We start from the raw sequence: 458146 nt of genomic DNA on the forward strand, positions 1-458146 counted from the left end.
GCGCCCGCTGGGCCAGGTGCGCGAATTCGAGGTCGTGGGTGGTGAGGACGATGCGCACTCCGCGCCGAGCCACGAGCTCCTGCAGATGCACCCGCAGCCGCTCCCTGTTGCGCAGGTCGAGCAGCGTCGTCGGCTCGTCGAGGACGAGGATCTGCGGATCGACGGCGAGCACCGCGGCCAGGGCCACGAGCTGGCGCTGCCCTCCGGAGAGCTCGTAGACGCTGCGATCTGCCAGATCGGCGATGCCGAGCTCGTCGAGCACGGCCAGGGCCGCAGTTCTGCGCTCCGACTTCGGCACGGACTTGCGCAGGGACAGTTCGATGTCCTCGACCGGGGTCGGCATGACCAGCTGCGCGGCGGGATCCGTGAAGACGAAGCCGACGCGCGATCGCACCTTCGGCCCCTGTCGGGCCGGGTCGAACCCGTCGACGAGGACCCGTCCCGCGTTCGCCGTGACCAGGCCGTTGAACAGCTGCAGCAGGGTCGACTTGCCCGAGCCGTTGGCGCCGATGACTGCGACGATGTCCTCGGTCAGCGTGAAGCTGACGTCCTGGAGGATCGGCCGGACCACATCGCCGTCGGGGCCTTCGTCGAGGACGCCGACGGCGACGTCGGTCAATCGGATCTCACGTGTCACTTGCGGCCAGGCTCCCGGCTCTCGCCGGCACCAGCCGCAGCAGGTGCGCCCGCATCGCCGGCACCGACAGCCGACGCGACGGCCCTTCCGCGGCGGCGGAGCACATCGGGAAACGCCCGGTGGATGAGGACCGCGACCGAGGCGGCGAGGATGTTCTTGATGATGTCACCGGGCCAGTAGGCGAGGTCGGCGACGGTCGCGACGCTCAGCGGCAGATCGGCATTTATCGACATGCCCAGGATCCCCAGCGGGTGGTTGAGCAGCAGGCTGCCGCCGAACCCTCCGACGAACAGGGCCAGTCCGAGCCGCATTCCATGGAAGCGGCGCACGGCCCAGCGAGCGACGAGTCCCGCAGCCAGAGCATAGAGCGTGAAGGAGAGGATGTAACCGGCGCTCGGTCCGGCCAGCACGCCGATGCCGCCGCTCATGCCCGAGAAGATCGGCAGCCCGAGCAGACCGAGGACAACGTAGAGCAGTGTCGCCGCGGCTCCCCGCCAGGGTCCGAGCACCATTCCGCATAGCGCGATGGCGAACGTCTGGAGGGTGATCGGCACCCCGGCAGGACCGACGGGGACGGGAACGGGAGGCATCATCGCAAAGGCTGCGAGCATGGCGGCGAAGACCGCGATGAGTGCGATATCGCCGCCCCGACCGGCGGAGCGGGGACGAGGGATGCCCGCCGAGGCGGTGCTGTGTGCCTGAGACATAAGTACTCCATAGTTCGTGATCCATCCGGTCCGATTCCGGATGCACCCGAGGCGACCCCGGACACCCACCACAGTAACTGAACACTGTTCAGGAACCGAAATCGGGGGTCATCCGAAAGTCGCCTCGGCACCGACCGTGTCTCTCACGGCCGGTCGATCACTCCCATTCGATGGTGCCCGGAGGCTTCGAAGTGACGTCGAGGACGACGCGGTTGATGTCGTCGACCTCGTTGGTGATGCGGTTGGAGATGACGGAGAGCACATCGTAGGGAATGCGCGTCCAATCGGCGGTCATCGCGTCCTCGCTCGAGACCGGACGCAGCACCACGGGATGGCCGTAGGTGCGGCCGTCGCCCTGGACTCCGACGGAGCGCACGTCGGCCAGCAGGACGACCGGGCACTGCCAGATCTCCCCGTCGAGGCCGGCCTTCGTCAGCTCGGCACGGGCGATGGCGTCAGCCTTGCGAAGGATATTCAGACGCTCTTCGGTGACCTCGCCGATGATGCGGATGCCCAGTCCCGGCCCGGGGAAGGGCTGACGGGAGACGATGCCCTCGGGCACGCCGAGTTCGCGGCCGATGGCGCGGACCTCGTCCTTGAACAGGGCGCGCAGCGGTTCGATGAGCTCGAACTGGATGTCATCGGGCAGGCCGCCGACGTTGTGATGGCTCTTGATGTTCGCGGTGCCCGATCCGCCGCCGGATTCGACGACGTCCGGGTAGAGGGTCCCCTGGACCAGGAAGGCGATGTCCTCGCCCTCGTCCTCCTGGGCCTCGAGCACGAGGTCGGCGGCAGCGGTCTCGAAGGTGCGGATGAACTCGCGGCCGATGGCCTTGCGCTTCTCCTCCGGGTCGGTGACTCCGGCGAGCTGGGAGAGGAACCGCTCACGCGCGTCGACGGTGACCAGGCGGACGCCGATCGAATCGACGTAGTCCTCCTCGACCTGTTTCCTCTCGTCCTCGCGCAGCAGGCCGTGGTCGACGAAGACGCAGGTGAGCTGGTCGCCGATCGCCTTATGGACGAGCGCCGCGGCGACCGAGGAGTCGACGCCTCCGGAGAGTCCGCAGATGACCTTCTTGTCGCCGACCTGGGCCCGGATGAGCTCGACCTGCTCGTCGATGACCGAGGCGTTCGTCCAGTCGGCTTCGAGGCCCGCGACGTTGTAGAGGAAGTTCTCGAGGATCTTCTGGCCGTTCTCCGAATGGAGGACCTCGGGGTGCCACTGCACGCCGGCGAAGCGCTTGGTCGGGCATTCGAAGGCCGCGACCGGAGTGTCAGGGGTGGACGCGAGCACGTCGAAGCCCTCGGGCGCCTCGGCGACGGAGTCCCCATGGGACATCCAGACCTTGTAGCTGCTCGGGGTCTCGGCCAGCAGCGAACCCGTGTCGGTCACCGACAGCGGGGTCGAGCCGTATTCGCGCTTGTCGGTCTTCGCCACCCGACCGCCGAGGCTGGTCGACATGAGCTGGAAGCCGTAGCAGATGCCCATGGTCGGGATCCCGAGGTCGAAGACACCCGTGTCGAAGCTCGGGGCGCCTTCGTCATTGACGCTCGAGGGACCGCCGGAGAGCACGATGGCCACGGGCTTCTTCGCCGCGAACTCGGCGGCCGTGGCATCGTGGGCGATGATCTCCGAGTACAGACCGGCCTCGCGGATGCGGCGGGCGATGAGCTGGGCGTACTGGGCGCCGAAATCGACGACGAGGACAGGGGGCACCTGTGTGCTCTGGGATTGCGTCATGGTCCAATTCTATGCGTCGGCCACTCGCCGCCCAATTTCGGGGTTCCGCACCTCCGACGCCTCAACTCGGCGACGGGCCGAGCTCCCGCCTCGGGGACGGGCTTCCCGCCTCGGGAGGGCTCAGCTCTTGGGCGCGACGACGACGGCGGCTTCGAGCTCGGCGTCGACCTGGCGGTGGATGCGGCGCTCGAGGATGAACGACATCACGGGCACGACGTCGGCCAGGGCGAGGACGAGGTAGCGGCCGAGGCTCCAGCGCATCTGCTGGTTGAGCCAGAAGCAGCCGATGAGGTAGACGACGTAGCACCAGCCGTGGCAGATCGCGATGGCTGCGGCGAGGTTGAACCCGCCGAAGTTGAGCGCGGTCTCGGAGTCGGCGGCGATGAGGTACTTGTAGATCATCTCGACCGTGAGGATGAGCAGCATCGTACCGGTGATGAAGGCCATCACCCGGTAGAACTTCAGCGCATTGCGCGCCGAGGTGAAGCGCTTGACGCTCCACACATCGGACTCATCGAAGTCGGGGCGGGAGTCCAAGGACTCGTGTTCTTCGCTCACGCTCAGTTTCCTCCGGTCGTGCGGGTATCGGTATCTGAATTGTCGGCCGGACCTGCGTCGGTGCCCTTCGGCTGATCGCCGGACGGCCCATCGGCGCGGTCCTCGCCTCGGCTGCCGCGGCGGCGCCTGCCCGGCTTCTTCCCACCGTGGCGGTGGGCCGGCAGTCCGGTCAGGCCCGACATCACCTCGGGGTCGATGCTCGAGGCACCGGCGGCCTTGACGACAACATACTCGACGCGGTTCTCCGAATCCTGGGAATCCTCGCCGAGGCGGCGGCGCATATAGTCGTCACGCAGCAGCTGGAACCACATATAGAGGGCCATGGCGGCGAAGATGAGCCACTCGACGGCGTACACCGCCGACTGCAGATCGAATCCGCCCTCGTCGCGGGTCGTGGTGGTCGGAACCTGTTCGAGTCCGTCGGTGCCGACCGAGGCGGCGGCCCCGCTCGCGCTCTCCGGGATGAGGAACCCGGAGTAGGTGAGCAGATCGGGGAACATGTTGATGATCTGCGAGGTCGAGACCGTACGCACCTGGCCGTCGGGCAGATCGTTGCCCGGCTGCGGACCCTCGATGGGTCCGATCCGGGCCGTGAGCTCGACCTCGCCTGCGGCGGCGCGGGAATCCGCAGCCAGCTCTTCGTCCGTGGTGAAGCCGCGGACGACGGGGATCGCGATCGTCTTCTCATCGGCGTTCGCCGCTTCGACCCCCTCGCCGAGGTGGGCCCCGTCGGGGGCGAACATCGTGACCACCCAGTACCCCGTGTCACCGTCCTGGACGCGTCCGGGGACGACGACCTGGGCGTCGCGGACCCAGTGTCCGCTCAAGCTGACCCGCTGGTCGGCCAGGACGCCGGGCATCGGGGCTTGGGCGTCCATGACGTCGTTGAAGTCCTTGAGCTTCTCGACCCCGGCGGAATCGGCGACGTCGTTCTTGTGCTGTGCGCGGTTGACCTGCCACGAGGAGAGGCCGACGAAGCAGGTGACGAGCACCAGCACGAGGAGCAGGGACCCCAACCATTTGGGGGTCAGCGCCAGGCGGAACAGTTCAGACCACCGAACCAGTCTGGTAGGGCGAGACGGTGACGTCGACGCGTTGGAATTCCTTGAGGTCGAGGTAGCCCGTGGTGGCCAGGGCACGGCGCAGGGCGCCGGCGAGGTTGAGTTCGCCGATCGCGGTGCGGCCGGGGCCGAAGAGCACCTGTTCGAGGCTGCCGACGGTGCCGAGCTCCACGCGGTGGCCGCGCGGCAGCTCCGGGTGGTGGGCTTCGGCGCCCCAGTGCATGCCGCGCCCGGGTGCCTCGGTCGCCCGGGCCAGAGCGGTGCCGAGCATGACGGCGTCGGCGCCGACGCCGAAGGCCTTGACGATCTCGCCGCTGGTGCCCAGGCCGCCGTCGGCGATGACGTGGACATAGCGGCCGCCGGATTCGTCCATGTAGTCCCGGCGGGCGGCGTGGACATCGGCGACGGCCGTGGCCATCGGGGCGTGGATGCCCAGGGTCTTGCGCGTCGTGGCCGCCGCTCCCCCGCCGAAGCCGACGAGGACGCCGGCGGCGCCGGTGCGCATGAGGTGAAGGGCCGCAGTGTAGGTGGCCGCTCCGCCGACGATGACGGGCACGTCGAGTTCGTAGATGAACTGTTTGAGGTTGAGCGGTTCGGTGTGGGTCGAGACGTGCTCGGCCGAGACCGTGGTGCCGCGGATGACGAAGATGTCGACACCGGCATCGACGACGGTCTTGTAGAACTCCTGGGTCCGCTGCGGTGTCAGGGCACCGGCGACGGTGACTCCGGCCTCACGGATCTGGGCGAGGCGGGCGGTGATGAGTTCGGCCTGAATGGGAGCGGAGTAGAGCTCCTGCATCCGGGAGGTCGCCATCTCGGAAGGCAGCTGGGCGATCTCGGCCAGCAGCGGGGCCGGATCCTCGTAGCGGGTCCAGAGTCCTTCGAGGTCGAGCACGCCGAGGCCGCCGAACTGACCCAGCGCGATGACGGTCTCCGGCGACATGGCCGAATCCATCGGTGCGCCGATGAAGGGCAGTTCGAACTGGTAGGCGTCGATCTGCCAGCTCAGGGACACGTCTTCGGGGTCGCGGGTACGCCGGGCAGGGACGATGGCGATGTCGTCCAGCGAATACGCGCGACGGCCGCGCTTGCCTTTGCCGATCTCGATTTCAGAACTCACGCCAACAGCCTATCCCACCGCCCTCCGGGCCAGGTCTCAGCCCACTATGAGGAACACCTGGTCTCCCTGGCAGGGACGACTGCTGCCTGAGATCAGAGGGCGGTGCGGTCGAGGTGGGCGGCGACGACCGCCTCGGCGGCTGTGACGAAGGCACGCACATGCGGCAGGTGCGCATCCCTCTCACGCACGTGCATGACCACTCGGCGCATCGGCACGGGATCGGTCAGGCCGACGGCGACGAGACCGGGCGGCAGCTGCAGCGTCGACAGTCGCGGCAGCACGGTGATCGCCAGATCGGAGGACACGAGGGCAAGGGCGGCGAAATCGTCCTCGGAGGCAGCGAAGTTCCTGCGTTCGAAGCCGGCTGCGGCGCAGGCGAGGTCGACGACCTTGCTCGTGGGCCCCGACCACAGGTCGTAGTCGACCCAGGGCTGATCCTCGAGGTCCTTGAACGGCACGGAGTCGAGACCGGCGAATTCGTGCCGCTCGGAGACGACGACCCTGTAGTCATCGTCGAAGAGCGGCACGCGCGTCATCTCCGGCAGATGGATCTCGCCCTCCTGCGGGACCTCGCTGCGGATCTCGATGAGGCAGTGGCTGCGCCGGACCTTCGCCGGTTCGTTGAGCTGGATATCGAAGCGCAGGTTCGGGTGGTCACGAGCGACGGATTCGATGATGCCGGGCAGCAGTCGGGCGTTGAAGGAGGTGAAGGCCGCGATGCGCATCCGCGGGCGACTGACGCTGCGGAAGCTCTCGACGAGATCGTCGAGCTTGGTCACGGAGGCGAAGACCTCGCCGGATTCCTCGGCCAGACGCTTGCCGAACTCCGTGATCTCGATGCCGCGTCCCGAACGCCGGTACAGGGGCACGCCGAGGCTCTTCTGCAGAGTGGTGATGTGCTGGCTGACCGTCGCCGGCGTGAAGTTGAGGCTCCTCGCGGCATCGACCACGGATCCCGTGGCGACTACGGCGCGCCAGACTCGGAGCCGGTTGAGATCCCACATGCTCCCAGCCTAGCGGAGAACCATTCGGCAGCACCTGATGATCATTAGCAATCAATTGCTTTTCTCAACAGGTTTCTGCCGTCAGAATGGAGAAGTCCCGCGCGATGTGTGCCGTTCTGTCCCCCACTTCTTCGAAGGAGAGCCGTGACCGGTCCCGAGATCCTCACCATCACCGGTGCCGCTGCCGCGCTTGCGGTCACGCCCGGGCCCGAGACGATCCTCACGATCCGCCTCTCCTCGCTGCGACGGAAGGCCGGGATGGTCTACGCGCTCGGCACGGCCACCGGCACCGTCATCTGGATGGTGCTCGCCTTGACCGGGGTCTCCGCCCTGCTCACCGTCTATCCTGCGGCCGTGCAGGTCCTCAAGGTCGTCGGCGGGCTGTATCTGTGCTTCCTCGGAGTGCTGGCTGCCAGGCAGGCGGTCCGGCTGCGCCGTGAGCTGTCGGCGTCCGTTGCCCAGGCGACGCCCTCGACCGAACCGGCCGACCACACCCCTGAGGGCCCGGTCAGTGAGATCGCTACCGTCATGGAGTCGAGCTCCTGGGGGCACCTGCGATCGGTGGTGTCCTACCGTCGCGGCATCGTCTCGTCCCTGAGCAATCCGAAGGTCGGTCTGTTCTTCCTCGCGATCCTGCCCACGCTCGTGCCCGCCTCGCCGAGCGGCGTCGACTATGCGGTGCTCATCGCCCTGATCCTCGGAGTGCTGCTGTCCTACCAGATCGTCCTGGCCCTGACCGCGAGCCTGGCGGCTTCGGCGATGGCCCACCGCAGCGCCGACTTCTTCATCGAAGCCGCCTCGGCCGGCATCCTCCTGATCATCGGCATCGCCGTCATCGCGATCCCGATCTGAGCCGACAGCCGGCAGCCGGAAGCGCTCAGAATTCCAGCGGCAGGTTGTCGATGAGGTGAGTGCCGCCGACGGTCGCGGAGACGAGCAGCAGTGCCGACCCTCGGAAGTCCGGGCCGCACGGGCGCAGGTCCGCGGAATCCACAAGGCTGAGATAGATGACCTCGAGGTCCCCGCGCTCGGCCGCGGAATCAAGTACGGCTCGCGCCGCCGCCTCGACCGCGGCGGGCCCTCCCCCGCCTCCGGACGGCACCTCCGCTGCCACCTCGGCGGCGGCTTCGAGGGCCCGCGGAATCGCCAAGGCGCGATTCCGATCTGCCCCGGTGAGGTATTCGTTGCGGCTCGACATCGCCAGTCCGTCGCCGTCGCGGACGACGGGCAGACCGATGATCTCGATATCGAAATCGAGGTCGGCGATCATCCTCTTGACCAGGCAGAACTGCTGGATGTCCTTGAGGCCGAAGACCGTGACATCGGGTGCGATGAGGTTGAACAGCTTCGCCACGACCGTGAGCACGCCGTCGAAGTGCCCGGGCCGGGCCTCTCCTTCGAAGACCGCACCCATGCGCCCGGCCCTGACCCTGACCTCGGGCGCCGAGGGGTACATCTCCCCCAGCGCCGGTGCGAAGACGAAGTCGACTCCGGCCTCCTCGCATTTCTCGAGGTCGGCGGCGAATGGGCGCGGATACTGCACGAAGTCCTCGTCGGCGCCGAACTGGAGCGGGTTGACGAAGATCGAGGTCACGACCAGGTCCGACTCGGCGCGCGCCCGGGTCATCAGCGCCTGATGCCCCGAGTGCAGGGCGCCCATCGTCGGCACGAGGCCCACCTTGCCCGACTGCCGGGCCCGCCACCGTCGCAGCGCCTGGATGCCTCCGACCTCCATCAGTCGAAGCCCCTCTCGGGTTCGGGGAACGCCCCGGACTTCACCTCGTCGACATAGGTTCCGACCGCCTCGGTGAGCACCGAGTGCAGATCGGCGTAGCGCTTGACGAAGCGCGGAGCCCGGCCCGTGCGCAGACCCGCCATGTCCTGCCAAACGAGGACCTGAGCGTCGGTCTGCGCACCGGCGCCGATGCCCACGGTCGGGATCGACAGCTCGGACGTGACCTGCCCGGCCAGCCCCGAGGGGACCATCTCCATGACCACGGAGAAGGCGCCGGCTTCGGCGACGGCGCGAGCATCGTCGAGCAGAGCGGCGCCAGCCTCGCCGCGGCCCTGGACCTTGTACCCGCCGAGGTTGTGCTCGGCCTGCGGAGTGAAGCCGATATGGGCCATGACCGGGATCCCCGCCGTGGTGATCGCTTTGATCCGAGAGGCCATCGTCGCCCCGCCCTCGAGCTTGACCGCGTGGACGCCGGCTTCCTTCATGAAGTGCACGGCCGTGGCCACTGCCTGCTCGTCGGAGATCTCGTAGCTGCCGAAGGGCAGGTCCGCGACGACGAGCGCACGATTCGTCGCCGAGGCGACTGCGCGGGCCAGAGGAATGAGCTCGTCGACGGTCACCGGCAGTGTCGTGGCGTGGCCGAAGACGTTGTTCGCCGCCGAATCGCCGACCAGCAGAGCCTCGACGCCGGCCTGTTCGAACAGTGCGGCCGTGTACTGGTCGTAGCTGGTCAGCATCGCCCAGCGTCGGCCCTCGGCTTTGGCCTTGATGAGGTCGAGGGTGCGCACTCGCCGAGGCGGTGCCGCGGGGGCATCCGCGCCGGGCGCCCGGGGTGCGCCGCCGGCCGCCCCGGAAGCGCCGGTCGAGCCGGAAACGCCGGTCGAGCCGGTCGAGTCGGTCGAGCCGGGCCCGCCGTACGGGGGCGGCTCCTCGGCGGAATTCATGGGCGATGTCGGGTTCGCCGGTGCTGTCTGGTTCGAATGTGCCGCATCGGGCATGGGAATCCTTCGTTGGTGCGATGTCGTCGGTGCAGGCGCGGGCCGATCGGGGACTGTGCTCCGGTCTGAAGCAGCGACCTCTCCCACGGGCGCCCTCCGCAGTGCGCATCGACTCGGATTGCGAGCCGGGCCCCAGCCTAGAACATCCCGCGCGCCCCCGCCCATCCCGGCACGGCATCGGCGCTCCCCCTGGCCGGAGTTGTACATCGCCGACCCACGCGATTAATCTCACTTCTGCGCAAACCATTAAAGCACTTCTGCGCAAAATTTTTCGAGTGGTGCCGACGGGCGGATCCCGTCGCGCCTCCACCCACCGACGCGAAGGACGATGATGACCACCACAGCTTCGATCGAACTCACCCTCAAGGACATCTCGGCTGCGGGCGCGAAGGACGATATGTGTTCGACGGAGCTGCTCGACGCGCCGTGGGACGTCGATGTCCGCCCCGGCTACGGCCCCGGCGCGTCGCTGGCCGATCCGATCCCGGTCGGAGCCCCGCGTCAGGGCGAGATCCCGGACGAGTACAAGCAGGCCTCGGCCGAGGAGCTCGACGCTCGGATCCGTCGGGCCAAGGAGGCTCTCGGCGATCGCGTGGTGCTGCTCGGGCACCACTACCAGCGCGTCGAGGTCGTCGAGCACGCCGACTACATCGGCGACTCGTTCATGCTCGCCCGCGCCGCTCAGAATCACCCGGAGGCCGAAGCCATCGTCTTCTGCGGCGTGCACTTCATGGCCGAGACCGCTGATCTGCTCTCGCAGCCGAACCAGTCGGTCATCCTGCCCAACCTCGCCGCCGGCTGTTCGATGGCCGATATGGCAAGCATCGACCAGGTCGAGGACTGCTGGGAGCAGCTGGCAGAGATCTTCGGCACCGAACCCGATGCCGACGGCCGCGTCCCGGTCGTCCCCGTCACGTACATGAATTCCTCGGCCGCGATCAAGGGCTTCTGCGGCCGCAACGGCGGCATCGTGTGCACCTCCTCCAACGCCGAGGTGGTCCTCGAATGGGCGTTCGCACGCGGACAGCGGGTCCTGTTCTTCCCCGACCAGCACCTCGGGCGCAACACGGCGGTGAATATGGGCATCGGCCTCGACGAGATGCCGCTGTGGAATCCGGCCCGGCCGCTGGGCAACAACACCGTCGACGCCCTCGACGACGCTCGCGTCATCCTGTGGCAGGGCTTCTGCTCAGTGCACAAGCGCTTCACCCCTGCGCAGATCGACAAGGCGCGGGCCGAGCATCCGGACGTCCGCGTCATCGTCCACCCCGAGTGCCCTCGCGAGACCGTCGCCGCCGCCGATGAGTCCGGCTCGACCGCCTACATCACGAAGGCCATCGCCGAGGCCAGCGAGCCGACCACCTTCGCCATCGGCACCGAGATCAACCTCGTGCAGAGGCTGGCCGCCGAACATCCGCAGCACACGATCTTCTGCCTCGATCCCGTGATCTGCCCGTGCTCGACGATGTACCGGATCCACCCCGGCTACATCGCCTGGGTGCTCGAGTCGCTGCTCGACGGGGAGGTCGTCAATCAGATCTCGGTCGACGCCTCGGTGGCCGATCCCGCCAGGGTGTCGCTGACGCGGATGCTCGCTGCGAAGCCGCGGATCTGAGTCCCATGGGACAGGTCATCGTCATCGGCTCCGGCATCGCCGGTCTGACAGCGGCACTGCGGCTGGCCGGTCGTCACGAGGTCACGCTCGTGACGAAGGGCGCGCTCGGCGAGTCGAACACCGAGTGGGCGCAGGGCGGGATCGCCGGGGTCATCGGCACCGAGGACACGGCCGCTGCCCATGTGGCGGACACCCTGACCGCCGGTGCCGGACACTGCGACGAGTCGGCAGTGCGGGTGCTGTGCGAGGCCGGCGGTGCGGCCGTCGTCGACCTCGCCGAGGCAGGAGTCGAGTTCGACACGGACCGGACCGGTGCCTGGGCCCGGGGCATGGAGGGGGCGCATTCCCACCCGCGCATCTTCCACTCCGGCGGCGATGCGACCGGTCGAGCGATCATCGTGGCACTGACCGGTCGTCTGCGCGCCGAGGCGACCGCGGGGCGAGTGCGCGTACTCGAGCAAACGATGCTCGTCGACCTCGTCACCGAGGAACACGGCACATCGATTCGCGTCACCGGCATCACCGTCCTCCGAGGCGGTCGCCTCGGGCGTCTGTCCGCCGATGCGGTCGTGCTGGCCACCGGCGGTGCCGGGCAGCTCTTCGCACACACGACGAACCCGGCCGCGGCGACCGGGGACGGACTGGCCGCGGCCCTCCGAGCCGGAGCTCGAGTCCGCGATCTCGAGTTCTTCCAGTTCCATCCGACCGCGCTGGCCGGACCCGGTTTCCTCATCTCCGAAGCCGTGCGCGGCGCCGGGGCCCTGCTCGTCGACGAACAGGGGCGGCGCTTCATGCGCGAGGTCGATGTCCGGGCCGAGCTCGCTCCGCGCGATGTCGTGGCCTTGGCGCTGCACCGCCGGTCTGCCGCCCAGGACGGGCGGCCCTGCTTCCTCGACGCCACGCAGGTGCCTGAGGTGGCGGCCCGGTTCCCGAGCATCACCCGAGGCCTTGCCGCCCATGGTCTGGACCCGGAGCAGGATCTCATTCCCGTCACTCCTGCCGCGCATTACTTCATGGGCGGAATCGCCACGGACCTCGAGGGACGGACGAGCATCGGCCGGCTCTTCGCCGTCGGTGAGGTCGCATGCACCGGGGTGCACGGGGCGAACCGATTGGCCTCGAACTCGCTGCTCGAGGGTGCGGTCTTCGTCGAGCGCGCGGCTCGAGCGATCGAAGCCGAGCTCGGCGACGTCGCCGGACAGCACCGCGCCAACCTCGGCTCGGCGTCCGCACGGGCCGTCCACACCCCCGGCCGGGCCGGCACGGACCCCGCACGCACCGGCGATCGCCGGCTGCCTCGTCGGGCGGGCCTGACACGGGCCGAGCTGCGGGAACTGACCTGGGCCCACCTCGGCGTGGAACGACACGCCGCCGGTCTGCGCCTCCTGCTCAGCCGCCTCGGTGAGGCTCCGGTGACCGCTGGGCATCTGAGCGGAGCCGACATGCGGCACGATTCCGCGACCGACATGATGCGTCACGATTCTCTCGTCGATCGGGTCGAGACGTCGAACCTCGCCCTCATCGCCGCACACATGGCCCGGCATGCGCTGGCGCGCCCGCTCAGCCTCGGTGCCCATACCCGAACCGATACCCCGCCGGCGAGCGCACTCGCGCCCCGCGCCACGTCCACCGACCTGCTCGAGGAGACCACCGCATGCTGACGAACGCCACCATCGATTCCGCACTCCGCCTCGCCCTCGACGAGGACGCGCCCTGGGGCGATGTCACCGGGGAGGCCTTCGTCCCCGACGAGGCTTCGGCACGCGCAGCGCTGCGCGCCCGGGAGGACGGGGTCCTCGCCGGTATCGAGGTCTTCGCCCGCGCCTTCGGACTCGTCGACGACGAGGTCGCGGTCGACCTGCGGTCTTCCGACGGCGCTCCCTTCGGTTCCGGAGATGTCCTGGCCATGGTGCGCGGCCCGGCCAGAGCAGTCCTGCGGGCCGAGCGGATCGCCTTGAACTTCTGTCAGCGGATGAGCGGCATCGCGACTCTGACCAGGAGTTATGTGGATGCTGCAGCCGGTCGTGCACGCATCGCCGATACCCGCAAGACCACCCCGGGGCTGCGGGCGTTCGAGAAGCACGCGGTCGTGTGCGGAGGCGGGCACAACCACCGTTTCGGGCTCTCGGACGCGGTCATGGTCAAGGACAACCACCTCGCCGTCCTGGCAGGCGAGGGGGCTGATGTGAGCGAAGCGATCCGTGCCGCACGGGCCCGCCTGCCGCACACGACGGTGATCGAGGTCGAGGTCGACCGGCTCGACCAGATTCCGGCCGTGCTCGACGGCGGGGTCGATATCATCATGCTCGACAACTTCAGCCCCGCCCGGCTGCGCGAGGGCGTCGAGCTCATCGGCGGCCGCGCCATCGTCGAGGCCAGCGGCAATGTCACTCTGGCCACGATCGGCGAGATCGCCGCCACCGGCGTCGACGTCATCTCCTCAGGCGCGCTGACCCACAGTGTGCGCGCCGTCGACCTCGGCCTCGACCTGAGCCTGGAGAACTGAGATGGACGGCGGCCGACTGTACCTCGACACGGCCTCGGCGGCACCGGTGCGCCGGGAGGCCCTCGAAGCCGCGTGGCCGTATCTGGCCGGCGCCTTCGGCAATCCCTCGAGCCATCACGAAGTCGGTCGGCTCTCGTCGGAGGCCCTCGCCGACGCCCGGTCCCGGGTGGCGCGGGTGCTCGGCATGCGCAGCACGGACATCACGTTCACCAGCGGCGGCACCGAAGCGGACAACCTCGCGATCATCGGCATGGCCCTCGGCGCCCAGGCCCACGTCGGTACGCAGGCCGGACGAGGGGCCCGGGGCGGGGCACATCCACGTGGCGGCGGGCCGCCTCGGCGACATATCGTCACCTCGGCGATCGAACACGAAGCGGTGCTCGCCTCGGCGGAGTTCCTCACCCGAGTGCACGGATTCGACGTCACCGAGGTCGCACTCGGCCCCGGTGGGACGGTGTCTCCCGAGGCTTTGGAGGCTGCTGTGCGGCCGGGCACCGCGGTCGTGAGCCTGGGCTATGCGAACAATGAGATCGGCACGGTCGCCGACGTCCCCGCCCTGGCGGAGGTCGCGCACGCCTCGGGCGCGCTGTTCCACACCGATGCGGTGCAGGCGGCCGGGTGGCTGCCGCTGTCGGGTCTCGGCGTGGACGCGCTCACCCTGGCCGGGCACAAGGTCGGTGCGCCGAAGGGCATCGGTGTGGCCGCGATCCGCGCCCGCATCCCCGTCGAACCGCTCATCCACGGCGGCGGGCAGGAATCCGGCCGCCGGTCGGGCACGGAGAACGTCGCCCTGGCGGTCGCCTTCGCCACGGCCCTGGAACTCGCCGAGGCGGAGCGGTACGCAGCCGCCGACCGTGTCCGGGCCGTGCGCGACGCGTTCGTCTCCGCAGTCCTGAGCGCGGTTCCGGGAGCCTTCCTCACGGGCAGCCCGGAAGCGCGGACCCCGAATCATGCGTCTTTCTGCTTCCCGAACACCTCCGGTGAGGCCGTCCTCCTCGAGCTCGAACGCCTCGGCGTGACGGCGTCGAGCGGATCGGCCTGTGCGGTCGGTTCCGATGAGGCCTCGCATGTGCTCGTGGCTCTGGGCATCGAGGCCGAGGTCGCTCAGACGAGCGTCCGCTTCACCTTCCCCGCCGGTGTCACGGACGAACAGGGGCGCCTCGCTTCGCAGGCGGTCATCGAGGCGGCCGAGAGTCTCGCCCTCAGCTACACCTGATTGTGTCCACTCTCACACCCACCAGGCGAGACGCCCCTATCATTCTTCGCGATTCGGAGAGAAAATAGGGGCAAGCATTCGTACCGGGTGTGAGGGGGCCACCATGGATCTGCTGATTCTGTTCATGATTGCCGTGATGTTTTCGACGATCGTGTTCTTCGTCGGGCGATACGCATGCCCGAGGCACGATCGCGTCCCTCTCATGGAGGTCGATCACGTGCTCCTGTGGAATACGCTGCGCCGCGGTTGGCATGCGCTCGGATCGTTCGGACCACTCACCCATTACCCCGACGGATCGTCCGGCACAGCGCACGCCTGAGGTTCGCTCGCGCCTGCCGCTGAATGACAGAACTTCCCTTGTTGTTAAAGTGGCAGGGTGACTTCCTCTGCACCTCAACGTCAGAACCCGTTCGGGGCTTTCGCGGCGCTCGTGTTCGCAGCCGTGTCGATCCTCGTGTTCATCGGCACCGCCGTGTGGTTCTGGATCCAGGCCCCGGACACCGTCGCGAGCCACTTCGATTCCTCGGGACAGCCCGACGACTGGTCGTCGAAGGCGGGCACGCTGGGCTGGCTCGTGCCGATCGGCGTGGGACTCCCCCTGCTCTTCTCGATCCGCTGCATCTGGGAGAAGCTCCCGAGCTCCATCATCAACATCCCGTTCAAGGAGTACTGGCTCGCACACGGCGAGCGCACTTACCTCTATGACTGCCTCATGGAGTTCATGCGCATCCTCGGCGGGGCAATGGCCCTGCTGTTGACGACGGTGCTCGTGATGATCATGCGCGAGGGGCGCGGGGCGACGATGCCGACGGGGATGACGTTCCTTCCCACCGGCGTCTTCCTCATCATCACCGCAGCGGCTCTGATCAACCTTGTCCGCCGGCTCCGCCCGCCGAGGTGAGCCCGGGCCCATGGGCTCAGCGGGCCGGCCTCGGCAGCTTCCCTCAGACGCTCGCGGTTTCGACCGCAGCACCCTGCGGCAGGAAGATGGAGGCGTCCCAGTTCTGCATCGCGTGTGCCGAGGCCCAGAAGTGGAGTTCGTAGACACACGCCTGTTCGAAGGCCGCGCGCATCCGTGCCGCTTCCTCGTCCGGGGCCTTCGCGAGCTCCTGTTCGAGGATCTGCACCGCGTGGCGGGTCGATTCGTCGAACTCCGGTGAGTCATAGGTCTGGACCCAGGCCCGGTACGGATGGTCAGCGGCCATCTGCCCGGCCTCGTCGATGAGCACCTTGCCCATGTGCGCGTAGACCCAGAAGCACGGCAGCACTCCGGCGACGCCTTCCCCGTAGGAGCGGCTGGCAGCCGTGGCGACGAGGAAGGACACATAGCCGAGCGTCGTCGGCGAAGCCTTGGCACCCGCACTGGCGCCGGTGAGCTCGGCATGTGCGGCGGCCAGACGCGAATCGGCCAGCAGCTCTTCGTGCATGCCCTCCTCGACCGTGATCGCCTCGGCCGCCGAGCCGGCCCAGAAGCGGGACTCGTCGCGGTCGACGGTCTTTGCGGCGAGGAAGGACATCGCCTTCGCGTAGCCGTTCAGGTAGATGCCGTCCTGGATGATGTAGTTCGTGAACGCCGTGACGTCGAGGCTGCCGTCGGCGAGTTGGGCGAGGAACGGCAGGTCTTCGATCTGTTCGACGATCGGGCGGACGCGCTCCCACAGCTGAGTGGTCTGCGGGCCGGCGGCGAAATCGACGGTCATGGGAACTCCTTTGTGCTCGTGTGACGTGGTTCAGGCGGGCTGACCGCGGATGATGTCGACCTGATGGTCGACGGGTCCGTGGGCGCCGACGGGGTCGAGGCTGACCTGCCAGTCGGCGGCCGAGGCCAGGGCGCGGGCCAGGAAATCCAGGGCATTGCTGACGGCATCGCCGAGGAGGTCGACACCTGCCGCGAACGCTGCTGTTGCGTCGCCGTCCGCCCCTATCGCGGACACTGCGCGTTCGCGGCCGAGTACGGCCACCTCGGCGGTGATCGCCGCCGACAGCGTGCATCCGGTGCCGTGCGTGTTCGGGGTGGTGAGCCTCGGATGGGTGAACTCGCGGATCTGCCCGTCACGGGTGGCGAGGATGTCGGAGACGTCCCCGTCGCTGCCGTGTCCGCCCTTGAGGAGGACGGCGCCGGGTCCCCGGTCGAGCAGGCGGCGGGCCTGTTCACGCATCTGTGCGGACGATCCCGCCTCGGGTTCGTCGTCTCCGAGCAGCAGGGCCGCTTCGGGGAGGTTCGGGGTGATGAGGTCGGCGACGGGCAGCAGGTGGGTGCGCACCGCGTCGACGGCATCGGCTTCGAGGAGCCGGTGCCCGGAGGTCGCGATCATCACCGGGTCGACGGTGAAGAATCCGAGCCTGCCGGCTGCCGCGCGGGCGGCGACGAGTTCGACGAGTGAACGGGTACCGAGCATCCCTGACTTCGAGGCGTCGACGGGCATGTCGTCGAGCACGGAGTCGAACTGGTCGGCCACGAAGTCGTCGTCGATCGGATAGACCCGAGACACCCCGTGCGTGTTCTGCGCGACGAGCGCGGTGATCACGGTCGTGCCGAGGGTCCCCCGCGCGGTGAACGTCTTGAGGTCGGCGTGGATGCCGGCACCCCCAGAGGGGTCGGTGCCGGCGATGGACAGGGTGATGGGCGGGCGGGTGCTCATGCGTGGCCTCCTGTGAAGGCGGCGAGCAGCTGCTCGGCCGCGGCCTTCGGGTCCTCGGCGGTGCAGATGGCCGAGACCACGCAGATGCCGAGCAGTCCGCGGTCGCGCAGCTCAGGCGCCCGGTCGATGCTGATGCCGCCGATCGCGACAGCCGGGATGCCCGCTTCGATGACGAGTTCGCCGAGGCGCTCGGGTCCGATGCCGTCGGGAGCGTCGGCCTTCGTCGCGGTGTCGTAGACGGGCCCGATGCCGATGAGGTCGACGACGTCGGTGTCGCGGGCGGCGGCGAATTCGGCGCTGTTCGCGGCCGAGAGACCGATCAGCGGTGCCTCGCCCAAGGTGGCGCGCACCTCGGCGACGGTGGCATCAGTTTGGCCGACGTGGATGTGCACGATCTCGCCTTCGTCGATGAGGCGGCGGGCCACCTCGACGCGATCGTTGAGGACGATGGGGACTGTGCGGTCAGTGCCCGCGGTGGCGGAGTCGACGGCGGCGATGACCTGGCGGGTCAGCGAGTAGAAGGCGGTGTCGTCGATGTCCTTGTCGCGCACCTGGACGATTCCCACTCCCCCGGCGACGGCCTCGTGCACGGTCTCGGCGACGCTGCGGCCGGCCGCTTCGCACTGAGCGGAGTCGGTGACGAGGTAGAGGCGGGTGTCGATGCCGGTGAAGCGGTCCTGAGACTGAACGGTCACGCCCTGGTCCCCTGTGTCGTGGGGGCTGTCCGCGGGGTGCGCCGATCCGGCGGTCATGCCTGCACGCCTTCGTCCGCGGTCAGTGTGCCGTGGCTGACCCGGGCCTGGGCCAGCTGGTCGCCGGTGACGGCGTGGAGGGCGTCGAGGAAGCTCACCGAGTAGCTGCCGGGCCCGTGAGCGCCGGCGGCGGCGAGTTCTCCGGCGACGGCGAAGTGCGCGTGGGCGGCGACGACGGCTTCGAATCTCGCCAGGGCGGCCGCGCTGTCGATGGCCGGGTCCCCTGCCGCAGTCGCCGAGACCGTTGCTGCGGAGTCCGGGCCTGCAGTGCTGGAGTCGGCGGTGGCCAGGTAGGCGACGGCGACGGCGCCGAGGGAGCAGCCGGTGCCGATGACCAGCGGCATGAAGTCGTGGCCGCCGTCGATATGGGCGACATGGTCGGTTCCGTCGATGTGCGCGACGACGGCATCACTGGGCCCGGACACCGCGACGATCGCACCGGTCGTGCGTGCCAGCTGGGCGGCGGCGGGAAGGACGGCGTCCACCTCATCGGTGGAGTCGACTCCGCGTCCGCCGAGGCCGACTCCGGCCAGAGCCGCGATCTCCGAGGCGTTGCCGCGGATCGCGGTCGGTCGGTCAGCGGCGGCGCGGCGGATGCGAGAGGTGCGGAAGTCGACCGCGCCGACGCTGACGGGGTCGAGCACCCAGGGCTTGCCGGCGGCAGCGGCGACGTCGATGGCGGCATCGGCGGCGAGCAGCTGATGATTCGAAGCGGTGCCGAAATTGATGAGCACGCCGTCGGCGATGCCGGCGAACTGCCCGGCGTCGGCCTCATGGTCGAGCATCGCCGGGGACGCGCCGACGGCCAGGAGCACGTTCGCGCTGAATTGCTGCACGACGGTGTTCGTGATGCATTGGATGAGCGGATGTCCCGCACGCAGTCGTGCGTTGGCAGAACGCAGGTCGAAGTCAACCATGACGATCCCTTCGCTAGTATGGCCCAGATCAGGTTCGATGGGTGTTCTCTCAGCCTCGCCGAACTCCGCTGCCGCGGATCGTCATGAGGCACCCCATGTCATTGGCTTCGACTGTATCAGCCCCACCGGGACGGGGCGAGTCCGCACGAGCTGGTCGCGCCGCCGATTGCACCGAGCGGACCACTTGGCCTCGAAAGGACCCCTTGCAACTGGTCCCTCGACACCAAGTGGTCCGCTCGGTGAGGGCGGGACTCCCCTACCCCCGGCCGACGTACCTCTGGCCGCGGCGGCTGAGGGCGTCGATGACGACGGCGGTGAGGAGGACGAGCGCGGTGATGATCTGCTGCGCATCGGAGTTGAAGCCGATGAGGTAGAGACCGTTGTTGATCGCTCCGACGACCAGGGCACCGAGCACGGCGGCCCAGGCCGACCCGCGTCCGCCGAAGAGAGAGGTGCCGCCGATGACGGCTGCCGCGATCGCGTTGAGCAGGTCCTGGGTGCTGACCAGGGTCGATCCGGCGTTCGTCGTCACCCCTGTTTTGATGAACCCGAACAGTGCGGCGAGCACGCCCGCGGCCATGAACACGCTGATGCGCACCCAGGTGACGCGGATGCCGGCTCGCCTGGCGGCTTCGACCTTGCCGCCGACGGCGTAGATCGAGCGGCCGTAGCGGGTCTTGCGCAGCACCAGATCGATGACGATCGCGATGACCATCATGAGGAAGAAGGGCATGGCCAGCCCGAAGTCCTGGTTGACGAGGATGAGGAACCCGAACACGATCGCGGCCAGCAGCACGATGCGCACGATCACCGAGGTCCAGCTCGGCGCGTTCAGCCCCTCACGATGCCGACGCAGCTTCGAATGGATGATTCCGGCACCGAAGCCGATGATCGCGACCGCCCCGAAGACGTAGGCCCAGATGGCCGGGAAATAGTAGCTGGCGAAGTCGAAGGCGAAGGTCTCCGACATCGACAGGTTCTTCTGCGTGCCCAAGGTCGTCAGCGTCAGACCCGTGAAGGCGAGCAGGCCGGCCAGGGTGACGACGAAGGCGGGGATGCCGACGACGGCGAAGAACCACCCCTGCACGGCTCCGACGACGAGCCCGAGCAGCAGCATGATGATCAGCGCGATGGCCGGCGGCACACCCTGCCGGACCACGAGCACACCGAGCAGCGAGGCCGCCAACCCGCCCAGCTGCGCCAGGGACAGGTCGATCTCGCCGAGGAGCAGGATGAGGTTGATGCCCAGCGCAAGGATCGCGAGGAAGGCGACCTGGGTGGAGAGGTTGACGAGGTTGGCCGGTGAGATGAAGTTGGAATCGGCCGTCTGGAAGACGATGACGATGACGACGAGCGCGAGGATGACCGGGAACGCCCCCAGCTGCCCCTCCTTGACCCGTCGGACGAACGTGCCGACGACCCCCTCGCTGGAGATCCGCTCATCGGTGATGAAGGAGTTGCGAGTCATCGGCGCTCACCCCTGCGTGCGGCCCTCTTCGTCACGACATTGTCGCTGGCTCCGGTGATCGCGGCGACGAGCACATCGGTGCGTTCGTCCCCGGGGAAGTCGCCGACGTCCTTGCCCAGCCGCAGCACGTGGACACGGTCGGCGACGGCCTGCACATCGGCCATATTGTGGCTGACGAGCAGCACACCCAGATCGCGTTCCTTGAGCCTCTCGATGAGGTTGAGCACCTCGGCCGTCTGTGCCACGCCGAGGGCGGCAGTCGGCTCGTCGAGCATGACCAGGGACGGCTCGCCCAGCAGGGACCGGGCGATCGCAACGGTCTGCCGCTGGCCGCCGGACAGGGCCGCGATCGGCACCCGCACGCTCGGGATCTTCGCCGACAGGCTGCGCAGCAGCTCCCAGGACTTCGCTTCCATGGCCACCTCGTCGAGGACTCCCCCACGGGTCTTCTCGTGCCCGAGGAACAGATTGGCCACGACGTCGAGGTTCTCGCACAGGGCCAGGTCCTGGAACACGGTGGCCACTCCGGCCTTCTGTGCGTCCTTGGGTGAGGAGAACCTCTGCTTCGTGCCGTTCATGACGAGATCGCCCTCATCGGCGGCGTGGACGCCGGCGATGACCTTGATCAGCGTCGACTTGCCGGCGCCGTTGTCGCCGACGAGCCCGACGACTTCGCCGCGGCCGACGGTGAGGTGGATGTCGGTCAGGGCCTGCACGGCCCCGAACCTCTTGTTGATTCCGCGCAGCTCGAGCACGGGTTCGCTGCTGTCTCCCGGCGCCTGCGCCGCCGCGGGGGTCGGTTCGGGTGTCTCAGATGTCATCTGTTCCTCGCTGTCGCCGCCCCGGACTGTCGGCGACCCGGAGGGCCGCCGGCAGGTGGGCTGTCATGTCGCGTCTGCACCGTCGCTGAGTCACTTCACTCCTGCGTCTGCGCAGAGCTTCTTCACGCTGCCGGTGCAGATGTCGTCGGCCTTGATCTGATCGCCGACGATGTCCTTGACCGAGTCCTTGGTGACGACCTTGGCCTCGACGAAGTCCGTCGGGGTGTCCTTGTAGGTCGTTCCGGCGTCGACGTCCTCGCCGCCTGCCAGCGCGACGGCGGCATTCGCGGCGAATTCGGCCTGGGGCGGGATCGACTTGTAGATCGTGGCGTACTGGTCGCCCTTGAGGATGTTCTGCAGGCCGTCGACCTCGGCGTCCTGACCGGTGACGACGGGGTCGACCTTGGCCTTCTTCGTCGCGGCGATGACGCCGCCTGCGGTTCCGTCGTTGGCCGCGTAGATCGCGATCGGCTTCTCGCCCTTGCCCTGCAGCTGGCCCTCGACCCACTGGCGGGCGTCGTCGGGGTTCCAGTCGAGGGTGTCGTGACTGGCGGCGATGTCGACGCCGGCGTCCTTGAGGGTCTCTTCGGCCCCGGCTTTGAAGTCCGCGGCGTTCGGGTCCTTCGGGTCACCGTTGACCATCCACACCGGGCCCGACTTTGGGTCGACGTCCTCGGCCTTGAGGCCGTCGAGCACGGCCTGGCCCTGCAGGTTGCCGATCTTCTTGTTGTCGAAGGAGGTGTAGTAGTCGGCACCTTCGAAGAAGCGGTCGTAGGCGATGACCGGGATCTTCTTCGCCTTTGCCTTCGACAGCGCCGACGACACCGCAGAAGCATCGACGGGGTCGAGGACGATGGCGTCCACACCCTCGGTGACCGCCGCTTCGAACTGCTGTTGCTGCTGGGTCGCGTCCTGGTTGGCGTTGCGGTATTCGACCTTCGCGTCGGGGTTGGCCTCGGCGACGTACTTCTCGAAGTTCGGCTTGTCGAGGGATTCGTACCGGGTGGTCTTCGACTCGGGAAGGAGCAGTGCGATCGTGACTTCCCCGTCACCGCCGGAACCGCTGTCGGCTTCCGCATTGCCCTGGCCCTTCTGATTGCCGCAGCCGCTGAGCGCGAGCGCGCCGATGGCGACCGAGGCACCGAAAAGGGCCAGCTTCTTGTGGGACTTCAGGTTGTGCCTCATTGTGAACCTTTCAATCATTCTGACAACGTTGTCAGGTTGTTGAATATGATTCGCCGATCGACCCCCGGTGTCAACTGTTTCGCTGCGAAAGTCTTCACCGCCGATCCGGCGGTTCCTCGCCGCTGCCCCGAGCGATGAGGGCAACCGGGAAGACGTCTTGTCCCCCGCAGGTCCGACCGCCTCCGCCATCGAGTCCGTCGCCGCCGCTCCCACCGAGGCAGCCGTCGCCCTTCCCCGCCGGAGCCTGCAGTCGGCGGACCGCCTCGGCGGCCATGGCCTCGATGTCACGGTCGACGACGGTGACGTCGAGGAGTTCGGCGGTGGGGAAATCGTCGATGCCCACGAGCGCCGGCCATTCGCCGAGGCGGCGGCAGGCGTCGATGGCACCCTGGGTGAGCGTGGCGGACAGGGTGATGAGCGCGCTCGGGGCGCTGCGGGACCCGAGCCAGGCGGCGACGACGTTCTTCGCACTGGCCTCGTCATGGGCGTCTTCGCGCATATAGGCCCGCCAGCCGATGTCGCCGCGGCCGGCGAAAGCGGACCGGATGCCCTCGAGGCGGCGGATGGTGACGAGGCTCGTCGAATGATCGCCGATGACGCCGAGGGCGAGGTGCCCGTGATCGAGCAGCTGCCTGGCGGCCAGTTGCCCGGCAGCGACTTCGTCACCCGTGATGACGGTCACTCCTGCCCCGGTGACTGCGGGGTCGAAGGAGACGATCCTGACATCGGCGCCGGCGGCCCGGGAATAGATTCCGGTCATGTCCGGGTGGGCCCGGAGGACGATGATTCCCGACAGGTCGTTGGCCAGGCATTCGTCGAGGAAGGCCACTTCACGGTCCGGGCTGCCCCCGATCACGGTCACCACAGGGCGCAGGTCGACGGCCGAGAGTTCCGCTTCGAGAGCGGTGAAGGCGCGGGTCTGCAGCGCATCGTCGGCGGCGGAGAGGACGACGCCGACATAGGGCGAACGCCCACCGGCACGCAGTCTCTTGGCTGTGGGGTTGAGGCGGAAGCCGAGTTCGGCGGCGGACTCTTCGACCTTCTGCGCCGTCGCGCGGGCGACGTGCTTCTCCCCGTTGAGCACCCGGGAGGCGGTCTTGATGCTCACTCCGGCATGCGCAGCGACGGTGGCCAGCGTCGGCCGCTCGTTCTGCTTCGCCATGACCACACCTTTGAGTCCGAGAACCGGTTCGTGAACGGCCGCAAAGATCAGCAGCCGCTGGATTGATGATAGCCGTATGCCCTGCGCGCACGAGGACCCATAGAACCGAAGAAGATGAATTGCGTGCAGTCAGTTTCGCCTTCTCCAGCGCCGTTTGTGCAGCGGTGAGGCTTGGCGGTTGCGCTGCGGAACCACTTGAATGGTCGGTCAAACACCTAGTGACGGGCAGACCGGACGCGCAGTACATCGAAGAAATCATGTCGGCGGTACCAATCCAGAGGCCAGTCGTCCTCATCTGCGCCGATGACAGCCGTGATGCACCCCTGAATCGCCACGTGGTGCAACATCTCCAAGAGCATGGACGTCCCATATCCTCTGCCACGCCATTGTGGAAATATGTCAACCTCCTGCAGGCGTACGCAATCTCCGTGTGGAACCGATACCTTGAAATGCCCAATCGCTCCTACGACGTCGTGTCCGGCGACCGCGAAGAACAGCGTCATACCGACACGCTTCGCACGCTGCCGAAGTTCGTCAACCATGGCGCGGGCGCGCGACTCGGTGACGCCGAAATCGGCCTCGACCGCGACGCGTTCATCAGCATAGCGATTCCACGATTCTTCGGTCGCAATAGGCCGTAAGGTGATCTGCCGATCAGGAACGATCGGCGGAGATAATCCTCGCGCCAAGAGAACTTTGGCACGTCCAATTCGGTCGCTGTCACCCAAAGGCTCAACGACGTCATAGATCTGCTGCTCGGTAGCCAGCGCTAGTGCCGATTCGTCGTCGGCGTGCGGCATCGGCGCCTCCTGCTCTCCGTTTTCACTTTTGCGTGGAGCATACCTCCGGCAAGAGCGGTACGGATATTCAGGTGGGCCTGCATAGTGCTTAATCTTCGCCACCGCATCCGACCGATGCATAGACTCGCCGAGGTGGAGCTCGGCCACGGTGCCCCACCTCGGCGATGCTGGTGTTCGTCGTGGTCAGCGGGCCACGGGGTTGGGCATGGTGCCGGCATAGAGCAGCGATTCGGCCTGATTGCCGATGTCGACCATCTGCTTCGTGTTCCGCAGCTGCAGGCGGTTGAGGCAGGAGTGGTCGAAGCGCGGAGCGCGCAGGTCGACGTCTCCGCCGACCCCGCGGGCATGTTCCGGATGCTCGGACTCGTAGTCATCGAGTACCTCGCCCACGAGGCCCCAGAAGCGCCCGGCCCTGATGAGTCCGTCGGCATCGAGGATGCCCGACAGGTGGCGCAGGACTCCGTCGAACATGTCTGTGAACACCGACAGCGCTTTCTCCTCGCCTGAGACCACGGCACGGATGCGTTCGACCTCCTCAGGCAGTTCGCGGTGGCCGAGCACGGCGACCTCCTCACCGATGTCCTTCATGAACGCTCCGGTGACCGTGCTGTCGTCGAGGACGAGGATGAGGTTCTCCCCGTGCGGCATGAACACGAGGTCGTGGGCGAGCAGGGCATGGAGCAGCGGTCGCAGATAGACGCGCAGATAGCTGCGCACCCAGTCCTCCGGCTCCAGCTCCGAAGCGCGGATGAGCTCACCGACGAAGGAGCGGCCCTCATGATCGCGGTGGAGCAGAGCGGCCATGGTGATGAGCTTCTGACCCTGTGTGATCTGTGCGAGAGGGTTCTCTCGCCACAGCGCCGCGAGCATCTTGCGATGCGGATTCGTCTCCTTCGTCCGGTGGTAGACATCTCCGGTGTAGCCGAGTGCCGCCCGTTCCCTCAGGACCCGGAATCCGGTCTCGGCGAAGGTGGCATCGGAGCCGATGAGGTCCGCGACCCAGTCGTTGATGGCCGGGGTGTTGCGCATGTACTTCGGCGACAGTCCGCGCAGGAATCCCATGTTCTGCACGGCGAGCGCAACTTTGACGTACGGGGCCCCGCCGCGCGAGTGGTTGAAGAAGGTGCGCAGGGACTGCTGCGCCTGGTGCTCATCACATCCCTCTCCCAGCGGCAGCAGGTCTCCGCGGGCGATGTCCGCAGCGAACGTGATCGCCAGGCGGTGGTCCGCCTGCCAGGGGTGTATCGGCATGAGGTGGAAGTCCTCGGGATCCTGCCCGGCCGCCCTGATGCGAGCGTCGAAGAGTTCGCGTTCAGCCTCGCTGAGCGCCTGGTCGAGGTGGTCGGATTCGTCGAGTCCGTCCCCGAGGGACAGATGGCTGTGCTCGCGTCTGACAGCGATCCATTCGAGGCGGTTGCGTCTGCCGTTCTCCGGCGCCCAGGTTCGGAAGTCGCTGAGCGCGAAGCCGATGCGTCCGTTGTTCGCGAGGAATCCGGGGTGGCCTTCGATCATGGCCGCCTCGGTGGTCTGGAAGTCCGCGTCGACGAGTCCGCGCGCATCCGGTCGCTTCCCGGCCCGGGCGTCCTCGAGTTTGAAGGCGGCGCCGGCCAGCGTCGAGGCGAGCTCCTCGAGGTAGGTCGAGATGAGGTCTTCGGGCAGGGCGAGATCGTCTTGGAGTTCGACGATGAGCTCCTGCACGTCGAGTGGGACCTCGGTGTCGTCGCGCCAACGGCTGATGCTGTCTTCGTCGATGACCCAGTGCTCGAGCGGCAGCAGGCGGGCCGTGAAGGTGTAGCGAGTGGCGCCGTCGATCGCCAGCTCCCAGTTGTCGCCGACCGCCGAGGCGTCGCCGCCGTCGTCCGTGGCGGCGCCACCGCCGTCCGTGGCGGCGCCACCGTCCGAGGGGCTCCTTCCCTCTCCGGCGCCGCCAGAGGACGAGCGCACCGGGGTGATGAGTCGTTCGTGGGCGAATTCGGACAGGGCTTTGGCCACGAGGTGGCGCTGAGACACGGCGAAGGCATCGGCGTTGAGGTGGGCGTAGGCCTGCGGAAGCGAGGCGTCCTGGTCGGTGTCGCGCCCATGCCCCACGAGGCCGGCGAGCTCGCTCGCGTCGAAGTCGGCCCGCGAGCACACGCTCACCAGGGCTCGCTTCTCCACTTCGCCCATGAGGATCGTCGCCTCCCGCACCGGGTGGAAACCGGCTGCCCGGTTCTTTTCGATGATGGCGTCGTTGCGGGCGTCGGGTTCGACGACGACGCGGTGGCCTCCGCGTCCGCCCTGGTCAGCAGGCCTGAGGCAGAAGTCGATGACCTCGGCCATGATCCGGTCGGTGAGCCCGTGCACGGCCGGCCCCGCCGGTGGTGCCACGAGCAGGTGCATTCCGATGTCGCCCGGACCGGCGGCCAGGACGTTCTGCGGGATGAGGCTGTCCGGGGTGTAGGTCTCGACGTAGAAGCAGTCGGTGCCGTCGACGGCTCCGATCCAGCCGGCGTCGTCGGCGGAGTCGCGGATGCCTGTCAGGTAGTCGCGGACTCCTGACTCGTCGAGGTCGGTCATCATCCAGTACTGGGCGCGCGGGTGGCTGAGCCAGGCGTGGAGCTGGGCGGTGTCCCGAACGACGTCGAGCGGTCGGATGGTCACCCTCGCCGAGGCGGCCGTCGGCTCGACGGTCGAACCCGCGATCGGGTTCGCGGTCGGGTTCGCGTCCTCGGAAGCCGGGTGGGCCGCCTCGGCCGGGGCGGTGGTCGGTGTGTCGGTCGGGTCGGTGATGAGTTCGGTGGTCATGCGTGTGACATCTCCTTGGAGTCGTCGAGGTCGAGGGCGGCGGCGGGATCGTCATCGGGCACCCCGAAGGTCTGGAACGCGATCCGGTTCTCGATCGGATAGGGCTCGCGGCCGGTCACCGCAGCCAGTACGACCGAGGCCCTCCAGGGGCCGAAGCCGAGGTCAGGAGCGGTGACGCCGTGAGTGTGCTCTTCGCCGTTGAGCACATGGATGGTGCCCTCGTCGTTGATCGTGTAGTGGCGGCTGACGTCGAGGCGGCCGTGGGAGTCGAGGCGCACCTCGTCGCCGAGCGGAGCGAGGAAGTCCGGCACCTGCGAACGGTAGCCGGTGGCTGCGACCACGGCTCCGCTGCGTCGGGTGAAGGTCTTGTCCAGTGCGGTGTTGCGGAAGTCGAGAAGGTACTCGCCGCTGATCGGATCGACCGTCGCCGTCTGCAGTTCGGCTTCGGAGATGAGATTGGTCAGCAGTGTCCGACCGCAGCGGCTGAGGCGGTAGAGGGTGTCGTGGATGTCGTCGACGAGGTCGGCGGAGATCCCTTTGTACAGGGTGCGCTGCTCGCGGCCGAGGCGGTCGCGCAGCTCGTCGGGCAGGGCGCGAAAGTGGTCGGTGTATTCCGGGGAGGTCATCTCGAGGGTGAGCTTCGTGTACTCCATGGGGAAGAACCGCGGTGAACGGGTCACCCAGTCCAGTCGAACCCCGCGGTCCTCGGCATCGTCGATGAGATCCCGGTAGATCTCGGCCGCCGACTGTCCGCTGCCGACGATGGTCACGGCACCGGACTCGAGCAGGGCCTCGCGATTGTCCAGGTAGTCGGCGGTGTGGATGAGCGGACCGACCCCTTCCTCGGCTCCGATGCCCTGCAGTGCCTCGGGCAGCACCGGGCGGGTGCCGACGCCGAGGACGAGGTGGCGGGCGCGGTAGGTCTCGGTCGTCACGACCGATCCGGCGGCGTCGGTCACCTCGGCGAGGGCGGTGTAGATTCCGTCCTCGCGGGTCACGGATACGACACGTCGGTTCCAGCGCAGCGAGTCCAGCTGGGCGGCGACCCACCGGCAGTATTCGTCGAATTCGGCGCGCAGCGGGTAGAAGGATTCGCGGATGTAGAAGGGGTAGAGCCGGCCCTGTTCCTTGAGGAATTTGAGGAACGAGTACGGGGAGGTCGGATCGGCCATGGTGACGAGATCGGCGAGGAACGGCACCTGGATGGTCGAGCCTTCGATCATCATGCCCGGATGCCACCGGAACTCGGGGCGCTGGTCGAGGAAGACCGCGTCGACGTCGCCGAGCGGTTCCGACAGCGCGGCCAAGCCGAGGCCGAAGGGGCCGATGCCGACGCCGAGGAGGTCGTGGGTGTCATGTGCGCTCATGCCGCACCTCCTTCGAGGGTGCGTCCGGCCAGGATTCCGTGTCCGGTGGCGCGGACGAGGTCGAGGACGGCGGTGATGTCGTCGATGCCGGTGTCGGGGTTGAGCAGGGTGAGTTTGAGCCACGGGGTGCCGGCGATGACGGTGCGGGCCACGGCGGCCCGGCCGGAGCGGAAGAGGACGCGGCGGATGATCGGCACGAGTTCATCACATGTCTGCCGGTCGGCATTCGGCGGGGCGAAGCGGAAGAGCACGGTCGACAGGTCCGAGCCGCCCAGGACTTCGAAGTCGGCCTGGTCCTCGAGCAGTTCGCGCACCTCATCGGCCAGGTCGCAGACGGTGTCGATCATTGCACCGATCTCCCCGGCCCCGCGGGCGCGCAGCGTCGCCCAGAGCTTGAGTGCGTCGAAGCGGCGGGTGGTCTGCAGGGATTTGTCGACCTGGTTCGGTTCGGCGTCGGCGGACTGCGCTTCGGTCTCGGGGTTGAGGTAGTCGTGGTGGTGGATGGTCGGGGCGAAGGCCGCGGAGTCCCTGACCAGCAGCGCCGAGGACGACACCGGCTGGAAGAACGTCTTGTGGAAGTCGATGGTCACCGAGGCGGCCCGACCGATTCCGTCGAGCAGGTGAGCACGGCGTGGGGCCCAGAGGAGTCCTCCCCCGTAGGCGGCGTCGACGTGCAGCCACACGTTCGCGGCTTCACAGACCTCGGCGATGGGCTCGAGGGGGTCGATGACCCCGAGGTCCGTGGTTCCGGCGGTGGCGACGACGGCCATGGGGATGGCGCCGTTCGCGTCGATCGCGAGCAGGCTCGCCCGCAGTGCCTCGGCGTCCATGCGTCCGGCGGCATCGGTCGGCACGGTCACGACCGCCTCGGCGTCGAGGCCGAGGAGGAACGCGGCCCGGGCCACGGAGAAGTGGGCCTGGTCGGTGGCGAGGATCCGCAGGCGCGGCAGGCCGCCTCGGCGAGTGTCGCTGCCGTCATCCGAGCGTGCGTCGTCGAGCCGGGCCAGCACGTTCTCCCGGGCGAGGAACAGCGCCTGGAGGTTCGACTGGGTGCCGCCGGAGGTGGCGACTTCGGATTGGTCGTAGGTGTCGACCGAGGTGTTGATGGCCGCGAGCATCGCCTCGGCGGCGACGGCGGGCACGGCGACCGGGCAGTTGAGGTGGGCGACGTAGCTGGGGTGGTGGAACCACACCGCGTTGTCGGCGTAGAGGGAGTCGATCTCGCGCAGGGCGGCGGTATTGCCGACGCCAGGGGTGTCGAGATCGACGGCATCGACCGCGGCCTGCAGACCGAAGCGATCCTTCGCCGAGGCGGCCCGCTCAGTCGTGCGGAAGCGTTCGCCGAGTGCGTCGACGACGTCGTGCATGAGTGATGTGTATTCGTCGGCGCTGTGGGCGCCGAGTAGGGCGTCGCTATGGGGAAAATCGGGGGCGTGAAGGGGCGCTGCTGGTGGTATCGCTGCGGTATCGGAAAGCAGAGAAGTCGTCACTGTGTGGTTTCCTCCTTCGATGGACGGACCGCGGAGCGCGGTTCGCATTAGGGAAACCTACCCTAACTATCTCCGATTCCGAAGGGGCTCAGACCAGGTGCGATGACTACTGCTGTCGCAGCCGGGCCCCCTGCGAGGCCGCTCCTCCCCCGAAATCACGCGGCAAGGAGCCTGTCTGCACTACAGGCACACGGACGCAAAAATGGGAGAGTGGCATCCGTCACACCCGCGCGAGTCGTCCAGCATCGTGAGACAGACGATGCGTGACGACAGCCGCACGCTGCGGTCCGCAGCAGCAAACGCCTGCCCGACCAACCAGTGGTCGCCTCCGACTCGCAGCGCCGCAACGGGTACCCGGCCGACCAGAGGTCATGTTCGGATACTTTTTTGCCTGGAAAATATCCGAACATGACCACTCGTTGCACCAGCAACCGCCGAAGACACGAAAAGGCCGCAGCCCCTGCACAACTCGGCAGAGACTGCGGCTGACCCGCTCCTCACTTCGGAGCCTCAAGCCTCACTTCACGACGTAGTTCGGGGCCTCGACCGTCATCTGGATGTCGTGCGGGTGGCTTTCCTTCAGCCCCGCAGTGGTGAGGCGGACGAATTTGCCCTTGGCCTTGAGGTCGTCGATGGTGCGCGCGCCGACGTAGAACATCGTCTGTCGCAGTCCGCCGGTGAGCTGGTGGGCGACCTGCTTGAGGTGTCCGCGGTAGGCGACGCGACCTTCGATGCCCTCGGGGATGAGGTCGGTGTCGGTGGCGATGTCGGCCTGGAAGTAGCGGTCCTTCGAATACGACTTGCCCTTGCGCGGTGCCATGGCGCCCAGCGACCCCATGCCGCGGTAGGCCTTGTACTGCTTGCCGTTGATGAAGATGAGCTCACCGGGCGATTCGTTGCAGCCTGCAAGCAGGGAGCCGAGCATGACGGTGTCGGCACCGGCGACGAGGGCCTTGCCGATGTCACCGGAGTACTGGAGCCCGCCGTCGCCGATGACCGGGACGCCGGCGGCGCGTGCGGCCTGCGCGGCGAGGTGGATGGCGGTGACCTGCGGGACTCCGACGCCGGCGACGACGCGGGTGGTGCAGATCGATCCGGGCCCCACGCCGACCTTGACGGCGTCGACGCCGGCGTCGATGAGCGCCTGGGCCCCCTCCTTCGTCGCGACGTTGCCGCCGATGATCTGGACGTGGGCGAAGGCCGGGTCGGACTTGATCGTCTTGATCATGTCCGTGACTCCGCGGGCATGGCCGTTGGCGGTGTCGACGACGAGGACGTCTGCGCCTGCCTCGGCGAGCATTCCTGCGCGTTCATAGGCGTCGCCGTAGAAGCCGACGGCCGCACCCACGCGCAGGCGACCCTCGTCGTCCTTCGTGGCCAGCGGGTACTCCTCGGTCTTGACGAAGTCCTTGACGGTGATGAGGCCCTTGATGACGTTGTTGTCGTCGACCAGGGGCAGCTTCTCGACCTTGTGCTCGGCGAGCAGTTCGAAGGCCTTCTCCGCGGAGACGCCGACGGGTGCGGTGACCAGCGGCATCTTCGTCATCGTCTCGGCGACGGTGCGGGTGGGGAATTCGCTGCGGGTGACGAAGCGCAGATCGCGGTTGGTCACGATGCCGACGAGGACGCCGTGGTCGTCGACGACGGGCAGTCCGGAGATCCGGTACCTGCCGCAGATCTCGTCGAGTTCGGTCAGCGTCTTGTCCGCGGTGATCGTCAGCGGGTCGTTGATCATGCCCGATTCGGAGCGCTTGACGTAGTCGACCTGGTCGGCCTGGTCCTCGGCCGAGAGGTTGCGGTGGATGATGCCCAGGCCGCCGATGCGGGCCATGGCGATGGCCATCCGCGATTCGGTGACGGTGTCCATGGCTGCGGAGACGAGCGGGATGTTGAGCTCGATCTCCTTGGTCAGACGGGTCGTCGTGGAGGCTTCGGAGGGGATGACATCGGTGTCGCCTGGCAGGAGGAGGACATCGTCGTAGGTGAGTCCCGTGAGGGAGAACGGATCGTTTGCGGCCTGTGATTCCTGCTCAGGGTTCCCCATGAAAACAGCCTTTCGACACGAAGATACGGTGCGTCAATGGTATCGGAGTCGAATAGGCGACGGCTATGGTTTCAAGCACCGAGCACTGTGAGACTGACTACACGGATCGGGGCGGCGACAACGGCGCAAACACGGATCCCAGCACGTCCCGCGAATCCCAGCACGGCCCCGCGGAAACGCCGGCGTGCCTCAGCGCCCTTCCCCGACCGACCGTGCGAGGTCGAGCGTCGAGGCTTCGGAATCGTCGAGGTGGATGCGCAGCAGGCCCTCGGCACCCTGCCGGTCGCCCGACTTCATCTTCTCGAGGATGTCACGGTGCGGGTTCGCCCAGTGCGAGTGGTACTTGCCGGGTTCGGGCGAGCGAGAGAACGTCGTCGACAGGCGGGCCATGAGGTTGAGGTAGAACTCGTCGAGCAGCGGGGAGCCGAGCAGTCCGACGATCGCCCGGTGGAAGGAGGCCGAATGTTCCTGCGCGTCGGTCCAGGACTCGTTCTTCGGTGCTGTCTCAGCCCGGACGACTGAGGCTTCGACGGCGGCCATCGCCTCGTCGGTGGCGTCCTGGGATTCCTGAACAGCGCGGATCTCGAAGACCCGGCGGGCGCGGTAGAGGTCCTTGAGCTCGTCGATGCCGAAGGTGCTGACGAAGAATCCGCGGTTGGGCTCCTGGGTCAGCAGTCCCGCATGGCGCAGGAGGCTGAGCGATTCGCGTGCGGTGTTGCGCGAGACGTTGAATTCCTTGGCCAATGCACCATCGCGGACCGGGCTTCCGGCCGGGTACTCACCGGTAGTGATGCGGGTGCGGACAAGGGCGACGATGGCCTCTGAGGTGCATCCGGGGGCATGTGGACTCATGACACCAGGCTACCGTGTCCCCGCCGCAGGTGGGCGAACCTCGGCGCCGTGGGTGAGCGGACCTCGGCGCAGTGGGTGAGCGGAGCTCGACGCCGGACCGACGAGTCCGATGACTCAGGGCGCCGCGACAGCCGTCGGGTCGAGGTTCAGCTGTGTGGTGAACCGGCGCGGGCGCCCGGTCTGCGGATCGTCGAACGCGATCTCCGATGCCAGGAGCTGCAGAGGCGAGCTGAAGTCGTAGGGATCGGGTGCCAGATCGACCGGATACACCGGATCGCCGAGGATGGGCAGCCCGAGCGCGTTCATGTGCACCCGCAGCTGGTGGGTCTTGCCCGTGACCGGTTCGAGCTCGTATTCGGCAACCCCGACCGCGCCCCCTCGCCGAGGTGGACCTGCCTTGGCCTCGGAATGACCCGCTGGCGTGATTGTCCGGAGCAGCCGGATGCGGCTGGTCGCGTTCGGCTCACCGTCGACTTCGAGGACCTGCCGACCACCCTCGGGTTTGACCAGGCGCGACTGCCGCACCAGCGGGAACTCCAGGCCCGGAGGCGGGACCGGGGCCAACGCCTGGTAGGTCTTCGTCACCAAACGGTCCTGGAACAGGCGCTGGTAGCGGCCACGGGTCTCCGGTCTCTTCGACAGGATGAGGAGCCCTGCGGTGATCCGGTCGAGGCGGTGAATGGCCACGAGGTCCGGCAGATCGAGGACGACGCGCAGGCGGGTGACGACGCATTCGCGGACGAACCGACCGTTGGGGGTGCTGGCGAGGAAGTGGGGCTTGTCGACGACGAGGAGGTCCTCGTCCTCGAACGCGATGCCGACTTCGAAGGGGATCCGCTCCTCAGCCGGCACCGGACGATGGAAGAAGTAGAACCCGCCGGGGATGACCGGATCCTCCCACGCCACCGCACGGCCCACCTCGTCGCGCATGTCCCCTTGCGCCAGCAGGCCGCGGCGAGCGGCCGGACTCGCCTCGGGGAATTCGGATTCCAGCCAGGCCCCGATCGTCTCGGGCACTGGAAGGTGGCTCTTCGCGTGGGTGGCTTTCCCGCCCGGGGCGCGCAGCGCGGTCGCCGAGATGCCCTCTCGAGGTGGGAGCGGACTGCGTGGCATCCCCTCAGTCTAGAGCCGAAGCCCGGACAGGCTGTTCAGGGCCGAAGCCCGGGCAGACTTCTCCCCGTCCGTGCAGAGGACCTCTCGACATGCGGGACATCCGCGGCCAAGAGAACTTCTCGATCCGACTGGGCCTATGGTGGAAGGCATGGACCACACCGAACTGACGGAGAAGTTTTTCAGCGAGAAGGTCGTCACTCCGGTCGTCCTCGGCATGTTCGCCGATGACGAATGGGACAGCATTGCGATGATCCGCGATCCCAAGGATGCACGACGGCTCACCGCAAGAATCGTCGTCTGCGGGGAGGCCGTCGAAGTCCTCCTCGACTATCCGGGCAGCACAGAGAGCCTCCTGCAGATGCAGCAGCGGCTCGTCGACGAGTTCACATCGTTCATCGAGGCGTCGGAGTTCGGCGCCCACCGAACCTCGGATTGGGAGGCCGGTGCAGTCTACGGAGGCCTCTGGCCGTCTGCGATCAGCCGTCCTCCCCGACCCGAGTTCCACGGCCCCGCCGACTGCACGCTGCGCCGGCTGCGGATCAGCGCCCGAGTCCTGCGGCTCGACCGGCGACGCTGCCTGTCGGCTCACCGCCGCGGCTGAGCCCGAGGTCGGACGAAGTCCGCCGGATTCAGCCCCTTCAGGCCCGCGCGACGAGGAAATCGATGTCGACACCGGCCGGAAGTGCACCGTACTCCCGCCCCCGGTCGGCCCCGAGACGGGCGGCAGCGAAGCTTGCGGCCACCTCGGCGGGGGCGGATTCGAAGAGGATCGCCGACTGCATGAGCAGCGCCATCTTCTCCACGAGCACTCGACCGCGGGCCTGAAGCGCGGCGAGCGCACTCGGATCGCCCCCGGACACGTCCTGGACCGCCGCCTGCAGTGAGCCGGCCAGGGATTCGAAGGCGGAGTCGAAGTCCGCGTGCCTGCCCAGACCGGTTTCGAGGAAGCCGAGGAACGATTTCGCCGTCCGCGGCTCGCGGGCCAGGGCGCGCAGCACGTCGAGGACGATGACATTGCCCGAGCCCTCCCATACGGCCATCACCGGCTGTTCGCGGTAACGCCTGGCCAGCGGGAAGGCCTCCGTATAGCCGTTGCCGCCGAGGCATTCGAGGGACTCATAGGCGTGTTCGGGCCCGCGTTTGCAGACCCAGTATTTGCCGACCGCCGTGGCCAGCCGACGGAAGTCCGCGGCATCGGAGCTGTCGTCGTCATAGGCAGCGGCCAGGTGCAGGGACGTATAGGTCGCGGCCTCGGACTCGAGCTGGAGGTCGGCGAGAACTGCGCGCATGAGCGGGGCGTCGATGAGCGTGGAGCCGAAGGCCGCTCGGGACCGGGTGTGCCAGGCGACCTCGGCGACGGACTGGCGCATGCCCGCCGCCGAGCCGAGGACGCAGTCGAGCCGCGTCTGGGAGACCATCTCGATGATCGTGCGCACTCCCCTGCCGGGCTCGCCGAGCAGCCAGCCGACCGTCGAATCGAACTCGACTTCGGAGGAGGCGTTGGATTTGTTGCCGAGTTTGTCCTTGAGCCGCTGGATGCGCACCGTGTTGAGCCCGCCCCCGGGCAGCACTCGGGGCACGACGAAGCAGCTGGGTCCCTCGTCGAGCTGGGCGATGACGAGGAAGGCATCGGACTGCGGGGCCGAACAGAACCATTTGTGGCCGGTGATGAGGTAGTGGTTACCCGAGGCGACTGCGCGGGTGGTGTTCGCCCGGATGTCCGATCCGCCCTGCTTCTCCGTCATCGCCATGCCGAAGGTCACTGCGGTCTTCTCCGCCGGGTCGATGCGTCGCGGATCGTAGTCGCTCGCCGTGGCCTTCGGCAGCCAGAAGTCGGCGAGCTCACGGTCCGCCTGCAGCGAGGGCACGACGGCGTGCGTCATCGACACCGGGCACGCATGACCGGGTTCGATCTGAGAGAAGAGCATGAACCGTGCGGCCCGGTCGACATTGGCTCCGGGACCGGGGTTCGTCCAGGCGTGCGAGTGGGCCCCGCTGCGCAGCGACTCTCCGATGATCCGGTGGTAGGAGGGGTGGAATTCGATGTCGTCGATGCGGTTGCCCCACTCGTCGTGGGTGCGCAGCTGCGGGCCGTGTTCGTTGGCCAGACGCGCGTCTTCGATGAAGTCCGCGCTTCCCACCAGCGCTCCGATGCGTTCGAGTTCGCTCCGCGAAGCCTGCGCTCCGTAGCGGTCGAGCCCGTCGAGGAGCGCTGTGTTGAGGGTGAATTCGTTGACATCCCGCCGAGGCAGGGCCTGGTTGAACACCGTATGCGTGGTGTGCGGGGCGGCCGTTGGTGTGGTGAGGGCTTCGGCAGTCATTTCTCTCCTAGAGGATCGGATCCCAGAGCGGATCGGGTGAAGGCGGACAGTGCGCTGATAAGTGCCTCGATCTCGTCGGGGCGCGGTGGCGGCGTGGTCGGGTCGAGGACGTCGACGAGGTTCTCCGCGATCCCGCCGACGATGAACCGGGCGGCCACCTCGGCGGGGACGGTGGAGACGTCCCGGGCCGCTCCTCCGGCGGCGGAGGGCGATTCGGCCCCGGCCCGAACGGGGTGCGAGTGGCCACTGGCCCGGTCGAGCCCCGCGGCGACGGACGCGACATAGCCGCGGCGCAGGATGAGACGTTCGAGCTGGACCGCATCGGGGACCTCTTCGAACAGCAGTGCGTGGGCGAGCCTGCGGCCGGTCACGGCGCGGCGAACGAACACCTCGGCGACGGACTCCGCAATCGCGGCGGCGGTGCTCGCCTGCGCGACGGCAGTCTCGATCACGGCGAGCTCGTGTCCGGAGGCGCGGGCGAACACGGCTCGCAGGAGCTCATCGCGATTGGCGTAGTAGGTGTAGATGAGCCCGGTGCTGCATTCGGCTTCGCGGGCGACGGCGGCGACACTCGCGGCGGCGAACCCGCCTCGGGCGATGACATGGCGCGCGGCACTTTCGATGCTCAACCGCCGCTGCTGGGCATTGGCCCGCGTGCGGGCGGTGGGCCTGTACGCCATAGCTCCCCCTCCTCGGCGTCGGATTTCACTTCCTTCAAGAAATGAATCATGATTCAATTGTACTGAGTATGACACTCGTCACAAGGAGAAGCAATGAAGCTTGGCATGATGCTCGATACGACGGTTCTGCGCGACCCCGAGAAGGAGGCCCTCGTCTACGGGGACGAGCGCTTCACCTATGCGCAGCTGCACAGCCGCGCGCTCAGGGCCGCCCGCGTGCTCGAGGACAACGGCATCGGCGCGGGAGATGTCGTGGGCATCATGACCTTCAATGTCCCCGGTTTCGTCTTCGCAGCCTTCGGCGCGTGGTACCTCGGCGCCACTGTCGTGCCGGTCAACCACAAGATGCAGGCGCCGGAGGTCAGATACACGATCGAGCATTCCGGGGCCGGGCTCGGCATCGTCAGCGCCGAACTGGCCGAGACCGCCCGGTCCGGGGCCCCGGACATCACCTGGCTCGAGACCGAATCGGATGCGCCCGACAGCTTCGACGCTCAGCTCGCAGCCGCCGAGGAGACCGTGCCCGGCGACTTCACCGATGAGCAGGTGGCGCAGATCCTCTACACCTCGGGCACGACGAGCGCGCCGAAGGGCTGCGTGCACACCCACCGCAGCATCGCGCAGGTCGCCACGCTCATCAATCTGAATATGGGCTATCGCAGCGACGACCGCTACCTCGTGTGCATGCCGATCTGGCATTCGGCGCCGTTGAACATCAGCCTCATGCCGACGCTTCAGACCGGCGGCACCGTCGTCCTGCAGCGGTCCTATCACCCGGTGGACTCGATGGCGATCATCGCCGAGGAGAAGATCACGACCTTCTTCGGCCCGACCGTGGCCTATGTCGCCCCGATCATGACCGCAAAGAAGCTCGGCATCGACTTCGCCGACTATGACTTCTCGACCATCCGCTATTGGAACTACGGCGGTTCGCCCATCGACCGCTCGACGGCGGCGATGCTCATCGAGACCTACGGAACGGACCAGTTCTACAACCTCTTCGGCATGAGCGAGATGGGTCCGACCGGCTGCCTGCTGCGCCCCGAGGACCAGCTGCGCAAGGCGGGCTCGGTCGGGCGGACCGCGATGCTCGGCAATGCGATGCGCGTGGTCAAGGCCGACGGCACCGAGGCGGGCCCCGGAGAGTCCGGTGAGATCTGGTTCTCCGGTGACACCCGCATGCGCGAATACCTGGGCAGCCCCGAAGCGACCGCTGCGGCGTTCGAAGGAGAGTGGTACCGGACCGGCGATATCGCGAAACTCGATGAGGACGGCTATCTGTTCATCGTCGATCGGTCCAAGGACGTCATCATCGTCGGCGGTGAGAACGTCTACTCCCTCGAGGTCGAAGAGGCCATCATCGCCCATGAGCGGGTGGCCGATGTGGCCGTGGTGGCGAAACCGGACCCCGAGTGGGGCGAGCAGGTCGTCGCATTCATCACGACCACCGACGGTTCGGAATTCGATGTCGAGGAGCTGCGGGACTATCTGGCCGACAAGCTCGCCCGCTACAAGCTTCCGCGCGAGGTCATCCTCACCGATGATCTGCCGCGCAACCCCTCGGGCAAGCTGCTCAAACACAAGCTGCGCGCCGAGGTCGCCGCGGGGACCCCCGCCGCGGGGTGAGCGTCTCGCGGCGAGGCGCTCCGCCGGTGAGGCGCCGCGTCGCGGCGAGCATCGCCGCAGGGTGAGCGTCTCGCGGCGCTCAGCCCGGCTCGGCGGCCCCTTCCGGTCGTCGGGTGCGCAGTTCGGGGCTGTGGCGCTGAAGGACGGAAGCGACTGCTGCGGCCGCACGAGTGCTCGGGTTCCTCGTCACGACGACGAAGGTCAGGTCCGGCAGCCCGGGCAGCCGCGGCTCGTCCATGACGACCGCCCCCTCCGGAATGAGCGACTTCGCGAACGGCATGATGCCCAGGCCGCCGAGCACTGCCGCCCGGAGTCCCGCCAAACTGGTCGATGTCGCGGCCGTCGCAAACCGGTGACCATGTCGCTCCAGCACATCCAAGGCGATCTCCCTGGTCACGCTGGGACGGGGGTAGAGCACGAGCGGGATAGGCTCCTCTTCCTCGAGGCCGAACCCGGGCCGAGCCACCCAGGCCAGAGCATCGGTGAAGAGCTCACTGGAGGCGAACGACACGGAGTCGACGCTCGCCGGCGGGCGCATGGCGAGGATGATGTCAAGCTCCCCGGCGCGCAGCTGCCTATGCAGCGTGGCGCTGAGCTCGACTGACAGGACGACTTCGAGATTCGGAAGCTCGCTGCGCAGCCGCTCGAGGAAGTCGGGCAGGTGGGTGAAGGCGAAATCCTCGGAGACGCCGAAGCGGACCCGTTCGCGCTGCGGGAGGTCTCGGGCGCTGAGGATCGCTTCGTCCATCATGGCGGTGATCCGCTGCGCGTAGCTGAGCAGGCGCTCCCCCGCCGGAGTCAGCTCCACGCTGTGGGTGTCGCGGCTGAGGAGGGGCATGTCCACCGTGGCCTCCAGCTGGCGGATCTGACTGCTCACCGCGGACTGGCTCATGCCGAGCCGCCGCGCAGCGCGGGTGAAGCTCTCCTCGGAACTCACCGCGATGAAGGTCCGCAGATGTCGCTGGCTCAGCTCGGTTGACATGCTTATCAAATTATCCGATAACAGTGTCCAGCTCAATGACGATATCAGCATGCCGGTTCGATGCGACGGTGGTCATATGAGTATCTTCCGCCGCATCGATCCGTTCCTCGCCGCCCTGCTGCTCATCCCGGTGGCGGCGACGCTGTTCCCTGTTCGCGATGGCGCCGCCGAGGCCCTCGACACCCTGACCATCGCTGCGATCTGCCTGCTCTTCTTCCTCCACGGTGCGAAGCTCGCTCCGGCTCAGACGCTCGCGGGCTTCCGGCGGTGGCCGTTCCAGCTCCTCGTCCTCGTCGGCACATTCGTGATCTTCCCCGCCATCGGTCTGCTCATCACGCTTCTGCCGACGGCCGTCATCAGCCCGGTGATCGCCACCGGATTCCTGTTCCTCTGCCTGCTGCCATCGACCGTCCAGTCCTCCATCGCGTTCACCTCGGTCGCGCGTGGCAATGTGGCACTGGCCGTGAGCTCGGCATCCGTGTCCAACGTCCTCGGAGTGGTCTTCACCCCCATGCTCGCCGCCGCACTGCTGGGCTCCCACGTCGAGGTGACCCCGCAGTCGATCCTCGAGATCATCGGCGAGCTGGTCGTGCCCTTCATCGCAGGTCAGCTGCTGCACCGGTACATCGGCTCCTGGCTTGCCGAGCACCGCATCCTCGTCTCCATCGTCGATCAGGGCTCGGTCCTGCTCGTCGTCTACGCCGCGTTCAGCACCGGCGTCACCCAGGGGCTGTGGACGATCGTTCCACCGGTCGATCTGCTCAAGGTCATCGCCCTGTCCTCGGTCCTGCTCGCGCTCGTGCTCGGCCTCTTCATCGGCCTTGGGCGGGTCTTCAGATTCGATCGCGCCGACCGCATCGTCCTGCTGTTCTGCGGTTCGAAGAAGAGTCAGGTCAGCGGCCTGCCGATGGCATTCCTCCTCTTCCCCGCAGAGGATGTCGGCGTCTACGTTCTGCCGCTGATGATCTTCCACATCATCCAGCTCCTCGTCTGCGCCGTCATCGCGAAGCGCTACGCGCGCCAGGCGGCCGAGGAGGAGGACCGGTTCGACGCGGCCGGGAGAGAACCCGGCGTCGACGATTCCCACGCCGCTGCAGCCGTCGCCGAGCGTGAGGACACGGACGCGAAATCCTGAGCCCCGCCTCGGCGAGTCGGTGAGCCGACCGATCACACGGCTTCGAGCGCTTCGACCGGACTGATCGACGTCGCCGCACGGGCGGGTTCGCGGCTGGCGGCCACCACGGCCACCAAGGTGCCGCCGACGACGGCGGCGATGACCCACCAGGGGACGCTCGGGGCGAAGAGTCCGGTCAGCGGCGACAGCAGGGTCAGCGCCCCGATCCAGCCGTAGACCACGCCCAGCGGCACGGCGACGAGGCACGCGGTCAGACTCAGCTGCAGGCCTTCGGCGACGATCATGCGCCGGACTCGCTTCGGGGTCTGGCCGAGGGCCATGAGCAGTCCGATCTCCTGAGTGCGCTGTCGCACGGAGAGCATGAGGGCATTCGCGACGCCGATGACGGCGATGATGACGGAGAAGAGGATCATGCCGAGGAAGAAGAGCATCGTCTTGTCGACGACCGTCGCCAATGCGTCCTCGAAGCCGTTCCAGCCCTCCTCGCCGAGCGAGCGGGCGTAGGCGAGCAGCTGGTCGCGGAAGGTGGTCATGGCCGTGGCGAACATGACGATGAGGGTGATGCCGATGACGAGGCCGATGACCGTGCGGGCATTGCGCGTGGGGTGGCGGGCGATCGTCGAGGCGGCCAGGCGAGCGACCGCAGTGCGACCGAGCAGCCATCCGACGACCGCCTGCAGCGGCGGCAGGATCCAGGGATTGCCGACGATGACGCCGAGGAAGGTCAGCGCCGCCCCGAGCGCAACGAGGAAGACGCCGACGATGCTCAACCGGTTCTCACTGGCCCCGATGACGGCGCTGACGAGGAAGGTGAGCCCGGTCGACAGCAGGATGAGAGCCGCCGTCAGCGCCCCCATCGAGGCGCGCGCATCCTCGGGGCGCCGTTCGACGGCCTGCGAGGTGGCCTCGATCGGGGAGATACCGGTGATGCGCTGGGCGCCCAGATACGCCGACAGCCAGGTCACGACGATGGTGGCGGCTGCGGGGACGGCCATCATCGGGTCGAACAGTCCGACCTCCTCGGTGATCCGCCCGCCGAGGTAGTGCAGCGTCGCCCACGCGAGCGCTGTCGAGGCGAGGAATGCCAGGACGGCGCTGGGGACGGAGATCAGCAGCCCCTCCACCGAGGCGGCCCGACGCAGCCGTGCCGACGAGGCGCCGATGAGCCGGAGCAGGGCCAGCTGACGGCTGCGACCGGCGATGATGATCGAGAAAGTATTGGCGATGACGATCGCCGAGACGAAGAGCGCGATGAGGAAGAAAGCGAATCCGACGGTGGTCAGCAGCTTCTGTGCGGTGTCCGACTCCGCGACGATCTTGGCCGAGGACAGCCAGGCGGTCAGTATCGCGATGCCCTGCATGATGGCGGTGCCGAAGAGAGCGGCGATGAAGACGACCAGGAAGCTGGGGAAGAACTGGCGCGGATTGGCCAGGATCTCTCGCATCGGATTCATCGGCGACTCCCGCTCTCGGCGCCGTCGTGCAGAAGGCCGGCGTTGCCGCGTGCGACGAGCCCGGCGGCCGTGGCGGCCGCCTCGGCGCGCTCACCATCTGCCGCCTCGGCGCGCTCGTCGAGGTCGAGCATCGTCTGTGCGATCGCCTCGGCGCTGATCGCTTCGTTCATCTCGGTGACGGGAGTGCCGTCGGCGATGAAGACGACACGGTCGGCGTGGGCGGCGACGAGCGGATCGTGGGTGACCAGGACGATCGACTGCCCGAGGTCGCGCACGGCCTCGGACATGATCGCCATGACCTCGCGGCCCGATCGGGCATCGAGGTTGCCGGTCGGTTCGTCGGCGAAGAGGATGTCGGGCCGGGTCGCCAGGGCCCGGGCGATCGCGGTGCGCTGCTGCTGACCGCCCGAGAGCTCACTCGGCCGGTGTTTCAGGCGCGTTTCGAGACCCAACCGGGAGACGATGGTCGAGATCCAGGCCCGCTCCTCGGCATTGGGTCGCCGGTCGTCGAGTTCGAACGGCAGCCGGATGTTCTCCTTGACCGTGAGCGTGGGCACGAGGTTGAACGCCTGGAAGACGAATCCGATCCTCCGCCTGCGCAGGGCCGAGAGCTCCTCCTCGCGCAGACCCGTGATCTCCTTCTCGCCGAGATGGACTGTGCCCGAGGTGGGACGGTCGAGTCCGGCGAGGATGTGCATGAGGGTGGACTTGCCCGAACCCGAGGGCCCCATCACGGCGGTGAGCCGGGCCGGGGCGATGTCGAGAGTGACACGGTTGAGAGCGGTCACTGCCGCCCCGTCGGGGTCGAAGATCTTCGAGACGTTGCGAAGTCGGGCGATGGGCATCGGCGAGACGGTCGTCATGGGTCCTCAACGGTTGCTGCAATCGGTCTTGTCCAGACTAACGAGGATCCGCAGTCAGGAACATGAGAACTGACTGGCCAGTAGTTGTGAGCAGCCTGCACGGCGCGAGATTCCGTGCCGAGGGCATCCGTCGAGAGTTCGCTCTGCGACAGACAGCTCGACGAGGAACCAGAGCCATCTGTCGTAGAGCGAGCTCTCGGCGAATCGTGGTGCGTGTGAATACACCAGTGGCCCGGAACAAGCCGTTCCGGGCCACTGGTGTGTCTCTCAGAGGCGACTCAGGCCGAGCGGAGTGCTCAGTCCTCGTCCTCCTCGTCCTTCTTCTCGACGACCAGGGTCTCGGTGGTGAGAACCAGGGCGGCGATCGAAGCGGCGTTGCGCAGCGCCGAGCGGGTGACCTTGACGGGGTCGATGATTCCGGCGCCGATGAGGTCGCCGTATTCACCGGTCGCGGCGTTGTAGCCCTGGCCGGACTCGAGGTCCTCGACCTTCGACACGACGACGTAGCCGTCGCGGCCGGCGTTCTCGGCGATCCAGCGCAGCGGCTGGACGACTCCGCGCCGGACGATGTCAGCACCGGTGGCCGCATCGCCGGTCAGGTTCAGGTCGTCTCCGGCCAGCACCTTGGCGGCGTGGATCAGAGCCGACCCGCCACCGGCGACGATGCCCTCTTCGATGGCGGCACGAGTTGCGGACACGGCGTCTTCGACGCGGTGCTTGCGCTCCTTGAGCTCCACCTCGGTGGCGGCGCCGACCTTGATGACGGCGACACCGCCGGAGAGCTTGGCCAAGCGCTCCTGCAGCTTCTCGCGGTCCCAGTCGGAGTCGGTGTTCTCGACCTCGGCGCGGATCTGGGCGACACGACCGGCAACAGCATCGTCGGAGCCAGCACCATCGATGATGGTGGTGTTGTCCTTGGTGACGGTGATGGTGCGGGCGTTGCCGAGCTCCTCCAGGGTGACCTGGTCGAGCTTCATGCCCATGTCCGGGGTGACGACCTGGCCACCGGTGAGGACGGCGAGGTCCTCGAGGATGGCCTTGCGGCGGTCACCGAAGCCGGGCGCCTTGACGGCGGCGACGTTGATGATGCCGCGCAGCTTGTTGACGACCAGAGTCGACAGAGCCTCGCCCTCGATGTCCTCGGCGACGATGAACAGCGGCTTGCCGGCCTGCTGCACCTTCTCGAGGACGGGCAGGAGCTCCTGGATGTTGGAGATCTTGCCCTGGTTGATGAGGATGAGAGCGTCGGAGAGCACAGCCTCCTGACGGTCGGCATCGGTCACGAAGTGCGGTGAGAGGAAGCCCTTGTCGAACTGCATTCCCTCGGTGATCTCGAGCTCGACCGATGCGGCCTGGGACTCGTCGATCGTGATGACGCCGTCCTTGCCCACCTTGTCGAAGGCATCGGCGATGAGCTTGCCGATCTCTTCGGAATGAGCGGACAGACCGGCGACGTGCGCGATCTCCGAGGAGTCGGCGACATCGCGGGCGATGGTTCCGAGCTGCTCGGACACGGCCTCGACGGCGGTTTCGATTCCGCGCTTGAGGGCACCGGGAGCGGCACCTGCGGCGACGTTGCGCAGTCCTTCGTTGACGAAGGCCTGAGCGAGAACCGTCGCGGTGGTGGTTCCGTCACCGGCGATATCGTTGGTCTTGGTGGCGACTTCCTTGGCCAGCTGGACGCCGAGGTTCTCGTACGCGTCGTCGACCTCGACCTCACGGGCGATGGTCACGCCATCGTTCGTGATCGTGGGGGCGCCCCACTTCTTGTCGAGCACGACATTGCGGCCCTTGGGTCCCAGCGTCACCTTGACGGTGTCGGCCAGTGTATTGACACCCTTTTCGAGTGCGCGACGAGCTTCGTCGTCGAATTCCAGAGTCTTAGGCATTCGTCCTCCTATCAGTGAAGTAGTTGTTCAGAGGATTCAGCCGATGACGGCGAGCACGTCGCGAGCCGAGAGCACGAGGAACTCTTCGCCTGCGTACTTGACTTCGGTGCCTCCGTACTTGGAGTAGATGACCTTGTCGCCGATGGCGACGTCGACCGGCACGCGGTTTCCGTTGTCAGCGACACGGCCGGGGCCCACTGCGACAACTTCGCCTTCCTGAGGCTTTTCCTTGGCGGTTTCGGGAATGACCAGACCACTGGCGGTAGTCTGCTCTGCTTCGACCTGACGGATGACAATCCGATCTTCGAGTGGCTTGATGGAGACCGACATATCGGGCCCTCTCCCTTCGCTGGGTTCATTCTTCGTTGAGTCAGACGGCGGCTGCTGCCATGAACCTCTCGTCGTCGCGGGTGCCGAGCGATTCGACCGTCCTGTGAAACTGGCACTCATTGAGCGTCAGTGCTAATTCGACTTTAGAACGCTCTTAGCACTCGGTCAACTTGAGTGCCAGCAATTCGTCATGCTCTGGGCGAAAGCTCAGATCGGCGGCTGTCGGCACCCGCGGACTCCGCCCGACGGAGCCGATGCCTGGACGCAGAGAAGCGCCGGCCCCGGGATCTCTCCCGGGACCGGCGCTTCTCACTGACCGGCTCAGCTCATGTGTCGATTGCGGTCAGGACTGGTCGGCGATCAGGCGCAGGTCCACTGTCCCCAGCCTTCCTGAGCCTGCAGCTTCTTCGCACGCTGGAACTGCTCCTGCGGGCTGGCATCCGAGGGATTGCCGCTGCCGCCCATGTTGTGCCAGGTCGAAGGCAGGAACTGGAACAGACCGAAGTGGGTGCCGTTCGAGGCCTTCGGGTCGAAGTTCGACTCGCACTCGACGACCGAATACCACTTGGATCCGGGTCCGCCCAGCATCGCCTTGATCTCTGCGGTGCTCATGGAGCCGCCGCCCGAACCGGAGTCGCCGCCGGTGCTCGAGTCACCGGAATCAGAGCCGCCGGAATCACCGGCGTCACCGGAGTCACCCGAATCGCCCGAGTCGGAGCCACCGGTGTCGGCCGGAGCCTCCTCCTTCTTCTTCGTACCCTGGATGACCACCTTCGCCTTGGGCTCGGAGAGGACCTTCTCGTCCTTCTTCTCCTTCTTCACCTCTTCGCCGTTGATGGTCTTGACCTTGTAGACGACCTGCTTCTCGCCGTCCTTGCCTTCGGACTCGACCTTGGTCTCACCCTCGTAGAGCGAGGAGGACTTCTTGGTCTCGACCTTGGCCTCGATGGCCTGCTTGTCCTTGACGGTCTTCTTCTCGACGCGGTTGACGGTCAGCACCTGACCATCGGAGACGTTGGCGGACATCGGGACGGACAGGAAGTCGTCCTTCTTGAGCTCGATGCCGGTCTCCTTGAGCGCTTCCTTCGCGGTGCCCACGGCGGACGAGACCTTGTGGTCCTTGCCATCAGCGACGACGGTGAGGTCCTTCGATGTGGTCACATCGATGTCGTTGCCCTTTTCCTTCAGCCGCTGGTTGGCCTTCGTGTTGAGGTCGGCGCCCTTCGCATCAACCCCGAGGTCGGCCAGCGCCTGGCCCACGGTGTTCGCGTTGGTCCACTCGTCGGTCTCCTTGCCGTCGACGGAGAGCGAGACCTCCTTCGCGGTGTTGACGGTGATCGTCATGTCCCGGTCGACCTTCGTGTCGACGCCGGGCTTGACCTTGTCACGCTTGCCGAGATCGATGTCGTGGCTGTCGAGGATGTCCCCGACGGTTCCACCGAAGGTCCGGACCTCCTCGCTCTGTCCATTGACGTCCAAGGTCACAGGCTTATTCATGGTCACCACGGCCCCCGTGCCACCCACGAGTCCGGTGATCACTACCGCCTGTGCAGCGATCTGAACCTTGCGGTTCTTGAGAAAATCAATCACAAAAATATCCCTGAGCAGAATTTATCGACCCGTTCACTGTAACCGATTCGTTACACGGTTCGCAAAACATCACGGAAATGTAACGGTGTGAGTTTCCTGAGTGGCCACCTGACCAGGAGTTCCCCGTGTTTTCGGCAGTGTTGCGGTCGTGACATTCACCCGCCGAGGCGGGCCCTGCAGTGCCGTATTCTCGCTCACGTTTCGAGGTGCAGCAGGTTCAGTCCCAGCCGCCGAGTGCCGTCTCTGCGTTGTTCCACACGGCCGAGCACAGCTCCTCCTCGCTCATACCCCGCACCTCGGCGAGCTTCCGGGCGGTGACCGCGGTCAGGTACGGCCCTCCGGGCTTCCCACGGTACGGGTGCGGAGTCAGGAACGGAGCGTCGGTCTCGGTCAGCAGCAGCTCCAGTGGCGCGGCCGCCGCGGCGCGACGCAGCTCTTCGGCGTTCTTGAAGGTGAGGTTGCCGGCGAAGGACATGAAGTAGCCTTGGGCCGCGCATTCTCTGGCCATCTGCTCATCGCCGGAGAAGCAGTGGAAGATCGTGACTTCAGGGGCGCCTTCCTCCTTGAGGATCCGCAGCACATCGGCGTGAGCCTGTCGGTCGTGGATCTGCAGGGCCTTGCCGGTGCGCTTGGCGATCTCGATGTGGGCACGGAAGGAGCGCTGCTGTTCGGCGATGCCCTCCTCACCCGTGCGGAAGTAGTCCAGCCCGGTCTCCCCCACCACGCGCATGCGGTCGTGGGAGGTCACGAGCGTCTCGATCTCGGTGAGCGCATCATCGAGCAGCCCGCGTTCGGCCAGCCTCGGTGCCTCATTGGGGTGCAGGGCGGCGCCGCCGAGCATCCATGTGCGCCCCTCAGACGGGGGCGTCGGCACGGTCCGGAAGTCGGCTGCCTCGGCGGGTGAACCTGCCCCCGCCTGCGCAGCGGAATCACTCGACGCAGCGGCAGCGCCCGCCTCGGCGGCACCGGCGTACTGCGATGCCACCAGCGCGGTCGTCCACCGGGCTGCCGGAAGGTCGCAGCCTATCTGGACGATCCGCTGCACCCCGGCGGCCTGCGCGGTGTCGAAGAAGAAGTCGAGGGAAGGAAACTCCTCGTCCTCATCGGGTCGGACTTCCGGCTCGGGTTCGCCGGCACCCAGCGGCAGCCGAACACCGGTGCAGATGTCCAGGTGGGTATGGGTGTCGACGGCGGGGAAGGCGAGCGGTTCGGGCACCGGTGGATAGGTTCCGGCGGCGCGCGAAGCCATTATTCGGTCTCCTCCACGAACTTCGGGAACACGGGCTCGGGCTTCGGCAGCGGGGTGCCCGGCTCGAGCGGGAACGCCACGGCCGCGAACGACCGGGGATCGACCTCGGCGGCGGCAAGCCCACCGGCGGCCGCCTCGGTGACGTCCGGGGCCAGGCCGGCCGAAGCGTAGGCCGCACCCGCGGCGACACCGATGCCGGCACCCGCGGTCACGGTCTCCATCGCCTCGGCGCCGGACCCCGACTCGACGGCGGTCGGCAGAACCTTGGCACCGGCCTCGCCGACTCCTGCGGGGACGCCGAGGAGGTCGAGGATCTTGCCGGCGGAATCGGGCATGACGGGCTGGATGAGGATCGAGATGATGCGCACGACCTCGATCGTCACCCACAGCACGGTGGCCATGCGCTCGGGGTCGGTCTTCTTCAGCTTCCAGGGCTCCTGGGCGGAGAAGTAGCGGTTGGCCTCGGTCAGCACCTTCCAGCAGGCCTCGACGTAGAGGTGGAGGGCCTGTGTGTCGACGTGGCGGCGTGCGGTGTCGGGCACGGCGCGGGCGAGCGCGAGCAGGGATTCATCGGCCTCGGTGAGGGTGCCGGGCTGCGGGACCTGGGCGTCGCAGTTCTTCGCGATCATCGACAGCGAGCGCTGGGCGAGGTTGCCGTATTCGTTGGCGAGGTCGGCGTTCTTGCGGGTGATGATCGAGTCCTTCGTGTAGGACCCGTCGTTGCCGTAGGAGAACTCGCGGAAGAGGAAGAAGCGCAGGGTGTCGAGGCCGAAGGCGTCGACGAGGTCGATGGGATCGACGACGTTGCCGACGGACTTCGACATCTTCTCGCCGGCGTTGAAGAGGAAGCCGTGGGCGTGGACGCGTCCGGGCAGCTCGATGCCGGCGCTCATGAGGAAGGCCGGCCAATACACGCTGTGGAAGCGGATGATGTCCTTGCCGATGATGTGGACGTCGGCAGGCCACCATTTGGCGAACCTCTCTTCGTCGTCCGGGTAGCCGACGGCGGTGATGTAGTTCGTCAGGGCGTCGATCCACACGTACATCACGTGCTTCTCGTTGCCGGGGACCGGCACGCCCCAGTCGAAGGTGGTGCGGGAGACCGAGAGGTCCTTGAGCCCGGAGGCGACGAAGGAGGCGATCTCGTTGCGACGGGAGTCGGGGCCGATGAACTCAGGGTGGTTCTCGTAGAGTTCGAGCAGCTTGTCCTGGTACTTCGACAGCCGGAAGAAGTAGGACTCCTCTTCCGTCCAGGTCACCTCGGTGTGGGTCTCCTTGGACAGGCGGACACCGTCGACGACCTCGGTCTCGTCCTGCGTGTAGTAGGCCTCGTCGCGGACGGAGTACCAGCCGGAGTAGGTGTCGAGGTAGATGTCACCGGCCTCTTCGAGCTTGCGCCAGATAGCCTGGCAGGTCGCGTAGTGGTCTTCGTCGGTCGTGCGGATGAACCGGTCGAAGGTCGAGCCGAGGGCGAGCTGCGTGTCGCGGAAGTTCTTCGCGTTGTCGTCAGCGAGCTCCTTGGGTGTGATGCCGAGCTTGTTCGCCGCCTGGAGCATCTTCAGCCCGTGCTCATCAGTGCCGGTGCAGAAGAAGACCTCATGATTGTCCAGTCGCTTGAACCGGGCGATCGTGTCGGCCGCAATGTACTCATAGGCGTGCCCGATGTGAATGGCCCCGTTCGGGTAGGCAATCGCTGTCGTCAAGTAGTAACCCATAGGCCACTCAGTCTAAGGGACGCTCCGACCCCGGCGCGCACAGGTCCGCGGGGGCGCTGGCGCGCAGAGGCGCTCCCGGGAGCTCGGTCTGCGGGGGCGCAGAGCGCAGGGGCCGCCCCCGCGAGCTCGGTCCGCCGGGGCGCAGAGTGCAGGGGTGTCCCGGGAGCTCGGTCTGCGACAGAAAGCTCTGGTTCCATACCGAGCTCTCAGTCGTAGACCGCTCCGTCGACCGCCGTGACACCAGCCCGCCGCTCCCTCAACCGCCGTGGCACCAGCCCGCCACTCCGTCGACCGTCGTGGCACCATCCGGCCCACTCACAACAGCAGGTGGCGATCACACAGCTGCTTCAATTCAGGTGCCTGTGAGAACAGTTTCTGCTTGAAAGTGAACAGCGACATCACCTCATTGAACTTGAAGCGGATGACTTTGTAGCCCATTGCCAGCAGCCGATTGTGCTGTCGGCTTTCCTTATTCATCGTGTCGAAACCACCATCCGCATACTTCTGCGTACCGTCCACGTAGAGGGCGACTCGAGGTTTCGCACGAGCTGCGGCCCCTCGTCCAGCTGGGAAGCTTCCAGCAGCGTCTGCGGAGTCCGGGAAGCTTCGAGCACCGTCTGCTGGGTCCCGGAAACTTCCAGCACCGTCTGTGGAGTCCGGCTTCAGAGGCCCATCGAGGAGGAAGTCGAGCCGTGTCAGCTTCCTCCCGCCATCGAATACCGTGACTTGCTGAACGAACTCGTGCAGCCCCAGCTGGTGGAGAAGCAGCGAAGTCCGGCTCTCCGCGTAGCTTTCCGACAGAGGTGAGACCAACTTCGCCAGCTTCTTGGCTCGCACACTGCCGCGGGTCATCCGCGAGATCGGTCCGGCGAACAGCTTTTCGACCGCTCCGGGCACGTCGTCCATCAGCTGCGGCGGATATCCGAGCCGGAAGATCAGTTCTTCATCATCGCCGAGAAGATGCCGACGCAGCACTTGCTCCATAGCCGCGAATCCGGCGGCCGGTCCCAGAATCGAAATGAGATCCACGGCAGTCCGTGCAGGAGTTGTCATCACTACCCCCTCGTGCATCTCCACGTCGTCACAGGTCGGCCGCCTTCGCCGTTCGATTTCAGCAGTCCGTGAGCTGTCACGGGGGTGGATGACTGAAATCGGTCCTCGCGGCACATCAAACATCCTGATGCGATGAAGATATGCGGCAGAGATACCCCACACCGCATCCCCGCTGCGATACGAGGGGTAGCTGAGGATTCTCAGACGGTTCAGGTGCTCGCGATAGCGCGCTTCGAGTGCCGGGTCGCGCCCCTGCTGTTCTCGCTGGTCCTGCCCCTCGTGATAGCGGATCCACTCATCATTGTCGATGAACTGTGCGAACAGAAGGTGACGCTCGTTCACACAACGGCGTATCACCGAGTACACGCCCCGCCCCAACTTCAGCAGGCAGCATTCAAGGGATTCGCGGACGAGAGCGCTTGCGGCCCCCGCCGCTCTCAGGTCCTGGTAGTAGACGATGTTGAACATCCGGCCAGGCTGGCCTGCTCGCAGCATCTGTGGCCATCCGACGCACTCTGCTTGTGGAAGCGGACGATGCACCCACAAGGCATCTGCGTGCGAGTCATGGCGAAACCCACAGTGCCCAGCGCTCAAGTCGAGCCCGCTGAGAGCGACATTCACATGTCGCCTAGTCCGCGCCGCCCCACGCGAGAGCTCGATCTACGACAGAAAGCACTAGTTCCACACCGAGCCCTCAATCGTGGACCGAGCTGTCGGCTGAACGCCAGTCCACCCACACCGAAAAGTGCACGAGTCGCCCCCGGATGCGCGCACCACTTGCACCACACGCCCCACGCGCCCCACGCGCACCGCACGCACCACGCGCACCAAACGCGCTGGGCCCACCTCCCGATAGGTGAAAGCACGCCACGGCCGAGCACGTCACTCGCGGTGGAGCCAGGCCTCGTAGACCTCCCGTTTCGACAGCCCGAAGCGTTTGGCCACCTGCCCGGCCGCATCCTTGGCGCGTACACCGGAGTCGATCAGTGCGCTGACCTCGCCGAGGTGGTCCTCCGGAGCGGACTCGACCTCGGTGGCACCGGCGAGGACCAGGGTCAGTTCCCCGCGCAGGCCTTCGGCAGCCGCCTCCCGCAGTGAGCCGACCGTCCCGCGCAGGGTCTCCTCGTAGGTCTTCGTGAGCTCGCGGCTGATGCTCATGGGGCGGTCGGCGCCGATCACCTCGGCGAAGTCGTCCATCGCGTCGGCGATGCGGTGCGGGCTCTCGAAGAAGACCATCGTCCGCTTCTCTGCCTTGAGCTCCTCGAGCAGCCGCTTGCGCTGGCCCGACTTGCGCGGGAGGAACCCTTCGAAGCTGAACCTGTCGCTGGGCAGACCGGAGACCGCCAGCGCCATGAGCACCGCGGACGGACCGGGCGTGGACGTGATCGCAAGGCCCGCCTCGGCGCAGGCCTTGACCACGCGATAGCCGGGGTCGGATACGGCGGGCATGCCCGCATCGGAGAGCAGGACGACGGTCTGACCTGCGGCGATGAGCTCGACGAGCTCGGGAGCGCGATAGCTCTCGTTATGGTCGAAGACGCTCATCACGCGGTTCGTGTGCCGCAGTCCCAGACGCTGCGCCAGGGAGAGGAAGCGGCGCGTGTCCTCGGCGGCGATGACATCGGCGGCTTCGACGGTCTGCCGCATCCGCGGACTCGCATCGCCGAGGTTGCCGATCGGAGTCACGACCAGGACGAGTCGTCCCCCGGTGGGGTCCGGCTCGGTGGGGTTCGGCTCGGTGGGGTTCGGCTCGGTGGCGGCGAGTGGAGCGTCCACGTCGAGCTCCCGCTCCGCGACATCGGATTCCTGCGTCACGAAGCGCTTGCTCCGGCGAAGATCACAGCGAACATGCCCAGATACAGGAGCGCCATGAAGGCCCAGAAGAGGATCCACAGAGCCGTGCCGATATATCCGACCCACAGTGCCGCGACCGCCATGCCGTCACCGCGCTCTCCGCGTTCCCGGATCTGCTTGCGCGCGATGTGCCCCATGATGATCCCGGCGATGCCGCCGATGAAGAACGACGAAATGACTCCAAAGATCGAGGCGCACATGCCCACGATGGCGAGCACGTTGGTCGGCGGCAGAGGCTGGTAGACGTAACCCGGGCCACCGGCGTACTGCGCGTTCGCCGCGTAGGCGTTGGAACCGTAGGTGGCGTTGGAACCGTAGCCCGTGTTGGTTCCGTAGGACTGTGCACCGTGTCCCCCGTCGGCGTTCGACTGGGGCTGCTGGTAGTACATGTCCGGGTTGTTCCAGTTGTCCTGGCTGCTCATGGCGAATTCTCCTTGCGTCTGCCTTCAACGGTACAGAGTCGGCGATACCGGCAAAAGGCGACGTGGTTACAGGTCTGTCACAGTTGCGGGGCGCGGGACGGTGGCTCGGCCGCGCGTGGTGTGCTGGTTCGGCCCCAGCGTGGGCCCGGGGCGCGGCCCCAGGCCGGTGTTGGCTCGGCCCCGCGTGGTGTGCTGGTTCGAGGCCGGGCCTCGAGCGGCCGCGGAGCAGCTGAGCGCAACGTAACGGTTCGTCAGCTGATCGTCGCGCCTTCTGCAGCGATGACGAAGCCGATCATCAGCGCAATGACTCCGAAGTAGGCCAGCCAGAAGAGGATCCAGAAGATCACACTCAGGTAGCTCAGCCACAGCGCGGCCACCGCCATTCCGTTGCCGCGTTCGCCTCGGCGCTTGATCTGGGAGCGGGCGATGTGGCCGAAGATGATGCCGACGAAGCCGAGGAGGAAAACGGAGGAGACGAACGAGATGAGGGAGAGTACGAACGCGACGATCGCTGAGGAGTTCGTCGGTGCGAGCTGCTGGCAGACGACGACCGGTGCCGAGCTGCCATAGGTGACGGGACCCGAGCTGCCGTACGTGACCGGTGCCGAATTGCTGTAAGTGACAGGCGCCCGCATCGCCACCCGAGCCTGAGCGGCAGGGACTGTTCCGACTTTCGCCGAGGAGTGGCTCGATCCGGTGTACGTGCTGCCGATGGGCAGTTGACGAGTGTACATATCAGTTGTGCTCCGAAAGCTGTGGCCGTCTTCCGGGAGGCCGGTCAGCGGCGCCCCCGATGTCTGGTCACAACGCTATCGAGGTGAGGCGCGCTCGGGCTCCGAATCGTGTTGCAGTCCTGCACCACGGGTGACGGCGCCGAAATCGCACCCGCCGAGGCGGCTCAGTAGCCGCTCATCATCGCCATGAAGCCGAGTCCGAAGACGCCGATCATGATGATCAGCCCCAACAGGCCGAGGGCAATGCTGACGTAACCCATGATCAGACCTGCGATCCCCTGACCACGACCGTCTTCGCCGGTTCGCTTGATCTGGCTCAGTCCGATGTGGCCGAAGATGACGGCGAGGATCGGTGCGACCCACAGGAACATCGCGACGATGCTGAACAGGAATCCGATGAGCGGCAGCAACGACAGCAGCCCACAGACGAACCCACCGCCGATTCCGATGATGCCCATCCACATCGACCACACGGCCAACTTGTTGGGCACGGGGCGCACGAACATCGGCTGCGCACCGTAGGTCATCGGTTGGCTGTAGACACCCGGGTGGCTGTAGGCGCCATAGGCACTCGGCTGACTGTAGGCACCGGACTGACTGTATGGATCTGGCTGACTGTACGATCCCGACTGTCCGTACGAACCGTAGGCACCGGGCTGGCTGTACCCGTCCTGCGAACCGTAGGCACCGAGCTGGCCGTATCCCTGCGAACCGTAGCCTCCGCCCTGCGAGCCATAGCTTCCGCCCTGCGAACCGTAACCCCCGCCCTGCGAACCGTAGGCGCCGGACTGGCCGTATCCCTGCGGGTACGGCTGACCTTGGGAGTATGTCTGTCCACTCCCATCAGGCTGACCCTGCGAGTATTGCCCGGAACCGTTCTGCGGCTGGGATCCATAGTTGGCGTTGAACTGCTGCGAGCCGACCTGAGGTGGATCACTCGGGCGGTATTCGGGGTTGTGGGACACGTTCTGCACCGTTTTCACTCAGACACTGCTTGTACCCCACCACTTTAGTCGTGCACGTCGGCGAATGCCCAAGAATCTCACGCGCAAGCAACCCTGCCCCCTTCGTCGGCCCTGCCCTGCCGATCATTTGAGACCCCAACCGCCCCTGCCAAGCGCATTCGATCCCCTGCCGATCGCAAGCGACCCCCACCGCCCCCTGCGGGTCGCATCAGAGCCCGGGCAGGCGCGAACTCTAGACTGTAAGACGATGACACACACAGCAGACTCCCCCTCCCCCACCAGGCGCATCGCCCGCGAGCGCCTCGCGCGCAAACGCGAACAGGTGCGCGCCGGAGCTGCGGCGATGCGTCGCGAGACCTTCCACGCCGGCATGTGGGCCACCCGCGCACCGGTGTGGATGTGGCCGGCCCTGCTGGTCATCACCGGCATCGGCGCGGCCCTGCGCCTGTTCCGTCTCGGTTTCCCCCACCGCCTGATCTTCGACGAGACGTACTACGTCAAGGACGGCTACTCGGTCTTCAACTTCGGCTACGAACGCTCCTGGCCCGAGAACGCCGACGACTCCTTCAACGCCGGCGACCCCAGCGTCATCGAACCGACCCCCGAATACGTCGTCCACCCGCCGCTGGGCAAATGGCTCATCGGCATCGGCATCGACCTCTTCGGCGCCGACGACTCGTTCGGCTGGCGCTTCTCCGTCGCGATCATCGGCACCCTGACGATCTTCCTCATCGGCGTCATCGCCTGGAAGCTCTTCCGCTCGGCGTTCTTCGCCTGCGTCGCCGCCGGCCTCCTCTCCATCGACGGTGAGCACTTCGTCCACTCCCGCACGAGCCTGCTCGACATCGTGCTCATGGCCTTCGTCCTCCTCGCCTTCTTCTTCGTCCTCCTCGACCGAGAACAGGTGACGAAGCGCCTCGCCCGGTGGACGCCATCGACTGCGGATCCGCACCGGTCGGAATCCCCCGTCGCCGAGGCGGCTCCCCCGACCGCGGCAGCCCGACGCAGGCGTGACCGGAAGGAAAGGGACGAGATCAACTTCGGGCCCCGCCTCGGCGTGCGTCCCTGGATCATCGCCGCCGGCATCAGCGTGGGCCTGGCCATGGGGGTGAAGTGGTCGGGTCTCTATGCGGCCGCCGCGTTCGGGATCCTCCTCGTCGCGTGGGATGTGCATTCGCGGTATCGGGCCGGGGTCGTGCATCCGTGGCTGGGCATGCTCATCCGCGACAGCATTCCCTCGTTCCTCAAACTCGTGCCGACCGCCTTCGTGACCTACCTCGCCTGCTGGAGCGGGTGGATCCGCTCGGACGATGCGTGGGACCGGCAGTGGGCGGCGGAGAACTTCGGCTGGTGGCAGTCGCTGCCGGAATGGCTGCAGTGGCTGCCCTCGCTCGCGCATTACCACTACACGGCGTACTCGTTCCACGTCGGACTCGATTCCGAACACCCCTATATGTCGAACCCGTGGGGCTGGATCGTCCAATGGCGGCCGACCTCGTTCTACTACGAGTCCTACGACCAGGGCGACATGGGGTGCCTGGCGGACAAGTGCTCCTCGGCGATCACCTCGGTCGGCAATCCCGTGATCTGGGGGCTGGCGCCGTTCGCGGTCCTCATCTGCCTCATCGTGTGGATCATCCGCCGCGATGTCCGCCCGGCCGTCATCCTCGCCGGACTGGCCGCGACCTGGCTGCCCTGGTTCGCCTACCAGGAGCGGACCATCTTCACGTTCTACACCATCGTCATGGTGCCCTTCGTCGTCCTCGCCGTCACCTACTGCCTCACCCTGCTGTGGGGTCGGGCACCGGGGAGGCAAGCCTCGAGGCGTCGACCGCGTCTCGCGCGGATCTCGACCGCCCTGTTCGCACGCCGCATGAGCGTCGGAATCATCCTGGCCGCGGCCGTTCTCGCCTTCGCCTACTTCTGGCCCATCTACACCGGCGAGGTCATCCCGTTCACCGCGTGGAACAACCGAATGTGGAACATCACCTGGCGCTGACCCCCGATCCCGGCGCGTGAGACGCTCGGCTCGATGCCTCGTTCAACGACGAATCAGGATTCAGCGCCTGCCACGCATCGAAACCCTGACGCGTCGTTGAACAAGCGACTTCCGCCGTCAACCCGCCGATCCGAGACGTCGTCCCGACCGCCGGTTCGAGACGGCTCCCGCCGCCGACTCATGGCGTCGGACGGTCCGTCACGGCTTCGCCATCGAAGGGTCGCCTCGGCGACATGGCACGTTCACCTTGAGGTAACACCGCGTCGTTAGCGTCGAATCATTGTGAATGATCTTTCGACGACTCCCGCACCCACCGCACCCGACACACATCGGGCGGTGGCCATCATCCCGGCCCGCGGCGGCTCCAAGGGCATCCCCCTGAAGAACCTGCAGAAGGTCGCGGGCATCTCGCTGCTGGCTCGCGCCATCAACGCCGCCCAGGCCAGCCCCAGCATCGACCGCGTGATCGTCTCGACCGACCACGAGGGCATCGCCGCCGAAGCCCTGCGCACCGGCGCCGAGGTGTCCCACCGTCCCGCAGAGATCGCCGGCGACACCGCGACCAGCGAATCCGCACTCATCCACACCCTGTCGACCCTCGACGAGGACTACGACATCACGGTCTTCATGCAGTGCACTTCCCCCTTCATCGACTCCGCCTCCGTCGAGAACGCGGTGCGCGCCGTCCGCGACGACGAAGCCGATGTCGTGTTCTCCGCGGTCGAGGACCACTCCTTCCTTTGGCGGATCGACGACGGCGACCAGGCGGTGGCCGTCGGCCACGAGGCCGCCTATCGTCCCCGCCGCCAGGACCGGGCCAAGCACTTCAACGAGACCGGTGCCTTCTACGTCATGCGCACCGCCGGCCTGCTCGAACACGAGCACCGCTTCTTCGGCCGCATCGGCATCGAGGAGGTCCCGCCCGAACACGCTCGCGAGATCGACGACATGTCCGACCTCAGCCTCGTCCGCGCCATCGCCTCCACCCAGGAGACCGCGCAGGTCATCGACGTCGACGCTCTGGTCACCGACTTCGACGGCGTCCACACCGACGACGGCGCCTACGTCGACGAGGACGGCAACGAGCAGGTCCGCGTCCACCGCGGCGACGGCATGGGCATCTCCCGCCTCGTGCAGTCCGGGGTGCCGGTGATGATCCTGTCGAAGGAGCGCAACCCGGTGGTGACCCGCCGCGCGGAGAAGCTGCAGGTCGACGTCGCGCAGGGCATCGACAGCAAGGCGCACATCCTCAGCGCCTGGATCGAGACCAACGGGCTCGACCCCGCACGCGTGGCCTACGTCGGCAATGACATCAACGACCTCGAAGCCTTCGACGTCGTCGGCTGGCCGATCGCGGTCGCCGACGCCCATCCCAAGGTCCTCGCCGCCGCCCGCATCGTCCTCGACCGGCCGGGCGGCAGGGGGGCAGTCCGTGAGGTCTGCGACCTCATCCCCATCCCCGCCGAGGCGGCCGGATCAGTTCCGAGCCCGACCCTGGCCCCTGTGTCCGCCGCCTTCACAGGCGGACACGCCACCACCGTCCCCGACCGTCAACCGCCCATCCGACAGCAACAGCCGTTGCGCACCAACCACGCAGCCTCGGCGCGTGCCAACCGAAAGCAGGTTTCATGACTGATCGACTCACCCCCGTGGCCATCGGAAACCACCTCCTCGGCCCGAATCAGCCCGTGTACATGATCGGCGAAATCGGCATCAACCACAACGGAGACGTCGAGATCGCCAAGCAGCTCATGGATGTCGCCGTGACCGCCGGCGCGCAGGCCGTGAAGTTCCAGAAGCGCAACCCCGAGGTCGCCGTCCCCGAGCACCAGAAGTCGAAGATGCGCTCGACCCCGTGGGGCGAGATGACCTACATCGACTACAAGCACCGCGTCGAGTTCGGCATCGAGGAGTACGCCGAGATCGACCGCTACGCCAAGGAAGTCGGACTGCAGTGGTTCGCCTCCCCGTGGGACACCGATTCCGTCGACTTCCTCGAGACCGAGTTCGATGCACTCACCTTCAAGGTGGCCTCGGCCTCGCTGACGGACTTCGAGCTGCTGCGGGCCATCGCCGCCACCGGCAAGCCCGTCCTGTGCTCCTCGGGCATGTCCGACTGGGAGACCCTCGACCGCGCCGTCGAGATCTTCGATCGCGACAGGCTCGTGCTCATGCACGCCACCTCGACCTACCCGCTGCCTCCCGACGAGGTCAACCTCATGGCGATCCCTGCCATGCGGCAGCGCTACGGTGTGCCCGTCGGCTACTCCGGCCATGAACTCGGCCTCGAGATCTCCTTCGCTGCCGCAGCCCTCGGAGCCGTCACCATCGAACGCCACATCACCCTCGACTCCTCGATGTGGGGCTCGGACCAGTCCGCGTCGATGGAACCGCGCGAGTTCGCCTCGCTCGTCAAGGGTGTCCGCGTGCTCGAGACCGCGTTCGGCGACGGCGAGAAGCGCGTCATGCCGGGCGAGGAATCGAAGATCGATTCGCTGCGCAAGGTCACCGTCTGAGCCGAGATCGGACCGCCGCGACCGCAGCCGATAGTTCGGCCCCATCACCTCGCCGAGGTGGTGGGGCCGATCCCGTTCGGCTGCATCGAATACGACCCCGTCCCCAGAGGATGGTGCCTCTCTTGCGCCGTCACCCGCCGAGGTGTCGGAGCCTCCGAATCACCCGGCGGGCCCGCCACTGCACACCGTGCCGGAGCTTGCGAGCGAGCACTCTCGCCTCTTCGCCGGCGGTCCTGCTGCGTTCGGCCGCGAGCGCTGCCCGTTCTCGCGCGACCTCGCCGATGAGCGCCGTGACCTCTTGTCCGAGCTGGGTGTTCTCCCGCTCGAGGCCTGCGATGTCCATACGTGTTCGGTCGAGTTCGGCCCGCGCCTCGTCGTGCTCGGCCTCGAGCAGATTCAGCCGCGCCTCGGACTGCGCCTTCAACTCCCTCAGTTCACTCAGCGCCTGCTCGTGTCCGCGTCGGACGTGTGTGAGCTCTCGACGAGTGCGGGCAAGGGTGCGGGACTGCTGCGCGGCGACCTCCTCGGATTCGGAGACCGCGGCGACATGGAACTCCTCGGCGCGGATGTCCTCCGAGGTCCGGAGCACGCCATGCACACCGACGGATGTTACGCGGCCGCGGCCGTCATCTGCCGGAACGGTCTTCGCCCCGGAACACGGACGCAGCAAGCGGCTGATGTCGGCGAGGTTGTCGGCGGTGACCTCGGCGAAGCGGGCACGGGTATCGGCCAGGTCGGCCTGCAGATCGCCGCCGGAAGCATAGGCGTCCTCGAGGGCTGCGACCATGCGCTCGGCAAGCACCTCGGCGCGCACCTTTCGCACATCGGCGGGCCGCGCACCGTCCGTCACATCGCCGCTCGCGGCCGCCTCGGCGGGGTCGATGCTCCCACCCGGCGTCTGACCGCTCATCCCCTCGGGTCCGACAGGCACCACGAACTCAGGATGGCCGATGTCGGCGGCGAAGTAGCCGAGCTTGGCGTGCAGATCCAGCGAGATCGGGATCGCCCCGACCCCGAAGGGGATCATCTGCGCGTGCCCCCGCCCGCCGAGCACATACGGCACGGAGCTCAAGACGTCGATGCCGGTGAAGAACCCGACGTCATGACCGTTTAGGCGCACCTCCTCCACTCCGGGCACCTCGGCGATCAGGCGCCTGGACACCTCGGCGTCGTCGGGGTGGAACGGTGTGCTCAGCACCTTCCACCCCCTGCCCGCGAGGATCCGCGCGGCCGTCACCGTCGCCTCGTGGATGGCTTCCGCATCGAAGCCCGCGGCGATCTGGCGAGGATGGACGAGCATCTGGATGGCCACGGTCCTCTCGGCCGGGTCCGGACGCCTGCCCGCCAGCGGTGCATAGAGGTGGTCGAGGATCGTCGTCGGGCAGGGCTGATAGGCGATGCGGTCCCGCTCGCCCAGCAGCCGCCCCATGGTCTCCATGCTGCCGGTGTTGCGCAGGCCGAAGAAGACCGACCGGTCGAGCACTCGGCCGACATGAGTGCGCATGAGCTCGTCGAAGTCCGGCTGCCCGGGGAAACGGTTGTCCCCGAGCGCGTAGACGATGAGCGGGACCTCGAGGGCGGCGAGCGCCTCGGCGGAGATCTTCCACTGCCAGCCGGACAGGCGATTCGGGTTCGTGTCCTGGAGGAACAGTCCTCCCCCTCCGATGACCACGGCATCGGCGGTGGCGTTGATCCGCTCGACGGCCGCCTCGTCGACTTCGCGTCGCAGGGCCGCCGCCGAGGTGAACGTGAACCTCGGCTTCGTCCCGCCCGAATCCGTTCCGCCCAGTACTCGGAAAGCGTCTCTGACGACGGGGAACAGTGCTTTGTCGCCGAAATTGCCCCAGGTCGGAATGTCGAAGTGGAAGAGTCTCAGAGCCGCCATCGGCCAAGACTACGGCCGGCTGAAGAACACCGGGTGAACAGGCGGGGGCGTGTGCGTACACCTGCTCGCCACCTTCTGTTCTCCTGCCGCCTCTACGATCGTTCGGACGTGCACAGCACCCGACCCGGGCCAGCTCCCGGAAACCGCGGAAGGGGCGACCACCTGCCCCATCCGGCGCGCGAAAGGACCCAATGCCCACACCAGTCGTCAGCGTCATCATCGCAGCGAAGGACGCCGAGGCCACCATCGGCGGGACTCTCACGAGCCTGGTCAACCAGGACTTCGCCGCCCATGAACTCGAGGTCATCGTCGTCAACGACGGCTCGGTCGATGACACGACCGGGGTGATCGGCGAATACTCCGAGCGGCTCAATCTCATCGAGATCCACAACGCGGACTCCCGCGGAGTCTCCACGGCTCGCAACACCGCGCTCGAGGCCGCGACCGGGCAGACGATCACCTACCTCGACGCCGACGACTGGTACGCCCCGGGCCACCTGCGCTCCCTGACCGGCGCCATCACCGGACTGGGTGTGGACTTCGTGAAGACGAACTACCTCATCGTCAACGGCTTCAACCGCAAGCTTCGCCGAGCCCCCTGCGCCCAGCACAACACGGCCTTGAATCCGCGGGACTTCATCCTGCCCCATGACGCTTCGACGATGGTCGACTTCCCCGAATGCTGGACGGGCATCTACTCCCGGTCGATGGCCGAGCGCGGACTGCTCGACTTCGATCCGTCCCTGCGCACCTGCGAGGACCGGCCCTGGACGTGGCGCCATCACCTCGAGGCCGAATCCTTCGCCGTCGTCGACACCGCGGGGCTGTGCTACCGCAAGGGCAGCACCACCTCGTTGACGGCCGTTTTCGACGAGCGTCAGCTCGACTTCATCCCCGCCTTCCGCTCCGTCTTCGCGATGCTCGAGGCAGACCCTGGCCTCCGCCGTTTCGAGCAGAAGGCGGTGCGCAACTTCCTGTCGATCCTCTACTTCCAGATCGTCAACCGCGGTTCGTCGATGTCGCGGGCCGTGCGCGAGAAGCTCACCATCGGAGCGGTGAACACGCTGAGATCGGTCGGCGGCGATGTCATCGATCTCGCCCTGGCCAACTTCGGCGAACGCCGACTGCCCGTCATCGACCCGATCGTCAGGAGGGCCCGCTGATGGCTCAGATCATCGAGATCTCCACCCAGTACCAGCTGGCGAACGTCGTCGCCCTCATCCGGTCCGGCCGCCTCGGTGAGGTCGGGGAACGCCGCATCCTCGTGGTGGCCAACAACTCCTTCGCCCCGGAGCTGACCCCGGCCGCCGATGCCATGCCCGGCTCGCGCGGTCTGCTCGCCGACTTCGATGCGGTCATCGATTGGAATGCCGCGATCTGGCCGAATCACCCGAAGGCCTTCGGCATCTCCGGCGAGCGCGCCCCGATCATGGAGCGTGCCCTGCGGCGGGAGTGGGGCATCGGCGATCGTGAGCCGGTCGAGCTCATCGTCGAGTCCCTGCCCGGCCACCCTGCCGGGGCGCTGACGCAGATCTTCGCCACCGCCGCGATCAGCGTCCATTCGGACGGACTGATGAGCTACGGACCGATCCGCAATCCGCTCACCCTGCCGCAGTGGCAGCGGCTGCGGGCGATCTTCTACACGGACCTGCTGCCGGGCATCACCCCACGTCAGCTGGCCGAGCACGACCCCGACAGGGTGGTGCTGCCGACCGCGGAACTGGCCTCGGTCATCGACGATATGACCGCCGAGGTGGCCGAGGAGCTCGCAGCCGCCGGCCTGAACTCGCGGATCGATGGCAGTGCGCTCGTGCTCGGGCAGTACCTCGCTCAGCTCGACCTCATCACCGGCGAGGAGGAGCTCGAGCTGCACCGGCAGATGATCGACGCGGTCAGGGACAGCGGGCTGAGCACGGTGATCTTCAAACCGCACCCCACCTCGGCGCGGACGACGATCGAACCGCTGCGTCGCCGCTGTGAGGAGGCCGGCCTCGATTTCGTCCTCGCCGATGTCCCGCTGCTCGCCGAGATCGTCGTTTCGGCCACCCGCCCCGAACTCGTCGTCTCCTGTTTCTCGACCGGTCTGGCGACGGCGAAGGGACTCTACGGCTGTCAGACCGCAGCCGTCGGCACCGAGAGGCTGCTGACCGATCTGGCTCCGTATCAGAACAGCAACCGGATTCCGCTGACGATCGTCGACGCCCTCCACTCGGGACGGTTCGAACTGCCCGACGGCCTGGCTGGGGCACGCGACCTCAACGGGCTCATCGACGCCGTCACCTACTGCATGCAGCCGAGCTCCGCCGAGCATCTGCGTGGCAGCGCCATCGACTTCCTGCGCTCGGCGGTCGGCGGGCCGGACATGAAGTACTTCAAACGCAAGCGCCTGACCGCGCTCGACCTGCCGGGACGGCTGCAGGCGCCGCTGCACCGGAAGACTCTCAGCGCGGCCAAGCGCCGTCTGACCGCCGGAGCGAAACGCACCCAACGCGTGCTCAAGGACTATGGCATCACCGTCGATGCATCGAAGCTGAGGAAGAATGGCTGAGCTGCTGATGACTGCGAAGAACGACACCCCGAAGCCCGACAAGAAGACCTGCAAGAAGCCCGGCAAGCGGGCCGGCAAGAAGCCCGACGAGCGGCCCGGCAACAAGCGGACCCGGCTGGCATCCGTCGCGTTCGTCGAATCCCCCCTGCAGTTCCTCTCCGCGCTCGAATCCCATGAGCCGCACGAGGACCTGCTCATCCGCGCGCGGGCGAACGCGAAGGGCATGACCTCGTTCCTCGACGCCTTCGACACCGCCTGGCTGCCGGAGAATGTGCGCCTCGAACGCGAAGGCGCGAAACCGGGTGTGCTGCGGAAGGCGAACTTCGACCGGATCTACCTCGGCGATGCCTGCTCGGGACAGGTGCACAAGGCGCTGTCGCTGGCCTATCTGGAGCGTCGCATGCCCGAGGTCGTCATCCTCGACGACGGTCTGGCCACCTACTCGACGATCGAGATCCTCACCGCCAAACGCGGGCCCCTCGTCCGGCCCAGGCAGAAACTCAAGGCTTCACGCACGGTCATGGCCGCTCATGTCGCCGACCGTCTGCGCGGCCTGGCAATGGCCGGCCGACTGCGCTGGCACACCGCGCTGCCGGTGTCCAAACCTCTGCGCAAGGCCTTCCTCAAGACCGGCGGCGAGATCACCCGACACAGGTTCGAACACCTCCAGACCCTGCCCACCGGCGGCAGCCACCCGCGCGACAACCCGGTCATCGGTTCGGCACTGGCCGCCGACGGGCTCATCGACGCAGCCGCCTACCGAGCGTGGGTCGACGAGATCACCGACACCCACGGCTCGATCACCTACTATCCGCATCGGCGCGAGACCGACGAATTCCTCGCCGACCTCGCCCGCGATGACCGCGTGCGGATCAAGCACGTCGGCCTGCCGATCGAACTGCGCCTGGTCAACCTGCCGCCCGGTTCGACGATCCGCAGCCTGCCCTCGACCGCGGCGGTGTCCCTGGCCGTGCTCAATCCGGACGTGACCATCAGCGTCACCGAGGTTCCCGCGCAGTGGTGGACCGGTGCCTCGCCCGATAGTCTGCGGAAGTCCCTCAACGCCCAGGCGGTCAAGGCAGATGTGGATTCCTGAACCACCGGAGACCGTCCGCATCCTCTCCGTCTCCGACAGCGAGTCCTACCTCAAATGGGCGACCCAGCTGCTGAGCAGCCTGCCCGACGTCGAAGGTCGCGTCGTCCTCATCGACAACCCGATCCTGCCGACTGCCGAACAGATCGCCAGCGCCGTCGCCGGCACCGCCTGGCAGCATCGGGAGATCCCCGTCATCACCCGCCGCGACCTGGCACGGGTCATCGCCGACCACTCCCCCGACATCGTCCTCGGCGCCGCCACCGGCCCGATCGTCGCCCAGGTCTTCCTCACCGCACATATGCTCGCGCATCGCCCGGCCCTGGTCTCGGGCCTGCCGGGAATGGGGCTGCCCGCCCGCAGCAAGGGGATGAATTATCGCCGACTGATGGATGCGTTCATCACCCACTCCTTCGCCGAGGCGGCCGCCTATACCGAGGCCAGCACCCGAACGCAGGTGCCCTGCGAGGTCCTGCTCGCGCGTCTGCCGATGCTGCGATCGGCAGGAATCCCGCAGCTCATCGCCGAGGCTCCCCGCACCTTGGTCTTCGCCCCGCAGGCCAAGGTTCCCGAAGGCCGGGAGGAGCGAGAGGCGATCGTTGCGGCCCTGGCCGAATTCGCACATCGGCACGACGGTTCGAGGGCCGTCATCAAGATGCGCTCCCGCCTCGGCGAATTCGAGACCCACCACGAGCAGCATTCCTACCTCGAGATCCTCGAGGGACTTCGCCGACGGGGTGTTCCGGGAGCCGAACAGATCGAGCTGGGTCACGGCCCTCTGACGGACTTCCTGACTCCCGGTTCTGGGCTGGTCACAGTGTCGTCGACGGCGGCCCTCGAATCCATCGACCGCGGCATTCCCACCCTGCTCATCTCTGACTTCGGCTTCGACCCCGGTCTGCTCAATGAGGTCTTCGCAGATTCCGGTGCGACCGGGACTCTCGCCGAGGTGGCCGCCGGGACGATCGGCTTCCCCGACCCCGAATGGTTGGCCGAGAACTACTTCCACCCTGAGGACAGTCAGCTGCGCCGCAGCCTGGGGCTGCTGGCCACCCGCGCCCGGACCGCTCAGCTGCCGAACCGTAGGTCCGACGTGCTCAGGCAGAAGCGTGTGCTGCTGCGCGCCGAGCTGCGCACGATCACCCCAGCCCCCGTCATCAGCGTCTACCGGAAGCTGCGCTGCCTCGGCTGAGGAGGTCGTGAGCCTCTGGAAGCCTCAGCCGCGGTCGTCGGGGACGGTGCGGGGTTCTTCCAGCGGGACGACCACCTCGGCGTCGGGGGCTTCGTCCTTGAACACCCACGTCCGGTAGGCGTAGAAGCGGAAGAGTGTGGCCAGACCGATGCCGACGATGTTCGTCGAGATGTTGTAGGTGAGCTGGTCGCGCATATCCAGCAGGTACCACGTCACGCCGAGCGGGATGACGGAGATGATCATTCCAGCGAAGTTGACGGCGACGAAGAGGACGACGCCGCGCATGTTCGACTGGGTGGTCCGGTCCCCATAGGTCCAGAGTCTGTTGCCGATCCAGACAACGATCATGGCGAGGACGGTCGAGATGATCTTCGACTTGATCGGACTGCCCTCGAGCAGTGCAGGGATCGGCCCGAGACCGTAGGCGAGCACGTTGGACAGTCCCACGTCGACGATATATCCGAGACCGCCGACGGTGAGGAACTTGAAGGCTTCCACCGCGAGGCGCCGAAGTCGGACCGAAACAGGCTCTTTCATAACTGCCCCCCAGTCTATGCCGCTAGGTTTCGCACTCGCTGGAAGCCGGGCCGGACATGTTGCTCAGCGGCACGCCTGCCCCGCGTCGCCACATCGCGAGCGCGAGCACCATGGCCGCGCTCACCGCCAGTGCCGGCCAGAAGGTGTAACGGAAATGGTTGGCCGGCACGATCGGGAAATATCCGATGACATAGCACAGCGCCGAGGTGGCCAAGGCCGTGATCTCGGGCCAGAAGGAGCGTGCGCGGGTGGCTGAGGCGCGCTCTTCGACCGATTGCCTTCTCTTCTTATACTTGCACCATCCGAGGCCGAGCAGCCAGACAGCCACGAGCGTCCAGAACCATGGGGTGAACAGCATCGGGAACGTCCCCAGCGCGAAGTCCTCCACATAGGGTCTGACGATGTAGTCGGCTTTGGCGTTGCCGGGCTCGATCCCGGCCTTCTCGGCTTCGCCGTGCCATTCCGCCGGCCAGTATTCGAGGGCCGAGGTGAAGAAGTAGTGAGAGAACACTGCCGTGCGGTACTCGACGTAGCGCAGCGGATGAGTGATCACCTCGTGAAGCCACAGCTGCCGGAGTTCGTCCTGGTAGGCGATCGGAGAGAAGTCCTCTCCGCTTTCCCCTTTGCCGTAGCAGTTCCAGTAGGAGTCCCAGATCTCGTTCTTCTCCAGGCATCTGTCGCGGGCGGAGCTGATGTGCTCCTTGAGCTCGGTCGGGGCGTCGGCGGCCATGAGCTCGGCATCCGAGACGGAGAACATCACGTCGTCGAGCATGATCTGCGAGATCTGGCCGGTCTTCTCGACCTCCACCTGTGAAGCGATGGCTGCTTCGGTGACCTTGACGCCTCCGCCGATGAGCGCGAGCACGACCAGCGACATCACGGCGATGGGAAGGAAGGGGCGGTCCCGGCGACCGGCTCGGCGTTGCCGATGCCCGAGTCGTCGATGTTCTCGCCACAGGCCGAGCAGACAGTATCCGCCGAAGACGGCGATCGGCACGACGGCGAAGACAGCGTTCTTCCGCACCGCCACCGCATACACGAGCAGCGCCAAGGCAGGGAACCATAGCGGCCACGTCTTCGGAGCGAAGCGAGTGATGACGATGAGCACCGCGCCGAGCAAAAGCGCGACGGCCATCTGCGTGTCCTTCCACAGTGTCGTCATCTGCGAGACGACCCACGGGGTGATCATGATGGCCGGCCCCAGCAGTGAGACCCACCTCGGAGCGCCCGTGCGGTGCACCAGCACGCCGATGAGCCAGGATGCCACGGCCAGCAAGCCGACCTGCAGCACGAGCAGGCTTCCGGCCTCTCCGGTCAGTGCCAGCAGCCCGCGCCACAGCACGCCCATGACCGGAGGGTGCCAGTCGGTGAAGGGGTGTTCTCCCGTCGCCTGCAGGTACTGTTCGGCGATATCGACGTTGACGCGTCCGGGGTAGAACAGCCGGATGAAGAGCAGCGACCAGACAGCGGTGAGCACCGCCAGCAGCAGATCCCACAGCAGCGGCGAGTCCAGCCGCAGAGGCGACCCTGAGCCGGCGGGGCGACGAGCGGACTGAAGAATTCGCGCGGCTTTCGGTCGTGGTTCGCTCATGAAGCCAGGCGTGCCCGCACCCGTGCGTCGACCCCGGCAGCAGCGGTTCGCTCACCGACGGCGGGCAGGCTGAGGTAGGCCAGCCGCGAGGTCTCCCGCCGGGCCCGGCGGAGCCCGTCCAGTGTCAGTCCCACGCTGGCGAGCAGGAACGCCAGCCCCATGAGTGCGGCGGCCAGGATCGCCGTCGGGAATCGGGGCACGAGTCCGGTCTGCCAGAACTCCCACACCACCGGCAGCCCGAACACCAGCGACAGTGCCGCGAGCAGCACGGTGAGTGTGCCGTAGAACAGGCGCGGGCGTTCGTGCCGGACCAGCGCGGAGATGAGCCCGAGGATGTGGAAGCCGTCCTTGAACGTCGACAGCTTCGACTCGCTGCCGTCGGGGCGGTTGCGGAAGTCCACGGCCACCTCGGTGCTGGGAAGGCGCAGGGACATCGTGTGCACGGTCAGCTCGGTCTCGATCTCGAATCGGCGGCTGATCGCGGGGAAGGATTTGACGAAGCGGCGGGAGAACACGCGATAGCCCGAGAGCATGTCGGACACCTGCGAGCCGAACAGCCATCCGGTGAGTAGGTTGAACATCCGGTTCCCGGTCTCATGGCCGGGCCGATACGAGGTGGTTTCCTGATTGTCCTGTCGCACGCCGAGCACGTGGTCGTAGGGGCCGGCGATGAGTGTGTCGATCATCTCCGGCAGGTGGGCCGCTTCGTAGGTGTCGTCGCCGTCGATCATCACATAGATGTCCGCGTCGATGTCGGCGAAGGCCCGCCGGACGACATTGCCCTTGCCCGGGGTGTCCTCCCTGCGCACGATGGCCCCGGCTTCGACGGCACGCTGCGCGGTCCGGTCGCTCGAGCAGTTGTCGTAGACGTAGACCGTGATCCCGGGAACGGCGGCCCTGAGGTCGGTGACAACCTTGGCGACGGTGATCTCCTCGTTGTGGCAGGGAACGATCGCCGCGATGTCCGGTGCTTCGTGCATGCCCTGTCCAATCGTGGTGGGTCTGCGACCGCCGAGGCTGTGCCGGCAGTCTGCTCTGTCGATTCCTCCGGTCTACGCGTCGGACATGGACTGGGGGTTACGACGGAGGAAACGGCACGGCATCTTCGACTGAGCATGACCCAAAAGCACGGGTGCAGGACCGTCCGCGTTATGCGCTTGGTCACGAACTGCCGATTATGCGTCCTTTTATGACATCTGCCTGTGAAGTTCATGCGCTGCCTTGCCATCCTGAATCGTCGGCACTGCTGGATCGCAGGTCGACCCATCCCCTGATCCGCCGTCCACCACAGTGGTCGGCGCTGACCGACCACACGAGGAGGCGCCTGTGATCGAACTGCGCGCACTGCGAAAGGTGTTCGCAGAGACCGTCGCCCTGGAGGAGATCGACCTCACGGTCCCTGCCGGAGAGATCCACGGCATCGTCGGCCGCTCGGGAGCCGGCAAGTCCACGCTCATCCGCTGCCTGACCGGTCTCGAGTCCCCCACCTCCGGCACGGTCTCGATCGACGGCGTCGATCTCACCGGCCGCACAGGCGCCGGGCTTCGCGAGGCCCGCCGCAGCATCGGCATGGTCTTCCAGCACGTCAACCTCCTCGACTCGCGCACCGCGCTGAAGAACGTCGCCCACCCCCTCGAGATCGCCGGAGTGGCCAAGGCCGAGCGCCTGGCCAAGGCCCGCGAGCTGCTCGAGATCGTCGGCCTCGGCGACCGCGTCGACAACTACCCCGCCCAGCTCTCCGGCGGGCAGAAGCAGCGCGTCGGCATCGCCCGCGCGCTGGCCGCGGAGCCCAAGGTGCTGCTGTGCGATGAGCCCACCTCGGCGCTGGATTCGTCGACGACGGATCAGATCCTCGGCCTCATCCGCTCCCTGCGCGACCGCTTGGGCATCACCGTCCTCATCATCACCCACGAGATGTCCGTCATCCGCGAGATCTGCGACTCCGTGACGCTGCTGGCTGACGGCCGGGTGGCCAGGACCGGCAGACTCGCCGAGGTGATCGCCGAGCCCGGCTCGGACCTGGCCCGCGACCTCGTCCCCCTTCCCCCGGTCGGGATCGACGATGAGGCGAACCGCCTCGTCGAGGTGTCCCTGGCCGGCACGGATCTGCCCACCGTGCTCACCACCGCGCAGAAGGCCGGGGTGAGCGCCGAGGCGATCCTCGCCGGTGCCGTGGAGACGATCGAGGGCCGGCAGATCGGCCGGCTGCGCTTCACCGTGGACTCGGCCGAGCAGGCGAAGAGCCTGATCAGCGCCCTGGAAGCCGATGGAATCTACGCGGAGGAGGCCGCCTGATGAACGACCCGACATGGTTCGACAATCCCGCGATCACGGATCAGATGTGGCCGGCGACCGTCGAGACGCTGCTCATGACCGCCTGGTCGACCGGTTTGGCCGTGTTCGTCGGGCTGCCGCTGGGCATCTGGCTGTTCACCGCATCGAAGGGCGGACTGAACTCGAACGCATTCGTCTACCGGGTGCTCTCATTCATCGTCGACGTCACTCGCTCGATCCCCTTCATCATCCTCATCATCGCCCTCATCCCCTTCGCCCGCTTCGTCGTCGGTTCGGCGCTGGGCTGGCAGGCCACCGTCGTGTCCCTGACCATCGGCGCAATCCCCTTCTACGCCCGGCTCGTCGAGAACGCACTGCGCGAGGTCTCGGAGGGCAAGGTCGAGGCGGCCCTGATGATGGGTGCCTCGAACGGCCAGGTCGTCCGTCAGGTCTACATCCCCGAGGCCAAGCCCGGTCTCATCGGCGCCGCCACGGTCACCTCGGTGACTCTCGTGTCCTATACGGCGATGGCCGGTGCCGTCGGCGGCGGCGGGCTCGGGGCGCTGGCGATCTCCTACGGCTACCAGCGCTACCAGGGCGACACGATGATCGCCTGCATCATCGTCCTCGTCCTCATCGTCACGATCATCCAGTTCATCGGCGACCGCCTGGCCCGTCTGGTCGACCACCGCTGAGCCGCCTCGGCGAACTGGAGCCTTCCGCACTCCACACACAGCGAACACACCAAGGAGAATCTCAATGAAGACCAAGCTCATCGCCATCGCCGCGAGTGCGACACTGCTGCTGTCCGGCTGCGGACTCGTCGGCGGCGGCACCGACTCCGTCGGACAGAAGGACGGGGAGCTGACGAAGCTCACCGTCGGCGCGACACCGGTGCCGCAGGGTGACATCCTGCGCTTCGTCGACGAGAACCTCGCCGAGGACGCCGGGCTCGACATCGAGGTCACCGAGTACACGGACTACACACTGCCGAACAAGGCGCTGTCGGACGGCGATCTCGATGCGAACTACTTCCAGCACAAGCCTTACCTCGACTCCGAAGTCGAGGGCCAGGGGTACGAGCTCACGGCTTTCGACCCGATCAACCTCGAACCCTTCGCCCTGTTCTCGAAGGACATCAAGGACGTGGGCGACCTGCCCAAGGGCGCGAAGATCGGCATCAACAACGATCCCGCCAACCAGGGCCGGGCACTGAAGATGCTCGAGGAGGCCAAGGTCATCACCCTCAAGGACGGAGTCGACGCCGTCGATGCCAAGCTCTCCGACGTGGCGGAGAACCCGAAGGACGTCGAGTTCGTCGAGGCCGATGCCGCGCAGCTGGCTCGCACCCTCGAAGACGTCGACGCCTCGGTGATCAACGGCAACAACGCCCTCGAGGCGGGTCTGAGCCCTGCGAAGGACGGCATCCTGCTCGAGTCCGCCGAGGACAACCCCTACGGCAACTTCCTCGCCGTGCGCACCGAGAACAAGGACGATGAGAACATCAAGAAGCTCGACGAGCTGCTCCACTCCCCCGAGGTGAAGAAATTCATCGAGAAGAAGTGGTCCGACGGGTCGGTTCTGCCGAGCTTCTGAGGCTGAGGGTCTGGACTGGGGGCTGAGCGAGGGCTGGTCTGCGGCTTGCGGGCCGCAGGCTCAATCGCCCAGACCTTCCACCGGCGGCTCAGCGGCGAACCATCCCGCACCGGCAGCGCCATAACGCCGCGGCAGCTCCACACCCTCCCGGCGGCAAAGCATCCAACACCATTAGCGCCATAACCTCCTGCAGGAACGGGAGGTTATGGCGCTAGGTGTGTCTCTCAGTGCAAAACGACACCTGGGCCGAGGGGAATTCCGAGGAGATACCAGAGAGCGAAGAACAGACTCCACCCGATGAGGATCGAGACCGAGATGGGGACAGTGAAGGCCATGAGCGTTCCGATTCCAGCATCTTTGCGATAACGCTGGACGAACCCGAGCGCCAGGACGAAGTACGCGCTCATCGGCGTCACGGCATTCGTCACGGAATCACCGATCATGAACGAGACCATGGCCGCTTCGGGACGCACCCCGTAATACATCATCATCGGAACGAGGATGGGAGCGAAGATCGCCCACATCGCAGAGCCGCTGGTGACGATCATGTTGATGAACGCGACTCCCAGGATGATGACGGCGAGCACGATGAGGTGAGGAGCGTCGAGACGCTGCAACAAGTCCGCACCGTTGACTGTGAGCACCGACCCGATGCCGGTCCAGCTGAAGTAGGCGAGGAACTGCGCGACGGCGAAGAAGAGGACGATGACCGGAGCGAGGTTGACCACACCTGCGATCATCGCCTCAGGGACAGCCTTGACTGTCGTGAATGCGCTGGTGCTGTAGCCGTAGACGACTCCGACGAGGGTGAAGAACAGCGAGATGAAGATCGCGATGTTCTCCAGCACCATCGATTCGACCAGAGACTGGCCGGGTTCGATGAATGGCGAATCCGGCAGAAGAAGGATGACGACCAGAGCGGCGATGAAGGCTGTCCCAGCAGCCCCAGCGCAGAGCAGGCCCTTCCGCTCGTCTCGGTCAAGGGACATCGTATTGGCATCAGCCTCGTCGGTTCCAGCAGTGTCTGAGAATTCGTCGATGCCCGATCCGGTGTTCGCTGAGGCCGCTTCAGCGACGGCGAAGTCCTCCCTCTTGGCCAGCACGAGCTCAACGACGAGTGTGATGATCACCGCCAGAACGAGCGACGAGGTGGCCGAGAAGAAATAGGTCGCCACCGGAGTGATCGAGGCGTTCGGGTCGACCGTCTGTGCAGCAGCCGAAGCGAGCGAGGACCGAATCGCATCCGAGGGAGTGACAAGCGGACTTGCGTTGAATCCAGCCGAGACCGAGGCGTATGCGACCATCACTCCGAGGACGGGGCTGCGCCCAGCGGCTCGGAAAGCCATAGCGCCGAGGGGGATCATGACGAGGTAGGCCGCGTCTCCCATGATGTGGGCGATCATTCCGCTGAAGGCGATGGCGAAAGTCACCCAGCGCTTTGGCAGTCGGATGATCGTCAGCCTTATGAGAGACTCGAGCACGCCGCTCTTTTCGGCAACGCTCACTCCCAGTAGAACGACGAGCACCACCGCCAGCGGCGGGAAGGATGCGAAGTTGTCGAGTGCCGAGTCGATGGCGTATTTCAATCCATCGGTCGACAGCAGGTTCTTCACCTCGACGACGTCACCGGACTCGGGCAGGGTCACCGAGACACCGGCCGCCGACAGTACCCAGCTGACGACGCCGAGCAGGAAGGCCATGATCCAGAAGAGCCAAAAGGGGTGCGGCAACAGGTTGCCGATCCGCTCGATGAAGCCGATCACCCTGTACAGCAGGGGAAGCTTCGCGGTGGAAACGGGGTCGGCGGCAGGCGGTGAAGTCATCGGTCTCCTTTGATCGACGTGACGGTCGTGATCGACCTGACAGTCCTTTTATTGGTCTCCGAGCTGCGTCGGCAGCCCCACATGCCCCGCGAGAGCGCCGACGTCGTCGAACCGCTCCGGTCGGAACCCCTCGAGCAGGTCATTCCGGCGGTCGTCGGCGACCTCCTCCGCAGCCAACCGACCGAGCAGCGGCCCGAGCGTGATCCCGCTGTGCGTGACAAGGCAGTAGGTCCGAGTGCGTCCGGGGACGTATCCGGCGATCGTCAATCCGTCGGCGGGCAGGGACCGATAACTCAGCCGCAGGTCCAGGCCCTCAGCCGCCTCGCCGGTCGTTGCTGCAGCGAACCGCTCTGCCACCGCTTCAGCGAAGGGGCCGTCGTTCGTCGGCGGACAATCGGGGTCGACCTGCGGGTTGAGGTCGAGGGCTTGGACGACGATCGTGCCGTCCTCCCCCGGTCTCAGGTTGAGCCCAGGGGTATGCACGACGGCATTCACACGGGTCGAACTCGACCGCACGTATCCGAGCAGACCGGTCACCGCGGATCCGAGGCCGATCTCTGCATTCATCGGAACTTCGAATCCCGATGCCGCTGCGATCTGAGAAGTCCATCTTCCTGTCGCCAGCACGACGCGATCAGCCGTGAGCACGCGCTCGTCGCCGAGGCGGACGTCGACTCCGTTCCCACGTTCGTCGACCTCGACGACGGCTGCTCTGATCAGCTTCGCGCCCCGCTCGATGGCACGAGCGCGGAGGTTGCGCAGCAGCTGCTCGTTGTGCACATATCCCTCGGTGGGGAAATGCGCGATGAGCTCAGTAGCCGCAGGGACTCTGATATCTCCGGCGATCTCGACCGCTCGCTCGACGTCGAGCAGCTCGGTAGGATAACCGAGCTCACGGAGTCGAGCGACCTTCGCTTCCAGCTGAGGAGCCTGTCGGGCGTCGGCCAACTGCAACCCGCCGGATCGGAAGTAGGTACGCGGCCCTTCGAGAGACTCAGCGAGCCGGGCATGTTCTTTCATCCCGGCGACGTTGAGAGCGTGATAGGCAGGATCGAGCTTCCCGTTCGCGTTCGTCCAGGCGAAGCTCGTACCCGATGTTCCGGCACCCAGATCCCGGGCGTCGACGAGCGTAACCTCCGCGCCGAATGAGCAAAGGGTATCGGCAGTGCTGAGCCCAAGCAGCCCTGAGCCGATGACGATGATATGCATAGAGTTTCCTCGGTGGTCGTTCGTTGTCAGTCTGCGGGCAGCTCGATGAAGAACTCGGATGTTCCTGGCCGCACGAGAGTCGTTGTCGTCTCGAGCACGCTGCGGTCCGGGGCACGCAGCTCACGGCGGCGTTTCAGCGCCGGCATCCCCGGTTCGCAGTCCAGCAGCTCGGCCTCCCGATCACTGATGATCGTCGGCTCCAGATAGACCCGGATGGAATCGATCTCGACATCGTGGGATTTCAGGTGATCGAGAATGATGAGGTCTTCGAGCTTCTCCCGCAGAAGCGCCGGAGCCGTGGAGAAGAGAATGACGTGAGTCTCGAGCGCCTGCGGACGATCAAGACCGTCGAACTTCAGACGCTCGATCTCCGTGACTGCGGTGTCCGACTCGATGTCCGGCAGGGGCAGGACGGCCTCGGAGGCAATGGTCACCTGCGCTGAAAGGACCTCATGACGCCCGGGCCCGCCATGACGGGCCACAGTTGGATTGGTGAATGACAGGAGATTGATCTTCTGTCGTGAGGTCGATACGAACGTGCCTCTCCCCCTCTGACGCACGACCAACCCGTCGGCGGCGAGTTCGTTGAGCGCGCGCTGTGCCGTCGGGCGACTCACAGCATATTGCGCGCAGAGTTCGTTCTCACTGGGAAGTTTCGCCCCCTCGGCAAGCTCCCCCGAACGGATCTGCCGTTCGAGGTCGCGTTGGATGCTCCGAAACAATTCGTCCATAGGTTGACAGTACATCTGCCAGGTTGTCATAGCAACTTAGCGAAACGGCGCCAGCTACGGCGACACCGGGTCGCGGGCCGAGCAGCCCGTGAATCACCTCAGCAGATCGTGGAGGGCACGGGCGGCGGCGCCCAGGGCTGCCTCGGCGGCGGGCTGAACGGAGGCCGGGTTGCGTGATTCGCTGAGCAAGACGAGGGCGATGGACTGACCGTCAGCATGGTCGACGACCCCGATCTCGTGTCGAAGATGGAGCAGCGTCCCCGTCTTCGACGACCACTGCGCGGCATCGGACGACAGATCGGGTGCGAGCCGGTGGCGGAGGATGTTTCCCGACATGAGCTCGCGCATCCGCGCCGCCGCTTCCGTGTCGATGCGCCCGGGCCGCCACACCTCGGCGAGGAGGTCGACGAGCCCGGCGGCCGTGCCCGCGTTGGCCTGGGAGACATCGAGCTGCCAGATCCGGTGACCATCGCCGTCGGTCGGACCGACCGCCGCTAAGTCGAAGGCGAGGTGGGCTTCGGTCCGTTCGAGCCGCTCCAATGGGGTTCGCGCCAACTCGCCGAGGTAATGTCGGACATGGATGCCGACCAGACCCAGTTCGTTCAGTTCACGGCTGGCATCGGCCATGGGCACGACTCGGAGGAGCGCATCGGTGGCTGTATTGTCGCTGAAGCACACCGAGAGCGTGAGCAGGTCGTTGACGGCCAGCCAGGCAGGATGCCGAAAGCGCGCCGAACCGGTCGGACTCGCGCTGTCGACGCCGGCAGGCTCAACCCGAACCAGCTGATCTGCCGCCAGGACGCCAGCCGAGATTTTCGCGAGAACCGCCACAGCGATGGGGACTTTGACGACCGAGGCCAGCGGGACGAAGCCCTCGGGCGCCAGCGTGACCTCGGCCCCGGAGTCGAGGTCACGGGCGATGATCCGCGCACGCAGCCCCGCGGCTTCGAGGTCATCGGCGACCTCACGGACGATTCTCGTCGCATTGCTCTTGATTGCGCCTCCCGTTCTTCGCCGCCGCCGGACACGGATGTGCCTCCATCGGCACGGGTTCCACCGAGGCAGTCGGCGATCTCGGCTTCGAAGGAGGCGAGCGGAGTCGGAGTGGTCGACCACCACCTGGTCGGGCAGCAGTCCGGCAGCCTCGGCCGCGCGTCGGATGCGATCGCGGATATGCGGGACGTTGTCCTCGCCCAGGAGCCGCAGTCGCTTTCCCATCAGCAGTCCGGTCTCACCGGGAAGTCTCGCACGAGACGTCGCAGGGCGGCGATCCTCACTGCGCTCGACAGCCCTGCCCGATGAGCACACCCCAAAGACACCGCCCGGATCGCCTCGGTCGCGGGCACGGCACGCAGAGCGGCGCGGACCTTCCTCGCTGCGAGTTCATCGGCCCGTCGACCAGGAGGCCCGGAATGGAAGTCGATGCGCAGCCCCTCCGCCTTCACCGAGGCGGCCAGTACGGCGAGGCTGCGAGTGGAGCACGACGTCGGCACGGACAGAGAAATCGGTCTCAGCTTCGCTCGGTCGGCATCGAGCATCATCTCATCAGCCAGCTCGACCAAACGCGTCGCCGAGGCGAGCATGTCACGGCCGAAGGGGGTGAGGCTGACACCTCGACCGCATCGCTCGAGCAGGCGGGCCCCGAACTGCTTCTCGAGTCCAGCGATGCGCCGACTCGCGACCGGCTGCGGAATGCCGGTCGCAGCGGCGCCGAGCGTCATGCTGCCGAGTTCGCTGACGGCGGTGAAGGTGCGGCATGCGTCGACCAAGTCCATCACCACAGGGTATGCGTCTTTGCTATGGATCACCACGGATCAGTCTTCGACAGCATGGCTCTGGTGGCGAAAAGTGGTCCGTGCCGATCACGGCAATGTCATCGACTACACGCAGACATATGAGAGGCTGAGACACCATGACCGGATCATCACTGCGGATCCTCGCCGCCACAGCGCTCACCGCCTTCGCCCTCAGCGGCTGCTCCCCGAGCGCCGATCCGACGGAGGCCGGCAGCGCCTCGCCGACCGAGGACCGCACACAGCAGGCGGACATCACCGCGAAACTCGAATCCCTCGAGAAGGACTTCCACGCCAGAGTCGGTGTCAGCGCCCTCGACACCTCCGACGGCACCACTGTCGATCACCGGGCCGACGAGCGCTTCGGCTTCGCCTCGTCGCTGAAGGTCTTCGCCGTCGCCCAGCTTCTCGACCGCACCACGCCCGAAGAGCTCGACAAGCGTGTGACATGGTCACAGGCCGATGTCGATCAAGCAGGCTGGACGCCCGTGACCGAGAAGCACGTCGATGACGGCCTGCCGCTTGAAAAAATCGCCGAGGCGGCGCTGCGCGTCAGCGACAATGCCGCGATGAACATCGTGCTCGACGAGATCGGCGGCCCCGAGGGACTCGACGCGGTACTGGAAGACCACGGGGATGCGACCACCGCCGTCGTCAATGAGGAGCCGGACCTCAACGACATCAAGCCCGGCAGCACCGACAACACGACGACGCCGGAGGCCTTCACCGCGGACCTCGAGGGGCTGTTCGACCCCGAACGGCTGTCGACCGATGACAGAGACCTGCTGCTGGAGTGGATGTCGGACAACGAGACCGGAGATCCCCTCATCCGCGCCGGGGCTCCCGAGGGCTGGACCGTCAAGGACAAATCCGGCCACTCCGACGGCATCCAGAACGACATCGCCGTCGTGACACCTCCCGGCGAGGACCCGATCGTCGTGTCCGTGCTCACCGAGACCGATGACCCCGACTCCGAAGAGGGGCCCGCCCTGGTCGAAGCCGTCGCCGAGGTGATTCTGCACAGCTTCGAATGATGTGCACGAGCGACCCCCTCACCGAGGCGACTCCTCCCCTCGGTCGGGAACGCACACTGGTGGCGCTCCGCACGCGATGGAACAATGCGAGACTGAAGCGACGTCACCTGCAGGAGGGCAACATGACCACGATCGGATTCATCGGAGTCGGCGAGATCGCCTCGGCGATGGTCGAAGGGCTGCACGCGGCCACCGAAACCGTCGCCGCGCCCGAAGACAGATACTCGTTCGTGCTCTCCCCGCGCAATGCAGATCGTTCGGCGCATCTGGCTGCGACGGTCGAGACCGCCGAGGTATGCGACAGCAACCAGGAAGTCGTCGATCGCAGCGAACTCATCGTCCTCGCGGTCCTCCCCCAGCAGGCGGCCGCCGTTCTCGACGAACTCGACATTCCCGCGGACAGAACCTTGGTCAGCGCGGTCGCTGGGATGGCCACGGATCGACTCGCCGAGCACCTGCCCCACTCCCCGACGGTCGTGCGCATCATACCGCTGCCCGCGGTGCGCGAGCGCAAGGGCGTGACCGCGATGTACCCCGCGAACCAGGCGATCGAGAAACTACTGGGCCACCTCGGCGGATCGGTCACGGCCGCGGACGAGACGATGTTCAGCACGCTCTCGGCGACGACAGCGACGATGTCGGCCCACTTCGCCTTCCTGCAGACGATCACCTCCTGGCTGGTCAGCCAGGGCTGGGAGCAGGCCGATGCCGACCACTTCATCCGCGGGCAGTTCGTCGGACTCGTCACCACCCTCGCCGAAACCGACACTCCCATCGCGGAACTCGTCGCCGACCACGAGACGCCGGGCGGGCTCAACCAGCAGCTCAATCACGAGTGGATGGACGAGGCCAACCGCGACCGCCTCGCCGCCGCGTTGAACGCCGTCTTCGCCCGCGTGACCGGTTCGACCGACTGAACCCGCCGAGGCGGCTGCGCGGTTAGAGCATCCCCCACCGTTCCCGCCACTGCCTCCCCGCCGTGATACAACCACCTGGAACTGCCACACCCTCCCGACCGCGCAGCATCCCACACCGTTGCTGCCACAACCCCTCGTTCCTGCAGGAGGTTTTGGCACTAGCGGTGAGGGATGCCGAATGCCGAGTGCGGCACGGCTCGCTCCGAGGGACGCCCGCCGGCCTCAGAACAGCCCGGTGATGTTCCCGTCCTCGGTGACGTCGATCTTCAGTGCGGAGGGCTCGCGCGGCAGGCCGGGCATCGTCATGATGTCTCCGGCGATGACGACGACGAATCCGGCACCGGCCGACAGCCGCACGTCCTTGACCTCGATGATGTGTCCGGTCGGAGCCCCGCGCAGACTGCCGTCGGTGCTCAACGAGTACTGGGTCTTGGCAACGCAGATGGGCGCGTCGCCGTAGCCTTCCTCGGTGAACTGGCGCAGCTTGCGCTTGACCTTCGCCGGCAGGTCGACGTCGGCGGCCTGGTAGATGCGCTGCGCGATGGTGCGGATCTTCTCCTCGAGCGGGCGGTCGAGTTCGTATGAGTATGTCCCGCCGGAATCGCCGCCCCCGTCGCTTCCCGTCGCTGCGTCGACGACCGCTTCGGCCAGCGCCAGTGCGCCCTTGCCGCCGTCGGCCCAGTGCGTCGATTCGACCGCGGCCACCCCGATGCTCTGCAGATGGTCGATCGCCGCGGTCATCTCCTCGTCGGTGTCCGTGGGGAACCGGTTGAAGCACACCACCGGGGTCAGCCCGTAGATCTCGCGGAGGTTCCGGCAGTGGAGCTCAAGATTGCTCATGCCCTCGAGCACCGCGTCGACGTCGGTGTCGTTGACGTCCTTGACGTCGACGCCACCGTGGTACTTCAGCGCCCGCAGGGTCGCGACGACCACCACGACCGAGGGCCAGATGCCCGCGGTCCGGCACTTGATGTCGAGGAACTTCTCGGCGCCGAGGTCGGCACCGAATCCGGCTTCGGTGACCACCCAGTCCCCCAACGCCAGTCCCGCCTTCGTCGCCAGCAGGCTGTTGCAGCCGTGGGCGATGTTGGCGAAGGGTCCGCCGTGGATGAAGGCAGGCGAGTGCTCGAGGCTCTGGACGAGGTTCGGCGCCAGCGCGTTGCGCAGCAGCGCAGTCATCGCCCCGGCCGCACCGATGTCGGCGACGGTGATGGGCTCCCTGGCCCGGCTGTGGGCGAGCACGATCCGCCCGAGCCGCTCCTTGAGGTCCTGCAGCGAGGTGGCCAGGCAGAACACGGCCATGACCTCGCTGGCGACGACGATGTCGAAGGCGTCCTCGCGAGGCACTCCCCCGTTGATGCCGCCGAGGCCGACGACGACTCCGCGCAGGGCACGATCGTTGAGGTCGACGACGCGGCGGATGTGGATGCGGCGAGGATCGACGTCGAGGTCGTTGCCGAAGTGGATGTGGTTGTCGAGCATCGTCGCGGCGAGGTTGTTCGCCGCCGCGATCGCCGCGAAGTCACCGGTGAAGTGGAGGTTGATGTCCTCCATCGGCACGACCTGCGCGTAGCCGCCGCCGGCCGCGCCGCCCTTCATGCCGAAGACCGGGCCCATGCTCGGCTCACGCAGTGCCAGCACGGCCTGACCGACCTCGGGCCGGCTCCGGGCGAGCTCGTTGAGTCCGTCGGCCAGGCCGATGCTCGTCGTGGTCTTGCCTTCTCCCGCCGGTGTGGGACTCATGGCGGTGACGAGGATGAGTCTGCCGTCCGTGGCGTTCTCGGCCGCCCTGTCGAGGACGTCGATGGGCACCTTGGCCTTGGTCCACCCGTGGGGAATGATGTCCTTTGCGTCCAAACCCAGCCCAGCGGCGACATCGACGATGGGATCGAGCTCGGCGCTGAGCGCAATATCCATATCTGTGGTCATAAGGCCATCATGCCGCTTCTGCGGAGATTTGTGACCATCGACGTCCCGAGAGTTTGCGCAATGCGCGCTGAGTTCCGTCTAGCGCAACGCTCAGTCATGCTCCTCAGGAGAGTCATTGCAGCTGCAGATCGGTCACGCAGGTGGCCCCGTCGCCCTCGGTGGAGAACTCTGTCGAGCCGGTCTTGCCCGCCGCTGAGATCTCGATCGTGCCGCTGATGTCGGAGGGCACCCAGAAGCCGATGAACCCGTTGTCGAAGGTCGTCGCCGACTCCTCGACCACTGCCTTCCCGCTCGCGGAGTCGGTGATCGACACGTCGACGGGCTTTTCGCTCATCTCGCCCAGGCAGGTCGTGAGACTGTGATAGAAGCAGTCGTGCGTCTCATCGACGAAAGGCGCGATCGAGACGTAGCCCTTCTCCTCGGGCAGGGCCATGGCGACTTCCTGCGCCCCGTCGGTGAGCACGAGCTCCGCGTCCTGGACGGAGGCCATGAGGTCGCCGGGGCGTTCACTCACCGGCAGCCGGTCGAGGTGGTCGATGACCTCGACGGCGCTCATATCGTCGAGGTCGTGCTCGGCGAGGAACTCCGCCGCCGAATCCCCGTCCGCCTCGGACGCGGAACAGCCGGTGAGCGCGAGGGCGAGCGCGGCGATGCCGATGGTGATTCGCTTCATTGTCAACTGTTTCCCCATGTCACTACGGGTGCAGAGCACCAGAGCCGTTTTCGCAATTATACCCTTAAGGGGTATAGGGTGGCCGCAGCGGCCCTGCCGACGGCCGCTGGAAACGACGGCCACCGCAAGGAGATCGCACGTGAAGAAGCCCACCATTCGCCTCACAGCTGCTGCCGCCGCAATCGGACTGATCCTGGCCGGCTGCTCGTCCGCCGATGGTGGCGGCAAGGACTCCGGCGCCGATTCCGGCGGCCACGGCAGCCACGCCGAGGACGGCGGCGCTCCGCCGAAGGGAATCGAGAAGGCCGACGACCCGAAGTTCGACATCGGTGACACCGTCGTCCTCTCGGCTGACCACATGTCGGGGATGAAGGGCGCCGAGGCGACCGTGTCCGGAGCCTTCGACACCACGACCTATGCGATCAGCTACACCCCCACCGATGGCGGCGACCCGGTCAAGAACCACAAGTGGGTCGTCCACGAAGAGCTCAAAGACCCGGGCGACGCACCGTTGCAGGACGGCGCCGAGGTGACCGTCGAGGCCGATCACATGCCCGGGATGAAGGGTGCGAAGGCGACGATCGACTCATCGACCGATGAGACCGTCTACATGGTCGACATCACGACCGACGAGATGGAGATGACCAATCACAAGTGGGTCACCGAAAGCGAGATGAAGCCCGCCGAGTGACCGTGCGGCTCACCAGGTCCGCCCGAATCGTGCGAGGCAGTGCCAGACCTTCTTGATCTGCTGCCGGTCGAGATCCCAATCCCGGCGGGCTCGTGCCACATGGATGGGTCTCAGCTGCGCCGAGTTCGCCAGGACCTCGGCGATCCGCTCTGCGAAGTCGGCCACGTCCTGGCCACGATATCCCGGATGCGCGGCGATGTGGGCGATCCCGGCGACATAGCCGGGGTGGGTCTCGACGACGAGTCCTCGGCGGCCTGCCGTCTCCACCACCGTGTGATCGTCGAAGCTGGGGTCGATCACCAGCGCTTCGACGTCCTCTGGCACCCTCACCCCTCCGTGGACATGAGCCTCGATGTAGTGATCGAGAGGGTCGCGACACCAGCCGCTTCCCTCGTCACTCTTCGCCCGACCGTCGCGACGATACTCGGCGATGAGTCCCATGCGGTCAGCGACCCCGAAGAGCTCCGGACCGAAGGTGCTGTCCGGGTAAGCGAAGGTCGAGCGAGCAAGGGTCTCCGGGCGAAGCCGCAGGTGGGCCGATCCGAACCGTGGTGCCGGACCATAGGGGTCGCCGTCGAGGTCGAGGGCCCCGTAGACCGGTCGACTCGCGGCGTCGACATGATCGTAGGCTCCGCCGAACATCCGCTGCTCCCAGTTCCATCGGTCACCACCGGGAAACGCGGTCAGGCCTCCGTTGCTCGTGCCCGTGACGAATTGGGAGACATACTGTCCGCGCTCGAGGATCGACTCCAGCACTCCGGCCCCCGTGGCGTCGGCTTCGGGATGGAAATGCAGCGCCACCCGGGCACCAGCCGGCAGCTCCTGCCCCGGCGCGGAGCGTGATCGGACCCGGTCAAGCGCTGCGGCGACCGGGTCCGGCTGGCTCATCGTTCCTGGTCGGGCAACATTCCCGCAGCCTCGACGGCGCTGCGCACGATCTCCTCGAGGCCGAACTCGGCCTTCCAGCTCAGCAGAGCACTGATGCGTGAGACGTCGGCGACCAGCGCCGGCGGGTCCCCGGCACGACGCTCGCCCATTTCGGGGACGATGTCACGGCCGGTCACCTCGGCGATGGTATCGATGACCTCCTTGACCGAAGCGCCGGTTCCGGTGCCCACGTTGAACACGGTCTCCGTGGTCCCGCCCGCCTGCATGTAGTCGAGGGCGGCGATGTGGGCCTCGGCGAGGTCCTTGACGTGGACGTAGTCGCGGATGCAGGTCCCGTCGGGTGTGTCGTAGTCATCGCCGAAGATGATCGGCGCCTTGCCGTCGGCGAGGCGGCCGAGCACGATCGGGATGAGGTTCATCACCGCGGTATCGGCGAGCTCGGTCCAGCCGGCGCCGGCGACGTTGAAGTAGCGCAGTTTGACGGCGTTGAACGTCGTCCCGCGCATCTTCGCCGCGGTGATCTCGTTGTCGATCATCCATTCGCCGATGAGCTTGGTCTGCCCGTAGGGGTTGATCGGGCGGCAGTCGAGGTCCTCGGCGACCATGTCGACGTCGGGCATGCCGTAGGTCGCGGCCGAGGAGGAGAATACGAGCGATTCGATCCCGGCCGCCTCGACTGCGGCGAGGATGTTCGTCAGCGCGCCGATGTTCTGCCGGTAGTACATGACCGGCTCCTCGACGGACTCCCCGACCTGCTTCTTCGCGGCGAAGTGGATGATCGAGTCGACGGAGTGCTCCTCGATGGCGGCGATGAGACGCTCCTCGGCGTCGGCTGCCGCGAGGTCGAGATCGACGACGGGAAGGCCGTCGACGCGGGCTTCGAGACCGGTCGAGAAGTCGTCGACGACGAGGACGTCGTCGCCGCGGTCGGTCAGCAGCCGCACCACGTGCGAGCCGATATATCCTGCTCCGCCGGTCACCAGAACTGCCATGGGCCGCGCTCTCCTTCGTCTCGTCGACTCGTCGACATCAGAAAATCCTCGGTATCAGAATACGTGCTCGCCGCAGGGTCCATCGACCTGCCATCAGCTGCGCCTGAAAATGCTGTGGGGAAAGCGTCGGAATTCGCCGTCGGCCTGGCCAAGGGCGTCCTCCACTGCCAGAGTGGGAAAATGCACCTCCTCCTCATCTCCGACCCCGGGCGCCCGAGCCGCCGTGTGGCCTCGATCAAGGATGAGTTCGGCGAGCACCTCCGGCAGGACTTCGATGCCGAGGTCACCGTCGACGTCTGCACCGAGACGCTGCGCGTCCAGGCCGACCATCGGCTGGAGCTGTCGACGCTCGATGCGATCGTCGACCGCTACCCCGATGCCGATCTCGTCATCATGCTCACCGACATTCCGCGGCACACCCAGGGCAAACCGCTCATCGCCGAGGTACTGCCCGACCGCAATGTCGCCGTGATCTCCTTTCCCACTCTCGGTGTGCCGACGAAGAGTCGACTGCTCAAGATCTATATGAGCTGCCTCAACCAGCTCCTGCCCGAAGAGCACCTGCCGGCGAAGACGCATCGTCTGCCCCGCTGGGGTCAGTGGTCGAGCCGAGCCGAGTCCGGTCGGCGCACGCTCCACGCGCACACCTTCACCGGCGGGCCGCGCCTCGTCCTGGGGATGACGATGGCCAATGAGCCGTTGCGGATGTCCCGCAAGCTCTCGCGCGCCATGGCGGCCGCGACCGCGACGGGGGCGTTCGGCATCTTCTACAGCTCCATCTGGCAGATGTCCCACCACCTGTCGACTCTCCGGCTCATCTCGATCGGCGCCATCGCCATTGCGGTGATGGTCGGCTGGCTGATCTCGCTCAACCGACTGTGGGACCGACCGGTCAACGAGCGGCTGACTCAGGTCGTGTTCTACTACAACCTGTCCACGGTGCTCACACTCCTCGTCTGCGTGGCAGCGCTCTATGGCGCACTGGTGGTGGGCATCCTCGCCGGTGGTCTCATCGTCATCGACCCGGATTTCATGGCCCAGACCATCAACCGTCCGGATGCTCGGCTGAACAACTATCTCGACATCGCCTGGCTGAGCGCCGCGATGGGTGTCGTCGCCGGCGCCTTGGGATCGAGCTTCGACAGCGACATCGACGTCCGGAACCTCACCCATGCCCAGCGTCTGCGCTCCCGCATCTACACCGCTGACGATGGCGAGGCCGGCACGGCCTGAAGGGGGTTACGGGCTTTCAGTACAGGCGTTATGGTGAAGACATCCTTCAGCTTTCGAAGAGATTGGAGCAAGTGCAATGACAGAGACAGTTACGGTTCCCGATCCTCACGGCTCGGAGAAGACCAAACGAGAGAACGCCGAACGCGGCTTCGTCGCCTCCGACGCTCTGAGCAAGAACCTCCAGACGGTGCTGGTCGACTTCATCGCCCTCAGCCTCACTGCCAAGCAGGCGCATTGGAACATCGTGGGGACGAACTTCCGTGACCTCCACCTCAACCTCGACGAGGTCACGGACATCGCCCGCGCCGGCAGCGATGAGATCGCCGAGCGGATGAGAGCTCTCCATGCCTCCCCGGACGGCCGACCTGCGGTGGTGGCCGAGCAGTCCGGTCTGCCGGAGTTCCCGAATGGGGAGATCACCACCCACGACGCCATCGACCATATGGTCGCCGCCATTGAGGCGACCGTGGCCTCGATGCGCAACTGCCATGACGAGGTCGATTCGGCGGATCCGACGACCGCCGACATCTTCCACGACTACATCTCCCAGCTCGAGCAGCAGGCGTGGTTCGTCAGCGCCGAGACTCGCGTACCCAAGTGAGTCGTTGCGGCTGATCCGGCACACTCAACGACGGGTCGCCTCTTTCGTCCCCATGACGAGGAGGCGGCCCGTCGTCGTCAGCGCTCGATCCCGTCAGGCTCGGCCTTCGACTGTGTCGACGAGGTATTCGGCGATGGCCAGCGCCGAGGTGGCTCCCGGTGAGGGCGCGTTCCTGACGAACAGTGTGGCTCCCGCGCGATCGATGACGAAATCATCGACGAGCGTGCCGTCCCGGTTCATCGCCTGGGCGCGGATGCCGCGGGTGGCCCGGTGGCCGCCGGCACCGGCGAGCTCGGGGACGTAGCGGGCCGCCTCGTCGACGAACTTCTCGATCGAGATGACTCCGGGCAGCTCCCTGACGGCTGTGGCCATGTTGCCGGACGCGAAGCGCCAGAATCCGAGGTCGGTCGCTACTGCCATCACATCGGGCAGATTGAGCCCGAGCCCTTTGTATCCTTCGCGGGAGAAGGAGAGGAAGGCGTTGGGTCCGATCATCAGTCCCCCGTCGATCCGTCGGGTCACATGGACCCCGAGGAAGGGGTACTTCGGGTCGGGCACGGGGTAGATGAGCCCGTTGACGAGGTCGTTGTTCTCCGGCTCGAGGATGAAGTACTGGCCAAAGAAGGGCACGACCGTCGGATTCCGGCTCTCGCCCGATCGTGATGCCAAGCGGTCGGACTGGAGGCCTGCGCAGACGATGACGTTGTCGAACTCCTGAGCGTCGACCGGGGTGCGGACAATGGCGGAGTCGCTGCCGGCCGGGTTGCCTCGACGGGCGATGTCCCTGACCGGAGTGGAGAGCCGGACTCGGCCGCCGCGTCGACGGAAGTCGGCGACGAGGGCTTCGGTCAGTCCCGGATAGTCGATGATGCCGGTGCGGGGTGAGTGCAGGGCAGCCAAGCCTTCGGCCTGGGGTTCGACTGTGTGAAGCCCATCCCGGTCGAGCATAGCGATATCGGGGACGCCGTTGGCTCGTGCACGCTCGTGGATGGCGCGGAGGCGTTCGACCTCGACCTCATCGGTGGCGACGACGACCTTGCCGCATTCGTCGACGGCGACGTCGTGTTCGTGGGCGAAGTCGAGGAGCAGGGAGACGCCTCGGCGGCAGAGTCTGGCTTTGAGGCTGCCGGGTTCGTAGTAGAGGCCGGCGTGGACGACACCGGAGTTGTGGCCGGTCTGGTGCGCGGCCGGGTGGCCCTCTTTTTCGAAGAGAGTGACGTCTGCGTGCTCGTGGCGAGTGAGGATCTCGCGCGCTACGGCCGCGCCGATGATTCCCGCACCGATCACAGCCCACCGTTCGGCAGCCATTCCGCAACCTCTCTGTTGGATGACTCGACGTTCAGACTCTATTCAGCTCATGATGACGCTGCAATCCGCGTCCGCTAAGTGAGCGTTGTGCTCTCCGGGCTGCTCAGAGGCCATGATTTCCAACGTTTCTGAAATATTTCGGCCAGAGCCGTGACGATCCGAGTTGATGGGCAACGACTAGCCGGATGACAGGCATACGCACAGCTACCACCGACTGGGACCCCTCAGCCCCTGGCTCGGAAACGGTTACCACCGGGTCGAAAGAATTCAAAGCTAGGCGCATGACCTGGAGTTTCGATGCTACAGAGCTGGAGGCGGTGAAAGCTGCTTGGCGCTCAACTCGGGTTCGACGAGAAACCTCTAGGCAAGACGCCTTGCATGCGATATCGGCGCAATCTATCTGGAGGCAACCTACCGGCCCGCAACTATAACAAGCACATAACTTTCTGAGTGATTCCCTGATTACTTTTCAATGACTCCGTAATCTTGTGAAGGATCTGCCAGGAAACTGACCGTTTCCGTCCAGACTCTCGTCTGGAAGTGATCAGGAACCAATTGATGTGGGGGACCATGAAGATACTCAGAGGCCGGCAGAGCACCGGTCGAAAGATTGCGGTGGGCTCTGTCGCCGCTGCGACAGCGGTGGGTCTGACACTGCTGACGACGTCGCCAGGCGCGGCGGCAGAGAAGAATCCGGACGAACACGCCGAGGCTTTTGCCCAGTTGATCGATGTCAATGCTCTTGACCTCGAAGCGCTGCAAGCAGTTTCTGCGTACAACAGCGCACCGACTCACACAGGAGAAACCAAGGCTCCGATCAACGCGGAAGTCCTCAACAAGCTGGTAGGAGTCAACGTCCCGGGTATCGATCTGCCACTTATCAGCGAGGGGAACGGAGCCGGACTAATCCACCTCGGCGAGGCCGGGGTGCTTAACTCCTATTCACAGTCGACGAAGTACGACCAGGCAAAGGCCAGCACCGGCGCAGTGGGCGCGGATGGCGCACTCAATGTCGACGACAACAACGGGACAGGCTTCAAGAATGCCGACGTCGATCTGACTACCGTATTTGACCAGCTTCAGCTCTCTGGGGTCACCGCAGGAATCGTCGATGAACTCAGCCTGAGTCTTGGAGCTGTCGGTTCTTCCGCCGATGCCGCGGGGACGGAGTACGCGCCCGAATATGTTGTCACCGATGGAGTGCTCACCGTATCCAGCGATCTTGTGGGTGACCTCGGCACCGATCTTCAGACTATCGTCGAAGGTTCAGGGGACGCGCTGAATGATGCCGTGGGCACAGATGGGACCATCGACACCATCGTTAAGTCCGTCGGCGACGTAGCCAATATCAATATTCCGTTACTCGCCAACGTCGATCTGAGCAACGGCACAGTGGCAGTCAACGGAGTCGACGCCGCACTGGCCGATGCTGCCAAGACCCTGCTCGAAGAACCGCTCACAGACGAAAGTGGCATCGTCTCAGTCGATCTGCAGAACGGTGATATCTCGATCGATTTGGCCAAGGTGGTCAAGGGCGAGGGCGGCGAAGATCTTAACAACCTTGATCCGAACACTCAGGTTTTGTCGTCCGAGTCGATCAATAAAATCACTGATGCCCTCAAGGGCGCACTCGCAACTGTCACCTCGAAAGCCACCGATGCTGTCACTGGCGCCATCAACAACCTCGAACTGAACATCGAGATCCCTGCCAAAGTCAGAGCCATCGGCGGAGTTCTCTCTGCCGACGTCACCGTCACAGTTGATGGCACACTCGGGCAGTTCGCGGGAACAACCGATGGCGACCCGGTGATCGACGTTGACGGAGATCTGCTGGGAATCATCAAGCTGGATGACCTGCTCGATCCGGTGACCCAATCATTGGCACCGGCTCTCTTGGATCCGATCAAGTCCGCTGTGGGGCCAATTCTTACGGCGACGACGGAGCAGCTCACTTCGGCACTCGACGGAGTGACTGATCCCCTTCTGGACGGGATCTCTCCCGTACTCAAGGCTCTTAACCAGGTCGTTGACCTCACAATCAACGAGCAGCCAACGCTCAAAGACGAAGACAGTCGGGTCGACGGCTCCAGCGCGGATCATGGTCCCGGCTTCACTGTGAACGCCGTCAGCCTCGAACTCCTCCCTGGACTCGACGCGGTCGACGTCAACCTCGCCTCCTCCTCGGTCCGTGCTCTTGACGAAGAGCCAGAAGCGCCGGGTGATGACGATGCGAACGTGAACGCAGCGGCTGCGGCTTCGGCCTCGGCCGACGCCGACGGAAACAACGATCCCGCCGCCCAGGCTGCCTCCGAAGCAGCTGCCGACAACGATGCGAACACCACAGCATCGGCAGCAGCTGACGAGAATGCCGAAGCAGCGGCGCGCTCGGCATCGACCGCAGACGCTTCGTCTGAGGCTTCAGCCAATTCGACATCGGATGAAAACGCTTCGTCGACAGCTGCTTCGCAGGCTGCCGCAGAGGCTGACAACTCCGACGACACGAACGCAGAAGCGTCGACGGCATCGGACGCCAACTCCGCTGCTGCTTCGCGGGCGGCTGCCACTGCCGATTCCTCGAATGAGGCTTCCGCAGAAGCAGCAGCCAATGATGATGCAGCTGCGGATCCCGATGCAGCCGACGAAGCCGATGCCAACGTGAACGCAGCCGCTTCGGCCTCGGCTTCGGCCAACGCCGATGACAACAGCAACGCAGTCGCCGAGGCCGCTGCTCAGGCGGCAGCCGACGACGATGCGAACAACACGGCATCGGCAGCAGCTGATGTCAGTGCCGAAGCGGCCGCTCAGGCAGCAGCCAACGAAGAGGCCTCCACGGATACGACTGCGGATGTCTCGTCGGACCCGAATGCCTCGGCACAGCAGGCGGCCAACGCCGCCGCGAATGCTGACAACTCGGACTCGACGAACGCGGATGCCTCGGCCGCCGCCGATGCCGATCCGGCAGCAGCAGCATCCGCTGCCTCGACCGCGGACTCCTCCTCGGAAGCGTCTGCCAATGCAGCCGCGGATGCCGATGGCGGAGACGGTGCCGCAGCAAACGCAGCTGCTGATCCCGACGCAGCTGACGAAGCTGACGCGAATATGAACGCCGCCGCTTCAGCCTCGGCTTCGGCCAACGCCGATGACAACAGCAACGCAGTCGCCGAGGCCGCTGCACAGGCAGCAGCCAACAATGATGCGACCACCACCGCATCGGCCGCAGCCGACACGTCGGCAGAAGCAGCCGCTCAGGCAGCAGCCAACGAAGTGGCCTCCACGGATACGACTGCGAATGTCTCGTCGGACCCGAACGCCTCGGCACAGAAGGCAGCCAACGCCGCCGCCAACGCCGACAACGAGGACGCGACGAACGCCGAGGCATCTGCTGCAGCGAACGCCAACGCCGGTGCCGCCGCTTCGGCAGCATCGACGGCGGATTCCTCCACCGAGGCATCCTCTGCGGCAGCGGCTGACGCAGACGGCGCAGAGGCGAACGCCTCGGCCGACGGCGACGAGGCCAACGCATCGTCGGCAGACGACGCAGAGGCATCGGCTGATTCCGAGAAGGCCGCATCGGCCAACGCCGGATCCTCGGCCAGCTCCTCGGCCAGCGCCAACGCCTCGGCCGGTTCGAGCACCAACGCCTCGGGCAGCAGCGACGGCGGAGACCTGCCGCGGACGGGTACCGACGGTATCCCGGCCATGGTCGGATTCGCAGCACTGCTCCTCGCCGGTGGTGCCGCAGCGGTGTGGGCGACCCGCCGCTACCGCGCAGGCAAGCACTGAGGCTGATCCAGCTCAGTCGCTGAGCTGACGCCGCAACGGCGGGGTCGGAGTGAGAACTCCGGCCTCGCCGTTTGCATGCCCCTACAGTCCGCGACCGGCCTCCCACGGTTCCTCGGAGGCACCGGTTATCAGCGCGTTGACCGACATCGCCTGCGCATCAGTGAAGGAGGCGATGTAGTCGACCACCGCGCGCGCCCGCCCTCGTCGGACGATCGCAGCCGCGCCCTCCTCCCCCAGCGCCGAGGGATCGCGCGAGTACAGGTCCTGATACTCCTGCGTGGCCGCCTCGACGGAATCGAGCAGACGACGCGGAATCCGAGTCGCCTCGTCGGGGTCGAGCAGCCATTCGTGGAACCCCTCGACCAGCGAGGCGATGATCCGCGTCTGCCCGCGCTGGTAGACCGCGAGGTCGGAGCGTTCGAGCACGAACTTCGCATGCACGAATTTCAGCACCACGACATCGTGCCAGGCCTCCTGGCTCAGTCGGACATGACCGGTTCGCACATGCGGATCCGGGTCGACGACGATCGAGGCCTGCAACCGGTCGATCCATCGCCTGGTGAACCCGGTCACCGCACGGTCGGCCTCCAGCCCTCCGTCATAGGGAACGCCGAGCAGGCCTTCGACGAGGTCCCGGTTCACCCGCTCCACCGAGGCCCTGAACGCCTCTTCATCAGCGATCCACGGATCCTTCTCCTGCGTGTGCCGCCGGATCGCCTCGAGCGCGTGCCCGGGCCGCCGACGATCGAGTTCCGAGTCCTCCACGGCCGCCAGCTGCCGGCAGTCGCGCAGCCAGCGTCCGAATTCGGCCGACACGCTCGTGTACTGCAACACGTTCGACCGGTAGAAGTCATCGAGATCGTGCACCGCATAGGCGATATCGTCAGCGACATCCATGACCGCACACTCGAGCGTCTGCTGATAGCGGCCGATCGCCGGGAACACCGAGAGCACATCCTCCATCTCCTCGACCTCAGTGGCATAGGCGGAGAACTTCATCGCCCCCTCGTTCACTTCATTGCCGACCCCGCGCGGCATCCGCGCCGCCGAGGGCGCCCGGTCACCGCTCCACTCCCCGCGTTCCCACGGGTACTTGAGCACCGCCGCGCGCACCGCTCGCGTCAGGTTGAGCCCGCGCGCCGTGGCTTCGCAGCTGTCGAGAGCGGTGAGGATCCGAAAGGTCTGCGCGTTGCCCTCGAACCCGTCCTCGAGGTGCAGCAGCGTCCGCGACACCCGGTCGAGCTCCTTCTCGCCGAGGTGACCGAACGGCGGGTGCCCGAGATCGTGGGCGGCGGCCGCCGCCTGCACCACCACCGGATCACACCCGCCGAGGTGGCTGACGATCTCGCGGGTGCGCGCGTCCGCATTGTTCAAGGTGATCGCGATCGACCGGGCCACGGCCGAGACCTTGAGCGAATGGGTCAGCCGATTGTGGATGACCGTGCCGGACCCGGCCTGCGGGATGACCTGCGTGACCGAGGCCAGGCGCGAGAAGAACGGGGAGAACCGGATCCGTTCGATATCGACGCGGAACTCGTCCTCTCCGGGGCGGGCCACCTCGGCGACATTGCGCTCGCGTCCACCAGCGGTGTGAAATCTCTGACGTTCCATCACCCCAGACTACCGAGTCCTGCCCTCCGGGACCCGGGTCAGTCTGCGGGCGCGGCCGCGATAGGCTGAGGCGTTCCGCCGTAACCGGCGCCCAGTGATCTCAGGAGAGGCTTCCAGCATGAGCACCCAGCAGCAGTCCATCGAAAACTGGGCGGCCGCGCTCAACAACGGCGAGTCCGTGTCCTTCAGATTCTCCAAGGGAAAGACGGTCCTGCTTCTCATCGCCTCGCTGATCTTCGTCGTCGTCGGTCTGGCGATGGCAGTGGGCGGAAGCCTCGGCTGGGCCATCGTCGGCTGGGTCGCCGTCGTCTTCTTCCTCTGGGGCGTCGTCGTGATGGTCCGCCGGCTCTTTGCAGGCCGGCCGGCACTGACGGTCACCTCTGCAGGGGTGGAGATGAAGACGGCCAAGGCCGGGCTCGTCCCCTGGTCGCAGATCCTCGACATCCACGGCGCCAAGCAGAACAGCAATGTCTTCATCGAATTCGACATCACCGACGCCGAGGCGGATCGCCAGTCCGCGGCCGGCCTCGGTGTCGCACAGATGACCGACGATGAGGGCCACTCGCGGAAAGTGCTCTGGGCGCCGAACGGACTCGCTGTGAACAAGGCGGCTCTGTGCCTGTGGCTCGAGGAGGAACGTCAGGCACGCGCCGCGGCCTGAGAATCTCGCCGACCGCACCGAAGCCGCGGTCAGGGCTGCTTGAGACTCAGATCACTGTGACGTATGGTCAGAGCACCTGTAGGAGGTGGTCACGATGACCGGAGTCAATGAAGATTTCTACCAGCCAGGCACCCGCCCCGGCGACATCATCGAGGTTGAGGACGAAGAGACCGGTGAGCTGGTCAAGCACATGATCTACCTCGACGAATTCGGCAACGGCACGAAAACGCGTCCACTGACCGACGAAGAGCTCGAAGAACTCGACGAGGACTCCGAGGACTGAGATCTAACGTTCACTGGTGGCAGCGCCCCGCCAAGCGCTGTCACCAAGTTGTCAGCGCGCTTTCATATCGAGGAGCTTCGCTACCACCTTCAGAGCCAATCGCTTCGAGACGCACCAAGAAACCACGTGATTAACAGGCGGATCGAAGATCAGCCGGTTTCCCTCATCGACGACGACTCGCAACAAACACCTAACGGTCTCGTTGTCCGGGTTCTGCTCAGCCGCTCTCTGATGACACACGCCTTCTTGGGGTGGATCATGTGCCATTCTCTAAACCACGAGATGATGTACAAGGCGCTGTTGGATTGCTTGTCACAACCCGGGCCAGTACCTGGTCGTCTTGCGTTGCTGCGTTGTTCGGGCTGGACCCGCGCATAGGTGCCATCGACAATAGTCTTCGACGAAATACGGTTCGGATTCTCACCCGCAGTAACAAGAAGTTTTGTCGCGGAGATCTGGCCCCTCACCTATTTGTTGCAGCCAGCACCAGCGCGGCTTCCGTCGTCAGAACATCAAGCTAGTCTTCGGCGACTCGGCTCTCCTACTTGAGAAACTCGACGGGTTTCGCCAATTGGGACAGGGCGCCAGTGAGCAACCGTAGCATTGAGTCCACAAGGAATCCTACTGTGGCATAAGAACGGGAGCAGCCATGGAATTTACGTCGCGCGAGATCGCGACAGTGATAATCACAGTCAGCTTCGTTCTGCTGTCGTTCTCGCTCAGCGAGAACCGGAAGGAATTGCTACAGTCCCTCCTTGGAGTAGCGAGAGCTTTTGCGGCTTGGAAAGTCTGGACAGGAGTGTTCGCCTACCTGGCCGTATTGGGTTGTGCAGTGTTGTCGGCTTACTTCCTCGGGGTTTGGTCCATCGGCCTGCTTAAGGACACCCTTATTATTGGCTTCTTGGTGGGGCTACCAATTCTGTTTAACTCTACGGACTTCAAAAACGGCCTTCAGGTAGTCAAGCACGTTATGAAAAAGGTACTTGGCGTTACGGCCCTGCTGATCCTCTACATCAACCTACGGCCACTCCCGTTGTGGGGAGAACTCGTACTTCAGGTATCTCTTCTATTTCTCACGTTGGTCACCGTCATTGCGAAGCGAGATCCTAATACGGCTTCAGTCGGGAAGTTCGTCGGAGGACTTATAAGCTTCATAGTCCTTGGCCTTATTGCCTATGTCACAGTCCACGTCTTCAAACACTCCACTGAATTCGATTGGGAACGTGAACTTGCGACGTTCGAGCTATCCGTGTGGCTTCCTGTCTCGCTCATCCCTTTCATCTATCTTTTTGGTTTGATCGCGTCATGCGAGGCGGCGTTGATAAGAGCGAAGTTTCACAGTGACATAGAAGCTTTGCCTCTCCCCGTCAGGCTCGGCTTTCTAGCTGGCGTACACGGCAGCTTGCGCTACGCCACGTCTTTCTCCGGGCGTTGGTTGCCAGAGCTAGCTACACAAAGTTCGTTCCGCCAAGCTTTGCGAACAATGCGCGAGTATCGGCGGTCTATTCGTAGCAACACCCGGGGAAACAGAAGACGTCGTCGTCGCCTCAAGGAGAACGCTGGAGTAACGGGTGTGGACGAAGATGGTCTTTGGTTGGATCGGCGAGAATTTCACGAAACTAAGGAGGCCCTCGAGCAGCTTTTCTACTCGCAAATGGGCCTGTATCGCCATAGAGGTAGTCGATACTGGGTCGACCCGATCGTTGTTTTCCCTTCGGGAGGATTCGCGAATTTACCCGAAAATCACGGCGTTCAATTAAGCGTGCGCGACGATGGACAAGCTTGGGGCGCGTGGCGTCATACACCTGGAAATTTCTACTTAGGCGTAGGTGGGACGAATGACCTCGACGCTCACTGGCGATACGCGGGCGAAAAGGAACCAGCGTCGTATCCAAGTCCAAAATCTTCAGAGTGGGTGAATATATCAAAAGGTTTAGAAGCTAGTCCCGAATGGGATGCTGACGATAGCCCCTTGCGACCAGCCTAAGCAACAGAATGCCACGAGCCGGTCACGCCGACGCTTAAGCATGCGGGAAGCGAAGCCCGGCAATTCTTTCGCTCAACACATTAGCTGGGAACCGTAGGGACACGCCGAGAAGGGAAGCAACCACATCTTTGTGCTGCCACCGCGGACACCGGATCACCGGTGTCCGCGGTGTGGTTCAGGAGGCCTGCTGCACCGCCTGATGCAGCAGCTCGACGATGTTCTTCGGTTCGCGGTCCGACAAGTGCTTGATCTGCTGCGTGCAGCTGAACCCGTCGGCGACGATCACGGTGTCCTCCGAGGCCTCCCGGATGCGGGGCATGATCACTCGTTCGGCTGCGCGAACGGAGACATCGTACTTCTCCCCCGCTTTGAACCCGAACGATCCGGCCAGTCCACAGCAGCCGCCGTTGAGGACTTCGAGTTCGAATCCGAGGCGCTGGAGCAGAGCGCGGTCGGAATCAGTGCCGAGCACCGCCATATGATGACAGTGCATCTGCACCATCGCCGTCGTCCCGTCGAACGCCTCGATGACCGGCGGCTGATAGTTCTGCCGCTCGAGGAACTCCGAGAGCAGATACGTCTGGTGGGACAGGCGCTTCGCATCGTCGTCATCGGCCAGCAGACCCGGCAGTTCGTCCCGGAAGGCCGCGACGCAGCTCGGTTCGACCCCGATGATCGGGATGCCGGCACGGATGTCCTCACGCAGGGTCTCGAGCATCTGCACCCACAGCTTCTTCGCGAGTTTGAGCATGCCCGCATCGTAGAGGGGACGCCCGCAGCACAGCGGACAAGGCGGCAGAGTCACCTCATAGCCGGCGTCCTCGAGCACGGCCGCCGTGGCCTCGAGGTTCTGCGACTCGAGGTAGTTGTTGAACGTATCAGGCCACAGGATCACGCGATCGACCTCGAGGGGAGCCTGATCGCCGTGCGGATGGTTGGCACCGGCACGACCGTGCTTCTGCATATGCGATGTCGAGTAGTTCTCGGCGGCGACCTGCGACTTCGAATGGTGCAGATCATGCGTTCCGTCATGCCTCCGTTCGGACCGTCTGCTCTCACGGTCTGCCGGGCTGACCGGTGCGGCCGTGCGCGACCGGCGCGAGCTGCGGAACTGCGATGAGAACGGTCGTCTGAACTTCGGCACGCCTCGCTGCTGGGCGATGCCCCCGCCGAACTTCACGAGCGAGGACAGCAGCGGCGTCTGCGTCACCGCATTGACCACCCCGGGCAGCTTGCTCGCCATCCGCGCCCACCAGTAGATGAGTGTGATCGCGTATTCGCTGCGCGGCCGGAGCCTACCCTTGTAGTAATGGGAGAGGAACTCGGCCTTGTATGTGGCCATGTCGACGTTGACCGGGCATTCGGATTTGCATGACTTGCACGACAGGCACAGGTCGAGCGCCTCGTGGACGTGTTTGTCACGCCAGAGTTTGAGGTTCGGTCCGCGCAGCATCTCGAACAGCATGCGTGCCCGCCCGCGGGTCGAGTCCTCCTCCTCGCGGGTGGCCATATAGCTCGGGCACATGTAGCCGGTGTCGGTGTTGCGGCATTCGCCGACGCCGACGCAGCGGGAGACGGCCTTTCCGAAGTCCCCGTCATCGTCGGGGAACGCGAAGTGCGTGCTCACCGGGGTCAGGCGGGCGTCGGGTCCCTTCCTGAGGTTCTCCGTCGGCGAGTACGGGCGCACGGCCTTGCCCGGGTTGAGCTTCCAATCGGGATCCCAGATGTGCTTGAACTCGGAGAAGGCGTCGACGAGTTCGGAGCTGTACATGATGTCGAGAAGCGCCGCCCGCGCCTGCCCGTCTCCGTGCTCGCCGGAGAGGGACCCTCCGTAGTCCGCGATCAGGTGTGCGGCCCGCTCGAGGAAGTCACGCCACTGCCGCACCCCCTCAGCAGTGTCGAGGATGAAGGTGATGCGGCAGTGGATGCAGCCTTGCCCGAAGTGACCGTACAGCGACGCCTCATAGTCGAATTCCTCGAGGAGGTCCTTGAAATCACGCAGATAGTCACCGACCTTGTCGACCGGGACCGCCGCGTCCTCCCAGCCGGGGTGCGTCTCCCGCAGACCGGGCACATGGGAAGTCGCGCCAAGACCGGCTTCTCGGACCTGCCACAGCTTCTGCGCCTCCCAGTCCTCTTCGACGATCTTCGTGCCCAGCACCCGTTCGTCGTCCTTGCAGGCGGCGACGAACTCCTCCGCCTGCTGGTGCGCATCGTCTCGGTCATCGGAGCCGAACTCGACGAGGAGGAAGCCGCCGCCTTCGGGCAGGATGTCGATGTCGTCGGGGTGCAGCCCCTTCCGTCGCATGTACTCGAGGAGCTTGTCATCGATGCCCTCACAGGCGACCGGACGGTGCTCGCGCACCATCGGCACCGCGTCGCCGGCGGTCGCGGCGTCCTCGTAGCCGACGGCGACGAGGACCCGTTCGGCCATCGCGTCGGTGAGGTGGACCTTCGCGCGCAGGATCGTCACGCACGTGCCCTCAGAACCGACGAGGGCCTTGGCGACGTCGAACCCGTGCTCGGGCAGCAGTCGGTTGAGGTTGAATCCCGAGACCCGGCGGGGAATCTGCGGGAAGCCGGTGCGCAGCTTCGCGATGTGCTCATCGCGCAGGGTCCTCAGATCCTCGAGGATCCGCCCCTTCTCACCGCCCTCGGCGATCGCCGCATCCAGTTCCTCGGCGCTCATCGCCCCGACGGTGAAGCGCTCCCCACGATAGGTGAGCACATCGAGTTCGATGACCTGGTCGGCGGTCAGGGGCCCGTGGCCGTAGAACTCGGACATGATCGAGTGGGTGCCGCACGAATTGTTGCCGATCATCCCGCCGAGGGTGTTGCGGCTGTGCGTCGACGGATCGGGTCCGTAGGTCAGCCCGTATTCGGCAGCGTCCTGACGCAGATGGTCGAGGTTGCATCCGGGCTCGATCCAGGCGGTCTTCTCCTCCGGATCGATCGACTCCACCGCATTGAGGTATTTCGAGAAGTCGATGATCACGGCCTCGTTCGTCGTCTGCCCGGCCAGGCTCGTCCCACCGCCGCGGGTCGTGATCGGAAGTTCGAAGCGGTGGCACAGGGCGACGGTGTCGATGACGTCATCGAACGTGCGCGGGACGACGACTCCGATCGGCACCTGTCGGTAGTTCGACCCATCCGTCGAATACGCCGTGCGGCTGCCGTCGTCGAAGCGCACCTCGGCCTGCGTGTTCGCTTCGAGTTCGGTGACCAGCCGTCTGACCGGCGTCGAGAGATCACGCGCGGTGGCGGTGCGGGAGATGGTCGGGATCCCGTCGAATCGGATCGGCAGCCTGTCTGTCGAGGCATCGGCGGTTCTGCTTGCGACAGTTTCGGACATCGTTGACTCCTCAGCAGATTCGATATGGCTCCAGCGCCTCTTCGCGCAGGAGGAGACCGTGCCCCGGGCGGGTGCGGTCAGGATGCAGGGCGCCGTCGACCGGGGTCAGGACCCCGTCGAAGGCGAGTTTCTCGATGCGGACGTGGTCGGCGAAGTACTCGAGGTGGCGGCGATGCCACACTCCCGTCAGGGCATGGGCACTGAGCTGGGGCGCACAGTGGCTGGACAGGTCGATGTTCTCCGCATCGCACAGGGCGCCGACGCGAAGCACAACGGTGAGTCCGCCGCAGCGCGTGATATCGGCTTGCAGACAGTCGACCGCTTCAGCTCGCAGGAGGTCCCGGAAATGGGTGAGGTCCCAGCCGTACTCTCCCGCGGCGATCTCCATGCCCGCCGGTGCCCGGTCACGCAGCAGCCGCAGACCGTCGAGGTCATCGGAGCTCACCGGCTCCTCGAACCAGCTCACCTCGTTGCCTGCGAATTCCTCGGCCAGTGCGAGCGCCTGCTTCCGCGCGAACGCTCCGTTGCCGTCGACGAAGAGACCGAGGCCGTCGCCGATGACTCGCCGGGCGAAGGCGACTCGCCGCGGATCGTCATCGGAGTCGGTGCCGACCTTGATCTTCACGGCCGGCAGCCCCGCCTCCGCCCACGAGTTGAGCTGTGCGCCGAGTTCTCGGTCGTCGAAGTTCGTGAAACCGCCACTGCCGTAGGCGGGAACGCTGTCGTGGCAACCCTCGAGCAGAGCCGACAGCGATACGTCGAGCAGCCGGGCTTTGAGGTCCCACAGGGCGACGTCGACGGCCGAGACCGCTGCGGCCGCCGGCCCGCGCAGCCCCTGATTGCGCAAGGCGCGGGCCATCGCATCCCAGGCGGCTCCGGGTGCCAGGGCGTTCAGCCCGGTGACGACCTGGCTCAGAGTGTCGTCGATGATGTGAGCGGCGGCGGCCGGCGCATAGGTGTAGCCCAGGCCCGCCTCGTGCCCACAGCGAGCGCGGACGAGCACCAGTGTGGTCGCCGACCAGCTCAGAGTCCCATCGGACTCCGGCTCGTCGAGCGGGATGCGATAGGCCGCGGTGTCGATTCCGGTCACCGGTGCGACACTGCCGGTCGTGCCAGCAGAGGCAACGTCAGTCATCCGAGGTCAGACCCATGCGGGCGAACAGCCGTGCGGCGGTGGCGCGTGAGCTCTGGTTGACCACCCGCCCGAGCTCGGGATCGCCGGCCAGCAGGGATTCGGCGAGGCCTTTGGCCTGGGCGAAGGCGATGTGGGCAGGCAGCGGCGGGGTGTTGCGATCGCAGCGGACGTCGAGGACGACGGGTCGGTCGGCGGCGAACGCCTGGTCGAAGGCCCTATCGATGTCGTCGGGGTCGTCGACGGCGATGCCGCGGAGCCCCAGCAGCTCCGCATAGCCGGCGTAGTCCATGGACTCGACCATCTGGGCCGTGTCCCACCGCGGATCCCCGGCCTCCCGCATCTCCCAGGACACCTGGTTGAGGTCGCCGTTGTTGATGACGAGGACGACGAAGGTGGAGTTCGACCATTCCTGCCAGTGGCGTTTGACCGTCAGGAGTCCGTTCATGCCCATCATCTGGAAGGCGCCGTCGCCGATGGTGCACACCACCGGACGATCGGGATGCGCGAACTTGCCGGCCAGCGCATAGGGCATCGCAGCGAGCATCGAGGCCATGCGCCCGGAGAGGTTGCCCATCTGGTTCGGTCCCAGTTCGATGTGGAAGCCGTACCAGTCGGCCGTGCTGCCGGCATCGCAGGTGATGATGGCGTTCTCGGGCAGTCGTTCGTTGAGGGAGACGAAGACGCGGCGCGGGTTGATCGGGTCGGCCTCGGTCATCGCGACCCGCTTGTTCTCCTTCATCCAGTCCCGGTTCTCATCGGCGATCTTCTCCTGCCAACCGGTCTCGTGCTGGGTCAGATGCGACTGCAGGGCAGCCAGCGTGGTCTTCGCATCACCCCACAGGTTGACCTCGGTGGGATAGCGGATGCCCAGGTGGCGCGGTGACAGGTCGATCTGCACGGCACGGGCCTGCCCGGTCGGCGGCATGAACTCGCCGTAGGGATAGTTCGTGCCGACCATGAGCAGGGTGTCGCACTTCTGCATCATGTCGTAGCTCGGCCGGGAACCCAGCAGCCCCAGCTGTTGAGTGTGGTAGCCGACATCGCCGGGCACCACCTGTTTGCCCAGCAACGTGGTGATCACCCCGGCGCCGAGGCGCTCGGCGACGCTGATGACCTCATCTGTCGCCCCGATCGCGCCCTGTCCGACGAGCATGGCGACTTTCTCGCCGCTGTTGAGGACCTCGGCGGCGCGGGCGAGCGCGTCATCATCGGGTCGCAGTCGATCCTCGGCGTAGCCGACGCCGGTGCGGGAGACGAAGTGTTCGACCGCGGGCTCCTCCATGTCCATGGTCTGGACGTCGGCGGGGAGGATGACGACTGCCGGCCCCCGGTAGGCCTTGGCCATGCGTACGGCCTTGTCGACGACGAGCTGGGCGTGCATCGGCGTGGTCACGGTCTGCACGAACACCGCCGCGTCGGCGTATGCCCGTTCGAGGTTGATCTCCTGCTGGAACTCGGAGCTCAGCGACACCCGGGCCTGTTGGCCGACGATGGCGACGACGGGCGCGTTGTCGCCTTTGGCGTCGTAGAGGCCATTCATGAGGTGGATGGCTCCGGGGCCCGAGGTCGAGATGCACACGCCCACGTCGCCGGTGAATTTCGCATGTGCGGTGGCCATGAAGGCCGCTTCCTCCTCATGGGTCGGGCGCACATAGGTGAAGTCCTTGCCCTCGTTCTGAGCCCGGCCCATGGCGCCGTCGAAACCGCCGATGCCGTCGCCGGGATACCCATACCAGTGGTGCAGATCCCAGGCGATGAGTCGATCGATGATGAAGTCACTGACGGACGTCGCCATGTGCGTTCTCCTCCGGAAGTCTCGGATGTCGGATGTGCAGCAGCCGTCGTGCTGAGGCGGCCTGGCCATCCAGGCTTGTCCGGGTTACGACACCTGTCAAGACTCCCCGGCCCGGGTGGGGAAGCCTCACTGAAACCGCCGCGGCCCGCCTCCGCGGTCCGTTTCTGCGGGGGCTTATCAGACTCGCCGGCCGGGGTTAGCGTGAGGAGATGGGAACATCACAGCTGAAATCATTCGGCCTCGGTGCCGCCACCGCGATGACCGCCGTCTTCGGCACGATCGCGGGCCGAAAGCTCACGACACTGGCCAAGGTCGGAAAAGGACATCCGCTCAAACACCGGATCCTCGACATGTCCTCGCGGGCTCTGCAGACGAAGTACCCGCTCGAGGCCATGAGCACCTACCTCAACGGTCTGCACATGTACGCCGACGACATGGGCCGACAGGTCGAAGCGGCTCATTTCTGCATCCACCTGCGGCATGATCTGCACCAGTGCGTGATCTTCGATCGCAATGAACCCGACGCCCGCCTCATCGGCATCGAGTACATCATCAGCGCCGAACGCTTCGAGGCCCTCCCCGCCGAGGAGAAGCGCCTGTGGCACAGCCACCATTACGAGGTGAGGTCGGGCATCCTCACCGCCCCGGGCGTGCCGGAGATCGCCGAGCACTCATATTTCGAGGATCTCGTCTCGACCTACGGCAAGACCTTCCACACGTGGCAGTACGACCGCGAGGACTTCCCCTTCGGGATCCCGCAGCTGATGATGGGCTTCACCGATGACGGTCAGGCCGATGACGAGCTGCTCAGCGACAGGGACGCCCGAGTCGGCGTATCCACCCCGGACAGACGCGCCCACCGCGAGGACATCCCGGTGCCGGACGTCGCCGCCGAGGCGAACACCTGGGAGAGCGGACAGAGCGTGCAGACGACGCTGCACGACGTGCCTTTCCGCAGGGGCTGAGGCCCAGCGTCTGCGATCTGTGAGTCACGAACGATCCTTGTGAGCCCGTCCGGCGCTCAATAGCCTGAGGGCCCAACGAATTCGGAACGAGCGAGGGGGTTCGCATGAACACCGACGTACCTGCTGATCGCGACGTCCCATATGAACGCGGGCTGCCGATCCAATGGGCGGCTCTCATCTTCACCGTGCTCTTCCTGGGCGTCGGCATTCTCGGGTTCATTCCGGGAACGACGACGCATTACATGTCGATGCGCTTCGCCGGCCACCATTCGACGGCGATGCTGTTCGGACTGTTCCAGGTCTCGGTCCTGCACAACATCGTGCATCTGCTCTACGGCATCGCCGGGGCCCTGGTCCGCCGCTCCCCCACCGCGTCCTTCCACTACCTGCTCTGGGGCGGCATCGTCTACGCGGCTCTCTGGCTCTACGGCCTGTTCATCAATTCGGACTCCGGGGCGAACTTCGTTCCGCTCAACACCCCGGACAACTGGCTGCATTTCGGTCTGGCTGTCCTCATGATCGGCTGCGCGCTCGTCTTCCGCTATCGCCGGTTCGAAGAGAAGGGCCGCTGATATGCTCATCCCCGAGGTCGCAGAAGGCATCCATCGCGTCGAGGACTCGTACGTCAACTGGTACATCGTCGAAGGCGAGGAGGGACTGACCATCGTCGATGCCGGCGTACCGACCTCGTGGCAGTCCCTCCTCGGCGCGCTCAAACGCCTCGGCCGCAGCTTGGAGGACATTCGAGCTCTGCTCCTCACACACGGTCACTTCGACCACATCGGCTTCGCTGAGCGGCTGCGCTCTCAAGCCGAAGTGCCCGTGTATGTGCACGACAACGATGTGCCTCTGACACGTCACCCTCGGCAGTACGGGCGCGACCGGGCACTGACGTGGTACCTCCTCACGCAGTTCAAGGCACTTCCCATGGTCAGTGCCTTCGTGCGGAACCGCGCATGGTGGCCGGAACCGATCGCAGAGGTCACCCGCATCCGAGAATCCGCGCTGCCGGTGCCCGGCAGCCCCGAGGTCGTCTTCACCCCCGGTCACACTCTGGGCCACTGCGCTTTTCACTTCCGGGATCGGGACGCGCTCATCGCCGGAGACGCTCTCGTCACGCTCAATCCCTACCGGGGCACCACGGGAGCGCAGATCGTCTCGAATGCGGCGACGGCCGATCCCGAACGTGCGCTCGAGTCCCTCGACACCCTCGCCGACACCGGCGCCGGAACAGTCCTCGTCGGTCACGGTGAACCGTGGACCGGCGGCATCGAACGCCTCGTCAGGACGGCCAAGTCGAACGGCGCCTCATAGCGCCGCTTCACCGTCACGCCGTGCCGCCTCGCCGTCACATCGCGCCGTGTCACACGGAGATCCTCAGGATTCCCGGCCGGTTCAGGACTCCCGGCCGGTGAGCTTGTCGCGCAGCCGATCGACCATGCCGACGCCGGGGCCCACACTCTTGTGGAACAGCTCAGAATGCGGCGCGTTGGGGTGCGGTCGCGTCGGAGCCACCCTCTTCGCGGAGATGACCTTCTTGCCCATGTCGTTCAGCTGATCCTGTGGGATATGGGCGCGCAGCTTCGGAAACTGCTCGTCTTCCTCATCCCGAGCGTGGTGTTCGAGCAGCTTCTCCAACTCGATGACGAGCTTGAGGAAGGCACCATCGGAGACATCGACGTCCTCGAGATCCTTCATCACGCAGACGAGCTCGTCGTGTTCCTCTTTGTCGTGTTCGACTTCCTCTTTCCCGCCGGGGACGTACTCCTCGATGGACGGATAGACGATCATCTCTTCGGCCACGGAATGGCGCATCACTTCGGCGATGACCGTGTCCGCGATATCGCGCTGCTCGTCCGGATCCTCGGTCCTCTCGATCCGGCGGAGCAGCTCGAGCATGTCTCTGTGATCGGCGGTGAGCAGTTCGACGACATCCAACTCGCTCGTATCGGTCTCATTCATTGTGCCTTCTCCTCTCCGGGCCCCTGCGCGGCCGACCGTGCGATGCGATCGCCGTCGGCTGCGGAGCAGCGTGCGGTTTCCGGACCGGCCGGTCCGACTTGTGCCTCGACACTAATGACGGGGTTTTCCGCCGTCCAGACATCCCTTCGCCGCGGAAGCGTTCTGCGGTGCATCACGTTCCTGCTCGCAGGGACCTCTCGGCACACGATCGGTTCCGGAACCGGGCTCACCACGAAGCTCTGACGGTCTCCGTCGGTCCGTCGACCTCGGTGAAACCCGCATCGATGACACTGATCTGCTGGGCATTGTCAGCCCATGATCGCTCAGACGCCGTGGTCACCCGCAGACGGAACCCCGAATCCCTCCACTGCCGCAGCGCCTCCGCAGGCATCTGCTCATAGGCCAGCTGTGCGGCGTGACCGCACTGGGCGGCCGCCTTGCCCGTCGTCAGAGTCAGCCCGGGCGAGAGCTCGATGAGCACGACTGCCTCGGCAGCCGGAACGGAGCTCTCTCCCCCGTCGGGGAACTCGGTGCCGGAGACCTGGAGCTTCTTCAGCTCGGGTGGAAGCGGCTGGACAGGACCGGGAGGGAACACGAGTGCCTCGGCCGCGCCGAACTCCTCATCCCCGCCGAGGCTGACCGACACACATCCGAGCTCGCGCGCATCTTCGAGCTTCTTCCCATCGCCTCGGCGCACGACCTTGCGGATCGCACCATTGCGCCAATAGTCGACGGCCTCGTGCCATTCTCCGCCGAGCTGGGACCGCGGATCATCGAGGAACATCACCACGGCCGTCGCCGCGGCCTCGAGGACATCGATGTGGCGAGCGATCTTCGACTTCGACCGTCTGACGACGATCGGCAGGGACCAGGGAACCTCATGATCGGACTCGTGTCTGCGCATCTGCTCGCTCATGCGGGCAATCCTAGTCGCACACGGGATGCCCTATTGCCGGACCAATGCACTAAACGTATAGTTTGAGCAGGTCAAGAAGTCGGCCAACTCTTTCTGAGGAGCCGGTATGTCCAAGCCTCTTGACGGTCGATGCGAAAGCGCAGTCGGCCGGGGTCGATTTCCCGACTCTCCCAATCCTGTGATCGAAGACGGCGACTACTTCCTTAACGACAATCGGGAAGCAGGAGCTTTCGAGCTCAGCTTCGTCGATGACGTCGTCGCCACCCTCCACTACACGCTCGACATCGAGACGATGGAGATCGAATTCGCCTACTGCGAGATCGAGGAGACACTCATGGCCGCCCACCACTGCCGGGAACTCCTGCGTCTGGCCACCGACGCCGTCGCTCGTCAGGGGCTGACCGTGGCCGTGACATGTCCTGTCGCCCTCAGGGTCACCGACGGACTCTCCGCCTGATGCTCGAGAGCCTGGCCGAAGTGGAGGAACTCGCCGCGACCGGCAAGCTTCTCTATGTCCGCTACTCGGAAGGCTACGAGAGCGACTCCGCCGGGGGCAGCATCGACACCGAATCCGGTTTGGAGCTGCCGGGACTGGCAGTCAATCCGCTGACTCCGGAAGCATGGTGGACCCGTCCCCTCGGCGACTGGCTGGCCCGGCAGCTCTGCCAGTACAAACATCTCCAGGAGAAGAACCCCGACCGCTTCGCCTGGATCCTCAGCGGAACGCAGGTGGGACGCGGCCCTGACTGCGAACCGCTGCTGAGCGATGTCGAACCGATCGCGCGCCTGTCGCCGAGGCTGCTCGACGAGGCGGAGCGACGCTACCGGGAGAATTTCGACGCAGAGAAGGGCCCGGAGGACGCCGAAGACGCTGACGACAAATCCGCAGATCGGACGAAACGAGACTCCTGAACCGTCATTCAGTTATGGTGTTCGGGTACTGCAGTCGAACCGAGGGAGCACGTGCCCGTGTCGAAGAAGCCCATGCGCGAAGTCAGCGCAGCCGATCTGTCCCGAGGCAGACGGATCACACTCCTCATCCTCGTCAGCATGGGCAGCTCGATCCTGTTCGCCCCGCCCTACCTCAAGAACGTCTTCTACGATCCCCTGCTCGACGCTCTCGACATCAACAACGCCCAGATCGGCTGGCTCGTCAGCGCCTATGCGATCACCGCGACGATCTGCTACCTGCCTTCGGGGTTCATCGCCGACCGTGTCCGAGTGAGGACTCTGGCCACGACCGGTTACTTCATCACAGCGATCCTCACTTTCGTCTACGCCGCCCTGCCGAGCTTCGGCACACTGCTCGCGGTCTTCGTGGGTATGGGGCTGTCGACGATCCTCATCTGGTGGGGTGTGCGCTTCAAGCTCGTCCGGCTGATCTCCGACGCCGACGGCTATGCCCGCAACATCGGCCTCAGCTACGGGATCTACGGGGCAGTCGGCCTCGTCCTCGGCTTCGTCGAGGTCGGCATCCTCTCCGCCTTCGCCGAACGCGCCGACCTCGGCGTTCGCACCATCCTCATGATGCTCGGCGGGCTCATCTTCCTGCTCGCGATCGCCTCTCATCTGCTCACTCCGCGCTTCGCCGGTGAGATCGAACATCCCGGCGAGGGCTTCAAGCTCGCCGACCTCACGCGCGTCTTCGGCTCCCCCGTCGTCTGGCTGGCCGCGGGCACGATGTTCTTCGTCTACTTCGTCTACACGGGCGTGGCCTATACGACCCCCTACCTCTCGGCGGTCTTCGCCGCCCCGGCCGCCGTCGTCTCCACCGTCAGCGTCATCCGCACCTATGGGATCACGCTGCTGGCCGGTCCGGCCTTCGGCGCCCTGGCCACGAAGGTCCGCTCCCCGTCGCGGGTGATCATCGTCGCCTCCATCGTCATCGCCGTCGCCCTGGCGTCGCTGATCGCCATTCCCTCGGGACCGGTGCTGGTCATCGTCGCCGCAGTCATCGTCGTCGCCCTCGGCTTCCTCGCCAACGGCTGCTACGGCATCGCCTCCTCCCAGCTGAGCGAGGGCCGGGTCGGACTCGACATGTTCGGTGCGGCCTCGGGCCTGCTCTCGGTCATCGGGTTCCTGCCCGATACCTTCTCCAGCGTGTGGTTCGGCGCCATCATCGACGACCGCGGCTCCGCGGCCTACCCGATCATCTTCACCATCCTCATCGTCTGCGCCCTGCTCGCCGCGGCACTCAGCTATGCCCTCATCGTCTGGGTCAAGCGCACCGGTGGCCAGGCCGCCGTCGAAGAAGCCGAAGAGTCCCCCACCGGCTCATGAGGATCTCAGCTGTCGTACCCTGCCCTTCGGGGCCTTTCCACCAGACCGACCATCGGAGGCGCAATTGACCATCGACGAAGCCACTGCTCCCGGAGCCGAAAGCACCGAGATCCCCGCATTCATCGTCACAGCGATGACCAGCCAGATGCAGGCCGTGCTCGACACCCAGGCAGCAAGAGCGACCGAATGCACCCAAGCAGGACGACACGCAGTCGGTGCGGATATGGATGCCGAGACCGCGCGGCTGGCCGCGATGCGGGCTGAGTACCGGGCCGAGCGCTCCTTCTGGAACGAGGGCGGACCGACGATGGCCGACACCGTCGACGAGGTCATCGACACCGCCGGAGCCCAGGTGCCCATCCGCATCCATCGTCCCACCGCCGAGGCGGTCCTGCCGGGGATCGTCTTCCTCCACGGGGGCGGCTTCACCGTCGGCGACCTCGACACCCATGATCGGATCATGCGGGTCATCGCCGCCGAGAGCGGAGCCGCGGTCATCGGCGTCGACTACTCGCTGTCGCCGGAGTCGAAGTTCCCACAGGCCCTGCATGAGGTCGCGGGCGTGATCGATCATCTTGTGCGAAACGGCAGCGACCTCGGAGTCGACGGATCGCATCTGGCGGTCGCCGGCGACTCTGCCGGGGCTATGCTGACGCTGGGTTCTGCTCTGCTGCTGCGCGACGATGCGGAAAGCATCGGCCTCGATCCGCGGACCTTCTCCGCCATCCGCGCTCTGCTGCTCTTCTACGGCGGACACGGTCTCGTCGATTCCGCGAGCAGGCGCCTCTACGGCGGCGGCTGGGACGGGATGAGCCGCGAGGATCTCGACTCGATCACCACGGAGCACTTCGGCTCCCCGGCGGATGCCGCATCGCCCTATGTCGATCACCTCGAGGCCGACCTGGCGGGCCTTCCCCCGGTCTTCATCGCCGCGGCGGGCCTCGATCCTCTCCGCGATGACAGTGAGGCTCTGCACGTGCGGCTCGAGGAGGCCGGCACTCCGGTCGACTACCACCTGTATCCGGGAGTGCTGCACTCCTTCCTCCACTTCGGTCGGATGCTCGATGACGCCGGAGATGTTCTCAGTCGCAGCGCCGCGTTCGCTGCCGCACACCTCTGAGGCCCTGAGCTCGGCTCCCGCCTGGTTTAGGCGACACAGACAATGGCCCGGCACCTGTTGGCAGGTGCCGGGCCATGTGTTCGGGGACGTCAGTAGTGTGCCGGCGGGTCGCTGGCAGGAAAGGACTCCTCCTCCCACTCATCGACCAGATCGTCCTCGCGCTTCTTGCTGGCTGAATCGGTGCCGGGCTTCTCCGCGATATCGTCTCTGGCCTCTTCGGGGACCTCGGTCGGTGTCTTCTCGTTCTTCTCGTTGTCGTCTGACATGAAGACCATCCTTTCTCGGGTATGCCACTATGCTGTCATCGTTTCGTTCAACACGGTAGGGGCTTACTGTCATCCGGGTGTGAAGTGATCGCGCTTCCCGGGCTGCGAACGGGTGAGGTTCGTCGGCTGCCGGGTCGTCCCTTCCCCGGCGTCGCCCGCGACCCTCTGCCGCTCGCGTTCGATCTCAGCGTCGAATTCGGCGCCGAGGAGCAGGGAGAGGTTGACCATCCACACCCAGGCGAGTCCGACGATCACTCCCCCGATCGACCCGTACGTGACGTTGTAGTTGCTGAAGTTGTTGATGTAGAGGACGAAGCCTGCTGACACGGCGAGAAGGGCGATCAGAGCGATCAGCGCACCGAGGCTGACCCACCGGAACCTCGGCTGCCTGACGTTCGGGGTGACGTAGTAGAGCAGGGCGATGAGCAGCATGATGAAGAAGACGAAGATCGGCCATTTGGCCACGTTCCAGAGCAGCAGGGCCGCCGGCCCCATGCCGATGCGCCCGCCGAGCGATTCCGCGATGGGCCCGGACAGCACGAGCAGCAGTCCCAGGGTGGCCAGGACGATGAGCGTGAGCACGGTCATCAGCAGCATGAGCGGCTTGAACTTCCAGTAGGGCCGAGTCTCCTCGACCCGGTAGACGGTGTTCAGAGCTCGGCCGAATGCGCCGATGTATTTCGAGGAGGACCAGACTGCCAGGGCGAGGCTGCCGATGAGGGTGGCACCGGCCGATGACGATTCGGTGAGTTCGACGATGATCGGTCGGATCGCCGAGGCGGCCTCGGCCGAGACATCGTGAGCCAGGGACAGCACCGCCTCCGTAGTCGACTCGGCTTCCCCGACGACGCCGAGCAGAGACACCATGGCGAGGATCGCCGGTGCCGCGGAGAGCAGAGCGTAGAAGCTCAGGCCGGCGGCTCTGTCGAGGCACTCGTCATCGAGCAGACGTCGCAGAGCGCCCTTGACGATGCGCATCCGATTCAACGCGGTCATCCGTGCCATCCTCCACTCTGTTCGCAAATCGGTGTGCCCTCATGTCCACCCGTGTCCCGTCGAACCCGACGCCCTCCGCCTGCAGGAGGCTCGGCGCAGTGCCTGAATGACATGTGGCCGGGGAGCCGTCGGCATAGACGACCCGCCACCACGGTGCCCGGTCGGCATTCATCCCCACCAGGCGTCCGGCCTGTCGCGGACCGATTCCGACCATCTTCCCGATGTCACCATAGGTGGCCACTGCACCTGCCGGCACCGAGCGGACGGCATCCCGGACAGCGAGATGCCTCTCGTCGTCCGGCTCGGCATGCTGCTTCATCCCATTCCCACCTTGTAGTCCTTGGCCGCGCGGATCATCGAGTTGAGCGTCGCGATGACCGGCACGGAGAAGAACGCCCCGGCGATGCCCGCGACCGCCGCTCCTGCGGTGACACCGAGGATCACCGCCAGAGGATGGATCTTCACTGTGGGTCCCGTCAGCCACGGCTGCAGCACGTGGCTTTCGAGCTGCTGCACGACGATGACGATTCCGAGCATGATCACCCCGTGCACCCAGCCGTTGAAGAGCAGCGCCAGACCGACGGCGACCGCACCGCCGACGATCGCTCCGACGAACGGCACGAAAGCGCCGAGGAAGACCACCGTGGCGATCGGGACCGCCAATGGGACGCCGAGGATCAGTGCTCCCACCCCGATTCCGATCGCATCGCTGGCCGCGACGACGAGCTGGATCCGGATGAAGTTCGACAGCGTCTTCCATCCGGCCTCGCCGGCGGCGGAGATCCGCGCATGCGCCCTCTTCGGCCACACATGGATGACCCAGGTCCAGATTCCCCGGCCGTCGATGAGCGCGAAGAGGGTGACGAACAGGATGATGATGACGCCTTCGATGACGTGAGCCGCTGTCGAGCCGACTTCGGCGGCGCCTGACCCGAGTCCGGCGGCGTTGTCCTGCAGCCACTGCCCTGAGGAGTCGACGAGGTCGTTGAGCTTGGATTCGGTGAGCCCGAACGGCTGTGTGGCCAAGAACTGCTTCGCCGCATCCAGAGACGTCGCCACCTGCTTCTGAATCGCCGGGATCTCGCTTCTGACCTGGAAGGTGATGAGGAGGATGAGCCCGGCCAACAGGCCGAGGACGACGACCCAGACGCTGACGACGGCCAACCATTTCGGCCACCGATGCCGCTGCAGGAACGACGACAACGGGACCAGGAGGGCCGAGAGGACGAGTCCGGCGAGGAACGGGACGACGATCTGCGCGACCTGCAGAGCGATGAAGACCGCGACTGTGATTCCTGCAACGATCACCAGCAGGTATCCGGTGAAACGGGCACCGAGTTTGAGGCCCTCGGGAATCGGATCATCGCGATTCGGAGGCGCGTTCAGCGAACCTTCTGTCATGCATCAACACTAATGCCGCGAGGCACACAATGGGTGGCCCGTTCTGCTCTGAGCGCCGCTTCCTGTCAGCGAGCACCAAGAGAAATCCGACGAAGCGCTTAAACAGAGTTAATAGGGTGTTCCGATGACCCGAATGCGACGCTGGCCCTACACTTTCGCCATGGCGCTCGCTCTCCTCATCGGAGCGATCGCCGTGGTCTCTTCGCTCTATCTCGATCTGCCGCTCAAGGATCCCGACGGGTTCCTCGGCCCCTCCTTCATCCGCCTGCCCCTGTTGGCTCTGGGGTTCGTCGGAGCGGGGCTCGTCGTGGAGGCGCTGCGCAGAAGCGGCTGGCGGCAGCTGCCTGGCACGATCGTCGAGATCGTGAAGAAGGAGTGGAACGCCCACCGTGTCCTGTGCATCGGCGCCGGGCTGCTGAGCTTCTACATCTGCTACGTCGCCTACCGCAACCTCAAGAGCGATCTCCCGATCTACCGAGAGGGCACTCTCTACGACCGGCAGTTGCTGCAGCTCGACCACTGGCTCAGCGGCGGGAACAACCCGGCTGTGCTCCTGCACGACCTCTTCGGCACCGAGATCATGGCGAATGTGCTCTCGATCGCCTACCTCGCCTATCTTCCGCTCATCCCGATCAGCCTCGGCGCCTTCCTCGTGCTCAGCCGCAATCACGCCGTCGGAGCCTGGTACGCGACGACACTGTGCCTCAACTGGGTCCTGGGCACGATCAGCTACTACATGCTGCCCTCGGTCGGACCGGCGTTCAGCCGCCCCGAGCTCTACAGCAGCCTGCCCGACACCGGGGTCAGTCGGCTGCAGGACGCACTCATCTCCGCTCGGCTCGACTTCCTCAGCAATCCTGCCGGCAGCGAATCGATCCAAGGGGTGGCCGCGTTCGCCTCGCTCCATGTCTCCGTGACCTTCGCCGCCGCACTGTTCATGATGCGCACAAACCAGAAGCGACTGATCAAGACGATCACCTGGGTCTTCTTCGGTGTGACCATCGTGACCACTCTCTACTTCGGCTGGCATTACATCCTCGATGACATCGCCGGGATGGGCATCGGATGGGCATCGGTGACAGTGGCCGGCTGGGCCACCGGTCACCGGAGACGGCGACAGCCGCCACAGTCTGCCGAACCCATCGATGCCACAGCACCTGAGGTCGCCGAGGCCGCCGAACCCTCTGAGGCGAGCGTGAGCTCGCTCGAGGCCGAGAAGCGCGACCTCGTCGACGCCGTCGAGCTCAGCCCCGGGGCCGATCTGTCGCAGCCTCAGGATGCACCCGCACGCCGGAGCGCCTGACCGAGCGATCGTCGGGCTTCTTTTCTCCGACGACGACGTCCACGCAGTCATCCTCGCTGGTGATCTCGACCGTCGCGTCGCTGATCAGTTCGTCATCGAAATGGCGGACGAAGTCGTTGTAGACGGTTTCGTCGCCGAGGATCCTCACCATGTTCTCGTCGTTGCGCCGCAGCGACAGCTTGTTGAAGTTCCCGCTGCCGGTGAAGACGACATGACGGTGGTTGCCGCCGTTGTAGTTGCCGCCGATCGTCATGTTCTTCTCATGGATACCCTCATCACTGTCCTTGCCCTTTTCATCGCGCGGGAACGTGCGGATGCGCAGGTTCGTCGGAAAGTCTTCGGTGAGGGCGGTGCAGACATCCTGGCTCATCCGGTTGACGACGATGTCGACGTCGCAGACCTCCGCCTTTTCGGCCAGTGCCGTGGCAACATCCTTCCTCGTGATCGACCACATGCCGACTCGGATCTTCGTGCTCGGCTGCGCATCACAGTCGACGACGCCCAAGGTGTTCTCCGTCGTGTCGCCGTTGGCGCGCGGAAAGAAGTAGCTCTTCGTCGTGCCGGAGATCTCCGGCGGGTTCGACTCGTAGTAATCGGGGTCGGCCTGCGACGGATCGACGGCAACTGCACTCAGCTGCCCGAAGTATTCATGGAACCGTTCGAAGAGAGAGCTGCCGCCGAAGCCGATCTCTGCGGGATCCTCGACATGGGTGTACATGCTGTTGAACCCGCCCGTCCCACCGATCGAGTCATTGCTGAGGTTGGCTGAACTGGTGACAGCGACACGATCGTGTCCCAGGGTGCTGGAGAAGAGGTAGAACTTGTTGTGCATGGCATTGCTGCCGTTGCAGCCCGTGCCTGCGCCGTCAGGTCCAGCGACAGCTCCCTCGCCGCCTTCGCCTTCCTGCCCGCAGACCCGTATCCACGTCCTGGAGTCGGCAGAGGCGTTGAATTCCTTCTGGAGATCTCGGAATTCCCTCTGCTGCGCCTCGCTGCCGGCAGTGAGCATGCCGTGGTCGACAAGCACCCGCACGTGGACGCCTCGGCCCACGGCTTCGCGCAGCGCGCTGTAGATCACCCGATCCCTCAGGCGGTACTGGGCGATCTCGATCGATTCGTCCTCGCCGGTGCCGTCGACCATCGTCTTCACCTGCTCGACGAGCTCATCGCTGCCGGGCGAGTTGAAGGTCCCTCCTGTCGTCAGCTGGGGTGCCGCCGACGCCGGTTGGGCGTCGTGCGGGCCGCCGGCGGTCCCGAGCAGACCTGAGACGAGGGCGCAGACGGCAGCAGCGGCCAGAAGCCTGAGACCCTGTCTCGCTTCTCGTGCAGTTCTGCGCTGTGCGGTGAATCCGTGGGCGTGCATCGAGAGCCTCCTCGATGAAACTCCTTCAGTGCGGCAGATCATGTCGGCGGTTCAGATATCGCCGTACGATCCTGATGACCCCGTCATTGTTTCCACAGCGGTTGACCGTGTCGAGACGACGACGAACCTCAGGGCCGGGCCCGCGAAAGCTGATCGCCGTCTGCCGATGTATACTGGAGTCACTTGTGAACCCGTTTTCGGGTTCCCTGCGTCGTCAGGACGCCTCGTCACTGCAGCTGGGTGAGATCGCCCGCGCAAGTTTCCGAAGCCGTTTTCTCTCGGCGATCGAGAGCGCCGACAGCGCTCATTCCATGACCGGAAGCGGCTGCCTGCCACCAAACCACGGCACCGGCACGCCCTCCGGCACGTCGAAGGGCCACCCCATCACTACTTCACAGACACGCACCACCACTCGCAACTCCTCGCGTTCCCGCAGCGGCGCGAGCACCGCAGCTGCCGCGAAGCCCGTCACGTTCGCCGATCTCGGCGTTCCTGCGCAGCTGACCGAAACGCTCGACCGCGAAGGCAAGACCTCCGCCTTCCCGATCCAGCAGGACACCCTCCCGGACACCCTGGCGGGTCGGGATGTGCTCGGCCGCGGCAAGACCGGCTCGGGCAAGACCCTCGCCTTCTCCATTCCGCTGGTCGCGCGCCTGGCCGGCTCGCAGACCTCTGGCTCGTCACGAGCCCGCCTCCCCCGCGGTCTCGTCCTCGCCCCCACGCGTGAGCTCGCCACCCAGATCACCAATGTCATCGACCCGTTGGCCCGCGCCGTCGGTCTGAAGACGACGACGATCTTCGGCGGCGTCAAACAGAAGCGCCAGGAGGACGCCCTCAACGCCGGCGTCGACATCGTCGTGGCCTGCCCGGGCCGCCTCGAGGACCTCCTCCAGCAGGATCTGCTCAGCCTCGAGCACATCGAGGTCACCATCCTCGACGAAGCCGACCACATGGCCGACCTCGGATTCCTGCCCGGGGTCACCCGCATCCTCAAGCAGACCCCGAGCGAAGGGCAGCGGATGTTCTTCTCCGCCACCCTGGACAACGACGTCGACAAACTCGTCCGTCGCTTCCTGCACAATGAAGTCCTCCACTCCGTCGACGAACCGACCTCCCATGTCTCGGCCATGACCCACCACGTGTTCGAGGTCGACGTCGACGACAAGAACGAACTCGTCCACAAGCTCGCCTCCGGCACCGGCCGCCGGATCCTCTTCACCCGCACCAAGCATCGGGCCAAGCGCTTCGCCCGCCAACTGACCGCTCAGGGCATTCCGGCCGTCGACCTGCACGGCAACCTGTCCCAGGGCGCCCGCGACCGCAATCTCGCTGCGTTCACCGACGGAGATGCGAAGGTGCTCGTGGCCACTGACATCGCCGCCCGCGGAGTCCACGTCGATTCCGTCGAACTCGTCGTCCATGTCGACCCCCCGACCGAACACAAGGCCTACCTGCATCGTTCGGGCCGCACCGCCCGGGCCGGCAGCGCCGGCGATGTGGTCACGGTCATGACGCCCGACCAGCGCAAGGACACACTGACCCTGCTGCGCAAGGCCGCCATCAAAGCCGCCCCGCAGAAGGTCACCGCCGACTCCCCCGAGGTGACCGAGCTCGTCGGTGAGATCGCCGAGTTCATCGCCCCGCAGCCGCCTCAGCCCAAACAGCCTGCTCGGCAGTCCGGTCAGGCGGAAGCAGCGGGACAGGGACGCAAGCGTCGGCCCCGCCGCAGGCGCGGAAGCCGGGGCGGTCAGTCGTCGGAGGCCGGCAGCGGTCGTTCACAGCAGAGCACGCGCGGCGGTCAGCAGTCCGCGGGCGCCGGCAGGAGTCAATTGCCGGAGCATGGCCGCGGCGACAGGAGCCAGCGTCAGAACCGTGCCAGGAGTACCGGAGGCGATCAGGCGTCCCGTCCGTCGCGGAGTCGGCGGTCCTCTCAGGGACGCGGAACGAGCGCAGCCACCAGGATGAGCCACCGCAGCCGAAGCGACAGCCGAGAAGCACAGCGCTCCCGGGCGTGAGCGCCGACGACAGCCCCGAGCATCTCACGCTTGTCTGGCTCCGAGACGATCTGCGCGTCGACGACCACGAGGCACTGACTGCAGCCCGCGCCGACGGTCGAGTGATCGGACTCTGGATCAGAGAGCGTCGCGACGCCTCCGGTCTGGGGCCCCGCCCTCTCGGCGGGGCCTCCCGCTGGTGGGCGCACGAGTCGCTGCGGACCCTCAGCGACGCGCTCTCCGAGCTCGGCATCCCGTTGCTCTTCGCGGCCGGGCCTGCCGAGGACATCGTCCCGAAGGTCGTCGCGGATCTGGATGTCGACGTCGTTCGCTGGTCGCGCCGCTACGCCCCTGCCTCTCGTCAGCTCGACGCACGGATCAAGGCCCGGCTCGGCGAGGTCGGATGCCCAACGCACTCCCATCCCGGTGCCGTGCTCGTCGAGCCGTGGACGGTCAGCCCCCAGAACGGTGGACACTACAAGGTCTTCACACCGTTCTTCACTGCCGCGCGCGATCGAGAGGTCGGAGAGGTCCTTCCTCGTCCGCACCGGCAGGAAGCGTTCTCCGCTGCTTGGGCCGCATCGTTGCGCTCCCGCCGGTGGGTGACCGACCTCGACGGGCTCGGCCTCCTCGACGGAACAGGCACCGGCTCAGGTGATTCCACCTCGGCCCGGACCCCGCCTTGGTGGCAGACCACTGTGGCAGAACACTGGGAACCCGGTTGCCGGGCGGCGACGGAGAGTCTGCGCAGACTGGCCGATGGCATCGACGACTATGCCGACTCGCATGACTTCCCTGCCGATCCCGACAGCACATCCCGGCTGTCACCACGACTGCGATTCGGTGAGGTCTCCCCGAGGCAGGCGCTGCGGACGGCGCAGGACCTGCCGGAGGTGCGCGAAGACGATCGTCATGCATGGATCCGTCAGCTCTATTGGCGGGAGTTCTCCTGGCATCTGACCTATCACATCCCGCACATCGAGACCGAGCCGATCCGGTCGGAGTTCACCCGCTTCCCCTACGAGGACGACCCCGAGGCACTCGAGCATTGGCAGAACGGGACGACAGGGGTGCCCCTCGTCGATGCCGGCATGGCTCAGCTGTGGCAGACCGGGTGGATGCACAATCGGGTGCGGATGGCCACAGCAAGCTTCCTCACGAAGAATCTGCTCGTGCATTGGTGGCACGGAGAGCAGTGGTTCTGGGACACCCTCGTCGACGCCGATGAAGCCAACAACCCGGTGTCGTGGCAGTGGGTGGCCGGGTGCGGTGCCGATGCGGCTCCCTATTTCCGGATCTTCAACCCGGAACGGCAGCGAGAGCGCTTCGACCCCGATAGGGAATACGTCAACACATGGATCGGGCAGGGTCCGGGCAGCCGCCCGACGGCAGAGCGCTCGCTTGCGGACTCCGAGCCCATCGTCGATCTCAGACAGTCACGTCAAGCGGCCCTGGCGGCCTATGACCGGATGAAGAGCGAAACAGAATGAGCGCCGCTGCGACCACACGATTCACGTGCTGTCGCAGCGGCGCTTCGGCTCAGAGCGGCGCGCTTCGGGTCAGTCGGCCAGTGCCGCACCAACGTCGTACCGAAGGATCGCAGCGATCCCGTCGCTCATCGGATCGTGGCTGAGCCCGATCTCCGCGGAGGAGAGGATGGCTTCGGCGACGATTTCTGCTTCTCCCTCGGAGGCTTCGGCATCGTCGAGCAGAAGGGTCGCCACCGCGCCGCGGCGCACTGCCTTTTCGACTTCTGCGCGTCCCTCGACCGCACGGTCGTGCGCCTTGCTCTCGCCCAGTCGGTCCGAGTTCTCGGCCTCACGTTCTTCGGCGAGTCTCGTCACCAACGTCCTGATGGCCACGTCGGTCGCCTCTTCGGCGCCTGCGTCTTCGTCGCCGCCTTCGGAGATCTCGTGAAGCATCTCCTCGGCTCTCACCGACAGCTCGGCCTTGACGACGGTTCTGCCCTGCACCTCTCCGGCCAGGACGAGCGCGTCCGGTGCATGCTCCGTGATGAGACGGTCGACGAAGTCGGCCACGGTGCGCGCATGGTCCTTGATGATCTCGTCGACACGGCGCCGGATCTGGTTGTGCGAATACGCGCCTCGGCGGGGCTTGTTGATCTCTTCGTCATTGTCGCCGGTCACGTGGACCCCGTCGTTCTCACTGCGTTCGCGGTCCGGTGTCACGCTCAGTTCACGCACGGTCGCTCCGTCCTGGCCGGCGATGACGAGGATGACATCGAACTGCCGGGATTCCTGTCGGAGGAAGGCTCCGAGTTCAGGCACCTGACCGTAATGTGCCGCGTCCCCATCTCCCAACGCCGCGTCCCAGTGCTCATCGAGCAGAACGCCCTCCGAGGTCGCCACGATGATCCGGCCATCGGTGTGCACCTCGGTGGGTTCGTCGACGAGGACGACGGCGTCGATGGATTCGAGCAGAGACTCGTCTGCCCCGTTGTCGGACAGCTGCTCGCGCAGCTCTTCCCAGCGCAGACGGATCTGCGTAGCAGCGTCAGCTGAGGGAGAACGTCCTTCGAGATAGACCGTGGCATACGGTCCGCCCTTTTCGTAGATCGTGCGCAAGTGACTGTAGTTCATCGCTTGTTCCTCCTCAGAATCTGCGGATCATCTGACGGGCCCGCGAACGGGACCCGCCTCGCTCTGCGCGGTGACCTCAGCCTGTCATCGTCCACTGCTCCTGTAAACAACCTTGACAATCTGGGGCAGCACCTTTAGGTATCCGAGCCGGTCTCAGCTCCGTGGGCCGGCTGGGGGTCCTCCGAGGAAAGCAGTCAGCATCGGGCCGACGATAACGGCAGCGACGAGGAGGGCGATGCCCCATTTGTATTCTTTCCGGAACAGAGCGAGGACGCCTGACAACGCCATGATTCCGGCAATGATCCATAGAACGATGAGCATGACTCTCTCTCCTTCGCTCCCTGCGGCTGGAGGTGCCACTCGTCGGCTCGCCCAACCGCACGGTGGTTTTCATCGTGACACGCTCTCATTCCGATGACAATGGATCGGTGAGAATACGCTCCGGCAACAGAGCGGCCGGGAGGACGGTCATCCCGTCCGACCCGGCCGCCTGGCTCAGAACTTCGGCACGTCGGAGATCAGCGCCTGCGTGTACTCGTGCGAAGGACTCTCGAGCACCTGCGCCGTGGGCCCGTAGTCGACGATCTTGCCCTTGTTGAGCACCGCGAGGTTGTCGGCGATGTGCCGCGACAGCGCAATGTTGTGCGTGACGAAGAGCATCGCCAGGTCCCTCTCGGCCCGCAGGGTCCGCAGCAGCGCCACGATCGAGGCCTGCACACTGACGTCGAGGGCAGAGGTGATCTCATCGCAGACCATCACCGAAGGCGCGTTGACCAGGGCGCGGGCGATCGCGGCCCTCTGCCGCTCACCTCCGGACAGGTCGCCGGGGCGCCGGTGGTAGAACGACCGCCCCAGACGCACCGAATCGAGAGCCTCCTCGACGGCGGCCTTGCGGCTGGCGGCCGTGCCGTCACCGCTCATCTCCAGCGGCACGGTCAGCGACTGCCCGATCGACCGGCGCGGGTTGAGCGAGGAGAACGGCGACTGGAACACATACTGGATGCCCACCCGCTGCTCGTTCGTCCGCTTCCTGGTCGAGCGCGCCAGCTCCGTCCCGCGCAGCCGCACCGAACCCGTGTAGTCGTCGTTGAGTCCGGCCACACACTGCGACAGGGTCGTCTTGCCCGAGCCGGATTCGCCGAGCAGCATCGTGCACTCCCCCGGCTCCAGGACGAGATTGATGCCGTCGAGGATCTGCGCCTTCCCGTAGGCGAGCGCGATGTCCTTGACCTCGAGCAGCGGAGCATTCGCCGAGGCGGCTCCCCCACCCGCGGCCCCCGCCGAGGCGGCCGCGGCCCCGGACTCGGCGGTCGAGTCCTCGTCCTCGGAGTCCTGCCCCGCAGCCGAGCCGGTCGCTCCGGTGGAGACGAGGATGTGCGTCTTGTCATCGTCCTCGGGCGCCGTCTTCGCCTCGGCGGCGCCGTCGCCGATGGTCTTGCGGCCGTCGAGGTCGGGCACCGCGGCCATGAGCATCTTCGTGTACTCGTGTTCCGGATGGTCGAGCACCGCGTCGACAGGGCCTTCTTCGACGAGGTCGCCGCGCAGCATCACGGCCACCCGGTCGGAGATGTCCTTGATGACCGCGAGGTCGTGGGTGATGTAGAGCCCGGCGACGTTGTTGGCCACTGTCATCTGCCGGATCGTGTCGAGCACGACCGACTGGGTGGACACGTCCAGGCCGGTGGTCGGTTCATCGAGGATGAGCACATCGGGATACATGGCGAACGCCATGGCGATGCCGATGCGCTGCTGCTGGCCGCCGGAGAGCTGGTGGGGCCACCGTTTCTGGTAGTCCTTGTCCCCGGGCAGGCCGACGTCGACGAGCACCTCGGCGACCCGCTCTGTCCGCTCGGCCTCGGAGGAACCGAACTGGTGGATGTCGAGGACCTCGCGGATCTGCTCGCCCACGCGCATGGCGGGGTTGAGCGACAGGGCCGGGTCCTGCGGGATGTAGGCGATCCGCGACCCGCGCAGGGCGCGCACGGCCGCCTCGTCGAGTTCGACGACCTCGACGGCGGTGGCATCCCCGCGCGGCCACAGGCTCACGGACCCGGATTCGAACTTCAGACCGTCTCGGAAGTGGGCCATGCAGGCCAGCCCCGCCGTGGTCTTGCCCGATCCCGATTCGCCGACGAGGCCGAGGATCTCTCCGCGGGCGAGAGTGAAGTCGATGCCGTGGAGGATCTCATCGCCGGCGTTGGTGACGACCTTGAGGTCGGTCACGCGCAGGACGATCTTCTCGTTCGGTTCGTTCGCGGCATCGTGGCGAACGGTCTCTGTCTTCGGGCTCATCATGCCTCCACTGAAGTCGATGCGGTGGCTCGAGCGAAGGAGTCCGCGAGCAGGTTGGTCCCGATGGTCAGCAGCGCGATCGCGATGACCGGCAGCAGCACACCCCAGGGTTGGATGCTCAGGGCGATCCGGTTCTCGTTGATCATCAGACCCCAGTCGGCAGCCGGCGGCTGCAGGCCGAGTCCGAGGAACGACAGGGAGGCGATGTAGCCGATCGAGTAGGTCAGGCGCAGCCCGGCCTCGACGCTCAGCGGTCCGGTGATGTTGGGCAGCAGCTCGCGCAGGAGCATCTTCCACCGGGGCATCGCGTACATCTCCGCGGCGAGGATGTAGTCCTCGGTGATCACGCCCAGGGTCGCCGACCTGGCCACGCGGGCGATGCGCGGGGCGTGGGTGAGGCCGATGACGGTCACGAGCACCCAGCCCTGCGGGCCGAGGACCGTGATCGCCAGCAGCGCGAACACGAGCTGCGGGATGGCGAGGATGACGTCGTTGAGGCGCATGATGATCGCATCGAAGCGTCCGCCGATGTAGGCGGTGAGCATGCCGATGAGGGCACCGACGACCATGCCGAGCACGGTCGCGAGCACCGCGTAGACGATGAGGGTCAGTCCGCCGGCGATGAACCGGGAGAGCACATCGCGGCCGAGGTTGTCGGAGCCGAAGAGCCCGTAGGGGCTGAAGGGCTTCGCGACGAACTCGGTGGCGGTGTTCCCCGTCGCCCAGGGCAGCAGCAGCGGCCCGCACAGGGCGAGGGCGACCACGACGATGGTGATGGTCAGACCGATCTTGCCCTGTTTCTGGGCGAGCACCCTCTTGTAGAAGGGCACATACGTGGTCAGGGATTCTTTGGGCACCTCGGCGGCGTCGGTGGCGCCGGCCTTGAGGTCGCCCAGGCTGTTGGCGTCGGTGCTCATGCTGCGCTCCTCAGTTTCGGGTTGGTGAGGATGCCGACGACATCGGCCGCCAGGTTCACCACGACGTAGACGGCGGCGACGAGCATGGAGATCGCCTGGACGACCTGCACGTCACGATAGGTCACCGCATCGATGAGTGCTTGGCCGAGTCCCGGGTAGCGGAAGAGGAACTCGACGACGACCACACCGCCGGCCAGCCAGGCCAGCTGGATCGCCACGACCTGCGCGACCGGGCCGAGTGCGTGGGGCACGGCATGACGCATGATCACTCGCTTCTCGGGCACGCCCTTGAGTCGGGCCATCTCGACGAAACCGGAGTCGAGGACCTCGATCATCGTCGCTCGCATCATCCGCACGATGTAGGGGGTGACGACGAGGACGAGGGTGAGGGTCGGCAGGATCAGCTGTTGGGGTCTGTTCCATACCGGTTCGCCCGGCGGAGCCAGGGTCACGGCGGGCAGGATCTGGAACACCGAGGTGGCGAAGATCGCGATGAGGCCGATGCCGATGACGAACTCGGGCATCGCCGCGAGCACGAGGCTGATGCCGGTCATCGCCTGGTCGCGCCGACCGCTGCGGTGCAGGGCCTGGTACACGCCGAGGCCGATGCCCAGGGGCACGGAGATGACCGCGGCCACGCCCATGAGGATGAAGGAGGCACCGATGCGCTCCCCCAGCAGTTCGGCCACGGACCCGCCGCTGGCCGAGGAGGTTCCGAAGTCGCCGACGAAGAGTCCGCCGAGCCAGGTCAGGTACCGCAGCCAGGCCGGCTTGTCGAGGCCGAGCTGTTCGTTCAGCGCGGCGATGCGTTCCGGGGTGGCCTGTTGGCCGAGGATGGCTCTGGCCGCGTCGCCGGGCAGCAGCAGGGTGGCGCCGAAGACGAGCAGCGAGACTGCGATGAGGATGAAGGCGGAGAAGATCAGCCTGCGTACGATGACTTTTCCGAACATGTCACACCTTTCCGATCCACACGCGGTCGAACCGCCAGCCGCTCAGGGGTCGTCCCGTCGAGTTGGGGACGAGGCCGCCGACGTATTTCTGGAAGGCGTCGACCTGGTTGGCGAAGCCCCAGACGATGTAGCCGCCTCGGTCGTAGAGGATCTTCTGCAGTTCGTGTTCCATGTCGCGGCGCTCCCCGGGATCGGGGATGGCACGGGCCTTGTCGAAGATCTTGTTGAATTCCGGGTCGTCCCAGTGGGTTTCGTTGAATGGGGACTCGCTCAGAGCACAGGAGATCACCTGCGGCATGAAGTCGCGGGTGTACCAGAAGTCCTGAGCGAAGTCCCATTGCAGGTATCCGTCGCCGAAGAACGTCGTCGCGTCCACCTTGCGGATCTTGACCGTGATTCCGGCATCGGCGGCCTGCTGGGCGAAGACCTGCGCGGATTCGACGGCGCCGGATTGGATGGGGGCGGTGACGAGTTCGACTTCGAGCCCGTCGGGGTAGCCCGCCTCGGCGAGGAGCTTCTTGGCTTTGTCGATGTCCTGTTTGCGCTGCGGGAAGTCCGGGTAGTTCTCGCTCAGGGGCCCGAACATGTCGTTGCCGACGGTGCCGAACCCGGACAGGACCTGTTCGATCATCTGCTCGCGGTCGACGACGAGTCGGAAGGCCTGGCGGACCTTGACGTCGTCGAAGGGCTTCTTGTCCACGCGCATGGTGAACGGCAGCCACATACCGGTCTCGGAGTTGAGGATGTTCATGCGCTCGTCGGCGTCGATGACCTCGACCAGAGACAGCGGGATGCCGGCGATGGCGTCGACCTGTGTCGACAGCAGAGCGTTGATGAGCGCATCGTCGTCGTTGAAGTTCAGCACCTCGACCTCGTCGAGGTACATCTTGTCGTAGTCGAAGTAGTGCTCATTGGGCACTAGCACCGTCGACTGCGCGGGAGTGAAGGATTTGAGTTTGAACGGTCCGGAGCACACCGGGTTCTCCGGATCGTAGCCGACGGGCACGATGGCCGCGGTGTATTCGGCCACGGCGTCGTTGAACAGGCCGTTGGGTTCGGTCAGCCGGAATTCGACGGTGCGCTCGCCGGTGGCGACGACCTTGTCGAGCATGGTGAAGTTCGCCGCTGCGGTCTTCGGGTCATCGGGGTCGGTGATGCGCTCGAAGGTGAAGATCACGTCCTCGGGCGTGATCGGCTTGCCGTTGGAGAACTTGATGCCCTTCTTCAGGGTGCAGGTCCACACCGTGGAGTCGCCGTTGGCTTCGAAGGACTCGGCCAGCAGCGGCACGACCTGGGAGTCGTCGTCCCAGCCGTAGAGGGCGTTGTAGAGGTTGACGGCGCGGCAGACGTCGCCGTTGTTGACCGGGATATGGGCGTCGACGGTGTCGGCGGAGTTGCCGCCTGTCACGCCCACTCGCAGGGTCCCGCCCTTGACGGGGTCGCCGGCGTCGATGGCGCCGACGGTTCCTCCCCCGCAGGCGCTGAGGCCGGCGAGCGCGGTCACGGTCAGCCCGGCCCCCAGCGCTTGTCTTCGGTTCGGTGTGTTCATGTGCCTTCTTCCTACTGCGTCAGTTCGGGACAGCCCGGTGCGGTGCCCCGTCCTTGCGTCTGGGTTGGGAGGTCATCGGTGAGGACGTGGGCGTTCAGGTAGTTCTCGAGCATGCACAGGGCCTCCTCGTCGGTCAGCGGCATCTGTTCGGTGCTGCGGGCCACGCCGAGGCCGTCGATGAAGATCGACAGGGCTTTGACGATGAGAGCGGTGTCGCCGGTGCGGATCGTGCCTTCGCGTTGGCCGGCGAGGACGACTCCGGTCATCATCTCCAGCCATTCGCCGTAGACGCCGGCGAGGTTGGCCCGTGCGTCCGCGTCGGTCGACGCCCGCGCCCAGCTCTGGATCCAGATCGACCACACACGTCGGATGCGCACGTCGACTCCGGCGTGCATGCGTGCGAAGCGGCGCAGCACGGACACCGGGTCGGAAGGTTCGTTGAGGTCACGGGTGCGGCCGATGACCTCGAGCGAGTAGCGCAGGGCCGCCTGCAGCAGCTGGTTCTTCGTCCGGAAGTGGTAGTTCACCGCCGAGGCGGTCAGTCCGCTCGCGCGGGCGACGTCCTCGGTGCGGACCTTGTCGATGCCGCGGTCGGCGTAGAGCTCCCACGCGGCGGCGATGATCTTCGCTCGGTTGCGGGTCCCCTTCGACATCCACGGCTCTTCGACCACCGGGGCATCCGGCGCCTCGGTATCGTCCGCAACCGACGCCGAGGTCAGGGCTGCCGTTGCTTCCCCGGCCTCTTCCGGTCGAGCTTCGGAGACCATATGTCGCCGAGGCGGCCGTGTCTTTCGTCCGGTCGTGAGCCAATCGGTGGTGACGTCGGTGAGTTCCGCGATGCCTGAGATCTCCTCGACCCGGAACTTCCGCGTGCCCGCCAGCGATTTCGAGAGTTTGCTGGCGTCGAGGCCGATGTGGCGGGCGACTTCGCTGTGGTTGATCCCGGCGCTTTTGATGGCGCTGCGGACACGGCCCACCAGGCTCTTCTGTGTGCTATGCGCACTCTCATTCGTCGTGACCACCACTACAGTGTGCCGAGAAGTTGCGATTTTGGCAAGACTTACTGGGCCTCTGGGTAGTTGAATGATATTGAAGTTGAGATCTTCACAAAAGCACATGCAGGTCTTTCGCTACGGCCAAGAGGTGCCATTCGACTCAAAGAGCGATGCACAGAATGGTCGGCTCCATCGTTCCAAGTCATAGAAAGGCGACTTGAACACCCTCGACAAGACGAGCAACCCTATGCGCTGGCTGATCTTCGGCATCGGGTTCACTGCTTTCATTTTGATCTGAGTCTTCTTCGGCGACGTCAGCGTTGTGACGTTTTGATGACTGTCACCTACCACCGCAGCAACGACGCCAAAAAAGTACCGGCGGCGATCGCCATGTTCTCAGAACTCCCCTGCCCAGCACGACTTGCCATTCTTCCTGGCCTTACTGCGGAACGGCCATGACAGCCTGAGAGAAGACCCCAAGGTGATGCTCAGAGATGTAGTACGACATGGCCTAGTGCAAAAATTGTCAAGTGGTGCAGGCCGGCGCGGTTTCAGGAGTGTCCTAAAATCTCACTCTGGGTCTCTAAATTCTGCATGCCAGCTCTGTCTCCGACCGAAAATGTCACCGCAGACAAGACATTAGAACGTTGACGGCGATTTGACGACAACACGTGTTGCACAGAGGATAGAGTATTTCACCAGCAGCTCCGACCGCCGGGCCGGATGTGCCATATCTCTTCATGACGCAGGAGGCGGACAAAAATGTGGTATTCACCGTCATCGGTGCGCTCATTCATCGCCAACAAGCTGACCCCTCGGCGCAAAGCCTGGATTTCCCGGACTCTGCACGTGGAGCAGACGTGGCAACAGCTGCCGGACGGGAAAGGACGCTTGTCAAGGTCGAGGAGCTCCTCGGAAAGAATGAGGTCGTATGATTCCCGTCTAGAGCAGCGTCAGTCGCTCGCGGAGGTACGTGAAGTATTATCCACCGCCGGCATCGACTTTGCGGAGCTACCGCGACTAAGCTTGTTCGGTCCTACACTGGTCGTTAACGAAAACGAGACTCACGCTGCGTTGACTGCGCTCCGACGCGGTCTGCCCCTAAGGACGTCGGAAGACACTACAGACTCGACATGGACTATTCGCATTCGGAATGTCCGCGGCGCGAAGCTACCTCTGCGGACTGCCCGACGTCGTCCCGAGCAAATCGCCAGTATCGAGTGTCTTCGACGGCGCAAAGCGCCGAATGGACGAGAACTCACAACGCGTGCTCAGACGATCACCATAGAGTTATGGAAGCAGGCAGGCTCTGACGTTCCCCGGGGCGATGGATCGTTCCATTTGCCCGGGACCCTTTACCGGCGTCATACACATAAACCCCTCACGGTGGACTACATTGAACCCACCATCTGGGAACATGCTCTTCGGAACGATGCCCGGATCCGACTGCCCGCTCCACATCTGCGAGTACTGCAAGAACCAGTCGACATTGTTTATACCTGGGTGGACGGGTCTGATCCCGAGTGGCGGGCGCGAATGTGTGCTTCTCGCGATAACCTCGACTTGAGGACGACAGAGCCGAGCTCGCTCTCAGAATCGCGGTTCATCTCACGTGACGAGCTCAAGTATTCGTTGCGTTCAATTGAGTACTATGCATCGTGGGCGCGTCGAATCTTCATTGTTACAGATGGACAGATACCGCCGTGGCTAGACGTCGACCACCCAAAAATCACAGTTGTAGATCACCGCGAGATTTTCTCTGATCCCAACTTGCTACCTGTCTTCAACTCGCACGCCATTGAATCTCAGCTCCACCACATTCCCGGTCTCGCCGATCGCTACTTATATCTCAACGACGATTGCTTCTTCCTGCGGCCAACCGATCCTGAGCTGTTCTTCACTGCCAATGGTCTGGCGAAACATTTCCGTTCGGTCGTCCCCATCGATATCGGCGGGTGGTCTCCACGCGACCTACCGATCATCTCGGCAGCCAAACAGGGCCGGGAGCACATTCTGACCAAATACGGACGAACCTTCACCCATCGCTATAAGCACACCCCCCATCCTCAACTGCGCCCAGTGCTTGAGGCAATGGAACTGGAGGATCCCCAGATGTTTGCCAAGGTTGCGGCTTCACCGTTCCGGTCACCCGAAGACGTTTCCATACCGTCGTCGCTTCACCATTTCGACGCCTTCGCCAGAGGACGATCCATTGAAGGTCAAATCGGATATCAGTTCGTCGATCTCAAAGAGCCGGATCTCGAACTACGTCTGCTCAGGGTGGCGCGGCGCACGGACCTTGACGTGTTCTGCCTCAATGAGACCGCTTTGGGTGAGGGAGCTGAAGGAGCGGTAAATCAGCTTGTTAGTCGATTTTTCGAGAGCCGTTTTCCCGTTCCGTCTAGTTTCGAGCGCGAGCCAGATAGGCTACGTCAAAATCCATGCGGCTAGGACACGACGCCTCTACTTTCGATCGCGCTTGACGAGGAAGTTCCGTGCACCAGCAGAAAGGTTAAGCAACTTCCTCAGCTTCCCTTCACTCCTGGCAGCTTTACCACGAACGCTCTTGCCCGAGGCTTGCATCGCTTGCACCTTAGCTTCGGCCGACGCCAAGCGCTTCTCAAGCTCATCGATGCGCTCCTCGTATCCTCCGCTATCGTCGGCAGAATCACGGCGAGGCTTCATCGTCTTTTGGGCCTTCTTGAGCGTCTGATAGCGCTGTTGTAACACAGAGGTCATGCGCACAAACTCCGGTCGGCTGTCCAACCACAAACTGGTTTGCGGTGAGGGAAAATCAACCGCAGCCAGCCCCGCCTCGTAGTCTGCTAACGCTCGCTCCTGGCCGGGGTCGTAAATATGCGTGAACCCGTTCTCGTGGATGAAATCGCTGAGCTTGTCAAAGCGCTCCGCGTGCCCGCGGTTAAATTCGGAGAAGTCGGCGCGCTCGTACAGTTCGTAGACGGTATCCGGGCATTCTTCGGTCGTCAGATCAATCGCCGGGATACCATGATATTTCGATAGCTCGAGCGTCCGACCGTCGTGAGCGAGGACTATGCCGGGGGTGCCAGCCAGAATCGCCGCAATATTTCCGTGGATTCGCGGCCCGAAGGAAAACTTCATTTCAGTCATACGACGTATCCATGTCGGGGCATCCAACTGAAACTGGGCTTTCGAATTCATAAACTGCGGATGACTCCGCTCAAGGGGCAATTCTCGGTCGTACCCACTGTACGGGGCAGTCCCCCACAACATGAGTTCCAATGTAGCAAGATCCTGCGGCATGTACGTGGCGTCGTAATTCGATTCCGCATCTATGATGACCTGCTGGCCGAACGGATTATTCGTCTGAATATTGTAGGCGACTGCCGATCCGGGAGGAAGAGAATCAGCCCGATCCACTCTGTGGCCCCGGCCATTCATTGTCATCGAGGGGCATCCCACCACGATGACATCTTTAAATCCTAAAGACTTTAGATAGTCGGCTGTCAGCTCACCTCGTACAGTCAGCGCACTCGACTTCTCGAGCACTGCTTTCGCGAACCGTTTGACGGTCGGTTCGATCTTTTTCAACCCGGACGGATCACCGTCCAACGGAAGTTGCGCACCACCCGAAAGCATGAGGAACGGGATGGTGAGCTTCTCGATAAAGTCAGTGGTGCGTGCCAGCTCAGCTTCGAAGCCAGGGCGAAAGGCATTGGCCAGCGGAAGAATGAAACCATCGTATTCTGCGTTGACTTTCGCTGCCATCGATCCGTTAATTTTGTATCGATTCGCTTCAACCTTGGTGTCAACCGTTGAAAACAACTTATGGGCCGCCATACCGAAAATCAGATTGCCATTGTTACGTCCAATGGGATTGCGATCGAGCGTGTCGAATCCGTCGAACGCTTCGAACGGACTCTTTCCCAGCCTCATCAGGTATCTCTTGCTCATGGATCATCCCTGCTTGTCGTTGTTGCAGCTGGTTCGCAGCGACCGCCGCTCTTCTCAGTCCACTCTAGCCACTGCCGGTGCTCTTCGACTAGTTGGCAGCCGGCCTCGGTCATCAGCGATGGCAGCCCCCTGCTACGGCAATGCCTGCTACTTCCACGTCCGAGGAAGAACTACACTAAACGCAGTGACCCCGTGAACGACAAGCACCTCTTGGAGGAACCCGATAGTGGAGATTCAGAACTTCATCGCCCGCACCGCGATCAGTGTCTTAAATACTGCAAGAGGGTCGATGAAAAAGGTCGCCAGAGTAAGGTCAGTCTCAAAGCAGACATCTCCTGGTCGATCAGCGAAACTGAAATCACTAGACGTCGTTCAAGCTCAGAATCTCCTCCACATCGATCTCACTTCGGTCTCGGACATCACGCCGAGTGGCCTGTGGGTCGAGCACGAAGGTGACTTGCACCGCATCGGCTCGTTAAACGTTTCCGAGCAATCCAACACGGACGGTGAAAATGCGACTGTTCGATCGATAACTGTCGACCTTGACGATCTCGTCGAAAATCTCGCCAAGCGGACTGTAGCTCTTCCACCCGAAGCAATCGAAGCAGAGGAAACGGAGGACGGTCTCACCCTTCGCCTGTATCTTGAGTTTGATGGCTACGACGCGGAAGAGCTGCCAAAGTCACGTCTCGAAGCTACACATGAAAACGTCCCAGTATCACTGATCCGTGTCGGACGAGCCAAGCGCACTCACACGGCCAATTTCGCTTACTACGAGACCACTAACCACTACTGTTACCCTCTCATCAATCGCAACGGCCACTTGGTAATCGAGGTCGATCGCCGTCATCGGCCGTACGCTACCGTGCGTAACGATGAACTCCTCGTCCGTGACGGAATCCTCGAGATCAACGGAAGGATTGTTGCTCGCGGAACCGAATACGTTAGCGGAAAACTAGTTGTTCTCGGTCGCACTTCAGGGTTTCGCGCCACCGCACCCCTTAGTCTCGAGCCCAGATCAGAGCTTTCGACGAGACGATTTGGACTCAATTTTTACGAGTTTTCGGCAACGCTTGATTTCAATGGCCTAGTTCATGAAATCAGCGATGACAACGCAGACCTGTATCTGGACCTTGATCCAGTCCTCTCAGAGGAACCGAAACGCGCCCGGGTCGGTAAGACCCGGTACCTCGTACGAAAGGGAACCACGGGTAGCACGGTTTCCACCAGAGAGAAAACCGTCTCAATCATTCCGTACTACACGTTCAAAGCAAAATACCCGTCGCTACACCTAGAGACTTTCGCTACAGAAGCATACGAGTACATGCAACGGTTGGTCTCGAACCGCCACTCATGGAATCGTCCCAAGACGTCAACGCGTAAGCCGGTATGGCTAGTCGGTGAGTTGCCATATAAGGCCCAAGACAACGGGCTTCAGTTCTTCAAATATCTACGTGACGCGCATCCCGAAGTAGATGCCTACTATGTTATCGAGCCGAATTCACCGGAACGTGTCAATCTTGCTGGCTACGACCACGTAATCGATTTCCGTTCGCGCGACCATATCCAAGTGGCTTTAGCTGCAGACAAGATCGTCGGAACGCATCACCCCGATTTTCTCTATCCCACACGCGAACCGAAGTTCGCAAGAGCGCTGGGAGCCGAAAAGGTATTTCTTCAACACGGAGTCACTGCGGCCAAGTGGATGGTACCCAACTACGGGAAGTTCGTGAGCGGTTTCGACGTGGACCTCATCACCGTCTGCTCTGAGCGAGAGAAGGAGTTCTTTGTCAAAGACTTCGGATACGCTCCGGAGCAAGTGGCCGTGACTGGATTCGCTCGCTTCGATGCTCTGCTCGCAGGCGATGTCCAAGTAGACAAAGGCCAGCTCATGATCATGCCGACCTGGCGACCATGGCTTCAGGATCCGGAAAGATTCGTCGAGTCGGACTATTTTCAACGTTGGAATTCGCTGCTCACCAGCGAACGTATGCGTTCGTTGATCGAAAGATACAACCTGACGCCAGTCTTCTGCTTGCACCCAAACATGCAGCAGTTCAGCGGTCATTTCCGCGAAGCCGGAATCCGTGTCGTCGTCCAAGGAGAGATCGATGTCCAGCTGCTGCTTAAACAGAGCTCTATGCTCATCACCGACTATTCGAGTGTCGCTTTTGACTTCGCTTTCCTCCATAAGCCCGTTGTCTACTACCAGTTCGACGACCACCGTTTCGCGCAGCCTCACGCCGATCCTGTGTCTGAGTATCCCGGCCCAGTCGTCGCCGAAGAAGAACAGGTCGTCGATGCAATTGAAGCTGCCTATGAGGCGGACGGAGCAATGGCTCCGAAATACCGAATTCGCGCCGACAGATTCTTAGCTCACCGTGACACGCAAAGTCGGGAGCGCATCTATCAAGCAATTCAGAACTCGTCTAAGCCCGCCACCACGTTGTCCGACCTTGTCCAGAGTGAAACAGCTCAGTCGGCCTACCGCGTTGCGCGGAAAAGCAGATATTACCTGCCGGTGATGAAGCGGGTGTACAAGCTGATGCGTCTAGCACCGCTCGATCACGATACGATCGTTTTCGAAGCTGGGCAGGGGAAACAGTATGCCGACAGCCCACGCGCAATCCACGAAGAGCTTGTAAGGCGAGAAGACACTCGCCGCAAGGTGTGGATCTACCACAAACGCCTTCCCGTGACTGATAAGTACACGACCGTCGTCAAACGACACTCCCCAGCATTCTTCTGGTATCTCGCCACGGCAAAGTATTGGGTCAACAACCATAATTTTCCCAACTACATTCACCGAAGGTCACAAGGGACCTACATTCAGACCTGGCATGGAACACCACTCAAACGAATGTTCCTCGACCAGGACAACTTCTACGGCCGAGACCCAGGATATGTCGACCGTGTCAAAGAAGCTTCTGCTCAATGGAACGCCTTGGTCTCGCCTTCGCCCTATGCAACCGACGCGATGAGGTCTTCCTACGGATACACTGGCAAGGTCTATGAGCTGGGCTATCCCAGGAACGATGTCCTACGAGGCTCGAACACACACGAAATCCGAGCGAATATTCGCCACCGCCTCTCGATACCGCGGAATCACACCGTGGTGCTTTATGCGCCGACTTTTCGAGATGATCAGCCGACCTCGAGGGGCCGTTTCGCCTTTGACTGGCCCTTTGATCCGAAACACTTCGTCGAGCGGTTTGGTGAGGACGTCACCCTCCTCGTACGTACACATTTCCTTATCAATACGAAACTCGAGATACCACAGTCGTTGAAAACGAACATAATTGATGTCAGCGGCTTCCCCGATATCAATGAACTCTTCCTAGCCAGTGACATGTTGGTCACTGACTATTCGTCCTCGTTCTTCGACTACGCGGCCCTCGAACGTCCCATTATCTTCTTTGCGTATGATCTGGAGAACTATCGAGATAATCTACGCGGCTTTTACCTCGATTACGACACGGATCTACCCGGGCCAGTGGTCACAACTCCGGAGGCACTGTTCAATGAAATCGAGAAAGCAACCGAAGTGACGGAAGAAGACCGGCAGCGGCTGCGGTCCTTCGCCTTAAGGTACGCCCCCAATGATGACGGCCACGCGGCAGCCCGAGTTATCGACCGACTGCTGTAAAGCAGTCTGTCGCCATTTCCGGCGCGTAATGGAGGAACGATGTTCATACGCCGAAGCAAGTATTTGCCCAACGCGACAATCTACGGACTCATCGGTGGCATACCCGAGTCGTTCGGAGGCAGGACCAGCGCATGTCTGCAACGGGCCAATGCATTCGCTGAGCTCGACAACAGGCACGTCGAGATCCTCACCTTGTCCCCGAACAACGGCGTCGGCCCTGAGGCTCTGACGACACGACTGCGCGAGGAAGGAAGAATCGGCAGAAAGGTGACAATTCGCAACGTCTGGGCGGATCTGAGGAGAGCGAGTGCGCAAGATTTAGCTCAGATCGCAGCCCATTCAACAGGAATGATCACAGTTGACGTCGCCGAGCTACCCGACTTTGACGGCAGATCAGAGATCAAAGACCTGGACGCCTCGGGCAGGACACTGCGTTCCGATCGCTTTCGGGAAGACGGTACCCGCTTTCACACTTATCGACTCCCAAACGATGGCGAACCGAAGTATTCCGCCATCTTCGACACACGTGGTCGCCCGCTTGCTCAGTGGAAAGAACAATACGAGCTCTATTTCGCATGGTTGGACTGGCTGATCGGCTCCGAACGCGCGATCATCATCAACGACGGGCCACCCATTGCACGCTATCTGCACAAATATCAGCGCGAAAATGTTGTCATCGCCCAGACGATCCACAGTAAGCATTCCGCCGATCCGACGAAGCGCTCCGAAAGATTGGGATGGACCTATACTCCGGCACTGAAGAACGTTGAGCGTTTCGATTTGCTGGCTGTCCTTACGGAATCGCAGCATACTGACCTCACTGCGCTCAACTATGTCATGGACAACGCGTTCGTGCTGCCGAACTTGACGACCGCGGAGCCGGTAAACCGTGTCGGCCCACGGGTTCCCGGCTCGGGCGTAATGCTTGCTCGCACCACTTTTCTGAAACGCATCGACCACGCAATCGCTGCCGTGCACCGAGCGCGTCAATCTGGGACCGATGCCACCTTCGACGTCTATGGAGTAGCGGACGAGGCCCAGGATTCCCTCGAGAAGCTCATCGCAGATCTGGAGGTCGGGGACGCCATTGCATTGAGAGGGTACGACCCTCGCGCAAAACAAAGATTCGAGGAGTCATCTTTCACTTTGCTTACCAGCGAATACGAAGGTCAGCCCTTAGTGCTGTTGGAAAGCATGGCAGCCGGGTGCATTCCGATCGCCTACGACATAAAGTACGGTCCAGCGGACATCATCACGGACGGCATCAACGGCTACCTAGTTCCTGATGGTGATATCAACGCGATGGCCCGTCGCATTATCGCCCTACAAACGATGGACGAGGCGGAACTGCGGCAGATGAGAAAGGCTGCAACCCAGCGAGCCAAAGATTTCTCTCCTGAGAGAATCACCAAATTATGGGGGAAAGTGCTAACCCAAGTGCTAGAGGATAAGAGTCCTCCAGCGGAAGTCGAGGGGCGCGCCGAACTCTCGGCCATCCTGATCGAGGGCAACGAGATGAATCTGCGCGTGACATTGCACGGGGACGCAGCATTAAATCCGGATTGGGCACTCCTGTCTTGGACCGAGAGGAAAGGGCGTCGCTTCGGCCGGTTGCCAGCCAGACTCGAGGAAGCCGAAGGGAAGACCCAGGTAGTATCGAGCGCGTATACACATGACTTTGCCGCAGTCGATCGTGGCCATATCGATTTTTGGATCGATTTGAGAGTCGACGGGAATCCCTGCCAGCTACGCGTCAAGGGAGCGAAAAATCTTGAACCACAGGTATTCGGTTCTATGGAGGTGTATCCGACAAGATTCGGGAGCCTCAGCTTGAGGCTCAGAGAGCCCTGACCTCCAAGTTCAAAGTGTGACCAGACTAGCAGTGGAGCTATTAGCAAGTGACGGACGCGGCACTGCGGGTACAGCAGTGGTAGGGGACGAAGCTGTTGCGCACAGAGACATTGATCAACTTCACAAGCTGCGAACAGAAGTCTTTGGGTTTTGTCCGTACCATGGGGTGTTGGCAAATTCGCCGAAAGTACTCGTCTTTGCATGCCCGCACTTGAAAGGCTCACCGTGAAGAATCTGGCCCGTAATACTGCCCTGTGGGCTGTGCGATCGTCCGCTTGGAAATCAACAAGCAAGTGGATCAGAGGCACTGAGCGGTGGAACCGTCTCGAAGATGAATATGATGGCAGCTATGTCAGGGCCGAAGTTGTCGTCTACTTCGGCGACCGGAGTTCCAAGTTCTACCAACTCGAACAGTGGATCCCGGTGCTCGAGGAGCTGCACAAGAGACACAGAGTCGTACTGGTCCTGCGCAAGGGATCTGCCTTGCTGCGAGCGTTGGAGACTACCCGCCTGCCCGTCGTGTTCAAACGACGCTTCGACCCGTTGCACACCTTCTATCATGCGAACGACTTCAAACTGGCCCTCTACGTCAACAATGGGGTGACGAACTTCCAATCATTGGGCTTCGCCCCGATGGTGCACGTCCATGTCAATCATGGCGAGTCAGACAAGCTGAGTATGGTCTCCAACCAGGCAAAATCCTACGACAAGGTGTTCGTCGCTGGTGATGCTGCGATTGAGAGACATCGACGCGCTCTCATCGATTTCGACGAAAGCTCATTGATCAAGGTGGGTCGGCCACAGCTGGATATCGACAGACCATTGGAACTCGAGCCCTCGACGGTGCGGACAATCATGTATGCGCCCACCTGGGAGGGTGAGAATGACTCGAACAATTACACGTCGGTCGACCTCTTCGGACCACAGATCGTCGAAGCCGCCCTTCAGATCCCAGATACTCGGCTGATTTATAAGCCTCACCCCCGTGTCGAATCGTCCAAAGACCCTGCTATGGCACAGGCGAACGCGCGAATCCTTGAGCTCATTGAAGGAGCCAACGAATTCATTGCCGACGAGTCTCTGCAACACCAAGTGCTCATGCAGGGAGACATCCTTGCCATGTTCGACACGGTCGATCTGCTCATCACTGATATCTCCAGTGTCGGGCTTGATTTTCTCTATCTTCAGTCGAACAAGCCACTGGTTCTGACGGATCGTCGTAGCGACACCGCGAAACTCAATGCTGAGGCTCCGATCAGTCGGGCGACCCCCATTATCGACGAATCGACGGTCGAAGGCGTGAAGTCGATGCTTATCGACATGCTCAATATAGACGCCTCGGCTGGAGCCAGGCACGAGCTCAGGCGACACTATTTCGGTGAAGGCGAGAGAGGAACCTCAATGGCATTATTCACTGAGGCCGTGTCCAAGCTCATTGCCAATCGAGCCGTCGAACTGACGAAGTTCCATTCTGAGAGCATCAACGCTGAGTCCAGTGACGAATCCACTGCCGAATAGCTATTGAGCTCCCGACCTTTGCACCGGAGGAGCAAGGTCGTTCTGCCGTCGCAGTCTAAGTGCAGGGGCGAACGGAGAGGTTTCCGCGCTTCGTTGTGTACCATTCCCACGCTCCGGTGCGGTCGGACCCGTACCGTCTCGGAGTCCTGATCCGTCGTTTCGACAACCACAGATCTTGTGGTCTCCGCAAGTAGACGTCGAAAGTCTCACCAGCTGATTCAGAGAACTTCTCATCGTCTACATCGAAGGAGAGGACAAGCCTTCGGCCTCGTCTGCGACTTGAAACCATGGGGTTCCGGCAGATGAAGAATGTATTGAGGTGGCGCGCTGCAACGACCATCTCCAGGGTCTCAGCGATCGACGGATCGACCTGGTCGAGCTGAACCTCGATTCGGCTTCCCCGAGCCGTCTGCTCGCACTTGAGCTTCTTCGCCGCGATTGGTGAAACCGGTTCCCTGATCGGATCATTGTGCCTGCTCGAGGGACGCAGCTCTTCGAGGACGGTCTTCCACCGTTCGTAGCCGACTTCGGGAAGATAGCGTTCGACAGTATTCCTCGCCGACTTGCGCATAGTCTCGACTGTCTCCGGTTTCAGAGAGAGAAAGTATTCGATCTTGTCGGCAAGCGCATCGATATCGCCTCTTGGCGTGATAAAACCGTTCTCTCCCGGCTCGATCAGGTCCCTGGGACCGTAGGTGATGTCGTACACGATGGGGATGCAGCCTGCTCCCATCGATTCCATGAGCGAGAGCGGAAGCCCCTCGCTCGCACTGGTCAGCATGCAGAATGAGGCGGACTTCAGTTTGTTCGGCACATCGTTGACGTACCCAGACAGTTCAACACGGTCTCCGACATCGAGCGCGGCGATGAGCTTCTCCAACTTCCGTCTCTCAGGCCCCTCACCGAGGACTGTCAGGGAGACGTCGATTCCTCGGTCCCGCAGCTTCGACACTGCGCGGATCGGATGATCCACGCGTTTGAGGGCAACGAGGTTCGCAATCATCACCGCCTGGTTCAATGGTCGCTGCACCTGTGCATCGGACAGAACCGATCCTGCTGGCAGCTCCCCCGTCAACAGCCGAATATTATCTCCTGCGAAGCCCATGGCTCTGATGGCATCGGCCTGTTGCTTGGTCTGGACCCCGACGATGTCGAAGCGATCGAAGTTGCGCATCGTGTCTGCCCTGTATGGCAGCACCTGCCCGTGGTTTCCATTCCACGGGTGGCGGAGGTGAGTTCCATGAAGGAACAGGACGAGTGCGAAGCTCCGATCCGCGATCTCGTGGATGAACTCACTGACCTTCTTGTCATCGACGATGACCACGGCCGGTTCCTTCGTCACAAATGCAGAGATCCATGCATTGTAGAAGTCACGGGGGCGGTTCCACTCCGTCATGGGCGCTCCCGAGGGAGAATGGAGGATGAATCGGGTTCCCAATTTCGGATCGCGGACGTCGGTGAGCAGCAGACTTCCATCGGCTCGATGATAATTGCGGCGGATGACCTTACCGGTGCGTGGACTGCGGAACGTGTCGTAGAAAGCGGTGATGTTCTCGACTTCACCGTCTTCTTCGGGAACCGGGGCACGCAACGGCTCTCCTGCCAATGCGTTCAGCTCCGTTTCGGTTCTGCCGCGCAGATCCTGCCAGATATTGACCAGCTCGACGTCATCTTGCATCTTCCCTTGGGAGACCAGCCGAGCGCGAGTCTCATCGGGGTCCATCCGTGGGCTGAAGGTCAGGACCGTCTGAGACAGTGGTCTGCCGTACTTCTGGAAGCTCCGTATCCGCCGGAGCGCAGCCGTCGTCATTCCTCCCATGGATTCGGGAATGCCCCATAAGACGTTATAGACGTGCACTTCGTCGGTCCCCAGAGGAGGTTCGCACGATCGGCTGTTGTCGTCAGCGCCGCGGGACGGTCGTGCAATCATTTCCACAGTTGTTACCTCTCCTCAGATGGAGCTCAGAGCCGTGCTACAAAAGACGGAGTTCACCGGTTCAATGCCATCTGACCATAGTGATGTGCTTGACGACGCCAATTGACGATCTTGGGGCTGTCCGATGTCTCCCACTGTGCGCAGACATTCCACTCGCTGTCGAGTTCGCGATACCGGCCGCCGACTGCGATCTGCAGCGCATCGACGTAGCTGATATCGACGTCTGACAGCAGACCCACGACGCGCTCGACGATGCTGTCGCTGCGCAGCTCGTTCAGGTTGAGCACCATGATCTGCGGATCGAAGGGAACGAAGTCCTCGCTCATGCCGGAGTGGCTCGCGAAGACGAACTTGAGAGCACCGACATGGTCTTCTCCGAAGGAGCTCGCTATCCGCCTCATCAGGGTGAGCCCACTCGTCCGGTTCTTCCTGACATCATGCTTCGCAGCGACAAGAACATCGTCGAGATCAATGGTCGAGAGTTCGGCGACGTCGGCCGACACTTCTGCTGCGGCGGGCATGACGACGAGGCGGTCGTGGTCGGGGAACAATGCCGGCAGCAGAGCCTGCACCAGATCGTTCGTGTTCGCAATGTCGTCGAAGGACACAGGTGCGAGGACGTGAACGTCTCCCTTGGACAGGCGCGGCTGCAGATCGTCGACTTGCGCCGCACTCAACGCACCCGACGGCAGCCACACTCGATAACGCTGTGAAGCATGAGCGTCGAGGGTCTCAACCGCGGTGGAGACCAGAGTCTGTTCACCCTTCTCGACCGTCATGAAGACGTCCGTGACCTGAGGTTCGGGCACTGGTCGTTCGACCTTGCTCACCGCTGCTGCGATAGCTGTGCTCTCTGCACGAGGCAGCTGTGCCGAAGCGAGATATTCGTCCGCAACAGCCATGTCGTCCGCGGTGATCTCCACCCACTTCGCGTAGATCTCGTCTTCGGAAGCGCCGCCGGCAATGAGCGGCAGCAGCACGGACAGCTTGTCCAGAATACCGTCCCGGATGGCGTCGAACTCGGTTTCATCGATACCGATCAGCCCACCGAAGCGGGAATCTGATTTGTTCTTCGGCTCGAATTGGACTTCGGCGCCTACCGATCGCGCCGGAAGATTCGCGTGCAGGCGAGACGTGAGGACCTGTTTGTACTTATAGGCATAGTCAGCGACCCAGTTGCGGGCCAGTTCGAGGTTTTCCGGGAACGACTTGTCTCGGATCGCTGTGACGGTCTGCTTCTTCTTCGGTCCCTTGCCGTCCTTCGTCCAGTCGACGCGCAGCGTACCGGTGCGACGGTCCGCCGACGGCGCAGGAAACAGCGTATCGACGGTTGTCGTCAGGCAGCCGGAGAAGAATGCGGGCACTCCCACGGCACGGAGGACTGCGACGGACTGCCAGTCACGGCATCCGACGGGACCGTATTTCTTCAGGTAGGCGATGGCGTCCTGCGTGAGCATCTCCGGATAGCGGACGAATACGGACAGAAGGATCGGGCGCAGGTTCGGGTGGAAGGGGATGTTGAATGACTTCCCGAAGATGTCGTGCATGTACCAGCCGAATGCGATGTACCACGTGTCTTCGGGGATGTCCTGATAGACGTTGCCGTCGCGGTAGACCTCGACGAGGTTGAGTTCAGCTTCCGGTCCCGCGTACTTCCGTTCGTCTTTGACCGATTGGCGAAGTTTCGCGAAGAGTCCGGTGAGCCCTTGGTCGCCGGAGAAACTGAGGTTCTCATAGCGGAGCAGATGTCCGATCGAGGCGATCGTCTGGATGTAGTCGCCGATGTTGCGGGATCGGATGCCCGGCTGGTCGTAGCTGAGCACCCCGAAGTTGCGTTTGCGTGCAGTCGTCGGAAGCGGTTCCAAGTGCTTTCCGCCGGGCAGCCAGTCGAGCATTCGCTTGAGCTCATAGCCCACTGCAGGGTCGAGTTCGTCCGAGTCCTGCTCGAGGCGAGCTTCGGCAAGTGTGCGGACATGGTCGAAAGCATCGATGCAGAAGGCTGACTCGGCAGTGCGCAGTACGGCCCTGTCGCTCCACCTGTCCGTCTCTCCCGACTCATTCGAACGTTCCACGAGCGTCAGTGCATCACGCCCAAGGGAATCGATGGCTGTCGGATAGTATTCTTCGGCTGCGGCGACGATGATTTCCCGATCGTCGATCCGGGCGAATTCTGACCATGCCACCTCCGGATCGGAAGAGCGCTGATACGCCATCCCCAGCAGGGCTCGGCCGGCTTCCTCGTTCCCGGGCTGACTGCGGAGACTCAGTCCGATGGAGACTGCCTCCGTTTGCAGACCACCCGCGATGAAAGCTCTCCCCGACGCGACGGTCGAGACTCCGAAGGACGCCCCGGCGGCCAGGGATTCTGACAGGGCGGCGTGTGCCTTGATCCGCGTCAGCTGTCGTGCTTTGGCGTCGACCTCTCGCGTGGAGGGTGCGACGGTCCAACCGTCGATGTCCTTGGCTGTATTGCCTTTGAGAGAGGTTGCAAGCTTGCGGTACGCCCGAGCGGTGGCTGCCGCGGTCTTCTTCGGAGTTCCAGCCGATTTCCCACTCCCTGCTCCCCCGCCAGCGCGTTCTCGGACGTACTTCGTGCCTGATGCTCGCTCCACCACCGGCAGGGCACGACGAGCAACGCCGTGGACTACGGGTTTGATCAGTTCTCTTCCTTTGCTGATGTACCGGTCGGCGGTGTTTCGTCTATCGGTCACTCGTCTCGTCCTTTGCAGAGGTTTCGGTGAACATTCGGTAGTCGGGATCGATCAGGGTCACAGTATCCGACTTGACTGTCAGTTCGATGAACTGACGCTTCCGGTTGGGTCAGTCGAAAGTGCCCAGTCCGGTTCGACGGAGGCTTGCATCGAATTGCGGCGCCAGTGTCTTCGCGTAGGTGGCGGTGATGTGGGCGGTGTCGAAGTACGTGATGACTCCGCCGATGACTGGTTCACAGCGTCCGTCCGGGCAGAACCAGTCCTGCGGGTACACGATGGACATTCTCTTCGAATCGAAGGTTCTCGCAGAGGCTGCGAGAGGGTCCATCCAGTGCCATGATTCCGGAGTTCCGGAGCATTCTTCGAGTTCGTCCTCATGCTTGGCCACGCAGTCGGGCACGCTGATGTCTTCCCCGCCAGGGTAGGGGGTGTCCCTCACGACCACGACGTCGAGCTTCGCGTCGATCCAGCTCTGAAGTATGTCACGGTGCCCTTCAGGTGCCTTCTTCTCGGTCTCGTCCCACCCCATGCCCTGGAGCGGTGTGGACTGACGTTCGGAGGTGATCACTGCATCGAACCCGCCTTGAGTCGTCCGATCGACGACCCAGTCGGAGTAGTCCTGACACCCCTTGGTCTCTCCCTGCGTCGACAGCTGCTGCGGCAGTGTCGAGATGCTGCAGTTCGATGCCAGGAACGTGGTGATGGTCCAATCGTTCTTGTCGGCCAACCGCTCCAGAGTCGGCAGCCAATGTCCTGCGTGAGAGTTGCCGACAAGGGCCACATGCTTCGAACCGTCGCCGTAGGTGCATTCGGGCTTCTTGCGATACGGGGCGCTTGCCCAGCAGCCGTCAGCGTAGGCTTTCGATTTGTCGTTCTTGGCAGCGGCCGGTTCCATCTGCAAGGAGTCCATTCCTTCGCAGTTCGGATTGTCTTTCGCCCCGGGAAGCAGAATCGCAGCGCCGAGGCAGGAGTCCGGATCATCCAGTGCCGATTGGAGCCGATCCTCGTTCTGCTCGACGATCTTGTTGGCAACGACCATCTGGCTCAGTCCGAGGGCGGCGACGAGGGCCATGGCGAGTGCCGCGAAGGCGAAGGTCCTCTGCGAGCTGCCCAAGAGCGAGGCTTTGCGGAACCGGTTCTCGACCCACGTCGTCGAAGCCCACGCCGCCAGGATCGAAACGAGGATGATCGCAATGTTGTCCAAGACTCCCAGGCTCTCCGAGGCGCCCAGCTTCTCCGAGAAATAGGGCACGAGAACGATGAGCGGCCAGTGCCAGAGATAGACGGAGTACGAGATATCGCCGAGAAAGCGCACCGGCCTCAACGACAGCAACGGAAGGACGGATCTGCGACCACGCGAGTCAGCGAGTATGACGAGGGCCGTCGAGGCCACCGGGACGAGGGCGATATAGCCGGGGAACGGCATGTCTGCACGGATGAGGAACGTGCCCATGACTATTCCGGCCAGTCCGATCCATCCGAGCAGCGAGCTGAATGGCAGGCGCTGAGGGCGGACATAGATCACGAAGACTGCGACGAGGCCGCCGGTTGCCAGCTCCCACATCCGAGTCGGCGTGACGAAGTACGCCATCGCCGGCTCTGCAGCCGTGTACCACACAGAGAAGACGAAGGAAGCGAGGAAGACTCCGAGGATGGTGAAGCCGACGACCCGTTTGGACCGGCCGACCTTCGTGGCGATGAGGAAGGCCAGCCCGATGATCATCGGCCATACGAAGTAGAACTGCTCTTCGACCGACAGCGACCAGAAATGCTGCACCGGAGAGGGAGCGTTGTCAGCTGCCAGATAGTCGACGCTCGAGATCGCGAAGTCCCAGTTGACGACGTACAGCGCTGCCGAGACGATCTGCCGTCCCGTATCGGCCCACATCGACTGAGGTGCTGCGAGGAAGGTGCCGATACCGACGACGAACAGGACGAGGAGTGAAGCCGGAAGAAGTCGTCGGATCCTTCGCGCCCAGAATCTCGCAATGTCGCCCCAGCTGCGTGGAGGTTTATTGATCAGGTGGCTGGTGATGAGGAAGCCCGAGATGACGAAGAAGACGTCGACACCGGCGAACCCGCCGTGGAAGCGATCCGGCCAGAGGTGGTAGAGGAGCACGATTCCCACGGCCAAGGCTCGCAGCCCCTGGATATCGGCACGGAAGCCCGAAGTCTTGGGTGCAGCGGTCGCTTGGGGGGAGTTTTCAGCAACGGGGGCTGACGACTGCATGAATCGGCTCCACTCGGTTTCTCAGTCGGTTGGATCGGACCCGACTGCGGTCCCTGTCATTCCTCGCAGCGAGAGCTCGCTGGTGCTTGCGGCTCGGCGGTCAACTGAACTGGCCTGATGACCGCCCACGACACTCGCCGAGTCGGCGTCTGCCCGTACTCATACGATCGGAGGCCGGCCATGTCGCGACATCCGCAGGACCCCTCTTCCGGACAGCTTCCGGCGGTCTTCGTCCTGGGCCCACGGGTCGAGCCGCCAACCGGCACGCCACCCTTCCATCCAGGCTTTGAGCTGGTGGGGCTTGTTGGCCCATCTGATGCACTGCATCAGTGTCCATGAGCCGACATACGCCCAGCTGAAGGGCCAGGGCAGATTCCGTCTGGCCAACCAGACGCGGTTCCTGGCGTTCATATAGAAGTATTCGTCGTGCCGCCTGGGGTCGATCACAGGATGAGCGACTGTGAGGTCGCCCATGTACCAGACGATGTAACCGGCGTCCCACACCCGCCAGGCGAGTTCGATGCCTTCATGGGCGTACCAGAACGGTGCCGGCCATCCGCCGCACTCGTCGAACGCCCGTCGCTGCATGCAGACCGCGCCTTCCCACACTGAGAACACGTTCGACGAATGGTCGGCCGTGCCCTTCTTCAACCTCGGGATCCACCGCTTCGGCGCGTCCGGTCCCCCGGGTTCTTCTACCCGAGGTTGGACCAGACCGATTCTCGGTTTGGTGCGCATCAGCTGCGCCATCCGCATGAGTGTCGTATCGTCGGGCAGCCAGGCGTCATCGTCGAGGAAGAACAGGAACTCACCGGCCACATGGGGAACACCGGCATTGCGCCCGGCGGGGATTCCGAGGTTCTCGGGAAGCCCCAGCTTCTTGACTTCTTCGGGGATGCCTTCTGGCTCCCAACCGTTGCCGACGCAGACGATGTCGAGCTCCACGCCCTTCTGTGCCAAAAGCGATTCGAACCCTCGGTTGAGCTCGGCCAGTCTCTTGCCTTGGCTCAGCACGACGACGCCGAAGGTGTACTTGCGGTCGTTCATGACAGCCTCCTCGATGCCATGATCGACATGAAGTGTCCGATGACGGACAGCAGGCACAGCGGAGCCATCACCATGACAAGCCAACGCTCGCCGAACAGCGGTTCGGCCCCTGCCGATGCTGCGATTGCGGTGACAATGCTCGACAGCAGCGCCATCAGTGACATCTCCACCGAATGGAAGATGCGGTGGAAGGGAACGAAGCGTGCGATCCGTTTGAGTGTGGCGACCGTCCCCGGAACGAGTTCGGTAGCTTCCTTGGAATCAGCGAGCTTGTCGAGGCCGTTGAATGCTCGTGAAACATGGACCATGTCGTTGAGTGCCTTGTTGAGAAGGACCAAAGCGGCCAGAGCGGTTCCGGCAAGCAGCAGCGGGTACGAGCCGGCGGGGTCATCGATCAGGTTGCTCCACTCCCCCACAGCCCTCACTCCGAGAGCCACTGCGACGAGCCCTTCGGTGGTGTAGTGACCGACCTTGTCGAGGAACACTCCCTTGGCACCGCTGGTGCCTCTCCACCGCGCGACCTCACCGTCACAGCAGTCGATGTACATCTGCACCTGGGAGAAGAACACGGCGAGGACCGCACCCCAGATGCCAGGGATCAGCAGGCTGGCGGCGATGCACCAACCCGCCAGGATCATCAGACCGGTCACCCCATTGGCACTGATCTTCGTGCGGACCAGGAGCATCGTGAAATAGATCGAGATATGACGCAGATAGAGCTGGGCCGACCAGTGCTCTGCATTCTTTCTGCTGCGGACTTCGATCGGCTGCGCCTTGGCCCGAAGCTCCGCCAAAGTCGGATGTTTCGCCGGAGACTCTTCGGGCACGTCCGTTCCTCTCAGATCCATGGATGGTATCCAGCCACGATAACGCGAAGCTCACGCCGCTGTGGTCAGGGCTTACCCAGCTCTGATTTGATGCGAGTCGTCGAGATCTCGGGCGTACGAGGCAGGTAGACGACCTCGCACTTGTCCTTGAGGAAGTCGAACTCTCCTTCCCAGTCGTCACCCATGACGAAGGTGTCGATATGGTATTTGTCGACGTCGGTCTCCTTCTGCTCCCAGTTGTCCTCCGGGATGACGAGGTCGACGTAACGGATCGCTTCGAGCATGTGCTTACGCTCTTCGTAGGAGAAGTACGACTTCTTGCCTTTGCCGGCGTTGAATTCGTCGCTCGAGAGCGCGACCACCAAGTAGTCGCCCTGTTCCTTGCACCTCTGAAGCAGTCGGATATGTCCGTAATGGAGCAGATCGAAAGTTCCGTACGTGATGACTCGTCGCATTGCAGAATCCGTCCAGTGTTCGTTGCCCACCAAGTGGGCCGCAGAAATTGTCCTGCGGTAGTTTACCATTCTGTAACGTCAGGTTACGAAAGCGTAACGTGCTTCAACCGCTGCACTTCAGCCGGTGCTCATCGGTTCGCCGCTCGATCACCTGTTCGCTCGAGCGGATGAAGCGTGCAGTCTGTGCGCCTGCTGCTGTCTCGCCCAGGTAGAAGTTCGCCAGAGTGTCGATCGAGTCTCCTTGTGCGATCGCCTCGTCGATGAGGTCGACTATGTTCTCTCGATCAGCCGGCCCGATGGTCGGACATCGATCGAGGAGCCCGCCGTCGAGGACTTCGGCTCGTGGTTCATGGGGCCGGACCATGACCAATGGTTTCCCGGAGACGAGCCAGTCGAAGGCCACTGCCGACATCTCGGCAACAGCGACATCAGCCTCGTCCAACTGCCACGACACATCGGAACTCTGGTCGAGGAAGCCACGGGGATGAGACTCAATAGTCTCCGTCACCGTTTCCAGCGCCTTTTCGAAGTCATGTTTCATGACTCCGGTTCGCGGATGAGGGCGGAATATCACTCGATAGCCGGCTTCGAGCAGCGCGGTCACGATGGCTTCGCCGTTGTAGGCGATTGTCCCATACGCCATCGAAGGAGAGTCTCCCTCCCACGTCGGGGCATAGAACGCCACTTTCCCGTCAGGGTGTGCGTGCTTGAACTCTTTCCAGGACGGGGGAATGGAGCGCGGCTGATCGAGCTGCGGCCGTCCGACGTCGAGCATGCGATCGTCACTCATTCCGTAGAGCGTGCGGCCGATCCGCTTTCTGGCCGCCTGTCCTGCGGTGAAGACGAAGTCATAGGCCTTGAGTTGATTGGAGATCATCGAGATCTTCTCGCTCTCACCATGGCTGAGGTGAACGTGGGCCGGCTCCGGATACCGAAGCGAATGAAAGTTGCTGGTGGCCTGGTTGACGTAGAAGACGACGCGAAGGCTCGAGGAGTTCATGAACTTGTCCAGTCCGCACGTCAGACGCGAGAACCGAACCGGGAACTCGGTGATGCCCTTGAGATACTCCGCGACCGTCGCATTCCGAACGATGATTCCGAAAGGTCGACTGCTGTAACCCTCATCCTTGAGGTGGGCGGCCAACTGTTCGAAAGGCCAGAGCCACTGTTCCAGCTGATAGACCGAGCTGAGATCTCCCGCAAAATGGACGGCCGCGACGAACTCGTCGTCGTCTTGGGGGGTGAACTCACCCGAAAGCCGTGACTCGCGAACCCGTTCACGCAGTCTCTGTGCAGCGAGCTTGGCTACCGCCTGCGCAAAATTGGCACCACGGACTGCGGTATGCGGCAGTTCTGCCGGAAGAAAGGTCATGCACCCTATTGTGCATGCCCGTCTGTGCTCACCCTGAATTCCATCTGCGAACCCCCTTGACTGCCCTCTGTCGAGGATGTCTCCAGGCTTGAACGCCGCCGAACACTCCTGAATTCGATCTCACCCTCCTCATACTCTTGAAGCGGCCCGGGCGGTGCTGGAATATTGAGCAATGACGAGTACAGCAGCTCCGGGCGTGAAGTTGTACAACGAGAAGGAGCAGGAATTGAGCTCAGATGACAACACTCGAGGACTCCCGTCCGAACACGACCGGGCTGAACAGGCGGGCGAGGACGTACTGGCGATCGCCCTCGGAGAGATGGCACGCGAGCTTCAGAATCAGACTCCCCACCAGCTCCTGATGGCCATCGCCGAAGCCGCCGTGGCGATCATCCCCGGTGCGGAGCACAGCTCCATCAGCCTCGTCGAAGGACGCAGGACAGTCACCCCGAAGGCCCCCACGAGCGAGCTTCCGACACGAGTCGATGAGATCCAGACGGCTGAGGGCCAGGGGCCGTGCCTCGACGCCATCTATGAACAGAAGACGGTCCGGATCCCCGATATGCGGACCGAGACGCGCTGGCCCGACTTCGCACGGCGGGCTGCGGCTGAGGCTCCTATCCGCAGCATGTTGGCGTTCCAGCTCTTCGTCGAGGCCGAGACCCTCGGCGCGCTCAACATCTTCTCCAGTCGACCACAGGCGTTCTCCGACGAATCGGAACATGTCGGACTCATCGTCGCAGCGCACGCGGCGGTCGCCCTCGCCGGTTCCCAGGAAGTGTCCCAGCTCCACTCGGCTCTCGTCTCGCGCGACATGATCGGCATGGCCAAAGGAATCCTCATGGAGCGCTACAGGATCGACGAGCACAAGGCTTTCCTACTTCTCGTCAAAGTGAGCAATGTATCGAACATCAAACTTCATGAACAGGCGGAAAGGCTCGTCTACACCGGATACATGGAACAGAACCTTTCCTCACAGTCTCAGGACGCCGACTCACCTGTGCGAAAGCTATCCTCCGAAGACGTCACCCGGTGCGAGCGGTTCGGCTTCGTCAAAATCGGGTTCGCTGCTGAATGACGCCCGAGGCGGGACCGGCAGCATGTCGATGAGTTCGTTGACGGCCTGCGCCATGATGTCGTGCTGGTACCCGGAGAGTCCGTAGGCCCCGTGGAGATAGGCATCGAGTTCGAGCTCGCTCATCTCACCGCCCAAGCTCACGTAGTGCAGCCACACTCCCTCCAGAGACAGATTCCAGTACTCGATGACACCGGCCAGTTTCGCCCCTCGTGTCTGAATAGCTTTGTCCATACTTGAGTATTCGCAGCCCTCAGAGGAACGGATGGGTCTTCCCGGCGACCAGGTCGCTGCTGCGCATCCTCATCTGCCTCCGATGGGCGCTGTGCGACCTGTGTTCATGCCGCCAGTGTTGGCCACTGCGGTTTCAGTCATCAGTCCTCAAAGAGCGGGGCGAACCCAGCGGGCAGCTGTGAGCGAAGATCGTCGTTCTCGCCCTCGGACACCGCCGCGTCCACTGTCGAGAGCACTGCACGCGCATACGTTCTCGCGGTTTCGGGGTCGATCCCCTCGCCCAGCTGATCAGCCAGACGGCGGAGGAAACCATCCACATCGTCGGTCAGCGGTGCTTCCGAACCGTGCCGTTGGAGCGGTTCCTGCAGTTCAGCAGGAAGCTGCGCGGCCAGATCCGCCGCCTCTCCGCCCTTGAGCTGTTTGCCGAGAGCGTCCAACACCGTCCGGGTCACGACGGCAGCGCTCTCCGGATCGCTGGGCCCGCCGACTTCGGTGACGTTCTTGAGGAACTCATCACTGCGCATGGTCAGGCACCTTCTTCCCCGTTCGTATCTTCATTGTCATGTCGAGCTAAGCATCGTCACCGAAGACGTGTCGGCGCTGCTCGGCGTGGAATTCGGCCTCGACCGGTTCGGGGCGGTCCTGGGCCGTCATCATCCTGTGCCAGTGCGGATAATAGGCAGGCAGCTGCGTTGCCGCGGTGATCCTGTCCCGGGCCTCCGGCGGAAGCGTCAGCTCCGCGGCATCGAGGTCCTCGGTGAGATGCTCGAGCTTCCGAGCCGCGATCACCGTGCCGTCCACACCTGGACGATCGAGGATCCAAGAGATCACTACCTGTGGAATCGACCAGCCCAGCTCATCGGCGATCTGGGCGAACAGCTCGATGAGGTCATAGGCTCGCTTCCAATCGGTGACGTGCGGTTCCGGCCAACCGGTCCCCTGCCGAGTGTCCGAGGGCGTCTGCCGACCTCTCCTGACCTTCCCGTTGAGGAGTCCTTCTCCCAGCGGACTCCAGCCGAATGTCGCCACTCCCAGGTCGCGGGCGGCCGGGATCATCTCGTATTCGATCTCGCGGGCCTCGGGCGTGTAGTACACCTGCTGGGAGATCGGACCTTCAAGTCCTGCCAGTCGCGCTTCATAGACCGTCTTCGTCAGCTGCCAGGCGCTGAAGTTCGAGACTCCCCAGTACCGGATCTTTCCGGCCCGGATCATCTCGTTGACGGTGGAGATGGTCTCCGTGATCGGCGTCTGCCCGTCCCATTGGTGGATGTAGAGCAGGTCGAGGTGATCGGTGCGCAGTCGCTCGAGGCTGTCCTCGACCGCTCGTGTCAGATGCTGTCTGCTTGCCCCCGAATCATTGGGGCCCTCTCCCGTGGGCATCCGCGCTTTGGACGTGAGGATGACATCATCGCGCTTATCGCCCATGACCTCGCCGAGGACCCTTTCCGCATCGCCGGCAGAGTAGAGGTTGGCTGTATCGATGAAGTTCACGCCACGATCCAGAGCTTCGCGGAACTGGCGTCGAGCCTCATCTCCGCGGATCCCTGCGATCTTCTCGAATCCTCCACCGGATCCGAACGGAATGGTGCCCAGTGCCAGTCGCGACACGTACAGGCCCGAATCCCCGAGTCGGGTGTAGTCCATTGGGAGCTCCTCCTCGTCATATCATCGGGTGAGCACGAATGCGGACTGTGCCTCACGATTCCAGAAGGACGAGGTCATCGCTACCCCTCCCGTGAATGCAGTGAAGACGCTACAATCCGCGGCTGCCCTCGCTGATGCGCTTCTCGCTCTTGTCGATGAGATGGACTCCGACGAGATCGCCGGTGATGTTGATCATCGTCGCGCCCATCCCGAGGAGGACGTCGACACCCGCCACCAAGGCAACGGTCTCGAGCGGCAGACCGGCTTGCTGCAGCAGGATCGTCAACCCGATGAGACCGGCACCGGGGACTCCCGCAGTGCCGATCGAGACGAACGTGGCAGTGAGGACGATTGCGCCGAGTTCGAGCACGGACATGTCATGTCCGACGATATTGGCAGCCAGCACCACCGATGCTCCCAATCGAATGACAGCGCCGTCCATGTTGATGGTCGCTCCCAAGGGGATGACGAAGCCCGCGACCTCTTGGAGGATTCCCGCTTTCCTCGTCGCCTCGAGCGACACCGGAATGGTCCCGGAGCTGCTCTGCGTGGTGAATGCCGTGGCCATCGGCGCCCCGGCGACGCGGAAGAACCCGCCGATCGGAATCCGATTGATCAGCAGCAGCGGAATATAGATGAGGAGGATCTGCACGGCCAGCCCCGCATAGACGACGCCGGTCAGCTTTCCCAGGGCCGTCAGAGCATCCAATCCTTGGCTGCCGATGTCACTCGCCACCAGGGCAAGTACGCCGAACGGCGCAAATTGGAGTATCCCGGCGAGGATGCGGAACGTCATTTCCTTGGCTGCGAGCACGAGATCGTAGACGAGCTTCCCGAAACGGGAGATCGTCTCATCCGAGGAGCGGCGCATCCCTGCAAGGGTGAGGCCGACGACCATGGAGACGAAGATCAGAGCGAGGATGTTGCCGTCGACCAGAGCCTTGAAGAGGTTCTCGGGGAATATGCTGACGAGCTGATCGACGAACGAGGGCGCCTTGGGTGTCTCTGCGCCCTTCTCGGGGCGGTGGAGCCCTATCCCCGGCTTGACCAGAAGCGCCAGGGACAGACTGATGACGACGGCGGCGATCGTCGTGAGGATGTAGAAGGCGAAGGTCTTGAAAGCGACCCTGACGAGGTTTCCGGGGCGCGTGCTGTTGACCGCGTCGATCAGCGTCACCATGATGATCGGGATGACGATCAGCTGCAGGAGGTTGAGCAGAATGTCGCCGATCGGTGACAGCACCTGCGCCTGCTCCCCTAAAACGAGGGCGACGATCAGTCCGAGGACGAATCCGACCGTCATCTTCACGAAGAGCGCTGTATCCCGGTAGCGGCGCCAGATGCGGAGGAGGATTCGTGTCATGTTCTACCGCTCCGTGCTCGCAGTTCCCTCATGGTGGGCTTCCGGTCCGCGGCGATGCCGACCGCTTGCCACTCTAACCCACGTGCGTACGGAAGCCCGAGGAGTTCGCTCTCACCGTGTGCGGTCTCCTGTCAGGTGGAGTCCACTTTCGGGAGCCGCGTATTCGAGCAGCTCCGGGTGATTCGCATCGAACGCGGGGCGTTCGGAACGGATCTTCGGCAGCGACGTGAAGTTGTGGCGCGGGGGTGGGCAGGAGGTCGCCCATTCGAGCGAGGCTCCGTAGCCCCACGGATCATCCACGGTGACCTTCGGCGCGTTGCGGGCGGTGATCCACACGTTCCAGAAGAACGGAACCATCGACAGACCCAGCAGCAGCGATCCGACCGTCGACACCTGGTTCAACCAAGTGAAGCCGTCCTGCGGCAGGTAGTCGGCATAACGACGAGGCATGCCGTCGACACCCAGCCAGTGCTGGACGAGGAAGGTTCCGTGGAAGCCGATGAACAGCATCCAGAAGTGGATGTGACCGAGCTTCTCGTTGAGCATCCTGCCGGTCCACTTCGGCCACCAGAAATAGAACCCGGCGAACATCGCGAACACGACGGTGCCGAAGACGACATAGTGGAAGTGCGCGACGACGAAGTAGGTGTCCGACACCTGCTGATCGAGGGCGGGGCTGGCCAGGATCACACCGGTGAGTCCGCCGAACAGGAACGTCGCCAGAAAGCCGATCGCCCACACGATCGGAGTCTCGAAGGTGACTGACCCTCGCCACATCGTGCCGATCCAGTTGAAGAATTTCACACCCGTCGGAATCGCGATGAGCATCGACATGAACGCGAAGAACGGCAACGCGACCACACCGGTGACGAACATGTGGTGGGCCCAGACCGTGACCGACAGCGCAGCGATCGCGATGGTCGCGAACACGAGTTCCTTGTACCCGAACACCGGCTTGCGGCTGAAGACGGGGAAGATCTCTGTCACAATGCCGAAGAAAGGCAGCGCGATCACATACACCTCGGGATGGCCGAAGAACCAGAACAAGTGCTGCCAGAGAATCGGTCCCCCGTTGCCCGGACTGAACACATGGGAGCCCAGGATCCTGTCTGCGCCGAGGACGAGCAGCGCCGCGGCCAGGGGCTGGAAGGCCATGAGCACGAGGAGCGCGGTGATGAGGACGTTCCAGGTGAAGATCGGCATGCGGAACATCGTCATCCCCGGGGCACGCAGGGTGATGACGGTGGTGATGAAGTTCACCGAGCCGAGGATCGTTCCGAAGCCCTGCAGCGCAAGACCGAGGACCCACAGATTGCCGCCGACGCCAGGCGTGAAAGTCGTGTTGTTCAGCGGAGCATAGGCCGTCCAGCCGAAGGCCGCAGCTCCGTGCGGGGTGAGGAAGCCCGACAACGCGATCAGCGACCCGAAGAGGTACATCCAGAAAGCGAAGGCGTTCAGACGCGGGAACGCGACGTCCGGGGCACCGATCTGCAACGGCATGATGACATTGGCGAAGCCGGCGAACAGCGGAGTGGCGAACATCAGCAGCATCAGAGTGCCGTGCATGGTGAACAGCTGGTTGTACTGTTCCTTCGTCTCGACGATCTGCATGCCGGGCTCGAAGAGCTCGAGGCGGATGATCAGCGCCATCACGCCGCCGACGCAGAAGAAGAAGAACGAGCCGATGAGGTACATGTACCCGATCGTCTTGTGGTCCGTCGACGTGATCCAGTCGACGATGATCTTGCCCTTGCTCCGTGGAACCTCGGGAGCGTCCAGAGCCGCCTGTTCGATTGTGGCGGTCATTGTTCAGCACCTTCTTTCGGGTACCAATTGCGATCGCATTCAGGTTCGGACTGGCCGACGCTGCTCTCATCGATGAGATGACGCGTCTATTCGGTGAGTTCGACCATATGTGCGACCTGGAAGTTGAAGAACATGTCTGAGCGGCATCCCCTACTCAGCTCGGCGCACTTCGCCGTATTCGCCTTCTTTCTCAGCAGACAAGGAGTCTGCTGAACCGTTTCATTCGAGCGCTGCTGTCTTCCAGTCTAGTGCCGGGCCCGGGAGATGCACCCAGCGATTTTCCCCTCACCGGAGAATCTGCCGGCACTGAGGTTCCACGTCCGACCTGCTCCGTCCTGAAGCCGGCGGTGGTGTGCAGTACCGTTGAAGGGCTGTCAGAGGAAAGGGAGCCCAATGGCCAGAGCACGCAGGCACAAGTCCGAACGGCCGACGCGGCGCAAGCGATCGTCGATGGCCTCGAAGACGACGGTCCCCGAGGCGCCGACGCTCTTCAGCCGCCGCATCGGCGACAGTGAACCGCAGGAGATGAACGTCGCCCGGTCCTTCTCAGAGGCACTGTCGGCACACGACCCGGACGACTCCGGTCCGACCGCTCCCAGCTCGATCACGCAGGTCGTCATCCCCCGCTCCACTCCCGGACTGCTCGAGGAGATCGCTTCGACCTGGCAGCTGCACCCCGTTGTCGTCGACGATCTCTTCCACGCCAACCAGCGGGCCAAGGTCGATCGCTACGACGAGGTCCTCTTCGTCGTCATCAAAGCAGCGGTGTACCGCGATGCGATCGAAGAGGTCGAGTTCAACGAATTCCACCTGCTCATGAAGGACGACGTTCTGGTCATCATCTGTCAGGGCGACCGGTTCATCGACGGCACTCCGATCCCCGAACGCGTCGAGGACATCACCGCCTACTTCACGAACGAGAAGCGCAGCTGGAGGACCGACCGTCAGCTGCTCTCTTTGGGCCCCGAAGCGCTCGTGTACCGGCTCCTCGACACCGCGGTCGATACGTACTTCCCCGTCCTCGACGGTCTGCAGGACGACAAGGACGGCATCGAACGGCAGGTCTTCAGCGGAGACACCGCCGCGGCCGAACGCATCTACCTGCTCAGTCAGGAGGTCATCGACGTCCTCCACAACTCCACGCATCTCAATCGCCTGACGCAGGCGCTGGGAAACGGGGCCGCCAAATATGCGATCCCTGACGAGCTGCGTGCCTACCTCGACGATGTCACCGACCACCTCACCCGGGTCCTCGCCGAGGCGGGTGAGCTGCGGGAGGCCCTGTCCCAGATCCTCAACGTCAATTCCACGCTCGTCGCCCAGCGTCAGAACGAGGATATGAAGAAGATCTCCGGCTGGGCCGCGATCCTCTTCGCACCTACCCTCGTCGGCGCGATCTACGGTATGAACTTCGACGATATGCCCGAACTCCACTGGGCCTTCGGCTATCCGATGGCGCTGGGCCTCATGCTCGGTCTCGGCATCGTGCTCTACGTCGTGTTCAAGACGAAGAAATGGATGTGAGGTCAGCTGATCCGCCGGTCACATCGACCGGCCTGTGAGCCATTCGAGCGCTGAAGTTCCCAGGCTTGGTCGTATAGAGCTCCATCCTGCCGCCCTGATTCGCGATCGCGTCATCGGCACCGGCGATGCGGGCCCGGTTGAAGCTTCTTCCGTCGATGAGATCGACCGAGAAGTCGAGGTATCCATCGACGCCGTCAGGGAATCCGGCTGCCGGCAGCGTGGCACTGACCAGTCCGTTCCGGCAGCTGGCGGCAGCCCGCCCGTAGAAGCAGCCTGCACGCGACTTCCACGAGACATACGCAGCTTCGGGAACGAACGAGCCGAGTCCGGAGATGTCCACATCGAGTCGGATTCCGGTGGCGGTCGCCTCCGCCCCTCGGAGTTGGGCATGCAGCTCATCGAGGTGAACGATGGGCGTGAAAGACTGCTCTGCCAATACCTTCCCCCATCTCTGCACGATCGCAGACTCAGAGAAGTCGGCGGCTCTCTCGATCGCTCTCTGTCTCATCGTCCGCACCTCGTCATCCGACATCGAGAGGAACTGCAGGATGGTCTCTGTCAGAGCGTCCACGTCTCCGGGACGAACTGTGAAGCCGTTCACCCCGTGCTCGATGATGTCCGCTGGGCCGTAATCCATCGCATAGCAGATCGGGATACAGCCTGCGGACATGCTTTCGAGCACGACAAGGGGCAGCCCCTCAAACCGACTAGTCAGGAGGCTGAACGAGCTCGTGTGGAATTTCGATTTGGCACCTGTCGTGTGACCGTGCAGCCGAATGGCACCCGTGACACCGGACTCATCGATGAGATCAGTCAGCCTCGGTCTGTCCTCGCCTTCTCCGTAGACGTCGAGAGTCACGTCCGGATTGTCGGCTCTCACGTGTGCGATGGCCGTGATGGCATCTTCGACTCGCTTCTCGGGAACCAAACGCGCGATCATCGCGCCCCTGCCGCGCGGCCGAAGCAGTGTCGGATCACCGTGCAGGTCGACTGTGAAGTTCGGGACCGTCCTCAGCTTGTCTGTAGTCAGCCGAAGCTCGTCCATGTCTCGACGCTGTTCGTCTGTGAGCGTTGTGACCAGGTCGAAGGCATCGAGATTGCTCAGTAGACCGAACTTACCTTCGGCTAACGTTCTGTGAACTCCGTCACCCGCATCGTCGAGGTGGTGACTGTGAACCACCTGGCAGAGCATGACATTGTCGCGTCGATACTCATGAACGAAGGTGCCGACGAAAGCCGAATCGCAGATGAGGAAGGTCTTCCTCGTTCCGATGACGACGTCGAGCCACGCCTGATAGAACTCGCGGGCCGTGGACCACTGCGCGATAGCCTTCTGCTCGCGGTCGAACAGGGTGATCCGACGTCCTCCCCGTCGGCCGCGCTTCTTCATATCCTGGCGATCGACGACCAGTAGGTGGCCGCGATCGTGGTAACGGTCGACCTGGAGAAGTCGCTTCTCAGAGTCTCGCCTGAACTCAGACCAGTCCTGCCCAGTTCTCTGCAGCACGTCAGCAGTCGACCTCGGGTCGGCTTCCTCGGTGCCGATCATTCTGCGCAGCTTCCGATCCGACCATGTGGTCAGGTCCTGCCAGAGATTCTGCACCTTCACCCGGCGATCGATGCGCCCTTCGTCACGAAGCTCGAGTTCTCGTTCCTGGCCTTTCAGCTCCGGGCTCAAGGTCAGAATGTCTACCCGGCGATTGTCTAGGCGCGCGAACGCCGAGCTGCGTTCGAGGGCGACCGTGGTCATCCCGCCGAAGTCGTAACCGATGCCCCATGTCAAGGTGTAGTAGCGTCCTTCGGGCAGCAGGCCGCGGTGGGGAAAGCGGTGAGGGAAGGGGCGCGCTGAAGTGCTTCTGGGGTCGGTGTCCATTATAGAAATGCTAATGAATGACCTTCCAAATGCCAGTAGGCACACCTCTCCTTCTGGTCATGATCATTCTCTGCACGTTCGCCGGAATCCTCTGAAGTCAGACCGTTTGGGACGGCGCCGGCCGGTCGAAGAAGAGCGAGCGCTCCCTGACGAGGATCACAGCTGACACGACGAGGAGGATCCCCGTCTGGATGAGCTTCGAGTCAGGCTCAGTCATGAAGATCTCCGCCGACATGTTCGCCGAAGCATGGAAGACGACGGGCACCAGAATGCTGCGTCCGCAACGGTAGTACAGCCAGTTCATCAGCAGTACGAAGGCGATCATCGAGACGGGAAAATTAAGAGCGGCGAGCACACCCGACTCGACCACCTCATTCTGGTAGTAGCCGTCGATGAACGACAGCGGCACGTGCCACAGCGCCCAGATAAGGGTGAAGAGCATCGAAGCGGAGAAGACTCGCATCTTCCGCACCAGAGTGTCTGTGCCGTAGCTGTGCCAGGACAGCTCCTCGATGATCGCGGCTCCGATGAGCGTCACCCAGGCAGGCATGAGACCGGTCGAGAATGTGAAACCTCCGCGCAGGGAGAACTGGTCCACACCATGACCGAAGAGCAACGACAGCCCCTGGGCAGCCATGAGGCTGACCGGGACCAGGAGCACGGCGGTCAGCACCCACGGCATTCGGTCCGCTCTCGGCCATTTCAGCCTCTCGACGATATCCGTTCGAAGCCTCGGACTGCGCCGGATGAGAGCGACGACCACTGCCAAAGGAGAGAACAGGCCGGCCAATGACAACACGAGCGTGGAGACGAGCACTCCCGTGCTCTGCACCGGCAGATGGCTGAGATAGGCCGCTGCGAACCAGAACCCCCAGGGCAGAGCCGTGGCCCACACGTAGAACGCAACCGGCCTGGAATATTCGCGCAGAATCGCTTCGTCCTGCCGACCCCGAGCCGGGCGGGAATCGACCGGACGGTTTCCGATCGTCGAGTCTGCAACCATGCCACAGAGAGTAGAGCCGCCGACCAGCATTGACCAGGTGTGCACGATCCTCAGCGGGATGCCCGCGAATTCGCGCCCTGCCCGGTGACCGGCACTCCGACGCCTGCGCGGGCCTCGGCTCACCGGCAGCCCACGACTATGCCGCCCCGGACACGGTCTCCGAGCTCGAATTCCCGACCACGATCTCCCATCGCGGCGGCGCCGACGTCTACCCGGAGGAGTCCATGGAAGGGTTCACCGCCTCGGCGCGGGACGGGTTCCTGCCCGAGATGGACATCCAGTTCCTCTCCGACGGCACGCCCGTGCTCATCCACGACGACACCGCCCGACATGCGCAAGCTCGACAAGGCCGGCTTCCACGTCGCCCCCTACACGCTGCCGACCGCCAAGGACGGCCACCGCCTGCCCGGCTGGATCGACGGCTTCTTCACCGACGACGCCTGGACCGATTGAGTAGACTGCACAGATGGAGCCTCTCGAACGCAGTGCACCGATCCCGGATCCGCTGGCGCCCTATCTCGCAGTCGACCGCTCCCAGCCGCGGCACGAATGCTGGGTGGCCGGACACACGGTGGCCGGTCTCGACGGGACCGCCTCCATCCATGGACGCGTCGGCGCCCTGTCGACCGCACCCGATCAGGACCTGTTCCGTCGGATGCGGCAGATCGCCGATGTCGTCATGGTCGGCGCCCAGACGGTGCGCAGTGAAGGGTATGCGCCGATGCGGCTGAACGAGGACGCCCAGACGCAGCGCCGGGCTCGGGGCCAGTCCGAGATGCCGCCGGTGGCGGTGGTCAGTCGCAGCCTCGACCTCGATTGGTCCTCCCAGGTCTTCGCCGGAGCACCCGAGCACGCGCGCACCATCGTCATCACGTGCGCGAAAGCCGATCCCGAGCGGCTGGCCGCTGCGGAACAGGCGGCCACGATCATCATCGCCGGCGAGGACCGCGTCGAACCGGCGAAGGCGCTGCAGGCTCTGGCCGGTCTCGGCTACCGCGTCGTGCTCTGCGAAGGCGGACCGCGCTGGCTCGGCGAGCTCGTCGCAGCCGACCGCCTCGACGAACTGTGCCTGTCGATCTCACCGATGATGGGCGGTGACCAGCTGCCGGTGAGCGTCGCCCCGCCCGGGGCGGGCATCGCGCAGTTCGCCCTGCAAGCCACGATGGTCGCCGATGACACGCTCTTCCTCCGCTACGAGGCGAAGCCGCCGGAAGAGGGACGGTCATGAGCACCGGCCTCGACGCTCTCATGTGCTCGGTCGATGCCCCGCTCATCGTCGTGACCACCTCGGCGGAGGGCGAACGAGCCGGCTGCCTCGTGGGGTTCCATTCGCAGGCGAGCATCAGCCCGCAGCGGTACTGCTTCTGGCTGTCGAAGGCCAACCACACCTACCGGGTGGCTCTGCGCTCCGACCGCTTCGCCGTGCACTTCCTCACGAGCAGCGATGTGGAGCTGGCGCGCCACTTCGGGTCCCGCTCCGGTTCCGAGGCGGACAAGTTCACGGACCTCGACATCACCGTCACCGAGGAGGGCGTGCCGCTGCTCGCGGACCTGCCGAATCGCCTCCTCGTCGATCGCATCGCGATGCTCGACGACGGCGGCGACCACGTGTGCACCACAGCACACGTGCTCTCTGCCGAATCCGCGGGAGACTTCACACCCCTGCACGTCTCCCAGCTGGGAGATCTCACTCCCGGTCACACCAGCGACGAACGCGCCGTCCGCCCATAAGGTGAGTCACCGCACCCGTTCCTCGCCGCGACCGGGTCCGCACGATCCGGAGTAGAGTACGCACGTGTCCAGCTTTGAAGAGCATGAGAACAGCGCCGCGCAGGTCGCCGAGCGCCTCTCCGAGTTCTGCACCGAACACAGCATCCGGGTCGCGGCAGCGGAGTCGCTCACCGGCGGCAGGATCGCCAGCCACCTCTCCGCAGCATCGGGGTCCGGAGACTGGTTCGCGGGCGGGGTCGTCGCGTATTCGAGTGAGGTCAAGCATCGACTTCTCAAGGTCCCGCGCGGCTCGGTGATCTCCCGTGAGGCAGTGGAGGCGATGGCCCGGTCCGTCGGAGACATGATGGACGCCGATGCGGTCGTCGCCGCCTCCGGCGCCGGCGGTCCGGAAGGTCAGGACGGCCAGGAGCCGGGGACGACGTGTCTGGCCGTCATCGTCGACGGCGAGGTCGAGACCGCGGTCCACCACTTCTCGGGCGAACCGCTCGACATCCTGTCCCAGGCCCAGGAGCGGGCGTTGGCAATGCTGCTGGAGGCGCTTCGGAAGCGGTATGACGGGTACTGTTGAGGCATGGTGACAATGGCGGAAGTCATTCGGAGTCGACAGCATGCCGATAGTGCATAATCCCCATCGCAATGCCATCGACCGCGTGCTCGTGGCCTACCTCGCGGCTCTGCTCGTCGGCACAGGCCTGCTGATGTTGCCCGTCTGCGCTCTTCACTGCCACCTCGGCGATCAGCATCACGGGTCTGGAAGTGCTCTCGACCGGCAGCGATTTCACGTTCTTCGGCCAAGCCGTGATCCTCGGTCTCATCCAAGCCGGCGGGCTCGGCGTCCTCCTGCTCACCACTCTGCTGGCCATGCTCGTTGCGGGAAAGGCCGGTCTCAGGCTCCGGGAGTCGGCCGCCGTCGAGGCCAAGACCTCCGCGATCGGAGGCGTCGGTCCGATGGTGCTGCGCATCATCGGCCTGACCGTCGTCACTGAGGCCATCGTCGCGGTGCTGCTGTTCCTGCGCTTCTTCACCCACTACGGCCAAGAGGCGGGGAACGCGGTGTGGGAGGGGGTGTTCAATGCGGTCTCGGCGTTCAACAACGCCGGCTTCGGTCTCCGCTCCGACAGTCTCGCCGACTACGCCACCGACCCCTTCGTGTGCGGGCCCATCGCCGCGGCGATCATCCTCGGCGGGCTCGGATATCCGGTGTTCGTCGAGATCGTCCGCCGCTACCGGGCTCCGCTGATGTGGAGCATGACGACGCGTGCGGTGGTCGTCGCGACTCCCGTGCTGCTCCTGGCCGGCACCGTGTTCATCGCCGCCGTCGAATGGAACAACCCCGGCACTCTGGGCCGGTTCGACTGGTGGGGCAAGCTGCAGGCGGCGGCGTTCCAATCGACGACGACGCGCACGGCCGGTTTCAGCTCGGTCGACATCTCGCAGATGCACTCGGCCACCTGGTTCGGCATGGACATCCTCATGTTCGTCGGCGGAGGCCCGGCAGGCACCGCCGGCGGCGTGAAGATCACCACCGTCCTGGTGGTGCTGGCCATGGCCTGGACCGAGATCACCGGAGGCACCATGACGAACCTCTTCGGAGCCCGTGTGGCGCACTCGGCTCACCGACAGGCGACGACGGTGATCGTGCTGGCTCTGGCGCTCATCACCACGGCCACGACCCTCCTCATGCTCGACGAACCGCAGCTGGGGCTCGACCGGGTCCTCTTCGAAGTCATCTCCGGGTTCGGCAACGTCGGCCTGTCGACCGGGATCACCACCGGTCTGCCCGCAATGAGCCAGATCGTCCTCATCCTCGTGATGATCCTCGGACGTCTGGGGCCGGTCACCGTCGCCTCGGGATTGGCGCTGCGGGCACGGGCCATCCGCTATGAGCTTCCCGTCGAACGGCCGCTCATCGGCTGAGCGGCCCGGAGCCGCCTCGGCTCCTCGCAGTCAGACCTCATCCCGGTTCGGAAAGGACAATGGATATGAAGAGCAGAAAGTGGCGCACGCGACCGGCGGCGTTCTTCATGGGCAACCCTCACCCCATGGCACATCACGGCGCCGTGGCCGTCATCGGTCTGGGGCGCTTCGGCGGGTCGTTGGCCACGGAGCTGGCCGCCTACGGCGTCGACGTCATCGGCATCGACATCAACGAGGAGGTCGTCGCCCAGTACTCTGACAAACTGGCCTTCGTCTCCCGGACGGATGCGACGGATGAGACCGTGCTGCGCCAGCTCGGCCTCGAGGATGTCAGTCAAGTGGTGATCGCCATCGGCAACGACCTCGAAGCCAGCATCCTCACTGCCTCGAAGGTCCTCAAGATCGGGAATCGGCACATCTGGGCCAAAGCCGTCAGCCAGGCGCACGCGGACATCCTCGGTCAGCTGGGCATCGACAATGTGATCCGCCCGGAGAACGACATGGGGCGCCGCACGGCGCATCTCATCCGCGGGAACATGTCGGACTTCATGCCGGTCAGCGAGGACTTCGTGCTGGCGCGCACGGCACCGCCAGTGCGCATCTCGGATTCGCCGCTGGCGTCGTTCGATGTCCGGCGCGAGTACGGGGTCAGCGTCGTGGCGTTCAGACGCGACGGTGAGGACAGCTGGGACATCGCCGACCAGGATGTCACCCTCTACGCCAACGATGAGATCCTCATCGCGGGCAGCCCCGGCGAGGTCGAGGACTTCAGCACCCTCGACGAAGACGACGAGGAGGGCTGAAGTCCCGCACCGCTGTCAGACGGCGACGACTTCGACCGGGATGTTGCCGCGGGTGGCCTTCGAGTACGGGCAGAGTTCGTGAGTGCGATCGACGAGCTTCTGCGCGGTCTCGTGATCGACATCGGGCAGGCTGACCTCGAGCCTGACCGACAGGCCGAAGCTCTCGCCCTCCTTGCCGATGCCCACTTGGGCGTTGACGACGGACTTCGAGGTGTCGATGCCCTGCTCCTTGCCCGCCAGGCCGAGTGCGCCCTGGAAGCAGGCTCCGTAGCCCACGGCGAAGAGCTGCTCGGGATTGGTGCCGCCGCCCGGGCCGCCCTGCTCCTTCGGAGTGCGGAGGTCGACGTCGACCATCTTGTCGTCGGTGGCTCCGTGTCCGTCCCGACCGCCGGTGACCTCTGCCTTGGCGGTGTAGGCGATGTTCTCTGGTGTCTTCATCAGCTTCTCCTTCGTTCGGGTCACGGTGCCACCGACGATAGCGCAGTTGCCATGTTCCCGTAAGGGGGCGGACACAGCGCTCCTGCTCAGTGGTAACGTGCCCAGCACACGCCAACCATGCGTCAGGCATGGTCTCGGGCCGAGGCGGCCCGACTCAGTTGAGCGCCGCGGAGACGGGTGCGACAGCGCACCCGATGACAGTCGGGAGGTTGAGAGACATGAGCGAGTCCTCGCACGACGAGAAGATCCCCACCCCGGACGGCATCGACATGAGCAAGATGCCGCCGGAGGACAAACGCACTCTCAAGCGGGCCATCGGAGGGTCCGCGTTGGGCAACGCCGTCGAATGGTTCGACTACGGCGTGTACTCATACGTATCGGTCTACATCGCCAATGCGTTCTTCCCCGGCGAATGGGGCATCGCTCTCACTTTCGCCTTCCTCGCCCTGTCCTTCGTCTTCCGGCCCCTGGGCGGATTCGTCCTCGGACCCCTGGGCGACAAGATCGGACGCCAGCACGTCATGGTCCTCACGATCATCATGATGACGATTCCGACGACGCTGATCGGCGTCCTGCCCACCTATGCCACCCTCGGTGCGTTCGCCCCGATCCTGCTGCTCCTGTGCCGGATGGTCCAGGGCTTCTCCACGGGCGGGGAGTACGGCGGCGCGGCCGTGTACATGGCGGAATCGGCACCGGACAAGAGGCGCGGCTTCTGCGGCTCCTTCCTCGAGCTCGGCACCGTCGCCGGGACCGCCTCGGCGGCCCTGGTCTGCACCATCCTCCTCGTGCTCGTCGGCAGCGATGGGATGGACGCCGGCTGGTGGCGCCTGCCGTTCCTCCTCACCCTGCCGCTGGGCGCGGTCGCACTGTGGCTGCGGCTGAAGCTCGACGAACCGGAGGCCTTCTCCGAAGCGACGTCACGGCAGAAGACAGCGAAGAAGCCGTTCCGGGAGCTGTTCCGCGGATACTCGAAGCAGATCGCCATGCTCATGGCCTTCGTCGTGCTGCTCAACATCGGCCAGTACATGGTGCTGACGTACATGCCGACCTATCTGGCCGAGACGCTGGGACATTCGGAGATCGAGAGCAACTTCATGCTCATCGGCCTGCTCGCGGCGATGATGATCGTCATCACTCCGCTGGGACGACTGACGGACTCCATCGGCCGCAAGCCGGTGCTCTACACCTCGGCGATCGGATTCATCCTCCTCTCCGTGCCCGCATTCATGCTCATGCACGCCGAGGCAGCCGGCTGGCAGATCCTGGGCCTGGGCATCATCGCCCTGCTCCAGGTGATGCTCCAGTCCTGCGTGTCCGCGACCCTGCCGGCGATCTTCCCCACGCAGGTGCGCTTCTCCGGCTTCGCCATCGGCTACAACATCTCCACGGCGATCTTCGGCGGCACGACCGCAGCGGTGAACACCTTCGTCATCAAACAGACGGGATTCGATCTCTTCCCGGCCTTCTATCTGGTCGCGGCCGGCATCATCGGCCTCATCGGCATCCACTTCTTCAATGAGACCGCCGGACGGCCGATCAACGGCGACACTCCCCCGGGATCGGAGGACGAGGAACTCGCGGAGATGGGCTACGAGCTCATCGGATTCAACGACAGCCCCGAGGAAGACGCGGCTGCCGGGAAGGACACGGCCTCCTGAGAGCAGCGGGCACTCGCGGCGATTTGTCGCAGGCACCGCTTCCCGTCGGATTTCCGCGACCGGGCCTTGTCCGCCTCCACCTGCGGGGTTAGATTTGACGGACGTCGACAACGCTGTCTGGAGGCTGCCCTATGGCACACTCGCTGCACCTCACCGTCGACGGCCAGGAGCACACTCTGGCCGTGGATCCCCGAACCACTCTGCTCGATGCGCTGCGGGACCGGCTGGGGGTGATGTCCGCGAAGAAGGGCTGCGACCACGGCCAATGCGGTGCCTGCACCGTCCTCGTCGACGGTCGCCGGCTCAATTCCTGCCTGGCGCTGGCCCTGACCCATGACGGCAGCGAGGTCACGACCTCCGATGGTCTGGCACCGTCCGGCGAGCTCTCCACCCTCCATCGGACGTTCCTCGCCCAGGATGCATTCCAGTGCGGCTACTGCACACCCGGCCAAGTGTGCTCGGCCGCCGGCATGCTCCAGGAAGCGGCCGAAGACGCACCCAGCGTGGTCACCGAGGACCTCGAGGGCCCGATCGAGCTCTCCGATGCGGAGATCCGCGAGCGGATGAGCGGCAACCTGTGCCGGTGCGGAGCCTATGTCAACATCGTCGCAGCCGTGAGCCAAGCCGCCGAGGAGTCACGATGAGACCCTTCGACTATGAACGCGCCACCAACACCGCCGGTGCCGTCGCCACCCTGACCTCACGACCGGATGCGGTGTTCCTCGCCGGCGGGACCAACCTCGTCGACCATCTCAAGCTCGGCGTCGCCGAGCCGGGACTCGTCGTCGACATCAACCGACTCGACCTGACCGAGATCGACGAACTCGACGACGAGGGGCTGCGGATCGGAGCGATGGTGCGCAACAGCGATGCCGCCGCCGACCCGCGAATCCGGCGCCGCTATCCGATGCTCTCGCGAGCGCTGCTCTCCGGCGCCTCCGGCCAGCTGCGCAATGCCGCCACCATGGGCGGGAACCTGCTGCAGCGCACCAGGTGCGTGTACTTCCAGGACACCTCCACCCCGTGCAACAAGCGCGAACCCGGCTCCGGCTGCTCGGCGATTGGCGGGTACACCCGCTATCACGCGATCCTCGGCGCCTCACCGGAGTGCGTGGCCACACATCCCTCGGACATGGCAGTGGCGCTGGCCGCGCTCGATGCCACGGTCGTCGTCCTCGGTGCAGCCGGTGAGCGTCGGATACCCGTCGCCGAGCTCCACCGACTGCCCGGCGAGCATCCCGAGCAGGACACGGTCCTCGACCACGGGGACCTCATCACCGCACTCGAACTGCCTCCGCCACGTCCCGGACGCTCGACGTACCGGAAGATCCGCGACCGCGCCTCCTACGCCTTCGCCCTGGTCTCCGTCGCAGCGACCGTCGACGTCGACACCTCGGGACCGACACCTGTCATCCGCGAGGCCGCGATCGCCCTCGGCGGCGTCGCCCACAAACCATGGCGCGCCCGTGCGGCCGAGGCGGTCCTGCGCGGCGCGGAACCGAACGAGGAGACGTTCCTGGCCGCGGCCGACGCCGAGCTCGAGGCCGCCGAACCCCTGGAGGGCAATCGCTTCAAGGTGCCGATGACCCGCGGGGCGATCTCCACGGTCCTCAGCGAGCTCACCGGAACCGACGAGCCTGAGACGACCACGGAGGACACCCATGAGTGACCTGCTGCCGACCACATCCATCGGCACCCACCAGGTGCGCCTCGACGGACCCGACAAGGTGCGCGGCCGCGCCCCCTACGCCTACGAGCACCCCCTCGACGATCCCCTCTACCTCTATCCCCTGCAGGCGGAGATCGCACGCGGACGGGCAGCGCACATCGACACCTCCGCCGCCGAGGCGGCCGACGGAGTCGTCCACGTGCTCACCCATACCAATGCTCCTGACCTGGAGGACACCGAGGACGGGGAACTGGCGATCCTGCGCTCGGCGGAGATCGGGTTCCGCGGACAGTACCTCGGCGCCGTCATCGCCACCACCCCGGAACAGGCCCGCTATGCCGCCGGCCTCGTCGACATCGGCTACGAGCAGGAGGAGCATGACGTCGAGCTGCGGGAAGACCATCCCGCCTCCCGCGAACCGGAGTCCGGCAGCGGGGACGTCTTCGCCGGCGATTTCGATGCCGCCTTCGCCGAGGCAGCCGTGAGCATCGACGAGCGCTACAGCACTCCGATGGAGCACAACAATCCCATGGAGCCGCACACGACCGTCGCCCGCTGGGACGGCAGCGAGCTGACCCTGTGGACCTCGACGCAAGGGGCGCATCCGGCCCGATCGACACTGGCGCCGATCCTCGGCCTGGATCCCGACCGGATCCGCATCATCTCCCCGCACGTCGGCGGCGGCTTCGGATCCAAGGGCGTGCCCCACGCCGATATGATGCTCGCCGCACTCGCCGCGATCGCAGCGCCGGGACGTCCCGTGAAATATGCCGTGTCGCGGCAGCAGATGTTCTCGATCACCGGCTACCGGGCACCGACTCTCCAGCACATCCGCCTCGGTGCACGAGCCGATGGCACGCTCACGGCGTTTGCCTATGATGCGGTGTCGCTGTCCTCGCAGACCAAGGAGTTCCCCGAGGAGGCGACGAAGCCCGGACGCATGATGTACGCCGGCGACAATCGACGCCTCACCCAGCGAGTCGTGCCCCTCGATGTGCCGGTGCCGTCATGGATGCGCGCCCCCGGAGAGGCTCCCGGCATGGTCGGCCTCGAGATCGCCATGGACGAACTCGCCGCCGCCGCCGGCCTCGACCCGATCGAGCTGCGGGTGCGCAATGACCCGGAGACCGACCCGGACACGGGGCTGCCGTTCAACCGGCGCCGCCTCGTCGACTGCTTGCGCGAGGGCGCCGCGCGATTCGGTTGGGAGGAGAGGAACCCGCAGCCGCGCACTCGCCGGGAGAACGGGTGGCTCATCGGCATGGGGGTGGCCGCCTCGACGTATCCGGCAGGCCGTCAGCCGGGTTCCGTCGCGCGGATCCGCCGCATCCCTGCCGGCTATGAAGTCGCGATCGGCGCCGCGGATCTCGGCACCGGCACATGGACTGCCCTGTCCCAGGTCGCTGCGGATGCGCTCGATGTCCCCATCGGGCAGGTGGAGCTGCGCATCGGCGACACCGCCCTGCCGAACGCGACCGTCGCCGGCGGCTCGACCGGTCTGGTCAGTTGGAGCGCGGCAGTGTTCGCCGCGACCGAAGCGTTCCGGGCCGAACACGGAACCGACCCGGCCGTCGGCGCCGAGGCGCAGGGTGAGGCCGAGGCGAATCCGGCGGCGGAGAAGTTCGCTCTGCACTCCTTCGGTGCGCACTTCGCCGAGGTCCGCATCCATCCAGCCACGGGAGAGATCCGGCTCGGACGCATGTTCGGGATGTTCTCCGCAGGTCGGATCGTCAACCCGAGCACCGCGCGCTCACAGTTCATCGGCGGCATGACGATGGGCGTGGGAATGGCGCTGCATGAGAAGGGCGAGCTCGATCCGCGGTTCGGTCACGTCGTCAACCACGACCTCGCCGAATACCATGTGCCCGTCAACGCCGACATCGCCCGGATCGAAGCGGAATGGCTCGACGAGGAGGACCCGCATGCCGGCCCGCTCGGCGCTCGCGGCATCGGTGAGATCGGCATCGTCGGGGCGGCTGCGGCGATCGCGAATGCCGCCTTCAACGCCACCGGGGTGCGAATCCGCGATCTGCCGCTCTTCGGCGACGCGTTCCTGCCGACGTGAGCGACGAGACCTGGTCGACTCCTCCCGAACGACCCGTCCCCGGTCCCCCGAGAGGACTCGTCCTCGCCGCCGGAGCCGGACGACGCCTCGGCCGAGGGCCGAAGGCACTGCTGGTGCGGGAGGACGGGCTCACCCTGGTGGAGTCGATGGTCCTCGCCCTGCTCGACGGTGGCTGCCGGGACGTCACAGTCATCACCGGAGCCTGCAGCGAGCAGGTCGCGAGCCTGCTGGCCGGGTGTGACCGCGTGTCCGTCGCGTTCAACCCTGACTGGTCTTCGGGTATGGGTTCCTCGCTGCGCCGCGGCCTGCAGGCGATCGGCCCCGGAATCGACGTCATGGTCACACCTGTGGACCGTCCCGGAATCTGTGCGGCGGAAGTCGCTCGTCTCATCGCCGCCCATCGTCCCCGTGCGATCACCGCTGCGGGCCACTGTGATGCGAACGGGTCGCTGCACCGCGGTCACCCTGTGCTCTTCGACGAGAGCTGGACGAGCCAGGCGGCGGCCGCCGCGCACGGCGACGTCGGTGCCCGCGACCTGCTCGAGACGCACAGAGCTGTCGTCGAACTCGTCGACTGCTCCGACCTCGACGACGGGGCCGATGTCGATGTGCCCAAGGACCTGCACAGGCTGACAGTCGTCAGTTCTCGCGATTAGCTCTGGGTTGTCGGGAACAACTCGGCCGGAGGCGCCCTGAAGTGCTGTGAGCAGAGTCGGGTCTCAAAGAAGGCTCTGCATAAAGCTGCTGAAGCCTCCCTCCGCGCGTCCCTCCAGACGGGCCGAGGTGAGAACCCGGCAGGTATCGGTGCGTCTCACGTTTCCCCCGGCGGCGAGCACTGCAGCAACAGTTGCGGCATCTTCGCCGAGTGGCAGCTGAGGCATGCCGCCGATGATGTTGAGATACGAGCCTCGAATGCCCAGGTTCGCGCCGAACACGTGGGGATGGTCCTCAAGTAACGTGTGGTGAGAGTGCCATTTCGCGATCAGCGCTGCCGACCCGGTATCAGGTCGAGGCGACACTGTGCCGACCAGGCAGTCGCTTCCGGCTTCCGCCATGGCAAGATGCGTCGTCAGCCAGTGGGTGGGAACTCTGCTGTCCGCATCGGTGAACGCAATCCATGTCAGGTCGAAGTTGACATCACGATCAGCTTCAACCACCTGCTTGAAGTGATTCCAGGCGAAATTCCGGGCACTGCCCACGTTCTTGAACAACGTCTCAAGTATCGTGACTTGTGGATGCTGTTCGGCGAAGTCTGCGACGCGACTCACCGTCTCATCGCTACAGGCGTCGGCCACGACGAGGATTCGAGTGGAGAATGGCCCGAGCCCGTCAGGGACCTGAGCACACGCTTGGGCCACCGAGTCGAGACAGCCGAGGATCTCGTCTTGTTCATTGTGAGTCGGGATGACGATGCCCAAGTGCGTGATCACTCAACGGCTTCCGCAGGGAGGAAATCGTCAGTTTTGTCCACTGTCACGATATCGAGACGATACTCGGCCTCGGAGCGAAAATCGGTCCGCAGTCGGGGCCAGTAGTCCAGGCACGCGTCATGGACTTCATCGGCGGTCAGAGGCCAATCTTCGATGTCGCCCTTCCAATGACAGAGAACGAGCACAAAGCGCGATGGGGTTGATTCATCAATGCGCTCCAACGTTCGTTGCAGCTGTGCATGTGTCAGATAGAAGCCGGTCTCTGAGAGGACGACGCAGTCGAAATGCCCTTCGGGCCATTCGTATGGGACAGTGGCGTGCAGGAAGGCTATTTCGGTTGCGGTGGTCGTCTGCAGACGTTTCGCTGTTTTCAGCGCCTCGCAGCTGGCATCGACAGCTGTCACTCTGACGCTGTAAGCGGCAAGCTCTCGCGTCAAAGCGCCGACTGAACAACCGATCTCGAGAATGTGGGAGAACGAGGTCGACGGGAGGTGGGACACAAGGGTCTCGCGTTTGGTGATTTCGTATTCGGACTCCCACACCGTCCACGGATCACTGCGTTCTCTGTGCACATCATCGAACACCGCCGACGCAGTGGACGCATCATTGATCGGTCTGCCTATTCCCTCCTGACCAGAGCTCGCCGATGCCTCACCGGATCTGAAATCCGTGATCACGAAGGTATCGTGGCTCCGGATGAAGTGTTCCAAATGGGCGCTGGTGAGGATCGCTTCGTCCCCGTGCTGATCCGACAGCGCTTCGGTCTGCGACGGGTAGCACTGGAGCAGAGCATTTCGATCAAGACCTTGAGGGTCAGGTAAGACTGCCCAGGCCTGCCAGCGAGGGTCTGTGGGAACAGCCCAGTGCCAGAACCAGATGGGATATTCGAGCACTACGGCATGATGTGATCGCCCGATGTCCAGCGCCGCGGCGCCCACCGCCTCGTGGTCACAGTGCCCATCCCGGCTGTAAGGCGCAACGAGTGTCACCGGCCCATGTGATCGTGCGATCTCCTGTCGGATCACGTCTCTGATCTGGCTTGAATATTCGGGCAGCTGACCGTCGGGCAGATCGAGAAAACGACTGGAGTGCGCCTTGTCGAAGGTGCTCAGCGCACGATCGAACTCCTCCAGACGGATGCTTTTGAGCTGATCGCCGGTATACGTCGGCGACTCAGGGTGCGATTTCTCGCCTGCGCTGAAGAGTAGGACTTTCAGCTGGCAGCTCCACTCATCGGCACGTGCGAGCAGCGCAGCGGCTCCCAGCGCTTCATCGTCTGGGTGTGCGGCAAGGACGATGATGGTTCCGCCTGTGGCGATTGTGCTCTCTGGAACCGCCGGAAGATCAAGGGCACCCGCCTGCACCCAGGCATCTTCTCTGGTGCTGCGGTCTTGGTGGCTAAACCTCATCGACATCTGACTCTGCACAGATATTCTCGCCCAAAGCAGCTTCGTCCCGAGGCCCGTGATGCTGACTGAGGTAAACGGTGAGATCAGCGTCAGCTTTGGCAAATGCCGCATCACTCGTCAGAACCGCGGGACCGGCCAGCTCCCGGCTCAGAAGCTGGATCCGTTGGGCACTGCGGTATATGTTGTTGCGAACTCTCAGAGCCAGTCTCCACGCGTGTTCTCGCGAGAACTTCTCATCCCCATCCGCTGCAGCAGCAGTTTGCGCCAACATGGTGCGGACCGCGAAGATCTCAGCATCAAGCTGCCCGAGCTGCATCTCTCCCATCGGCGAGCGCCCAGCCCTGTTCAGGTGGGTTTGGGCTGCACGCCGGGCCAGTCCCAATGCTCCACCGAACCAGCAGGCTGCCACGCGAATCCCACCCCAAGCGAAAGAGGGGCGGTCAAGGTACCAATTCGGGGGGCCGACACTCGTCGCGGGTGCTCGGTCGAAGACGACTGAGCCGCTCGGGATTTCTCTGAGACCCAGACTCGGCCAAGCACCTGTCTGCGGTCGTACACGAGGGTGCCGAAGATTCACCGCGTAGGCTCGGTTCCCGTCGCTGCCGCTGGCGATGACGATCGCGTCGGTGAGTTCCGCGGCCAAAGAGCACCACGCTTTCGTGCCGGTGAGGAGGTTCTCCGCACCGGCATCGACCACGTTCACGCGATGTGTGGGCAGGTCAGCCGCGTATACGCCCCAGGCCGAATCGGGGTCAGGTGTTTCGTGTCCGGCCTCGGCCAGGATGCCCAGAGCGTCGACGTGGGGTTCGAGCATACGAGCGACGCCGATGTCGATCGCAGCCAGTTGAAGCAGCCTTTCCCATTGATCGATCTGAGGTGAACACCCTGTGAGCTGCAGAAGACGGGCAAGGGCGGTGATCTTGTCGACAGCGGACGCACTGCTCGTAACGACCTCGGAGAGATCATCCCTGAAGTCTGGAGTTTCCCACCACGGTTCGAACGGTGTGGGGATGATCCGAGACGAGGTTGAGTCGAACAGGGTTTCCATTTCACGTCCTTCAAGCAGAACATCTTGTCGAAACTCGGTGTGTAGTGAACACGCAGGAGGCAGTCGGAGGTGATGGCTCTGAACACGCTTATATCTCAGGTGGGTGCAGATACCCGATTTCAGCCGGCTCTTCCACATCACCCCAATGTGCAGACTAGCGGCATGCTTGGCAGATCTCAGTCAACTGCTCTCCACCGTGTCGTCGGCATCTGTGCTGTTGTCTGTATAGACTCGTTGCCGCATCCGCTGACCATGAGTCACTTTCTGCACGTCGGCATCAGTGTCGAAACTGGCACCGATGCCGCCGGCGACCACACCCATGGCTGCGCTGAGCCATGCGATATCGAGGTAGTTGGTGAACGACGCCTCTTGCTGAATCTGTTGGGTCATAAATGCCGGATCGATAACGACGAGGCCGCCCAGGAGAATGAGGACGACCAATATCGCGTAGAGAGCGATCACAGTGATCAGCAGTGTGAGGACGGTGGAGAGGTTGTAGTACATGACCACCGTGGCCAGACGTTCGTTGACCGGTCGATCCCAGAGTTTGTGACTGGCGATCAACCAGGCGACCATCACCAGGACAGCGAGCGCGCCGATCGAGAGCAGCCGGAGGGTGGACAGGTAGGTCGACATCTGCCAGATCGAACTGTAGAAGATGCCGAAAGCTCCGGTTGCCGAGGCTGCCGCGAGGGCTCCTGAGAGCTTCGGAGCCGTGCGCCAGGGTTCGTTGGCAATCGTCATCCCCATAATCAGCCGTGGGCCTCCGGTGATGGTGTGGGCATGCAAGGACTGATGGCTGGAGTCTTCGTTGTTCGACCAGTTCGACCATCCGAGCAGAAATTTGCGCGTCGTGGCTTCGGGGTCCCACGGAACCAACTTGTTCACCGAGCTCATCATGACTTTGATGATGCGGCGCTTGGTGGCCAACGCGCCGAGTGTGGGGCATGAGACGACCGCAAGGTTGCGGTCCGAGTAGACTTCGGCGATCAGAGGGTCGCCCTGGGTGTGCCGGGGGATCTCTGTGAGGATGAGGATGATGTTGACGTCGGGGTAATCAGCGCGGAGATCTTCGACTGCGTCTAGAGCCAGCTCGCGCTCGGGCGTCAGATAGACCGTGTCGGTGCGAGTGTACAGCGTCGTTGTGACCCCATACGCCTCACGCAGATATCGCTCTAACGAGGAGTGGATGGAAGCCGCTCGCCTGCTGGGCAGACCTGGGTCGGCTACGACCAGCACTTGAAGAGCCTGGGATGAGGTGGTGGGCATAAAGTCCTCCGCTACTCGACCAGCGAGTTGTATAGAAGATTGTTCTGGTTCCGAAGTCTAGTGAGCGTAATCACTATGGGGTAGTCCTACACGTCGGCTTCGCTGTCTGAAGCTTTATCGCCAGCGCAGCCGCGGACAACTGCTTCGGACTGGTCGGCGAGCGGTCCCCCTGAATTGAGGTGACCAAGACAGAGTGAGCAGCGACATACGCGGTGTCGAATTCTGCTGTGTCACAATGGTCTCCATGGTCCCCGGCACTGTGCACAAACTGTCCGAGCATGATCGGTTGATCCTCGACTTCGAGAAGACTGCGTCTACTTCGGCGGGGCGACACGAGTTGTGCCAGCGAATCGAACTTCCAGCAGAGAGGTACGCCATCGTGCTCGAGGGGATCGTGGATACGGACGCCGCATACGGTTACGCCCCGGACGTTGTGGAGCGGGTGAGGCGGTTGCGGGCGGAACGGTTCGCATTCGAACGCCGGCAAGGCCGATGGAAGAATCACAGCAACTTCCCCCTATAGCCCGAAATGCCGCCATCAGATCAGCGCGGCTTCTCACCCGTCTTCATCATCAACCTCTACAACGATGGATTGATCGGCAACATCGCCCACATCTGCTTCGCGAATTGCGCCCATGCGAGGCTCAGTGTCTTCGTTACCGTCATCGTCGATATGCGCTGCAACGTCGATGAGCTGTTCGCTCCAGTCCGGCTCAGGAACCTCGACGCCGGGCTGCGCTTCATTCGTCATCATTGCATCCTCCTCAATTCGTACCGAAGCGAGGTGTTCTCATCCTGCAGATCGAGAATGATTCCGATGCTAGCGAGATTCGCGCCAACGTCAACCAGTTCGCGCACACGCCGCAGACGAGCAATATCCGCGCGACTGAACCGCCGCGTCCCACCCTCACTCCGAGCAGGAGTCACCAGCCCACGAGCCTCGTATTGCCGCAACGACTGCACCCCGACACCGGTCAACTCCGCAACACGCGAAATCGAGAATAAGCGCCCACCAGACTCTGAAATCGCCATCTCCCCTTCTCTCAAAATTTCTCCTGACTGAGTGTTGACATTCTTATTCGGATCGACTAAATAATATGTCCATCAGATGATGTAGATCATATCATCTGCACGAATCCACTATCCAGCAAAGGAGGTTTCACCAATGATCATGATGCGCACTGACCCATTCCGCGAAGTCGAACGCCTGAGCAGAGAAATCTTCGGAGCCACCGGCACAACTGCCCGCCCTGTGATGATGCCCATGGACGCCTGGCGCGACGGCGATACTTTCCGCGTCGAACTCGACCTGCCAGGAATCGATCCTGACGACATCGACCTCGACGTCGAGAACAACGTCGTCACCGTCAAAGCTGAACGGCCCGCCCCCGACCACGGGGAGTCTTCAGTCGCGGCAGAGCGACCCCGCGGGACCTTCAGCCGACAACTCGTCCTCGGCGACAACCTCGACACCAGCAACATCACGGCGAACTACGACGCCGGTGTGCTCACACTCAGCATCCCGGTAGCGGAATCAGCGAAACCCCGCAAGATCGCCATCAACTCAGGCTCTGCTGAACCGGCAGCCATCAGCGCCTAACCACAACTGGTGGTGTGTTCCCATGCAGACGTGTGCACCAGACGTCCAGCTGGGTATCGATGCTGCGTTCTGGGCGATCGTTTTCAGCGACCGCGAACTGCGGGACCTCGACACGAGTCACCACACAGGTGATGGACCGCAGGCCGTGAGTCACTGCAGGTGCCGGGTCGTCAGGCACTCCGAATCGTGGCAGCTGTTCCGGTCGCCCGGCCTCTCAGCAACCCAGGTCATCGCCCACCGAATCCTCGCTTGTCAGCGCTCTCCTCCCCGGCTCAAAGGCGCTGACTTCATCGTTGAAAGGAGGTGAGACGTTTCCACACCCAGGTTGAGCTATGCAGCCGTGTGGTCGCGCCCGCAAGTCTTTCTACCAGTGTGCTCGACGCAAGATGCGCGGCAGTGACGTCACAATGACGATGAAATGATGCGGGCCCGCCCACGGCTTCCCCTTCTGGCCCCGGGGCATCCCCCGGGGCCAGACCATGTTCGGTTGAGATGAGAGATGAGGAGAACATGTTCGTCAGCTTCTTGGAGAAACTGTTGATTGTCTGGCCCTGGCACGCTCGAGCACTCGCTCGCGCACTTATCGGCAAGACTGCCACAGTCCGCCAACGCCCATGACTGAGCGATCATCGCATGTGAATGCTTCCTAGCGCTCGTCATGAGTTGCAGTCCTGAAGGTGAGGTCGTATCGCACGCCAGGGGCAGGCACTACGAGGAACAACAGAATGCTATGACTGACATATCGAAGTCGAATGCGAAGATGCAGCCAGCGACTGGCGACTCCTTTCGCCTCAGCGAAGAGGCGAATCTTCCCGTTCGTCGCTGAGGGGAACGACCTGCCGGCGGCCACCGCGTACAGCGAGGATCTCTGCGAGGATCGACACAGCCACCTCGGCGGGGGTGAACGTCTCCAGATGGAGACCGATCGGCGAATGCAACCGTGCCAGTGCTGGGCTCGCCACTCCCGCTTCGCGCAGCGCGGCGCGGCGGTCGCGGTCGCTGCGCCGCGAGCCCATCGCCCCGACATAGGCCACGTCGAGGTCGAGTGCGACGGCCAGGGTGGGGATGTCGACCTTCGGGTCGTGGCTGAGGACGCAGATCATGCTCCGGGTGTCGAACTCACCGGTGGCGGCCGCTTCATTAAGGAATCGGTGCGGCCAGGCCCGGACCACCTCGGCGCCGGGAACCGATATCTGGTCGGCGAAGGACGGACGGGGGTCGCACACGGTAATGCGCAGTCCCAAGGGTCTGGCCGCTTCGACGAGGGCGAGACTGAAGGCGTTGGCTCCGACGACCAGCAGATGGGCCGGCTCGATGCGGGTCTCGACAAAGAGCTCGATCGGCTCGCTGCCGCCCTCCGGGGGCGCAAGGCGGATGCTGCCGGTGCGGCCGCCGCGGATAAAGGCCCCGACGCGCTGCGCGGCGGTCTCGACCACAGCTTCGGGCACCAGAGGATCGAGGCTGACAGCCAGAGCGTCGGTGCTCGGTCCGGAGACCTCGCCGCCAGCGGCACCGCAGACGGCTGCCGCTGGGGCATGGGCGTCGTCGGACGGCAGCCGCAGCATCACGGCGACCGGCTCGCTCTCCGCTCGCAGCCCGGAGCAGCCAGCGCGGAAGGGCTGGATGAGCACGTCGATACGACCACCGCACATGAGCCCGACGGCAAAGGCATCCTCGTCGCTGTAGCCGAAACCCTGCACCGAGGCGTCGCCGGTGGCGAGGGCGTCCTGACACGCCTCGAGCACGGCTCCTTCGACGCATCCGCCGGTGAGGGAGCCGACGATTCGGCCCGCGGCATCGACGAGCATCGAGGTGCCTGCCGGGAGCGGCACTGACCCTTCGGTTTCGATGATCGTCGCAACGGCGACGTCCTGCGGCTCCTCCGAGTCGAAGAGCCGTGACACGGCGATGGGAAGGATATCGAGCATGGGCCGAGACTATACCGTCAGGAACGTCACCGACAGACCCTTGACGCGAACGGAGTCTTCGGGCAGTTCGCAGATCAGACAGACACGATGGGTGCCGTCGGCTTCGTGTCCTCTCTGCGGGCAGGCCATCTCTTTCAGGCCGCCCTGAAAATGATCGCGATGGCAACGCGCATGAGGACAGGTGCCAAGAGTGCGGTAAGCCCGATTCACAGCCAGGGGCGCATCGGCACCAGAGCCCGCTCGGCGAGCTTCGTCAGCCGATGCCGGTTGAGCCATCCTGATCCGAGCTCGACGCAGTGCGTGGAGTCGCTTTCGAACACCTTCTCCATCTCACCGGCGAACGAGCGGTCGATGACCTCGACGTTGGTCTCATAGTTATAGGACAGCGACAGGCGGTCGATGTTCGCCGTGCCCACGGTCGACCATTCGCCGTCGACCGTGGCGACCTTCGAATGGATCATGCTCGCGGTGTAGAGCAGGACCGTGACCTTCGAGTTGATCATCTGTTCGAAGAAGCCGCGGGAGAGCCAGTCGCCGAGGATGTGGTTCGACTCCTGGGGCACCATGACCTGCACGTCCACGCCGCGCTCGGCAGCTTCGATGAGGGAGCGCAGCAGCTGCTGGTCGGGGATGAAGTAGGGAGTCGTCAGCCAGATCCGCTTCCGCGCCCGCGCGAAGGCGTTGAGATACATATTGCGGATCGGATAGACGAGGTGGATCGGCAGATTCGCCGAGACCCGCAGCTGCGATTCCCAGGCCGCGGGCGGGACCCAGGAGATCTGCTCGTCCGAGTCGTGGAACTCGTTCCACACCTGGGCGATGGTCTGTCGCAGCCCCCAGGCGCCGGGTCCGACCGAGCGCAGATGGGTGTCACGCCAGTGACTGGCGTAGAGGGAGCCGATGTTGAATCCGCCGACGAAGGCCACGTCATCGTCGATGACGAGGATCTTCGAATGGTTGAACCCGGAATGGCGCAGCGGCCCTCTCCAGAATCTGCGTGCGATGGTCGGCAAGCGCAGCACGTGGATCCGCTCGGAGAGCTGATGGTAGAAGGAGATGGGGGTGGCCAGATTGGCAAAGCCGTCGTAGATGAGGTGGATCTCCACGCCGCGGGCGGATGCCGCGTTGAAGGCGTCGATGAATCGCTGCCCCATCTCGTCGTTCTTCCAGATGAACGTCTCCATGAGGATCGACTCCTGCGCGGATCCGATCGCTTCGAGCATGTCCTCATAGAGGGTGGCGCCGTCGGTGTAGATATTGAGCTCTGATTGCTCGACCTTCGAGCTGAAGGTGCCCGGACGCGGAGCTGCCCGCGACTTCCGCCCCCTCTGCTGGACCAGATCGATGGCCATCGAGGCGGCGATCGTCGCGGGCACTGCGCCGACGAGGCCGGCGGCCGCCCACGGCGCGATTCTGCCCAGGCGGCCGAAGCGGCGGAGGGCTGAGATTCTCAGAGCAGACATTCCCTCACTCTATCCGTCCCAGCCCGTCCGCCTTCATCAGGTGAAGATGCTCACTCCACCGGGGCCGACGAGGCAGCCGACGACGATGAGCACGATGCCCCAGAGGAGTTGCTTGCGGAAGATGGCGAAGATCCCTGAGATGACGAGGATCGCTGCGATGATCCAGAGAATGGCAGCCATGGTGTCTCCTTTGTTCGGTGTTTCAGTGGTTGTCAGAACTGTGGTCCGGTCCTCATGGGAACCTGATCAGTCGACGGTGACTTTCTTGGATTCGACGTTGACGGTGACCTCGGTCTCCGTTCCCTTGTCGTCGAAGTCGAACTGGTACTCGCGCTGGCCGTCGTCGTATTCGAGCTTCCAGCCGGACAGGCGTCCCTCTCCCTTCTTCTTCGCGAGGTCGTACGCCTCGTCGTAGCTCATCGGGGAATTCAGGTCGATCGCCTTCTCCTTGTCATCGCTGTCCTCGGACTCATCGCGGATGACCTTGCCGGTTGCGGCGTCGATGACGACCTTGTGGTCGGTGCTGCCGTCCTTGATCTTGACGTCGTACTCCCACTTGCCGTCCTCGCTGTCGTAGTCGAGTTCGATGGCGTGGAGGGTGCCGTCCTTCGCCTTGACCTTGTCCTGTCCGATCTTCACGGCATCGGCCGCCGTCGTCTTCGGCATGGTCTTGCTCAGGTCCGCGTCCTCGGGAAGCTTCGCTTCGGAGTCCTCGGAGGACTCGGAGGAGGCTGAGGGCTCGGACGACCCAGAGCCCTGGGATTCGCTCGGCGCAGATTCCTCTCCAGCCTGCGATTCCGCGGGCGACTGGGTCTCCGATCCCTCTTCCGTATCGGTGCAGCCTGTCAGCACGAGCCCGAGACCGAGCGCGCTGCCTACTGCAATCTTCGTCATTCGGTTCGTCTTCATTTCGCCAACCTAACACCGAAGCGCAGCCTTGGGAGGGGGTCGACGGTGACTCAGCTGATGGGACCGGGAGCCGCCGCCGAATGTTCCCGGTTCACACTCGCACATCCTCGGCGTCGATATCGGAGCGCAGTCCCCGCCACACCGGGTGACGCAGGCGCCCGGCCTCGGTGAGGCCCGAGGAGCGGACTTCGCCGACGAGGCTGGGGCGCACCCAGTGCGCATCACGGGCTTCGGCGGAGGGCACCTTGAGCGGCGCGGTCTTGCGCGACAGGCGGTCGAGCTGGGAGCGCAGGCTGCGCAGCGCTTCGTCGTCGAAGCCGGTGCCGACCCGTCCCATGTAGACGAGCCCGTCGTCGTCATGGGCGGCCAGCAGCAGGGAGGCGAAGCTGCCGGCGCGTTCACCGCTTCCGGTCCGCCAGCCGACGATGATGACATCGCGGGTCGAGGAGTGCTTGAGCTTCTCCCACGTGCGTGTGCGCTTGCCCGGCAGGTAGATGCTGTCGGTGCGCTTCGCCATCACTCCTTCGAGCTGGAGCTCATGGCTGGATTCGAACGCGGCATCGACGCTTCCTTCGAAGGCTTCGGGCACATAGATGTGCTCGCCTTCGGTGACGAGCTCGAACAGGCGTTCGCGGCGTTCGGTGTAGGGGCTGTGCAGGAGCGACGAGCCGTCGGCATGGAGGACGTCGAAGACCATGAGATACACGGGAGTGCGCTGACGCTCTCGTTCGACGTCGCGCTCATGGGTGAGCCCCATCCTGCGTTGGAGTCGACCGAAGTCCGGTCTGCTCCCCCGCCCCAGCGCGACGATCTCCCCGTCGAGCACGCAGTCAGCGTCGACGCAGTCGGCGAGTTCGGCCAGTTCGGGGTAGGTGGCGGTCATATCGTGGCCGTTGCGGCTGGTCAGCGCGACTTTTCCTGGGCTCTCCCCATCGGCGGCCTGCACAGCCGCCAGCGCGCGGATGCCGTCCCACTTCATCTCGAACGCCCACTCCTCGGCCTCCCGACGGACCGAGGAGATGTCGCCGATGCTCGCGAGCATCGGCGACAGATCCGTGGGCAGGGCCTCCCGCTTCTTCGATTCTCCGTCGGCGTCGGCTTCGCGTTCGGGCTTGCCCTTGCGGGGCTGCTTCTTCGCCTCGGTCCCCGATGCCTGCTTCGTCTTCTTCGTCTTCGCGGACTTCGGGGGATCCTCCATGAGGTGGATCATCCAGTTCTTCTCGGGCTCCTTGTTCGGCCCGTGTCCACCGGTGTTGAACAGCGCGAATCGGCGCACCCCGCCGAGGCCGCCGTCCTCGCGTCCGTGGAGGACGGCGATGATCTCCTTGCCCTCTCGCCACTTCTCGAGTTCGAAGGTTCCGGAGTCCCAGATCTCGACCTCACCGGCTCCGTACTCCCCCTTCGGGATCGTGCCTTCGAAGCTGCCGTATTCCAGCGGGTGGTCCTCGGTCTGGACGGCCAGGTGGTTCTTGCCCGGATCGGTCGGCGGCCCCTTCGGCAGGGCCCAGGAGACCAGCACACCATCGTGTTCGAGCCGGAAGTCCCAATGCAGCCGTCTGGCGTGGTGCTCCTGGATGACGAAGGACAGCTCGTCCCCGCTCGTTCCCTGCTGGGCCGGCACCGGTTCGCTCGTGCGTTTCGGGTCCCGTTTGGATCGGTAGACCTCCAGTCGGTCGCGCACGACCTCCTGCGATTCCTCGGACACCGGCGCCGAGGCGGTTCCTCCGGTCGCCTCGGCGAGGGGTTCGAGGAGGTCCCCGTCATCGTCGACGCGGTCGAGGACCTCCTCGAAGCGCAGATGGTCGACGGAGGCAGGGTCATCGAATTCGTCCCAGCTGCGCGGGGCCGCCACCGTTGGGGTGAAGCGTCCGCGCAGGGAATACGGAGCCACCGTGGTCTTGGCCGCAGAGTTCTGGGACCAGTCGATGAGCACCTTGTTCTCCCGCAGAGTCTTCTTCATCGCCGAGACGATGAGGTCCTTGTGGTCCGATTCGAGGCTGCGAGCGAGCTCATGGGCGACATCGGAGATCTGCTGCGAACTCGTCGAACCATCGAGTGGGGCGTAGAGGTGGATGCCCTTGGATCCGCTGGTCACCGGATACACTTCGAGCTTCATGCCCTCGAGCAGCTCACGCACCAGCTGAGCCACTTCGATGCAGTCGGCCAGCTCACGGCCCGGGCCGGGGTCGAGATCGAAGACCATCCGATCCGGATACCTGCTCTCGGAGTCGATGGTGCCGGGATCCTTCGCCCCCGGGGCCACGCTCCACTGCGGAACGTGGATCTCGAGGGAAGCCATCTGCATGAGATAGGTCAGCGTCGCCAGATCGTTGACCAGCGGATAGCGCTTCGATCCCGAGGAATGCTTGATCGAGCGTGAGGGGATCCATGACGGCGCGGAGTCGGGAAGGTTCTTCTCGAAGAACACCTGCCCCGGGTCATCGGGAGTGCCGACACCGTCGACCCAGCGTTTGCGCGTTGCGATCCGGTTCCGGGCATGCCGGATGAGTTGCGGCGCGATCCTGGCACAGTAGTCGAGGATCTCACCTTTGGTTGTGCCGGTCTCGGGATAGAACACCTTGTCGAGATTGCTCAGCGTCAGCCGGTGGCCGTCTACAGTGACCTTCTGCTCGTGGCGCGCCACGGGCACCTCCTCCTGTGCGCGATGCGCACGGTCCCTCTGCCCACAGTGTCTGCTTTCACCGTACTCGGCAATGACTGCGCGCAACAGGGGTGATGGGAGCGCCCGGGCGGGCCGTATTCTCAACCCGCCCGGACTTCGTCATGGTGGGATCCCGGGCTTCCACCTGACGCCGTCTCCCACCGTCACGCATCAATGGTCCTCGTGTCATATTCAGCGCTGAATAGCCCTCGCAATGCGGCTTACTCCTGCGTAGACTGTCCTGAACACCGTCAGAGGGAGACGAACGTCGCTCGGCGAGGAGGCATGATGTCGGACTGCGCACAGGACGGATCACCCCCACAGACCGTACCGATTGTGCGCACGAAGTTCTCCTCCGCCGACGAAGCCGAGATCACCGACTTCATCCGGCACATGTACGCCGACAGCCGTCTGGACTTCGGCTCCACCCGCGATCAGGCGCGTTTCTCAGCGCTGACTCACGACACCGCTGTCATCGGAGCGGACCGGATCCGCACGTCGATCGACTACCGCGGTTCCTCGGCCCAGGGGTTCGACGACTACCTGTTCTTCACGGTGAATCAGGGCCGGGCCGAGGTGCGCAGTCGGGACACAGGCTCCTCCGGCGATGTCTCGTTCTATCCCCGAGGAGTGCCGATCGGCTTCGAAACGAGCCACTTCGATGCGACAGTGCTGCGGCTGCCCGGCGCTCGCATCGAGCAAGTCGCCGAGAGCATCACGGGTCTGCCGGCCGACCAGCTCCGGTTCCATGACGTCAATCCCGTCTCAGCTTCGATGAAGCGCTATTGGAAGTCTCTGATGAACTTCGTCGCCTCCACGCTCATGCAGCCGGACTCGCCTCTGAACTCGCCCCTGCTCGCCGAGGACATGGCGCGCACCGTCGCCACCGCGGCATTCCACACCTTCCCGAACACGGCGATGACGCGCCAGTACATCCAGGGGCCGGGTGCCATCGGTTCGGCCACTATCCGGCGGGCCGCAGCCTATATCGAGACATATGCGCATCTGCCGCTGCAGCTGCACGAGATCGCGGCGGCCGCCGGCACCAGCGACCGTGCTCTCCAGGACGGTTTCCGGCGGCACCTCGATTCGACGCCTTTCGCCTATCTGCGACGGGTTCGGCTCGAACGCGCCCGACAGGAGCTGCAGCTTGCGGATCCCACCCGCGGCGACACCGTCTCCGCGGTCGCGAGACGGTGGGGCTTCGCCAACGCCGGCCGCTTCGCCCGCACCTACCGTGCCGCCTATGGGGTGAATCCTGCTCATACCCTGCGGGGCTAGACTTGATCACAGGTTCCCTGTTCGAACATTCCGACTCGACCGTGCGCATCAGTTCCGGAGGAGAGTTCCCATGCCCCGCCCCCACCTCTGCGCCGAGACCGTTGCCTCCTCTCCCGGGGTCGAGGGGCTCAGCAGCAGCGCCCGTCGCATCGCCTCGGCGGGGGCTCAGCACCACAAGCCTCCCGGTCGCCTGCTCACGGCCCTCGTCGACAAGGCAGTCGCCTTCGTCGAGGGAGCGGAGTTCGCCTCGCTCAGCGTCATCACGAAGCGGCGGATGATCGAATCGGTCGCCCCGACCGGTCCTCTGCCGCTGCTCATGGACTGGATGCAGGTTCGGCTCGGAGAAGGACCGAGCCTGGATGCGGTCCATGAGCAGCGGCTCGTGCGGGTCCCGGATCTCAGCGTCGAGGTCCGGTGGCCGGAATTCACCCGCCAGGCGCGACTGGCCGGAGTCGGCAGCATGCTCGTGATCGAACTCTTCGCCGACGACGACGTACTCGGCGCGCTCAGCCTCTACTCCTCGCAGACGAACGCGTTCACCGCCCGTTCGGAGCGCGTCGGTCTCGACATCAGAACTCAGGCGGAGTCCGACTGCTCCGAGGAGCGCACGAAGGACCAGCTCAAGGACGCGCTCCTGAGCCGAGACACGATCGGTCAGGCCAAAGGCATCCTCATGGAGCGCTTCAAGCTCACCGATGAGGAGGCCTTCCTGCTTCTGACGAAGTCGAGCTCGCTGACGAACCGCAAGCTCCGCGACATCGCGAACGACCTCACCCGCACCGGCGCCCTTCCGGGAATGAAGGAGGCACCGCTCATCCCTGACGAGCGAGGACCCGTCCGTTCTCGACCTTGACATCCCAGGTCGGCTGGTCGACCGAAGCGGGTCCGCGGACCACCGAGCCGTCGGTCAGGGAGAAGGTGCTTCTGTGCCAGGGACAGCGGACACAGTGGTCCTCGATCTCGCCCTCGTCGAGCGGTCCGCCCGCATGAGTGCAGGTGGCCGAGAGGACGCAGATCGCTCCATCGTCCTTGACGACCATCACGGCCACACCGTCCGCGTCTGCTCGCAGCGCAGTGTCCTCCTTGACGTCGTCGACTGCGGCGATGTCGCACCACTGCTCATCCGGGCTCTCGAACGCCGTGTGGTTGACGCCGACTCCCTGGACATAGGACAGGTGCCCTCCGAGGTAGCCGCCGACTCCGACCGAGGAGAGTCCGGCGAAGGACAGGAGGACGCCCGTCTTCCGATGCCCCTTGCCCCTGGCGGCCCAGGAGGCCAGTTGGAGGGTGAGACCGATCGAATTCGCCGCCGCGTGGACGAGGCCGACCCGCTGCGGAGGGCCGTGCTCCTCACTCCAATCGGAGGCTCCGGACAGCGCGGTCGGCACGGCCGCGAGCGCGCCTAGCCCGACAAGCCTCTTCGCAGCGGCGGCGCTGTCCTGCCCGCCGGTGAGGTCGAGCGCGGTGGCCATCGACCAGGCCCCGATGGGAATGTCGGTGAGCATCGGGTGCAGCTGATGGCCCAGCCATGAGCCCGACAGTGCGTTCTTCACCAGCCTCGGTTCGGTGAGGCTGCGCACGCCCTTGGCCAGCGGTTCGGAGAACTGGTCGAGGGCGCGCCCCGATTCGATCATCTCCATGATCGCGTTGAGAACCTTCATCGCCGTTTCCTCTCCGTCGTGTTCGCAGCATGGTGGTCGAGCGCCTCGTTCGCAGCCTCCGGACCCGCGCTTCCCGCTTGGTAGTCACGCAGGGGGACGGATTCCGAATCGAAGGAGTCGAGGATCTCCTCGACGATGCGCCAGCCCTCCTCGGCGGCGTCTCCGCGCACGCTGAAGGTCGGGTCTCCGTCGAGGATGCCCCGCAGCACTCCCCCATAGGGTTCGAGACCCGGCTCCTCCACTTCGGCGGTCGCCGTCTTCGTCGTCAGACCTCGCTGATCGGAGGGCCCGCCGAGGTTGACGTCGAGTCCGAATCGCTCATCGTCGAGGCTGATGCGCAGAACATTGGCCGCCAGCGCGTCCTGTCCGCCGAAACGGCTGTAGGAGTGGGGCGGGCGGCGGAACGTCACCGCGATCTCCTGCCGCGGGTGGCCGATCCCCTTTCCCGAACGCAGGGTGACCGGCACGCCGCTCCACCGCCATGTGTCGACTTCGACGGTCACCTGCGCGAAGGTCTCCGTTGCGTTGTCGGGATCGACGCCGTCCTCGTCCGTGTAGTCAGGGAGGCTGCGACCGTCGATGTCACCGGCCGTATAGCGTCCGCGGACGATCGCCGTGGCCGGGTCGTCGTTCCAGAGCTTCGTCGACCGCAGCACATGTGCCGTCAGCGCCGGCAGTTCGACGTGGTCGAAGGTCGATGGCGGATCCATCATCACCAGCCCCATCACCTGGAGCAGATGGGATTGGATCATGTCCCGGAACGCCCCCGCCCGGTCGTAGTAGGCCGCGCGCCCTTCCAGACCCAGGCTCTCATCGAAGACGATCTCGATGGATTCGACGTTGTCACGGTTGAGCAGCGGTTCGACGACCTGGTTGGCGAAGCGCAGTCCCATGAAGTCGAGGACGGCCGGCAGATTGAGGAAGTGGTCGACCCGGAAGGTCTGCTCCTCGGGCACGAGGCGTCCGACGGCGGCGTTGAGCTCCTTGGCGGAGGCGAGATCGTAGCCGATCGGCTTCTCCAGAGCCAGCAGCAGATCCTCGGGCAGGTCGACATCGGCCATCGCTTTCAGAGCCTTCATCGTGATCTGCGGAGGCAGGGCGAAGTACAGACAGGCCGGAGTGTCGATCTGCGAGAGCAGATCTGCCAGGGCATCTCCGTCGGTGACGTCGCACTGGACGTAGCTGGAGTTCTCACGGGCGTAATCGACTGCCGGACCGCTCGCTTCGACCGAGTCGAAGGCATCGGCGACGATCTGCCGGAAGTCGACATCGGATGTCTGTGAGGAGCCGATGACGGAGATGCGTCTGTCGGGCGAAGCCGTCAGCAGCGATCCGAGGCCGGGCAGCAGGAGCCGAGAGGCGAGGTCACCCGAGGCTCCCAGGACTACGAGATTCTTCATGGCATCCATGTCCGGGACACTACGCCCGAATCTCCGTTTCGGGGACCCCCCTTAAATTCCTCTCCGATATCTGTTTCACTGACGAGATGGGTACTGATCGTCGCAATTCCAATCGGACGCCGCTCGAGGACTACGCACTGCTCTCGGACATGCGCACTGGTGCGCTCCTGTCCCGCGAGGGCAGCATCGATTGGCTGTGCTGCCCTCGGTTCGACTCCCCCTCGGTCTTCTCGGCCCTGCTCGGGGACGCTGACGACGGCCGCTGGCTGCTGACGGCCCGGAACGGGAAAGTCGTCGACCGCAGCTACCGGGATCGCAGCTTCATCGTCGAGACCATCTGGGAGACCGGCTCCGGCAAGGTACGGATCACCGACCTCCTCCCCTCGCAACTGGATACCCAGGTGATGGAGCGCGACGAGCGCACCCGCGTGATCAGACGCGCCGAATGCATCGATGGCACCGTGACCATCGAGCACGACCTGCGCATCGTCTTCGACTACGGCCGGACCACACCGTGGACGAGGAAGGTCGGGGCCGAGAGAACCGGAGAGTCGGGACTGCTGTCGATCGCCGGTCCCGATGCGCTCTTCCTCACCGGTCCTCACCTCGACCCGGACAGCGATGCCCAGAGACGCCGTGACCGTGAACAGACGAACGGCACGCGGACCACAGGACAGAGCCGTCCCGACGATACGCAGGGCGCGATCTCCTCGGCGCTGGTCGGCGAGTTCGAGATGAGCGAGGGCGACCGTCTCGAATGGATGCTCACCTGGCACCGGTCACATCTCGACGCCCCGGAACCGATCGACACGGAGAAAGCCGTCGAGGACACGCTCGACGACTGGCAGGAGTGGGCATCCCATGTCAAGGTCCGCAACCGCCAGGAAGCACTCGTCCTCCGTTCGCTCCTCGTCCTGCGAGCGCTGACGAACGGAGCCACCGGCGGCATCGTCGCCGCACCCACGACTTCGCTGCCCGAGGACTTCGGCGGCCAGCGCAACTGGGACTACCGCTTCACGTGGTTGCGCGATGCTTCGCTGACGATCGGCACCCTCGTCGATCACGACTTCACCGACGGTGCCTTGCACTGGCGGAACTGGCTGCTGCGAGCAGTGGCCGGGGACCCCGATGATGTGCAGATCATGTACGGCATCGACGGCGAGCGCAACCTCGACGAGCAGGAGCTTCCGCACCTGAGCGGCTACGAGAACTCGCGGCCGGTGAGAGTCGGAAACGGAGCCTACTCCCAATACCAGTCGGATGTCGTCGGCGAGGTGATGCTCTCCCTGGCCTCCCTGCGCGATGCGGGGGTGGAGGAGGACGAGTTCTCCTGGGGGCTGCAGAAGAATCTGCTCAGCTTCGTCGAACGCAACTTCGACCGCAAGGGCCACGGGATCTGGGAGATGCGCGGCTCGGCCCAATACTTCACCCACGGCAGGGCGATGATGTACGCCGCCTTCGACCAGGGTGTCCGAGCCGTCGAGGAGCACGGGCTGAAAGGGCCGGTGGGCCGATGGAGGTCACTGCGTGACCGCCTGTACGAGGAGATCATGGAGCACGGCTTCGACGAGGAGCTCGATTCATTCACTCAGACCTACTCCAACGACGAGGTCGACGCCTCCCTTCTGCAGCTGCCGACGACCGGACTCGTCGCTGCCGACGATCCGCGCATGCTCGGCACGGTGAAGAAGATCGAGGAGGACCTCCTCGACGAACAGAACATGGTCCGCCGCTATCGGACCGAGGCCGGGCTCGACGGACTGCCCGGCAATGAGTATTCGTTCCTCATGTGCTCCTTCTGGCTCGTCGAGCAGTACGCGAAGAGCGGCCGAGCCGAAGAGGGTGAGAAGCTCATGGACTCGCTGTGCGGATACGCAACGGATCTGGGCCTGTTCGCCGAGGAGTACGACTCGGAGTCCGGTCGCCTGGCCGGGAACTACCCGCAGGCATTCAGCCACCTCGGCTTCATCCGAGCTCTCGACGCCCTCGAGGACAATCTTCCCGAGTCCGGCGCCTGAGCCGAAGGACTTCAGGTCCCTTCGTCGTTGCGGTCGTCGTGCTGCTGCCGGCGTTCGTTTTCTCGCTTGCTGTACGTTGCTCGCCGGATCTCATCGTCGCTGTCGAAGTTGGAGCCGAGGGCCCCGGCCAGGGTGCCCAGACAAGCCGCCAGCCACGCAAGCTTCGGATAATTGCCGAAGCTCGCGGGGTGCATGAGTTCGGTTGCGAGCAGGCCGGTGTCGACGACGACCAATCCGAGTGCGAACAGGAAGGCGAACAGGACCAGGAACATCAGGGCCACACTGGTGCCCACCATGATGATCGTGGTCGTGTTGTCCAATCCGCCCTGCCACGCATACACCGCGTCGCGTCGCTTGGTCCACAGGTGATTGCGGAAGATCAGCCAGAAGGTCAGCGCCGCGATGACGAGGAGACCGATCAGGAGGAGACGCGCCGGATTCAGGGAATCGGCCAATGTCCAGATCGAACTGTAGAAGACACCGAACGTGCCCACGGCCGCTGCCGCGGCAACGGAGGTGGTCAGCGCGGGAAGCATCCGCCCGGGCCGATTGCTGCGCACCATTCCCGTCAGCAGCCGCAGCCGGTTGGACCATCCGGGCAGCACGATGTACGCGGTGTCGTCTCGGCCCGTTCCTGTGTCCCCGCGCGCGCTCCTGAGCTTCGCAATCGTTCGGACGGAGTCCTCCAACGAGTTCTGCCCGGTCCCTTTCTGCGTCGCGGAGATGAGCGCCACCACCAGATTCCGTGTCTGTGCCACAAGACGATGGGCACCCAAGGCCGGCACTGAGACCAGCAGTGCCCGATTGACGGTGCTGACTTCGCACAGCAGCGGCTCCATGTCATGGTGGCGGGGCAGCTCGGTCAGGTACACGATGTAGTCCCACTCATACTGACTTCTCAGGTCTTCGGCCTTGTGCATGAAGGGGATGTCACCCTCAGGGGTGAGTGAGAACGATTCCTTGCTGACCTCGACGTTCCACTCGGTGTCCTCGATCTGATCGGTCAGTTCTCGTTCCAGAGACCCCGCAACCGACTGAGCGATCTTCTGCGGCACACCGGAATCGGCCATCAGCCCGACGACCTTCGCTTCTGATCCCATTCTTTCATCCTGAATCAAGGGAGACCTATCGTCTACCCCCTGCAGTGCCCTGGCTGCTGAGGAGTCGGCTGGTCCGTTTCCTCCTCCTCGCCGCATGCCGAGGGGGCTAGCCAGTGGTCGAAACCTGCGTTTCAATTGTGGAATGAGAGCTATTTGGACTGGATCCATCGCGTTCGGCCTGGTGAATGTGCCGGTGAAGCTGTATTCGGCCACTGAGAACCACGACGTGTCCATGCACCAGGTCCACGCGAAGGACGGCGGACGGATTCGCAATCAGCATCGCTGTGAGGAATGCGGCAAGACCGTCGACTACGGCGACATCGACAAGGCCTATGACGACGGGGAGCACCGCGTGATCCTCACGCACGAGGACTTCGAATCGCTTCCCGCGGAGGACAACGACGACATCGACGTCCTCCAGTTCGTGCCCAGCGATGAGATCGATCCGATCATGCTCGAGAAGTCCTACTTCCTCGAACCGACGTCGAAGACGCCGAAGGCCTATCTTCTCCTGCGCCAGACGCTCGAGGACACGGAGCGCACGGCCATCGTGAAGATCACCCTGCGCACGCGCACGCGCCTGGCCATTCTGCGAGTGTGCGGGAAGGTGCTCATGATTCAGACGCTGCGCTGGGCCGATGAGATCCGCGAGGTCGACTTCAAAGGCGTGAACTCGCAGGCGAAGATCTCGGACAAGGAGCTCGAGATGTCGTCGAAGCTCGTCGAATCCTACTCCGAGGATTTCACCCCCGAGGAGTTCAGCGACGACTACCAGGTGGAGCTGCGCAGACTCATCGACGCCAAGATCGAATCCGGCGAGAGCTTCGATGTCGAGAAGACCTTCGGCGAGGAGGAGTCCGAGGAGGATTCCGGCGGCGACGTCATCGACCTCATGGAGGCCCTGCGCAAGTCCGTGGACAGTTCCCGATCCTCGAAGAAGGGGACGAAGAAGTCCGGCGCCAAGAAGACCAGTGCCAAGAAGACGGACACGAAGAAGTCAGGCACGAAGAAGTCGGAGGACGAGAAGACGGGAGCGAAGAAGAAACGCACCGGATGAGGTCCGAGGAGAGGAAGTCGCACGATGAGACAGCCCATTGACAGCACTGCCGCCCTCATCAGGGACGGCTACGCCTTCGCCGCACGCCGCAGCGAGACCTGGGGCACGGACCTGTTCACCACCCGGATCTTCCTGCAGCCGACCACCTTCATCCTCGGCGAGGAGGCCGCAGCGCTCTTCTACGACGGAGAGCACTTCACGCGGATGGGAGCGATGCCGCCGACCGTGCAGCACCTCCTCCAGGACAAGGGTTCCGTTCAGGCCCTCGACCCACCTGTCCACGGGCGCCGGAAGGAGGCGTTCCTCTCGCTCATGGGCGAGGAAGCGATGGGCCGCCTCGGCGAGATCTTCGACGAGGAATGGACTCAGACCCTCGACCGACTGCCGGGCCCGCGGCGGATCGTCCTCCACGACTTCGCTCGCCAGGTGCTCACCGGCACCGCCTGCCGCTGGGCCGGCGTCGACGTCACCGACGCCGACCTCCGCCGCCTGACTCGCGAGTTCGGCATGATGATCGACAGAGCCGGTTCGATGGGTCCGATGAACTGGTACGCCCAATGGCGCCGCCGCAGCACCGAGGACTGGGCGATCGAGCAGATCGAGAAGACCCGCCGAGGCGAGACGGAACCGGGCCCGGGCACCGCCCTGTCCGTCTTCGCCGAGCACACGGACTCCGCAGGCGAGCTCCTCTCGGCAGAGTCGGCGGCCGTCGAACTCATCAACATCCTCCGTCCCACCGTCGCCGTGGCCCGTTTCATCGTCTTCGCCGCGGTCGCCCTCACAGAGCATCCGCAGTGGCGGGAGACCTTCGCCGCCGGCGACGAATCCGACCTCGAGGCGTTCGTGCAGGAGGTGCGCCGCAGCTACCCCTTCTTCCCCGCAGTTCCGGCCAGGGTGCGCAGCCCGTTCGAATGGCGCGGGCACCGGTTCGAACCCGGCGACCGCGTCATCCTCGACCTCTACGCCACCTGCCACGACAGACGACTGTGGGAGGACCCGGCAGCGTTCGCGCCCGAACGCTTCCGCGGATTCAGCTGGGCCGAACAGCCCAACACCCTCATCGCCCAGGGGGCCGGCCGGCACGACAGCGATCATCGATGCCCGGGCGAGTGGAGCACAGTCGAACTCATGAAGAGAGCCGTGCGGCAGCTGTCCCGCACCGGTTCGGAGGTACCCACCCAGGACCTGTCGATACCGCTCAACCGCTTCCCCACTCTGCCGCGCAGCGGCTTCGTCTTCCACTACCGGGGCGCACCCGGCTCGGACATCTGAGCACCGCCGGGCGCATACTCCCGGTCCGGAACGCACCCCCTTACGCAGACCACTGACCTGGACTAGTCTGACCGCAACCGCGACACGATAAGGAGTTGATTCCACATGCCGAAGACGACGAAGTCAGGAAAGCCGAAGGAGTCCGAGCTGCCCTCGACGCTGGAGAAGTCGAGCAAGAAGGCACAGCGGACCTTCGCGAAGGCCTACGACTCGGCCATCGACGAATACGGCGATGAGAAGCGAGCCCATCAGGTGGCCTATGCGGCCCTCAAGCACAGCTATGAGAAGGTCGGCGACAAATGGGAGGAGAAGGACTCCTCCGGCCCCTCGGACAAGCAGAGCTCCGGCGGCAAGAACACGAACCGCAAGACCGCCGGCGGGGTCGATGCGAACGCTTCGAAGGACCATCTCTACGAACAGGCGAAGAAGCTCGACATCTCCGGCCGTTCGTCGATGACGAAGAAGGAGCTCGTCGATGCGCTCGAGAAGGAGAGCAAGCGGAAGACCAAGGAGAATTCCTGATCCGGCCGACGCGGGGAAACCCAAGCGGCAAGGCAAGGTCTTCCGGGGTTCGGAGCCCGAGGCTAACGTGAGGAATCCGGTCCGCCGCTGACGAACGTCACCAGTACGAAAGATTGGAGCACCATGACAGACTCAGTCACCGTACCCGACCCGCACGGTTCGGAGAGGACGCAGAGGGAGAACGCCGAGAAGGGGTTCGTCGCCCCTGAGTCGCTGACGAAGAACCTGCAGAACGTGCTCGTCGACTTCATCGCGCTCAGCCTGGTCGCCAAGCAGGCCCATTGGAACATCGTGGGCACGAACTTCCGGGACCTCCACCTCAACCTCGACGAGGTCACGACCGTCGCCCGCAATGGCAGCGACGCCCTCGCCGAGCGGATGAGAGCGCTGCACGGTTCGCCCGACGGGCGTCCCGCGGTCATCGCCGCGCAGACCGACCTCGACACCCTGCCCAGCGGTGAGATGACCACCCACGATGCGATCGACCACATCGTGCGTGCGATCGACACGACGGTCGGCAGCATGCGCGGGTGCCATGACGAAGTCGACTCCGCTGATCCGACGACGGCTGACCTGTTCCACGAGTACATCGCACAGCTCGAACAGCAGGCCTGGTTCATCAGCGCCGAGACCCGCACACCGAAATGACGTCCGGGCCAGGCGCCCTGACGGCGCCACCCAACGAGGAGGAGAAGACGATGACCGCCTGTGACACCTGCGGAAACGACTACGACCGGACATTCACCCTGACTCTGGAGAACCAGTCCTGGAACTTCGACAGCTTCGAATGCGCGATCGCGAAGGCCGCGCCCACCTGCGAGCACTGCGGTTGCCGGATCCTCGGCCACGGAGTCCGCGCGGGAGATTCGACGTTCTGCTGCTCGCACTGCGCCCGTGAGTCAGGGTTCACCGACGCCACCGATGACAAAGGACAAGGACAATGAGTGACCAGCTGACGTTCCAGGATCCCGTCAACCGCTTCCCCGACATCTCACCGCCGAAGCAGGACCAGCCCGAACCCGGTCTCGACGCAGAGCTCATTCCGGGCACGGATCGCGGTGAGGACAGCTACACCGGCACCGGCAGACTCCGCGGCCGCAAGGCCCTGATCACCGGCTCGGACTCCGGAATCGGATCCGCCGTGGCGATCGCCTTCGCCCGTGAGGGTGCCGATGTCGCTCTGGCCTACCTGCCTGCCGAGGAGGAGGATGCGCAGCACGTCTGCGAGATCATCCGCCAGGCAGGGCGGAAGGCGGTGCCGCTTCCGGGAGATCTCGCCGATCGCGACTACTGTCGTGATGTGGTGCGGCAGGCAGCCGAAGGGCTCGGAGGGCTCGATGCCGTGGTCAACAATGCCGGGCGTCAGATCGCCGTCGAGGACATCGCAGATCTGACCGACGAGCAGTGGGAGAACACCTTCATGACGAACATCCATGCGATGTTCCGGGTCTCCCAGGCAGCCCTCGAATACCTCAAACCCGGGTCGACGATCGTCAACACGACCTCGATCCAGGCGTATTCGCCCTCGGCCCATCTCATCGACTACGCCTCGACGAAGGCGGCGATCAACAACTTCACGAAGGGCCTGGCCACACAGCTCGCGCCGAAGGGCATCCGAGTGAATTCCGTGGCGCCGGGACCGATCTGGACGCCTCTGCAGGTGTCCGACGGACAGCCGAAGGACGCTCTGCCCCACTTCGGCAAGAACACACCGCTGGGGCGGGCCGGGCAGCCGACGGAACTGGCACCCGCATATGTCTTCCTCACCTCGTCGGAGTCGAGCTATGTCCTCGGCGAGACTCTCAATGTCAACGGCGGGCAACCCAGCCCCTGATCGTCCGGCTGCGGACGACCGCGGCGGTTCGAGAGCCCCGAAGGAGTGAGAAACTTGAGTTCGGACAACGACAAGCAGCCCAAGCCCAACACCGACAGGCACGGCACGGGCAATCCCAATATGGACCCGCAGCCCGCAGGGGATCCGGACCTCGAGCCGGGCGGCAGCGTGCGGCCCGGTGCCACACCGCCGGAGTCGCAGTCGGCCTCTGCGACCCCGCCGCACCCGCCTGCCAAGCGCCCGCCGAAGACGAAGTGGACGATCGTTGCGATCAGCTGCGTGCTCGCGATCATCGTCCTCTTCTTCATCGCCTACATCATCGGCATCTTCGGCTGATCCGAGCGCCGCTCGCAGAGGCCGCTCTCAGAGCGCGGATTGACCCGGCCGCTGAGAACGACAAGGGCCGGAAGATTCCATTCGGAGTCTTCCGGCCCTTCCGCTCGAGGTTCCGAGGGAGAAGAGTGTTGGTTTCGCGGGAGACGATTGTCGAATTCTCGCGAAATTTCGACAATCGTCTCCCGCGAAAACCCGATGGGGCGAACAACCGTACAGCTCTCCTGGGCTTAGGCCGCACAGTCCGACTGCGGAGAGTCTCTGCTGCCGCAGCTGCCGACAGCTCGTCACTGGGACTTCGAATCCTTGTGCGGCAGGAACTCCTGCGCCTTGGTCTTGATGCCCTGCTTCATCACGCCCAGCAGGTTCGGATCGCCCTTGAGCATGGACTTCGCCGTGTCCTTGGCCTGCTGAAGCGTCGCGTGCGGAGGAATCGGCGGCATGTCCGGGTCGACATGGACATCGAGGACGGTGGGTCGGTCGGCCGACAGTGCCATGTCCCAGGCCGGACCGATCTCCTCGGGGTCCTTGACCGTGATCGCGCCGAGACCGATGCTCTTCGCGAAATCGGCATAGGAGACCTCGGGGAGCTTCTGCGATTCGAGGAACGTCGGAGCACCCTCGGTCGCACGGATCTCCCACGTGACCTGATTCAGGTCGTTGTTGTGCAGCACGCACACGACAAGGCGCGGATCCGTCCACCGCTCCCAGTACCGGGTGATCGTGATGAGCTCGGCCATCCCATTCATCTGCATGGCCCCGTCACCGACCATCGCGATGGCCGGGCGCTCGGGATGACCGAATTTCGCCCCGATCGCATACGGCACGGCCGGACCCATCGTCGCCAGCGTTCCCGACAGCGACCCGCGGACGTCGGAGGTGAACACGAGCTGACGCGCGTACCAGTCGGCGGCCGTGCCCGAATCCGCGCTGACCATCGCATCGGCCGGCAGCCGCTTCGACAGCTCCGAGAACAGGCGCAACGGGTTGATGGGATCGGACTCGACCATGGCCTCGGCCTCCATCACCTCCCACCAGTCGGTGACATTCGATTCGATCGTCTCGCGCCATTTCCGGTCGGTCTTGCGCTCGAGCAGCGGCAGGAGAGCCTGCAGGGTCGCCTTCGCATCGCCGACGAGGTTCTCCTCGTAGGGATAGCGCATGCCGACGAATCTCGCGTCGATGTCGATGTCGACGGCTCGCGCCTGATCGTATTCGGGCAGGAACTGAGAATAGGGGAAGCTCGACCCGATGGTCAGCAGCGTGTCGCAGTCCCGCATCATCTCGTAGCTGGGACGGGTCCCCAGCAGCCCGATCGAACCGGTGACATAGGGCAGGTCGTCGCCGATGACGTCCTTGCCCAGGAGCGCCTTGGCGATGCCGGCCCCGAGGGTCTCGGCGACGGCCGCGAGCTCCTCCCGCGCGCCTCGGGCGCCGGCACCGGCGAGAATCGCCACCTTCTCCCCCTCGTTGAGGATCGCCGCGGCACGCTGGACGGCCTCCTCGTCGGCGACGACCTGAGGGAGGCTGACCCCGAGCGATGAGGGCACCATCTTGAAGGCGTGCGTCGGCGGCGAGTACTCGGCCTCCTGCACATCGAGAGGAATGATGATCGCCGTGGGAGCCCGTTCGCTCAGCGCCGTGCGCATCGCCCGGTCGAGCACATTGGGCAGCTGCTCCGGGGCCATCACGGTCTGGATGTACTCCCCGGCGACATCCTTGTAGAGAGTGTGCAGATCGACTTCCTGCTGATAGGAGCCGCCCATCGCCGTCCGGTTCGTCTGACCGACGATAGCCACGACCGGCTGATGGTCGAGCTTCGCGTCGTAGAGGCCGTTGAGCAGGTGGACGGCCCCCGGTCCGGAGGTGCCCATGCAGACTCCGACCTTGCCCGTGAACTTCGCATAGCCCACCGCTTCGAAGGCGCTCATCTCCTCATGCCGCGACTGGATGAACTCCGGAGCCTCCGTGCCCTCCGACCAGGCCGAGACGATCCCGTTGATGCCGTCACCCGGGTAGGCGAACACGCGCTCGACGTCCCATTGGCGCAATCGGTGAAGCAGAAACTGCGCAACGGTCTGTTCTGACATGACTCTGTCCCTTCACTTGCGAGGTGTGAAGACGGCTCGACCGACCAGGGGAAGAAGGCGGACGAACCCCCTACGGTGCGGTCACAGTAGCAAGCCCGCTGCGGCCCCGTAACCCCTGTCGTGCCGCAGGGATGTGGGGTAGGGTGCCGGCACCTGGCGAAAACGAGAGGAGGGGAGGATCGCACTGAGCATCGAAACCCGTCTCGACGACATCCTCGCCGCGGCCCGGCAACGCTCCCGAATAAGCACACCGCAGAGCGAGCAGCTCTGGGCATCGCTGTCGCGGATGGCCGTGGGCGGGAAGATGATCCGGCCCCACCTGCTCATCGACGTCCATGAGGGCCTCGGAGGCACGGAGTCCGAGGCGGCCGTCGACGCCGCCTGCGCGATGCAGCTGCTGCACATCGGCTTGGTCATCCACGACGACGTCATCGACAACGACACCGTGCGTCGCGGGCAGATGAACATCGCCGGGCAGTTCTCCTCCGAGGCGATGCTCCTCGGAGCCGCCGATGCCGCGGCCCAGACCTGGGGAATGGCATCATCTCTGCTCGCCGGCGACCTCATGCTCACCGAAGCCCACTCCCTCCTGGCGCGTCTCGACCTCGATTCCCCGCGCAGGTTCGAGATCCTCGACATCTTCGACGACACGATCGCCGAGAGCGTCACCGGGGAGCAGTCCGATGTGTGGCTGAGCCTACAGCTCGACGAGGCCCGCGCCGAGGACGTGCTCGCGATGATCGGACAGAAGACCGCCGTCTATTCGTTCGAAGCGCCCCTGACGATCGCCGCGGTCCTCGCCGGCGGCGACGCCGGTCTGGTCGACAGGCTGCGGAGCATCGGGCGGCACATCGGCGTCGTCTACCAGCTCCGGGACGACGTCCTCGGACTCTTCGGCGATGAGCAGGAGACCGGCAAATCCGTGCTCAGCGACCTGCGTGAGGGGAAGGAGACTCTGCTCGTCAACACTGCGCGCACCCATCCCTCCTGGTCCGAGGTCGCCCATCTCTTCGGCGACCGAGGGCTCGACGCCGACGGCGGGCGCCGCCTGCAGCAGGTCATCGAGGACTCCGGGGCGAGGACATTCGTCGAATCCGTGATCGACGATCGCTGCGAGGCCATCGCCGGACTCATCGCCGAGGCGGACCTGCCGCAGGCTCTCGCCGGCAGGTTCGAGGATCTCACCTCCGCCTGCAGTGTGCGGTGCTCATGAGTCGGCACGAGCGAGGCCCCATGAGCGGCCGCCGCGCGGTGCGCGAGGACGAGGCGACCGGTCCCCCGGTCGAGCACGTGCCGCTCGGCCACGGCCCCGACATCTGGCGCGTCCGCTCCTTCGATGCCGCTCGGCAGGTGCTGCGGGCCCGCCACCTGACGACCCAGGCCGGATTCACCGCGGAGAGGATCCCGCGCGGTGTCTTCCGCCGACACCCGATCCTCATCTCCGACGGCGAGGGGCATGACTCGCAGCGCCGTGAGCTCGCCCGCTTCTTCGCCCCTGCCGTGGTGGCCGACCGCTACGGCGAGCGCATCGACGAGCTCGCCCGGGACACGGTCGGCCGGGCGGCGGCGGCCGGTCGCTGCCGACTCGATGAGGTGGCTCTGCACTTCTCGGTGGCCGTGACCTCCGAGGTGGTGGGGCTGACCGAATCGACCGTCGCCGGGATGTCCCGCCGGCTCGAGGGATTCTTCACCCAGCCTCCCGTCGACCTCAGCGCTCCCGGCTGGGGACGGACGCGGCGGCAATGGCTGCAGGCGGCGATCAACGGCCTCGTCCCGATCGCCCGGTTCCACCTCGCCGATGTCCGCCCGGCGATCAGAGCCCGGCGCCGCAGACACCGCGACGACGTGCTCTCCCACCTCATCGCGGCCGGCCACAGCACCTCGGACATCCTGGTCGAATGCGTCACCTACGGCACGGCCGGCATGGTCACGACCCGCGAATTCATCTCGATGGCCTGCTGGCATCTGCTCACCGACCGAGAGCTGGCCGCGGAGTACCTCGCGGCAGAGCAGCCTCGGCGGGTGGAGATCCTCGAGGAGATCATCCGCCTCGAACCGGTCGTCGGCCACCTCTTCAGGCGCGCGCAGGACGATATCGAGATCACGGCACCGGGAGGGACAGTGACGGTTCCCGCCGGTGATCTCATCGACATCTGCGTCCGTGCGACGAACACCGATGAGCAGGCCGTGGGCCCCGATCCGGAGTCCCTGTGCCCGGTCCGCAGCACCGCCGATTCCGTTCCGGCCGTGGGCATGAGCTTCAGTGACGGCGCGCACAAGTGCCCCGGGCAGACTCTGGCGCTGTACGAGACCGATGCGCTCCTGCACCGTCTGCTCGACCGCTCCCCGACCGTGGTCGCAGAACCGACGATCGGCTGGGACAGCGTCATCGAGGGCTACCGGCTGCGCGGCCTCGAACTGGCCTTCCCGCAGGGACCGGCCCGGGAAGGGAGGCGATCATGAGCGCATTCGAGTACCTGCTCCTCATGGGGGCCTGTGTGCTCATCACCCTGCCCCTGGAGCTCTTCTTCCAGGCGCGGGTGTACCGCCGTTGGGCAACCGCGCTGTGGGCACTCGTGCCCGTCATCCTCGTCTTCTCCCTGTGGGATGTCATCGCCATCGCCCGCGACCATTGGACGTACAATCCTCGGTTCGTCACCGGCATCCGCCTCGGCGATCTGCCGCTCGAGGAGATCGTGTTCTTCATCGTCATCCCCCTGTGCGCCCTGCTCAGCTATGAGGCGGTCGGCACCGTGCTCAGGGGTGTGCGCCGACTGCGGTCGCGCAGTCCGATCGAGAAGGAGGCGGTCGAGGATGACGGTGCCTGAGTACACGATCATGACCGTCATCGGCATGATCGTCGTCATCGGCCTCGAACTGCTCGTCTTCCGCTCGGGCATCTTCCGCCGGGCGAAGTACTGGGCGGCACTGGCCATCTGCCTGTTCTTCCAGTGCTTCGTCGACGGCTGGCTGACCAAGCTCTCGGATCCCATCGTCCTCTACAACCCGCAGGGACTCTCCGGGGTCCGATTCCCCTGGGACATCCCCATCGAGGACTTCGGCTTCGGATTCGCCATGATCACCGCGGTCCTCATGCTCTGGCAGTGGCGGCTCAACCGGCAAGCCGCCGCTGCCGCCATCGAACAGGAGAACCGATGAACCCTCAGCCGAGCCCCCGCGACCGACACGCAGTGCTCACCCCTTCCCACCCGGGACGCCCGCGCCTGCTGCGGCCGAAGCGGGTGACTGTCGTCGGCGGCGGCATCGCCGGGCTCGCGGCCGCGGCAGTGCTCGCCGAGCACGGAGCCGCGGTGCACCTGATCGAACGCGAGCACAGCCTCGGCGGGCGGGTCCGAGCGTGGAGTCTCGACGGGGAGCGGACGATGAGCCGCGGATTCCATGCCTTCTTCCGCCAGTACTACAACCTGCGCAGCCTGCTCGCGCGCACCGACCCCGATCTGGAGCGTCTCGTGCCCGTGAGGGACTATCCGCTCGTGGGCCGCGACGGTCTGCGGGACTCCTTCGCCTCCATTCCCCGCACTCCCCCGCTGAGCCTCGCAGGATTCGTCCTCACCAGCCCGTCCTTCCCGCTGCGCAGCCTGGCCGATGTCGATCTCGACACGGCGTTCGAGCTCATCGACGTCGACTTCCCCGACTCCTATGTCCGGTATGACGGCGAGTCGGCCGAGGCGTTCCTCGACCGGCTGCGGTTCCCGGACGGGGCGAGGCATCTCGCGCTCGAGGTGTTCGCCCGCTCGTTCTTCGCCCATCCCGCGGACTTCTCCGCCGGCGAACTCGTGGCGATGTTCCACACCTATTTCACGGGCTCGGCCGAGGGGCTGCTCTTCGACGTCCCCGACGACGACTACGACACCGCATTGTGGGCGCCCCTGGGCGAGTACCTCGCCGAGGCGGGGGTGAGGATCGAGACCGACACGGCCGTCACCGCGCTCCACCCGCCGGAACGATCCGACGCGCGCGCCGGCGGGTGGAGTGTCGAGACGACGAAGGGAACGAACACCTCCGATGCGCTCGTGCTCGCCGCCGATCCGCGCAGCGCTCGCGCCCTCCTCTCCGGGCTGGAGAGCACAGGGCACGAACGATGGCTGAGCGAAGTGACCTCGCAGAGGAACGCACCGCCGTTCGCGGTGCTGCGTCTGTGGCTGGGCGCCGAGGTGGATCCGAGCCGCCCGGCCTTCCTCGGCACGACCGGCTACGCGCTGCTCGACAACGTCTCGGTCCTCGAACGCTTCGAGGCCGGGGCCGCCGAATGGCAGCGCAGGCACGGCGGCTCCGTCATCGAACTCCACGCCTATGCGCTCGGCACCGCTCATCGCAGCGGTGCTGCGACGCTCGCGCGGGAGCAGGTGGATCAGGATGCTGTGGCCGACCAGCTGCTCGCCGATCTGCACGAGGTCTACCCGGAGACAGTCGACATCCCCATCACCGCCCGCGAGCTGCTCATTGCTGAGGACTGCGCATTGGCCGACACCCGGCCCTGGAGCGAACGACCCGGGGTCACGACCCCGCTTCCCGGACTGGTGCTGGCCGGCGACGCCATCCGCTGTGAGGCGCCGGTGGCGCTCATGGAGCGGGCGGCGACGACGGGGTTCATGGCCGCGAACGAGCTGCTCACCGGCTGGCGGGTCGAGGGCACCCCGATCTGGTCGCCGCCTCGACGCGGTCTGCTCCGCCGGGGTCTCCTCGGCGCTCTGCGAGGCCATCGGTCCGCGCGCGATCGCTGAGGGCGCTGTCCTCGGCGAAGTCGCTCCGGTCGCGGTTCAGCGCTCGGACACGGGCAGCGGTCCGGGACCGGAGACACCGCGGAGGCGCTTGAGGACGAGTTCGGCGCTGATGAGGCACATCGGCACACCGACGCCGGGCGCGGTCGTGGCCCCGGCATAGAAGAGGCCCGCGACTCTCTTCGAGGCGTTCTGCCGGCGGAACATCGCACTCTGCCGCAGCGTGTGTGCGGGGCCGAGCATTCCGCCCAGCCAGGAGTTGAATCCTTCGGCGAAGTCCGTCGGCCCCTGCGTGCGGCGCACTCTGATCCTCTCGCGCAGCTTCGGGATGTCGGCCCACTGCGCGATCTGGTCGATTGCGCGATCGGCGGCCGCTTCGATGCGCGGGTCCCCTGCGCCGTCGTCTCCCCCGGCTCCGAGCCCCGCATCGGCGGGGACGGGGATGAGGAGGAAGAGGTTCTCGTGTCCGGGCGGGGCGACGGTGGGGTCGGTGGCGCTGGGGCGGCACACGTAGATCGAGGCCGGTGCGGGGATCTTCTGAGTCGGTCCGAAGATCGCGTCGAAGTTCGCTGCCCAGTCCTCGGTGAAGAACAGCGAATGATGCGGCAGCTGCTCGAGGCCGCCCTCGACGCCGAGGAAGACGAGCACTGCCCCCGGGCCGCTCGTCACAGATTGCCAGGAGCGTTCGGGAAACGTCCGGTCCTCGGGGTCGAGCAGACGCGTCTCCGTGTGATGGAGGTCCGCGGCGGAGACGATGGCATCGGCGCTGTGGGTGTGCGCGTCTCCGGTGCCGTCGGTCCACTTCAGGCCCGTGACCCGGCGTCGGTGGCGGCGGCCCGGTGCGGCCTCGGTGTCGATGTGCGTGACAGTGGCCTCGGTGTGCAGCCGCACCCCGGCCTTTTCGGCCATCCGGATGAGGGCGTCGATGATCGTGTGGAACCCGCCGGCCGGGTAGAGCACGCCGTCGTCGAGGTCGAGGGAACTCATGAGGTGGTAGATCGCCGGTGCCCGCCGGGGATCGGTGCCGAGGAAGATCGCGGGATATTGGAGGATCTGCCGCAGCACGGGATCGCGGAACGAGGCCGAGGCGAAGTCGGCCAAGGACATCGTCATCTGCCGCAGCAGCGTCGGCAGCGAACCGAGGATATCGCGATGGAGCAGGGACCTCACCGAGGTGAAGGGGTTGTAGAGGAAGTGGGCGAGCGCGAGGTCCTTCGTACGATGGGCCGAGACGAGGTAGTCGTCGAGGACGCGCCCTGCGCCGCGTTCGACGCCGTCGAAGGTCTCCAGCACTCGGGCCCGGCCCTGTGGGATCGTCAGTTCTCGCGTCTTCCCGCGTGCGGGTGTCCGCGATGCCGTATCGACCGGTCCCGGTGGACTGAACACGGTGTAGCCGGGATCGAGCGTGCGCAGGTCGAGTTCGGCCGCGGCGCCGGTGCCGGCAAGAGCGAAGAAGTGTTCGAAGACCTCGGGCATGAGGTACCAGGAGGGGCCGGTGTCGAAGCGGAAGCCCTCGCGTTCGATCATTCCGATGCGCCCGCCGAGTTCGGGGTTCTTCTCGAACAGATCGACCGAGTGTCCTTCGCGGGCCAGGAGGATCGCCGTGGCCAATCCGGCGACTCCCCCGCCGATGATGCCCGTCCGGAGCCTGTCCTCGGCGCGGTCGCCGCCGGCCCTGGTGTGCCGGCTCACTCGCGTCCCTCGCGAGCCGTGGTCATGAGTGCCTGCGCGGCCAGCCGCGCCTTGACCGCGTTCGGAACCCGCACACGGTGCCGGTAGAGATCCTCGACCGGGGTGGCAGCGATCCTGTCGTTGAGGGCGGTGAAGAGCGCGCCGGCGCAGCGGACGGCCGTGCGCGCATCCTTCGGCAGCCCGGCGATGGCGTCATGCGAGGCGGCCAGCTGCTGCCGGATCGTTGCCACCCACGCAGCTTTCTCGGCCTCGGTGAGCCGGTCTCTGCTGGTGAGGTAGCTGCGGCCCAGGCGCTGGTGGTCGTCGGCGAGGTCGCGCAGGAAGTTCACGTTCTGGAACGCCGCCCCCAGCTGACGTGCCCCGTGCTCGAGTCGTTCGACCTCGGCGGGAGTGCGATCGCAGTCGATGAGGAAGACCTTGAGGCACATGAGTCCGACGACCTCGGCGGAGCCGTAGACGTAGTCGGCGTGGGCCTGCGCATCGAAGCGGCGCACATCCCGACGGCCGTCCTCCCCGCTTCCCCGATCGGGTCGAGAGCCGGCGTCCGGCTCGGCTCCCGGGCCGCTGACCGCAGGTTCGAGATCGGTGCGCATGGAAGCGAAGAACGGGTCGATGAGTTCGGCGCAGATGCCGGCGCTGCGAGCGGTGCGGGCGAAGGCGTGGATGATGAGATTGTCGCTGATGCCGCTGCGCAGCGCCGCGTGAGTGGCGGCGGCGAACTGCTCGAACATCTCGCGCTGTTCGACCTCTGCCAGCCCGGCTTCGGCCGCCAGTCCGTCGACGATCTCATCGGCGATGCGGACCAGGGCATAGATGTTGCGGATGTGCTGCCGGTGGCTGCGGCCGAGCAGTTTCGTCGCAAGACCGAAGGACGTCGAATAGCTCGTGATGACGGCTTCGGCCGCGCGCTCGGCCGTGCGGCGATAGAGCTCGGAGACTGGGTGGCGGGATTGCGGCGACATCGGCTCAGTGGGAGAGGTGCTCGAGGAGCGAATCGGGGACAGGGTGCGGACTGTGCACGGGGACTCAGACAGCCGGGTACTGCTGGTGGGCCAGAAGGGAGCCGAGGTGCGCGGCATTGGCCGCCAGGGTCTTCGTGGTCGTGACGACGGCTGTCGGGGTGACTTCGAGATCCTTGAAGTCCTGGGAGTTCATCGCCTCGGAATTCCAGTAGGTCGACCCCTGCGCCGGGATGGTGAAGCCGATGTCGTTGAGCGCCTGATGGGAATCGGCGATGATCTTGTGCGCGCCGTCTTCGTTGCCGACCACGGCCACGACCGCGATCTTGCCGAACATCACGGGCCGCCCCCGATCGTCGGTGTTCGACAGTTCCGCGTCCAAGCGCTCGAGCACGCGCTGAGCCACACTCGACATGTGGCCCAGCCAGGTCGGCGTGGCGAATACGAGGATGTCCGAGTTCCTGATGCGCTCGGCGATCTTCGGCCATTGGTCCCCGTCGCCCATATCCGCCTCGACCCCGGGCCGGATGTCGTGGTCGACGACCCTGATGGCCTCGCCCTCGACTCCGTGTCGGCCCAGTTCGTCGAGGACCTGAGCGGCGATGAGGTCGCTGCTGGAGTCGAAGGGCGAGGGTTTGAGCGTGCAGACGAGTGCCGTCGCCTTCAGTGCGGTATCCATGTGCTCACGCTAGGACCGTCGTCCGCGCAGCGACAAGAGACCTCGGTGCCCAATGCAAACCTCCGCCTCAGAGGTGGTCACGCGGAATCTCTGTGTTCCAGTTCTGCGAGTAGATCCGCTGGTAGCCGAGGTCGCCGTTGAGTTCGAAGGCGTCGAGTTCGGCCGCGATGTGGAAGTTCTCAACGGTCGAGGTCAGCACCGTCCGGGTCTGGACTTCGATGCCCCAGCTGCCGCGCTCCATGCGACGCAGGGTGCTCGTCTCGCCCTGCACCGAGTTCACCTCGTTCCAGCGGAACCTGTACCACTCGTCGGTTCGGCGGCGGATCGTCGTGCCGGTCTCGTCGAGGCGGAACGCGCCCTGGTCGTTGATGATCTCTAGCGTCGAGACATCGGTGGCGAGGTCGCGGATGACCCGCCACTGGTGGTCGCCGGTCTCGAGGTCGGTCGTCTCGAGCTCGGGGGCCGCCTCGGCGTCGCCGAAGTCCCGGAGCCGTTCGTCCTCTCGGCGCGGAGGGCGCACCGGCAGCTCGAGGGTGCACTGTTCGGGGTGGAAGGTGACCGCGGCAGGCGCCGGTGAGGGCCACACCAGCGGCCAGTACGAGGTCGAGACGGACAGTCGCATTCGGTGTCCGGCGGGGAAGACCTGGGCGATGCCGTTGAGCGGGATCGTGATCCGATACTTCCTGCCGGGTTCCAGAGCCTCGGGCTCCTCGCTGCCGTCCCGGTGCGTGAGGTTGAGGATCCCATACGTCACGCGGGTCGCCTCGCCGTCGGGAAAGACATCGGACAGGCGCACGGCGAGCAGGGCATTGGGGCGGTCGGCGGAGACGAGGAACGAGCATTCGCCGCGACCGCAGATCTCGACGTCCTCCTCGAGGGGCTCGGTGTCGAAGACCAGAGCGCCGCCGTCCTCCTCGCGCTGGTCGAAGGGCAGATCCGGCGCGGCCGCGTAAGACGCCCATTTGCCCGCGAACAGTCCGACGCTCAGCGGTGACTGGAGTGTCAGTTCCGTCGAGAGCTCATCGGCCGGATCCTCGTCCGCTGCACCGGCCGAGTTCCCCGTTTCGGGGGACGCCATGGCGGACTCCGTCGATTCGGTGGGGCTGAGCCTGCCCTCGCTCAGCCGCAGCCGCCAGGGGCGCAGCCGGTCCGAAGGCCATTCGGGTTCCCCGACCCAGCGTCCCGGCCGCTCGGAGTAGGAGGAGCGGGGGGTGATGCTGTCCTGCATCCATACTCTGAGCATCGGCTCGTCCATGATCCCGGTGTCCTGCCCCTTGAGCCAGTGGTCGAACCAGCGCACGACCTCTTGGAGGAAGCCGATCGTCGGGCCGGGCACTCCCAGATGCGGGTACTTGTGCCCCCACGGCCCGATGAGTCCGCGGCGAGGCACATCGAGATGCTCCATGAGTCGGAAGATCGCGTTCGTGTAGCCGTCGGCCCACCCGCCGACGGCCATGACCGGGCAGTCGATGGCCGAATAGTCCTCGGAGACCGAGGCGTGCTGCCAGTACTCGTCGCGGCGCTGGTGGCCCAGCCAGTTCTCAAGCCACAGCCCGCTGCCGGACAGCCGGTCGAGCCACATGTCCCGCCAGCGATCGCCGACGATCTCGGGGTCCGGCGGGAGGCTGTTGAACGCGAACATCACCGTCGCTTCGGAGAGGTTGTCCGACAGGAGCGCGCCCCCCATGTAGTGCATGTTGTCGACGTAGAGATCGTCCGTCGCCGAGGCGGAGATGATCGCTCCCAGCGCCGGCGGGCGGCGCGCGGCCACCTGGAGACTGTTGAACCCGCCCCAGGAGATCCCCATCATGCCGACATTGCCGTCGCAGTAGGGCTGCTGGGCCAGCCAGGCGATGACGTCCTCCGCATCGTCCTGCTCCTGGGAGCAGTACTCGTCGAGCAGCAGCCCGTCGGAGTCCCCGCTTCCGCGCAGATCGACGCGCACGCTGACATAGCCGTGGCCTGCGATATAGGGATGGTTGAGGCTGTCTCGGCCCCGGCTGTTGTCGCGTTTGCGATACGGGATGTATTCGAGCACCGCCGGCAGGGGCGTGCTCTCGGCCTCGACGGGGATCCACAGTCGGGCCGCCAGACGGGCGCCGTCGCGCATCGGGATGAAGACGTTCTCGATTGTGCGAACGTCATAGGGGAAGTCGTCGATGGTCCTCACTTCAACCTCCTCAGCTGAATTCGAAGTCCAGTTCGTCGAGTATGTTCTCGTACTTCTCGTCGAGCTCGTCAAGATCGGAAGCCCCGAGGTAGAGCTTGCCGAGCACATACCGATAGCTGTCCTGCCCGGTCATCTCCGAGAGCCGCTCCCCCGGTCCGACGTCGATCGTGGCGACGGTGCCGGGATAGCGGGAGCGCAGCCTCAGCAGCGAGTCCTCATCGGGCACCTTCGTCACCACAGCGTCCTCGTCGTGCAGGATCTTGAACTGTCCGGCCACGGCGAACTCGCCCTCTCCCTTCGGCATGCGCGGTTCCATGTCGAGGGCGATGTCCACGGCCACCTGATGATTGGAGACGCCGTCGACCTTGGCGAAGAGGTCGCTGTGCGACTGGCTGATACGGGTGTTGAACTCGATGAGCCACAGCTTGTCGCTGTCCTCGTCCCAGATGAATTCCGAATTGAAGCAGCCGTTGTCGAAGCCGATGTGCTCCATATAGCGGCGGGTGTACTCGATCGCCCGCTCCCGGATCTCCTCGGGTGTGCTCTGCGCCGGATAGGTGAGCCGGTCGAAGCTCATGTTGTCTGCGTCCTTGCGCATGTCGAAGAGACCGTGGACGGCGAATTCCCCTCGGTGGACGCTGCCTTCGGGTGCGATCTGCCGGCCGACGACGAGCTCCTCGGCGATGCACGCATTGCCTCCGAACTCCTCGAGCTCCGGCGGCAGCTCGACTCGCGAGAGCACGGCGTCGAAGGCGTCGCCGACGTTTCTGATCTCGTCCCTGATCTCGTGCAGAGCCTCGGTGAATGTCTCTGCGTCTCGGATCTCGAAGCCGAGCTGGGAGGAATGGGACTTCACAGGTTTGACCCAGAACGGGAATTCGAGATCGATGGAGTCCAGCGCCGCGTCGTCGAAGGGGTCGAAGACCGCGAAACCGGGAGTGCATTCGGGAACGCAGCGCCTCTGCTCGAGTCTGCTCCAGTATTTGTGCTCGCATTTGAGGATGCTCTCCAGGCTCGGTGCGGGCAGACCGAGTTCCGCAGCCAGCACCGGGGAGATCACGCTCACCGGGAAGTCCCAGTGCGGGATGATCGCATCGACCTCGTCGGGGAAGGCGTTGAGCTCTTCGCGAGCCGCTGTCAGCAGGCTGCCGAAATCGATCGTGCCGACGTCGACGAGTGCGTCGTAGCTGAGCAGGCCGCGGAAGTTCATCTCCTCCGCTCCCCTGATGGTCTCGAGCTCCCGACGCTGGACATCGGTCAGTCCCGGAACGAACACATTCTTCTTCCTCATACCTGCATCCCAACTTCGACGACGGTCTTCCCCAAGAAGCCAAACAACCGCAGGCGACTGCGCGCAATGAAGGCCGAGGCCTCATATTCGATCCCCGCGGTCCCGGCGTTGCGCCAGCCTTCCCGGTGCCTCTCAGACATCACCGCCTCGAGGGGGTCGAAGAGCTGCTGCACCGCTGTGTCCAGGAGCTTCGTCCGCCAAGAGGGCCGGCGACCATAAGCCGACTCAGCAGAATCCACAACCCCTCTTGAGAAGCAGCAGGAGCGGCTTCATGTTGGGTTCAGAAGCCGAGGTCAACGCGGCCGAACATGGAATCTCTCCACGAGTGTCGAAGCACGACCGCCGAGGCGGGGAGAACCCGTCGTCGACAGAGGAAAGGAGCACGGAGATGAGCCAGCGCCTGTCACAGGCCGAGGGCGTCGAGTGCGTCGATCGCCTCTCGGGCCGTCACGGCCAGCAGCGCCGGGTCCGGGCTCGAGGCGAAGGGATCGCCTCGGCGCAGCTCCTCGTGTGTCAGCACCACGTGGGGACCTTCGGGAGGTCCCCAGTTGAGGACGCGAGCGGGACCGAAGATCACCGCCGAGGGGCGGCTGAAGGCGTTCGCCAGGTGAGCCGCTCCGGTATCGGCGCTGACGACGACGTCCGCGGCGGCGATGCTCGCACAGAACTCGCCGAACGTCTGAGCGCCGGCCGCAACGCGAAGACGGGAACCGTCGCTGCGCAGCGGCCTGGCCTCCGCGATGAGCTCGGCGGCCTGCTGAGCTCGCGGTCGTTCGGCGCCGGAGCCCGTGAGCACGACGTCATGGCCGCGCCTCAGCAGTTCGACTCCGACGTCGACGAATCGTTCGATCGGCCACAGTCGGCTCACCTGGGAGGCGCCGACGTGGACGACGGCGGCCGGGGAGGGCAGTGCGACCGGAAGCGCCGCCGGATCGATGCGCAGATCCTCGGCATCGGCCTCCGCTCCGAAATGCGCGAGCATCTGCGTCCAGCGTCGGCGCTCATGCACGTCCTCGATCCATTCGGGACCGCACCAGCCGGGAGCGGCATGGCCCCACCGCAGCGCGGCATCGAAGGATTCGAGCCAGATGTGGCTGCTCGGACCGCGGCCGTGCAGATTGACCACGCAGCCCACGGGGGCGTCGAACACTTCCTTCCGCTGCTCCGGCGGAGCGCCGATGTCCTCGGGACCGACCGGCAGGATCTCGTCGACGCATCCGATCGCGGCGATGAGAGGGCGCAGGTACTCGGGGCAGGCGAGCACGAGCTCGGAGTCCGGGAACGCCGTTCGCAGACCTCGCAGGGCGGGAACCGCGACGAGCAGATCGCCGATCCCGAGAGCGCGCAGCGCCAACACGACGTCCCTGGCCATGGCCTCCGCCTTCCGTCCGCGATCCTCTTCGATCGTGACGATACCCTCATCCGCGACGTGCCGTACAACGGCGATCCCGAGCGAGTCGTCGCAGCCGACACGGCTGCCGAGGCTGTGGCTCTCGCCCGCGCCGCGGGAGTCCCCATCGGGGTCATCAGCAATCAGTCGGGCATCGGCCGCGGACTCATCTCCGCCGACCAGCTGCACGCCGTCAACCGTCGGGTCGACGAGCTGCTCGGTCCCTTCGACGTGTGGCGCCACTGCCCGCATCTGCCCGAGGACGGCTGCCGGTGCAGGAAGCCGGCAGCGGGAATGCTGCTCTCGGCCGCAGAGGAACTCGATGCGCCCATCGCCGAGGCAGTGATGATCGGCGATATCGGAGCCGATGTCCTCGCTGCCCGCGCCGCCGGGTGCCGGGGCATCCTCGTGCCGACGCAGCGCACGCTGCCCCAGGAGGTCTCCGCCGCCGAGACGGTCGCCGCCACCTTGCTCGAGGCCGTTCGTGCGGCCCTCGGCCGGAGCGCGGAATCTGCTCGAGACGACGCGCCGGCCCACTCGGAGCTCGGTGCCGATGCGGACCGCGAGTTGACGGGAGGCGCGCCATGGTGAATAAGCACGTCCTCGCCGTCCGCCTCGACAGCATGGGCGATCTCCTCGTGACGAGTCCGGCCCTGCGCGCCATCGCCGCTGCCGACGAGGTCGGGAAGCTCACCCTGCTGTGCAGCCCTGCGGTCGCTTCCACTGCGCGCCTGCTGCCCGGGGTCGACGAGATCGAGACCTGGTCCTGCCCCTGGATCGTCTCTCCCGCTCCGGCCGTCGAGGCCGAGGACCTCCAGCGGCTCATCGACGTCCTCACCGTCGCCGATATCGACGAGGCGGTCGTCTTCACCTCCTTCCACCAGTCCGCGCTGCCGACGGCGATGGTCCTCAGACTGGCCGGCATCTCCAGGATCACCGCCGTCTCCGTCGACTACCCCGGAAGCCTCCTCGACGAGCGGATCCGACCCGGGTCCGAACTGTCCGAGGATCTGCCCGAGGTCGAACGCGGATTGGCGATCGCCGCCCGCGCCGGCTTCGGACTGCCCGACGACGATGACGGACGCCCCCGGGTCGTCGGCGTCCGCGGAGAAGCGGCCCGCCAGTGCCCGGCGGAGACCCGGATGCTCAGGGGCGAGCGCCTCGTCGTCGTCCACCCGGGCGCGAGCGTTCCGGCCCGGCGCTGGTCGCCCGAGCACATGCGCGAGACCGTCACCGCCCTCGCAGGGCAGGGATGGACCGTCGCCGTCACGGGCACACCCGATGAGCGTCGGCTCACGGACTTCGTCGCCGGGACCGCGGGCATCGACCTCGGCGGACGGCTCGACGTCGCCGGCCTTGCGGACCTGCTGGCGTCCTGCGAAGCGATCGTCGTCGGCAACACCGGACCGGCGCATCTCGCGGCCGCTGTCGGCACCCCCGTCGTCAGCCTCTTCTCCCCCGTGGTGCCGCCTGTCCGCTGGCTTCCCTACGGCGTCGACGTCGAGATGCTCGGTGACCAGAGCGCCGCCTGCCGCGGCACACGTGCCAGGGACTGCCCGGTGTCCGGGCACCCCTGCCTGAATTCCGTCAGCGCCGAGGATGCGGTCTCCGCCGTCCACCGGCTGCTGGCCCGCCGGCCGGCCCTTCCGGAAGAAAAGGAATCTTTCCCTACGTCAGCACACGAAGTCAGGAGCAGCTCATGAGAATTCTGCTGTGGCACGTCCACGGTTCGTGGACGGACGCCTTCGTCAGAGGAGGCCACGACTACCTCCTCCCCACCGATCGGGAGCGCTCCGCCTGGGGTTTGGGCCGCGGCGGCCGCGAATGGCCGAACGCCCGTGAGGTCGCCATCGACGCCCTGAGCGCCGAAAACTTCGACCTCATCATCGCCCAGCGCCCGGAGGAACTCGACGAGATCCGCAATCGCTTCGGGATCACGCCCGGAGTCGATGTGCCCACGATCTTCGTCGAGCACAACACTCCGCGGGCGACGGTGCCCGACAGTCCGCACCCGCTGGCCGGTCAGCAGGACGTCCCCATCGCCCATGTCACCCACTTCAACGCCCTGATGTGGGACTGCGGGGATACGCCCGCGACCGTCATCGAGCACGGCATCAACGATCCGGGGCCGCTCTACACCGGCCGGCTCCGGCGCCTGGCGTTCGTCGGCAACGAACCGGTGCGGCGGCGCCGGGTGCTCGGCACGGACATCCTCGAGCAGGTCTCCTCCCATGTTCCCGTCGACGCCTTCGGCATCGGCACCGAGAAGCTGCTCGACTCCCAGCATGAGCCGAGCGGTCTCGGCAAGGTCGATGACAGTCCGATCACTCCATACGGAGATCTGCCGCCGCAGGTCCTCCACCCGCTCGTCGCCGAGCGCCGCGCCTACCTCCACCCGGTGCGCTGGACCTCCTTGGGCCTGTCCCTGCTCGAGGCCATGCACATGGGCATGCCGGTGCTCGCCCTGGCGACGACCGAGGCGATCCGGGCCGTTCCTCCGGAAGCGGGGATGCTCACCACCGAACCGCGCGAGCTCATCGACATGGCCGTCCATCTCATCGACGACCCCGAGCTCGCCGCCGACATGGGCCGACAGGCGCGAGCGCATGCTCTCGCCCACTACGGCCTCGACAGGTTCCTGCGCGACTGGGACGAACTGCTCGAGGCGGTGGTCTCCCACGGGCCCTCCGCCGCACGGTCCTACGCCCACCGCGACCCGACCCGCCACATCCAGACCGTCTGACAAGGAGAGACCAATGCGCATCTCGATGATCTCGGAACATGCCAGCCCCCTGGCGCCGCTGGGCAGCGTCGATGCCGGCGGACAGAACGTCCACGTCGACAAGCTCGCCGCAGAGCTCACCGCCCGCGGTCACGACGTGACGGTCTTCACCCGTCGCGACTCACCCGAACCGGCCGATGTCGTCGTCATGGACTCCGGCACCCGTGTCGTCCACATCTCCACCGGCGAGGACAGCCACGTTCCCAAGGACGAGCTCCTCGACCACATGCCGTCCCTCGGCCGGGGAATCGCCGAATACTGGCACAGCTATGCCGAGGCCCGACCCGATGTCGTCCATTCCCACTTCTGGATGTCGGCACTGGCCGGCCGGGCCGCCTTGGAGTCCGCTCACCTGCCGGACGTGCCGCTCGTGCACACCTACCATGCGCTGGGCACGGTCAAGCGCCGCTATCAGGGCAGCGCCGACACCAGCCCCGGCGGCCGCATCCGCCTCGAGCGCACGATCGGCGAGGACGCGGCACGGATCATCTCCACCTGTGAGGACGAGAAGGGCGAGCTCGCGAGGATGGGCATCGACACGAGCAAGGTCGATGTCGTCCCGTGCGGCGTCGACCTCGGCGAGTTCACGCCCGGCGACGGTCCCACCGACCCGCCGCGGATCGTGTGTCTCGGTCGCCTCGTGCCCCGCAAGGGCATCGACCTCGTCATCCGGGGACTGGCGAAGCTGCATCGCGCCGGCCGGACCGATGTCGTCCTCGACGTCATCGGCGGCAGCGCCGACGGCGGCGAATTCGCCGCCGATCCCGAAGTCAGGCGCCTGCGGGACCTCGCTGCCGAACTCGGCGTCGAGGAGCACGTCCGCCTCCGCGGGCACATGGACCGCTCGGACATCCCGGCCGCGGTCCGCGGCGCCTCCGTCGTCGCCTGCACCCCCTGGTACGAGCCCTTCGGCATCGTCCCGCTCGAGGCGATGGCCTGCGGGGTCCCGGTCATCGCGGCTGCGGTCGGCGGACTGCAGAACACCGTGGTCGACGGCACCACCGGACTGCTCATCCCGCCGGGCGATTCGGGGGCCTTCGCTGCGGCCGCCGAGCGCGTGCTCTCCTCCCCGGACTTCGCCCGCTCCCTCGGTGCGGCCGGCATCGAACGTGCGCGGCAGGGCTACACCTGGGCCCGCGTCGCCGAGGCGACCGAGGCCAGCTACGAGCTGGCCCGCGGTGAGCAGGAGACGGGCTGCGACGAGCTCTTCGCCTCCCGCAGCCGCTCGACGGCGCCCGCCGGCGGCGACGTCCTCGAAGCGCAGCTGTCCGGAGTGGAATGCGCCGTGGACTCCCTGCGCGAACAGCTGCCGACGATGCGGCGGTGGAGCGAAGCGCTCGCGCAGACTCTGGCCGCCGGCGGGACCCTCTTCTGTGCCGGCAACGGCGGCTCCGCCGCAGAGGCACAGCATCTGAGCGCCGAGCTCGTCGGCCGGTTCTCCGGGGAGCGTCCGGCGTACTCGTCCATCGCGCTGAGCACGGATTCCTCGGCGGTGACCGCGATCAGCAATGACTACGGATTCGACAGCGTGTTCTCACGCCAGATCGAAGCGCATGCCAAACCGGGCGACATCCTCATCCTGCTGAGCACGAGCGGTCGCAGCCCGAACCTCGTCCGCGCCGCCGAGGCGGCGAACCGCATCGGCGCGACGACCTGGGCGCTGACCGGCCCCGGGACGAGTCCGCTGACAAAAGTCTGCGACTCCTCGGTGAGGATCGACGCAGCCGCACCCCATGTGCAGGAGGCCCACCTCATGGCCGTCCACTGCCTGTGCGCGGCATTCGACGACAACGTCGGCAGACTCGCCACGGCGCTGCCGGAGCCGGCGCCGGGCATCACTCCCGCTCGGCCCTCGAGCCCTCCGCTCACCGGCCTGCGCCCGACGGCCGCAGTCGGCGCCCGACTCTGAGAGAGGACGGACCATGAAGATCACAGTTGTCGGGGACACCCTCCTCGACGCAGACGTCCACGGCAGCGCCCGACGGCTGCTGCCGGACAATCCGGTCCCCGTCGTCGATGTGGACCACACCGATCATCGCCCCGGCGGGGCCGGCCTGGCGACCCTGCTGCTGGCCGCGGCCGGGCACGAGGTCACCCTCGTGACGGTGCTCGGCAACGACGAGAACGCCGAGCGCATCGAGACCGCGCTGCCCTCGGTCGACGTCGTCGCCGCCCGCCTCGAGGCCCCGACTCCCGTCAAACGGCGGCTGCTGGCCGAGGGACAGCTCGTCACCCGCATGGACGAGAACTGCTCCGAGGCCGGAGTCGAGGTCACCGAGGAGATGCTCGCGTGCGTCCGCAGCGCGGAGGCCGTACTCGTATCCGACTACGGTCGGCACCTGAGCGAGGACACCCGGCTCCGTGCCGCGCTCGAAGAGGCGGCGGCGAAGGTTCCCGTCGTCTGGGATCCGCACCCGGCCGGCGGCGCGCCCGTCGCGGGTGCTGCGGCAGTGACCCCGAACTTCGCGGAGGCGCTGACGCTGACCGAGAATCCCCACGGACCGGAGACGAGCGTGCCCGAAGCGCACACTGCGGCCGAGGCGCTCCTCGAGCGCTGGCAGTCGCAGGCGGTCGTCGTCACCCTCGGCGCCAGAGGCGCGCTCACGCTCGAAGCCGGTGCCGGAGCGCGCTTCTCTCCCACGCTGGGCCCCACCACCGGTGACGCGTGCGGGGCCGGCGACTGCTTCGCAGGCTGCCTCACAGCCGGACTGGCGGCCGGCACCGACCTCATGGACGCCGTCGACCGCGCCATCGCGGAGACGGGCGAGTTCATCGTCCGCGGAGGCGTCGACGCGCTCACGCGGGCCCAGGAGTCCGAGACCGCCCTGCTCGGGACTCACGAGGAGCCGGGCGCCGCGAGCCCGGCCGTGCAGCGAGCGCGGGCGGTGCGGGCCCGCGGAGGCACCGTCGTCGCGACCGGAGGCTGCTTCGACCTGCTGCACGCCGGCCACGTCCGGGCGCTGAGTGCGGCGCGGAGGATGGGCGATACGCTCATCGTCCTGCTCAACTCCGATGAGTCCGTCCGCCGGCTCAAGGGGGCCGAGCGTCCGATCGTCGGCTCGGGCGAACGCGCCGAGCTGCTGCGGGCCCTCGACTGCGTCGACGACGTCCTCGTCTTCGAAGAGGACACCCCCGTGTCGGCCCTCGAGCAGATCCGGCCCGACATCTGGGTCAAGAGCGATGACTACCGGCATGCCGACCTCGAAGAGGCGGAGGTCCTCACCCGCTGGGAGGGGCGCATCGTCACCGTGCCCTTCGTCCCCATGCATTCGACCTCCAACCTCGCCGGCGCGCTGCGCCGACTGGACTCTTCGGCGGTGTGAGCGCAGCTCCTCACCGTCGTCGCACGCTCGCGGAATCACTGCAGAAAGGAACCCCATCCATGAATCTCGAGAACAGCAGGATCGTCGTCACCGGAGGCGGCTCCGGGCTGGGAGCCGCCTGCACCGAGGCCATCGCCGAGGCGGGAGGCGAGCCGATCGTCTTCGACCTCGCCCCCGTCGCAGGCAGCCACCGCAGCGTGAGCGTCGACGTCACCGACCGACAGTCGGTGGAGAGCGCCGTCGCCGAGGTGGCCGAAGCCGGCGGCGGGATCGACGGGGTCGTCACGGCCGCCGGGATCGACATTCCCGGTGACCTCGACGAAGTCGACCCGGACCAGTGGGAGAAGGTCATCGGCGTCAATCTGCTCGGAACCGTGTCGACGGTCCGCGCCCTGCTGCCCCACCTCGAGGCCAACCGCGGCCGCGTGGTCACGGTGTGCTCGACGCTGGGGCTGCGCGGAGCGGGCGGAGCGACCGCCTATGCCGCCTCGAAGTTCGGCGTCCGCGGCTTCAGCCAGGCTCTGGCCGCGGAGATGGTCGGCCGGGTCGGGGTCACGAACCTCATCCCCGGCGGAATGAACACGAACTTCTTCGAGGGGCGGGACGAACGCTTCGCGCCCGGTGACCGGAGCCGTCTCAACGATCCCCGCGATGTCGCCCGCACCGTCGTCTTCGCACTCACCCAGCCGCCGCGGGTCGAGATCCGCGAAGTCCTCGTCGCCCACGAGGGTGAGGACTCATGGCCGTGATCTCGTCCTCAGTGTCCTGCGGCGAGCGCGCGGATCTCGTCGTACACGCTCTCCGGGACCACCTCGGCGACAAGGGAGGGATCATGCGTGCAGCGTTCGGCCGTCCAGCCGACCTGGGTCACATCGACCCCGCAGACCGGGCACCGGGTCACCCAGGACATGAGGACCCGGTGCCGGCGGCGGCTCAGCGGGGCGGCGTTGAGCGCGTTGCCCACCCAGTAGATGCCCACGGTCTTGGCTCCGGCGGCCGCCGCCAGATGCCGGGGACCGCTGTCGTTGCCGACGACGACCTCGGCGCAGGTGAAAGCCCCGAGCAGTTCGGCGAGGCTGAGGCGACCGGCATGCGAGTCCACCCTGTCGCCGAATTCGGGGGCGAGCCGGGCGCGTGCGGCATCGACGATGGCCTGGGCGTCCGCGACGTCCTCGTCCGCACCGACGAGTGCGACGCGCCAGCCGTCCTCCACGGCGACGACGGTCAGCTGGGCGAAATGCTCGACCGGCCAGCGCCGGCGGGGATCGGTGGCGCCAGGGTGGACGACGAGGAGAGGCTGCGGTCCCGTCCCGATGATCCGCTCGGCGGCAGCGGTCTCCGCCGCCTCGACGGAGATGACGGGTTCGACCCGAGCAGTGCTCGCCCCGGCCAGACCGACGACTTCGAGCGCCCGCAGCATCTCATGCTGGTAGTACACGTACGGCAGTGCGCGCTCGAGGTCGGGCGCATCGGGAGTCTTCGTTCCGATGGTGTGCTCCGCGCCGAGTCGCAGGAGGAAGGGGTTCGAGTTCTTGCCCCCGCCGTGCAGCTGCACGGCGAGGTCGAAGCCGCGTGCGCGCATCCGCGCGAAGAACCTCTCCTGCTCCTCGGATCCGTCGAGCAGCGGCTCGGCCACGCAGACCTCGGAGATCGGACCCGATCGACCCTCCAGCAGACGGCGGTGGAGCTCGCTGCCGATGAGGGTGATCGCGGCCTGCGGATAGGCGGCCTGCAGAGCCGTGAGCGCCGGGTAGGCGAACATCAGATCGCCGAGTCCCCCGCCGCGGACGACCGCGATCCGCTCGACATTCGGAAACACATCCTCGACCATCGCCGCCACTCCGTTTCCATCACATTCCATTCGCACCACTCACACAGCGCTAGGAGGATCTCATGCCTGACGTGACGACCATCGACACCGACATCGTCTCGACGATCACTATACAGAACCCCGCCGACGGGTCGACTGTCGGCGAGGTCGACTGCGATACGCCCAGCGCCGTCGAAGCAGCGGTCGCGGCAGCGGCCGAAGCGCAGGCGGACTGGGAGGCCCTCGGCGCCGAGGAGCGCGCCCGACTGCTCTGCCTCATCGCCGACGGTCTCGCCGAGGCCGCGGACGAACTGGCCGAGCTCAACCGGCAGGAGACGGGCAAGACCCTCGAGGACTCCCACGGCGGCATCGCGGCGGCGATCGGCACCATCCGCCAGTACGCCGAGCTCGGCCCGGTCCACCGCGGCCACAGTCTGCGCGGCGACCGCCTCGCGGCGGACTACACGCGGCACCGGGCCCACGGCGTGGCCGCGATCATCACCCCGTGGAACGACCCTGTGGCGATCGCGATGGGGCTCATCTCAGCGGCGCTGATCAGCGGGAACACTGTGGTCCACAAGCCGAGCGAACGGTGTCCCCACCTCGGCCTGCGGCTCGGGCAGATCTGCGAGGAGGTGCTCCCGGACGGCGTGATGAGCACCGTCAGCGGCGGCCAGAGTGTCGGCCGCGTCCTCGTCGGAAACGAGGAGGTCTCCCTCTGCGCCCATGTCGGTTCGAGCAGCGCCGGCCTCGACATCCACCTGCGCGGCGCAGCCCATGGGGCACATGTCATCCGGGAGAACGGAGGCAACGATCCGCTCATCGTCGACTCCGGGGTCGACCCGCAGTGGGCGGCCCAGCAGGCGGCACTGGGGTCCTTCGCCAACGCCGGGCAGATCTGCACGTCCGTGGAGCGGATCTTCGTCCATCGCGACATCTCCGAGGACTTCGTCTCGGCCCTCGTCGCAGAAGCCGAACGGGTCAACGGCGAACATGCCCCGCAGCCCCTCGTCGACCGCAACCATCGCCGCACCGTCCACTCCCTCGTCAGCGAATCCGTCAACGCGGGAGCTCAAGCTCTCACCGGCGGACAGGTCCCGGACGGGCCGGGTGCCCACTACCCGGCGACGGTCCTCCTCGGATGCCGACCGGGCATGCCCGTGATCGACCAGGAGGTGTTCGGACCGGTGGCCCCGGTGTGCATCGCCGAGGACTTCGAGGAGGCGCTCGGCCTCGCGCGCTCGGGCTCCTTCGGACTCGCAGCGACCGTCCTCACCTCCGATATGGGGCACACACTCGACGCCGTCGATCGTCTGCGCGTGGGAACGGTGAAGATCAACGAGGTGTTCGGCGGCGCACCAGGCGGCTCGGCCGAACCGCGCGGGGAGAGCGGCTCCGGCTTCGGCTTCGGTCCCGAACTCCTCGACGAGATGTCCACGACCTCGGTCGTCCACATCGCTCCGGCAGGAGGGCAGCGACGATGAGAAACGAACAGCCCCTGATCACTCCGGACGGCAGTCGAGCGCCCGAACCGGCACGGACGGATTCGGCGGCTCCGGGTCCGCCGGCACTCGGCCGCGAGGAGGTCCAGGCCATCGTCTCCGCCGCGCCGACGGTCACCGTCATCGGCGACATCATGCTCGACTGCTGGCTCCACGGACGCTCCTCGCGTCTGGCCCGCGAGGCTCCCGTCGCCGTCGTCGAACAGGGCAGCGAGGTCCTCTCCCCGGGCGGGGCGGCGAACACGGCGATGAATCTCGCCGCGCTGGGCGCCCGTGTCAGAATGGTCGGCGTCATCGGTGACGACGAGTCCGGCAGGACCGTCAAGGACCTCCTCGTCGATGCCGATGTCGATGTCAGCGGAGTCCTCACCTCCGAGCAGGTCGCGACGACGAAGAAGACCCGCATCGTCGTCGACGATCACATCCTCCTCCGACTCGACTGCCTCGATGACAAAGACAGCGCCGAGGGCGTGAGCGAACCCTGGCTGGAGGAGCTGTGCTCGCGGGCTCGCCATGCCCTCGACGGAAGCGCGGCGCTCGTCATCGCCGACTACGGCGGGGCCATCCACTCCGCGCAGCTGCCGGAGCGGCTGGCCCGCGAAGCGCGTCCTGCCCTCACCGTCGTCGATGCGCACGAACCCGAGCAGTGGAAGCTGTTGCGTCCGGACGTCGTCACGCCCAATGCTGACGAGGCCGAACGCCTCGTCGATGCGTCGTTCCGCGATGATCCCCGCCGGGTGGAGCTCGCCCAGCGCTTCGCCCCGGCGGTGCGCGAGGCAACGAACGCCGAGGCCGCGGTGATCACCCTCGACCGGGACGGCTCCGTGTCCGTCGACGGCACCGATGACGCGCACCTGACCACGGCGCATCCGGTGCCCGAACGCCAGGCCAGCGGGGCCGGGGACACCTTCGTGGCGGGCCTGACCATGGCGCTGGTCGCCGGTCTGCGACTGGCCCTGGCCGCCGAGTTCGCGCAGATGGCCGCCGATGTGGCCATCCGCGGGGAGGGCACCTCCCTGTGCACCGGCGACGACCTGCTGCAGCTCGTGGGCGGCCCTCGCCGCACGGTGCTGGCCCTCGGTCATTTCGATCCGCTCAGCAGCGAGGATCGGACGTTCCTCACCTCGGCGCGCCGCCTCGGCGACTATCTCGTCGTCGCGGTCGATCGGGACGCCGGGGAGGACGGTGCGGCGCTGCGCTCGAGGATGCAGCTGCTCAATGCCCATCCGAGCGTCGATCTCGTCGCCGAGTACGCGTTCTCCGCCTCCGAGGTCATCGAGTCGCTGCGCCCGGACGTCATCGCCTTCGACTCGAGTGGGACCGGCCCGCAGATCGCCCTGCCCCAGACCGGAGGCATCCCACTCGTCGACGTCTCAAGCACGAGGGGGCCGGACCCTCTGAGGACCGGGGAGCCCTCATGACGGTCACTCTCCCTCGAGGTCCCGGTGCCGGCAGCGAGGCGATGAACGCGCAGGCTCGCCGCTGCGATGAATGGGGGCGGGTGCAGGATGAGCGGAGGTCGGCGGCACGGATCGATGTGCTCATCCCCACCTGCGACCGCCCCACGGAACTCGCCGTCACCCTGTCAGGACTCGCGGCGCAGCTCGATGCGAGCTTCGACGTCGTCATCAGCGATCAGTCTCAGCAGCCGGTGGCCGACGAAAGGGGCGTGCGCGCCATGATCGACCTCCTGCACGCGCAGGGACGACACGTCGACGTCGACCGCAACCTGCCCAGGCGCGGCATGGCCCAGCAGCGTCATCACCTGGTGATGCTCAGCAGCGCCGAGCACCTCCTGTGCCTCGATGACGACGTCTGGCTCGAGCCCGGGACATTGGCCCGCATGGATTCTGCGCTGACCTCCGCCGGATGCGGGTTCATCGGAGCCGCCGTCCAGGGACTGTCCTTCCTCGATGACCGCCGTCCGGAGGAATGGACAGGTTTCGAGGAGTGGGAGGAACGGGTGCGTCCGGAGACTCCGCGCAGCAGCGGGGAGTCCGGCAGATGGAAGCTGCACAACGCCGCCAACCTGTCCCATATCGCAGTCGAGAAGGGCTTCAGCATCGCCGACCCTCGTCTCTACCACGTCGACTGGGTCGGCGGCTGTGTGCTCTTCGACAGGGCCAAACTCCTCGATTCGGGCGGATTCGGCTTTTGGGACCAGCTCCCCGTCGACCATGTGGGAGAGGACGTCTACTGCCAGCGGCGCGTAATGTCCCGCTACGGCGGAGCCGGCCTCATCCCCAGCGGCGCCGTGCACCTCGAATCTCCAACGACTCTGACCGAGAGGCGATGCGAGGTGAGCGAATACCTCGCATGAGCGCCTCGGCTCGGACGCACCACTAGACGAAGCGATCGACTTTGTAAAGGCCCTTTCAGGTCCGAATCACCCTCATTAGCGTCAATGGCATCACAGGCGCCCGTACCGGCTCCCTGAACTGCAAGCAATCGGAGGATGACACCATGGCTACTCCCATTCAGCTGGCGCGCAGCTACGCCAGGTCGTATGAGACGTCGTCCCGCAAGGACAAGGGCACGATCCTCGACACACTCACCGCGGCGACCGGCTGGACGCGCGATCATGCGCGCCACCAGCTCCGCAGCCAGATCCACCAGATCAAGGCCGGAGTCGCCCTCGACGCGGTCGTCGATCGTCGCCGCCTCAAGCCGAAGAAGTTCTCCCCGCCCGCCCGACGGGCTCTCGAACTCGTCTGGAAGTGCTCCGGCCGCCCCTGCGGCAAGTACCTCGAGGCCGCGATGTCCGACTGCATCGATTCGCTGGAACGGCACGGCCACCTCAAAGAAGGACGGCGCGGATACTCGTCCTCCGTGCGCGACGAGCTCCTCGACATCTCAGCGGCCACGATAGATCGGTACCTGCGCTCCGCCAAGGCGGGAGACCACGATGAATCATGGCTGACCGGCACCGGAACGGGGATGCGTGCATCACTGCCGCGGCAGCGCATGCGCTCGCTGCTCGAACCCGAACCCGGGTACTTCATCGTCGAACTGCTCATGGTCACGACACCGACCGGTGAAAACTGCGTCACCGTGACATTCACCGATGTCGAGATCGGGTGGGTGCACACGAAGACCTTCACCCCGGGCATGCCCGTCGTCGACATGCTCACTGACATGGTGCGCGCAGTCCCCTATATCGTCACCGGAATCCTGTTGGCTCCGCCGCTGCCCGCCGGCGACCTCGAGACGTGGGCGAGTGAGAACCTCATCGAGTTCCACAGCATGAGCGACCTCAGGCAGGGCTCGCGTGTGCCCGACTGGACGTTCAGCGATCTCGACCTCCCTCTGCGCACGCCGAGCGACCTCGGCGCCGCGATCGACAGGGTCAACGAGCTGTGGGCGGCACTGGGCGACCGTCTCAACTTCTTCATGCCCGTGAAGAACCCCGTGGGATGGCGTCTCACACCCGCCGGAGAGCGCCGGCGCGAATACGACCGCCCCGACACACCGGTCTCCCGACTCTTCAGCTCCGGAATCCTCTGCCCCGAGCAGACTCGGGAGATGCGCGAGAAGAGTCACGAGCTCGACATCGCCGCACTGACCGCGCGCATCGAAGAGCTGAAGACGACCCTGCGCTGAGACGATTCTGTTCCGCCGGGAGGACGTGGCGGAGGGGAGGCGAGTGCAATGGTCGACCTACCGCTGGACGAGCTGTCGACGTTGTTCGCACGGATGAACTCCATGCTCCTCGACGAAAGGACCGTCGACAACGCGGTCGTCCTCCTCTCGGAGGCGGCCCAGGCCGCGATACCGCGTGCGCTCGGAGCGGGTACGACGGTCCTCGACCCCGTCGGTCGTCCCGTGAGCACGGGCAGCACCGACGCAGTCGTCGCTGAAGCCGATGAGCAGCAGTACACGACGGGTGAGGGGCCGTGCCTGAGCGCCTGGGCGGAGCAGAAACCCATGCTCATCGACGATGCCGAGAGCGACGACCGGTGGCCGCGATGGTCGAAGGCGGTCTCCCATCTGCCGATCAGGTCTGTGCTCAGCGTCCCCCTCATCCACGGTGAGGAGGCCATCGGCGCGATCAAGGTCTACTCGGCGTCCGCCGGTGCCTTCGGTGACGAGACGGTCCGTCTGCTCGGCCTCTTCGAAGGTCCGGCCTCGGCGCTGCTCGCCCACGTGCAGTCGACCGATCTGCCCGCGCGGCTGAGCGACTCCCTGCAGTCGGCTCTGACCAGCCGGGACACGATCAATATGGCCAAAGGAGTGCTCATGGCCGAGCACGCCCTCGATGCCGACACCGCCATGACACGGCTCATCGGTCTCGCCCGTGAGGGACGGCAGAGCCTGCTGGCCTGCGCCCAGGGCATCGTCGCCTCGACGCAGCGAGGAGGTGACTGAGTGAGATGACAGGAACGTCTCCCGACAACCCTGCTTTCGGCGAACCCGAAGACCGGGGTCCCGATGACGACCTCCGACAGCAGCTGGCTAGTGCCGTCAGATACTGGCGCATGCCTGTCAAGGACATCTGGTTGCGCTATTTCAGCCTCGGCGGAAGTGTGGGCGAGTATGAGCTCGACGCCTACATCAACTCGTCCTATACGATCTCACCCCTGCAGCACGACATCCTCGCCCAGGCGATCAACGAGCTCATCGACGCCCGACCCGAACCGCCGCGCGCACCCTACAGCAGCGATGCACTCGACCGCAGCGACGGCCCGAGCAAGGCGAGGAACGATCAGAGCCCGGGTACGGAGTCCGTTGACGATGATCCCCGCGCAGACGAATATTGAAGGAACAGATCACAGAGCCGGCACTTGAGACACGATGGGAGTGGCAACTCTGATGAATGACATCTCAGCAGAATCGACTCGTGACGACCGCGAAGGACTCGACGAGGAGATCGCGATCCCGAATCCCGACTCGGACAGGCACCAGCTGACTGCGGAGATCGGCGAATGGGCACGCTCACTCATGCTCGAGCCCGATGACCTCATCCTCGGGGCCATGGTCGACGAGGCCCTGCGAGTCATCCCGGGAGCCGACTACGCGTCCCTCTCCATCGTCAGCCGGCAGGGCTGCATCCGGTCCCGCGCCCCCTCTCACCTGATTCCCGAGCGCTTGGACGCCCTGCAGTCCGAGCTGCAGGAGGGACCCTGCTTCGATTCCATTCGTGAGCAGCGCATCGTCCGGGTCCCCGATCTCTCTCGGCCTCGACTCCCTGGCCGAGATTCGCCTCGAGTGCACTCGCCGAAGGCGTACGCAGCATGCTCGCATTCCAGCTCTTCGTCGAGGTCGACAGCCTCGGCGCCCTCAATCTGTACTCGACGAGCGCTGACGCCTTCGACCAGGAGGCCGAGAACATCGGGACGGGGGTCGCCGCCCACGCCTCCCTGGCCCTGGCCAACGCCCAGAAGCAGGGACAGCTCTACGAAGCAGTGGCCTCACGGGACCTCATCGGTCAGGCCAAAGGCATACTCATGGAGCGGCACAAGATCAACGAGCACGATGCGTTCCTGCTGCTGACGAAGGTGAGTTCGAACACGAACAGGAAGCTGCGCGAGATCGCCGAGGAGTTCGTCCGGACCGGCTCGCTGCCCGGAACGATCACCGACTGATCCGTCGACCAAGTGACCCGTCCTCCCAGGAACGAATCACTTGTTTCTCCGAGCAGCAGTGGGCTAGACTCGAAGACGGTCAAGCAGATGGCCTCCTTCCTGACATCAAGGGGATCATTGTGTACACGCTGCTCAACAACAGTGAAGCATCGAAGTTCGACCTCTACCTTCCCGGCCAGCTCGTCGCCTCACTGCACTACACGATCACTCCGGACGAGATCATGTTCGTCTACTGTGAAGCCATCGAGCCCCTCGATTCGGAACGGCACTGTCGCGAGCTCCTGCGCCTGGCCCTCGAAGACTCCCTCAACCGGCGGATCCCGATCACCGTCTCATGTCCGATCGCGAGCAAGTACATCGACAGTGATCCGGTCATCGGTGCTCAGCTGCAGTCGCTGCCCAAGCACGTAGGACGCAAGCACCAGAGTTCCCTCGACTGAACCGTCGCACCGCTGCTCACCGGCGCTTCGCCCCCTTCACAGTGACCAGCGGCTCCGAAGCGAAGTCCTCCCGCAGCCGGACACTGTTCGCGTCGATGCGTTCGACTTCCTGCCAGGGGATGACGAGCGAACCCGCGTGCATCCGTCGGAATACGAACGCGAAGAGCTTCGGACGATCCATTCCCGTGCGCTCGTAGCCGAGGAAGGGCGTCCTCCGATGGGGACCGACGATGAGCGAATCGAGACTCATCCGGTCCCTTTCCTCGCTGCTGGTGAACCGCACGTCGAGCACCCAGCCGAGGGGCTCTCCCGCGGAGTCGCACACGCGTGAATCGAGCAGGTCACTGAGGATCATGACGGCCTCCGGGGATTCGGGCGATGATATGATCGCGCATCCACTGTTCGATCCACATCACGCTGAGCTCTTCGCCGTCGATGCCGAGCTCGACGGCCACGTCGATGTTCGCGACATCGTCCCAGGAGATGCGGTGCCAGCGGCTCTTGGGCGGGCGTCCGCCGAAGATCCGAGTGGCCAGCACCGGCCCGGTCAGCAGGTCGGTGATCTCCGGTGCCTGCGCGTCTGGGTCCAGAGGCTCCCCGAAGGGGACTTCACTGAGCTCGACGTCGTCGACGACCCCGATCGTGCGGTCGTTGACGTCACGCATCTGACGGTCCAGGAGATGGAGTCTCACATCCATCGTGCGCTCGTCATCGTCGGCACTCCGCTCGTCGGAGTCTCTGCGGTCGTCGTCATTCATGAACCTGCTCCTGTGATGATCATCAGAGGGATGGCGGCGAGGGAGGCCAGCAGCACCAGCCCGAGATAGACCAGTGCGACCGCGTTGGTGACCCGGCCGTTGACGTGCTCGCCCATGTATTCGGGATCGTTGGCGACGATGAGGATCGGCAGATACGTCAACGGCAGGGCGATGGCGGAGAAGACCACGGAGATCTCCGTGACCTGAACGGGATCGACTCCGGTCGCGAGCACCGCCACGCCGAGAACGAGGCAGACGATGATGGTCACGTGGAATCTCGCAGCCTCGGCGGGCTTGCGAGTCTTGCCCCAGGTCCAGCCGAAGAACTGCGCGATCGTATAGCCGGTCGACAGAGTCGTCTCCAACGCGGCGCCCGTGGTGGCGGCGACCATTCCGAGGATGACGAAGGCCAGCAGCAGCTTGCCTCCTGCCTCGGCGACGGGCAGCACCGTCTGCGTCAGCGAGCTGACGGCGATGCCCTGGGGGAAGAGCACGATGGTCGCACAGACTGCGATCGACAGCGCGATCAGCCCGCCGATGGGATAGCCGATGAGGATATTCATCCGCGAATCCGCGATCTTCTTCACCGACCACTTCTCTTCGATCGCACTCGAAGAGTAGAAGAACACCTGGTAGGGGGTCATCGCCGACCCGAAGAGGGAGATCGCGAAGTACCAATACGTCGACATGTGCTCGTCCCCGGGCACACTCGGCTTCGTGACCTGCGTCATCAGATCGTTCCAGTCGGGCCCGAGGAGGAAGACGGCCACGGCGAATCCGACGAGCGCGAGTCCGAAGAGAGGGACGATCTTCTCCATCTTCGAGAACTTCACCCGCCAGATGATCAGCCACACCGCCACAGCGGCCACAGGCACCCAGAGCAGATAGTTCACACTGCTGGCCAGCTGCAGAGCCAGGGCGATGCCGCCGACTTCTGCCGTGAGAGTGAGCAGATTGATGAAGAAGGAGGCGCCGAGGTTCGCGATGCCCATGCGAGGTCCGAGCCGTTCGCGGATGATGTCGAAGGTGGCCCGTTTGCTGACAGCGCTGACCCGTCCCGACATCTGCGTGAAGACGCAGACCCCGATCAGTCCGAGGACCACCACCCAGACCAGGGACAGACCGAAGCGAGAGCCGACCTCGGCCTCGACGACGAGGTCGCCGATATCGACGAACCCGCCGATCGCGGTGAGCAGTCCCAGCAGAACTCCGACGATCTTCTTCATTGCGGCGGTTCCAGCGAATCCATTCGGGAGGCCAGACGGTCACGGCTGTCCCGGAGTGTCCGTTCCACCTCGTCGGCCGAGTGCGAGCTCTTGTCGTCGATCCAGTCTTCGGCGCCCGTGATCGCTCTCGCGGCACCGGCGATCTCCTTGAGCACCGCTGTTCTCTGCCGGTCCTCGGCCGCGGTGTCGACCTTGAGCTCGAAGACCTGTTTCTGCGCTTTCTCGAGCTCGCTGAGCATGTCCTGGGCAGTCGTATCGGCCACAGTGCTCAGAGTCCTGTCACGACGGAACTGGCCGAAGGAGTCCTCGACGGTCGCGACCGCATATTGGGCGTGCTCGGTTGCCCTCTTCAGCTCGCCGAGGGCCCCTCCTTCGGAGGTGACGCAGCCGGAGAGCAGCAGGAGAGCGACGGCCACGACAACGGCGAGGCACCTGCGGCTCACGCCGCTGAACTCACGAGATGTCGTCATCTGTCCTCCGCTCTTCGATCCCACGACGGATTGCTCCTCGGCATCACAACGGATTCTCACGGTAGCGCGAGCACAAGTCCCCCGACCACGGAAAGTCGAGACTCATGCTTCTGCTCCGCTTCCTTCTGCTCCGCTGCGCAGACGCCGTCTCCGGGCTCTCTGACGATGTCTCAGGACTCTGTCAATCCCCTTTCGCGACAGACTCTGCTTCGCCACGCTGAGACCATGACACATATCGTGCGCGTCGACCCCAGCGGCGAGGGGATCCGCAGGAAGGGCGCCGGCAGGGGCTTCTTCTTCACGCGGAGCGACGGCAGCAAGGTCACCTCACGAGCCGAACTCGACAGGATCCGCTCCCTGGTCATCCCTCCGGCCTGGAAGGAGGTCTGGATCAGCCCCGACGAACGGGGGCACATCCAGGCCACCGGGGTCGACGCAGCCGGCCGCCGCCAGTACATCTATCACCCCGATTGGACGAGCGAACGCCGGGCCGAGAAATTCGAGCGGGCCCTTGCCCTGGCGTGGACGCTGCCCAGCTCCCGACGCCGCGTGACGCTCGATCTGCGCGCCCGACGCAACGGTGCCGGGAAGGCTCTGGCCGCGGCGTTCCGCCTCATCGACATCGCCGGTCTGCGGATCGGCAACAGGGAATACGCGCGGGAGAACGGGACTTACGGAATCACGACTCTGGAGGTCCGTCATGCCCGCGTCACGGGCGCCGAGCTGCACCTGTGCTTCGTGGGCAAGGGCGGGAAGCAGTGGGACCTCGTCGTCGACGACTCCGACCTCGCCCGCGTTCTCTCCCCCATGCTCAAGCGCAGCTCCGACGCCCCGCTGCTCGCCTATGCGACGGGGCAGGCTGCGGCCGGTCGACGATTCGACGACTGGCAGCAACTGTCCGCACCTGCCGTCAACGACTACATCAGAGACGTGGCCGGGGAGGACTTCAGCGCGAAGGATCTGCGCACCTGGAGGGCCACGGTCGTCGCCGCTCAGGAGCTGCCGTGGTCCGAAGCACGGGAATCGTCGCCGACAGCGCGGCAGACGCAGCTGCGAGAGGCGGTCAAGGCCACCGCGGCTTTCCTGACGGACACTCCGGCAGTGGCACGGAACTCCTATATCGACCCGCGTCTGGTCACGGCTTTTCTCCATGACCCGCCGGAGGCGGCTCCGACAACGGAGACCGATGTGCGAGAGCTTCTCGGAAACGTCCCGCTCGAACAGGAGTGAACCGGTCCGAACCGCAATGAGCTGGTTCGAGCATGGAAAGGTCCGGTCGCCGCCGATGAGGCAGCGACCGGACCTGCGATCCGGAGCCGGACAGTCAGCTCTCCCTCTGGCAACTCTCCCGGTTGCCCGAGCCGAGCCTCCACCCGTAGACGAGGTGGGCCGCGAGAACCGCGACGGCCCGCCCGGGCCTGTCGCGATGCGCCGGCGGCAGAATGCCCAGCGCAGGCAACCACCCCTCGTAGCCGAGCGCCCAGATCGCCGCACCGAAGGCGACGCCGGTGGCGCGATTCTGCCATCGCAGGGGGACGAGGGTCGAATAGGCGACTCCCGCAGACGTCCCGTAGGCGACATGGGCAAGGCTCGCGGTGAAGTTCACAGACGAGTCGGACAGGTCCGGCAGGATCTTCTCGATGATGATGCGCGGCGGCTGCCGATCGACGAAGCCGCTCACTTCCGCAGCGGCGAGGACCGCACTCATCGCAGTCGTCGCCGCGATGCCTTTTCCGGCTCCCGCACCGCCGCGTCTGAGCAGTTTCGCTGCCATGATCGTTACCGCCTCTCCTCTGCTGCAGCCATTGACGAGTTCGTTCAGTCGTTGACGAGTTTGAAGAACGTGCTCTGCTCGCCGTCAGCGGTGGTGTCCTGGTAGAGCAGGGACAGACCCTTCTCATCGAACTTCTCGAACCACTCGTCCCATTCGATGTGAGTGAGTTCGTCCTCTCCGGCACCGCCGGGGAAGTCGAAGCGGAGGACGCCCGCTCCGTCGTCCTCGGCCTCGGTTCCCTTCACCGAGGCAGGCACTCCGTTTCGGGCTTCGACCCACTTCCTGATCTCGTCATGGTCACGTGTCGTCGTCGCTTCGGACACAATGTCTCCTCTCGTCGCGGCTTTCGGCTGCTCGACCCGGTCTCACTCGGACATCTTCTCCACCAGGTCGCCGATGCGGTTGTCCCACTCGCTGCGAGCGACATCGGCCTGGGCCAGCATGCCCACGAGCTCGTGGCCGTCGATGACGGGAAGACGGCGGACCTGGTGGTCCTTCATCGTCTGCAGAGCCTCACCGACATTGTCATCGGCACCGATGGTCACCGGCTTGCCCTGAGCCAGGTCGCCGGCCTTCGCGGTCTTCGGGTCTCCGCCCTCGGCGATGCACTTCACGACGATGTCGCGATCGGTGATCATGCCTTTGAGCCGATTGTCCTCTCCGCAGATCGGCAGGGATCCGAAACCTTCCTCGCGCATTTGCTGTGCAGCCTGTTCGAGAGTCTCGTTCTCACCGACGCACTTCGCGCCCGGGGTCATCAGTTCACGTGCCGTGGTCATTTCCATCGTCTCCTCGTGTCGGTTTCAGTGTCGGTCGACACTTCCTGCGCCGCAGCGGCGAGGGCCGAACCGCCGTCTCACCGGCCGCGGGACACTCATCATGCTGACTGCTCCCGGCGAGTGTCCAGGGGGTGGGCGCACCCGATGCGTGCCTCAGACAATGTTGCCGTCCGGGTCCCGGGCGGGGCTGTATCCGTGCCGAATCGCCGGCTCGGACAACTGCCCGTCGACTCAGCGGCGATGAAGTATGAGTCTCGTGCGGACGCTGACACCGGCAGTGCACTTTGCCACGCTGTCTACTCAGACACGACCGACGAGGAAGAGGGTCGGCGGATGGCTCCCGCCGGCGTCTCACTGTCGATCGAGAAGGAGAGAAGGCAATGCGCGCAGTCACCTGGCAAGGCAAGAGAGACATCTCGGTGGAGACGGTCGACGATCCGATCCGGCACAAGGCCAATGATGCGATCATCGAAGTCACATCGACCGCCATCTGCGGCTCCGACCTCCACCTCTACGAGGTGCTGGGGCCCTTCATGGACCGTGGGGACATCATCGGACATGAGGCGATGGGGCGGGTCGTCGAGGCCGGCCCCGAATCGGGTCTGTCCGTCGATGACCGGGTGGTCGTGCCGTTCCCCATCTCCTGCGGTCACTGTTGGATGTGCGAACAGGGGCTGCAGACCCAGTGTGAGACAACGCAGGTGAGACAGTACGGTTCCGGTGCGCAGCTGTTCGGCTACTCCCGGCTCTACGGCTCTGTTCCCGGCGGGCAGGCAGAGTACCTCCGCGTCCCGTACGCCGATGTCGGTCCGCTCAGGGTCGGCACGGAACTGCCCGATCACCGCTACCTCTTCCTCAGCGACATCCTTCCCACAGCGTGGCAAGCGGTGAAGTACGCCGGGATCGGGGAAGGTGATTCGCTGGGCGTCTACGGCCTGGGTCCGGTCGGGCAGTTCGCTGCCCGCATCGGCAGACACCTCGGCGCGAAGGTCTTCGCCCTCGACCCGGTCCCCGAGCGTCGTGACATGGCCGCTCGCCACGGCGTCGAGGTCTTCGACTTCGACGAGGACGCGCACGCGGCGATTCGCGACGCCACCTCCGGTCGCGGACCGGACGCGGTGGTCGACGCCGTCGGAATGGAAGCACATGGCTCTCCATTGGCCTCGGCGGCTCAGCAGGCGGCCGGTCTGCTGCCGCCTCCCGCGGCGCGGAAGATCATGGAGACCAGCGGAATCGACAGGACTGCGGTCCTGCACGCGGCGATCGATCTCGTCCGTCGGGGCGGAACGCTCTCCCTCAGCGGGGTCTACGGCGGAGCTCTGTCGCCGATGCCGCTGCTCACCCTCTTCGACAAGCAGATCCAACTGCGGATGGGCCAGTGCAATGTGCTCAGTTGGACCGACGACCTCCTGCCCTTGGTCGAGAGCCCCGAGGATCCGCTGGGCGTCGATGATCTCGTCACCCACCGGCTCCCCCTCGATTCTGCGCCCGAGGCCTATGCGATGTTTCAGCAGAAGTTGGACGGCTGCATCAAGGTCGTCCTCGATCCGAGCGCGAAATGATAGTTCGCCTCCCGCTCCGACACAAGGGGTGCCGGCCGTTCGGGAAGCGCCTCTACCGTCAGAACATGCCACCACAGGGACGGTTCCGCGTTCCTGTCAGAAGTGAGGAGAAATCGTGAGTTCAGAAGATCGACCGATCGTTCCCGGAAAGCCCGGTTCCCGCACTCCGGACTTCGAGGAGCCCACAGCACCCCGAGAGCCTCTGCCGCCGAAGCCCGATCAGAGCGGGCCGAAGCCGACCACGCCGACGGGGGCGCCCAGTCGTGACAGCCAGGCGGACCAGGCGCAGCAGGGCAGCTGGCTGACCACTGCTCAGGGCGCCCGGCTCTACGACACGGACCATTCGCTCAAGGCAGGCTCCCGCGGGCCGACCCTGCTGCAGGACCACCATCTGCGGGAGAAGATCACCCACTTCGACCATGAGCGCATCCCCGAGCGTGTCGTCCATGCTCGCGGCTCAGCGGCTCACGGCACGTTCGTCTCCTACGGCACAGCCTCGAACATCACGAAGGCGGCCTTCCTCGCCCCCGATGTCGAAACCGACGTATTCACCCGGTTCTCCCCGGTGGTCGGATCACGGGGATCAGCCGATGCCGTGCGTGACACCCGGGGCTTCGCCACGAAGTTCTACACCGAGGACGGAGTCTTCGACCTCGTCGGCAACAACATCCCGGTGTTCTTCATCCAGGATGCGATCAAGTTCCCCGACATCGTCCATGCGGCCAAGCCCCACCCCGACCGCGAGATCCCCCAGGCTCAGAGCGCGCATGACACGTTCTGGGACTTCGTATCCCTGCACACCGAGGCGACCCATCACACGATGTGGCAGATGTCCGACCGCGGGATCCCCCGCTCCTACCGGATGATGGAGGGCTTCGGCATCCACACCTTCCGAGTCGAGAACTCCGCCGGAGAGACCTCGCTGGTGAAGTTCCACTGGAAGCCGAAGACCGGTGTCCATTCGCTCATCTGGGAAGAGGCCCAGATGGTCAACGGCGTCGATCCGGATTTCCATCGCCGGGACCTCGCCGATGCGATCGAAGCGGGCGCGTGCCCGCAGTGGGAGCTCGGCGTCCAGGTGTTCCCGGACGATCCGGGCGAGACGTTCGAAGGCATCGACCTGCTCGACTCGACGAAGATCGTGCCCGAGGAGCTCGCTCCCGTGCAGCCGCTGGGGATGCTCACACTCAACCGCAATCCCAGCAACTTCTTCGACGAGACCGAGCAGGTGGCCTTCCACCCCGGGCACCTCGTTCCGGGCATCGACATCACCGACGATCCGCTGCTCCAGGGCCGGCTGTTCTCCTATCTGGACACACAGCTCACCCGCCTCGGCGGGCCGAACTTCTCGCAGATCCCGATCAACCGGCCGCGCTGCCCGGTCAACGACATGTTCCGCGATGGGATGCACCAGACGGCCGACCACCGCGGTGCCGCGCCGTACCGTCCGAATTCGCTCGACGGCGGCAACCCCTTCCCCGCCGACAAGGCCGATGAGCACACCTTCGTCGAGGTCGCCCAGGAAGTGCCCGCAGCGAAGAAGGAGCGCCGTTCGCCGGAGTCCTTCGATGACCACTACTCGCAGCCTCGCATGTTCTGGCTGAGCCTGACCCCGGTCGAGCAGGATCACCTCGCCGACGCGTTCATCTTCGAGCTCGGCAAGTGCTACGAGGAGACGATCCGAGCGCGTGAGGTCGCGGTGCTCGCCCGTGTGGACTCGGAGCTGGCTCGTATGGTCGCCGCGGGGCTGGGCCTCGAGCCCCCTGAGGCCGAGACGGCGCCGCGCAGCGACGTCCGCCCCAGCCCGGCCCTGTCTCAGGTGGGGAAGCGCTGGCCGGTCGACGGCCGCAAGATCGGCATCGTCACCGGCAGCGAGACCGACCCGGAACAGGTGCTCCGCGCCTACGACACCATCGCCGAGGCGGGAATGGTCCCTATCACCATCGCTCCGGTGGGCGGACGCATCACCGCCGGTGAGCGGAGCATCGCGATCGAACGCACATATACGACGGCGTCCTCGAGCGAACTCGATGCCTTCTACTTCACCGACGGTGCTGACCTGACGATGGAGGTCGACCTGCTCGTCACGGAGGCCTGGCGTCATCTCAAGTTCATCGCCGCCAGCGGCGGCTCCTGCACCATGCTGGAGAAATACGGCATCCAGCCCGAAGACCCGGGAGTCTACTGCACGGACGACGTCGAGACCGCACTCTCGCAGCTGCAGGACGGACTGAGCGAGCATCGAGCCTGGGCACGAGTCGAGGGCTGATGCCCTGACACCCTCTTCGGAAGGGATGCGCTCCCGGCAGCGCCTGGACACCGAATTCGACCAAAGGGGATGATCCTGCCGTGGCGGAAGGAAGCACACGGGCGGTGTTGGCAGCGCTGGCTGCGAACGTCACCATCGCCGTGCTCAAATTCGCGGGGTTCCTGCTCACCGGGGCCTCCTCGATGCTGGCCGAAGCCGTCCACTCCCTTGCGGATTCGGGCAATCAGGTTCTCCTGCTCATCGGCGGCAAGCGGGCGCGCAGGCCCGCTGATGTCCGCCATCCGTTCGGGTACGGTCAGGAACGCTACATCTATTCGTTCCTCGTCTCGGTCATGCTCTTCAGCCTCGGTGGACTCTTCGCCCTCTACGAAGCGTATGAGAAATGGCGCGAACCCGAACCTCTCGACGACCGATGGTGGTGGGCACCGATCGTCATCCTCCTCGGTGCCATCGTGTCCGAGTCGCTGTCGCTGCGCACCGCGGTGCGGCAGTCGAACCGGGTCCGTTCCCGTGGCTGGCTGTCCTTCTTGCGTGGAACTAAGACGCCGGAGCTGCCGGTCGTCCTCCTCGAGGACACGGCCGCGATCACGGGACTGTCCTTCGCCCTCGCCGCGATCATCGCCACTCTGCTCACCGGCAACGGGATCTGGGACGCTCTGGGGACCGCGCTGATCGGCCTGCTGCTCATCACCGTGGCCGTCTTCCTCGCGGTCGAGACGACGTCCCTTCTCGTGGGCGAATCAGCCACAGCGGACAACCGCAGGCGGATCACGGAGGCGATCGAGCACAGCGCAACGGCACAGGTGGTCGAACTCAAGACTCTCCACATGGGGCCCGAACAGCTCGTGGTCACCGCACGTCTCAGCCTGAGTCGGGCCGAGACCACCGGAAGCGAGACGAGTGGACCGCTCTTCGAGTGCCTTGCGGACATCGAAGCACGGATCAGACGCGAGGTGCCGATCGTCACCGATGTCGTTCTCCAGCCCGTGCCCGCCGCCGAGCGCTGAGAGGCTGTCGGTCCCTGCCTGGAGCCGTCACCGCTGGCTTTGAGTGTGTCTCGTCACCGCCGGCTGCAGGCGCATGCCGTCACCGCTCGTCTCTCACCGGGCTGCTGTCGGAGTCGTGGGCGTAGACATCGCTGTCGGTGCGGAAGGCTCGGCGCCGGGCGTATTCGTGCACTGAGTCGAGCACACCGCGCTGGTGCTCTGCTTTCTGCGCCAGCTCACTGAACTGATCGGTTTCCAGGCCGAGCGCCTCGGCATTGTCCGCAAGCGTCTGCCACATCCCCAGTTTGCCGACGACCGCGCTGCGCATCAGCTCCGCTTCGAGCACCAGGGTCATGGGCGAGCGTTTGAGCAGCGAGCCGTTGCTCTTGAGTCTGCCGACCCGCTCCCCCGCCCATGACACCGCCTCGGCGAGCGGGCGTCGCCGGAGTCCGAGTTCGTCGATGAGGTACTGGACGTACAGGTGCTCACCGCGGATCTCCGCAGCGAGTTCGGACAGGGCTGCGAAGACGGGCGTATCGACGAAGTCGGCTGCCATCCGTTCGATCCTCTCCGCCCCGGCGGTGGCCCCGGTGAAATGGTCGCTGAGGTAGAGGCCCAGGAGGTCCATGTCGACCTCGCTGGGCTCCTGATCGGCTCCCGACCGCTCGTGCTTGCCGTCCTTCGTGCGCAGCCGCGGCTGCTCGGGATCGCGGGGACGCAGCGGGACGGAGGCGGTGCCCTCGCCGTCGGCCATGCCTTTGAGCAGTTCGCGCGCGGCGTCCATGGCGCTGTATTCCGGCTCCCAGCCGAGTTCGTGACGGGCTCGTGCGTTGTCCATCAGCGGCACGTTCAGGCCCATGTCGAGCCAGCCTTCATCGGCTGCAACCAAGGAGCTGCTGTGTCCCACGCCCAGAGCCGCCCGCACTGCCCCGTCGGGAACCGGGATATGTCTGCCGTGGTCGAGCAGTTCGGCCAGATCCTTCGGATAGAGCACATCATCGGCGCAGATGTTGAAGGCTCCCGGACGGCGGTGGACGACGGCTGCCACATAGGCGCGTGCGACGTCCGTGGAATGGACGGCCTGGACGCCGCGCAGTCCCGCCGGCAGCGGCAGGAACGGCAGTCGGCCTGCTCGCAGCAGCTGCACGGGCATCCAGGTCCCCAGGAAGTAGCGTTGGATCTCCGAGGCTGCGGGGGCGCCGAAGATGAGCGCCGGGCGCAGCCGGGTCACCGTGACCTCGGGGTGATCGGCGCAGAAGCTGTCGAGCACGCGTTCCTGAGCGGCCTTGTCCACGCTGTAGTGGGAGGAGCGGATCCCCTCGGTCGGCCACTCCTCGTCGCGCTTGTCCAGGCTGTCGTCGGGAGAGTAGGCGCCGACCGACGAGGCCACGACGAGATGCGGAACGCCCGCCGCCGCCACGGCCGCGGTCACACGAGCGGTGCCGTCGACGTTGACGCGCCGGAGCAGATCCCGGTCGCTGTTGGGCTGGATCAGCCAGGCCAGATGGATGACGGCGTCGGCCCCGGTCAGCGCCTCCGTGAGCTCGCGGCAGGCCGTGGCCTCGCTGCTCGCGGCGGCGACGTCGATCGATCTCCATTCGCATCCGGCATAGGGTTGGACCTCGGTGTCGGGCATCCTTCTCGAGATCCCCAGCACCGAGGTGACTTCGGGCGTCCGGCCGAGGACCTCGAGGATCGCCGTGCCGACGTTCCCGGTGGCTCCGATGACTGCGACTCTCATGTTCTCTCCCCGTGTGGGTTCGTGGTCGATGCGCCTGTTTCCGATGCGTCCGTGCTTGAGGCGTCTGTGTTCTGCGTGGCCGATGCCCGGTCGTCGCTGACGGAGACGTCGGCGAAGGAGTACGGCGGCCAGGGACCGAGGAAGCGGATGGACAGAGCGGGCTGCTCCTTCTGCAGCGCCGTGAGCTCGGCTCCCAGCGCAGTGACCTCCGTGCTCCGCACCAGGCAGGAGGCCATGAGCACCGGCGTCAGTCCGGGTTCTCGGCTTGGCGAGCGATACTCCTCGATGTCGAGGCAGTGGGAGGCGATCCTGGCCCTGACCTCCGGATAGATGCCATCGGCGGCTCGGTCGACGAGCTCCTTCTCGGTCTTCTCCAGGCGCTTCTCGAGCAGTCTGCGCACTCCTGCAGGACGGCCCTCCATCTCCGCCTTCATCCCGCCGACCTCTGCGTCGACCTCCTCGAGGAGGCCCCGGTCCAGGGAGATTTCGACGCGCAGCTCGGACGTGTCGCGCAGCTCCTCCAGCCGCTTCCCGAGTGTGTCGGCGGAGTCGTCGAGCCAGTGCTGGAGCTGTTCGGCCGCCGTCGCCTCGGAGTCGGGGTCCGAGCGGACGATGACGTTGAATGAGACCGGGAGGATGGCCGCTGCGGACTGCCAGGCGTCATCGATGACCTCGCTGTGTTCGAGCACCCACCTGCGCACGTCCTCGTCGGGGCCGTCGAAGGGGCCTGCGGTGTGCCGGTGGACCACAGCCTTCGGTCCCGCCTCTCGGCCGATGATCTGGAGTTCGGAACCGTCGATGCCGGTCACGGCGGGGGTGTAGTCGCCGCCGGGGACGATGGCATAGACGTAGAGCATCTCCGTCGCTTCGCTCATTCGACGCCCTTTCCGTTCTCCTCGGCCCATCTGGCCGGATTGATGAGCTTGTCGACGACCTCATCGACGACGTCGTCGAGGCCGTTGTGCAGGTCCTCGACGGACCCGGTGATTCCGTGCTGATCCTTGATCTGGTCCATCGCTTCATCGAGTTCGAGGAGAGCCTCGCCGAGGCGGTTCTGTTCGTCCTCGGTGAGGTCCCCGCCTTCCATCCGCCTGACGGCCTGGGTCTCGAGGGCCTCCTGGATCACCTCGACGAGGGTGACGACGAGGGTGAGCACCCCGTGCTTGAGGCTCTCCTCATTGACATTCAGCGCCATGATGCTGCTCCTTCTTCGGCACGTTCATCGTGGTTTCGGCCAGGCGGCGTGGTCGCCTCGAGCGCCGGCGACTGTCGGTCCTCGAGTGCCGCGGTCTGCCAGTCCTCGAGTGCCGTCGACCAGGCGGCGGCGTCGTCCGCGGCCAGGGTGATGGTCGAGTCCGCAGTGTCGAGGATGAGGACCCGCGGCTCATCGGTGGGGTTGCTGTGCTCCTCCCGGCGCATGTCCTGCAGCTGCTCGGGCGAGATACGCACCCGGGCTCGCCCGTCCATCGGGGACCTCCAGGTCAGCTCCGTGTTCGACAGCGCCGCCTGTCCGCCGCGCCAGGTGCTTCCGCTCGCCATGGTTTCGAGGAACCACATCCTGCCCTCACGCAGGGGCCGGTCCGCTCTCGTCTTCGCCTCCGGAGTCGAGGACGCCGTATCGTCGGCACGGTCGAGCTGGGCCTGCACCAGGGAGATGAGGCGGTCGGGCTCGAGGGCCGAGAGGATCGCTTCGCTGTCGTCCTGGAGTCGGACGAGGATGCGAGTGCGCTCTTCACCTCCGATGGAGGACTCGCGCAGGGCGGAGACGGAGGCGATCGAGTTCAGGCGCGCCTGCCAGAGAGTCTCCGCCGGGTCGCGCCGGTGAATGATCAGACGCTTCGAGGTGAGATAAGCGCTGCCGGGTCGCCAGGTCCGGTAGAAGTTGTCCTGATAGTGCCCGCCGGCCATCTTCGCGAGGATCTCCTCGTCGTCGGCGATCGGCAGATGCGTGCGGACCGCTCTCTGCACCCATTCGCGGGTGTCGCTGTCCCACTGACGCATCATCCCGTATTCGAGCATCGTCTCGATGCCTGCGATCGTCGCGCGCAGGTTGACTCCGATGAGCGGGATGTCCGCGACCGAGATGATGAGGTCGAGATTGAGATGCACCCCTTTGTTGAGGAGCACCTCGATGAGATCGGGCAGGGTCGCACGCGGGTCGCGCGTAGGCTGCATCGCGTCTCCGGTCATGTGGTCGCCTCAGCGGTCGTCGCCGGCTGGGTCCGCACCGTCCGCCGAGGCGGCGGCTGCCTCGGAGGATGACGCGGTCTCCTCCGCGGAGTCGGCGGACTCCTCCGCGGAGGTGTCACCGTCATCCGCGGAGTTCAATTGGGCTGACTGCCCGGCCTCGATCCGCTTCGAGCGCGCGCTCTGCCACCCGCACCAGGGACAGTAGTCGTTCATCAGCTGGGCGAGTTCGGAACGCTTCCCGCACTCGGGACATGTGTCCTTCTGCTCGACCGCTTCCTTCCATGCGACGGTGTCCCGGTCCGTGCCGGCCGGGAAGTCCAGCCCATAGCGGGCCGCGGTTTCGAAGGAGGCGAGAGCGGCTCTGATCCGGATTCCCAGCAGCTCGACGCCGGCCACGGAGACCATGATGTCCGCGTTGAGGACCAGGCCCTTGTCCAGCAGAGTCTCCACGACGTGCAGCAGCGTGCCCTCCTGGCTGCGCTGCGGCTGCATCGCATCGTTCGACTGATTCATGATGCTCATATCGCCCCTTCCGGTCACTCGCTCGGCCGGCCGCGAACGTAGCGATCCTTTCTGTCGTAGGCCATGAGTTCGCCGTCCTCATCGAGTTCGACCTCGTATTCGGCGAGCAGATCCGCACTGTCGGGGATGCGTCGCGATTCGACGACCTCCAGGCGCACGGACCAGTGGTCGTCCTTCCACCGCGTGCCGACCACGGACTCCGGAGGCCTGCCGGTGAGAGTGCTGAACTGTTCGATCGCCTTCTTCACGGCCTTGACCGCAGAGATCCTCTTACCGGTCGTGGCCTGAGAACGACTCTCCGAGGGCGAAGCCGATTTCGGCTTCTCGCCTGAGGATGCCTCCGGCTTCTCCCCGGCTGACGAGGCAGACTTCTCCCGGGCTGATGACGCAGACTTCTTCCTGGCTGAGGACGATGCAGGCCTCTCGCGTGAAGATGAAGCCGAAGCGGACGGTCGGCGGGATGTTCCCTCCGCACGGCTCTCCTTCTCACTCGGTTTGCGGGCGCGCTTCTCGGTCGTGTCCGCCTCGTCTGCAGAGTTCTCGTCTGCTCTGGGCTCTTCGCTCATCGGTCCTCCTCGGTTCTGCGCCGACGGCCCTCGAGCAGTCGTCCGACGAGCTCACGCTCGAGGGCATCGGCTTCGTCATCACTGATCGATCCGCGCTCGCGAGCCTCGGCGACCTCTTCCAGCTGACGCCGGATGGCACCGGGATCGAAATAGCGCTTCTCGGCCTCTCCTCTGACCTGTTCGGCGACCCAGACGGTTCCCTTGAGAGGTGCCAATGGGGCGCCGAAGACTGCTGACAGGAGTCCCATGACCTCACCTACATCTCGGGAACGAAGTCGTAGGGCGCTTGGGGCCCGACGAGCCGGAACCTCATCCGCTCCTGGTTCGCCTCCGCCAGTCCTTCGACGACGGAGTCGAACTCGTCCAAGGTGTCCTTGCGGATCAGCACGGCCACCTCGGCGACGTCCTCGGCCTGGCCGACTTCGCGCATGGCGGTCTCCTCGGCCACGGAGCGGATCTGTTCGAGGATCGGAGGAGCTTCCGTCGTCCTCCAGTTCTCCATCGTCTTGACGACGATCTCCCCGAGCCGAATGCGCTCGTTCCGGGTCTCGTCTTCGCTCGTGCCGCTGATCCTCTCCCTCAGCTCGGCCACCTCGGGATTTCCGCGCACGATCTCCCGCAGTATCGCGTCTCGATCGAAGCTGATCCTCAGGGTGAACTGCGACAGTCCCGACAGCTGCCCGAGTGCCTCGGCGAAGACGTCCGCCTGCGGAGCCAGCACCTCATCGGCGATATCGGTCTCTCCGGGGACGACAGTGCCGAATGCCAGAGGCAGCACCGGCTGCTTCTCGGCGAGTTCGTCGAGGACGACGCTGTGGTTCTGCAGCGCTTCGGGAGTGCCCAGCATGTCGGGATCCACGAGTTCGGTCACCACTGCCGCCACCGGCCCGGACCCGACGACCGTCAGGGCGTTGCCCTGCACGCCGTCGGGTCCGGTCGGCAGCTCGGCATCGGCGAGCACGATCCCATACAGATACCGGTCTGCAGAGGGGGCGCCTTCTTCGCTCATTCGGACTCCGAGGAGCTGCGTGCCGGCCGCTTGGTGCGGCGACGCGTTTTCTCCTGGTTCGAACTCTCATCGGAGTCGTCATCATCCGGGGTAAGGGCGTCCTTGATGCCTTCGACAGCTCCCTGGGTCTTGCCCTTGGAGCCGCCTTCCATCATTCCGCCCATCATCTCCGGCAGATCGCGACCGCCCTGTTGGGTCAGATCGAGGCGGTTCGTCGCCTCGGCGAAGCGCAGATAGGTGTCCACGCTGGCGATGACGATGCGAGCATCGATGGTGAGGACCTCGATCCCGACGAGTGAGACGCGCACGTACGCATCGATGACCAGTCCCTTGTCGAGGATGATCTCGATGACGTCCGCAAGCGAACTCGACGACGGACGGTCGACATAGCTGCCTCGTGAACGTTCAACTGTGCTGGTGCTCATTGTCCTTGCCTACTTCCCAGTCGGGGACGCTCAGCCGCGTCCCTCTTCGTCTTCGGTGGCTAGTTCGGATTCGTCGTACTCCACAGGCTCTTCGGACTCGTCAGCGGCTTCCGGCTCCTCTTCGAAGTCCTCCGCGGGCTCCGCATCGTCTGCCTCGGCCGGTTCCTCGTCCTCGTATTCCTCTGCCGGTTCCTCCTCGTACTCCTCGGCGGGTGCGTCTTCGGGTTCGGCGTCGGACTCCTCCGCCTCGTCCTCGGCGGGTGCGTCCTCGCCGGATTCGTCCTCGGCGGGCTGGTCCTGTTCGCTCTCATCCTCCGCAGGGCGGTCCTCGGACTCTTCGTCCTCGGACTGCTCCTCTTCGAGGGCGTCTTCATGGGAGGTGACGAGTTCGCCGTCGCGGATCTCACCTCGCCAGCCTTCGACGCTGTCGGGGTCGAGCATGATCTGCCTCATCACGTGATGAACGAAGAACTTCAGCTCGAGCCGGAAACGCCGGGGCACGGTGAACCACAGAGCGCCGACGCCTTCCATGAAGCCCTGTTTGTGGTATTCGCCCACCGCGATGATGCGGGTCAGTCTGGGAGCGACTTCGTGGAAGGAGATGCTGCCGCTGATATAGCCCTTCTCACCCGTCGATTCCCAGACGATGTGCGAATCGGGAACCTGTTCGGTGATCGTGGCTTCCCAGGTCCGGTGCGACCAGACGGCCTGTCCCTTGATGCTCAGGGTGACGTCATCGGTGCGTTCGACGTTCTCGACCTTCTTCATGAAGTCGGGCCAGTCCTCGAACATCGTGAAGGCATTGTACGCCACGCTCAGAGGGACACCGACCTCGGCGGTCTCCACGATATTGGAGAACTTGAAATCGCCGGAGCCGCCCGAGCCGCTCGAGCCGCCTCCGAACAGTCCCTTGATCTTGTCCTTGATCCCGGTCGTCGCCGCAGACATCGCCGCTTTCGCCGGTGACTTGCCTTCGGCGATCTCCTCGGCGCCGGCCTGAGCCGCGGGAGCAGGGGTATCGCCCACACCGTCGAGGCGGTCTGCGATCTTCTCGACCCTGTCGCCGACGGAACTCATCGCCTTGCGTCCCAAGGTCTTGGCGTAGTCTCCGGCCTGCTGCTTGAGGCCTCCGAAAATCGAATCATCACTCATCGCCGGCCTCCTCGGGCTTGGCGGTGGAACGAGACGTCGACGTTTTCTTCGACGTCGTCGAGCGCTTGGCGCCCGACTTCGTGCGCGAGCCGCGTGAAGCGGTCGAGGACTTCGACGAACGCGTGCCCTTCGAGGAGCGGCTGCCTGTCGAGGAGCGCTTGGCTGCCGGTTTCTTCGGAGCCTCCTCCTCTGCCTGGGGCTCCTCCGTCTGCTCCTGCGGTTCCGGATCGGCTTCGGCTTCCGCGGTCTCGGAAGTGCCCTCGTCCTCAGAGGTCTGAGAACCTTCGTCCGCCTGGTCCTCCTGCGTCTGCGAGCCCTCGTCCTCGTCCTCGGAATCGTCGACGGCCGGATCGAGCGAGTCGGCCGCATCGTCGAGGGTCGACTTCATCTTCTCGGTCTGCTCCTGGAGCTTGACGCTGAGCTGGTCGACTCCCTTCGCCGCCATGGCTTTGGCCGCGCTCTTGCCGGAATCGGCCAGACGACCCGTGATCTTCTCCTGGAGGCTCTTGAGCTCGGGCGACGAATCAGCGAAATCCTTCAGTCCGCCCAGCAGCTGGTCGCGATTCTTCGCGGCAGTCGTTCCGGCGACCGCCGAGGCGACCGTGAGAGCCAGACCGAGCTTCTTGGTTCTGCCGAGAACATAGCCCGCCAGTATCAGGCCGGTGAGTTTCATCTTGTTGTTCATCATTGCCTCCGTCTCCGTGCTGATGGGCACGGGCCGAGATGGGAACTGGAAGGCTGCAGCCCCAGGGTTGGGATTGCCATGCCATGGGGTACAGCTCCACTGTGCTGATCACTGATTCGAGGGAAATCGCCTCGCGACGAGGGCATCCGGTACTCGTCTCCGCCTGTCGTCCGAGGCCGACGCAGATTCCTGACCGCATCTGCGGGCTTCCGCGGAAGCCAAGGGCAATCTGCCCTTTTCACAATCATCTGTTCAGCCACCCCTGTTCCGTCAAGGGGGGTCAGAAACGCTCCGGAGTGCCGCGGCATCGTACTCGGGCTCATCCTGAGAAGTGGCTGTCAATCTGTGTCCGGCGAATTCCAGCAGGCCCCATACCCCCTTTCCTGCCATTGCCCCGCGCTGCTCCTCGGAGCCGGTGCCCTGACAGAGCAGACGCCGGAGTCCATGGTGAACGCGGTCGGCGTCGTGTGTGCGCAGCAGGGCCGGTTGTGCGCGCTCGAAGACCTTTCGGACGACTGCTGCGGCCGGTGCGCTCATCCCCGTCTCCGGATCCATCAACGGCCCCGTGAGACCGAAGCGTGCAGCCTGCCAATGGGCGATATCCAGCAGATTCGCAGGTTCCGAGTCCGCGCTCGGGTCGTCCATCGCGATGTCCACGAGCGCACGGATGAGCAATGCGAGAGTCAGAGTGGTCTCGGTGTCCAGCTGCACGTCACAGGTCCGGATCTCGACGGTCGTGTGCTTGGGTGAGAGCCGGACCAGCCAGCCCAGGGTCGCCTCGTCGAACACCACGTCCGAACGCAGGGCAGCAGCGACCTGCGCATCGTAGTCGTCGAGATCCGTAAAATGGGGCGGGATGCCGAAGACGACCCACCGTCGGTAGTGGATCGAGCGCCAGCTGGCGAAGCCGCTGTCGGCTCCGCGCCACAGGGGCGAATTCGCGCTCAGGGCTGTGAGCACCGGAATCCACCTGCGCAGGCCGTTGAGTGCCCTCACGCCCGCTTCCCTGTCGGGGATGTCGACATGGACATGCATGCCGTTGACGTACTGATCGGCCGCGATCGCGGGCGCCAGCTCCGCGAACTCACGGTAGCGGCTGCCGTCACTGACTCCCAGCGAGGCCTCGGGGATCTGAGGTGCCGCACCGAGTCCGACAGCGAGCAACCCACGCGACTGAGCCGCTGCCGACAGCCGACGGCGAAAGGTGTGCAGCGATTCGAACGCCTCGGCGGCGGTGGCCAGCACAGGAGTGGCGAATTCGATCTGCCCGGGCAGCCACTCGGCGCAGACCTCTCCGCTGCTCGAAACCACCTCGTCCTCGACTTCCTGCAGGCTGCTCTTCGCTCGAGCAGGCAGAAGAGAATGCCGATCGACGAGGAGGAATTCCTCTTCGATGCCGAATTCGCTCATCGTCACCTCGTTCCGTTTCCGATCCGCTCACGCTATTGGACGTGCCACGGATGCGATACCGGATTCGGGGCCTCACGAAAATACCTGCGAAAGGGGCAGTGCGTGCGAGTTCGCGGGGATTTAGAAGCGGCAGACATGTCTCCGCCTGCCTCTGGCCGCAGTCGGGAAGCAGAACATAGACTTCAGGCAGATTCGAGGCGGCCGAAGAAGCGTCTGAGATGAGAACGGTCCGCGCGGATCATCCGAGCAGCGGGAAGACATATCACCCGTTGCGGACCATTCGAGACTAGCCAGCAGAGAAATGGACGATCAGGACCCCATTCAGGCCATTCCCGATGCCTCATTTCCGGATCACCGCGCAGCCGTGAGAAGAAGGAAGCTTGCGGAGGCGGTCGAGTTCTGGGATGTGACCCTCACCGGAGTGTGGCTGCACTACGTCAGCCTCGGCGGAGAGCTCACCGAATACGAACTCGACGCCTACCTCCACGAGGCGTACTTCATGACGCCTTATCAGCACGACATCCTCGCCGAGGCGGTCAACGAACTCATCGATATGCTTCCCCCGCCCCCGCGGGCTCCGCTCACGAACGAACCGGAGCTGTGAGCGGAGCTGCGAAGAGCCGGCGCTGAGAGGACTCCACGCATACGACGAGCGGCGGGATCAGCCCCTGTCGTCCGGAGCGCCTTCTCCATGGTCGCGATCGGCGCGGCCTCGTTCGGAATCGGCGGGACCAGCCTCGTCCGTGGGACGGGGACCGTCCCCACGGTATTCCAGGCGACCTCGGCGATTGCGACGGATGGCGCCGTGCCGGATCGCTTCGCGCACCGCTCCGCGGAAGCGTCCCGGGCCCCATCTCCGTGCTCCGATGGCGCGGAAGAGTTCGACGTCTCCCACGGGTTCCATGTCTCGGACGAAGTCGATGATGCCGTTGACCTCATTGGCCGAGACCTCGGGCGGAACATCGCGAGAGGACACCGACGGCCACGGAGCGTAGACACCGGCGGATCCCGGACCCGGGCGCAGGCGACTGCCACGGGAGGCGACTTCGGAACCGGCCCCCTGACGGCTCGGTGAACCGGCTCCGCCGGGTGCGGAGGGTTCGCTCGTCGCCGGCTTCTCGGTCTCCTCGGGCTTCTCCGCGTCCTCGGCTGTGAGCGGCTGCGCGATGGCCTCGAGGTCGGCGCCTTCGGCCTTGACCCCGAAGAGCAGCTCGGCGATTCCCCCGAGTGCCATCACCCCTGCTCCGATGCAGAACGCCAGAGCCACCTGTGAGCGCTCACCGGATTCGATCATGCCGCCGAACAGCAGCGGTCCGGCGATACCCCCGGCGGCGGTGCCGATCGCGTAGAAGAACGCGATGGCCAGCGCGCGGGTCTCCATCGGGAAGATCTCGCTGACCGTGAGGTAGGCGGCGCTGGCGCCGGAGGAGGCGAGGAAGAAGCAGACGACGAGGACGATGAGGAACAGCCACTCTCCGCCGACTGCGCCTTTGAAGACCAGGGCGAGGACGACGGCGACGACGGCCGAGCCGAGGTAGCTGAACGAAATCATCGGCTTGCGACCGATCGTGTCGAAGAGCCGACCGAGGATGACCGGCCCGGCGAAGTTGCTCAGCGACCAGATGATGATGAAGATCGGCACCGTGGCGGCGGCGACGCCGTAGAAGCCGTTGAAGATCGTGCCGAGGTTGAACGTGATGCCGTTGTAGAGGAAGGCCTGTCCGACGAAGAGGACGAGGCAGAGGATGGCGCGTTTCGGGTAGATCTTGAAGGCGACCTTCATGATCTCGACGAAGGTGATCGTCTTCCGCTGCCGGACGGTGATGGTCTTCTCCGCCGGCGGCAGGGTCTGCGAAGTCTCGGATTCGATATCGTCTTCGATCTCACCCACGATGCGCTCGGCCTCATCCTTCTGTCCGTGGATGAACAGCCAGCGCGGGCTCTCGGGGACGTTCTTGCGCACGACGAAGACGAAGATCGCCAGCAGCATTCCGACGGCGAAGGCGAGCCGCCAGCCGATCATCTTCGGCAGGATGTCCGTGTTGAGGAAGAACAGCGTCGTCGCGGCGCCGCCGGCGGCACCCAACCAGTAGGAGCCGTTGATGATGAGGTCGATGCGTCCGCGCACCCGGGCCGGGATGAGTTCGTCGATGGCCGAATTCACCGCAGCGTACTCTCCGCCGATGCCGGCTCCGGTGAGGAAGCGGACGAGGAAGAAGTACCAGGGCGCGAAGGAGAAGGCCGTGGCGACCGTGGCGATGAGGTAGAGGATGAGGGTGATGAGGAAGAGCTTGCGGCGGCCGAATCTGTCGGTGAGCTGGCCGAAGACGATCGCCCCGACGCAGGCTCCGAGCACATAGAGTGCGCCGGCAGTGCCGATCTGTCCGGCCGTCATGTCGATGCCGCTGCCCTCTTCGGTCATTCGGGCGGCGACGTTGCCGACCATGGTGACCTCGAGGCCGTCGAGGATCCATACGCTGCCGAGGCCGACGACGACCATCCAATGGAATCGCGCCCATGGCAGGCGGTCCAATCTGGCGGGCACGTCCGTCTTGATCGTTCCGAGCTCGATGTCCTTGCTCATGGCCACCTCCTGGGTCGCAGTTCACACGATTGCCAGGAAGTTTAAGCAGGCTGTGCAAAGGCTACAAGGCATGGCGTTCCCTGCGGAAGGAGAGTATTGTGCGTCCACTCGAGTCCAGGCGGGCACTGTCTCTGCGGCATCGGCCAGCACCCCATCCTTCGTCCAGGACGTAAGGTGATGGTGGGTCAAGAAGCCGGCCTCCCATCCACGTGAGGACACCCGTGTTCATGAGGCCGCCCCAAGCGCCGTATCCATTCCTCGTCGTCGCCGCGCACCTGCCCGTCGCGGACGCGCAGAGAGCGCGATGCGCAGAAGCCGAACGGCTCACTGCGGCGCTGTCGCCGTTCGTCCGACTCAACCACGGCGCATGGATCGGTCCGTGCAGTGCCGAATCCTCTCTGCGGACACCCTCGGAATCGGACGGGATGACGGTTGTGCCGGTCGATCTGGGCTCGGATGCCGCAGGCTATGAGTCGCTCGTCGCGGACCGTCTCCGCCCTGCCTATCACGGTCGGAACGGAAGAGCGCAGTTCGGCAGCTCATCGTGGAGTGCCTTTTCCGCGGCCACTGCGCGGATCGCCGAGCAGGCGATCGAACTCGCCGCGCCCGGGGCGGTCATCGTGGTGCACGGCTTCCAGCTGCAGCTGATCCCCACGATGATCCGTCAGCGGCGCCCCGATGTGCGCATCGGGTTCTTCAACCACATCCCTTTTCCCGCGACGGAGGTCGTCGCTCAGCTGCCGCGCCGCGACGATCTCATTCGCGGCATGCTCGGCGCCGACGTGATCGGCTTCCAACTCGGTTCCGATGTCAAGAGCTTTCGAGAAGCCGCATACAGCTTCACCGGCGTCGATCCCAGTGACACGGGCACCGTGGTCGGTGCCTACCCGGAATCCATCGATCCCTGTGCACTCGCTGCCATGGCGGAGGCGCCCCGGACGCTGCAGGGCGCGCGGAAGCTCAGAGGAGAGCTCGGAGCTCCGCAGACCCTCATCGCCAGTGTCGACCGTCTCGACTGCACCACCGGGCTGCTCAATCAGCTGCGCGCCTACGAGGTTCTCCTCGAAACCGGAGAGATCGACCCACGGAAGACGCGTCTCGTTCAGTTCGCGATGTCCTCCGATGACGTCGACTCCGATCGGCAGCTGCGTGACGAGGCCGAGCAGCTCGTCGGACGCATCAACGGCCGCTTCGGATCACTGCACAGCTCCGCAGTGCACTACCACTGCGGCGCCTATTCGCGGGAGTCGCTGGCGATGGTCTACGCCGCCGCGGACATCTTCCTCGTCACGCCTCTGCGCGAGGGGATGAGCCTCACCGCGAAGGAATACGTCGCGGCACGGCGTCACCGAGGCGGAGTCCTGGTGCTCTCCGAGTTCGCCGGGGCGGCGGCGGAACTCGAGCACGCCATCATGGTCAACCCCTTCGATGGCGATGGGCTCAGGAAGGCGCTCTCCGGTGCGCTGAGCATGTCCGACGAGGAGGCGCGCCGCCGGATCGACGCCATGGTCGAAACCGTTGAGAACCATGACGCCCATCGCTGGGGGTGTGAATTCCTCAACGCCGTCGTCGGCCAGTCCGTCACCGATCCGCAGACCGTCACTCGGCTGCGATGAGCGCCTGCGGCGCCGCTTGCTTCGCTCGCGTCCGCAGCCAATCGGCCTGAGTGGAGGTCTCGCCCACGCAGTCGGCGACGACGTCGAGCAGCTCATCATCGCGCAGCGCCGCGGCGGCCTGCTCCACCAAGGTGTAGGTGAAATCGACGAAGGTCGTCAGCAGATGCAGGTCCTGCAGGTCACGCAGCAGCCCGAGCGGACCGCTGCGAGTGTCGTCGAGTTCGGCGGCGTGAAGCCTCTCCGGCTCGTCGTCAGGCTGCTCTCCATAGCGATCGACGATCGGTGCCAGCAGCTGCTCGTGCGCCTCGCATTGATCGGCGAGGGTGTGACAGATGAAGTAGACGTCCGGTTCGCTGCCGTGCCCATCACCGATCTTCCGCAGCGATGAGGCGAGGACCGACTCCGCGGATCGGACCATCCCGAGATAGACAGGGAGCTTCACAGCGCATCCTCCTTGACGGTGTCGGTGGGGAACCGCTCCTCGGCCTGCCCGTCCTCGCCGCCCACGGTCGGCGGCATGGATGTACGCCTGATCGGCCGCGAGGCCGTCGTCGTCGGGGCAGGAGCCGGCCCGCTGCCGGCCGCGATTCTCTGGATGCGCACTGCCGCATTCTTGAACTGCGGCTGCTTGGACACAGGATCCCATTCCGTGAGCGTCAGCTCATTGGCAGCCGTCGGCTCGTCCTCCGGCCGAGTCTCCCCTGCTTCCTGCCGCTCCCAGTAGCCGTAGTGGAAGGGGGCGAATACGGTGCCGTCGCTGACAGACCCGATTCGCGCCGGGACGCGGATCTCACCGCGGCGGGAGGCCACTCGCACGATGTCGCCCTCGGCGATGCCGAAGGCCTGCGCATCGTGTTCGGAGATCTCGACCCAGGCTGAGGGCGCGGCGCCCTGCAGCTGGGAGCTCCTCCCCGTCTTCGTGCGCGTGTGGAAGTGATAGGCCGTGCGCCCGGTGGTGAAGCGGAGAGGGTAGCTCTCATCGGGGATCTCGGGCGCCGAGGTGAACTCGGCGGTCTTGAGCAGCGCCCTGCCGGCAGGGTCCATGGAGCGGTATCTCAGCGGTCCGACGGTCGCTCCGGTGAGCAGATCGTGGCCGAAGGTCTCACACTCCTCGAAACCGGTCGAGAAGCAGCCGTCCTCGTAGAGCCGCCGCCGTCCGTCGGGGTGCTCCTCGTTGCAGGGCCAGGGGATCCCGCTGCCTCCCCGCAGACGGTCATAGGTGATCCCCGTGTAGTCGCAGAGCCGACCGCGCGAGCATTCCTTCCACGCTTCGAAGGCGTCCTCGGGAGTCTCCCAGTCGAGGAGAGGCCGACCGCTCTTGGTCGACAGTCCCATCCGCGTGGCGTAGTCGAGGAAGATCTCGAAATCGCTGCGCGCTTCGCCGGGCGGATCGACGGCCTTGTCGGCGAGGTGGACGGTGCGGTCGACGTTCGTGAAGGTGCCCTGCTTCTCACCCCACCCCGCCGCCGGCAGCACGACGTCGGCGAAGCGGGCGGTCTCGGTGAGGTAGAGGTCCTGCACGACGAGGAAGAGGCCGGATTCGGCCAATATGCGTCGGATGCGCTCGGCCTCGGGCATCGACACGGCGGGGTTGGTCGCCGAGACCCAGAGGAGCTTGATGCTTCCCTGCTCGGCGTAGCGGAAGATCTGCATCGCATGGGTCGGCGGAGCCCAGTGGGGGATCGTATCGGTGTCGACGTCCCAGAGCTTCGCGAGTTCGGCGATGTGATCGGGGTTCTCCCAGTTCCGGAAGCCCGGCAGGTCCCCGTCGGCTCCGGTCTCCCGAGTGTTCTGCGCCGTGGGCTGGCCGTTCATCTGCAGCACCCCGTTGCCCGGCGTGCCGAGCTTGCCGCGCAGCAGATGGAGATTGTTGACCTGGCAGGAGGCAGCTGTCGCCTGCGAAGCCTGATAGAAACCCTGCAACACGGTCGAGAGCACACGCTGCGAGGTGCCGAAGATCTGTGCGGCCCGTCGGATGTCCTCGGCCGCGACTGCGCACACCTCGGCGGCTCTCTCCGGCGTCCACTCGTCGACGGCCCGGCGCAGCTCCTCGACTCCGAGCGTGTGCTCCTCGATGTAGTCGCGGTCGATCCAGTCGTTGACGAAGAGCTCTCGCACCAGAGCATTCATCAGGGCGAGATTCGTTCCCGGACGCACCGCGAGGTGGACGTCGGCATGATCGGCGACCTCGGTGCGTCGCGGATCGATGCATACGAGTGCCGGACGGTCAGCACCGGTCAGCCGGTCGAGCACTCGCGCCCACAGCACCGTCTGCGTCTCGGCCATATTGTGTCCGTAGAGGAAGACCGCATCGCAGCAGTCGATGTCCTCATAGCAGCCCGGCTGCCCGTCGGAGCCGAAGCTCTCCTTCATCGCCGCGGCGGCCGTCGCCGTGCACAGGCGAGTGTTTCCGTCCATATGCGGCGTTCCCAGACCGGCCTTGCCGATGACTCCGAGGGCGTAGTACTCCTCGAGGAAGAGTTGGCCGGATGTGTAGAAGCCGTGGCTGAGGGGACCGACCTCGTCGAGCAGTTCGGTGCTGCGTCCGACGATCCGACTCATCGCGGTCTCCCAGTCGGTGGGCACCAGCTCTCCGTTCTCACGGATGAGCGGCTGTGTCAGTCGAGCCCGATTCCGCATCCCCTGCCAACTCGCGAACAGGCCCTTGGGGCCGAGCCGACCGCGGTTGACCGCATCGGTCTCTCGCCCCCGGACGCCGACCATCTCGCCGTCCTTGACGGCGATGTCACAGGCACAGCCGTTGCTGCACAGCACGCAGGCCGACTGCACCCACTCATCGACATCGGAATCAGTGAGCTCGGCGGACAGTTTCTGGTCGACGCGGCTCGGCCACTGCTCCTCACGCGCGTACGGGGTGCGCGTACCCCAGATGTCTGCGATTCGATCAACCATGCATCGGCTCCTCCCGCACGACCGTTGGTCTCCCATGCTGGGCGCGACCCCAGAGACCGTCAATCGGTTCTGCTGACGCACGCATTTCTCCGCGACACGGTCCCGACCTCGAAACCATGACCTGCGAATACGCCTCGGCGACTGGCCCGCCGAGCGGTCATTCGGATCCGGCCGAGCGCGTCGTTCGGCCCGGACAGCAGGGCACAGTAACAGCATCCGAACAGGCACGGTACCCCTGTTGTCATCGGGGCCGTCTCAGTAATCTCGGGTGTCCTATGGCACGCATGGGCAGACTTCTGCACCGTGCAGAAGCCTGGCAGACACGAGACCGTGCTGCCCTCAGCAACGACGGAAGGCAAGAGATGACTGCAGCGAAACGCACCTCGGACACGGAATCGACTTCGGCCAAGCTCCTGTACCGGCCGATCGGCATGCTCAACGGACTCATCAGCGGCGCAGTCGCAGGGGTGGTCTTCAAACAGATCTGGAAGCGGGTCTCCCCCGAGCACAGCGAGGACGCACCCCAGGCGCTGAATTCGGATTTCAAACTCAGCGAGGTCCTTCTCGCCGCGGCGCTGCAGGGAGCGCTCTTCGCACTCGTCAAAGCGGCGGTCGACCGCAGCGGGGCACGCGTGTTCCAAAAGCTCACCGGCGACTGGCCGGGAGAGTGACCCAGGAGGCCCCCACGATGTAAGTTCGAGGTGGGGGCCGGGAGGCCGCACCGAAGGGCTTGAGTTCCAATTGAATAGGTGAGGAGATCCGATGGGACGTTTCCTGGCGATCACAGCGACTTTCGCCGCCTTGGTGGCGATGGCATGGGCTGCCGCTGTGGGACCGTGGGCGTGGTGGGTCCTCGGCGGCGTGGTTCTGGCCATCATCGCAGTGGCGGTCCATGACCTGGTCCAGAAGAAGCACGCGATTCTGCGCAACTACCCCGTGGTCGGACATCTGCGCTTCCTGCTCGAGTCGCTCAGGCCGGAACTCCAGCAGTACTTCATCGAACGGAACTGGGACGGTCGACCATTCGATCGCGATATCCGCTCCATCGTGTACGAACGATCGAAGGGAATCCACGGGGAGACGGCCTTCGGTACCGAACGCGACGTCAACGGCGTCGGCTACGAGTACCTCCTCCATTCCACCGCTCCGGTGCCCGAACCGGAGCAGCCTCCTCGAGTCGAAGTGGGAGGCCCGGACTGCTCGCAGCCCTACAGCATGTCGCTGCTCAACGTCTCGGCCATGAGCTTCGGCTCCTTGTCACCGAACGCCGTACGGGCGCTGAACCGAGGTGCCCGCCTCGGCGGGTTCGCCCACGACACCGGCGAAGGTGCGATCTCTCCCTACCACCTCGAGCACGGCGGCGATCTGGTCTGGGAGATCGGAACCGGATATTTCGGTGCACGCACCGACGACGGCGACTTCGATCCTGCCCAGTTCCGCGACCAGAGCGCCAGGGAGCAGGTGAAATGCGTCTCCCTCAAACTCAGCCAAGGCGCCAAACCCGGAGTCGGCGGTGTGCTGCCTGCGGCGAAGGTCAACGCGGAGATCGCCCGGACCCGCGGCATCCCCGAAGGCGAGAAATGCGTGAGCCCATCAGCGCACAAGGTGTTCACAACGCCGACCGAACTCATCGAATTCATCGCGCAGATGCGCGAACTCTCAGGAGGGAAGCCCGCCGGCTTCAAACTGTGCGTGGGCTCGCGCATCGACGTCCTGGCGATCTGCAAGGCCATGCTCGAGGTCGGCACCGCCCCCGACTTCATCATCGTCGACGGCGCGGAGGGCGGTTCGGGGGCCGCTCCCCTGGAGTACGAGGACCATGTGGGCACACCGCTGACCGATGGACTGCTCACGGTCCACAACGCACTCGTCGGCACCGGCCTGCGTGATCGGATCCGCATCGGAGCCAGTGGGAAGATCGCCGCCGGCAACGATGTGGTCAAACGCCTCATCCAGGGCGCCGACTACACGAACTCCGCGCGCGCCATGATGATGGCGGTCGGATGCATCCAGGCTCAGATCTGCCATACGGGCCTGTGCCCGGTCGGTGTGACCACCCAGGACCCGAAGCGGCAGCGAGCCCTGCATGTGGGGGACAAGAGCATACGCGTGAAGAACTATCAGGAAGCGACCGTGAAACAGGCGGTCGAGATCATGGCATCGATGGGTGTCAATGATCCCCACGATCTCTCCCCGGACTTGCTCCAGCGCAACATCGGACGCACCGAGCACCGTTCATATGCCGAACTCTACAACTGGCTGCAGCCGGGCGAGCTCCTCTCACAACCGCCCGAAGGGTGGGCGCACGACTGGTTCGCGGCCGACCCTTCGTCGTTCCGGAACCGCTCACAGTAGGCTTCGGCAGTCCTGTCTGCTCGGCACCGGTCGGACAGAGACTCTGTTCAGGAGACTCTGTCTCTGTTCAGTGGGCTCTGTTCACGAGATCCTGTTGACGAGATCGCCCGGTGAGTGCGCCCAGTCCTCGGCGAGGACCTCCCGAGCCGCATCGAGCCGACCCTCCATATTCACCATGAGCACTCCGCGGACCCGCCCGTCCTCGTCGAGGTAGTACACCACACCATCGGTCTGCGGCTTCTGCCAGTCCTCGACGGTGCGCAGGGCGGGATCGAGCTCTCCGACCGCCTGGTATCCGAAGTCGAAGACGTTCGTGTAGAAGTACGGTGTGTGCGTGTAGGACTCGTCGGCTCCCGCCATGATCCGTCCGACCGCTGTGCCCATGCTGGTGGCATTGTCGACGTGCTCGACACGCTGCCGGCCGAGGATCCTGTCCGGGTAGCGGGCGACGTCTCCGGCCGCGAAGACGTCCGGCTGCGAGGTCCGCAGGGAGTCGTCGACGATGATCCCGTCGTCCGTGTCCAGTCCCGCGTCCTCGGCGAGCTGGGTCGCCGGTTCGATGCCGAGGCCGACGACGACGGCGTCGAACTCATGGGAATCGCCGTCGTAGTCGAGCACCACACGCTCGCCTTCGGTGCGCCCTCCCGATGCCTTCGTGCCCGGCACGAGAGTCACCCCGTGACTGCGGTAGAGCTCGTGGAACTGCTTGGCGAGGTCCGGCGGAAAGATGGAGCCGCCGAGGGTCTCATCGTCGAAGATCAGAGTCGCACGGGTCTCGTTCTGAGCCAGTGCTGCGGCGAGCTCGGTGCCGATGAAGCCTCCTCCGATGACCGCGATGCTCAAGTTCTGACCAGCGAGGTCCCGCAGGCGGCGGTAGTCGGCGAATTCCCGGAAATAGATGACCCGCTCGCCTTCGTCGAGGTCGATGCCCTTCGGGCGTCCTCCGGTGACGAACAGCAGCTTGTCGTAGCCGAAGCTGCCGATGGTCGTCATCACGGTTTTCGTTTCGAAGTCGACCTCGGTGGCCTCTGTGCGGAGGCTGATCCGGGCTCCGGTCGCCTCGGCGGTGTCGAAGTAGTTGTCGCTCTCAGCGAAGCTCTCATCGGTCCACAGGCGCTTGCTCAGCGCCGGCCGGGTATAGGGTTCGTCGACGTCATCGCTGATGATCGCGATCGTTCCCTCGTCGTCGATCTCCCGGATCCCCTGCGCTGCGGAGGCGGCGGCCATTCCGCCGCCGATGATCACATATCGGAACTGGTCCATGTCGAATGCTCCTCTTCTCTTCTCTGGCGTGTGTGCGGTCGGTATCGGGACGCTCGAGCGTCCTAGATCGTTGCGACGGATCCGGCGTCGACGCGATAGTTCGAGCCGTTGACGAAGCTGGCGGCGTCCGAGCACAGGAATGCGATGACTTGGGCCGCTTCCTCCGGCCGACCGCGGCGCCCGAGTTCCATGAACGGACGCTCCTCGCGCAGGAATGAGGCGATCGCCTCATCGAAGCTCGTTCCCTTCCGCTGCACTCGCTCATTCATCATTTCGTCGGTCATCGGGGTGGCGATGAAGGCGGGAGAGACGGTGTTGACCAGCAGGCCTTCTGAAGCATAGGTGCGCGAGAGTCCCTTGGCCATGGAGAGCATGCCTGCTTTGGCCGCACAGTACGGCAGCTCCTCTTCATAGGGCTGCACCGCGTCTTCGGAGGACACGAACACGATGCGACCCCAGCCGCCTCGGCGAAGCCCGGGAAGGAACGCACGAGTGACACGGACCGGCCCCATGAGGTCGACATCGATGGTCCGGTCCCAGCCCTCCTGGCTGATCTCGTGGAACAGTCCTCCGGCACCGTGGATGCCGGCAGCGTTGACGAGGATGTCGAGGTCGCCCACCTCGGCGGCGACCGCGGCGGCGAGTTCGTCGACGGACCCTTCATCTGCGATGTCGGCGTCGTGGGCGTAGATCCGGTCCTTGTATTCGGCGAGTTCGTCGACAGCCGCTTTGAGCTCGTCGGGCTCGAGTCCGGTCATCACGACGACAGCCCCTTCTGCGAGCAGCTGGCGCGCCGTCGCCAGGCCGATGCCCGAACTCGCTCCTGTCACCAGGGCTTTGCGGTCGCGGATGTTGAGATCCATCTGTCTCCTTCCAGGTCTCGGACGTCGGTCGCTGCCGTCTCAGGGAGTGCGGATGAGCTTCTTGTTGACGAATTCGCGGATGCCTTCAGCACCGAGTTCTCGTCCGACCCCCGAGCGCTTCGTGCCTCCGAAGGGCAGGTCGGGTTCGGTCCAGGTGGCCTGGTTGATCCACACCATTCCCGTGTCGATGCGGTCGGCAACGCGTTGGGCCTTTTCGATGTCGTCGCTGACGACTGTGCCGCCGAGCCCGAAGGACGAGTCATTGGCCAGCGCCACGGCTTCATCCTCGTCTGCGACCGAGTAGACGACCGCGACGGGGCCGAACAGCTCCTCCGAGTAGGCGCGCATCTGCTCAGTCACCCCGGTCAGCACCGTCGGTTCGACGAAGGCGCCCGGTCGGTCGACTCGGTGGCCGCCGGTGTGGACCTTCGCGCCGTGGTCGATCGCGTCCTCGACCTGCTCCATGAGGTCCTGGGCGGCCTGTTCGGAGGACAGAGGTGCCATCGTCGTCACGGAGTCGGCCGGATCGCCTGCGACGAACTCCGACATCTTCGCCGTCAGCAGATCCACGAACTGATCGTAGAGATGGTCGACCACGATGAGGCGCTTGGAGGCGATGCAGCTCTGCCCGGAGTTCGTCATCCGTCCCTTCACGGCCGCGGTGACGGTCGCGTCCAGATCCGCCGCATCGAGAACGACGAACGGATCGCTTCCGCCGAGTTCGAGGATCGACTTCTTCAGATGGCTGCCCGCACCGCTCGCCACTGCCGCACCGGCGCCTTCCGAGCCGGTCAGCGATGCTCCCCGGACCCGTTCGTCAGCGATGATCGTCTGGATCTGATCGTTGTCGGCGAAGACGTTGCGATAGCAGTCGCGCGGCAGCTGCGCGTCGTTCATGACCTGTTCGAAGGCCAGAGCTGACTGCGGGCAGTTCGAGGCGTGCTTGAGGATGATGGTGTTGCCGGCCACGAGGTTCGGTGCGGCGAGACGCGCGACCTGGTAGTAGGGGAAGTTCCACGGCATGACTCCGAGGATCGGGCCGATGGGTTCGTACTTCATCACGGCGCTGCCTCCGCTGGCGGGTTCGAGCCGTTCGTCGGAGAGCAGCATGGGCCCTTCTTCGGCGTAGTAGCGCAGGATCCTCGCCGCCAGTTCGACCTCTGCCTCTGCCTCGGCGCGGAGTTTGCCCATCTCGAGGGTGAGGAGCTCCGCGAGGTCGTACCTGCGCTCGTCCATGAGGTCCGCCGCTCGCGCGAGCGGGGCGGTGCGGTCGCGGACGTCGGTCGTCCGCCAGGTCTGGAAAGCTGCGTCGGAGGCGTCGATGACGGCCGAGATCTCCTCGTCGCCGGCAGTCGGGAACTCCTTGAGCACTTCTCCGGTTGCTGGATTCGTGGTCTTGAACTTCGCGCTCACAGCGTCTCCTTCCTCTCCGGTCCGCAGTCTCGTATCGCGTCTGCTGCACGGCTGCTGAACCTTGGCACCACAGTCCCAGGGCACGCGGGGCGGCCAACAGCCCCTTTCGCAGATCATCCGTTGCCCCTACAATCTGCGAATCGGGCAGACACCCTGCGCTGTGCAGATCGCTCAGTGCCTCTGCGATCCTTTCGGTTCGTCGATGAGGAGCAGGATCATCCCGTCGTGGAGCTTCGCCTCGAGTTCATCGGCTTCGTCCGCATCGAAGCCGAAGCTTCGGAAGATCTCACGGAGCTCGTCTCCCCTTTCGTTGTACCGCTCGGCGACGAGATCGTCGATGTCGCCGAGGTCGATGCTGACATCGTCCCCGACGAGGCAGTCGGTGCACTCCTCGTCATGGGCGAACAGATGCAGGGATTCCTTCGGCACGCCTTTCGACCCCAACTTGTTCAGGGCGTTGAGCACGCCGATGTCATCCCGGAAGGTCTTCACCATCGGCTGCACTGCCTCGGCCTCCATGACAAGCCTCCTCATCCGGTGAGCATTCAAGTGCGAACGGGTCCCGCTACGCTAGCAGGCACCGCCCGGTCCCGTAACCCCTCACCTGACGAGGACGGAGCCACGTCAGTCACCAGGGGTTGGCCTCCTGCCAGCGGGTGAACCAGTAGCGGTCTCCCTGATAATGAGATTTCTCGGGCTTGCATCCACGCAGGTCCGAATGCTCTCCGAGCCAATCGCGCACCAGCTCCGGAACCTCGTCCATCCGGTGCCTCCATTCCACGAGTTCGAGGACGAGCACCGCACCGTCCTCGGCTTCGAGGCGGCACGAATAGGTCGGCAGGCTCTCGGTGAGCTGCGAATGCGTATAGCGGATCTGATCGCAGCCAGTGGTGAGATGGAAGCGGATGTACTCACCGCAGACACTCGCACACAGAGCCTTGAAATCCCGGTACCGCACCAGCCAGTCCGGAGCCTCATATTCGGTCATACGTTCTATTATGGGTTTCAAGATGGCAAACGGGCAAGCAGGCCCAATTCATTCCCAGAATCGGCAGTATGGGCGCTTCTTTTCGCTCCAAGGAGGAGAGTCAAATCTGTCCAGAGTCGGGGCGTTATGGATCTCTGTATGCTTGGCCCGAATTCACTCCAAAACGCGGTTCATCGATTCCCGCGTGACGGACCCCTGGCGTATTGATTCACAGCACAGCTGACAACCGATGTTCGTGCCAGAGGCTGAGGCACTCGAGCGTTACCGAGGCATTCGCAGTCGAAGAGGCTAGCGGAGCGCTACGGCATGCCCCTACCAATCTCGAGAGCCGTTCCGGGTGTAGTCGGGCCAGGGCAAGCTAATTGGTGCTGTGAAATTTTCGGGCAACAAGGGCGGCATTGGCTCAGCATCGACCCTCCTGTCGAATTCTGCTTTCGCGTCGGCCAACAGGCCCGGGCGTTGCAGCAGATCGAGGAACGTCCCGGCGATCGTTTTTCCGGCAGTCTCGATCGTCGGGGTGATTGTAGAGGGAATGCCTCCGAGGGCATTCATCGCCCACGACGGATACGGGTGCCCATCATCGGTTGGGGCAAGCGTAGGTCGTGCAATGTAGAAGCGCACCAGTGGAGCGTAATGCGACATCTCGACGTAGTCGTCACTGGTCCAGTTCCTCTGCCACGCCGGCATCTGCTCACGTAGCACGCGCTCGGCTTCCTGCGGTTCAATGAGTTGTTCGGTTGCGGCCAGGAAAGGGTTCTCCATCGGCTCGATTCCGACAGCGGACTGGATCTCTTTTCCCACTTCCACCGCCTCCGGACCGTATTCCGGCGGTCCAATCTGTTCGAGATTGGCATAGAGCACATCGGCGAGTACATGGTTCGCCCGACCGGGCCTGCTTCTGGCCACCCACCGATCCTCGACTGCGCAGTGAGCCATAGTGGCCGCAGCAGTGGCGTTGCGGTCCAGGACGGCAAGCACGTGCTCGGCCATCTCGACATCCGGAGTTCGCCACGAATACTGCAGCCTAGCCACACGCTGTGGCAAGTTGTCGGCCGTGGCCTGTCCGTCGGTGAGGATCGCGTCAGAAAAGCTCCAACCTCCCGTGGCCGGCAACATCGAGTCGAGCATAGTCCTGCTGGCTGTGTACATCTGAGACAGCGCCACGTTGGCCCCAGGAGCGCGGGCAGCGGAATGAGACGCGGGAATCGGTGAATTGGGGTCAGCGCTCGAGAGCTGCCACGTCTCCGGGTGGTCGCAGACGAAACTGTACACTTTCGAATAGTAGGCACCGCAGTGGGTATCCCAGCGCGCGGTATTGCACAGAGGCAGCATGTAGAAGGGATGGAAGGAGACGATCGCGTCCGCGTCGTCGTAATAACCGCGAAGCCCGTGAACTACTTTCGAGCCGTGCATCTTCTCCGCTGGCTCGCCTGTGTACTTCAACCGGCCGCCGAGGTTGTGCACCTCCATCGCATGCTTCGTGGCCAACAGACCGGCGAGGGTCGAGATCCCTAGCGCCGAGTGTGGGTCGGTGTGCCCGGGGGCGAAGCGGGTGAGCCCAGCCCGCGGCTGCTCATGCGTCGTGGCAGCCTGGCTGTTTCCGGGCACCGCATCGTATTCAGCGTAGGTCAGCAGAGTCGGTCCCTCACCATTGGACCATTCGGCGCAGAATGCGGTAGGCATTCCGGCTGACCCGTCCTCGACAGCAAAGCCTGCTTCACGCAGCGTCTCCACATACCAGGCCTGGGACTGGTATTCGCGCCAGGCAGGTTCGGCAAGCTCCCAGATGTGGGTGTGCCATTCGGTAAGTTCATTGAGGTGTGCGGCGATCCACGCCCTGGCGGTCGCCTTGGCGTCCCCGGGGAGGACACATTCAAGGGATTGAGTTGAATCTTCAGGTGAGGTCATGCTTGCCTTCGGATCGAGCTACAGGAGCGTTCACGGGCGATTCCGGTTGCCCGGTCTCAAATAGCGTGATGGCATTCTGCGCTTGAATTCGCAGGTATTCGGCAGCCGTACGATCAGAGAAATACGCGATGTGCGGAGTGAGCAGGACCTCTTCTCGACCCAGCATCGGGTGATCCGAAGACGGTGGCTCCATGTCGAGTACGTCGAGACAGGCGCCCGCCAGTCGACCGGAGTCGAGAGCGACTGCCAGCGCTGCGTGGTCGATGATTGCGCCACGGGAGACATTGACGATAAGCGCATTTTCTGCCATCCCGTCGAGGAACTCTGAGTCGACCAGCTTCTCCGTGTCCGCAGTCAGAGGCAAGTGAAGCGAGAGCACATCGGCACTGGACCGAACCTCGTCAAGGCTGGCCCGTCGCACTCCCAGCGAATCAAGGTCAGTGCGAACCGCCTCAGTGTCGGGTAAGTACGGATCGGAGCCGATGATGGATCCGAATAATGCCGACGCCTGCCTCGCGAGCTCCCGTCCAATACGGCCGAGACCAATGATTCCCAGAGTCAGCTCGCTCACCCGACGAGGCGCGACTGCCGACCGCGCGTTCCAGTCTGTGGGGTTCGCCGAGGCAGTGTAGAACGGAAGGCGGCGCAGGTGAGCTAGCACGGTTGCGAGAGTATGTGTGGCAACTTCTTCGGTCGCCGCGCCGGGAACGTTTGTCACCCAGATTCCATATTCATTCGCGGCTTCGATGTCAACACTGTCCGTACCCATGGACATCAGGGAAATGATGCGCAGGTCAGTCAGCGCCTCGATGACTTCTCGAGTGATCTCCGAGTAGCCCGGCAGAAGTGCCTGCGCCCCTGCGGCGCCAGCGATGATCTTCTGAGGATCGCGTGTTCGAAGCACGCGGGTCTCGAATCCGGCCAGTTCGAGCATCGCGACCGCAGGGCTGATGTCTGTGTCCTCGACGTCGGTGAATACAGCAATCGGCTGATCTGTCATTTGTTCTCCTCAGAGGTATACTCGGCCAGATCAAGGTGGATGAGCTGGAGTCCGCCGGCAGTGAGAGCAGTGTCGACGGCTGCAGCCAATTCAACTGCGGAGGTCACATGCCTGCCGTCGCCACCGAACGCCTTCGCCAGACCCGGCCAGTCGGGTTGGGCGAGGTCAACGCCGATGGGCGCAATGCCGACGTCGGCCTCGTTAGCTCGGATCTCTCCGTAGCCGCCGTTGTCCAGAACGATTACGGTGACCTCTTCCTCCTGTTCGACGACTGTGATGAGCTCCTGAACGGAGAACATCAGCGCGCCGTCCCCGATGACGACGAAGCTCGGCCGATGAGGGGCGCCGATGCGCGCACCGAGCGCTGCCGGTAATCCGTAACCCAGTGTTGCGAAGGTGCCCATGTACGGCGTTGAATTCGCCCTCGGGACCTTGAGCGTGTTCAACAGTCCCCCATAGGCGATCTGCGAGGAATCTGTGGCGACGATCGCGTCGGCGGGCAACGCGGAGGCAATGTCGGCGGAGACCGCGGTATTGACCGGAGAGAGTTCGGCGCATTCCCTCCGCGCTGCCGCAAGCAGGTCGACGACTGTCGATTCGGCGGCCGAAAGCAGGGAGCCCCCTGCTCTCGCCGATTCCTCGATGATCGCGGCAAGCACCGCTTCGGCATCACCGACGAGACCGAGGTCGGCAGTCTGGTTCTTGTCGATCTGCGTGTCGAGGATATCGATCCGGATGACTGTGCCCTGCGCATCGAGGCGGTCGACCCACAGCTCGGCATCGCCGAGTTTCGCGCCGATGACGAGCAGCACGTCCGCGTTTCTGGCGTGCTCGCGGACGCGGCTCAGGCGCAGGTTCGACCCCAGCGACAGCGGGTGATGCTCATCGAGGATGCCCTTGCCGTTGAGGCTCGTGACCACGGGGGCAGCCAACTGTTCGGCAAGCTTCCGGACCTGGTCCGCTGCACCGCGTGCGCCACCGCCGGCGAGGATCACTGGTCTGTGGGCGGCGTTAAGGAGGTTCGCCGCCTCGGCGATGCTCTGCTCTGGCGGCAAGGGCACGGGGTCGGCGGTGCGGGCCGTGATCAGGTGCTCATCGAGGTCGGTGATCTCGTCGAGCAAGTCGAGCGGGATCTCGATGTAGACCGGGCGCGGCCGCGAGGAGGCGAAGAGTGCGAAGGCGTCGTGGACGGCGGTCACCGCCTCGTCGGCGGCGCTCACCCGGCGTCCCCATTCGACGATCGCCGAGGCGGCCCCGAGTTGGTCCTTCGTCTCATGCAAGGTGCCCGCGTCGGCGAACTCCTCGCCTCTGGCCGGCCCGGGGGCGAGGATGATCATGGGTCGGGACTCGCAGAAGGCGGTCCCTGCTGCCGAGAGCGCGTTGAGCAGTCCGGGCCCGCTCGTGGTGAGCACGACTCCCGGCAGCCCTGTCTGCAGTGACCACCCGTCTGCGGCGTATCCGGCGCCCTGTTCGTGTCGGGTCGTGACGGCGCGGATGCCCAGTACCTCGAGCGGACGGTAGAACTCGAGGTTGTGGGTTCCAGGGATCCCGAAGACCGTGTCGATGCCGTAGGAGCGCAGTGCCTCCATGACCACCCAGCCCGTGGTTCTGCGCTTCTCCGTCTTCAACAGCTGTGCGTGCATAGTTCAAGCCTCTTCCGTCAGATTGCGATGACCATTAGTACTGACACTTTTTGACCGGAAACGGCTGCTGCCGTCGACCCATGTCTCACGGACCCCGATGCCGGCGATCTTGGCCGGGTCGACGGCCAGTGGGTCGGCGTCGAGGATGACGAAGTCCGCACGTTTGCCGACAGTCAGCGAGCCGAACTCGTTCTCTCGGCCCAGCGAAGTCGCTCCTTCCAGGGTGTGTGCCCTCAGCGCCTCGGCGGCGGTGATCCGCAGGCTGTCTGATCCGAGCTTGGCACCGCGCCGCGTCACTCGGGTCACCGCTGCCTGGATCGCTTCGAGCGGTCGCGGTTCGGCGACGGGGGCGTCGGAGGAGATGGTGGCGGGGACACCCGCAGCGAGGAATTCGCCGAGGGGGTTGAACCGCTCTCCCGGGGTGCCGATGGCCTGTTCGACGCCCTCGCCCCAGTTGTAGTAATGCTGTGTCTGGTTGACCGGCCGGATGCCGAGCTCCGCCATCCGCGCGATGTCTGCCTCGGTCGGCAGTCCGCAGTGCTCGATCCGATGACGGGCATCAGCGTCCGGCCGCTCGCCCAAGGCCTTCTCAACCGCGTCGACGACCATGGCGATGGCGGTCGGAGACTGAGCATGCGTGGCTGTCTGCAGTCCTTTCGCATGGGCGCGGGAGAGCAGCTCGGTGTATTCCCTGGGGTCGTGGTAGAGCTGGCCGGTGCGGCAGGGGTCGCCCACATAGCCTTCGGGGAAGTAGGCCGTCCAGCCGCCAAGGGTGCCGTCGGCATAGAGTTTGATCCCGGCCGCTGAGAGGAAGGCGTTGCCGAAGGGACCGGTCAGGCCGAGGTCGATGACCTGGTCGAGGAGGTGGGAGAGGAAGTACATGGACACCCGCATGTCCAGCGCTCCCCGGTCGACCATCGCCAGGTAGGCGGCGAATTCGCGCTTCGACACCTGTGCATCGCCGATGGCGGTGACGCCGCCCGCCAGGAATTCTCGCTGGACGAGGTCGAGCTGGTGTTGGTGTTCGGCCGCCTCGTCGCCGAGGTGGAAGTTCGGTCCGTGATGGCCGATCTTGACTCCGTGAAGTCCGGTGAGGACATTGCAGGCGGCATCGGAGAGTTCACCGGTGAGCTCACCGTCGGCGTCGCGGAAGAATTCGCCGCCTTCGGGATTCGGCGTGTCCCTCGTGATGCCGAACTTCTCGAAGGTGAAGGAGTTGACCACTCCCCCGTGCCCGGAGGAGTTCATGATGTAGACCTCGCGGTCGGTGGCGATCTCGTCGAGCTCCTCCTTGCGCGGGTGCCTCCGTTCAGCGAGGTTGCGCTGCTCGTAGCCGTACCCCCGGATCGGTGTTCCTGCGGGCAGCCTCTTCGCGCCCTCGCGCATGAGTTCGATGATCTCCGGGATCGAGCCTGCCTTGTCCGGGGAGACATCGATCCATGTGAGCATCTGTCCGTACATCAGCGGGTGGGCATGGGCATCGACGAAGCCGGGCACAATCGTGGCCCCGGGCCGGTCGATGCGCACAGGGTCGGACCCGAATGCCGCCGCCTCCACCTCGGCGCGGGAGCCGATGGCCCTGATCATTCCCCCGGCGATGAACATCGCCTCTGCGCTTGGATTCGCGTCATGGACGGTGTGGATGTGATCGGCAGTGACGATCGTCGGTTGCGAATCGCGGTCGTCGAAGGTGGCAAGTCTGCGCATCAGTGATCTCCTAGGGATTGTTTGGTCGAATCAGTGGTCCGTGCTGTCGCGTCGACGGCATCCCGGTGTTGTGGGGCGAAGGCCGTGCCGAGCCAGGCGACGACCGAGAGCAGTCCGAAGAAGGCGACGACCGACCATATGCTGCCCGTCCAGGCCATGAGCCCGCTGGCGATCGCCGGCGAGAGTCCGCCCCAGATGGCTGCACCGAGACCGTAGGACAGCGACATCGAGGTGTAGCGAGCCTGCGGTCGGAACATGTGGGCCATGAGGGCCGATAGCGGGGCCCAGGCACCCGAGAGCGTCAGTCGCACGACGGAGACGAGGACGAACATCACGGCGACGTTGCCGGCCTCGATGGAGAGGATGAGCGGAATCATGGTGGCGAAGGACAATCCGATGCCCAGGTACATGAGCATCTTGCCTCCCCACTTGTCGCCGAGCGCCGCCAACGGCAGGGTGACAGCCGCCTCGACGAAGGATGCGACGGTCATGGCCGCGAGGATGGTGTCGGCACCGATGGCGACATCGGGTCCGGTGGCATAGTTCTGGACGAAGGTTGTGGCGATGACGTAGCCGCCCGAGGACATGGCGATGATTCCCATACCCATGAGGATGGGCAGCCAATTGAACTTCAACGCGTAGAGGATCGGCGTCGAATCCTTCTCCCGCGTGGCTTCCTGCTCGAATACCGGTGTCTCCTCGATGCGCAGCCGCACCCAGATGCCGACACCGATGAGGATGACGGAGAACAGGAATGGGATCCTCCATCCCCAGGTCATGAGCACATCGTCACCGGCCGCGGCCAAGCCCCAGAAGGCCGCGGAGGACAGCAGGGCACCGAGCGGATTTCCCAGTTGCGTGAACCCGCCGTAGAAGGTCTTCCATTTCTCGGGCGCGGATTCGACCGACATGAGGCTCGCTCCGCCCCACTCGCCTCCCACGGCCAGTCCCTGGAACATCCGGAGAACGATGAGGAGGACTGGGCCGAGCATTCCGGCTGTGGCGTAGTCGGGCAGGCAGCCGACGAGAACGGTGGCCACACCCATGATGACCAGGGTGATCGTCAATGCGGGCTTGCGACCGAGGCGGTCGCCGACGTGTCCGAAGATGATTCCGCCCAGAGGACGCATGAAGAAGGCCACGGCGTAGGTGCCGAAGGAGGCGAGAGTTCCCAGCGATCTGTCGACCTCGGGGAAGAACACCTGGGGGAAGACGATGGCCGCGGCAGTGGCGTAGACGTAGAAGTCGTACCATTCGACGGTGGTGCCGACGGCGGCTGCGAAGCCCGATTTCAGTGCTTTGCGATGTGTCTTGGCCTGGCCCGGGTGCGTGGAAGGCATGTGGAGCTCCCTTGCTCGAATGTGATTCGCAGGCATGTTGTGTGCCTCCGCCGAATATAGGTGTTTTTGCACATGTTCAACAGAGGCGCGACCGGCCCTGAACCATATTTGGCCGCGCTTCTGACGATGTATTTCGACGTTTCGCTCACATCTTCTGCTCAGGACGGCATGCAACCGACTTTCTGCGAGTTAGAATCAACCGAATCATGGTTTCGGAATTGCTCCGAGCCGCCGCAGATGACGAATGAGAGGTTCCTGCCGATGACGTCCTCGGAGGGCACTGACGCTCAGCGGGACTTCGGTGACCTCGATGCTGCTCTCGTAAGAGCGCTGCAGGCCGACGGTCGCGCGAGCATTCTCGACCTTGCCCGCATGCTCGGGATCTCGCGTGATCTCGCCTCGCAGCGGGTGCGCCGCCTCATCGACGAGGAGGGCGTCAAAGTCGTGGCGGCGGTGGACCCCGGATTCGCCGGCCACGAGGTACTCGTCCATGCGATGCTCGATGTCGAGGGGGCAGCGGCCCCGATCGCGCACCGGATCGCCGACTACTCCGACGCCGTGCTGGTCTCCCTGGTCAGCGGCATGCGCCCGATCGTCGTCGAATTCCGACACGGCGATCTCGGCGAACTCGACGAGATGCTCGCTGCCGTGCGCGCGATCCCCGGTGTCCGCTCGATCCGTCTGACCACCTATGTTGAGGTGCTCAAAGGCTTCTTCGTCTCGAACGCGCGCAAGGACGTCTCGCCGGATCCGATCGACATCGCCATCATCGCGATGCTCCAGCGCGATGGTCGCACGAGCTTCAAATCCCTGTCCGATGAGGTCCATCTTTCTCCCTCATCAGTAAGAGAGCGGGTGGCGAAGCTCCTTGACGCAGGCGTTATCCGCATCTCGGCGATCCGTCCCGGCGGAATCTCACGCAGCCGGTTCTCCATCGGCCTGGGGATCTCAGCCCGCGGGGACCTCGACGCAATCCGAGAGCTCATCCTGTCCACACCGGCCATCGACTTCGCCGCTCGTACCCACGGCAGCTTCGACTTCATCGCCACCGTCCATGGCCATGTCTCCGGCGAAGTCCTCGCCGCAGTCGAGTCCCTGCGCAGCCTGGCCGAGGTCGCCTCCCTGGACTCGTGGACCCACCTCGACCTCGTCAAGGAGGGGTACGCCCGCAGCGTCGGTCAAGAGCTGCGACCGTGAGAGTGCGGACGGAAGACAGACTCCGGCTTGACCGCTTCCCACGGCGCCTGGACCGTCAGGGCAGTGTGCAGCCTGCGAGCAGGACGCCGGCATAGGTGGCGATGACCGAGGAGAAGAGGACGCCGAAGGCGGCCAGCGCACTGCTCAGAGCGGCCGTCGGCAACAGCCCCGGGGACATCCTCACGGGGGCGACGAGCTGCCGGACCCGGTCGGGCCCGGCGATATTCAGCGCATACGAACCGCCGAGGCGGCTGTCGCCTCCCACCTGCGGCCCGATCTTAAGCAGGGCACCGGCAAGCGCGGGAGTCCCCGCGACCTTCCGCGCGCGGTCATCTGCCGCGATCTCGAGGTAGAGCGGAACCGAGGCGGCGACCTCGGCGAAGAGCGGGATGAATCGCAGCGGGCGCACGAAGGCGTCCACCAGGGCAATGATCGCGTGGTGGCCCTGATCAACGTGAGCCCTCTCGTGCTCGAGCACCGCCCTCAGCTCGCCGGGCTCCAGCGCCGCACACAGATCCGCAGACAGCACCACTCCCCCGTACCTGCGAGGCAGCGAGAACGCCAGATGTCGGTGCCCGGTCACGGTCTTGACGGTGCTGCCGGCCACCTCGACGTCCACGGCCTGCCGGCCGAGGAGGCGAGCCGTCTCCGCGTTCTCGCGGTGCCGGCGCCAGGCCTGAAGACCTGCGCGGATGAGGAATACGAGCGAGACGGCCGGAGGCAGGAGGAGGAAGAGGATGACCGGGACGAGCGTGTCGATCTGAGCACCGCCGAAGGGGTTCGCCGCGATGAGGCAGCGCTGGCATACGTCGCCGATGGGCATCGGCAGCACATCGGGGCCCTTGAGCAGCCAGGCCGCCATGAGGCTGAGCGCGGACACCACGGCCCAGGACAGCAGAGGCAGGGACAGCAGCGCGAACACCGCCAGGCGCGGCACCCGCATGAGCACCGGCGCGGCCGCGCGAACGAGGGCCGGACCGGCCCAGGCGAGGACGAAGGCGAGGACGGCGACGCAGATACCGCCGATCAGCAGGCTCATTCGGCGACATCCTTCGCGTCGAGGTAGTCGCGCAGCAGCTGGATGTCGGCGGCATCGATGCCCTCGACGAAATGGAGGATCGAGGCCGCCCGGTCTCCGCCGTCGACCAGGGCCGCCTGCATCGTCCGCGCCGTGTGCTGCTCACGGCTGACGACCGGAGCGTGGAGAACCGAGCGGCCGACGCGCTCACGCCTGACGAGGCCCTTGCGCTCGAGGTTGGTCAGCACGGTGGCGATGGTGGTGTAGGCGGGTTCGGCCTCCGAGAACTCGATGATCTGCCGAACCGTGAGCGGTTCGTGGTCCCACAGCAGCCCCATCACCTGCTTCTCGAGGGCGCCGAGGCGGACCGGCGAGGAGTTCGCACCCCGGTCGTCGCTGTGAGTCATGAGCGGGCGCTCCTTTCGCGCGAGGGAAGCGGGCACGAATACTGGCCCTTGAGACGGGTGATCACGGCCGCCAGCAGGAGGATGACCGAAGCTGCGGCCAGGAGGGGCTGGAGCGGCGCGAAGTAGGTCAAGGCGCCAGTGTAGCCCAGGGCGAGCAGTGCGATCTTATTGCACACCGGGCATCCGACGGCGAACCACCCGAGCATTCCGCCCACGCCGCCGAGCACACCCGACCGCCCCTCGGAAGCGGTCTCCGGGCCGCGCGCCCCTTCCCCCGGCGCGGAGTCCGGGTCGCTCGCCTCTTCCTCCGAGTCGGGGGCCGGGCCGCGCACATAGCTGGCGATGAGCATTCCGAGCAGCATCGCCGTGAGGATCCACACCGGGTAGTCCCACCACACGGGCGGGATGTCGCGGGAGAAGAGCGCATTGGGGATGAGCACCGTCGCAAGCCCGATGATCACGGCAGACCCCGCGGCTGCGGCCGCCGCCACACCGATGCGCCTGCGGTCCCAGAGCAGCAGGCCCCGGTAGGCGTCTCTGAGCGCGTCGACGAACATGGATTCCCTTCTGGAAGACGTCGCGGATCCGGAAGATCGTGGTGGAGATGAGTCTACTATGATCGTTAGTATACTATGCAGGATAGTAAATGTGGTCGTCTTCGACCCGACCATGACACCGACCGCCCCATCCTCCGGAGGTATGTGTGCTCCGCACCGAACGCGGCCCCATGTTCTGGCTCATCCCAGTCGCCGTCATCATCCTTGCGACCGTGCTCATCGGCATCGTCATCGCCAACCAAGGCGGCTCCGACGCCGACGCCCAGGGGCAGAGCTCGAGTTCGCAGACCGACTCCTCCGGGGACGACGTCGACCTGTCGTTCGTCGAACACAGAGACTCCGAGGAGATGAGCGCGATCGGCGACGTCGACGCTCCGGTCACCCTCGTCATGTACTCGGACTACCAGTGCCCTTACTGCGCCGCATGGAACGAGGACACCCTGCCGGCGATGATGGAGTACGTCGACTCCGGCGACCTGCGGATCGAGATGCGCGACCTCGCAGTGTTCGGCGAGGAGTCCGAGCGGGCCGCGCGCGCCGTGTTCGCCGCCGGCAAGCAGGATGAGTACTGGGAGTATCACAACGCCCTGTTCGAAGGCGGCGAACACCGCCCGAAATCGCAGCTCGACGATGATTCGCTCGTCAGCCTCGGCGAGGATCTCGGTCTCGATCCCCTGCAGTTCAAACAGGATATGAATTCGGTCGAAGCCCATGAGGAGTTCGACGCCGTCGCCGCCGAAGGGCAGTCGATCGGCGTCTCGAGCACACCGGCCTTCGTCATCGGAGGAAAGCCGCTGCTCGGCGCCCAGCCCACGCAGGAATTCACCGACGCGGTCGACGAGGCGCTCGCCCGAGCCGAGGGCTGAGGCGTGCGGCACCCCGCAGCCGGCGTGATGATCCTGCCCGCCTGCCTGCTCACCCTGGCCTCACTGACCGCCTGCACGGGCCTTGGCGCGGACAGCGAATCGTCCGACCCCAGACCCGTGCACTCACCAGCCGAGACACTCGACCCGGCCGAGATGCACGATCCGTCCGGCGCCGGGGCCGACGGAACCGGCGTCGTCGATCCCGGCTGGGACACGGCGGCCCAAGAGGCCGACGGCGTGTTCCTGTCGCTGCATGAGGAGGACTCGGACCTCGAATTCCGGGCCGTCGATTCCGCGGGGACGGTCCTGTGGACGGCGCTGCGGCCGCGCGTGTGCTCCGGTTTCCGCGTCAGCGAGTCCGAGACCGGACCGGTGGCCGTCCTCATGGACCAGGAGTCGGTATCGAACGACTCGCTGGCGACGACGGCTTCGGGCTTCGATCTCACTACCGGCAAGAAGCTCTGGGGTCCTGTCGAGGTGCCCGGCCCCCTGCTCGGCAGCGGCCTCGTCTTCGCCGGCCCGCCGCAGGACTTCATCGGCGAGGGAGGCCCTCGCACCGCCCTCGACCCCGCGACCGGAAAGAGACTGGCCGTCGAGGACGCAGGCTCACCGCGGGTGATCACGCTGCTAGGCAGCCATCTCGTCCTCGCCGAGAGAGGGAAACTCATCGGGCAGGATCTCGACGGCCACCGACTCTGGACGCGCGACGCGCAGGACCTGGGAGTCTCGGTCGACGAGGCCCGCGAGGCGCCGTGGGAGGCGATCGGGGGTTCGCATGCGCTTCTGGGCAGCGCCGGCGACGGGCAGCGCACCTTGATCGATCTCCGCTCGGGCTCGGCTGTCGCCACCGGCGTCGACGCCGCCGGCTACGATGCGGACAGCCGCACCCTGGTCACGAGCGATTCTCAGCTGCACGGCTTCGATCCCGACGGGACGAAGCGCTGGGACGCCCCACTGGCCGACGACGCCGAGCTCTCGGCCGTCGGCGCCGGCCGGCTCGTCATCGAAGCCGCCACCGGCCATGAGACGAACGGCACGGAGACGAGGGCGGCCTCCGACGGGCAGATCGTCGAAGGACGAGCGGAGCCCGAGGATGTCCGACGCTTCGGTGCTCCGCACCATATCGCCGAATCCGGCGCGCGCCTCGTCGGCGACCCCGACAGCCCTCTGCTCGTCCCGGACGAGGGATGAGGCCGGGAGCAGATGGGTTTTCGACTCGGGGAAACGATGATCTATAGTTTACTAAGCATCTTAGTAATCAAGGAGTGAGAGCATGGCCGAGCATGCGGCGCCGCGCCCGCAGTACCGCTGGTGGATCCCCGCCGCGGTCATCGCAGTGGCGATCGCCCTCGTGGCGATGATCCTCCTCAACGACCGTGGCCAGGACGCCGATTCCACAGCGACCCCGGACGAGCCCGGAGAACCCGATGTCGTCGTCACCGAGGTCGAGGATCCCGAACAGGCCGATGTCGACACGAGCGGTTCCGACCGAGCCGACGACCCCCTCGCCGACGGTCCGAGCGATGCCCCGGTGACCCTCGTCGTGTTCTCCGACTACCAGTGCCCGTTCTGCGCCGCCTGGTCGCAGGACACACTGCCGAAGATGCTCGACTACGTGGACTCGGGCGATCTGCGCATCGAATGGCGCGAAGTCAATGTCTTCGGCTCCGCGTCGAAGCAGGCTGCGAAGGCCGCCTACGCGGCCGCGCTGCAGGACCAGCACTGGGAATTCCACGACGCCCTCTTCTCCGACGGCGAGCCCCGCTCCCCCGACGAGCTCACGCCCGAAGCCCTCACCGAGGTGGCCGAGCAGATCGGCCTCGACATCGACCGGTTCACCTCCGACATGAACTCCGAGAAGACCGCCGAGGCGGTCGCCGAGAACGAGAAGATGGGCACGGATCTCGGCGCCTTCTCCACCCCGACCTTCCTCCTCAACGGCCAACCCTATGTCGGCGCCCAACCGACATCGGTCTTCGTCGACGCCATCGAAGAGGCCAAGAAAGGACAGAGCTGATGGACATCACCTTGCTCAGCGCCTTCCTCGGCGGAGTGCTGGCCCTGCTCAGCCCCTGCGCTGCCCTGCTGCTGCCGGCCTTCTTCGGCTCCACGGTCGGCTCCGGATCGCGACTGCTCGCGCACGGGCTCGTCTTCTACGTGGGCATGCTGATCGTGCTCATCCCCCTGGGGATGGGAGCCGGCACGCTCGGTGCGATGTTCACCGCTCACCGCACGCAGATCATCATCGTCGCCTCGATCGTGCTCATCGTCCTCGGCGTCGTGCAGTTCTTCGGGTTCGGATTCGATCCGGCACGGTATCTGCCCGGCGCCGAGGCGGCCCGCACCCGTTCCGCGACGGCGACGGGCTGGACGAAGACCTTCCTCCTGGGAGCCACGAGCGGAATCGCCGGAGTCTGCGCCGGCCCCATCCTCGGCGCTGTGCTCACTCTGGCCGCGGCCAAGGGCAGCATCGTCCTCGGTGGGATCATGCTCGCGATCTACGGCGCGGGCATGGTGGTGCCCCTGTTCGCCATCGCCGCCCTCTGGTCCCGCCTGGGCAAGCGAGCCAGGTCCGTTCTGCGCGGGGGCTCGGTCACTCTGTTCGGTCGGCAGCTGCCGGTCGTGTCCATGGTCACGGGTCTGCTGCTCATCGCCATCGGCGTCCTCTTCTGGACCACGAACGGCCTCGTCTCGGCACCGTCACTCGTCTCGACGAGCTCTCTCGCCCGGATGCAGGAGTGGGTGGGCTCCTGGTCCTCGACCACCGTCGACATCATCGTCATCTGCGTGCTCGCGGCACTCGCCCTCCTCTGGTGGTACCTCCACGAACGCCGTCGGGCACGCAAGAGCGCCGAGGATGTCCGGGATGAACCGCGTCGGTCGAAGGCGAGGCACTGAGACGATGCACCGCAGCAGACTCACTGCCGCCCTGGCCGGGGCCGCCGCTCTCACTCTCACCCTGCTCGGGTGTTCGGGAGGTGGGGCTCCCGACGACTTCGACCGCTCACCCGAGCAGGTCGACACCGAGCTGAAGGCCGCGAAGACCTCGGACCTGCAGCTTCCGCTCATCGTCGAACCGCTCGAACTCGTCGAACCCGGCTGGGACCTGCCGGTCCGATCCGCAGGCTCCGTCTTCCTCTCCGCTCGCTCGGGGGAGGATTCGCTGACCTTCTCCGCCGTCGACACGAAAGGCGTCAGCCGCTGGCAGGCCGCACGCCCCAGCGGATGCACCGGCTTCACGGTCACCACACCCGAGTCGACTCCGCTGGCCGTGCTCACCGACTCCTCGTCGAGCAATGACTGCGAGGCCGACGTCACCGCCACCGCCTATGAGCTGAGCACGGGGAAGAAGGCCTGGGGCCCGGTCAAGGTGCCGGGTCCGCTGCGGGGACCGGGCACGATCTTCGCCGCCGAGGATGCGCCCGCCGACGAGTCCCTCGCCCTCGACCCGACTACCGGGGAGCCGAGGGATGAGGACGCGGACGGCAAGCGTCACCTCGGCGAGTATCAGGGCCTGTTCCTCGATATCGTCGACGACCGACTGGTGGCCAGCGAAGACGGCACGACCGTGTGGGAGCACTCCCTGGCCGACAACGGCTGGGACGCCGCGGACCTCAGACCGTTCCCGGGTGCTGCCACCGCTGAGGGTTTCATCCATCTCGATGCGGGCAATGGCACCGGACCCGTGTTCGACCGCGACTCCGGCGACCTCCTCGACGATGACGCGCGCGGAGTCGCTCGGGACGCGAACACGCAGTCCGTGGTCACGCTGGGGAAGAACGGGCTGACCGTGATCGACGATCTCGGCAAACACGAACTGCCAGTCTCGGTCGCCGAATCCGTGCACCTCGAGGCAGCCGCCGGCGGTCTGCTCTACCTGCGCGAGGGTGGGAAGCTGCGTGTCCACAATGCGACCACGGGCAGCCTGGCCCGCGGCTACCGTGCCGACGGATCCGGCGTCGTGGCCATCCCCGATGTCTTCACCGCCGAGGGCCTGGGCACCGTCAGGGCCGGTGATCGGACCCTGCTGGCCACCGACCGGGTCGTCGAGGAGTCCGAGACCCAGTAGGGGCTGCGGTCGGCCACCGACGGCTGGCGGACAGCACTGCCTGCGTTCAGGACAGGGGGTCTTCACCGGCTGCTGTCACTGCCTGCTTCGGGAGTTCGCACGGAGGAGCACGAGGGCGAGCAGCGTGCACAGCAGATAGGTGATGCCGACGGCGATCCAGCCGAGCGGGAAACCTCCCACTGAGCTGACGAGCAGGCCCATGCCGACAGGGCCGAGGGCGAAGCCGAAGAACATGCCGGCCGTGACGATGCCGCTGGCCGAGACCATCGAGGAGGCGGGGATCACGCGCATCAGGGCGGACATGAGCACCACGGAGACCCCGAGCGCGGAGATGCCGTGCAGTGCCACGGCGATCCACAGCAGCACCGACCACCGGAACGTGCCGGCGGTGAGGAACAGTCCGGCCCCGAGCAGAGCGATGAGGGCGAGGATGAGCAGCAGGTGCAGACCCGAGGCCCCTTTGGCCATCCGCCGCGCCCAGCTCACTCTGCCGATGACCCCGACGACTCCGGCCAGCGCAGCGGTGGTACCGCCGAGGACGAGGGAGAAATCGAGCTCGCGGACGGCGAACAGCGGCATATAGACGTTCGTCGCCTGCACACCGACGCCGTTGAGCAGGCCGAAGGCGGCCAGCGCCCACACCATACCCGGATGTCTGGCGGGCCGGGTCGGGCTCCGGTCGGTCGCCTCGGCGGGGACGGTGGCGTCGCCGCTGTCGGTGGTGGCGTTGGTGTCGGGGGCGTCCGCCTCGGCAGTGGTGCCGCCGACCGGGTTCGCCATGGGAAGCAGCGGGGTGGTGCGCAGGGCCTGCCAGGTCATGACCAGCAGGAGCAGCGGAATGATCGCGACGGCGAGCGCCGCGCCCCGCCAGCCGATGCCGATCGCGAGTACGGGGAAGGCCAGGCTCGCGACCAGTTGGCTGACCTGGACTCCGGACTGTTTGACGCCGACCCAGCCGATCCGTTTCGCCGTGGGAACACGTTCGAGGAGGATGCGGTTGGTCACCCCGTTGGGGAAGGACTGGGCGATGCCGGCGAGGCTCGCGGCAAGCAGGAGCATCCCGAATCCGGCCGGCACGACCACCAGCAGCAGCGCGAGGGCGCTGAGCACGAAGATGAAGGCCATGAGAGACAGGTCGGAATGCCGGTCGGCGAGCCTGCCCAGGGTGGCGTTGCCGACCGCCGCGCAGCCGAAGCAGGCGGTGGCGAGCAGTCCGAACTGAGCCTCGGAGATGCCGAGCTCGGCGATGATCGAATCGCTCGTGGCGCTGAGCCCGTAGAGCAGGATCGGCCCGGCCGCGACGGCGCCGAGGAGGACCGTCAGCAGTCCGACTCCCGGGGCCTTCTGCTCACTGTTGGTCATCTGTCACGCCCTCTCGTCCGCTCGCCTCAGTTCAGCATCGTAACCGGCGGGAGGATGCGGACGGTCGGCGTGCTCAGCGCGCGGACAGGACGGGCCGCAGTCGTTGTGGTCGAGGAGATCCTGCAGCTGATCGGGGCCGATGAGCATCCTCGTCCTGTCGAACGTGCCCATTTGCAGCCCGGGTCAGGTAGGCTCGGGAAAGGATAGGGACATTCGTGATCCACCGTCAAGGAGGCCTCTGTTCATGACTACCACTGCCCAGGGAATCATCGATCCGCTCGATTTCTCCGACCTGTTCTCACGTGAGGTGGGGACCGGGCCCAAAGCCAGCTTCTACGTTCCCACCGATGTCACCGGCACCAAAGCAGATCGCTCGGCGACGGTGCTGAAGAACCAGATCAACCACGCGGCCGAACGCTTCCATGAGCTCGGGACGAGCAATGGCGAGACGGAGTCCATCCTGTCCCCGATCCGCGAACTCGTCTCGGACTCCTCGTACTGGAGGCAGCAGAGCCGGGGCCTGGCGATCTTCGCCGAGGCGGGCTTCCACTCGGCGGTGAGGATTCCGATCGAGGTCGAACAGTCCGTCGTCGTCGACAGCCGTTTCGACGTGCTGCCCCTGGTCCCGGTCCTCGAGTCCAGCGGCAAGTGCTACATCCTCGCCTTGGCGAAGAATTCGGTGCGCCTCTTCGACGCTACCCGCAATGCCATCGAACAGCTGCCGCTCGGTTCCATCCCCGAGTCCTTCGACGAGGTGGTCGGTGATCTTCCCGAGCAGTCGTTGCAGTTCCGTGCCGTCGGCGGAGGTGATGCCGCCTTCTACGGCCAGGGCGGAACCGCGGACACCGAGTCGATGCTCACCGAGAAGTTCATCCGTGCCGTGGGCAAGGCGGTCGGTGCCGAGCTCGGGACCGCCCGGTCGCAGCCTCTGGTGCTCGCCTCGGTGGCGGAATACCTGCCGATCTTCCGCAAAGCGAGCCCCTATCCGGTCATCCACGACCAGGTCATCCCCGGCAGCCCTGAGCACTCCCAGCCAGAGGATCTGCGTTCGGCGGCGTGGAGACTGGTCAACGACAGTGAGCTCGCCCGCGAGTCTGTCGAACGTGACCGAGCGATGTCGCTGGTCCACAACGGCAAGGGTTCACTTGACCCTGCGGAGATCGCCCATGCCGGCCAGGAGGGCCGCATCGACACGCTCTACCTTCCCCGGATCGGGATCCGACGGCAGTCGGCCGACACCTACGTGCTGGCCAATGACGCGGTCCTGTCGACCATTCGGACCTCCGCGTCCCTGCGGACCCTGGGCGACGAGGATCGCCCCGACGAGGTCATCGCGACATTCCGCTACTGACCTCTGTTACCCGGCCGGCCGTGCGCATACGTGCACGGCCGGTCTTGTGCACAGCCGTCCGCGCTCGAGCCCCGCACATCGGCGGGCCGGGTCAGGCGACGCGCTCGGGGTACGAGTACGCGTTGAACCGTCCCTTGCGGTTGAAGCCGATGACGGTCACACCCACGCCCCGACCGTAATCGACGGCCATCGCCGAGGGTGCGCTGACCGCCGACATCATCGGGATGCCGGCCATCGCACACTTCTGCACGAGTTCGAACGATGCGCGGGCCGAGACCTGCAGCACCGTCGACCGCAGCGGCAGACCCTTTTCATGGTTCGCCATGGCCCACCCGATGACTTTGTCCACGGCGTTGTGCCGGCCCACGTCCTCGCGTGCGATGAGGAGCTCGGGTTCAGCACCCGGGTCCTCGCCGACGGCGAAGAGTGCAGCGGCATGGACTCCCCCGGTCTTGTCGAAGATCTCCTGCGTCTGACGCAGCCGGTCGGGCAGCTGCCCGATGCGGGCGGCGGAGATCAGCTGGGGGAACTCGTATTCCTCGTCGTCCTCGAGATGGCAGGAGGCGGGGATGAGCGGGAAGGCCGAGGTCTTCGTCACCGCATCGGCGGCAGCGGTGCCGCAGATCCCGCACGAGGAGGAGGTGTAGACGTTCCGGGGCGGTGCCGACTCGGGGCTCCACACGCCGGGACGCAGGCGCACGCGAGCGACATTGTAGTTCCGGGTCCCGTCCGGGGCGATGCCGGCGGAGAAGTTGATCTCCTCGATGTCGTCCATGGCGGTCACGACCGCCTCGGAGAGCAGGTACCCGGCGATGAGCTCAACATCGTTGCCGGGGGTGCGCATGGTCACGGTGTACTGTTGACCGTCCAGCTGCATCTCCAGCGGTTCCTCCCCAGCCAGGGAGTCGGGGCCGGCCGAGGTCTCGCCGGTGGCATCGAACTTGTGGACTCTGGCGCGAACCGCCTTGCGCATCTGCATTGTTCACATCCTTCATCCGTCGTCGGGACCGGCGACTTCCGGGGTACTCACAGCCCGTGCCTCCTTCTGGCCGCGAGCCTGCCACTCACATTGTCCCACGCTCTTTCCGAAGGTTGTCAGACGAGGCGGATCGCAGCGGTGGCGAACCCTCCGACGGGCGGCCGGGCCCTCTGCGGCGGTCGTTCAGGATCGGACTCGATCCGCGAGGTGCTCTCGAGGACGGCGCGGGTCAGCGCGCGCAGCTCGAGCGTGGCCAGCGGCCTGCCCGGACACACGTGCTTGCCGATGCCGTAGACGAGATTGTACGGGGCGTTGGTCTCGGGCTCGAACTGTTCGGAGTCGCCGAAGATGCGCGGGTCCCGGTTGGCCGCCGTCCAGTTGAGGATGACCCGGTCTCCGGCCTGCAGCGTCCGATCTCCGACCGTCACGGTGTCTGTGACGACGCGCCGGTTGCTCACGAAGGGATCGTCGATGCGCAGGATCTCGTCGAGGATCGCATCGAATTCGCGGGTCGAGATGCCGGAGCGCAGCCGGTCCTGCACGTGCGAGTGCTCGGCGAGGTAGTTGAGGATGACGCCGGTGCACAGTGCGATCGAGCCGAGGTCGCCCCCGGTCCAGTTGCGCAGGATCGACACGATCTCTTCATCGGTCAGCGGTCTGCCGTCGACTCGGTCCCGAACGAGCTCGGTGGTGACGTCATCGGGTGCGGCATCGCCGGCTTTCCGGCGGGAGTCGGTCAGGCTGCGGATGATCTCGTCGAACCGCTGGGCGACTGCGGCCGTGCGCGTCCGGTCCCGAGACCGGGTGGCGGCGTGGTTGTCCCCGATCCACTCCAGCAGTTCCTCTTCGAGCGCTGCCGGCCAGCCGAGCCACATGCTCTGCGCTCGCACGGCGAAGCGGGAGCCGATCGCGACGGCGTCGATCACACCCGGCATCTCGAGCCGGGAGACGAGGTCGGCGGCGACGCGCTCCATCGCCGGTTCGAGTGCCCTCATCCGCTCACGGGTGAAATAGCGGTCGACGACTGAGCGGAACGCGGTGTGGACCGCCTCGTCGAGTCCGTTGGGCACCTGCAGATGAGCGGACACCGCGTTCGAGTACGTCTGGTGGTCGACTGCCGCGGCCGTGACATCGGCGTGGGTGAACAGCGTCCACGCTCCGCTCGGGCCCCGTGCGACCGGGCACTGGGAGCGCATCTCGTCATAGGCGGCAATGGGATCGCGTCGGACCCGCGGTCCCCGCGGGTTCCAATCCGGCAGGGCAGTCATGCTTCCTTCCTAGCACATGCCTCAGACGCGGGGACCGTGATCGGTGGTGTCCTCGACGGAGGTCTGGATGTGTTCGAGGAGTTCGTCGATGACCGTGATTCCGTCCTTGACTCCGCCTTTCGAGCCGGGGAAGTTGATGACGAAGCTGCGTCCGCGCACGCCGGCGACTCCGCGACTCATCACCGCCGAGGCGGTCGATTCCAGCCCTTTGCGCCACATGGCATAGATCAGGCCCGGGGATTGCCGCTCGAGCAGTTCGGCGGTGAACTCCGGGGTGCGGTCATCGGGGGCTAGCCCGGTTCCGCCGCTGGTGACGATGACCCGGGGACGCGCGTCCGCGGGGGTGTCGATGAGCAGTTCGCGCAGCGCCTCGCCGACGGGTTCGCCGTCGCGGACAACCGTGGCATCCGGGGTCTCGTAGCCGCGAGCGCGCAGCCAGTCGACGAGGATCGGCCCCGTCGTGTCGGCCGCCTCTCCCCTGGCCGCCGAGGTGGAGGCGATGATGACGGCGGCGGACCGCCCGGTGCCCAGGAGGACATCGCCCCGGTCGTCGTCGGCGGAGTCGGTCACGTTCGTTGCAGTGCTCACGTCTCCATCGTACGTCCCACGCCTCTGCACGTTCCGGCCGAAATCTGACTACAGCTGGACTTGCAGCTTTGGCGGACTCCTGAAATGGTGGTCGGTCACAGCGGGACGAGATCAGTGAGGATTCATGGTCGGTCGGGAAAGCAGCATGGGCTCGGCACGCACCGAGTCGACGACGAAGACGCGCTTCCTGCGCAGGATGCTCTGGCGACCTCCGCGCCTGCTGCCGGGAACGACGATGCTGGTCGCGGCCTGCCTGTGCCTGGTCGGCCTCGGACTGCTCATGGTGCTCTCGGCGACGTCGATCACTTCGTATGACGGGTCCAGGGCCTCCTCCTTCTCCGTGTTCGCGCGGCAGGCGGTCTTCGCCGTGGCCGGATTGACGATGATGGTCCTCGCCGCGCTCACCCCGGTCCGGGTCTGGGAGCGGTGTGCGTGGCCGCTGATGGGCGCCGGTCTGCTGCTGCTCGCTCTCCCGCTGGTGCCGGGGTTGGGGACCACGGTCAACGGAAGCACGAATTGGCTGCGGATCGGAGGCCTGCAGGCGCAGCCGTCGGAGCTGTTCAAACCCATCCTGGCGGTCTGGTTCGCCGTGGCTCTCACGCGTCTGACCTCCCAGCGCTACCGTCCCCGAACGCTCCTGCTCACTCTCAGTCCCGTCATCGTCGCAGCCGGGCTCATCCTCATCGGAGGCGACCTGGGCACGACTCTGGTGCTCATGCTCATGGGGCTGGCGGCGCTGTTCGTGTCCGGGGTGCCGAAGCGGTACTTCGTCATCACCTTCGGCGTCATCTCCGTGGGCGTCACACTGCTGGTGGTCTCGAGCCCGTATCGGATGGCGCGGGTGCGGGCGATGTTCGCCGGTGACTCCCAGAGCGAGGCCGAGGCACTCGGCCAGCACTGGCAGTCCAACCACGGCCTGTTCGCCCTCGCCTCCGGCGGATGGACGGGAGTCGGTCTCGGGGCCAGCCGCGAGAAGTGGTTCTGGCTGGCAGAGGCCCACAACGACTACATCTTCGCGATCGTCGGCGAGGAGATCGGCCTCATCGGAACACTGGCAGTCGTGGCCCTGTTCGGTCTCATCGCCGTCGGGCTCATCCGTGCCTCACTGATGAGCCGGAACCGCCGGACGAAGATCCTGGGCGCGACCGTCCTCGCCTGGATCGTCGGGCAGGCACTCATCAACATGGGAGTGGTGACGACCCTGCTGCCGGTCATCGGGGTGCCGCTGCCGCTCGTGTCCTACGGCGGCTCGTCGCTGGTCGCCACGCTGACCGGCGTCGGCATCGTCCTCGCCTTCGCCCGCGACTCCGAACGGAATGCGGCACGTCCGCCGGTCCCTCCTGGTCCGGACTCGCCGCCCAAAACCGGCGAGAACGACCAGTCTCGAGGCGAGAGCCGGGTTTCGCGGGCATCGACATGAGTCTCGTCGACCGTTGCCCTCTCACCGCCGGGTCCGGACGATGGTATCCGAAGAACCGGACACGTGAGAGAGGATCCGATGACGACTCCGAAGGCGATCACCACAGGTCAGGGCACCGAGATCGACGCGTGGAAGCAGCGCCTCGGTGCTGCCTGCGCCCGCTTCTATGCGCCCTTGAGCGTCGTGACCTTCGCTCTGACGTTCTTCGCCTACTACGAATCGGAACCCGACAGCTCGGATCCGTACGGCAGTCTCTGGCAGGAGGTGGCCCGGACCGGTCACAGCTACGCTGTCGCGGCCGTGCTCATCTTCCTCGTCGTCATCGTGCTTCTGGCCGTGGCAGCGCTGGAGAAGCTCGGCCCGGCCGGGCTCATCGCTGCCGCCATCGGGGCGATCATCATCGGCTCCATGCTCCTGACCGCTCCCGGCTTCCACCGCAAGCCCGCGCTCACCGAGGCCGGAATCCTCGACGTCGCCCTGAGCTTCCTCAGCGCCGCCGTGCTCCTCGGCCATGGGCTGACCCTGCTCGTCCTCGACCTCGTCGAGTCCCGCCGCCGAGGCTGACCCGCCTCAGCCCGGCCGCATGACCGCGCGACCAGCGGGCCTGCCGGTCCTCGACTGACACGTATGATCGATGTGTTGAGATACCGCGAGCGGTGACGGTCGAGCATCGCCCCATGCGAAAGGCGCAGCACGAGGAGGCACAGTGGAGGACTTGTCGCTGAGCACGCTCATCTGGCTGCGGATGGTTCGCTTCGTCGAGAACAGCAACCGTCTGTCCAATGAGCACCTGCACCGGTTCGGGCTCACCGTCGCCCAGTTCGAAGCATTGGCCCACATCCGCAACTTCCAGCCGATCACCCAGTCCGATCTCGCCGACGGCCTGACCGTCAGCGGCGGCGGCATCTCCCGCATGCTCGCCCGCCTCGAACGCGAAGGGCTGATCCGCCGCGAGCAGGAGTGGAAGACGAAGCACATCTCGCTCACCGAGGCGGGCAGAGAGATCATCGAACGTGCCTACCCTGCGCAGGTGGCGCAGCAGTCGACGATGTTCGATGCGCTCGACGAGGACGAGAAGTGGCAGCTGCACACGCTGATGAAGAAGCTCTACGACTCCAGCCGCGCGCGCCGCGCCCGCCGCAGCCAAGACTCCCAGCCGGGAGAATGATTCCGAGCGGAATGGCGGGAATAATCCTCGAGCCCTCTCAGTTGACATGGCAAGCGACGTTTTCAGCACAGGAGGAACCGCCATGTCCGAGGCCATGAATATGATGGACAAGCTCAACATCGACCCGAGTGAGGGCCTGCAGTTCGGGGTCTATTCCCTCGGCGACCATCTGCCGGACCCCGTCACCGGCACACGGGTGAGCGCCGAAGAGCGCATCCGCGAATTCATCGGCTACGCCGAAGCCGCGGAAGCTGCCGGCTTCGATTTCTTCAGCCTCGGCGAGAGCCATCAGGAGTACTTCGCTTCCCAGGCCCACGCCGTCATCCTCGGCGCCATCGCCCAGGCGACGAAGTCCATCCGCATCGGCAGCACCTCGACGATTCTGAGCACCTCGGATCCGGTGCGGGTGTTCGAGAACTTCGCCACCCTCGACCTCATCTCCGGCGGACGCGCCGAGCTCGTCGCAGGCCGCGCCTCCCGCGTGGGCCTGTTCGAACTGCTCGGCTACGATCTGCGCGACTACGAGGAGCTCTTCGAGGAGAAGTTCGATCTGCTCCAGAAGATCAACCAGGATCGGCATATCACCTGGAGCGGACAGTTCCGGGCACCTCTGAACAATGCGGAGGTCCTCCCCCGCCCCGCGCAGGAGTCCCTGCCCATCTGGCGCGCCGTGGGCGGAGCCCCGGCAAGCGCGATCAAGGCGGGCCTGGCCGGTGTGCCCATGGTCATGGCACATCTGGGTGGCACCACCTCGGTGTTCAAGTCGACCGTCGACGCCTACCGCCAGGCTGCCCGCCATCAGGGATACGACCCTGCTGCCCTGCCGGTTGCCACTGCCGGGTTCCTCTACACCGCACCGACCTCGCAGGAGGCGCTCAAGGACCTCTACCCTCACGTCAATGACGGGATGAAGCGGGTCAACGGTCAGGGCATGCCCAAGCAGCTCTTCGCCCAGAGCGTTGACCCTGCGAGCATCGTCAACATCGGCAGTCCCCAGCAGGTCATCGAGAAGATCCTCCACCAGCACGAGGTCTTCGGCCATCAGCGCTACCTGGCGCAGATCGACTTCGGCGGAATGCCCTATGACAAGGTGATGAAGCAGATCGAGACCATCGGCTCGGAGATCATCCCGGCCGCGAAGAAGTACACAGCCACGAAGACAGAGGAGCTTAACTGATGAAGGTCATCGCCCTCTCCGGCTCGAACGTCGGAACCAAGACACGCACCGTGATGGAGTACATCACGCAGTCCGTGATGAAGCAGGAGCCCGAGGTCGAGATCGAACTCATCGATCTCGCCGAGGTCGACATGGTCTTTAGCGACGGTCGCAACTACACCGAGTACACGGGTGACACCGGTCGCATCACTCGTGCCCTCATGGAGGCCGATGCGATCATCATCGGCACCCCGATCTTCCAGGCCTCCATCCCTGCGACGCTGAAGAACGTCTTCGATCTGCTGCCGGTCAATGCCTTCCGGGACAAGGTGGTGAGCATGGTCGCCACGGCCGGTTCGGCCAAGCACTACCTCATCCCGCAGCAGCATCTGCAGCCGATCCTGTCCTATATGAAGGCTCAGGTCGTCCAGCCCTACGCCTTCGTCGAGGAGAAGGATCTGCATCGGAATCAGATCGTCAACGACGATGTGATCCAGCGCCTCGACCGACTCGCCGAGGACACGATCGTGCTCACGCGCACCTACTCGGAGATCCGAGAGGCCGCGGACGCCGCCTACGGCTTCTGACCGGCTCCTGCACTCAGGGCTCGCGCATTCCGAGGCGCACGCCGATCATCGCCCAATGACCCGCACACTCGCTCACGGACCCGGTCGGGAGCCGTCCGACCGGGAGCGGTGGGCCGGGGCGGTCCGGCTGGTCGCTGCGACTGCTCAATAGCACCCAGCGTCTTGTCATACTCGGCCAATACTGTGTGATTGCAATTTCAACCAATCATGGAGAACGCTGTGTACGCTACGACCGGATTCCCGACCATCGCCCGCGACATCATCACCGTCATTGCCCGGATCGGCCTCGGCACCATCTTCATCGCGCATGGCTGGCAGAAATTCAACGAGTGGACCGTGGCCGGAACCACTGAATCGTTCTCGCAGATGGGAGTCCCCCTTCCCGACATCGCCGCACCCTTTGCCACCTTCGTCGAACTCATCGGCGGCGCGCTGCTCATCCTCGGCGCACTGACTCCGCTCGTCGGCGTCCTCTTGGCCGCAGACCTCATCGGAGCACTCATCATCGTCCACCTCATGCCCGTGCCATTCGTCGATCAGGGCGGCTGGGAACTCGTCGCAGCGCTGGCGGCCGGAGCGCTGCTCATCGCAGCCGCAGGTCCGGGCCGCCTCAGCATCGACCGCCTCCTTTCCACCGGCAGAAAGAGCGCCCGCGGCAAGCGGAGCTCAGGAGCGAGATCGGTCTCGGCCGAGGCCTGAGGCAGACCGCTCCGGCGACCCTCGAGACGGGCGCTGACCCGCTCGACCAGAGCTGCAAGCGCGAAGTTCATCGGCGCCGAGGAGGCGGTTCGCCCGATTCACACGCCCCGGCATCGAGTGCATCGAGGTCGCGCGTCGCGAACCGCAGGTGCTCCCACTCCTCCTCGAGGATCACCTGCACGCACCTGCGGACGGTCTCCGGCTGCGACGAATCATTCGGACTCGGGCATTCCTCGTCGAGCAGTCGGATCGTCGCGGCCGCGAGGAATGCACGCACCTGGGCCTGACGATCGGCGCGAACGGACAGCACCTCTTCGAAAGACGGTGGGGCGCTGACGTCGACAGCAGCGTGGTTCAGCCCGAGGGGATGGGGGTCCTTGCCGGACTGCAGTGCGCCGCCTGGAAGCCACTTGTCGGTGGCGTAGACGAGGTGACGAAGGGTCTGCGCAAACGACCACTCCCCGGCCACTGTCTCGTCGACGGCACCGGGCGGCATCGTGCGTGCGCGTTCGACAGCAGCAGACCACGCTGTCTCGAGCTTGGCCCACGCCTCCACCAGTGCCTCCGGTGATTCAGCCGTCTGCTCTTCACGTCCCGGAAAGCGCCTGTTGAGCTCCGTTTCGACGAACGGCCCGATATCGACTCCGTTGACGATCATCGGCTCACCGAACCTCAGCCACGGAGCGTCGACTTCCATTCCCCCGACGTCGCACCCGCGGATCACGACCCTCGACAGGTCTGATTCGACGAACTTGGCGCCGCGCAGGTCTGCATCGACAAAAACAGCGCCCGAGAGATCCTCGCCGCCAGCGAACGTAGTCATGGCCAATTATCTCCACAGCTCCTCGGCGCAGTCGAGAGCAACGGGCACACGGATTTCGCTGCATTCGACCAGATCGTCTCTCGCCGCCGGTTCCGCAGCCGAGCCCGCGGGGCCGCAGCTCCCGGATTTGAGGGGCACGCACCCGATGGATACTCTGGAAGCGGAAGGAACCGGCCGGGACGACCCGGTCGCGTGAGAGTCACGATGAGGACGGCCTCAGAGAGAGGAAACACCCCTCATGTCCGCGGCCCTCCGCAGCATCGTCACGCCGACTGCGATCATTCGCCTCGTCCTCGGCTGGGGCGCCTTCATCGCCATCCAGCTCACTGGGTCACTGCTCGATCCCCCGGTCGCCGGGCCCGTTCTCGTCACCGCGCTCGTCGTCATCGTCGCAGTCATCCTCGTCTGCGCCTTCGGCGTCGTCACCGAGGCCGAGCACCTTGCCGGTCGCCTCGGCGATCCCTATGGCACCCTCGTGCTCACCCTGTCGATCTGCCTCATCGAAGTCATCCTCATCGCCGCGGTCCTGCTGGGTCCCGGCGACCACGCCACGATCGCGCGGGACTCGGTCATGGCGGTATCGATGATCATCCTCAACGCGGTCGTCGGTCTCTGTCTGCTCGTCGGCGGATGGCGTCACGGGAGCATGGTCCACAACCGCACCGGCGTCTCGAACTACCTGTCGATGATCATCGTCCTCGTCGCCCTCGCCTTCGCCGTACCTGCGCTCATCGGCTCAAGCGGCAGTTATGAGACCTGGCAGGAGATTCCGATCATCATCGCCACGGTCGGCATCTACGTCTTCTTCCTCTACCGGCAGATGGGCCCGCAGGCTCGGGAATTCATCGAGGTCGATCCCCGCGTCGCACCCGGACCATCGGCCCCGCGCACCTCCCCCGCCGAGGCGGCTGTCGGGGAGGGGACCGAACCGCAGGGAATCGTCGAGATCCTCTCGGTCCATCGTCTCGAGATCATCCTCCGCCTGGCACTGCTGGTGGCCACGGTCCTGCCGATCGTGCTGCTCTCCCACGATATGGCCGCACTGCTCGATGACGGGTTCGGCCGCCTCGGCGCTCCTGTGGCGCTGTCCGGGGTGATCATCGCGATGATCGTCTTCCTGCCGGAGACGCTGACCTCGGTGCGGGCTGCGTGGAACGGCGAGATCCAGCGGATGAGCAATCTGTGCCACGGGGCCCAGGTGTCGACGGTGGGGCTGACCATTCCGACTGTACTCGTCATCGGCATGCTCACCGATCAGCGGATCGTGCTCGCTGAATCGCCGATCAACCTGCTGCTGCTCGGGATCACCCTCCTGGTGTCGATCACGGCGTTCGCGGGCAGACGCGTCACCGCCGTCCACGGCGTCGCCCACCTCATCATCTTCGTCGTGTTCGGTCTCGCGATCTTCGCCTGAACCTCCGCCGCCCCGCACCGAGAGCATGCTCACGGTGCGGGGCGGCGGGAACCGGTGCGGTGCCGGCGGCAGGGACCTTGCGGCGGCAGCAGTCGGTCAGACGACCTCTTCGGCCTTCTCGGGCACAGCCACCGGAACGCGCGGACGGGTCGCTCGGATCGCGATCTCGACGATGGCGAGGACGACGATGTTGACAGCCAGGCCGCTGATGCCCTCGTTGATGTTCGGGCCGTGGATCGGCGAGAACGTGAACAGGAGCACGATGAACAGCCCCGAGCACAGGCCGCTGATGACCGAGGCCTTGTGCAGCGTGATCCGCGGGATCACCGCGCCGATGATAGCCGGCACGACCTGGGTCGAACCGCTGTAGGTCAGCAGAAGCATCATCCCGAGCAGATTCGGCATCGTCAGTGCGAGGACGAGCGCGCCGAGACCGAAGACGATGACGAAGATCCGGTTGTAGGCGATCTTCTTCCTATCGCCCTTGATCATGAACACGTTCTGCACGGCCAAGGGTGCGATGGCGTTGAGCAGGGCAGCACCCGGAACCATGGCCGTCGAGGCAGCGGCGACGAGGACGACTCCGGTGAGCCAGTCCGGCAGCGCCGCGGCAGCCATCTTCAGCATCGCGAGATCGCCGTCCTGGCTGAGCCCGAATGCGAGGATCGCGGTGTAGCCGAGCAGCATCGGGATGCAGGCGAGCATGTTGTAGATGGGCAGGTAGATGAGATTCTGGCGCACGACCTTTTCGCTGCGGCCCGACATCAGGGCCGGCCAGGTGTGGGGCAGGGCGTAGAACATCACACCGATGATGCTGATGGCCATACTCGAGACGACCCAGGGGATGCCGACTTCGCCGGGCTGGACCGACAGCATCTCGGGCATCTTGTCGAGGACCTCTTCGACGCCGAAGTCGAGGCCGCCGCGGAAGTGGAAGGGGATGACGATCGTGAGCCCGAGGACGACGACGATCATCAGCGCGTCCTTGAGGTAGGACGTCAGCGCGACTCCCCGGATGCCCGACCACAGCACGAAGCCGATGACGAGGACGAAGGACAGGACGATCGCGAAGTTCTCGTTGATCTCACCGCCGGTGGCCACTGAGATGACGATGCCGAGTCCGGTGATCTGCAGCTGCAGATAGGGCAGGAGGAAGAGGATGCCGAAGAAGGCCGTGAGCCAGCCGAGTGTCGGGCTGTTGTAACTGCCGCGGAGGAAGTCGGCCTGCGTGAGATAGCCCATCTCCTTCGCCTTGCGCCACAGCTTCGGACCGACCCAGTACATGGCGATGTAGGCCAGGGGCACATAGGGGATCGAGTAGAAGGCCGAGGCGCCGATGGAGACGACGAGGCCGACGGTGCCGAGGAAGGTGAAGGTCGTGAAGGTTTCGCCTGCCTGGAGCACCCAGGCGGTGAGGACGCCGTAGTTGCGTCCGCCGACGGTCCACTCCTCGATGTTCTTCACCGGACGTCGACGTCCGATGAAACCGAAGGCGGCGATGAGGACGATGCCGAGGAGGCCGACGATGACTGTCATGCTCATTCGTCGTCACCCCCGAGGTCGCGGCGGGTCTTCTCGAAGTAGATGAGGACCGCGGTGACCGGAATCGTGCTGAAGAGAGTCAGCCAGACGAAGATCGCGGGCATGCCGAACCACAGGTGCGGGCCGTTGATGAACGGCAGCCAGGTGAGCAGGAAGACCCCGATGAACGGAATCGATCCGATGAGCCAGTACTTCACAGGTGAACTCCTTTGTTCGTTTCAGTCCGCCAGCGAATGCTGACGGTCGGCGGAGAAGCTGCGCCGAGCCTCCTCGTCGGTGGCGACATCGATTACCGTCCACGCCATCGACAGCCCGCCTTCGATCGCCGCGCGATCGGCGGGGGCGCTGACGCAGTGTGCGGCGAACTCGGGCTGATGGTTGACTGCCGGTCCGCAGTCGATGTCGATCATGGGGTGGATCGCGGGAACGACGCGCGAGACGTTGGCCATGTCCGTCGATCCGACCGGCGAGGTGTCGTCCTCGTGGTCGAAGACCCGTCCGAGCGCCTCGGCGTTGGCCTTGTAGAGATCGGCGAGGACGTCGTTGTTGTTGAACTCCGAGTACGCCGGAGCGTCGCTGTCGGCCTCGAAGCGGCAACCCGTCGCCGTGGCCGCACCCTCGACGCAGGCGCGGATGCGCTGCTCGAGGCGGTTGAGGGTCTCGAGCTTCGGGGACCGGAAGTTGAAGACGAGTTCGGTCTCGGCGGGGATGACGTTGGCGGCCTCGCCCCCGTGGGAGATGAAGCCGTGGATCTGATCGCCCGGATGCAGCTGCTGCCGCAGCAGGCCGACGGCCACCTGCGTGAGAGTCGCGGCGTCGGCGGCGTTGATGCCTTCATAAGGGGCCGCAGAGGCATGGGCGTTCTTGCCGATGAAGCGGACCCGCAGCTCGCCGATCGCCAGGCAGTGCGTGCGCGACTGCTCCTTGTTCGAGGGATGGACCATCATCGCCAGATCCACGCCGTCGAAGGCTCCTGCCTCGAGGAGGAGGACCTTGCCTCCGCCGTTCTCCTCGGCCGGGGTGCCGAAGACGACGAGGGTGATGCCGAGCTCATCGACCAGCGGCGCCAGCCCGAAGGCCGCGGTCATCCCGGCCGCGGCGATGACGTTGTGCCCGCAGGCATGGCCGATCCCCGGCAGGGCGTCGTATTCGACGCAGATGCCGACGGTGAGCGGACCGTCGCCGAGGGTGGCCTTGAAGGCCGTGGGCATCTCGGCGAGCCCGCGCTCGAGAGCGAACCCCCGCTGCTCGAGCTCAGTGCTCAGCAGCTCGGCTGCTCGGAACTCCTCGAACCCGAGCTCCGGATCGGCATGGATCCGGTGGCTGATCCCGAGGAGAGCCTCCTCGGCGGCCTCGACGTTGCGCTGACACAACTCCTTGATCGACATCGATCTCCTAACTGAATAGTGGTTCAACAACAAAGTACCATCATCAGTGCCCATGTCCCGAGCAGCTGCGGTCGGGATTGAGAGTCTTCGCCGCGATGTCGATGCGGTTGAGTCCCTGTTCGCCCTGGTCGCCGCCGGTGGCACCGGTGTCATGGACGATCTGTCCGCCGACGATGGTGAGGTCGGCCCTCTGCTCGAGCAGAGCGGACGGATCGAGGCCGTAGAGGTCGGCCGACCAGGCGACGAGGTCGGCGTCGGCTCCGGGCCGGATGATGCCGAGGCGGTCCTCGGCATGCCAGGCCCAAGCACCTTCGTGTGTGTAACCGAAGAGGGCCTGGTCGACAGTGATGATCTCATCGGGTGTCCACGAGCTCGTCCCGTCGAGTCCCGCCCGGGTCAGTGCCGAGTAGATGCCGACGAGCGGATCCATCTCCCCGACCTGCCAGTCGCTCGACAGTGCGACATGGGCTCCGCTGTCCATGAGTGACTTCACGCGCCAGGCGCGGTCCCAGCGCTGCTCGCCGACGTTGTCCATCCAGGTGCCTTCGATGAGGTCCGGTGAGGCGTGGCGGGGCTGCATCGCGGCCGTGACGCCGAGATCGGCGAACCGCGGCAGGTCGGCCGGGTCGAGGCATTCGACGTGGACGATCCCGTGACGGCGGTCGCGGGTGCCGTTAGTCGCCTGTGCCGCAGCGATGGCATCGAGGGCGAGCCGGACTCCCCCGTCGCCGGTGGCATGGGTGTGGGTCTGGAAGCCGAGGCGGTCGAGTTCGGTGACGATGCGGCTGAGTTCGCCGACCGGGGCCGAGGGGTGGCCGCGCAGTCCGGGCCGGTTGGCGTAGTCGTCGAGCATCCAGGCCGTGTGCGGTTCGATGACGTCGTCGGCGTAGAGCTTGATCGGCCCGAAGCGCAGGCGGTCGCTGCGCGGGGCCTCGTCGACGGCGGTGCGCAGCTCCTGGCGGAACTCGGGGGCGGAGTCGACGGGATGGAAGAGAGCGGCGATGACGCGGGAGGAGAGCCGGCCTTCGTTCAATGCGCGCTCGAACAGGCCGATCTCGGCCACGGGCACCTGGGGTTCGATGACCGTGGTGATGCCCGAGCGGGTGGCCATGTCGAGGCTGCCGAGGATCTTCTTGTACCGGCGTTCGGGTGAGTACATGGGGATGTCGCGTTGGAGTGCGGCCAGGCCCGCGCTCGTCATCGCCGAGGTGTAGAAGTCGGTGACCCAGCCGGTGGCCCGTCCCGAGGAGTCTCGTTCGGGCCGTCCCCAGGCGATGTCGGCACCGTCGTGGACGCCCAGAACGGTCAGGGCGGCGTCGTTGAGCCATACGGAGTGCTGGTCGTAGGTGGTCACGAAGATCGGCCGGTCGGTCAGTCCCGCGAGGTCATCGGCGTTGGGGCGGCGGTCGTCGACGATGGAGTAGACGGCGTTCTCCGCACACACCCAGTCGAGATCGGGTCGTTCGGCGGCGAGGCGGCTGATGCGCGAGCGCACCTCGGACAGCGTCTCCGCGCCTTCGAGGCTCACGGCGTCGGGGTCGAAGCCGAGCAGCAGGTGATTGTGGCTGTCGATGATGCCCGGGGTGAGGAGATTGCCGCCGAGGCGGCGGGTCTCACGGGCGGCGGGAGCGTCCGCGGCATCGCCGACGTAGGCGATGCGTCCGCCGGCGATGCCGACCGCTTCGGCCCAGGGCCGGTTCGGATCGAAGGTGCGCACACGGGCGTCGGTGAGCAGCAGATCAAGCATGGGGGGACTCCTCCTTCGGCAGCGATGCCGCCTCTCCGAGGACCCGGAAGCTGTCGACGGCCGAGGTCACGGCTCCGCGGACGAAGCCGGACGGGGAGGCGGCGACAGCGGTGAGGAAGTCGACCACCTCGGCGGTGATCTCCTCTCCGGGCATGACGTTGGGGACCCCCGGCGGATAGGCGGCCAGCGAGTCCGCGGAGATCCGGCCCACGGCTTCGGCGGCCGGCACGATCTCTGTGGCAGCGAAGTATCCCTCACGCGGGCGCACCCGCATCCGTCCGGGTACGGGCAACTCGGGGAAGTCCGTCCGCGCGTTTCCTCGCGCGGCCTCGGCCCGGCCCTCGGGTGATTCGACGACTTCGACGAGGGTGGCGAAGACGGCGTCGACGTCGGGGGTCTTGCCGGCGCCGATGACGGCGACGAGCGTGGTGTCGGTCGACATCTCGAAGTACATATCGTGCTCGGTCATCATCCTGTCGCGGACCCAGTGGGCGCTGATTCCGGTGGCGGAGACGTCGATGGGCACGCGCAGCAGATCGGTCGCGGCGATGTCGGGGAATTCGCCGAAACCCTCGCCGACGTCGGCGAAGCGCTCATCGGTCGCCAGCAGCTCACGGAAGCGCAGCGCCGTGTCGATCGAGGCGCCGATCCGATCCTCTCCGGTGGCCAGGGCGCGCCGGGCGATGTCGAGTGAGCCCATGAGCAGCGCCGAGGAGGAGGTCGAGGCCGTCATCGTCATCGCGCGGGCGATGAGGGGTTCGAGGACCTCCGCGAAGGGCCCGTCACCGAGGTGGAGCATCGCCGACTGGGTGAGCGAACCGGCCAGCTTGTGGGTGCTGGAGATGACGAGGTCGGCGCCGAGGCGGGCCGGGGATTCGGGCAGGCTCGGGTGGAAACCGAAGTGCGGGCCCCACGCGCCGTCGACGATGAGCGGCGCCCCGTGAGCGTGGGCGACCTCGGACAGGCCGCGGACATCGGCGACGGAGCCGAAGTAGCTCGGGGAGACGATGTAGACCGCCGAGGCAGGGCGGCCTTCGTCCTCGGCCAGGCCGAGGGCCGCTTCGAGGGAGGCGACGGAGACACCGTGGGCGATGCCGTTGGCGGAATCGACGGAGGGCAGGACGTAGCTGGGGTGGAGGCCGGCGAGCACGACTCCGTCGCTGAAGCTCGAATGGGCGCTGCGCTGGGCGAGCACGTTCTCGCCGAGGCCGGCGACGGCGAGCGCGACGGTGCGGTTGGCCTGGGAGGCGCCGTTGGTGAGGAACCAGGTGCGGCGGGCTCCCCAGGCATCGGCGGCCAGGGCCAGCGAGTCGGCGAACGGGGAGTCGTCCTCGAGGTCGATGCCCTCGAGCAGCATGGGCACGTCGAGGCTGACGGCCTTCTCGCCGATGAAGTCGGTGAGCAGGTCGCTGATGCCGGCGTCCGTGCCGCCGTGGCCGGGGACCATGAGTTTGATCGAATCGCGGGCCGCCAGTGCGCTCAGGGCCGCCGAATACGGAGCCTGGTCCTGGTCGAGACGGTAGCGGTGGTGGTCCCCGAGGCGGTGTTGCGCGCCTGATGTGTCCGTGAGCGATTCCAACATAGGGCTATCGTCACGCATCAGATCCATGGGAGGAATCCCCCAGATCCCTGGTTCGCTCCATAGAGCGTATGGAGCGAAGGGCTGCGACGGCGTAGGATCGGGGCATGCTCGATCTTCGTCAGATGCAGGCCCTGACCGCCGTGGCTCAGACGGGTTCGGTCGCCCGCGCGGCCAAGCAGCTGGGCTGGAGCCAGCCCTCGGTCGACTATCACCTGCGCAACCTCGACAGACTCTGCGGCACCACTCTGGTCGAGCGCTCGACCAGGGGGTCGACGCTGACGGCGGCCGGGGAGATCATGCTCGACCGGGCCCAGCGGATCCTCACCCTGTCACAGCGGGCTCTGCACGATGTGCGCGCGCATGCACAGAGCGGTCTGTCGCGGATGAAGTTCGGCACCTTCCCCACGGCCGCCTCGGCGCTGCTGCCCTCGATCGTCAAGAAGTCGAAGCTCGCCGGGCTGCACATCGACAGCACCCTCGAGGAGATCCATCAGCTCGTCGCTCATGTCAACCAGCACGACTATGATGCCGTGCTGCTCTATTCGGTGCCCGGCTACGACCTGCCCTTCACTGAGACGGTGAGCACGACCGAGGTGTTCCGCGAACCCGTGCACCTGGCACTGCCGGCCTCCCATCCTCTTGCGAGCCGAGAGTCCATCGATGTGGAGACCCTGGTCGGGCTGCAGGACGAGAACTGGCTGCTCGGGTCGACTCGGGACGACCCGATCGACATCATCGTCGTCGATGCCTTCAAGGCCGCAGGTCACCAGCTGGAGGTCGAGTTCCGCACCGACGACTACTCGGTGATGCTCGGCATGATCGCCGCGGAGATGGTCATCGGCGTCGTCCCGCTGCTGGCCTCGATGGGCCATCATCCGGGAGTGGCCCTGCTGCCGATCGAGGATCCGGCCTTCTCCCGCTCGCTCCTGCTGGCCACTCCGCAGAGTCCGGCCGGCTCCGAGCTCGCAGCGAACACGCGCAGGCTCTCGGGCATCATCACCGAGTGCCTGAGCCTCATCGGATAGGGCGTCAGGACCTGATCGGCCCTTCCCCGCCGCCCGCGCATTCGACGAGCTCACGACGCCGATCAGCACCGGTAGGCTGACTCAAGAACATTCAGCCAGACCGAAGGGGCACCATGAGCACACAGGACACTTCGATTGCCGGCGTCTCCATGGAGGGCTCGAGTCGGTTCGTCCACGCCATCGGATTCACTGTCGATGAGGTCACGACCACCTCGGTGCGGGGACATGCCGAACTCGGTGAGGACCACCACACCCCATGGGGCGTCGTCCACGGCGGCGTCTACACCTCCATCGTCGAAAGCGCCGCCAGCATCGGCGGCAGCTTCGCCGTGGCCGAATCCGGGCAGTTCGCCGTCGGCGTCCACAACGCGACCGACTTCCTCCGCCCCAGCACGGGCGCCCGGGTCGACGTCGCAGCGAGCGCCTTGCACCAGGGGCGGACCCAGCAGCTGTGGGAAGTCGTCATCAGCGATTCGGCCACGGGCAAGCAGCTCTCCCGCGGTCAGCTGCGCCTGCAGAACGTCCCCCTGCCCAGCGCCGGGGAGTAGCCGGTAGGCCGGCAGGGCCGGGCAGCACCGACCTCGCCGGCCAGAGCTGCCTGTCCTGGGCCGGCGGGGTCTATCCCTGCGCCCGCTCCCGCAGTGCGTTCTTACGGATCTTCCCGGTCGAGGTCGTCGGGAGGACATCGACGAACTCGACGGCGCTCGGTGCCTTGTAGGACGCGATGCGGGTCTTGACGAACGCGATGAGCCCGGCCTCGTCCACCTCGGCGCCGGATCTGAGCACGACGTAGGCCAGCGGCCGCTGACCCCACTTCTCATCGGGCATGCCCACGACCGCCGCCTCGGCGACGCTGTCATGGGCGACGATCGCCTGTTCGACCTCGATCGTCGAGATGTTCTCGCCTCCGGAGATGACGATGTCCTTGGCCCGGTCGAGGATCTGCACATAGCCGTCCGGGTGCATCACGGCGAGATCACCGGTGTGGAACCAGCCGCCGCGGAAGGCCTCGGCAGTGGCGTCCGGGGCGCCCAGATAGCCCTTCATGACATTGTTGCCGCGCATGACGATCTCGCCCATCGTCGCCCCATCGCGCGGAACATCGTCGAGCACATCATCGTCGCGCAATTCGACCACGCGCATACGGTCAGCGCTGATCATGCCGATCCCCTGCCGCGATTTCAGGGCCGAGCGCTCGTCGACGGGCAGGCCGATCCAGTCGGGCTGCGGTTCGCATGAGGAGTAGGGTCCGTAGGATTCGGTCAGCCCGTACACGTGGATGACCTCGATGCCGAGGTCTTCGAGCAGGGCGATCGTCGTCGGCGAGGGCGGAGCTCCGGCGGTCGTGATCGACAGCGCGCCGCCCATGTCGTGGGCTTCCTTGGCCCCGGCGACGGTGTTGAGCACGACCGGGGCGCCGGCCATGCGGGTGACGTTCTCGTCGTCGATGAGCCGCCAGGCCTCGGTGCCGCGCACGGCCCGGATGCACACGTGCGTACCCGAGACCGCGGTCAGCGCCCAGGTCGTGCACCAGCCGTTGCAGTGGAACATCGGCAGCGTCCACAGGTAGCGGGTGAGCGGGGCGAAGTCCTGGGTGATGACCTCCCCGAGCGAATTGAGGTAGGCGCCGCGGTGGGTGTACATGACGCCCTTCGGCCGGCCGGTGGTGCCCGAGGTGTAGTTGACGGTGATCGTCGCGGTTTCGTCCTCGACTTCCCACACCCGCGGGCTCTCCGGCGCCGAGGCGGCCCAGTCGGCATAGGCTTCGACCCGACCATCCGTCGAGTTCAGCTCGCCCGGTGCTCCGTCTTCGTCCGGGTGGACGACGATGGCTTCGACTCCGCTCGCCGCCCCGGCGTCGACGACCGGCTGCAGAAGTCCGGCATCGCCGAAGAGGAACTTCACCTCGCTGTGGCCGAGGATGTAGTCGACCTCCGGCGGGGCCAGGCGGGTGTTGAGCATGACGAGGACACCACCGGCCAGCGGCACCGCGTAGTGGGCGATGAGCGCCTCGGCGCTGTTGGGCGCGAGCACGACCACGGTGTCACCGTCGGAGAGTCCGCGGCGCTTGAGCCCTTCGGCCAGGCGCTGGACGATGTCGGCCATCTGCCGGTAGGTGAAGCGCCGGGGCCCGTCGATGATCGCCTCACGTTCGGGGTGGGCTTCGAGGGACCTCTCGAGGAAGCGCAGAGGTGTCAGGGCGGTGTCCAGTCCGGACATGGTCGGTCTCCTCATCGTCGGCGACACAGGCTGAGGCCCTGACAGCAGCAGAGCGTCAGAGCAACGGGTCAGCACTCAGATTACCGAGCCGTTGAGATCCAGCACACACCGGGGAGCCTCCGACCGGTCAGTGCTGGCGACTATTCGCAGCCGATCCCGTCTCCGTCACGGTCGAGGTGCCTGCCATATCCCGGATCGCCTTCGCGGACCGGTGCGGCGCCGGCCTCTCGCGCGGCGGCGCAGTTCTTGAAATACGTCGAACCGGAGGAGCGTTCGGACTTCGATTCCGCCGGCTTCTTCGTCTCCTGTTCCGTGGTGACGTTGTCGCCGTCGCCGGGACCGGGCCAGGAGACGTCGTCTGCGAACGCCGGCTGCTCGTCGCAGGAGGAGAGCACACGTTCCATCGCCGATTTCTCCGCCTTGACGACCCACAGCTCGTACTTGTGCTTGATCGCGATCTGACGAGCCACGTACTCGCAGCGGTAGGCCTTGTGCGGCGGCAGCCAGGTCGCGGCGTCTGCGTCGCCCTTCTGCCGGTTGAGGCTCGAGCTCACAGCGAGGAGGTTGAGCGGATCGTTGCCGAATTCCCTGAGGGTCTCCTCGTCGAACTTCGCCGCCCCGGTCTGCCATGCGTTCGAGCGGGCGACGATGTGGTCGATGTCGATGTTGTTCGGGCTCCGGTCGAAGGCGTAGCTCTCGCCCTTGTATTCGTCGTCGAGGGTACCGGCGGTGACGACGCACCCCTTGGTCCCGGCCTTGAGAGTGATGTCGGTCAGATCGCGGCGGAGCACATCGTTGCGGGTGTCGCAGCCGTTGTGGTCGGCATCAGAGCGCCATTTGAACAGGTCCGCATCGTAGCCGGTCTTCGGTGCGCGCCCTTTGACGGCGAGCTCGTCGAGCATCGCCAATGCCGTGCCCGTCGCCGAGCCGCCGGCGCGTCCCACCTCTTCGCTGTCCTCGGTGCCCGTGCCGTCTTCGCCCTCGTCGACGGCCGCCTCGGCGTCTTCGGCCGGACCGGAATCCTGGGTCTCCTGCGGTGTCGGGTCCTCCTCCGTCGACCACGAGACCTCATCTCCCCCGGCGTTCGCATCGCTTCCCTCGGCACATCCGGCCAGAAGGGCGATGGTCAGGAGGCTGACGAGCGCGAGGAGAACGCGAGCGGACAGACGCGTCGAGGCGAGGTCAGAGGGGGAAGAGGATGGCATCGGGTTCCCGTCGTGATGTTCGGAGCCAAGCGGCAGGTGGAGTATGAACACGGTCGTGGATCGAGGTCGGCCCAGTTGCCGACTCCCGATCCACCTGGACGATCTTAAACCCGCAGTGCACCGGCGACGCCGTTCATGCGGACGACGTGATCGATTCGTTACGGCACGCGGTCGTGGCCGCCGGCGGGGTGAAGGGGCATGATGGGAGGGGACGATGACCGGCCTCGGCGAGGGGAGGAACGATGCGCCACGATGAGGAGCGACCACGCTCCAGCCGATTCCTCGCCGCGGCAGCCGTGCCCGGGCACTGGACGCCGGTGCTCGCGGAGATGCGAGCGAACGTGTTCACCCACCTCACCCTCGAGGAGGTGCGCGCCGAGGCGGCTCACGTGCTCATCGTCGCGCCCTCCCCCGACGTCGCCCGAGCGTGCTTCGGCGAACTGCTGGAGAATGCCGACGCTCCTTCGGTCGAGGTCATCGGACTCGAGGAGCTCGTGCCGGCACGGGTCCCCGCGGGGACGTGGGTGTTCCTGCCGCACCGGCGGGACGGATGGACCGAGCTCGAGGAGGCCTCGGAGCGGCTGCGCCGAGCCCTCGTGAAGGAGAACTCCGACCGCGAGGCCGAGAGACTCACGCTCATCGAATTCGGGATCAACATGTGGCTGTGGGCCGAACCGCCCTCGAGCGGCGGCGACCCCGTCTGCCATGCCGGCGAACTCATCAGCTGGGAGAGCGCGTGGGCGCTGGGACCGGCGGATGGCTGCGATCCGGGTGCGGCCGGCGATTCGGCATCCGCTCGCCCGCCGATCTACTTCGGCCTGCCGCCGGTGCTGCGGAAACGGCGCTGGGACGGCTGAGACGGGCCGCGCGTCATCGAGGGGACCACTTCGCGTCGAGAGGACTCCTCACAATCGGTCCCGTCGACGCGAAGTGGTCCCCTCGGCGGGCACGAGCAGGCAATGACCGGCGTCATGCCACCGCGACGACGACCCCGGCGGTGATGAGCAGGATGAAATAGCCCCAGGCATGGAGGAGCTCCGGAATCTTCGGCACCCTCCGGCGCAGGAAGACGATGATCGGCAGCCCTCCGATGAGCAGTGCAACAGCCGAGAACAGGTCGAGGGCCCCGACGATGCCCGGCGCCTCGATCGAGGCCGGTGCCAGAATCGTCACGAGCACGGCCGGAGACATGATCACCAAGGTCAGCGGGTTGGCCAGGGTTGTGGCCACGGTCATCGTCGCCCCGGACCGGCGCATCATCGGCACCGTCATCACCGAGCCGCCGACGCCGAGGAACGATGCCAGGCCGCCGATCGGAATCCCCCATACCGCGGAGATCCCTCGCCCGCCTTCGCTGGTGGCCTCGATGACCGCTGCGCGGCGGCGGAAGAACCCCGGCCGCATCAGAAGATCGACGGCGGTGGCCGCGATATAGGCGACGAACCCCCATTGCAGCAGCGCTTCCGGGGCGAACCTGCCGCCGAAGGCCCCGAGCGCCCCGCCGAGGCCCAGCAGCCCCAGCAGCCACCACCGTCCCTTGAGGTGGGCAAGAGTGGATCGCTTCGTCGACACGGTCGCGACGACGGCATTGACGAGCATCACCAGCGCCGAGGTGGCCGCCGCCACCCGCGCCGTGTCGCCGCCGAGGTCCGCATCGACGAGTGTGATGATCGGGACCGTGACGAAGCCGCCGCCGAACCCGAAGAGCACCGTCGTCAGACCGACGAGGCAGCCGATGAGGATGAGTCCGAGAAATTCCACTCGTCCATTCCAACCCACCGTCGCCAGGCCGGCAATCGACAGTCTGTCGTGTTCTTGCGAGACTTCGCCACTATGATCGAGCCGTGCGCACTCCTGCGATCGATGACGTCGACTCCCACCCATGGCAGGTGCTGCCGGTCGGGACCCGGTATCCGCCTGACACCGTGCTGCCCTATCACCGGCACCGTCGGGCGCAGCTGCTCTACGGTTCGACGGGCGTCATGCTCGTCGAGACCCAGGAGGGCTCGTGGACCGTTCCCACCCACCAGGCCGTGCTCATCCCCGCCGGGACCGACCACCTCGTGCGGTTCCTCGACGTCACGACATGGAGCCTCTACATCGAACCGACCAGTGTTCCCTGGTGGCCGGACAGATGCACGGTCATCACGGTCACGCCCCTGCTGCGCGAGCTGCTGCGTTCGGCCGACTCCTTCGAACTCACCGAGTCGATGTCATCCCACCAGCACCACGTCTTCGCCCTCGCCCTGCTCGAACTCCAGCGTGCCTCGGCGGTGCCGCTTGAGGTCCCCCTCCCCCGCGATCCCGCTCTGCGCCAGGCCTGCACGGACTATCTCGAGCACCCGAGCCTGAGGCTGAGCAACCGGGACTGGGCACAGGAGCTGCGGATGAGCGAACGCAGCCTCGATCGCGCTTTCAGGACGCAGATCGGAATGAGCCCGGCGGCATGGCGGACGCGAGCACGAGTGCTGGTGAGTCTGCGCCTGCTGCGCACCCATTCGATCACCCAGGTCTCCGAACGCTTGGGGTACTCCTCACCGGCGGCGTTCTCGGCCGCATTCTCCCGCGAGATCGGCCGCGCCCCGTCCACTTTCCAATAGTCCCGGCCCACCTTCCGACACTCAGGCCGTTGTGGACCGTCGACGACCCCCTGTCCTCGGTGAAGCCTTCCGTTCCATCTTGTATCCAAGATGCATGCAAGATAGGTTGGGCTGGTGCACGCCCAGCCCGACGCCGTGCGTGCCCGGCACCACCCGAACACTCCAACCCCGAGAACGAAGACGAGGCATCGATGACGAGCCGTGCTCGCGAACAGGCGAAGCTGATCACCGCCCAACTCCTTTCGGGAGCCGGAATCGCCTCGGGCTATGCCGTCGGCGGACTGCTGGCCGAGGAGATCTCCGGGCAGACCTCGATGGCCGGTTTCGCGCAGATGAGCGTCATCCTCGGTGCCGGACTCATCGCCTATCCCCTTGCCGTCCTCGCCGGTCGGTCCGGCCGCCGCACGGCCCTGACCTTGGGCTTCGGCATCGGCACGCTCGGTGCCGTCGTCGTCCTCATCGGCGTCGCACTCCAGTTCCTTCCGCTGTTCATGCTCGGCATGATGATGTGCGGATCATCGACCGCCTCGGGCCTGCAGGCACGCTACGCCGCCGTCGATCTCGCCGATCCCGCAGCGGCGGGCCGGGCGATGTCGCTGGTCGTGTGGGCGACGACCATCGGATCGGTGATGGGCCCGAGCTTCACAGCGCCCGGGGCCCACCTCGGCCAGTCGTTGGGGATGAACGGTCTGGCCGGCCCCTACCTCATCTCGATGGTCGCCTTCGCCCTGGCCACTCTGTCGGCCTCGACGCTGACGAAATCGGTCACCGCGGGAACCGCTCACCCCGGCCACGAGGACGACGATGCGGACGGCACGGCCTCCTCGGCGAACGGTTCCGCGTCCACCGCCACCGAGGCGACTGCGACCACCGCCGACGCCGCCCGCGCGCCGATGAAACTCGGCGAAGCGCTGCGCTTCGCCGTGGGCCGACCGGTGCCGCTGTTCGCGATGATCACGATCATCGCCGGTCAGATGATGATGACCAATGTCATGGTCATGACCCCGGTGCACATGGACCACCAGGCATTCAGCCTCGGGGCGATCGGCATCGTCGTGAGCATCCACATCGCCGGCATGTATGCCCTCTCCCCCGTCTTCGGCTGGATGGCCGACAAATGGGGGCCGGGCCTCGTCATCGCCGGCGGCGCGGGCATCTTCACCTTCACCATCGTCCTCGGCGTCATCGATGCGGTAGCCCCGGAGTCATCGATGATCCTGCTCAGCATCGCCCTGTCCCTGCTCGGAGTGGGCTGGTCGATGTTCCTCATCGGCGGCTCGGCTCTGCTGACCGCCTCGGTGCCGGCCCATGCGAAGGTGCCGCTGCAGGGCGCCTCGGATTCGGCGATGAACCTCGGCGGGGCGGTCATGGCCGCCATGGCCGGCTCCGTCCTCGGTGCCGGCGGCTTTCTCTGGATCAATCTCATGGCCACATTCGTCCTGGTCATCGCCGTCGGCTTCTCCATCCGCGCCGTCCCGCACATGCGCTGGCCGGGCCGAGGCGCTGCAGCGGCCGCCGAGCCGACGGAGCAGGAGACGGCGGCCGAGCGCTCCCGGGCCGGGGAATGAGCGGAGGACACTGATGAGTGCGAAGAAGGAGACGCTGAGCGCGGCCGAACGTGCCTATCGGGTGATCCGCAGCCAGATCCTCAACGGCGTCCATGCTCCGGGGACGATGCTCGGCGAGGCGGCCCTGGCCGCGGAGATCGAAGTCAGCCGCACCCCGGTGCGCGTGGCCCTGGCCAGACTGCAGGACGAGGGTTGGATCCTCATCTACCCCAAGCGCGGGGCCATCGTCCAGGGCGTCGATGCGCGCACGATCGCCGAACTCGCCGACGCACGGTACGTCCTCGAGACGACCGCGGTCGACCGTGCCCCGGACGCCCTCCGGCAGCGTCTGGCCGATCGCCTCGAGGAGTCCATCGTCGAGCAGCGTGCCGCCTTCGCCGAGGAGGACATCGCCCGGTTCATCGACCTCACGCTCGCCTTCCACCGCGGCTTCGTCGAAGCCGGGGACAACCGAGTGATGCTCGAGATGTACTCGCAGCTGTCCGATCGTCACCGCTTCACCCTGTTCATGGCCAGGAGCCACCTGCTCGCACGCTGCGAGGAGATCATCGTCGAACACGAGGCGCTGACTCGCCATCTGCGCTCGGGAGATGCCGAGTCCTTCGCCCGGACTCTGCGCGGCCACATCTCCGAAAACGCCGCCCCGTCGACCCCGGGCCGCGACTCCGGCGGGTTGCTCGAGGACTGAGGCCGGTGTTCAGAGGGGTTTCATGAGGCTGTGGGCCGTCGTAGGCTGAAGCCATGGAGCACAGATATCTGGGAAACAGCGGACTCAAGATCTCCGAGATCACCTACGGCAACTGGCTCACCCACGGCTCGCAGGTGGAGAACGAGACGGCGACGAAGTGCGTGCATGCCGCCCTCGACGCCGGCATCTCCACCTTCGACACCGCCGACGTCTATGCGAACACGGTGGCCGAGCAGGTCCTCGGCGATGCGCTGGCCGGACAGCGGCGCGAATCGCTGGAGATCTTCACCAAGGTCTACTTCCCGACCGGACCGCAGGGCCACAACGACACCGGCCTGTCGCGCAAGCACATGATGGAGTCGATCGACGGGTCCCTGCGTCGGCTCGGCACCGACTACGTCGACCTCTATCAGGCTCACCGCTATGACTACGAGACGCCGCTGGAAGAGACCATGCAGGCCTTCGCCGATATCGTGCGTGCCGGCAAGGCTCTCTACATCGGCGTGAGCGAATGGAACGCCGATCAGCTGCGAGCCGCCCATCACATGGCTCGCGACCTCGGCATCCAGCTCGTATCGAATCAGCCGCAGTACAACATGCTCTGGCGCGTCATCGAGGAACGGGTGATCCCGACCTCGCAGGAACTGGGCATCTCCCAGGTCGTATGGTCCCCGATCGCCCAGGGTGTGCTCACCGGCAAGTACAAGCCGGGTCAGGCCTTCCCCGAGGGATCGCGCGCCACCGATGAGAAGGGCGGCGGCGCGGACATGATCAAGAGCCGGTACCTCAACGACGACACCCTGAACACGGTGGCCGGGCTCGAGCCGATCGCCTCCGATCTGGGCCTGACCATGGCGCAGCTCGCGATCGCCTGGGTGCTGGCGAACGACAATGTCGCCACCGCACTGGTCGGAGCCTCCCGCCCCGAGCAGATCGAATCGAACGTCGGCGCCGCCGGGGTCAAGCTCGACGCCGAGGTGCTCGCGCGCATCGACGCCGTCCTCGGCGACCTTCCGGAGACCGATCCGACGAAGACGCAGTCACCGCCCACGCGGCTGACCTGAAGCCGCGGCTCGCGCGGGGCTCGCGGCGTCATCGATGTCTCCTGCGGGTGGATCCACTTCGAAATGCCGGCCCGGATCGGGCCGGATGTGCCCGCAGGAGACAACCGTGACCCCACGCTCGGGGCCGATGATCTCAGGCCCGCCGAGGAGGCCCCGTCGATCCGCGGACGACGAGCGTCACGGGTTCGCGGTGGTTGCCCAAGGTCGAGTCGGTGAGTCGGAGGTATGTCTGCCGACCCATTTCGCGCAGATCCGCTTTGATCGTCGTCAGCCCCGGCTGGAGCAGGGCCGACGTCGACAAGTCGTCATGACCGACCACGGAGACATCGGTTCCGACGGACAACCCCTGCTGTCTGACCGCATGGTAGACGTAGGCGGCGGTGTGGTCCGAGTTCGTGATGATGGCGGTGGGCCGTTGACCCGGCGCAGCGGCGAGCACGTCTCTCAAGTGGTCGGTCAGCCCGTCACCGCGGAGAGAGGCATGAATCGGCATCGGATCCAGGCCCCGGACCGAACACAGACGCAGGTACTCATCGAAGCGATCGCGATCGGGCATGAGATCGGCCGGTGCCGACAGCAGGGCGATGCGACGGTGTCCCAGGTTCTGGAGATGGTCGAAGGCCAGACGCACCGCGGAGACGTCGTCCGGAGTGATGTGGGGAACCTCCGGTGCGGCGGCCAGGGTGGCATTGACGATGACCAGGGGCGTGTCCGGCTGGAGCCTCTGCCAGAGCTTCACCGCGGCGGCGTCGCCGACCGGCACGATCGCCAGCCCGGCAGGTCTCCGGGACGCCAGCGATCGGACATGTGCGTCCTCCCGTGCCGGATCGAACTGCGTATCAGTGGCGAGAATGGAGACGCCGTCCGGTTCGGCGTTCTCCTGCATCCCCATGAGCAGCTCGTTGAAGAACGGATTCGCGACATTGCGGACGACCAGCCCCATCGTCATCGCTTTGCCGGTGCGCAGTTCGCGTGCTCGCGGATCGGGCTGATAGCCGAGTTCCGCTGCCACTTCGAGGACGTGTGATCTCGTCGATTCGGACACCCCGGGACGTTCGTTGAACACGAAGCTGACGAGAGACGGCGAGACTCCTGCGGCATCAGCCACCGTCCGCACTGTGGGCCGTCGCCCCGCGCGTGCTCCAGAGCGCCCTGATGCCACTCCATCCTCCTCGTCTCGACGGTTCATCTTCTCATCACCGCGGAGCAGGCGGAAAGCACTCTCGCCTCATCGCGATTCCCGAGCCAAGGACCTCAGCAGCTCGGGCGACACCGGGACAAGGAGATCCTGGTTGCGGTCGTTCGGCGAGCCCTGCGCGTGGAGACCGCCGACGGAGCCGGGATCGTTTGCGCCGATCTCCCGATGCAACGACGCCAGATCGACCAGATCGAGAGAGCCGTCCGGCGCGGCCGGAACCTGCGAATCCACCATCGTGGTCCGCACCCTGATCGCCTCGGCGCCGGCGAAGATCTCGATGCCTCGGAACTGCACCGGCCATTCTGCGATGGACGCAGTCGACACTTCCCAGAATCCGCCGCTCGCTCCCGGACGCGGAGTGATCTTGTTGATGTGAGTGTGGCCCGAGAGCCACAGCGCAACATTGCCGAACCGATGGAGCAGCTCCTCGACGTCGGCGGCGAGGTGACGCTTTCCGTTCTCCTCACCGTCAGGCGACGTTTCGCCACCGAAGTCATTCGTCATCGTCGACAGGCCGTGGTGGGAGGCGATGACGACGATGCGATCCTCACCGTTCGCCTGCACAGTGCTCCCATCGACCGCGCGATAGCGGCTGTGCACTTCGGTCAGTCTCTCTTCCAGCCAGGCGAATTGAGCATCGTCGACACAGCCGTCGACGTGACCGGCGATATTGGTGGTGTCCAAGACGATCATCCTGATCCCGGGAAGCCCGTCGTAGACATAGTAGGCATGCCCTGTGGCGAGGTTGTCCGCGGTGAAGCCGTGGCCGCTCGGCGTCCCGGGAGCGGCGAGGTGCTGTTCGATGTACTCCCGCTTCGAGACCATTCGGCGGTCGTCCCGCGCTTCTATCTCGTCAGCGCGGCCAGTCGACACCCATGTGGGGTCCTCGACATAGGCGGAGAGCTTGTCACCGCTCGGAGCGTCTGCGGGACGGTCGACCGGTTTGGACGGACCGGTGAGGATCTCGTCGTAGCCCTCCGGTCGTGCGGCACGTCCCTGCACGAGGCAGTCGTGATTGCCGAAGCAGCTCAGCCAGGGAACCTTCAGGCCGACGGCGTCGAACGGCTGCGCCGAGGCGGCGACTGCGCCGGGATACGTGGGCAGACCGAGGCTTGACTTCCAGACGTCCTCCGACCACGGCTCCGGATTGTAGTAATGGTCGTCGCCCAGGCCCACGGGGGCATCGGAGAATCCCCGGGTGCCGACGGCGGGTTCGATCCGCCCGCCCTCGAGACAGCTGAGGAACGTGGTGAGTTCATTGTGCTGTGCCGAGTCAGTGTTATCGCCGGTTGTGAGCGCGAGAGCCCACCTCTCGGGATCCTCCGCGGCGAAGGCATTCATGCTGCGCACGATGAGTTCGATCGCCTGGGCCAACATGAATTCCTGTGGGCGATACGCGGGCAGCATCCGCTCCCAGTCCTTCTCCCCGACGAGCCGCTGGAGGAACTCCACTCTGCTCGGAGAGGCGAGATCTGCGATCTGGAAGTCGGTGAAATGGATGAGTCCGGCCATCGACCTCTCATCGGCTCTCGATTCTCCGACCGAGCCCTCCGGCATCAGGTCTCGGCGCTCGTGGTGAGGCTCGCCCGGGCCGCGGTGCAGCCGACGGTACGGTCGCTCTTCGCCGGGGACCAGCGTCGATTCGACCGAGGTCACCACTGGGAGACTGTTCTGCTCAGACACGGGCGGCCTCCTCGAGGTTGATTTCTTCCAGGCTGCGGTTCTTCGTCTCCGGAGCCATGAACACGCAGATCAGCAGACCGGCCGCGCCGACGGCGGCGAATACCCAGAGCGCCGCGTTGTTCCCCCACGCAGCTACAAGGTTCGGAAACGCCAGCACGCCCAGAATCGATCCGATGCGACTCACCGAGGTCGCCAGGCCCGATCCCGTCGCCCGCAGAGATGTCGGGAAGAGCTCGGTCGGGTAGACGAAGTTGAGGATGCCGCCGCCGGAGTTCGCGAACAGGACGGCGATGCTGAACAGAACGACGAGGAAGCCGAAGCTCGGCCCAACAACGCATGCCAGCACGATGAGGGCGGCTGTGAGACCGGCGAACGATGTGATGATGAGCGGACGCCGTCCCCAGGAGTCGACGAGGTTCATGCCGATGACGGAACCGGCCAGCCCGAGGAGCGCGATGACTCCGGACCCGATGATCACACTGACGTGGGAGCCGCTGGTGAACGGCTCCAGAATGGTCGGTGTGTACATCGAGATTCCGTAGTAGGCGGTGGCGTAGCAGAACCAGAACCCGCAGACGAAAAGGGTGCGTCGGCGCTGAATGCCGACGAAGAGCTTCGCGGACTCTCCCGGCTTGGGCTGGTCGTCGACCGCGATCTCCGCCTGGGTCGGGCGCACGCCGGTGACCTTTTCGACGACGTTCTTGGCGTCTTCGACTCGCCCGTGCGCGAGGAGCCAGCGCGGCGATTCGGGGAGCTGCACGCGGAAGATGAAGACGACGAGCGCGAAGACCGCTCCCACCAGCAGCAGCGCGCGCCAGGCGAAGTCTCCCAGCGGCAGCACTGCGAGTCCGACGAGATAGGCGACGACAGCACCGACGAACCACATTGCGCCGAGGGAAGTGGAGAGCTTCCCTCGCCCTTTCTTGGAGGCGAATTCGGAGACGATGGTCGCGGAGATCGGATAGTCGGCTCCGATCCCGACGCCGAGCAGGAACCGGAAGATGATGAGCTGCCAGACGTCCTGGGAGAACGCGGTCAGCGCCGCGAAGATGACGAAGGCGAGCAGGTCGATGACGTACATCGCCTTGCGTCCGAACCGGTCGGTGAGATTGCCGAGCACGGCAGCGCCGATGAATGAGCCGATGATCGCCGAGCTGGTGATCAGCGACTTCTCCCAGGCACCGACGTCCCATTCATTGGCGATCATGGGGAGAGCGACTGCGATGACGGTCAGGTCGAATCCGTCGAGAAAGGTTCCGCCTGCAGAAAGGAGAGTCACCTTCCGTTGGAATCGTTTGGTCTTGGGGCTGTCGAAGCCGTCGAAATTCATGTCCTGCCACCTCGTCGTCTCTGAGCGCGCTTCGGGACGCACAACGTCCCGAAAACCAGGCTGTTAAATCGATTTAAACGCTACACTGGCGAAAGCGAGCCGCACAAGCGGTCGCGGGGCGAGATCCACGGGCTGCACGAGAATTCATCCCCACGCCATACTCACGCAAGAGACGGCCGAGCACCGAACCGTCGAAAGCAGAACCGACACGTCAGGAGCTGATCAGCATTGTCGAATGGACAGAACGGCGCCTCAAGGCTCTGGGCGCTGCGACACGGCGAGAGTCGTGCCAATCAGGAGGGCATCATCGTCAGCCGTCCGGGTACCGAGGCGTTCGTCTGGGCGAAGCTGACCGAGCTGGGCCGAGAACAGGCCGCCGCCAGCGCGCGAGCGAATCCGATTGCGGTCGATGCACTCGTCGTCACGAGCGACTTCGCACGCGCACGGGAGACCGCTGAGATCGCCGCAGAGATCTGGGGCACGGGCGAGCCCCGCGTCGACACCCGCCTGCGAGAGCGGGACTTCGGATCGCTCGAAGGAGGCTCCTCCGCTCTTTACGACGGGGTATGGGCCGCGGATACGCATGGCGGCCCCCTTCCGTCCGGGGTCGAGACGCCGGCCGAGGTCGCGCTCCGCACACGCAGCCTGGTGGAAGAGCTGCTGCGCGCGAATGCGCCCTCGGACATCGTCCTCGTGGCACATGGGGATGTCCTGCAGATCACCGAGGCATGGCTGAACGGAATGGCTGCGACCGCGCACCGCGCCCTCCCCCATCTGCGCAACGCAGAGCTCCGCCTTCTTCCTTCGAAACCCGCCCGCGTGCCGACGCCCTCCACTGAGGCATCGACGTTGACGAAATCACACCAACCCGGGGCCGCCTCGGCGGGGGCCGTGCGTTAGACTGCATGAGACAGTTATATAACTTGGGAATTGAAATTCTGTGCGCAATGAGGGGCCGGATCAGCGGATCGGTGTGAAGCCGTCGCCGCTGGCCTGAGAGACGATACGCAGCGAATGAACGGGCGAGGGGATGCCATTGACGAACGGAGACAGCAGCCAGCAGAACGCAGCAGAGGGCGCCCCGATCAACCGGAACATCGTCCTCGCCGTCCTCGTCTCCGGCGCGTTCGTCATCATCCTCAATCAGACCCTGCTCAACACCGCCCTGCCGGCGTTCATGCACTACTTCGAGATCACCGCCGGCGCCGCTCAGTGGGTGACGACGAGCTTCATGCTCGTCAACGGCATCATGATCCCGGTCACCGCGTTCCTCATCCAGAAGTTCACCACGCGCGGCCTGTTCTTCACTGCCATGGGGCTGTTCATCGTCGGCACGCTCATCTGCGCGATCGCTCCGGTCTATCCGGTGATGCTCATCGGACGCGTCATCCAGGCCTCGGCCGGCGGCATCATCATGCCGCTGATGCAGACGATCCTGTTCGCGATCTTCCCGGTGGATAAGCGCGGCTCGGCCATGGGCACATTCGGCCTCGTCATCGCCTTCGCCCCGGCCATCGGCCCCAGCCTCTCGGGCTGGATCGTCGACCACCTGCCCTGGCAGACCCTGTTCTACATGATGCTGCCGATTGCGATCATCGACCTCGTCATCGCCTATTTCATGCTCAAGAACGTCACCGAGAGAACCTTCCCGCGCCTGGACGTCCTCTCGATCATCCTCTCCACACTCGGCTTCGGCGGCCTGCTCTTCGGCTTCGGCACCGCCGGTGACGCCGGATGGGTCAGCGGCGAGGTGCTCGTCCCCCTGGTCATCGGAGCCATCGCACTGACGCTCTTCATCCTCCGCCAGTTCAAGCTCGAGCAGCCGATCCTCGAGTTCCGCATCCTGCGCTATCGCATGTTCACCCTCAACACCCTGCTCGGCATGTGCGTGTTCATCGTCATGGTCGGCGGCATGATGGTCCTGCCGCTGTACATGCAGAACATGAACACGTTCTCGGCCATGGAATCTGGCCTGGCCCTGCTGCCGGGCGCAGTCGTGATGGGACTGATGTCACCGGTGACCGGTCGCGTCTTCGATGCGATCGGCGCGAGGTGGCTGGCCGTGCCCGGCTTCGCTCTGCTCACGGGCACGACGTTCATGTTCGCCCGCCTGGAGCCCGACACCTCGTTCCTCTACCTCGCGATCGTCAACACCGTACGGATGTTCGGCGTGGCCATGGTGATGATGCCGGTGACCACGGCGGCACTGAACCAGCTGCCCTCGCATCTCATCCCGCACGGCACCGCGCTCAACAACACCATGCGCCAGATCGCCGCTTCGGTCGGCACAGCTGCCCTGGTGACGATCATGGCCTCCGCGGCGCGCGATCCCGAGACCTACGGTGCAGCCGGTCCCATCCACGGAGCGAATGTCGCGTTCTTCGTCGCCGCCAGCGTCGGGATCCTCGGCATCATCGGAGCATTCTTCAGCCGCAACTCCCATGGCCTCGAGCCGGGGCAGAAGAAGTCGACGGGTCGCTGACTCCTCGGATGCAGACCGGCGGCTGAGCCGAGGGCCCAAACAGATCACCGATCCGCGGACTCAGGTTCGTCCGTCTGCCTCCGACACCAGATGGGCCGCCACGGCGCGAGCCTGCCTGAGCGCATCGTCGGGCTCGATCGCCCCGCTGAGTACGAGGGTGGCATAGCCATGGACGAGCGACCAGGAGGCTACTCCGAAGTCGGCATCCGGTCCCGACCGGACCTCATCGACCCCGACCGAGAGCGCGCCCCACGCTCGCTGCCGAGCGGCCACGAGCTCCGGATCATCGTCGTGGAGCAGCCGCGGCTGGAACATGACCGTGAAATGCGAGGGACACCTCAGCGCGAACTCCACATAGGCGACCCCTCGCGCCACGTGCCCCTGGCCGTCGCCGGCATCGGCCATCGCCTCGGCCAAGAGGTCGAACCCCTCTGCCGCGAGTGCGGTGAGCAGCCCGGCCTTGTCGCCGAAATGATAGGTCGGCGCCGCATTCGAGACACCGGCACGCTTCGCAAGGGCACGCATGCTCAGCCTCGCCACGCCGTCCTCGGCGATCGCCGAGGCGGTCTGCGCCAGCAGCGCCCGCCGCAGATCCCCATGATGATACGTCACACTCCGATCCTACCCGAGCAAACTTTTCATTGACAAGATACTCTCGAGATGCCAATCTTGTCAGTGACAAGCTTTTGTCATCCGTTTCAGCACTGCTCCGGGAGGACTTCGTGGCACCGCTGCTGTTCCTGCTGCTGACCACCGCACTCGTCCGCGCCATCGGGCATCTGGCCCGGCCAGGACTCAAGCCCTGGCCGGTGGCGATCCGGTGGGGTCTGGCAGTGATGTTCACCGTCACGGGCATCTCTCACTTCGTGGGCATGCGCGAGTCTCTCATCGCCATGGTCCCTCCCTGGCTTCCGGCCGCTGCGGCACTCGTGACAATCACCGGGATCCTCGAGGTCCTCGGCGCCGCAGGGCTCCTCCTTCGTCCGACGCGCATCTGGGCAGCGATCGGACTGGGCCTGATGCTCCTTCTCATGTTTCCGGCGAATGTGCATCTGGCCCTCAGCGCAGAGGATCCGCCCTGGGACGACACGCTCCTCCCGCGCACCGTCCTGCAGCTGATCTTCCTCGCCGCCGTCGCCGCAGTGCTCGTCCCTGAGCTGCGCGGACTCCGGGCCCGGAGTCCCCGAGGCGCGCGAACTCCACCTCCGGCAGAAAAGGCGCACAATCGCGAGGACTAACTGTAGTAGCCCTCGCGGAGGTTGATCCCGTGTTCGATCCAGACCTTGAGCGCCGACAGCATCCCGGTCCAGCCCATGCAGTTGCCGAATGCCCCCTGCGCTCCGCCTTCGGTGAGCTTCCACGACCTCTCCGTGATCTCCACCAGAGTCCTGGCCAGCCTTTCCCGCTCTCGATCGCACCACCGTTCTGCAGCATATTCGAGTGCTCGAGCGGGCGGAGCTGCTCACCGGCCGCAGAGTCGGGCGAGCCCGACGGCTGGCGTTGGCTCCCCTGCCGATCAGATCGCTGGATCGACGACTATACGCGGGCCGCAGCCGGACTGTTGGGCCGGTTGGACGACGATGCCGAGCAGCACTGATCGAGTCCGGTCGCCGACCGCCGTTCATCCGACAGCTCGCCGCCCTCCCAGAGGTTGGCTCCTCCTTCTGCGAGCCATCCGCCGCACCCCTCAGCTGCGTTGCAGGCGCCGCGACTCCACGGTCCGGGCGATCCACGACAGCGCGCCGGCCAGCATCAGCAGCAGCGCACAGAGCAGGAACGTCGACGCGGAACCGAGGTAGGTGAAGCCTATGCCGCCGAGCACACCGGCGATGGCGAGACCGACGTCGAAGTTCATGTTCCAGGCGACGCTGGCGCGGCTGGGCGAAGAGACCGCGGCGAAGGCCATGACGAGGCTCGCCGACTGCATGGTGCCGAGCCCCAAGCCGATGATGAACATGGCCACGAACAGGAACCCACCGTAGAGCACCACGGCGCAGACCAGACCGATCGCGGCGAGCGCGAGGCCGAGGACGTTGAGAGCGAAGGGCGGGAAGCTGTCGGCGACAGCACCGGCGACGAAGCGCCCGATCACCGCCGAGACCTGCATGGCCGCAATGAATAGAGCCGCTCCGGCGACGTCCTCACCCGGGCCGAAGCCGACGATGAGCCCGAAGACGACCATGCCGACGAGGAACGGTGAGAGCATGAGGACGAGGCCGAGGACCTCGCCCGCCCGGCGCCCCGCCCACCGCAGGCTCCGCTGCTCATTGCGTCCGGATCGAATGCTGACATCGTCATCGGCATTCGACGCGTCCGTTTCCCTGTTCTCCCGCCGAGGCGACCGGCCGGGCACGAACTTCACCACCGTGGGCACGGCCAGCAGCAGGCAGGCGCAGACGATGACTCGGAAGATCCAGATCGGGATCGTCTCCACCAACCACAGTCCCAATGGCGCGCCGACGGCTGCCGCCAACGAGGTGATCCCGCCGAAGAACCCGAGCGCCTTGCCGATCCGACCCGCCGGCGTCGTCGCAGGCACTGCCGCATTGGCGAGGACGACGAAGAGTCCGAAGCCGAGACCTCCGCAGACGCCTGCCAGCACGAGCGCCAGCAGGGCCGGGGCGACGAACAGGCCGAGGAGCTGACCGAGGAACTGCAGGACGATCGCGAACAGCAGCGATCCCTTGAACCCGAACACTCGCCCGGCCCATGGCGCGAAGGGCTGAGCGGCGATGACGCCGATCATCATCGTCGTCAGCACGGAACCGCCGGTGACCGTTGAGAGTCCGTTCGCCGCGGCGATGGTGACCATCGTCGAATAGCTGAAGAAGAAGGCAGAGAATCCGAACATGGCGGACCACACCAGGCCCAGCAGGGCCGGGGTGTAGGTCCGCTGGCTGTGGGGAACAGAGCTCATAGTCCGAGGTTACGACATCCATTCCACTCAGCCTCGTCGCTGTCAGGCCGCCAGTTCCCGCAACCGCTTCTGCCAGAACACGATCTCCTCGGTCAGCGACGCCGGATCGAGCTCGTTCGCATACTCGATGAGCTCATCCTCCTGCCTCGGCGACATCACTCCGGCGGCCCGCAGCCGCTGGAACGGCGTGCTCGGCTCGTCGTAGATGCGCCGGTGCCCGCCGCGACCGTCATCCTCCCACCCGACGGGCTTGCGCGTAGGGGTGAAGTAGTTGAGACGGTCACCGACAGTCCGCCACAGCTCATTGAGTGCGGATCTGGCCTCATCCGTGTCATAGCGGCGGATGCTGCCGTATTCGTGGACGAGATGCTGATGGCGCGAGGCCTCGGGCAGGCGATCACGGCGATGATCCTTGAACACGGGACTGAAGTGGATGTCCAGGCCATCGGCCCATTGACCGACCGCCTCGTGGACGGCAGCCGCCTCGTTGCTCAGCTCGATCGCATTCACCCAGAAGGGGATGCCGCGGACTTCATCGAGCGACCACGCCAGCAGGTCCACGGTGGCACGGGCATCATTGTCCGCAAGACTGCGGGTGAAGACCCATCCCGTGTGCAGACACGTGGCGTTGATGGTGAAGAGGCAGTTGCGCGGCCGGGTCGGGCCCGCGTGGGCGATGGTGTCGACCAGGAAGAAGCCCGGCTCCGCCTCGTTCGCCCCGGAAGCGAGGTCGAGAAACCCCACACTGGGATTGGTGGACCGCTTCGTCGACACCCTGCGTTCGAAGCAGTCGCTGCCCCGGGCGGTGCGCAGATACCGGTCGATCGAAGCCGGACTGACCGACAGCAGTTCGGCACGGACCTGCCTGCTGTACCCGTCGCGTCCGGGCACCAGTGCCCCATGTCGCTCCGCCGCGTCGAGCAGAGAGGGCATCACCGCAGCGAGGTACTTGCCGCTCTGATATCCAGACCACTCCCAGACCCTGACGAGCAGGGCGCGGGATTCGGCCGAATACTTGCAGCACCTCAGCTGCGGGCCGGTCGCCCCATCCACTGCCGGCCCGCTGCCGTCCTCGCTGGCGGCAAGCTGAGCGAGACGACGCCGTGCATGATCACGCGACCAGCCCGTGAGGATCATGATCTCATCGAGGATCCAGCCCTTGTCCCTCTTCCGCGCAGACGAATAGAGACCGAGATAATCACGGATGACGAACTCCGACTCCGGATTCGCAGGATCCGGATTCGCAGGAGCCGAAACAATATGAGTATTCTGCTGATTTCGCATAAACCTCTTTGTTCCTCCGAATTCTGGGCGGCCACCTCTTTGTTTCGACCAGCCCCGAAATTATCTGCACGATGCTATTCTGAGATCAGGCAGGAGGTCTTCCTAAACGTCGGAAGACAGCTGAAGATGTCACAGACTGCAGCACGGATGCTCGGGTTATTGTCACTGCTGATGGTGCCCCGCACCTGGTCGGGCGGGGAGTTGGCAGATCGTCTGGGCGTGAGTCCGCGCACCGTCCGGAACGATATCGGGGCGTTGCGCGAAATCGGCTACGCCATCGAAGGCACACGCGGAAACGAGGGCGGCTACCGGCTCGCCCCCTACGGCTCGGCCGTCCCTCCTCTGCTGCTCGACTCCGATGAAGCGGTGGCTGTCGCCGTCGGTCTGCATTCGGGACTGAGCTGCATCATCGGCGGTATGGAAGAGACGTCGGCGCGAGCATTGGCCAAGCTCGAGAACATCCTCCCCGCCGCGGTGCGCGCCCGGGTGCACAACCTCGCGCACTTCACCGTTCCCGTCGCAGGGAATCAGCCGATGCCGATCGTCGATCCGAATCTCATCGTCATACTCATCGACCACTGCCACCGCCGCGAACGCCTGCGCTTCGTCTATCACAGCGACGGCCCCGTCGCCCGCGCAGAGGAGAGGGAGACCCACCTCGAGGTCGAGCCCTATCGGGTCGTCAACCGCCAGCACCGCTGGTACCTGCTCACTTTCGACCCCGACGCCGGCGATTGGCGGATCTTCCTCGCCGAACGCATCTCGCCGAAGACCCCGAGCGGTCCCCGCTTCGAACCTCGCCCGCTCCCTGCCGAGGACATCGGCGAGTACGTCGAGAGGCACATCTCCGGCCGCCGCTGGCGGCACTCGGCCACGGTCATCGTCGATGCACCGGCCTCCGAGGTGACGCCGAGGCTCGCCTCCGCCGAAGGGACGGTCGAACCCCTCGATGGCGAACGTTCGCTGGTGACCATCGGCGGGCAGAACGTGTTGACCATGGCTCTGTCCTTGGCGCGGCTGGACCTCGATTTCACCGTCGTCGACAGCCCAGAGCTCCGTGAGTGCCTGCAGGAGCTCTCATACAGCCTCGGGCGTGCGGCGCAGGAGAGCGGCAATTCCGAGCATTCGGTTCCGAGTTCGCACAAATCCGGCTGAAAAGCACAATCGGAATTAGAACCTGTTGTGCGATTGCGTGAAATTTGGCGGGCATGGCGGTTGAGTCTCACCTATTCCTTGTTCCTGCCTAACACCCGGCTGTAAATTTCCAGAATATGTTTCGGCTGCCGGTGCACTCAACTTCGGCTAACCGTCTGCGAGCGCGCCCATTCTCATTCTGCTCGTCTCGCCTGCTCTGCTCATCCCGTGATTGGAGGACTCCGATGCTCATGCCGTTCCGACGTGCACTCGTCGTCCTGGCATCGTCACCCATCGCCGGCTCCGGCAAGACAACGTCACCCATCGTCGGCCTTGCCGCGCTCATTCCCGGCACCGGGGATCTCGAAAGCAGCCGGCAGTGAAGCCCCAGAACGAAGGACCGTCGACGGTCGCATCCGAACGCACCACCAGAGTCGAAGAACTCACTGCCCGGATCCGCAGGACGAACTCCGTCTACGCCCGTTTCTACGGACCGTTGTCTCTGCTGGTCATCACCGCGTCGTTCTTCCCCTACTACTCCCCCGCGGCCGAGAGCACGACCACCTACGGCAACCTCTGGCAGGAAGTCCTCGTCATCGGTCGCGGCGTCGATGTCTTCGCTCTCTTCGTGCTGCTCCTGACCACCGGCCTGCTGTGCCTGGCGACGGCCGGGAGAACAACGGTCCCCGGGCTCATCGCCATCCTCACCGGGTCGGTCGTCATCGGCTGCACACTCCTGCAGTCCCCTGGCTACATCAGTCCGCCGGCGCTCACGGACTTCGGCGTCTTCGACATCGTCCTCAGCTTCCTCATCGCCGCTCTCGCCTTGGTGCATGCGCTCCATCTGTTCGCACTCGACCTCGAGTTCCAGCGTCGCATGGGCTGATGACGGTGCCGCCCGCAGCGCTGCCCTCTGCAGACGCCCGGCCGAGACTCACCGACCTCGGGCTCACCGACCTCGCGGCTCACCGGTTTGCGGGGCTTCAGCCGCACTTCGGCTTCGGCCCGCAGGCCTCAGTGGACCTCGCGATTCAGCCCGCGAGCCGGCCGGCGGCATGCAGCGCGGGGATCACCTGGTCACGGGTCAGCGGGGCGAACTGACGGGCGGCGGTGTCCGCGGGCAGCGGGTCGATGGGGAACCATCCGGCTTCGGCGATCTCGGCCAGATGCCGGATGTCGTCGACGTCGAACCGGTCCGGAAGACCCTCATAGCAGAACACATCGCCGATGACCCGGTGGTCGGCCTCGTTCGCAGCAACGGCGGTGAAGGTGCCCAAAGCCCGCAGCCGATCCGGACGCAGTCCGAGCCCGAGCTCCTCCTCGATCTCCCTCACGATGGTCTCCTCGGCGGACTCCCCCGACTCGGGTTTGCCGCCGGGGAGCATGAACGAGGTGGTGCCGGCTTTGCGGACCATGAGCAGCTCCTCCCTGTGCGGATGGAGGAGGACGAGCGCGGAGACACGGATGTCGTTCATGCCGACCACACCCCGGAGGCACCTCGGCGGTGGGAGTCGAGCAGATGGGTGTCGATCATTCCGATAGCCTCCATGAGCGCATACATCGTGGTTGGTCCGACGAAGCGGAACCCCTTCTTCTTCAGCGCCTTCGACAGCGCTTCGGACTCCGCTCCGGTGGTCGGGATCTCGGCGACGGTGCGCGGTCGCGGAGTCTCGGCGGGTTGGAACGACCAGAGGAATTCGTCGAGCCCGCCCTCGTCCCGCAGTTCGAGCACGCGTGCGGCGTTGTTGATGCAGGCTGCGATCTTGCCGCGGTGACGGATGATCCCGGCATCGCCGAGCAGCCGATCGACCTCGGGCTCACCGAATTCGGCGACGGCCTCGGGGTCGAACCCGGCGAAGACCTCGCGGAATCGCTCCCGCTTCTTCAGGATCGTCAGCCAGGACAGGCCGGCCTGGAAGCCTTCGAGGCTCATGCGTTCGAACAGTCCGGCCTCGTCGTGGATCGGCATGCCCCATTCGGTGTCGTAGTAGCTCAGCAGCATCGGATCACCGTAGGCCCAGGGGGTGCGGGCCTTCCCGTCCTCGCCGACCACTGCGCCGCCTGCGTTCGCCTGTGGTTCCTCGTCCATCCTGCAACCGTATCGCGTCGCACTGACCCGACTGTCAGCCGGCTCGGCTAGGGTGCGGCCATGACCACTGTGCTGCTCCTCGGATTCGGCGCCATCGGTCGCCATGTCGCTCAGCTGCTCGCGCCCGAACTCGGAGCCGGGACTGTGCACCTGACTGCCCTCGTCTCCGATCCGTCCAAACACGCGGATCGTCCGAACCACGGCGCTGAGATCGTCGACCTGGCCGCCCTCTCCGACCGTTCCGGTGCACCATCGGATCGCTTGTCCGAGACGGTGACCGAGTCACCCTCGCCGAGGCTGTTCGCCGGTTTCGATGTCGTCGTCGAATGCGCCGGAGTGCCGGCCGCCGCCGAGCTCGGTCCGGCCGTCGTCGTCGCGGGCCGGCCCCTGGTCCTCACGAGCGTGGGAGCGCTGGCCGATCCCGATACACGCGCGGGTCTCCTCGCCGGACCCGGTCGACTGCTGGTGACCAATGGCGCCATCGGCGGTCTCGACGTGCTCGAAGCCGCAGCGCAGGCCGATGCGCTCGACACGGTCGAGATCACCACGTCGAAGGAGGCCACGGGTCTGATCCGACCGTGGATGACCACAGCAGAGGCCGACAGGCTGCGCGAGCTTCGTCCCGAGGACGGTCCGCTGACGGTCTTCGCCGGCGACCCCGCCGAGGCGATCGAGAAGTTTCCCGCGAACGTCAATATCGCGGTGGCGCTGGCGTGGGCCACGCGCGGGCTGCCGGACATCGGAACCGGCGCAGACACTGCCACCGATGCGGACAGCGTCACCGATCAGAGCAGTGCCTCCTCCCGCAGCGACGCCGCTCTGCTCGCGGCCTCCCTGCGCCGGGTGCGGGTCGAGCTCCACGCTGTCGCCGGGCAGAGCAGATCGACTCACCGGATCCGCGCCGCCGGTGCCGCAGGCGAGTTCGCCTTCGACATCCGGTCGACGCCGAGTCCGGAGAACCCCGCCACAAGCGGGCTCACCGCCCTGTCGGTCGCCCGCACCCTGCGACAGGTGCTCGCCGGCTGAGGGCCTCAGTCCTCTCCGTGGGCGATGTTCTCCTGCAGCTGCAGGAACTCGACGTGGCGTTCGTACTTGTCCAGCACGTCATCGATGATCTGCTCCTTCGAGTAGCCCATGATGTCGTAGCCCTGGCCGGCGCCGCCGTCGAGATAGACCTCCATGCGGTAGTAGTCCTCGGTGCCGCGCGGGACGACCCCGCCGAACGAGGGAACACTGACCTTGTGCGGCCAGATCTGGTACCGGAACGGGAACTCCCCTGCGCCGTCGACCTCGAACTGGATGAGTTCGCCGTCGTCGACGAACGCTCCCTCGGAATCGACGCGACCGCAGCGGGAGCTGATGCCGCGGTCCTCCATCTCCGCGGCCACCTCGTCGAGGGTCGGGATGAGGACCTGCTGTTCGAACTCGCGGGCCCGCGAGGCGTTCGGGAAGGACAGCACCCGTCCGAGCTGCCTCTGCCAGGTCTCGTTCCCGGGCCCGCGGGAGCGGCGGGCCAGCGAGGCGGGCAGGCTCGTGTCGACGCTGTCGACCCTGTTCGCTTCGACCCGAAGCGCCTTGTAGAGGCCGATCATGACGAGGATGACGACGAAGGCGAAGGGCAGACCCATGATCACCGTCGCATTCTGCAGGGCGCCGATGCCGCCGACGAGCAGCATCGCCACGGTCAGGGCACCGGTCGCCAGGGCCCAGAAGATGCGCAGTCCGGCACGGCCGTCCTCCTGCGGATTGCGCAGGTTCGACGACAGGTTCGCCATCACCAGGGCCGCGGAGTCCGCAGTGGTGACGTAGAACAGCAGCGCCGTGAGCGTGGCCAGACCGGCGATGAAGGCGAACGCCGGGTAGTTCGACAGCAGTTCGTAGAACCCGCCCTCGGGGTTGAGCATGGTCTTCTCGCCGAATTCCTTGTCGCCGCTGCGAATGAGGTCGAGCGCCGAGTTCCCGTAGATCGACATCCACATGAAGATGTAGATGAACGGAATGGTCAGGGTGCCGAGCACGAACTGGCGGATGGTCCTGCCGCGGGAGATGCGGGCGAGGAAGAGCCCGACGAACGAGGCGAAGGCGATCCACCAGGCCCAGAAGAACAGAGTCCAATCGGTCATCCAGGTGCCCGTGTCCTCGAATGCGAAGGTCTGTCCGGCCATGTTCGGGAACAGGCGGATGAAGTCGGTGACGTTGAGCACGAGGGCATTGAGCAGGAACTTCGTATTGCCGGCCACGAGCACCCACAGGCTCAGCCCGATCGCAAGCACCACATTGAGGATCGACAGGAATTTGATGCCCTTGTCGACGCCCGAGACAGCTGACAGCGTCGCGACGCCGACGCCGACGACGACGATTCCGACTTGAGTGCCGACGCCGATGGGTACGCCGAAGACCGTGTTGAGGCCGACGTTGACCATGACCACGCCGATTCCCAACGAGGTGGCCACACCGAAGATCGTTCCCAGCAGGGCGGCCAGGTCGACGGTCTCGCCCAGAGTGCCCTGCACGCGTTTGCCGAAGATCGGGGCCAGTGCCGAGCGGATCGCCAGCGGCATGTTCATCCGGTAAGCGAAGTACGCCAGGGCCATGCCCATGAGTGCATAGAGTCCCCAACCGCTGAGGCCATAGTGGAACAGCGCCCACACAGTCGCTTCCCGAGCTGCGTCGACGGACTCCGGCTCGGTGCTCGGCGGGGCGAGGTACATCGTGACCGGCTCAGCCACGGCGAAGAACATGAGGTCGGTGCTGATGCCGGCGGCGAAGAGCATCGAGGCCCAGGCCACGAGCCCGAACTCAGGCTTCGAATGCTCGGGTCCGAGCTTCGTGTTCCCGTAGCGGGAGGCCGCGAGGTAGATGACGAACACGAGCACGGCCAGAACGAGCAGGACGTAGAACCATCCGAACCAGTCGGAGGTCCACCCGACCACGGCGCCGAGCACCGATTCTGCATTGGATGGAGCAATCAGCGCCCACACGGTGATGGCCAGGGTGCCGATCGCCGCGGCGATGAAGACCCGCTTGTTCACAGGCGGCAGCGAGGCTTTGGCGTCTCCCTTCGACCCGCTGAGAGATCTATCGACTGATGCTGACATGTTTCTGCTCCTTATCCGGACGCGGTGGCGTCGTGGCATCGGTCCCGGTCGGACAGCATGCGCAACCGGGCATGATCAACGATTGTTGCGTAGTGGAGGGTTCGAACCTCGACGGCCTCCCTCGCTCAGGGGACGGCCAACAGTGGAGGTTACCACAGAGACACTTACGGTCACTTTCCCGGGCGGTCGCACTGCACAGGGGAGGTTGCGCCTGTCCCACCGGGCTCGGCAGCAGTCACAAGGCGGGCGTCACAGAGAGACGAGGAAGAGCGCCAGAGCCATCACCGCCCCCGAGCCGAGGAACGTGACGACCGTGTAGCCGAGGATGTCGCGCATCTTCAGACCGGCGATCGCGAGCACCGGCAGGGCCCAGAACGGCTGCAGCATATTCGTCCACTGATCGCCGTAGGACACGGCCATGATCGCGATCGACGGGTCGACGCCGAGCTGATTCGCGGCATCGAGCATGATCGGACCCTGCACGGCGAACTGGCCGCCTCCGGAGGGGACGAAGAAGTTGACCAGACCGGCCGAGAGCAGCGCGAGGACACCGAACGAGGTGGGACTGGCGATCGAGACGAGAGCGTCGGAGAACACGGCGATGAGACCGGTGGTGGACATGATGCCGAGGATTCCGGCGTAGAGCGGGAACTGCAGGAGGATCTCACCGACGTTGGAGGCGGCCTCCTTCGTCAGGTGGATGAGCTCGAACGGGTTGCGCACGAGCAGCAGGATGAGCGCAAGGAACGACCAGTTGACGATGTCCAGCGTCAGTCCCCCGCCTTGGGCGAAGTGGATGACCAGGTAGACGACGAGGGCGAGGCCGACGATGAGGGTGAGGATGCGTGAGGCGTCGATGCGGTCGGCAGGGGTGATGACCTCCTCGTCGACTTCGGTCTGCTTCTCCGAGGTCACCGAGGCGGGCAGTTCGTAGACCGGTGCCCCGGGCTTGGGTGCGATGAGGAGGAAGAGGAGGCCGCAGACGACGATGACGCCGAGGACGGCGAGCATGTTCCACCCGGAGAAGATCGTCTCGGTCACGGGCACCGTCTTCCCGCGCAGGGACTCGGAGAGGAAGGAGTCCGGGGTCGCCGCGGTCAGCGGACCGGAGCCCGAGTACCCCATATGCCAGACGACGAATCCCGAGTAGCCGGCGGCCACCAGCAGCGGGAAGTGGACCTTGATCCCGCGTTCGCGCGACTGGACTGCGATCTCGCGCGCCAGCAGCGCCCCGACGACGAGGCCGAGTCCCCAGGTGATGAGGCTGGCGAGCGCGGCGACGAGGAACACGAAGACGTAGGCGAAGGTCGGGTTGCCCGGTACGCGGGCGAGTCGGGCGAGCAGTTTCCGCACCGGTCCGGTGTTGGCGAGGATGTGGCCGAGCAGGAGGATCAGCGACATCTGCGTCATGAACTCCAGCAGGCCGGCCAATCCATCACCCCAGCCGATGACGACCTCGCCGGGGCCGGCATCGGTCAAGATGAGCGCGAGGACCGCGACGATGAGGGTGAGAACGATGGCGAAGGTCAGAGCCGACGGGATCCATTGTTCGAGGAACCGGTTGACCGGCCGCATGATCCCTTTTGAGGCTGCGGCGTTGACCTGGGTCGACGGCTTCGGTGCCGACATGGGGAGACCTCCCGCTGAGAGTTAGCTGTGTACCATCTCAGCATACAATCAGGGCGCTGTCCCCCGATAGGGAACAGCGCCCTGAGTGAGCGGTGCCCGGCAGTCCAGCAGGGAGCCGCCCGAACCGGTGCCGATCAGTGCGACCGGTCGGGAGCTGGGCGCATCAGTGCTGCTTGTACACGAGCTGTTTGTTGACGAACTCGTCCATGGCCAGCGGTCCGAGTTCACGTCCGACGCCGGAGCGCTTGACGCCGCCGAAGGGCAGGTACTCTCGGGTGCCCTCGGGCGAGTTGAGGAAGACCATGCCCGCATCGATCTGGGCACCGATGCGCTCGGCCCTCTCGACATCGCGGGAGAACACAGCGGCGCCGAGGCCGAACGGGGTGTCATTGGCCATCTCGACGGCCTCTTCCTCACTGCTGACCCGGTGGACGATGATGGCCGGGCCGAAGAGCTCCTCGTAGTAGCCGCGCATCCCCTTCTTCACATCGGTGAGCACGACGGGTTCGACGTAGGCGCCGCCGCCCTCGTAGCGCTTGCCTCCGGCGAGCAGGGTCGCTCCCTGACTGACGGTGTCCTGGACCTGCTCGATGAAGCGGTCGGCGGCGGCCACCGACGACAGCGGCGAGAGGCGGGAGCCGTCCTCGCCCGGGTCGGCGGGGGTTCTCTTCTTGGCCTCCTCGGTGATGGAGGCGACGAAGTCGTCGTAGAGGTCGTCCATGACGATCATGCGCTTGGGCGAGTTGCAGGCCTGACCTGTGTTGCCCATGCGGGTCTTGAAGAACGTCTTCGCGGACTCCTTCACATCCTCGGAATCCAGCAGGATGTAGGGGTCGGAGCCGCCGAGTTCGAGCACGACCTTCTTGAGGTTCTTGCCCGCCTCGGCGGCCACTGCCGCACCGGCGCGTTCCGAGCCGGTCAGGGACACACCGTGGTTGCGCGGATCGGGCAGGATGATGTCGGCGACCTGCTCGTTGCTCGCATAGATGTTGATGTAGGCGCCTTCGGGCAGACCGGCGTCGATGAAGATCTCCTCCATGATCTGCGCCGAGCGCGGGCACTGCGGGGCGTGCTTGAGCAGGATCGTGTTGCCCAGGGCGAGGTTCGGCGCGGCGAAGCGGGCGACCTGGTAATAGGGGAAGTTCCAGGGCATGATGCCCAGCAGCGATCCCACGGGTTTGCGACGGATCATCGCGGTGGCGTCCTTGGGTCCGCGCAGGGGCTCATCGGCCATGAATGCCTCGGCGTTGTCGGCGAAGTACTTGTAGATGAGGCTGCACAGCCCGACCTCGCCCTTGCCCTCGGGCACGGCCTTGCCCATTTCGAGCTTGATGACCTCAGCGAGCTCCTCGGCGCGTTCGGAGTAGATCTCGGCGACGCGGGCGAGGATCGCGGCGCGTTCGGCCACGGGCGTCCGGCTCCATTCGGTGAAGGTCGTCGCTGAGCGGTCGAGAGCGGCGAGGATCTCGGAATCGGTGGCGGTGGCGAACTCTTCGGCGACTTCGCCGGTCGCCGGGTTGGTCACGCGGTAGACGGTGGTCATGACTGTCCTCGTTTCTCTTCGGGGTGGCTCGGGAGTCTCCTCCCACGCTATGGCCGAAACCCCGCGGCGGCAACGCTCAATCACCTCCGGGGCAACTTCTTGAGCATCTTGTCAGTTCGCCGGCGCTCTCTGTGCGCTGCGTACGCTTGCTCTGCGACGATTGGGGGCTGCGACGGATTGCGCTGCGACGTTCTGCCCAGCGACGGCTTGCGCTGCAACGTTCTGCAGTGTGACGGACGATCATCAGCAGGTCGACACTGCTACGGTAAGAGCATGGCCAGTGTGACTGAACTCGTGAAGCGCTACTACACCACCGTCGATGCAGGAGACGCGGACGCCACTTCGGCACTGTTCGCCGCCGATGCCAGCTATGACCGCCCCGGCTATCCGACGATGGTCGGTCGGCAGATCACGGACTTCTACCACGGCGAGCGGGTCATCGAATCCGGAGCGCACTCCCTGCAGGAGATCCTCGTCGAAGGTGACAGGGCCTCGAGCCGAGGCGTGTTCAACGGCCGGCTCAAGGACGGGTCCGAGACCTCGGTGGGATTCGCCGACTTCTTCCTCTTCGACACCGACGGCCTCATCGCCGAGCGCACCACGTACTTCTACCAGGCCGCGGTCTGAAGCTCTGCGCCTGAGGGCTCGGCGCCAGTGATCGGGACCGGACGCGCACGGCCCATCCCGTCGTACACCGCAAGTCAGTGATCGAGGCCGCGCGCGTCGAGCACGGCCCGTTGGATCCGATCGCGGGCCTCGGCGGCCGCCGCGGTCGGGGCCGGCCCATAGGCCTGCTCCACCTGCGCGAAGACCTCGCCCATCGCCGCGGGATCGACATCAACGGGCAGATCGTCGATCGCGGCGAACGCGGGACCGATATGGTCCATGAAGCCGCGGATCCCCGCTGTTCCTCCGCCGAAGTGCATGCCTTCGAACTGGCCGACGGCCGACCATCGCAGACCCAGCGAATTCTTCATCACCGCATCGAGATCGGGTGCCGAGACCACCCCGTTCTGGACGAGCGAGATCGCTTCTCTCATCAGCGCATTCTGCAGGCGGTTGCCGACGAAGCCGCGGACCTCCTTCTTGAGCACAACGGGTTCACGACCGCAGCTGCGATAGAACTCGACCGTGGAGGCGACCGTCTCCGCCGAGGTCACCGGAGAGGGCACGATCTCGACCAGCGGCATGAGGTGCGGCGGGTTGAAGGGGTGACCGACGATGACCCGCGGCGCCGCGGAAGCGTCGAGGTGCTCGGCGATGGATGATGCCGGGATCGTCGACGAGGACGTTGCGAGCACGGCATCGGCGGGGGCCGCCTCGGCGATCTGGGAGAACAGCGCCGGTTTGGCTTCGGGGTCCTCGGGTCCGGACTCCTGGACGAAGCTCACGCCGTCGACCGCGGCCTCGACGGTATCGGCCTCCTCGACGGTCCCGACCTGCGACGCCACCTCGCCGCGGGCGGACGCATCGGCGGTGACATCGGCCTGGAGCCCGGCGACCACCTCGGCGAGATCGTCGCGGGGGTCGAAGACCCGCACCGTGTATCCGCTGCGAGCGAAGAGATAGGCGAACGACCGGCCGATGGTGCCGGCACCGATGACAGCGACTGCAGTGCTCATGCCTCCAGGCTATACCTGTGCTCAGGGGGTGCGGGAGGCCCGTGGTCCGCGTGCGAATCGTGACCGTGTGCGCCCGCCGGACCGTACGCTTCGGTGGCACAATGTCACCATGACAGCGAACGCAGGACTGAGAACAGTGGACTCGGAGATCATTGCTCTGGCCGAGGACGAGTACGCCGCCGCGGCCGAGACCGCAGGCATCGAGGTGCGGGAGATCCACACCCCCACCGAGGCGGCCAGGGCGTCCCTGCTGCTCGACGAGGTCTGGAACGTCGACGAGACGGGTGCGAACGTCTTCGAACCCAGCCTCATCATCGCCTTCGCGCACGCCGGCAACTACGTCTCCGCGGCTTACAGCGTCGACGAACCCGATGAGATGATCGGCGTGACAATCGGCTTCTTCGGTCAGCCCCTCGGCACTGTCATGCATTCGCACATCGCCGGCGTGCGGCATCAGGTCATCGGCCGCGGTGCCGGATCGGCGATGAAGCTGCATCAGCGTCTGTGGTGTCTCAATCTCGGCATCACGGAGATGACCTGGACTTTCGATCCGCTGGTGGCGCGCAACGCCTACTTCAACTTCCAGCGCCTCGGTGTCGCCATGGTCGAATACCTCGAGGACTTCTACGGCCAGATGCGCGACGGAGTGAACTCCGGCCAGGCCAGTGATCGCATGATGGTCTCCTGGCCTCTCGACCGGCCCGCACGCGTGTCGACCGCCGATCCTGGCTCGGCTTTCTCCTGCCTGCGCGCCGATGAGGACGGAACGCCTCTGCTCAGCGAGGTGCCGAAGGAGACCGAATTCGTCACCCTCGACTTCCCCTCGGACATCGAGGACCTGCGCGGTCAGGACGCCGAGCTGGCCAGTCGCTGGCGGCTCGCGCTGCGGGAGGCACTCACCGGCCTCATCGCCGACGGCTGGGTCGTCGACACCTGCCTCAAAGGCGGAACCTACCTGCTCCACCACCCCTGAGCGTTCTGAGGGCCGACTTCTGTTCTGAGCCAGCCCTTCCTCTGCGGGGAACCTCTTTCACCGAGACAACGGCGGAGCGCCGAGACCCCTGTGCACCCGTGGTCTCGGCGCTCCGCCGGTGTTTCGAGCGAAGTTCCGCTCAGCTCACCTCTCGTCCCAGTTCTTGCGCAGCAGCTTCTTGTCGAGTTTGCCCACCGAGGTGCGCGGCAGCTCATCGACGACGTTGACCTCATCGGGCATCTGCCACTTCGCGAAGCGCTCACCGAGGGTGGCGATGATGTCCTCACGGGTCACCTCGGCGCCGTCATTGGCCACCACGTAAGCGATCGGCCGCTCGTCCCACTTCTCGTCGGGAACGCCGATGACCGCGGCCTCCTTGACGTTCGGGTTGTCGAGGATTCCGTTCTCCATGTCGATGGACGAGATCCATTCGCCACCGGATTTGATGACGTCCTTGAGCCGGTCCGTGATCTTCAGGTAACCGTGCTCGTCGATGACGCCGACGTCGCCCGAGCGCCACCAGCCGTCGAGGAACCTCTCGGCATTGTCCGGCAGCTTGTAGTAGGACTCGGTGATCCACGGTCCGCGCATGAGGATCTCGCCCATGGACTGGCCGTCGCGGGGCAGCTCCTCCCCTGCCGGGTCGACGATCTTCATCTCCACGCCGATGATCGGCAGGCCCTGGCTGCGCTTGAGGTCCCAGCCCTCTTCCTCGCTGAGGTCCATGCCGGGCTTGAGCTTCCAGTTCGTCGTCGCCAGCGGCGTGGTCTCGGTGGCACCGTAACCGTGGATGACCTCGGCGCCGGTGATCTCCTTGAACCCGCGCATCAGCGACAGCGGCGGCTCGGACGAACCGGACACGAGGCGGACGCCGCTGAGGTCGGGCGCCTGCGGCATCTTCTTCATCATGGCCAGCATCGGCGAGAAGATCGCAGGAGCGCCGTTGGCCAGTGTCACCTTCTCCTCGATGAAGGCCTGTGCGATGGCGCCGAACTCCTCGGCGGCGAACTTGCCCGGCAGCACGAGCTTCGAACCGGCGGCCACGGCGTTCTGCGGGAATCCCCAGGACAGGACGTGGAACATCGGGGTGATGGGCATGACGCAGTCTTCGAAGTCCGCATGCAGTGCGGCCAGTCCGCCCATGGTGTGCAGATAGATCGACCGGTGGGAGTAGTAGACGCCTTTCGGACGACCGGTGGTTCCGGTCGTGTATCCGGCGTAGGCGGCGGTCGTCTCGTCGATGACCGGCCAGTCGTAGGTCTCGGGCTTGTCGGCGATGAGGTCCTCGTAGAAGACGACATTGTCCAGGTTCGTCTCGATCTCCGAGGCGGGTTTGTCCGTCATGACGACCCAGCCCTTGACGTCGAGCTTCGGAGCCAGCGACTCGGCAACGTGCAGGAGCGATTCGTCGACGAAGATCCAGTCGGACTTCGAGTGGCTGACCACGTAGGCGAGATCCTCCGGGGCCAGGCGCAGGTTGAGCTGGAGCATGGTCGCGGCGATGCCGGGGACGGAGAAGTACAGCTCGAGGTGGCGGCGGGAGTTCCAGTCGATGACGCCGACCATCGATCCCGCGCCGATGCCGAGTTCGCCCAGACCATGGGCCAGCTGCGCCATGCGCTTGAACTCTTCGGTGTAGTTCGACCGGCCCCATGAGCCGTCCGAGCGGCGGTAGACCACCTCGGATTCGCCGAAGACGGTGGCCGCGTGGCGGATGAGAGTGGTGGTGTTGAGCTGATAGCTGTCGCCCAGGGTGGACGGGATTCCGGTCAGCATGAGACTCCTTTGTTCGCGATCAGTTCCTGCCTCGGCCCCGTGGACGCGGCAGGGGGTGTCCGTGATCGCCGATTGATCGGTGGGCGATCGTCACCGTCAGACTATCCCCGAAGGGGCCGCCGAGCGCAGATCGGGCCGGAACGTTATCAAGGAGCAACGGCACCGGTCGCCTGCGTCGGTCCCGCTGTCACTTCCCGGTGAAGACCGGTGCACGTTTGCCGACGAAGGCGGCGACTCCCTCGGCGAAGTCCTCGGTCGCGCGCAGGTCCGTCTGCCCGGTCTCCTCGCGGCCGAAGGCGTCATCGAGAGAGGTCAGGCTCGATCGGTTGATCGCCTGCTTCGACGCGGCCAACGCCTGGGGCGCACCCTGAGCGAAGGCGGCGGCGAGCTCATCGGCACGGCTGAGGTGCTCACCGGAGGGGACGACCTCGCTGGCCAGTCCCCAGTCGAGAGCGTCGGCGGCTTGGAGCTTCTCCGCCGTCAGCGCCATCCGCATGGCACGATGACGACCCGCCGAGGCGGCGACGAGCGCCGTGGCACCGCCGTCCGGCATGAGCCCGATCTTGGTGAAGGGCAGCATGAGGTAGGAGTCCTCACTCATCACCACGTAGTCGCAGGCCAGCGCCAGGGAGCAGCCGATCCCGGCGGCCGGTCCGGAGACTGCGGCGATCACTGGGATCGGCGCTTCGGTGATCGAGCGGATGATCGCATTCGCGCGGTCGAGTTCGATGTTCTCCTTCGATCCCGCTTCACCGCGCAGGTCAGCACCGGAGCTGAACGCCCGGTCGCTGCCGGTGAGGATGAGTGCGCGGGAGTTCGCGGCCGCCTCGGCGACGGCATCGCCGATGGCCTGGAACGTCGCCTGGTTGAGCGCGTTGAGGCTCTTGGGCCGGTTGATGGTGATGGTCGTGACATCGCCACTGACCTCGGTGAGAACACTGGTGGACAATGCGACTCCTTCGTACGTCTGCGAGGCTGCTTCCGTGGCGCTCGTGCTTCGCTGAGCTTCCACGGGCTTCACTTTAACGTACGTTAAGTTGATCCGCGTCACATATCCGCGGTGCTCAGAGCCACGAGCCCGCTGTGCCAGGGCACTCGGAGCCACGAGCCCACGGCACTCGCAGCCACGAGTTCGCTGTGCCAGGGCACTCGCCGCTGACGCATGGGGCGCTGAAGTACGGTGCGGAGGCGAACAAGCTCGCACCGCGAGGCGCATGGATGTCTTCTGTGGGTGGATCCACTGCGATATTCGGCCGCAAATCGTGATGGATCCACCCGCAGGAGACAATGCGTGGCGCCTCCTCAGACGAGGGTCGCGTCCAGCTGGGCGGCAGTGAGCTCGCGATCGGCGAAGACCAGGCGCACGGCCGCCGCGTCGGGATTGCCGGCGTCCGGAGCCCGGTGGACGATCTCGAGGCCGAGTTTGCGGGCGACCACCGCCGAGGCGATGTTGTGCTCGAGCAGATAGGCCACGACCGGCAGATCGGCATCGACGGTTCCGGCCGCCTCGATGGCATCGCGGGAGACCGCCGTTGCCAGGCCGTTCCCCTGCGCTTCGGGGCGGAAGCGGTAGCCGAGGTTCCAGAACGCCCCGGGTTCGCTGTGGGACGCGCCGGGCCCGGACACCCCGCGCAGCGAGCACCCGCAGTGGCCGACGAGCTCTCCCCCGACGGCCTGTCTGACCATCCATGGTCCGAGCCCGTCGAGCTCCCACTGGGATTGGAGCTTGACGAGGATCGCCTCGGCCTCTTCCCTCTCCGTCATGCGTCCGCTCGGCAGGTGCGTCCACACACGCGGGTCGGAGTCGATGGCGAAGAACTCGTCGACGTCGTCCTCGACCGGCCGGTCGAGGACGTAGTCGGGCATCCGGCCCATCAGCCCAAAGCCGCCGCGAGGTCGGTCCACAGGTCGTCGAGGTTCTCGATCCCGACGCTCAGCCGGAGCAGCCCTTCGGGCACCGACTCGGGTTCCGAGGGGTGGCGCCGCCTGCGCTCGATGAGCGATTCCACCCCGCCCAGGGAGGTCGCCGGAGTCCACAGTCGGACCGCCTCGGCGATGGCGGTGGCCTTCTCGGCAGTGTCGACGGTGAAGGCGATGATCGCGCCGAACCCGTTCATCTGCGCCTTCGCACGAGCATGGCCGGGATCGTTCGGCAGGCCCGGATAGCGGGTCTCGACGACGGCAGGATGGGCGGCGAGGCGTTCGGCGATGGCCTGGGCATTGGCCTGAGCGCGGTCGAGGCGCACGGCCAAGGTGCGCAGACCGCGCAGCGCCAGCCAGACTTCGAACGGCCCGGCGATCGCTCCGCGCATCGACCGTTCGGTGTGCAGCCGTTCGCGCAGCTCATGGCTGCTTGTCAGCGCTGCGCCGAGGACGACGTCGGAGTGCCCGGCCAGGTACTTCGTCACCGAATGGACGACGATATCGGTGCCGAGGTCGAGCGGGGTCTGCAGCAGCGGTGTGGCGAAGGTGTTGTCGACGCAGACGCGGAAGCCGCGCTCCTTGGCCGCCGCGACCAGCTCCGGCACATCGGCGACTTCGAGCATCGGGTTCGTCGGCGATTCGACCCACAGCATCCCCGACCCCTCACCGGAACCGCCGACCCCCGCATCCGCCGCATCCGCAGCAGGCGCCGAGGCGGCCCCGGGCTCGCCTTCCCCCGCCGAGGCGGGCGCCCCCTTCGCAGCCGCCTTATCGAGGGCGGCGATGACCGCCTCGGTGTCGGCGATGTCGACGGTGTTGAGAGCGAAGCCCTGCCGGTCGGCGATCTGCGCCGCAGAGGCCAGTGCCCCCTGGTAGCTGTGCGTGGGAATGATGAGCGTGCCGCCGGCGGGCACGAGGCCGATGACCGCCGAGATCGCCGCCAGCCCGGAGCCGAAGACGAGGCCGGGAAGCGCCGCGTGTTCGAGCTGTGCCAGCGCCTCCTCGAAGGGCGTCCAGGCCGGGGTGTCGAAGCGAGCATAGGCATAGGGAGAGGACTCGATGTCACCGGAGCTGATGAAAGTCGAGGACAGGTCGATCGGCGGGTTCACCGAAGCGCCGTCGGCACGATCCGGACGACCGGTTTCGACGACGATGGTGTCCGGGGCGAGATCAGGACGGGCAGCTGCTGCGGGCTCAGGCGATGTCATGTGCCCAATATAGAGGTGCGATCGCCCCCGCGCTCAGCCGAGGCTGCTGATCATGTGCTCGAGGAGCAGACGCGCGCCGGCGGACTGCCTCCTCGTCGGCGGCCATACGGCGTGGAGTTCGCGCGAGAGGTCGACGTCGTCGGCGACCGGAAGCGGCAGCAGGCGGCCCGCGCGGAAGTCGTCGCGCAACGCCAGTTCGGACAGCACCACGGGAGCGACGGCCGTGGCCGCGGCGATCCGCAGCGCCGAGTTCGATCCGTACTCGCCGGCCACGCGCACCCCGCCGACCGCGGAGAGCGCGGAGTCGATGGCCTCCCTCGTGCCCGAGCCGAGCTCCCTGACCAGCAGCGGGACCTCCGCCAGCGCCGTGGCGCCGATCGGCTTCGTCCACGCTGCGGCGAAGTTCGGGGCACAGGCGATCATGAGACGGTCGCGGCCGACGACCGCAGTATTGAGGTCGGCCGGCAGGGAGACGGACTCGATGAGCCCGAGATCGCAGCTCTGCCGTCGCACCCGGTCGATGACGGTCGCGGAGTTCTCCACGGACAGCCCGATGCCGATCTCCGGATGGGCCGCCCGGAAGGTCGTGAGGTGGTGGGGCATGAGATATTCGGCCACCGTCAGCGAGGCGCTGACCTTGACGGTTCCGGCTCGGGCTTCCTGGATCGCCCTGACGCCGGCGTTGAGGGTGCCATAGGCTTCGACGACCTTCGAGGCCCATTCGGCGACGGCCTGCCCCTCCACGGTGAGTTCGGTTCCCCGCGGCGAGCGCCGCAGCAGCGGCACCTTGAGATCGCGTTCGAGGTTGCGCAGGCTGCGCGAAGCGTTCGGCTGGGCGAGATCGAGCTTGGCCGAGGCCTGGCCGATCGAGCGGGCGTTGCCGCTGAGCGCCACCAGCAGTCCCAGAGCCTGGAGCTCGGGCCAACTCTTCATATCCCCGAGGTCGTGCATATGACAATCATGACATATCAGATCGATATGGGTTGAGAAGGAATTGCCGTCTACTGCGCTGCTTGTTGCTTTGTCAGACTGAAGTCATGAATCGAATCGTCTCTCTGCTGCCCGGGCTGGCAGTCGCCGCCGCGGCCACCGCCATCGCCTGGCCCATCTCCATGCTCCAGCCCGTCCTCTCCCCACTCCTCGTCGCCATCGTGCTCGGCATCCTGCTCGGCAATCTCGTGCCCAATCTGCCCGAGACGTTCTCCCCCGGTCTCAACTTCGCGGCGAAACCGCTCCTGCGGCTCGGCATCGTCGCTCTCGGCGCGCAGGTCGTGCTCGGCGACATCCTCGATCTCGGCTGGCTCGTCCTCGTCCTCGCCGCGGTCATCGTCGCCGTCGGTATCGTCTCCGGGCTCGGCTTGGCCCGTCCCTTCAAGGTCGACAAGGACCTCGCCGTGCTCATCGGCTGCGGCTTCGGCATCTGCGGTGCGGCCGCCGTCGCGGGAGTCGAATCGACCCTGAAGTCGAAGAAGGAGGACGTGGCCGCGGCGATCGGCCTCGTCGTCCTCTTCGGCACTCTGATGATCGCGATGATCCCCTCGCTGTCCACGGCGTTCGGCCTCGCCCCGGAGACCGCGGGCATGTGGGGCGGCGCCTCCACCCACGAGGTGGCCCAGGTCGTCGCCATCGGCGGCATCATCGGTCCCGCGGCCCTCGAGATCGCCGTCCTCGTCAAGCTCGCCCGCGTCATCATGCTCGCTCCCACCGTCGCCGTGTTCAGTTATGCGGTGCGGCGCAGCGAGGAGAAGGCGCTGACGACTGCGCAGTCGACCACCGCCGAGGCAGGGGCCGGATCCGAGGCCGCGTCCGAGGCCACCGCCGGCTCGGCCGCGACAGGGGCCGGTTCGCCGACGGACGACGGCTCCTCCTCGGGGGCGGTGTCGACGAGGACCGAGAAGAAGCCGCAGAAGGCCGCACGTCCTCCGATCGTCCCGCTGTTCGTCATCGGCTTCCTCGTCATGGCGGCTCTGCGCACCTTCGGCCTGCTGCCGGAGTTCGCGATCACCGGACTGAGCTGGATCCAGACGGTGTGTCTGGCGATGGCGATGTTCGCCCTCGGCCGCGGGGTCCAGTGGCGGTCGCTGAAGAACCTCGGTGCCGGACCGATCGGTCTGGCCGCCTCGGTGACAGTCATCGTCGCTCTCATCGGACTCGGAGGAGCACTCCTGCTGACCTGAGAGCCTTCGCCCTGATCCGCTCCGCGGCACAGCGCGGCCCCACTGCTCAACAGTGGGGCCGCGTTCACGTGCTGGGACCGTCCGCCTCGAGCACCGCGGGCTCGCTACGATGAGACCACGACCGGCAGCGGAGGGACAGGTCATGGCAGAGAGAGCAGTCGTCATCGGCAGCGGCATCATGGGCGCCTCCATCGCCTTCTCCCTGGCCAAGCGCGGCTATGCGGTCACGGTGCTCGACAAGAAGTCGGGCCCGGCGCAGGGATCGACGGCTGCGACCAGCGCGATCGTACGGTTCACCTACTCGCTGCGCGACTCGATGGCTCTGGCCTGGGAGTCCAAACACGTCTGGACCGATCTGCGCAGCTATGTCGGTGCCGCCGATTCCGAACCCGTCGCCGATTTCGTCCGCACCGGCATGGCCGTCCTCGACATCCCGGGCCTGCTTCCGACGACGATCCGCGAGGATTTCACCGCTCTCGGCATCCCCTTCGCCGATTGGACCGCCGCCGATCTCGAACGCGAACTGCCCGGCATCGACACGGCGAACCACTATCCGCCCGTGCGTCCCGAGGACCCGGCCTTCCTCGCCGAGACGAGCGAACGCGCGACCGCGCTCTTCACGCCCGATGGCGGGTACATCTCCGACCCGGTGCTGGCCACGGAGAACTTCGCCGCTGCCGCCCGGCGCCATGGCGCCGAGTTCGTCTACGGCGCCGAGGTGACCGGGCTCAGCCAGAGGGCCGCGACCGAGGCGGGCCGGTGGACCGTCGCTCTCGCCGACGGGCGGACGCTGCCCGCAGAGGTCGTCGTCAACGCCGCCGGCCCATGGTCGGCCGGACTCAATGCTCTGGCCGGGGTCGGCTCGGACCACGGGGTCTCGTTGACGCCTCTGCGTCAGGAGGTCCACACCCTGCCGGCCGAATCGACGGTCACCCGCGCCGACGGCTCCTCGATCCCGGCCCTGCTCGATGCGGGGATCGGCACCTATATGCGCGCCGAGGTGGGTGGGAAGCTGCTCATCGGCGGAACGGAGCCCGACTGCGACGAACTCGAGTGGGTCGCCGACCCCGACAGCGTCTCGATGACCGTGCGCTCCGCTCAGTTCGAGACCCAGGCGCTGCGGGCCGCGAAGCGCTTCAACGACATCTCCGTCCCGAACCGGGCGCGCGGCGTCGTCGGAGTCTATGACGTCGCCGCCGACTGGACCCCGATCTACGACAGGTCCGAAGCCGCCGGCTTCTACCAGGCGGTGGGCACGAGCGGCAATCAGTTCAAGAACGCTCCGATGGTCGGCGAGATCATGGGCACCCTCATCGATGCCGTCGAAGGCGGGCATGACCACGATGCTGATCCGGTGCAGGTGCCGCTCGAGCGCACGGGCGGGCAGCTCGACCTCGGCGCGTTCTCCCGTCTGCGGACTCCGGCGACCACGAGCGGAAACGTGCTCGGCTGAGTCGGCTCCGCCTCGGCGGTCCTGCGATTTTCCGGTAATCGGGAATTTTCCGGCCACACGGTGCCGACGCCCCTGTCCCGGCAGGGAACGCTGATAGGGTCTCTCAGCGGACCCCCAGCGACGCTCAGCTCTGCTTCAGCCTTTCCAAGGACATCATGCTCACTCAGATCATCGCCCTGCTCATCTTCATCGCCCTGTTCGCCATCGGCGCGGTCCGCGGGGTGCAGATCGGCGTGCTCATGCTCGTCGGCGCGGCCGGCACCGGGCTGCTGCTCACCGATATGGCCGTCGAGGACATCGTCGCGGAATTCCCTCTCGACATCATGATCCTGCTGGCCGGAGTCACCTATTTCTTCGCCATCGCGCAGGAGAACGGCACCGTCGACAAGATCATCGACTGGGCCCTCGAACGCGTCGGGTCCTCGGCCGTGCTCCTGCCCCTGGTGTTCTTCCTCATCACCGGGGCCATCGCCGCCATGGGCGCCCCTCTGGCAGGTTTGGTCATGATGCCGGTGGGCATGCAGGTCGCCCGCAAGTACGAAGTCGACTATGCGCTCATGGGTCTGGCGATCTGCTTCGCGATCGGTGCCGGCGGCTTCGCCCCGACCAGCCTCTACGGCATCGTCACCTACTCCACCGCCCGCGGCGCCGGCATCGACCTCTCGCCGTTCCTGCTTTTCGGCATCGCCGTCGTCGTCTACCTCGTCATGCTCACCGTCGCGTACTTCATGTACGGACGCTCCTTGTTCTCGAAGTCCGCGGTCCCGGCCGACACCGGTGCGCAGCGAAGCGCCTCGGCGACAGGTGAGCACGCGGCCGGTGGGCACGCATCCGGTGGACGGGCGACGATCTCACGGGGGTCGGCCTCGGCGACGAGCGTGGCCTTCGGCGAAGACGACGAGGACGAAGCGCTCTTCGACTCCTCGAGCACCTCAGAGGCCGCTGACTCCTCCCCCTTCACCTTCGTGCAGATCCTCACGGTCGTCTTCATGGTCGGTCTCATCGGCTCTGTGGTCGTGCTGGCCGCGATCGGCAAGGAGCCGGACATCGGCCTGCTGTGCTTCATGTTCGGCGCGGTCCTCTCGCTCATCGATCCCAGGACCGGCAAGGCCGCGCTGCCGAAGATCGACTGGTCGACCGTCCTCCTCGTCGGCGGCATCATCACCTTCGTCGGCGTGCTCCAGAACATGGGCGCGGTCGACCTTCTCGGGGAAGGCGCCGAGGCGATCGGGTCGCCGCTCCTGGCCGCATTCGTCCTCTGCGTCGTCGGCGGCCTGGTGTCCGCATTCGCTTCCACCACGGGCATCCTCGCGGCGCTGGTTCCCTTGGCGCTGCCTCTCATCGCGGCCGGCGGCGTCCCCGGATGGGCGCTCATCGCGGCGCTGGGCATGTGCTCGGCCGTCGTAGACGTCTCCCCGTTCTCCACTCTCGGTGCCACCGTCGTCGCCACCGCCCCGGTCGAGGACAAGCCGCGTCTGACCCGCATTCTCGTGAAGTTCGGCATGTCGATGGTCATCATCGGCCCGGTCGTCCTCGTCGGCGGACTCGTCGTGCCCGCGATGATGTTCTGAGGCGTTCGGGGGCGACCTGCGAACCGGTCACGCCACTGCGTGTGCCGCTGGTCGACCACCACGTCTCCTACATCTGAGCAGTGGTCAGGGTCCGGCGAGGCTGCTGCCCGAGCCTCCCGCCCCTCAGCTCAGCTGCTGCCCGAGCCTCCCTCCCGTTAACTCAGCTGCTGTCCCCTCAGCTCAGCGACTTGAGCAGCAGCACGAATTCGAGATCGTCGGACTTCGGCACCCCGAAGCGCTCGTCACCGTAGGGGAAGGGTTCGATCTCTCCGGTGCGTTCGTAGCCGCGACGTTCGTAATAGGCGATGAGTTCAGCGCGTTTGCCGATCACGCTCATCCGCATCGAGTGTGCACCCCAGCGTTCGGCCGCCCAGGCCTCGGCGAGGTTGATGAGCGCCGAGCCCACACCCTGCCCCTGGCCGAGCGGGGAGACCGCGAGCACCCCGAGGTAGGCCTCACCGTCTGTCGGCTCGCGCAGGTAGACGCTGGCCACGGCCCGGCCTTCGGCGTCCCGGGCGAGCAGGATGACCGAATCCGCCTCGGCGAGCATGTCCTCGGCCATCTGCACATCGAGACGCTGGCCGCCGAGGAGGTCCGCCTCGGTCGTCCACCCCTGCTTCGACCCCTCTCCGCGGTAGGCCGAGGACACCAGCGCGACATAGTCGGCGATGTCGGCGGAGGTGAGCTCGGCGACCTCGTACCCGGTTTCGCGCAGGATCAGCTCGTGCGCATCGACCATGGTGACCGGGGTGTGTGAGGACATGGGACCGACTCCTTCAAGAGCATCCGGTGTGGGCATCGGGCGGCAGAGTCCTCCCGCCGATGATGTGTGCCCCACCAGGGTAGTCGGTTCACCGGTGACGAACCTATAGTGTCAGATGACAGGACAGCCGACTCGTCCGGCTGACAGAAGTGCCGACTCGTCGGCACGGCCGCGGAGCACCGCAGAGGCGCCACCGTCGAAAGGAATCACCATGGAACTCGAGATCTCAGGAGAGACCTTCACCTTCGCCGAGGATGCGGCGAACAAGCGCTTCACCGTCTCCCACGACGGCAAGGTCATCGGACTCGTCGACTACATCGACCGCGAGCCGAGCGCCGACGACACCGCCGACTCCCCCGTCCGCACCTTCACCCACACCGAGGTCTCGCCGGATTACGGCGGACGTGGGCTCGCCGGTCACCTCGTGCGCTTCGCGCTCGAGACCAGTATCGAGGCGGGGCTGAAGTTCCGCACGACCTGCTCCTATGTCATGAGCTTCCTGCAGAAGAACACGGAATTCGACGAGTACGCCGCCTGACCTCTGCCGCACGCGGACTCAGGCTTTCCCGAGTCCGCCTGCGCAGCGGCGACCTGTTTCGACAGCGGACAGCCGCGGCGCCGGGATGCCCCGGTCCCCGGTTGTCCGGTGCCAGCAGGCGAACGTCGATCTCGGGCAACGAAATTCGCAGAGCACGATTCCGAGCACGCCACTAGACTGGTCACGGCTGCGCTCCGAGGTCCGAAGACGTCCACGAGGCGGCCGTTCCTGACCGACAACCGAGGAGAAGCAGCCATGGACATCACGCCGATCATCGACAAACTCAACACCGGACTGTTCATCGATGGCCAATGGCGCGAGGCCGAAGGCGGCAAGACCATCGACGTGCACAACCCCGCCACCGGTGACGTCATCACCACCGTGGCCGACGGTTCCGCCGCCGATGCCGAGGCCGCCATCAAGGCCGCCGGCGACGCGCAGGCGGATTGGGCCGCCACCGCACCCCGCGAACGCGCCGAGATCCTGCGTCGCGCCTTCGAACTGCTCATCGAACGCTCCGACGACATCGCCGCCGTGATGACCGCAGAGATGGGCAAGCCCTTCGCCGAATCCAAGGGCGAAGTCACCTACGGCGCCGAATTCTTCCGCTGGTTCTCCGAGGAGGCCGTGCGGGTCGGCGGCGACTTCATGCAATCGACCGACGGGAACAATCGCCTCATGATCTCCCGCGAGCCGGTCGGCCCCTGCATCCTCGTCACCCCGTGGAACTTCCCGCTGGCCATGGGCACGCGCAAGATCGGTCCGGCCATCGCCGCCGGCTGCACCATGGTGTTCAAGCCCGCGAAGCTGACCCCGCTGACCTCGCTCATGCTCGTCGACGTCCTCAACGAGGCGGGTCTGCCCGCAGGTGTGCTCAACATCGTCACCTCCGATTCGGCCCGCCGCGTGGTCACCCCGTGGATGGAGTCGGGTATCGCCCGCAAGGTCACCTTCACCGGCTCGACCGAGGTCGGCATCAACCTGCTCAAGCAGGCCGCCGACAATGTCATGAAGACGTCGATGGAACTCGGCGGCAACGCCCCGTTCGTCGTCTGCGAGGACGCCGACCTCGACAAGGCCGTCACCGGTGCCGTGCTGGCGAAGATGCGCAACGGCGGCGAGGCCTGCACCGCGGCCAACCGTCTGTTCGTCCACTCCTCCGTGGCCGAGGAGTTCTCAACCAGACTGGCCGAGAAGCTCGGTTCGATGAAGGTCGGCAACGGCCTCGACGAGGGCACCGAGGTCGGCCCTCTCGTCGATCAGGACTCCTTGGACAAGGTGGCCACCCTCGTCGACGATGCCGTGGCCAAGGGCGCGAAGGTGCTCACGGGCGGCAAGAAGATCGAGGGCAAGGGCTTCTTCTTCGATCCGACCGTCATCACCGATGTGCCCGCCGACTGCGAGATCCGCACCACCGAGATCTTCGGTCCGGTCGCACCGATCGTCACCTTCGACACCGACGACGAGGCGATCGCCCTGGCCAACGAGACCGAGTACGGACTCGCCAGCTACCTGTTCAGCGAGAACCTCGAGCGTGCGCTCGGTCTGGCCGAGAGGCTCGAAGCGGGCATGGTCGGCCTCAACACCGGCCTGGTCTCGAATCCGGCCGCACCCTTCGGCGGCGTGAAGATGTCGGGCCTCGGCCGCGAGGGCGGAAGCGTCGGGATCGAGGAGTTCCTCGAGATCAAGTACGTGGCGACACCGCGTTCATAAGGTACGCCGCCTTCATAAGGTATGTCCGACGGCCCCGGCCCGGTCTCTGCAGAGTCCGGACCGGGGCCGTTCGTCGTCGGCATCCCGCACCGCCAGCGTCGAAACGAGTCGGAGCAGCAGAAGACCGCGGTGGCCCGGGGTGTTCAGGCACTGACGGTGCGTCGCGCCTTCTCAGGCGCGGCGGCGCGCGAGGACGTCGTTGACGGCGCCGAGGTCGGCGGCCTTCGTCGTCCTGATCGCCTTCCGTCCGTGCTCGAGCGGGCCTTCTTCCCGGGCCGAGTCGCTGAGCTCGGGACGGTAGCCGAGCTCGGCGGCGAACTGCGCGGCGATGTCCTCGCGGCTGCGCGCCTCGGTCTCATAGGAGCTCGCATCGGCGGCCGACGCCGAGGGCACCGGATGCTCGGCCTCGGGGGCATCGACGTAGCTGGGAACCGGCAGCGGCGTCGGCGACCAGCCGTCACGTGACTTCAAGCGCTGCATGAACGGGTCGTCGATCTTCGGCGCCGCCGCATCGAGCGCCGCACGGACCTCGCCGTCGGATTCGTCCGCCGCGGTCTCTGCCGCGCCGGACTCGTCGTCGACGAGGTCGGACCCGAGTGAGACCGGAGCCGATCCGGTCTCCGTCGGCTCCTCCTGTGCGGTTTCCATGGACTCGCTCGCCGTTTTCTCCGATACCGGTGCCTGCTCGGCGGGACCCGTCTTCTCGCCGGACCGGTCAGCGGTGTCGCTCACTGACTCGGCGAACGCCTCGGCGGATGTGTCCTCCTCGACGACGGGGATCGGACCGGTGAGCAGCACCTGGCGGGTGGTGTGGCCTTCTGTGGCTTCCTTGCGGATGCGCACGAGCGGGATCTCGCCGGTGTCGGCCTCTTCGCGGGCCTTCTTCGCCTCGCTGCTGCGCTGCATCGCGGCGCGGGCCTGTGCGGCCTTCGTCGATCCGTTCGCCCCATGGGCTGCAGCAGCGATCCGCGCGGCGGTTCCGCTCGACGTCAGCGTCGAGGTCCGGGTGGTGTGCGTGCGTGCTGAGGTCCGGTTCGCGGAGGTCGCGACGCCGCTCTGCTCCTGCACTCCGGCGGTGGGCTTCTGCGCGGAGGCGGATGGCCGCGCAACGGGAGAGGATGGCCGCGCCGCGGGAGCGGGCCGCTGCGTGACAGGCGCGGCCGGTTCCGCCGCGGGAGCGGTCTGCGGTTTCGCTTGGGACTTCGGCGACGACGTCCGCTCGAGCCCGCGCAGACGCTTCCTGATCTCGCGCCTGCGCAGGTTGAGGGTGCGCACGATGAGGAGGGAGACGACACCGAGCCCGAGGAAGACTCCGGCCAGAGCGATGTGGACGACCGAGAACAGTGCGAGCACGCTCGTGACGAGAATGCCGAGCACCGAGGCCAGGAATACCAGGGCGAATCCCCGGACCATCGTGGCCAGCGATTTCAGGGAGTCCCGCAGGGACGTTGCTTGCTCAGTCATCGCATGTTCCTCATCGGCTCCGATGCTCGGATTGGAAATCTGTGGATCGTCTGCTCGCCTCGGCCGAGCACCCTCGCCGAGGCGACCGCCCCGGTCTGTGCGAGGCTCTCCGGTGTGTGGGGACCCACCTCGTGCGGCGGGGCGGATCGTTGCTTGCGGATCACCGCCGCCGGCGCGGCGCGCATGCGCAGAGTCCATCTGGGTAGGCCCGCTCTGCCTGCCCGGCTGCCCGGTCGAGCGGCTGCTGTCGTTGAATACGGCGTGGACGGCGGGGTGGAGCATCCGGACGTTGCCGCCCGAGTCCCGACCACCGACGAGGCCGTGCCCGGTCACTGCGTGGTCGGCGGCCGCGTGGTCGGACACGAAGGCCGCGTGGGTCTCTCCGACCGCCACGGGCATGCTGTCGAGCTGGGAGCAGGGCTCAACCTCGGCGACAGTGCTGGTCGTGTCAGCGCTGCCGTCGATGACAGCGAATTCGGGGGTCACGGCCGAGAGCCTCAGGGCCGGTGCTTCGGCGGCCGGGGAATGTTCCGGGGTCGGAACCGACGGAGCTTTCCGGGGCTTGTCGTGGAAGACCTGAGTGCGCTCCGAATGGTCGTGTCCGGGGTTCTGCGCCTCGGCGGCGACGACGGCCGCGTTGTCGGGGACCGAGTCGATTTCGGCGCGCGAGAGTTCCGTCGCGGACTTCCGAATCATTGCGGGCACAGCAACGGCGAAGACCACGACGATGGCGATGACGACGATGATGCTGGTGTCCACACTGCCACCCTAAGTTGCGCGCCTCGACGAAGACGTGAAGGCGCAAGGTGTGTCGGTCGAACCGGCTCGAAGTTCACGCAATTCCCAGGTGCATGTCGGACGTTGCCGCGGGACCCGCGTCCGGTTCTGCGGCAAGCGTCTCACCAGGGGCCGAGTCAGCGAACCGCTTCCCCGGCCTGCCCGTGCCGGTAGGCGGCGAGCAGACCGTGCGGGACCTCTTCGGCGAGCACGGCGAAGGTGCGGTGGTCGCACCACTGGCCGTCGATGTGCATGTACCTGACCCGCAGCCCTTCATCGCGCAGGCCGAGCTTGTCGACCACGCGCAGGCTGGCGGTGTTCTCCGGGCGGATGTTGATCTCGATGCGGTGGAGTCCGAGCGTGAAGAAGCAGTGGTCGACGGCCATCGCCACAGCGATGGGAGTGATGCCGCGACCTGCCACACGCGAATCGATCCAATAGCCGATCTGACCGGACAGGATCGACCCCCAGCTCAGACCCGAGACGGTGATCTGGCCGCGGAAGGTGCCGTCGACTTCGATGGCGAAGGGCACGCTCTGCCCGCGTTTGGCCTGCCTGTCCTGCATCCGCACCATGCTGCGGAAGCCCGGCAGCTCCTGACCGGGGGCGGGCAGCGTCGCGTCCCACGGGCGCAGCCAGTCACGGTTGAAGCGGCGGACCTCCCGCCACTGCGGTTCGTCACGACGTCGCAGGGGCCGCAGCACGATATCGGACTGCCGATCGGTCAGGATGACGGGCCACACACGGCTGCCCTCGCTCTCAGGTTCCACGGTCGATGTCTCGCTCGGCCCCGCTGTCTCGGTCGTCCCGGAGGTCTCGGTCAGTCGAGTGTGGGCACGAAGTCCTTGAGCCACTTCTTGAGGTCCTCGCCGAGGTCCTCACGGGCGCAGGCGATCTGCATGACGGCCTTGAGGTAGTCGAGCTTGTCGCCGGTGTCGTAGCGGGCGCCCTTGAACACGACGCCGAAGACGCCGTGCCCGTCCGCCCTGCCGGCGAGCTCCTGCAGGGCGTCGGTGAGCTGGATTTCGTTGCCGCGTCCGGGACCGGTGGTCTCGAGGACATCGAAGATCTCCGGAGACAGCACGTAGCGGCCGATGATCGCGAGGTTCGACGGAGCCTCCTCCTGGGCGGGCTTTTCGACCAGACCGGTGATCTTGACGACCTCGTCGTCCTCAGTCATCTCGACGGCGGCGCAGCCGTAGAGGTGGATCGCTTCGGGCGGAACCTCCATGAGGGCGACGACGCTGCCGCCGGTCTGCTCCGCGACCTCGATCATCTTCGGCAGGATCGGGCTGCGCTCGTCGATGAGGTCATCGCCGAGGAGCACGGCGAAGGGTTCGTCGCCGACGTGCTGTCGGCCTTTGAGCACGGCGTGCCCGAGACCTTTGGGATCTCCCTGCCGCACATAGTGGATATCGGCGAGCTCCGAGGGGTGGCGGACGGCGGCGAGCTTCTCATCGTCGCCCTTCTTCGCCAGGGCGGCCTCGAGGCCGTCGACGCGGTCGAAGTGGTCTTCGAGCGGCCGCTTGTTCCGGCCCGTGATCATGAGGATGTCCTCGAGTCCCGCGTCGACGGCCTCCTCGACGACGTACTGGATCGCCGGCTTGTCGACGACGGGGAGCATCTCCTTGGGGGTCGCCTTGGTCGCGGGGAGGAACCGAGTTCCGAGACCGGCGACGGGGATCACGGCCTTGCGAACGGTGCGCTGCGCTTCATCACTCATGAAGTCATCTTAACTAATCGGCTGCCGACGGATACTCTGAATGTCGTGGAACCACGATCTTCGAAGGCGCAGCTGCGGTCCCGCATCCGCTCCGCACGCGCCAGCCGCCGCCGCGCTCCTGTGGGAGTCGCCGCATCCGCATGGGACGTCATTCGGGCGAAACCGGTGCGATCTCTGCTCGGGTATGCGGCTCTTCCCGGGGAGCCGAACCTCGATCCTGCCCTCGACCGTTTCCTCGCGACCGGAGGAATCGTCTATCTGCCAGTGGTCACGAAGGTCGGCGCGCCTCTGCTCTTCGGTCGGGTAACGGGGTCGATGGCGAGTCTGGAGTCGCAGGGCAGGTGGGGCATCCGGGAGCCCCAGGACAGTGGAGGTCTGCTCACACCCGCACAGCTGCTCTCTTCAGAGGTCGGTCTCGACCTCGTCTTCGTCCCGGCCCTCGGCTTCGGCACCGACGGTGCGCGTCTGGGCAACGGCGGCGGCTTCTACGATCGGACCTTCGGCCCGCTCGGAGCGGCACCGCTGGCGAAGGGACCCCGTGTGCTCGGCGTCTGCTTCCCCGAGGAGCTCGAGCTGCCCGGCCTGGTCGCCGAGGACTGGGACCTGCGCATCCCGGCGGCCGTCACTGAACTCGGCCTCCACACATTCGACGACAGCTGACTCGTCTTCGGCCGCCCTGGCACCCCACGTGATCCCCTCCCCCGCCTCCGGCGCAGTCCTCGGGAATCAGAGTCCACTCGAGCGTGTTGATATGTGGATAACCCTGTGCATATCCGGGACCGATGCGCATGCGACGGCTCGACGTGCACTATAATCTTGACGTCGAAGAAAGGTCTCGAATGCCCGTCTACTCCTACGCCTGCAAAAGCTGTGGTCATGCCTTTGATATTCATCAGGACTTCAGCGACGATTCACTCACCATCTGCCCCGAATGCCAGGGTCGCCTGAAGAAGGTCTTCGGCACAGTGGGCATCAGCTTCAAGGGCTCGGGCTTCTACGCCACCGACTCACGCTCGTCCAATGCGAACACGGTCAGCTCGTCGAATTCCGGCTCCTCGTCAGCGAAGGACTCGACGAGTTCGACCTCGGAATCGAGCTCAGCGTCTTCGAGCTCCTCGGGATCTTCAGCGGCGAGCACTCCGGCAGCGAGCTGAGCTCGCTCGCCACTTGAACGTCGCTCGCCTGTGGACGGCTCTTGTCCGTCCACAGGCTGAGTTCGTGTTCTTGCCCATGCGGCACGACCGTCTCAGGCTCGTTGCATGGGCATCCTCCAGCGCGTCCGACGCACATCCTCGAATTGGGTGCGGACCTCTCGCATCCGACCGCAGCGCATAATCGCAGCGCTCTGTCTCGCCTGCGCCTGCGCACTGGTCGTCTGGGCGCTCACCCCGAACGAAGCGGGTACTGCGATCGTCGTCGCGAAAACGGACCTGGCGCCCGGCTCCGAGCTGGACGCCGGTGACCTCGCTCTCACGGACTTCCCACCCGATCTCGTCCCCGACAAGGCGTTCTCCTCCATCGCCGAGGTGGAGGGTCGGCACATCTCGGCCGGCCTGTCGGAAGGCTCTCCCCTGACCGAGTCGATCGTGCTCGACCAGCAGGCCCTGCCGGAGGGCAGCCGGGATCTGCTCATGCCGATACGCCTTGCCGATGACGCCTCTGCCGCGCTCCTGCAGCCGGGGCAGAGGATTCGCCTGTTCTCCTCACTGCCCGACGGAGGTTCGGAAGTCGTCGTCGAAAAGGTGACGATCGCCCGCCTCGTCGACAAGCCGGAGGGAATAGCCGCAGAATCAGGTCAACTTGTATCTGTGATCCTCTCTGCCGAGGATGCAGGTCGCGTCGCGGAATTCGCCGGCCTGCCGATCAGCTTCGCTATTCTGCCCCGCTGAGCCCCGCGATCGGCGCCCGGATCTGGGTCTGGTGGCCCCCCGGATGCATGGTTTTCATCAGCGCAGACTCCGCACGTCCGACCCAAAGCCTTTCCCATTCAGGCTGAATGAGCCGACAGAAGCGTGTTGAGACTCGCAGAGAAAATCTGCTGACTGCGTGTTAGTCCTGTGTACCATTGGAACGTAATTGAGCAATTCTCAATAGCATTTCAGTGAAGAATCACACCGAAAGGGTTTCTCTAATGCTTAAGGGTTTCAGGGACTTCATTCTCCAGGGGAATGTCGTCGAACTCGCAACGGCGGTCATCATCGGCGGCGCTTTCACCGCCATCGTCACCGCATTCTCTGACAAGATCATCAACCCGCTCATCGCCGCCGTCGGCGGCGCCGAGGGTCCGGCTCTGACCATCCCGCTCAAGGAAGGCGTGCCAGAGGCAACTCTTGATATCGGTGCGGTCGTCACCGCGGCCATCAACTTCCTCATCGTCGCCGCCATCGTGTACTTCATCATCATCGTCCCGATGAACAAGCTCAACGAGCTGCGCAAGCGCGGAGCTCCCGAGGAAGAGGTTCCTCCGACCACCGAGGATCTGCTCGGCGACATCCGCGAGATCCTGCGCAACCAGACCGCCACCGCCGGCGGACCGGCCGAAGGTCCCGCCAGCGAAGCCGGTCCGGTCGACCCGAACCAGCCGCCGCGTCACTGAAACCGTCTGCCGAGCGGGTGAGCGAAGCTCACCACCCGGCGCATCGAATGACGAAGGGTCCGTTTCCCGCCAGTGGGAGACGGACCCTTCTCATGTCCTGTGGCATGTGCGTCTATCTAGGAACGGCATGTGCATCTGCCTAGGAACGGAAAAGCGTCTGCCTAAGAACGGCAAAAGCGTCTGCCTATGACCAGTGCGGCGGCTTCTGTGACCGGTAGTAGTCCTCGCTGAAGCCCCCGCCGCCCGTTTCGGCCTCGTTGCGCAGCGTCGCGCGATAGCGTCGCTTGGCCGCCTCGAGACGAGCCAGGCGCCGCTGCTCGGCCTCGGCGTCTGATCCCGATTCGTCCGCGGGGTCCGACTCCGTCGAGTGAACGTCGGCGTCGGACCGCTCCGGCCCGTTGGACTCCTCAGGCTCGACGGCCGGCTCCGCTTCGTTCAGCTTCGCAGCCTCGTCGGGCCTCTCAGGCATCGTCGTTCTTCGGCCCGGCCCCTGAGCGGGCGTTCGCCTCAGACTCAGCGGAAGCACCGGACTCGTCATCGGTGCCCGACTCAGCACTGACCCCGGACTCAGCACCAGGCCCCGACTCAGCGGGAACACCCCCTGCATCCGCTGCACCGGCCGCGGCCTCGTCGGCGGTGTCATCGGACGCGGCCTCCGCCTCGGCGACCTGCTCATTGCTCGCGGTCTCGACGAGACCGGCGGACCGGAGCTCATCGGCGCGGATCTTGCCGGTGTCGAAGGTCGGGAGGATCTCGTCCTCCACGGGGCCGGTGGAACCGGACCTCGGGATGAACACCTCGGAGCCGGTGACTTTCTTCGCCTGGGCATGACGCTCACGATAGCGGTCGACGGCGGCCTGCAGCTGGGAATCGCCGCGGCTGGAGCTGCCCTTCTGAGCCAGAGCCGTGCGGAGGAGATCCTTGATCTCCCCGTCCCCACGGACGACTGCATCGGACTGGATCCAGTCGATCATCTCATCAAGACCCTCGGCGGAGTACTTGTGCATCGGCAGTCCGGGGACGAGCTTCGGTCGGCTGCCCGTACGCCCCACGACCACGGAGGCGGCCCGGGCGGCATTGAGCACGGCCTGCGGACTCATCGTCTCCACGGTCGCGCGCCACGCCTCGAAGATCTTCTCGGCCTCGGTCTGCGGGTCGACGAAAGCGTCGGTCGACCATACGCGCATGAACTTCCATCCGCGACGGGCCAGCTGCTCGGGCAGCACCCGGTCGCGTTGGCGCAGGCTGCGCATCGAGGCGTATTCGGGGCCGTCACCGGCAACGGCGATGATCATGCCGTGCTCGTCCTCGGCCGAGTTCGCCACAGCCAGATCGATGCCGTTGTAGTGTTCGTGGGCGACCACGCCGAGCTGGAGCAGACGGTCGGCGATGTCGTTGAACAGCGGATCGTAGACCTCGCCGTGGGGGCCGGGCTGGCTGACGCCGCCGGTGGCCATCTCATCCAACAGGCGCGGCAGCATCACCGCTCCCCCGCTGAGCTTGTTCCGGTCGAAATCCTCGGCCTCGATGCTCGAGACCAGGGTCAGCCGTTTCCGAGCCCGCGTCATCGTGGCCGCGAGGATGCGTCGTCCATCGGGTCCGGAGAGCGGGCCCAGGTCGTGGATGACGCGGCCGTGCACGGTCCGTCCGAATCCGAGGGTGAAGATCACGGCGTCTCTGGACATGCCCTGGACGCGTTCGGCGTCGGTGACGACGAAGGGCTCCTTCGACGAATCGCTGAAGAACGCCGCCACATAGGGCAGGTCCTTCATCGCCCGTGAGATCGCGGTGGCCACGCGCTGGGCATGGTGCGGGGTGAGGGCGACGACGGCCAAGGACTCCCTGGACCGGTTCCGAGCGTGCTTGAGCACGAGCTCGACGACGCGTTTGACCTCGGCGTCGGGGCTTTCGACCCGACCGGTGCCGATATCCGTGGGGCCTCGACCATCGGCCACATAGGAGAATTCGAGACCGCTGCCTTCACCCGTGTGCGCCGTCGGCAGCGTCGAGATCGTCGAATCGTAGAAGTGCCGGTTGGCCAGATCGATCAGCCCCACCGGAGACAGGCGGTAGGAGTTCGACAGCCGCATCCGCGGCAGGAACTCGCCGAGGCGGTCCTGCACGGAGCGCGGGTGGTTCCCATCGTCCATCCCGAAGCGATCGACGGCGATCGAGAACGGGCGCGGGCCCAGCAGTCGGGAGTCGCCGAGCGATATGACCTGACGGGCGCGGGTGATGCCGGGAACGACGTCGGCGACCGAGAGTCGGCCGGCATCGGCGATGACGACGGCGTCGAAGAGCGGAAGGGCGGAGAACAGTTCGGGGACCGTGTACGGGCTGCCCATCCACACCGGGGCCAGAGTCGTGAGCAGTTCGGGCGCCTGGGTGGAGATCCTCTTCACCGAGGTGTGCTTCGACAGCAGCTCCTGCTTGACGACGCCGGCGGCGATCGGATCGGCGTCGATGCCGCGCTTCCACGACTGAGCGTGGTTGAATCGCAGGCGTGAGGCTCCGGCGGCGACGAAGGCGCGATCGTTCTCACGGAAGCCCTCGGCCACCTCGTGCAGGGCGGCGCCGTCGTGCCGGCCGATCGCCGGATCCTCGCCGGCCATGGTCTGCAGGACGGAGGCCCAGTAGGCGAGGTCGAATTCGGGGCCGACCAGTGCGTCGTCGACTTTGCGGCGTCGCAGATCGGCCATGAGGTCGGTGAGGCCCTCGGCGTCGAGTTCCCGCTGCAGGCGGGAGCGTTCGGGCAGTTCGGCGAGGTTCTCCGAGTCTCGGCCCATCGCCTCGGTGCGGGCCTGCAGCTCCTCGATGAGCATCGAACCGAGGTCGCCGCCGTCCGGGGTGGTCTCGAGGATCGGCGCGAGCTTGGCCATATCGGCTTCGACGCTCTGGAGGATCTCGTCGGCTTCGAGCACGCCGCGCGGGATCTGCGGGCGACCGTCGTGGCCGGCGAGATCGCTGAGGATCACGCGCTGGGCGCGGACGTCGATGAGGGCCGAGTGGAGGTCGGCGACCTCGGCGCCGGGCCGGAGGAACTCCTGGGCGGACTTCTTCAGGCGTCGGCGCTGCATCATGCCCATCTCGATGCCGACCTCGGCCCGGTACTCGGGCGTGCCTGTGGCGGCGATGAGGTCGTCGAGGCGATGGTCGTAGATATCGGGGGCGAAGCTGTCGAGGGTCTTGCGCACTCGCAGCAGCACGCGGATCGCCCGCGCCCAGTCATCGACGTTGCGGCGGGGGTTGAGCTTCGCCTTGGCCAGCACGGGCTCGGTCGCGGATACGAGGTCCGGGATCATCCGGCCGATGCGTTCGGCCACGGTGCGGGCGGATTCGGCCTCGTCGACGGATTTGAGGTCGGCGCCGAACCAGACGGTGTCTTCGACGTCGAGAGTGAAGGCGCCCAGGGAGGCGAGTTCGCCGAGTTTGCCGCGCAGCACGCTCCGCCGGTCTTCGCTGGCGCCGAGGATGTCCTCGTCGAAGCGCACCGGAGTCTGCGGTGAGTTCTCGCCCGAGGTCAGCTCGGCCAGGTGCTGCATCGTCTCGTAGACGGAGACGTCCCAGGGTTCGCGCCTGCGGTGGAGGGAGGAGACGTGGTCGGCCAGAGTGGCCCGCTGCTCGTTGAGATCGGAGAGCAGCTTCGACAGGTCCGGACGTTCGGACTTCTCCGCCGAACCGATGAGTCCGATGAGCTGCTTGCGGATGTTCTCTGCGCCCTCACGGGTGTCAACGGCGAAGTCGCTCAGTCCCACCTCGCCGAGGCGGGACGAGAAATCGTCGAGCGCATCGGAGGTCTGGGCCAGGAACAGCACGCTCTTGCCGGTGTGGGCCAGTGTCGTGGCGACGGCGACGGCGACCTGAGTGGCACCCGTCCCGGGCGGGGTGTCGACGACGACCGACTGTCCGGAGACCGCGGCATCGACGACGGCCTGCTGGTCGCCGTCGACATCGATGACGAGGAACTCCTCCTGGGGCTTCCGATCCGGCAGCGGGGTGACGGGCTCCTTGAGCGCGGCCGGGACGACGTCCTCGTCCTCGACCTCCGTGCCCGCATCGGATTCGGATGCCGTCTCGGCCGTCGCGTCGGCGTCAGCATCCGCGTCGGGTTCGGCTGCGGTCTCGGCCGTCGTGTGAGTCTCGGCTGCCGTGTCGGTGTCGGCTGCGGCAGCCGACGCCTCGTCATCGGATCGAGTCTCGGTCGCGGCGGCGGCCGCCGGCGCGGCTGGATCGGACTCGCCTTCCGAAGCGGGCAGGGGCTCGTCGGTGATCGGCACGGTCGGCTGACCGTACTCCTCTTCCTCGTCGGCCGAGGCGGCAGCGGAGTCGTCCGCGGGCGACTGGCCCGCCTCCTCGGCGCCGGACTCGGGTGCCTTCGCACCTGCCGACGCGCTTTCGGCCTCGGTCGTCGCCGCCGATCCGGTCTCCTCGGCAGGGGCAGCCGTCGCGTGCGGCACGTACGAGGGGCCGCCGAGCGCGGCCCGCACCTCTTCGTCACCGGCCAACGCCCGCAGGACGGGGTGCTGGGTCGGCAGGTGGTCGGTCGAGAAGGGGCTCGCGATGTTCGCGAACGTCGAGATGATCAGGCGGTGGTTGATCCGCAGACCGGGAACCGACTGCGCCAGATCGCGGAGCCGGTCGAGAGCAGGACCCGGGTCGAAGCCGTGCGGTCCCCCGGTGGCGTCGACCCATTCGGCGACGGGAATGTCGAGGTCGTACTCCTCCGCGAGGTGCTGGACCAGAGCCGGATTGATCGTGATCTCGTTGCCCAGCACGATCTCGAAGTCCTCGACCCGCGAACCACGGGGAACCAGCGTGATGTGGCGCATGACCACGGGAGCGTTGAACTTGAACTTGGCGTCCTTCTCCGTCCACGAGGCGAAGCCGATCGCCAGATGAGCCGTGCGGATTCCCCGCTCGTTGTGGAGCTGCTCGGCCTTCGAGCGGATGGACTTCGCACGACGGCGGGCATCGGCGAGGATGTCGTGATCGCGGATCAGGCTCGACAGACGTGTCGCACGGCCGGCCAGCAGCTGTGCCAGCCCGGAGGGATGTGCGCCGGATAGGTCGATGCTGCCGTCACGCGAGTCCCGGAAATGAAGCATGGTGTCGCGACCGCCCAGATGGGCGGCCTGCTTCTTCCACTCGGCGAAGACATCTCCGAGTTCTGGGAACTGTTCGTCTGCAACGGAATCCGACACAATTCGACCCTAACGAGAAACTGTTCACAATAGGTGCTGGCACACCGTGGAACACTGAGGTTTCTTCTACGCTACACTGGGTGATCGTGGTTGACGACGACCATCACGCCCCCGTAGCTCAGGGGATAGAGCACCGCTCTCCTAAAGCGGGTGTCGGCAGTTCGAATCTGCCCGGGGGCGCCAGACCGATCACTCGACTTCGATCTCACCCACCGAGGCGGCCGATCCTTTCCGATCGACCGCCTCGGTGTTTTCGTCGCGGTCCCGCTTCCGGCGCGCTCGAGGCCGGTCGGCTGGGACCTGAGCTGCCTAGAGACCCGGCTCGGGAGGGGCCTCGTGCTGTCTGCGTCTGCCCTGGTCGCGGGCCACGCGCACGACCATCGTCGGGCACTGCGAATAAGGCAGAACCGACTGCGAGGTCGATCCGAGCAGCAGGCCGGCGAATCCGCCGCGACCGCGTGAGCCGATGACGAGGACCTCGGCCGTATCCGATGCCCGCACGAGCACCTCAGCAGGCTGACCGTCGAAGAGCGTCCAGGTGACATCGAGGTCCGGGAACTCCTCGGCCAAACGCTGCTTGGCCACGACGAGCTTGTCCGCGCCTTCGTTGACGAGCCGTTCGAGATCGGCGGTGCTGGGCAGCCATTCGGGACCGATCACCGTCGTCGTGATCACCGCGACGATGTGCAGTGCGGATCCCCGGCGGACCGCCAGTCGGGCGGCCTTCCACAGAGCCGGGGAATCGGCGCCGAGGGAGTCGACGCCGACGACGACTTTCCCGTCGAAGCGCAGTCCTTCGATCGCCTCGGCGTTGGGATCGTATTCCTCGATCTCTCGACCGTCCTGTCGGATCGGCCGGGACGACGTCGGGTGCGCGTGCCGTTCCCCGGTCTCCTGCCACGAGGTGGGCACCACCACGGTGGGGCAGGCCGAGTGGGCGGGCAGGGCGCTGGAGACCGTGCCGAGCAGCCGTCCGGCGAATCCGCCGCGACCGCGCGAGCCGACCACGGTGAGACAGCCGGTCTTCGATTCGTCGATGAGCACGCCTGCGGCGTCGCCGATCTCGATGACGGCTTCGACAGGCACTCCTGCGGATTTGACCTCCGCGGCGGCCTCCTTGAGCGTGTTCGTCACGGCCGCGCGGATCGAACTGTCGTCGATGGGCACATACGACACGTCGATCGCGGCTGCGGCCACGCTGGGGATCGTGTAGGCCCCGACGAGGCGGATCGGCTTGTCCAAGGAGCGTGCTTCCTGAATCGCCCAGGACAGGGCATTGCGGCTCGGTGGGGAGCCGTCGATTCCGACGATGACGGCCTCGGGTTCGCCGGCCGGCGCGCTGTCCGGGTTCTGGGTGCGGTCCTGCTCACTCATCGCAAGCTCCTTGTGTCGAGGCGGACTTCTCTTGCCCCCACCCTAAAACACAATCGCAGAGAGAACTTGCCCTATGTCACATCGTTATCCGAATCCGGTCAGAGTACGGACGGCACCAGCGTTCATCTGCGACGATGCTTGGACCACGGAGCGACACGAGGGCTCACACGTCGCGAGCCCTCACGCGGCACGAGAGTTCACACGACGCGAGCCTCCGTGCCGCGCGAGCCTTCACGCGGCGCGAGAGAGCTCGAGGAACGGCCGCCACTTCTCGACCGGCTTCTCGATGCCGCGCATCCACAGCTGACCGAGCCGGGGCTCCTGCGGGCGGAAGCCGAGCGTCCAGCCGATCTCGCCCAGGGTGCGATTGCCCTTGCGGTTGTTGCACTCCCGGCAGCAGGCGACGAGGTTCTCCCAGCTGTTGACTCCCCCGCGCGAGCGCGGCAGCACATGGTCGACCGTCGAGGCCGCCTTGCCGCAATAGGCGCAACGGTGGCCGTCTCGGCGCAGGACGCCTCGGCGCGACAGCGAGACGCGGCGGTTGTTCGGCGGGCGGACGTAGCGGGTGAGCAGGATGACGGAGGGCTGATCGAGACTCACGTGCTCGGATCTCACCGGGATGTCCTCTGCGGCCAGCACTGTCGCCTTGCCGGTCAGCACGAGCACCACGGCCCGTGTGAACGGCACGATCGACAGCGGTTCGTATCCGGCATTCAGCACGAGAGTCTTCATATCTCGCCCCTCATCTTCATCTCTTGCGGGCCGAAACCGGCTGCCCCGGCCCCAGGGAACACAAAAGGCGCCGTGCTCATGGGCACGACGCCTGGAAAGAGGGCCCGGAGACATGTATGTACTCCGCGCCAGAGACTGGAGCGGCTATTCGAACTATTCGACTGTGCCCCATCTGCTTTCCTCACCGTTGTCCGGTTCGGGCCTTTCGGCCCGATCCGCGTTTGGAACTCAACCCTCTCCAGGGTAACGCCGCGAGCGCCTGTGACCCAATTCATAGGGTTCGAGTCACAGAGACTTCGAATTCCGTTCACCCTGCCCGACGGCGAAGCCACGCGGCACCGGCGAAATGAGCACCGCGTCGGCGTCGGATCGCTTCCGGACACACGAAAGCTCCCCGCCCGACTCGAGGACCGTCGAGTCGAACGGGGAGCTGTCGATGCAGAAGATCAGAGAACGCGGATGAAGGTGACGTTGCCCATCCAGCTGTAGCTGCGCTTCGAGGTACCCGAGCTCGGGGAACCGGCGTCGTACATCTGTCCACCGCCGGCGTAGATGCCGACGTGTCCGGGGTGCCAGATGAGGTCGCCCGGCTTGGCCTCCGACTGGGAGACGACCTGTCCGGCGCCCTTCTGAGCACCGGAGGTGCGGGGCAGGTTGACACCGACGTGGCTGTAGACCCACGAGGTGTAACCGGAGCAGTCCCAGCCGCTCTGGCTGGTGCCGCCCATGACGTAGGGGGTTCCGACGCCCTTGGCTGCCCAGGCGAGAACCTGCTCGGCCTTCGAGCCGTCGATCGAACCGGAATCCGAGTCGGAGTCCTTGGAGTCGCTCTTGCCCGAGTCGGACGAACCGCTGTTGGCGGTCTCATCGGCGGTTCCGGCCGACTCATCGGAGTCGGATTCCGGAGTGGAGGTTTCGGCGGGGGCGGGCTTCGGCTCGGGCTTCGGAGCGGCCTCAGCGGTGATGGCCTCGCTCTCGACGCCGAAGGAGTCGTCCTTCTTCTCGGACTTCTTGTCCTTCGAGTCATCGCCGATGGTGACGGTCTGGTTCTTGAACTCGACCTGCGTCTGGGTCTCGGCCTCGGCGGAGACGGCGGCCTTGTCGTCGGCGCCCTGACCGGCGGCGGGCATCACTGCTGCGGTGAGCAGGCCACCGCTGGCAGCAACGACTGCTGCGCGACGTCCGAAGACGCCGGAGTTGGCATTCAGAAGTTCGGTGAGCTCGGTCAGCGGAGTCTTGACCTTGGCATCGACGGCGCGGCGGCCATGCTGCTTAGTTGCCACGTTTTCCCTCTCGTACCTATTGGCCTTCCGGGCCAATCGCCACTGTCGGTCCTTGGTTGCTCGCAGCCAGCGTGGCGTTCGGCTCTCGCTGCGAAGTCGTCTCTGCGTGAACGACCTCCACAACTGTAACCAATCGGTGATCAATTGTCACGTTTCTGTCACAACCACGGGAGGGAAACCGTGATGTTTTCCATAAAGCTCCAGGTCAGAGGCCTGAAACTCGTCGAAAATTTCGTAACATTCGACCGTTATACGACGTGACCCAGGGGGTGCGGAGGCACTCCCTGGGTCACGGATCACACTGGTTTGTAACGAATCGAGACTCTCGGGTCCGCCTCTTCGTTACCGAAGGCCGACCCTGTCGCGGTCACCGCAGACCGCTCATGCGCTCACTTGCGGTAGGCGAAGACGTGCGAGGCCGTCTCCAGCGGCAGGTCGAGCACGTCCTGCGCCCCCGGAACCTGCACGGTGATGTATTCGCCGTTGCGGGAGATCTCGACCTCGCTCTCGGGCAGGACTCCGGCGACCTGGAACTGCTGGAGCAGGTGGACGTCGACCTGCAGCGGCTCGGCCAGCCAGGCGATCCTCAGGCTCTTCGCACCATCGCGACCGACAGCAGTCGCAAGATCGACCACCTCAGTGGTCTCCGATGCGTCCCCGCCGATGACGTCGAGCCCGGGGATCGGGTTGCCGTAGGGGCCGGAGGAGGTCTCGGGCAGGAGCGCGACGAGCTTGCGCTCGACCTGCTCGCTCATCACGTGCTCCCACCGGCAGGCCTCGTCGTGGACGAGTTCCCATTCCAGCCCGACGACGTCGGCGAGCAGCCGTTCGGCCAGCCGATGCTTGCGCATCACGTCCGTGGCGATCCGGCGGCCCTCGGGAGTGAGCTCGAGGTGACGGTCGTTGCCGACGTGGAGCAGGCCGTCGCGTTCCATCCGGGCCACGGTCTGGGACACGGTGGGCCCGGAGTGATCCAGACGTTCGGCGATCCGAGCACGCAATGGCACGATCGACTGTTCCTCGAGCTCGATGATCGATTTGAGGTACATCTCGGTTGTATCAATCAGGTCGTTCACTTCTGACCAGCCACTCCACTCTTCGTCTCCTGGTCACTGCGGACCATTCAGGCGTCCATCATTCTTAAGGTCCCGCGACCCGGCAACGGCGACTCGACCGTCCCGCGATCCCGCAGCCATTGCGAACTCAGTCAATCTTATCTTGAATCAATCATATCTTCCTGCCCGTCCGGGCAAGCTCAGCCGGCGTTGACATAGGCCGTCTTGTGCACGGTGTAGAACTCGCGTGCCGCCCGCGCCTGTTCCCTGGGTCCGTAGCTCGAGCCCTTCCGACCCCCGAACGACACGTGGTAGTCCACACCGGCAGTGGGAGCATTGACCATGACCATTCCGGCTTGCGCGTAACGCTTGAAGTGGGACGAATATTTCAGCGACGACGTGAAGATGCCCGCCGACAGGCCGAACTCGGTGTCGTTGGCCACGGCCAGCGCCTCCTCGTAGTCGGCGACCTCGATCACCGAGGCGACCGGGCCGAAGACCTCGTCGACGTTGATCGTGTCCCCGGGCTCGGTGCCTGTGACCAGAGCCGGGGCGAGGAAGTAGCCGCCGGTGTCGGATTCGATGAGTTCGCCGCCGGTGACCTCACCGCCTTCGGCCCGAGCCGTCTCGATGTACCTGAGATCCTGGTCGAGCTGCGTCTGCGAGACCACAGGGCCGATCGCCACACCCTCTGCTCGGGCGTCGCCCACGATCAGCGCGGCCATCTTGTCCTTAAGCAGGGCGACGAACTCGTCGTGGACGTCTGCGGTGACGATGAGCCGCGAGGAGGCGGTGCAGCGCTGGCCGGTGGAGAAGAAGGCACCGTTGATCGCGGCATCGGCGGCCGCGTCGAGGTCGGCATCACCGAGTACGACGAGCGGATTCTTCCCGCCCATCTCGCACTGCACGCGGATCTGATGAGCCGCGGCCGATGCGATGACGGATCGGCCGACGGCGACGGACCCGGTGAAGGTCACGGCGTCGACCTTCGCCGAGGTGGTCAGTGCGTCCCCGACCACGGAGCCCGGCCCCATGACGAGGTTGAGGACTCCGTCGGGAAGTCCCGCCTCGGCGAGGATGTCGGTGAGCGCATAGGCGCTGGCGGGAACGAGTTCGGCCGGTTTGAACACGATCGTGTTGCCGAAGGCCAGGGCCGGGGCGATCTTCCAGGCCGGGATGGCGATCGGGAAGTTCCACGGGGTGATGATGCCGATGACGCCGATGGGTTCGTGGGTCATCTCGGCGATGAGTCCGGGGCGGACGGAGTCGACGACCTCGCCGGTGTTGCGGATGGTCTCGCCGGCGAAGAATTTGAAGATCTGAGAGGCGCGCAGCACCTCACCCTTGGCTTCGCCGAGCTGTTTGCCCTCTTCCCGGGCGAGCAGGTCGCCGAGTTCGTCGGAGCGCTCGGCGATGAGGCTGCCGGCTCGGTCGAGGATCGCGAAGCGCTGCTGGGAGGGGAAGTCCGCCCAATCCGCGCCGGCGTCGGCTGCTGCGGTGATCGCCTCGGCGACTGTGGCGGCATCGGCCCGGGCATAGCGGCCGATCACATCGGAGGGGTCCGAGGGGTTCCGGTTGGTCGAACGCTCATCGCTGGGCACTCTCCTGCCGCCGATGAGATTGTCGAAGACGGCGTCGGGCCCGTGCTGGGCCGTGCCGGCGGATTGGGGCGTCTGGGTCATGGATACTCCTTTGTATTGCGCGATGGCCTGTTGTGCGATCGCCTGTTCTGCGATCGCCTGGGCGTGCTCCCATGCACTGCGGTCGTCAAGGTGCACTGCGGTCGCACTCTGCAAGGTGCTCTGCGGTCGTACACCTCAAGGTGCTCAGCAGTCGTACACCGGAAGGTGCTCGACTGTCTTACACCTCAAGGATAGAGACGCAGCGCCGACCAGGCCGAGGCATCGGCGAGATCGGCCGGTTCATGGCTGCCGTCCGAGCGGCGGAAGACCCATCGGTCATGGAATCTGTTCTGCTGGCCCTGCCAGAATTCGATCTCGAAGACATGCACGCGGAACCCGCCCCAGTGCTCGGGCCGTGGCACGTCCCGGCCCTCGAACTCGGCTGCGGCGGCGTCGTATTCGGCCTGCATCTGCTTCCGATCGGCCACGGGCTGGGACTGCTTGGACACGTTCGCACCGATCTGCGAACCACGGGGGCGGACGGCGAAGTACGCGTCCGAGTCCTCGGCGGAGGCCACCTCGGCGAGGCCGCGGATGCGGACCTGACGTTCCATGTCCTGCCAGGGGAAGTTCACGGCGACGCGGGGATCGGCGCGCAGCTGCCGCCCCTTGGCCGAGTCGTAGTCGGTGAAGAAGAGGAAGCCGCGCTCGTCGAGACCCTTGAGCAGGACGATGCGTGAGCTCGGGCCCCATTCGTCGAGGGTGGAGACGGTCATCGCGTTGGGTTCGCGGACGTGTTCGGCCGCTGCGTCGTACCACTGTCTGAACAGGGTCAGCGGAGAGGTGTCCGGGTGGTCGAAGATGCCGGAATCGTAGGACTTCCGGGTCTGCGGCAGGCGATCGACGGGCTCAGTCATGCCCTCACTCTACGTCGCGGCGCGGACTCGAGTCATCGGCAACCGGAAGCGAAGATTCCGGAGCCGAGGAGCACACCGGCAGCACCGGACCGAGCACCTCGGGCTCCCACCCAATGCACGCCCGCCTGGATCGAACGCCTCGGACTCCGGATGACGGGCTGGTGCCGGGACGAGGGCGGGCCGCCCGTAGAATGTCGAGCGTGACTGCGACGAAGATTACGATCCCAGACGAACTCCTGCCCACCGACGGACGCTTCGGAGCCGGCCCGGCCCGCGTCCGCCCCGCTCAGATCGAGGCCCTCACCGAGGCGGCTTCGACGCTGCTCGGCACCAGTCACCGCCAGAGGCCGGTGAAGAGCCTCGTCGCTCGCATCCGCTCCGGGCTGGCCGAGCTGTTCAGCCTGCCCGAGGGCTACGAGGTGGTGCTCGGCAACGGCGGTTCCACCGTGTTCTGGGACGTCGCCGCCTTCGGCCTCGTCCGCAGTCGCGCCGCGCATGCGACCTTCGGCGAGTTCGGTCAGAAGTTCGCGAAGGCCACCGACACCGCACCCCACCTCAAGTCCTCGCTCGTGCTCGCCGCCGGCCCCGGCACCTCGGCGATCCCCAGCCCTGAGGCCCTGGCCGCGGCAGGAGTCGTCTCCTCCCCAGCCGAGGCGGCCTCCGGTGCTCTCGCCGCCGACGTCTACGCCTGGCCGCACAACGAGACCTCGACCGGTGTGGCCACGTCGATCGCGCGTCCGGCCGGCATCGCCGAGGACGCTCTCGTCGTCGTCGACGCGACCTCGGGCGCCGGCGGACTGAGCGTCGACATCGCCGAGACCGATGTCTACTACTTCGCTCCGCAGAAGAACATGGGCTCCGACGGCGGCTTGTGGGTGGCTCTCATGTCACCGCGCGCGATCGCCCGGGCACAGGAGATCAAGGACTCCGGTCGCTTCATCCCGGCCTCGCTGGATCTGGTCACCGCGATCGAGAACTCGCGTAAGGATCAAACCTACAACACTCCCGCGGTGGCGACTCTTCTGCTGCTCGCCGAGCAGATCGAATGGATCAACGGCAACGGCGGCCTCGCCTGGGCATCCGAGCGGACCCGTGAGACCTCCGGACTCGTCTATGACTGGGCCGACGGCGCCGAGGCGGCCCACCCCTACGTGGCCGAGCCGGCCGATCGCTCATCGGTCGTGGCCACCGTGGACTTCGACGACTCGATCGATGCCGCAGCCGTGGCTTCTGTGCTGCGCGCCAACGGCGTCGTCGACGTCGAGCCCTACCGCAAGCTCGGCCGCAACCAGCTGCGCATCGCGACCTTCGTCTCGGTCGACCCGGCCGACGTCAGGGCACTGCTGGCCTGCATCGACTTCGTCGTCGACGCCCTGAAATAAACCGGCGCGCGCCGACCTCGCAATACATACAGTCAGTGCCATAACCTCCCGTTGCGGCGGGGTGTTATGGCACTGACTGTATGCGCTGCGAGTCGCGGGCCTCGGAGCTGTGCCCGCAGGATGATTCCCTGTGCGCGCTGCCTGCATTTCCCTGCGCGCGCTGCCTGCACTTCCCCGTTCTCGCAGGTTGCTTCCAACAGGACACCGGCTTCAGCGGCCGAGCGCGTCCCGCCGCCGCTGTTCGACGAGCTGCCTGAAGCATCCCTCACCTCTGCCCGCACACCACCCTGCTGCAACGGGGCGGTGTCGCACTGACGGTGCGGGATGCGTGAGCACCTGTAGGAGAAGCCGCTCCGGGTGCAAGTTGCCGCTCCGGGTGCAAGCTGCCGCGAACGAGGCGGGACGCCGCACTGGCACTCGCGAACGAGGCGGAACGCCGCGCTGGTCTCGTGTTCCCGCTGACAGCGAGGGATGAGGCACGCCCCGGCGCTTCACCCGATGAAGTGGATGAGTACTCCGATGCCGTAGGTGATGGCGGCCAGCAGCGCGAGGACGAACTCGATTCCCGCGCCCAGTCCGATCGCCTTGATCGACTCCCAGCTCGACGTCCAGGCGGTCTTCGCTTCTTTGAGGCGAGCATATTCGGCGAGGAACAGCCCCGCCACGAATCCGATCGGCAGCCCGAGCACGGGGATGACGAAGAAGCCGATCACAGCGAGCACTCCGCCCAGCAGCACGGAGGTGTTCGGCACCTCCATCGATTTGAGTTTCCGGCCGGTGAGTACAAGCGAGGAGCTCATCCCGGCCGCGACGAACACGGCGACGATGGCGAAGACGATCCAGGCCATGGGGCCGCCGATGACGATGGCCCAGACGAGCACGGCGATGCCGATGAGGATCGATCCGGGCAGCACCGGCACGATGATGCCGAGGCAGCCGACGAGGATCGCCAGGCCCACCAGCACCGAGGTGATGATGTCAGTGTTCACAGTCCGTCCGTTCCCATCGCCGAGGTCATCCTCCGGATTCTATTCGACGAAGCTCCGTGCCGCCCGTGCCCCCGTCCTCACCGTGCGCACATCAGGGAGCGAACCTACATCAGGCACAGAGAGCACATCAGCGACTGCGCACATCACGGTCGGCCGTGGTAGCTCACGTGCAGTCGGATCCGCGACTTCGGATCGCGGTGGACCCGCAGCTCCTTCGCCGTGATCATCCACAGCAGGCCGACGGCGAAGGCGATGATCCCCGAGGCGGCGCCGACGACGAGCGCCATCCGCGGACCGAACATATCGGCGACCCAGCCGGCCAGGGGCGCACCGATGGGCGTTCCGCCCATGACGACCGCCGCATAGATCGCCATCACGCGGCCCCGGTAGTTCGGGGCAGTCGTCGTCTGCACATAGGCGTTCGCCGAGGTCATCATCGTCAGCGAGGCGAAGCCGACGAACATGAGCGAGGCGGCGAAGAGATAGTAGTTGGGCATCAGCGAGGCGAGACCGACGGCCAGGCCGAAGCCTCCGGCGGCGCCGAAGATGAAGCGCAGCCGCGGCTTCTCCCGCCTCGCCGAGGCGAGCGCACCGGTGACCGAGCCGATCGCCATCACCGAGTTGAGCAGACCGAAACCGCTGGCGTCCTTGCCGAACTCGATCTTCGCCATCGTGGAGGTGTAGATGTTGAAGTTGAATCCGAACGTCGCGATGATGAACAGCACGACCAGGACGATCGTGATGTCGGGGCGCCGCCGCAGATACTTCAGGCCGCCGAGCACACCGCCCTGGCCCCTGCGCCCGGAGGGATGCAGCCGGGACCTGTCGAGGCGGAGGAGGACCGTGAGCGTCGCAGCAAATCCCAGACCGCTGATGAGGAACACCGGGCCGGCGCCGATGAGTGCGGTGAGCACACCGGCCACTGCGGGTCCGATCATGCGGGCGCCGTTGAAGGACGCCGAATTGAGGCTGACCGCGTTCGGCAGCAGCTTCTCCCCCACGAGCTCGGAGACGAAGGCCTGCCGGGCCGGATTGTCCAAGGTCGCGAGCATGCCGAGGGTGAAGGCGAGCACGTAGACGTGCCAGAGGACGATGACGTCGGTGATGACGAGCGCGAAGAGGATGAGTCCGATGGTTCCCAGCAGCGCCTGGGTGACCATGAGCAGGCGGCGTTTGTCGAACTTGTCGACGAGGTTGCCCGCGAACGGGAACATGATGAGCTGCGGGCCCAGCTGCAGGGCCATCGTGATGCCCAGCGCCGAGGCGTTGTTGTCCGTCAGCATGGTCAGGACGATCCAGTCCTGCGCCGTTCGCTGCATCCACGTTCCGGTGTTGGAGATCAGGGCACCGGCGAACCAGTGCCGATAGTTCGGCTCCGACAGCGACCGGAACGTCTGGGACATCTGGCTGCTCAGCCCTCCTGGTACTCGAGTTCGCCCGAATAGTCGTCGACGACGGCTTCGGCGGGATCGTGGTTGGGGCGCCGGACGTCGGTCTCCGAATGCGCACCGCAGCCGGATTCGAGTCCGACCACGCGGCCGTCGAAGGGCGACCATGCGTTGGCGCAGACGCCGAACTTCTGGCGCAGCGAACCGGCGATCGGCATGAGATAGCCGCAGCTGCCGCAGTGGCCGGCCGCGCGGGCGGCGAATTCGCCCTCTCCACCGGCTTCCGAATGCTCCCAGCGGCTGGCGGCCGCGGACAGTCCGTCGGAGGACAGGACCCGTTCGCGGCCGAGCCCGAATTCGAAGTTCGGGATCTGGTCGATGTTGTCGGCCGAGTTGTCCTCGGTCTGCTGGAACCCCGGCTGCAGGTTCGGGTCCCGGTCGAGCTTGGGCAGGGTGTCCCGCGGAGTCATGTCCCCGGGTTCGAGGCGCTCCTCCCAGGGCACCCATTCGGGTGCGATGAGGGCATCGGGGCCGGGCAGCAGTGCGGTCTCGCAGACCGTGACCTTCTTCGCACGGGGAGCGCGGGCGAGTACGGCCACCCACCGCCACCCGCGATAGACCGGATCGGTGCACACGAAGTAGTGGGTGACCAGGCGAGTGCCTTCGGCCACGGTTCCCAGGTGTTCGCCGATGACGGAGGCCCCGGCCGCCTCGGCGATGGCGGACCGGGCGATGTCGATCGCCGCGGCCAGCTGGGTGTCGAGAACGATCTTCTCCGGTTTCGCAGCCCGGGCGGGTCTCGTGGTCTTCGCGGCGTCCGCCTTGTCCGCCTCGGGCGCGGACACGGCGGCGGGCGCGGCGGTCTGCCGGGCCAGCCAATCACTGAACAGCGATGACATCAGGACTCCAAATCGTCGGCAATCGCCCGCAGCAGGCTGGCCACCTTGTTCCCATGCGTCGGGTCCGGGTAACGGCCGTGCTGCAGTCCGTTATTGAGGTCATCCAATACTTTGATGACATCTTCAACCATAACCGCCATGTCCACAGCCGGGCGTCGGCGGGCCTTGGCGACTTTGCCCGGGGTGCCGAGCGGGCGGGCCTTGAGCACCTGTGCTCCGCGACGGGATTCGACGACGTCGTATTCGAGTCGGGTGCCCTTCGTGACGTCGAATCCCTCGGGCAGCACGGAGGAGTGGAGGAAGGCCTGGGAGCCGTCCTCGGCGATGACGAAGCCGAAGCCCTTGTCGGCATCGAACCATTTCACGCGTCCGGTGGGCATGATGTCCTTTCTTCTCATGGCGCCCGCTGCGAAGAGCGGGCAGTGCTGGTGCCTGAGTCGGGCGAGTGTGCCCGGCTGAGGCGAGTCCGGTGTGTCGGAGTCGGCGGGGCCGCCGTCGTCGTCCGCCTCGGCGACGGCAGAGAGGCCCGGGCAGTGCGATCCAGCGGGGACAGGCTCAGTCGTTCCGGGCGCTCCCGGGGGTGGGGGCTGCGCGGCGGGACTGCGGGTCCGGCCGCCTCGGCGGGGAGGCGATCGTGGCCGTTCCGATGGTGCCGGTATCGCTCGACGCCGGGTTCATTCGGCGTGTGCTCAGCCCGTGCCCGGTCCCCTGTCCGGGGTCTGCGGCACGGGCGGTGAAATCAGCTGCGGCCCACCTCGGTCTGTCTGCGTCTGAGTGCCGCGCGGACCATGGTCACGCAGGCCAGAGCGATGGCGATGGGCAAGAGGAGCATGGGCAGATAGGTGAGGAACGGACTGGGTGTGAGACCCATCCACGTTTGGCCGAGGACACCGATGAGGCCGAGCGCTCCGATGGCGGCGGCGGCAACCGCTGCGACGACTATTGCCGTGTCGACTCGATTGGCTGACAATGCGCGTCCTTCCCTGTGATCCCTGTTCCTGTTCTGCCCCTCCATTGTACCCCTCGCGATAGACTGAGCTGCGATGTCAATGACCTTCAGCCAGTGGCTGTCCCACAGTGCAGATGTCGAGTTCGAGTCCTTCGTCCGGACGCGACGCGACCTCCTCCAACCCGAGTCACCGACGATCGGCGCCCTCGCGGCGGCTGCGTCCTCGCGCATCGGCGTCTCCCGCGGCATCGAGGCCCTCGACGCCGAGGAGCTCGAAGTCCTCATCAGCCTGGCCTCGGCCGCCCGCACCACACCGGAGATCGCGGTCGGTGAGAATCCCCATATCGATCCCACCCGCGCCGAGGCGGCCCTGCCCCGACTGCGCGACCTCGGCCTGGCCTGGCCGACGTCCGGCATCGGCTTCTGGCGGATCCAGTCCGAGGCGATCACCCTCCTGCCGACCTCGGCGGCCGAGTCCGCCCGTGCCCGGCCGTGGCAGATCGATCCGGCCTCCGTCGATCCGAGCACCGCGACGATCGGCCGACCGCTCATCAGCAACAGCGAACAGGCCGCCGTCGCCGAGGTGATCTCATCCCTGCGCGGCCTCGTCGACGAACTCGCGGTCGCCCCGATCTCTCGCCTGACCAGCGGCGGGATCTCCAAACGGGACGTGTCCCGGCTCGCCCGCACCCTCGATCTGGGACTCGAGCAGACGATCACGCTGCTGCTGGCCGCGAAGTCCCTCCACCTCATCGGCGTCCTCGACGACGCCCTCGACCCGCAGTGGACGGCCGCCGACGACGCCGACTCGGCCCTCGCCGGCGATCGCGCCGAGCTCTGGGCCGCACTCGTGGGCACCTGGCTGCGCGAGCCCCTCGATGCCACGCAGCTGGCGGCCGGGGCGAGCGAGAATGAACGCCTCACGGTGCTCGCCTCGCCGAAGAAGGCCCTCTTCAAAGGCTCTGCGCAGTCCGTGCCGGCGATGCCGATGCTGCGCCTGAGCGTCCTCAGCGTCCTCCACGACATCGGCCTCGGCACGGCACGGTCGGCGCAGTGGATCCACGCCGAGGTGCTGCGCCGGCATCCGCTCCTGCAGGCCCATGAGCTCGCGATGACCGAATCCGTGCTCCACACGTGCGTGAGCCTGGGCCTGGCGACCACTCCCCTGCAGCAGCCCGAGCACTTCGGGCCCAGCCGTTTCGGCCTCCTCCTGGCCGCCGGTCTGGACACGGCGATGGCCGAGCACGCCCGCCAGGATCCGTCGATCGAACCGCTGGGCATCGGCCTCGAAGCTGTCGAGGTGCCCGGGAACGTCATCGCCGCCGTCACCGACGGGCTGGGAAGCGAAGTGGACAAGGTGCTCATTCAGTCCGACCTCACGGCCGTGGCGACCGGGCCGATCGAACCGCGGGTCCATCACATCCTCCGTCGCTTCGCCGTCGTCGAGGCCCGCGGTCAGGGCACGGTCTACCGCATCGACGCAGAGACGATCGAGGCGAGCATGCAGACGGGGCTGAGCCCGGAGGACGCTCTGGCAGAGCTCGCCGAGATCAGCGTCGAGGAGCTGCCCTCGACCCTGGACTTCCTCGTGCGCAACACCGCGTCGAAGCTGCGCCGGGTCCGCGTGGCCGGAGCCCGAGCCGTGCTCATCGTCGACGACCCGGTCGACCTCGACGTCATCCTCTCCGATCAGGCGATGCTGCCCGCCGGTCTCGAACGACTGGCCCCGACGGTGGCCATCGCCCAGCTCGGACCGGAGCGGACCATGCACCTGCTCGAGGCCGGCGACCATCATGCGCTGCTCCATTCGGCGGGGACGCCCCCGCGCAGGCGACGGGTCATCACCCAGTCCGAACCGGAGGTCAACGTGCGGAGGCGTCCGCGCGTGACGGACGGCCACCTCGGCGAGTACATCCGGATCCTGCGCTCCTCGCCGACCGGGGCACAGGCGCCGGCGAGCACGGACGAGCCCTTGGGGCTCATGGATCGCCTCCGTGAGGCCGCCGAAGCCAAGCATCGGGTCCTCATCCGGATCGCGGATTCGCAGGGACGCGAGCGCGCCATCGAGATGCTGCCGGCCACGCTCAACGCCGGGCGGGTGCGCGGAACTGTCACGAGCACCGGCGCCGAGGCGTCCCTGTCGATCGCCCGCATCGTCAGCGTCGAGCCCGTCGAGCCCCGCCCCTGACCCTTCCTCACCGCCTGGAGGCCCGCCCCTGCCACCTCGCGCCGGACCCCCGCGCTGCCGGCGGTGCCGGGGAAGGGGAACAATTCGAGGGATGTCCGCGTTGTCCCCTCTGGTGTCATCGCGCTCTGGAAGGGAGTCTGAATGAATGGTCCGCTGATCGTACAGTCCGATCGGACTGTGCTGCTGGAATCGGGGCACCCCCAAGCCGTCGAGGCGGCCGTGGCGATCGCTCCGTTCGCGCAGCTGTCACGGACCCCCGAATACATCCACACCTACACGATCACGCCGCTGGGACTGTGGAACGCCCGCGCCAGCGGTCACGACGCCGAGACCGTCGTCGACGTCCTGCTCGAGTTCGCGAAGTACCCGGTCCCCCACGAACTGCTCGTCGACATCGTCGACATCATGGACCGCTTCGGTGTGCTCACCCTCATCGACCATCCGCTCCACGGGCTGACTCTGACCTCGACGGAGACGAAGCTGCTCGATGAGCTCGTCGAACAGCCGGATCTGGTCGGCAAGTTCGGCAAGCGCATCGACGCGGAATCCGTGCTCGTCCATCCTTCGGAGCGCGGCGAACTCAAGCATGCTCTGCTGCAGCTGGGCCACCCGGTCTCCGACCATGCCGGCTACGTCGACGGAGAGGCCCACGAGATCGACCTGTCCGATGACGCCCACGGCGGAAAGTGGCATCTGCGCGACTACCAGAAGCAGGCCATCGACCAGTCGTTGTCAGGCGAATCCGGAGTCGTCGTACTCCCCTGCGGGGCAGGGAAGACCATCGTCGGGGTGGCCACGATGTCGCGGGTGCAGACGACGACGCTCATCCTCGTGACGAACTCGGTGTCCGCAAAGCAGTGGAAGGACGAGATCCTGGCACGGACCACACTGACCGAGGACGAGATCGGCGAGTACTCGGGATCGACGAAGGAGATCCGACCGATCACCATCGCCACCTACCAGGTGCTGACCACCCGACGGAAGGGCTCCTATCTCCACCTCGAACTCCTCGACGCCAAGGACTGGGGGCTGGTCATCTATGACGAGGTGCACCTGCTGCCGGCGCCGATCTTCCGACTGACTGCGAGCCTGCAGGCCCGGCGCCGCCTGGGCCTGACCGCGACCCTCGTCCGTGAGGACGGGCGGGAGGACGAGGTGTTCTCCCTCATCGGCCCCAAGCAGTACGAGGTTCCGTGGAAGGAGCTCGAACGACTCGGCTACATCGCCTCGGCGGCCTGCCATGAGGTGCGGGTGCGCCTCGATGGTGGGACGCGGACGGCCTATGCCCGCGCCGACGGCGAGGACCGGTACCGATTGGCCGCAACCTCGGATGCGAAGCTGCCGGTCGTGTCCGAACTCGTCGCCGACCACCCGGATGCGCAGATCCTCGTCATCGGCCAGTATCTCGACCAGCTCGAGGAGATCGGGGCCGAACTGGGTGCGCCTGTGCTCACGGGCCAGACCCCGGAATCACAGCGTCAGGAGCTCTTCCGCGAATTCCGGTCGGGCGAGATTCCGGTGCTCGTGGTCTCAAAGGTCGCGAACTTCTCCGTGGACCTGCCGGCCGCCTCGGTGGCGATCCAGGTCTCCGGCGCCTTCGGCTCGCGGCAGGAGGAGGCCCAGCGGCTCGGGCGGATCCTGCGGCCGAAGGACGATCAGGGCTCGGCCACCTTCTACACCGTGGTCGCCGCCGACACCGTCGATGAGCACTTCGCCGCGCAGCGCCGCCGCTTCCTCACCGAGCAGGGCTACGGCTACAGCATCGAGGTCCGCTGAGAACAGCCGGTCAGGCCTCGACGAGGGCGGCGTCACCCGACCGGGCGACGACCTCGCGCCGGGCCACACGGCGGGCCAGCCTGGCCTCGCCCCATTTGATGAAGCCGACGCCGCCGAGGATGAACACACCGCCGAAGAGCTGGATCGGCGCGGGCATCTCGAAGAGCACGAGCCAGGCGACGATGACGGAGAACGGCACCTCGACGAGGTTGACGAAGGAGCCGACGGTCGCGCCGATGTAGCGCAGCCCGAGGATGCCGGTGATGTAGGCGCCGACGGTGAAGACGACGATCATCGACATCGGCACGATCCACGACATGGCGATCCCGCCGAAGTCGACATCGGCGGTCACCGCTCCGGCTGGCATGACCCCGACGAGCACGATGAGCGACATCGCCAGCGCGCCGATCCCCATTCCCAGTCCGGTCAGCGCAACCGGCGGAATGGTGATCGTGTCCTTCGCCGAGACGAGGAAGTAGCTGGCCAGGCACACTGCTGCGGCCATCGCCATGACGACGCCGAAAAGGCTGATCGAGGAGTTGCGGAGGTTGAGGACGAGCACGAGTCCGATCATCGAGACCACGACCCCGATGAACGTCACCGTCGCCGGCCTCGTCCGCGTCCGGGCCCAGATCCAGAAGACGATGAGCATCGGCGCGGTCATCTCGAGCAGCAGGGCCACGGCCACGGTGAGGTGTTCGACGGCCACGAAGTAGAAGCCCTGGACTCCGGCCATCGAGACCAGCCCGTAGGTGACGACGGTGCGCCAGTGTCTGAGCACTTCGTCCCACCTGCCGCGCAGTGCGATGAGGGTGGGGATGAGCAGCAGGACCGCCGAGCCGGCCAGACGGATGAGCACGACCGACCCCGGGGTCCATCCGATCGCGTACATCGTCTTCGCGATCGGCCCCGAGACCGCGAAGAAGAACGCGGAGGCAAGGGTGAGCAGGAACCCCACGATGACGGAACGACTCATACCTGACCTCCTGAAGTGCTGATGCGCGGATGGGTGGGACGACGGACGGGTCCCGCGCCGAGGTGACTCGACGTCGGCGCGTGCACGCTGCCTGCTTCGCGGGACCGGGGGCGGCTTCGCGCACACCCGTCGTACCGCTTCAGTATCGATCACGAAAATGAAATGAGTCAAATGCGTTTTGGTGCTTACATGCTGTGGCAGAATGGGCTCCGCTATGACCTTTCCCTATGACATCCGCGCGAATCTCACGATGCTCGTCGACCTCCTCAACACCTCCGGAGACGTCGCGACCGACGGCGACGAGCTGACGACGACCGCCGCACTCCGCGAATTCGCGGCCCGACACGACTTCTCGGGCCCACTGGTCGCCACGCAGACCGACATCGAGGAGACGGTGCGTCTGCGTGCGCGATTCGCCGCCGCCCTCGACTCGAGCATCGACGCCGAGACCGAAGACGAGGTCGAGACCGGCACCTCGGCGGTGGTGGATGAGATCAATCTCACGCTCAGCGACTCGGGTTCCGTGCCCCAGTTAGTCAAACACGACAACTGGGACTGGCACTTGCATGCCACGGGCGCTCAAGCGAGCCTGGCTGATCGCGTGGCCGCCGATGTCGCCCTCGTCCTCATCGACCTCATCCGCTCCGGCGATCTCGACCGGCTCGGGCGGTGTGCCGCCGAGGACTGCCGCGCCTATCTCGCCGACTTCAGCCGCAACCGCTCGAAGCGCTTCTGCGATACCGGAAACTGCGCCAATCGCACTCATGTCGCCGCGTTCCGCGCTCGGCAGTCCGTGTGAACGGTCCGGCCATGTCCCCGCAGCCCCTGCCCATCACCGGCGCCCGGAGACTGGCCGGCGGCTCGGCCGGCATGCTCGCCACGACGAGCATGGCAGCCGGCTTCGCCATCTCACCGATGACCGTCCTGCTCGCCGTCCCCGGCGAGGACCTCGACGCGAACCTGCCACTCTTCGGCCTCACTCTCGCGGCGACGCTCGCGTTCATTCTCATCGGCCATGCGCTCATCCGTGCCGCGCTCGGTCGCGTCCGCACCGGGGGCAGCCTCTCGCGCTTCTTCCGCTATCAGCTGGCGGCCATCGGCGTCGGCGCCGGACTGGGCCTCTGCTTCGCCCCTGCCATGCTGAGCGCCGCACCCGGATGGTGGGCCGCCTCGATCATCGCCGGCATCACGCTCTGCCTCCTGTCCCTGCTGGCGTTCCGCAGCGCCCGCCGTCCCATCCTGCGCAGATCGCCCGGCCCGAACATCGGCCTGGCCGAAGGCGTCGTCGTCGACTACTGGTCAGGCGTCCTCCCTCGCGGCGCCGCCCCGCAGCTGGCCACCATCCGGTTCGTCGACGAGGCCGGCCGGACCAGGTTCGCCCGTCATCTCATCCAGCAGCGCCCGACGGTGCTCGGAACCATGGGGCAGGTGCAGTACGACCGCCGCCGCCCGCACCGCGTTCTGCGCTTCAGCATCTCTGGCCCGCGCTCTCCAGCACGGAGCCGCAACTCCTCCGAACAGCGGCACAGGCCCCATGGTGCTCGGCAGCACACGAACCCGTGCGGCAACCAGCAGCGCATGAATCCGCACGGCCACCTCGGCGAGGATTTCTGAGCGCGAGCTGACCGCGACCACCTTTTTCCGTGAAATCACCCCCGCGTTCCTGAGAGCGCTGGCCTCGCTCGCGGTCAGAATCGACTTTCCTGAGAACTTTTCTGTGTCACACATCACATTCGCATTCAGGTAGTCCCCAGCCGACTGCCAGAAATGGGTTTCAGACTGGTTCCATGACTACAGCACAGAACGATGCCGACATCGAAGCCACCCTGCTCGTTGTCGATGATGAGCCCAATATCCGCGAACTCCTGTCAACCAGTCTCCGCTTCGCCGGTTTCGACGTCGTCTCCGCCGCCAACGGCGCGGAGGCGCTGCGCCTGGCCGAGCAGACCGACGTCGACCTCCTCGTCCTCGACGTCATGCTGCCGGACATGGACGGCTTCACCGTCACCCGACGCCTGCGCCAGATCGGCATGAACGCACCCGTCGTATTCCTCACCGCCCGCGATGACACCTCGGACAAGATCACCGGTCTGACCGTCGGCGGCGATGACTATGTGACCAAGCCCTTCAGCCTCGAAGAGGTCGTCGCCCGCATCCGCGCCGTCCTCCGCCGCACCCGCAGCCTCGAGGACGAGGAGAACGCCGTCATCGTCGCGGGCGACCTCGAACTCGACGATGACACCCACGAGGTCCGCCGCTCCGGCATCCTCATCGACCTCTCCCCCACCGAATTCAAGCTCCTGCGCTACCTCATGCTCAACACGAACCGCGTGCTGTCGAAGTCGCAGATCCTCGACCACGTGTGGGAGTACGACTTCGGCGGCGACACCGGCATCGTCGAGTCCTACATCTCCTACCTGCGCCGCAAGATCGACGTCACCCCGGAGACGGACGCCGCCGGCCACCCGGTCGAGATGGAATGGACCCCGATGATCCAGACCAAGCGCGGTGTCGGCTACATGCTGCGCACACCGGAATCCAAGTAGTCGCCCAAGCAAGGGCGATAGATTACATACGTGGCAAAAGAATCCCGTCCCACCCGGCCCGGCTTCTGGGAAGAATGGTCACTGACCACCAAGCTGCTGGCCATCATGATGCTCCTCATGCTGCTCGTCCTCACGGGGACGAGCGCATGGGTGTTGGAGAACCTGCGCGACAGCCTTGTCCAGCGCACTGACGAACGCCTCATCAGCGCCTCCGAGACCTTGGCGAAACAGGCCTATCATGATGTGTTCCAACCGGCCGAGCTGCAGTCCGGGTCGGACTCCGACGACGCCGAGGATGCGCCGTCGTCGACGACGCTCGATTCGAACTCCTGGGACCAGCTGCGCAGCCTCCTGCCCGGAGGCTTCTATGTGCAGTTCTACAACACCGACGGCGAACCCATCCGCGACCCCGTCGCCCCGGAGCCGGAGAACCGACCGATCCTGCCGAAGATCAACGAGCAGAAGGTCTACGCCCAGGGCGGTCAGCCCTTCACCGTCGCCGGCACGAATTCTCAGTGGCGGGCCCGCGCCATGAAGGTCAAGAACACCGACGTGCTCGTGTCGATCGCGGTGCCCTTCGACCGCGAGATCGACAACATCAACGAACGCGCCCGCAACACGATGGTCGGCATCGGGCTGCTGGCCCTGGCGATGGTCGCAGGAGTCGGCTACTGGGCGATCAACAACACGTTCCGACCGCTGCGCGACATCGAGAAGACCGCCTCACGGATCGCCGGCGGTGACCTCAGCCAGCGTGTGCCCGTCTATCCGCGCAACACCGAGCTCGGGCGCCTTTCGGCGGCACTGAACACCATGCTCGGACGCATCGAGGACTCCTTCGACGGCCAGACCCGGTCCGAGAAGCGCATCCGCCAGTTCGTCTCCGACGCCTCGCACGAGCTGCGGACACCGCTGGTGACGATCCGCGGCTATGCGGAGCTCTACCGCCAGGGTGCGATCACGAAGTCCGAGGACGTCGCCAACGCCATGGAGCGGATGGAGTCCGAGGCCAAACGGATGGGTGTACTGGTCGACGACCTCGTCGTCCTCGCCCGACTCGACGAACAGCGTCCTGCCGAGATCGGTCCCATCGACCTGCACAAGGTCGTCCGCGATGCCGCAGCTGATGCCGCGGCCCAGGCACCGGACCGCGACATCAGCTTCATCGGACTCGACGGGGAGGATGCGCAGCCGGTGCCGATGATCCGCGGATCCGAATCGAAGATCCGCCAGGTCATCGTCAACCTCGCCGGCAACGCCGTGCGTCATACTCCCGAAAACGCGGCCATCGAATTCGCCGTCGGCGTCGTCGGTCTGCCGGGCGCGCCGGAAGCCGAATCCCAGAGCGCCGACGAAAGCCGCGAGGCCACGGGACAGAACGGTCGGAACGGAGCGAAGGAGAAGACCCGCGAACGCGGATTCGTCACCGGCGGGGTCCGCATCTTCCGCCGAGGCGACTCCACCGGGAACGATCAGGCCGATGCCCAGGAGCCGGCGGGCATCGTCCCCGATGTCACGGCGGCGGGCTCGATCACGGTCGATGACTCTCTGCGCGGTTTCCCGAACGGACGGGTCCGCTTCGAGGTCAGGGACCACGGCGAGGGCATCGACCCGGAATCGGTGCCGCGGATCTTCGAACGCTTCTACCGCCTCGACGTCTCCCGGACCAGGGACACCGGAGGGTCCGGTCTGGGACTGTCGATCGTCAAGGCGATCGTGGAGAACCATCACGGCGCGATCTCCGTCCACGAAACCCCGGGCGGCGGTGCGACGTTCCGCATCGACCTGCCCATCTCCGAAACCGGCGACTCCGCTGCGGACACACGAAAGGACGAGCGATGAGCGAGAACAATCATCCCCAGGAGCCGGGCGAGACGTCCCCCAGCCGAGGACAGCACTGGGATCAGGACCACCGCACGTTCCCGAACCCGGATGAGCGCGAGTCACCGGCATCCGACCGCCGTGGGTCGTCTGCCGGCCGCTCACGCGGCTCGTCCGCCGAGGTCCCGCGCACATTCCCGAACCATTCGGCCGCACCGCGCGGCGCGAACGGCGCCGGCGGAACGAGCGCCGCCGGGGCCAACGGTGCCGGCGTCCCCGGGACCAGCGGCTCGGGCGCTCCCGGGGCCAGCTCCGGCGGCCCCGCCCGTGTCAGTCCGCCCGTCGCACCGCCCGAACGACGGCCCGATGCGCACTCCTCCCCACAGACCGGGTACTCCCCGCAGGACAGCCGCCCCGGCCAGGCCCAGCCCACCCATGCGCAGAACCCTGTGGACGGTCACTCCGGTGAACGCGGCCATCCGTCCGGACAGAACAGCGACCAGACGAACCGGCCCCCGCAGCGGTCCTCTTACCCGCAGGGCGGACAGCAGCCGGGCCATCAGCAGCCCTGGCAACAGCAGCAGGCCCAGCACTCCGACCAGAGCAGACCGCAGGCGTATCCCGGCGCGGCGCAGCAGCCGCCCGCCTATCCAGGCTCTGCGCATCCCGGCGCAGCCCAGGCGCATTCCGCTTACGCGGCGGGTGGGGAACAGCCCGCTTATGCGGCGCCCGGCGCCCAGCCCACGGACGCAGCTCCCGGCGCCCAGCCGACCGGAACCGGCTCCTACCCGGCAGCCGCAGGTGCCTATCCTCAGGGAACGGGCTCCTACCCGCCGCCTGCAGGCTCTCAGCCTGCGGGCATGGGCTCCCAGCCTGGTCCGGGAGGGCCCGGCGCCCCGGGCGGACCGGGAGTATACGGTCCCTTCGGGCCGGAGCAGCCGCCTCGGCGAGAGAAGAAGGGCCCCGGGTGGGGCGCGACGATCGCGATCGCGCTGATCGCCGCTCTCCTCGGCGGCGGGGCCGCTTTCGGGGGCAACTACGCACTCTCGGCCCTGCAGGGCGATGAGCCGCGCAAGGTCGCCGAACAGACGATCGAGACCCCCGACTGGACCCAAGTCGCGGAGGACACTTCGGACAGCGTGATGTCGATCCAGGTCGGCACCAATGGTCAGGTGCAGGGCCTTGGTTCGGGCGCGCTCTATGACGATCAGGGGCACGTCATCACGAACAACCACGTCGTCGCACCCGCCGACACCCCGGGCGGTGAGATCGCCGTGACCATGAAGAACGGTGAGACGACGAAGGCCGAAATCGTCGGTCGCGACCCGTCGACGGATATCGCCATCATCAAGCTCGAGCAGGTGCCCGACGGCGTGAAGCCGCTGGAAGTCGGTGATTCGAAGAAGCTCGAGGTCGGCGATCCGGTGATGGCGCTGGGCAACCCTCTCGGTCTCGCAGACTCCGTGACCACAGGCATCGTCTCAGCCCTCGACCGTCCGGTGTCGACGGAGAACATCGGTGAGGATGCGAGCTCGCAGGAGAAGGAGCTGACGATCACCAACGCCATCCAGACGGATGCCGCGATCAACCCGGGCAACTCCGGAGGCCCCCTCGTCGACGGCAACGGCCGGTTCATCGGAGTGAACTCGGCCGCGGCCTCGCTGAGTCAGGCCGGTGAAGGTGAGCAGTCGGGGTCCATCGGCATCGGCTTCGCCATCCCCGCCAACCAGGCCGTGATGATCGCCGATCAGCTCATCGCCAACGGCAAGGCCCTGCATCCCTTCCTCGGGATCACGCTCACCGACGGCCACATCAACAACGGAGGAATCACCCGAGGCACCGCGAAGGTGCAGTCGGTCCAGGCCGGCTCGCCCGCGGCCAAGGCCGGGCTCAAGGACGGCGACGACATCGTCGAGGTCGCCGGGACGAAGGTCAACAATGCCATCGCACTGCGTGCTCTCGTCCGTGCCCAGCCGGTGAACACCCCGGTCGAGATCACGGTGGTGCGCGGCGGACAGGAGCAGACGCTCGATGTGACGCTCGTGCTGCAGTAGCTGCCGCCGCGGACTCGGACGCTCAGGTCTGGGGACACGGCCACGACTCGACCATGCAGAGGGTGTGGACAGCCGAACGCTGTCCACACCCTCTCTCCGTTCCCTTTGGCGGCGCCCGCCGCCCTGTCCACACTGGCCTCGACCCACCCGAATGCGGTGGGAGAAGCGAATTCCAGCCTCCAGGAGTCACCATGAGTTTCGAAGTCGATGCCGAACGCGTCCAGTCCGCTGCCACCGCCACCGCGGGCACCTCCCGCAACCTCATCTCCGAGTCCGAGACGATGCTGCGCAATCTGCTCGCTCTCCAGGAATGCTGGCGCGGCAGTGCGGCCCAGAACTTCCAAGCCGTGATCAACCAGTGGGAGGGTGCGCAGAAGCAGCTCTTCGAGTCCCTCGATTCCATCCACGCGGCCTTGAACACAGCGGCCCGACAGTACTCCGAGGTCGAAGCCGCGAACTCGCGTCTCTTCGCCCCCTGACCACCCGCGATCTCGCCGCGAGGGTCTCGTCGTTCTCGTGGTCGGCGTCTGGCAAACTATCAGCCTTTCTTAGTAGGCTGAGAGCGATAGTTCGCGGCGGTGTTGGCCAAGAATCTCCGGATCGGAGTGGATCGGCTTGGCAGCGTCGGGCCAAACCAATGCAGGAGTCGACTACGGATGAGCATCTTCCAACGGATCGCGACGATCTTCGGCGCCAAGGCCAACAAGGCTCTGGACAAAGCTGAGAACCCCAACGAAACCCTTGACTATTCGTACCAGAAGCAGTTGGAGCTGCTGCAGAAGGTTCGCCGCGGCGTTGCCGATGTCGCCACCAGCCGTAAGCGTCTCGAGCTGCAGATCAACCAGCTCGAACAGCAGCAGGACAAGCTCTCCGGTCAGGCTCAGAAGGCCATGGAGATCGGTCGTGAGGACCTCGCCCGCGAGGCCCTGACCCGCAAGTCCGGGCTCACCCAGCAGATCACCGATCTGCAGAGCCAGCACGAGGGCCTGCAGGGCGAGGAGCAGAAGCTGACTCTGGCCTCGCAGCGCCTGCAGGCCAAGGTCGATGCCTTCCGCACGAAGAAGGAGACGCTGAAGGCCACATACAACGCCGCCGAAGCCCAGTCGAAGATCGGCGAGGCCTTCTCCGGCATCTCCGAAGAGCTCGGGGACGTCGGAATGGCCGTGCAGCGCGCCGAGGACAAGACGGCTTCGCTGCAGGCCCGCGCCGGCGCCGTCGACGAACTGCTCGCCTCCGGTGCCCTCGAGGACGTCACGGGCACCTCGAAGGACGACATCACCGCGCAGCTCGATGCGCTCTCCAGCGACAGCGACGTCGAAATGGAGCTGCAGCGGATGCGCGAATCCCTGCCTGCGGGATCCGACAAGGAGCAGCAGAAGTCGCTCGAAGGGGATGACCAGGCATGATCATTCGCATCATGGGCGAAGGACAGTTCGACGTCGCCGATGTCGATCAGGATCTGCTCCAGAAGTACGACAACCAGGTCGAGGACGCCGTCAATGCCGGCAACGAGGAAGCCGTGCGAAGCGCACTGAACTCCCTCCACGAATACGTCAAGGCCACTGGCAGCCCCGTCTCCGATGACTACCTCGGGTCCTCCGATGTCGTCATCCCGTTCGTCGACGCCACCCTGGCCGAGATCGCCGAGCTGCTCACGGGCGAAGGCTTCATCCCGGACCCGGCCTGAAACCGAATACCACAACGATGCACCCGGCCCATTGTCTTCGCACGAGACAGTGGGCCGGTTCTGCCACTCCCAGAGAGGAATCACGATGAAGAATCGCTTCGTCAAGGACAACGGCCTGACCATGCGGATGGGATGGACGATCTTCCTCAATGGGCTCATCTACGTCGTGCTCATCCTGGCGATCTGGTGGATCATCGGCCAGAGCATCGGCGGCGTCATCATCGCCGTCCTCGTCAGCGCCGGCGCGTTCTTCTTCCAGTGGTACTTCTCCGACAAGATCGCCATGCGGGCCATGGGCGGTCGGGAGGTCTCGGTCCAGGAGGCGCCCGAACTGCATACGATCGTGGACCGGCTCTGTCAGCTCTCGGATTCGCCGAAGCCGAGGGTCGCCGTATCGAATTCGTCGATCCCCAACGCCTTCGCCACCGGACGCTCCCCCGAACGGTCCGTGGTGTGCGTGACCCGGGGCCTGCTGGAGAAGCTCGACCGCGACGAGGTCGAAGTGGTGCTCGCCCACGAACTCTCCCACGTCGCCCACCGAGACGTCACTGTGATGACCGTCGCCGGAGTCACCGGCGTCGTCGCCGCCCTGATGATGCGGGCCGGCTACTATATGAGCTTCGGACGGTCGAACAACAATAACAACGGCATCCCGATCCAGCTGCTGTTCATCCTCGTCGGAGCCGTCGTCTACGGTCTGTCCTTCATCCTCATCCGCAGCCTCTCCCGCTACCGTGAGCTCGCCGCCGATCGAGCTGCCGCCATCCTCACGGGCGCGCCCTCGACGCTGGCTTCGGCGCTGACGAAGCTCAGCGGCGACATGAGCAAGATTCCGGAGAAGGATCTGCGTTCGTCCGCCTCGGCGAACCATCTGGCTCTGATTCCGGCTGTCAGCGGCAAGGCCGCCATCGGCCAGCTCTTCTCGACTCACCCCTCGCTGGAGAAGCGCCTCGATCAGCTGGCGAAGATCTCCGCCCAGCTCTCCCGCCCCGAGTGACGTCCGCTCGAACACCGGCTCATCCCACCGCACCATTCCGACTAGGAGTCCCATGGGTTTCTTCGACGCACTGCTCGGCCGCACCAAACCGAAGCGAGCCAACCTCGACGACCTCTTCGCCCTGCCGCCTGCCGCGCTGACCCTGCAGGCAGCCGCCGGCTTCACCCCGACCGGTGTCGGCGCCGTCGCCTTCCGACAGGTCGAGGGGGCCGCATTCCAGACGGCGGAGTCCGAGAGCGTCGCCCTCATCGGCTCCGATCCGGCCGCCTCGGTGCGGCAGGAGAACGACGGCTACGGCTTCACCTGGCAGGTCGTCGCCGACGCCAACGCCGAGGTGGTCAACCTCGTCACGAACATCCACGCCGTGAACTCGGCGCTGGTCAGCCAGGGCTTCGACACGATGTTGCTGTGCACCACCGTGTACTTCGTCCACCCCGACGGCCGCCGCATGGCCCTGGTCTATCAGTACAAACGCGGCACGTTCTATCCCTTCGTCCAGTCGGGGCCGAAGCAGCGGGACAATCCCCTGGAGATCCAGGTCAAGGGCATCCTCTCCGGTGAGCTGCCGTTCGAGGACGACACCTCGAACTGGTCGGCCCTCTGGGACGCTCCGGGCATGAACGACACCCCGGCGGCCCCAGAGCTCGAATGACCGGCGGCAGCACCGGATGAAAGGAGGGCGTCCCCGCGGGGACGCCCTCCTTCCTGTCGAGTGGGTGTTCCACTCCGTCGAACCGGTGTCGGCTACTCCGTGGCCACCTCGATGACCTCGCCGAGGGCCTCGACCCGATCGCCCGGGCGGATCGTCGCACCGCGGCGGGTCTCGACCTCGCCGTTGACGGTGACCTCACCGTCGGCGATCATGTCTTTGGCCATCGCACCGTGTTCGGCCACGCCGTGGAGTTTGAGCAGCTGGCCGAGCTTGATCGACTCGCCGCGGATCTCGATGGTGTCCATCAGAAGATGTCTCCGATGTCGAACCCGCCGCCGTCTCCGAACAGGCCGCCGCCGTCTCCGCCGTCACCGCCGAAGAGGCCACCGCCGTCGCCTCCCATGTCTCCGCCGCCGTCGCCCATATCGGCTCCGTCCCAGCCGCCGCCCATGCCGCCGAACATCATGGCACCCATGAGGACGCCGGGCAGCAGGCCTGAGCCGGCATAGGAGTTGAAGTAGCCGCGGTTGTATTCGGCGTAGGCGGGGCCGGCCTCCCAGTAGGCACGACGGGTGTGTCCGTCGGCGGTGACGACTTTGCGCACGGCCGGATCCGCGCCGACGGCGACGCGTTCGGCGTCGGCGGCGCACACGGGCACGGGGCGCAGCTGTCCGCCGGCCGGGGCCCAATCGATGTCTTCGACCGAAGGGCCGTGCTGGGGGTTGAAGAAGCAGGGCGGACGACGCACGGGCAGCGGCTTGCCTTCGACGCGGGCACGCACGCACTTCGCGGCGTAGCGGCCGTCTTCGAGCGCCTCGGTGACGTTGCGGATGTCGGAGGGTTCGTCGACCTTCTCGAGGGTCTCCTTGGCGATGTCATAGGAATCCAGCGCCTGCTTGTAGTCCTGCGCTCCCCCGGTGTCGAGTTCGACCCCGGCGGTGATGACATCGAGTTCGGCGACCTCTTCGCCGAACGAGGTGACGTCCTCCTCGGCGGTCCTCTTCACCTGCTCGAGCTCGGCGGCGAGAAGCTCCCGCTGACGCTGCTTCTCCTTGCGGTGGCCGATGAAGAAGACAGCCCCGAGCACAACGAGCAGCAACAGAAATACTTCGGTCACGATCCATGCCTCCCCCGGCTGACTTTGTCCTCGAACAGTATGCCCGATGAGTCTGACAGGCGTCTGAACCTGTGCCTTGCAACCGCTCAGTCCGCGCTCCTGTTCACACCAGCGCCGCAGCCCCTTTGACCAGCGCGGAGATGCCCCCGCCGAAGGCGAGGACGAGCATCCCGGTCCGGGCGATCGAGGTCTCGATGCGCCGTGACAGCCAGTCACCTCCGATGAGGCCCGCGACGAGCACGAGAGCCAATCCGATCCAAGTGCCGATCTCCAGATCCGGCCAGACCCCGCCGTTGACGATCACCTTCATCACCACCGCCGAGGTGGTCCCCACGACGAGGAACGGCTGCAGGGTGGCCGCGAAGGACCGCTGTTCCCAGCTCGTCAGCACCGCGTAGGCGCTGACTGCCGGTCCTCCGGTGCCGGCGGCGGCCGACATGGCGCCCGAGAGCAGCCCGGTCGAAATACGGGTGCCGAAGTTCGCGGGGATCCGATGGCCGAGCCTGCCGAGGGTCAGCGAGCTGATGAGTGAGAGGACGATGAGCGAGCCGATGAGGATCTGCAGGAGTGGAGTGGGCAGGCTGGAGGCCAGCAGAGCTCCCGGGACCGTCCCAATCACCGCACCGAGGGCCAGCTGCCGCAGCGGCGGCCATTCCACCTCGGCGAAGGTGCGGGCGAAGACCGAGAGTGCGGCGGCGATTCCGCAGATGTTGACGAGGACGATGCCGCTGAACGGATCGAGGAGGAGGACGAGGAAGGGACCGCTCACCAGCCCGAACCCCATCCCGGTGACGCGTTGGGACAGGGCCCCGAGGAACACGGCGAAGAGGATGAGCACGACCACGGGTTCCACGCGGTCGAGTCTAGTCCAGTGCCCTCCACCCCTTCGCCCAGGTCCGATCCTGGCGGCGGGGTTAGAGTATGGAACATGAACGCTCGTCCCCTGTGGTCGCGTTTCAGCGCAGATCCACGATCATATGGGCAGGTCCGAGCCTCCGACGCCGATCGGGCGGTGGTCGCAGACGTGCTCTCGGAGGCGTATGCCCTCGGGCAACTAGACGTCTCGGAATTCGATGAACGCACCGAGGCCGCTGCGAAGCTCAAGACCTTGGGCGAGATCCCCGAACTCGTCGACGATCTCGTGCTCCCCGATCCGGCGGAGCTCACACCCGACGAACTCGACGAGGCGGGGCGGGCGCAGGCCCTGGCACGCCTCGAGGCCAACCGCGTTCCGATCACTCCTGAGCAGATCGATGCCGCGGCGCGGAAGTACTACCGGGATCGGGTGCGCCAGTCCGTGCTCGGCATCATCGCCGGTCCCGCGGGCTTCATGCTCGCCATCTGGGCGTTCGCATCGCTCGCCAATGGACAGTTCATCTTCTTCTGGCCGATCTTCGTCATCGTTCCGATGCTCTTCGGCGGGATCTCCCGCATCGCGCACAAGGACGAGATAATCCGCAATCGCAGACGTGAGCTGACGAGGCAGGCCCGGGCCCACCTCGGCGATGCCGAAGCCCGACGCGAAATCGAGAAGGGCGAGCACTCAGCTGAGGACTACGAACCCGAGCTGGGCAGCGGGCTGCAGCCGCCGCACCCGCCCATCCCGCCCTACTCCCCCGGTCAGATATCGCGCCGCGACGAGCGGCGCAGGCGACGCTCCGGTCGCCGCCATCACCGCGACAACCCGTGGGATTGAACAGCCTCAGGCTGATCGCCGCCGTGCCGGCCGACCTCCCGGACGCGGAAGGAGCGTGTCGGCCACTCTCCCGGACGCGAAAGAGCCGTGCCGGCGCCCTTGCGGGCACCGGCACGGCTCTTCGAACGACGGGGGCTATCAGAAGCCCATGCCGCCCATTCCACCCATGCCGTCCATGCCGGCAGCTGCGTCCGCACCTGCTCCGGCCTTTTCGGGCTTGTCGGCGACGACCGACTCGGTGGTGAGGAACAGACCGGCGATCGAGGCGGCGTTCTGCAGAGCAGAGCGGGTCACCTTGACCGGGTCGTTGATGCCGGCGGCCAGCAGGTCCTCGTACTCACCGGTTGCGGCGTTGAGGCCGAATCCGGGCTCGAGGTTGGCGACCTTGTCGGCGACCACACCGGCTTCGAGGCCGGCGTTCGTGGCGATCTGCTTGAGCGGAGCTTCGATGGCAACCTTGACGATGTTGGCACCGGTGGCTTCGTCTCCCTCGAGTGCGAGGTCGGCGAAAGCGGTCTTGCCCGCCTGGATGAGCGACACGCCGCCACCGGCGACGATTCCCTCTTCCACAGCAGCCTTGGCGTTGCGCACGGCATCTTCGATGCGGTGCTTGGTTTCCTTGAGCTCAACCTCGGTGGCGGCTCCGGCCTTGATGACTGCGACGCCGCCGGCCAGCTTGGCCAGACGCTCCTGCAGCTTCTCACGGTCGTAGTCGGAGTCCGAGTTCTCGATCTCGGCGCGGATCTGTGCCACGCGTCCGGCGATCTCCTCGGCGTCTCCTGCGCCCTCGACGATGGTGGTCTCGTCCTTGGTGATGACGACCTTGCGGGCGGTGCCCAGCAGATCGGTGGTCACGCTGTCGAGCTTGAGCCCGACTTCCTCGGACACGACCTGGCCACCGGTGAGGATGGCGATGTCGGCCAGCTGCGCCTTGCGGCGATCGCCGAAGCCCGGTGCCTTGACGGCCACGGACTTGAAGGTGCCCTTGAGCTTGTTGAGCACCAGGACGGCCAGGGCTTCGCCCTCGACGTCTTCGGCGATGATGAACAGCGGCTTGTTCGACTGCTGCACCTTCTCGAGGACGGGCAGCAGGTCCTTCACGTTCGAGATCTTGGAGTTGACGATGAGGATGTAGGGATCCTCAAGGACAGCTTCCTGGCGATCGGTGTCGGTGACGAAGTAACCGGAGATGTAGCCCTTGTCGAAGCGCATACCCTCGGTCAGCTCGAGCTCGAGTCCGAAGGTGTTGGACTCCTCGACGGTGACGACGCCTTCCTTGCCGACCTTGTCGATGGCCTCGGCGATCAGTTCACCGATGGCGGGATCTCCTGCGGAGATGCCGGCGGTGGCGGCGATCTGTTCCTTGGTCTCGATGTCGATGGCGTTGTTCAGCAGGACAGACGTGACGGCCTCGACGGCCTTCTCGATGCCGCGCTTGAGGCCGAGCGGATCAGCACCGGCTGCCACGTTGCGCAGGCCTTCGCGGACGAGGGCCTGAGCAAGCACGGTAGCGGTGGTGGTTCCGTCACCTGCGACATCGTCAGTCTTCTTGGCGACTTCCTTGACGAGTTCGGCGCCGATCTTCTCGTAGGCGTCCTCGAGTTCGATCTCCTTGGCAATGGAGACACCATCGTTGGTGATGGTCGGTGCGCCCCACTGCTTTTCGAGCACGACATTGCGACCGCGGGGTCCAAGGGTCACCTTGACCGCGTCCGCGAGCTGGTTGAGGCCAGCTTCGAGTCCCCGACGAGCTTCTTCGTCGAATGCAATCATCTTTGCCATAGCGGCTTAGATCCTCCCTGATGGAGTGGAGTGGGAATCCAGAGCAGTCGTCAGCGCCCGCGACGGCAGAGAGTGAGCCCATATGTTCCATTCCACATAAGGACCACGCTCTCGAGACGACTGGTGGGAACCCATCGGTTTTCACCAGTACTAGATTTAGCACTCTCACCATGCGAGTGCAAATATTCGTCACCTGCAGTCACGGGCACCGCGGAGTGCGACGAGGCACTCGCTGAGCGCAGGAGGCTGGTCGGATCGGCGGTCTCTCGATCAGGTTCCGCGGGTTCTCGGGGCGTATGAGAGCCGGGGCGGTCGACGCGATGACCGGTTCGGCGACACCAGCTCGGCAGTTCGGCCCAACGCGAACGACTGGCACCCGCTCGCTGCCGAGAGCTCCGTCTGCGACTGACAGCTCTGCCGAGAGCTCCGTCTGCGACTGACAGCTCTGGTTGCATACCGGGCTGTCAGTCGCAGACCGAGCTCTCGGCGATACTTCCCTCACCTCGCACCCGCCCAGGCAACTGAAAAGCGCCGAGCAGTTGCCTGCTCGGCGCTTTCCCCGCGCGGAAGGATACCGATGGAACCGGTGCCCGCCCGCGGCGGATCAGAAAACTGTGCTGACAGCGATCATTCTCAGATGCTTACAGCAGTCAGTCTCAGAGGAGGGTGACGGACTCCGCCTGAGGACCCTTTTGTCCTTCTCCTACTTCGAACTGAACCTGCTGGCCCTCTTCGAGAGAGCGGTAGCCGTCCATCTGGATTGCGCTCCAGTGGACGAACACGTCCTGGTTTTCGCCTTCGAGGGTGATGAAACCATAGCCCTTTTCGGCGTTGAACCACTTGACGGTACCTTGTGCCATTACTTCTCCATACAGTGCTGTGCCATTGAAATCCCGCATTTCAGCCGCGATCGTGCGACCGCATCTGGAATACGGAAGCTAGTAAAACTCAACCGACCCCGCGACTTCTCTCATTGACCTCGGGAGAATAATCTCGGTGAAGCACGAATAGAACACAAGGTGCTGTGCTTGCCTAGCTGGTGTCACTCTACCGCAGCAGCGCATCCCGCTTCGGGCCGTTCACGACTGTTATAGATTCGTTATATCAGCCGCTCGCGTCGCTGGAAACAGTGATCAGCCGTTCGCGTCGCCGGACTCCGCCGACTCGGCACCCTCGCTGGGCTCGGGCCCGCGGTCGGCGATGTCCGAGCAGATCACCACGGTGACATCGGCGTCGAAGTCCTCGGAGGCCTCAGTGGCCGAGACTCCGAGCGATTCGGCGACGAGCTTCGCCTGGGAGGCGTTCTCCTCGCCCTTGTAGTAGACGGTCGAGTCACTGAGGTTCGTCGAGTAGTTGCCGACCTGGCCGAGCGTCCAGCCCTTGTCCTCGACCGCCTCGGAGAATTTCTTCGCAGCGCCGGAGACACCGGAGCCGTTGAGGACATCGACGGTGATCGAGTCGTCGGCGACGCTGACCTCGCTCTCGCTTGGCGAGGGCTCGGCCGAGGCCGACTCCGAGGCCGGCGGATCGGCGATCTTCGATTCGGGGTTGCCCATCGACGAGAAGATGATGTTGATGGCGGCCACGACGAGCAGGACCGCAACCAGTGCGAGCACGATGACCAGCGAGATGGCACCGATGTTCGACGACGCGGAGGATTCCTGTCGATGGGCACCGCTGCGCCGGCCGGGCTCGATCTCGTCGAATTCGTCAGTCATGTCTACCTCGAGACGCGGGCTTGGGCGCGCTCGCTCTGCCGCGTGCTGCGGATCCGGCGAAGGCGCTTGACCAGCATCGGATCGCTGGCCAGAGCTGCAGGGTTGTCCAGAAGCGAGTTCAGTATCTGGAAGTAGCTGGTGGCCGACATATCGAAGCGCTCACGGATCGCATGGTCCTTGGCACCGCCGTATTTCCACCACCGCCGCTCGAACTCCAGAACGGCCACCTCGAGCTCGCTCAGTTCTGAGGTGTCGTTGTTCGACGGCATAGAGGGTGTGCTCCTTCGAGAGATGACTGGACTTCTATATTATCGCCCGATCGGCGGGACAGGAATTTCCGGCGCGTCGCCGCGGCTGTGAGCTCGCTCGCGGCCGTCGCGCGTGCCGACTCCCGCAGGCGGTGGGACAGCCCCGGCGCTACGGCGCTACGACAGCACCGGCGGTGCGCGACAGCCCCGGCGGTACCGACTCCCGCCAGCGGTGCGACAGCGCAGTCGGCGCACGACAGCCGCGACAGTGCCGACACCGACCGGGCCCGAAACGGCCTCACCCCGCCGCACCGCATCTGGTCGATGACGATGGCGACGGGGTGGACGGCTGTGCACTCGCCGAGGCGGTTCGACTCGGCGACCGTGTCGGCTCAGCGGATGCGGATGTTGACCTGCTTGATCTGGGTGAAGCCTTCGAGCATTCCCTCCAGCGAGGCCTCCCGGCCGAAGCCCGAGGTCTTCATGCCGCCATAGGACTGACCGGCCAGCTGTCCGCCGCCCTGGTTGACCTGGACCCAGCCGGATTCGATGCGGTTGGCCATGGTCAGAGCCGCGTCGACGTCCTTGGTGAAGACGAAGGCCGCGAGACCGAAGTCGGAATCGTTGGCCATGTCGATGACCTCGTCGATGTCCTTCCACGGGATGACCGAGAGGACAGGGCCGAAGATCTCTTCGCGGCTGGTCTGCCAGTCGTTCCTCGCCTTCGAGAAGATCACGGGGGCGTGGTAGAAGCCCGGTTCGCCGACCTCGAGGGACTCGGAGCCGTCATAGGCGATCTCCACACCGTCCATCGACTTGCCCATCTCGATGTAGCTGGCGACCTGGTCGTACTGCTTCTGGTTGATGATGCAGCCGATGTCGGTGCCCTCGTCGCGCGGATCGCCGACCTTCATCTTCGACACGGCGTCGACGAGCTTGGCCAGGAAGTCGTCGTAGATGTCCTCGTGGAGGAACAGCCGCGAGCCCATGGTGCACGACTGTCCCTGACGGGCGAAGCGCGTGGACAGCAGCACCTGCTCGAGCGTGTCGTCGTCGTTCGAGTCCGGGAAGATGATGTTCGGGCTCTTGCCGCCGAGCTCCATCGACGAATGCGCGAGGCGACCGCCGGCCACCTCGGCGACATGCCGCCCGACGCTGGTCGAACCGGTGAACGAGACCTTGTCGACATCGGGGTGGACGTTGAGCGCCTCACCGATGACGGAGCCCTTGCCGGTGACGACGTTGAGCACGCCGGCCGGCAGGATGTCGGCGATGACCTCGGCCATCTTGAGGATCGTCAGAGGAGCGTCCTCGGCGCACTTGAGGACGATCGTATTGCCGGCGGCGAGCGCGGCAGGGGTCTTGAAGGCCGCGATCATCAGCGGCGAATTCCACGGCAGGATGCCCGCCACGACGCCCAGCGGGACGCGCTTGGTGTACTGCAGCTGCTTGTCTCCGGCGGGCAGTGTGTTGCCTTTGACCTCACCGGCGACTCCGCCCATGTAGCGGAACAGGTCGGCCAGGACGACCGTCTCCGGGCGGGCCTGGGTGCGAATCGCGTTTCCGGTGTCGATCGCCGTCAGCTGAGCGAGCTCCTCCGAGGCCGCGTCGAGCGCATCGGCGCAGGCGATCAGCTTCTTCTGGCGCTCCTTGAACGGCAGGGCAGCCCATTCGGGGAAGGCCTTCCGCGCGGCCTGGACGGCACGATCGGCGTCGGCTTCCTTGCCGTTGGGCACCTTGGCGATGACGACATTGCGGTCGATGGGCGTGATGACGTCGGTGACGTCGCCGTCAGCGGCATCGACCCACTCGCCGCCGATGAGCATCTTCCAGTTCTTGGCCTCGGGGAATTCCGACATTGCGGTCCTTTCGTTCAACGATGAACTCCTTCAGGCCGAGCATAACGCGTGCCGTCTGCGGGCAGAACACCGGTTCGATAGGCGATCGTGCACACCCGATCTGCGCTTCGTGCACACCCGCGTCCGATATCACCCGCGACGGGTCAGATGCACTCTAACCGCTGCGCATCACTAGACTCGCCTGCATGATGACGAGACCTCCGATGACCGAGATCATGTCCCCCGACTGGGCCCGCGCTCTGGCCGGAGCTGAAGATCAGATCCACGCGATGGGCGACTTCCTCCGCGCCGAACTCGCAGCCGGCCGCGAGTACCTGCCCGCCGGCGACTCCGTCTTCCGCGCCTTCGCCGAACCGCTTGGCGAAGTGAAGGTCCTCATCGTCGGCCAGGACCCCTATCCGACGGTCGGTCATCCCATCGGACTGTCCTTCGCCGTCGACCCCGGCGTCAGGCCGCTGCCGAGGTCGCTGGGCAATATCTTCAAAGAGCTCGAGGCCGATCTCGGCATCGCTCCGGCCGCCCACGGGGATCTGCGAGCCTGGTCGAGGCAGGGCGTGATGCTGCTCAACCGCGCGCTCACCGTCGCTCCGGGCCAGCCCGCCTCCCATCGCGGCAAGGGCTGGGAGGAGATCACGGAGAAGGCGATCGTCGCGCTGACCCAGCGGGATCAGCCCTTGGTCGCGATCCTCTGGGGTCGCGACGCCCGCAACCTCGCTCCCCTGCTGACATCGGGCACCGCCGAGGTGGCCATCATCGAATCCCCGCACCCGTCGCCGCTGTCGGCCAGCCGCGGCTTCTTCGGCTCCCGCCCGTTCTCACGCACCAACGAGCTGCTCGCACAGAAGGGCATCGCGCCCATCGACTGGGCACTGCCGGCCCAGGACTGAATCGTCCGGGCCCAGCCCGCATCCCGGCGGCCGCCGGACCACGTCGGCCTGGACCGTGGCCTGTCGCGCCCGGCCCCGGTCGACGTCGGCCTCGGCCGCGGCCTGTCGCGGCCGGCCCCGGCCCGAGCGGCTCAGGACTGCGTCTTGCCCGCGCCCGGCTGGGACTTCGCGGCCCCGGGCTGGACGGAGTCGATGACGTTGGTCGTCGCCTCTCCGCTGCGCACCGATTCGACGGTCTCCTCCGCGGAGCTGCGGCTCTTGAGGTTCTTCAACGGCAGCGCCAGATAGCTGCCGAGCACCGCTCCGACGGCCAGGGCCGCGTTCGCGAGGATCGCGGTGAACAGTGAGGACAGTCCGACGGCGAAGGAGACGTTCTCGGATTCCGAGGCGATCTGGTAGACGGCGGTGAAGATCGACAGACCCTGCAGCAGGGTGTAGATGCCGGGGATCATGAGCACGACGGCCGGCGCACCGAGGCGCAGGGCCAGCGGCCGCGACAGGAACCCGGTGACGGTGGCCGCGAGCAGACTGGCCAGCACATTGTCGATCTGCAGCAGGGTCAGCGACATCATCGTGATGTGCGAAGCCAGCCCGACCAGCGCGGCCGGTAGGATGAAGCGCCGCCTGGCCGACATGGCCACGGCACCGGACATCGACACCACGGCGGCCGCCACCATCGACAGGATCGCCGTGACCACATGGGGGCTCGTCTTCGGCACGAGCACTTCGATATGGCTGAGCCCGATCGCCTGCCCGCACACGATGCCCAGCGCAATGCCGGAGACGATGCCGGCCAAGGTCATGAACACCCCGACCACGCGCCCGGCCGCCGTGAGCGGGAAGTTCGTCAGCGCGTCCTGAACCGCCGAGTACAGCGACTGCGTCGGCAGGAGCAGGACGATGCCGGCCGCGACGAGGTACTGCGGAGAGGCGATGATGCCGACATCGCCGGCGATGGTCGCAATCAGCGTCGCCGAGGCGGCCTGCAGTGCGGTGATGAAGAAAGAGGGCAGGTGCGTGCGCCCGAGGAGCTTGCCGACCTGGAAGATGAGGATGGCCATGATGATGCCCAGCGGCACCGCGAGGGCCCCTCCCCCGAGCAGCAGGACGAGAGCCCCGACCATGAGGCCCCAGGCACCGGTGGTGAACCACTGCGGGAACGGACGACGCTGGGAGCGGATGGCGTCGAGGCGGTTGCGCGCCTCGTTGAACTCGACTCGACCGTCGACGAGGTCGGTGACGAGCTTGTGCACCGAGGCGAGCTTCGCATAGTGCGTGGACTCGCCGCGGTTGACCCGCATCACGGTCAGGAGGCGACCGTCGGAGGTCGAATAGTGCACCACGAGAGTGTTCGAGGTCAGGTCCACTTCGACGGTGTCGAGCCCGCAGGAGGTGCAGGCAGCGATGACGGAGACCTCGACATCGCTGGTGCCGGCGCCCGCGCGCATCATCATCGCCGCGATATCGGCGGCGAGGTCGAGGACCATCCTCGCCTCGTCCTCGCTCGGCTCGGTGGCCTGCACCGGTGCCTGATACGGAGTGCCCTTGAGCGCGGTGACGATGGGCACGGGCTGGGTGTTCGCCGTGGTGCCCGAGACCAGCTTCCCGACGGTGCGACGGGCGACCCTCTGCGCGATGCGCTGAGAGGCACCGCGGTGGTCGGTGCGCGGCTTCGTTCGCCCGCCCTGTCGGGTCGGCTTCGCCGCCTTCGCAGCCGCGGCCTTCGCGACGTCCTCCGGCTGCGTGCCGTCGGGGGCCTCGCGCAGTTCGGCCAGACGCTGCAGACGGGTGCGCTCGAGCATCTCGCGCAGCGCCTGGGATCCGACCTCAGGATTGCCGTTCGCCGTCGGAGCCGGGGACGAACCGCGGACGGGACCCGGCGCTGCGGGATCCTCGACCCGCACCTCGGCGGTGGTGGCGTCTTCGAGACTCTCGTCGGTCACGGCTCGCTGATGAGTGTCGGGCCGTGTGGGTCGGCGATGTTCGCAGTCCCCGTCTCGGCATCGAATTCGTAGACCCTGCGGCCGGAGACGAAGACCTGCTCGGCACGGGCGTCGAGGTCGAGCGGATCGGTCGACCAGATGACGATATCGGCGTCACGACCGACGGCCAGGGAACCGAGACGGTCCTCGAGGCCGAAGATCGCGGCCGGGTTGATCGTCAGCGCCTCGATGGCGATGATCGGGTCGAGCCCTTCCTTGACGGCCAGCGAGGCCTCGTGGATGAGGAAGTTGATCGGGATGACCGGATGGTCGGTGGTCAGCGCGATGCGCACACCGGCTCTAGCCAGGGCGGCGGCGGTGGCCAGCGTCCGGTCGCGCAGTTCGACCTTCGAACGTGAGGTCATCAGGGGCCCGAGGATGACGTCGATGCCCTTGGCGGCGATGTAGTCGGCGATCTTGTGGCCTTCGGTGCCGTGGTTGATGACCAGTCGGTAGCCGAATTCCTCGGCCAGGCGGATGGCCGTGGCGATGTCGTCGGCACGGTGGCAGTGCTGATCCCAGGCGAGCTTGCCGTCGAGGACATCGGCCAGCGTCTCCTTGACCAGGTCGCGGTCGAACGGGGTACCCTCGGACTCTGCGTGGTCGCGCTTCGCGCGGTAGTTGCGTGCCTCGACGAAGGCGTCGCGGATGATCTTCGCGGTGCCCATCCTCGTCGAGGGGGTGGTCTTCTTCTCGCCGTAGACGCGCTTCGGATTCTCGCCGAGCGCGGACTTCACGGACAGGTCCTCGGTCACGAGCATCTCGTCGACGATCCGACCCCAGGTCTTGACGAAGGCTGTGCGTCCGCCGATGGGATTGCCGGAACCGGGTTTGATGAGCGCCGAGGTGACTCCCCCGCGCAGCGCATCCTTGAACCCGAGATCGGTGGGGTCGATCCCGTCGAGGGCCCGCAGACCGGCCCCGTTGGGATCGGTCATCTCGTTCGTGTCATCGCCGGACCAGCCCTCGCCGTCCTCGTGCACGCCGAGGTGGCCGTGGGCCTCGATGAAGCCGGGCAGCACCCAGCGACCGCCGGCATCGATGACCTCGGCGTCGGCCGGGATCCGCGGGGACTCGATCGGTCCGGCGACGACCTCGGCGATGCGGCCGTCCCTGACCACGAGCGTGCCCGATCCGATCGCCTCGGCCCGGTTGCCGTTCTCGTCGGCCACGGGCACGATCCGAGCGTTGGTGATCACGAGATCTGTGGGGGCGGGGACCGGAACCGAACGGTACATTGTGCTCCTAGCGAGGTGGTCGGCGACGACGTCTGGCTGCGCAGACGAGTCTACGCCACGTGCTGTTTCGACCGGATCGCCGCGCCTGCGTATAGTCTGGGTGGTCCGGGTGAAACGCCGAAGAGAGAAGGATCCCTGATGCTCGAGACCATCACCTCATACGTCGCTGTCGGAGACTCGTTCAGCGAGGGGCTGATGGATCCCGACCCGCACGGGGAGGACCGCTACCGCGGCTGGACCGACCGCTTGGCACTCATGCTCACGGAGTCCTCCGTGGGCAGCCCGGATGTGTCCTATGCCAATCTGGCGATCCGCGGACGCCTGCTCGACCGCATCATCGACGAACAGGTCCCGCGCGCCCTCGAGATCAGACCCGATCTCGTCAGCCTGTGCGCCGGCGGCAACGACTGCCTGCGCCCGAAGGCCGATATCGATGCGCTGGCCGCGAAGTTCGAACGCGCTGTCATCGCTCTGCGCGAGGCAGGCATCGAGGTGCTCATGTGCAATGGCTTCGACACCGAGTTCAGCACGCCGATCATCCGCGCCGTGCGTCCGCGAGTCGGCGTCTACAACACCCACCTGTGGTCGATCGCCCAGCGGCACGGCTGCCACATGATCGACGTCTGGGGGCTGCGTTCGCTCTATGCCGCCGAGATGTGGGCCGACGATCGCATCCACCTCTCTCCCAAAGGCCACCATCTCGTCGCCGAACAGGCCCTGGCCACACTCGAGAGCGGCCATTCCCTGCCGGTCGAGGGCTTCGGCATCCCCGCCCGCCCGACCCGCGCGATCCGCGAGGTCATGAGTGAGGAGTCACGCTGGGCCAAGCAGTATCTGGGGCCCTGGGTCGGGCGCCGGCTGCGCGGTCAGTCCTCCGGCGACGCTCTCGATCCGAAGCTGCCCGAACTCACCCGCGTGCGCGACCTCGTCGAGCGGGCAGGCCGGACAGAGTCCCAGGGGCAGGCAGGAGAGGCAGGAGCCGCCGAGGCGACCGGAGAGGCCGCGAACGAGACGTCCGGAGGCACGGGAGCGGCCGAGGCATGAGCGCCGAGGACGAACGCATCGCCGAACTCAGCGCCGCCGGCGCCGCCCTCGCCGCGGACGCGAACGTGGTCTGCCACGACTACGGCGGCTCCCCCGAGCAGTACGTCGAGGTCCACGGTGACCCGGCGACCGCCTCGGCGACGGTGATCTTCGTCCACGGCGGCTACTTCCGTCCCCGCACGGATCTCACTCATGCCCGACCTCTGGCCGCGGTGCTGGCCGAGTCGGGGGTGCTCGTCGCCCTCGTCGAATACCGGCGGTCCGGCGGGCAGCCGCACCCGCTCGACGATGTCACCGCGGCCATCGACTTCGTCTGCGCCGAACTGCCGGACTGGGGCGTCGGTCGGCAGGCGCGGGAGAACCTCGTCGTGTCCGGGCATTCGGCCGGCGGCTGCCTCGTGCTCGCCTGGGCCGGTCACCTGCCCGAGGTGGGGCCGCGGATCCGTCTGCGACCGCTGGCGCCGGTGACCGACCTCCTGCGCGAGGTGGCCGGCGGCCTCGCTGACGGGGCGGTGCTCGACTATATGGGAGTCCGCCCCGAGGAGGACCTGGCGGCCTATCTGCGCCACGACCCGCGTTCGCGAGCGGCGCTCATCCCGTCCCGGGTCGAGGTCCGGTCGATCCACGGGGACGCCGACGGCATCGTCGACGTCGGATTCTCCCGCGTCTTCCCCGCCGCCCGCACCGAGCTGCCGGGAGCGGACCACGCCGACGTCATCGATCCCGACTCCCCGTACTCTGCGCAGGTCAGGCGCCTCATCCTCGGCTGAGGCGCGAGCCGGTTCAGATGCCTTCGGGGCTGATCCCCGGTCCGTTCTCGATGCCGGTGCGGATATCGAAGAGTTCGGGGAAGAAGGTCAGGTCGAGCGCCTGCTGGAGGAATCCGACGCCGCTCGATCCGCCTGTGCCGCGCTTCATGCCGATGATCCGCAGCACCGTGCGCATATGACGGAAGCGCCAGAACTGGAAGTTCTCCTCGAGGTCGACGAGCTCCTCGCAGCTTTCGTATTCCTGCCAGTACTTCTGCGGGTTCTCGTAGATGATCCGGAAGGTCTCGAGCAGCTCCTCGTCGAAGGTGTGGGCGACGCTGACGTCGCGTTCGAGCAGTCGGGCGGGCACCGGGAGTCCGCGCCTGGCCAAGCAGGCGAGGAACTCGTCGTAGATGCTCGGTTCGTTGAGATACTGCTCGAGTCGGGCACGGGCCTCGGGCTCTCCGTCGAAGACGGGAAGCATGCCCCGGTTCTTATTGCCCAGCAGGAACTCCACGGCCCGGTACTGCCAGGACTGGAAGCCCGAAGCCCGTCCCAGATGGTCGCGGAAGCCGACGTACTCACTGGGGGTCAGCGTGGCCAGCACCGACCACTGTTCGGTCAGGGTCTTCTGGATGTGTTTGACGCGTGCGATGCGCTTGAGCGCGGTCTGCAGCTCATCATCAGCGATGAGTCTCCGGGCGTCGAGGAGTTCGTGGATGACGAGCCGGAACCACAGCTCCGTGGTCTGATGCTGGATGATGAACAGCATCTCGTCGTGGTGCTCGGGCCTGCTGACGGGGTGCTGCGCGCCGAGCAGTCGGTCGAGATCGAGGTAGGACCCGTAGGTCATGGAATCTTTGAGGTCCGTGTGGATCTCTTCCTCGAGATCGCGTTCGTTCTTCTCCGCAGTCGTTCTGTTCTCGGTCATGGACTCCAGCATAGGGGCATGTCGCAGGCTCGCTTGGCGCACGGACCGGCTCGATCCCGGTCGCAGGCTCAGCCCCGTCCGGGCCGCCGCCTGTGCGCCTCGGGGCTCTCACGGACCTCGTCGACGAGGCGTCTCCACTCCTGCGGCATCTGCCCTTCGCCGAAGCGCACCGACCCGTATCTGCTCTCGATGAGGTAGGCGAACCGATCGGCCCCGGCGCTGCCCGCAGCACCTGAATCGTCGGCCCCGGAAGCCTCGGCGGCTCGTGCGGCGTCGGTCCAGGGCAGTTCGGCCACCTGTCTGCCGATCTCATCACGGCGACCGCTGGAGTCGATGTCGAGTTCCCACACCATGAGCATCCCGGCGATCCCGCCGGAGCGCTCGACGATCAGACGTCCGTAGCCTCCCCCGTCGCCTGCCTGCTCGGGAGGCTGTCCGGCGTCGGACCCGCCGCTGCTCACCAGCTGCTCCCGATGTTTCCCCGGCCCGAGCTCCCGTGCGAGATCCCCACGGCCTCCCACCCGGAGATGACGGCGTCGTGGACGTCGGACCCCTCTCCGAACTGTTCGGCCGCCTCGGCGATGGTCAGCTCAGCGAACGCGGCGAAGTCGGTGCTCGTGGTGATCTCCTCGCCCGTGAGCACCCCGTACCAGACGGGTCCGAGGCTCTCCCAGGCCGGTCCGCCGACGGCCGTGGCGGCCAGGGCGAACGCACGATTCGGGATTCCGGAGTTGAGGTGGACGCCGCCGTTGTCGGATTCGGTGACGACGAAGTCGTCCATGTGCCCCGGCTGCGGATCTCTGCCGAGGACGTCGTCGTCATAGGCGGTGCCGGGTTCGATCATCGAGCGCAGGGCCCGTCCGGTCACCTCGGCGGTGAAGATCCCGGCGCCGATGAGCCAGTCGGCGTCTTCGGCGTTCTGCCCGGCCGCGTGCTGCTCGGTCAGGGCCCCGAAGACGTCGGCGCAGTGCTCGTTGAGCGCTCCCGGCTGGCCGGAGTACTCGAGGGCGGCGGTGTGGCTGATGACGCCGTGGGACAGTTCGTGGCCGATGATCGACACGGAGCCGGTGAACCCCGTGAACACCTCGGCGTCGCCGTCGCCGAAGACCATGAGGCGACCGTCGAAGAAGGCGTTGTCGTAGTCCTTGCCGTAGTGGACGCTGGCCATGAGCGGCATGCCCTGCCCGTCGAGGGAATCGCGCGAGAAGGCGTCGGAGAACAGGGCGTAGGAGGCGCCGAGACCGTCATAGGCCTCGTTGGCCGCCGCGTCGTCCACCGGGCCCTGCCCCTCGGACCGGACGAGCTCACCGGGCAGCACCTCGGTGTTCTGCGCATCGTGGATGAGGCGGTGCGGGCCGGCTCCGGCCTGTCCGAGCACCTCCTGATGAGACGAGGGACGGGCGGATTCCCCGATCTCGGAGACGTCCTTGCCGAGGTCGGCCGGCGGCGTGTAGCGCAGTCCGACCTGGCGCAGGCTCCGACTGCTCTGATCGGACATCCGACAGCTGCGGGCGGCGGATGCGGCGCGCGGGAACTTCTCGCCTCCGCGTTCGGCGAGGGCGTCGAGGAGATAGGGCGGGACGACGTGCTGCGGATCGACAGTCATGGCTCCAGCGTCTCACTTTCGATCGGGAACCGATAGGGCAGGCCGAAGGCGGACGCAGAAGTGTCGCAAACAAAGCATTGCAAATACTCTTTTGCAATAGTATGTTTGCACTATGAGTGAGGAGACCAGCCCCCGGAATGACGTCCGCGAGATCGATGCCTCGGCCCTCAAAGGCCTTGCCCACCCTCTGCGGATGGCGATCTATGACGCGCTGTCGGCACACGGACCGCAGACGGCGACGAAACTGGCGAAGCGCCTCGGCGAGTCCTCCGGATCGACGAGCTACCACCTGCGCCAGCTCGCACGGCATCAGCTCATCCGCGAGGTCGAGGGAGAGAAGAGAGGCCGCGAGAAATGGTGGGAGAGGATTCCCGGCGCCATGCGGGTGCCGGGACCCGAACGCGAACTCGACCCGTCGACACGAACCGCCTCTCACTATGTCAACCGGGAGCTCGTCCGCAACATGTCTCGCGCGTTCGAGGACTTTGTCGACGCAGCCTATGACGACGATCGGCTGCCGACCGAATGGGTCGGGGCCTCTGCCAGCGATACGAGCAATCTGCGTCTGACCAAAGAGCAGCTGGCCGAGATCAGCGACCACTTCTACCGCACGACTCAGGCGTTCATCGACGAATTCCGCGGTCGCGACGATCCGGGCTCCCGCCCGGTGCAGATCCAGTTCAACGCCTTCCCCCTGGTCGACGGAGAGGAGACCCCGTCATGAGCACACTCACCCCACCTATCCGCCCACCGCTGGCCCACCACCGCCGCATCGTCGAACGCACGATCACCGTGACCCGGGAGCTCGTCGTCGACAGCGGCCACGAGACGACGATCGAGGCCGCCGGCATCGACCGGCTCATCCTGCGACTGGCCCTGTGGCTGATCGAACGCCGCCGCGTCCGCGCCCTCCGGCCCCGCGTCGATTCCGCCGAGATGTCACGTCGGGTCGACGCCGCCAAGCAGCTCCACATCGATCGATTCCACGGGCTGCCGTTCTGACGGACCTCGATGCCCCGGCCCGCTCCCGGCCGGGCCGCCGGAACCCGGCGCGGCCGGCCGCACCTGGTGCCGGACTCCCCACCGGGGCCTCCTCAGCAGCACCCGCTCAGCCCGCGACCACCTCGGCGTCGAATCGGGACTGCCCATCCTTCGGCGGACACACGACGAGGGCGATGACGATGATGATCATGAAGATCGTCGTCAGGAACGTCGGGATCGGGATGATCGGGTCGAGGAGGACGAGGACCGCGCAGACCGGGACGACGATGTTGATGACCCAGTGAGCGCTGGCGCGGATCGCCAGCAGCCAGACGCCGAGGACGAAGACGACGATCGGCACCGAGACCGTGAACGTCGCCAGCACCGGATCGAGTGCGCTCCTGCCCAGCTGCGAGTCGACTTCGATGCCGACGCCGGCGGAGAAAGCACCCGCGGCGGCGAAGATGAAGTAGTGGCCGTATCCGTATTTGATCGATCCCCGCAGGCCCGAGATCGCGCGGTGGTGCGGCGGCCAGAAGTAGATCCACCACATGGCCGCGGTGACGATGAGGCTGAGCACTCCGAGCGAGATGAGCGGGACGATGTCGACGATGTCGGCGAAGGCCCCGAACACCGCGTTCGCCGAGGCCAGGAGGCTCTCGCCGAGGACGATGATCGTGAAGCAGCCGTAGCGGTCGGCGATGTGCTCCGGATGCCAGGGCGTCGTTCCCCGGGATTCGGCGACGATCGGGATCGAGATCTCGAACAGGGCGAGCACGACGAAGAGCACCGTCTGGGCGACGGGCGCGTCGACGAGCAGCCACAGGCCCCAGAGCACCTGTGCCAGAGCGATCCCGCACGCATAGACGACCGTCGCCGACCGCTGCCCGGGCGCGCTCCTGGCCGCCCGCAGCCACTGCACGATCATGATGATGCGCATGAGCACGTAGCCGACGACGATGAACGTGAAGTCGCCGTCGGAGAATGCCGGGCCGATCCCGGCGGCGAGGATGAGCACGCCTGCCATCTGCACGATCGTAAGCACTCGGTAGAGCCAGTCGTCGGTGTCGAACGACGTCGCGAACCATGTGAAGTTCATCCACGCCCACCAGATCGCGAAGAAGATCATGAGGTACGTGCCCAGCCCCTCGCCGAGGTGACCGGTGGTGACCGTGTCACGCAGGGTCGTCGCGGCGATGCTCACGGCGATGACGAAGACGAGGTCGAAGAACAGCTCGAGGGAACTGGCGGCCCGGCCGCTCTCCTCGGGGTCGCGCGGACGCATCGGGACGAGTCGGAATCTGCTCGGTCTCGTTTCTGCGCTGCTCACATCGACTTCTTCCTCCGCGGCGGAAAACGGCTGGGAACAGTCTAGGGCGTCTCGACCGCCGATTAGACTGGCCGCGTGCTCAGACCCATCCTGTGGCCGGTCCTCGTGCCGTTCCTCCTCTTCGCCGTCGGCCTGGGCGCGATCATGCCGATCCTCGTCCTCGGTGCGCTCTCCCTCGGTTCGACGCAGGCGTTCGCCGCCGCCATCGTCGGCATCATGGGTGCCGTGTCGCTCATGGCCACGGTACCGGCCGGGATCCTCATCGATCGCCTCGGCGATTTCCGAGCCATGGCCGTGGCCACGCTCGCGGCGATCATCGTCCTCGGTGCCATCGTCGCGGCCTTCCTATGGGACTCGCCGCATTCGCTGCTCGTCTACACCATCGCGCTCATGCTCTTCGGCCCGGTCTCGGATGTGTGGAGTCTGGCCCGGCAGGCCGTGGTCGCCGAGGTGATGCCGGCGGCGGACCTCGCGAAGGCGATGACTGCCCTCGGTGGCACGCAGCGGGTGGGCAACCTCCTCGGGCCCATGGTCGGGGCCGGGCTCATGGCCTTCTTCCTCATCTGGTCGGTGTTCGTCTTCTCCGGAGCCACCGCCATCGCCGCGATCACCATCATGGCCCTGCCGATCGCGAAGATTCCCGGCTTCGAGGAGCACCGGCATCGCACCGAGGCGGACACGTCCTCCTCGTCGGTCGACACGACCCCGTCCGGCCGCCGCTCCCCTACCGCGGCGGCCTCCGATCGGGAACCGACGGGGCCCCGGAAGGACCGGCGCCCTCCCCTGGACGTGCGGTGGAAGTCTGTCGTCCTCGTCGGCATCACGATCATCGCGCTCGCGGCCGCCCGAGCCGCTCAGCCCGTGGTCATCCAGCTGTGGGGCGTTGAGATCGGCCTGCACAAGTCCTCGATCTCGCTGATCATCGCCCTCGGCGCCGGGCTCGAGCTCATCATCATGTTCGTGGGCGCCTACATCAAGGACCACCTCGGACGGGTCGCGACCCTCGCCGCGTGCCTGACGATCTTCGGCGCCGGGTTCGTCATCATGGTCGCGCTGCCGGATCTGCGGGGAATGGTCATCGCCGCGGTCGTCATGGCCTGCGGCAACGGTCTCGGTGCGGGCGTGAACATGACCATCGGCGCCGATCTGTCGCCTGCGGTTGGGCGGCCGCGGTTCCTCGGCATCTGGGCGATCTTCAACAACGGCGGCAAACTCGGCGGCCCGACTCTGCTCTCGCTGATCATCACGCTGTCGACCCTGCGCTTCGGAGTGCTCTTCCCCGGACTGTTCGCCATCGCCGGCGCCGCCTGGGTGCTCGTCTGGGCCCGCCGGATCGGCCTGCCGGGCCGTCGCGGTCGCGCCTGAGAGTCGGCCGCACCCTGCTCAGCGCGCCAGTTCGTCCAGACGTTCTGGTTCGCGACAGCGTCACGGTTCGCCCAGAGGTTCCGGTTCGCGAAGGCGCCGCGGTTCGCCCAAAAGGTTCCGTTCGAAGGCGGTCCGAGACGCAGTGCCGATCCCGCGAACCGATGAAGCATTAGGCTGGGGGCGAGCGGTTCGACGCTGTTCGGGAGACCGACCGATCGGGAGGGGCATCGATGGAAGCCTTGGACTTCGGCTGGTACGCGCTGCTGAGCGCGGCCTCGCTCGTCTTCCTCTTCCTCCAGTCCTGGCTGGCCGCCACCGTCGTCCGACGCGTGGTCGGAGTGCCCACGGGCTGGCCGCGGACGATCGTCGTCGGCCTCGTCATGAGCGCGGGCATGGCGGTCGCCGTCCAGTACCTCTACCGGGCCGGAACCGGCCAGAACCACGGCGGCCTCGAACTCACGCCCGGTGTGGCGGCTCTGTTCGTGCTGCTGGCCATGGGCTGGATCTTCGCCCTCGGCGTGGGAGCGCTGGTGATGGTCGAAGCCGCATTCCCGACGGGAAGCCTGCCGAGCCCGCAGTCGGTGTTCTTCGGGTGGAAGTCCCGTCGCCGCCGTGCCCGCCGCTACGCGCAAGTGCTGTCCATCGCGACCCGTCACGGGCTGGGCTCCCAGCTGCGCGGATTCGGCGGCGACTCTCCGGGCCGTGCGGTCAAGACCGCCCGAGCGCTCAAGGAGTCCCTCGCCGAAGCAGGAGTGGCCTTCGTCAAGCTCGGGCAGATGCTCTCGACCCGCCGCGATATCCTCCCGCCCGTGTTCGTCCGTGAGCTCGAGACCCTGCAGACGCAGGTCACCCCCGAACCCTGGTCGGTCATCGAACCGGCCGTCGAGGACCGGCTCGGGCGACCGATCGCCGAGGTGTTCGCGCGCATCGATCCGCAGCCCTTGGCGGCCGCCTCGGTGGCGCAGGTCCACGAGGCCACCCTGCTCGACGGCACCGAAGTCATCGTCAAGGTGCAGCGGCCCAAGGCACTGCACCAGGTGACTCAGGATCTCGACATCATCCTGCGCCTGGCCGCCTGGCTGAACACGACGACGGTGTGGGGCAAGAACCTCGGTGTGAACGCGCTGGCCAAGGGCTTCGCGGACTCGCTCGAGGAGGAGCTCGACTACCGGATCGAACTCGACAATATGACCAGCATCGAGAACTCACTGAGACGTTCGGGCAGATTCGATGTCACCGTTCCCCACGGCTACCCTGAACTCAGCGGAGAGCGCCTCCTCGTCATGGACAAGCTGCCCGGTCGACCGGTCTCACAGGCGGGGGCGCTGCTCGACGGACTCAGCGCGACCGAACGCACCCGTCTGGCCACCACGCTGCTCGGGGCCACCCTCGAGCAGATCATCGGCGAGGGCACCTTCCATGCCGATCTGCATGCCGGCAACATCTTCATCACACCCGAGGGTTCGCTCGGCCTGCTCGACTTCGGCGCGGTCGGCCGCCTCGATCCGGGTACGCAGACGTCTCTGGGTCTGATGCTCTACTCGATCGACCAGAACGACAGCGCCGGGGCGACCGATGCCCTCATCGAACTCCTCGGCAGACCGGACGGACTCGATGACCGGGAGGTCGAGCGTGCCGTGGGCGCCCTCCTGCTGCGCTACGGCGGAGGGGTCCGCTCCGGGCAGGGGCAGAAGCTCTTCGACGATCTGTTCACCCTGGTGCTCGCTCACCGCTTCTCCGTTCCGGCACCGATCAGTGCCGCGTTCCGGGCCATGGCCTCCGTCGAGGGGGCTCTGCTGACCATCGACCCCGGCTTCGACGTCGTGGCCGCGTCGCGGCAGGAGGGCAACCGCCTCGTGCGCTCGAAGCTCAAGGGCACGAAGTTCACCGAGGAGCTGCAGCGTCGGGCGCTGCAGCTGCTGCCGATGATCGACCGGATGCCGAGGCGGATCAACAAGATCACCGAAGACCTCGAGCACGGTCGGTTCTCGATGAATATGCGGGTGCTCGAGAACCCCTCGGATCGCCGTTTCCTCACCAGCCTGTTCCAGCAGCTCATCGTCGCGGTCCTCGCCGGGGCCGCCGTGGTCGGGGCGATCATGCTCATCACCAGCGCAGAAGGGCCGATGCTGACGAAGGACATCCGCCTGTACTCGTTCTTCGGCTTCTTCCTGCTCTTCGGCGGCTTCGTGCTGAGCATGCGCTCGCTCATGCTCGTGTTCAGACGCGGCGTCGACGGGTAGGGGCTGCTTCGCCTCAGGAGTGTCGACAGCTCGGTCCACGACAGACAGCTCCGTTCGGAAGCCGAGCTCCCCGTCGCAGGCCGAGCTCTCGACGGTTCGGGAGGAGTGGAGCCCCCTGTCAGACTCGAACTGACGACCTTCGCTTTACAAGGGCCTTCTGGGGTTCGTTGCCATTTTTGATCTTGTGGCATATTGGGCTTGTGACCTGCAATAACATCGCTTCTTTGCGTTGGCAGGTGGTGGCCGATTCTGACCTAAGTCTTTTGTCGTGTTCCCATTCTGTTCCCAAATGGGAGAATCCCCCAGGCTGGCCGGTGAGGTGCCTGGGGGATTCTTGTACACGCAGGTGGTTCTCAGCCGAAACTAACCAATCGGCTCCCCACCTTCGCCGGAAAGGAATACGGCGTTGACGTGAGTATCAGGGTTGCGGCTGAACCGTCTTCAGCGGGATCTCCACGTAGAAGGTTCGACGACCGCGCCGGTATTCGAGGACTTGCCCGTCCGGTTCGTACTGGAGACCGTTCCAGAGGATGCGCTGCGATGCCGGATTTATGGTCGTCGGTTCGCAGTACGCGATCAGTTCGGCCTTCGACATGAACGTCATGTCTACGCCGTCGAGCATTGCCGTGGAACGGTAGTCGACGCGAGCGCCGACGACCTTCACGACAGTCGGCACCGACCAGTCGTAGGAGCCTCCATACTTGTCCTGCACCCAAGTAGCTTCGATGATCTCGATTTTGTCTTTGAATATCATCCGGTCGACCTCTTCCGATACCTGTTCAGCACGAAAGTCTCGGCAAGCGTCCACCCGTTGAAGAACGACTGAAACGACATGTTCCCGAGCTTGTACTGCACCTGATCGGGGTTGGCCATCAGTCGGGCTGTAGCGGTCGTGATGACCGCCGAGATCTCCTCGTTGGGTTCTCCAGCAGTGAAGCCGACACCACGCGTATACGCGGACGCCATCGCGGTGATGATCGGCAGATGTTCCCCAGCCAGGGCGATAACCGTCTGGTCGTCACCCTGGCCGAGGAAATCAGCGACGTCTTGCGCCGTGGGCATCAGGCTCCGGTCGCGGCCGTGAGAACGACGACACCTTCAGGGTGCAGGAGCCCCAGATCGAAACGAGCGGTGACGCGGATAGCCTGCTCGTCGAACTCGGCGTAACGCTCAGAGAGGAGAGTCACGGTCGGGTTGGTGTCACGAGCAACAGCCACCTGCGACATGTCAGCGAGGACAGCCTTACCAGCGGCGAGCTTGTTCGTGACGGTCACCGGGACACCGAACAGTGAGTAGGCGGCGTCAGCGGTCATATCCGACTGAATCAGATACTTGTTATCGCCGTCCTTGAGCTTGCGCAGTGCGAAGAAGTCGTCGCCCGAGAGAATCCAGCGGTTCGGCGTAACTTCGGCAGCGTGTGCCAGTGCCAGGGCATCGAGCAGCGAATCGGGGTTCGCGGTGTCGAGGACGCCCTGCTGTACGCCGGGCTGATTGATGATGCCGGTAACACTGTTCGTAGCGCCATCGCCGGTCAGGAACGCGGTGTCGAGCTTGCGGGAGACATCGGACACGAGACGAGTCTTGAGGACCGAATCGAGGCCGATGACGGACTGGCGCAGGAGCTCGTTCGTGAAGCGGATGATCGTCTTCACGCTGGCGCGGTCGGTCGGCATGAGGCTCACTTCGTCGAAGTCGACATCGTGCTCGGTGATCTGTGCGCCTTCAGCGGTCCATGCGGGATCCGAGGAGGAGACGAGCTTGGGGATTCGCAGCGGTGAGCTGGTGTCGAAGATCTGAACACCAGAGTTCAGGATGATCGACTCAGATTCAAGCGGCTGGATCAGGATATTGGAGACCTGCTCCTGGAGGAGTTCAGGGTTTGCAGCAGTATTTTCGGCCATGATTGGCACCTTCCATGAGAATGAATGTTGAAATCCTCGGTGGTGCCAGACCAAAAGAGGGGTAGGACCGTCAAGATCCTACCCCTCTATTGTAGCACGTCATGCTACAATGGTCAAGCTACTTCTGATTCGGGAGCTTGTTTCCCCAGCCGTCGTACCACTCGCCATCGTCTCCGCGCTGCTTCAAGTTCTGCGGATTCAGCGAAGACAGCTCCTGCGCCACTGATAGAAGTGCCGAGATCTCGCAGACCTTGAGCTGCTGGTCGATGGTCAGGTGTTCGATGTCGTCGAAGCGACCACTCGACTTACCTTGCGCGTTGCCGATGACCTTCGCGAGTCGATCAGCGGTATCTTCGTAATCAGCCATTGATATCCCTTTCAGGCCCTCGCCCTCATCATTGCAGCCAAATCGACTGCATCTGTAGAACTACTAACACCCTGCCCAATATTCCCGGCAGGTTTCCTTGACCCCAAATGAGGCTTTTTCGCCAGGAGCTCTGAAATGGCCGTTTCCAGCGCTTCGGGGTCGTCTAGGTGTGATTCTTCATATGGGAGGTCGGACGGGTCTGCTAGGCGTCCTGTGGCCGCTGTGAGGGCATTGTGTAGCCGGTGGGCCAGATCGTCGGCCTTCTGCGCTCTTTGGCGGTACTTGGCGTTCTCGTCTCGCAGCTTCTCCACGTAGTCACGCGGGAACGTATCGGGATCCTCATCGTCAGTAGAAGAATCGTCGACATCGGCAGTCTCTTCGACTTCCGGTGCGTCGGACTCGATCTGTTCCTGCGGTTCCTGTTCTGACTGTGCGTTCTCGGTCGTCTCAACCTCTTCGGTATTCTCAAGCGACATTGTTACGTCCTCTCTTCGCCTGTCGGCGTTCATTGGTACGGGCCGCGTTCACGGCCTGCTTCTCGTTCTGGAAATTGCTGGTACGGGTCACGGTGGGCACCGGGTGGCAGACGCAGCCGGTATGACGCGGCATCTGATGTTCGGGGCGGAACACACGGCCATCACGTCCCCACCACTGGCAGAGTTCGCACGCCTTCGAGTCGAGGCCGCGAGTCCAGCCCTTCACCATCGGCAACTTCTCCATCGTGTCCCCATACGCCTTGTGCGCCGCCTCCAGCGTTTCGCCGGTCGCCAGGCGGACGATCTGCATACGCGTGTCCTGGTCGGATCCGAGGATCGTCACGACGGCACCTTCGAGGCGATGCAGGTCAGCCGGTGGCATGGCAGGAGACACGGCGATAGGAGCCTGCAACGACGTCTCTACGTAGTCGCGGAGGACAGACACGGCATAGGTTGCGCCCTGAGCTCGCGCCTGTCCCACGACATCCGCCATCGCCGTAATGAACGTGCCCTGCGAGATCTGCCCAGACTCGAACGCATCCAGAAGTGTTTCAGCGCGTTTCCTGACTTGCCCGGTGAGACTGTTCAGTGCGTTCTCGAAGCTCACTGCGAGATCCCGACGGTCGCAGCGGCGTCGAACGACTCAAGACGCTTCGCTTCCCGGATCCTTGCGATCTCATCCTGTGAATATCCAAGACGTTCGAGCGCAATCGACGGGGGAAGGATCCCGGCCTGCACGAGCTTGACCACGGCGTCGGCCTCCTGAGCAACAGACCTTGTGGCGGCGTCAGCCCAATTCACATGAGCTTCGATGGCGCGAGGATCGAGGCCGGTGCGAACGGCGATGAGGAGACGTGCCACCCATTCCCAGGAGCGCCCGAACTGAGCCTGCCGAGACTCAGCCCGTGCGGTCAGCGACGCCTCAGACGCCCGAAGAGCGTCAGCCGATGCCGGGTTCGACGACGTGATGCCGATGTAATGCGACGGGAGCGCAGACACCGCCATAATCTGGCCGAGGATAATTCGCACCGACGCCTCATAGGATCCGAGGTCAGCAGCCGGGAGCTGCCCGAACTTGGTGTCTGAGTCTTCCGACACCATCGCCCGTGGGCCTTCGGGGATCGGGTTCTGCGGTTCACCGTTCTCGTCTTCGGTGAGCTCGATGCCGGTTGCCCAGCGTCGAGGACGTCCCACGTACTCGGACGACACCATGAGATCCGCCAGCGTCTTATTGAGCGCGTCGACGAGGGGGATGAGGTCTTCGATCTCCGAAGCGCCTTCGTCGAGGAGCCGGTCGGCGTTCTCGAACGGGACGACGGGAACAACGCCCAGCGGGTTCTCGATGACGTCGACAGTCTCGAAACCTGTCGTGGTTGCGCCGGTCGTCTTCGCAGACATGCGGGTGATCGTGTCCTGCGTGTACACGGCAACTTCGGTCGTGGAGTCGGATGTCCAGCGCTTCACCGCAGCCAACACTTCACGGGTTGCAGGATCTCGCACAACCGTCACCTGACGGGCAGACTCGACGGTCGCCTGCGGACGGCCAGCAGCATCTACCCACACGATCACATACGACTTGCCGAGCGTCAGGGCTTCACGATGAGCGACACCGGAGAGTTGGTCGAGGTTGTTTCGGATCCAATCAGCCCAGAGCGCCTGATCGTCATCGGATGTTTGAAACCCGGTGATCCGAAGACGCTCAGACAGCGCTGTAACGGCCAAACGCGGAATGTTCGAGGCCATACGCCCGAACCTGTTGCCGAGCGCTTCACGGGCTTCTGGGGCGAGGTAGGCGAGGGACTGACGGCCAGCATAGTAACGATCAAGCTCGGCATACTTGCCTGCCTTCTCGTCGAGCTGCTGGAGGAGCTTGGAGAGAGAATTCTTGTTCAAAATGTAACAACCTTCCTTGAGGTCTTCTTATTTGCATGGAACGCTGCCCGGTCGAAAGCAACGATGGACGCGACAGCAGCGTCGATCTTGCGGGGACTGTTCTTCTTGTCCTTGGAAACGAGATCGCCCAGAGTCGTCGACTTCGCAACCGTGTTGTTGAAGTGCTCACGCAGACGCGTATCGCCGTCATACGTGACGTGCTGCTCGATGACCGCCTGATACAGCCGGTCGGTAGCTGGAGCCATCCGTCGAGCGAACGCAGTGTTCCACTCGATGACCTTCTTCTCGCCGTGGCGGTCAGCCCACGACTCGATCTCAGAACGCCATCCCCACGGATCCGCTGCGAGCTCCTGCACGTTGTACTTGGCGAACGCATCATCGACAGCCCGGTCGACGTCACCCCGTGGGACTCGCCAGCGGTCATCGCCGGGGTTCTGCCACATGCCGAGGACGAAGAGGTGCGGATCCTGGACAGTGCAGCCGATGAGCACGGTCGAGTCTCCAGACGCCGAACCGTCGAACGCGAGGACGATCTTCTCCTTGCCATCGACGACACGCTCCTCGTCCTTGCACTCGTCGAGAGCGCCGAACGGGAGCCACGAGTCCGAACCGGAAACCCATTGGCCGAGACGCAGCTGCCGGAACACGGGTTCACGCAACGTTCTACGTGCCGATGCCAGCCCGTCTTGCGCCAGGAACGGCTTAACGCACGTCATGGCAGGATTGGCCGTCTTCCACGCTTCTACGTCGTCTGTGGCGCATCCAGACGGCGCTGAATGCTCTTTCAGCCAGAAGCTCTTGTCAGTGCCTTCACGACCGTGCTCCACGAGCTTCCACATCACTGATTCTTGCGTTGAAGCCGGGGTCGAGATCGCCAGCGTCAACGACTCGGGGCGCTTGCCAGTCACCGACGACACGGCCTCCCACACCGGCTCAGTCACTACGTGCATCTCATCGACGATCAGCAGCGACGGATCCCAACCATGAAGAGCGTTCGGATCGGCCGGCAACGGCACCAGCGTCGAATCATTGTGCGGAATGACGATCTTGTCGCGGAAGATATGCGCACGCTCGGCAAGCTCAGGATTCAGCTCGATCATGCGGCGTGCCAGATTCAGCGTGATCCGGGCCTGCCGTTCATCCGTCGCCACGACCAGAACCTCAGCCGACATAGGGCCAGCGAACAGTTCCGCCACGGCCAACATCGCAGCAAGCGCCGTTTTGCCATTCGCACGCGGCATACTGACGAGGCCGGTACGAATACCCTTCCCGAAAGCACCCCTGATGATGTCCTTCTGGAACGTTCGCAGCTTCACCAGATCGCCAGCACCCACACCCTTCGGCACGATGCAGAAGTCTTCGATGAACGCGATACGCTTCGCAGCACGACCAGAAGGCAGACACGACAGATCGAGCGGTTCGACGTCGATATTGCCCTTCGCGCCTGCTCTCACTCTTCCTCCTCGATAGTTGAAACCGAAACTAACTCGAACTTTGACTTGCCCTGGGGTCGGACAGTGACCCCGACTTGGTGCAATCCCCCAAGGTGTGTTGTCATTGGGCGGGTCCGTTCACTTGACGCTGGAGTCGGAGACGGCGCTGACGTCGTTCGAGGATCTTCTTCTCGATGTCGCGTTCCTCTTCTGCGGTTGCCGAGACCATCGACAGTTTCCCGTTGTGGTATCTGCATAAGATTCGGCAGTTGTCGATCTCGTATGACCATTCCGGTCGGTCGACGGCGCGAACGCGGTGATCGACAGTGAGATCGTCACTGGTTCCACATAGTTCGCAGAACGGTGAAAGCTTGCGAAGTTTCTTCGACAGCTTCTTCCATCGCGCATCGTTCTTGAATGCAACGTGTGTTGTGTTCGTCTTGTCTGCTCTCGGCCGGTTGATGCGATGAGCTGAGCAACGATTGTTCTGGCTGAGCTCTCCACACTCGATGCAGGGTTGCAGTGTCACGGCTGCTCCTCCTGCTCGACGAGATCAATGATGGCGTTGGCAAGGTCGGTAGCCTCATCCATGCGTACTCTCATGGTGGCCAGGTACCCACGGCAGATCTGGAGGGCGGGGGTGCCGTGGATAGTGGTGGGGATGACCTTGAGGGTGGGCTTCCTAGACATGGGGGTCCTTTCTTGGACGGGTGGGCGTTAGCTGACCAGCAGGTGCCGGGGGTCTTCGCTGCCGTTGGGGTAGCAGATGTACCCGTGGGCGGCGCATGATCTGAGGAACGTTCTCAGCCATGTACCGGCTTGGTATCTGTCGGTGGCCTTGACTGGTATTGACCATTCAGATGCGAAGTAGTCGGCATAGTCTTCTCCGAAGAGTTCGTCGATGAAGCCGGTGACGCAATCTTCGGCTTCGATGGATTGATCGAAGGCTTCTTCGTGAGTCAAGGCTCCTGACTGTCGGGCCTCTTCGACCTTGGCGTATTTCTGGATCCAGTCGAGGAGGTACTTGTATCTCTCGGTGGGGATGTCCTTCAGTTCAATCGCGTTATCGTCGGGCAATTCGCCAGAATTGCTCGTAACACAATCAAGGGTCTGATGGAGGGTATGTTCTATGGTCTGATGGGGTCCCCCTGAGGGTGCCCCTTCAAGCACCGTGAGGGTGCCCCTTGTGTCCCCTGAGGGTGCCCCTTCGTTCCCTGACGGTGCCTCTTGTGGATTCTCAAGACTCACCCCAGCGGTGCCCCTTGTGTCTTCCATCAGTCGGCGCGGGATACCGAGGCGGTACACGTTCGCCCAACCCTTCTTGACTTCGTTTCCGCCCTTCTGGGTGAGGACGAGATAGCCGAGGTCGAGGAGCTTCTTCAGGTGCCCATCGAGCTTGCTGCGGCTGATGCACGCGTCGTCGATGATGCGCTGACGTCCGGGCCGTGCGTTCTTGCCGTCGCCGTCACTGTAGGAGAAGAAGACCATGAGGACGGAGCGGTCGCCATGAGTGAGGTCGGAGGATCCCAGCATGGCCTGTTTGAACCATCCGTACTTGTCGAAACCGGGCACATCAGTCCTCCCGTTCAAGTGCGTCGCGGCCTGCGTTGGTCAGCGTGTAGCCGGTGCCGGTCGCTTCGATCAGTCGGACGCGTGCAGTGTCGAGGAGGAGGATCAGGTTCTCGAGCTGCTGGAGGTTCAGAGAAGCGTCTCCGACGATCATCTCGGGGTCTTCGTCGTCGAACTTGACGAGGGTAACGTCGATGCCTTCGCGTTCAGCCACGCCGATGTAACCGAGGTTCTTATGGTGCAGGCGGCGGTCGCCCAGTTCTGCGAAGTCGGGGGCGATGCACTGCTCAGGGTCGCACCAGATTGGATGGACGACGAGATCGTTGTGGGATATACTGATATGCAACATAGCTTGTTCACCTTTCAGGTTGTTCAGGTTGACGGCATCGGATGGATTCTTGGCGGAGTCTCCGGTGTCGTTTTGTTTTGTGAGGCGTTGGTCCTCGTCGTGCTTCATGCGTCGGAGCATGTCGCCGCTGACGGGGAAGAACACTGTGTCGTCGACTGGGACGTCGTAGATGGTCATCACGCGCTCACCATCTTCACGGGCTTGATGCCAGCGCCCGAGGCCATGAAGCCGGGCATGTGTTCGAGCTGCCACCAGGGGCCGCGTCCGTCGCGTGCTACGACCTCGTTTCCGGTGGGGTCCGCATAACCGGCGTGGTGCCCGTAGTCGAGTCCTCCAGTAGCTGCCATTCGGTCCACGGCGTCGTATGCCTTGATCGCGTCGTAGCCGATGCGGGCGAGCTCATTGAATGCGTGTTCGACGAGGGTGCGGCCAGCGTTGGGGTGCGCTTCGAGGATGAAGTCGGTGTAGATGTTCATGCCGTCACCGAGCTTTCGTACTGCTCGTTCAGCCACGCTTCGCAATCTTCAATCGCGTAGTAGACGAGCTTCTTTCCGACGCGGAACGACTTGGGGCCGGTGCCGTCTGCGACGTGCCGCCAGTAGCGCAGCGTGCTTTCGCTGACGCCGAGGTGCTTCGCCGCCTCTCCCGTGCTGAGCATCTGCTGGCCGTTGATCTGTCTCATGGTTCCCTCCTGATTTCCGTTGGTGAAAGACACCGGGTTGGTGTCATAGTTAAACCATACCACACCGTTCTAGTGTTACACCAGAGTCGTGTAGGATTAATGACTATGGACACCAGGACAGAAACCCCGAGAGAGCCGCATCCTTTCAGGCACAACATGAAAAAGTGGCGGAAAATCAAGGGAATGTCGCAGGATGACCTTGCCAGGAAAATCACAGAGAACCCTCCAGATTCTCTAATCTTCCACCAGCAGACGATCCAGAAGATCGAGAACGGCAACCGAGGCGTCTCGCTTACCGATGCGGTGGTCATCTCAGCCGCGTTGGACGTCGATCTCAACACGATGCTCATGAGGCCGGACGCGCCAGGCAAGACATCCATTGACCTCCGAAAAGAGCGGCTGCGACGGGATATGCACGTGGCGCACCTTGCGGTGAAGGAACTGGAGTCCACACTTAAGAAGCTGGAAGAGGTTTACGACATCGCGCCAGGCGAAGAGGAGCGCGAATCTGTCGACAAGGAAATCGGCAGGAATCACCGCCACGAGTCACCTGTACGTCGAGTGCTGGACGAATACGAGCAGGAAGTCACTGACGAGGCCTACCAGCAGATGACGCAAAGCAGGGTCGATCATGGCGTCGATAACTAAGCGCGGCTCTTCGTATCAGGTCAAGTGGCGCGAACCATCGGGCCGGTGGAAAACGCAGACGTTCCCGAAGTGGGCTCAGGCGAACAAGCACAAATCTAAGGTCGAGTCGGAGCTTCATGCTGGGACGTATCTGGAGGCTGGGCGCGGCGAGGTCAAGGTCGCTGATTGGGTTCAGCAGCAGTTGGACGCGAGGACGGATCTCGCCTCTTCGACGAGGACGCGCACGCAGGGCATCATCGACTCTCACATCAAGCCGAAATGGGCCTCAGACGGCCTTAGAACGGTCGAGCATGGAGATGTCCAGGAATGGGCGAAAGAGCTCTTGCAAGGGCTGTCTGTGCGCTCTGTGAAGAAGATTGTGAACGTGTTGTCGGCCGCGTTCGATGCCGCCATCAGGGACCGGCGTGTGAGTTTCAATCCTTGCGCCGGGATCCGGTATCCGAAGGTTGCGCCGAAGGGGAAAATCTTCCTGAGCGCGGAGCAGGTTCACCAACTCGCGCACGCGACGTTCGACGACCGGCAGAAGCTCATCGTGTACACGCTGGCCTATACGGGGCTGCGGTGGGGTGAGCTTGCCGGGTTAAGGGTGCGGGACTTCGACCCGCTGCGTCGTCGTCTCAATGTGGAGCAGACCATCGTCGAGGCCGGGGGTCGAGTGGAGGTCAAGCCGCCGAAGGATAACGAGATCCGATCTGTGCCGATGCCGAAGTTCCTTGTGGAGATGGTCGCGGCGCATGTGGCCGGTCAAGATGTCGACGATCTGATCTTCACGTCTCCCCGTGGTGGGCCGCTTCGTAATCGGAATGAGCGCGGCCGGTGGTTCGATCAGGCTGCGGAATCGATAGGTGTTCCCGAGCTCACACCGCACGGGCTGAGACACACGGCCGCTTCGATGGCCATCAGCGCTGGAGCGTCGGTGCTCTCGGTGCAGCGGATGTTGGGGCACTCGTCGGCCACGGTGACATTGGACGTGTATTCGTCGCTGTTCGAGGATGATCTCGATGAGGTGGCCGAGCGCCTGGATCGGATGCACGACGCGGCTCATGTTCCCAATGTGTTCCCATCAGGGGGAGTACGCCAGCTACCAAACTAACGTTTCCCCTGGTGAGAGGTGGAGCCCCCTGTCAGACTCGAACTGACGACCTTCGCTTTACAAGAGCGGTGCTCTACCAACTGAGCTAAGGAGGCGCGGTGCAGACCGAGCGTCTGCGCCTACATGATAGTAGTCCATGGGCCGGTCCCGCCACAAAACCTCAGGGGAAGGTGTGCCGACACGAGCGCGGGCCCGCCCGCCAAGCGGAGCACTCACTCGCCTCACGCGCGACGAAGGCCGGCCCCACGCAAGGCGAAGGCCGGGCCCCACGCACGGCGAAGGCCGGGCCCCACACACGGCGAAGGCCGGGCCCCACACACGGCGAAGGCCGGGCCCCACCTCGGCGGGGACCGGCCTTCTCATCCGACTGGCTGAGGGCCCTGCGGATCAGCCCTTGAACTCTCCGGTGGCCTTGAGGATCTCGGTGGCCAGGGCCTGCGGGTCGCTGGTGTTCTCGGTGTGCTTGCCGTTGATGAGCACCCACGGCGTCGCCTCGACGCCGTCGTCCAGAGCGGTCTGGCTCGACTGTTCGACGAACTTCTCGAAGGTCTTCTCACTCACGCAGGACTTCACGGTCTGCTCGGGGTCGGCGTTGAGCTTCTTCGAGGTGTCGACGCCGGCGTCCTCGGCGACTTTGAGCAGCTCGGCGTCGGTCCGCCCGTTGCCGCCCTCTTCGGGCTGCTGGGCGAACAGAGCATCGAACAGGTCCACGGCGACCTCGGGCTGGTTGTCGATGACACAGGCGGCGAGGTTGGCCGAACGGGTCGAGTACTCGTTGCCGCTGGACATGCGGTCGAGGATCGAGACGGGCTTGTAGTTGACGACGATCGAACCTTCGTCGGCGAGCTTCTTCAGCATCGAGGAATTGCCCTCTTCGAAGGCCTTGCACCCGGGGCACTGGAAGTCGATGTAGACGGTGACCGTGGCCGCGTCCTTCTTCACCCCGGCCTCGCTCGGCGCGGGCAGATCCGATTCCTCGCCCTCGGGCATCTTCTTCGGCTGCACGAGAGTGTCGTCCTTGGCCACGGTGATGCCGTCGGCGACATAGTTCTCAGGACTCACGGCGGGCTTGTTCTGCTGGAAGATGAGCACGCCGACCACGCCGAGGACCGCGACGATGACGATGGCGATGCCGACGTACAGGATGGTCTTGGCGGTCTTCTCCTTCTTCGCCTGATTCGCCGCGATCTGGCGGGCGTTCTCACGCGCTCTGTTCCGCTTGTCGTCTCCGGAGCTGTTCTTCGCCATTGTTCCTCACGTTGGATCGTCTGACATCGGTGCGGCCTGGGGCCCGAACGGTGCGGGACCGCTGCCGCGACCCGCCGGCACCACTGTACCGAAACCGCTCTCGAGCCGATTCCCAGAGATGCTCAAGGTTCGGCTAGACGGGGCCCGGGAGGTAGTCGAAGGGGCTGACCGGCAGCGGCCACCAGGACATGTCCGCCCCCGACTGGACGACCATGATGCCGAGGACGATGAGCAAAGCGACCACCGCCAGGGCGATGAGCCGCCCCAGCTGATTGCGCGTGGCCCCCGAGACGAGCAGCCGCGAACCGTAGCGCAGGCTCGACGCGCCCGGGCCGACCCACAGCACCAATGCACCGGCGGCGCCGGCCGCCCACACCGACCACTGCTCGGACGCTCCGCTGGGCACGATTCCGGCGATGTCGAGGCGGGTGAGCACGAGCGTGGCGACGGCCGCGATCGCGGGCAGGATGAGCGAGGCGATCGAGGTCAGCACCGAGGCCAGAACGGCCCCCGGCGCCGAGGCGAGCGCGCGGCCGAATCCGCCCGTTTCCATTCCGCGATCGAACCGGTACCGCTGGACCTTCCGGTCCACGCGCGTGCCGGTGCGGGCGAGGATCGACCAGAGCAGAGCGACGAGGCAGATGACGAGGGGGCTCAGCGGCATGACGGCCACGGCCAGCACGATGAGGCCGAAGGCGACCCAGCCGCCGCTGCGCACTCGCCTGTAGGTCATCGGCGCCCAGGGATAGCCGGGCTGCCCGGCCGGGTGGCCGGGCTGTCCGCCCGGCTGCATCGGCTGGCTGCCCGGCTGCACGACCTGACCGCCGGGACCGCCCTGCCAGGGGCCCTGTTCGCCGGGCTGCATGGCTCGGCCGTTCTGGCCGGGGTATCCCTGTCCGGGCTGGACGAAGCCTGATCGGCCGAGATCGGCCCCGGCCAGAGGTGAGCCCGGGCCGGCTTGGATGCTGCCGTGGGGGCTTCCGACCGGCGGCGCGCTCCCCTGCTGAGGCGGCTGCCAGCTCGTCTGCCCGGGACCGCCGTGGCTTCCCTGCCCGTGGCCCGGACCGCTGTGGTTGACCGGGCGACTGGCACCCGGGTAGTTCGGCTGGCCGCGCATGCTCGGATCCGCCTGCGGATGGCCGGGTCCCGGATGCCCGCCGTGCGCAGCGCGCTGACCGGCCGCGGCTCCGTATCCTGCGGCGGCCCCGGCGGCGCCTCCCAGCGCCGCCCCGCCGAGCGCCGCAGCGCCGGGCCCGCCGGGCCCGTCGTCGACGGCGGGCATGACCGCAGTCCCGCTCGGGGAACGGTGCGTCCCTCCCCCGCTCGGACCCGAACCGAGCTGCGGCATCCGTCCGGACTCGATGTCGACGAGAGCGTCGAGGATCATCTGCCCGGACGGGCGGCGCTCCGGCTTCGGGTCGAGGCAGGCGCCGATGAGGGGCACGAAGTGCCTCGGCGCCCCGTCGAGGTCGAACTTGCCCATCGCGACCCGTCCGAGCACCGCCTCCAGCGGTCCCGTGCCGTACGGGTTGCGGCCGGTGGCGGCGAAGGCCATGGTCGCCGCCCACCCCCACCAGTCGGTCTTCTCGCTCGAGTTCTTGCCGTCGGCGATCTCCGGGGACAGGTATCCAGGGGTGCCCATGACGAGACCGGTCGCGGTCACCCGCACCTCGTCGGCGACCTGGGCGATGCCGAAGTCGATGACCATGGGTTCGCCGTCCATGATCATCACATTCGCGGGTTTGAGATCCCGATGGATGACGCCGGCCTCGTGGACGGCGTTGAGGGCGTCGAGGAGTGCGTGGCCGAAGTGGACGAGTTCGTCCTCGGCGAAGGGACCGTTGTCGCGGACGTCGTCGGACAGGGTCTGACCGTCGACGAACTCTGTGATGATGAAGGGCTGCGCCGAATCGAGTTCCGCGTCGAGCACCTCGGCGATGCGGGGATGGCGGATCCTCCGCAGCGTTCTGACTTCCCTGGCCAAACGCTTGCGCGCGGTTTCGTCATTGGCGATGTGGGGGTGGAGGACCTTGACCGCGACGGGATTGTTCCCGCCGTCGACACCGAGGTAGACGACGCCCATGCCGCCCGAGCCGAGCTCCTCGATGAGGCGGTATCCGCCGAGATCCTGATCCATCACCTGGCCAAGCCTAGTCGAGCGAGTACAGTTCATTCCAAGGACCGACACAGGAGGAGGCGCAGATGAGCACCGTCAACTCTGCCGAGCCCGGCACTGAAACCCACTTCGGCGACAGCGATTTCGTCGTCGTGGCCAACCGTCTTCCCGTGGACCGTGATCCCGACGGAGAGAACGGCGGATGGCGGACCTCACCTGGGGGTTTGGTCACCGCAGTGGCTCCTGTGATGAAGGCCCAGGAGGGGGCGTGGATCGGATGGACCGGGGTTCCCGATGAGGACTTCGCCCCCTTCAGCATCGACGGCATGCACCTGACTCCCGTGACGCTGACGAGTGAGGATGTCCGCAGGTACTACGAAGGATTCTCCAACGCCACGTTGTGGCCGCTCTACCACGATGTCATCGTCCCGCCCGAGTACCACCGCACATGGTGGGACGCGTATGTGCGGGTCAACGAGCGCTTCGCGGCGAAGGTCGCCGAGACGGCCGCGGAGTCCGCAACGGTGTGGATCCACGATTATCAGCTCCAGCTGGTCCCGCTCATGGTGCGCCGACTGCGCCCCGATGTGGCGATCGGCTTCTTCAACCACATCCCGTTCCCGCCCTATGAGCTCTTCGCCCAGCTGCCCTGGCGCGACGAGATCCTCCGCGGACTCCTGGGCGCCGACCTCCTCGGCTTCCAGCGTCCGGCGGATGCGGCGAACTTCCGCCGCGCGGTCCGCGGTCGGCTGGGCTTCACGACGAAGGGATCGACGGTCACCGTCCCGGAGGGCGAATCGCTGTCGGCGCACGTCGTCCGCGCCGAGGCGTTCCCGATCTCCATCGACACCCCCTACCTCGAGGAGCTCGCCGAGGATCCCGACATCGTCGAGCGGGCGCGGCAGATCCGGGAGGATGTCGGCAATCCGAAGGTCGTCATGCTCGGCGTCGACCGCATGGACTACACGAAGGGCATCCGGCACCGGCTCAAGGCCTACGGTGAGCTGCTCGCCGAGGGCCGCCTGAATGTCGAGGACGTCGTGCTCATCCAGATCGCCACCCCGTCCCGGGAGCGCCTCGAGCAGTACAAGATCATCCGCCATGACGTCGAGCTCGCCGTCGGGCGGATCAACGGTGAGCAGGTCGACGTGGGCTCGATCCCCGTGCGCTACCTCCACCACTCGTACCCGCGGGACGAGATGACGGCGTTCTTCCTCGCCGCCGATGTCATGCTCGTCACCGCTCTGCGCGACGGGATGAACCTCGTGGCCAAGGAGTACGTGGCCTGCCGGAAGAACGACGACGGAGCCCTCGTGCTCTCCGAGTTCACCGGCGCCGCCGAACAGCTCAAGGGCGCGGTGATGATCAATCCGCACGACATCGGCAACCTCAAGGCCGGCATCCTCGAGGCCGTCGAGATGGATGAGAGGACGCGGACGAGGCGGATGCGGCAGATGCGCAAGAAGGTCACCACGGACACCGTGAGCCAGTGGTCGAAGAACTTCCTCGCCGAGCTCACCCACATCAAGCGCAATCCCGAGGACATCGTCCCCGACCGTCCGGTGACGCAGAAGAGCCGGACCGCTCTGGCGCCGGATGCTCCGGCCGAACCATCCGATCGCGCCCACCAGCCCGAAGAGGCCGGTTGGGCCGCCGATATCTCCACCTCCCGCTAGGAGCCGAAGAGTGACGAGACGACCGGCCGCGCTCACCCCTGCCCTGTCCACCCCCGCCGAGGTGGATCTGCGTGAGCTCATCACCGCCGATTCCCTGCTCATCGCCCTCGACTTCGACGGCGTGCTCGCACCCCTGCAGGACGATCCGGAGACCTCGCGGATGGTCCCGGAATCGGCGGCGGCGATCACCGCGCTGGCAGAGCTGCCGCACACCCGGGTCGCCCTGGTGTCCGGACGCGACATCGCGACCCTGCGACGCCTCACCGCGGTCGGCGATGCCGTCTGGCTGATCGGCTCCCACGGCGCCGAGGCGGAGCTCGGTCCGGGCGCCGCGGCGTCCCGTTCGCCTGACCTCTCGACGCGCGAGGAGGAGATGCTCGCGGCCATCGATGCCCACATCCTGGCCTTCGAACACACGCTGGCCGGCGAGAGCGCGGCCACCGGTTTCCGCGTCGAGGCCAAACCCTATTCGCGCACCGTCCACACCCGCGGATTCGACCCGGTGCTCGCCGATGCACTGCACGAGCATGCCATCGCGGTGGCCCAGGAGTATCCGGACATCCGCATCATCGAAGGCCACGACATCACCGAGCTCGCGGTCAAACAGGCGACGAAGGGCGACGGCGTGCGGCTGCTGTTCCGGGCCGAGGAGCCGACTGCGATGGCCTATCTCGGCGACGATGTCACCGACGAGGACGCGTTCACAGCCCTCAAGGAGCTCTCGGCGGACTCCGCCGTCACCGATCCCTCGCCCACGACCGCGCGGACAGTCGCCGCCGGTCTGACCGTCAAGGTCGGACGCGCTCCGACGGGCGCGGCATGGCGGATCGCCGATCCCGGAGCCGTCGCCCTCCTCCTCGCACGCCTCGCCGCCTCCCGCGCCGAGCACCTCGGCGCACCGCTTCCCTGATCGCGCCCCGTCCTGTTCTCAGCGGGCGCTGCGCCGGTGCCCGTCCTCAGCGTCGCTGCGGCGGGACCGCGCTGGCACGGAGGACGAGATCCGGATCGACCGTGTAGTCCACGTGCACCCGCTGCCGACCGGCGGCGATCATGGCCCGGATCTCATCGATCGCCGACTGCGCCACCATCGCCCAGTCATAGACGACCTGTGACAGCGGCGGCTCGACGACATCGGCGTCCGGCACGTCGCCGACCGTGAGCAGCGACAGGTCCCGGGGCACATCGAGCCGCAGCCGTTGGGCGGCCTCGAGCAGGCCGAAGGACAACGAGGGCGCGCAGGCGATGACGGCCGTGCAGCGCAGGTCGATGAGCTCCTCGGCGGCGGCGACACCGGCCATCGTGCCCCCGGCCGCCTCGACGACGGGCGCCTGATCGCGGGTCGCCGGGATGTGGAGGATGCCGGCCATCGACCTGCGGAATCCGGCGATGCGCGCCGGTGCCGCCGAATCGCGCAGCACCGCGAGACCGATGCGACGGTGCCCGAGGTGGACGAGGTGGGCGACGGCGGTGTCGATGCCGCCGGTGGCATCGAGGTAGATGCGCGAGATCCCGTCGTCGTGGCGGGCGTTGGAGATGCGGATGAGCGGCAGCCCGCGCTCGGCGAGGATGCCGGCGAGCGCTCCGGCGGCACCACCGCCGACGACCACGGCGCCGGAGACCGTCGGGCCGCCGTGCTCATCGCCGAGGATCGTCTCGGCCAGAGCCTCATTGCGTTCGGCGACGGCTTCGATGTGGACGACGGCGATGCGCAGACCGAACATCCGGTTCGTCAGGATCTCCGCCAACCGGGAGTACGGATCGACATTGCCTGCGGACACGGCGGGCTTGATGAGAGCGATCATCGGGACTTCGGTGCCCGGTTCTGCCCGCTGCCCGGTCCCGCGCGTCTCGGGGCTGTGGCCGGCAGCGCCGAGAATGGCCAGGGCCTGCCTCACCTTCGCCAAGGAAGCCGGCGAGACCGATTCGGGATCGCGCAGCGCCCTCGAGGCGGTGGCCTTCGACACCCCGGCCGTGCCGGCGATCTCTGCGAGGCGGACGTGCCGATGCTCCGGCGGCTGCCCGCCCGAGGTCGGTCCGCTCGTCTCCTGCTCGTTCACTGGCGGGCCGCCGTCGTCGAGGTGCGGGCGATGAGTCGCGGGCGGAACACCGGCGGCACCGTCGGCAGCCCCGTCGACGAGATGCGCAGAGTGTTGAGGGTGGCCGCGACCAGCGCGTTCGAAAGGCCTTCGAGGTCGAGGCCGAGGACGGTGGCGGGCGGGCCGGTGAACTTCATGGTCGGAGAATCGCCGAAGCCGACGATCGACATGTCCCGCGGCACCTGCAGATGCCGATTGCGCAGCCCGTGCAGGGCCCCGTGCAGCTGCAGCGCGGACTGCACGATCACCGCCGTGCAGGTCGCGTCCTTGAGTTCGAGCACGGCACGCGATCCGCCCGAGAACGACTTCGGCACCCGCGCGATCCAGTCCTCGAGAGTGAGCCCGAGATTGCGCGCCGGATGCTCGGCGAGGAAGCGGCGGATCAGCTGCACAGCCAATTCTCCACTGTCGTTGCAGATCAGACCGATCCGCCGGTGGCCGATCGCGCGCAGGTGTTCGAAGGCCGTGGTCATCCCGCCGCCGAGATCGAGACGGGCGGCGATGATATCGGCACCGCCCGGTCCGGCCGGGCCTCCCGGCTCCCTCGCCGCCGCTGCGTTCGTCGCCGTTCCGCCGGCCGCGGTTCCGTCCGTCTGCGCTCCCCCGGTCACCTGTCGGCCGAGTTCGTCGGAAGTCGTGGCGGACTGCTCGTCGACGCGGATGCACGGGATGTCGGTGTGCAGACTCGTCAGCGTCGGTGTCACGAGGGCGACCGCGCCGGCATCGATCGCGATCCGCAGGGGCTCGGGATCGGTCTCGACGAGCGGCCGCGTGACGAGCAGACCGTGGTCCTGCAGAGCCTTGGCCACACGGGTGCAGACCTGGACCTGCCAGTGTTCGGGATTGCCGGGGGCGCCGACGGCCACGAGCCGCCTCGGCGCGTCATGGAGCAGCGTCGACCGCGAATAGCCGAGCTCGTGCATCGCCTCGAGGACCTTCGCCCGGGTCGCCTCGGCGACCGCGCCGCGGCGGCCGAGGACACGTGAGACCGTGGCCAGGGACACCCCCGCCCGGGCGGCGACCTCGTCCAGCGTGACCTTCATATGCGTCAGTCTACTTTCGGCAGGTGTGTGCATCAGCGCACCGGCATCGTGCTGAGAATCACTCTACGCTTTGTCGAATAGAATGAGCGCCCGACCGGCCCACCCTTTAGTATGAGAGGGACTGAGCATCCCCGCCAGGTCACCGACGACCAGCTGCTCACCGAGTTACTTAGAGGAGGACACATGTCAACGGTGTCGTTGAATGGCCTCAGTCATATTTACGAGAACACGACATCCGAATCCGTGCATCCGTTCAATCTCTTCGTCGACACTGGAGAGTTCCTCGTCCTCTACGGCTCGTCCGGTTCGGGCAAGTCGACGATCCTGAGGATGCTCCACGGCCTCGAGACCCCGAAGACCGGCACGATCCTCATCGACGGCGTCGACATCACCCACACCGCCGTCAACGATCGCGATGTGACGCTGGCGCTCGAGAGCTACGCCCTGTATCCGCACATGAGCGTGCGCGACAATCTCGGTTTCGCGCTCCGCGTCGACGGCCTCCCGGCCGAGGAGATCAGGGAGCGGGTCGAGACCGTGATGGACAAGATCGGGCTGACCGAGATCCTCGATTCGGTTCCCGGTGACCTCACCCGGCTGCAGCGGCAGACCGTGGCGCTGGCCCGGGCCGTCGTCCGCAAGCCGAAGGTGCTCATCATGGATGAGCCCGTGGTCAACCTCGTCCCCGAACAGCAGGCCGAGACCCTGTCGCTGATCAAGGACCTGCAGCAGGAGTTCGAGCTGACCACCATCTACGCCACGTCCGATCTCGAGGACGCGAAGGTCCTCGGCGACCGGATCGCGCTCCTCGACCGCGGTCGGCTCATCGGAGTGGAGACACCGGAACTCGCCGAGGCGCTCGTGGCCTCGGTGCCGGACACGGACTCCTGAGCCGTGTCCGGCACCCCGTCACAGCCGACCGCCCCGGCGGAGATCCGACCGTCGACGGTCGCTCCGGCCCGGCCCTCGGGACCGGGAGCCCCGGGACCCGAGATCCACGCCATCCACCATGCCGATCGTGCCGCACTGTCCGAGCTGCCCTGGCACCTGCCGCTGGACGAGTGGCCGGAGACGCTGCTCGGCGGACTGCCCCGCGGCATCTCCCGCCACGTCGTGCGCTATGTGGAGATCGGCGACGAGGTGCTCGCGATCAAGGAGACCGACGACCGGCAGGCGCTGCGCGAATTCGACATCCTCGGCGCGCTCGGCAACCTCGACGTCCCGCTCGTCGAACCACGGGCCTACGTCAACGGTCGCAGAACCGCGTCCGGGGAGAGGCTCAACGGCGCGCTCATCACGGCCTACCTCGAGTTCTCCCTGCCCTATCGGGCGCTCTTCTCCCGAGACCTGGCCACCGACACCGGCGGCCGCCTCGTCGACGCCTTGGCCGTGCTGCTGGCCCGCCTCCACCTCGTCGGGTTCTACTGGGGCGACGTCTCACTGTCGAACACGCTCTTCCGCCGCGATGCCGACGCCTACGCCGCCTATGTCGTCGACGCGGAGACCGGAGAGCTGCACGAGCAGCTCTCCGACGGCCAGCGGAACATGGACCTGCGGATCGCGCGGATGAACATCGCCGGCGACTTCCTCGACCTGCAGGCGGCGGGCCTCATCGCCGCCGAAACCGACCCCTTGGCGGCCGGTGAGCGCCTCTGCGAGTCCTACAACGCCCTGTGGGCGGAGCTGACTCGGGTCGAGGAATTCAGCGTCAACGAGCGGTGGCGCATCGACGAGCGCATCCGCCGCCTCAATGACCTCGGCTTCGATCTCGGTGAGCTGACCGTGACGACCGACATCGACGGGATCAGCCTCCTCGTCGAACCGAAGGTCGTCGAACCCAACCACCACTCCAGGCGCCTGCTGCGCCTGACCGGCATCGGGGCGAACGAGAACCAGGCGCGGGCGATGCTCAACGACCTCGACTCCTTCCGCTCGGCCCCGGAGATCGCCGAGGTGGACGAACTCGACGAGTCCCAGGCCGCCAGACGGTGGCTCGAAGAGGTCTACAAACCGCTCATCCAGGCGATTCCGGAGAACCTCACCCGCAAGCTCGAGCCGGGGCAGATCTTCTACGAATTCGCCGAGCATCGGCGCACGATGGCCCGGGCCCGGCAGCGCGACATCCCGACCATGGAGGCCATCGCCTACTTCATCGTCGACTACCTCGCGAACCTGCCCGACGAGATCCGATACGTCGACAGCGAGCAGTTCTGAGCCCTCGGCCGAGAGCTCACCCAGGGCGGCGATCCGAGCAAGCCCGGGGACGGCGACCTGAGCAAGTCCGGGGACGGCGAACTGAGCACGCCCGGGAGCAGCGACCGCCGACGTTCCACAAGGTGAAACGGCCGCGTCGGAGCCGCCTCGGCGGGCATACCTTTGAACTCGACGGAGGCGACGACGGCGTCCCTCCACACCGATTCCCCATGGAAGGACCTCCGATGACGGACGCACCGCACAGCCCGGCCCACCCGGACTCCGCCGACGAGAGGCCGGCCCAGGACAGACCGGCCCATGAGAGCTCGGCCTCGCCGGGACAGATGCCGACGAACGAGCACAATCCGTCGATCCTCGGCCTGTTCGACCTCAGCGGACGCACCGCCGTCGTCGTCGGCGCCGGGTCCGGACTGGGCCAGGCCAGCGCGATCGGGCTCGCCGATGCCGGAGCGCACGTCATCGTCGCCGACCTCAATCCCGCAGGCGCCGAGGCGACCGCGGACCTCATCGCCGCCCGCGGCGTCGGATCGGCCGAGCCCGCCGCGGTCGACATCACGGACACTGCCTCCGTCGACGCCCTCGTCGCCGCCTGGGCCGAGGCCGAGGTCCTCGTCGTCACGCCCGGGGCGAATGTGCGCAAACGCCTGGTCTCGACGAGCGACGAGGAGTTCGACCGAGTCATCGACATCAACCTCAAGGGCACCTACCGGCTGATGCGCGGGTTCGGTCGTGAGATGGGCAGACGCGGCCGCGGGTCGATCGTCACCTACGCCTCGTTCCGGGCCCTGGCGATCGAACCGGGGCAAGGCCTCTACGCCGCGGCCAAGGCCGGTGTCATACAGCTGACGAAGACCCTGGCCAGCGAGCTCGGCGACCGGGGTGTGCGGGTCAACGCGATCCTGCCCGGCCCCTTCGACACCCCGCTGACCCAGCAGATCAAGGGCGACAGCACATGGTGGGATGCCTATGCGGACAAGACCGCCCTGGGCCGGTGGGGCCGCCTGCACGAGATCGCAGGTCCCGTCCTGTTCCTCGCCTCGGACGCCTCGAGCTATGTCACCGGGCATTCGCAGCTCGTCGACGGCGGCTGGATGGCCCATGACGGACGGTTCACTCCCGACGTCTGAGGGCCCGGACATGTGAGATCGGCGACGCTGCAGACCGCTTCGGCCTGTGAATTCGCGCCTCTCGTCCGAGAAGATATTCATGCTTATGCAAGAATATTCATATGACCGCGTCGCACACTCCCTCCAGCCCATCGGCAACCGCCTCCACAGGAGTGCTCCGACAGCTGGGTCGGCGGAAATCGATCAGCGCCATGGCCGCGGACTCGCAGGCCGGGGAATCGAGCGGTCTGCGCAGGACCTTCGGAGTCTTCCAGCTGACGATGATCAGCGTCGGCGCCACCTTGGGCACGGGCATCCTCGTCATCCTCGGCGAGGCCGTGCCCATCGCCGGCCCCGCGGTGTGGCTGGCGTTCGTCCTCGCCGGTGTCACCGCACTGCTCTCAGCGGTCAGCTATGCCGAGATGGCCGGGATGGTGCCGGTCTCCGGTTCGAGCTATTCGTACTCCTATGCGACCCTCGGCGAGGGAGTGGCATGGGTCTGCGGCTGGTGCCTCGTGCTCGAGTACGCGGTCTCGGTGGCTGCGGTGGCCGTCGGGGCCGCCGACTACGTCAATGAGACCCTGCGCGTCTTCGGCCTCGAACTGCCTGCGTCCCTGACCACCGGGCCGGGGCTGGCGGAGAACCCCGAGGGGATCATCAACCTCTCCGCGCTCGTCGTCGTGGCTCTGGCCACCGTGCTGCTCATGCGCGGCGCCAGGGAATCCGGGGTGGTCAACACGATCCTCGTGTTCGTCAAGCTCGGCATCCTCGTCTTCTTCGCCATCGTCGCCTTCACCGCGTTCAAGGCCGGCAACTTCGCTCCGATGCTGCCGATGGGGGCGGCCGGAGTCACCGCGGCCGCCTCGAGCGTGTTCTTCTCCTACATCGGCTTCGATGCCGCCTCGACCGCTGGGGAGGAGGCGAAGAACCCGCGCCGCGACCTGCCGCGGGCGATCATCTTCTCGATGCTGATCGTGACCTCGATGTACGTGCTCGTGGCCGTGACCGCGATCGGCGCCCGGCAGTGGCAGTGGTTCGAGACCGCGCACGCTCCTCTGGTCCAGATCGTCGAGGAGATCACCGGATCGGACCTCGCCGTCCTCCTCTTCGCCGTGGCCGCCGTGCTCGCGATCTTCTCCGTGGTCATCACCGTGCTCTACGGACAGTCGCGCATCCTGCTGACGATGGCCCGCGACGGAATGGTGCCGAAGGTCTTCGGTCTCGTGTCCCGACGCACCGGCACTCCCCTGGCAGGCACGCTCATCGTCGGCGGGCTCGTGGCGATCACCGCGGCGTTCATCCCGCTGGGCGAACTCGCCGACGCCACGAGCATCGGCACGCTCTTCGCCTTCTTCCTCGTCAACCTCGCCGTCATCTACCTGCGCCTCAAGCGCCCCGACCTCGAACGGTCCTTCAAGGTGCCCTTCGGTCCCGTCGTGCCGGCTCTCGGAGCACTCGCCTGCGCGGCGCTGATGGTCAACCTCGGCGGCCGGACCTGGATCGTCTTCGGCGTGTGGATGGCGGTCGGGGCTCTCGTCTACTTCACCTACAGCCGCCGCCACTCGGTCGTCGGCGGCCTGAGCGAGGCCGACTACCGCACAGCTGTCGACGCCTGAGCGCCGCGGACCCTCCGACCTCCCTGACTCGTCTGACCTCGCTCAGGCACACGGCGGCCCTGGCACCTCATGTGATGCCAGGGCCGCCGTCAGAGACTGCAGGAAACAGAGCCGCCGTCGGGCGGTACGGGAATCAGGGGCGGCGGGCGCGAGCGACCTCGTAGAGGGACACGGCCGCAGCGATGCCCGCGTTGAGCGACTCGGTGGTCGCCGCGATCGGGATCGACACGATCTGATCGCACTTCTCGGAGATCAGACGCGAGAGCCCCTTGCCCTCGGAGCCGACGACGATGCACAGCGGATCCCGGCTGAACGTCAGTTCGGGCAGCTCCACATCGCCGTCCATATCGAGGCCGACGACGAAGACATTCTGTTTCTTCAGCTCGTCGATGGCCCGGGCCAGATTGACGACCTGAGCGACGCGGATCCGCGAGGCGGCACCGGCCGAGGTCTTCCATGCCGCGGCCGTCATCGAGGCCGCGCGGCGTTCGGGGATGATGACGCCGTGCCCGCCGAAGGCAGCGGTCGAGCGCACGATCGCGCCGAGGTTGCGCGGGTCGGTGATTCCGTCGAGGGCGACCAGCAGCGGGGCCTCGGCGCGATCGGCGGCGTACTCGAGCAGGTCGGACGGGTCCGCGTACTCGTACGGCGGGATCTGCAGGGCGATGCCCTGGTGGATCGCATCGTCGGTGAGTCGGTCGAGGTCGGGCTTGCTCGCCTCGAGCATCGAGATGCCGCGCTGGGTCGCCAGCGTGATCGACTCGCGGACGCGATCGTCGGAGTCGATGCGGCCGGACACGTACATCGCGGTGGCCGGAACACCTTCGCGCAGCGCCTCGAGCACGGAATTTCGCCCGGCGACCATGTTCGGGCCGTTCTCCTTCTTCTTCCGCTTCGCCTGTGCCGAGGCGTTGACGTTCTTGCGCTGCTGCGCCGCCTTGTGCGCCTTGTGGTAGACGCGGTCCTCGGCCTTGGGCGTCGGGCCCTTGCCGCGCAGGCCGCGCCTGTTCTTACCGCCCGAGCCCTTGGTCGGGCCCTTCTTCGAACCGCCGGAGCGGGGATTGGAAGCCATGTGATTCCTTATGCGTTGGGGTCGCAGGCTCGTGCCGGCGACCGAAGATCGAGTTCCTCAGCCCTCGCCGAGGTGGTAGCGGTAGCCGTCGGCCGTGTCCTCGATGACGACGCCGGCCGCGGCGAGCTCGTCGCGGATGGAGTCCGCGGTGGCGAAGTCCTTGTCCCGCTTCGCCTCGGCGCGTCGGTTCGCCATCGTGGCGATGAGGGAGTCGAGCGCCGATTCCGCCTTCGCGTCGGTGACCGAACCGGCCCAGACAGCAGCGCTGGGGTTGACTCCGAGGATGTCGAGCATGAGCTCCACCTCGGCGACGATCCGTGCCAGCCCCGCCCGATCGGCACCGGAGTCGAGGAGCTTCGCGCCCTCGCTCACGGAGGCGAAGACCACGGACAGGGCACGTGGCACACCGAGGTCGTCGTCGAGGGCGGCGGCGAATTCGGCAGGGACGTCGACACTGCGTCCGACATAGGAGTCACTGACATCCGGCAGCGCCGGCGCGTCTGTCCCGAGCGCCTGTCGAGCACGCTGGAGGAAGTTCTGCAGTCGTTCGAGCGAGGCCGCGGAACGTTCCATGGCCTCATTCGAGAAGTCGAGGATCGACCGGTAGCTGGCACCGGTGAGGAAGTAACGGACTGCCAGCGGGCTGAACGTGTCGAACAGGTCAGAGGCGAAGACGGAGTTGCCCAGAGACTTCGACATCTTGTCCCCGCCCACATTGAGCAGACCGGAATGCATCCAGATGTTTGCGAACTGGTCGCCGGCGGCACGGGATTGAGCCAGCTCGTTCTCGTGATGCGGGAAGCGCAGATCGAGTCCGCCGCCGTGGATGTCGAAGTTCGACCCGAGGTACTTCGTCGACATGGCCGAGCATTCGATGTGCCAGCCGGGTCGGCCCCGTCCCCATGGCGAGGGCCATGAGGCGGTGATGGGCTCGGAGTCCTTGTGCGCCTTCCACAGTGCGAAGTCCCGGGCGTCCTTCTTCCCCCGCAGTTCGGCGCCTTCTGACAGCTCCATGTCCTCGAGCCTCTGATTCGTCAGCTGACCGTAGTCGGCCCACGAGGCGGCGTCGAAGTAGACATCGGCGCTGCCGTCGAGGGCGGGGTAGGCGTGGCCGGCCTCGATGAGGCGGGAGATGAGTTCGATCATCTCCGTGATGTGGCCGGTCGCGCGCGGTTCGCTGCTCGGCGGCAGCACGTCGAGTGCGTCGTAGGCGGCGGTGAAGGCGCGTTCGTACTTATAGGCGTGAGCGAACCATTCTCGTCCCTCTTCGACGGACTTCGTCAGGATCTTGTCGTCGATGTCGGTGACATTGCGGACCATCGTCACCTGGTAGCCGCTGTAGAGCAGCCAGCGGCGCAGGGTGTCGAAGACCGAGGCCGAACGCAGATGGCCGATGTGCGGTTCGCCCTGCACCGTAGCGCCGCAGACGTACATCCCCACCTGACCGGCGTTGACGGGACGCAGTTCTTCGGTCGTGCGGCTGGCGGTGTTGTAGAGCGAGATAGTCACTCCCTCAGTCTACCGGGCCGGGCCGAATTCGCCGTTTCACCGCATTCGATATCAGACTGTTACGCACCTCACGTGATGCACGGCACATTGTCCAGCGGATTCCCAGTAAAGTGGAAGCAAGCAATGAAGACCGACGTGAGAGCCATCTTCGCCCGGTCTTCGCACATGCTCCCGCCGTCTCACGGAAGAGCCGGCGAGGGTGGAACTCGGCTGCGAAGAGAGGCGGCCGGTCAGGAAAGGACATCAATGTCGATCAAGTCATCTCCCCAGAGGGAGGTCTTCGTCTCCCGATCCGCGTTCATCTTCGCGGCCATCGGATCGGCGGTCGGCCTCGGCAACATCTGGCGCTTCCCCTATGTCACCTATGAGAACGGCGGCGGCGCCTTCATCATCCCCTACCTCGTCGCACTGCTGACAGCGGGCATCCCGCTCCTCTTCTTCTACTACGCGATGGGGCACCGGTCGCGGGGCTCGGCCCCCCTGGCCTACCGGATGACCCACAAGGCCGCCGAACCCATCGGCTGGTTCTCCACGGGCGTGGCCGTCGTCATCGGCATCTACTATGCCGCGATCATCGGCTGGGCCGGTTCCTATATGTTCTTCTCGCTCGGCGAGGCCTGGGGCGACGACGCGGAGGGATTCTTCTTCGGTGAGTACCTCAAGATGGGCGATCCGGGCGTCTCGCTCGAGTTCGTCCCCGGTGTGCTCATCCCGCTCATCATCGTCTGGGTCATCGTCCTCGGCATCCTCCTCATGGGTGTGCAGAACGGCATCGCCGGGTTCTCGAAGATCTTCATCCCGCTGCTCATCATCCTCTTCCTCGCATTGGTCATCCGGTCGCTGTTCCTGCCGGGCGCGGCCGAGGGCCTCAATGCGCTGTTCACTCCGGACTTCGCGGCACTGACCGATCCGGCGGTGTGGATCGCAGCCTATGGGCAGATCTTCTTCTCCCTGTCGATCGCCTTCGGCATCATGATCACCTATGCCTCGTACCTGAAGAAGAAGACGAACCTCACCGGCGCCGGCCTCGTCGTCGGCTTCTCGAACTCCGCGTTCGAGATCCTCGCCGGCATCGGCATCTTCGCGGCTCTGGGCTTCATGGCCACCGCGCAGGGCGTCGAGGTCGCCGACGTCGCCTCTTCGGGCATCGGGCTGGCCTTCGTCGGCTTCCCGACGCTGATCTCCGAGATGCCCGGCGGTCCGATCTTCGGCTTCGTCTTCTTCGCCTGCCTCGTGTTCGCGGGACTGACCTCGCTGATCTCGATCGTGCAGGTTCCGATCCAGGCCCTGCGCGACAAGTTCCGCATGAGCAACCGCGCTTCGACGATCTTCGTCGGCGGAGCCATGGCGATCATCTCGCTGCTGCTCATGCCCACGATCACCGGTCTCTACGCCCTCGACACCATGGATGCCTGGGCGAACAACATCGGCATCGTCGGCTCGGCCGTGCTCGCGATCATCGCCGTCGCATGGCTGCTGCGGAAGCTGCCGCTCTTCAGCCGTCACCTCAATGCGGTCTCGAGCTTCAAGCTCGGCTGGACCTGGATGATCCTCATCTCGATCACCGGCGTGGTCCTGGCCTACATGCTCATCACGCAGATCATGACCTACCTCACCGAAGGGTACGAGGACTATCCGGCCCTCATCACCGGCACCTTCGGTTGGGGCATGATCGGTCTGCTGGCCGTGGCCGCGATCATCCTCTCGGTCATCAAATGGCCGAAGCAGACCATCGATGAGATGGACGCAGCGATCGCCGACTCCGTCGCCGAAGAGAACATTCCCACCGAGAACAAGGGGGCCTGAAATGGGTGCATCAGCAATCGTCATGATGATCATCGCAATGGTCACCGTCTGGGGCGGCCTGGCAGGAGCGATCCTGCACCTGCGCAAGCACCCGGACGAGGAGTGACCTGCCGAGGTCGAACCGATCTGCGGGATCCCACGGGCTGAACCGAAGGATCCGACCGCTGCGAGGCGGCCCGATGTCATAACGTCGGGCCGCCTCCGGCATTCACGCCGAACCCTCGCAGACCCGGATCGGGAACCGCCTCGGCGCGAGCCCGGAGTGCGGACGCGCCACTGGTCGGCGGAGGGCTGCTTGGTTAGGGTGGGGAGTGTGCGCACCCTGCCCGGGGTGCACTCGTCCAATTCGGGTGACGGCATGCGCCGGCACCCGGCGTCGAAGACAGAAGGAGACGCAATGCCACAGACTGTCAAGGGCGTCATCTCCCGCAGCAAGGGAGCCCCAGTCGAACTCACCGACATCGTCATCCCTGATCCGGGACCCGGCGAAGTCATCGTCGATGTGAAGTCGTGCGGCGTCTGCCATACCGACTTCCACTACCGAGAGGGCGGCATCAGCGACGACTACCCGTTCCTGCTCGGCCACGAGTCCGCCGGAGTGGTCGCCGAGATCGGCGAAGGCGTGACGAACGTCGAGGTCGGCGACTTCGTCATCCTCAACTGGCGCGCCATCTGCGGCGACTGCCGCGCCTGCAGGCGCGGCGAGCCCTGGTACTGCTTCGCCACCCACAATGCCTCACAGAAGATGACCCTGCCCGACGGCACCGAGCTCGAAGCGGCACTGGGCATCGGCTCGTTCGCCGAGAAGACCCTCGTCGCCGCCGGACAGTGCACGAAGGTCCCCGAATCCGATCCCGCCGTCGTCGGCCTGCTCGGCTGCGGGATGATGGCAGGCATCGGCGCCGCCATCAACACCGGTGAGGTCACACGCGGCAAGACCGTGGCCGTCATCGGCTGCGGCGGCGTCGGCTGCGCCGCGATCGCCGGATCGGCACTCGCCGGCGCCGGGACCATCATCGGCCTCGACATCGATGAGAAGAAGCTCGACTGGGCGAAGGACCTCGGCGCCACCGACGTCGTGGACACCAAGGGCATGAGCGAGGACGAGGTCGTCGCCGCCATCCAGGAGCGCACCGGAGGCTTCGGCGCCGATGTCGTCATCGACGCCGTGGGGCTGCCCGCGACCTGGCGCCAGGCCTTCTACGGTCGCGATCTCGCCGGGACCGTCGTATTGGTGGGCGTGCCCACCCCGGAGATGGAGCTCACCGTCCCGCTGCTCGACGTGTTCGGCCGAGGCGGCAGGCTCAAGTCCTCGTGGTACGGCGACTGCCTGCCCGCTCGCGACTTCCCGATGCTCGTCGACCTCTATCAGCAGGGACGCCTGCCCCTGGAGAAGTTCGTGTCCGAACGCATCGGCATCGGCGACGTCGAGGCGGCGTTCGACAAGATGGCCGAGGGCCGGGTTCTGCGATCGGTGGTGGAACTCTGATGACTGCGATCGAACATCTCGTCACCTCAGGCACCTTCTCCCTCGACGGTGAGACCTTCGACGTCGACAACAATGTGTGGATCATCGGCGACGATTCCGAGGTCATCGTCATCGACCCCGCCCACGACGTCGATGCCATCGCCGAGGCGGTCGGATCCCGGGAGGTCAAGGCCATCCTGCTCACGCACGGGCATGACGACCATGTGGGCGTCGTCCGCGACTTCGCGCAGCGGGTAGGCAACCCCACCGTCTACCTCAATCCCGAGGACTACGTCCTGTGGGACATGACCTATGACAGCTACCGGCCCGACGGACAGATCGCCGATGGCGACACGTGGAACGTCGGGGGTGTCCGCCTCAAGGCCCTGCACACCCCGGGCCACTCCCCCGGTTCGACGTGCTTCTTCGTCGAAACCGGTCTGCCCGCTCCCGTCTCGGCCGGGGCCGGTCGGGCCGTCGGCCCGGTGCTGTTCTCCGGCGACACCCTGTTCAACGGAGGGCCCGGTGCCACCGGGCGGTCGTACTCGAGCTTCGAGACCATCATCGAGTCGATCCGCGATGTGCTCTTCCCACTGCCCGAGGCGACCGTCGTGCTCACCGGACACGGCGATTCGACCTCGATCGGGGCCGAACGTCCGGCCCTCGACGACTGGATCAAGCGCGGACACTGATCGCCCTTGCACGGCACGCGGCCCCCGGTTCGTCCCCGAACCGGGGGCCGCTGTTGTTCCTGCAGGCCCTGCCCTGCCTCTGAAGTGCTGAAGATTCGGCTCCTGCAGCAGCCAGGATTCCCGGGCGGAACCGACAAACGGGCACGCGGGCGCCTCACGCGCTCGAACGATAGACTCAACGGATGCCCGAATCACAGTCTCAGCAGCCCGCAGAGCCCCCGGCTCCACGCGACACGACATCCTCATCCGCAGCCTCCGGCGCCTCCGGGGCCGCGGAGGCCGCAACGGGCCTCAAAGCGGGGATGAAGCCCCGCCACCTCGTGATGATGAGTCTGGGCTCGGCGATCGGGGCCGGCCTCTTCGTCGGCTCCGGCGCCGGCGTGCAGGCAGCGGGTCCTGCCGTCCTCATCTCCTACGTCGTGGCCGGGCTCATCGTCATCTTCGTCATGCGGGCCCTCGGAGAGCTCGTCGCGGCCGATCCGAACCCGGGAGCGTTCTCCCACTACGCCGGAAAGGCGATGGGCCCCTCCGCGGCCTTCGCCGTCGGCGCGCTGTGGTGGATCCAGCTCTGCCTCGTCGTCGCCGCGGAGGCGACCGCCTCGGCGCAGATCCTCGCCGGCGTCTTCCCCGTCGTTCCGCAGTGGGTGATCGCCCTGGCGATCATGGTCGTGTTCACCGCGATCAACCTGACTCCCGCGCGCAGCTTCGGCGAGTTCGAATTCTGGTTCTCCCTGCTCAAGGTCGCCTTCGTCGCGCTGTTCGTCGTCCTCGGCATCGCCTACCTCCTCGGCTGGACTCCCGCAGAGCCGCCCGCGCAGATCTTCGCCGACGGCTTCATGCCCACCGGCGTCTCCGGAGTCGCCGCCGGTCTCCTCGTCGTCGCCTTCGCCTTCGGAGGCATCGAGATCGTCGCCGTCGCGGCGGCCGAGACCGCGGACCCGAGCCACAGCGTGACCACGGCGATCAAGACCATCGTCTGGCGCATCCTCGGCCTCTACATCGGGTCGGTGGCGATCATCGTCCTCGTCCTCGACTGGACGGACCCGCGCCTGGCCGACTCGCCGTTCGTCGCCGTCCTCGACACTGCCGGACTGCCGGTCGTCGCCGCCCTGCTCGGGGCCGTCATCGTCATCGCGCTGCTGTCGTCGATGAACGCCAACATCTACGGGGCCTCCCGCATGTCCTTCTCGATGTCCCAGCGTCGGATGCTGCCGGCCGCCTTCGGACGGGCCTCGCGCCGCGGCGTTCCCATCGCCTCGGTGCTGGCGACCTCGGCGTTCGGTTTCATCGCCGTGGCACTCAATTACTTCTGGGCGGAGGAGGTTCTCGGCCTGCTGCTCAACATCGTCGGTTCGACGCTCATCGTCACCTGGGTCGTCACCCTCGTCTCGCACATCATCCTGCGCCACCGCGCCGAGGCCGCCGGGCAGGAGCTGCCGCTGAAGATGTGGCTCTTCCCCTGGCTGTCCTATGCCGCACTGGCCGGCATCGCCACGATCCTCATCCTCGGCCTCACCGTCGAATCCGTCCGCTTCCAGATCGTCGGCACCCTGATCTTCGTCGCCGCGCTCTACCTCGTCGGACTCGTCGTCACCAAACGCAGCCGCGCCGCGAAGGTCTGAGTCCGAGCTGCCTCAGGTCCCGCTCCCAGGTGTGTTCATGTGCTGAGTCGGGACCGTCTCACGTGCCGAGCCGGCGCGGTCGCGTTGCGAGGCTGGGCGCGGTCCCGGTCAGTGCCGGCCCTGGTCGAGTGCTGCGATCTGCGCATCCAGGGCTGGCGATTCGTTCGGACCCGCTGCCCAGCCGGTGAGCATGGCTCGCGTCTGATCCACATGCCGACCGAAGTGGCGTCCGGCGTAGGCGGTGACATCGATCGGGACGGCGAACTCCATCGCCCCCAGCACACCTCGTGCGATGACCGCAGACATCGGCACGGGCAGTCCGAGCCGGGCACCCACCGCCTCGGCGGCGGCCTGCGTGGGGCGGTGCAGGTGCGCCTTCAGCCGTGCCCAATTGCCGCCGTGGATGCTCAGCTCGGCGACATAGGGGATGAACACTGCAGGCGGCACCACTGCTGCGGCGATCGGGGCCGGAAGGACGAGACGTCCGAGCCCGCGCACGAGACGCCGCACCGCTTCCCGTTGGCCCGCGAGGAGGAACCTCGGCAGGCCGGCGGGTGCCCAATAACGCACCTCTCGCCCGTCCGGCACTGCTTCGTCGTCGAGGCGTTCGGACAGGAACATCGGTGCGAGGACGACGACCTCGGCGGCGGGGAATTCGGACCGCGCGCGGTCGAGGTCGCCTTCGACCTGACTGGTGATCGCGATTGACTTCGGAGCGATCTCGCGAATCGCCGAGGCAACTGCCGGGTCGAGGTCGCCCGGTCGAGTGGAGAGGACGACGAGGTCCCAGACACCCGCGGCGCCGGCCCAGTCAGTGACGGTGACGCGTCGAGTCGCCGCCACTTCGGTCGCCCTCCAGCCTGCCCGGGTCACCGCTGGGGAGGGCCCGCTCGGCTCGAGTCTTCCCACCCGACGCGGGTAGGACGCACGCGGACCCGACGTGGGCGCGCGGCCTGCGACGGCGACCTCGTGGGCGTCGGTGAAGAGCGCGGCCCCGGCGAGGCCGATGGCCCCGGCACCCTGGAACAGCACTCTCATCGTGCTCGCTCGGCCTTCATCTCGGGTACACCAGAGCATTGGCGATTGCGGCCAGCCCCTCGCCGCGACCGGTCAGCCCGAGACCATCTGCGGTCGTGCCCGAGACGGACACCGCGGCGCCGGCTGCGGCCGACAGAACACGCCCGGCCTCGGAGCGCCGGGCACCGATCTTCGGGCGATTCCCGATGACCTGGACGGCGATGTTGCCGATCTCGAGGCCGGCCGTGCGGACGATTCGGGCCGCCTCGGCGAGCAGGTCGGTCCCCGGGGCTGCGGCGAGTTCCGGACGGTCGACGCCGAAATGCCGGCCGAGGTCACCGAGGTCGGCTGCGGAGAACAGCGCATCGCAGCAGGCATGGGCGGCCACATCCGAGTCCGAATGTCCCTCGAGACCGGCCTGTCCCGGCCACAGGAGACCCGCGACCCAGAGCTCGCGTGCAGGATCGGCGGAGAAGGCGTGCACGTCGACGCCGACGCCGATGCGGGGAATGATCGCAGTCATCGCTGCTCTCCTGAGTCTCTCGTCAGGGAATCAGTGTCCGTCGCCGGGGAATCAGCGCCTGTCGCCGGAGAGCCTGTGTCTGTCGCCGGAGAGCCGGTGTCTGACGTCAAGGGCGCGGCTCCGGTGCTCTCATCCCTGATCCGCGCCAGCTGCTCACCGAGGAGCAGATCGAACGGGTAGGTGATCTTCAACGCCTCCTCGTGACCGGGCACGGCCACGACGTCGAAGCCGAGGCGTTCGACCAGCCCCGCGTCATCCGTCGGCACAGCCCCGCCGACTGCAGCTGTGTCCGCAGTCCCGCCGGCTGCTGCGGCATCTTCGGCGCTCACCGCGTCGGAGTCTCTCCGGTGCTGTTCGTGGGCGCGCAGGAGGACTTCGGTCCTGAAGCCCTGAGGCGTCTGCACCCGGCGCAGGTCTGCGCGTTCGAGAGCTCCGCTCAGTCTTTCCCTGGAACCGGAGGACACCTGCACCAGCGGGCGAGCGCTCTCGCTCGCAGCTGCACGACTCGAACCGGAATCTGCCGGCACCACACGACGGACGGTGTCGACCATCGGCAGGACCGGAACGACCGCCGCAGCGCCTGAGCGCACTGCTGCCAGCACACGTCGGAACACCTCGGGCGGGGTCAGGCAGCGTGCCGCGTCGTGGACGAGCACGAATTCGGCATCGCCGACGTGTTTCAAGGCAATTTGCACTGATTCCGTGCGGTCATTTCCGCCTGCTACGGCTGTGATTGACATTCTGCATTCAGTGTTCGCGGTTACCGCGGCGATTTCTTCGCGTGCCCGGAAAAGAAATTCCTCGGGAGCCGCCACCACGACCGTGGAGGCGACTCCCGAGGAGTTGATCGCGTCGAGGCTGCGGGCCAGCAGGCTCCGCCCGTTCACACGGACGAAGGCCTTCGGCTCAGCGCCGCCCAAGCGCGTTCCCGACCCTGCGGCCGGGATGATGACACAGGTGCTCAGGATGCGAGCACTTCGTCCAGCAGGGCCTCTGCCTCGGACTCTTCCTTCTTCTCAGCCAGGGCGAGTTCGGAGACGAGGATCTGCCGAGCCTTCGAGAGCATGCGCTTCTCACCGGTCGACAGGCCGCGGTCCTGCTCGCGACGCCAGAGATCGCGGACGACCTCGGCGACCTTGATGACGTCTCCGGACTGGAGCTTCTCGAGATTGGCCTTGTACCGACGGGACCAGTTGGCAGGCTCTTCGACGAATTCCGCGCGGAGGACATTGAAGACCTTCTCCACGCCTTCCTCACCGACGACATCTCGCACACCGACGAGGTCGCAGTTCTCGGCCGGGACCTCGATCACTAGATCACCATGGGCGACCTGGAGCTTGAGATACAGTTTCTCCTCACCTTTGATGGATCGCTTCTTGATTTCTTGGATTGTCGCTGCACCGTGATGTGGATAGACAACAGTGTCGCCGACCTGGAAACTCATATTCTCTTCAAACCCCTTTCGCGGAATCCCAGTTTACCATGAGGCTCGCCACAGAAATCGCTCAGAGTCATGAAACATCGTGCTAGGCTCCGCTCCTCGACCTCATTCCGGAGCGGCCCCGACCCTCCTCGCCAGCGGGAACATCGTCATCGGGCGCATTGCCGCCGAGGACGGATGGGGCGACGAATCCCTCATGCGCTGCGGACCGCACCTTCTCACATCCGAGCCTTCTCACATCCGCGCCTTCCACGGCAGCTGCCCACACGACCCGTCGCGGAACCTCGGCCAGGTGACGGAGCCGGTTCTACAGCAGGTCAAGAACCGGGTAGTATACAGACTGATCTTGTATTGCCACTTCAAGGAGCATAATGAAACGGCACAACCGCGCGGCTCTCGCCGTTGCCGCACTCGCTCTCGTCATTCCCGTCAGCGGATGTGCAAGCCTGCTGTCTCCCCATCAGACCGCCGAATACCACTACAACGGCGGCGACGGGGCCTGGGGCACCGTCGGCGACGTCGAGGTCCGTGGGCTCATGCTCATCATGGACGAGTCCGGCAAGGGCCCGGCACAGCTGTTCTTCACCCTGATCAACAAGGGTGACTCCACCGCCAAGGTGTCCGTCGAGGTCGCCGGCACCTCGGTCACCGAATCGGTCAAGGCCGGCGATACCTTCGTCCAGGATCCCAAGAGCCCGGAGACCTCCAGCAAGGACGTCGTCACCGTCGACAAGCTCGAGGCCGAGCCCGGCGACCTCGTCGACGTCACGGTCAAGGTCGGCGGCGAGGAGAAGACGATCGAGGCCCAGCTGCTCACGGACACTCTGCCCTACTACGAGGAGTACGTGCCTTCCGAGTCACCGTCGAACGTGCCCAGCGAGGACGCCGCCTCGACCGAGGGAACCGCCGCAGCCAACGGCTGATCGTCCAGCCCGAGGCTGCCCACCGCCCCGAGGACTGTCACCCGAGGACTGTCAGCCGGACCGACGCGCCGTTCTCGCCTCGCTGTTCGCAGACACACGCTGTTCGCACATACGCAAGGAGCCGCTCACGTCATGTGAGCGGCTCCTTGCGCATTCGTCCTCGACCGGCGGACGGTCTTCCGGGACTGCTCGGCTCAGGCCTCGAACTTGTACCCGAGTCCGCGCACGGTCGTGAGCAGGCGCGGCTCCGAGGGGTTCTCCTCGACCTTCGCGCGCAGACGTTTGACATGGACGTCGAGGGTCTTCGTATCTCCCACATAGTCCTCGCCCCAGATGCGGTCGATGAGCTGGCCGCGTGTCATCACCCGCCCGGAGTTGCGCACGAGGATCTCGAGCAGCTCGAACTCCTTGAGCGGCATGGACAGCTCCTCACCGCGAACGGACACGACATGGCGTTCGACATCGATGCGCACTCCCCCGGCCTCGAGCACCGACTCGTCCTCGAAGTCATCGGCCTCGACGTTGCGTCGCAGCACCGCACGCACCCGAGCGAGCAGCTCACGCGAGGAGTACGGTTTCGTCACATAGTCATCGGCGCCGAGCTCGAGCCCCACGACCTTGTCGATCTCCGAGTCCTTGGCCGTGAGCATGATGATCGGCACATTCGACTTCGAGCGCAGCTCGCGGCACACCTCGGTGCCGGAGACGCCGGGCAGCATGAGGTCGAGCAGGACCAGGTCGGCGCCCGTGCGGTCGAACTCCGCCAGAGCCTTCAGTCCGTCATCGGCGACCGTCACCTCGTACCCTTCCTTATCGAGCAGGTACGACAGCGGGTCCGAGAACGAATCCTCATCCTCGACGAGCAGAATACGAGTCACGTTGTGAGCTTCCTTTGTTCGTTTTCATCGGTCAGATCCTGGGGCGTCCCCTCCGCTGCGACGGCGGCGTCGCTCTCATTATCTCCGACGGAAGGTCCATCAACGTCATCGCCCGCGCCTTCCCCTTTTGAGGCGGGTTTCGAGGGCCCCGCCGAGGCGGGCGCCTCCCGATCATCCGGCGCGGGTTCCGCGGGATGCTCGAGGAGCACCCCTGCCGGCGCCGACGAGCTCGCTTCGGACTCGGACGCGTTTCCGGCCAGCGGCAGCACGATGGTGAACGTCGAGCCCTTGCCCAGCTGGCTCCATACGCGCACCTCTCCGCCGTGGGTGGCGATGATGTGCTTGACGATACTCAGGCCCAGACCCGTGCCTCCGGTGATCCGAGACCGTGCCGGGTCCACACGGTAGAAGCGCTCGAAGACCCGTTCCGTGTCCTGCGCGGACATGCCGATGCCCTGGTCGGTCACAGAGATCTCGACGCGTTCGTCGACGAGGTCGACGCCGACCCCGACACGGGTGCCGTCGGGCGAGTAGCTGATGGCGTTGTCGATGAGGTTGCGGACGGCGTTGACGAGCAGCTCGTAGTTGCCTTCGATGAGCAGGTCGCTCGGTGGGGAGATCTCGATGTGGATGCTCTTGCCCTCGGCGCGCGTCCGGGCGCGATCGGCTGCATCGTCGACCACCTCGGCGGCGGAGATCTTCTCCGTGGTCGCCGGTGCCGCATGGTCCTGGACGCGGGAGAGGTCGATGATCTCCTGCACGAGCTGGGTGAGTCGCTTCGACTCCCGCTGCATGCGTCCGCCGAAGCGCTCCACCGCGGCCGGATCGTCGGCGAAGTCGGTGACCGCCTCGGCTAGGAGCGCCATCGCGCCGATCGGAGTCTTGAGCTCGTGCGAGACGTTGGCGACGAAGTCGCGGCGGACGGCGTCGACGCGCTTCGATTCGGTCTGATCATCGCAGAGGACGAGGACGAAGGAAGTGCCCAGGGGCGCCACACGGGCGTGGAGGAAGCGGAGCACCGAGTCGGAGTTCTCCCGCGTCTGCTCGAGATCGATCTCCTCGATGAGCCCGCGGGTGCGGACGCGGCCGACGACGCGCAGCATCTCGGCGGAGGCGAGCGAATGGCCCCTGACCAGGCCGAAGGTGTACGCCGCCGGGGAGGCTTTGACGACATCGTCGCCGGCGTCGATGACGATCGCCGCCGACGGCAGAACGGCGAGAACCTCGGCGATGCCTTCGGGCAGATCGTCCTCGGAGTGCAGATCGGCAGCATCACGGGAGCGTTCGCTGAATCGGAACGCAAGAATGCCCGCTATGCCCAGGCCCAGGCCGACGACGCCGGTCAGGACCGCCACTACCAAGAGATCCACACCCTCAAGCTTAGGCGCTGTCCGCCGTCTCGGGGCACCGGATCCCCCGTCCGGGGGCGCATTTGCCGAGGAATTCACCTTCGCGACAGTCGACGTTCACCCGCCCGTGCGAAGCTGACGTCTGTGTGCCTGCGCTCCCGGTGTCCGGGCTCTGCGGCTGTGACCTGATGTCTCGCTTCCGGCGAGCTGAGGACCCGCCGCTCGTGACCGGACGAAGGTCGGATGCGCACACCCGCCGAGGCCCCGATGAGTACCGCCCTCGCATGTCTGAGAGTAAGGAACCGCCGTCAATGCGCGAAGTCTTCAGAAACGAATTGGACGATCTGGCCACCCAGCTGGTCGGCATGTCCACCAAGGCCCTCGACGCGATCCGCCTGGCGAATCAGGCCCTGCATTCGAATGACCTCGAGCTGGCCGAACAGGTCATCGAGGCCGATGTCGTCATCGACAATATGCAGTTCGCCCTCGATCAGCAGGCAGCCGAGATGCTCGCCCTGCAGGCTCCGGTCGCCGCCGATCTGCGTGCCGTCATCGGTTCTCTGCGGATGTCCGCCTCCCTCGAGCGCATGGGCGACCTCGCCCGCCACATCGCCCAGCAGGTGCGCATCCGCTACCCGGAATCGGCGATCCCCGAGGTCTTCGAACCGACGTTCTCCCGCATGGGTGAGTCCGGGGAGAAGATCGCCGAGGCGACCCAACGGCTGCTGTCGAATCCCGGCCTGGCCGATGTGCCCACGATCAATGCGATCGACGAGGAGCTCGACGAACTCCACCTGAGCGTGTTCGCGAAGCTCGCCGAGGCACCGGCCGGCTCGCTGGCGCCACGCCACATCGCCGATGTCACCCTGCTCTCACGCTACTACGAGCGCTTCGGCGACCATGCGGTCTCGGTGTCGCAGAAGGTCGAATACCTGCTCACCGGCAACTGGGAGCCGCAGCTGTCGAAGAAGTGAGGCACGCAGCGCGCCGAGAGCGGCGCCGCAGACGCGAAAGACGATGATCGCCGAGGTGGATTCCACCTCGGCGATCATCGTTGCGCTTCGCTCGTGCCGCTGCTCAGCGGCTCGGGTTCAGCGCCCTTGGTTGGCGACCTGGCCGATGGCGGCCTGAGCCGCCTCCGGGTCGAGGTAGGTTCCGCTGGGCCGGACGGGAGTGAAGTCCTCGGTCAGCTCATAGTGCAGCGGGATGCCGGTGGGGATATTCAGGCCCGTGATGTCGGCATCGGAGATTCCGTCGAGGTGCTTGACCATCGCACGCAGCGAGTTGCCGTGGGCGGCCACGAGCACGGTCCTGCCGAGCGTGAGCTCGGGGACGAGGACGTCGTACCAGTAAGGCAGCAGACGATCGATGACATCGGCCAGGCACTCCGTGCGGGGCATCGCATCTCCGAGGTTCGCGTAGCGGGGCTCACCTGCCTGCGAGAACTCCGAGCTGTCGGCCAGGGCCGGCGGCGGGGTGTCGAAGGACCGGCGCCAGATCATGAACTGCTCTTCGCCGAATTCCTCGCGGATCTCCTTCTTGTTCTTGCCCTGCAGGGCACCGTAGTGGCGCTCGTTGAGGCGCCAGCTGCGGTGGACGTCGAGCCACGACAGGTCGGCGGCTTCGAGAGCGATGTTCGCGGTGAGGATCGCCCGCTTGAGTCGGGAGGTGTGCACGACGTCCGGGAGAAGCCCCTTCTCGCGCAGGAGCTCGCCGGCGCGCTGGCCTTCGGCACGACCCTTGTCGGTCAGGGTCACGTCGACCCACCCAGTGAACAGATTCTTCTGGTTCCATTCGCTCTCGCCGTGGCGCAGCAGGATGAGGTTATACGTCATGACACCATTTTCGCATGGCCGCTCGCGAGAGTCTTCCGCGAGAGTCGTCCGCGACCACTTCTCTCACTATTCGACACGTTGTCTCGAATGGCAATACGACCTGGACCGGAACTGCAGACGGAGTAGCCTGTGTTCATGTCAGACGCACCAGCACACCAGACTTCCGGGAACTCCGCGCCTCCCGCCGCCGACCGCAGCTCGATCATCGCCGTCACGGCTCTGCCGGTCCTCGTCGTCATCGCCGGCGTGCTCGGGTTCCTCCTCCCCGACGCCTTCACCCCGCTGGCACCGACGATCACCTGGGCGCTGGGCGTCGTCATGTTCTTCATGGGACTGACGCTGACCCTGCCGGACTTCACCCGCATCGCCAAGCGTCCCTGGATCGCCGTCCTCGGCGTCGTCACCCAGTTCGTCGCGATGCCGCTGCTCGGCCTCCTCGTCGTCACGGTCTACGGACTGCCCGCGGAGATCGCCGTCGGCGTCATCCTGGTCGGCTGCGCCCCCGGCGGAACGGCCTCGAACGTCGTGACCTATCTGGCCAAGGGCGATACCGCGCTGTCCGTGTCGATCACCACTCTGTCGACCCTGCTCGCCCCGGTGCTCACCCCGCTGCTGACCCTGTGGCTGGCCGGCTCGTACATGGACGTGCCGTTCTGGTCAACGTTCGTCTCGATCTGTCAGACCGTGCTCGTCCCCGTCATCGTCGGAGTCATCGTCCGTGTCGTCGCCTCGAGCCTCGTCGACAGGATCTCCCCGGTGCTGCCGTGGCTGGCGTCGATCGCCATCGCCTATATCGTCGCCATCGTCGTGGCCGGCTCGGCCGGGTCGATCGCCACGGCCGGAGTGCTCGTGCTGCTGGCCGTCGTCACCCACAATCTGCTCGGACTGGGCGTGGGCTACGGTGTGGCCGCCGCGTGTCGTCTCGACACTCCGACACGGCGGGCGCTGTCCTTCGAGGTCGGTCTCCAGAACTCGGGGCTCGCCTCGACCTTGGCCACCACCTACTTCTCGCCTCTGTCCGCGCTGCCGGGTGCGGTCTTCAGTGTCTGGCACAACGTCTCCGGTGCCCTGCTCGCTTCGCTCTTCGCCCGCCGCCCCTACGGCAGCTCGCCGGCCGATGCGGCCGCTCACGGTCTCGTGGCAGCAACCTCCGTCGTGGGTGAAGGTGCCGAGCGATGAGCGGCGAGACGCAGGAGTTCAGAGGGTTCGACGCCTACTCGCCCGAGACCCTCGACCTGGCAGGGCGGAGGTTCATCATCCGTCGGGCCACCGAGGCCGATGTGCCCGCTCTCGTCGCTCTGCTGCGCGATGACGTGCTCGGCGCCGCCCGTGAAGGCAGCGCCGGTGAAGGCAACTCGGGCGAAGGCAGTGCCGGTGCCGACGTCGGTTCTCCGGCAGCGGATGCGACGGTTGCCGATGACGCGGCCGCCTATGCTCGTGCCTTCGCACTCATCGCGGCCGATTCCAATCAGCTACTCGTCGCCGTCGAGGAGGGTCCGGCCGTGGTCGGCACCCTGCAGCTCAGCCTCATCCCCAGCCTGTCCCGGCGCGGCACTCTGCGACTGCAGATCGAAGCGGTGAGGATCGGCGCCTCGGCACAGGGCATCGGCCTCGGCACGGCAGTCTTCGAGTGGGCGCATGACTGCGGTCGTCGCTTCGGCGCCGGGCTCGCCCAGCTGACCACAGACCGCTCACGCACCGACGCGCAGCGCTTCTACGCCCGCCTCGGCTATGACGCCAGCCATGAAGGACTCAAGCTCCCGCTCGACTGAGTGGGCGTCGCCTGCTCCTCGTCATCAGCGGCCATCCGCTTCCAGGCCGGTGCCGGAGTCGGACTCTCCCGTCCCGCTTCCGACACCGGAGTCGCTCTGCGGACGCCCGGCCATAGCCGTGGTCTCTGCTCCGCCCGCTTCGGAATCGGCGAGGCCCTCGGCACCGAGGAACTCGTTGTCGGCACCGCTGAGCACCTGTTCGAAGGCCGCGAGGTTGCGCGTCGATTCCCCGCGGCTGACGCGCCAGGCCCATTCCTTCTTCATTCCAGTGAGGAACCCGATGAGGAGGAGCTCGTTGAACGACGAGTCGGCGGCGGCGAGCATCGCCCCGAGCAGCGCATCGAGCTCATCGAGCAGATGCTCCCGGGGAACGCTCGTGCGCAGATAGACATCGCCGAGGCTGTCGATCGCGAAGGCCACCGGCCCGGGTTTGAGGTTCTTCTGCAGCAGCCAGCGGTTGAATTCGAATGCGTTCTCGTCGGGATGACGGATGACGAAGGCCTGCAGATGGGCGGTGCGGGCGAAGACGCTGATGGCGACGTTCGTCTTGAGCTTCTTCTCCCCCGGCAGAGTGACGACGATCTCCGCGTCCTCGACCGAGTCGACGGGAACATCATTCTCCTCGGCCCAGGAGCGCACGCCGGCCAGGATCGCCTCGGTGTCGGTGCTCATGATCTCACGCCTTTCGCTCGTCTCTCATGCTCACCCACGACTCTAGTCCTTCAGCACGCTCCGAGGGCTTCGCAGCGGTGCGGACTCGCAGCAGCCGCGCCGGGCAGGGCGTCGAGGACGACTTCGACGGTACGGCCCCAGTCGAAGCGTTCGGCGCGATAGGCCGCGTGGGCTCCGAGTTCGGCACGCAGACGGTCATCGCACAGCAGGGTTTCGATCGCCGTGGCCCAGTGGTGAGGGTTGTGGGCGGCAATGAGCAGTCCCGAATGCCCGTGTTCGACGATCTCGGGCAGTCCTCCCACCGCCGCGGCGATCGCAGGCAGCCCTGAGGCGGCGGCCTCGGCGGCGACGAGCCCGAACGATTCGCTGCGTGAGGGGACGATGAGCACGTCGGCGGCCCGGTAGTAGTCGACGAGGACATGTGCGGGAACGGGCGGGCGGACCTCGACGCTGGGCTCGGCGGCGATGGCCGCGGTCAGCCCGCGCAGATAGTTCGAGGAGGCACTGCCGGGACCCGAGGCCATGGTTCGTGTGCCGCCGGCGCCGCCTCCCGCGTCGAGGCCGGCGTCGGCTCCGGAGGCGGCACCGAGGAGGATCCCCCTGGTGCGAGAGGCCAGGTGCGGATTGCGTTCCCGCAGATCGGCCAGGGCGTCGACGGCGACGTCGGTGCCCTTGATGAACTGCATCCGTCCGACATAGAGGACGACGGCCTCGTCATCGGAGAAGCCGAGCCGGCTCCTGGCCGCGGCCTTCGCGCCGGGCCGGTAGTGAGCATGGTCGACTCCGGGCCGGGCCACTACGACCGAACCCGGGTCGGCACCGAGTTCGTTGATGAGGTCGCGCCGCTCGGCCGGGGTGCCGGCTACGAGCAGATCCGCCTCGGCGGCGATCCGCTCCTCGGCGTGCAGTCGCTGGGGCCGTTCGTGGCTGGTCTCCGAATCGCGGTTCTTCACCGCTCCCATCGTGTGCATGCTCACGGCGATAGGAGTTGGAGCTGCCCCCGCGGCGATGGGAGTCGGCGCTGCCCCCGCGGCGAGGTCGTGGGCGGATTCGCTCGCGGTCATGTCATGGGCGCGCAGGGCCGCCTCGGCGGAGATCCAGTAATGGGCCCAGATGAGTTCGGCGGCGCGGAAGTCCGGATGTTCGAGGAGCATCTGTGCGAGCTCCTCGATGGCGTCGGCGAGCTCGTCCTTCGTCCGCGCATCCACAGGCAGGTGGTGGAGAGTGATGGACTCGGAGATCTCCATCCGTCGGTCGCCGTCGGACGCATCGGGTGCTCCGGTCCCGTCGAGGCCGCCAGGGTCGGCCGTGAACACGTCGACTCTGTGTCCGGCGGCGGCGAGAGCGCGCACGGACTGATCGACGTAGACGTTCATCCCCCCGGCATCGCCCTGGCCCGGCTGAGCGGCGGGCGAGGTGTGGAGGGAGAGGACGGAGATGCGCACGGGGACAGTCTAGCCAAGGACTAGCCGAAGAATTCGCCCAGGATCCGGCGCACTTCATGACGGCCGCGCCACAGGATCGACCCGGCGGGAAGCACCTCGAGGTGAGAGGCGGGGATCGCCGCATGGACCGCCTCGGCGATTTCGACCGGGTGCGCGGGATCGTCCTCGTGCGTGAGGACGAGGACCTCGCCGGCGAAGCTGCGCAGATTCTCGGCGGCCTCCGCCGTGTCGTCCACGGCGATCTCGAGGGCCAGCCCGAGCCCGTCGGACATGTCGGTGTGCACGAGGTTCTCGGCCTTCGCCTTCGTCCACGCTCGAGCGGGCAGCATCTGGGCCACCTCGGCGGGTTCGCGTGAGAGCATGAGCTCGACGATGCCGTCGATGTCCTCATCGGCCACCAGGCCGCGCAGTCTGTCCAGGTAGGAGCGGTTGGCCGCGGCCGCCTCGGCGGAGAAGCCCGTGAAGGAGGCCGGGAGTACGAGAGCGACCTTGTCGAGGTTTCCGGTCACAGGATGAGCGGTGCTGAGCAGGCGGAGCAGCCCGCCGGCCGACATCGACACACCGAGGGCACGACTCGCCGAGGTGGCGTTCAGGGCTTCGGCGAGTACCTCGGCGATCTGCGGGTAGTCCCACCCCGGGCCGGGTGAGGGCCTTCCGCCGTGTCCGGGCAGGTGGAGGAAATGCCGGGTGCCGGCGATTCCGGTGCCGAAGGGGCGGGTGTCGCGGACGGCGCCGGCGAATCCGTGGCCGAACAGGGTATGCGGCTCTCCGGAGCCGAACGTGGCGATGTAGCCGGACTCGGGCCCCGGCAGATTGAGGTCGGTGCTCATGCGGCGGGCGGCCTCAGCGGTTGCGGTAGCGCGGATCGACGGCCCTGACCTTCGGGCGCACGTCGGTGAGATAGACGATGCCGGCGACGAGGGCGATGATGTTGAGGAAGATCATGCTCATGCCCATCGGCGGCAGTGCGATGACGGCGAGCGCGAGGCCGACGCCGAGGAGGATCACCCAGAACTTCTTGCTCTGTTTGTCGACGGCGCGGTAGTTTTCGTCCTTGAAGCGGAGGCAGTCGATGAACGCCCAGAGCTGGACGATGAATGCGGCCACCGTCAGGACAAGAAAGACGAGACGCTGAAAGCCCGCGATGTATTCCATCCCCTCAGCCTAGCAATCCCTCATCTCCCAAGCAGTGTCAGGAGCCGGATCCTGGGCAATTGCCCACTCTCGGCTCACCGCGTTCCCAGAGGATGCGTGCGCTCCCAGAGTCTGTGCGCGTCCCCCGAACGTGCGCTCCCAGAGGGCCAGCGCGTTCGCGCGAGCTCTCGCGTTCTCGCAGCGCTTCTGCGTTCCTCCAGGACGCGGGTTCTCAGAGCACCCCCGTCGTGCGGATGAGCGCGCACACGGCCATGCCGATGACGACGGCGAGGAGCATCGGCACACGCAGGATTGCGGCGAGCACACCGGCGCCGACCCCGATGAGCCGGGCCGGGTCGGCGATGTCCTTGCCGTCGAAGACCGCGGTGGTCGCGAACACGGCTCCGATCAGCACGACCGTGGCCCGATCCATCCACATCGTCACGCGCTCGGTCGAGTCGGCCGAGTCGCCGGAGGCCGCCGACGCTCCTTCGTCGCCCGAACCGGCCTCTATCGTCGCTCGGCGCCCGCGGGTGGCGATGGCCGCGCCGAGTTTCACGCCGGCGAAGCGCATGAGGTAGGTTCCGATGCTCAGCGCGGCCAGAGCGATGAGGAAGCTTCCCGCGCTCATGCCCGTCCGTCCTCTGCGCTCACCGAGGCCGGCTGCCCGCCCTCGGAAGGCTCGGGGCCATCGGCCGCGGCACCGCCTCGGCGGCTGAGCAGCGAGCGCACCGCCCATCCGACGGCCACGAAGACGAAGACCGACAGCGCGGTCACCGCGCCCAGCCCCAGCGGCAGAACCGGCGTGAGCGCCACGGCGATGAGGATGCCGGCGACGGTCAGCGAGAGCGTGGCGCGGTTCTTCAGATCCCCGCGGATGAGGCAGAAGAGGATGATCGGGAAGGCCGCATCGAGGCCGAGCAGGTCCGCGTCGATGACGTTGCCCAGCCATTGGCCGACCATGGCTCCGCTGGGCCACATGAGGGCGATCGCAGCGCCCATGAGCAGGAAGGCGTGCCATCTCGCGCGGGCGTTGCGTCCGGTCCGCGAGATCGCGGTGGACTCGTCATTGATCCAGTGGGAGGCGATGAGCGCGCGCCAGTCCTGAGGGAAGAACGGACCGACGGCGACGCCGAAGGCGAAGTTCCGGGAGTTGACGAGGAGCCCGGCCAGCACGGCGAGGATGGGGGCGCCGCCGGCGGCGATGACGCCGATGAAGGTGAACTCAGCAGCGCCTCCGAGGGCGAACATCGCCAGGAGCAGGATCTGCCACCAGGCGAAGCCCGAGACTGCGGAGATCGCGCCGTAGGACAGCGCGACCGCGACGATCGTAATGGTCACGATCGCCACGGCCCGGTAGGTCGACCCGGGGAGCACCCGTTCGCCCGTGCGGAATAATGAACCCATGTTCCATACAGTGCACTCCACGCAGTCGTTCGTCAACCTGAACGCCTTGACCGTTACAATGAACACATGAATTCTCGAAATTCACCGAACGACGAGTCGGATATGGACGGTGCCCCGGCCGGTCCTCAGGCAGAGCCCAGTGCAGCGCTCTCCCCCAGCGAGCAGATCGCGGCGGCACTGAAACGGGAACGACTGCGGGCCGGACTGTCATTGTCCGAGGTCGCTCGGCGTGCAGGGATCGGCAAGTCGACGATGTCCGGGCTCGAAACCGGCAGCGGCAATCCGAGCCTGGAGACGATGTGGGCTCTGGCCGCTGCACTCGACATCCCTCTTGCGCGCCTGCTCGACCCGCCCCCGCACGAGGTGGCGCTGCAGCATGTCGGTGACATGCCGAGCCTGCCTTCGACCACCGCGAACTATGTGGCCACCCTGCTCTCACCGTCGCCGACGAATGCCCGACGCGATGTCTACTTCATCCAGGCCGAACCGGGTGAGCCCAGGGAGTCTCAGCCGCACCCGCAGGGCACGATCGAACATGTCATCCTCGGCCGCGGGGCCGCGCGCATCGAGGTCCTCGGACAGTCCTATGAGCTCGGCGTGGGCGACTACCTGACCCATCCGGGCGATCAGCCTCATCGCTTCACGGCTCTGGAACCGGGCACGAACGCCGTCTTCGTCGTCGAGAGCAGCTGACAGGGCTACTCGACGGCCGGCCCCGCCGTCTCCGACGACCGGCCCGCTCCTACTCGACGACCGGCTCGCTCCTACTCGACGGCCGGACCGTCTTCGTCCTCCTCGGCCAGGGGCGGCAGGCGCGACTGAGCTTCCTCCCGCGTCAACCCCGCTGCCTGGAGGAGGTCGACGGCGACCGTCCGCAGGAGCAGGACCAGGGATTCGTCGTGGATGTCCCATTCCGGCTTCGCGCGCGGATCCAGAGCGCCCGCGGCTTCGGACAGGGCCGCCTCGGCGAGGGAGCGATCGGTGCCGCGGCGCAGGGCGATCTCGAGCTTCTTGGCCCCCTCGGCCAGCGATCCGACGTAATCGGCGATGACCGGCTTCTCGACGCCGAGTTCGGTCATGCCCACGACCCGGCGCGCGATCACCCGCATCGTCCGCATCGCCCGGTCGGAGAAGGTATGGGCACGGGAGAGTCGGGTCACCTCGGCGGCGTGCCGACGGGCGCGTGCATTGATCTTCGCCGCCTCACGCGAGATCCGCAGCGATGACCCCCACGAGTCGATGATGTCCTGGGTCTCGCGGGCTCGTTCGAGAGCCCGATCGGCCATGGTCGAGTCCGCATCCCGCAGCGCCCGCTTCATCATCTTGAGGACATCGTCGATCTCCTCGAGCATGTCCGCGGCCAGGCGTCGGGGCACCTTCCGGGCGTCGCGCGGAATGAGGAAGGCCAAGAGGATCGCGCACACCGATCCGGTCAGGGCATCGAGCGTGCGGGGGAACGGCATGCTCGTGGCGGTGGCCGGGACCACGACGACATAGACGGATTGGACGGCGATCTGGGTGATGAAGATGCCGCCCGAATTGAGGATGGTGCCAATGACCAGGCCGATGATGAGGGTCAGCGCGAGCTGCCAGATGCCGGTGCCGTAGACGTTGACGAGGATCTCACCCACGAGCACCCCGAAGGTCGCGCCGATGCCGATCTCGAGCGCTCGACGCAGGCGACGGTCGGCCACCGGGCCGATGCCGACCGCGGAAGCGACCGCGGCGAGGAAGGGATAGGGGTGGCCGAGGACGTAGACGCAGAAGGTATAGGCGGCGGTCGCGGCGATGGGGATCTGGATCAGCTGACCGGAATTCACCCAGACTCGCTTGAGACCCAGGCGCACGCGGTGGGAGACGACGCTGACTGCCCGCCGAGGCAATTCGCCGACCCGAGTCTCCGCCATCAGTCCCCTCTGCCGCTCATCGGTGCTGTACTCAGAGTACCGGAAATGTGGCATGCTAAAGTCTGTGCGCCGAGGAGGCTATTGAATGACAACGAATCTCACCCGAAACGAAGCGCAGAGTCGCACACAGCTGCTCGAGGTCGATTCCTACTCAGTCCATATCGATGTCAGCAACGCCGAGACCGAAGACGAGACCTACTTCTCCCGCACAGACGTCGACTTCACGGCCGGCTCGGCCGGTTCGACCTTCATCGACCTCATCGCCGACTCCGTCTCCTCCGTTCAGATCAATGGTGAGATCCTCTCCCCCGCCGAGGTGTTCGACGGTGCCCGTGTCACCTTCCCCGTCCGCGCCGGCCGGAATGCGCTGACGATCGAGGCCCAGGCCCGCTATTCCACCTCGGGCGAGGGACTGCACCGCTTCACCGACCCCGCAGACGGCAAGGTCTACCTCTATACGCAGTACGAGCCCACAGATGCTCGGCGTGTGTTCGCGAACTTCGACCAGCCTGACCTCAAAGCCGAGTTCAGCTTCTCCGTCACCGCTCCGTCCCACTTCCACGTGCTGTCGAATCGGCCCGAATCGACCTCGGAGCCCGGAAACGGACCGGCGGACGCCGTCACTCACCATTTCCTGCCCACTCTGCGGCAGTCGAGCTACATCACCTGCATCACCGCCGGCCCCTATGAAGGCGCGACGGACGAGTGGACGGACCCGAAGACCGGGCAGACGGTGCAGCTGGGGGCATGGACGCGTGCCAGCCTCGTCGACCATCTCGACGCCTCCGACATCTTCTCGATCACGAAGGCCGGCCTCGAATTCTTCACCGCCGAGTTCGACTACCCCTACCCGTGGGGCAAGTACGATCAGATCTTCGTCCCCGAGTACAACCTCGGTGCGATGGAGAACCCGGGTCTGGTGACGTTCACCGATGGTCTGATCTTCCGCGACAAGGTCACCGACGCTCAGTACGAATCGCGGGCGAACGTCATCCTCCACGAGATGGCGCACATGTGGTTCGGCGGCCTCGTGACGATGAAGTGGTGGGACGATCTGTGGCTCAAGGAGTCGTTCGCCGACTATATGGGCGGGCTGGCGCTGGCCGAGGCGACCCGGTTCACCGACGGCTGGGTGACCTTCGCACTGCGGCGGAAGGCCTGGGCCTATACGCAGGACCTGTACCCCACGACGCACCCGATCGTGGCCGATATCCCCGATGTCGAGGCCGCGAAGCTCAATTTCGACGGCATCACCTATGCCAAGGGCGCGTCCGTGCTCAAACAGCTCGTCGCCTTCGTCGGCAGGGAAGCGTTCTTCGCCGGGTCCCGGCTGTACTTCAAACGGTTCGAGTATCGCAACACCGAGCTCGCCGATTTCCTCGAATGCCTCGCCGAGGCGGCCCCCGACCGGGACATCGCGAACTGGGCGGGCGCCTGGCTCGGCACTTCCGGAGTGTCGGAGCTCTCCCTGGAGCTGACGACCTCCGATGCTTCATCCATCGGCTCCGGTTCGCTCCAGGGGCCGGGAGCCGGAGTCCGCATCGCTTCGAGCACCGGCGCGAGGCTGCGGGCGACCGCCGATGCCGACGACGAGGCGGGAGCGGCTTCGGCCCAGGGCACCGGAGGTCAGGCTCACGCTCCACGCCGCCGGACGGGAGCCGAGAAGATCACGGCTGCGACGATCACTCAGGCCGATTCGGCCGAGGGTGCCTCTCTGCTGCGTCCGCACACCCTCGAGATCGCCACACTCGGGAGGTCGGGACGCGTGATCGTTCCGCTGGACACCTTCCGCTTCGAGTTCTCGACCGAGTCCGCCGAGGTCGAACAGCTCATCGGACGCAGCGCCGGAGCGATCACCCTGCTCAACTTCAACGATCTGGACTATGCGCGGGTCCGTCTCGATCCGGCCTCGACGGAGACGGCGATCACCTCGGCCTCGCGGATCATCGACCCGCTGTCGCGGGCGCTCGTGTGGTCGGCCCTGGACAATGCCGTTCGCGACGGCCTCATGCCCGTGCAGAAGTACCTCACGGCCTATGCGCGCAGCCTCGGCAAGGAGAGCCATGCGGGAATCATGGCCGGTCTCAGCCAGACCGCTCTGACCTGCATCGACCAGTGGGTGGCCGATCGCAATTTCGACACCGCGATCAGCGGGCTGCTCGGCGCCGCGCTCGACGCCCTGGCTGCGGCGAAGTCCGGCTCCGATGCTCAGCTGCATCTGGCCAATCTCGTTCTCGCGCTGACGTCACGGACGGCACGCTGTGCGACAATCGGCTCGGCCGTGGTGATGGGGCGCAGCTTCGCCAGCCAGATCCTCACGGTGCCGGTCGGTGAGGAGATCGACCGCATGTACCCCGAGGCTCCGGGGACGAGCACGGAGGAGGCCGGCGGTGCCGAGCACTCCTCAGCGGGGCTGCCCTTCCGCGGTCTGATCAACGACCATGCCCTGAGGTGGAACGCGCTGACAGCTTTGGTATGCCTCGGCTGGGCGGATCAGACGGACATCGCCAGGGAGAATCACTCGGACCCCAGCTCCTCGGGCCGGCTCCGCGCCGAAACAGCCAGTGCCGCGCTGCCCCTGCCCATCGTCAAGATCCGGGCATGGGAGGCCATCCGCGGTGCGAGCGCGTTGAGCAACGATGTCCTCTCGGCCATCATCTCCGGATTCATCGCTTCGAGTGCGCTGCCGCTCATCGAGGGCTATGTCGACGAATACTTCGATGGTCTGCTGGGATTCTGGACCGACAATTCGATCGAGATCGCCCGGCGCCTGGTGCTCGGCCTCTACCCGCGCTGGTCGGTCGACGAGGAAGCCGTGGTCGAGAAGACCGACGCGTGGCTGGCCGCCCACACCGAGGCGCCCGCGGCCCTGCGCCGCCTGATCATCGAACGTCGCGACGACCTGGCCCGTGCCATCTTCCTCAAGTCGACACAGAGCTCGCGCCACTGAACCGACGCAGATGGCCGGTGCCCCATCCATGGGGGCACCGGCCATCTGCATTTCCGCTGTGCTGTCTGCCGACGGGCCTGCCGGCAGACAGACGTGGCATCGGCCTGCCGGCAGACAGATGTGGCATCGGGTCTGCCGACAGCGAGACCTGGGTCAGAGGATCCGACGGGCTCCGGAGAATTCGTTGCCCGTGTCCCACTTCCTCCAGTCGGTGACGTAGACGTCCTTCGAGGCGTTGGGCGAGTGGATCATCTTGCCGTCGCCGATATACATGCCCACGTGGTGGACGGTTCCCGATGGAGTCGAGAAGAAGAGCAGGTCACCCGCCTTGAGGTTCGACGACGATACGGCCTTGCCTGCCCTCGCCTGGTCCCCCGAGTCGCGCGGGAGATCGATGCCATGGGCTCGGTAGATGCTGTAGGTGAACCCGGAGCAGTCGAATCCGTAGGCGGAGACTCCCGCCCACAGGTAGCGCAGGCCGTCGAACTGCTTCGCGGTCTTCACGAGGTCCTTGCCGCTGGGCTTCTCGGGCTCCTCACCGACGTCATAGACCGCTACGTCATCGGCGTCGATCCAGGCAGCGCCACCGCCGGGGAGAGCGACGCGAACGTCGTCGACGTCTTGGGCGATGAGCGGCAGGTCGACATTGAAGCTGACGTCGGCGCCGGTGTCCTTGGTGAACTCGATGCCCTCGAGTTCACTCTTCGGCTTCGTCACGACGGCACGCGGCTGCTCTTCGCGGAGCTTTCCGAAGCGATCGTTCTCGACCAGCTGCTTCGTCGGCAGCCAACCCGGGTAGCCCTTCTTGTTCTTCGGGGTCTTCTGATCCTTGACGCTGACCCGGGCCCATTTGCCCTTGATGTCGAGGACAGTGACTTCCGAGCCGTAGACCGCCTGCGTCTCGGTCTTACCGGTCAGACCTCGACGCACCTCGGTGCTCTTGAGGTTCTTGTTCCACTTAGCGAGGTCAACAGGATGGCCGAGGGCAGGCTTATCGACTTTTCGGGGAGCCTTGCGATCGGCCCAGAGGGTGGCCACCGTGACATCGACGTAGGCCGTCTCGCCTTTTTCGATCTTTCCGTCGCTGATCCGTTCGAGTTCCTGGCCGGGAACGACATCAGCTGTGATGTCCGCTGACGTTGCGGCGTCGGTCGAGGACAGATTGCTCGACAGTGCGGGAGCACCGGCGCCGAAAACCAGTCCGACCCCAAGTGCTGCCGAAACAGCAATTTTGGTACGCATTATTTCTCTTTCGGTCTGCGGGCATCAGGCCCGCGCGGGGGAAGTCTCCGAAGGTGCGCGTGCGCATTCGGCGTACTCGATTCTCCTTTGACGCTGCCGTCCCTCGCAGGTCGACCTCGCTGCCGGCGAATCATTGCACGGTGCCAATCCTACCGACGGTTCGAGGACCGCCGACGTTCATGACACTGTGACAGGATAACGTGCTCTGCCGTCGGTTTGAAGTCCACTTGCACGATTCGATGCCGAGCTGAGACTTCGATCGGGCATCGGACGCGGTTGAAGTCTCAGGCCGCGGCACCGAGGAGCTCGGCAGCCAGGAGCTCGATCGTCTGGATGCGACCGGGGTCCTCGCGCAGGTCCTCGCCTTCCATCGCTCCGGCGATCGGCTGGATCATGATCTCGTCGACATCGAATCGTGCTGCGAGTTCTTCGAGTTGCGCAACAGCCGACTTCGTGTCGCCGATGATCCAGTTCTTCGACATTTCCTCCCCGACCATGCGTTCGCCGTCGTTCATAACCGATCGGACGTCGTCGCCGGCCAAGTGCAGCTTCTCCATCGGGCCGCCGGTGCGCAGACGTGACATCTGCAGCTGGAAGGGCTCGGAACGCAGCTGTGCCTCTTCAGCAGTGGGTGCGACCACGACGTTGGCCGTGACGAAGGTCTGCGGTTCGTCTCCATAGGCGCCCGGAGTGAAATTGTCGCGGTAGATCTTCATCCCCGTGGTCGCCCCGGAGGCGAAATGATTGGCGAAGACGTAGGGCATGCCGAGTTCGGCGGCCAGACGTGCCGAGTAGCCGGAGGAACCGAGAAGCCATGGCAGAGGCTGAGTGCCCGGCACTGCGGCCGGTGTCGCCTTCAGCACGTGTTCGCGGCCGCCCTGCAGAGGGATGCGCAGCCCTTCGGGGGCCATCAGACCGAGAGTGTCGATCACATGCTGCGGGAACTGCTCGACGGGGTCGATGGCTCGCCCTTCCCGGTCGACCATGCGGCCTTCGCCGAGGTGGCCGCGCATCGCCGCCGACGTGATGGGGTCCGTGCCGGGTGCGCGTCCGATGCCCAGGTCGATGCGGTCACCGTAGACCGCAGAGAGCAGAGCGAAGAGTTCGGCGACCGCCAGCGGCGCGTGGTTGGGAAGCATGACCCCGCCGGATCCGAGTCGGATGTGCTCGGTGCCCTGCCCGAGGTGCATGAGCTCGGGGCCCGGCATCGTCGATGCGATGGAGGGCATATTGTGGTGCTCTGCGACCCAGTAGCGGGTGAAACCGAGGCGGTCTGCCGTGTCGATGATCTGCTTCGAGGCGGCGAACGAATCTGCGGTGCTCTGTCCGGTGCGAACAGGCACGAGGTCAAGAATGGAAAGCTTCATATCGAAAGCAACAGCAGTCGCGAGGCGTTCATTCCTGGCGGCCCGTTCAGGGCCCGAGCGGGATTGAATGGGATTGCAGGACTCAGCCGAAGAGAGTCTCGCCGATCTCGCGCGCAATGAATCGGGCGTGGAGAATCGGTTCTCTGGCTTGGTCGATCGATGCCGGAGGCACCCAGGCCGGTCGGCCGTCCGCGAGCATCCGGCAGAACCAGTCGGACTTGTCGATCAGGTGGTGATGGGCAGAGCATGCCAACGTGAGGTTGTTGACGTCTGTTCTGCCTCCTCTCGCCCAGGGGACGATATGGTGCGCCTCGCACCAGCCAGGTGGCGTATCGCAGCCGGGGAAGGTGCACCCTTGGTCGCGACTGGCAAGAACCGCAAGCTGCTTCTCAGTTGCCAGTCGCCGTTCGGTCGCAAGTGCCATCGACTTCGTCTTCTCGCTCATGAGGTGGAAGAAGACCGAGCCGTTGAGCCCGTCGAGTGCGGCAGTCGTGATCGGAAAGGGCGCCTCGTCTCCGGTGGCTGCCCTGCCGGTCCGCGCGACGAGGTCCTCGGCCTTGGCCGTGACGACCAGGGCGTAGGCGGCTCCTGCCTTGATCCGGTTCATCTCGATGCTGCCGATGAGGCTGGAGAAGCGTTCGTAGATGCGTCTGCGAACACTGGGCTGTTCGGCGGCCATTGCCACCAGTGAACCGTCTTCCCTCACTCCCGCCCCCTGTGGGATCTCGCCGTCATCGCCCGCCTGCGGGAGCGAGAAGTCGAGCGAGGGGTCGAGGCAGTCCGAACGGTCTCCGCGCAGAACTTCGGTAAAGGCATCGACGACTGTCTGGTCGAGCGCCTCGGCGGCGCCGTCCTCGCTGACCTTCGACTTCTCATCGGTCTTGATCCGGGAAGTGAGCAGCCCGTTGAGGACTCCGCCGGTCTCTTCGTCGAGGCGGCCCTTGAACGTCCAGGTTCCGTCTTTCATCTGGCGCAGATTGACGTTGAAGTCCTCACGGTCGGCCGCCTCCTTCGGCGGAGCCCCGTCGGGATCGATCCAGCCGAGGATCTCGTCGAAGAGCACATGGATATCGCGCACGCGCACCGTCGGTGCCTTTTCGACGAGCAGCCTTTCGGCCTCGATTCTGTCGTCTTCGGCAGCTGTCGGCGGCAGCGCCTTGAGGCACTTGATAATCGTCGTCGCCTGGTTCGACGACAAGGCGCCCTCACGCAGGGCGGCGGCGAGGATCGGGAACTTCGCTTCGATCGATTCCCCGCTCATACTGGTCCGTCTGCCCAAATGCTCGGCGAGCTGCGTCCTGCGATAGGCCTCATGAGAGGAGAGGTTCAGGCGGTGCTGCACCAGAGCCTTCGTCGTCTTGGCTCCGAAGTCGCGGGGCGTTCCGACTCGTTCGAAGACGGAGAGCGTGACGATCGACAGGGATTCCGTCAGCCGGTCCAAGGTCTCGAGCCCGTCGAGCACCGTCACGGCATCGTCGGGGCCCATGGGGCGGGTGAAGTCGTGCAGTTCCCCGAGCAGCCCCTGCAGTCTGTCGATGCTCTCGGTGACTTCCGGAGCGATGTGGTTGAGATCCGACCAGCGATACTCATCGAGCAGCGGATGTGCGCTTGCAGCCGCGCCTCTGTTCTCGGCCACGGCTCTGTGCCGTTCGGTGCGTTCGAATTCAGCAGCACGCTCGGCTTCGCGCTGCCGCCGCTTCGACTCCTCGTACCGCGCTTCGCGCTCGTCCCACTCGGCGTTCGCACGCTCGATCTCCTCACGGCGCTGCGGATTCCTACTGAGGAACTCCTCATGCTCGATTGCACGCTGAGCCTCACGCTCTTCGCGCTTCTCCTGCATCCAAGCTGCCTGACGCGCTTCGATCTCTTCGATACAGGCCTGGACTTCCGCCTCATTTCGCGGAGGCCCCGGATCAGGCGACCACAGGCCCTCACCGCCCCGGAAATCGCTGCCCTGAAGCGCTGAGGAGTTCGCCGCGCCGGCTTCTTCTTCGGCATCCTCCTCGACCGGAAATTCGGCGGTGCCGTCGAATCGATCGGCCAGGGGGTGCCCGGTGAGGTCGAACCCTGCTGCTTCGAGAAGTTCCCGATAGGTCGGCTTCTGGTCTTCGGGAGAGGCGGGCAACGGGGATGGCTGTGGGTCAGCTTCGGAATCGTTCTGCTCGTCGTGCCTGCGGTCGGGGATGAGAGCCATGTTCTCTGTGTCCGTTCATCATCATTGATGGTTTCGACTTATCCATATTCTAATCCACGATTAGAACAGAGTCCATAGTTCTGTGCGATTCTTTCGCATTTCTTTTCGTGCTGTTCGAACGAGTGC

Annotated in this window: 422 protein-coding genes, 2 tRNA genes, 2 pseudogenes and 1 riboswitch (1 of these 427 only partly in view); of the genes and pseudogenes, 178 read left to right on the top strand and 248 right to left on the bottom strand. The window is 65.7% G+C overall.

Annotated features, from left to right (window positions below):
- From IIE29_RS02070 to IIE29_RS02100, 7 genes are all read right to left on the bottom strand, one after another.
- Positions 1-637, bottom strand: partial view of an energy-coupling factor ABC transporter ATP-binding protein gene (locus tag IIE29_RS02070; protein ID WP_209323520.1) — the 5' portion only. It extends 92 nt beyond the left edge of the window; the window shows 637 of its 729 coding nt (coding positions 1-637); it begins with the start codon at positions 635-637; the stop codon falls past the left edge of the window.
- Positions 634-1344, bottom strand: a complete 711-nt coding sequence (locus IIE29_RS02075) for a biotin transporter BioY (RefSeq protein WP_209323521.1) — start codon at positions 1342-1344, stop codon at positions 634-636. Before IIE29_RS02075 ends, IIE29_RS02070 begins: the two co-directional genes overlap by 4 nt.
- Before the next feature lie 157 nt (positions 1345-1501).
- The gene (guaA, locus tag IIE29_RS02080) at positions 1502-3085 is read right to left on the bottom strand and encodes a glutamine-hydrolyzing GMP synthase (protein WP_209323522.1); all 1584 of its coding nucleotides are present in this window, start codon (positions 3083-3085) and stop codon (positions 1502-1504) included.
- A 120-nt stretch (positions 3086-3205) separates the two neighbouring features.
- A complete protein-coding gene (locus IIE29_RS02085; protein WP_209323523.1) occupies positions 3206-3643 on the bottom strand; it encodes a DUF3817 domain-containing protein in 438 nt (145 codons plus the stop codon).
- 2 nt (positions 3644-3645) lie between these two features.
- Entirely contained in the window at positions 3646-4659 is a 1014-nt protein-coding gene (locus IIE29_RS02090; RefSeq protein ID WP_209323524.1) for an SURF1 family protein, read from the bottom strand.
- Positions 4660-4690: 31 nt separating this feature from the next.
- The gene (locus IIE29_RS02095; RefSeq protein WP_209323525.1) at positions 4691-5824 is read right to left on the bottom strand and encodes a GuaB3 family IMP dehydrogenase-related protein; all 1134 of its coding nucleotides are present in this window, start codon (positions 5822-5824) and stop codon (positions 4691-4693) included.
- Positions 5825-5916: 92 nt separating this feature from the next.
- Positions 5917-6828 carry a LysR family transcriptional regulator gene (locus IIE29_RS02100; RefSeq protein ID WP_209323526.1) on the bottom strand — a complete coding sequence of 304 codons (912 nt, stop codon included), beginning with the start codon at positions 6826-6828 and terminating at the stop codon, positions 5917-5919.
- Positions 6829-6972: 144 nt separating this feature from the next.
- On the opposite strand from IIE29_RS02100, the gene IIE29_RS02105 reads away from it, so the two are divergent.
- Positions 6973-7680, top strand: a complete 708-nt coding sequence (locus tag IIE29_RS02105; protein ID WP_209323527.1) for a LysE family translocator — start codon at positions 6973-6975, stop codon at positions 7678-7680.
- 25 nt (positions 7681-7705) lie between these two features.
- Here the strand turns inward: IIE29_RS02105 and panC are convergent, their stop codons facing one another.
- Both panC and panB read right to left on the bottom strand, forming a co-directional pair.
- Positions 7706-8563, bottom strand: a complete 858-nt coding sequence (gene panC, locus IIE29_RS02110; protein WP_209323528.1) for a pantoate--beta-alanine ligase — start codon at positions 8561-8563, stop codon at positions 7706-7708.
- On the bottom strand, positions 8563-9561 hold the full coding sequence (panB, locus tag IIE29_RS02115) for a 3-methyl-2-oxobutanoate hydroxymethyltransferase (protein WP_246475639.1): 999 nt from the start codon (positions 9559-9561) through the stop codon (positions 8563-8565). The genes panC and panB overlap by 1 nt, the downstream gene beginning before the upstream one ends.
- 331 nt (positions 9562-9892) lie before the next feature.
- Here panB and nadA point away from each other — a divergent pair, with 331 nt between their 5' ends.
- The 6 genes from nadA to IIE29_RS02145 all read left to right on the top strand — a co-directional run bounded on the left by nadA (position 9893) and on the right by IIE29_RS02145 (position 15799).
- Positions 9893-11176, top strand: coding sequence for a quinolinate synthase NadA (nadA, locus tag IIE29_RS02120; RefSeq protein WP_209323529.1), 1284 nt, complete (start codon positions 9893-9895; stop codon positions 11174-11176).
- Positions 11177-11181: 5 nt separating this feature from the next.
- Positions 11182-12837: an L-aspartate oxidase gene (gene nadB / locus IIE29_RS02125; RefSeq protein WP_209323530.1), complete on the top strand. Its 1656-nt coding sequence runs from the start codon at positions 11182-11184 to the stop codon at positions 12835-12837.
- Positions 12831-13682 (top strand): carboxylating nicotinate-nucleotide diphosphorylase, encoded by an 852-nt coding sequence (nadC, locus tag IIE29_RS02130; RefSeq protein ID WP_209323531.1) that lies wholly within the window; start codon positions 12831-12833, stop codon positions 13680-13682. Before nadB ends, nadC begins: the two co-directional genes overlap by 7 nt.
- A 1-nt stretch (position 13683) precedes the next feature.
- Positions 13684-14898: a cysteine desulfurase family protein gene (locus tag IIE29_RS02135; RefSeq protein ID WP_209323532.1), complete on the top strand. Its 1215-nt coding sequence runs from the start codon at positions 13684-13686 to the stop codon at positions 14896-14898.
- A gap of 103 nt (positions 14899-15001) precedes the next feature.
- Positions 15002-15217 carry a hypothetical protein gene (locus IIE29_RS02140; protein WP_209323533.1) on the top strand — a complete coding sequence of 72 codons (216 nt, stop codon included), beginning with the start codon at positions 15002-15004 and terminating at the stop codon, positions 15215-15217.
- Between the two features lie 57 nt (positions 15218-15274).
- On the top strand, positions 15275-15799 hold the full coding sequence (locus IIE29_RS02145) for a DUF1648 domain-containing protein (protein WP_209323534.1): 525 nt from the start codon (positions 15275-15277) through the stop codon (positions 15797-15799).
- Between the two features lie 43 nt (positions 15800-15842).
- On the opposite strand, the gene IIE29_RS02150 is transcribed toward IIE29_RS02145, so the two are convergent.
- From IIE29_RS02150 to IIE29_RS02220, 15 genes are all read right to left on the bottom strand, one after another.
- A complete protein-coding gene (locus tag IIE29_RS02150; RefSeq protein WP_209323535.1) occupies positions 15843-16598 on the bottom strand; it encodes a TenA family protein in 756 nt (251 codons plus the stop codon).
- 30 nt (positions 16599-16628) lie between these two features.
- Positions 16629-17540, bottom strand: coding sequence for a bifunctional hydroxymethylpyrimidine kinase/phosphomethylpyrimidine kinase (thiD, locus tag IIE29_RS02155; protein ID WP_209323536.1), 912 nt, complete (start codon positions 17538-17540; stop codon positions 16629-16631).
- A complete protein-coding gene (thiE, locus tag IIE29_RS02160) occupies positions 17537-18292 on the bottom strand; it encodes a thiamine phosphate synthase (protein ID WP_209323537.1) in 756 nt (251 codons plus the stop codon). Before thiE ends, thiD begins: the two co-directional genes overlap by 4 nt.
- Entirely contained in the window at positions 18289-19209 is a 921-nt protein-coding gene (gene thiM / locus IIE29_RS02165; RefSeq protein ID WP_209323538.1) for a hydroxyethylthiazole kinase, read from the bottom strand. Before thiM ends, thiE begins: the two co-directional genes overlap by 4 nt.
- Positions 19197-19315, bottom strand: a riboswitch (TPP riboswitch). It overlaps the preceding gene by 13 nt.
- Positions 19316-19465: 150 nt before the next feature.
- Positions 19466-20677 (bottom strand): sugar ABC transporter permease, encoded by a 1212-nt coding sequence (locus IIE29_RS02170; RefSeq protein ID WP_209323539.1) that lies wholly within the window; start codon positions 20675-20677, stop codon positions 19466-19468.
- A complete protein-coding gene (locus tag IIE29_RS02175) occupies positions 20674-21498 on the bottom strand; it encodes an ATP-binding cassette domain-containing protein (RefSeq protein WP_209323540.1) in 825 nt (274 codons plus the stop codon). The genes IIE29_RS02170 and IIE29_RS02175 overlap by 4 nt, the downstream gene beginning before the upstream one ends.
- Before the next feature lie 90 nt (positions 21499-21588).
- A complete protein-coding gene (locus IIE29_RS02180; RefSeq protein WP_209323541.1) occupies positions 21589-22683 on the bottom strand; it encodes a substrate-binding domain-containing protein in 1095 nt (364 codons plus the stop codon).
- Between the two features lie 94 nt (positions 22684-22777).
- Positions 22778-23845 (bottom strand): LacI family DNA-binding transcriptional regulator, encoded by a 1068-nt coding sequence (locus IIE29_RS02185; RefSeq protein WP_209323542.1) that lies wholly within the window; start codon positions 23843-23845, stop codon positions 22778-22780.
- Between the two features lie 215 nt (positions 23846-24060).
- Complete coding sequence (locus IIE29_RS17080; RefSeq protein WP_209323543.1) at positions 24061-24792, bottom strand: GNAT family N-acetyltransferase; 732 nt, start codon at positions 24790-24792, stop codon at positions 24061-24063.
- A gap of 36 nt (positions 24793-24828) precedes the next feature.
- On the bottom strand, positions 24829-27429 hold the full coding sequence (locus IIE29_RS02195; protein WP_209323544.1) for a GNAT family N-acetyltransferase: 2601 nt from the start codon (positions 27427-27429) through the stop codon (positions 24829-24831).
- The gene (locus IIE29_RS02200; protein ID WP_209323545.1) at positions 27426-28796 is read right to left on the bottom strand and encodes a lysine N(6)-hydroxylase/L-ornithine N(5)-oxygenase family protein; all 1371 of its coding nucleotides are present in this window, start codon (positions 28794-28796) and stop codon (positions 27426-27428) included. Before IIE29_RS02200 ends, IIE29_RS02195 begins: the two co-directional genes overlap by 4 nt.
- Positions 28793-30163, bottom strand: a complete 1371-nt coding sequence (locus IIE29_RS02205; protein ID WP_246475640.1) for a pyridoxal phosphate-dependent decarboxylase family protein — start codon at positions 30161-30163, stop codon at positions 28793-28795. Before IIE29_RS02205 ends, IIE29_RS02200 begins: the two co-directional genes overlap by 4 nt.
- Before the next feature lie 640 nt (positions 30164-30803).
- Positions 30804-32330 carry an IMP dehydrogenase gene (gene guaB, locus IIE29_RS02210; protein WP_209323547.1) on the bottom strand — a complete coding sequence of 509 codons (1527 nt, stop codon included), beginning with the start codon at positions 32328-32330 and terminating at the stop codon, positions 30804-30806.
- 189 nt (positions 32331-32519) lie between these two features.
- Positions 32520-33182, bottom strand: coding sequence for a GntR family transcriptional regulator (locus IIE29_RS02215; RefSeq protein WP_209323548.1), 663 nt, complete (start codon positions 33180-33182; stop codon positions 32520-32522).
- 114 nt (positions 33183-33296) lie between these two features.
- Complete coding sequence (locus tag IIE29_RS02220) at positions 33297-34295, bottom strand: pseudouridine synthase (RefSeq protein WP_209323549.1); 999 nt, start codon at positions 34293-34295, stop codon at positions 33297-33299.
- Positions 34296-34443: 148 nt separating this feature from the next.
- Here IIE29_RS02220 and IIE29_RS02225 point away from each other — a divergent pair, with 148 nt between their 5' ends.
- The gene (locus IIE29_RS02225; RefSeq protein WP_209323550.1) at positions 34444-34896 is read left to right on the top strand and encodes a hypothetical protein; all 453 of its coding nucleotides are present in this window, start codon (positions 34444-34446) and stop codon (positions 34894-34896) included.
- Positions 34897-34933: 37 nt separating this feature from the next.
- On the opposite strand, the gene IIE29_RS02230 is transcribed toward IIE29_RS02225, so the two are convergent.
- A complete protein-coding gene (locus tag IIE29_RS02230; RefSeq protein WP_209323551.1) occupies positions 34934-36616 on the bottom strand; it encodes an acyl-CoA dehydrogenase family protein in 1683 nt (560 codons plus the stop codon).
- The gene (locus IIE29_RS02235) at positions 36613-37296 is read right to left on the bottom strand and encodes a TetR family transcriptional regulator (RefSeq protein ID WP_209323552.1); all 684 of its coding nucleotides are present in this window, start codon (positions 37294-37296) and stop codon (positions 36613-36615) included. The genes IIE29_RS02230 and IIE29_RS02235 overlap by 4 nt, the downstream gene beginning before the upstream one ends.
- A 93-nt stretch (positions 37297-37389) precedes the next feature.
- On the opposite strand from IIE29_RS02235, the gene IIE29_RS02240 reads away from it, so the two are divergent.
- Complete coding sequence (locus IIE29_RS02240) at positions 37390-38922, top strand: class I adenylate-forming enzyme family protein (protein ID WP_209323553.1); 1533 nt, start codon at positions 37390-37392, stop codon at positions 38920-38922.
- 79 nt (positions 38923-39001) lie between these two features.
- Here IIE29_RS02240 and IIE29_RS02245 read toward each other — a convergent pair whose 3' ends face one another.
- Positions 39002-39904, bottom strand: coding sequence for a LysR family transcriptional regulator (locus tag IIE29_RS02245; RefSeq protein WP_209323554.1), 903 nt, complete (start codon positions 39902-39904; stop codon positions 39002-39004).
- 76 nt (positions 39905-39980) lie between these two features.
- On the opposite strand from IIE29_RS02245, the gene IIE29_RS02250 reads away from it, so the two are divergent.
- Positions 39981-41039 (top strand): bile acid:sodium symporter family protein, encoded by a 1059-nt coding sequence (locus IIE29_RS02250; RefSeq protein ID WP_209323555.1) that lies wholly within the window; start codon positions 39981-39983, stop codon positions 41037-41039.
- A 32-nt stretch (positions 41040-41071) separates the two neighbouring features.
- On the opposite strand, the gene IIE29_RS02255 is transcribed toward IIE29_RS02250, so the two are convergent.
- The 12 genes from IIE29_RS02255 to IIE29_RS17085 all read right to left on the bottom strand — a co-directional run bounded on the left by IIE29_RS02255 (position 41072) and on the right by IIE29_RS17085 (position 55175).
- Positions 41072-42493, bottom strand: a complete 1422-nt coding sequence (locus IIE29_RS02255) for an FtsX-like permease family protein (protein WP_209323556.1) — start codon at positions 42491-42493, stop codon at positions 41072-41074.
- Complete coding sequence (locus tag IIE29_RS02260) at positions 42490-43356, bottom strand: ABC transporter ATP-binding protein (RefSeq protein WP_209323557.1); 867 nt, start codon at positions 43354-43356, stop codon at positions 42490-42492. The genes IIE29_RS02255 and IIE29_RS02260 overlap by 4 nt, the downstream gene beginning before the upstream one ends.
- Positions 43357-43652: 296 nt before the next feature.
- Positions 43653-45245, bottom strand: coding sequence for a chaperonin GroEL (gene groL / locus IIE29_RS02265; RefSeq protein WP_209323558.1), 1593 nt, complete (start codon positions 45243-45245; stop codon positions 43653-43655).
- A gap of 36 nt (positions 45246-45281) precedes the next feature.
- Positions 45282-45575, bottom strand: coding sequence for a co-chaperone GroES (gene groES / locus IIE29_RS02270; protein ID WP_166973277.1), 294 nt, complete (start codon positions 45573-45575; stop codon positions 45282-45284).
- A 360-nt stretch (positions 45576-45935) separates the two neighbouring features.
- Positions 45936-47165 (bottom strand): ubiquitin-like domain-containing protein, encoded by a 1230-nt coding sequence (locus tag IIE29_RS16980; RefSeq protein WP_209323559.1) that lies wholly within the window; start codon positions 47163-47165, stop codon positions 45936-45938.
- Positions 47166-47382: 217 nt separating this feature from the next.
- On the bottom strand, positions 47383-48414 hold the full coding sequence (locus tag IIE29_RS02280) for a TatD family hydrolase (protein WP_209323560.1): 1032 nt from the start codon (positions 48412-48414) through the stop codon (positions 47383-47385).
- Positions 48414-50129 carry a methionine--tRNA ligase gene (gene metG, locus IIE29_RS02285; protein WP_209323561.1) on the bottom strand — a complete coding sequence of 572 codons (1716 nt, stop codon included), beginning with the start codon at positions 50127-50129 and terminating at the stop codon, positions 48414-48416. The genes IIE29_RS02280 and metG overlap by 1 nt, the downstream gene beginning before the upstream one ends.
- A gap of 315 nt (positions 50130-50444) precedes the next feature.
- Positions 50445-51650, bottom strand: coding sequence for a hypothetical protein (locus IIE29_RS02290; protein ID WP_209323562.1), 1206 nt, complete (start codon positions 51648-51650; stop codon positions 50445-50447).
- A gap of 414 nt (positions 51651-52064) precedes the next feature.
- Complete coding sequence (gene rsmI, locus IIE29_RS02295; protein WP_216629556.1) at positions 52065-52874, bottom strand: 16S rRNA (cytidine(1402)-2'-O)-methyltransferase; 810 nt, start codon at positions 52872-52874, stop codon at positions 52065-52067.
- Between the two features lie 119 nt (positions 52875-52993).
- Complete coding sequence (locus IIE29_RS02300) at positions 52994-53458, bottom strand: DUF4190 domain-containing protein (protein WP_209323563.1); 465 nt, start codon at positions 53456-53458, stop codon at positions 52994-52996.
- A gap of 251 nt (positions 53459-53709) precedes the next feature.
- Positions 53710-54192 carry a DUF4190 domain-containing protein gene (locus IIE29_RS02305; RefSeq protein WP_209323564.1) on the bottom strand — a complete coding sequence of 161 codons (483 nt, stop codon included), beginning with the start codon at positions 54190-54192 and terminating at the stop codon, positions 53710-53712.
- Between the two features lie 164 nt (positions 54193-54356).
- A complete protein-coding gene (locus IIE29_RS17085) occupies positions 54357-55175 on the bottom strand; it encodes a DUF4190 domain-containing protein (protein WP_343071761.1) in 819 nt (272 codons plus the stop codon).
- A gap of 229 nt (positions 55176-55404) precedes the next feature.
- Between IIE29_RS17085 and IIE29_RS02315 the strand changes: the two genes are divergently transcribed.
- The 3 genes from IIE29_RS02315 (at position 55405) to IIE29_RS02325 (ending at position 59672) form a co-directional block, all read left to right on the top strand.
- Positions 55405-57156 (top strand): dolichyl-phosphate-mannose--protein mannosyltransferase, encoded by a 1752-nt coding sequence (locus IIE29_RS02315; protein WP_209323565.1) that lies wholly within the window; start codon positions 55405-55407, stop codon positions 57154-57156.
- Positions 57157-57435: 279 nt separating this feature from the next.
- Positions 57436-58788, top strand: a complete 1353-nt coding sequence (locus tag IIE29_RS02320; RefSeq protein ID WP_425491436.1) for a cytidylyltransferase domain-containing protein — start codon at positions 57436-57438, stop codon at positions 58786-58788.
- Entirely contained in the window at positions 58785-59672 is an 888-nt protein-coding gene (locus tag IIE29_RS02325) for an N-acetylneuraminate synthase family protein (RefSeq protein WP_209323566.1), read from the top strand. The genes IIE29_RS02320 and IIE29_RS02325 overlap by 4 nt, the downstream gene beginning before the upstream one ends.
- Positions 59673-59802: 130 nt before the next feature.
- On the opposite strand, the gene IIE29_RS02330 is transcribed toward IIE29_RS02325, so the two are convergent.
- Positions 59803-61557 carry a polysaccharide pyruvyl transferase family protein gene (locus IIE29_RS02330; protein WP_209323567.1) on the bottom strand — a complete coding sequence of 585 codons (1755 nt, stop codon included), beginning with the start codon at positions 61555-61557 and terminating at the stop codon, positions 59803-59805.
- 191 nt (positions 61558-61748) lie between these two features.
- Here IIE29_RS02330 and IIE29_RS02335 point away from each other — a divergent pair, with 191 nt between their 5' ends.
- From IIE29_RS02335 to IIE29_RS02350, 4 genes are read left to right on the top strand one after another with little or no spacing between them, the layout of a single operon-like run.
- Positions 61749-62720 (top strand): glycosyltransferase family 2 protein, encoded by a 972-nt coding sequence (locus IIE29_RS02335; RefSeq protein WP_209323568.1) that lies wholly within the window; start codon positions 61749-61751, stop codon positions 62718-62720.
- Positions 62720-64105: a polysialyltransferase family glycosyltransferase gene (locus IIE29_RS02340; protein ID WP_209323569.1), complete on the top strand. Its 1386-nt coding sequence runs from the start codon at positions 62720-62722 to the stop codon at positions 64103-64105. Before IIE29_RS02335 ends, IIE29_RS02340 begins: the two co-directional genes overlap by 1 nt.
- Positions 64098-65201 carry a polysialyltransferase family glycosyltransferase gene (locus IIE29_RS02345; protein WP_246475641.1) on the top strand — a complete coding sequence of 368 codons (1104 nt, stop codon included), beginning with the start codon at positions 64098-64100 and terminating at the stop codon, positions 65199-65201. Before IIE29_RS02340 ends, IIE29_RS02345 begins: the two co-directional genes overlap by 8 nt.
- The gene (locus tag IIE29_RS02350; protein ID WP_209323570.1) at positions 65188-66390 is read left to right on the top strand and encodes a DUF6716 putative glycosyltransferase; all 1203 of its coding nucleotides are present in this window, start codon (positions 65188-65190) and stop codon (positions 66388-66390) included. The genes IIE29_RS02345 and IIE29_RS02350 overlap by 14 nt, the downstream gene beginning before the upstream one ends.
- Positions 66391-66414: 24 nt before the next feature.
- Here IIE29_RS02350 and IIE29_RS02355 read toward each other — a convergent pair whose 3' ends face one another.
- The 3 genes from IIE29_RS02355 to IIE29_RS02365 are packed head-to-tail and all read right to left on the bottom strand — an operon-like array spanning position 66415 to position 69498.
- Positions 66415-66927, bottom strand: coding sequence for a GtrA family protein (locus tag IIE29_RS02355; protein ID WP_209323571.1), 513 nt, complete (start codon positions 66925-66927; stop codon positions 66415-66417).
- A gap of 22 nt (positions 66928-66949) precedes the next feature.
- Entirely contained in the window at positions 66950-68518 is a 1569-nt protein-coding gene (locus tag IIE29_RS02360; protein WP_209323572.1) for a hypothetical protein, read from the bottom strand.
- On the bottom strand, positions 68515-69498 hold the full coding sequence (locus IIE29_RS02365) for a glycosyltransferase (RefSeq protein ID WP_209323573.1): 984 nt from the start codon (positions 69496-69498) through the stop codon (positions 68515-68517). Before IIE29_RS02365 ends, IIE29_RS02360 begins: the two co-directional genes overlap by 4 nt.
- Positions 69499-69844: 346 nt before the next feature.
- Between IIE29_RS02365 and IIE29_RS02370 the strand changes: the two genes are divergently transcribed.
- From IIE29_RS02370 to IIE29_RS02380, 3 genes are all read left to right on the top strand, one after another.
- On the top strand, positions 69845-70813 hold the full coding sequence (locus IIE29_RS02370) for a methionine ABC transporter ATP-binding protein (RefSeq protein ID WP_209323574.1): 969 nt from the start codon (positions 69845-69847) through the stop codon (positions 70811-70813).
- On the top strand, positions 70813-71487 hold the full coding sequence (locus IIE29_RS02375; RefSeq protein ID WP_209323575.1) for a methionine ABC transporter permease: 675 nt from the start codon (positions 70813-70815) through the stop codon (positions 71485-71487). Before IIE29_RS02370 ends, IIE29_RS02375 begins: the two co-directional genes overlap by 1 nt.
- A 64-nt stretch (positions 71488-71551) precedes the next feature.
- Positions 71552-72388: a MetQ/NlpA family ABC transporter substrate-binding protein gene (locus IIE29_RS02380; RefSeq protein WP_209323576.1), complete on the top strand. Its 837-nt coding sequence runs from the start codon at positions 71552-71554 to the stop codon at positions 72386-72388.
- Between the two features lie 224 nt (positions 72389-72612).
- Here IIE29_RS02380 and IIE29_RS02385 read toward each other — a convergent pair whose 3' ends face one another.
- The 5 genes from IIE29_RS02385 to IIE29_RS02405 all read right to left on the bottom strand — a co-directional run bounded on the left by IIE29_RS02385 (position 72613) and on the right by IIE29_RS02405 (position 77926).
- Entirely contained in the window at positions 72613-74211 is a 1599-nt protein-coding gene (locus IIE29_RS02385) for an AbgT family transporter (protein ID WP_209323577.1), read from the bottom strand.
- 48 nt (positions 74212-74259) lie between these two features.
- A complete protein-coding gene (locus IIE29_RS02390) occupies positions 74260-75420 on the bottom strand; it encodes an NAD(P)/FAD-dependent oxidoreductase (RefSeq protein ID WP_209323578.1) in 1161 nt (386 codons plus the stop codon).
- A 26-nt stretch (positions 75421-75446) separates the two neighbouring features.
- On the bottom strand, positions 75447-76151 hold the full coding sequence (locus IIE29_RS02395; protein ID WP_209323579.1) for a GntR family transcriptional regulator: 705 nt from the start codon (positions 76149-76151) through the stop codon (positions 75447-75449).
- A 93-nt stretch (positions 76152-76244) separates the two neighbouring features.
- Positions 76245-77369: a serine hydrolase gene (locus IIE29_RS02400; protein ID WP_209323580.1), complete on the bottom strand. Its 1125-nt coding sequence runs from the start codon at positions 77367-77369 to the stop codon at positions 76245-76247.
- Positions 77369-77926: a LysR family transcriptional regulator gene (locus tag IIE29_RS02405; RefSeq protein ID WP_209323581.1), complete on the bottom strand. Its 558-nt coding sequence runs from the start codon at positions 77924-77926 to the stop codon at positions 77369-77371. Before IIE29_RS02405 ends, IIE29_RS02400 begins: the two co-directional genes overlap by 1 nt.
- Positions 77927-78063: 137 nt before the next feature.
- Here IIE29_RS02405 and bla point away from each other — a divergent pair, with 137 nt between their 5' ends.
- The gene (bla, locus tag IIE29_RS02410; RefSeq protein ID WP_209323582.1) at positions 78064-78978 is read left to right on the top strand and encodes a class A beta-lactamase; all 915 of its coding nucleotides are present in this window, start codon (positions 78064-78066) and stop codon (positions 78976-78978) included.
- Positions 78979-79100: 122 nt separating this feature from the next.
- Complete coding sequence (locus IIE29_RS02415) at positions 79101-79895, top strand: NAD(P)-binding domain-containing protein (RefSeq protein ID WP_209323583.1); 795 nt, start codon at positions 79101-79103, stop codon at positions 79893-79895.
- Between the two features lie 222 nt (positions 79896-80117).
- Here IIE29_RS02415 and IIE29_RS02420 read toward each other — a convergent pair whose 3' ends face one another.
- Together IIE29_RS02420 and IIE29_RS02425 are read right to left on the bottom strand one after the other, a co-directional pair.
- The gene (locus IIE29_RS02420) at positions 80118-81824 is read right to left on the bottom strand and encodes a formate--tetrahydrofolate ligase (RefSeq protein WP_209323584.1); all 1707 of its coding nucleotides are present in this window, start codon (positions 81822-81824) and stop codon (positions 80118-80120) included.
- A 112-nt stretch (positions 81825-81936) separates the two neighbouring features.
- Positions 81937-82497, bottom strand: a complete 561-nt coding sequence (locus IIE29_RS02425) for a CueP family metal-binding protein (protein ID WP_209323585.1) — start codon at positions 82495-82497, stop codon at positions 81937-81939.
- 139 nt (positions 82498-82636) lie between these two features.
- Here IIE29_RS02425 and IIE29_RS02430 point away from each other — a divergent pair, with 139 nt between their 5' ends.
- Entirely contained in the window at positions 82637-83188 is a 552-nt protein-coding gene (locus tag IIE29_RS02430; protein WP_343071763.1) for a YdhK family protein, read from the top strand.
- Between the two features lie 9 nt (positions 83189-83197).
- On the opposite strand, the gene IIE29_RS02435 is transcribed toward IIE29_RS02430, so the two are convergent.
- Both IIE29_RS02435 and galE read right to left on the bottom strand, forming a co-directional pair.
- A complete protein-coding gene (locus IIE29_RS02435) occupies positions 83198-84076 on the bottom strand; it encodes a DUF3626 domain-containing protein (RefSeq protein ID WP_209323587.1) in 879 nt (292 codons plus the stop codon).
- On the bottom strand, positions 84073-85068 hold the full coding sequence (gene galE, locus IIE29_RS02440; protein WP_209323588.1) for a UDP-glucose 4-epimerase GalE: 996 nt from the start codon (positions 85066-85068) through the stop codon (positions 84073-84075). The genes IIE29_RS02435 and galE overlap by 4 nt, the downstream gene beginning before the upstream one ends.
- A 114-nt stretch (positions 85069-85182) precedes the next feature.
- Between galE and IIE29_RS02445 the strand changes: the two genes are divergently transcribed.
- Positions 85183-86301, top strand: a complete 1119-nt coding sequence (locus tag IIE29_RS02445; RefSeq protein WP_343071764.1) for a hypothetical protein — start codon at positions 85183-85185, stop codon at positions 86299-86301.
- A 76-nt stretch (positions 86302-86377) separates the two neighbouring features.
- Positions 86378-86902, top strand: coding sequence for a Dps family protein (locus IIE29_RS02450; protein WP_209323589.1), 525 nt, complete (start codon positions 86378-86380; stop codon positions 86900-86902).
- Positions 86903-86995: 93 nt separating this feature from the next.
- On the opposite strand, the gene lhgO is transcribed toward IIE29_RS02450, so the two are convergent.
- Complete coding sequence (gene lhgO / locus IIE29_RS02455) at positions 86996-88210, bottom strand: L-2-hydroxyglutarate oxidase (RefSeq protein ID WP_209323590.1); 1215 nt, start codon at positions 88208-88210, stop codon at positions 86996-86998.
- 570 nt (positions 88211-88780) lie between these two features.
- On the opposite strand from lhgO, the gene IIE29_RS02460 reads away from it, so the two are divergent.
- The gene (locus tag IIE29_RS02460; RefSeq protein ID WP_209323591.1) at positions 88781-91993 is read left to right on the top strand and encodes a choice-of-anchor G family protein; all 3213 of its coding nucleotides are present in this window, start codon (positions 88781-88783) and stop codon (positions 91991-91993) included.
- 81 nt (positions 91994-92074) lie between these two features.
- On the opposite strand, the gene IIE29_RS02465 is transcribed toward IIE29_RS02460, so the two are convergent.
- A complete protein-coding gene (locus IIE29_RS02465; protein WP_209323592.1) occupies positions 92075-93604 on the bottom strand; it encodes a deoxyguanosinetriphosphate triphosphohydrolase family protein in 1530 nt (509 codons plus the stop codon).
- A 118-nt stretch (positions 93605-93722) separates the two neighbouring features.
- Between IIE29_RS02465 and IIE29_RS02470 the strand changes: the two genes are divergently transcribed.
- The 3 genes from IIE29_RS02470 to IIE29_RS02480 all read left to right on the top strand — a co-directional run bounded on the left by IIE29_RS02470 (position 93723) and on the right by IIE29_RS02480 (position 96535).
- The gene (locus IIE29_RS02470; RefSeq protein ID WP_209323593.1) at positions 93723-94265 is read left to right on the top strand and encodes an STM3941 family protein; all 543 of its coding nucleotides are present in this window, start codon (positions 93723-93725) and stop codon (positions 94263-94265) included.
- A 94-nt stretch (positions 94266-94359) separates the two neighbouring features.
- On the top strand, positions 94360-94548 hold the full coding sequence (locus tag IIE29_RS02475; RefSeq protein WP_209323594.1) for a hypothetical protein: 189 nt from the start codon (positions 94360-94362) through the stop codon (positions 94546-94548).
- A 649-nt stretch (positions 94549-95197) separates the two neighbouring features.
- Entirely contained in the window at positions 95198-96535 is a 1338-nt protein-coding gene (locus IIE29_RS02480; RefSeq protein WP_209323595.1) for a hypothetical protein, read from the top strand.
- 175 nt (positions 96536-96710) lie between these two features.
- Here the strand turns inward: IIE29_RS02480 and IIE29_RS02485 are convergent, their stop codons facing one another.
- Genes IIE29_RS02485 through IIE29_RS02495 form a run of 3 tightly spaced genes read right to left on the bottom strand, consistent with a single transcriptional unit; the run spans position 96711 to position 102817 of the window.
- Entirely contained in the window at positions 96711-99887 is a 3177-nt protein-coding gene (locus tag IIE29_RS02485; RefSeq protein WP_209323596.1) for an FAD-binding and (Fe-S)-binding domain-containing protein, read from the bottom strand.
- Positions 99888-99897: 10 nt separating this feature from the next.
- On the bottom strand, positions 99898-100977 hold the full coding sequence (locus IIE29_RS02490) for an enolase C-terminal domain-like protein (protein WP_343071765.1): 1080 nt from the start codon (positions 100975-100977) through the stop codon (positions 99898-99900).
- Between the two features lie 37 nt (positions 100978-101014).
- Entirely contained in the window at positions 101015-102817 is a 1803-nt protein-coding gene (locus IIE29_RS02495; RefSeq protein WP_209323598.1) for a thiamine pyrophosphate-requiring protein, read from the bottom strand.
- Positions 102818-103026: 209 nt separating this feature from the next.
- Here IIE29_RS02495 and IIE29_RS02500 point away from each other — a divergent pair, with 209 nt between their 5' ends.
- From IIE29_RS02500 to IIE29_RS02510, 3 genes are all read left to right on the top strand, one after another.
- On the top strand, positions 103027-103782 hold the full coding sequence (locus IIE29_RS02500; RefSeq protein ID WP_209323599.1) for an OBAP family protein: 756 nt from the start codon (positions 103027-103029) through the stop codon (positions 103780-103782).
- A 104-nt stretch (positions 103783-103886) separates the two neighbouring features.
- Positions 103887-104354 carry a DUF4383 domain-containing protein gene (locus IIE29_RS02505; RefSeq protein WP_209323600.1) on the top strand — a complete coding sequence of 156 codons (468 nt, stop codon included), beginning with the start codon at positions 103887-103889 and terminating at the stop codon, positions 104352-104354.
- A gap of 1 nt (position 104355) precedes the next feature.
- The gene (locus IIE29_RS02510) at positions 104356-105096 is read left to right on the top strand and encodes an MBL fold metallo-hydrolase (protein ID WP_209323601.1); all 741 of its coding nucleotides are present in this window, start codon (positions 104356-104358) and stop codon (positions 105094-105096) included.
- Positions 105097-105177: 81 nt separating this feature from the next.
- Here IIE29_RS02510 and IIE29_RS02515 read toward each other — a convergent pair whose 3' ends face one another.
- Positions 105178-105744, bottom strand: coding sequence for a hemerythrin domain-containing protein (locus IIE29_RS02515; protein WP_209323602.1), 567 nt, complete (start codon positions 105742-105744; stop codon positions 105178-105180).
- A 226-nt stretch (positions 105745-105970) separates the two neighbouring features.
- Complete coding sequence (locus tag IIE29_RS02520) at positions 105971-106660, bottom strand: peptidyl-tRNA hydrolase (RefSeq protein WP_209323603.1); 690 nt, start codon at positions 106658-106660, stop codon at positions 105971-105973.
- A 178-nt stretch (positions 106661-106838) separates the two neighbouring features.
- Between IIE29_RS02520 and IIE29_RS02525 the strand changes: the two genes are divergently transcribed.
- The 4 genes from IIE29_RS02525 (at position 106839) to IIE29_RS02540 (ending at position 110060) form a co-directional block, all read left to right on the top strand.
- Positions 106839-107117: a hypothetical protein gene (locus IIE29_RS02525; RefSeq protein WP_209323604.1), complete on the top strand. Its 279-nt coding sequence runs from the start codon at positions 106839-106841 to the stop codon at positions 107115-107117.
- Positions 107117-107572 (top strand): DUF6098 family protein, encoded by a 456-nt coding sequence (locus IIE29_RS02530; protein WP_246475642.1) that lies wholly within the window; start codon positions 107117-107119, stop codon positions 107570-107572. The genes IIE29_RS02525 and IIE29_RS02530 overlap by 1 nt, the downstream gene beginning before the upstream one ends.
- 57 nt (positions 107573-107629) lie before the next feature.
- Entirely contained in the window at positions 107630-108940 is a 1311-nt protein-coding gene (locus IIE29_RS02535; protein WP_209323606.1) for an MFS transporter, read from the top strand.
- A gap of 64 nt (positions 108941-109004) precedes the next feature.
- Positions 109005-110060 (top strand): alpha/beta hydrolase fold domain-containing protein, encoded by a 1056-nt coding sequence (locus IIE29_RS02540; RefSeq protein ID WP_246475643.1) that lies wholly within the window; start codon positions 109005-109007, stop codon positions 110058-110060.
- 89 nt (positions 110061-110149) lie between these two features.
- On the opposite strand, the gene IIE29_RS02545 is transcribed toward IIE29_RS02540, so the two are convergent.
- The 4 genes from IIE29_RS02545 to IIE29_RS02560 form a co-directional block, all read right to left on the bottom strand.
- A complete protein-coding gene (locus tag IIE29_RS02545) occupies positions 110150-110326 on the bottom strand; it encodes a hypothetical protein (RefSeq protein WP_209323607.1) in 177 nt (58 codons plus the stop codon).
- 69 nt (positions 110327-110395) lie between these two features.
- A complete protein-coding gene (locus IIE29_RS02550) occupies positions 110396-111322 on the bottom strand; it encodes a YihY/virulence factor BrkB family protein (RefSeq protein ID WP_209323608.1) in 927 nt (308 codons plus the stop codon).
- Entirely contained in the window at positions 111264-111641 is a 378-nt protein-coding gene (locus IIE29_RS02555; protein ID WP_209323609.1) for an MGMT family protein, read from the bottom strand. The genes IIE29_RS02550 and IIE29_RS02555 overlap by 59 nt, the downstream gene beginning before the upstream one ends.
- Complete coding sequence (locus IIE29_RS02560; protein WP_209323610.1) at positions 111638-112723, bottom strand: AI-2E family transporter; 1086 nt, start codon at positions 112721-112723, stop codon at positions 111638-111640. Before IIE29_RS02560 ends, IIE29_RS02555 begins: the two co-directional genes overlap by 4 nt.
- A gap of 124 nt (positions 112724-112847) precedes the next feature.
- Here IIE29_RS02560 and IIE29_RS02565 point away from each other — a divergent pair, with 124 nt between their 5' ends.
- Positions 112848-114026, top strand: a complete 1179-nt coding sequence (locus IIE29_RS02565) for a phosphatase PAP2 family protein (RefSeq protein ID WP_246475644.1) — start codon at positions 112848-112850, stop codon at positions 114024-114026.
- On the opposite strand, the gene IIE29_RS02570 is transcribed toward IIE29_RS02565, so the two are convergent.
- Complete coding sequence (locus IIE29_RS02570) at positions 113968-115389, bottom strand: phospholipase D-like domain-containing protein (protein WP_209323611.1); 1422 nt, start codon at positions 115387-115389, stop codon at positions 113968-113970. The two genes, IIE29_RS02565 and IIE29_RS02570, sit on opposite strands and share 59 nt — an antisense overlap.
- 311 nt (positions 115390-115700) lie before the next feature.
- On the opposite strand from IIE29_RS02570, the gene IIE29_RS02575 reads away from it, so the two are divergent.
- Positions 115701-117404, top strand: a complete 1704-nt coding sequence (locus IIE29_RS02575) for a DEAD/DEAH box helicase (protein ID WP_209323612.1) — start codon at positions 115701-115703, stop codon at positions 117402-117404.
- Positions 117401-118873, top strand: coding sequence for a cryptochrome/photolyase family protein (locus IIE29_RS02580; protein ID WP_209323613.1), 1473 nt, complete (start codon positions 117401-117403; stop codon positions 118871-118873). The genes IIE29_RS02575 and IIE29_RS02580 overlap by 4 nt, the downstream gene beginning before the upstream one ends.
- Positions 118874-118942: 69 nt before the next feature.
- Here IIE29_RS02580 and IIE29_RS02585 read toward each other — a convergent pair whose 3' ends face one another.
- The 7 genes from IIE29_RS02585 to IIE29_RS02610 form a co-directional block, all read right to left on the bottom strand.
- Complete coding sequence (locus IIE29_RS02585) at positions 118943-119983, bottom strand: baeRF2 domain-containing protein (RefSeq protein ID WP_209323614.1); 1041 nt, start codon at positions 119981-119983, stop codon at positions 118943-118945.
- A gap of 153 nt (positions 119984-120136) precedes the next feature.
- Entirely contained in the window at positions 120137-120304 is a 168-nt protein-coding gene (locus IIE29_RS16745; RefSeq protein ID WP_209371702.1) for a GPGG-motif small membrane protein, read from the bottom strand.
- Between the two features lie 174 nt (positions 120305-120478).
- A complete protein-coding gene (locus IIE29_RS02590; RefSeq protein ID WP_209323615.1) occupies positions 120479-122275 on the bottom strand; it encodes an ABC transporter ATP-binding protein in 1797 nt (598 codons plus the stop codon).
- Complete coding sequence (locus IIE29_RS02595; protein WP_209323616.1) at positions 122275-123192, bottom strand: ABC transporter permease; 918 nt, start codon at positions 123190-123192, stop codon at positions 122275-122277. Before IIE29_RS02595 ends, IIE29_RS02590 begins: the two co-directional genes overlap by 1 nt.
- The gene (locus tag IIE29_RS02600; RefSeq protein WP_209323617.1) at positions 123189-124142 is read right to left on the bottom strand and encodes an ABC transporter permease; all 954 of its coding nucleotides are present in this window, start codon (positions 124140-124142) and stop codon (positions 123189-123191) included. Before IIE29_RS02600 ends, IIE29_RS02595 begins: the two co-directional genes overlap by 4 nt.
- 1 nt (position 124143) lies before the next feature.
- Complete coding sequence (locus IIE29_RS02605; protein ID WP_209323618.1) at positions 124144-125691, bottom strand: ABC transporter substrate-binding protein; 1548 nt, start codon at positions 125689-125691, stop codon at positions 124144-124146.
- Between the two features lie 11 nt (positions 125692-125702).
- Complete coding sequence (locus IIE29_RS02610; RefSeq protein ID WP_343071766.1) at positions 125703-126713, bottom strand: TetR family transcriptional regulator; 1011 nt, start codon at positions 126711-126713, stop codon at positions 125703-125705.
- A 713-nt stretch (positions 126714-127426) separates the two neighbouring features.
- Between IIE29_RS02610 and IIE29_RS02615 the strand changes: the two genes are divergently transcribed.
- Positions 127427-127621, top strand: coding sequence for a hypothetical protein (locus IIE29_RS02615; protein WP_209323619.1), 195 nt, complete (start codon positions 127427-127429; stop codon positions 127619-127621).
- 451 nt (positions 127622-128072) lie between these two features.
- Positions 128073-129137, top strand: coding sequence for a Stealth CR1 domain-containing protein (locus tag IIE29_RS02620; RefSeq protein WP_209323620.1), 1065 nt, complete (start codon positions 128073-128075; stop codon positions 129135-129137).
- Between the two features lie 12 nt (positions 129138-129149).
- On the opposite strand, the gene IIE29_RS02625 is transcribed toward IIE29_RS02620, so the two are convergent.
- Entirely contained in the window at positions 129150-130619 is a 1470-nt protein-coding gene (locus IIE29_RS02625; protein WP_246475646.1) for a polysaccharide pyruvyl transferase family protein, read from the bottom strand.
- Between the two features lie 226 nt (positions 130620-130845).
- Between IIE29_RS02625 and IIE29_RS02630 the strand changes: the two genes are divergently transcribed.
- From IIE29_RS02630 to IIE29_RS02640, 3 genes are all read left to right on the top strand, one after another.
- A complete protein-coding gene (locus IIE29_RS02630; protein WP_343071767.1) occupies positions 130846-134265 on the top strand; it encodes a CDP-glycerol glycerophosphotransferase family protein in 3420 nt (1139 codons plus the stop codon).
- A 39-nt stretch (positions 134266-134304) separates the two neighbouring features.
- Positions 134305-136116: a glycosyltransferase gene (locus tag IIE29_RS02635; protein WP_209323621.1), complete on the top strand. Its 1812-nt coding sequence runs from the start codon at positions 134305-134307 to the stop codon at positions 136114-136116.
- Positions 136117-136317: 201 nt separating this feature from the next.
- Positions 136318-137634 (top strand): CDP-glycerol glycerophosphotransferase family protein, encoded by a 1317-nt coding sequence (locus IIE29_RS02640; RefSeq protein WP_216629498.1) that lies wholly within the window; start codon positions 136318-136320, stop codon positions 137632-137634.
- A 55-nt stretch (positions 137635-137689) separates the two neighbouring features.
- On the opposite strand, the gene IIE29_RS02645 is transcribed toward IIE29_RS02640, so the two are convergent.
- Positions 137690-138637 (bottom strand): glycosyltransferase, encoded by a 948-nt coding sequence (locus tag IIE29_RS02645; RefSeq protein WP_209323622.1) that lies wholly within the window; start codon positions 138635-138637, stop codon positions 137690-137692.
- On the opposite strand from IIE29_RS02645, the gene IIE29_RS02650 reads away from it, so the two are divergent.
- On the top strand, positions 138599-139474 hold the full coding sequence (locus tag IIE29_RS02650; protein ID WP_209323623.1) for a hypothetical protein: 876 nt from the start codon (positions 138599-138601) through the stop codon (positions 139472-139474). The two genes, IIE29_RS02645 and IIE29_RS02650, sit on opposite strands and share 39 nt — an antisense overlap.
- Before the next feature lie 149 nt (positions 139475-139623).
- On the opposite strand, the gene IIE29_RS02655 is transcribed toward IIE29_RS02650, so the two are convergent.
- From IIE29_RS02655 to IIE29_RS02680, 6 genes are all read right to left on the bottom strand, one after another.
- Positions 139624-142281: a hypothetical protein gene (locus IIE29_RS02655; protein ID WP_209323624.1), complete on the bottom strand. Its 2658-nt coding sequence runs from the start codon at positions 142279-142281 to the stop codon at positions 139624-139626.
- Between the two features lie 109 nt (positions 142282-142390).
- On the bottom strand, positions 142391-144511 hold the full coding sequence (locus IIE29_RS02660; RefSeq protein ID WP_209323625.1) for an acyltransferase family protein: 2121 nt from the start codon (positions 144509-144511) through the stop codon (positions 142391-142393).
- A gap of 159 nt (positions 144512-144670) precedes the next feature.
- Positions 144671-145558 carry a glycosyltransferase family 2 protein gene (locus IIE29_RS02665; RefSeq protein WP_209323626.1) on the bottom strand — a complete coding sequence of 296 codons (888 nt, stop codon included), beginning with the start codon at positions 145556-145558 and terminating at the stop codon, positions 144671-144673.
- Complete coding sequence (locus IIE29_RS02670) at positions 145555-146385, bottom strand: CDP-alcohol phosphatidyltransferase family protein (RefSeq protein WP_343071769.1); 831 nt, start codon at positions 146383-146385, stop codon at positions 145555-145557. Before IIE29_RS02670 ends, IIE29_RS02665 begins: the two co-directional genes overlap by 4 nt.
- A 65-nt stretch (positions 146386-146450) precedes the next feature.
- Positions 146451-146840, bottom strand: a complete 390-nt coding sequence (gene tagD / locus IIE29_RS02675) for a glycerol-3-phosphate cytidylyltransferase (RefSeq protein ID WP_209323628.1) — start codon at positions 146838-146840, stop codon at positions 146451-146453.
- A gap of 103 nt (positions 146841-146943) precedes the next feature.
- Positions 146944-148212, bottom strand: coding sequence for a CDP-glycerol glycerophosphotransferase family protein (locus tag IIE29_RS02680; protein WP_209323629.1), 1269 nt, complete (start codon positions 148210-148212; stop codon positions 146944-146946).
- Positions 148213-148384: 172 nt separating this feature from the next.
- Between IIE29_RS02680 and IIE29_RS02685 the strand changes: the two genes are divergently transcribed.
- A complete protein-coding gene (locus tag IIE29_RS02685; RefSeq protein ID WP_246475647.1) occupies positions 148385-149290 on the top strand; it encodes a GAF and ANTAR domain-containing protein in 906 nt (301 codons plus the stop codon).
- Here the strand turns inward: IIE29_RS02685 and IIE29_RS02690 are convergent.
- From IIE29_RS02690 to ctaD, 5 genes are all read right to left on the bottom strand, one after another.
- The gene (locus tag IIE29_RS02690; RefSeq protein ID WP_209323630.1) at positions 149222-149521 is read right to left on the bottom strand and encodes a hypothetical protein; all 300 of its coding nucleotides are present in this window, start codon (positions 149519-149521) and stop codon (positions 149222-149224) included. The genes IIE29_RS02685 and IIE29_RS02690 overlap by 69 nt on opposite strands.
- A gap of 140 nt (positions 149522-149661) precedes the next feature.
- Complete coding sequence (locus IIE29_RS02695; protein WP_209323631.1) at positions 149662-150045, bottom strand: DUF2267 domain-containing protein; 384 nt, start codon at positions 150043-150045, stop codon at positions 149662-149664.
- A gap of 46 nt (positions 150046-150091) precedes the next feature.
- Positions 150092-151165 (bottom strand): aldo/keto reductase, encoded by a 1074-nt coding sequence (locus tag IIE29_RS02700; protein ID WP_209323632.1) that lies wholly within the window; start codon positions 151163-151165, stop codon positions 150092-150094.
- A 109-nt stretch (positions 151166-151274) separates the two neighbouring features.
- Positions 151275-152528 (bottom strand): dicarboxylate/amino acid:cation symporter, encoded by a 1254-nt coding sequence (locus IIE29_RS02705; protein WP_209323633.1) that lies wholly within the window; start codon positions 152526-152528, stop codon positions 151275-151277.
- Between the two features lie 111 nt (positions 152529-152639).
- Entirely contained in the window at positions 152640-154334 is a 1695-nt protein-coding gene (gene ctaD / locus IIE29_RS02710) for an aa3-type cytochrome oxidase subunit I (RefSeq protein ID WP_209323634.1), read from the bottom strand.
- A 393-nt stretch (positions 154335-154727) separates the two neighbouring features.
- Between ctaD and IIE29_RS02715 the strand changes: the two genes are divergently transcribed.
- Positions 154728-155858, top strand: coding sequence for a magnesium and cobalt transport protein CorA (locus IIE29_RS02715; protein ID WP_209323635.1), 1131 nt, complete (start codon positions 154728-154730; stop codon positions 155856-155858).
- Here the strand turns inward: IIE29_RS02715 and IIE29_RS02720 are convergent.
- Together IIE29_RS02720 and IIE29_RS02725 are read right to left on the bottom strand one after the other, a co-directional pair.
- Positions 155836-157731 (bottom strand): glycosyltransferase, encoded by a 1896-nt coding sequence (locus tag IIE29_RS02720; RefSeq protein ID WP_209323636.1) that lies wholly within the window; start codon positions 157729-157731, stop codon positions 155836-155838. The genes IIE29_RS02715 and IIE29_RS02720 overlap by 23 nt on opposite strands.
- A gap of 97 nt (positions 157732-157828) precedes the next feature.
- Complete coding sequence (locus IIE29_RS02725) at positions 157829-158734, bottom strand: CPBP family intramembrane glutamic endopeptidase (RefSeq protein WP_209323637.1); 906 nt, start codon at positions 158732-158734, stop codon at positions 157829-157831.
- A 224-nt stretch (positions 158735-158958) separates the two neighbouring features.
- On the opposite strand from IIE29_RS02725, the pseudogene IIE29_RS17220 reads away from it, so the two are divergent.
- The 5 genes and pseudogenes from IIE29_RS17220 to IIE29_RS02740 all read left to right on the top strand — a co-directional run.
- A pseudogene (locus IIE29_RS17220) lies at positions 158959-159021 on the top strand (hypothetical protein); the annotation flags it as partial.
- Between the two features lie 43 nt (positions 159022-159064).
- The gene (locus IIE29_RS16985) at positions 159065-159187 is read left to right on the top strand and encodes a hypothetical protein (RefSeq protein ID WP_281389041.1); all 123 of its coding nucleotides are present in this window, start codon (positions 159065-159067) and stop codon (positions 159185-159187) included.
- A gap of 13 nt (positions 159188-159200) precedes the next feature.
- Complete coding sequence (locus IIE29_RS02730; RefSeq protein ID WP_209323638.1) at positions 159201-159962, top strand: pyrimidine reductase family protein; 762 nt, start codon at positions 159201-159203, stop codon at positions 159960-159962.
- A complete protein-coding gene (locus tag IIE29_RS02735) occupies positions 159959-160465 on the top strand; it encodes a flavin reductase family protein (RefSeq protein ID WP_209323639.1) in 507 nt (168 codons plus the stop codon). Before IIE29_RS02730 ends, IIE29_RS02735 begins: the two co-directional genes overlap by 4 nt.
- Before the next feature lie 64 nt (positions 160466-160529).
- Positions 160530-161033, top strand: coding sequence for a CinA family protein (locus tag IIE29_RS02740; RefSeq protein WP_209323640.1), 504 nt, complete (start codon positions 160530-160532; stop codon positions 161031-161033).
- Positions 161034-161055: 22 nt separating this feature from the next.
- Here the strand turns inward: IIE29_RS02740 and IIE29_RS16750 are convergent, their stop codons facing one another.
- Positions 161056-161208: a hypothetical protein gene (locus IIE29_RS16750; protein ID WP_246475648.1), complete on the bottom strand. Its 153-nt coding sequence runs from the start codon at positions 161206-161208 to the stop codon at positions 161056-161058.
- A 13-nt stretch (positions 161209-161221) separates the two neighbouring features.
- Here IIE29_RS16750 and IIE29_RS02745 point away from each other — a divergent pair, with 13 nt between their 5' ends.
- Positions 161222-162382 carry a TrkH family potassium uptake protein gene (locus IIE29_RS02745; RefSeq protein WP_343071770.1) on the top strand — a complete coding sequence of 387 codons (1161 nt, stop codon included), beginning with the start codon at positions 161222-161224 and terminating at the stop codon, positions 162380-162382.
- 65 nt (positions 162383-162447) lie between these two features.
- Positions 162448-163185, top strand: coding sequence for a potassium channel family protein (locus tag IIE29_RS02750; RefSeq protein WP_209323641.1), 738 nt, complete (start codon positions 162448-162450; stop codon positions 163183-163185).
- A 15-nt stretch (positions 163186-163200) separates the two neighbouring features.
- Here the strand turns inward: IIE29_RS02750 and IIE29_RS02755 are convergent, their stop codons facing one another.
- The gene (locus tag IIE29_RS02755; protein WP_209323642.1) at positions 163201-163623 is read right to left on the bottom strand and encodes an organic hydroperoxide resistance protein; all 423 of its coding nucleotides are present in this window, start codon (positions 163621-163623) and stop codon (positions 163201-163203) included.
- 218 nt (positions 163624-163841) lie between these two features.
- On the opposite strand from IIE29_RS02755, the gene IIE29_RS02760 reads away from it, so the two are divergent.
- The 5 genes from IIE29_RS02760 (at position 163842) to IIE29_RS02780 (ending at position 169674) form a co-directional block, all read left to right on the top strand.
- Positions 163842-165284, top strand: a complete 1443-nt coding sequence (locus IIE29_RS02760; protein ID WP_209323643.1) for an MFS transporter — start codon at positions 163842-163844, stop codon at positions 165282-165284.
- Between the two features lie 131 nt (positions 165285-165415).
- Positions 165416-165928, top strand: coding sequence for a (2Fe-2S)-binding protein (locus IIE29_RS02765; protein ID WP_209323644.1), 513 nt, complete (start codon positions 165416-165418; stop codon positions 165926-165928).
- Positions 165925-166953, top strand: a complete 1029-nt coding sequence (locus IIE29_RS02770) for an FAD binding domain-containing protein (RefSeq protein ID WP_209323645.1) — start codon at positions 165925-165927, stop codon at positions 166951-166953. Before IIE29_RS02765 ends, IIE29_RS02770 begins: the two co-directional genes overlap by 4 nt.
- Positions 166946-169018 (top strand): xanthine dehydrogenase family protein molybdopterin-binding subunit, encoded by a 2073-nt coding sequence (locus IIE29_RS02775; RefSeq protein WP_209323646.1) that lies wholly within the window; start codon positions 166946-166948, stop codon positions 169016-169018. The genes IIE29_RS02770 and IIE29_RS02775 overlap by 8 nt, the downstream gene beginning before the upstream one ends.
- Positions 169015-169674, top strand: coding sequence for a nucleotidyltransferase family protein (locus tag IIE29_RS02780; RefSeq protein ID WP_209323647.1), 660 nt, complete (start codon positions 169015-169017; stop codon positions 169672-169674). The genes IIE29_RS02775 and IIE29_RS02780 overlap by 4 nt, the downstream gene beginning before the upstream one ends.
- 63 nt (positions 169675-169737) lie before the next feature.
- On the opposite strand, the gene IIE29_RS02785 is transcribed toward IIE29_RS02780, so the two are convergent.
- From IIE29_RS02785 to IIE29_RS02800, 4 genes are all read right to left on the bottom strand, one after another.
- Positions 169738-170448 carry a glycosyltransferase family 2 protein gene (locus IIE29_RS02785; protein ID WP_209323648.1) on the bottom strand — a complete coding sequence of 237 codons (711 nt, stop codon included), beginning with the start codon at positions 170446-170448 and terminating at the stop codon, positions 169738-169740.
- Entirely contained in the window at positions 170445-171863 is a 1419-nt protein-coding gene (locus tag IIE29_RS02790; protein WP_246475649.1) for a PIG-L family deacetylase, read from the bottom strand. The genes IIE29_RS02785 and IIE29_RS02790 overlap by 4 nt, the downstream gene beginning before the upstream one ends.
- A complete protein-coding gene (locus IIE29_RS02795) occupies positions 171847-172905 on the bottom strand; it encodes a hypothetical protein (protein WP_209323649.1) in 1059 nt (352 codons plus the stop codon). Before IIE29_RS02795 ends, IIE29_RS02790 begins: the two co-directional genes overlap by 17 nt.
- Before the next feature lie 180 nt (positions 172906-173085).
- Positions 173086-174174: a hypothetical protein gene (locus IIE29_RS02800; protein ID WP_246475650.1), complete on the bottom strand. Its 1089-nt coding sequence runs from the start codon at positions 174172-174174 to the stop codon at positions 173086-173088.
- Positions 174175-174418: 244 nt separating this feature from the next.
- Between IIE29_RS02800 and IIE29_RS02805 the strand changes: the two genes are divergently transcribed.
- Positions 174419-174697: a DUF3263 domain-containing protein gene (locus IIE29_RS02805; RefSeq protein WP_209323650.1), complete on the top strand. Its 279-nt coding sequence runs from the start codon at positions 174419-174421 to the stop codon at positions 174695-174697.
- 33 nt (positions 174698-174730) lie between these two features.
- Here the strand turns inward: IIE29_RS02805 and IIE29_RS02810 are convergent, their stop codons facing one another.
- Positions 174731-174928: a hypothetical protein gene (locus IIE29_RS02810; protein ID WP_209323651.1), complete on the bottom strand. Its 198-nt coding sequence runs from the start codon at positions 174926-174928 to the stop codon at positions 174731-174733.
- Entirely contained in the window at positions 174925-175206 is a 282-nt protein-coding gene (locus tag IIE29_RS02815; protein ID WP_181272603.1) for a MerR family transcriptional regulator, read from the bottom strand. The genes IIE29_RS02810 and IIE29_RS02815 overlap by 4 nt, the downstream gene beginning before the upstream one ends.
- Before the next feature lie 136 nt (positions 175207-175342).
- On the opposite strand from IIE29_RS02815, the gene IIE29_RS02820 reads away from it, so the two are divergent.
- The gene (locus IIE29_RS02820) at positions 175343-175774 is read left to right on the top strand and encodes an Hsp20/alpha crystallin family protein (RefSeq protein ID WP_209324119.1); all 432 of its coding nucleotides are present in this window, start codon (positions 175343-175345) and stop codon (positions 175772-175774) included.
- A 791-nt stretch (positions 175775-176565) separates the two neighbouring features.
- Here the strand turns inward: IIE29_RS02820 and IIE29_RS02825 are convergent.
- The 5 genes from IIE29_RS02825 to IIE29_RS02845 form a co-directional block, all read right to left on the bottom strand.
- Positions 176566-177702, bottom strand: a complete 1137-nt coding sequence (locus IIE29_RS02825) for an XdhC family protein (protein ID WP_209323652.1) — start codon at positions 177700-177702, stop codon at positions 176566-176568.
- A 206-nt stretch (positions 177703-177908) separates the two neighbouring features.
- Positions 177909-179165 (bottom strand): phospholipase D-like domain-containing protein, encoded by a 1257-nt coding sequence (locus IIE29_RS02830; RefSeq protein WP_209323653.1) that lies wholly within the window; start codon positions 179163-179165, stop codon positions 177909-177911.
- Positions 179166-179201: 36 nt separating this feature from the next.
- Entirely contained in the window at positions 179202-179345 is a 144-nt protein-coding gene (locus tag IIE29_RS02835; RefSeq protein ID WP_209323654.1) for a GPGG-motif small membrane protein, read from the bottom strand.
- 66 nt (positions 179346-179411) lie between these two features.
- Positions 179412-180059, bottom strand: a complete 648-nt coding sequence (locus IIE29_RS02840; RefSeq protein ID WP_209323655.1) for a PepSY domain-containing protein — start codon at positions 180057-180059, stop codon at positions 179412-179414.
- A gap of 106 nt (positions 180060-180165) precedes the next feature.
- Positions 180166-182718 carry an ATP-dependent DNA ligase gene (locus tag IIE29_RS02845; protein ID WP_209323656.1) on the bottom strand — a complete coding sequence of 851 codons (2553 nt, stop codon included), beginning with the start codon at positions 182716-182718 and terminating at the stop codon, positions 180166-180168.
- Positions 182719-183021: 303 nt separating this feature from the next.
- Between IIE29_RS02845 and IIE29_RS02850 the strand changes: the two genes are divergently transcribed.
- Together IIE29_RS02850 and IIE29_RS02855 are read left to right on the top strand one after the other, a co-directional pair.
- Positions 183022-184017, top strand: a complete 996-nt coding sequence (locus IIE29_RS02850) for a helix-turn-helix transcriptional regulator (RefSeq protein ID WP_209323657.1) — start codon at positions 183022-183024, stop codon at positions 184015-184017.
- 70 nt (positions 184018-184087) lie between these two features.
- Positions 184088-184870, top strand: a complete 783-nt coding sequence (locus IIE29_RS02855; protein WP_209323658.1) for a GAF and ANTAR domain-containing protein — start codon at positions 184088-184090, stop codon at positions 184868-184870.
- On the opposite strand, the gene IIE29_RS02860 is transcribed toward IIE29_RS02855, so the two are convergent.
- Together IIE29_RS02860 and IIE29_RS02865 are read right to left on the bottom strand one after the other, a co-directional pair.
- Positions 184830-185678, bottom strand: a complete 849-nt coding sequence (locus tag IIE29_RS02860) for a Rieske (2Fe-2S) protein (RefSeq protein ID WP_246475652.1) — start codon at positions 185676-185678, stop codon at positions 184830-184832. The genes IIE29_RS02855 and IIE29_RS02860 overlap by 41 nt on opposite strands.
- Positions 185675-187087, bottom strand: a complete 1413-nt coding sequence (locus tag IIE29_RS02865; protein WP_209323659.1) for a glucose-6-phosphate dehydrogenase — start codon at positions 187085-187087, stop codon at positions 185675-185677. The genes IIE29_RS02860 and IIE29_RS02865 overlap by 4 nt, the downstream gene beginning before the upstream one ends.
- Positions 187088-187164: 77 nt before the next feature.
- Between IIE29_RS02865 and IIE29_RS02870 the strand changes: the two genes are divergently transcribed.
- Positions 187165-189096, top strand: coding sequence for a glycoside hydrolase family 15 protein (locus IIE29_RS02870; protein WP_209323660.1), 1932 nt, complete (start codon positions 187165-187167; stop codon positions 189094-189096).
- Between the two features lie 11 nt (positions 189097-189107).
- Here IIE29_RS02870 and IIE29_RS02875 read toward each other — a convergent pair whose 3' ends face one another.
- Positions 189108-190196 (bottom strand): hypothetical protein, encoded by a 1089-nt coding sequence (locus tag IIE29_RS02875; RefSeq protein ID WP_209323661.1) that lies wholly within the window; start codon positions 190194-190196, stop codon positions 189108-189110.
- Positions 190197-190338: 142 nt separating this feature from the next.
- Here IIE29_RS02875 and ku point away from each other — a divergent pair, with 142 nt between their 5' ends.
- The 7 genes from ku (at position 190339) to IIE29_RS02910 (ending at position 195217) form a co-directional block, all read left to right on the top strand.
- Entirely contained in the window at positions 190339-191253 is a 915-nt protein-coding gene (gene ku / locus IIE29_RS02880; RefSeq protein ID WP_209323662.1) for a non-homologous end joining protein Ku, read from the top strand.
- Positions 191254-191277: 24 nt separating this feature from the next.
- Positions 191278-192525 (top strand): cytochrome P450, encoded by a 1248-nt coding sequence (locus tag IIE29_RS02885; protein WP_246475653.1) that lies wholly within the window; start codon positions 191278-191280, stop codon positions 192523-192525.
- Positions 192526-192630: 105 nt separating this feature from the next.
- Positions 192631-193047, top strand: a complete 417-nt coding sequence (locus IIE29_RS02890; RefSeq protein WP_209323663.1) for a ChaB family protein — start codon at positions 192631-192633, stop codon at positions 193045-193047.
- A gap of 123 nt (positions 193048-193170) precedes the next feature.
- Positions 193171-193695, top strand: coding sequence for a Dps family protein (locus tag IIE29_RS02895; protein ID WP_209323664.1), 525 nt, complete (start codon positions 193171-193173; stop codon positions 193693-193695).
- Between the two features lie 50 nt (positions 193696-193745).
- Positions 193746-193991: a hypothetical protein gene (locus IIE29_RS02900; protein WP_209323665.1), complete on the top strand. Its 246-nt coding sequence runs from the start codon at positions 193746-193748 to the stop codon at positions 193989-193991.
- On the top strand, positions 193988-194881 hold the full coding sequence (locus tag IIE29_RS02905) for an SDR family oxidoreductase (RefSeq protein ID WP_209323666.1): 894 nt from the start codon (positions 193988-193990) through the stop codon (positions 194879-194881). Before IIE29_RS02900 ends, IIE29_RS02905 begins: the two co-directional genes overlap by 4 nt.
- Before the next feature lie 54 nt (positions 194882-194935).
- Complete coding sequence (locus IIE29_RS02910) at positions 194936-195217, top strand: DUF6480 family protein (protein ID WP_209323667.1); 282 nt, start codon at positions 194936-194938, stop codon at positions 195215-195217.
- A 284-nt stretch (positions 195218-195501) separates the two neighbouring features.
- Here the strand turns inward: IIE29_RS02910 and IIE29_RS02915 are convergent, their stop codons facing one another.
- Complete coding sequence (locus IIE29_RS02915) at positions 195502-197304, bottom strand: thiamine pyrophosphate-requiring protein (protein ID WP_209323668.1); 1803 nt, start codon at positions 197302-197304, stop codon at positions 195502-195504.
- A gap of 286 nt (positions 197305-197590) precedes the next feature.
- Here IIE29_RS02915 and IIE29_RS02920 point away from each other — a divergent pair, with 286 nt between their 5' ends.
- The 5 genes from IIE29_RS02920 to IIE29_RS02940 are packed head-to-tail and all read left to right on the top strand — an operon-like array spanning position 197591 to position 202049.
- The gene (locus IIE29_RS02920; protein WP_281389042.1) at positions 197591-198517 is read left to right on the top strand and encodes a polyprenyl synthetase family protein; all 927 of its coding nucleotides are present in this window, start codon (positions 197591-197593) and stop codon (positions 198515-198517) included.
- Between the two features lie 20 nt (positions 198518-198537).
- Positions 198538-199767: a cytochrome P450 gene (locus IIE29_RS02925; protein WP_209323670.1), complete on the top strand. Its 1230-nt coding sequence runs from the start codon at positions 198538-198540 to the stop codon at positions 199765-199767.
- Positions 199764-200132 (top strand): lycopene cyclase domain-containing protein, encoded by a 369-nt coding sequence (locus IIE29_RS02930; protein WP_209323671.1) that lies wholly within the window; start codon positions 199764-199766, stop codon positions 200130-200132. The genes IIE29_RS02925 and IIE29_RS02930 overlap by 4 nt, the downstream gene beginning before the upstream one ends.
- Positions 200119-200463 carry a lycopene cyclase domain-containing protein gene (locus IIE29_RS02935; RefSeq protein WP_209323672.1) on the top strand — a complete coding sequence of 115 codons (345 nt, stop codon included), beginning with the start codon at positions 200119-200121 and terminating at the stop codon, positions 200461-200463. The genes IIE29_RS02930 and IIE29_RS02935 overlap by 14 nt, the downstream gene beginning before the upstream one ends.
- Positions 200460-202049 carry an FAD-dependent oxidoreductase gene (locus IIE29_RS02940; protein WP_209323673.1) on the top strand — a complete coding sequence of 530 codons (1590 nt, stop codon included), beginning with the start codon at positions 200460-200462 and terminating at the stop codon, positions 202047-202049. Before IIE29_RS02935 ends, IIE29_RS02940 begins: the two co-directional genes overlap by 4 nt.
- A gap of 36 nt (positions 202050-202085) precedes the next feature.
- Here IIE29_RS02940 and crtI read toward each other — a convergent pair whose 3' ends face one another.
- The 6 genes from crtI to IIE29_RS02970 form a co-directional block, all read right to left on the bottom strand.
- Positions 202086-203738, bottom strand: a complete 1653-nt coding sequence (gene crtI / locus IIE29_RS02945; protein WP_209323674.1) for a phytoene desaturase family protein — start codon at positions 203736-203738, stop codon at positions 202086-202088.
- Positions 203735-204700 (bottom strand): phytoene/squalene synthase family protein, encoded by a 966-nt coding sequence (locus IIE29_RS02950; protein WP_209323675.1) that lies wholly within the window; start codon positions 204698-204700, stop codon positions 203735-203737. The genes crtI and IIE29_RS02950 overlap by 4 nt, the downstream gene beginning before the upstream one ends.
- A gap of 64 nt (positions 204701-204764) precedes the next feature.
- The gene (locus IIE29_RS02955) at positions 204765-205376 is read right to left on the bottom strand and encodes a flavodoxin family protein (RefSeq protein WP_209323676.1); all 612 of its coding nucleotides are present in this window, start codon (positions 205374-205376) and stop codon (positions 204765-204767) included.
- 67 nt (positions 205377-205443) lie between these two features.
- The gene (locus IIE29_RS02960) at positions 205444-207546 is read right to left on the bottom strand and encodes a CocE/NonD family hydrolase (RefSeq protein ID WP_209323677.1); all 2103 of its coding nucleotides are present in this window, start codon (positions 207544-207546) and stop codon (positions 205444-205446) included.
- Positions 207547-207556: 10 nt separating this feature from the next.
- A complete protein-coding gene (locus IIE29_RS02965; RefSeq protein ID WP_209323678.1) occupies positions 207557-208837 on the bottom strand; it encodes an ATP-grasp domain-containing protein in 1281 nt (426 codons plus the stop codon).
- Between the two features lie 403 nt (positions 208838-209240).
- Positions 209241-210209 carry a glycosyltransferase family 9 protein gene (locus tag IIE29_RS02970; RefSeq protein WP_209323679.1) on the bottom strand — a complete coding sequence of 323 codons (969 nt, stop codon included), beginning with the start codon at positions 210207-210209 and terminating at the stop codon, positions 209241-209243.
- 57 nt (positions 210210-210266) lie between these two features.
- Between IIE29_RS02970 and IIE29_RS02975 the strand changes: the two genes are divergently transcribed.
- The 6 genes from IIE29_RS02975 to IIE29_RS03005 are packed head-to-tail and all read left to right on the top strand — an operon-like array spanning position 210267 to position 217081.
- Complete coding sequence (locus IIE29_RS02975; protein WP_425491429.1) at positions 210267-210818, top strand: D-glycero-alpha-D-manno-heptose-1,7-bisphosphate 7-phosphatase; 552 nt, start codon at positions 210267-210269, stop codon at positions 210816-210818.
- Complete coding sequence (locus IIE29_RS02980) at positions 210812-211930, top strand: glycosyltransferase family 9 protein (protein ID WP_209323680.1); 1119 nt, start codon at positions 210812-210814, stop codon at positions 211928-211930. Before IIE29_RS02975 ends, IIE29_RS02980 begins: the two co-directional genes overlap by 7 nt.
- Positions 211927-212970 (top strand): glycosyltransferase, encoded by a 1044-nt coding sequence (locus tag IIE29_RS02985; RefSeq protein WP_209323681.1) that lies wholly within the window; start codon positions 211927-211929, stop codon positions 212968-212970. The genes IIE29_RS02980 and IIE29_RS02985 overlap by 4 nt, the downstream gene beginning before the upstream one ends.
- 13 nt (positions 212971-212983) lie before the next feature.
- Entirely contained in the window at positions 212984-214918 is a 1935-nt protein-coding gene (locus tag IIE29_RS16755) for a glycosyltransferase (protein ID WP_246475654.1), read from the top strand.
- 13 nt (positions 214919-214931) lie between these two features.
- Positions 214932-216332 carry a PfkB family carbohydrate kinase gene (locus tag IIE29_RS03000; RefSeq protein ID WP_209323682.1) on the top strand — a complete coding sequence of 467 codons (1401 nt, stop codon included), beginning with the start codon at positions 214932-214934 and terminating at the stop codon, positions 216330-216332.
- A 59-nt stretch (positions 216333-216391) separates the two neighbouring features.
- Positions 216392-217081, top strand: a complete 690-nt coding sequence (locus IIE29_RS03005) for an SDR family oxidoreductase (protein ID WP_209323683.1) — start codon at positions 216392-216394, stop codon at positions 217079-217081.
- 8 nt (positions 217082-217089) lie between these two features.
- Here the strand turns inward: IIE29_RS03005 and IIE29_RS03010 are convergent, their stop codons facing one another.
- The gene (locus tag IIE29_RS03010; RefSeq protein WP_209323684.1) at positions 217090-218163 is read right to left on the bottom strand and encodes a glycosyltransferase family 9 protein; all 1074 of its coding nucleotides are present in this window, start codon (positions 218161-218163) and stop codon (positions 217090-217092) included.
- A 62-nt stretch (positions 218164-218225) separates the two neighbouring features.
- On the opposite strand from IIE29_RS03010, the gene IIE29_RS03015 reads away from it, so the two are divergent.
- The 6 genes from IIE29_RS03015 (at position 218226) to IIE29_RS03040 (ending at position 224401) form a co-directional block, all read left to right on the top strand.
- The gene (locus IIE29_RS03015) at positions 218226-219626 is read left to right on the top strand and encodes an aldehyde dehydrogenase family protein (protein ID WP_209323685.1); all 1401 of its coding nucleotides are present in this window, start codon (positions 218226-218228) and stop codon (positions 219624-219626) included.
- Positions 219623-221065: a PfkB family carbohydrate kinase gene (locus tag IIE29_RS03020; RefSeq protein ID WP_209323686.1), complete on the top strand. Its 1443-nt coding sequence runs from the start codon at positions 219623-219625 to the stop codon at positions 221063-221065. Before IIE29_RS03015 ends, IIE29_RS03020 begins: the two co-directional genes overlap by 4 nt.
- Positions 221062-221964 carry a glycosyltransferase family 2 protein gene (locus IIE29_RS03025; protein ID WP_246475655.1) on the top strand — a complete coding sequence of 301 codons (903 nt, stop codon included), beginning with the start codon at positions 221062-221064 and terminating at the stop codon, positions 221962-221964. The genes IIE29_RS03020 and IIE29_RS03025 overlap by 4 nt, the downstream gene beginning before the upstream one ends.
- A gap of 143 nt (positions 221965-222107) precedes the next feature.
- Positions 222108-223244, top strand: a complete 1137-nt coding sequence (locus IIE29_RS03030) for a hypothetical protein (protein WP_209323687.1) — start codon at positions 222108-222110, stop codon at positions 223242-223244.
- 48 nt (positions 223245-223292) lie between these two features.
- Positions 223293-224009, top strand: a complete 717-nt coding sequence (locus tag IIE29_RS03035) for a GAF and ANTAR domain-containing protein (protein WP_209323688.1) — start codon at positions 223293-223295, stop codon at positions 224007-224009.
- Positions 224010-224014: 5 nt separating this feature from the next.
- Positions 224015-224401 (top strand): hypothetical protein, encoded by a 387-nt coding sequence (locus tag IIE29_RS03040; protein ID WP_209323689.1) that lies wholly within the window; start codon positions 224015-224017, stop codon positions 224399-224401.
- 175 nt (positions 224402-224576) lie between these two features.
- On the opposite strand, the gene IIE29_RS16760 is transcribed toward IIE29_RS03040, so the two are convergent.
- Positions 224577-224855: a hypothetical protein gene (locus tag IIE29_RS16760; RefSeq protein WP_246475656.1), complete on the bottom strand. Its 279-nt coding sequence runs from the start codon at positions 224853-224855 to the stop codon at positions 224577-224579.
- A 20-nt stretch (positions 224856-224875) separates the two neighbouring features.
- Here IIE29_RS16760 and IIE29_RS16765 point away from each other — a divergent pair, with 20 nt between their 5' ends.
- Positions 224876-225226, top strand: a complete 351-nt coding sequence (locus IIE29_RS16765) for a GAF and ANTAR domain-containing protein (RefSeq protein WP_246475657.1) — start codon at positions 224876-224878, stop codon at positions 225224-225226.
- A gap of 119 nt (positions 225227-225345) precedes the next feature.
- The gene (locus tag IIE29_RS03050; protein ID WP_209323690.1) at positions 225346-225666 is read left to right on the top strand and encodes a hypothetical protein; all 321 of its coding nucleotides are present in this window, start codon (positions 225346-225348) and stop codon (positions 225664-225666) included.
- Between the two features lie 16 nt (positions 225667-225682).
- Here IIE29_RS03050 and IIE29_RS03055 read toward each other — a convergent pair whose 3' ends face one another.
- Genes IIE29_RS03055 through IIE29_RS03070 form a run of 4 tightly spaced genes read right to left on the bottom strand, consistent with a single transcriptional unit; the run spans position 225683 to position 228120 of the window.
- Positions 225683-226021, bottom strand: coding sequence for a PRC-barrel domain containing protein (locus tag IIE29_RS03055; RefSeq protein ID WP_209323691.1), 339 nt, complete (start codon positions 226019-226021; stop codon positions 225683-225685).
- A complete protein-coding gene (locus IIE29_RS03060) occupies positions 226008-226424 on the bottom strand; it encodes a hypothetical protein (RefSeq protein ID WP_209323692.1) in 417 nt (138 codons plus the stop codon). Before IIE29_RS03060 ends, IIE29_RS03055 begins: the two co-directional genes overlap by 14 nt.
- Positions 226421-227650, bottom strand: a complete 1230-nt coding sequence (locus IIE29_RS03065; protein WP_209323693.1) for an NRAMP family divalent metal transporter — start codon at positions 227648-227650, stop codon at positions 226421-226423. The genes IIE29_RS03060 and IIE29_RS03065 overlap by 4 nt, the downstream gene beginning before the upstream one ends.
- The gene (locus tag IIE29_RS03070) at positions 227647-228120 is read right to left on the bottom strand and encodes a hypothetical protein (protein WP_209323694.1); all 474 of its coding nucleotides are present in this window, start codon (positions 228118-228120) and stop codon (positions 227647-227649) included. Before IIE29_RS03070 ends, IIE29_RS03065 begins: the two co-directional genes overlap by 4 nt.
- A gap of 225 nt (positions 228121-228345) precedes the next feature.
- Between IIE29_RS03070 and IIE29_RS03075 the strand changes: the two genes are divergently transcribed.
- Positions 228346-229350: a DNA topoisomerase IB gene (locus IIE29_RS03075; protein WP_209323695.1), complete on the top strand. Its 1005-nt coding sequence runs from the start codon at positions 228346-228348 to the stop codon at positions 229348-229350.
- Positions 229351-229444: 94 nt separating this feature from the next.
- On the opposite strand, the gene IIE29_RS03080 is transcribed toward IIE29_RS03075, so the two are convergent.
- The 3 genes from IIE29_RS03080 to IIE29_RS03090 are packed head-to-tail and all read right to left on the bottom strand — an operon-like array spanning position 229445 to position 230673.
- Positions 229445-229894 (bottom strand): hypothetical protein, encoded by a 450-nt coding sequence (locus IIE29_RS03080; protein ID WP_209323696.1) that lies wholly within the window; start codon positions 229892-229894, stop codon positions 229445-229447.
- A 44-nt stretch (positions 229895-229938) separates the two neighbouring features.
- Complete coding sequence (locus IIE29_RS03085) at positions 229939-230217, bottom strand: hypothetical protein (RefSeq protein WP_209323697.1); 279 nt, start codon at positions 230215-230217, stop codon at positions 229939-229941.
- Between the two features lie 42 nt (positions 230218-230259).
- Positions 230260-230673: a CBS domain-containing protein gene (locus IIE29_RS03090; protein WP_209323698.1), complete on the bottom strand. Its 414-nt coding sequence runs from the start codon at positions 230671-230673 to the stop codon at positions 230260-230262.
- A 380-nt stretch (positions 230674-231053) separates the two neighbouring features.
- Between IIE29_RS03090 and IIE29_RS03095 the strand changes: the two genes are divergently transcribed.
- The 3 genes from IIE29_RS03095 (at position 231054) to IIE29_RS03105 (ending at position 235511) form a co-directional block, all read left to right on the top strand.
- Complete coding sequence (locus tag IIE29_RS03095; protein WP_209323699.1) at positions 231054-232235, top strand: zinc-dependent alcohol dehydrogenase; 1182 nt, start codon at positions 231054-231056, stop codon at positions 232233-232235.
- Positions 232236-232350: 115 nt separating this feature from the next.
- Entirely contained in the window at positions 232351-234504 is a 2154-nt protein-coding gene (locus IIE29_RS03100) for a catalase (protein WP_209323700.1), read from the top strand.
- Between the two features lie 80 nt (positions 234505-234584).
- Entirely contained in the window at positions 234585-235511 is a 927-nt protein-coding gene (locus IIE29_RS03105) for a cation diffusion facilitator family transporter (protein WP_209323701.1), read from the top strand.
- A 79-nt stretch (positions 235512-235590) separates the two neighbouring features.
- Here IIE29_RS03105 and IIE29_RS03110 read toward each other — a convergent pair whose 3' ends face one another.
- The 12 genes from IIE29_RS03110 to IIE29_RS03165 form a co-directional block, all read right to left on the bottom strand.
- A complete protein-coding gene (locus IIE29_RS03110; protein ID WP_209323702.1) occupies positions 235591-237231 on the bottom strand; it encodes an NAD-dependent epimerase/dehydratase family protein in 1641 nt (546 codons plus the stop codon).
- Complete coding sequence (locus IIE29_RS03115; RefSeq protein ID WP_209323703.1) at positions 237228-238106, bottom strand: GvpL/GvpF family gas vesicle protein; 879 nt, start codon at positions 238104-238106, stop codon at positions 237228-237230. The genes IIE29_RS03110 and IIE29_RS03115 overlap by 4 nt, the downstream gene beginning before the upstream one ends.
- Complete coding sequence (locus tag IIE29_RS03120; RefSeq protein ID WP_209323704.1) at positions 238103-238426, bottom strand: gas vesicle protein K; 324 nt, start codon at positions 238424-238426, stop codon at positions 238103-238105. The genes IIE29_RS03115 and IIE29_RS03120 overlap by 4 nt, the downstream gene beginning before the upstream one ends.
- Positions 238417-239421 carry a gas vesicle protein gene (locus IIE29_RS03125; RefSeq protein ID WP_209323705.1) on the bottom strand — a complete coding sequence of 335 codons (1005 nt, stop codon included), beginning with the start codon at positions 239419-239421 and terminating at the stop codon, positions 238417-238419. Before IIE29_RS03125 ends, IIE29_RS03120 begins: the two co-directional genes overlap by 10 nt.
- 9 nt (positions 239422-239430) lie before the next feature.
- Positions 239431-239943 carry a gas vesicle protein gene (locus IIE29_RS16990; RefSeq protein ID WP_281389044.1) on the bottom strand — a complete coding sequence of 171 codons (513 nt, stop codon included), beginning with the start codon at positions 239941-239943 and terminating at the stop codon, positions 239431-239433.
- Between the two features lie 14 nt (positions 239944-239957).
- Positions 239958-240509, bottom strand: a complete 552-nt coding sequence (locus IIE29_RS03135) for a gas vesicle protein GvpO (protein WP_209323706.1) — start codon at positions 240507-240509, stop codon at positions 239958-239960.
- Positions 240506-240757, bottom strand: a complete 252-nt coding sequence (locus IIE29_RS03140) for a gas vesicle protein GvpG (protein WP_166822426.1) — start codon at positions 240755-240757, stop codon at positions 240506-240508. The genes IIE29_RS03135 and IIE29_RS03140 overlap by 4 nt, the downstream gene beginning before the upstream one ends.
- Positions 240758-240765: 8 nt before the next feature.
- Positions 240766-241518 (bottom strand): GvpL/GvpF family gas vesicle protein, encoded by a 753-nt coding sequence (locus tag IIE29_RS03145; protein ID WP_209323707.1) that lies wholly within the window; start codon positions 241516-241518, stop codon positions 240766-240768.
- Positions 241515-241943 carry a gas vesicle protein GvpJ gene (gene gvpJ, locus IIE29_RS03150; protein ID WP_209323708.1) on the bottom strand — a complete coding sequence of 143 codons (429 nt, stop codon included), beginning with the start codon at positions 241941-241943 and terminating at the stop codon, positions 241515-241517. Before gvpJ ends, IIE29_RS03145 begins: the two co-directional genes overlap by 4 nt.
- Before the next feature lie 30 nt (positions 241944-241973).
- A complete protein-coding gene (locus IIE29_RS03155; RefSeq protein ID WP_209323709.1) occupies positions 241974-243095 on the bottom strand; it encodes an SRPBCC family protein in 1122 nt (373 codons plus the stop codon).
- A complete protein-coding gene (locus IIE29_RS03160) occupies positions 243088-243780 on the bottom strand; it encodes a hypothetical protein (protein WP_209323710.1) in 693 nt (230 codons plus the stop codon). Before IIE29_RS03160 ends, IIE29_RS03155 begins: the two co-directional genes overlap by 8 nt.
- 270 nt (positions 243781-244050) lie before the next feature.
- Positions 244051-245190, bottom strand: coding sequence for a carboxylate-amine ligase (locus IIE29_RS03165; RefSeq protein WP_209323711.1), 1140 nt, complete (start codon positions 245188-245190; stop codon positions 244051-244053).
- Between the two features lie 301 nt (positions 245191-245491).
- On the opposite strand from IIE29_RS03165, the gene IIE29_RS03170 reads away from it, so the two are divergent.
- Positions 245492-245794: a hypothetical protein gene (locus tag IIE29_RS03170; protein ID WP_209323712.1), complete on the top strand. Its 303-nt coding sequence runs from the start codon at positions 245492-245494 to the stop codon at positions 245792-245794.
- A gap of 57 nt (positions 245795-245851) precedes the next feature.
- Here the strand turns inward: IIE29_RS03170 and IIE29_RS03175 are convergent, their stop codons facing one another.
- Positions 245852-247774, bottom strand: coding sequence for an MFS transporter (locus tag IIE29_RS03175; protein WP_209323713.1), 1923 nt, complete (start codon positions 247772-247774; stop codon positions 245852-245854).
- A 227-nt stretch (positions 247775-248001) separates the two neighbouring features.
- Between IIE29_RS03175 and IIE29_RS03180 the strand changes: the two genes are divergently transcribed.
- Positions 248002-249390: an alpha,alpha-trehalose-phosphate synthase (UDP-forming) gene (locus tag IIE29_RS03180; RefSeq protein ID WP_209323714.1), complete on the top strand. Its 1389-nt coding sequence runs from the start codon at positions 248002-248004 to the stop codon at positions 249388-249390.
- Here the strand turns inward: IIE29_RS03180 and IIE29_RS03185 are convergent.
- Together IIE29_RS03185 and IIE29_RS03190 are read right to left on the bottom strand one after the other, a co-directional pair.
- A complete protein-coding gene (locus IIE29_RS03185) occupies positions 249374-249832 on the bottom strand; it encodes a hypothetical protein (protein WP_209323715.1) in 459 nt (152 codons plus the stop codon). The genes IIE29_RS03180 and IIE29_RS03185 overlap by 17 nt on opposite strands.
- Positions 249829-252303 carry a molybdopterin oxidoreductase family protein gene (locus IIE29_RS03190; protein ID WP_209323716.1) on the bottom strand — a complete coding sequence of 825 codons (2475 nt, stop codon included), beginning with the start codon at positions 252301-252303 and terminating at the stop codon, positions 249829-249831. Before IIE29_RS03190 ends, IIE29_RS03185 begins: the two co-directional genes overlap by 4 nt.
- Before the next feature lie 362 nt (positions 252304-252665).
- Between IIE29_RS03190 and IIE29_RS03195 the strand changes: the two genes are divergently transcribed.
- The gene (locus tag IIE29_RS03195; RefSeq protein WP_209323717.1) at positions 252666-252974 is read left to right on the top strand and encodes a DUF4235 domain-containing protein; all 309 of its coding nucleotides are present in this window, start codon (positions 252666-252668) and stop codon (positions 252972-252974) included.
- 91 nt (positions 252975-253065) lie between these two features.
- Positions 253066-254658 carry an FMN-binding glutamate synthase family protein gene (locus IIE29_RS03200; RefSeq protein ID WP_209323718.1) on the top strand — a complete coding sequence of 531 codons (1593 nt, stop codon included), beginning with the start codon at positions 253066-253068 and terminating at the stop codon, positions 254656-254658.
- Positions 254659-254739: 81 nt separating this feature from the next.
- On the opposite strand, the gene IIE29_RS03205 is transcribed toward IIE29_RS03200, so the two are convergent.
- The 10 genes from IIE29_RS03205 to IIE29_RS03250 form a co-directional block, all read right to left on the bottom strand.
- Positions 254740-255921 (bottom strand): NAD(P)/FAD-dependent oxidoreductase, encoded by a 1182-nt coding sequence (locus tag IIE29_RS03205; protein WP_209323719.1) that lies wholly within the window; start codon positions 255919-255921, stop codon positions 254740-254742.
- A 62-nt stretch (positions 255922-255983) separates the two neighbouring features.
- Positions 255984-256784 carry an SDR family NAD(P)-dependent oxidoreductase gene (locus IIE29_RS03210; RefSeq protein ID WP_209323720.1) on the bottom strand — a complete coding sequence of 267 codons (801 nt, stop codon included), beginning with the start codon at positions 256782-256784 and terminating at the stop codon, positions 255984-255986.
- A gap of 39 nt (positions 256785-256823) precedes the next feature.
- Entirely contained in the window at positions 256824-258197 is a 1374-nt protein-coding gene (locus IIE29_RS03215; RefSeq protein ID WP_343071771.1) for an NAD-dependent succinate-semialdehyde dehydrogenase, read from the bottom strand.
- Positions 258198-258368: 171 nt separating this feature from the next.
- A complete protein-coding gene (locus tag IIE29_RS03220; RefSeq protein WP_209323722.1) occupies positions 258369-258716 on the bottom strand; it encodes a general stress protein in 348 nt (115 codons plus the stop codon).
- Between the two features lie 109 nt (positions 258717-258825).
- Positions 258826-259185: a hypothetical protein gene (locus IIE29_RS03225; RefSeq protein WP_209323723.1), complete on the bottom strand. Its 360-nt coding sequence runs from the start codon at positions 259183-259185 to the stop codon at positions 258826-258828.
- A gap of 312 nt (positions 259186-259497) precedes the next feature.
- Positions 259498-261093, bottom strand: coding sequence for a zinc-binding metallopeptidase family protein (locus IIE29_RS03230; protein WP_209323724.1), 1596 nt, complete (start codon positions 261091-261093; stop codon positions 259498-259500).
- A complete protein-coding gene (locus tag IIE29_RS03235; RefSeq protein WP_209323725.1) occupies positions 261080-262093 on the bottom strand; it encodes a C-terminal binding protein in 1014 nt (337 codons plus the stop codon). Before IIE29_RS03235 ends, IIE29_RS03230 begins: the two co-directional genes overlap by 14 nt.
- Positions 262090-263736, bottom strand: coding sequence for a thiamine pyrophosphate-binding protein (locus IIE29_RS03240; protein ID WP_209323726.1), 1647 nt, complete (start codon positions 263734-263736; stop codon positions 262090-262092). Before IIE29_RS03240 ends, IIE29_RS03235 begins: the two co-directional genes overlap by 4 nt.
- Before the next feature lie 3 nt (positions 263737-263739).
- Positions 263740-265443 (bottom strand): amidohydrolase, encoded by a 1704-nt coding sequence (locus IIE29_RS03245; RefSeq protein ID WP_209323727.1) that lies wholly within the window; start codon positions 265441-265443, stop codon positions 263740-263742.
- On the bottom strand, positions 265443-266783 hold the full coding sequence (locus IIE29_RS03250; RefSeq protein WP_209323728.1) for an MFS transporter: 1341 nt from the start codon (positions 266781-266783) through the stop codon (positions 265443-265445). The genes IIE29_RS03245 and IIE29_RS03250 overlap by 1 nt, the downstream gene beginning before the upstream one ends.
- Before the next feature lie 237 nt (positions 266784-267020).
- On the opposite strand from IIE29_RS03250, the gene IIE29_RS03255 reads away from it, so the two are divergent.
- On the top strand, positions 267021-267980 hold the full coding sequence (locus IIE29_RS03255; protein ID WP_246475658.1) for an Lrp/AsnC family transcriptional regulator: 960 nt from the start codon (positions 267021-267023) through the stop codon (positions 267978-267980).
- A 55-nt stretch (positions 267981-268035) separates the two neighbouring features.
- Here IIE29_RS03255 and IIE29_RS03260 read toward each other — a convergent pair whose 3' ends face one another.
- The 3 genes from IIE29_RS03260 to IIE29_RS03270 are packed head-to-tail and all read right to left on the bottom strand — an operon-like array spanning position 268036 to position 269962.
- Entirely contained in the window at positions 268036-269019 is a 984-nt protein-coding gene (locus IIE29_RS03260) for a M56 family metallopeptidase (protein ID WP_209323729.1), read from the bottom strand.
- Positions 269016-269405, bottom strand: a complete 390-nt coding sequence (locus tag IIE29_RS03265) for a BlaI/MecI/CopY family transcriptional regulator (RefSeq protein WP_209323730.1) — start codon at positions 269403-269405, stop codon at positions 269016-269018. Before IIE29_RS03265 ends, IIE29_RS03260 begins: the two co-directional genes overlap by 4 nt.
- Positions 269402-269962, bottom strand: a complete 561-nt coding sequence (locus IIE29_RS03270; RefSeq protein ID WP_209323731.1) for a hypothetical protein — start codon at positions 269960-269962, stop codon at positions 269402-269404. The genes IIE29_RS03265 and IIE29_RS03270 overlap by 4 nt, the downstream gene beginning before the upstream one ends.
- Positions 269963-270108: 146 nt before the next feature.
- On the opposite strand from IIE29_RS03270, the gene IIE29_RS03275 reads away from it, so the two are divergent.
- From IIE29_RS03275 to IIE29_RS03295, 5 genes are all read left to right on the top strand, one after another.
- Positions 270109-270828: a DsbA family protein gene (locus IIE29_RS03275; RefSeq protein ID WP_343071772.1), complete on the top strand. Its 720-nt coding sequence runs from the start codon at positions 270109-270111 to the stop codon at positions 270826-270828.
- A 3-nt stretch (positions 270829-270831) separates the two neighbouring features.
- Complete coding sequence (locus IIE29_RS03280; RefSeq protein ID WP_209323732.1) at positions 270832-272019, top strand: hypothetical protein; 1188 nt, start codon at positions 270832-270834, stop codon at positions 272017-272019.
- An 82-nt stretch (positions 272020-272101) separates the two neighbouring features.
- Positions 272102-272845: a DsbA family protein gene (locus tag IIE29_RS03285; RefSeq protein ID WP_209323733.1), complete on the top strand. Its 744-nt coding sequence runs from the start codon at positions 272102-272104 to the stop codon at positions 272843-272845.
- Positions 272845-273726 (top strand): cytochrome c biogenesis CcdA family protein, encoded by an 882-nt coding sequence (locus IIE29_RS03290; RefSeq protein WP_209323734.1) that lies wholly within the window; start codon positions 272845-272847, stop codon positions 273724-273726. Before IIE29_RS03285 ends, IIE29_RS03290 begins: the two co-directional genes overlap by 1 nt.
- Before the next feature lie 4 nt (positions 273727-273730).
- Entirely contained in the window at positions 273731-274897 is a 1167-nt protein-coding gene (locus tag IIE29_RS03295; protein ID WP_209323735.1) for a hypothetical protein, read from the top strand.
- Positions 274898-274972: 75 nt separating this feature from the next.
- Here IIE29_RS03295 and IIE29_RS03300 read toward each other — a convergent pair whose 3' ends face one another.
- Positions 274973-276259: an MFS transporter gene (locus IIE29_RS03300; RefSeq protein WP_209323736.1), complete on the bottom strand. Its 1287-nt coding sequence runs from the start codon at positions 276257-276259 to the stop codon at positions 274973-274975.
- Between the two features lie 244 nt (positions 276260-276503).
- Here IIE29_RS03300 and IIE29_RS03305 point away from each other — a divergent pair, with 244 nt between their 5' ends.
- Entirely contained in the window at positions 276504-277610 is a 1107-nt protein-coding gene (locus tag IIE29_RS03305; protein ID WP_209323737.1) for a baeRF3 domain-containing protein, read from the top strand.
- Between the two features lie 91 nt (positions 277611-277701).
- On the opposite strand, the gene fdhD is transcribed toward IIE29_RS03305, so the two are convergent.
- The 3 genes from fdhD to IIE29_RS03320 form a co-directional block, all read right to left on the bottom strand.
- Positions 277702-278589 carry a formate dehydrogenase accessory sulfurtransferase FdhD gene (gene fdhD / locus IIE29_RS03310; RefSeq protein WP_209323738.1) on the bottom strand — a complete coding sequence of 296 codons (888 nt, stop codon included), beginning with the start codon at positions 278587-278589 and terminating at the stop codon, positions 277702-277704.
- A 116-nt stretch (positions 278590-278705) separates the two neighbouring features.
- On the bottom strand, positions 278706-279857 hold the full coding sequence (locus IIE29_RS03315) for a cytochrome P450 (RefSeq protein WP_209323739.1): 1152 nt from the start codon (positions 279855-279857) through the stop codon (positions 278706-278708).
- Positions 279858-279878: 21 nt separating this feature from the next.
- Positions 279879-280445 (bottom strand): MogA/MoaB family molybdenum cofactor biosynthesis protein, encoded by a 567-nt coding sequence (locus IIE29_RS03320; protein WP_343071773.1) that lies wholly within the window; start codon positions 280443-280445, stop codon positions 279879-279881.
- A 124-nt stretch (positions 280446-280569) separates the two neighbouring features.
- Here IIE29_RS03320 and ftsW point away from each other — a divergent pair, with 124 nt between their 5' ends.
- From ftsW to IIE29_RS03350, 6 genes are all read left to right on the top strand, one after another.
- Positions 280570-281865: a putative lipid II flippase FtsW gene (gene ftsW, locus IIE29_RS03325; RefSeq protein ID WP_209323741.1), complete on the top strand. Its 1296-nt coding sequence runs from the start codon at positions 280570-280572 to the stop codon at positions 281863-281865.
- A gap of 78 nt (positions 281866-281943) precedes the next feature.
- Positions 281944-282429, top strand: coding sequence for a hypothetical protein (locus IIE29_RS03330; RefSeq protein ID WP_209323742.1), 486 nt, complete (start codon positions 281944-281946; stop codon positions 282427-282429).
- A 142-nt stretch (positions 282430-282571) separates the two neighbouring features.
- Positions 282572-283033, top strand: a complete 462-nt coding sequence (locus IIE29_RS03335) for a MarR family winged helix-turn-helix transcriptional regulator (protein ID WP_209323744.1) — start codon at positions 282572-282574, stop codon at positions 283031-283033.
- Positions 283034-283115: 82 nt separating this feature from the next.
- Positions 283116-284210: an LLM class flavin-dependent oxidoreductase gene (locus IIE29_RS03340; protein ID WP_209323746.1), complete on the top strand. Its 1095-nt coding sequence runs from the start codon at positions 283116-283118 to the stop codon at positions 284208-284210.
- Positions 284210-284776 (top strand): NADPH-dependent FMN reductase, encoded by a 567-nt coding sequence (locus IIE29_RS03345; RefSeq protein ID WP_209323747.1) that lies wholly within the window; start codon positions 284210-284212, stop codon positions 284774-284776. Before IIE29_RS03340 ends, IIE29_RS03345 begins: the two co-directional genes overlap by 1 nt.
- A 219-nt stretch (positions 284777-284995) precedes the next feature.
- Positions 284996-285475, top strand: a complete 480-nt coding sequence (locus IIE29_RS03350) for a DoxX family protein (RefSeq protein WP_209323749.1) — start codon at positions 284996-284998, stop codon at positions 285473-285475.
- A 67-nt stretch (positions 285476-285542) separates the two neighbouring features.
- Here the strand turns inward: IIE29_RS03350 and IIE29_RS03355 are convergent, their stop codons facing one another.
- Positions 285543-286298 carry a DinB family protein gene (locus IIE29_RS03355; protein WP_209323755.1) on the bottom strand — a complete coding sequence of 252 codons (756 nt, stop codon included), beginning with the start codon at positions 286296-286298 and terminating at the stop codon, positions 285543-285545.
- A gap of 238 nt (positions 286299-286536) precedes the next feature.
- Between IIE29_RS03355 and IIE29_RS03360 the strand changes: the two genes are divergently transcribed.
- Positions 286537-287712 (top strand): calcium:cation antiporter, encoded by a 1176-nt coding sequence (locus IIE29_RS03360; protein ID WP_209323756.1) that lies wholly within the window; start codon positions 286537-286539, stop codon positions 287710-287712.
- A gap of 96 nt (positions 287713-287808) precedes the next feature.
- Here the strand turns inward: IIE29_RS03360 and IIE29_RS03365 are convergent, their stop codons facing one another.
- From IIE29_RS03365 to IIE29_RS03385, 5 genes are read right to left on the bottom strand one after another with little or no spacing between them, the layout of a single operon-like run.
- Positions 287809-289254, bottom strand: coding sequence for a sodium:solute symporter family protein (locus IIE29_RS03365; protein ID WP_209323758.1), 1446 nt, complete (start codon positions 289252-289254; stop codon positions 287809-287811).
- The gene (locus IIE29_RS03370) at positions 289251-289451 is read right to left on the bottom strand and encodes a hypothetical protein (RefSeq protein WP_209323759.1); all 201 of its coding nucleotides are present in this window, start codon (positions 289449-289451) and stop codon (positions 289251-289253) included. The genes IIE29_RS03365 and IIE29_RS03370 overlap by 4 nt, the downstream gene beginning before the upstream one ends.
- A gap of 21 nt (positions 289452-289472) precedes the next feature.
- Positions 289473-290642, bottom strand: coding sequence for a M20 family metallopeptidase (locus IIE29_RS03375; RefSeq protein WP_209323761.1), 1170 nt, complete (start codon positions 290640-290642; stop codon positions 289473-289475).
- Between the two features lie 43 nt (positions 290643-290685).
- Entirely contained in the window at positions 290686-292389 is a 1704-nt protein-coding gene (locus IIE29_RS03380) for an amidohydrolase (RefSeq protein ID WP_209323763.1), read from the bottom strand.
- Complete coding sequence (locus IIE29_RS03385; RefSeq protein WP_246475659.1) at positions 292382-293971, bottom strand: aminotransferase class I/II-fold pyridoxal phosphate-dependent enzyme; 1590 nt, start codon at positions 293969-293971, stop codon at positions 292382-292384. The genes IIE29_RS03380 and IIE29_RS03385 overlap by 8 nt, the downstream gene beginning before the upstream one ends.
- A gap of 104 nt (positions 293972-294075) precedes the next feature.
- On the opposite strand from IIE29_RS03385, the gene IIE29_RS03390 reads away from it, so the two are divergent.
- Entirely contained in the window at positions 294076-294996 is a 921-nt protein-coding gene (locus tag IIE29_RS03390) for a LysR family transcriptional regulator (RefSeq protein WP_209323770.1), read from the top strand.
- Positions 294997-295109: 113 nt separating this feature from the next.
- On the top strand, positions 295110-295544 hold the full coding sequence (locus IIE29_RS03395; protein WP_209323772.1) for a PaaI family thioesterase: 435 nt from the start codon (positions 295110-295112) through the stop codon (positions 295542-295544).
- Between the two features lie 70 nt (positions 295545-295614).
- Here the strand turns inward: IIE29_RS03395 and IIE29_RS03400 are convergent, their stop codons facing one another.
- Entirely contained in the window at positions 295615-297216 is a 1602-nt protein-coding gene (locus tag IIE29_RS03400) for an AMP-binding protein (RefSeq protein ID WP_209323777.1), read from the bottom strand.
- A 140-nt stretch (positions 297217-297356) separates the two neighbouring features.
- The gene (locus tag IIE29_RS03405; protein WP_209323778.1) at positions 297357-298421 is read right to left on the bottom strand and encodes a GmrSD restriction endonuclease domain-containing protein; all 1065 of its coding nucleotides are present in this window, start codon (positions 298419-298421) and stop codon (positions 297357-297359) included.
- A gap of 242 nt (positions 298422-298663) precedes the next feature.
- Between IIE29_RS03405 and IIE29_RS03410 the strand changes: the two genes are divergently transcribed.
- The gene (locus IIE29_RS03410; RefSeq protein ID WP_209323779.1) at positions 298664-299278 is read left to right on the top strand and encodes a hypothetical protein; all 615 of its coding nucleotides are present in this window, start codon (positions 298664-298666) and stop codon (positions 299276-299278) included.
- Positions 299279-299390: 112 nt separating this feature from the next.
- On the opposite strand, the gene IIE29_RS03415 is transcribed toward IIE29_RS03410, so the two are convergent.
- Positions 299391-300182 (bottom strand): sulfite exporter TauE/SafE family protein, encoded by a 792-nt coding sequence (locus tag IIE29_RS03415; protein WP_209323780.1) that lies wholly within the window; start codon positions 300180-300182, stop codon positions 299391-299393.
- Positions 300183-300265: 83 nt separating this feature from the next.
- Between IIE29_RS03415 and IIE29_RS17090 the strand changes: the two genes are divergently transcribed.
- From IIE29_RS17090 to IIE29_RS03435, 4 genes are all read left to right on the top strand, one after another.
- A complete protein-coding gene (locus IIE29_RS17090) occupies positions 300266-301021 on the top strand; it encodes an AraC family transcriptional regulator (RefSeq protein WP_209323781.1) in 756 nt (251 codons plus the stop codon).
- Positions 301022-301212: 191 nt separating this feature from the next.
- Positions 301213-302589, top strand: coding sequence for an MFS transporter (locus IIE29_RS03425; RefSeq protein ID WP_209323782.1), 1377 nt, complete (start codon positions 301213-301215; stop codon positions 302587-302589).
- Between the two features lie 13 nt (positions 302590-302602).
- Positions 302603-303277: a GntR family transcriptional regulator gene (locus IIE29_RS03430; protein WP_209323783.1), complete on the top strand. Its 675-nt coding sequence runs from the start codon at positions 302603-302605 to the stop codon at positions 303275-303277.
- Between the two features lie 53 nt (positions 303278-303330).
- Positions 303331-304341 (top strand): aldo/keto reductase family protein, encoded by a 1011-nt coding sequence (locus tag IIE29_RS03435; RefSeq protein WP_209323784.1) that lies wholly within the window; start codon positions 303331-303333, stop codon positions 304339-304341.
- Between the two features lie 133 nt (positions 304342-304474).
- Here IIE29_RS03435 and IIE29_RS03440 read toward each other — a convergent pair whose 3' ends face one another.
- The 3 genes from IIE29_RS03440 to IIE29_RS03450 all read right to left on the bottom strand — a co-directional run bounded on the left by IIE29_RS03440 (position 304475) and on the right by IIE29_RS03450 (position 308552).
- Positions 304475-305449, bottom strand: a complete 975-nt coding sequence (locus IIE29_RS03440) for a LacI family DNA-binding transcriptional regulator (protein ID WP_209323785.1) — start codon at positions 305447-305449, stop codon at positions 304475-304477.
- A gap of 120 nt (positions 305450-305569) precedes the next feature.
- Complete coding sequence (locus IIE29_RS03445; RefSeq protein WP_209323786.1) at positions 305570-307222, bottom strand: TIGR03767 family metallophosphoesterase; 1653 nt, start codon at positions 307220-307222, stop codon at positions 305570-305572.
- Positions 307215-308552, bottom strand: coding sequence for an MFS transporter (locus IIE29_RS03450; RefSeq protein WP_209323787.1), 1338 nt, complete (start codon positions 308550-308552; stop codon positions 307215-307217). The genes IIE29_RS03445 and IIE29_RS03450 overlap by 8 nt, the downstream gene beginning before the upstream one ends.
- A 228-nt stretch (positions 308553-308780) precedes the next feature.
- On the opposite strand from IIE29_RS03450, the gene IIE29_RS03455 reads away from it, so the two are divergent.
- Entirely contained in the window at positions 308781-309452 is a 672-nt protein-coding gene (locus tag IIE29_RS03455) for a histidine phosphatase family protein (RefSeq protein WP_246475661.1), read from the top strand.
- Positions 309453-309582: 130 nt separating this feature from the next.
- Complete coding sequence (locus IIE29_RS03460) at positions 309583-311034, top strand: MDR family MFS transporter (RefSeq protein WP_209323788.1); 1452 nt, start codon at positions 309583-309585, stop codon at positions 311032-311034.
- A gap of 60 nt (positions 311035-311094) precedes the next feature.
- Here IIE29_RS03460 and IIE29_RS03465 read toward each other — a convergent pair whose 3' ends face one another.
- Positions 311095-311646, bottom strand: coding sequence for a TetR/AcrR family transcriptional regulator (locus IIE29_RS03465; RefSeq protein ID WP_209323789.1), 552 nt, complete (start codon positions 311644-311646; stop codon positions 311095-311097).
- 110 nt (positions 311647-311756) lie between these two features.
- Between IIE29_RS03465 and IIE29_RS03470 the strand changes: the two genes are divergently transcribed.
- Positions 311757-312272 carry a DoxX family protein gene (locus IIE29_RS03470; RefSeq protein ID WP_209323790.1) on the top strand — a complete coding sequence of 172 codons (516 nt, stop codon included), beginning with the start codon at positions 311757-311759 and terminating at the stop codon, positions 312270-312272.
- On the opposite strand, the gene IIE29_RS03475 is transcribed toward IIE29_RS03470, so the two are convergent.
- The 3 genes from IIE29_RS03475 to IIE29_RS03485 form a co-directional block, all read right to left on the bottom strand.
- A complete protein-coding gene (locus tag IIE29_RS03475) occupies positions 312269-312415 on the bottom strand; it encodes an SRPBCC family protein (RefSeq protein WP_343071774.1) in 147 nt (48 codons plus the stop codon). The genes IIE29_RS03470 and IIE29_RS03475 overlap by 4 nt on opposite strands.
- Positions 312416-312721: 306 nt before the next feature.
- Positions 312722-313951 (bottom strand): MFS transporter, encoded by a 1230-nt coding sequence (locus IIE29_RS03480; RefSeq protein WP_209323791.1) that lies wholly within the window; start codon positions 313949-313951, stop codon positions 312722-312724.
- Positions 313952-313993: 42 nt separating this feature from the next.
- Complete coding sequence (locus tag IIE29_RS03485; protein WP_209323792.1) at positions 313994-315235, bottom strand: integrase; 1242 nt, start codon at positions 315233-315235, stop codon at positions 313994-313996.
- Positions 315236-315361: 126 nt separating this feature from the next.
- Between IIE29_RS03485 and IIE29_RS03490 the strand changes: the two genes are divergently transcribed.
- The 3 genes from IIE29_RS03490 (at position 315362) to IIE29_RS03500 (ending at position 317255) form a co-directional block, all read left to right on the top strand.
- Complete coding sequence (locus IIE29_RS03490) at positions 315362-316390, top strand: helix-turn-helix transcriptional regulator (protein ID WP_209323793.1); 1029 nt, start codon at positions 315362-315364, stop codon at positions 316388-316390.
- A 224-nt stretch (positions 316391-316614) separates the two neighbouring features.
- A complete protein-coding gene (locus tag IIE29_RS03495) occupies positions 316615-316752 on the top strand; it encodes a hypothetical protein (RefSeq protein WP_209323794.1) in 138 nt (45 codons plus the stop codon).
- A complete protein-coding gene (locus tag IIE29_RS03500) occupies positions 316749-317255 on the top strand; it encodes a hypothetical protein (protein ID WP_209323795.1) in 507 nt (168 codons plus the stop codon). Before IIE29_RS03495 ends, IIE29_RS03500 begins: the two co-directional genes overlap by 4 nt.
- Positions 317256-317400: 145 nt before the next feature.
- On the opposite strand, the gene IIE29_RS03505 is transcribed toward IIE29_RS03500, so the two are convergent.
- Both IIE29_RS03505 and IIE29_RS03510 read right to left on the bottom strand, forming a co-directional pair.
- Positions 317401-317844: an NUDIX hydrolase gene (locus IIE29_RS03505; protein ID WP_209323796.1), complete on the bottom strand. Its 444-nt coding sequence runs from the start codon at positions 317842-317844 to the stop codon at positions 317401-317403.
- Positions 317841-318458 carry a DNA-3-methyladenine glycosylase I gene (locus IIE29_RS03510; RefSeq protein WP_209323797.1) on the bottom strand — a complete coding sequence of 206 codons (618 nt, stop codon included), beginning with the start codon at positions 318456-318458 and terminating at the stop codon, positions 317841-317843. Before IIE29_RS03510 ends, IIE29_RS03505 begins: the two co-directional genes overlap by 4 nt.
- Positions 318459-318518: 60 nt before the next feature.
- On the opposite strand from IIE29_RS03510, the gene IIE29_RS03515 reads away from it, so the two are divergent.
- Positions 318519-319484, top strand: coding sequence for an aspartate dehydrogenase domain-containing protein (locus tag IIE29_RS03515; RefSeq protein WP_209323798.1), 966 nt, complete (start codon positions 318519-318521; stop codon positions 319482-319484).
- A gap of 5 nt (positions 319485-319489) precedes the next feature.
- Here the strand turns inward: IIE29_RS03515 and betT are convergent, their stop codons facing one another.
- The 3 genes from betT to IIE29_RS03530 all read right to left on the bottom strand — a co-directional run bounded on the left by betT (position 319490) and on the right by IIE29_RS03530 (position 324728).
- Positions 319490-321556, bottom strand: coding sequence for a choline BCCT transporter BetT (gene betT, locus IIE29_RS03520; protein ID WP_209323799.1), 2067 nt, complete (start codon positions 321554-321556; stop codon positions 319490-319492).
- A 249-nt stretch (positions 321557-321805) separates the two neighbouring features.
- The gene (locus IIE29_RS03525; RefSeq protein WP_209323800.1) at positions 321806-323185 is read right to left on the bottom strand and encodes a short-chain fatty acid transporter; all 1380 of its coding nucleotides are present in this window, start codon (positions 323183-323185) and stop codon (positions 321806-321808) included.
- Between the two features lie 163 nt (positions 323186-323348).
- Positions 323349-324728, bottom strand: a complete 1380-nt coding sequence (locus IIE29_RS03530) for an NAD-dependent succinate-semialdehyde dehydrogenase (protein WP_209323801.1) — start codon at positions 324726-324728, stop codon at positions 323349-323351.
- Between the two features lie 273 nt (positions 324729-325001).
- Here IIE29_RS03530 and IIE29_RS03535 point away from each other — a divergent pair, with 273 nt between their 5' ends.
- Positions 325002-325355, top strand: coding sequence for a nuclear transport factor 2 family protein (locus tag IIE29_RS03535; protein ID WP_209323802.1), 354 nt, complete (start codon positions 325002-325004; stop codon positions 325353-325355).
- A gap of 74 nt (positions 325356-325429) precedes the next feature.
- On the opposite strand, the gene IIE29_RS03540 is transcribed toward IIE29_RS03535, so the two are convergent.
- Positions 325430-326350, bottom strand: coding sequence for a 3-hydroxyacyl-CoA dehydrogenase NAD-binding domain-containing protein (locus tag IIE29_RS03540; RefSeq protein ID WP_209323803.1), 921 nt, complete (start codon positions 326348-326350; stop codon positions 325430-325432).
- 109 nt (positions 326351-326459) lie between these two features.
- On the opposite strand from IIE29_RS03540, the gene IIE29_RS03545 reads away from it, so the two are divergent.
- A complete protein-coding gene (locus IIE29_RS03545) occupies positions 326460-327323 on the top strand; it encodes a hypothetical protein (RefSeq protein WP_209323804.1) in 864 nt (287 codons plus the stop codon).
- Between the two features lie 144 nt (positions 327324-327467).
- Here IIE29_RS03545 and IIE29_RS03550 read toward each other — a convergent pair whose 3' ends face one another.
- The 5 genes from IIE29_RS03550 to IIE29_RS03570 form a co-directional block, all read right to left on the bottom strand.
- The gene (locus IIE29_RS03550) at positions 327468-329099 is read right to left on the bottom strand and encodes a long-chain-fatty-acid--CoA ligase (protein WP_209323805.1); all 1632 of its coding nucleotides are present in this window, start codon (positions 329097-329099) and stop codon (positions 327468-327470) included.
- A gap of 187 nt (positions 329100-329286) precedes the next feature.
- Positions 329287-330048 (bottom strand): enoyl-CoA hydratase, encoded by a 762-nt coding sequence (locus IIE29_RS03555; RefSeq protein WP_209323806.1) that lies wholly within the window; start codon positions 330046-330048, stop codon positions 329287-329289.
- Positions 330049-330401: 353 nt separating this feature from the next.
- Positions 330402-330965, bottom strand: coding sequence for a GNAT family N-acetyltransferase (locus tag IIE29_RS03560; RefSeq protein WP_246475662.1), 564 nt, complete (start codon positions 330963-330965; stop codon positions 330402-330404).
- An 8-nt stretch (positions 330966-330973) separates the two neighbouring features.
- Positions 330974-332230 (bottom strand): trans-sulfuration enzyme family protein, encoded by a 1257-nt coding sequence (locus tag IIE29_RS03565; protein WP_209323807.1) that lies wholly within the window; start codon positions 332228-332230, stop codon positions 330974-330976.
- Positions 332231-332263: 33 nt separating this feature from the next.
- Complete coding sequence (locus tag IIE29_RS03570; protein ID WP_246475663.1) at positions 332264-333163, bottom strand: LysR substrate-binding domain-containing protein; 900 nt, start codon at positions 333161-333163, stop codon at positions 332264-332266.
- A gap of 104 nt (positions 333164-333267) precedes the next feature.
- Here IIE29_RS03570 and IIE29_RS03575 point away from each other — a divergent pair, with 104 nt between their 5' ends.
- The 3 genes from IIE29_RS03575 to IIE29_RS03585 all read left to right on the top strand — a co-directional run bounded on the left by IIE29_RS03575 (position 333268) and on the right by IIE29_RS03585 (position 337431).
- Entirely contained in the window at positions 333268-334407 is a 1140-nt protein-coding gene (locus IIE29_RS03575) for a YeiH family protein (protein ID WP_209323809.1), read from the top strand.
- 142 nt (positions 334408-334549) lie between these two features.
- Complete coding sequence (locus IIE29_RS03580; RefSeq protein ID WP_209323810.1) at positions 334550-335860, top strand: NAD(P)/FAD-dependent oxidoreductase; 1311 nt, start codon at positions 334550-334552, stop codon at positions 335858-335860.
- Positions 335861-336015: 155 nt separating this feature from the next.
- A complete protein-coding gene (locus IIE29_RS03585) occupies positions 336016-337431 on the top strand; it encodes an SLC13 family permease (RefSeq protein WP_209323811.1) in 1416 nt (471 codons plus the stop codon).
- 175 nt (positions 337432-337606) lie between these two features.
- On the opposite strand, the gene IIE29_RS03590 is transcribed toward IIE29_RS03585, so the two are convergent.
- Positions 337607-338194: a GNAT family N-acetyltransferase gene (locus tag IIE29_RS03590; protein WP_209323812.1), complete on the bottom strand. Its 588-nt coding sequence runs from the start codon at positions 338192-338194 to the stop codon at positions 337607-337609.
- Between the two features lie 211 nt (positions 338195-338405).
- On the opposite strand from IIE29_RS03590, the gene IIE29_RS03595 reads away from it, so the two are divergent.
- Complete coding sequence (locus tag IIE29_RS03595; RefSeq protein ID WP_209323813.1) at positions 338406-338732, top strand: GNAT family N-acetyltransferase; 327 nt, start codon at positions 338406-338408, stop codon at positions 338730-338732.
- 255 nt (positions 338733-338987) lie between these two features.
- Entirely contained in the window at positions 338988-340445 is a 1458-nt protein-coding gene (locus IIE29_RS03600) for an NAD-dependent succinate-semialdehyde dehydrogenase (protein WP_209323814.1), read from the top strand.
- 171 nt (positions 340446-340616) lie between these two features.
- Here IIE29_RS03600 and IIE29_RS03605 read toward each other — a convergent pair whose 3' ends face one another.
- From IIE29_RS03605 to galU, 3 genes are all read right to left on the bottom strand, one after another.
- Positions 340617-342668, bottom strand: coding sequence for a hypothetical protein (locus IIE29_RS03605; RefSeq protein WP_209323815.1), 2052 nt, complete (start codon positions 342666-342668; stop codon positions 340617-340619).
- 155 nt (positions 342669-342823) lie between these two features.
- Positions 342824-343456, bottom strand: coding sequence for a GNAT family N-acetyltransferase (locus tag IIE29_RS03610; RefSeq protein WP_343071775.1), 633 nt, complete (start codon positions 343454-343456; stop codon positions 342824-342826).
- 50 nt (positions 343457-343506) lie between these two features.
- Positions 343507-344409 carry a UTP--glucose-1-phosphate uridylyltransferase GalU gene (gene galU, locus IIE29_RS03615; RefSeq protein ID WP_209323816.1) on the bottom strand — a complete coding sequence of 301 codons (903 nt, stop codon included), beginning with the start codon at positions 344407-344409 and terminating at the stop codon, positions 343507-343509.
- A 45-nt stretch (positions 344410-344454) separates the two neighbouring features.
- Here galU and IIE29_RS03620 point away from each other — a divergent pair, with 45 nt between their 5' ends.
- Positions 344455-345069 carry a 5-formyltetrahydrofolate cyclo-ligase gene (locus IIE29_RS03620; protein WP_343071776.1) on the top strand — a complete coding sequence of 205 codons (615 nt, stop codon included), beginning with the start codon at positions 344455-344457 and terminating at the stop codon, positions 345067-345069.
- Between the two features lie 179 nt (positions 345070-345248).
- A pseudogene (locus tag IIE29_RS17095) lies at positions 345249-345389 on the top strand (FmdB family zinc ribbon protein); the annotation flags it as partial.
- 14 nt (positions 345390-345403) lie between these two features.
- On the opposite strand, the gene IIE29_RS17100 reads toward IIE29_RS17095, so the two are convergent.
- Positions 345404-345547 carry a hypothetical protein gene (locus IIE29_RS17100; RefSeq protein WP_343071801.1) on the bottom strand — a complete coding sequence of 48 codons (144 nt, stop codon included), beginning with the start codon at positions 345545-345547 and terminating at the stop codon, positions 345404-345406.
- A 121-nt stretch (positions 345548-345668) separates the two neighbouring features.
- On the opposite strand from IIE29_RS17100, the gene IIE29_RS03630 reads away from it, so the two are divergent.
- Positions 345669-346298: an SAF domain-containing protein gene (locus IIE29_RS03630; protein ID WP_209323818.1), complete on the top strand. Its 630-nt coding sequence runs from the start codon at positions 345669-345671 to the stop codon at positions 346296-346298.
- 242 nt (positions 346299-346540) lie between these two features.
- A complete protein-coding gene (gene mscL, locus IIE29_RS03635) occupies positions 346541-347005 on the top strand; it encodes a large conductance mechanosensitive channel protein MscL (protein WP_209323819.1) in 465 nt (154 codons plus the stop codon).
- A gap of 184 nt (positions 347006-347189) precedes the next feature.
- Here mscL and IIE29_RS03640 read toward each other — a convergent pair whose 3' ends face one another.
- Together IIE29_RS03640 and IIE29_RS03645 are read right to left on the bottom strand one after the other, a co-directional pair.
- A complete protein-coding gene (locus IIE29_RS03640; RefSeq protein WP_209323820.1) occupies positions 347190-347474 on the bottom strand; it encodes a hypothetical protein in 285 nt (94 codons plus the stop codon).
- Entirely contained in the window at positions 347467-352206 is a 4740-nt protein-coding gene (locus IIE29_RS03645; RefSeq protein ID WP_343071777.1) for a DUF4011 domain-containing protein, read from the bottom strand. The genes IIE29_RS03640 and IIE29_RS03645 overlap by 8 nt, the downstream gene beginning before the upstream one ends.
- 107 nt (positions 352207-352313) lie before the next feature.
- Between IIE29_RS03645 and IIE29_RS03650 the strand changes: the two genes are divergently transcribed.
- Positions 352314-352389: transfer RNA gene (locus tag IIE29_RS03650), tRNA-Arg, on the top strand.
- Positions 352390-352515: 126 nt separating this feature from the next.
- On the opposite strand, the gene IIE29_RS03655 is transcribed toward IIE29_RS03650, so the two are convergent.
- The 6 genes from IIE29_RS03655 to pdxH all read right to left on the bottom strand — a co-directional run bounded on the left by IIE29_RS03655 (position 352516) and on the right by pdxH (position 359189).
- Complete coding sequence (locus IIE29_RS03655) at positions 352516-353580, bottom strand: universal stress protein (protein ID WP_209323821.1); 1065 nt, start codon at positions 353578-353580, stop codon at positions 352516-352518.
- 231 nt (positions 353581-353811) lie between these two features.
- Positions 353812-354312 (bottom strand): HNH endonuclease, encoded by a 501-nt coding sequence (locus IIE29_RS03660; RefSeq protein ID WP_209323822.1) that lies wholly within the window; start codon positions 354310-354312, stop codon positions 353812-353814.
- A 446-nt stretch (positions 354313-354758) separates the two neighbouring features.
- Positions 354759-355595 carry a C40 family peptidase gene (locus IIE29_RS03665; RefSeq protein ID WP_209323823.1) on the bottom strand — a complete coding sequence of 279 codons (837 nt, stop codon included), beginning with the start codon at positions 355593-355595 and terminating at the stop codon, positions 354759-354761.
- A 389-nt stretch (positions 355596-355984) separates the two neighbouring features.
- On the bottom strand, positions 355985-356671 hold the full coding sequence (locus IIE29_RS03670; RefSeq protein WP_209323824.1) for an iron-dependent transcriptional repressor DtxR: 687 nt from the start codon (positions 356669-356671) through the stop codon (positions 355985-355987).
- Positions 356672-356850: 179 nt separating this feature from the next.
- Positions 356851-358332: an aldehyde dehydrogenase family protein gene (locus IIE29_RS03675; protein WP_209323825.1), complete on the bottom strand. Its 1482-nt coding sequence runs from the start codon at positions 358330-358332 to the stop codon at positions 356851-356853.
- Positions 358333-358517: 185 nt separating this feature from the next.
- The gene (pdxH, locus tag IIE29_RS03680; protein WP_209323826.1) at positions 358518-359189 is read right to left on the bottom strand and encodes a pyridoxamine 5'-phosphate oxidase; all 672 of its coding nucleotides are present in this window, start codon (positions 359187-359189) and stop codon (positions 358518-358520) included.
- Between the two features lie 200 nt (positions 359190-359389).
- Between pdxH and serC the strand changes: the two genes are divergently transcribed.
- Positions 359390-360571, top strand: coding sequence for a phosphoserine transaminase (gene serC, locus IIE29_RS03685; RefSeq protein ID WP_209323827.1), 1182 nt, complete (start codon positions 359390-359392; stop codon positions 360569-360571).
- Positions 360572-361062: 491 nt separating this feature from the next.
- Here serC and IIE29_RS03690 read toward each other — a convergent pair whose 3' ends face one another.
- The 5 genes from IIE29_RS03690 to IIE29_RS03710 form a co-directional block, all read right to left on the bottom strand.
- On the bottom strand, positions 361063-361560 hold the full coding sequence (locus IIE29_RS03690; RefSeq protein WP_209323828.1) for a DUF456 domain-containing protein: 498 nt from the start codon (positions 361558-361560) through the stop codon (positions 361063-361065).
- 143 nt (positions 361561-361703) lie between these two features.
- Positions 361704-362963 carry an MFS transporter gene (locus IIE29_RS03695; protein ID WP_209323829.1) on the bottom strand — a complete coding sequence of 420 codons (1260 nt, stop codon included), beginning with the start codon at positions 362961-362963 and terminating at the stop codon, positions 361704-361706.
- 8 nt (positions 362964-362971) lie between these two features.
- A complete protein-coding gene (locus tag IIE29_RS03700) occupies positions 362972-363847 on the bottom strand; it encodes a DUF3027 domain-containing protein (RefSeq protein ID WP_209323830.1) in 876 nt (291 codons plus the stop codon).
- On the bottom strand, positions 363847-364227 hold the full coding sequence (locus IIE29_RS03705) for a cold-shock protein (protein WP_209323831.1): 381 nt from the start codon (positions 364225-364227) through the stop codon (positions 363847-363849). Before IIE29_RS03705 ends, IIE29_RS03700 begins: the two co-directional genes overlap by 1 nt.
- Before the next feature lie 359 nt (positions 364228-364586).
- Positions 364587-364817, bottom strand: a complete 231-nt coding sequence (locus tag IIE29_RS03710) for a hypothetical protein (RefSeq protein ID WP_209323832.1) — start codon at positions 364815-364817, stop codon at positions 364587-364589.
- Positions 364818-364896: 79 nt separating this feature from the next.
- Here IIE29_RS03710 and IIE29_RS03715 point away from each other — a divergent pair, with 79 nt between their 5' ends.
- Together IIE29_RS03715 and IIE29_RS03720 are read left to right on the top strand one after the other, a co-directional pair.
- Positions 364897-366984 (top strand): helicase-associated domain-containing protein, encoded by a 2088-nt coding sequence (locus IIE29_RS03715; RefSeq protein ID WP_209323833.1) that lies wholly within the window; start codon positions 364897-364899, stop codon positions 366982-366984.
- Positions 366985-367125: 141 nt separating this feature from the next.
- Positions 367126-368760 (top strand): DNA repair helicase XPB, encoded by a 1635-nt coding sequence (locus IIE29_RS03720; RefSeq protein ID WP_209323834.1) that lies wholly within the window; start codon positions 367126-367128, stop codon positions 368758-368760.
- Positions 368761-368770: 10 nt separating this feature from the next.
- Here the strand turns inward: IIE29_RS03720 and IIE29_RS03725 are convergent, their stop codons facing one another.
- Positions 368771-369736 (bottom strand): EamA family transporter, encoded by a 966-nt coding sequence (locus IIE29_RS03725; protein WP_216629506.1) that lies wholly within the window; start codon positions 369734-369736, stop codon positions 368771-368773.
- Positions 369737-369950: 214 nt separating this feature from the next.
- Between IIE29_RS03725 and IIE29_RS03730 the strand changes: the two genes are divergently transcribed.
- From IIE29_RS03730 to pspAB, 10 genes are all read left to right on the top strand, one after another.
- Positions 369951-370535: a CGNR zinc finger domain-containing protein gene (locus IIE29_RS03730; RefSeq protein WP_209323835.1), complete on the top strand. Its 585-nt coding sequence runs from the start codon at positions 369951-369953 to the stop codon at positions 370533-370535.
- An 11-nt stretch (positions 370536-370546) separates the two neighbouring features.
- On the top strand, positions 370547-371350 hold the full coding sequence (locus IIE29_RS03735) for a hypothetical protein (RefSeq protein WP_209323836.1): 804 nt from the start codon (positions 370547-370549) through the stop codon (positions 371348-371350).
- Positions 371351-371523: 173 nt separating this feature from the next.
- Positions 371524-372282 (top strand): response regulator transcription factor, encoded by a 759-nt coding sequence (locus IIE29_RS03740; RefSeq protein ID WP_209323837.1) that lies wholly within the window; start codon positions 371524-371526, stop codon positions 372280-372282.
- Positions 372283-372312: 30 nt separating this feature from the next.
- The gene (locus tag IIE29_RS03745) at positions 372313-374124 is read left to right on the top strand and encodes a sensor histidine kinase (RefSeq protein WP_209323838.1); all 1812 of its coding nucleotides are present in this window, start codon (positions 372313-372315) and stop codon (positions 374122-374124) included.
- Positions 374121-376157 (top strand): trypsin-like peptidase domain-containing protein, encoded by a 2037-nt coding sequence (locus tag IIE29_RS17000; protein ID WP_209323839.1) that lies wholly within the window; start codon positions 374121-374123, stop codon positions 376155-376157. Before IIE29_RS03745 ends, IIE29_RS17000 begins: the two co-directional genes overlap by 4 nt.
- A gap of 191 nt (positions 376158-376348) precedes the next feature.
- Positions 376349-376636 carry a WXG100 family type VII secretion target gene (locus tag IIE29_RS03755; protein WP_209323840.1) on the top strand — a complete coding sequence of 96 codons (288 nt, stop codon included), beginning with the start codon at positions 376349-376351 and terminating at the stop codon, positions 376634-376636.
- 177 nt (positions 376637-376813) lie between these two features.
- A complete protein-coding gene (locus tag IIE29_RS03760; RefSeq protein WP_209323841.1) occupies positions 376814-377563 on the top strand; it encodes a PspA/IM30 family protein in 750 nt (249 codons plus the stop codon).
- Positions 377560-377844 carry a PspA-associated protein PspAA gene (pspAA, locus tag IIE29_RS03765; RefSeq protein WP_209323842.1) on the top strand — a complete coding sequence of 95 codons (285 nt, stop codon included), beginning with the start codon at positions 377560-377562 and terminating at the stop codon, positions 377842-377844. The genes IIE29_RS03760 and pspAA overlap by 4 nt, the downstream gene beginning before the upstream one ends.
- A gap of 85 nt (positions 377845-377929) precedes the next feature.
- Positions 377930-378841: a zinc metalloprotease HtpX gene (gene htpX, locus IIE29_RS03770; protein ID WP_209323843.1), complete on the top strand. Its 912-nt coding sequence runs from the start codon at positions 377930-377932 to the stop codon at positions 378839-378841.
- Positions 378842-378893: 52 nt separating this feature from the next.
- Positions 378894-379493, top strand: coding sequence for a PspA-associated protein PspAB (gene pspAB / locus IIE29_RS03775; protein ID WP_209323844.1), 600 nt, complete (start codon positions 378894-378896; stop codon positions 379491-379493).
- A gap of 92 nt (positions 379494-379585) precedes the next feature.
- Here the strand turns inward: pspAB and IIE29_RS03780 are convergent, their stop codons facing one another.
- From IIE29_RS03780 to IIE29_RS03790, 3 genes are all read right to left on the bottom strand, one after another.
- Positions 379586-379798 carry an RNA-binding S4 domain-containing protein gene (locus tag IIE29_RS03780; RefSeq protein WP_209323845.1) on the bottom strand — a complete coding sequence of 71 codons (213 nt, stop codon included), beginning with the start codon at positions 379796-379798 and terminating at the stop codon, positions 379586-379588.
- Entirely contained in the window at positions 379798-380610 is an 813-nt protein-coding gene (locus tag IIE29_RS03785) for a hypothetical protein (RefSeq protein WP_209323846.1), read from the bottom strand. Before IIE29_RS03785 ends, IIE29_RS03780 begins: the two co-directional genes overlap by 1 nt.
- A 103-nt stretch (positions 380611-380713) precedes the next feature.
- A complete protein-coding gene (locus IIE29_RS03790; RefSeq protein WP_209323847.1) occupies positions 380714-381463 on the bottom strand; it encodes a TSUP family transporter in 750 nt (249 codons plus the stop codon).
- A 75-nt stretch (positions 381464-381538) separates the two neighbouring features.
- Here IIE29_RS03790 and IIE29_RS03795 point away from each other — a divergent pair, with 75 nt between their 5' ends.
- Positions 381539-382306, top strand: a complete 768-nt coding sequence (locus tag IIE29_RS03795; RefSeq protein ID WP_209323848.1) for a DUF1707 SHOCT-like domain-containing protein — start codon at positions 381539-381541, stop codon at positions 382304-382306.
- Positions 382307-382444: 138 nt separating this feature from the next.
- Here IIE29_RS03795 and groL (IIE29_RS03800) read toward each other — a convergent pair whose 3' ends face one another.
- The 5 genes from groL (IIE29_RS03800) to IIE29_RS03820 all read right to left on the bottom strand — a co-directional run bounded on the left by groL (IIE29_RS03800) (position 382445) and on the right by IIE29_RS03820 (position 387913).
- On the bottom strand, positions 382445-384088 hold the full coding sequence (groL, locus tag IIE29_RS03800; protein WP_209323849.1) for a chaperonin GroEL: 1644 nt from the start codon (positions 384086-384088) through the stop codon (positions 382445-382447).
- A gap of 656 nt (positions 384089-384744) precedes the next feature.
- Complete coding sequence (locus IIE29_RS03805; protein WP_152346823.1) at positions 384745-384948, bottom strand: cold-shock protein; 204 nt, start codon at positions 384946-384948, stop codon at positions 384745-384747.
- A 273-nt stretch (positions 384949-385221) separates the two neighbouring features.
- Positions 385222-385806 (bottom strand): LytR C-terminal domain-containing protein, encoded by a 585-nt coding sequence (locus IIE29_RS03810; RefSeq protein WP_209323850.1) that lies wholly within the window; start codon positions 385804-385806, stop codon positions 385222-385224.
- A 2-nt stretch (positions 385807-385808) separates the two neighbouring features.
- Positions 385809-386075, bottom strand: a complete 267-nt coding sequence (locus IIE29_RS03815) for a DUF3263 domain-containing protein (RefSeq protein WP_135539156.1) — start codon at positions 386073-386075, stop codon at positions 385809-385811.
- Between the two features lie 371 nt (positions 386076-386446).
- Complete coding sequence (locus IIE29_RS03820) at positions 386447-387913, bottom strand: aldehyde dehydrogenase family protein (RefSeq protein ID WP_209323851.1); 1467 nt, start codon at positions 387911-387913, stop codon at positions 386447-386449.
- A gap of 185 nt (positions 387914-388098) precedes the next feature.
- On the opposite strand from IIE29_RS03820, the gene IIE29_RS03825 reads away from it, so the two are divergent.
- Positions 388099-388800: a uracil-DNA glycosylase gene (locus tag IIE29_RS03825; RefSeq protein WP_209323852.1), complete on the top strand. Its 702-nt coding sequence runs from the start codon at positions 388099-388101 to the stop codon at positions 388798-388800.
- A 131-nt stretch (positions 388801-388931) separates the two neighbouring features.
- Here IIE29_RS03825 and IIE29_RS03830 read toward each other — a convergent pair whose 3' ends face one another.
- Entirely contained in the window at positions 388932-390743 is a 1812-nt protein-coding gene (locus tag IIE29_RS03830) for a threonine/serine exporter family protein (RefSeq protein ID WP_209323853.1), read from the bottom strand.
- Positions 390740-392020 (bottom strand): amidohydrolase, encoded by a 1281-nt coding sequence (locus IIE29_RS03835; protein ID WP_209323854.1) that lies wholly within the window; start codon positions 392018-392020, stop codon positions 390740-390742. Before IIE29_RS03835 ends, IIE29_RS03830 begins: the two co-directional genes overlap by 4 nt.
- A gap of 138 nt (positions 392021-392158) precedes the next feature.
- Here IIE29_RS03835 and IIE29_RS03840 point away from each other — a divergent pair, with 138 nt between their 5' ends.
- Together IIE29_RS03840 and IIE29_RS03845 are read left to right on the top strand one after the other, a co-directional pair.
- Positions 392159-393064 carry an SGNH/GDSL hydrolase family protein gene (locus IIE29_RS03840; RefSeq protein WP_209323855.1) on the top strand — a complete coding sequence of 302 codons (906 nt, stop codon included), beginning with the start codon at positions 392159-392161 and terminating at the stop codon, positions 393062-393064.
- Positions 393061-393834, top strand: coding sequence for an alpha/beta hydrolase (locus IIE29_RS03845; RefSeq protein ID WP_209323856.1), 774 nt, complete (start codon positions 393061-393063; stop codon positions 393832-393834). The genes IIE29_RS03840 and IIE29_RS03845 overlap by 4 nt, the downstream gene beginning before the upstream one ends.
- Positions 393835-393847: 13 nt before the next feature.
- Here the strand turns inward: IIE29_RS03845 and IIE29_RS03850 are convergent, their stop codons facing one another.
- The 3 genes from IIE29_RS03850 to IIE29_RS03860 form a co-directional block, all read right to left on the bottom strand.
- Positions 393848-394744, bottom strand: coding sequence for a tryptophan 2,3-dioxygenase (locus IIE29_RS03850; protein WP_209323857.1), 897 nt, complete (start codon positions 394742-394744; stop codon positions 393848-393850).
- Between the two features lie 68 nt (positions 394745-394812).
- Positions 394813-395205, bottom strand: coding sequence for a protealysin inhibitor emfourin (locus IIE29_RS03855; protein ID WP_209323858.1), 393 nt, complete (start codon positions 395203-395205; stop codon positions 394813-394815).
- Positions 395202-396350: a M4 family metallopeptidase gene (locus IIE29_RS03860; RefSeq protein WP_209323859.1), complete on the bottom strand. Its 1149-nt coding sequence runs from the start codon at positions 396348-396350 to the stop codon at positions 395202-395204. Before IIE29_RS03860 ends, IIE29_RS03855 begins: the two co-directional genes overlap by 4 nt.
- A 112-nt stretch (positions 396351-396462) precedes the next feature.
- Between IIE29_RS03860 and IIE29_RS03865 the strand changes: the two genes are divergently transcribed.
- Both IIE29_RS03865 and IIE29_RS03870 read left to right on the top strand, forming a co-directional pair.
- Complete coding sequence (locus IIE29_RS03865; protein WP_209323860.1) at positions 396463-397074, top strand: ArsR/SmtB family transcription factor; 612 nt, start codon at positions 396463-396465, stop codon at positions 397072-397074.
- Entirely contained in the window at positions 397071-397352 is a 282-nt protein-coding gene (locus tag IIE29_RS03870; RefSeq protein ID WP_209323861.1) for a hypothetical protein, read from the top strand. The genes IIE29_RS03865 and IIE29_RS03870 overlap by 4 nt, the downstream gene beginning before the upstream one ends.
- Before the next feature lie 106 nt (positions 397353-397458).
- On the opposite strand, the gene IIE29_RS03875 is transcribed toward IIE29_RS03870, so the two are convergent.
- Entirely contained in the window at positions 397459-398661 is a 1203-nt protein-coding gene (locus IIE29_RS03875; RefSeq protein ID WP_343071778.1) for a low temperature requirement protein A, read from the bottom strand.
- 75 nt (positions 398662-398736) lie between these two features.
- Here IIE29_RS03875 and IIE29_RS03880 point away from each other — a divergent pair, with 75 nt between their 5' ends.
- Positions 398737-400026: an MFS transporter gene (locus IIE29_RS03880; protein ID WP_209323862.1), complete on the top strand. Its 1290-nt coding sequence runs from the start codon at positions 398737-398739 to the stop codon at positions 400024-400026.
- A 230-nt stretch (positions 400027-400256) separates the two neighbouring features.
- Entirely contained in the window at positions 400257-402269 is a 2013-nt protein-coding gene (locus IIE29_RS03885; protein ID WP_246475664.1) for an ABC1 kinase family protein, read from the top strand.
- Between the two features lie 418 nt (positions 402270-402687).
- On the opposite strand, the gene IIE29_RS03890 is transcribed toward IIE29_RS03885, so the two are convergent.
- The 14 genes from IIE29_RS03890 to IIE29_RS03955 form a co-directional block, all read right to left on the bottom strand.
- Positions 402688-403023 carry a hypothetical protein gene (locus IIE29_RS03890; RefSeq protein ID WP_209323863.1) on the bottom strand — a complete coding sequence of 112 codons (336 nt, stop codon included), beginning with the start codon at positions 403021-403023 and terminating at the stop codon, positions 402688-402690.
- On the bottom strand, positions 403020-403331 hold the full coding sequence (locus IIE29_RS03895) for a hypothetical protein (RefSeq protein ID WP_209323864.1): 312 nt from the start codon (positions 403329-403331) through the stop codon (positions 403020-403022). Before IIE29_RS03895 ends, IIE29_RS03890 begins: the two co-directional genes overlap by 4 nt.
- The gene (locus IIE29_RS03900; protein WP_246475665.1) at positions 403331-404224 is read right to left on the bottom strand and encodes a phage major capsid protein; all 894 of its coding nucleotides are present in this window, start codon (positions 404222-404224) and stop codon (positions 403331-403333) included. Before IIE29_RS03900 ends, IIE29_RS03895 begins: the two co-directional genes overlap by 1 nt.
- Positions 404225-404288: 64 nt before the next feature.
- On the bottom strand, positions 404289-404537 hold the full coding sequence (locus IIE29_RS03905) for a hypothetical protein (RefSeq protein ID WP_209323865.1): 249 nt from the start codon (positions 404535-404537) through the stop codon (positions 404289-404291).
- A gap of 11 nt (positions 404538-404548) precedes the next feature.
- Positions 404549-405013, bottom strand: coding sequence for a hypothetical protein (locus IIE29_RS03910; RefSeq protein WP_209323866.1), 465 nt, complete (start codon positions 405011-405013; stop codon positions 404549-404551).
- Positions 405003-405620 carry a hypothetical protein gene (locus IIE29_RS03915; protein WP_209323867.1) on the bottom strand — a complete coding sequence of 206 codons (618 nt, stop codon included), beginning with the start codon at positions 405618-405620 and terminating at the stop codon, positions 405003-405005. Before IIE29_RS03915 ends, IIE29_RS03910 begins: the two co-directional genes overlap by 11 nt.
- A complete protein-coding gene (locus IIE29_RS03920) occupies positions 405617-406906 on the bottom strand; it encodes a phage portal protein (RefSeq protein WP_209323868.1) in 1290 nt (429 codons plus the stop codon). The genes IIE29_RS03915 and IIE29_RS03920 overlap by 4 nt, the downstream gene beginning before the upstream one ends.
- Positions 406903-408360: a terminase large subunit domain-containing protein gene (locus IIE29_RS03925; protein WP_343071779.1), complete on the bottom strand. Its 1458-nt coding sequence runs from the start codon at positions 408358-408360 to the stop codon at positions 406903-406905. The genes IIE29_RS03920 and IIE29_RS03925 overlap by 4 nt, the downstream gene beginning before the upstream one ends.
- Positions 408361-408460: 100 nt before the next feature.
- Positions 408461-408868: a hypothetical protein gene (locus tag IIE29_RS03930; RefSeq protein ID WP_209323869.1), complete on the bottom strand. Its 408-nt coding sequence runs from the start codon at positions 408866-408868 to the stop codon at positions 408461-408463.
- Positions 408865-409029, bottom strand: a complete 165-nt coding sequence (locus IIE29_RS03935; RefSeq protein WP_209323870.1) for a hypothetical protein — start codon at positions 409027-409029, stop codon at positions 408865-408867. Before IIE29_RS03935 ends, IIE29_RS03930 begins: the two co-directional genes overlap by 4 nt.
- A gap of 27 nt (positions 409030-409056) precedes the next feature.
- Positions 409057-409911 (bottom strand): helix-turn-helix domain-containing protein, encoded by an 855-nt coding sequence (locus IIE29_RS03940; protein ID WP_209323871.1) that lies wholly within the window; start codon positions 409909-409911, stop codon positions 409057-409059.
- Position 409912: 1 nt separating this feature from the next.
- A complete protein-coding gene (locus tag IIE29_RS03945) occupies positions 409913-410434 on the bottom strand; it encodes a hypothetical protein (RefSeq protein WP_209323872.1) in 522 nt (173 codons plus the stop codon).
- Positions 410434-410733 (bottom strand): hypothetical protein, encoded by a 300-nt coding sequence (locus IIE29_RS03950; protein WP_209323873.1) that lies wholly within the window; start codon positions 410731-410733, stop codon positions 410434-410436. Before IIE29_RS03950 ends, IIE29_RS03945 begins: the two co-directional genes overlap by 1 nt.
- Positions 410730-410939: a helix-turn-helix transcriptional regulator gene (locus IIE29_RS03955; RefSeq protein WP_246475666.1), complete on the bottom strand. Its 210-nt coding sequence runs from the start codon at positions 410937-410939 to the stop codon at positions 410730-410732. Before IIE29_RS03955 ends, IIE29_RS03950 begins: the two co-directional genes overlap by 4 nt.
- Before the next feature lie 99 nt (positions 410940-411038).
- Between IIE29_RS03955 and IIE29_RS03960 the strand changes: the two genes are divergently transcribed.
- Positions 411039-411587, top strand: coding sequence for a helix-turn-helix transcriptional regulator (locus IIE29_RS03960; RefSeq protein WP_209323874.1), 549 nt, complete (start codon positions 411039-411041; stop codon positions 411585-411587).
- Positions 411571-412680, top strand: coding sequence for a tyrosine-type recombinase/integrase (locus IIE29_RS03965; protein ID WP_209323875.1), 1110 nt, complete (start codon positions 411571-411573; stop codon positions 412678-412680). Before IIE29_RS03960 ends, IIE29_RS03965 begins: the two co-directional genes overlap by 17 nt.
- A gap of 19 nt (positions 412681-412699) precedes the next feature.
- Here the strand turns inward: IIE29_RS03965 and IIE29_RS03970 are convergent.
- The 3 genes from IIE29_RS03970 to IIE29_RS03980 form a co-directional block, all read right to left on the bottom strand.
- Positions 412700-412775 (bottom strand) — tRNA-Thr (locus IIE29_RS03970).
- A 292-nt stretch (positions 412776-413067) separates the two neighbouring features.
- Positions 413068-413928, bottom strand: a complete 861-nt coding sequence (locus IIE29_RS03975) for a DsbA family protein (RefSeq protein WP_209323876.1) — start codon at positions 413926-413928, stop codon at positions 413068-413070.
- A gap of 133 nt (positions 413929-414061) precedes the next feature.
- A complete protein-coding gene (locus IIE29_RS03980) occupies positions 414062-416065 on the bottom strand; it encodes a serine/threonine-protein kinase (RefSeq protein ID WP_209324139.1) in 2004 nt (667 codons plus the stop codon).
- Between the two features lie 65 nt (positions 416066-416130).
- Here IIE29_RS03980 and IIE29_RS03985 point away from each other — a divergent pair, with 65 nt between their 5' ends.
- Positions 416131-417720, top strand: a complete 1590-nt coding sequence (locus tag IIE29_RS03985; protein ID WP_209323877.1) for an alpha,alpha-trehalose-phosphate synthase (UDP-forming) — start codon at positions 416131-416133, stop codon at positions 417718-417720.
- 10 nt (positions 417721-417730) lie between these two features.
- Positions 417731-418630 carry a trehalose-phosphatase gene (gene otsB / locus IIE29_RS03990; protein ID WP_209323878.1) on the top strand — a complete coding sequence of 300 codons (900 nt, stop codon included), beginning with the start codon at positions 417731-417733 and terminating at the stop codon, positions 418628-418630.
- A gap of 46 nt (positions 418631-418676) precedes the next feature.
- Here otsB and IIE29_RS03995 read toward each other — a convergent pair whose 3' ends face one another.
- Complete coding sequence (locus tag IIE29_RS03995) at positions 418677-419777, bottom strand: LacI family DNA-binding transcriptional regulator (protein ID WP_209323879.1); 1101 nt, start codon at positions 419775-419777, stop codon at positions 418677-418679.
- Positions 419774-420859, bottom strand: coding sequence for a LacI family DNA-binding transcriptional regulator (locus IIE29_RS04000; RefSeq protein WP_209323880.1), 1086 nt, complete (start codon positions 420857-420859; stop codon positions 419774-419776). The genes IIE29_RS03995 and IIE29_RS04000 overlap by 4 nt, the downstream gene beginning before the upstream one ends.
- Positions 420860-421042: 183 nt before the next feature.
- Between IIE29_RS04000 and IIE29_RS04005 the strand changes: the two genes are divergently transcribed.
- The 4 genes from IIE29_RS04005 to IIE29_RS04020 all read left to right on the top strand — a co-directional run bounded on the left by IIE29_RS04005 (position 421043) and on the right by IIE29_RS04020 (position 425795).
- Positions 421043-421750 carry an ABC transporter ATP-binding protein gene (locus tag IIE29_RS04005; protein ID WP_246475668.1) on the top strand — a complete coding sequence of 236 codons (708 nt, stop codon included), beginning with the start codon at positions 421043-421045 and terminating at the stop codon, positions 421748-421750.
- 3 nt (positions 421751-421753) lie between these two features.
- The gene (locus IIE29_RS04010; RefSeq protein ID WP_343071780.1) at positions 421754-423073 is read left to right on the top strand and encodes a DUF4032 domain-containing protein; all 1320 of its coding nucleotides are present in this window, start codon (positions 421754-421756) and stop codon (positions 423071-423073) included.
- A gap of 323 nt (positions 423074-423396) precedes the next feature.
- Positions 423397-424200, top strand: a complete 804-nt coding sequence (locus tag IIE29_RS04015) for an SDR family NAD(P)-dependent oxidoreductase (protein WP_209324141.1) — start codon at positions 423397-423399, stop codon at positions 424198-424200.
- A 101-nt stretch (positions 424201-424301) separates the two neighbouring features.
- Positions 424302-425795, top strand: a complete 1494-nt coding sequence (locus IIE29_RS04020) for an amino acid permease (protein ID WP_209323882.1) — start codon at positions 424302-424304, stop codon at positions 425793-425795.
- A gap of 133 nt (positions 425796-425928) precedes the next feature.
- Here IIE29_RS04020 and rlmB read toward each other — a convergent pair whose 3' ends face one another.
- Positions 425929-426867: a 23S rRNA (guanosine(2251)-2'-O)-methyltransferase RlmB gene (gene rlmB / locus IIE29_RS04025; RefSeq protein ID WP_209323883.1), complete on the bottom strand. Its 939-nt coding sequence runs from the start codon at positions 426865-426867 to the stop codon at positions 425929-425931.
- 57 nt (positions 426868-426924) lie between these two features.
- Complete coding sequence (gene cysS, locus IIE29_RS04030; RefSeq protein ID WP_209323884.1) at positions 426925-428376, bottom strand: cysteine--tRNA ligase; 1452 nt, start codon at positions 428374-428376, stop codon at positions 426925-426927.
- Between the two features lie 246 nt (positions 428377-428622).
- Here cysS and IIE29_RS04035 point away from each other — a divergent pair, with 246 nt between their 5' ends.
- The 5 genes from IIE29_RS04035 (at position 428623) to IIE29_RS04055 (ending at position 433964) form a co-directional block, all read left to right on the top strand.
- Positions 428623-430182, top strand: a complete 1560-nt coding sequence (locus IIE29_RS04035; protein WP_209323885.1) for a sodium-dependent transporter — start codon at positions 428623-428625, stop codon at positions 430180-430182.
- A 1-nt stretch (position 430183) separates the two neighbouring features.
- The gene (locus IIE29_RS04040) at positions 430184-430288 is read left to right on the top strand and encodes a methionine/alanine import family NSS transporter small subunit (protein ID WP_209323886.1); all 105 of its coding nucleotides are present in this window, start codon (positions 430184-430186) and stop codon (positions 430286-430288) included.
- A gap of 291 nt (positions 430289-430579) precedes the next feature.
- Positions 430580-431671, top strand: coding sequence for an S-(hydroxymethyl)mycothiol dehydrogenase (locus IIE29_RS04045; RefSeq protein ID WP_209323887.1), 1092 nt, complete (start codon positions 430580-430582; stop codon positions 431669-431671).
- Positions 431671-432342 (top strand): MBL fold metallo-hydrolase, encoded by a 672-nt coding sequence (locus IIE29_RS04050; protein ID WP_209323888.1) that lies wholly within the window; start codon positions 431671-431673, stop codon positions 432340-432342. Before IIE29_RS04045 ends, IIE29_RS04050 begins: the two co-directional genes overlap by 1 nt.
- 182 nt (positions 432343-432524) lie before the next feature.
- On the top strand, positions 432525-433964 hold the full coding sequence (locus tag IIE29_RS04055) for an amino acid permease (protein WP_246475669.1): 1440 nt from the start codon (positions 432525-432527) through the stop codon (positions 433962-433964).
- 108 nt (positions 433965-434072) lie between these two features.
- On the opposite strand, the gene IIE29_RS04060 is transcribed toward IIE29_RS04055, so the two are convergent.
- Genes IIE29_RS04060 through IIE29_RS04075 form a run of 4 tightly spaced genes read right to left on the bottom strand, consistent with a single transcriptional unit; the run spans position 434073 to position 436948 of the window.
- Positions 434073-435002: a hypothetical protein gene (locus IIE29_RS04060; protein WP_209323889.1), complete on the bottom strand. Its 930-nt coding sequence runs from the start codon at positions 435000-435002 to the stop codon at positions 434073-434075.
- A gap of 16 nt (positions 435003-435018) precedes the next feature.
- The gene (gene ispF, locus IIE29_RS04065; RefSeq protein WP_209323890.1) at positions 435019-435504 is read right to left on the bottom strand and encodes a 2-C-methyl-D-erythritol 2,4-cyclodiphosphate synthase; all 486 of its coding nucleotides are present in this window, start codon (positions 435502-435504) and stop codon (positions 435019-435021) included.
- The gene (locus tag IIE29_RS04070) at positions 435501-436472 is read right to left on the bottom strand and encodes an IspD/TarI family cytidylyltransferase (RefSeq protein WP_425491437.1); all 972 of its coding nucleotides are present in this window, start codon (positions 436470-436472) and stop codon (positions 435501-435503) included. The genes ispF and IIE29_RS04070 overlap by 4 nt, the downstream gene beginning before the upstream one ends.
- Positions 436466-436948 (bottom strand): CarD family transcriptional regulator, encoded by a 483-nt coding sequence (locus IIE29_RS04075; protein ID WP_135539215.1) that lies wholly within the window; start codon positions 436946-436948, stop codon positions 436466-436468. The genes IIE29_RS04070 and IIE29_RS04075 overlap by 7 nt, the downstream gene beginning before the upstream one ends.
- A 368-nt stretch (positions 436949-437316) precedes the next feature.
- Here IIE29_RS04075 and IIE29_RS04080 point away from each other — a divergent pair, with 368 nt between their 5' ends.
- Complete coding sequence (locus IIE29_RS04080; protein ID WP_209323891.1) at positions 437317-437868, top strand: hypothetical protein; 552 nt, start codon at positions 437317-437319, stop codon at positions 437866-437868.
- Positions 437869-438062: 194 nt separating this feature from the next.
- On the opposite strand, the gene IIE29_RS04085 is transcribed toward IIE29_RS04080, so the two are convergent.
- Together IIE29_RS04085 and IIE29_RS04090 are read right to left on the bottom strand one after the other, a co-directional pair.
- Complete coding sequence (locus tag IIE29_RS04085) at positions 438063-438746, bottom strand: response regulator (protein WP_209323892.1); 684 nt, start codon at positions 438744-438746, stop codon at positions 438063-438065.
- Positions 438743-440116 carry a sensor histidine kinase gene (locus IIE29_RS04090; protein WP_343071781.1) on the bottom strand — a complete coding sequence of 458 codons (1374 nt, stop codon included), beginning with the start codon at positions 440114-440116 and terminating at the stop codon, positions 438743-438745. The genes IIE29_RS04085 and IIE29_RS04090 overlap by 4 nt, the downstream gene beginning before the upstream one ends.
- A gap of 290 nt (positions 440117-440406) precedes the next feature.
- Here IIE29_RS04090 and phoU point away from each other — a divergent pair, with 290 nt between their 5' ends.
- Positions 440407-441069, top strand: a complete 663-nt coding sequence (gene phoU, locus IIE29_RS04095; RefSeq protein WP_209323893.1) for a phosphate signaling complex protein PhoU — start codon at positions 440407-440409, stop codon at positions 441067-441069.
- 117 nt (positions 441070-441186) lie between these two features.
- Here the strand turns inward: phoU and IIE29_RS04100 are convergent, their stop codons facing one another.
- Entirely contained in the window at positions 441187-441930 is a 744-nt protein-coding gene (locus IIE29_RS04100) for a phosphoglyceromutase (RefSeq protein ID WP_209323894.1), read from the bottom strand.
- A 135-nt stretch (positions 441931-442065) separates the two neighbouring features.
- Between IIE29_RS04100 and IIE29_RS04105 the strand changes: the two genes are divergently transcribed.
- A complete protein-coding gene (locus tag IIE29_RS04105) occupies positions 442066-443109 on the top strand; it encodes a bile acid:sodium symporter family protein (protein ID WP_246475671.1) in 1044 nt (347 codons plus the stop codon).
- Positions 443106-443702 carry a GNAT family N-acetyltransferase gene (locus IIE29_RS04110; protein WP_209323895.1) on the top strand — a complete coding sequence of 199 codons (597 nt, stop codon included), beginning with the start codon at positions 443106-443108 and terminating at the stop codon, positions 443700-443702. Before IIE29_RS04105 ends, IIE29_RS04110 begins: the two co-directional genes overlap by 4 nt.
- 24 nt (positions 443703-443726) lie before the next feature.
- Here IIE29_RS04110 and IIE29_RS04115 read toward each other — a convergent pair whose 3' ends face one another.
- The 6 genes from IIE29_RS04115 to IIE29_RS04140 all read right to left on the bottom strand — a co-directional run bounded on the left by IIE29_RS04115 (position 443727) and on the right by IIE29_RS04140 (position 448360).
- Complete coding sequence (locus IIE29_RS04115) at positions 443727-444374, bottom strand: YbjN domain-containing protein (protein WP_209323896.1); 648 nt, start codon at positions 444372-444374, stop codon at positions 443727-443729.
- Between the two features lie 50 nt (positions 444375-444424).
- Positions 444425-445819 carry a glycosyltransferase gene (locus IIE29_RS04120; RefSeq protein ID WP_343071782.1) on the bottom strand — a complete coding sequence of 465 codons (1395 nt, stop codon included), beginning with the start codon at positions 445817-445819 and terminating at the stop codon, positions 444425-444427.
- A 20-nt stretch (positions 445820-445839) separates the two neighbouring features.
- On the bottom strand, positions 445840-446649 hold the full coding sequence (locus IIE29_RS04125) for an alpha/beta fold hydrolase (protein WP_209323897.1): 810 nt from the start codon (positions 446647-446649) through the stop codon (positions 445840-445842).
- Positions 446650-446662: 13 nt separating this feature from the next.
- Complete coding sequence (locus tag IIE29_RS04130) at positions 446663-446974, bottom strand: DUF2516 family protein (RefSeq protein WP_209323898.1); 312 nt, start codon at positions 446972-446974, stop codon at positions 446663-446665.
- A gap of 211 nt (positions 446975-447185) precedes the next feature.
- Positions 447186-447584: an AzlD domain-containing protein gene (locus IIE29_RS04135; protein ID WP_209323899.1), complete on the bottom strand. Its 399-nt coding sequence runs from the start codon at positions 447582-447584 to the stop codon at positions 447186-447188.
- Positions 447581-448360 carry an AzlC family ABC transporter permease gene (locus tag IIE29_RS04140; protein ID WP_209323900.1) on the bottom strand — a complete coding sequence of 260 codons (780 nt, stop codon included), beginning with the start codon at positions 448358-448360 and terminating at the stop codon, positions 447581-447583. Before IIE29_RS04140 ends, IIE29_RS04135 begins: the two co-directional genes overlap by 4 nt.
- Before the next feature lie 66 nt (positions 448361-448426).
- Here IIE29_RS04140 and IIE29_RS04145 point away from each other — a divergent pair, with 66 nt between their 5' ends.
- A complete protein-coding gene (locus IIE29_RS04145; RefSeq protein WP_246475672.1) occupies positions 448427-449053 on the top strand; it encodes a helix-turn-helix domain-containing protein in 627 nt (208 codons plus the stop codon).
- A gap of 71 nt (positions 449054-449124) precedes the next feature.
- Here the strand turns inward: IIE29_RS04145 and IIE29_RS04150 are convergent, their stop codons facing one another.
- The gene (locus IIE29_RS04150) at positions 449125-450267 is read right to left on the bottom strand and encodes an FUSC family protein (protein ID WP_209323901.1); all 1143 of its coding nucleotides are present in this window, start codon (positions 450265-450267) and stop codon (positions 449125-449127) included.
- 85 nt (positions 450268-450352) lie between these two features.
- On the opposite strand from IIE29_RS04150, the gene pepN reads away from it, so the two are divergent.
- Positions 450353-453217, top strand: coding sequence for an aminopeptidase N (pepN, locus tag IIE29_RS04155; RefSeq protein ID WP_209323902.1), 2865 nt, complete (start codon positions 450353-450355; stop codon positions 453215-453217).
- 153 nt (positions 453218-453370) lie between these two features.
- On the opposite strand, the gene IIE29_RS04160 is transcribed toward pepN, so the two are convergent.
- From IIE29_RS04160 to IIE29_RS04170, 3 genes are all read right to left on the bottom strand, one after another.
- Complete coding sequence (locus tag IIE29_RS04160; RefSeq protein ID WP_209323903.1) at positions 453371-454459, bottom strand: C40 family peptidase; 1089 nt, start codon at positions 454457-454459, stop codon at positions 453371-453373.
- Positions 454460-454743: 284 nt separating this feature from the next.
- Positions 454744-455826, bottom strand: a complete 1083-nt coding sequence (locus tag IIE29_RS04165) for an LLM class flavin-dependent oxidoreductase (protein ID WP_209323904.1) — start codon at positions 455824-455826, stop codon at positions 454744-454746.
- Between the two features lie 82 nt (positions 455827-455908).
- Positions 455909-458020 carry an HNH endonuclease signature motif containing protein gene (locus IIE29_RS04170; RefSeq protein ID WP_209323905.1) on the bottom strand — a complete coding sequence of 704 codons (2112 nt, stop codon included), beginning with the start codon at positions 458018-458020 and terminating at the stop codon, positions 455909-455911.
- Positions 458021-458146: the final 126 nt, after the last annotated feature.

The organism is Brevibacterium renqingii (assembly GCF_017808095.1).
Taxonomy (GTDB): Bacteria; Actinomycetota; Actinomycetes; order Actinomycetales; family Brevibacteriaceae; genus Brevibacterium; species Brevibacterium renqingii.

Coding starts and splice junctions, on each gene's coding strand:
- IIE29_RS02075 (WP_209323521.1), bottom strand. CDS start 1,344: ATGTCTCAGGCACACAGCACCGCCTCGGCGGGCATCCCTCGTCCCCGC.
- guaA (WP_209323522.1), bottom strand. CDS start 3,085: ATGACGCAATCCCAGAGCACACAGGTGCCCCCTGTCCTCGTCGTCGAT.
- IIE29_RS02100 (WP_209323526.1), bottom strand. CDS start 6,828: ATGTGGGATCTCAACCGGCTCCGAGTCTGGCGCGCCGTAGTCGCCACG.
- panC (WP_209323528.1), bottom strand. CDS start 8,563: ATGGAGGTCGGAGGCATCCAGGCGCTGCGACGGTGGCGGGCCCGGCAG.
- panB (WP_246475639.1), bottom strand. CDS start 9,561: ATGCCCGATGCGGCACATTCGAACCAGACAGCACCGGCGAACCCGACA.
- nadA (WP_209323529.1), top strand. CDS start 9,893: ATGACCACCACAGCTTCGATCGAACTCACCCTCAAGGACATCTCGGCT.
- nadB (WP_209323530.1), top strand. CDS start 11,182: ATGGGACAGGTCATCGTCATCGGCTCCGGCATCGCCGGTCTGACAGCG.
- nadC (WP_209323531.1), top strand. CDS start 12,831: ATGCTGACGAACGCCACCATCGATTCCGCACTCCGCCTCGCCCTCGAC.
- IIE29_RS02135 (WP_209323532.1), top strand. CDS start 13,684: ATGGACGGCGGCCGACTGTACCTCGACACGGCCTCGGCGGCACCGGTG.
- IIE29_RS02140 (WP_209323533.1), top strand. CDS start 15,002: ATGGATCTGCTGATTCTGTTCATGATTGCCGTGATGTTTTCGACGATC.
- IIE29_RS02150 (WP_209323535.1), bottom strand. CDS start 16,598: ATGACCGTCGATTTCGCCGCCGGCCCGCAGACCACTCAGCTGTGGGAG.
- thiD (WP_209323536.1), bottom strand. CDS start 17,540: ATGAGCACCCGCCCGCCCATCACCCTGTCCATCGCCGGCACCGACCCC.
- thiE (WP_209323537.1), bottom strand. CDS start 18,292: ATGACCGCCGGATCGGCGCACCCCGCGGACAGCCCCCACGACACAGGG.
- thiM (WP_209323538.1), bottom strand. CDS start 19,209: ATGGTTGACTTCGACCTGCGTTCTGCCAACGCACGACTGCGTGCGGGA.
- IIE29_RS02170 (WP_209323539.1), bottom strand. CDS start 20,677: ATGACTCGCAACTCCTTCATCACCGATGAGCGGATCTCCAGCGAGGGG.
- IIE29_RS02175 (WP_209323540.1), bottom strand. CDS start 21,498: ATGACATCTGAGACACCCGAACCGACCCCCGCGGCGGCGCAGGCGCCG.
- IIE29_RS02180 (WP_209323541.1), bottom strand. CDS start 22,683: ATGAGGCACAACCTGAAGTCCCACAAGAAGCTGGCCCTTTTCGGTGCC.
- IIE29_RS02185 (WP_209323542.1), bottom strand. CDS start 23,845: ATGGCGAAGCAGAACGAGCGGCCGACGCTGGCCACCGTCGCTGCGCAT.
- IIE29_RS02195 (WP_209323544.1), bottom strand. CDS start 27,429: ATGACCACCGAACTCATCACCGACCCGACCGACACACCGACCACCGCC.
- IIE29_RS02200 (WP_209323545.1), bottom strand. CDS start 28,796: ATGAGCGCACATGACACCCACGACCTCCTCGGCGTCGGCATCGGCCCC.
- IIE29_RS02205 (WP_246475640.1), bottom strand. CDS start 30,163: ATGCACGACGTCGTCGACGCACTCGGCGAACGCTTCCGCACGACTGAG.
- guaB (WP_209323547.1), bottom strand. CDS start 32,330: ATGGGGAACCCTGAGCAGGAATCACAGGCCGCAAACGATCCGTTCTCC.
- IIE29_RS02215 (WP_209323548.1), bottom strand. CDS start 33,182: ATGAGTCCACATGCCCCCGGATGCACCTCAGAGGCCATCGTCGCCCTT.
- IIE29_RS02220 (WP_209323549.1), bottom strand. CDS start 34,295: ATGCCACGCAGTCCGCTCCCACCTCGAGAGGGCATCTCGGCGACCGCG.
- IIE29_RS02225 (WP_209323550.1), top strand. CDS start 34,444: ATGGACCACACCGAACTGACGGAGAAGTTTTTCAGCGAGAAGGTCGTC.
- IIE29_RS02230 (WP_209323551.1), bottom strand. CDS start 36,616: ATGACTGCCGAAGCCCTCACCACACCAACGGCCGCCCCGCACACCACG.
- IIE29_RS02235 (WP_209323552.1), bottom strand. CDS start 37,296: ATGGCGTACAGGCCCACCGCCCGCACGCGGGCCAATGCCCAGCAGCGG.
- IIE29_RS02240 (WP_209323553.1), top strand. CDS start 37,390: ATGAAGCTTGGCATGATGCTCGATACGACGGTTCTGCGCGACCCCGAG.
- IIE29_RS02245 (WP_209323554.1), bottom strand. CDS start 39,904: ATGTCAACCGAGCTGAGCCAGCGACATCTGCGGACCTTCATCGCGGTG.
- IIE29_RS02250 (WP_209323555.1), top strand. CDS start 39,981: ATGAGTATCTTCCGCCGCATCGATCCGTTCCTCGCCGCCCTGCTGCTC.
- IIE29_RS02255 (WP_209323556.1), bottom strand. CDS start 42,493: ATGAATCCGATGCGAGAGATCCTGGCCAATCCGCGCCAGTTCTTCCCC.
- IIE29_RS02260 (WP_209323557.1), bottom strand. CDS start 43,356: ATGACGACCGTCTCGCCGATGCCCATCGCCCGACTTCGCAACGTCTCG.
- groL (WP_209323558.1), bottom strand. CDS start 45,245: ATGCCTAAGACTCTGGAATTCGACGACGAAGCTCGTCGCGCACTCGAA.
- groES (WP_166973277.1), bottom strand. CDS start 45,575: ATGTCGGTCTCCATCAAGCCACTCGAAGATCGGATTGTCATCCGTCAG.
- IIE29_RS02280 (WP_209323560.1), bottom strand. CDS start 48,414: ATGGCTTCGCGCGCCGCCGGAACCTATCCACCGGTGCCCGAACCGCTC.
- metG (WP_209323561.1), bottom strand. CDS start 50,129: ATGGGTTACTACTTGACGACAGCGATTGCCTACCCGAACGGGGCCATT.
- IIE29_RS02290 (WP_209323562.1), bottom strand. CDS start 51,650: ATGTTCAACATCGTCTACTACCAGGACCTGAGAGCGGCGGGGGCCGCA.
- IIE29_RS02300 (WP_209323563.1), bottom strand. CDS start 53,458: ATGAGCAGCCAGGACAACTGGAACAACCCGGACATGTACTACCAGCAG.
- IIE29_RS02305 (WP_209323564.1), bottom strand. CDS start 54,192: ATGTACACTCGTCAACTGCCCATCGGCAGCACGTACACCGGATCGAGC.
- IIE29_RS02315 (WP_209323565.1), top strand. CDS start 55,405: ATGACACACACAGCAGACTCCCCCTCCCCCACCAGGCGCATCGCCCGC.
- IIE29_RS02325 (WP_209323566.1), top strand. CDS start 58,785: ATGACTGATCGACTCACCCCCGTGGCCATCGGAAACCACCTCCTCGGC.
- IIE29_RS02330 (WP_209323567.1), bottom strand. CDS start 61,557: ATGGCGGCTCTGAGACTCTTCCACTTCGACATTCCGACCTGGGGCAAT.
- IIE29_RS02335 (WP_209323568.1), top strand. CDS start 61,749: ATGCCCACACCAGTCGTCAGCGTCATCATCGCAGCGAAGGACGCCGAG.
- IIE29_RS02340 (WP_209323569.1), top strand. CDS start 62,720: ATGGCTCAGATCATCGAGATCTCCACCCAGTACCAGCTGGCGAACGTC.
- IIE29_RS02345 (WP_246475641.1), top strand. CDS start 64,098: ATGGCTGAGCTGCTGATGACTGCGAAGAACGACACCCCGAAGCCCGAC.
- IIE29_RS02350 (WP_209323570.1), top strand. CDS start 65,188: ATGTGGATTCCTGAACCACCGGAGACCGTCCGCATCCTCTCCGTCTCC.
- IIE29_RS02355 (WP_209323571.1), bottom strand. CDS start 66,927: ATGAAAGAGCCTGTTTCGGTCCGACTTCGGCGCCTCGCGGTGGAAGCC.
- IIE29_RS02360 (WP_209323572.1), bottom strand. CDS start 68,518: ATGAGCGAACCACGACCGAAAGCCGCGCGAATTCTTCAGTCCGCTCGT.
- IIE29_RS02365 (WP_209323573.1), bottom strand. CDS start 69,498: ATGCACGAAGCACCGGACATCGCGGCGATCGTTCCCTGCCACAACGAG.
- IIE29_RS02375 (WP_209323575.1), top strand. CDS start 70,813: ATGAACGACCCGACATGGTTCGACAATCCCGCGATCACGGATCAGATG.
- IIE29_RS02380 (WP_209323576.1), top strand. CDS start 71,552: ATGAAGACCAAGCTCATCGCCATCGCCGCGAGTGCGACACTGCTGCTG.
- IIE29_RS02385 (WP_209323577.1), bottom strand. CDS start 74,211: ATGACTTCACCGCCTGCCGCCGACCCCGTTTCCACCGCGAAGCTTCCC.
- IIE29_RS02390 (WP_209323578.1), bottom strand. CDS start 75,420: ATGCATATCATCGTCATCGGCTCAGGGCTGCTTGGGCTCAGCACTGCC.
- IIE29_RS02395 (WP_209323579.1), bottom strand. CDS start 76,151: ATGGACGAATTGTTTCGGAGCATCCAACGCGACCTCGAACGGCAGATC.
- IIE29_RS02400 (WP_209323580.1), bottom strand. CDS start 77,369: ATGGGAAAGCGACTGCGGCTCCTGGGCGAGGACAACGTCCCGCATATC.
- IIE29_RS02405 (WP_209323581.1), bottom strand. CDS start 77,926: ATGGACTTGGTCGACGCATGCCGCACCTTCACCGCCGTCAGCGAACTC.
- bla (WP_209323582.1), top strand. CDS start 78,064: ATGACCGGATCATCACTGCGGATCCTCGCCGCCACAGCGCTCACCGCC.
- IIE29_RS02415 (WP_209323583.1), top strand. CDS start 79,101: ATGACCACGATCGGATTCATCGGAGTCGGCGAGATCGCCTCGGCGATG.
- IIE29_RS02420 (WP_209323584.1), bottom strand. CDS start 81,824: ATGACCACAGATATGGATATTGCGCTCAGCGCCGAGCTCGATCCCATC.
- IIE29_RS02425 (WP_209323585.1), bottom strand. CDS start 82,497: ATGAAGCGAATCACCATCGGCATCGCCGCGCTCGCCCTCGCGCTCACC.
- IIE29_RS02435 (WP_209323587.1), bottom strand. CDS start 84,076: ATGAGCCAGCCGGACCCGGTCGCCGCAGCGCTTGACCGGGTCCGATCA.
- galE (WP_209323588.1), bottom strand. CDS start 85,068: ATGGCAGTTCTGGTGACCGGCGGAGCAGGATATATCGGCTCGCACGTG.
- IIE29_RS02450 (WP_209323589.1), top strand. CDS start 86,378: ATGACAGAGACAGTTACGGTTCCCGATCCTCACGGCTCGGAGAAGACC.
- lhgO (WP_209323590.1), bottom strand. CDS start 88,210: ATGGCTGCCGAACGGTGGGCTGTGATCGGTGCGGGAATCATCGGCGCG.
- IIE29_RS02460 (WP_209323591.1), top strand. CDS start 88,781: ATGAAGATACTCAGAGGCCGGCAGAGCACCGGTCGAAAGATTGCGGTG.
- IIE29_RS02465 (WP_209323592.1), bottom strand. CDS start 93,604: ATGGAACGTCAGAGATTTCACACCGCTGGTGGACGCGAGCGCAATGTC.
- IIE29_RS02470 (WP_209323593.1), top strand. CDS start 93,723: ATGAGCACCCAGCAGCAGTCCATCGAAAACTGGGCGGCCGCGCTCAAC.
- IIE29_RS02475 (WP_209323594.1), top strand. CDS start 94,360: ATGACCGGAGTCAATGAAGATTTCTACCAGCCAGGCACCCGCCCCGGC.
- IIE29_RS02480 (WP_209323595.1), top strand. CDS start 95,198: ATGGAATTTACGTCGCGCGAGATCGCGACAGTGATAATCACAGTCAGC.
- IIE29_RS02485 (WP_209323596.1), bottom strand. CDS start 99,887: ATGTCCGAAACTGTCGCAAGCAGAACCGCCGATGCCTCGACAGACAGG.
- IIE29_RS02495 (WP_209323598.1), bottom strand. CDS start 102,817: ATGGCGACGTCCGTCAGTGACTTCATCATCGATCGACTCATCGCCTGG.
- IIE29_RS02500 (WP_209323599.1), top strand. CDS start 103,027: ATGGGAACATCACAGCTGAAATCATTCGGCCTCGGTGCCGCCACCGCG.
- IIE29_RS02505 (WP_209323600.1), top strand. CDS start 103,887: ATGAACACCGACGTACCTGCTGATCGCGACGTCCCATATGAACGCGGG.
- IIE29_RS02510 (WP_209323601.1), top strand. CDS start 104,356: ATGCTCATCCCCGAGGTCGCAGAAGGCATCCATCGCGTCGAGGACTCG.
- IIE29_RS02515 (WP_209323602.1), bottom strand. CDS start 105,744: ATGAATGAGACCGATACGAGCGAGTTGGATGTCGTCGAACTGCTCACC.
- IIE29_RS02520 (WP_209323603.1), bottom strand. CDS start 106,660: ATGAGCGAGCAGATGCGCAGACACGAGTCCGATCATGAGGTTCCCTGG.
- IIE29_RS02530 (WP_246475642.1), top strand. CDS start 107,117: ATGCTCGAGAGCCTGGCCGAAGTGGAGGAACTCGCCGCGACCGGCAAG.
- IIE29_RS02545 (WP_209323607.1), bottom strand. CDS start 110,326: ATGTCAGACGACAACGAGAAGAACGAGAAGACACCGACCGAGGTCCCC.
- IIE29_RS02550 (WP_209323608.1), bottom strand. CDS start 111,322: ATGACCGCGTTGAATCGGATGCGCATCGTCAAGGGCGCTCTGCGACGT.
- IIE29_RS02555 (WP_209323609.1), bottom strand. CDS start 111,641: ATGAAGCAGCATGCCGAGCCGGACGACGAGAGGCATCTCGCTGTCCGG.
- IIE29_RS02560 (WP_209323610.1), bottom strand. CDS start 112,723: ATGACAGAAGGTTCGCTGAACGCGCCTCCGAATCGCGATGATCCGATT.
- IIE29_RS02565 (WP_246475644.1), top strand. CDS start 112,848: ATGACCCGAATGCGACGCTGGCCCTACACTTTCGCCATGGCGCTCGCT.
- IIE29_RS02570 (WP_209323611.1), bottom strand. CDS start 115,389: ATGCACGCCCACGGATTCACCGCACAGCGCAGAACTGCACGAGAAGCG.
- IIE29_RS02575 (WP_209323612.1), top strand. CDS start 115,701: ATGACCGGAAGCGGCTGCCTGCCACCAAACCACGGCACCGGCACGCCC.
- IIE29_RS02585 (WP_209323614.1), bottom strand. CDS start 119,983: ATGAACTACAGTCACTTGCGCACGATCTACGAAAAGGGCGGACCGTAT.
- IIE29_RS16745 (WP_209371702.1), bottom strand. CDS start 120,304: ATGCTCATCGTTCTATGGATCATTGCCGGAATCATGGCGTTGTCAGGC.
- IIE29_RS02590 (WP_209323615.1), bottom strand. CDS start 122,275: ATGAGCCCGAAGACAGAGACCGTTCGCCACGATGCCGCGAACGAACCG.
- IIE29_RS02595 (WP_209323616.1), bottom strand. CDS start 123,192: ATGAGCACCGACGCCAACAGCCTGGGCGACCTCAAGGCCGGCGCCACC.
- IIE29_RS02600 (WP_209323617.1), bottom strand. CDS start 124,142: ATGTTCGGAAAAGTCATCGTACGCAGGCTGATCTTCTCCGCCTTCATC.
- IIE29_RS02605 (WP_209323618.1), bottom strand. CDS start 125,691: ATGAACACACCGAACCGAAGACAAGCGCTGGGGGCCGGGCTGACCGTG.
- IIE29_RS02615 (WP_209323619.1), top strand. CDS start 127,427: ATGACGCAGGAGGCGGACAAAAATGTGGTATTCACCGTCATCGGTGCG.
- IIE29_RS02625 (WP_246475646.1), bottom strand. CDS start 130,619: ATGAGCAAGAGATACCTGATGAGGCTGGGAAAGAGTCCGTTCGAAGCG.
- IIE29_RS02635 (WP_209323621.1), top strand. CDS start 134,305: ATGTTCATACGCCGAAGCAAGTATTTGCCCAACGCGACAATCTACGGA.
- IIE29_RS02640 (WP_216629498.1), top strand. CDS start 136,318: ATGCCCGCACTTGAAAGGCTCACCGTGAAGAATCTGGCCCGTAATACT.
- IIE29_RS02650 (WP_209323623.1), top strand. CDS start 138,599: ATGATCCACGCGTTTGAGGGCAACGAGGTTCGCAATCATCACCGCCTG.
- IIE29_RS02645 (WP_209323622.1), bottom strand. CDS start 138,637: ATGATTGCGAACCTCGTTGCCCTCAAACGCGTGGATCATCCGATCCGC.
- IIE29_RS02660 (WP_209323625.1), bottom strand. CDS start 144,511: ATGCAGTCGTCAGCCCCCGTTGCTGAAAACTCCCCCCAAGCGACCGCT.
- IIE29_RS02665 (WP_209323626.1), bottom strand. CDS start 145,558: ATGAACGACCGCAAGTACACCTTCGGCGTCGTCGTGCTGAGCCAAGGC.
- tagD (WP_209323628.1), bottom strand. CDS start 146,840: ATGCGACGAGTCATCACGTACGGAACTTTCGATCTGCTCCATTACGGA.
- IIE29_RS02680 (WP_209323629.1), bottom strand. CDS start 148,212: ATGACCTTTCTTCCGGCAGAACTGCCGCATACCGCAGTCCGTGGTGCC.
- IIE29_RS02685 (WP_246475647.1), top strand. CDS start 148,385: ATGACGAGTACAGCAGCTCCGGGCGTGAAGTTGTACAACGAGAAGGAG.
- IIE29_RS02690 (WP_209323630.1), bottom strand. CDS start 149,521: ATGGACAAAGCTATTCAGACACGAGGGGCGAAACTGGCCGGTGTCATC.
- IIE29_RS02695 (WP_209323631.1), bottom strand. CDS start 150,045: ATGCGCAGTGATGAGTTCCTCAAGAACGTCACCGAAGTCGGCGGGCCC.
- IIE29_RS02700 (WP_209323632.1), bottom strand. CDS start 151,165: ATGGACTACACCCGACTCGGGGATTCGGGCCTGTACGTGTCGCGACTG.
- IIE29_RS02705 (WP_209323633.1), bottom strand. CDS start 152,528: ATGACACGAATCCTCCTCCGCATCTGGCGCCGCTACCGGGATACAGCG.
- ctaD (WP_209323634.1), bottom strand. CDS start 154,334: ATGACCGCCACAATCGAACAGGCGGCTCTGGACGCTCCCGAGGTTCCA.
- IIE29_RS02715 (WP_209323635.1), top strand. CDS start 154,728: ATGGCCAGAGCACGCAGGCACAAGTCCGAACGGCCGACGCGGCGCAAG.
- IIE29_RS02720 (WP_209323636.1), bottom strand. CDS start 157,731: ATGGACACCGACCCCAGAAGCACTTCAGCGCGCCCCTTCCCTCACCGC.
- IIE29_RS02725 (WP_209323637.1), bottom strand. CDS start 158,734: ATGGTTGCAGACTCGACGATCGGAAACCGTCCGGTCGATTCCCGCCCG.
- IIE29_RS16985 (WP_281389041.1), top strand. CDS start 159,065: ATGCGCAAGCTCGACAAGGCCGGCTTCCACGTCGCCCCCTACACGCTG.
- IIE29_RS02730 (WP_209323638.1), top strand. CDS start 159,201: ATGGAGCCTCTCGAACGCAGTGCACCGATCCCGGATCCGCTGGCGCCC.
- IIE29_RS02735 (WP_209323639.1), top strand. CDS start 159,959: ATGAGCACCGGCCTCGACGCTCTCATGTGCTCGGTCGATGCCCCGCTC.
- IIE29_RS16750 (WP_246475648.1), bottom strand. CDS start 161,208: ATGCTGATCGCCGAGGTGGCAGTGAAGAGCGCAGACGGGCAACATCAG.
- IIE29_RS02750 (WP_209323641.1), top strand. CDS start 162,448: ATGAAGAGCAGAAAGTGGCGCACGCGACCGGCGGCGTTCTTCATGGGC.
- IIE29_RS02755 (WP_209323642.1), bottom strand. CDS start 163,623: ATGAAGACACCAGAGAACATCGCCTACACCGCCAAGGCAGAGGTCACC.
- IIE29_RS02760 (WP_209323643.1), top strand. CDS start 163,842: ATGAGCGAGTCCTCGCACGACGAGAAGATCCCCACCCCGGACGGCATC.
- IIE29_RS02765 (WP_209323644.1), top strand. CDS start 165,416: ATGGCACACTCGCTGCACCTCACCGTCGACGGCCAGGAGCACACTCTG.
- IIE29_RS02770 (WP_209323645.1), top strand. CDS start 165,925: ATGAGACCCTTCGACTATGAACGCGCCACCAACACCGCCGGTGCCGTC.
- IIE29_RS02775 (WP_209323646.1), top strand. CDS start 166,946: ATGAGTGACCTGCTGCCGACCACATCCATCGGCACCCACCAGGTGCGC.
- IIE29_RS02790 (WP_246475649.1), bottom strand. CDS start 171,863: ATGTCGATGAGGTTTAGCCACCAAGACCGCAGCACCAGAGAAGATGCC.
- IIE29_RS02795 (WP_209323649.1), bottom strand. CDS start 172,905: ATGGAAACCCTGTTCGACTCAACCTCGTCTCGGATCATCCCCACACCG.
- IIE29_RS02800 (WP_246475650.1), bottom strand. CDS start 174,174: ATGCCCACCACCTCATCCCAGGCTCTTCAAGTGCTGGTCGTAGCCGAC.
- IIE29_RS02805 (WP_209323650.1), top strand. CDS start 174,419: ATGGTCCCCGGCACTGTGCACAAACTGTCCGAGCATGATCGGTTGATC.
- IIE29_RS02810 (WP_209323651.1), bottom strand. CDS start 174,928: ATGATGACGAATGAAGCGCAGCCCGGCGTCGAGGTTCCTGAGCCGGAC.
- IIE29_RS02815 (WP_181272603.1), bottom strand. CDS start 175,206: ATGGCGATTTCAGAGTCTGGTGGGCGCTTATTCTCGATTTCGCGTGTT.
- IIE29_RS02825 (WP_209323652.1), bottom strand. CDS start 177,702: ATGCTCGATATCCTTCCCATCGCCGTGTCACGGCTCTTCGACTCGGAG.
- IIE29_RS02830 (WP_209323653.1), bottom strand. CDS start 179,165: ATGTCTGCTCTGAGAATCTCAGCCCTCCGCCGCTTCGGCCGCCTGGGC.
- IIE29_RS02835 (WP_209323654.1), bottom strand. CDS start 179,345: ATGGCTGCCATTCTCTGGATCATCGCAGCGATCCTCGTCATCTCAGGG.
- IIE29_RS02840 (WP_209323655.1), bottom strand. CDS start 180,059: ATGACGAAGATTGCAGTAGGCAGCGCGCTCGGTCTCGGGCTCGTGCTG.
- IIE29_RS02850 (WP_209323657.1), top strand. CDS start 183,022: ATGATGTCGGACTGCGCACAGGACGGATCACCCCCACAGACCGTACCG.
- IIE29_RS02855 (WP_209323658.1), top strand. CDS start 184,088: ATGCCCCGCCCCCACCTCTGCGCCGAGACCGTTGCCTCCTCTCCCGGG.
- IIE29_RS02860 (WP_246475652.1), bottom strand. CDS start 185,678: ATGAAGGTTCTCAACGCGATCATGGAGATGATCGAATCGGGGCGCGCC.
- IIE29_RS02865 (WP_209323659.1), bottom strand. CDS start 187,087: ATGGATGCCATGAAGAATCTCGTAGTCCTGGGAGCCTCGGGTGACCTC.
- IIE29_RS02870 (WP_209323660.1), top strand. CDS start 187,165: ATGGGTACTGATCGTCGCAATTCCAATCGGACGCCGCTCGAGGACTAC.
- IIE29_RS02875 (WP_209323661.1), bottom strand. CDS start 190,196: ATGGGATCAGAAGCGAAGGTCGTCGGGCTGATGGCCGATTCCGGTGTG.
- ku (WP_209323662.1), top strand. CDS start 190,339: ATGAGAGCTATTTGGACTGGATCCATCGCGTTCGGCCTGGTGAATGTG.
- IIE29_RS02885 (WP_246475653.1), top strand. CDS start 191,278: ATGAGACAGCCCATTGACAGCACTGCCGCCCTCATCAGGGACGGCTAC.
- IIE29_RS02890 (WP_209323663.1), top strand. CDS start 192,631: ATGCCGAAGACGACGAAGTCAGGAAAGCCGAAGGAGTCCGAGCTGCCC.
- IIE29_RS02895 (WP_209323664.1), top strand. CDS start 193,171: ATGACAGACTCAGTCACCGTACCCGACCCGCACGGTTCGGAGAGGACG.
- IIE29_RS02900 (WP_209323665.1), top strand. CDS start 193,746: ATGACCGCCTGTGACACCTGCGGAAACGACTACGACCGGACATTCACC.
- IIE29_RS02905 (WP_209323666.1), top strand. CDS start 193,988: ATGAGTGACCAGCTGACGTTCCAGGATCCCGTCAACCGCTTCCCCGAC.
- IIE29_RS02915 (WP_209323668.1), bottom strand. CDS start 197,304: ATGTCAGAACAGACCGTTGCGCAGTTTCTGCTTCACCGATTGCGCCAA.
- IIE29_RS02920 (WP_281389042.1), top strand. CDS start 197,591: ATGGCCGTGGGCGGGAAGATGATCCGGCCCCACCTGCTCATCGACGTC.
- IIE29_RS02925 (WP_209323670.1), top strand. CDS start 198,538: ATGAGCGGCCGCCGCGCGGTGCGCGAGGACGAGGCGACCGGTCCCCCG.
- IIE29_RS02930 (WP_209323671.1), top strand. CDS start 199,764: ATGAGCGCATTCGAGTACCTGCTCCTCATGGGGGCCTGTGTGCTCATC.
- IIE29_RS02935 (WP_209323672.1), top strand. CDS start 200,119: ATGACGGTGCCTGAGTACACGATCATGACCGTCATCGGCATGATCGTC.
- IIE29_RS02940 (WP_209323673.1), top strand. CDS start 200,460: ATGAACCCTCAGCCGAGCCCCCGCGACCGACACGCAGTGCTCACCCCT.
- IIE29_RS02950 (WP_209323675.1), bottom strand. CDS start 204,700: ATGTCGCCGCAATCCCGCCACCCAGTCTCCGAGCTCTATCGCCGCACG.
- IIE29_RS02955 (WP_209323676.1), bottom strand. CDS start 205,376: ATGGATACCGCACTGAAGGCGACGGCACTCGTCTGCACGCTCAAACCC.
- IIE29_RS02965 (WP_209323678.1), bottom strand. CDS start 208,837: ATGAGGAAGAAGAATGTGTTCGTTCCGGGACTGACCGATGTCCAGCGT.
- IIE29_RS02970 (WP_209323679.1), bottom strand. CDS start 210,209: ATGGCCAGGGACGTCGTGTTGGCGCTGCGCGCTCTCGGGATCGGCGAT.
- IIE29_RS02980 (WP_209323680.1), top strand. CDS start 210,812: ATGGTGAATAAGCACGTCCTCGCCGTCCGCCTCGACAGCATGGGCGAT.
- IIE29_RS02985 (WP_209323681.1), top strand. CDS start 211,927: ATGAGAATTCTGCTGTGGCACGTCCACGGTTCGTGGACGGACGCCTTC.
- IIE29_RS16755 (WP_246475654.1), top strand. CDS start 212,984: ATGCGCATCTCGATGATCTCGGAACATGCCAGCCCCCTGGCGCCGCTG.
- IIE29_RS03000 (WP_209323682.1), top strand. CDS start 214,932: ATGAAGATCACAGTTGTCGGGGACACCCTCCTCGACGCAGACGTCCAC.
- IIE29_RS03005 (WP_209323683.1), top strand. CDS start 216,392: ATGAATCTCGAGAACAGCAGGATCGTCGTCACCGGAGGCGGCTCCGGG.
- IIE29_RS03010 (WP_209323684.1), bottom strand. CDS start 218,163: ATGGTCGAGGATGTGTTTCCGAATGTCGAGCGGATCGCGGTCGTCCGC.
- IIE29_RS03015 (WP_209323685.1), top strand. CDS start 218,226: ATGCCTGACGTGACGACCATCGACACCGACATCGTCTCGACGATCACT.
- IIE29_RS03020 (WP_209323686.1), top strand. CDS start 219,623: ATGAGAAACGAACAGCCCCTGATCACTCCGGACGGCAGTCGAGCGCCC.
- IIE29_RS03025 (WP_246475655.1), top strand. CDS start 221,062: ATGACGGTCACTCTCCCTCGAGGTCCCGGTGCCGGCAGCGAGGCGATG.
- IIE29_RS03030 (WP_209323687.1), top strand. CDS start 222,108: ATGGCTACTCCCATTCAGCTGGCGCGCAGCTACGCCAGGTCGTATGAG.
- IIE29_RS03035 (WP_209323688.1), top strand. CDS start 223,293: ATGGTCGACCTACCGCTGGACGAGCTGTCGACGTTGTTCGCACGGATG.
- IIE29_RS03040 (WP_209323689.1), top strand. CDS start 224,015: ATGACAGGAACGTCTCCCGACAACCCTGCTTTCGGCGAACCCGAAGAC.
- IIE29_RS16765 (WP_246475657.1), top strand. CDS start 224,876: ATGCTCGCATTCCAGCTCTTCGTCGAGGTCGACAGCCTCGGCGCCCTC.
- IIE29_RS03055 (WP_209323691.1), bottom strand. CDS start 226,021: ATGATCCTCAGTGACCTGCTCGATTCACGCGTGTGCGACTCCGCGGGA.
- IIE29_RS03060 (WP_209323692.1), bottom strand. CDS start 226,424: ATGAATGACGACGACCGCAGAGACTCCGACGAGCGGAGTGCCGACGAT.
- IIE29_RS03065 (WP_209323693.1), bottom strand. CDS start 227,650: ATGAAGAAGATCGTCGGAGTTCTGCTGGGACTGCTCACCGCGATCGGC.
- IIE29_RS03070 (WP_209323694.1), bottom strand. CDS start 228,120: ATGACGACATCTCGTGAGTTCAGCGGCGTGAGCCGCAGGTGCCTCGCC.
- IIE29_RS03075 (WP_209323695.1), top strand. CDS start 228,346: ATGACACATATCGTGCGCGTCGACCCCAGCGGCGAGGGGATCCGCAGG.
- IIE29_RS03080 (WP_209323696.1), bottom strand. CDS start 229,894: ATGGCAGCGAAACTGCTCAGACGCGGCGGTGCGGGAGCCGGAAAAGGC.
- IIE29_RS03090 (WP_209323698.1), bottom strand. CDS start 230,673: ATGACCACGGCACGTGAACTGATGACCCCGGGCGCGAAGTGCGTCGGT.
- IIE29_RS03095 (WP_209323699.1), top strand. CDS start 231,054: ATGCGCGCAGTCACCTGGCAAGGCAAGAGAGACATCTCGGTGGAGACG.
- IIE29_RS03110 (WP_209323702.1), bottom strand. CDS start 237,231: ATGAGAGTCGCAGTCATCGGAGCCACCGGGAACGTCGGCACGGCGATC.
- IIE29_RS03115 (WP_209323703.1), bottom strand. CDS start 238,106: ATGAGCGAAGCGACGGAGATGCTCTACGTCTATGCCATCGTCCCCGGC.
- IIE29_RS03120 (WP_209323704.1), bottom strand. CDS start 238,426: ATGGCGCTGAATGTCAATGAGGAGAGCCTCAAGCACGGGGTGCTCACC.
- IIE29_RS03125 (WP_209323705.1), bottom strand. CDS start 239,421: ATGACCGGAGACGCGATGCAGCCTACGCGCGACCCGCGTGCGACCCTG.
- IIE29_RS16990 (WP_281389044.1), bottom strand. CDS start 239,943: ATGAGCATCATGAATCAGTCGAACGATGCGATGCAGCCGCAGCGCAGC.
- IIE29_RS03135 (WP_209323706.1), bottom strand. CDS start 240,509: ATGAGCGAAGAGCCCAGAGCAGACGAGAACTCTGCAGACGAGGCGGAC.
- IIE29_RS03140 (WP_166822426.1), bottom strand. CDS start 240,757: ATGGGACTCCTGTCAGCAGTCTTCGGCGCCCCATTGGCACCTCTCAAG.
- IIE29_RS03145 (WP_209323707.1), bottom strand. CDS start 241,518: ATGAGCGAAGAAGGCGCCCCCTCTGCAGACCGGTATCTGTATGGGATC.
- gvpJ (WP_209323708.1), bottom strand. CDS start 241,943: ATGAGCACCAGCACAGTTGAACGTTCACGAGGCAGCTATGTCGACCGT.
- IIE29_RS03155 (WP_209323709.1), bottom strand. CDS start 243,095: ATGAGTGATGATTCGATTTTCGGAGGCCTCAAGCAGCAGGCCGGAGAC.
- IIE29_RS03160 (WP_209323710.1), bottom strand. CDS start 243,780: ATGAACAACAAGATGAAACTCACCGGCCTGATACTGGCGGGCTATGTT.
- IIE29_RS03165 (WP_209323711.1), bottom strand. CDS start 245,190: ATGAGCGAATTCGGCATCGAAGAGGAATTCCTCCTCGTCGATCGGCAT.
- IIE29_RS03170 (WP_209323712.1), top strand. CDS start 245,492: ATGGACGATCAGGACCCCATTCAGGCCATTCCCGATGCCTCATTTCCG.
- IIE29_RS03175 (WP_209323713.1), bottom strand. CDS start 247,774: ATGAGCAAGGACATCGAGCTCGGAACGATCAAGACGGACGTGCCCGCC.
- IIE29_RS03180 (WP_209323714.1), top strand. CDS start 248,002: ATGAGGCCGCCCCAAGCGCCGTATCCATTCCTCGTCGTCGCCGCGCAC.
- IIE29_RS03190 (WP_209323716.1), bottom strand. CDS start 252,303: ATGGTTGATCGAATCGCAGACATCTGGGGTACGCGCACCCCGTACGCG.
- IIE29_RS03195 (WP_209323717.1), top strand. CDS start 252,666: ATGACTGCAGCGAAACGCACCTCGGACACGGAATCGACTTCGGCCAAG.
- IIE29_RS03200 (WP_209323718.1), top strand. CDS start 253,066: ATGGGACGTTTCCTGGCGATCACAGCGACTTTCGCCGCCTTGGTGGCG.
- IIE29_RS03205 (WP_209323719.1), bottom strand. CDS start 255,921: ATGGACCAGTTCCGATATGTGATCATCGGCGGCGGAATGGCCGCCGCC.
- IIE29_RS03210 (WP_209323720.1), bottom strand. CDS start 256,784: ATGGATCTCAACATCCGCGACCGCAAAGCCCTGGTGACAGGAGCGAGT.
- IIE29_RS03220 (WP_209323722.1), bottom strand. CDS start 258,716: ATGGAGGCCGAGGCAGTGCAGCCGATGGTGAAGACCTTCCGGGATGAC.
- IIE29_RS03225 (WP_209323723.1), bottom strand. CDS start 259,185: ATGACCGAATATGAGGCTCCGGACTGGCTGGTGCGGTACCGGGATTTC.
- IIE29_RS03230 (WP_209323724.1), bottom strand. CDS start 261,093: ATGACCTCACCTGAAGATTCAACTCAATCCCTTGAATGTGTCCTCCCC.
- IIE29_RS03235 (WP_209323725.1), bottom strand. CDS start 262,093: ATGACAGATCAGCCGATTGCTGTATTCACCGACGTCGAGGACACAGAC.
- IIE29_RS03240 (WP_209323726.1), bottom strand. CDS start 263,736: ATGCACGCACAGCTGTTGAAGACGGAGAAGCGCAGAACCACGGGCTGG.
- IIE29_RS03245 (WP_209323727.1), bottom strand. CDS start 265,443: ATGCGCAGACTTGCCACCTTCGACGACCGCGATTCGCAACCGACGATC.
- IIE29_RS03250 (WP_209323728.1), bottom strand. CDS start 266,783: ATGCCTTCCACGCACCCGGGCCAGGCCAAGACACATCGCAAAGCACTG.
- IIE29_RS03255 (WP_246475658.1), top strand. CDS start 267,021: ATGACGAATGAGAGGTTCCTGCCGATGACGTCCTCGGAGGGCACTGAC.
- IIE29_RS03260 (WP_209323729.1), bottom strand. CDS start 269,019: ATGAGCCTGCTGATCGGCGGTATCTGCGTCGCCGTCCTCGCCTTCGTC.
- IIE29_RS03265 (WP_209323730.1), bottom strand. CDS start 269,405: ATGACTCACAGCGACGACCGGGGTGCGAACTCCTCGCCGGTCCGCCTC.
- IIE29_RS03270 (WP_209323731.1), bottom strand. CDS start 269,962: ATGTTCGTCGACGCGCTCAGAGACGCCTACCGGGGCCTGCTGCTCTGG.
- IIE29_RS03285 (WP_209323733.1), top strand. CDS start 272,102: ATGGCCGAGCATGCGGCGCCGCGCCCGCAGTACCGCTGGTGGATCCCC.
- IIE29_RS03290 (WP_209323734.1), top strand. CDS start 272,845: ATGGACATCACCTTGCTCAGCGCCTTCCTCGGCGGAGTGCTGGCCCTG.
- IIE29_RS03295 (WP_209323735.1), top strand. CDS start 273,731: ATGCACCGCAGCAGACTCACTGCCGCCCTGGCCGGGGCCGCCGCTCTC.
- IIE29_RS03300 (WP_209323736.1), bottom strand. CDS start 276,259: ATGACCAACAGTGAGCAGAAGGCCCCGGGAGTCGGACTGCTGACGGTC.
- IIE29_RS03305 (WP_209323737.1), top strand. CDS start 276,504: ATGACTACCACTGCCCAGGGAATCATCGATCCGCTCGATTTCTCCGAC.
- fdhD (WP_209323738.1), bottom strand. CDS start 278,589: ATGCAGATGCGCAAGGCGGTTCGCGCCAGAGTCCACAAGTTCGATGCC.
- IIE29_RS03315 (WP_209323739.1), bottom strand. CDS start 279,857: ATGACTGCCCTGCCGGATTGGAACCCGCGGGGACCGCGGGTCCGACGC.
- ftsW (WP_209323741.1), top strand. CDS start 280,570: ATGGTCGGTCGGGAAAGCAGCATGGGCTCGGCACGCACCGAGTCGACG.
- IIE29_RS03330 (WP_209323742.1), top strand. CDS start 281,944: ATGACGACTCCGAAGGCGATCACCACAGGTCAGGGCACCGAGATCGAC.
- IIE29_RS03340 (WP_209323746.1), top strand. CDS start 283,116: ATGTCCGAGGCCATGAATATGATGGACAAGCTCAACATCGACCCGAGT.
- IIE29_RS03345 (WP_209323747.1), top strand. CDS start 284,210: ATGAAGGTCATCGCCCTCTCCGGCTCGAACGTCGGAACCAAGACACGC.
- IIE29_RS03355 (WP_209323755.1), bottom strand. CDS start 286,298: ATGACTACGTTCGCTGGCGGCGAGGATCTCTCGGGCGCTGTTTTTGTC.
- IIE29_RS03360 (WP_209323756.1), top strand. CDS start 286,537: ATGTCCGCGGCCCTCCGCAGCATCGTCACGCCGACTGCGATCATTCGC.
- IIE29_RS03365 (WP_209323758.1), bottom strand. CDS start 289,254: ATGAGCATGACAGTCATCGTCGGCCTCCTCGGCATCGTCCTCATCGCC.
- IIE29_RS03375 (WP_209323761.1), bottom strand. CDS start 290,642: ATGTCGATCAAGGAGTTGTGTCAGCGCAACGTCGAGGCCGCCGAGGAG.
- IIE29_RS03380 (WP_209323763.1), bottom strand. CDS start 292,389: ATGCTTGATCTGCTGCTCACCGACGCCCGTGTGCGCACCTTCGATCCG.
- IIE29_RS03385 (WP_246475659.1), bottom strand. CDS start 293,971: ATGTTGGAATCGCTCACGGACACATCAGGCGCGCAACACCGCCTCGGG.
- IIE29_RS03390 (WP_209323770.1), top strand. CDS start 294,076: ATGCTCGATCTTCGTCAGATGCAGGCCCTGACCGCCGTGGCTCAGACG.
- IIE29_RS03395 (WP_209323772.1), top strand. CDS start 295,110: ATGAGCACACAGGACACTTCGATTGCCGGCGTCTCCATGGAGGGCTCG.
- IIE29_RS03400 (WP_209323777.1), bottom strand. CDS start 297,216: ATGTCCGGACTGGACACCGCCCTGACACCTCTGCGCTTCCTCGAGAGG.
- IIE29_RS03405 (WP_209323778.1), bottom strand. CDS start 298,421: ATGCCATCCTCTTCCCCCTCTGACCTCGCCTCGACGCGTCTGTCCGCT.
- IIE29_RS03410 (WP_209323779.1), top strand. CDS start 298,664: ATGCGCCACGATGAGGAGCGACCACGCTCCAGCCGATTCCTCGCCGCG.
- IIE29_RS03425 (WP_209323782.1), top strand. CDS start 301,213: ATGACGAGCCGTGCTCGCGAACAGGCGAAGCTGATCACCGCCCAACTC.
- IIE29_RS03430 (WP_209323783.1), top strand. CDS start 302,603: ATGAGTGCGAAGAAGGAGACGCTGAGCGCGGCCGAACGTGCCTATCGG.
- IIE29_RS03435 (WP_209323784.1), top strand. CDS start 303,331: ATGGAGCACAGATATCTGGGAAACAGCGGACTCAAGATCTCCGAGATC.
- IIE29_RS03450 (WP_209323787.1), bottom strand. CDS start 308,552: ATGAATTTCGACGGCTTCGACAGCCCCAAGACCAAACGATTCCAACGG.
- IIE29_RS03460 (WP_209323788.1), top strand. CDS start 309,583: ATGCCATTGACGAACGGAGACAGCAGCCAGCAGAACGCAGCAGAGGGC.
- IIE29_RS03480 (WP_209323791.1), bottom strand. CDS start 313,951: ATGAGCTCTGTTCCCCACAGCCAGCGGACCTACACCCCGGCCCTGCTG.
- IIE29_RS03485 (WP_209323792.1), bottom strand. CDS start 315,235: ATGCGAAATCAGCAGAATACTCATATTGTTTCGGCTCCTGCGAATCCG.
- IIE29_RS03490 (WP_209323793.1), top strand. CDS start 315,362: ATGTCACAGACTGCAGCACGGATGCTCGGGTTATTGTCACTGCTGATG.
- IIE29_RS03495 (WP_209323794.1), top strand. CDS start 316,615: ATGCTCATGCCGTTCCGACGTGCACTCGTCGTCCTGGCATCGTCACCC.
- IIE29_RS03505 (WP_209323796.1), bottom strand. CDS start 317,844: ATGAACGACATCCGTGTCTCCGCGCTCGTCCTCCTCCATCCGCACAGG.
- IIE29_RS03510 (WP_209323797.1), bottom strand. CDS start 318,458: ATGGACGAGGAACCACAGGCGAACGCAGGCGGCGCAGTGGTCGGCGAG.
- IIE29_RS03515 (WP_209323798.1), top strand. CDS start 318,519: ATGACCACTGTGCTGCTCCTCGGATTCGGCGCCATCGGTCGCCATGTC.
- betT (WP_209323799.1), bottom strand. CDS start 321,556: ATGTCAGCATCAGTCGATAGATCTCTCAGCGGGTCGAAGGGAGACGCC.
- IIE29_RS03525 (WP_209323800.1), bottom strand. CDS start 323,185: ATGTCGGCACCGAAGCCGTCGACCCAGGTCAACGCCGCAGCCTCAAAA.
- IIE29_RS03530 (WP_209323801.1), bottom strand. CDS start 324,728: ATGACCACCGTCTACCGCGTGACCAACCCGGCGACCGGCGAAGTCGCC.
- IIE29_RS03535 (WP_209323802.1), top strand. CDS start 325,002: ATGGCCAGTGTGACTGAACTCGTGAAGCGCTACTACACCACCGTCGAT.
- IIE29_RS03540 (WP_209323803.1), bottom strand. CDS start 326,350: ATGAGCACTGCAGTCGCTGTCATCGGTGCCGGCACCATCGGCCGGTCG.
- IIE29_RS03545 (WP_209323804.1), top strand. CDS start 326,460: ATGACAGCGAACGCAGGACTGAGAACAGTGGACTCGGAGATCATTGCT.
- IIE29_RS03550 (WP_209323805.1), bottom strand. CDS start 329,099: ATGCTGACCGGAATCCCGTCCACCCTGGGCGACAGCTATCAGCTCAAC.
- IIE29_RS03560 (WP_246475662.1), bottom strand. CDS start 330,965: ATGCCCGACTACGTCCTCGACCGGCCGGTCGAGGACGACGTCGACGAG.
- IIE29_RS03565 (WP_209323807.1), bottom strand. CDS start 332,230: ATGACATCGCCTGAGCCCGCAGCAGCTGCCCGTCCTGATCTCGCCCCG.
- IIE29_RS03570 (WP_246475663.1), bottom strand. CDS start 333,163: ATGAAGAGTTGGCCCGAGCTCCAGGCTCTGGGACTGCTGGTGGCGCTC.
- IIE29_RS03575 (WP_209323809.1), top strand. CDS start 333,268: ATGAATCGAATCGTCTCTCTGCTGCCCGGGCTGGCAGTCGCCGCCGCG.
- IIE29_RS03580 (WP_209323810.1), top strand. CDS start 334,550: ATGGCAGAGAGAGCAGTCGTCATCGGCAGCGGCATCATGGGCGCCTCC.
- IIE29_RS03585 (WP_209323811.1), top strand. CDS start 336,016: ATGCTCACTCAGATCATCGCCCTGCTCATCTTCATCGCCCTGTTCGCC.
- IIE29_RS03590 (WP_209323812.1), bottom strand. CDS start 338,194: ATGTCCTCACACACCCCGGTCACCATGGTCGATGCGCACGAGCTGATC.
- IIE29_RS03595 (WP_209323813.1), top strand. CDS start 338,406: ATGGAACTCGAGATCTCAGGAGAGACCTTCACCTTCGCCGAGGATGCG.
- IIE29_RS03600 (WP_209323814.1), top strand. CDS start 338,988: ATGGACATCACGCCGATCATCGACAAACTCAACACCGGACTGTTCATC.
- galU (WP_209323816.1), bottom strand. CDS start 344,409: ATGAGTGATGAAGCGCAGCGCACCGTTCGCAAGGCCGTGATCCCCGTC.
- IIE29_RS03630 (WP_209323818.1), top strand. CDS start 345,669: ATGGGCATCCTCCAGCGCGTCCGACGCACATCCTCGAATTGGGTGCGG.
- mscL (WP_209323819.1), top strand. CDS start 346,541: ATGCTTAAGGGTTTCAGGGACTTCATTCTCCAGGGGAATGTCGTCGAA.
- IIE29_RS03640 (WP_209323820.1), bottom strand. CDS start 347,474: ATGCCTGAGAGGCCCGACGAGGCTGCGAAGCTGAACGAAGCGGAGCCG.
- IIE29_RS03655 (WP_209323821.1), bottom strand. CDS start 353,580: ATGAGTGAGCAGGACCGCACCCAGAACCCGGACAGCGCGCCGGCCGGC.
- IIE29_RS03660 (WP_209323822.1), bottom strand. CDS start 354,312: ATGAAGACTCTCGTGCTGAATGCCGGATACGAACCGCTGTCGATCGTG.
- IIE29_RS03675 (WP_209323825.1), bottom strand. CDS start 358,332: ATGACCCAGACGCCCCAATCCGCCGGCACGGCCCAGCACGGGCCCGAC.
- pdxH (WP_209323826.1), bottom strand. CDS start 359,189: ATGACTGAGCCCGTCGATCGCCTGCCGCAGACCCGGAAGTCCTACGAT.
- IIE29_RS03695 (WP_209323829.1), bottom strand. CDS start 362,963: ATGTCCCAGACGTTCCGGTCGCTGTCGGAGCCGAACTATCGGCACTGG.
- IIE29_RS03700 (WP_209323830.1), bottom strand. CDS start 363,847: ATGTCATCGCTGTTCAGTGATTGGCTGGCCCGGCAGACCGCCGCGCCC.
- IIE29_RS03705 (WP_209323831.1), bottom strand. CDS start 364,227: ATGCCCACCGGACGCGTGAAATGGTTCGATGCCGACAAGGGCTTCGGC.
- IIE29_RS03715 (WP_209323833.1), top strand. CDS start 364,897: ATGACCTTCAGCCAGTGGCTGTCCCACAGTGCAGATGTCGAGTTCGAG.
- IIE29_RS03720 (WP_209323834.1), top strand. CDS start 367,126: ATGAATGGTCCGCTGATCGTACAGTCCGATCGGACTGTGCTGCTGGAA.
- IIE29_RS03725 (WP_216629506.1), bottom strand. CDS start 369,736: ATGAGTCGTTCCGTCATCGTGGGGTTCCTGCTCACCCTTGCCTCCGCG.
- IIE29_RS03730 (WP_209323835.1), top strand. CDS start 369,951: ATGACCTTTCCCTATGACATCCGCGCGAATCTCACGATGCTCGTCGAC.
- IIE29_RS03735 (WP_209323836.1), top strand. CDS start 370,547: ATGTCCCCGCAGCCCCTGCCCATCACCGGCGCCCGGAGACTGGCCGGC.
- IIE29_RS03740 (WP_209323837.1), top strand. CDS start 371,524: ATGACTACAGCACAGAACGATGCCGACATCGAAGCCACCCTGCTCGTT.
- IIE29_RS17000 (WP_209323839.1), top strand. CDS start 374,121: ATGAGCGAGAACAATCATCCCCAGGAGCCGGGCGAGACGTCCCCCAGC.
- IIE29_RS03755 (WP_209323840.1), top strand. CDS start 376,349: ATGAGTTTCGAAGTCGATGCCGAACGCGTCCAGTCCGCTGCCACCGCC.
- IIE29_RS03760 (WP_209323841.1), top strand. CDS start 376,814: ATGAGCATCTTCCAACGGATCGCGACGATCTTCGGCGCCAAGGCCAAC.
- pspAA (WP_209323842.1), top strand. CDS start 377,560: ATGATCATTCGCATCATGGGCGAAGGACAGTTCGACGTCGCCGATGTC.
- htpX (WP_209323843.1), top strand. CDS start 377,930: ATGAAGAATCGCTTCGTCAAGGACAACGGCCTGACCATGCGGATGGGA.
- pspAB (WP_209323844.1), top strand. CDS start 378,894: ATGGGTTTCTTCGACGCACTGCTCGGCCGCACCAAACCGAAGCGAGCC.
- IIE29_RS03780 (WP_209323845.1), bottom strand. CDS start 379,798: ATGGACACCATCGAGATCCGCGGCGAGTCGATCAAGCTCGGCCAGCTG.
- IIE29_RS03795 (WP_209323848.1), top strand. CDS start 381,539: ATGAACGCTCGTCCCCTGTGGTCGCGTTTCAGCGCAGATCCACGATCA.
- groL (WP_209323849.1), bottom strand. CDS start 384,088: ATGGCAAAGATGATTGCATTCGACGAAGAAGCTCGTCGGGGACTCGAA.
- IIE29_RS03805 (WP_152346823.1), bottom strand. CDS start 384,948: ATGGCACAAGGTACCGTCAAGTGGTTCAACGCCGAAAAGGGCTATGGT.
- IIE29_RS03810 (WP_209323850.1), bottom strand. CDS start 385,806: ATGACTGACGAATTCGACGAGATCGAGCCCGGCCGGCGCAGCGGTGCC.
- IIE29_RS03815 (WP_135539156.1), bottom strand. CDS start 386,075: ATGCCGTCGAACAACGACACCTCAGAACTGAGCGAGCTCGAGGTGGCC.
- IIE29_RS03820 (WP_209323851.1), bottom strand. CDS start 387,913: ATGTCGGAATTCCCCGAGGCCAAGAACTGGAAGATGCTCATCGGCGGC.
- IIE29_RS03825 (WP_209323852.1), top strand. CDS start 388,099: ATGATGACGAGACCTCCGATGACCGAGATCATGTCCCCCGACTGGGCC.
- IIE29_RS03835 (WP_209323854.1), bottom strand. CDS start 392,020: ATGTACCGTTCGGTTCCGGTCCCCGCCCCCACAGATCTCGTGATCACC.
- IIE29_RS03840 (WP_209323855.1), top strand. CDS start 392,159: ATGCTCGAGACCATCACCTCATACGTCGCTGTCGGAGACTCGTTCAGC.
- IIE29_RS03845 (WP_209323856.1), top strand. CDS start 393,061: ATGAGCGCCGAGGACGAACGCATCGCCGAACTCAGCGCCGCCGGCGCC.
- IIE29_RS03850 (WP_209323857.1), bottom strand. CDS start 394,744: ATGACCGAGAACAGAACGACTGCGGAGAAGAACGAACGCGATCTCGAG.
- IIE29_RS03860 (WP_209323859.1), bottom strand. CDS start 396,350: ATGACTGTCGATCCGCAGCACGTCGTCCCGCCCTATCTCCTCGACGCC.
- IIE29_RS03865 (WP_209323860.1), top strand. CDS start 396,463: ATGAGTGAGGAGACCAGCCCCCGGAATGACGTCCGCGAGATCGATGCC.
- IIE29_RS03870 (WP_209323861.1), top strand. CDS start 397,071: ATGAGCACACTCACCCCACCTATCCGCCCACCGCTGGCCCACCACCGC.
- IIE29_RS03885 (WP_246475664.1), top strand. CDS start 400,257: ATGGAAGCCTTGGACTTCGGCTGGTACGCGCTGCTGAGCGCGGCCTCG.
- IIE29_RS03890 (WP_209323863.1), bottom strand. CDS start 403,023: ATGATATTCAAAGACAAAATCGAGATCATCGAAGCTACTTGGGTGCAG.
- IIE29_RS03895 (WP_209323864.1), bottom strand. CDS start 403,331: ATGCCCACGGCGCAAGACGTCGCTGATTTCCTCGGCCAGGGTGACGAC.
- IIE29_RS03905 (WP_209323865.1), bottom strand. CDS start 404,537: ATGGCTGATTACGAAGATACCGCTGATCGACTCGCGAAGGTCATCGGC.
- IIE29_RS03910 (WP_209323866.1), bottom strand. CDS start 405,013: ATGTCGCTTGAGAATACCGAAGAGGTTGAGACGACCGAGAACGCACAG.
- IIE29_RS03935 (WP_209323870.1), bottom strand. CDS start 409,029: ATGTCTAGGAAGCCCACCCTCAAGGTCATCCCCACCACTATCCACGGC.
- IIE29_RS03945 (WP_209323872.1), bottom strand. CDS start 410,434: ATGACCATCTACGACGTCCCAGTCGACGACACAGTGTTCTTCCCCGTC.
- IIE29_RS03950 (WP_209323873.1), bottom strand. CDS start 410,733: ATGAACATCTACACCGACTTCATCCTCGAAGCGCACCCCAACGCTGGC.
- IIE29_RS03955 (WP_246475666.1), bottom strand. CDS start 410,939: ATGAGACAGATCAACGGCCAGCAGATGCTCAGCACGGGAGAGGCGGCG.
- IIE29_RS03960 (WP_209323874.1), top strand. CDS start 411,039: ATGACTATGGACACCAGGACAGAAACCCCGAGAGAGCCGCATCCTTTC.
- IIE29_RS03965 (WP_209323875.1), top strand. CDS start 411,571: ATGGCGTCGATAACTAAGCGCGGCTCTTCGTATCAGGTCAAGTGGCGC.
- IIE29_RS03975 (WP_209323876.1), bottom strand. CDS start 413,928: ATGGCGAAGAACAGCTCCGGAGACGACAAGCGGAACAGAGCGCGTGAG.
- IIE29_RS03980 (WP_209324139.1), bottom strand. CDS start 416,065: ATGGATCAGGATCTCGGCGGATACCGCCTCATCGAGGAGCTCGGCTCG.
- IIE29_RS03985 (WP_209323877.1), top strand. CDS start 416,131: ATGAGCACCGTCAACTCTGCCGAGCCCGGCACTGAAACCCACTTCGGC.
- IIE29_RS04000 (WP_209323880.1), bottom strand. CDS start 420,859: ATGAAGGTCACGCTGGACGAGGTCGCCGCCCGGGCGGGGGTGTCCCTG.
- IIE29_RS04005 (WP_246475668.1), top strand. CDS start 421,043: ATGTCAACGGTGTCGTTGAATGGCCTCAGTCATATTTACGAGAACACG.
- IIE29_RS04015 (WP_209324141.1), top strand. CDS start 423,397: ATGCCGACGAACGAGCACAATCCGTCGATCCTCGGCCTGTTCGACCTC.
- IIE29_RS04020 (WP_209323882.1), top strand. CDS start 424,302: ATGACCGCGTCGCACACTCCCTCCAGCCCATCGGCAACCGCCTCCACA.
- rlmB (WP_209323883.1), bottom strand. CDS start 426,867: ATGGCTTCCAATCCCCGCTCCGGCGGTTCGAAGAAGGGCCCGACCAAG.
- IIE29_RS04035 (WP_209323885.1), top strand. CDS start 428,623: ATGTCGATCAAGTCATCTCCCCAGAGGGAGGTCTTCGTCTCCCGATCC.
- IIE29_RS04040 (WP_209323886.1), top strand. CDS start 430,184: ATGGGTGCATCAGCAATCGTCATGATGATCATCGCAATGGTCACCGTC.
- IIE29_RS04045 (WP_209323887.1), top strand. CDS start 430,580: ATGCCACAGACTGTCAAGGGCGTCATCTCCCGCAGCAAGGGAGCCCCA.
- IIE29_RS04050 (WP_209323888.1), top strand. CDS start 431,671: ATGACTGCGATCGAACATCTCGTCACCTCAGGCACCTTCTCCCTCGAC.
- IIE29_RS04055 (WP_246475669.1), top strand. CDS start 432,525: ATGCCCGAATCACAGTCTCAGCAGCCCGCAGAGCCCCCGGCTCCACGC.
- IIE29_RS04060 (WP_209323889.1), bottom strand. CDS start 435,002: ATGAGAGTGCTGTTCCAGGGTGCCGGGGCCATCGGCCTCGCCGGGGCC.
- ispF (WP_209323890.1), bottom strand. CDS start 435,504: ATGACTGCGATCATTCCCCGCATCGGCGTCGGCGTCGACGTGCACGCC.
- IIE29_RS04075 (WP_135539215.1), bottom strand. CDS start 436,948: ATGAGTTTCCAGGTCGGCGACACTGTTGTCTATCCACATCACGGTGCA.
- IIE29_RS04080 (WP_209323891.1), top strand. CDS start 437,317: ATGAAACGGCACAACCGCGCGGCTCTCGCCGTTGCCGCACTCGCTCTC.
- phoU (WP_209323893.1), top strand. CDS start 440,407: ATGCGCGAAGTCTTCAGAAACGAATTGGACGATCTGGCCACCCAGCTG.
- IIE29_RS04100 (WP_209323894.1), bottom strand. CDS start 441,930: ATGACGTATAACCTCATCCTGCTGCGCCACGGCGAGAGCGAATGGAAC.
- IIE29_RS04105 (WP_246475671.1), top strand. CDS start 442,066: ATGTCAGACGCACCAGCACACCAGACTTCCGGGAACTCCGCGCCTCCC.
- IIE29_RS04110 (WP_209323895.1), top strand. CDS start 443,106: ATGAGCGGCGAGACGCAGGAGTTCAGAGGGTTCGACGCCTACTCGCCC.
- IIE29_RS04115 (WP_209323896.1), bottom strand. CDS start 444,374: ATGAGCACCGACACCGAGGCGATCCTGGCCGGCGTGCGCTCCTGGGCC.
- IIE29_RS04125 (WP_209323897.1), bottom strand. CDS start 446,649: ATGAGCACCGACCTCAATCTGCCGGGGCCCGAGTCCGGCTACATCGCC.
- IIE29_RS04130 (WP_209323898.1), bottom strand. CDS start 446,974: ATGGAATACATCGCGGGCTTTCAGCGTCTCGTCTTTCTTGTCCTGACG.
- IIE29_RS04135 (WP_209323899.1), bottom strand. CDS start 447,584: ATGAGCGCGGGAAGCTTCCTCATCGCTCTGGCCGCGCTGAGCATCGGA.
- IIE29_RS04140 (WP_209323900.1), bottom strand. CDS start 448,360: ATGGGTTCATTATTCCGCACGGGCGAACGGGTGCTCCCCGGGTCGACC.
- IIE29_RS04145 (WP_246475672.1), top strand. CDS start 448,427: ATGAATTCTCGAAATTCACCGAACGACGAGTCGGATATGGACGGTGCC.
- IIE29_RS04150 (WP_209323901.1), bottom strand. CDS start 450,267: ATGGCGGAGACTCGGGTCGGCGAATTGCCTCGGCGGGCAGTCAGCGTC.
- pepN (WP_209323902.1), top strand. CDS start 450,353: ATGACAACGAATCTCACCCGAAACGAAGCGCAGAGTCGCACACAGCTG.
- IIE29_RS04160 (WP_209323903.1), bottom strand. CDS start 454,459: ATGCGTACCAAAATTGCTGTTTCGGCAGCACTTGGGGTCGGACTGGTT.
- IIE29_RS04165 (WP_209323904.1), bottom strand. CDS start 455,826: ATGAAGCTTTCCATTCTTGACCTCGTGCCTGTTCGCACCGGACAGAGC.
- IIE29_RS04170 (WP_209323905.1), bottom strand. CDS start 458,020: ATGGCTCTCATCCCCGACCGCAGGCACGACGAGCAGAACGATTCCGAA.